The sequence below is a fragment of the Neobacillus ginsengisoli genome, assembly GCF_030813055.1.
Genome location: NZ_JAUSTW010000001.1, coordinates 345,727 through 807,099 on the forward strand (window position 1 = coordinate 345,727; position 461,373 = coordinate 807,099).

491 protein-coding genes, 1 other RNA gene, 13 pseudogenes, 3 riboswitches and 4 other annotated features (1 of these 512 only partly in view) are annotated in these 461,373 nt (G+C 37.7%); of the genes and pseudogenes, 395 read left to right on the forward strand and 110 right to left on the reverse strand.

Annotated elements, in window-relative coordinates:
- Window positions 1–97, forward strand: the final stretch of a protein-coding gene (holA, locus tag J2S10_RS01790) for a DNA polymerase III subunit delta (protein WP_307404007.1). It extends 920 nt beyond the left edge of the window; 97 of the gene's 1,017 nt are visible here — the last part of the coding sequence; its start codon lies off the left edge, out of view; its stop codon occupies window positions 95–97.
- 42 nt (window positions 98–139) lie between these two features.
- Here the strand turns inward: holA and rpsT are convergent, their stop codons facing one another.
- Window positions 140–400 (reverse strand): 30S ribosomal protein S20, encoded by a 261-nt coding sequence (gene rpsT, locus J2S10_RS01795; protein ID WP_307404008.1) that lies wholly within the window; start codon window positions 398–400, stop codon window positions 140–142.
- Window positions 401–619: 219 nt separating this feature from the next.
- Here rpsT and gpr point away from each other — a divergent pair, with 219 nt between their 5' ends.
- From gpr to deoC, 12 genes are all read left to right on the forward strand, one after another.
- Window positions 620–1,744, forward strand: coding sequence for a GPR endopeptidase (gpr, locus tag J2S10_RS01800; protein ID WP_307404009.1), 1,125 nt, complete (start codon window positions 620–622; stop codon window positions 1,742–1,744).
- Between the two features lie 21 nt (window positions 1,745–1,765).
- On the forward strand, window positions 1,766–2,086 hold the full coding sequence (locus J2S10_RS01805) for a DUF3679 domain-containing protein (RefSeq protein ID WP_307404010.1): 321 nt from the start codon (window positions 1,766–1,768) through the stop codon (window positions 2,084–2,086).
- 138 nt (window positions 2,087–2,224) lie between these two features.
- A complete protein-coding gene (gene lepA / locus J2S10_RS01810; RefSeq protein ID WP_307404011.1) occupies window positions 2,225–4,060 on the forward strand; it encodes a translation elongation factor 4 in 1,836 nt (611 codons plus the stop codon).
- A 75-nt stretch (window positions 4,061–4,135) separates the two neighbouring features.
- Window positions 4,136–5,275: a radical SAM family heme chaperone HemW gene (gene hemW / locus J2S10_RS01815; RefSeq protein WP_307404012.1), complete on the forward strand. Its 1,140-nt coding sequence runs from the start codon at window positions 4,136–4,138 to the stop codon at window positions 5,273–5,275.
- A 108-nt stretch (window positions 5,276–5,383) separates the two neighbouring features.
- Window positions 5,384–6,415 carry a heat-inducible transcriptional repressor HrcA gene (gene hrcA / locus J2S10_RS01820; protein WP_307404013.1) on the forward strand — a complete coding sequence of 344 codons (1,032 nt, stop codon included), beginning with the start codon at window positions 5,384–5,386 and terminating at the stop codon, window positions 6,413–6,415.
- A 108-nt stretch (window positions 6,416–6,523) separates the two neighbouring features.
- Window positions 6,524–7,111: a nucleotide exchange factor GrpE gene (gene grpE, locus J2S10_RS01825; protein ID WP_370876151.1), complete on the forward strand. Its 588-nt coding sequence runs from the start codon at window positions 6,524–6,526 to the stop codon at window positions 7,109–7,111.
- Window positions 7,112–7,147: 36 nt separating this feature from the next.
- Entirely contained in the window at window positions 7,148–8,980 is a 1,833-nt protein-coding gene (dnaK, locus tag J2S10_RS01830) for a molecular chaperone DnaK (RefSeq protein ID WP_307404015.1), read from the forward strand.
- A gap of 141 nt (window positions 8,981–9,121) precedes the next feature.
- Complete coding sequence (dnaJ, locus tag J2S10_RS01835) at window positions 9,122–10,249, forward strand: molecular chaperone DnaJ (protein ID WP_307404016.1); 1,128 nt, start codon at window positions 9,122–9,124, stop codon at window positions 10,247–10,249.
- A gap of 18 nt (window positions 10,250–10,267) precedes the next feature.
- On the forward strand, window positions 10,268–11,209 hold the full coding sequence (gene prmA / locus J2S10_RS01840; protein ID WP_307404017.1) for a 50S ribosomal protein L11 methyltransferase: 942 nt from the start codon (window positions 10,268–10,270) through the stop codon (window positions 11,207–11,209).
- Between the two features lie 107 nt (window positions 11,210–11,316).
- On the forward strand, window positions 11,317–12,066 hold the full coding sequence (locus J2S10_RS01845; protein WP_307404018.1) for a 16S rRNA (uracil(1498)-N(3))-methyltransferase: 750 nt from the start codon (window positions 11,317–11,319) through the stop codon (window positions 12,064–12,066).
- A gap of 6 nt (window positions 12,067–12,072) precedes the next feature.
- Window positions 12,073–13,443 (forward strand): tRNA (N(6)-L-threonylcarbamoyladenosine(37)-C(2))-methylthiotransferase MtaB, encoded by a 1,371-nt coding sequence (gene mtaB, locus J2S10_RS01850; RefSeq protein WP_307404019.1) that lies wholly within the window; start codon window positions 12,073–12,075, stop codon window positions 13,441–13,443.
- Between the two features lie 159 nt (window positions 13,444–13,602).
- Complete coding sequence (deoC, locus tag J2S10_RS01855; protein ID WP_307405112.1) at window positions 13,603–14,253, forward strand: deoxyribose-phosphate aldolase; 651 nt, start codon at window positions 13,603–13,605, stop codon at window positions 14,251–14,253.
- 40 nt (window positions 14,254–14,293) lie between these two features.
- Here the strand turns inward: deoC and J2S10_RS01860 are convergent, their stop codons facing one another.
- Window positions 14,294–15,220, reverse strand: coding sequence for a Na/Pi symporter (locus tag J2S10_RS01860; RefSeq protein WP_307404020.1), 927 nt, complete (start codon window positions 15,218–15,220; stop codon window positions 14,294–14,296).
- A gap of 226 nt (window positions 15,221–15,446) precedes the next feature.
- Between J2S10_RS01860 and rpsU the strand changes: the two genes are divergently transcribed.
- The 25 genes and pseudogenes from rpsU (at window position 15,447) to J2S10_RS01985 (ending at window position 38,069) form a co-directional block, all read left to right on the forward strand.
- Window positions 15,447–15,620: a 30S ribosomal protein S21 gene (rpsU, locus tag J2S10_RS01865; RefSeq protein ID WP_007087607.1), complete on the forward strand. Its 174-nt coding sequence runs from the start codon at window positions 15,447–15,449 to the stop codon at window positions 15,618–15,620.
- A 15-nt stretch (window positions 15,621–15,635) separates the two neighbouring features.
- Window positions 15,636–16,082 carry a GatB/YqeY domain-containing protein gene (locus J2S10_RS01870; RefSeq protein ID WP_307404021.1) on the forward strand — a complete coding sequence of 149 codons (447 nt, stop codon included), beginning with the start codon at window positions 15,636–15,638 and terminating at the stop codon, window positions 16,080–16,082.
- Window positions 16,083–16,301: 219 nt separating this feature from the next.
- A complete protein-coding gene (locus J2S10_RS01875; protein WP_307404022.1) occupies window positions 16,302–16,934 on the forward strand; it encodes an NfeD family protein in 633 nt (210 codons plus the stop codon).
- A 19-nt stretch (window positions 16,935–16,953) separates the two neighbouring features.
- Window positions 16,954–17,943: a flotillin-like protein FloA gene (floA, locus tag J2S10_RS01880; protein WP_307404023.1), complete on the forward strand. Its 990-nt coding sequence runs from the start codon at window positions 16,954–16,956 to the stop codon at window positions 17,941–17,943.
- Between the two features lie 41 nt (window positions 17,944–17,984).
- Complete coding sequence (locus J2S10_RS01885) at window positions 17,985–18,452, forward strand: hypothetical protein (RefSeq protein ID WP_307404024.1); 468 nt, start codon at window positions 17,985–17,987, stop codon at window positions 18,450–18,452.
- Window positions 18,453–18,548: 96 nt separating this feature from the next.
- A complete protein-coding gene (yqfC, locus tag J2S10_RS01890; RefSeq protein WP_307404025.1) occupies window positions 18,549–18,851 on the forward strand; it encodes a sporulation protein YqfC in 303 nt (100 codons plus the stop codon).
- Window positions 18,848–20,038 (forward strand): sporulation protein YqfD, encoded by a 1,191-nt coding sequence (gene yqfD, locus J2S10_RS01895; RefSeq protein ID WP_307404026.1) that lies wholly within the window; start codon window positions 18,848–18,850, stop codon window positions 20,036–20,038. Before yqfC ends, yqfD begins: the two co-directional genes overlap by 4 nt.
- Complete coding sequence (locus J2S10_RS01900) at window positions 20,039–21,007, forward strand: PhoH family protein (protein WP_307404027.1); 969 nt, start codon at window positions 20,039–20,041, stop codon at window positions 21,005–21,007.
- Window positions 21,008–21,303: 296 nt separating this feature from the next.
- Entirely contained in the window at window positions 21,304–23,475 is a 2,172-nt protein-coding gene (locus J2S10_RS01905; RefSeq protein ID WP_307404028.1) for an HD family phosphohydrolase, read from the forward strand.
- Complete coding sequence (ybeY, locus tag J2S10_RS01910) at window positions 23,472–23,942, forward strand: rRNA maturation RNase YbeY (RefSeq protein ID WP_307404029.1); 471 nt, start codon at window positions 23,472–23,474, stop codon at window positions 23,940–23,942. The genes J2S10_RS01905 and ybeY overlap by 4 nt, the downstream gene beginning before the upstream one ends.
- A 19-nt stretch (window positions 23,943–23,961) precedes the next feature.
- Window positions 23,962–24,312: a diacylglycerol kinase family protein gene (locus J2S10_RS01915; protein ID WP_307405114.1), complete on the forward strand. Its 351-nt coding sequence runs from the start codon at window positions 23,962–23,964 to the stop codon at window positions 24,310–24,312.
- Window positions 24,313–24,504: 192 nt separating this feature from the next.
- On the forward strand, window positions 24,505–24,906 hold the full coding sequence (locus J2S10_RS01920; RefSeq protein ID WP_307404030.1) for a cytidine deaminase: 402 nt from the start codon (window positions 24,505–24,507) through the stop codon (window positions 24,904–24,906).
- Window positions 24,896–25,819 carry a GTPase Era gene (gene era, locus J2S10_RS01925; protein ID WP_307404031.1) on the forward strand — a complete coding sequence of 308 codons (924 nt, stop codon included), beginning with the start codon at window positions 24,896–24,898 and terminating at the stop codon, window positions 25,817–25,819. The genes J2S10_RS01920 and era overlap by 11 nt, the downstream gene beginning before the upstream one ends.
- Window positions 25,820–25,978: 159 nt before the next feature.
- A complete protein-coding gene (locus tag J2S10_RS01930) occupies window positions 25,979–26,122 on the forward strand; it encodes a YqzL family protein (RefSeq protein WP_307404032.1) in 144 nt (47 codons plus the stop codon).
- Window positions 26,123–26,155: 33 nt separating this feature from the next.
- Window positions 26,156–26,908 (forward strand): DNA repair protein RecO, encoded by a 753-nt coding sequence (gene recO / locus J2S10_RS01935; RefSeq protein ID WP_307404033.1) that lies wholly within the window; start codon window positions 26,156–26,158, stop codon window positions 26,906–26,908.
- A gap of 50 nt (window positions 26,909–26,958) precedes the next feature.
- Window positions 26,959–27,142: a binding site (T-box leader), on the forward strand.
- A 145-nt stretch (window positions 27,143–27,287) separates the two neighbouring features.
- Window positions 27,288–28,670 (forward strand): glycine--tRNA ligase, encoded by a 1,383-nt coding sequence (locus tag J2S10_RS01940; RefSeq protein WP_307404034.1) that lies wholly within the window; start codon window positions 27,288–27,290, stop codon window positions 28,668–28,670.
- Window positions 28,671–28,810: 140 nt separating this feature from the next.
- The gene (locus J2S10_RS01945) at window positions 28,811–29,443 is read left to right on the forward strand and encodes a helix-turn-helix transcriptional regulator (RefSeq protein ID WP_307404035.1); all 633 of its coding nucleotides are present in this window, start codon (window positions 28,811–28,813) and stop codon (window positions 29,441–29,443) included.
- A gap of 31 nt (window positions 29,444–29,474) precedes the next feature.
- The gene (locus J2S10_RS01950; RefSeq protein WP_307404036.1) at window positions 29,475–30,284 is read left to right on the forward strand and encodes a pyruvate, water dikinase regulatory protein; all 810 of its coding nucleotides are present in this window, start codon (window positions 29,475–29,477) and stop codon (window positions 30,282–30,284) included.
- Between the two features lie 235 nt (window positions 30,285–30,519).
- A pseudogene (locus J2S10_RS01955) lies at window positions 30,520–30,992 on the forward strand (YaiI/YqxD family protein).
- 43 nt (window positions 30,993–31,035) lie between these two features.
- The gene (gene dnaG, locus J2S10_RS01960) at window positions 31,036–32,844 is read left to right on the forward strand and encodes a DNA primase (protein ID WP_307404037.1); all 1,809 of its coding nucleotides are present in this window, start codon (window positions 31,036–31,038) and stop codon (window positions 32,842–32,844) included.
- A gap of 33 nt (window positions 32,845–32,877) precedes the next feature.
- Window positions 32,878–34,008, forward strand: a complete 1,131-nt coding sequence (rpoD, locus tag J2S10_RS01965; RefSeq protein ID WP_307404038.1) for an RNA polymerase sigma factor RpoD — start codon at window positions 32,878–32,880, stop codon at window positions 34,006–34,008.
- Window positions 34,009–34,423: 415 nt separating this feature from the next.
- Complete coding sequence (locus J2S10_RS01970; RefSeq protein WP_307404039.1) at window positions 34,424–35,563, forward strand: acyl-CoA dehydrogenase family protein; 1,140 nt, start codon at window positions 34,424–34,426, stop codon at window positions 35,561–35,563.
- 192 nt (window positions 35,564–35,755) lie between these two features.
- Complete coding sequence (gene cccA / locus J2S10_RS01975; protein WP_307404040.1) at window positions 35,756–36,124, forward strand: cytochrome c550; 369 nt, start codon at window positions 35,756–35,758, stop codon at window positions 36,122–36,124.
- 120 nt (window positions 36,125–36,244) lie between these two features.
- Window positions 36,245–36,976, forward strand: coding sequence for a tRNA (adenine(22)-N(1))-methyltransferase (locus tag J2S10_RS01980; protein WP_307404041.1), 732 nt, complete (start codon window positions 36,245–36,247; stop codon window positions 36,974–36,976).
- Window positions 36,951–38,069, forward strand: a complete 1,119-nt coding sequence (locus J2S10_RS01985; protein WP_307404042.1) for a Nif3-like dinuclear metal center hexameric protein — start codon at window positions 36,951–36,953, stop codon at window positions 38,067–38,069. Before J2S10_RS01980 ends, J2S10_RS01985 begins: the two co-directional genes overlap by 26 nt.
- A 23-nt stretch (window positions 38,070–38,092) precedes the next feature.
- Here the strand turns inward: J2S10_RS01985 and J2S10_RS01990 are convergent, their stop codons facing one another.
- A complete protein-coding gene (locus J2S10_RS01990; RefSeq protein WP_307404043.1) occupies window positions 38,093–39,031 on the reverse strand; it encodes a 4-hydroxy-3-methylbut-2-enyl diphosphate reductase in 939 nt (312 codons plus the stop codon).
- 141 nt (window positions 39,032–39,172) lie between these two features.
- Window positions 39,173–39,832 (reverse strand): VrrA/YqfQ family protein, encoded by a 660-nt coding sequence (gene vrrA / locus J2S10_RS01995; protein WP_307404044.1) that lies wholly within the window; start codon window positions 39,830–39,832, stop codon window positions 39,173–39,175.
- 264 nt (window positions 39,833–40,096) lie between these two features.
- Between vrrA and J2S10_RS02000 the strand changes: the two genes are divergently transcribed.
- The gene (locus J2S10_RS02000) at window positions 40,097–41,413 is read left to right on the forward strand and encodes a DEAD/DEAH box helicase (RefSeq protein WP_307404045.1); all 1,317 of its coding nucleotides are present in this window, start codon (window positions 40,097–40,099) and stop codon (window positions 41,411–41,413) included.
- Window positions 41,414–41,434: 21 nt separating this feature from the next.
- A complete protein-coding gene (locus tag J2S10_RS02005) occupies window positions 41,435–42,328 on the forward strand; it encodes a deoxyribonuclease IV (protein WP_307404046.1) in 894 nt (297 codons plus the stop codon).
- A 43-nt stretch (window positions 42,329–42,371) separates the two neighbouring features.
- Here J2S10_RS02005 and J2S10_RS02010 read toward each other — a convergent pair whose 3' ends face one another.
- Entirely contained in the window at window positions 42,372–42,629 is a 258-nt protein-coding gene (locus J2S10_RS02010) for a DUF2624 domain-containing protein (RefSeq protein WP_307404047.1), read from the reverse strand.
- A gap of 174 nt (window positions 42,630–42,803) precedes the next feature.
- Between J2S10_RS02010 and J2S10_RS02015 the strand changes: the two genes are divergently transcribed.
- Genes J2S10_RS02015 through J2S10_RS02025 form a run of 3 tightly spaced genes read left to right on the forward strand, consistent with a single transcriptional unit; the run spans window position 42,804 to window position 44,849 of the window.
- A complete protein-coding gene (locus J2S10_RS02015) occupies window positions 42,804–43,583 on the forward strand; it encodes a metal ABC transporter ATP-binding protein (RefSeq protein ID WP_307404048.1) in 780 nt (259 codons plus the stop codon).
- Window positions 43,580–44,425 (forward strand): metal ABC transporter permease, encoded by an 846-nt coding sequence (locus J2S10_RS02020; RefSeq protein WP_307404049.1) that lies wholly within the window; start codon window positions 43,580–43,582, stop codon window positions 44,423–44,425. The genes J2S10_RS02015 and J2S10_RS02020 overlap by 4 nt, the downstream gene beginning before the upstream one ends.
- A 10-nt stretch (window positions 44,426–44,435) precedes the next feature.
- Window positions 44,436–44,849: a Fur family transcriptional regulator gene (locus J2S10_RS02025; protein ID WP_307404050.1), complete on the forward strand. Its 414-nt coding sequence runs from the start codon at window positions 44,436–44,438 to the stop codon at window positions 44,847–44,849.
- A 61-nt stretch (window positions 44,850–44,910) separates the two neighbouring features.
- Here J2S10_RS02025 and J2S10_RS02030 read toward each other — a convergent pair whose 3' ends face one another.
- Window positions 44,911–45,519 (reverse strand): superoxide dismutase, encoded by a 609-nt coding sequence (locus J2S10_RS02030; protein WP_307404051.1) that lies wholly within the window; start codon window positions 45,517–45,519, stop codon window positions 44,911–44,913.
- Window positions 45,520–45,885: 366 nt separating this feature from the next.
- On the opposite strand from J2S10_RS02030, the gene J2S10_RS02035 reads away from it, so the two are divergent.
- The 4 genes from J2S10_RS02035 to ispG all read left to right on the forward strand — a co-directional run bounded on the left by J2S10_RS02035 (window position 45,886) and on the right by ispG (window position 49,155).
- Window positions 45,886–46,581, forward strand: a complete 696-nt coding sequence (locus J2S10_RS02035; RefSeq protein ID WP_307404052.1) for a Crp/Fnr family transcriptional regulator — start codon at window positions 45,886–45,888, stop codon at window positions 46,579–46,581.
- A 152-nt stretch (window positions 46,582–46,733) separates the two neighbouring features.
- Window positions 46,734–47,507, forward strand: coding sequence for a DUF1189 domain-containing protein (locus J2S10_RS02040; protein ID WP_307404053.1), 774 nt, complete (start codon window positions 46,734–46,736; stop codon window positions 47,505–47,507).
- A gap of 87 nt (window positions 47,508–47,594) precedes the next feature.
- The gene (locus tag J2S10_RS02045) at window positions 47,595–47,939 is read left to right on the forward strand and encodes a hypothetical protein (RefSeq protein ID WP_307404054.1); all 345 of its coding nucleotides are present in this window, start codon (window positions 47,595–47,597) and stop codon (window positions 47,937–47,939) included.
- Between the two features lie 109 nt (window positions 47,940–48,048).
- Window positions 48,049–49,155 carry a flavodoxin-dependent (E)-4-hydroxy-3-methylbut-2-enyl-diphosphate synthase gene (ispG, locus tag J2S10_RS02050; RefSeq protein ID WP_307404055.1) on the forward strand — a complete coding sequence of 369 codons (1,107 nt, stop codon included), beginning with the start codon at window positions 48,049–48,051 and terminating at the stop codon, window positions 49,153–49,155.
- Window positions 49,156–49,291: 136 nt separating this feature from the next.
- Here the strand turns inward: ispG and J2S10_RS02055 are convergent, their stop codons facing one another.
- Window positions 49,292–49,663, reverse strand: a complete 372-nt coding sequence (locus tag J2S10_RS02055) for a hypothetical protein (protein ID WP_307404056.1) — start codon at window positions 49,661–49,663, stop codon at window positions 49,292–49,294.
- 203 nt (window positions 49,664–49,866) lie between these two features.
- On the opposite strand from J2S10_RS02055, the gene J2S10_RS02060 reads away from it, so the two are divergent.
- The 23 genes from J2S10_RS02060 to J2S10_RS02170 all read left to right on the forward strand — a co-directional run bounded on the left by J2S10_RS02060 (window position 49,867) and on the right by J2S10_RS02170 (window position 70,545).
- Window positions 49,867–50,463 carry a hypothetical protein gene (locus tag J2S10_RS02060; protein ID WP_307404057.1) on the forward strand — a complete coding sequence of 199 codons (597 nt, stop codon included), beginning with the start codon at window positions 49,867–49,869 and terminating at the stop codon, window positions 50,461–50,463.
- Window positions 50,464–50,539: 76 nt separating this feature from the next.
- The gene (locus J2S10_RS02065) at window positions 50,540–51,757 is read left to right on the forward strand and encodes an MFS transporter (protein ID WP_307404058.1); all 1,218 of its coding nucleotides are present in this window, start codon (window positions 50,540–50,542) and stop codon (window positions 51,755–51,757) included.
- A gap of 236 nt (window positions 51,758–51,993) precedes the next feature.
- Entirely contained in the window at window positions 51,994–54,096 is a 2,103-nt protein-coding gene (locus J2S10_RS02070) for a peptidoglycan D,D-transpeptidase FtsI family protein (RefSeq protein WP_307405116.1), read from the forward strand.
- Between the two features lie 195 nt (window positions 54,097–54,291).
- Window positions 54,292–55,218 (forward strand): phosphate ABC transporter substrate-binding protein, encoded by a 927-nt coding sequence (locus J2S10_RS02075; RefSeq protein ID WP_307404059.1) that lies wholly within the window; start codon window positions 54,292–54,294, stop codon window positions 55,216–55,218.
- An 81-nt stretch (window positions 55,219–55,299) separates the two neighbouring features.
- Window positions 55,300–56,220, forward strand: coding sequence for a phosphate ABC transporter permease subunit PstC (gene pstC / locus J2S10_RS02080; RefSeq protein WP_307404060.1), 921 nt, complete (start codon window positions 55,300–55,302; stop codon window positions 56,218–56,220).
- A complete protein-coding gene (gene pstA / locus J2S10_RS02085) occupies window positions 56,220–57,107 on the forward strand; it encodes a phosphate ABC transporter permease PstA (protein WP_307404061.1) in 888 nt (295 codons plus the stop codon). The genes pstC and pstA overlap by 1 nt, the downstream gene beginning before the upstream one ends.
- 34 nt (window positions 57,108–57,141) lie before the next feature.
- A complete protein-coding gene (pstB, locus tag J2S10_RS02090) occupies window positions 57,142–57,948 on the forward strand; it encodes a phosphate ABC transporter ATP-binding protein PstB (protein WP_307405118.1) in 807 nt (268 codons plus the stop codon).
- Window positions 57,949–57,960: 12 nt separating this feature from the next.
- Entirely contained in the window at window positions 57,961–58,734 is a 774-nt protein-coding gene (gene pstB, locus J2S10_RS02095; RefSeq protein ID WP_307404062.1) for a phosphate ABC transporter ATP-binding protein PstB, read from the forward strand.
- Window positions 58,735–58,748: 14 nt separating this feature from the next.
- Window positions 58,749–59,408 (forward strand): phosphate signaling complex protein PhoU, encoded by a 660-nt coding sequence (gene phoU / locus J2S10_RS02100; protein ID WP_307404063.1) that lies wholly within the window; start codon window positions 58,749–58,751, stop codon window positions 59,406–59,408.
- 192 nt (window positions 59,409–59,600) lie between these two features.
- Window positions 59,601–60,122, forward strand: coding sequence for a DUF4912 domain-containing protein (locus J2S10_RS02105; protein WP_307404064.1), 522 nt, complete (start codon window positions 59,601–59,603; stop codon window positions 60,120–60,122).
- Window positions 60,115–61,383, forward strand: coding sequence for a glycosyltransferase family 4 protein (locus tag J2S10_RS02110; protein WP_307404065.1), 1,269 nt, complete (start codon window positions 60,115–60,117; stop codon window positions 61,381–61,383). Before J2S10_RS02105 ends, J2S10_RS02110 begins: the two co-directional genes overlap by 8 nt.
- 12 nt (window positions 61,384–61,395) lie before the next feature.
- Window positions 61,396–62,031, forward strand: coding sequence for a hypothetical protein (locus tag J2S10_RS02115; protein WP_307404066.1), 636 nt, complete (start codon window positions 61,396–61,398; stop codon window positions 62,029–62,031).
- A 55-nt stretch (window positions 62,032–62,086) separates the two neighbouring features.
- Window positions 62,087–62,236 carry a 50S ribosomal protein L33 gene (rpmG, locus tag J2S10_RS02120; RefSeq protein WP_015594975.1) on the forward strand — a complete coding sequence of 50 codons (150 nt, stop codon included), beginning with the start codon at window positions 62,087–62,089 and terminating at the stop codon, window positions 62,234–62,236.
- Window positions 62,237–62,297: 61 nt separating this feature from the next.
- On the forward strand, window positions 62,298–62,864 hold the full coding sequence (locus J2S10_RS02125; protein WP_307404067.1) for a 5-formyltetrahydrofolate cyclo-ligase: 567 nt from the start codon (window positions 62,298–62,300) through the stop codon (window positions 62,862–62,864).
- Complete coding sequence (locus J2S10_RS02130) at window positions 62,861–63,640, forward strand: DUF92 domain-containing protein (RefSeq protein WP_307404068.1); 780 nt, start codon at window positions 62,861–62,863, stop codon at window positions 63,638–63,640. Before J2S10_RS02125 ends, J2S10_RS02130 begins: the two co-directional genes overlap by 4 nt.
- A gap of 22 nt (window positions 63,641–63,662) precedes the next feature.
- Window positions 63,663–64,613, forward strand: coding sequence for an L-lactate dehydrogenase (locus J2S10_RS02135; RefSeq protein WP_307404069.1), 951 nt, complete (start codon window positions 63,663–63,665; stop codon window positions 64,611–64,613).
- Window positions 64,614–64,674: 61 nt separating this feature from the next.
- The gene (locus J2S10_RS02140) at window positions 64,675–64,869 is read left to right on the forward strand and encodes a hypothetical protein (RefSeq protein ID WP_307404070.1); all 195 of its coding nucleotides are present in this window, start codon (window positions 64,675–64,677) and stop codon (window positions 64,867–64,869) included.
- A 176-nt stretch (window positions 64,870–65,045) separates the two neighbouring features.
- Entirely contained in the window at window positions 65,046–66,224 is a 1,179-nt protein-coding gene (locus J2S10_RS02145; protein WP_307404071.1) for a rhomboid family intramembrane serine protease, read from the forward strand.
- Window positions 66,225–66,385: 161 nt separating this feature from the next.
- Window positions 66,386–66,592 (forward strand): YqgQ family protein, encoded by a 207-nt coding sequence (locus J2S10_RS02150; RefSeq protein ID WP_307404072.1) that lies wholly within the window; start codon window positions 66,386–66,388, stop codon window positions 66,590–66,592.
- Between the two features lie 15 nt (window positions 66,593–66,607).
- Window positions 66,608–67,582 (forward strand): ROK family glucokinase, encoded by a 975-nt coding sequence (locus J2S10_RS02155; protein ID WP_307404073.1) that lies wholly within the window; start codon window positions 66,608–66,610, stop codon window positions 67,580–67,582.
- A 103-nt stretch (window positions 67,583–67,685) separates the two neighbouring features.
- Window positions 67,686–68,873 (forward strand): M14 family metallopeptidase, encoded by a 1,188-nt coding sequence (locus tag J2S10_RS02160; RefSeq protein WP_307404074.1) that lies wholly within the window; start codon window positions 67,686–67,688, stop codon window positions 68,871–68,873.
- Window positions 68,874–69,002: 129 nt separating this feature from the next.
- The gene (locus J2S10_RS02165; RefSeq protein ID WP_307404075.1) at window positions 69,003–70,151 is read left to right on the forward strand and encodes a YqgU-like beta propeller domain-containing protein; all 1,149 of its coding nucleotides are present in this window, start codon (window positions 69,003–69,005) and stop codon (window positions 70,149–70,151) included.
- 76 nt (window positions 70,152–70,227) lie between these two features.
- Window positions 70,228–70,545 (forward strand): MTH1187 family thiamine-binding protein, encoded by a 318-nt coding sequence (locus J2S10_RS02170; protein WP_307404076.1) that lies wholly within the window; start codon window positions 70,228–70,230, stop codon window positions 70,543–70,545.
- A gap of 43 nt (window positions 70,546–70,588) precedes the next feature.
- Here the strand turns inward: J2S10_RS02170 and J2S10_RS02175 are convergent, their stop codons facing one another.
- Window positions 70,589–70,765: a DUF2759 domain-containing protein gene (locus J2S10_RS02175; RefSeq protein ID WP_307404077.1), complete on the reverse strand. Its 177-nt coding sequence runs from the start codon at window positions 70,763–70,765 to the stop codon at window positions 70,589–70,591.
- Between the two features lie 215 nt (window positions 70,766–70,980).
- On the opposite strand from J2S10_RS02175, the gene J2S10_RS02180 reads away from it, so the two are divergent.
- Both J2S10_RS02180 and J2S10_RS02185 read left to right on the forward strand, forming a co-directional pair.
- On the forward strand, window positions 70,981–71,616 hold the full coding sequence (locus J2S10_RS02180) for an MBL fold metallo-hydrolase (RefSeq protein ID WP_307404078.1): 636 nt from the start codon (window positions 70,981–70,983) through the stop codon (window positions 71,614–71,616).
- A gap of 158 nt (window positions 71,617–71,774) precedes the next feature.
- The gene (locus J2S10_RS02185; protein WP_307404079.1) at window positions 71,775–72,866 is read left to right on the forward strand and encodes a class I SAM-dependent methyltransferase; all 1,092 of its coding nucleotides are present in this window, start codon (window positions 71,775–71,777) and stop codon (window positions 72,864–72,866) included.
- A gap of 57 nt (window positions 72,867–72,923) precedes the next feature.
- On the opposite strand, the gene J2S10_RS02190 is transcribed toward J2S10_RS02185, so the two are convergent.
- From J2S10_RS02190 to J2S10_RS02245, 12 genes are all read right to left on the reverse strand, one after another.
- Window positions 72,924–73,181 carry a DUF2626 domain-containing protein gene (locus J2S10_RS02190; RefSeq protein WP_307404080.1) on the reverse strand — a complete coding sequence of 86 codons (258 nt, stop codon included), beginning with the start codon at window positions 73,179–73,181 and terminating at the stop codon, window positions 72,924–72,926.
- 83 nt (window positions 73,182–73,264) lie between these two features.
- Entirely contained in the window at window positions 73,265–73,960 is a 696-nt protein-coding gene (locus tag J2S10_RS02195; RefSeq protein ID WP_307404081.1) for a helix-turn-helix transcriptional regulator, read from the reverse strand.
- Between the two features lie 297 nt (window positions 73,961–74,257).
- A complete protein-coding gene (locus tag J2S10_RS02200) occupies window positions 74,258–74,443 on the reverse strand; it encodes a YqzE family protein (protein WP_307404082.1) in 186 nt (61 codons plus the stop codon).
- 69 nt (window positions 74,444–74,512) lie between these two features.
- Window positions 74,513–74,893, reverse strand: coding sequence for a competence type IV pilus minor pilin ComGG (comGG, locus tag J2S10_RS02205; RefSeq protein WP_307404083.1), 381 nt, complete (start codon window positions 74,891–74,893; stop codon window positions 74,513–74,515).
- The gene (gene comGF, locus J2S10_RS02210; protein WP_307404084.1) at window positions 74,890–75,366 is read right to left on the reverse strand and encodes a competence type IV pilus minor pilin ComGF; all 477 of its coding nucleotides are present in this window, start codon (window positions 75,364–75,366) and stop codon (window positions 74,890–74,892) included. The genes comGG and comGF overlap by 4 nt, the downstream gene beginning before the upstream one ends.
- Window positions 75,314–75,652 (reverse strand): hypothetical protein, encoded by a 339-nt coding sequence (locus J2S10_RS02215; RefSeq protein WP_307404085.1) that lies wholly within the window; start codon window positions 75,650–75,652, stop codon window positions 75,314–75,316. Before J2S10_RS02215 ends, comGF begins: the two co-directional genes overlap by 53 nt.
- Window positions 75,636–76,076, reverse strand: coding sequence for a competence type IV pilus minor pilin ComGD (comGD, locus tag J2S10_RS02220; protein ID WP_307404086.1), 441 nt, complete (start codon window positions 76,074–76,076; stop codon window positions 75,636–75,638). Before comGD ends, J2S10_RS02215 begins: the two co-directional genes overlap by 17 nt.
- Window positions 76,076–76,399: a competence type IV pilus major pilin ComGC gene (gene comGC / locus J2S10_RS02225; RefSeq protein WP_307404087.1), complete on the reverse strand. Its 324-nt coding sequence runs from the start codon at window positions 76,397–76,399 to the stop codon at window positions 76,076–76,078. Before comGC ends, comGD begins: the two co-directional genes overlap by 1 nt.
- An 18-nt stretch (window positions 76,400–76,417) precedes the next feature.
- The gene (gene comGB / locus J2S10_RS02230; protein ID WP_307404088.1) at window positions 76,418–77,452 is read right to left on the reverse strand and encodes a competence type IV pilus assembly protein ComGB; all 1,035 of its coding nucleotides are present in this window, start codon (window positions 77,450–77,452) and stop codon (window positions 76,418–76,420) included.
- Window positions 77,436–78,524 carry a competence type IV pilus ATPase ComGA gene (gene comGA, locus J2S10_RS02235; protein WP_307404089.1) on the reverse strand — a complete coding sequence of 363 codons (1,089 nt, stop codon included), beginning with the start codon at window positions 78,522–78,524 and terminating at the stop codon, window positions 77,436–77,438. Before comGA ends, comGB begins: the two co-directional genes overlap by 17 nt.
- A gap of 161 nt (window positions 78,525–78,685) precedes the next feature.
- Window positions 78,686–79,477 carry a YqhG family protein gene (locus J2S10_RS02240; RefSeq protein WP_307404090.1) on the reverse strand — a complete coding sequence of 264 codons (792 nt, stop codon included), beginning with the start codon at window positions 79,475–79,477 and terminating at the stop codon, window positions 78,686–78,688.
- Window positions 79,455–81,143, reverse strand: coding sequence for a DEAD/DEAH box helicase (locus J2S10_RS02245; RefSeq protein WP_307404091.1), 1,689 nt, complete (start codon window positions 81,141–81,143; stop codon window positions 79,455–79,457). Before J2S10_RS02245 ends, J2S10_RS02240 begins: the two co-directional genes overlap by 23 nt.
- A gap of 156 nt (window positions 81,144–81,299) precedes the next feature.
- Window positions 81,300–81,387: riboswitch (glycine riboswitch) on the forward strand.
- Between the two features lie 158 nt (window positions 81,388–81,545).
- On the opposite strand from J2S10_RS02245, the gene gcvT reads away from it, so the two are divergent.
- From gcvT to gcvPB, 3 genes are read left to right on the forward strand one after another with little or no spacing between them, the layout of a single operon-like run.
- A complete protein-coding gene (gcvT, locus tag J2S10_RS02250; protein WP_307404092.1) occupies window positions 81,546–82,652 on the forward strand; it encodes a glycine cleavage system aminomethyltransferase GcvT in 1,107 nt (368 codons plus the stop codon).
- An 18-nt stretch (window positions 82,653–82,670) separates the two neighbouring features.
- Window positions 82,671–84,017: an aminomethyl-transferring glycine dehydrogenase subunit GcvPA gene (gene gcvPA, locus J2S10_RS02255; RefSeq protein ID WP_307404093.1), complete on the forward strand. Its 1,347-nt coding sequence runs from the start codon at window positions 82,671–82,673 to the stop codon at window positions 84,015–84,017.
- A complete protein-coding gene (gene gcvPB / locus J2S10_RS02260) occupies window positions 84,010–85,470 on the forward strand; it encodes an aminomethyl-transferring glycine dehydrogenase subunit GcvPB (protein ID WP_307404094.1) in 1,461 nt (486 codons plus the stop codon). The genes gcvPA and gcvPB overlap by 8 nt, the downstream gene beginning before the upstream one ends.
- A gap of 126 nt (window positions 85,471–85,596) precedes the next feature.
- Here the strand turns inward: gcvPB and J2S10_RS02265 are convergent, their stop codons facing one another.
- Window positions 85,597–85,980 (reverse strand): rhodanese-like domain-containing protein, encoded by a 384-nt coding sequence (locus J2S10_RS02265; protein WP_307404095.1) that lies wholly within the window; start codon window positions 85,978–85,980, stop codon window positions 85,597–85,599.
- A gap of 201 nt (window positions 85,981–86,181) precedes the next feature.
- Between J2S10_RS02265 and J2S10_RS02270 the strand changes: the two genes are divergently transcribed.
- The 4 genes from J2S10_RS02270 (at window position 86,182) to J2S10_RS02285 (ending at window position 91,662) form a co-directional block, all read left to right on the forward strand.
- Window positions 86,182–87,018: a lipoate--protein ligase family protein gene (locus tag J2S10_RS02270; RefSeq protein WP_307404096.1), complete on the forward strand. Its 837-nt coding sequence runs from the start codon at window positions 86,182–86,184 to the stop codon at window positions 87,016–87,018.
- Window positions 87,019–87,346: 328 nt separating this feature from the next.
- Window positions 87,347–89,905, forward strand: a complete 2,559-nt coding sequence (locus tag J2S10_RS02275) for a vitamin B12-dependent ribonucleotide reductase (RefSeq protein ID WP_307404097.1) — start codon at window positions 87,347–87,349, stop codon at window positions 89,903–89,905.
- A gap of 163 nt (window positions 89,906–90,068) precedes the next feature.
- Complete coding sequence (locus J2S10_RS02280; RefSeq protein WP_307404098.1) at window positions 90,069–90,521, forward strand: C40 family peptidase; 453 nt, start codon at window positions 90,069–90,071, stop codon at window positions 90,519–90,521.
- 256 nt (window positions 90,522–90,777) lie between these two features.
- Window positions 90,778–91,662 (forward strand): patatin-like phospholipase family protein, encoded by an 885-nt coding sequence (locus tag J2S10_RS02285; protein ID WP_307405120.1) that lies wholly within the window; start codon window positions 90,778–90,780, stop codon window positions 91,660–91,662.
- 13 nt (window positions 91,663–91,675) lie between these two features.
- On the opposite strand, the gene J2S10_RS02290 is transcribed toward J2S10_RS02285, so the two are convergent.
- Together J2S10_RS02290 and J2S10_RS02295 are read right to left on the reverse strand one after the other, a co-directional pair.
- Window positions 91,676–92,068 (reverse strand): SA1362 family protein, encoded by a 393-nt coding sequence (locus J2S10_RS02290; protein WP_307404099.1) that lies wholly within the window; start codon window positions 92,066–92,068, stop codon window positions 91,676–91,678.
- 57 nt (window positions 92,069–92,125) lie between these two features.
- Window positions 92,126–93,070, reverse strand: a complete 945-nt coding sequence (locus tag J2S10_RS02295) for a DUF1385 domain-containing protein (RefSeq protein ID WP_307404100.1) — start codon at window positions 93,068–93,070, stop codon at window positions 92,126–92,128.
- A gap of 217 nt (window positions 93,071–93,287) precedes the next feature.
- Here J2S10_RS02295 and J2S10_RS02300 point away from each other — a divergent pair, with 217 nt between their 5' ends.
- The 14 genes from J2S10_RS02300 to J2S10_RS02365 all read left to right on the forward strand — a co-directional run bounded on the left by J2S10_RS02300 (window position 93,288) and on the right by J2S10_RS02365 (window position 104,611).
- The gene (locus J2S10_RS02300) at window positions 93,288–93,785 is read left to right on the forward strand and encodes a YqhR family membrane protein (protein WP_307404101.1); all 498 of its coding nucleotides are present in this window, start codon (window positions 93,288–93,290) and stop codon (window positions 93,783–93,785) included.
- 80 nt (window positions 93,786–93,865) lie between these two features.
- Window positions 93,866–94,927, forward strand: coding sequence for a M24 family metallopeptidase (locus tag J2S10_RS02305; protein ID WP_307404102.1), 1,062 nt, complete (start codon window positions 93,866–93,868; stop codon window positions 94,925–94,927).
- Between the two features lie 21 nt (window positions 94,928–94,948).
- The gene (gene efp / locus J2S10_RS02310; protein ID WP_307404103.1) at window positions 94,949–95,506 is read left to right on the forward strand and encodes an elongation factor P; all 558 of its coding nucleotides are present in this window, start codon (window positions 94,949–94,951) and stop codon (window positions 95,504–95,506) included.
- An 810-nt stretch (window positions 95,507–96,316) separates the two neighbouring features.
- Window positions 96,317–97,357, forward strand: coding sequence for a hypothetical protein (locus J2S10_RS02315; protein ID WP_307404104.1), 1,041 nt, complete (start codon window positions 96,317–96,319; stop codon window positions 97,355–97,357).
- A 14-nt stretch (window positions 97,358–97,371) separates the two neighbouring features.
- Window positions 97,372–97,833, forward strand: a complete 462-nt coding sequence (locus J2S10_RS02320) for a cytochrome c maturation protein CcmE (protein WP_307404105.1) — start codon at window positions 97,372–97,374, stop codon at window positions 97,831–97,833.
- Window positions 97,834–97,859: 26 nt separating this feature from the next.
- Entirely contained in the window at window positions 97,860–99,845 is a 1,986-nt protein-coding gene (locus J2S10_RS02325; RefSeq protein WP_307404106.1) for a heme lyase CcmF/NrfE family subunit, read from the forward strand.
- Window position 99,846: 1 nt separating this feature from the next.
- On the forward strand, window positions 99,847–100,350 hold the full coding sequence (locus J2S10_RS02330) for a cytochrome c-type biogenesis protein (protein WP_307404107.1): 504 nt from the start codon (window positions 99,847–99,849) through the stop codon (window positions 100,348–100,350).
- A gap of 12 nt (window positions 100,351–100,362) precedes the next feature.
- On the forward strand, window positions 100,363–100,737 hold the full coding sequence (locus J2S10_RS02335) for a hypothetical protein (RefSeq protein WP_307404108.1): 375 nt from the start codon (window positions 100,363–100,365) through the stop codon (window positions 100,735–100,737).
- Window positions 100,734–101,729, forward strand: coding sequence for a hypothetical protein (locus tag J2S10_RS02340; protein ID WP_307404109.1), 996 nt, complete (start codon window positions 100,734–100,736; stop codon window positions 101,727–101,729). Before J2S10_RS02335 ends, J2S10_RS02340 begins: the two co-directional genes overlap by 4 nt.
- Window positions 101,730–101,752: 23 nt before the next feature.
- Window positions 101,753–102,457: a heme ABC exporter ATP-binding protein CcmA gene (gene ccmA / locus J2S10_RS02345; protein WP_307404110.1), complete on the forward strand. Its 705-nt coding sequence runs from the start codon at window positions 101,753–101,755 to the stop codon at window positions 102,455–102,457.
- 2 nt (window positions 102,458–102,459) lie between these two features.
- Entirely contained in the window at window positions 102,460–103,134 is a 675-nt protein-coding gene (locus tag J2S10_RS02350; protein ID WP_307404111.1) for a heme exporter protein CcmB, read from the forward strand.
- Between the two features lie 3 nt (window positions 103,135–103,137).
- Window positions 103,138–103,899, forward strand: a complete 762-nt coding sequence (locus tag J2S10_RS02355; protein ID WP_307404112.1) for a cytochrome c biogenesis protein — start codon at window positions 103,138–103,140, stop codon at window positions 103,897–103,899.
- A 9-nt stretch (window positions 103,900–103,908) separates the two neighbouring features.
- Window positions 103,909–104,037: a CcmD family protein gene (locus J2S10_RS02360; RefSeq protein ID WP_307404113.1), complete on the forward strand. Its 129-nt coding sequence runs from the start codon at window positions 103,909–103,911 to the stop codon at window positions 104,035–104,037.
- Window positions 104,038–104,101: 64 nt separating this feature from the next.
- Window positions 104,102–104,611: a TlpA family protein disulfide reductase gene (locus J2S10_RS02365; protein ID WP_307404114.1), complete on the forward strand. Its 510-nt coding sequence runs from the start codon at window positions 104,102–104,104 to the stop codon at window positions 104,609–104,611.
- 50 nt (window positions 104,612–104,661) lie between these two features.
- Here J2S10_RS02365 and J2S10_RS02370 read toward each other — a convergent pair whose 3' ends face one another.
- Complete coding sequence (locus J2S10_RS02370) at window positions 104,662–105,330, reverse strand: SIMPL domain-containing protein (protein ID WP_307404115.1); 669 nt, start codon at window positions 105,328–105,330, stop codon at window positions 104,662–104,664.
- 241 nt (window positions 105,331–105,571) lie between these two features.
- Between J2S10_RS02370 and spoIIIAA the strand changes: the two genes are divergently transcribed.
- From spoIIIAA to spo0A, 22 genes are all read left to right on the forward strand, one after another.
- The gene (gene spoIIIAA, locus J2S10_RS02375) at window positions 105,572–106,495 is read left to right on the forward strand and encodes a stage III sporulation protein AA (protein WP_307404116.1); all 924 of its coding nucleotides are present in this window, start codon (window positions 105,572–105,574) and stop codon (window positions 106,493–106,495) included.
- Window positions 106,496–107,011: a stage III sporulation protein SpoIIIAB gene (gene spoIIIAB, locus J2S10_RS02380; protein WP_307404117.1), complete on the forward strand. Its 516-nt coding sequence runs from the start codon at window positions 106,496–106,498 to the stop codon at window positions 107,009–107,011.
- 11 nt (window positions 107,012–107,022) lie between these two features.
- Window positions 107,023–107,226, forward strand: a complete 204-nt coding sequence (gene spoIIIAC, locus J2S10_RS02385; RefSeq protein ID WP_026572556.1) for a stage III sporulation protein AC — start codon at window positions 107,023–107,025, stop codon at window positions 107,224–107,226.
- 14 nt (window positions 107,227–107,240) lie between these two features.
- Complete coding sequence (gene spoIIIAD, locus J2S10_RS02390; RefSeq protein ID WP_307405122.1) at window positions 107,241–107,630, forward strand: stage III sporulation protein AD; 390 nt, start codon at window positions 107,241–107,243, stop codon at window positions 107,628–107,630.
- A gap of 40 nt (window positions 107,631–107,670) precedes the next feature.
- Window positions 107,671–108,870 (forward strand): stage III sporulation protein AE, encoded by a 1,200-nt coding sequence (gene spoIIIAE / locus J2S10_RS02395; protein ID WP_307404118.1) that lies wholly within the window; start codon window positions 107,671–107,673, stop codon window positions 108,868–108,870.
- Window positions 108,871–108,882: 12 nt separating this feature from the next.
- Complete coding sequence (gene spoIIIAF / locus J2S10_RS02400) at window positions 108,883–109,512, forward strand: stage III sporulation protein AF (RefSeq protein ID WP_307404119.1); 630 nt, start codon at window positions 108,883–108,885, stop codon at window positions 109,510–109,512.
- Window positions 109,505–110,161, forward strand: a complete 657-nt coding sequence (gene spoIIIAG, locus J2S10_RS02405; protein ID WP_307404120.1) for a stage III sporulation protein AG — start codon at window positions 109,505–109,507, stop codon at window positions 110,159–110,161. Before spoIIIAF ends, spoIIIAG begins: the two co-directional genes overlap by 8 nt.
- A gap of 15 nt (window positions 110,162–110,176) precedes the next feature.
- Window positions 110,177–110,737, forward strand: a complete 561-nt coding sequence (locus J2S10_RS02410) for a SpoIIIAH-like family protein (protein ID WP_307404121.1) — start codon at window positions 110,177–110,179, stop codon at window positions 110,735–110,737.
- 345 nt (window positions 110,738–111,082) lie between these two features.
- Complete coding sequence (accB, locus tag J2S10_RS02415; RefSeq protein ID WP_307404122.1) at window positions 111,083–111,598, forward strand: acetyl-CoA carboxylase biotin carboxyl carrier protein; 516 nt, start codon at window positions 111,083–111,085, stop codon at window positions 111,596–111,598.
- A gap of 14 nt (window positions 111,599–111,612) precedes the next feature.
- On the forward strand, window positions 111,613–112,968 hold the full coding sequence (accC, locus tag J2S10_RS02420) for an acetyl-CoA carboxylase biotin carboxylase subunit (protein WP_307404123.1): 1,356 nt from the start codon (window positions 111,613–111,615) through the stop codon (window positions 112,966–112,968).
- An 18-nt stretch (window positions 112,969–112,986) separates the two neighbouring features.
- Entirely contained in the window at window positions 112,987–113,394 is a 408-nt protein-coding gene (locus J2S10_RS02425) for an Asp23/Gls24 family envelope stress response protein (protein ID WP_307404124.1), read from the forward strand.
- A 233-nt stretch (window positions 113,395–113,627) separates the two neighbouring features.
- Complete coding sequence (gene nusB / locus J2S10_RS02430) at window positions 113,628–114,026, forward strand: transcription antitermination factor NusB (RefSeq protein WP_307404125.1); 399 nt, start codon at window positions 113,628–113,630, stop codon at window positions 114,024–114,026.
- Between the two features lie 42 nt (window positions 114,027–114,068).
- A complete protein-coding gene (folD, locus tag J2S10_RS02435; RefSeq protein WP_307404126.1) occupies window positions 114,069–114,923 on the forward strand; it encodes a bifunctional methylenetetrahydrofolate dehydrogenase/methenyltetrahydrofolate cyclohydrolase FolD in 855 nt (284 codons plus the stop codon).
- Window positions 114,924–115,067: 144 nt separating this feature from the next.
- Window positions 115,068–116,423, forward strand: coding sequence for an exodeoxyribonuclease VII large subunit (gene xseA / locus J2S10_RS02440; protein ID WP_307404127.1), 1,356 nt, complete (start codon window positions 115,068–115,070; stop codon window positions 116,421–116,423).
- A complete protein-coding gene (locus tag J2S10_RS02445; protein WP_307404128.1) occupies window positions 116,413–116,646 on the forward strand; it encodes an exodeoxyribonuclease VII small subunit in 234 nt (77 codons plus the stop codon). Before xseA ends, J2S10_RS02445 begins: the two co-directional genes overlap by 11 nt.
- Before the next feature lie 2 nt (window positions 116,647–116,648).
- Window positions 116,649–117,542 (forward strand): polyprenyl synthetase family protein, encoded by an 894-nt coding sequence (locus J2S10_RS02450; protein WP_307404129.1) that lies wholly within the window; start codon window positions 116,649–116,651, stop codon window positions 117,540–117,542.
- A 192-nt stretch (window positions 117,543–117,734) separates the two neighbouring features.
- The gene (dxs, locus tag J2S10_RS02455) at window positions 117,735–119,630 is read left to right on the forward strand and encodes a 1-deoxy-D-xylulose-5-phosphate synthase (RefSeq protein ID WP_307405124.1); all 1,896 of its coding nucleotides are present in this window, start codon (window positions 117,735–117,737) and stop codon (window positions 119,628–119,630) included.
- 3 nt (window positions 119,631–119,633) lie between these two features.
- Window positions 119,634–120,473 carry a TlyA family RNA methyltransferase gene (locus J2S10_RS02460; protein WP_307404130.1) on the forward strand — a complete coding sequence of 280 codons (840 nt, stop codon included), beginning with the start codon at window positions 119,634–119,636 and terminating at the stop codon, window positions 120,471–120,473.
- A gap of 241 nt (window positions 120,474–120,714) precedes the next feature.
- Window positions 120,715–121,164, forward strand: a complete 450-nt coding sequence (gene ahrC, locus J2S10_RS02465; protein ID WP_307404131.1) for a transcriptional regulator AhrC/ArgR — start codon at window positions 120,715–120,717, stop codon at window positions 121,162–121,164.
- A gap of 15 nt (window positions 121,165–121,179) precedes the next feature.
- Window positions 121,180–122,886 carry a DNA repair protein RecN gene (gene recN, locus J2S10_RS02470; protein WP_307404132.1) on the forward strand — a complete coding sequence of 569 codons (1,707 nt, stop codon included), beginning with the start codon at window positions 121,180–121,182 and terminating at the stop codon, window positions 122,884–122,886.
- A 177-nt stretch (window positions 122,887–123,063) separates the two neighbouring features.
- Window positions 123,064–124,347, forward strand: a complete 1,284-nt coding sequence (gene spoIVB / locus J2S10_RS02475; RefSeq protein WP_370876152.1) for a SpoIVB peptidase — start codon at window positions 123,064–123,066, stop codon at window positions 124,345–124,347.
- A gap of 290 nt (window positions 124,348–124,637) precedes the next feature.
- Window positions 124,638–125,429, forward strand: coding sequence for a sporulation transcription factor Spo0A (spo0A, locus tag J2S10_RS02480; protein ID WP_307404134.1), 792 nt, complete (start codon window positions 124,638–124,640; stop codon window positions 125,427–125,429).
- Window positions 125,430–125,579: 150 nt separating this feature from the next.
- On the opposite strand, the gene J2S10_RS02485 is transcribed toward spo0A, so the two are convergent.
- Window positions 125,580–125,717: a YycC family protein gene (locus tag J2S10_RS02485; protein WP_307404135.1), complete on the reverse strand. Its 138-nt coding sequence runs from the start codon at window positions 125,715–125,717 to the stop codon at window positions 125,580–125,582.
- Between the two features lie 38 nt (window positions 125,718–125,755).
- On the opposite strand from J2S10_RS02485, the gene J2S10_RS02490 reads away from it, so the two are divergent.
- Entirely contained in the window at window positions 125,756–126,484 is a 729-nt protein-coding gene (locus J2S10_RS02490; RefSeq protein WP_307404136.1) for a glycerophosphodiester phosphodiesterase, read from the forward strand.
- Between the two features lie 31 nt (window positions 126,485–126,515).
- Here J2S10_RS02490 and J2S10_RS02495 read toward each other — a convergent pair whose 3' ends face one another.
- Entirely contained in the window at window positions 126,516–126,788 is a 273-nt protein-coding gene (locus J2S10_RS02495; RefSeq protein ID WP_307404137.1) for a DUF2627 domain-containing protein, read from the reverse strand.
- Window positions 126,789–126,986: 198 nt separating this feature from the next.
- Here J2S10_RS02495 and J2S10_RS02500 point away from each other — a divergent pair, with 198 nt between their 5' ends.
- The 9 genes and pseudogenes from J2S10_RS02500 to J2S10_RS02535 all read left to right on the forward strand — a co-directional run.
- Window positions 126,987–129,062, forward strand: a complete 2,076-nt coding sequence (locus tag J2S10_RS02500; RefSeq protein ID WP_307404138.1) for a sigma 54-interacting transcriptional regulator — start codon at window positions 126,987–126,989, stop codon at window positions 129,060–129,062.
- Between the two features lie 132 nt (window positions 129,063–129,194).
- Window positions 129,195–130,100: a phosphate butyryltransferase gene (yqiS, locus tag J2S10_RS02505; RefSeq protein WP_307404139.1), complete on the forward strand. Its 906-nt coding sequence runs from the start codon at window positions 129,195–129,197 to the stop codon at window positions 130,098–130,100.
- Window positions 130,101–130,128: 28 nt separating this feature from the next.
- Entirely contained in the window at window positions 130,129–131,232 is a 1,104-nt protein-coding gene (gene bcd, locus J2S10_RS02510; protein WP_307404140.1) for a branched-chain amino acid dehydrogenase, read from the forward strand.
- A gap of 78 nt (window positions 131,233–131,310) precedes the next feature.
- The gene (buk, locus tag J2S10_RS02515) at window positions 131,311–132,414 is read left to right on the forward strand and encodes a butyrate kinase (protein WP_307404141.1); all 1,104 of its coding nucleotides are present in this window, start codon (window positions 131,311–131,313) and stop codon (window positions 132,412–132,414) included.
- Window positions 132,415–132,435: 21 nt separating this feature from the next.
- Window positions 132,436–133,857 (forward strand): dihydrolipoyl dehydrogenase, encoded by a 1,422-nt coding sequence (gene lpdA, locus J2S10_RS02520; protein ID WP_307404142.1) that lies wholly within the window; start codon window positions 132,436–132,438, stop codon window positions 133,855–133,857.
- Between the two features lie 35 nt (window positions 133,858–133,892).
- Window positions 133,893–134,897 carry a thiamine pyrophosphate-dependent dehydrogenase E1 component subunit alpha gene (locus J2S10_RS02525; protein ID WP_307404143.1) on the forward strand — a complete coding sequence of 335 codons (1,005 nt, stop codon included), beginning with the start codon at window positions 133,893–133,895 and terminating at the stop codon, window positions 134,895–134,897.
- Between the two features lie 12 nt (window positions 134,898–134,909).
- On the forward strand, window positions 134,910–135,893 hold the full coding sequence (locus J2S10_RS02530; protein ID WP_307404144.1) for an alpha-ketoacid dehydrogenase subunit beta: 984 nt from the start codon (window positions 134,910–134,912) through the stop codon (window positions 135,891–135,893).
- A 189-nt stretch (window positions 135,894–136,082) separates the two neighbouring features.
- Window positions 136,083–136,232: pseudogene (locus J2S10_RS27375) on the forward strand (biotin/lipoyl-containing protein); the annotation flags it as partial.
- A gap of 162 nt (window positions 136,233–136,394) precedes the next feature.
- Window positions 136,395–137,366 (forward strand): annotated as a pseudogene (locus J2S10_RS02535) (dihydrolipoamide acetyltransferase family protein); the annotation flags it as partial.
- 45 nt (window positions 137,367–137,411) lie between these two features.
- Here the strand turns inward: J2S10_RS02535 and J2S10_RS02540 are convergent.
- From J2S10_RS02540 to tenI, 5 genes are read right to left on the reverse strand one after another with little or no spacing between them, the layout of a single operon-like run.
- Window positions 137,412–138,431 carry a thiazole biosynthesis adenylyltransferase ThiF gene (locus tag J2S10_RS02540; RefSeq protein WP_307404146.1) on the reverse strand — a complete coding sequence of 340 codons (1,020 nt, stop codon included), beginning with the start codon at window positions 138,429–138,431 and terminating at the stop codon, window positions 137,412–137,414.
- Window positions 138,428–139,195 (reverse strand): thiazole synthase, encoded by a 768-nt coding sequence (locus tag J2S10_RS02545; protein ID WP_307404147.1) that lies wholly within the window; start codon window positions 139,193–139,195, stop codon window positions 138,428–138,430. The genes J2S10_RS02540 and J2S10_RS02545 overlap by 4 nt, the downstream gene beginning before the upstream one ends.
- A 1-nt stretch (window position 139,196) precedes the next feature.
- Window positions 139,197–139,400, reverse strand: a complete 204-nt coding sequence (gene thiS, locus J2S10_RS02550; RefSeq protein WP_307404148.1) for a sulfur carrier protein ThiS — start codon at window positions 139,398–139,400, stop codon at window positions 139,197–139,199.
- Window positions 139,401–139,413: 13 nt separating this feature from the next.
- Complete coding sequence (gene thiO / locus J2S10_RS02555; protein ID WP_307405126.1) at window positions 139,414–140,550, reverse strand: glycine oxidase ThiO; 1,137 nt, start codon at window positions 140,548–140,550, stop codon at window positions 139,414–139,416.
- Window positions 140,543–141,154, reverse strand: a complete 612-nt coding sequence (gene tenI, locus J2S10_RS02560) for a thiazole tautomerase TenI (protein ID WP_307404149.1) — start codon at window positions 141,152–141,154, stop codon at window positions 140,543–140,545. Before tenI ends, thiO begins: the two co-directional genes overlap by 8 nt.
- An 86-nt stretch (window positions 141,155–141,240) precedes the next feature.
- Window positions 141,241–141,349, reverse strand: a riboswitch (TPP riboswitch).
- Between the two features lie 184 nt (window positions 141,350–141,533).
- Between tenI and J2S10_RS02565 the strand changes: the two genes are divergently transcribed.
- The 5 genes from J2S10_RS02565 (at window position 141,534) to J2S10_RS02585 (ending at window position 147,958) form a co-directional block, all read left to right on the forward strand.
- Entirely contained in the window at window positions 141,534–143,429 is a 1,896-nt protein-coding gene (locus J2S10_RS02565; protein WP_307404150.1) for a methylmalonyl-CoA mutase subunit beta, read from the forward strand.
- The gene (gene scpA / locus J2S10_RS02570; RefSeq protein WP_307404151.1) at window positions 143,422–145,620 is read left to right on the forward strand and encodes a methylmalonyl-CoA mutase; all 2,199 of its coding nucleotides are present in this window, start codon (window positions 143,422–143,424) and stop codon (window positions 145,618–145,620) included. Before J2S10_RS02565 ends, scpA begins: the two co-directional genes overlap by 8 nt.
- Window positions 145,621–146,745, forward strand: coding sequence for a methylmalonyl Co-A mutase-associated GTPase MeaB (meaB, locus tag J2S10_RS02575; RefSeq protein WP_307404152.1), 1,125 nt, complete (start codon window positions 145,621–145,623; stop codon window positions 146,743–146,745).
- Window positions 146,746–146,889: 144 nt separating this feature from the next.
- Window positions 146,890–147,327, forward strand: a complete 438-nt coding sequence (locus J2S10_RS02580) for a BrxA/BrxB family bacilliredoxin (RefSeq protein ID WP_307404153.1) — start codon at window positions 146,890–146,892, stop codon at window positions 147,325–147,327.
- A gap of 118 nt (window positions 147,328–147,445) precedes the next feature.
- Window positions 147,446–147,958, forward strand: a complete 513-nt coding sequence (locus tag J2S10_RS02585) for a L,D-transpeptidase (protein ID WP_307404154.1) — start codon at window positions 147,446–147,448, stop codon at window positions 147,956–147,958.
- Between the two features lie 49 nt (window positions 147,959–148,007).
- Here the strand turns inward: J2S10_RS02585 and prli42 are convergent, their stop codons facing one another.
- Entirely contained in the window at window positions 148,008–148,106 is a 99-nt protein-coding gene (prli42, locus tag J2S10_RS02590; protein WP_307404155.1) for a stressosome-associated protein Prli42, read from the reverse strand.
- Window positions 148,107–148,273: 167 nt separating this feature from the next.
- Between prli42 and mce the strand changes: the two genes are divergently transcribed.
- From mce to J2S10_RS02610, 4 genes are all read left to right on the forward strand, one after another.
- The gene (gene mce, locus J2S10_RS02595) at window positions 148,274–148,696 is read left to right on the forward strand and encodes a methylmalonyl-CoA epimerase (RefSeq protein ID WP_307404156.1); all 423 of its coding nucleotides are present in this window, start codon (window positions 148,274–148,276) and stop codon (window positions 148,694–148,696) included.
- A complete protein-coding gene (locus tag J2S10_RS02600) occupies window positions 148,689–150,239 on the forward strand; it encodes an acyl-CoA carboxylase subunit beta (protein ID WP_307404157.1) in 1,551 nt (516 codons plus the stop codon). The genes mce and J2S10_RS02600 overlap by 8 nt, the downstream gene beginning before the upstream one ends.
- A gap of 119 nt (window positions 150,240–150,358) precedes the next feature.
- Window positions 150,359–151,480, forward strand: a complete 1,122-nt coding sequence (locus tag J2S10_RS02605) for a tripeptidase T (protein ID WP_307404158.1) — start codon at window positions 150,359–150,361, stop codon at window positions 151,478–151,480.
- Between the two features lie 73 nt (window positions 151,481–151,553).
- Complete coding sequence (locus J2S10_RS02610; protein ID WP_307404159.1) at window positions 151,554–152,828, forward strand: DNA polymerase IV; 1,275 nt, start codon at window positions 151,554–151,556, stop codon at window positions 152,826–152,828.
- A gap of 46 nt (window positions 152,829–152,874) precedes the next feature.
- Here J2S10_RS02610 and zwf read toward each other — a convergent pair whose 3' ends face one another.
- Entirely contained in the window at window positions 152,875–154,377 is a 1,503-nt protein-coding gene (gene zwf, locus J2S10_RS02615) for a glucose-6-phosphate dehydrogenase (RefSeq protein ID WP_307404160.1), read from the reverse strand.
- A 227-nt stretch (window positions 154,378–154,604) separates the two neighbouring features.
- Here zwf and rnz point away from each other — a divergent pair, with 227 nt between their 5' ends.
- Window positions 154,605–155,528: a ribonuclease Z gene (rnz, locus tag J2S10_RS02620; RefSeq protein ID WP_307404161.1), complete on the forward strand. Its 924-nt coding sequence runs from the start codon at window positions 154,605–154,607 to the stop codon at window positions 155,526–155,528.
- 49 nt (window positions 155,529–155,577) lie between these two features.
- On the opposite strand, the gene namA is transcribed toward rnz, so the two are convergent.
- The 3 genes from namA to proC all read right to left on the reverse strand — a co-directional run bounded on the left by namA (window position 155,578) and on the right by proC (window position 158,721).
- The gene (namA, locus tag J2S10_RS02625) at window positions 155,578–156,600 is read right to left on the reverse strand and encodes an NADPH dehydrogenase NamA (protein WP_307404162.1); all 1,023 of its coding nucleotides are present in this window, start codon (window positions 156,598–156,600) and stop codon (window positions 155,578–155,580) included.
- Window positions 156,601–156,677: 77 nt separating this feature from the next.
- Window positions 156,678–157,817, reverse strand: coding sequence for a glycosyltransferase family 2 protein (locus tag J2S10_RS02630; protein ID WP_307404163.1), 1,140 nt, complete (start codon window positions 157,815–157,817; stop codon window positions 156,678–156,680).
- 61 nt (window positions 157,818–157,878) lie between these two features.
- The gene (gene proC / locus J2S10_RS02635) at window positions 157,879–158,721 is read right to left on the reverse strand and encodes a pyrroline-5-carboxylate reductase (RefSeq protein WP_307404164.1); all 843 of its coding nucleotides are present in this window, start codon (window positions 158,719–158,721) and stop codon (window positions 157,879–157,881) included.
- Between the two features lie 46 nt (window positions 158,722–158,767).
- Window positions 158,768–158,994 (reverse strand) — a binding site (T-box leader).
- 214 nt (window positions 158,995–159,208) lie between these two features.
- On the opposite strand from proC, the gene J2S10_RS02640 reads away from it, so the two are divergent.
- Together J2S10_RS02640 and J2S10_RS02645 are read left to right on the forward strand one after the other, a co-directional pair.
- Complete coding sequence (locus J2S10_RS02640) at window positions 159,209–160,168, forward strand: MBL fold metallo-hydrolase (RefSeq protein WP_307404165.1); 960 nt, start codon at window positions 159,209–159,211, stop codon at window positions 160,166–160,168.
- 47 nt (window positions 160,169–160,215) lie between these two features.
- Window positions 160,216–161,013, forward strand: coding sequence for an SDR family NAD(P)-dependent oxidoreductase (locus tag J2S10_RS02645; RefSeq protein ID WP_307405128.1), 798 nt, complete (start codon window positions 160,216–160,218; stop codon window positions 161,011–161,013).
- 43 nt (window positions 161,014–161,056) lie between these two features.
- Here J2S10_RS02645 and J2S10_RS02650 read toward each other — a convergent pair whose 3' ends face one another.
- Window positions 161,057–161,248, reverse strand: a complete 192-nt coding sequence (locus J2S10_RS02650; protein ID WP_307404166.1) for a YqzH family protein — start codon at window positions 161,246–161,248, stop codon at window positions 161,057–161,059.
- Between the two features lie 161 nt (window positions 161,249–161,409).
- On the opposite strand from J2S10_RS02650, the gene J2S10_RS02655 reads away from it, so the two are divergent.
- Complete coding sequence (locus tag J2S10_RS02655) at window positions 161,410–162,669, forward strand: Y-family DNA polymerase (RefSeq protein ID WP_307404167.1); 1,260 nt, start codon at window positions 161,410–161,412, stop codon at window positions 162,667–162,669.
- A gap of 20 nt (window positions 162,670–162,689) precedes the next feature.
- Window positions 162,690–163,022, forward strand: coding sequence for a YolD-like family protein (locus J2S10_RS02660; RefSeq protein WP_307404168.1), 333 nt, complete (start codon window positions 162,690–162,692; stop codon window positions 163,020–163,022).
- Between the two features lie 43 nt (window positions 163,023–163,065).
- Here the strand turns inward: J2S10_RS02660 and J2S10_RS02665 are convergent, their stop codons facing one another.
- Complete coding sequence (locus J2S10_RS02665) at window positions 163,066–163,272, reverse strand: CDGSH iron-sulfur domain-containing protein (protein WP_307404169.1); 207 nt, start codon at window positions 163,270–163,272, stop codon at window positions 163,066–163,068.
- A gap of 154 nt (window positions 163,273–163,426) precedes the next feature.
- Here J2S10_RS02665 and J2S10_RS02670 point away from each other — a divergent pair, with 154 nt between their 5' ends.
- Window positions 163,427–163,759, forward strand: coding sequence for an iron-sulfur cluster biosynthesis family protein (locus J2S10_RS02670; protein ID WP_307404170.1), 333 nt, complete (start codon window positions 163,427–163,429; stop codon window positions 163,757–163,759).
- Between the two features lie 21 nt (window positions 163,760–163,780).
- Here the strand turns inward: J2S10_RS02670 and J2S10_RS02675 are convergent, their stop codons facing one another.
- The 3 genes and pseudogenes from J2S10_RS02675 to J2S10_RS02685 all read right to left on the reverse strand — a co-directional run.
- Window positions 163,781–164,704, reverse strand: a complete 924-nt coding sequence (locus J2S10_RS02675; RefSeq protein ID WP_307404171.1) for an alpha/beta hydrolase — start codon at window positions 164,702–164,704, stop codon at window positions 163,781–163,783.
- Window positions 164,705–164,818: 114 nt separating this feature from the next.
- Window positions 164,819–164,962 carry a hypothetical protein gene (locus tag J2S10_RS02680; RefSeq protein WP_307404172.1) on the reverse strand — a complete coding sequence of 48 codons (144 nt, stop codon included), beginning with the start codon at window positions 164,960–164,962 and terminating at the stop codon, window positions 164,819–164,821.
- A gap of 76 nt (window positions 164,963–165,038) precedes the next feature.
- Window positions 165,039–165,257, reverse strand: a pseudogene (locus J2S10_RS02685) (hydroxymethylglutaryl-CoA lyase); the annotation flags it as partial.
- A 176-nt stretch (window positions 165,258–165,433) separates the two neighbouring features.
- On the opposite strand from J2S10_RS02685, the pseudogene J2S10_RS02690 reads away from it, so the two are divergent.
- Both J2S10_RS02690 and J2S10_RS02695 read left to right on the forward strand, forming a co-directional pair.
- Window positions 165,434–165,677 (forward strand): annotated as a pseudogene (locus J2S10_RS02690) (CoA-transferase); the annotation flags it as partial.
- Window positions 165,678–165,698: 21 nt separating this feature from the next.
- Window positions 165,699–166,367: a 3-oxoacid CoA-transferase subunit B gene (locus J2S10_RS02695; protein ID WP_307404173.1), complete on the forward strand. Its 669-nt coding sequence runs from the start codon at window positions 165,699–165,701 to the stop codon at window positions 166,365–166,367.
- A gap of 48 nt (window positions 166,368–166,415) precedes the next feature.
- Here J2S10_RS02695 and J2S10_RS02700 read toward each other — a convergent pair whose 3' ends face one another.
- Together J2S10_RS02700 and J2S10_RS02705 are read right to left on the reverse strand one after the other, a co-directional pair.
- Window positions 166,416–167,966 (reverse strand): DHA2 family efflux MFS transporter permease subunit, encoded by a 1,551-nt coding sequence (locus tag J2S10_RS02700; RefSeq protein ID WP_307404174.1) that lies wholly within the window; start codon window positions 167,964–167,966, stop codon window positions 166,416–166,418.
- A gap of 15 nt (window positions 167,967–167,981) precedes the next feature.
- Complete coding sequence (locus tag J2S10_RS02705; RefSeq protein ID WP_307404175.1) at window positions 167,982–168,608, reverse strand: TetR/AcrR family transcriptional regulator; 627 nt, start codon at window positions 168,606–168,608, stop codon at window positions 167,982–167,984.
- Window positions 168,609–168,797: 189 nt separating this feature from the next.
- On the opposite strand from J2S10_RS02705, the gene J2S10_RS02710 reads away from it, so the two are divergent.
- Window positions 168,798–169,055, forward strand: a complete 258-nt coding sequence (locus J2S10_RS02710) for a YqkE family protein (RefSeq protein WP_307404176.1) — start codon at window positions 168,798–168,800, stop codon at window positions 169,053–169,055.
- Between the two features lie 39 nt (window positions 169,056–169,094).
- On the opposite strand, the gene J2S10_RS02715 is transcribed toward J2S10_RS02710, so the two are convergent.
- Window positions 169,095–170,006 (reverse strand): aldo/keto reductase, encoded by a 912-nt coding sequence (locus J2S10_RS02715; protein WP_307404177.1) that lies wholly within the window; start codon window positions 170,004–170,006, stop codon window positions 169,095–169,097.
- 65 nt (window positions 170,007–170,071) lie between these two features.
- On the reverse strand, window positions 170,072–170,203 hold the full coding sequence (gene mciZ, locus J2S10_RS02720) for a Z-ring formation inhibitor MciZ (RefSeq protein ID WP_307404178.1): 132 nt from the start codon (window positions 170,201–170,203) through the stop codon (window positions 170,072–170,074).
- Between the two features lie 71 nt (window positions 170,204–170,274).
- On the opposite strand from mciZ, the gene J2S10_RS02725 reads away from it, so the two are divergent.
- The 20 genes and pseudogenes from J2S10_RS02725 (at window position 170,275) to J2S10_RS02820 (ending at window position 188,803) form a co-directional block, all read left to right on the forward strand.
- On the forward strand, window positions 170,275–170,826 hold the full coding sequence (locus J2S10_RS02725) for an NUDIX hydrolase (RefSeq protein ID WP_307404179.1): 552 nt from the start codon (window positions 170,275–170,277) through the stop codon (window positions 170,824–170,826).
- Window positions 170,823–171,986, forward strand: a complete 1,164-nt coding sequence (locus J2S10_RS02730) for an endonuclease Q family protein (protein WP_307404180.1) — start codon at window positions 170,823–170,825, stop codon at window positions 171,984–171,986. Before J2S10_RS02725 ends, J2S10_RS02730 begins: the two co-directional genes overlap by 4 nt.
- A gap of 129 nt (window positions 171,987–172,115) precedes the next feature.
- Window positions 172,116–172,763, forward strand: a complete 648-nt coding sequence (gene spoIIM, locus J2S10_RS02735; protein ID WP_307404181.1) for a stage II sporulation protein M — start codon at window positions 172,116–172,118, stop codon at window positions 172,761–172,763.
- A gap of 107 nt (window positions 172,764–172,870) precedes the next feature.
- Window positions 172,871–173,332, forward strand: coding sequence for a ferric iron uptake transcriptional regulator (gene fur / locus J2S10_RS02740; RefSeq protein ID WP_307404182.1), 462 nt, complete (start codon window positions 172,871–172,873; stop codon window positions 173,330–173,332).
- 131 nt (window positions 173,333–173,463) lie between these two features.
- Complete coding sequence (locus J2S10_RS02745) at window positions 173,464–173,691, forward strand: YqzK family protein (RefSeq protein ID WP_307404183.1); 228 nt, start codon at window positions 173,464–173,466, stop codon at window positions 173,689–173,691.
- Window positions 173,692–173,696: 5 nt separating this feature from the next.
- A complete protein-coding gene (gene xerD / locus J2S10_RS02750; protein WP_307404184.1) occupies window positions 173,697–174,590 on the forward strand; it encodes a site-specific tyrosine recombinase XerD in 894 nt (297 codons plus the stop codon).
- Between the two features lie 222 nt (window positions 174,591–174,812).
- Window positions 174,813–175,997: a phosphopentomutase gene (deoB, locus tag J2S10_RS02755; RefSeq protein WP_307404185.1), complete on the forward strand. Its 1,185-nt coding sequence runs from the start codon at window positions 174,813–174,815 to the stop codon at window positions 175,995–175,997.
- A 14-nt stretch (window positions 175,998–176,011) separates the two neighbouring features.
- Window positions 176,012–176,830: a purine-nucleoside phosphorylase gene (locus tag J2S10_RS02760; RefSeq protein ID WP_307404186.1), complete on the forward strand. Its 819-nt coding sequence runs from the start codon at window positions 176,012–176,014 to the stop codon at window positions 176,828–176,830.
- A 14-nt stretch (window positions 176,831–176,844) separates the two neighbouring features.
- Window positions 176,845–178,149 carry a pyrimidine-nucleoside phosphorylase gene (locus J2S10_RS02765; protein WP_307404187.1) on the forward strand — a complete coding sequence of 435 codons (1,305 nt, stop codon included), beginning with the start codon at window positions 176,845–176,847 and terminating at the stop codon, window positions 178,147–178,149.
- A 166-nt stretch (window positions 178,150–178,315) separates the two neighbouring features.
- Window positions 178,316–179,488, forward strand: coding sequence for a D-alanyl-D-alanine carboxypeptidase family protein (locus tag J2S10_RS02770; protein WP_307404188.1), 1,173 nt, complete (start codon window positions 178,316–178,318; stop codon window positions 179,486–179,488).
- Between the two features lie 133 nt (window positions 179,489–179,621).
- Entirely contained in the window at window positions 179,622–179,972 is a 351-nt protein-coding gene (gene spoIIAA / locus J2S10_RS02775; protein ID WP_307404189.1) for an anti-sigma F factor antagonist, read from the forward strand.
- A gap of 1 nt (window position 179,973) precedes the next feature.
- A complete protein-coding gene (gene spoIIAB / locus J2S10_RS02780) occupies window positions 179,974–180,414 on the forward strand; it encodes an anti-sigma F factor (RefSeq protein ID WP_307404190.1) in 441 nt (146 codons plus the stop codon).
- Between the two features lie 12 nt (window positions 180,415–180,426).
- The gene (gene sigF, locus J2S10_RS02785; protein ID WP_307404191.1) at window positions 180,427–181,185 is read left to right on the forward strand and encodes an RNA polymerase sporulation sigma factor SigF; all 759 of its coding nucleotides are present in this window, start codon (window positions 180,427–180,429) and stop codon (window positions 181,183–181,185) included.
- Between the two features lie 108 nt (window positions 181,186–181,293).
- Window positions 181,294–181,914: a stage V sporulation protein AA gene (locus J2S10_RS02790; protein ID WP_307404192.1), complete on the forward strand. Its 621-nt coding sequence runs from the start codon at window positions 181,294–181,296 to the stop codon at window positions 181,912–181,914.
- A complete protein-coding gene (locus J2S10_RS02795; RefSeq protein WP_307404193.1) occupies window positions 181,904–182,329 on the forward strand; it encodes a stage V sporulation protein AB in 426 nt (141 codons plus the stop codon). The genes J2S10_RS02790 and J2S10_RS02795 overlap by 11 nt, the downstream gene beginning before the upstream one ends.
- Window positions 182,330–182,362: 33 nt before the next feature.
- Window positions 182,363–182,935 carry a stage V sporulation protein SpoVABEA gene (locus J2S10_RS02800; RefSeq protein WP_307405130.1) on the forward strand — a complete coding sequence of 191 codons (573 nt, stop codon included), beginning with the start codon at window positions 182,363–182,365 and terminating at the stop codon, window positions 182,933–182,935.
- Window positions 182,919–184,409: a spore germination protein gene (locus tag J2S10_RS02805; protein ID WP_307404194.1), complete on the forward strand. Its 1,491-nt coding sequence runs from the start codon at window positions 182,919–182,921 to the stop codon at window positions 184,407–184,409. Before J2S10_RS02800 ends, J2S10_RS02805 begins: the two co-directional genes overlap by 17 nt.
- 161 nt (window positions 184,410–184,570) lie before the next feature.
- Window positions 184,571–185,875, forward strand: a complete 1,305-nt coding sequence (gene lysA / locus J2S10_RS02810) for a diaminopimelate decarboxylase (RefSeq protein ID WP_307404195.1) — start codon at window positions 184,571–184,573, stop codon at window positions 185,873–185,875.
- Window positions 185,876–186,173: 298 nt separating this feature from the next.
- Window positions 186,174–187,633, forward strand: a pseudogene (locus J2S10_RS02815) (IS1182 family transposase).
- Between the two features lie 792 nt (window positions 187,634–188,425).
- Window positions 188,426–188,803, forward strand: coding sequence for a GNAT family N-acetyltransferase (locus J2S10_RS02820; protein WP_307404196.1), 378 nt, complete (start codon window positions 188,426–188,428; stop codon window positions 188,801–188,803).
- 4 nt (window positions 188,804–188,807) lie between these two features.
- Here the strand turns inward: J2S10_RS02820 and J2S10_RS02825 are convergent, their stop codons facing one another.
- Window positions 188,808–189,329 (reverse strand): DUF309 domain-containing protein, encoded by a 522-nt coding sequence (locus tag J2S10_RS02825; protein ID WP_307404197.1) that lies wholly within the window; start codon window positions 189,327–189,329, stop codon window positions 188,808–188,810.
- Between the two features lie 105 nt (window positions 189,330–189,434).
- Entirely contained in the window at window positions 189,435–189,530 is a 96-nt protein-coding gene (locus J2S10_RS02830) for a YjcZ family sporulation protein (protein ID WP_307404198.1), read from the reverse strand.
- A gap of 206 nt (window positions 189,531–189,736) precedes the next feature.
- Between J2S10_RS02830 and J2S10_RS02835 the strand changes: the two genes are divergently transcribed.
- The 18 genes from J2S10_RS02835 (at window position 189,737) to J2S10_RS02920 (ending at window position 206,592) form a co-directional block, all read left to right on the forward strand.
- A complete protein-coding gene (locus J2S10_RS02835; protein WP_307404199.1) occupies window positions 189,737–190,507 on the forward strand; it encodes a segregation/condensation protein A in 771 nt (256 codons plus the stop codon).
- A complete protein-coding gene (scpB, locus tag J2S10_RS02840; protein WP_307404200.1) occupies window positions 190,494–191,081 on the forward strand; it encodes an SMC-Scp complex subunit ScpB in 588 nt (195 codons plus the stop codon). Before J2S10_RS02835 ends, scpB begins: the two co-directional genes overlap by 14 nt.
- Window positions 191,082–191,188: 107 nt before the next feature.
- Entirely contained in the window at window positions 191,189–191,608 is a 420-nt protein-coding gene (locus tag J2S10_RS02845) for a hypothetical protein (protein ID WP_307404201.1), read from the forward strand.
- 24 nt (window positions 191,609–191,632) lie between these two features.
- Entirely contained in the window at window positions 191,633–192,121 is a 489-nt protein-coding gene (locus tag J2S10_RS02850; RefSeq protein WP_307404202.1) for a YpuI family protein, read from the forward strand.
- Window positions 192,122–192,304: 183 nt separating this feature from the next.
- Window positions 192,305–193,195 (forward strand): superoxide dismutase, encoded by an 891-nt coding sequence (locus J2S10_RS02855; protein WP_307404203.1) that lies wholly within the window; start codon window positions 192,305–192,307, stop codon window positions 193,193–193,195.
- A gap of 129 nt (window positions 193,196–193,324) precedes the next feature.
- Window positions 193,325–194,470, forward strand: a complete 1,146-nt coding sequence (locus J2S10_RS02860) for a D-alanyl-D-alanine carboxypeptidase family protein (protein WP_307404204.1) — start codon at window positions 193,325–193,327, stop codon at window positions 194,468–194,470.
- On the forward strand, window positions 194,463–195,050 hold the full coding sequence (locus J2S10_RS02865; protein WP_307404205.1) for a nucleoside recognition domain-containing protein: 588 nt from the start codon (window positions 194,463–194,465) through the stop codon (window positions 195,048–195,050). The genes J2S10_RS02860 and J2S10_RS02865 overlap by 8 nt, the downstream gene beginning before the upstream one ends.
- Window positions 195,051–195,056: 6 nt before the next feature.
- A complete protein-coding gene (locus tag J2S10_RS02870; protein WP_307404206.1) occupies window positions 195,057–195,593 on the forward strand; it encodes a spore maturation protein in 537 nt (178 codons plus the stop codon).
- Window positions 195,594–195,844: 251 nt separating this feature from the next.
- Entirely contained in the window at window positions 195,845–196,582 is a 738-nt protein-coding gene (rluB, locus tag J2S10_RS02875; protein ID WP_307404207.1) for a 23S rRNA pseudouridine(2605) synthase RluB, read from the forward strand.
- A gap of 98 nt (window positions 196,583–196,680) precedes the next feature.
- Entirely contained in the window at window positions 196,681–197,205 is a 525-nt protein-coding gene (gene resA / locus J2S10_RS02880; protein WP_307404208.1) for a thiol-disulfide oxidoreductase ResA, read from the forward strand.
- Between the two features lie 20 nt (window positions 197,206–197,225).
- Window positions 197,226–198,845, forward strand: coding sequence for a cytochrome c biogenesis protein ResB (resB, locus tag J2S10_RS02885; RefSeq protein WP_307404209.1), 1,620 nt, complete (start codon window positions 197,226–197,228; stop codon window positions 198,843–198,845).
- A gap of 12 nt (window positions 198,846–198,857) precedes the next feature.
- The gene (gene ccsB / locus J2S10_RS02890; protein ID WP_307404210.1) at window positions 198,858–200,045 is read left to right on the forward strand and encodes a c-type cytochrome biogenesis protein CcsB; all 1,188 of its coding nucleotides are present in this window, start codon (window positions 198,858–198,860) and stop codon (window positions 200,043–200,045) included.
- A 179-nt stretch (window positions 200,046–200,224) separates the two neighbouring features.
- Window positions 200,225–200,941 (forward strand): response regulator, encoded by a 717-nt coding sequence (locus J2S10_RS02895; RefSeq protein ID WP_307404211.1) that lies wholly within the window; start codon window positions 200,225–200,227, stop codon window positions 200,939–200,941.
- Window positions 200,938–202,722 carry an ATP-binding protein gene (locus tag J2S10_RS02900; protein WP_307404212.1) on the forward strand — a complete coding sequence of 595 codons (1,785 nt, stop codon included), beginning with the start codon at window positions 200,938–200,940 and terminating at the stop codon, window positions 202,720–202,722. Before J2S10_RS02895 ends, J2S10_RS02900 begins: the two co-directional genes overlap by 4 nt.
- Before the next feature lie 243 nt (window positions 202,723–202,965).
- Window positions 202,966–203,517: an RNA polymerase sigma factor SigX gene (gene sigX / locus J2S10_RS02905; RefSeq protein WP_307404213.1), complete on the forward strand. Its 552-nt coding sequence runs from the start codon at window positions 202,966–202,968 to the stop codon at window positions 203,515–203,517.
- Window positions 203,492–204,685 (forward strand): hypothetical protein, encoded by a 1,194-nt coding sequence (locus J2S10_RS02910; RefSeq protein WP_307404214.1) that lies wholly within the window; start codon window positions 203,492–203,494, stop codon window positions 204,683–204,685. Before sigX ends, J2S10_RS02910 begins: the two co-directional genes overlap by 26 nt.
- Before the next feature lie 174 nt (window positions 204,686–204,859).
- Window positions 204,860–205,633: a peptidoglycan DD-metalloendopeptidase family protein gene (locus tag J2S10_RS02915; RefSeq protein WP_307404215.1), complete on the forward strand. Its 774-nt coding sequence runs from the start codon at window positions 204,860–204,862 to the stop codon at window positions 205,631–205,633.
- Window positions 205,634–205,727: 94 nt separating this feature from the next.
- Window positions 205,728–205,858, forward strand: a riboswitch (FMN riboswitch).
- Window positions 205,859–206,016: 158 nt separating this feature from the next.
- Entirely contained in the window at window positions 206,017–206,592 is a 576-nt protein-coding gene (locus tag J2S10_RS02920) for an ECF transporter S component (protein WP_307404216.1), read from the forward strand.
- A gap of 113 nt (window positions 206,593–206,705) precedes the next feature.
- Here the strand turns inward: J2S10_RS02920 and J2S10_RS02925 are convergent, their stop codons facing one another.
- The gene (locus tag J2S10_RS02925) at window positions 206,706–206,954 is read right to left on the reverse strand and encodes a ferredoxin (protein ID WP_098574836.1); all 249 of its coding nucleotides are present in this window, start codon (window positions 206,952–206,954) and stop codon (window positions 206,706–206,708) included.
- Window positions 206,955–207,217: 263 nt separating this feature from the next.
- On the opposite strand from J2S10_RS02925, the gene J2S10_RS02930 reads away from it, so the two are divergent.
- The 5 genes from J2S10_RS02930 (at window position 207,218) to J2S10_RS02950 (ending at window position 211,635) form a co-directional block, all read left to right on the forward strand.
- On the forward strand, window positions 207,218–208,264 hold the full coding sequence (locus J2S10_RS02930; protein WP_307404217.1) for a YpbB family protein: 1,047 nt from the start codon (window positions 207,218–207,220) through the stop codon (window positions 208,262–208,264).
- Window positions 208,255–209,763 carry a RecQ family ATP-dependent DNA helicase gene (locus J2S10_RS02935; protein WP_307404218.1) on the forward strand — a complete coding sequence of 503 codons (1,509 nt, stop codon included), beginning with the start codon at window positions 208,255–208,257 and terminating at the stop codon, window positions 209,761–209,763. Before J2S10_RS02930 ends, J2S10_RS02935 begins: the two co-directional genes overlap by 10 nt.
- Window positions 209,760–210,371: a CPBP family intramembrane glutamic endopeptidase gene (locus tag J2S10_RS02940; RefSeq protein ID WP_307404219.1), complete on the forward strand. Its 612-nt coding sequence runs from the start codon at window positions 209,760–209,762 to the stop codon at window positions 210,369–210,371. The genes J2S10_RS02935 and J2S10_RS02940 overlap by 4 nt, the downstream gene beginning before the upstream one ends.
- The gene (locus tag J2S10_RS02945) at window positions 210,364–211,089 is read left to right on the forward strand and encodes a LysM peptidoglycan-binding domain-containing protein (protein ID WP_307404220.1); all 726 of its coding nucleotides are present in this window, start codon (window positions 210,364–210,366) and stop codon (window positions 211,087–211,089) included. Before J2S10_RS02940 ends, J2S10_RS02945 begins: the two co-directional genes overlap by 8 nt.
- 90 nt (window positions 211,090–211,179) lie before the next feature.
- Window positions 211,180–211,635: a YpbF family protein gene (locus tag J2S10_RS02950; protein WP_307404221.1), complete on the forward strand. Its 456-nt coding sequence runs from the start codon at window positions 211,180–211,182 to the stop codon at window positions 211,633–211,635.
- 29 nt (window positions 211,636–211,664) lie between these two features.
- On the opposite strand, the pseudogene J2S10_RS02955 reads toward J2S10_RS02950, so the two are convergent.
- A pseudogene (locus tag J2S10_RS02955) lies at window positions 211,665–212,006 on the reverse strand (manganese catalase family protein); the annotation flags it as partial.
- Between the two features lie 70 nt (window positions 212,007–212,076).
- Between J2S10_RS02955 and J2S10_RS02960 the strand changes: the two are divergent.
- The 10 genes from J2S10_RS02960 (at window position 212,077) to J2S10_RS03005 (ending at window position 221,311) form a co-directional block, all read left to right on the forward strand.
- On the forward strand, window positions 212,077–213,600 hold the full coding sequence (locus J2S10_RS02960; RefSeq protein WP_307404222.1) for a recombinase family protein: 1,524 nt from the start codon (window positions 212,077–212,079) through the stop codon (window positions 213,598–213,600).
- 449 nt (window positions 213,601–214,049) lie between these two features.
- Entirely contained in the window at window positions 214,050–215,162 is a 1,113-nt protein-coding gene (locus J2S10_RS02965) for an ABC transporter substrate-binding protein (RefSeq protein ID WP_307404223.1), read from the forward strand.
- Window positions 215,152–215,985: an alkaline phosphatase family protein gene (locus tag J2S10_RS02970; RefSeq protein ID WP_307404224.1), complete on the forward strand. Its 834-nt coding sequence runs from the start codon at window positions 215,152–215,154 to the stop codon at window positions 215,983–215,985. Before J2S10_RS02965 ends, J2S10_RS02970 begins: the two co-directional genes overlap by 11 nt.
- A gap of 130 nt (window positions 215,986–216,115) precedes the next feature.
- Window positions 216,116–216,970: an ABC transporter permease gene (locus tag J2S10_RS02975; RefSeq protein WP_307404225.1), complete on the forward strand. Its 855-nt coding sequence runs from the start codon at window positions 216,116–216,118 to the stop codon at window positions 216,968–216,970.
- Window positions 216,967–217,839 (forward strand): ABC transporter permease, encoded by an 873-nt coding sequence (locus J2S10_RS02980; RefSeq protein WP_307404226.1) that lies wholly within the window; start codon window positions 216,967–216,969, stop codon window positions 217,837–217,839. Before J2S10_RS02975 ends, J2S10_RS02980 begins: the two co-directional genes overlap by 4 nt.
- A complete protein-coding gene (locus tag J2S10_RS02985) occupies window positions 217,839–218,852 on the forward strand; it encodes an ABC transporter ATP-binding protein (protein WP_307404227.1) in 1,014 nt (337 codons plus the stop codon). The genes J2S10_RS02980 and J2S10_RS02985 overlap by 1 nt, the downstream gene beginning before the upstream one ends.
- Window positions 218,853–218,875: 23 nt before the next feature.
- Window positions 218,876–219,658, forward strand: coding sequence for a DeoR/GlpR family DNA-binding transcription regulator (locus J2S10_RS02990; protein WP_307404228.1), 783 nt, complete (start codon window positions 218,876–218,878; stop codon window positions 219,656–219,658).
- 25 nt (window positions 219,659–219,683) lie between these two features.
- Window positions 219,684–220,553, forward strand: coding sequence for a Cof-type HAD-IIB family hydrolase (locus tag J2S10_RS02995; RefSeq protein ID WP_307404229.1), 870 nt, complete (start codon window positions 219,684–219,686; stop codon window positions 220,551–220,553).
- Between the two features lie 77 nt (window positions 220,554–220,630).
- Window positions 220,631–220,966 (forward strand): DMT family transporter, encoded by a 336-nt coding sequence (locus J2S10_RS03000; protein WP_307404230.1) that lies wholly within the window; start codon window positions 220,631–220,633, stop codon window positions 220,964–220,966.
- Window positions 220,967–220,990: 24 nt separating this feature from the next.
- Window positions 220,991–221,311: a DMT family transporter gene (locus tag J2S10_RS03005; protein WP_307404231.1), complete on the forward strand. Its 321-nt coding sequence runs from the start codon at window positions 220,991–220,993 to the stop codon at window positions 221,309–221,311.
- A 674-nt stretch (window positions 221,312–221,985) separates the two neighbouring features.
- Here J2S10_RS03005 and J2S10_RS03010 read toward each other — a convergent pair.
- Complete coding sequence (locus J2S10_RS03010) at window positions 221,986–222,567, reverse strand: RIO1 family regulatory kinase/ATPase domain-containing protein (RefSeq protein WP_307404232.1); 582 nt, start codon at window positions 222,565–222,567, stop codon at window positions 221,986–221,988.
- Window positions 222,568–223,550: 983 nt separating this feature from the next.
- On the opposite strand from J2S10_RS03010, the gene J2S10_RS03015 reads away from it, so the two are divergent.
- Together J2S10_RS03015 and J2S10_RS03020 are read left to right on the forward strand one after the other, a co-directional pair.
- Complete coding sequence (locus J2S10_RS03015; RefSeq protein ID WP_307404233.1) at window positions 223,551–225,449, forward strand: HAD family hydrolase; 1,899 nt, start codon at window positions 223,551–223,553, stop codon at window positions 225,447–225,449.
- 56 nt (window positions 225,450–225,505) lie between these two features.
- Entirely contained in the window at window positions 225,506–227,047 is a 1,542-nt protein-coding gene (locus J2S10_RS03020) for a hypothetical protein (RefSeq protein WP_307404234.1), read from the forward strand.
- A 538-nt stretch (window positions 227,048–227,585) separates the two neighbouring features.
- Here J2S10_RS03020 and cotJC read toward each other — a convergent pair.
- From cotJC to J2S10_RS03035, 3 genes and pseudogenes are all read right to left on the reverse strand, one after another.
- Window positions 227,586–227,822 (reverse strand): annotated as a pseudogene (gene cotJC, locus J2S10_RS03025) (spore coat protein CotJC); the annotation flags it as partial.
- A gap of 19 nt (window positions 227,823–227,841) precedes the next feature.
- On the reverse strand, window positions 227,842–228,102 hold the full coding sequence (locus tag J2S10_RS03030; protein WP_307404235.1) for a spore coat protein CotJB: 261 nt from the start codon (window positions 228,100–228,102) through the stop codon (window positions 227,842–227,844).
- Entirely contained in the window at window positions 228,099–228,329 is a 231-nt protein-coding gene (locus J2S10_RS03035) for a spore coat associated protein CotJA (protein ID WP_307404236.1), read from the reverse strand. Before J2S10_RS03035 ends, J2S10_RS03030 begins: the two co-directional genes overlap by 4 nt.
- 145 nt (window positions 228,330–228,474) lie before the next feature.
- Between J2S10_RS03035 and J2S10_RS03040 the strand changes: the two genes are divergently transcribed.
- The 14 genes from J2S10_RS03040 to fni all read left to right on the forward strand — a co-directional run bounded on the left by J2S10_RS03040 (window position 228,475) and on the right by fni (window position 241,350).
- Window positions 228,475–229,110 carry a CBS domain-containing protein gene (locus tag J2S10_RS03040; RefSeq protein ID WP_307404237.1) on the forward strand — a complete coding sequence of 212 codons (636 nt, stop codon included), beginning with the start codon at window positions 228,475–228,477 and terminating at the stop codon, window positions 229,108–229,110.
- Window positions 229,111–229,257: 147 nt separating this feature from the next.
- A complete protein-coding gene (locus tag J2S10_RS03045) occupies window positions 229,258–230,043 on the forward strand; it encodes a metallophosphoesterase (protein WP_307404238.1) in 786 nt (261 codons plus the stop codon).
- 67 nt (window positions 230,044–230,110) lie between these two features.
- Complete coding sequence (locus tag J2S10_RS03050) at window positions 230,111–231,013, forward strand: MerR family transcriptional regulator (RefSeq protein WP_307404239.1); 903 nt, start codon at window positions 230,111–230,113, stop codon at window positions 231,011–231,013.
- A 74-nt stretch (window positions 231,014–231,087) separates the two neighbouring features.
- Window positions 231,088–231,669, forward strand: a complete 582-nt coding sequence (locus J2S10_RS03055) for a genetic competence negative regulator (RefSeq protein WP_307404240.1) — start codon at window positions 231,088–231,090, stop codon at window positions 231,667–231,669.
- Window positions 231,670–231,926: 257 nt separating this feature from the next.
- On the forward strand, window positions 231,927–233,204 hold the full coding sequence (locus tag J2S10_RS03060) for a Glu/Leu/Phe/Val family dehydrogenase (protein WP_307404241.1): 1,278 nt from the start codon (window positions 231,927–231,929) through the stop codon (window positions 233,202–233,204).
- Between the two features lie 96 nt (window positions 233,205–233,300).
- A complete protein-coding gene (locus tag J2S10_RS03065; RefSeq protein WP_307404242.1) occupies window positions 233,301–234,272 on the forward strand; it encodes a YpdA family putative bacillithiol disulfide reductase in 972 nt (323 codons plus the stop codon).
- Between the two features lie 83 nt (window positions 234,273–234,355).
- Complete coding sequence (prsW, locus tag J2S10_RS03070) at window positions 234,356–235,045, forward strand: glutamic-type intramembrane protease PrsW (protein ID WP_307404243.1); 690 nt, start codon at window positions 234,356–234,358, stop codon at window positions 235,043–235,045.
- A 149-nt stretch (window positions 235,046–235,194) separates the two neighbouring features.
- Window positions 235,195–235,917, forward strand: coding sequence for a spore cortex-lytic enzyme (sleB, locus tag J2S10_RS03075; protein ID WP_370876153.1), 723 nt, complete (start codon window positions 235,195–235,197; stop codon window positions 235,915–235,917).
- Window positions 235,918–235,929: 12 nt separating this feature from the next.
- Complete coding sequence (gene ypeB / locus J2S10_RS03080; protein WP_307404246.1) at window positions 235,930–237,276, forward strand: germination protein YpeB; 1,347 nt, start codon at window positions 235,930–235,932, stop codon at window positions 237,274–237,276.
- Window positions 237,277–237,291: 15 nt separating this feature from the next.
- The gene (locus tag J2S10_RS03085; protein WP_307404247.1) at window positions 237,292–237,474 is read left to right on the forward strand and encodes a YpfB family protein; all 183 of its coding nucleotides are present in this window, start codon (window positions 237,292–237,294) and stop codon (window positions 237,472–237,474) included.
- Between the two features lie 243 nt (window positions 237,475–237,717).
- Complete coding sequence (cmk, locus tag J2S10_RS03090) at window positions 237,718–238,392, forward strand: (d)CMP kinase (protein ID WP_307404249.1); 675 nt, start codon at window positions 237,718–237,720, stop codon at window positions 238,390–238,392.
- A gap of 2 nt (window positions 238,393–238,394) precedes the next feature.
- The gene (locus J2S10_RS03095; RefSeq protein ID WP_307404251.1) at window positions 238,395–238,976 is read left to right on the forward strand and encodes a lysophospholipid acyltransferase family protein; all 582 of its coding nucleotides are present in this window, start codon (window positions 238,395–238,397) and stop codon (window positions 238,974–238,976) included.
- Between the two features lie 163 nt (window positions 238,977–239,139).
- Entirely contained in the window at window positions 239,140–240,279 is a 1,140-nt protein-coding gene (gene rpsA / locus J2S10_RS03100; RefSeq protein WP_307404253.1) for a 30S ribosomal protein S1, read from the forward strand.
- Between the two features lie 12 nt (window positions 240,280–240,291).
- Window positions 240,292–241,350, forward strand: coding sequence for a type 2 isopentenyl-diphosphate Delta-isomerase (gene fni / locus J2S10_RS03105; RefSeq protein ID WP_307404256.1), 1,059 nt, complete (start codon window positions 240,292–240,294; stop codon window positions 241,348–241,350).
- A 55-nt stretch (window positions 241,351–241,405) separates the two neighbouring features.
- Here the strand turns inward: fni and J2S10_RS03110 are convergent, their stop codons facing one another.
- The gene (locus J2S10_RS03110) at window positions 241,406–241,549 is read right to left on the reverse strand and encodes a YpzI family protein (protein WP_307404258.1); all 144 of its coding nucleotides are present in this window, start codon (window positions 241,547–241,549) and stop codon (window positions 241,406–241,408) included.
- Window positions 241,550–241,655: 106 nt separating this feature from the next.
- On the opposite strand from J2S10_RS03110, the gene J2S10_RS03115 reads away from it, so the two are divergent.
- From J2S10_RS03115 to J2S10_RS03255, 29 genes are all read left to right on the forward strand, one after another.
- A complete protein-coding gene (locus J2S10_RS03115) occupies window positions 241,656–242,264 on the forward strand; it encodes a YphA family membrane protein (RefSeq protein ID WP_307404260.1) in 609 nt (202 codons plus the stop codon).
- 198 nt (window positions 242,265–242,462) lie between these two features.
- Window positions 242,463–243,773: a ribosome biogenesis GTPase Der gene (gene der / locus J2S10_RS03120; protein WP_307404262.1), complete on the forward strand. Its 1,311-nt coding sequence runs from the start codon at window positions 242,463–242,465 to the stop codon at window positions 243,771–243,773.
- Between the two features lie 18 nt (window positions 243,774–243,791).
- Window positions 243,792–244,847 (forward strand): NAD(P)H-dependent glycerol-3-phosphate dehydrogenase, encoded by a 1,056-nt coding sequence (locus tag J2S10_RS03125; protein ID WP_307404264.1) that lies wholly within the window; start codon window positions 243,792–243,794, stop codon window positions 244,845–244,847.
- Window positions 244,848–245,069: 222 nt separating this feature from the next.
- Entirely contained in the window at window positions 245,070–245,255 is a 186-nt protein-coding gene (locus J2S10_RS03130) for a DUF2768 domain-containing protein (protein ID WP_307404266.1), read from the forward strand.
- Between the two features lie 34 nt (window positions 245,256–245,289).
- Window positions 245,290–246,006: a hypothetical protein gene (locus tag J2S10_RS03135; protein WP_307404268.1), complete on the forward strand. Its 717-nt coding sequence runs from the start codon at window positions 245,290–245,292 to the stop codon at window positions 246,004–246,006.
- 335 nt (window positions 246,007–246,341) lie between these two features.
- Window positions 246,342–247,820, forward strand: a complete 1,479-nt coding sequence (spoIVA, locus tag J2S10_RS03140) for a stage IV sporulation protein A (protein ID WP_307404270.1) — start codon at window positions 246,342–246,344, stop codon at window positions 247,818–247,820.
- Between the two features lie 370 nt (window positions 247,821–248,190).
- The gene (gene hbs, locus J2S10_RS03145; protein WP_066060959.1) at window positions 248,191–248,463 is read left to right on the forward strand and encodes a non-specific DNA-binding protein Hbs; all 273 of its coding nucleotides are present in this window, start codon (window positions 248,191–248,193) and stop codon (window positions 248,461–248,463) included.
- A gap of 238 nt (window positions 248,464–248,701) precedes the next feature.
- Entirely contained in the window at window positions 248,702–249,268 is a 567-nt protein-coding gene (gene folE, locus J2S10_RS03150) for a GTP cyclohydrolase I FolE (RefSeq protein WP_307404272.1), read from the forward strand.
- Between the two features lie 41 nt (window positions 249,269–249,309).
- Window positions 249,310–249,546, forward strand: a complete 237-nt coding sequence (gene mtrB, locus J2S10_RS03155; protein ID WP_307404274.1) for a trp RNA-binding attenuation protein MtrB — start codon at window positions 249,310–249,312, stop codon at window positions 249,544–249,546.
- Window positions 249,547–249,812: 266 nt separating this feature from the next.
- Window positions 249,813–250,634, forward strand: coding sequence for a heptaprenyl diphosphate synthase component 1 (locus J2S10_RS03160; RefSeq protein WP_307404275.1), 822 nt, complete (start codon window positions 249,813–249,815; stop codon window positions 250,632–250,634).
- 4 nt (window positions 250,635–250,638) lie between these two features.
- Entirely contained in the window at window positions 250,639–251,343 is a 705-nt protein-coding gene (locus tag J2S10_RS03165) for a demethylmenaquinone methyltransferase (RefSeq protein ID WP_307404277.1), read from the forward strand.
- A 41-nt stretch (window positions 251,344–251,384) separates the two neighbouring features.
- Window positions 251,385–252,347: a heptaprenyl diphosphate synthase component II gene (hepT, locus tag J2S10_RS03170; RefSeq protein ID WP_307404278.1), complete on the forward strand. Its 963-nt coding sequence runs from the start codon at window positions 251,385–251,387 to the stop codon at window positions 252,345–252,347.
- A gap of 106 nt (window positions 252,348–252,453) precedes the next feature.
- On the forward strand, window positions 252,454–252,900 hold the full coding sequence (gene ndk / locus J2S10_RS03175; protein ID WP_307404279.1) for a nucleoside-diphosphate kinase: 447 nt from the start codon (window positions 252,454–252,456) through the stop codon (window positions 252,898–252,900).
- A gap of 164 nt (window positions 252,901–253,064) precedes the next feature.
- Window positions 253,065–254,237, forward strand: coding sequence for a chorismate synthase (gene aroC / locus J2S10_RS03180; RefSeq protein WP_307405132.1), 1,173 nt, complete (start codon window positions 253,065–253,067; stop codon window positions 254,235–254,237).
- On the forward strand, window positions 254,237–255,307 hold the full coding sequence (aroB, locus tag J2S10_RS03185; protein ID WP_307404281.1) for a 3-dehydroquinate synthase: 1,071 nt from the start codon (window positions 254,237–254,239) through the stop codon (window positions 255,305–255,307). Before aroC ends, aroB begins: the two co-directional genes overlap by 1 nt.
- Window positions 255,308–255,324: 17 nt before the next feature.
- Complete coding sequence (aroH, locus tag J2S10_RS03190) at window positions 255,325–255,699, forward strand: chorismate mutase (protein ID WP_307404283.1); 375 nt, start codon at window positions 255,325–255,327, stop codon at window positions 255,697–255,699.
- A gap of 55 nt (window positions 255,700–255,754) precedes the next feature.
- Window positions 255,755–256,843 carry a histidinol-phosphate transaminase gene (hisC, locus tag J2S10_RS03195; RefSeq protein WP_307404285.1) on the forward strand — a complete coding sequence of 363 codons (1,089 nt, stop codon included), beginning with the start codon at window positions 255,755–255,757 and terminating at the stop codon, window positions 256,841–256,843.
- Between the two features lie 35 nt (window positions 256,844–256,878).
- A complete protein-coding gene (locus tag J2S10_RS03200; protein WP_307404287.1) occupies window positions 256,879–257,985 on the forward strand; it encodes a prephenate dehydrogenase in 1,107 nt (368 codons plus the stop codon).
- 27 nt (window positions 257,986–258,012) lie between these two features.
- The gene (aroA, locus tag J2S10_RS03205) at window positions 258,013–259,302 is read left to right on the forward strand and encodes a 3-phosphoshikimate 1-carboxyvinyltransferase (protein ID WP_307404289.1); all 1,290 of its coding nucleotides are present in this window, start codon (window positions 258,013–258,015) and stop codon (window positions 259,300–259,302) included.
- A gap of 106 nt (window positions 259,303–259,408) precedes the next feature.
- Window positions 259,409–260,308 carry a hypothetical protein gene (locus tag J2S10_RS03210; RefSeq protein WP_307404290.1) on the forward strand — a complete coding sequence of 300 codons (900 nt, stop codon included), beginning with the start codon at window positions 259,409–259,411 and terminating at the stop codon, window positions 260,306–260,308.
- A 28-nt stretch (window positions 260,309–260,336) separates the two neighbouring features.
- A complete protein-coding gene (locus tag J2S10_RS03215) occupies window positions 260,337–261,602 on the forward strand; it encodes a tetratricopeptide repeat protein (RefSeq protein WP_307404292.1) in 1,266 nt (421 codons plus the stop codon).
- A 33-nt stretch (window positions 261,603–261,635) separates the two neighbouring features.
- Window positions 261,636–262,199, forward strand: coding sequence for a ReoY family proteolytic degradation factor (locus J2S10_RS03220; protein ID WP_307404294.1), 564 nt, complete (start codon window positions 261,636–261,638; stop codon window positions 262,197–262,199).
- A gap of 136 nt (window positions 262,200–262,335) precedes the next feature.
- Window positions 262,336–262,815 carry a YpiF family protein gene (locus tag J2S10_RS03225; protein WP_307404295.1) on the forward strand — a complete coding sequence of 160 codons (480 nt, stop codon included), beginning with the start codon at window positions 262,336–262,338 and terminating at the stop codon, window positions 262,813–262,815.
- Between the two features lie 126 nt (window positions 262,816–262,941).
- Window positions 262,942–263,445 (forward strand): QcrA and Rieske domain-containing protein, encoded by a 504-nt coding sequence (locus J2S10_RS03230; protein ID WP_307404297.1) that lies wholly within the window; start codon window positions 262,942–262,944, stop codon window positions 263,443–263,445.
- A gap of 3 nt (window positions 263,446–263,448) precedes the next feature.
- A complete protein-coding gene (gene qcrB / locus J2S10_RS03235) occupies window positions 263,449–264,123 on the forward strand; it encodes a menaquinol-cytochrome c reductase cytochrome b subunit (RefSeq protein WP_307404299.1) in 675 nt (224 codons plus the stop codon).
- A 68-nt stretch (window positions 264,124–264,191) separates the two neighbouring features.
- The gene (locus J2S10_RS03240; RefSeq protein WP_307404301.1) at window positions 264,192–264,965 is read left to right on the forward strand and encodes a menaquinol-cytochrome c reductase cytochrome b/c subunit; all 774 of its coding nucleotides are present in this window, start codon (window positions 264,192–264,194) and stop codon (window positions 264,963–264,965) included.
- A gap of 71 nt (window positions 264,966–265,036) precedes the next feature.
- On the forward strand, window positions 265,037–265,630 hold the full coding sequence (gene lhaT / locus J2S10_RS03245; protein WP_307404303.1) for a lipoprotein heptaprenylglyceryl N-acetyltransferase LhaT: 594 nt from the start codon (window positions 265,037–265,039) through the stop codon (window positions 265,628–265,630).
- A gap of 80 nt (window positions 265,631–265,710) precedes the next feature.
- Complete coding sequence (gene ypjB, locus J2S10_RS03250; protein ID WP_307404305.1) at window positions 265,711–266,505, forward strand: sporulation protein YpjB; 795 nt, start codon at window positions 265,711–265,713, stop codon at window positions 266,503–266,505.
- Between the two features lie 59 nt (window positions 266,506–266,564).
- Window positions 266,565–267,248, forward strand: coding sequence for a zinc metallopeptidase (locus J2S10_RS03255; RefSeq protein ID WP_307404306.1), 684 nt, complete (start codon window positions 266,565–266,567; stop codon window positions 267,246–267,248).
- A gap of 217 nt (window positions 267,249–267,465) precedes the next feature.
- Here J2S10_RS03255 and J2S10_RS03260 read toward each other — a convergent pair whose 3' ends face one another.
- Complete coding sequence (locus tag J2S10_RS03260; RefSeq protein ID WP_307404309.1) at window positions 267,466–268,338, reverse strand: YitT family protein; 873 nt, start codon at window positions 268,336–268,338, stop codon at window positions 267,466–267,468.
- A 187-nt stretch (window positions 268,339–268,525) separates the two neighbouring features.
- On the opposite strand from J2S10_RS03260, the gene J2S10_RS03265 reads away from it, so the two are divergent.
- From J2S10_RS03265 to J2S10_RS03345, 17 genes are all read left to right on the forward strand, one after another.
- The gene (locus J2S10_RS03265; protein ID WP_307404311.1) at window positions 268,526–268,870 is read left to right on the forward strand and encodes a nucleotide pyrophosphohydrolase; all 345 of its coding nucleotides are present in this window, start codon (window positions 268,526–268,528) and stop codon (window positions 268,868–268,870) included.
- 5 nt (window positions 268,871–268,875) lie between these two features.
- Window positions 268,876–269,682 carry a 4-hydroxy-tetrahydrodipicolinate reductase gene (dapB, locus tag J2S10_RS03270; protein ID WP_307404313.1) on the forward strand — a complete coding sequence of 269 codons (807 nt, stop codon included), beginning with the start codon at window positions 268,876–268,878 and terminating at the stop codon, window positions 269,680–269,682.
- Between the two features lie 11 nt (window positions 269,683–269,693).
- Window positions 269,694–270,113: a methylglyoxal synthase gene (mgsA, locus tag J2S10_RS03275; protein WP_307404315.1), complete on the forward strand. Its 420-nt coding sequence runs from the start codon at window positions 269,694–269,696 to the stop codon at window positions 270,111–270,113.
- Window positions 270,103–270,819: a bacillithiol biosynthesis deacetylase BshB1 gene (gene bshB1 / locus J2S10_RS03280; protein WP_307404318.1), complete on the forward strand. Its 717-nt coding sequence runs from the start codon at window positions 270,103–270,105 to the stop codon at window positions 270,817–270,819. Before mgsA ends, bshB1 begins: the two co-directional genes overlap by 11 nt.
- Window positions 270,816–271,961 (forward strand): N-acetyl-alpha-D-glucosaminyl L-malate synthase BshA, encoded by a 1,146-nt coding sequence (gene bshA / locus J2S10_RS03285; RefSeq protein WP_307404320.1) that lies wholly within the window; start codon window positions 270,816–270,818, stop codon window positions 271,959–271,961. Before bshB1 ends, bshA begins: the two co-directional genes overlap by 4 nt.
- The gene (locus tag J2S10_RS03290) at window positions 271,954–273,153 is read left to right on the forward strand and encodes a CCA tRNA nucleotidyltransferase (RefSeq protein WP_307404322.1); all 1,200 of its coding nucleotides are present in this window, start codon (window positions 271,954–271,956) and stop codon (window positions 273,151–273,153) included. The genes bshA and J2S10_RS03290 overlap by 8 nt, the downstream gene beginning before the upstream one ends.
- Window positions 273,138–274,115, forward strand: coding sequence for a biotin--[acetyl-CoA-carboxylase] ligase (locus tag J2S10_RS03295; RefSeq protein ID WP_307404324.1), 978 nt, complete (start codon window positions 273,138–273,140; stop codon window positions 274,113–274,115). The genes J2S10_RS03290 and J2S10_RS03295 overlap by 16 nt, the downstream gene beginning before the upstream one ends.
- 246 nt (window positions 274,116–274,361) lie before the next feature.
- Window positions 274,362–275,198 carry a 3-methyl-2-oxobutanoate hydroxymethyltransferase gene (gene panB, locus J2S10_RS03300; protein ID WP_307404326.1) on the forward strand — a complete coding sequence of 279 codons (837 nt, stop codon included), beginning with the start codon at window positions 274,362–274,364 and terminating at the stop codon, window positions 275,196–275,198.
- Entirely contained in the window at window positions 275,195–276,043 is an 849-nt protein-coding gene (panC, locus tag J2S10_RS03305; RefSeq protein ID WP_307404328.1) for a pantoate--beta-alanine ligase, read from the forward strand. The genes panB and panC overlap by 4 nt, the downstream gene beginning before the upstream one ends.
- Before the next feature lie 49 nt (window positions 276,044–276,092).
- On the forward strand, window positions 276,093–276,476 hold the full coding sequence (panD, locus tag J2S10_RS03310) for an aspartate 1-decarboxylase (protein WP_307404330.1): 384 nt from the start codon (window positions 276,093–276,095) through the stop codon (window positions 276,474–276,476).
- 156 nt (window positions 276,477–276,632) lie between these two features.
- The gene (gene dinG / locus J2S10_RS03315) at window positions 276,633–279,434 is read left to right on the forward strand and encodes an ATP-dependent DNA helicase DinG (protein ID WP_307404332.1); all 2,802 of its coding nucleotides are present in this window, start codon (window positions 276,633–276,635) and stop codon (window positions 279,432–279,434) included.
- Between the two features lie 166 nt (window positions 279,435–279,600).
- Window positions 279,601–279,771, forward strand: coding sequence for a YpmA family protein (locus J2S10_RS03320; RefSeq protein ID WP_307404335.1), 171 nt, complete (start codon window positions 279,601–279,603; stop codon window positions 279,769–279,771).
- Between the two features lie 14 nt (window positions 279,772–279,785).
- The gene (locus tag J2S10_RS03325; RefSeq protein WP_307404338.1) at window positions 279,786–280,259 is read left to right on the forward strand and encodes a cell wall elongation regulator TseB-like domain-containing protein; all 474 of its coding nucleotides are present in this window, start codon (window positions 279,786–279,788) and stop codon (window positions 280,257–280,259) included.
- Between the two features lie 32 nt (window positions 280,260–280,291).
- Window positions 280,292–281,479: a pyridoxal phosphate-dependent aminotransferase gene (locus J2S10_RS03330; protein WP_307405134.1), complete on the forward strand. Its 1,188-nt coding sequence runs from the start codon at window positions 280,292–280,294 to the stop codon at window positions 281,477–281,479.
- A 134-nt stretch (window positions 281,480–281,613) separates the two neighbouring features.
- Window positions 281,614–282,315: a DnaD domain-containing protein gene (locus tag J2S10_RS03335; RefSeq protein ID WP_307405136.1), complete on the forward strand. Its 702-nt coding sequence runs from the start codon at window positions 281,614–281,616 to the stop codon at window positions 282,313–282,315.
- 82 nt (window positions 282,316–282,397) lie between these two features.
- Window positions 282,398–283,060, forward strand: coding sequence for an endonuclease III (nth, locus tag J2S10_RS03340; RefSeq protein ID WP_307404340.1), 663 nt, complete (start codon window positions 282,398–282,400; stop codon window positions 283,058–283,060).
- Window positions 283,053–283,445: a YpoC family protein gene (locus J2S10_RS03345; protein WP_307404342.1), complete on the forward strand. Its 393-nt coding sequence runs from the start codon at window positions 283,053–283,055 to the stop codon at window positions 283,443–283,445. Before nth ends, J2S10_RS03345 begins: the two co-directional genes overlap by 8 nt.
- A gap of 53 nt (window positions 283,446–283,498) precedes the next feature.
- Here the strand turns inward: J2S10_RS03345 and J2S10_RS03350 are convergent, their stop codons facing one another.
- The gene (locus tag J2S10_RS03350; RefSeq protein ID WP_307404344.1) at window positions 283,499–286,129 is read right to left on the reverse strand and encodes a penicillin-binding protein 1A; all 2,631 of its coding nucleotides are present in this window, start codon (window positions 286,127–286,129) and stop codon (window positions 283,499–283,501) included.
- A 39-nt stretch (window positions 286,130–286,168) separates the two neighbouring features.
- Complete coding sequence (gene recU / locus J2S10_RS03355; RefSeq protein ID WP_307404346.1) at window positions 286,169–286,783, reverse strand: Holliday junction resolvase RecU; 615 nt, start codon at window positions 286,781–286,783, stop codon at window positions 286,169–286,171.
- A 185-nt stretch (window positions 286,784–286,968) separates the two neighbouring features.
- On the opposite strand from recU, the gene J2S10_RS03360 reads away from it, so the two are divergent.
- The 3 genes from J2S10_RS03360 (at window position 286,969) to J2S10_RS03370 (ending at window position 289,189) form a co-directional block, all read left to right on the forward strand.
- On the forward strand, window positions 286,969–287,946 hold the full coding sequence (locus J2S10_RS03360) for a DUF2515 family protein (protein ID WP_307404348.1): 978 nt from the start codon (window positions 286,969–286,971) through the stop codon (window positions 287,944–287,946).
- Window positions 287,947–288,471: 525 nt separating this feature from the next.
- Complete coding sequence (locus tag J2S10_RS03365; RefSeq protein ID WP_307404350.1) at window positions 288,472–288,747, forward strand: hypothetical protein; 276 nt, start codon at window positions 288,472–288,474, stop codon at window positions 288,745–288,747.
- A gap of 85 nt (window positions 288,748–288,832) precedes the next feature.
- Window positions 288,833–289,189 (forward strand): DUF1798 family protein, encoded by a 357-nt coding sequence (locus J2S10_RS03370; RefSeq protein WP_307404352.1) that lies wholly within the window; start codon window positions 288,833–288,835, stop codon window positions 289,187–289,189.
- A 36-nt stretch (window positions 289,190–289,225) separates the two neighbouring features.
- Here the strand turns inward: J2S10_RS03370 and yppF are convergent, their stop codons facing one another.
- Window positions 289,226–289,438, reverse strand: a complete 213-nt coding sequence (gene yppF / locus J2S10_RS03375; RefSeq protein ID WP_307404354.1) for a YppF family protein — start codon at window positions 289,436–289,438, stop codon at window positions 289,226–289,228.
- 185 nt (window positions 289,439–289,623) lie between these two features.
- Here yppF and J2S10_RS03380 point away from each other — a divergent pair, with 185 nt between their 5' ends.
- Window positions 289,624–290,178 carry a YppG family protein gene (locus tag J2S10_RS03380; protein ID WP_307404356.1) on the forward strand — a complete coding sequence of 185 codons (555 nt, stop codon included), beginning with the start codon at window positions 289,624–289,626 and terminating at the stop codon, window positions 290,176–290,178.
- Between the two features lie 103 nt (window positions 290,179–290,281).
- On the opposite strand, the gene J2S10_RS03385 is transcribed toward J2S10_RS03380, so the two are convergent.
- The gene (locus J2S10_RS03385; protein ID WP_307404358.1) at window positions 290,282–290,764 is read right to left on the reverse strand and encodes an Hsp20/alpha crystallin family protein; all 483 of its coding nucleotides are present in this window, start codon (window positions 290,762–290,764) and stop codon (window positions 290,282–290,284) included.
- Window positions 290,765–290,955: 191 nt separating this feature from the next.
- Between J2S10_RS03385 and hcp the strand changes: the two genes are divergently transcribed.
- Window positions 290,956–292,254: a hydroxylamine reductase gene (gene hcp, locus J2S10_RS03390; RefSeq protein ID WP_307404359.1), complete on the forward strand. Its 1,299-nt coding sequence runs from the start codon at window positions 290,956–290,958 to the stop codon at window positions 292,252–292,254.
- Window positions 292,255–292,294: 40 nt separating this feature from the next.
- On the opposite strand, the gene J2S10_RS03395 is transcribed toward hcp, so the two are convergent.
- Window positions 292,295–292,993, reverse strand: a complete 699-nt coding sequence (locus J2S10_RS03395) for a Crp/Fnr family transcriptional regulator (RefSeq protein WP_307404361.1) — start codon at window positions 292,991–292,993, stop codon at window positions 292,295–292,297.
- Window positions 292,994–293,221: 228 nt separating this feature from the next.
- Between J2S10_RS03395 and J2S10_RS03400 the strand changes: the two genes are divergently transcribed.
- From J2S10_RS03400 to J2S10_RS03440, 8 genes are all read left to right on the forward strand, one after another.
- Window positions 293,222–295,516, forward strand: coding sequence for a DEAD/DEAH box helicase (locus tag J2S10_RS03400; RefSeq protein WP_307404363.1), 2,295 nt, complete (start codon window positions 293,222–293,224; stop codon window positions 295,514–295,516).
- Window positions 295,516–296,784 (forward strand): ribonuclease H-like domain-containing protein, encoded by a 1,269-nt coding sequence (locus tag J2S10_RS03405; protein WP_307404366.1) that lies wholly within the window; start codon window positions 295,516–295,518, stop codon window positions 296,782–296,784. The genes J2S10_RS03400 and J2S10_RS03405 overlap by 1 nt, the downstream gene beginning before the upstream one ends.
- 413 nt (window positions 296,785–297,197) lie before the next feature.
- A complete protein-coding gene (locus J2S10_RS03415) occupies window positions 297,198–297,509 on the forward strand; it encodes a CotD family spore coat protein (protein WP_307404370.1) in 312 nt (103 codons plus the stop codon).
- A 119-nt stretch (window positions 297,510–297,628) separates the two neighbouring features.
- On the forward strand, window positions 297,629–298,189 hold the full coding sequence (locus J2S10_RS03420; RefSeq protein ID WP_307404372.1) for an SLOG family protein: 561 nt from the start codon (window positions 297,629–297,631) through the stop codon (window positions 298,187–298,189).
- 149 nt (window positions 298,190–298,338) lie between these two features.
- The gene (gene gpsB, locus J2S10_RS03425) at window positions 298,339–298,641 is read left to right on the forward strand and encodes a cell division regulator GpsB (protein WP_307404374.1); all 303 of its coding nucleotides are present in this window, start codon (window positions 298,339–298,341) and stop codon (window positions 298,639–298,641) included.
- Window positions 298,642–298,721: 80 nt separating this feature from the next.
- Window positions 298,722–299,122, forward strand: an RNA gene (gene rnpB / locus J2S10_RS03430) — RNase P RNA component class B.
- A 149-nt stretch (window positions 299,123–299,271) separates the two neighbouring features.
- The gene (locus J2S10_RS03435) at window positions 299,272–300,420 is read left to right on the forward strand and encodes a THUMP domain-containing class I SAM-dependent RNA methyltransferase (protein WP_307404376.1); all 1,149 of its coding nucleotides are present in this window, start codon (window positions 299,272–299,274) and stop codon (window positions 300,418–300,420) included.
- Between the two features lie 114 nt (window positions 300,421–300,534).
- A complete protein-coding gene (locus tag J2S10_RS03440) occupies window positions 300,535–302,460 on the forward strand; it encodes an ATP-dependent DNA helicase (protein WP_307404379.1) in 1,926 nt (641 codons plus the stop codon).
- A gap of 60 nt (window positions 302,461–302,520) precedes the next feature.
- Here J2S10_RS03440 and J2S10_RS03445 read toward each other — a convergent pair whose 3' ends face one another.
- Genes J2S10_RS03445 through J2S10_RS03465 form a run of 5 tightly spaced genes read right to left on the reverse strand, consistent with a single transcriptional unit; the run spans window position 302,521 to window position 305,304 of the window.
- A complete protein-coding gene (locus J2S10_RS03445; protein ID WP_307404381.1) occupies window positions 302,521–302,820 on the reverse strand; it encodes a metal-sulfur cluster assembly factor in 300 nt (99 codons plus the stop codon).
- A 13-nt stretch (window positions 302,821–302,833) separates the two neighbouring features.
- A complete protein-coding gene (locus tag J2S10_RS03450; protein ID WP_307404384.1) occupies window positions 302,834–304,078 on the reverse strand; it encodes a hypothetical protein in 1,245 nt (414 codons plus the stop codon).
- A gap of 14 nt (window positions 304,079–304,092) precedes the next feature.
- Entirely contained in the window at window positions 304,093–304,299 is a 207-nt protein-coding gene (locus J2S10_RS03455) for a DUF2249 domain-containing protein (RefSeq protein WP_307405138.1), read from the reverse strand.
- A 21-nt stretch (window positions 304,300–304,320) separates the two neighbouring features.
- A complete protein-coding gene (locus J2S10_RS03460) occupies window positions 304,321–304,557 on the reverse strand; it encodes a DUF2249 domain-containing protein (protein ID WP_307404386.1) in 237 nt (78 codons plus the stop codon).
- Between the two features lie 54 nt (window positions 304,558–304,611).
- Window positions 304,612–305,304: a Crp/Fnr family transcriptional regulator gene (locus tag J2S10_RS03465; RefSeq protein WP_307404388.1), complete on the reverse strand. Its 693-nt coding sequence runs from the start codon at window positions 305,302–305,304 to the stop codon at window positions 304,612–304,614.
- Between the two features lie 214 nt (window positions 305,305–305,518).
- Between J2S10_RS03465 and J2S10_RS03470 the strand changes: the two genes are divergently transcribed.
- The gene (locus J2S10_RS03470) at window positions 305,519–307,882 is read left to right on the forward strand and encodes a nitric-oxide reductase large subunit (RefSeq protein ID WP_307404390.1); all 2,364 of its coding nucleotides are present in this window, start codon (window positions 305,519–305,521) and stop codon (window positions 307,880–307,882) included.
- 24 nt (window positions 307,883–307,906) lie between these two features.
- Here the strand turns inward: J2S10_RS03470 and J2S10_RS03475 are convergent, their stop codons facing one another.
- On the reverse strand, window positions 307,907–308,059 hold the full coding sequence (locus J2S10_RS03475; RefSeq protein WP_307404393.1) for a hypothetical protein: 153 nt from the start codon (window positions 308,057–308,059) through the stop codon (window positions 307,907–307,909).
- A 130-nt stretch (window positions 308,060–308,189) separates the two neighbouring features.
- Between J2S10_RS03475 and J2S10_RS03480 the strand changes: the two genes are divergently transcribed.
- Both J2S10_RS03480 and J2S10_RS03485 read left to right on the forward strand, forming a co-directional pair.
- Window positions 308,190–308,423: a DUF2249 domain-containing protein gene (locus tag J2S10_RS03480; protein ID WP_307404395.1), complete on the forward strand. Its 234-nt coding sequence runs from the start codon at window positions 308,190–308,192 to the stop codon at window positions 308,421–308,423.
- Window positions 308,424–308,637: 214 nt separating this feature from the next.
- Window positions 308,638–310,149 carry a carboxypeptidase M32 gene (locus J2S10_RS03485; RefSeq protein WP_307404398.1) on the forward strand — a complete coding sequence of 504 codons (1,512 nt, stop codon included), beginning with the start codon at window positions 308,638–308,640 and terminating at the stop codon, window positions 310,147–310,149.
- A gap of 63 nt (window positions 310,150–310,212) precedes the next feature.
- Here J2S10_RS03485 and J2S10_RS03490 read toward each other — a convergent pair whose 3' ends face one another.
- Genes J2S10_RS03490 through J2S10_RS03500 form a run of 3 tightly spaced genes read right to left on the reverse strand, consistent with a single transcriptional unit; the run spans window position 310,213 to window position 312,516 of the window.
- The gene (locus J2S10_RS03490; protein ID WP_307404400.1) at window positions 310,213–311,868 is read right to left on the reverse strand and encodes a b(o/a)3-type cytochrome-c oxidase subunit 1; all 1,656 of its coding nucleotides are present in this window, start codon (window positions 311,866–311,868) and stop codon (window positions 310,213–310,215) included.
- Window positions 311,868–312,344, reverse strand: coding sequence for a cytochrome c oxidase subunit II (locus J2S10_RS03495; protein ID WP_307404401.1), 477 nt, complete (start codon window positions 312,342–312,344; stop codon window positions 311,868–311,870). Before J2S10_RS03495 ends, J2S10_RS03490 begins: the two co-directional genes overlap by 1 nt.
- A gap of 22 nt (window positions 312,345–312,366) precedes the next feature.
- On the reverse strand, window positions 312,367–312,516 hold the full coding sequence (locus J2S10_RS03500; RefSeq protein ID WP_307404403.1) for a cytochrome c oxidase subunit 2A: 150 nt from the start codon (window positions 312,514–312,516) through the stop codon (window positions 312,367–312,369).
- A 350-nt stretch (window positions 312,517–312,866) separates the two neighbouring features.
- Here J2S10_RS03500 and J2S10_RS03505 point away from each other — a divergent pair, with 350 nt between their 5' ends.
- Window positions 312,867–312,992: a hypothetical protein gene (locus tag J2S10_RS03505; RefSeq protein ID WP_307404405.1), complete on the forward strand. Its 126-nt coding sequence runs from the start codon at window positions 312,867–312,869 to the stop codon at window positions 312,990–312,992.
- A gap of 846 nt (window positions 312,993–313,838) precedes the next feature.
- Here the strand turns inward: J2S10_RS03505 and J2S10_RS03510 are convergent.
- Window positions 313,839–314,408: an isoprenylcysteine carboxyl methyltransferase family protein gene (locus J2S10_RS03510; protein WP_307404406.1), complete on the reverse strand. Its 570-nt coding sequence runs from the start codon at window positions 314,406–314,408 to the stop codon at window positions 313,839–313,841.
- Window positions 314,409–315,497: a type III polyketide synthase gene (locus J2S10_RS03515; RefSeq protein ID WP_307404409.1), complete on the reverse strand. Its 1,089-nt coding sequence runs from the start codon at window positions 315,495–315,497 to the stop codon at window positions 314,409–314,411. It lies immediately after the preceding gene.
- Between the two features lie 205 nt (window positions 315,498–315,702).
- Here J2S10_RS03515 and J2S10_RS03520 point away from each other — a divergent pair, with 205 nt between their 5' ends.
- The 4 genes from J2S10_RS03520 to J2S10_RS03535 all read left to right on the forward strand — a co-directional run bounded on the left by J2S10_RS03520 (window position 315,703) and on the right by J2S10_RS03535 (window position 323,642).
- Window positions 315,703–319,362 (forward strand): dynamin family protein, encoded by a 3,660-nt coding sequence (locus tag J2S10_RS03520; RefSeq protein WP_307404411.1) that lies wholly within the window; start codon window positions 315,703–315,705, stop codon window positions 319,360–319,362.
- A gap of 19 nt (window positions 319,363–319,381) precedes the next feature.
- A complete protein-coding gene (locus J2S10_RS03525) occupies window positions 319,382–320,209 on the forward strand; it encodes a sulfurtransferase (protein WP_307404413.1) in 828 nt (275 codons plus the stop codon).
- Between the two features lie 71 nt (window positions 320,210–320,280).
- A complete protein-coding gene (locus J2S10_RS03530) occupies window positions 320,281–321,174 on the forward strand; it encodes a 5'-3' exonuclease (RefSeq protein ID WP_307404416.1) in 894 nt (297 codons plus the stop codon).
- A gap of 131 nt (window positions 321,175–321,305) precedes the next feature.
- Window positions 321,306–323,642, forward strand: a complete 2,337-nt coding sequence (locus J2S10_RS03535) for a YheC/YheD family endospore coat-associated protein (protein WP_307404418.1) — start codon at window positions 321,306–321,308, stop codon at window positions 323,640–323,642.
- 42 nt (window positions 323,643–323,684) lie between these two features.
- Here J2S10_RS03535 and sspL read toward each other — a convergent pair whose 3' ends face one another.
- The gene (sspL, locus tag J2S10_RS03540) at window positions 323,685–323,822 is read right to left on the reverse strand and encodes a small, acid-soluble spore protein L (protein ID WP_307404420.1); all 138 of its coding nucleotides are present in this window, start codon (window positions 323,820–323,822) and stop codon (window positions 323,685–323,687) included.
- Between the two features lie 84 nt (window positions 323,823–323,906).
- On the opposite strand from sspL, the gene J2S10_RS03545 reads away from it, so the two are divergent.
- Both J2S10_RS03545 and J2S10_RS03550 read left to right on the forward strand, forming a co-directional pair.
- The gene (locus tag J2S10_RS03545; protein ID WP_307404423.1) at window positions 323,907–324,398 is read left to right on the forward strand and encodes a divergent PAP2 family protein; all 492 of its coding nucleotides are present in this window, start codon (window positions 323,907–323,909) and stop codon (window positions 324,396–324,398) included.
- 40 nt (window positions 324,399–324,438) lie between these two features.
- Window positions 324,439–324,708: a DUF6123 family protein gene (locus tag J2S10_RS03550; RefSeq protein ID WP_370876154.1), complete on the forward strand. Its 270-nt coding sequence runs from the start codon at window positions 324,439–324,441 to the stop codon at window positions 324,706–324,708.
- 54 nt (window positions 324,709–324,762) lie between these two features.
- On the opposite strand, the gene J2S10_RS03555 is transcribed toward J2S10_RS03550, so the two are convergent.
- Window positions 324,763–325,683, reverse strand: a complete 921-nt coding sequence (locus tag J2S10_RS03555; protein ID WP_307404427.1) for a DMT family transporter — start codon at window positions 325,681–325,683, stop codon at window positions 324,763–324,765.
- Between the two features lie 5 nt (window positions 325,684–325,688).
- Window positions 325,689–326,096: a reverse transcriptase-like protein gene (locus J2S10_RS03560; protein ID WP_307404429.1), complete on the reverse strand. Its 408-nt coding sequence runs from the start codon at window positions 326,094–326,096 to the stop codon at window positions 325,689–325,691.
- 210 nt (window positions 326,097–326,306) lie between these two features.
- Here J2S10_RS03560 and J2S10_RS03565 point away from each other — a divergent pair, with 210 nt between their 5' ends.
- Together J2S10_RS03565 and J2S10_RS03570 are read left to right on the forward strand one after the other, a co-directional pair.
- Window positions 326,307–326,963: a reverse transcriptase-like protein gene (locus J2S10_RS03565; protein WP_307404430.1), complete on the forward strand. Its 657-nt coding sequence runs from the start codon at window positions 326,307–326,309 to the stop codon at window positions 326,961–326,963.
- A gap of 20 nt (window positions 326,964–326,983) precedes the next feature.
- A complete protein-coding gene (locus tag J2S10_RS03570; protein ID WP_307404432.1) occupies window positions 326,984–327,169 on the forward strand; it encodes a zinc-finger domain-containing protein in 186 nt (61 codons plus the stop codon).
- A gap of 85 nt (window positions 327,170–327,254) precedes the next feature.
- Here the strand turns inward: J2S10_RS03570 and cspD are convergent, their stop codons facing one another.
- Window positions 327,255–327,455: a cold-shock protein CspD gene (gene cspD / locus J2S10_RS03575; RefSeq protein WP_007084796.1), complete on the reverse strand. Its 201-nt coding sequence runs from the start codon at window positions 327,453–327,455 to the stop codon at window positions 327,255–327,257.
- 288 nt (window positions 327,456–327,743) lie between these two features.
- On the opposite strand from cspD, the gene J2S10_RS03580 reads away from it, so the two are divergent.
- The 3 genes from J2S10_RS03580 (at window position 327,744) to mntR (ending at window position 330,868) form a co-directional block, all read left to right on the forward strand.
- Entirely contained in the window at window positions 327,744–328,031 is a 288-nt protein-coding gene (locus J2S10_RS03580) for a hypothetical protein (RefSeq protein WP_307404445.1), read from the forward strand.
- Between the two features lie 134 nt (window positions 328,032–328,165).
- Window positions 328,166–330,328, forward strand: coding sequence for a DNA topoisomerase III (locus J2S10_RS03585; RefSeq protein WP_307404447.1), 2,163 nt, complete (start codon window positions 328,166–328,168; stop codon window positions 330,326–330,328).
- Window positions 330,329–330,445: 117 nt separating this feature from the next.
- A complete protein-coding gene (gene mntR, locus J2S10_RS03590; protein WP_307404449.1) occupies window positions 330,446–330,868 on the forward strand; it encodes a transcriptional regulator MntR in 423 nt (140 codons plus the stop codon).
- A 34-nt stretch (window positions 330,869–330,902) separates the two neighbouring features.
- Here the strand turns inward: mntR and J2S10_RS03595 are convergent, their stop codons facing one another.
- Window positions 330,903–331,115 carry a hypothetical protein gene (locus J2S10_RS03595; protein ID WP_307404451.1) on the reverse strand — a complete coding sequence of 71 codons (213 nt, stop codon included), beginning with the start codon at window positions 331,113–331,115 and terminating at the stop codon, window positions 330,903–330,905.
- A gap of 122 nt (window positions 331,116–331,237) precedes the next feature.
- The gene (metA, locus tag J2S10_RS03600) at window positions 331,238–332,146 is read right to left on the reverse strand and encodes a homoserine O-acetyltransferase MetA (RefSeq protein ID WP_307404453.1); all 909 of its coding nucleotides are present in this window, start codon (window positions 332,144–332,146) and stop codon (window positions 331,238–331,240) included.
- A gap of 234 nt (window positions 332,147–332,380) precedes the next feature.
- Between metA and J2S10_RS03605 the strand changes: the two genes are divergently transcribed.
- From J2S10_RS03605 to J2S10_RS03705, 21 genes are all read left to right on the forward strand, one after another.
- Window positions 332,381–334,063, forward strand: a complete 1,683-nt coding sequence (locus tag J2S10_RS03605) for a formate--tetrahydrofolate ligase (RefSeq protein WP_370876139.1) — start codon at window positions 332,381–332,383, stop codon at window positions 334,061–334,063.
- Window positions 334,064–334,081: 18 nt separating this feature from the next.
- Window positions 334,082–334,621: a hypothetical protein gene (locus J2S10_RS03610; protein WP_307404457.1), complete on the forward strand. Its 540-nt coding sequence runs from the start codon at window positions 334,082–334,084 to the stop codon at window positions 334,619–334,621.
- 143 nt (window positions 334,622–334,764) lie between these two features.
- On the forward strand, window positions 334,765–335,613 hold the full coding sequence (locus J2S10_RS03615) for a DegV family protein (RefSeq protein ID WP_370876140.1): 849 nt from the start codon (window positions 334,765–334,767) through the stop codon (window positions 335,611–335,613).
- Window positions 335,614–335,721: 108 nt separating this feature from the next.
- Window positions 335,722–336,372, forward strand: coding sequence for an HD domain-containing protein (locus tag J2S10_RS03620; RefSeq protein WP_307404461.1), 651 nt, complete (start codon window positions 335,722–335,724; stop codon window positions 336,370–336,372).
- Window positions 336,369–338,258 carry an ABC-F family ATP-binding cassette domain-containing protein gene (locus J2S10_RS03625; protein ID WP_307404463.1) on the forward strand — a complete coding sequence of 630 codons (1,890 nt, stop codon included), beginning with the start codon at window positions 336,369–336,371 and terminating at the stop codon, window positions 338,256–338,258. Before J2S10_RS03620 ends, J2S10_RS03625 begins: the two co-directional genes overlap by 4 nt.
- A 26-nt stretch (window positions 338,259–338,284) precedes the next feature.
- A complete protein-coding gene (locus J2S10_RS03630) occupies window positions 338,285–339,421 on the forward strand; it encodes a conserved virulence factor C family protein (RefSeq protein ID WP_307405140.1) in 1,137 nt (378 codons plus the stop codon).
- A 64-nt stretch (window positions 339,422–339,485) separates the two neighbouring features.
- Window positions 339,486–339,920 carry a BrxA/BrxB family bacilliredoxin gene (locus J2S10_RS03635; protein ID WP_307404465.1) on the forward strand — a complete coding sequence of 145 codons (435 nt, stop codon included), beginning with the start codon at window positions 339,486–339,488 and terminating at the stop codon, window positions 339,918–339,920.
- Window positions 339,921–339,982: 62 nt separating this feature from the next.
- A complete protein-coding gene (locus tag J2S10_RS03640) occupies window positions 339,983–340,756 on the forward strand; it encodes a class I SAM-dependent methyltransferase (protein ID WP_307404468.1) in 774 nt (257 codons plus the stop codon).
- 188 nt (window positions 340,757–340,944) lie between these two features.
- The gene (locus tag J2S10_RS03645) at window positions 340,945–341,541 is read left to right on the forward strand and encodes a YpjP family protein (protein WP_307404471.1); all 597 of its coding nucleotides are present in this window, start codon (window positions 340,945–340,947) and stop codon (window positions 341,539–341,541) included.
- 105 nt (window positions 341,542–341,646) lie between these two features.
- Entirely contained in the window at window positions 341,647–342,228 is a 582-nt protein-coding gene (locus J2S10_RS03650; protein ID WP_307404473.1) for a TerD family protein, read from the forward strand.
- A gap of 79 nt (window positions 342,229–342,307) precedes the next feature.
- The gene (locus tag J2S10_RS03655; RefSeq protein WP_307404474.1) at window positions 342,308–343,075 is read left to right on the forward strand and encodes a TerC family protein; all 768 of its coding nucleotides are present in this window, start codon (window positions 342,308–342,310) and stop codon (window positions 343,073–343,075) included.
- A gap of 85 nt (window positions 343,076–343,160) precedes the next feature.
- Window positions 343,161–344,348 (forward strand): HpcH/HpaI aldolase/citrate lyase family protein, encoded by a 1,188-nt coding sequence (locus tag J2S10_RS03660; protein ID WP_307404476.1) that lies wholly within the window; start codon window positions 343,161–343,163, stop codon window positions 344,346–344,348.
- Window positions 344,299–345,672, forward strand: a complete 1,374-nt coding sequence (locus J2S10_RS03665; RefSeq protein ID WP_307404478.1) for a phosphoribosyltransferase family protein — start codon at window positions 344,299–344,301, stop codon at window positions 345,670–345,672. Before J2S10_RS03660 ends, J2S10_RS03665 begins: the two co-directional genes overlap by 50 nt.
- Entirely contained in the window at window positions 345,660–346,775 is a 1,116-nt protein-coding gene (locus J2S10_RS03670) for a cysteine protease StiP family protein (protein ID WP_307404481.1), read from the forward strand. Before J2S10_RS03665 ends, J2S10_RS03670 begins: the two co-directional genes overlap by 13 nt.
- Window positions 346,776–347,126 (forward strand): hypothetical protein, encoded by a 351-nt coding sequence (locus J2S10_RS03675; protein ID WP_307404483.1) that lies wholly within the window; start codon window positions 346,776–346,778, stop codon window positions 347,124–347,126. It begins immediately after the preceding gene.
- A 531-nt stretch (window positions 347,127–347,657) separates the two neighbouring features.
- Window positions 347,658–349,295, forward strand: coding sequence for a YceG family protein (locus J2S10_RS03680; protein WP_307404486.1), 1,638 nt, complete (start codon window positions 347,658–347,660; stop codon window positions 349,293–349,295).
- A 3-nt stretch (window positions 349,296–349,298) separates the two neighbouring features.
- A complete protein-coding gene (locus tag J2S10_RS03685) occupies window positions 349,299–350,399 on the forward strand; it encodes a toxic anion resistance protein (protein WP_307404488.1) in 1,101 nt (366 codons plus the stop codon).
- Between the two features lie 51 nt (window positions 350,400–350,450).
- Window positions 350,451–351,059: a TerD family protein gene (locus J2S10_RS03690; protein WP_307404490.1), complete on the forward strand. Its 609-nt coding sequence runs from the start codon at window positions 350,451–350,453 to the stop codon at window positions 351,057–351,059.
- Between the two features lie 33 nt (window positions 351,060–351,092).
- On the forward strand, window positions 351,093–351,671 hold the full coding sequence (locus J2S10_RS03695; protein WP_307404492.1) for a TerD family protein: 579 nt from the start codon (window positions 351,093–351,095) through the stop codon (window positions 351,669–351,671).
- A 109-nt stretch (window positions 351,672–351,780) separates the two neighbouring features.
- Complete coding sequence (locus J2S10_RS03700; RefSeq protein ID WP_307404494.1) at window positions 351,781–352,575, forward strand: thymidylate synthase; 795 nt, start codon at window positions 351,781–351,783, stop codon at window positions 352,573–352,575.
- A complete protein-coding gene (locus J2S10_RS03705) occupies window positions 352,572–353,057 on the forward strand; it encodes a dihydrofolate reductase (RefSeq protein WP_307404496.1) in 486 nt (161 codons plus the stop codon). The genes J2S10_RS03700 and J2S10_RS03705 overlap by 4 nt, the downstream gene beginning before the upstream one ends.
- A gap of 35 nt (window positions 353,058–353,092) precedes the next feature.
- Here the strand turns inward: J2S10_RS03705 and J2S10_RS03710 are convergent, their stop codons facing one another.
- Window positions 353,093–353,332: a hypothetical protein gene (locus J2S10_RS03710; protein ID WP_307404498.1), complete on the reverse strand. Its 240-nt coding sequence runs from the start codon at window positions 353,330–353,332 to the stop codon at window positions 353,093–353,095.
- Window positions 353,333–353,642: 310 nt separating this feature from the next.
- Between J2S10_RS03710 and tatA the strand changes: the two genes are divergently transcribed.
- From tatA to J2S10_RS03755, 9 genes are all read left to right on the forward strand, one after another.
- Complete coding sequence (tatA, locus tag J2S10_RS03715; protein WP_307404500.1) at window positions 353,643–353,837, forward strand: twin-arginine translocase TatA/TatE family subunit; 195 nt, start codon at window positions 353,643–353,645, stop codon at window positions 353,835–353,837.
- A gap of 69 nt (window positions 353,838–353,906) precedes the next feature.
- A complete protein-coding gene (gene tatC, locus J2S10_RS03720; protein WP_307404502.1) occupies window positions 353,907–354,638 on the forward strand; it encodes a twin-arginine translocase subunit TatC in 732 nt (243 codons plus the stop codon).
- A 168-nt stretch (window positions 354,639–354,806) separates the two neighbouring features.
- The gene (locus J2S10_RS03725; RefSeq protein WP_307404505.1) at window positions 354,807–355,058 is read left to right on the forward strand and encodes a DUF2535 family protein; all 252 of its coding nucleotides are present in this window, start codon (window positions 354,807–354,809) and stop codon (window positions 355,056–355,058) included.
- A gap of 146 nt (window positions 355,059–355,204) precedes the next feature.
- Window positions 355,205–356,047: a DegV family protein gene (locus J2S10_RS03730; RefSeq protein WP_307404507.1), complete on the forward strand. Its 843-nt coding sequence runs from the start codon at window positions 355,205–355,207 to the stop codon at window positions 356,045–356,047.
- 219 nt (window positions 356,048–356,266) lie between these two features.
- Window positions 356,267–357,784 (forward strand): spore germination protein, encoded by a 1,518-nt coding sequence (locus J2S10_RS03735; RefSeq protein ID WP_307404509.1) that lies wholly within the window; start codon window positions 356,267–356,269, stop codon window positions 357,782–357,784.
- Window positions 357,785–357,796: 12 nt separating this feature from the next.
- Window positions 357,797–358,918 (forward strand): GerAB/ArcD/ProY family transporter, encoded by a 1,122-nt coding sequence (locus J2S10_RS03740; RefSeq protein WP_307404512.1) that lies wholly within the window; start codon window positions 357,797–357,799, stop codon window positions 358,916–358,918.
- Window positions 358,902–360,062 (forward strand): Ger(x)C family spore germination protein, encoded by a 1,161-nt coding sequence (locus J2S10_RS03745; RefSeq protein WP_307404514.1) that lies wholly within the window; start codon window positions 358,902–358,904, stop codon window positions 360,060–360,062. Before J2S10_RS03740 ends, J2S10_RS03745 begins: the two co-directional genes overlap by 17 nt.
- A 78-nt stretch (window positions 360,063–360,140) precedes the next feature.
- Window positions 360,141–360,719, forward strand: coding sequence for an SCO family protein (locus tag J2S10_RS03750; RefSeq protein ID WP_307404516.1), 579 nt, complete (start codon window positions 360,141–360,143; stop codon window positions 360,717–360,719).
- 20 nt (window positions 360,720–360,739) lie between these two features.
- Complete coding sequence (locus tag J2S10_RS03755; protein WP_307404518.1) at window positions 360,740–361,318, forward strand: YpmS family protein; 579 nt, start codon at window positions 360,740–360,742, stop codon at window positions 361,316–361,318.
- A 116-nt stretch (window positions 361,319–361,434) separates the two neighbouring features.
- On the opposite strand, the gene J2S10_RS03760 is transcribed toward J2S10_RS03755, so the two are convergent.
- Complete coding sequence (locus J2S10_RS03760; RefSeq protein ID WP_307404520.1) at window positions 361,435–362,187, reverse strand: DUF4397 domain-containing protein; 753 nt, start codon at window positions 362,185–362,187, stop codon at window positions 361,435–361,437.
- Between the two features lie 158 nt (window positions 362,188–362,345).
- Here J2S10_RS03760 and msrA point away from each other — a divergent pair, with 158 nt between their 5' ends.
- The 20 genes and pseudogenes from msrA to J2S10_RS03860 form a co-directional block, all read left to right on the forward strand.
- Window positions 362,346–362,885, forward strand: coding sequence for a peptide-methionine (S)-S-oxide reductase MsrA (gene msrA / locus J2S10_RS03765; RefSeq protein ID WP_307404522.1), 540 nt, complete (start codon window positions 362,346–362,348; stop codon window positions 362,883–362,885).
- Window positions 362,878–363,315: a peptide-methionine (R)-S-oxide reductase MsrB gene (msrB, locus tag J2S10_RS03770; RefSeq protein ID WP_307404524.1), complete on the forward strand. Its 438-nt coding sequence runs from the start codon at window positions 362,878–362,880 to the stop codon at window positions 363,313–363,315. Before msrA ends, msrB begins: the two co-directional genes overlap by 8 nt.
- Before the next feature lie 162 nt (window positions 363,316–363,477).
- Window positions 363,478–363,633 carry a YjcZ family sporulation protein gene (locus tag J2S10_RS03775; protein WP_307404526.1) on the forward strand — a complete coding sequence of 52 codons (156 nt, stop codon included), beginning with the start codon at window positions 363,478–363,480 and terminating at the stop codon, window positions 363,631–363,633.
- 155 nt (window positions 363,634–363,788) lie between these two features.
- Entirely contained in the window at window positions 363,789–365,147 is a 1,359-nt protein-coding gene (locus tag J2S10_RS03780) for an aspartate aminotransferase family protein (RefSeq protein WP_307404528.1), read from the forward strand.
- Window positions 365,148–365,840: a CoA transferase subunit A gene (locus J2S10_RS03785; protein WP_307404531.1), complete on the forward strand. Its 693-nt coding sequence runs from the start codon at window positions 365,148–365,150 to the stop codon at window positions 365,838–365,840.
- Window positions 365,825–366,490 carry a 3-oxoacid CoA-transferase subunit B gene (locus J2S10_RS03790; RefSeq protein ID WP_307404534.1) on the forward strand — a complete coding sequence of 222 codons (666 nt, stop codon included), beginning with the start codon at window positions 365,825–365,827 and terminating at the stop codon, window positions 366,488–366,490. The genes J2S10_RS03785 and J2S10_RS03790 overlap by 16 nt, the downstream gene beginning before the upstream one ends.
- On the forward strand, window positions 366,490–367,791 hold the full coding sequence (locus J2S10_RS03795; protein WP_370876141.1) for a peptidase: 1,302 nt from the start codon (window positions 366,490–366,492) through the stop codon (window positions 367,789–367,791). Before J2S10_RS03790 ends, J2S10_RS03795 begins: the two co-directional genes overlap by 1 nt.
- Window positions 367,784–369,145 (forward strand): 4-aminobutyrate--2-oxoglutarate transaminase, encoded by a 1,362-nt coding sequence (gene gabT / locus J2S10_RS03800; protein ID WP_307404539.1) that lies wholly within the window; start codon window positions 367,784–367,786, stop codon window positions 369,143–369,145. Before J2S10_RS03795 ends, gabT begins: the two co-directional genes overlap by 8 nt.
- Window positions 369,146–369,374: 229 nt before the next feature.
- Window positions 369,375–370,229 (forward strand): putative beta-lysine N-acetyltransferase, encoded by an 855-nt coding sequence (gene ablB, locus J2S10_RS03805; protein WP_307404541.1) that lies wholly within the window; start codon window positions 369,375–369,377, stop codon window positions 370,227–370,229.
- A 66-nt stretch (window positions 370,230–370,295) separates the two neighbouring features.
- Window positions 370,296–371,690, forward strand: coding sequence for a sigma-54 interaction domain-containing protein (locus J2S10_RS03810; RefSeq protein WP_307404544.1), 1,395 nt, complete (start codon window positions 370,296–370,298; stop codon window positions 371,688–371,690).
- Window positions 371,691–371,820: 130 nt separating this feature from the next.
- Window positions 371,821–373,260: a lysine 2,3-aminomutase gene (gene kamA / locus J2S10_RS03815; RefSeq protein ID WP_307404546.1), complete on the forward strand. Its 1,440-nt coding sequence runs from the start codon at window positions 371,821–371,823 to the stop codon at window positions 373,258–373,260.
- A gap of 11 nt (window positions 373,261–373,271) precedes the next feature.
- Window positions 373,272–373,556 (forward strand): YokU family protein, encoded by a 285-nt coding sequence (locus tag J2S10_RS03820; RefSeq protein WP_307404548.1) that lies wholly within the window; start codon window positions 373,272–373,274, stop codon window positions 373,554–373,556.
- Window positions 373,557–373,669: 113 nt separating this feature from the next.
- Complete coding sequence (locus J2S10_RS03825; RefSeq protein WP_307404551.1) at window positions 373,670–373,891, forward strand: YozE family protein; 222 nt, start codon at window positions 373,670–373,672, stop codon at window positions 373,889–373,891.
- Window positions 373,892–374,013: 122 nt separating this feature from the next.
- Entirely contained in the window at window positions 374,014–374,172 is a 159-nt protein-coding gene (locus J2S10_RS03830; protein WP_307404553.1) for a hypothetical protein, read from the forward strand.
- Window positions 374,173–375,645: a recombinase family protein gene (locus tag J2S10_RS03835; RefSeq protein WP_307404555.1), complete on the forward strand. Its 1,473-nt coding sequence runs from the start codon at window positions 374,173–374,175 to the stop codon at window positions 375,643–375,645.
- A gap of 107 nt (window positions 375,646–375,752) precedes the next feature.
- Window positions 375,753–376,190 carry a hypothetical protein gene (locus tag J2S10_RS03840; RefSeq protein ID WP_307404557.1) on the forward strand — a complete coding sequence of 146 codons (438 nt, stop codon included), beginning with the start codon at window positions 375,753–375,755 and terminating at the stop codon, window positions 376,188–376,190.
- A gap of 65 nt (window positions 376,191–376,255) precedes the next feature.
- Window positions 376,256–376,417 carry a hypothetical protein gene (locus J2S10_RS03845; RefSeq protein ID WP_307404559.1) on the forward strand — a complete coding sequence of 54 codons (162 nt, stop codon included), beginning with the start codon at window positions 376,256–376,258 and terminating at the stop codon, window positions 376,415–376,417.
- Window positions 376,418–376,548: 131 nt separating this feature from the next.
- Window positions 376,549–376,692, forward strand: a pseudogene (locus tag J2S10_RS03850) (sigma factor); the annotation flags it as partial.
- 26 nt (window positions 376,693–376,718) lie between these two features.
- Window positions 376,719–376,919 carry a DUF378 domain-containing protein gene (locus tag J2S10_RS03855; RefSeq protein ID WP_370876155.1) on the forward strand — a complete coding sequence of 67 codons (201 nt, stop codon included), beginning with the start codon at window positions 376,719–376,721 and terminating at the stop codon, window positions 376,917–376,919.
- Window positions 376,898–377,432, forward strand: a pseudogene (locus J2S10_RS03860) (UV DNA damage repair endonuclease UvsE); the annotation flags it as partial. The gene J2S10_RS03855 and the pseudogene J2S10_RS03860, both read left to right, overlap by 22 nt.
- Window positions 377,433–377,467: 35 nt before the next feature.
- Here J2S10_RS03860 and J2S10_RS03865 read toward each other — a convergent pair.
- Both J2S10_RS03865 and J2S10_RS03870 read right to left on the reverse strand, forming a co-directional pair.
- On the reverse strand, window positions 377,468–377,896 hold the full coding sequence (locus J2S10_RS03865) for a pyridoxamine 5'-phosphate oxidase family protein (RefSeq protein WP_307404562.1): 429 nt from the start codon (window positions 377,894–377,896) through the stop codon (window positions 377,468–377,470).
- Window positions 377,897–378,087: 191 nt separating this feature from the next.
- Entirely contained in the window at window positions 378,088–378,225 is a 138-nt protein-coding gene (locus tag J2S10_RS03870) for a hypothetical protein (protein ID WP_307405168.1), read from the reverse strand.
- Window positions 378,226–378,393: 168 nt separating this feature from the next.
- On the opposite strand from J2S10_RS03870, the gene J2S10_RS03875 reads away from it, so the two are divergent.
- The 3 genes from J2S10_RS03875 (at window position 378,394) to splB (ending at window position 379,924) form a co-directional block, all read left to right on the forward strand.
- Complete coding sequence (locus J2S10_RS03875) at window positions 378,394–378,549, forward strand: hypothetical protein (RefSeq protein ID WP_307404564.1); 156 nt, start codon at window positions 378,394–378,396, stop codon at window positions 378,547–378,549.
- A gap of 85 nt (window positions 378,550–378,634) precedes the next feature.
- Complete coding sequence (locus tag J2S10_RS03880; RefSeq protein ID WP_307405142.1) at window positions 378,635–378,880, forward strand: transcriptional regulator SplA domain-containing protein; 246 nt, start codon at window positions 378,635–378,637, stop codon at window positions 378,878–378,880.
- A 15-nt stretch (window positions 378,881–378,895) separates the two neighbouring features.
- A complete protein-coding gene (gene splB / locus J2S10_RS03885; RefSeq protein ID WP_307404566.1) occupies window positions 378,896–379,924 on the forward strand; it encodes a spore photoproduct lyase in 1,029 nt (342 codons plus the stop codon).
- A 203-nt stretch (window positions 379,925–380,127) separates the two neighbouring features.
- Here the strand turns inward: splB and J2S10_RS27380 are convergent, their stop codons facing one another.
- Complete coding sequence (locus J2S10_RS27380) at window positions 380,128–380,466, reverse strand: HXXEE domain-containing protein (protein ID WP_370876156.1); 339 nt, start codon at window positions 380,464–380,466, stop codon at window positions 380,128–380,130.
- Window positions 380,467–380,825: 359 nt separating this feature from the next.
- Between J2S10_RS27380 and J2S10_RS03890 the strand changes: the two genes are divergently transcribed.
- Window positions 380,826–381,113, forward strand: a complete 288-nt coding sequence (locus J2S10_RS03890) for a transposase (protein ID WP_307404568.1) — start codon at window positions 380,826–380,828, stop codon at window positions 381,111–381,113.
- Window positions 381,114–381,387: 274 nt separating this feature from the next.
- Window positions 381,388–382,549 (forward strand): annotated as a pseudogene (locus tag J2S10_RS03895) (IS3 family transposase).
- 108 nt (window positions 382,550–382,657) lie between these two features.
- Here the strand turns inward: J2S10_RS03895 and J2S10_RS03905 are convergent.
- The 3 genes and pseudogenes from J2S10_RS03905 to J2S10_RS03915 all read right to left on the reverse strand — a co-directional run.
- Entirely contained in the window at window positions 382,658–382,831 is a 174-nt protein-coding gene (locus J2S10_RS03905) for a YusG family protein (protein WP_307404570.1), read from the reverse strand.
- A gap of 181 nt (window positions 382,832–383,012) precedes the next feature.
- Entirely contained in the window at window positions 383,013–384,062 is a 1,050-nt protein-coding gene (locus J2S10_RS03910) for a cytochrome d ubiquinol oxidase subunit II (protein ID WP_307404571.1), read from the reverse strand.
- Window positions 384,063–384,075: 13 nt separating this feature from the next.
- Window positions 384,076–384,327 (reverse strand): annotated as a pseudogene (locus J2S10_RS03915) (cytochrome ubiquinol oxidase subunit I); the annotation flags it as partial.
- A 237-nt stretch (window positions 384,328–384,564) separates the two neighbouring features.
- Between J2S10_RS03915 and J2S10_RS03920 the strand changes: the two are divergent.
- A complete protein-coding gene (locus J2S10_RS03920; RefSeq protein ID WP_307404573.1) occupies window positions 384,565–385,536 on the forward strand; it encodes an aromatic ring-hydroxylating oxygenase subunit alpha in 972 nt (323 codons plus the stop codon).
- Window positions 385,537–385,640: 104 nt separating this feature from the next.
- Here the strand turns inward: J2S10_RS03920 and J2S10_RS03925 are convergent, their stop codons facing one another.
- Window positions 385,641–386,144, reverse strand: coding sequence for a staygreen family protein (locus J2S10_RS03925; protein ID WP_307404575.1), 504 nt, complete (start codon window positions 386,142–386,144; stop codon window positions 385,641–385,643).
- 40 nt (window positions 386,145–386,184) lie between these two features.
- Between J2S10_RS03925 and J2S10_RS03930 the strand changes: the two genes are divergently transcribed.
- A complete protein-coding gene (locus J2S10_RS03930; RefSeq protein ID WP_307404577.1) occupies window positions 386,185–386,478 on the forward strand; it encodes a DUF378 domain-containing protein in 294 nt (97 codons plus the stop codon).
- A gap of 311 nt (window positions 386,479–386,789) precedes the next feature.
- On the opposite strand, the pseudogene J2S10_RS03935 reads toward J2S10_RS03930, so the two are convergent.
- The 4 genes and pseudogenes from J2S10_RS03935 to J2S10_RS03950 all read right to left on the reverse strand — a co-directional run.
- A pseudogene (locus tag J2S10_RS03935) lies at window positions 386,790–387,113 on the reverse strand (carboxymuconolactone decarboxylase family protein); the annotation flags it as partial.
- A 58-nt stretch (window positions 387,114–387,171) separates the two neighbouring features.
- On the reverse strand, window positions 387,172–387,345 hold the full coding sequence (locus J2S10_RS03940; RefSeq protein WP_307404578.1) for an asparagine synthase: 174 nt from the start codon (window positions 387,343–387,345) through the stop codon (window positions 387,172–387,174).
- A gap of 830 nt (window positions 387,346–388,175) precedes the next feature.
- Entirely contained in the window at window positions 388,176–388,313 is a 138-nt protein-coding gene (locus J2S10_RS03945; protein ID WP_307404580.1) for a hypothetical protein, read from the reverse strand.
- Between the two features lie 971 nt (window positions 388,314–389,284).
- Window positions 389,285–389,935, reverse strand: a complete 651-nt coding sequence (locus J2S10_RS03950) for a GntR family transcriptional regulator (RefSeq protein ID WP_307405146.1) — start codon at window positions 389,933–389,935, stop codon at window positions 389,285–389,287.
- A 535-nt stretch (window positions 389,936–390,470) separates the two neighbouring features.
- Here J2S10_RS03950 and J2S10_RS03955 point away from each other — a divergent pair.
- From J2S10_RS03955 to J2S10_RS03980, 6 genes are all read left to right on the forward strand, one after another.
- Window positions 390,471–391,685: a cystathionine gamma-synthase family protein gene (locus J2S10_RS03955; RefSeq protein WP_307404582.1), complete on the forward strand. Its 1,215-nt coding sequence runs from the start codon at window positions 390,471–390,473 to the stop codon at window positions 391,683–391,685.
- A 36-nt stretch (window positions 391,686–391,721) separates the two neighbouring features.
- Window positions 391,722–392,762 (forward strand): homoserine dehydrogenase, encoded by a 1,041-nt coding sequence (locus J2S10_RS03960; RefSeq protein ID WP_307404584.1) that lies wholly within the window; start codon window positions 391,722–391,724, stop codon window positions 392,760–392,762.
- Window positions 392,763–392,817: 55 nt separating this feature from the next.
- Window positions 392,818–394,272: an aldehyde dehydrogenase family protein gene (locus J2S10_RS03965; RefSeq protein WP_307404588.1), complete on the forward strand. Its 1,455-nt coding sequence runs from the start codon at window positions 392,818–392,820 to the stop codon at window positions 394,270–394,272.
- Window positions 394,273–394,484: 212 nt separating this feature from the next.
- A complete protein-coding gene (locus J2S10_RS03970) occupies window positions 394,485–395,921 on the forward strand; it encodes an amino acid permease (RefSeq protein ID WP_307404590.1) in 1,437 nt (478 codons plus the stop codon).
- A gap of 382 nt (window positions 395,922–396,303) precedes the next feature.
- Window positions 396,304–397,236, forward strand: a complete 933-nt coding sequence (mmuM, locus tag J2S10_RS03975; RefSeq protein WP_307404592.1) for a homocysteine S-methyltransferase — start codon at window positions 396,304–396,306, stop codon at window positions 397,234–397,236.
- A 780-nt stretch (window positions 397,237–398,016) separates the two neighbouring features.
- Window positions 398,017–398,661, forward strand: coding sequence for a hypothetical protein (locus J2S10_RS03980; protein ID WP_307404594.1), 645 nt, complete (start codon window positions 398,017–398,019; stop codon window positions 398,659–398,661).
- Here J2S10_RS03980 and J2S10_RS03985 read toward each other — a convergent pair whose 3' ends face one another.
- The gene (locus J2S10_RS03985) at window positions 398,662–398,829 is read right to left on the reverse strand and encodes a hypothetical protein (RefSeq protein ID WP_307404595.1); all 168 of its coding nucleotides are present in this window, start codon (window positions 398,827–398,829) and stop codon (window positions 398,662–398,664) included. It lies immediately after the preceding gene.
- Window positions 398,830–399,017: 188 nt separating this feature from the next.
- Between J2S10_RS03985 and J2S10_RS03990 the strand changes: the two genes are divergently transcribed.
- Entirely contained in the window at window positions 399,018–399,191 is a 174-nt protein-coding gene (locus J2S10_RS03990; protein WP_307404597.1) for a YozD family protein, read from the forward strand.
- A gap of 246 nt (window positions 399,192–399,437) precedes the next feature.
- On the forward strand, window positions 399,438–399,749 hold the full coding sequence (locus J2S10_RS03995; RefSeq protein ID WP_307404599.1) for a YodL domain-containing protein: 312 nt from the start codon (window positions 399,438–399,440) through the stop codon (window positions 399,747–399,749).
- Window positions 399,750–399,790: 41 nt separating this feature from the next.
- On the opposite strand, the gene J2S10_RS04000 is transcribed toward J2S10_RS03995, so the two are convergent.
- A complete protein-coding gene (locus J2S10_RS04000) occupies window positions 399,791–399,919 on the reverse strand; it encodes a hypothetical protein (protein ID WP_307404601.1) in 129 nt (42 codons plus the stop codon).
- A 156-nt stretch (window positions 399,920–400,075) separates the two neighbouring features.
- Between J2S10_RS04000 and deoD the strand changes: the two genes are divergently transcribed.
- The 7 genes from deoD (at window position 400,076) to J2S10_RS04035 (ending at window position 408,986) form a co-directional block, all read left to right on the forward strand.
- Window positions 400,076–400,780 (forward strand): purine-nucleoside phosphorylase, encoded by a 705-nt coding sequence (gene deoD, locus J2S10_RS04005; protein WP_307404603.1) that lies wholly within the window; start codon window positions 400,076–400,078, stop codon window positions 400,778–400,780.
- A gap of 128 nt (window positions 400,781–400,908) precedes the next feature.
- A complete protein-coding gene (locus tag J2S10_RS04010) occupies window positions 400,909–401,724 on the forward strand; it encodes a M15 family metallopeptidase (protein WP_370876142.1) in 816 nt (271 codons plus the stop codon).
- Window positions 401,725–402,017: 293 nt separating this feature from the next.
- Window positions 402,018–404,414 carry a heavy metal translocating P-type ATPase gene (locus tag J2S10_RS04015; protein WP_307404605.1) on the forward strand — a complete coding sequence of 799 codons (2,397 nt, stop codon included), beginning with the start codon at window positions 402,018–402,020 and terminating at the stop codon, window positions 404,412–404,414.
- A 208-nt stretch (window positions 404,415–404,622) separates the two neighbouring features.
- Complete coding sequence (locus J2S10_RS04020; RefSeq protein WP_307405150.1) at window positions 404,623–406,104, forward strand: lmo1851 family serine protease; 1,482 nt, start codon at window positions 404,623–404,625, stop codon at window positions 406,102–406,104.
- Between the two features lie 117 nt (window positions 406,105–406,221).
- On the forward strand, window positions 406,222–407,040 hold the full coding sequence (locus tag J2S10_RS04025; protein ID WP_307404607.1) for an LCP family protein: 819 nt from the start codon (window positions 406,222–406,224) through the stop codon (window positions 407,038–407,040).
- A 122-nt stretch (window positions 407,041–407,162) separates the two neighbouring features.
- Window positions 407,163–408,074 (forward strand): CobW family GTP-binding protein, encoded by a 912-nt coding sequence (locus tag J2S10_RS04030; RefSeq protein ID WP_307404609.1) that lies wholly within the window; start codon window positions 407,163–407,165, stop codon window positions 408,072–408,074.
- A gap of 93 nt (window positions 408,075–408,167) precedes the next feature.
- Window positions 408,168–408,986 (forward strand): hypothetical protein, encoded by an 819-nt coding sequence (locus J2S10_RS04035; RefSeq protein ID WP_307404611.1) that lies wholly within the window; start codon window positions 408,168–408,170, stop codon window positions 408,984–408,986.
- Between the two features lie 63 nt (window positions 408,987–409,049).
- On the opposite strand, the gene J2S10_RS04040 is transcribed toward J2S10_RS04035, so the two are convergent.
- Window positions 409,050–409,295 (reverse strand): DNA alkylation repair protein, encoded by a 246-nt coding sequence (locus J2S10_RS04040; RefSeq protein WP_307404613.1) that lies wholly within the window; start codon window positions 409,293–409,295, stop codon window positions 409,050–409,052.
- Window positions 409,296–409,381: 86 nt separating this feature from the next.
- Between J2S10_RS04040 and J2S10_RS04045 the strand changes: the two genes are divergently transcribed.
- Entirely contained in the window at window positions 409,382–409,672 is a 291-nt protein-coding gene (locus tag J2S10_RS04045; protein ID WP_307404615.1) for a hypothetical protein, read from the forward strand.
- Between the two features lie 105 nt (window positions 409,673–409,777).
- On the opposite strand, the gene J2S10_RS04050 is transcribed toward J2S10_RS04045, so the two are convergent.
- Complete coding sequence (locus J2S10_RS04050; RefSeq protein WP_307404618.1) at window positions 409,778–410,254, reverse strand: Hsp20/alpha crystallin family protein; 477 nt, start codon at window positions 410,252–410,254, stop codon at window positions 409,778–409,780.
- Between the two features lie 230 nt (window positions 410,255–410,484).
- Here J2S10_RS04050 and J2S10_RS04055 point away from each other — a divergent pair, with 230 nt between their 5' ends.
- A complete protein-coding gene (locus J2S10_RS04055) occupies window positions 410,485–411,267 on the forward strand; it encodes an SDR family oxidoreductase (RefSeq protein ID WP_307404620.1) in 783 nt (260 codons plus the stop codon).
- 36 nt (window positions 411,268–411,303) lie between these two features.
- Here J2S10_RS04055 and J2S10_RS04060 read toward each other — a convergent pair whose 3' ends face one another.
- Window positions 411,304–412,671: an MATE family efflux transporter gene (locus tag J2S10_RS04060; protein WP_307404621.1), complete on the reverse strand. Its 1,368-nt coding sequence runs from the start codon at window positions 412,669–412,671 to the stop codon at window positions 411,304–411,306.
- A 137-nt stretch (window positions 412,672–412,808) separates the two neighbouring features.
- Between J2S10_RS04060 and J2S10_RS04065 the strand changes: the two genes are divergently transcribed.
- Together J2S10_RS04065 and J2S10_RS04070 are read left to right on the forward strand one after the other, a co-directional pair.
- A complete protein-coding gene (locus J2S10_RS04065) occupies window positions 412,809–412,967 on the forward strand; it encodes a YflJ family protein (RefSeq protein WP_307404624.1) in 159 nt (52 codons plus the stop codon).
- Window positions 412,968–413,144: 177 nt separating this feature from the next.
- On the forward strand, window positions 413,145–413,303 hold the full coding sequence (locus J2S10_RS04070) for a hypothetical protein (RefSeq protein WP_307404626.1): 159 nt from the start codon (window positions 413,145–413,147) through the stop codon (window positions 413,301–413,303).
- Between the two features lie 134 nt (window positions 413,304–413,437).
- Here the strand turns inward: J2S10_RS04070 and J2S10_RS04075 are convergent, their stop codons facing one another.
- On the reverse strand, window positions 413,438–413,998 hold the full coding sequence (locus J2S10_RS04075) for a GNAT family N-acetyltransferase (RefSeq protein ID WP_307404628.1): 561 nt from the start codon (window positions 413,996–413,998) through the stop codon (window positions 413,438–413,440).
- A gap of 305 nt (window positions 413,999–414,303) precedes the next feature.
- Window positions 414,304–415,431, reverse strand: coding sequence for an amidohydrolase (locus tag J2S10_RS04080; protein ID WP_307404630.1), 1,128 nt, complete (start codon window positions 415,429–415,431; stop codon window positions 414,304–414,306).
- A gap of 190 nt (window positions 415,432–415,621) precedes the next feature.
- Here J2S10_RS04080 and J2S10_RS04085 point away from each other — a divergent pair, with 190 nt between their 5' ends.
- The 7 genes from J2S10_RS04085 to dapF all read left to right on the forward strand — a co-directional run bounded on the left by J2S10_RS04085 (window position 415,622) and on the right by dapF (window position 420,901).
- A complete protein-coding gene (locus J2S10_RS04085; protein ID WP_307404632.1) occupies window positions 415,622–415,945 on the forward strand; it encodes a DUF4870 domain-containing protein in 324 nt (107 codons plus the stop codon).
- Window positions 415,946–416,058: 113 nt separating this feature from the next.
- On the forward strand, window positions 416,059–416,250 hold the full coding sequence (locus J2S10_RS04090; RefSeq protein ID WP_307404634.1) for a PLD nuclease N-terminal domain-containing protein: 192 nt from the start codon (window positions 416,059–416,061) through the stop codon (window positions 416,248–416,250).
- Window positions 416,250–417,158, forward strand: coding sequence for an ABC transporter ATP-binding protein (locus tag J2S10_RS04095; RefSeq protein ID WP_307404636.1), 909 nt, complete (start codon window positions 416,250–416,252; stop codon window positions 417,156–417,158). The genes J2S10_RS04090 and J2S10_RS04095 overlap by 1 nt, the downstream gene beginning before the upstream one ends.
- Window positions 417,155–417,934 carry an ABC transporter permease gene (locus J2S10_RS04100; RefSeq protein WP_307404638.1) on the forward strand — a complete coding sequence of 260 codons (780 nt, stop codon included), beginning with the start codon at window positions 417,155–417,157 and terminating at the stop codon, window positions 417,932–417,934. Before J2S10_RS04095 ends, J2S10_RS04100 begins: the two co-directional genes overlap by 4 nt.
- A gap of 88 nt (window positions 417,935–418,022) precedes the next feature.
- A complete protein-coding gene (locus J2S10_RS04105) occupies window positions 418,023–418,892 on the forward strand; it encodes a patatin-like phospholipase family protein (protein WP_307404640.1) in 870 nt (289 codons plus the stop codon).
- A gap of 121 nt (window positions 418,893–419,013) precedes the next feature.
- Window positions 419,014–419,799 carry a hypothetical protein gene (locus tag J2S10_RS04110; protein WP_307404642.1) on the forward strand — a complete coding sequence of 262 codons (786 nt, stop codon included), beginning with the start codon at window positions 419,014–419,016 and terminating at the stop codon, window positions 419,797–419,799.
- 118 nt (window positions 419,800–419,917) lie between these two features.
- On the forward strand, window positions 419,918–420,901 hold the full coding sequence (gene dapF / locus J2S10_RS04115; RefSeq protein ID WP_307404644.1) for a diaminopimelate epimerase: 984 nt from the start codon (window positions 419,918–419,920) through the stop codon (window positions 420,899–420,901).
- Window positions 420,902–420,908: 7 nt separating this feature from the next.
- Here the strand turns inward: dapF and J2S10_RS04120 are convergent, their stop codons facing one another.
- The gene (locus J2S10_RS04120) at window positions 420,909–422,744 is read right to left on the reverse strand and encodes a DNA ligase D (protein WP_307404646.1); all 1,836 of its coding nucleotides are present in this window, start codon (window positions 422,742–422,744) and stop codon (window positions 420,909–420,911) included.
- A 129-nt stretch (window positions 422,745–422,873) separates the two neighbouring features.
- Between J2S10_RS04120 and ku the strand changes: the two genes are divergently transcribed.
- The 4 genes from ku (at window position 422,874) to J2S10_RS04140 (ending at window position 425,621) form a co-directional block, all read left to right on the forward strand.
- On the forward strand, window positions 422,874–423,704 hold the full coding sequence (ku, locus tag J2S10_RS04125) for a non-homologous end joining protein Ku (RefSeq protein ID WP_307404648.1): 831 nt from the start codon (window positions 422,874–422,876) through the stop codon (window positions 423,702–423,704).
- 102 nt (window positions 423,705–423,806) lie between these two features.
- Entirely contained in the window at window positions 423,807–424,766 is a 960-nt protein-coding gene (locus J2S10_RS04130; RefSeq protein ID WP_307404650.1) for a nucleoside hydrolase, read from the forward strand.
- A 220-nt stretch (window positions 424,767–424,986) separates the two neighbouring features.
- Window positions 424,987–425,187, forward strand: coding sequence for a cold-shock protein (locus J2S10_RS04135; protein ID WP_307404652.1), 201 nt, complete (start codon window positions 424,987–424,989; stop codon window positions 425,185–425,187).
- 230 nt (window positions 425,188–425,417) lie between these two features.
- The gene (locus J2S10_RS04140; RefSeq protein WP_307404653.1) at window positions 425,418–425,621 is read left to right on the forward strand and encodes a cold-shock protein; all 204 of its coding nucleotides are present in this window, start codon (window positions 425,418–425,420) and stop codon (window positions 425,619–425,621) included.
- A 55-nt stretch (window positions 425,622–425,676) separates the two neighbouring features.
- On the opposite strand, the gene J2S10_RS04145 is transcribed toward J2S10_RS04140, so the two are convergent.
- Entirely contained in the window at window positions 425,677–425,970 is a 294-nt protein-coding gene (locus tag J2S10_RS04145) for a DUF6509 family protein (protein WP_307404655.1), read from the reverse strand.
- A gap of 234 nt (window positions 425,971–426,204) precedes the next feature.
- Between J2S10_RS04145 and J2S10_RS04150 the strand changes: the two genes are divergently transcribed.
- From J2S10_RS04150 to J2S10_RS04160, 3 genes are read left to right on the forward strand one after another with little or no spacing between them, the layout of a single operon-like run.
- Window positions 426,205–426,957 carry a DeoR/GlpR family DNA-binding transcription regulator gene (locus J2S10_RS04150; protein ID WP_307404657.1) on the forward strand — a complete coding sequence of 251 codons (753 nt, stop codon included), beginning with the start codon at window positions 426,205–426,207 and terminating at the stop codon, window positions 426,955–426,957.
- Window positions 426,954–427,868, forward strand: a complete 915-nt coding sequence (gene pfkB, locus J2S10_RS04155) for a 1-phosphofructokinase (protein ID WP_307404659.1) — start codon at window positions 426,954–426,956, stop codon at window positions 427,866–427,868. Before J2S10_RS04150 ends, pfkB begins: the two co-directional genes overlap by 4 nt.
- 12 nt (window positions 427,869–427,880) lie before the next feature.
- Window positions 427,881–429,752, forward strand: a complete 1,872-nt coding sequence (locus J2S10_RS04160; protein ID WP_307404662.1) for a PTS fructose transporter subunit IIABC — start codon at window positions 427,881–427,883, stop codon at window positions 429,750–429,752.
- Between the two features lie 36 nt (window positions 429,753–429,788).
- Here the strand turns inward: J2S10_RS04160 and J2S10_RS04165 are convergent, their stop codons facing one another.
- Complete coding sequence (locus tag J2S10_RS04165; RefSeq protein ID WP_307404664.1) at window positions 429,789–431,063, reverse strand: MFS transporter; 1,275 nt, start codon at window positions 431,061–431,063, stop codon at window positions 429,789–429,791.
- A 108-nt stretch (window positions 431,064–431,171) separates the two neighbouring features.
- Here J2S10_RS04165 and J2S10_RS04170 point away from each other — a divergent pair, with 108 nt between their 5' ends.
- The 14 genes from J2S10_RS04170 (at window position 431,172) to odhB (ending at window position 447,162) form a co-directional block, all read left to right on the forward strand.
- Window positions 431,172–431,807, forward strand: coding sequence for an MOSC domain-containing protein (locus tag J2S10_RS04170; RefSeq protein WP_307404666.1), 636 nt, complete (start codon window positions 431,172–431,174; stop codon window positions 431,805–431,807).
- A gap of 86 nt (window positions 431,808–431,893) precedes the next feature.
- Window positions 431,894–432,142, forward strand: a binding site (T-box leader).
- A 39-nt stretch (window positions 432,143–432,181) separates the two neighbouring features.
- Window positions 432,182–432,431 (forward strand) — a binding site (T-box leader).
- 62 nt (window positions 432,432–432,493) lie between these two features.
- Window positions 432,494–433,882 carry an anthranilate synthase component I gene (gene trpE, locus J2S10_RS04175; protein WP_307404668.1) on the forward strand — a complete coding sequence of 463 codons (1,389 nt, stop codon included), beginning with the start codon at window positions 432,494–432,496 and terminating at the stop codon, window positions 433,880–433,882.
- Complete coding sequence (locus J2S10_RS04180; protein WP_307404669.1) at window positions 433,879–434,490, forward strand: anthranilate synthase component II; 612 nt, start codon at window positions 433,879–433,881, stop codon at window positions 434,488–434,490. Before trpE ends, J2S10_RS04180 begins: the two co-directional genes overlap by 4 nt.
- Complete coding sequence (gene trpD, locus J2S10_RS04185; protein ID WP_307404671.1) at window positions 434,462–435,487, forward strand: anthranilate phosphoribosyltransferase; 1,026 nt, start codon at window positions 434,462–434,464, stop codon at window positions 435,485–435,487. The genes J2S10_RS04180 and trpD overlap by 29 nt, the downstream gene beginning before the upstream one ends.
- Window positions 435,488–436,276: an indole-3-glycerol phosphate synthase TrpC gene (gene trpC, locus J2S10_RS04190; RefSeq protein ID WP_307404673.1), complete on the forward strand. Its 789-nt coding sequence runs from the start codon at window positions 435,488–435,490 to the stop codon at window positions 436,274–436,276.
- Window positions 436,276–436,902: a phosphoribosylanthranilate isomerase gene (locus tag J2S10_RS04195; RefSeq protein ID WP_307404675.1), complete on the forward strand. Its 627-nt coding sequence runs from the start codon at window positions 436,276–436,278 to the stop codon at window positions 436,900–436,902. Before trpC ends, J2S10_RS04195 begins: the two co-directional genes overlap by 1 nt.
- Complete coding sequence (gene trpB, locus J2S10_RS04200) at window positions 436,899–438,098, forward strand: tryptophan synthase subunit beta (RefSeq protein ID WP_307404678.1); 1,200 nt, start codon at window positions 436,899–436,901, stop codon at window positions 438,096–438,098. Before J2S10_RS04195 ends, trpB begins: the two co-directional genes overlap by 4 nt.
- Before the next feature lie 3 nt (window positions 438,099–438,101).
- A complete protein-coding gene (trpA, locus tag J2S10_RS04205; protein ID WP_307404680.1) occupies window positions 438,102–438,887 on the forward strand; it encodes a tryptophan synthase subunit alpha in 786 nt (261 codons plus the stop codon).
- Window positions 438,888–439,092: 205 nt separating this feature from the next.
- Window positions 439,093–440,172: a tRNA 2-selenouridine(34) synthase MnmH gene (gene mnmH, locus J2S10_RS04210; protein ID WP_307404682.1), complete on the forward strand. Its 1,080-nt coding sequence runs from the start codon at window positions 439,093–439,095 to the stop codon at window positions 440,170–440,172.
- A 386-nt stretch (window positions 440,173–440,558) separates the two neighbouring features.
- Window positions 440,559–440,684: a hypothetical protein gene (locus tag J2S10_RS04215; RefSeq protein WP_307404684.1), complete on the forward strand. Its 126-nt coding sequence runs from the start codon at window positions 440,559–440,561 to the stop codon at window positions 440,682–440,684.
- A 39-nt stretch (window positions 440,685–440,723) separates the two neighbouring features.
- The gene (locus J2S10_RS04220) at window positions 440,724–441,401 is read left to right on the forward strand and encodes a response regulator transcription factor (RefSeq protein ID WP_307404686.1); all 678 of its coding nucleotides are present in this window, start codon (window positions 440,724–440,726) and stop codon (window positions 441,399–441,401) included.
- A complete protein-coding gene (locus J2S10_RS04225; RefSeq protein ID WP_307404689.1) occupies window positions 441,398–442,813 on the forward strand; it encodes a HAMP domain-containing sensor histidine kinase in 1,416 nt (471 codons plus the stop codon). The genes J2S10_RS04220 and J2S10_RS04225 overlap by 4 nt, the downstream gene beginning before the upstream one ends.
- Before the next feature lie 238 nt (window positions 442,814–443,051).
- On the forward strand, window positions 443,052–445,895 hold the full coding sequence (locus J2S10_RS04230) for a 2-oxoglutarate dehydrogenase E1 component (RefSeq protein ID WP_307404691.1): 2,844 nt from the start codon (window positions 443,052–443,054) through the stop codon (window positions 445,893–445,895).
- Window positions 445,888–447,162, forward strand: coding sequence for a 2-oxoglutarate dehydrogenase complex dihydrolipoyllysine-residue succinyltransferase (gene odhB, locus J2S10_RS04235; RefSeq protein WP_307404693.1), 1,275 nt, complete (start codon window positions 445,888–445,890; stop codon window positions 447,160–447,162). Before J2S10_RS04230 ends, odhB begins: the two co-directional genes overlap by 8 nt.
- Window positions 447,163–447,209: 47 nt before the next feature.
- Here odhB and sda read toward each other — a convergent pair whose 3' ends face one another.
- Entirely contained in the window at window positions 447,210–447,335 is a 126-nt protein-coding gene (gene sda, locus J2S10_RS04240; protein ID WP_370876157.1) for a sporulation histidine kinase inhibitor Sda, read from the reverse strand.
- Between the two features lie 429 nt (window positions 447,336–447,764).
- On the opposite strand from sda, the gene J2S10_RS04245 reads away from it, so the two are divergent.
- Complete coding sequence (locus tag J2S10_RS04245) at window positions 447,765–447,971, forward strand: DUF6501 family protein (protein ID WP_307404697.1); 207 nt, start codon at window positions 447,765–447,767, stop codon at window positions 447,969–447,971.
- 49 nt (window positions 447,972–448,020) lie between these two features.
- On the opposite strand, the gene J2S10_RS04250 is transcribed toward J2S10_RS04245, so the two are convergent.
- The 6 genes from J2S10_RS04250 to J2S10_RS04275 form a co-directional block, all read right to left on the reverse strand.
- Window positions 448,021–448,605 (reverse strand): YhcN/YlaJ family sporulation lipoprotein, encoded by a 585-nt coding sequence (locus tag J2S10_RS04250; protein ID WP_307404700.1) that lies wholly within the window; start codon window positions 448,603–448,605, stop codon window positions 448,021–448,023.
- Window positions 448,606–448,792: 187 nt separating this feature from the next.
- Window positions 448,793–449,584, reverse strand: coding sequence for a membrane protein insertase YidC (yidC, locus tag J2S10_RS04255; protein ID WP_307404702.1), 792 nt, complete (start codon window positions 449,582–449,584; stop codon window positions 448,793–448,795).
- A gap of 527 nt (window positions 449,585–450,111) precedes the next feature.
- Entirely contained in the window at window positions 450,112–450,861 is a 750-nt protein-coding gene (gene pflA / locus J2S10_RS04260) for a pyruvate formate-lyase-activating protein (protein WP_307404704.1), read from the reverse strand.
- Window positions 450,862–450,923: 62 nt separating this feature from the next.
- A complete protein-coding gene (gene pflB, locus J2S10_RS04265; protein WP_307404706.1) occupies window positions 450,924–453,149 on the reverse strand; it encodes a formate C-acetyltransferase in 2,226 nt (741 codons plus the stop codon).
- A 334-nt stretch (window positions 453,150–453,483) separates the two neighbouring features.
- On the reverse strand, window positions 453,484–453,936 hold the full coding sequence (locus J2S10_RS04270) for a cupredoxin domain-containing protein (protein ID WP_307404708.1): 453 nt from the start codon (window positions 453,934–453,936) through the stop codon (window positions 453,484–453,486).
- A gap of 90 nt (window positions 453,937–454,026) precedes the next feature.
- On the reverse strand, window positions 454,027–454,728 hold the full coding sequence (locus J2S10_RS04275) for a DUF421 domain-containing protein (protein ID WP_307404710.1): 702 nt from the start codon (window positions 454,726–454,728) through the stop codon (window positions 454,027–454,029).
- Between the two features lie 251 nt (window positions 454,729–454,979).
- Between J2S10_RS04275 and mprF the strand changes: the two genes are divergently transcribed.
- The gene (gene mprF / locus J2S10_RS04280; RefSeq protein WP_307404713.1) at window positions 454,980–457,508 is read left to right on the forward strand and encodes a bifunctional lysylphosphatidylglycerol flippase/synthetase MprF; all 2,529 of its coding nucleotides are present in this window, start codon (window positions 454,980–454,982) and stop codon (window positions 457,506–457,508) included.
- Window positions 457,509–457,651: 143 nt separating this feature from the next.
- On the opposite strand, the gene J2S10_RS04285 is transcribed toward mprF, so the two are convergent.
- The gene (locus tag J2S10_RS04285; protein WP_307404715.1) at window positions 457,652–457,915 is read right to left on the reverse strand and encodes a hypothetical protein; all 264 of its coding nucleotides are present in this window, start codon (window positions 457,913–457,915) and stop codon (window positions 457,652–457,654) included.
- A 197-nt stretch (window positions 457,916–458,112) separates the two neighbouring features.
- Between J2S10_RS04285 and J2S10_RS04290 the strand changes: the two genes are divergently transcribed.
- On the forward strand, window positions 458,113–458,604 hold the full coding sequence (locus J2S10_RS04290) for an Hsp20/alpha crystallin family protein (RefSeq protein ID WP_307404717.1): 492 nt from the start codon (window positions 458,113–458,115) through the stop codon (window positions 458,602–458,604).
- 89 nt (window positions 458,605–458,693) lie between these two features.
- Complete coding sequence (locus tag J2S10_RS04295; RefSeq protein ID WP_307404719.1) at window positions 458,694–459,119, forward strand: hypothetical protein; 426 nt, start codon at window positions 458,694–458,696, stop codon at window positions 459,117–459,119.
- 30 nt (window positions 459,120–459,149) lie between these two features.
- On the opposite strand, the gene J2S10_RS04300 is transcribed toward J2S10_RS04295, so the two are convergent.
- On the reverse strand, window positions 459,150–459,392 hold the full coding sequence (locus tag J2S10_RS04300; protein ID WP_307404721.1) for a YkuS family protein: 243 nt from the start codon (window positions 459,390–459,392) through the stop codon (window positions 459,150–459,152).
- 101 nt (window positions 459,393–459,493) lie between these two features.
- Between J2S10_RS04300 and J2S10_RS04305 the strand changes: the two genes are divergently transcribed.
- Complete coding sequence (locus J2S10_RS04305; protein WP_307404723.1) at window positions 459,494–459,622, forward strand: YuzL family protein; 129 nt, start codon at window positions 459,494–459,496, stop codon at window positions 459,620–459,622.
- A 38-nt stretch (window positions 459,623–459,660) separates the two neighbouring features.
- On the opposite strand, the gene J2S10_RS04310 is transcribed toward J2S10_RS04305, so the two are convergent.
- Window positions 459,661–461,280, reverse strand: a complete 1,620-nt coding sequence (locus tag J2S10_RS04310; protein ID WP_307404725.1) for an ABC-F family ATP-binding cassette domain-containing protein — start codon at window positions 461,278–461,280, stop codon at window positions 459,661–459,663.
- Between the last annotated feature and the right edge of the window lie 93 nt (window positions 461,281–461,373).

Here is a 461,373-nt window from a genome sequence, read left to right on the forward strand (position 1 = left end):
AATGAAGCTCATTGCGGAAGCTGATTATCAAATGAAGACCGGAGGCATGAATAAGTCTTTATTGATTGAAATGTTATTGTTTCGGTTAAAAAGGTAAAAAAACGATTCCTGATGAGGAATCGTTTTTTTGTGCGCTTTATTATAGCGAATTAGCTTTTTTCATTAGACGTGACTTTTTACGAGCAGCAGCATTTTTATGGATAAGTCCTTTAGCAGCAGCCTTGTCTAATTTACTTGCAGCAGATGCTAATACTTCTTTAGCAGCAGCACCGTCGTTATTTGAAATAGCAGCTTCTACTTTTTTAACAGCAGTACGCATTGCAGATTTCGCAGTTGTATTTTGAGCATTACGAGCTTCGCTTGTTTTTACACGCTTAATAGCAGATTTAATGTTAGGCATTACATTCACCTCCTACAAAGAATCGAGACTATATGAACTCGACTTAACATTCATTAACAATAATCAGAACAAGTGATATTTTATCAAACGTACTTAGCTTTTGCAATAGTTGTTTGTAAAGGAACGAAATTATCATTTGCATGTTTTACTGTGATTAGGGGGAAAATAGGAAATAGTTTCTATTTTTTTTAAGGAATTATGGATGGGAGCGTTGCAAATATGAAGGAATCAGTTGATTTAAGCAAATACTCTGTTCGTACAGATTTAGCTATTGAAGCAAGAGAAATGGTACTTGCAGGACGGGGATCTACGGTTCAACAAGAAGAAAACCTATCCCAAATCGAAGGAGTCATCATTAAAGAAAAAGATGTTGATGATATCAAAATTTCTTTAGTAGAAGTGACAAAAGAAGGAGAACAACACTTAGGAAAAAAAGCCGGTAGATACTTAACGGTTGAAGTGCAAGGAATCCGTGGGCAGGATACCGATCTACAACAAAAAGTAGAGAATATTTTTGCGAATGAATTCTCTCATTTTTTGGAAGGGACGGGAATTAAAAAAACTGACTCCTGCCTGGTGGTCGGGCTCGGAAATTGGAATGTCACTCCTGATGCACTTGGACCAATGGTCTGTGAAAATTTATTAATTACCCGTCATTTATTTCAACTGCAGCCGGAAAATGTGGAGGAAGGATATCGTTCCGTAAGTGCCATATCGCCCGGTGTTATGGGATTAACCGGAATTGAAACAAGTGACATAATTTTTGGTGTAGTGGAAAAATCAAAGCCCAATTTTGTGATTGCGATTGATGCATTAGCATCAAGATCTATTGAGAGGGTTAATTCTACTATTCAAATTTCTGACACCGGCATTCATCCTGGTTCGGGGGTAGGGAATAAAAGAAAAGAATTAAGTAAAGAAACATTAGGAATTCCTGTTATCGCCATTGGCGTACCTACCGTTGTGGATGCAGTTTCCATTACCAGCGATACGATAGATTTCATCCTTAAACATTTTGGGAAAGAGCTTAGAGAAGGTAATCGGCCTTCAAGATCACTTGCACCTGCCGGGATGAGTTTTGGGGAACGCCGGAAGCTTACTGATGAGGATTTGCCGGAGGAAAAACATCGCAAGACGTTTCTTGGAATGATTGGCACCTTAACAGACGAAGAAAAAAGAAAATTAATTTATGAGGTGCTGTCGCCGATCGGGCATAATTTAATGGTTACACCAAAGGAAGTGGATGTTTTTATCGAAGACATGGCAAACCTTATCGCCAATGGTTTGAACGCCTCGCTCCACAGTGCAGTCGATCAGGAAAATGCCGGCTATTATACGAAATAATTAAGAAAGTCAGGAGTTTTTATGAAGGTATTTATGTTAAAATGTTTAGGGATTGCTGCTCTTATGTTTATCTCAGTTCTAGCAGGAATGCAAATCGCGAATGACGGTATTCATAAGATGAAGGGCTCTAACGATCCTAATTTTCAAGGTGCCATTTTCATAAAAGAGAAGGGCCATAATTTATCATTTTCAGAAAAAAATCCTGTAACCCATGATTTTGAGGAAAAACAAAAAAAACTTGAGGAAATCAGTTCTTTTAATATCTTCTCCTCGATGGGAAAGAAGTTGTCGGACGGGATATCCAATGCTTCCGAAAAACTCGTCAAAAGTATAACAAAATAATTGAGCGATAGCGGAACCTAGTGGTACCGCTATTTTTTATGAGTATAACTCCGGAATCCAGTTTTAATTGAATCTTGATACCCGTGCTGATATAATCAAAAATAGTGTACATGTGCGAGTATAGTAGGAGTGAACGACATGAACAGAGAAGAAAAACTCAAACGACAATCTAAAATTAGAAATTTTTCGATTATCGCCCATATTGACCATGGGAAATCAACATTGGCTGACCGTATTTTAGAGAAAACAAATGCATTATCATCCCGTGAAATGAAAGACCAGCTACTGGATTCGATGGACCTCGAACGTGAGCGCGGGATTACGATAAAATTAAATGCAGTACAGTTAAAATACAAAGCAAAAGACGGAGAAGAATATATTTATCACTTAATCGATACACCGGGACACGTCGATTTTACCTATGAGGTTTCGCGAAGCCTTGCTGCATGCGAAGGGGCTATTTTAGTCGTTGATGCTGCACAGGGAATTGAAGCACAGACACTGGCGAATGTTTATCTTGCACTGGATAACAACCTTGAAATTTTACCGGTAATTAACAAAATTGACTTACCGAGTGCTGAGCCTGAAAGAGTCCGTAATGAAATTGAAGAAGTCATTGGCTTGGACGCTTCTGAAGCAGTTTTAGCATCTGCTAAAGCAGGGATTGGAATTGAAGAAATTCTTGAACAGGTAGTAAAAACCGTCCCGGCTCCAACAGGAGATCCGGAAGCGCCGCTTAAAGCCTTGATTTTTGATTCTTTATATGATGCTTATCGCGGTGTTGTCGCTTATATTCGTGTTGTCGAAGGTTCTGTGAAGGTCGGCGATAAGATTAGAATGATGGCAACAGGTAAAGAGTTTGAAGTGAATGAAGTCGGCGTATTTACTCCGAAAGCCGTATTGCTTGATGAGTTAACCGTTGGGGATGTCGGCTTTTTAACCGCATCAATTAAAAATGTCGGAGATACACGCGTAGGTGATACCATTACAAATGCTAAAAATGGTGCATCTGAACCGCTCCCGGGTTACCGTAAACTTAATCCAATGGTCTATTGCGGGCTTTATCCAATTGATACAGCTAGATTTAATGACTTACGGGAAGCATTGGAAAAGCTTCAGCTAAATGATTCTGCTCTCCAATTTGAACCTGAAACCTCCCAAGCACTTGGATTTGGTTTCCGATGTGGATTTTTAGGTCTTCTTCATATGGAAATCATTCAGGAACGAATTGAGCGTGAATTCAAAATTGATTTAATTACGACTGCTCCGAGTGTTATCTATCATGTGAAAATGACAGATGGATCTGATTTAAAGGTGGATAACCCATCTAACTTACCGGACCCGCAAAAAATTGATCGCATCGAAGAGCCTTATGTAAAAGCAACAATGATGGCACCAAACGATTATGTTGGAGCCATTATGGAGCTATGTCAGCTTAAGCGCGGAATCTTTATTGATATGCAATACCAAGGTGAAAATCGGGTTAGCATCATCTATGAAATTCCATTGGCTGAAATTGTTTATGATTTCTTCGATCAATTAAAATCAAGTACACGGGGTTATGCTTCCTTTGATTATGAGCTAATCGGTTATAAACCATCCAAGCTGGTTAAAATGGATATATTGTTAAATGCAGAAAAAGTGGATGCATTGAGCTTTATTGTTCATAATGATTTTGCTTATGAGCGCGGAAAAGTAATTGTTGAAAAGCTGAAGGAACTTATTCCGAGGCAGCAATTTGAGGTTCCTGTCCAGGCTGCAATCGGCCAAAAAATTGTTGCACGATCAACCATTAAAGCGATGCGTAAAAACGTATTAGCAAAATGTTATGGCGGGGATATATCCCGTAAACGAAAATTATTAGAAAAGCAAAAAGAAGGTAAGAAACGGATGAAACAAGTTGGTTCCGTTGAAGTACCGCAAGAAGCTTTCATGGCTGTCCTGAAAATGGACGATACGAATACAAAAAAATAATCTAGCGGGAGGTTAGGACAAGCCTGATTAAAGGCAATCTTAGCCTCTTTTTGTTACATGTTAGGAGTGTTAAAAATGATTAAAGCTGCTTATCTCCATATTCCTTTCTGTGAGCATATTTGTCATTATTGTGATTTTAATAAAATGTTTCTCAAAGGGCAGCCTGTAGATGATTATTTACAAGCACTGGACCAGGAAATGAAGATGACTATAAGCCGATATCCAACAGACCATCTTGAAACAATATTTGTTGGAGGGGGGACCCCGACATCATTAAATGAGCAACAGCTGGATAAATTTTGTGAAAGTATAAACAGAAACCTGCCCAAAAGTGCAAATGTAGAATTCACCTTCGAAGCAAATCCAGGTGATTTAACAAAAGGAAAATTACAAATATTAAAAGATGCAGGGGTTAATCGCATTAGTTTGGGTGTCCAAACTTTTAATGAAGACCTATTACAAAAAATAGGCCGTGTGCACAGGAAAAGAGACGTTTATCAGTCTATTGAGGATGCAAAAAAAGTAGGATTTGAAAATATCAGTATCGATTTAATCTTTAGTTTACCGACACAAACACTTCAAGATTTTAAAGAATCCCTATCAGAGGCTTTTACTCTCGATATCACCCATTACTCGGCTTATTCCTTAATTATCGAACCGAAGACAGTTTTTTATAATTTAATGAAAAAAGGTAAGCTGCTGACTCCGGGTGAAGATATTGAAGCTGCCATGTATGAGCTTTTGATGGAAGAGATGGAAAAAAACGGTTTTAGACAATATGAAATAAGCAATTTTTCAAAACCCGGCTTTGAAAGTAAGCATAACTTAACCTATTGGAATAACGACTTCTATTATGGCCTTGGAGCAGGGGCCCATAGTTATCTAAATGGACTGAGGCGATCTAATTCCGGTCCGTTGAAAAAATATATCGACCAAATTAACAAAGGCATGCTGCCTGTTTTTGAAGAGCATGAAGTAACAAAAGCTGAACAAATGGAAGAAGAGATGTTTTTAGGGTTACGTAAAACGAAAGGGGTATCCATTTCACATTTTATTGGTAAATTCGGGAAGGATCCTCGTCAATTATTTAAAAATGAAATTGTTGATTTAGTTGAAAAACAATGGTTGGAAACGGATGAAGATAATATATATTTAACTAAAAGGGGACGACTCCTTGGAAATGAAGTTTTTCAATCTTTTTTAGGAGCTGTCTAAATCCCCGCTTTTCTTAGTATGTAATGATTGACACCATCCCCCCTTTTTTGATAATTTATTAGTAGAATTAGCACTCAGCTGCTATGAGTGCTAACAGAGGTGATGCATGTGCTATCAGATCGTCAATTATTGATTCTTCAGGTTATTGTTGATGACTTTATTCGATCTGCACAACCTGTCGGCTCTAGAAGTTTGTCGAAAAAAGAGGAAATTTCATTCAGTTCGGCGACTATTCGCAATGAAATGGCTGACTTAGAAGATATGGGGTTTATAGAGAAGACTCATACTTCTTCGGGGCGTGTCCCATCGGAAAAGGGTTATCGGTATTATGTTGATCATTTGCTTTCACCTCAAATATTGAATCAGCAGGATATTTCCATTATTCAATCCATTTTTGCTGAGAAAATTTTTGAGTTTGAAAAAATTATTCAAAAATCGGCCAAGATTTTATCTGAACTTACCAACTATACGTCCATTGTTCTTGGACCTGCCGTTAGTATTAATAAGCTAAAAAGAATTCAAATTATCCCTTTAAACCAGGAAACAGCAGTTGCGATTTTTGTTACCGACACGGGTCATGTGGAAAATCGGACCTTTAAGTTGCCGTCTACTGTTGATGTCAGTGATTTAGAGAAAACGGTAAATATTCTGAACGAACGTTTAGCAGGGGTTCCACTTGATGAATTAAATGATAAAATCTATAAAGAAGTTGCCATGCTGCTTAGACAGCATATTCATAATTACGATTTGATGATGAATACCATTGCTGAATCGTTTAAAATGCCCGTTAATGAAAAACTTTTCTTTGGCGGAAAAACAAATATGTTAAGCCAGCCTGAATTCCATGATATTACAAAGATCCGTACTCTTTTAAACATGATTGACCAGGAAGAATGGTTCTATAATTTAATTAGAAAAGAGTCAGCGGGTATTCATGTGAAAATTGGCAGGGAAAACAATATTAGTGCAATGGACAATTGCAGTTTAATCACAGCTACCTATTCAGTCGGAGCTGAAAAGCTGGGGACAATTGCCATCTTAGGTCCAACTAGAATGGAATATTCACGCGTGATTGGTTTACTGCAGTTACTGAGCAAGGACTTGACCTCCGTGTTAACAAAGCTGTATCAAAATAATTAACGCAGGAAATATTGAGTATGGGTGGAATCTATTTTAGTTTCACCCCCTTTCTGTGAAGATGATTTTTTACTTTATTATAGAACCCTTAAAGGGAGGTGAGTAAGTTTGATGAATGAAAAAAACAATACAATCAATGAAGAGGTTGAACCACTAAGTAATAAAAATGGTGAACTTACTGAAGAAAATGCGGTTGAATCTGTTTTTGATGAAACAGAAACAATCGAGCAAAATGAAGTAAATCCTTTCGAGGAAGAAATTCAAACGCTTAAGAACAAGTTAGAAGAAGCAGATAATCGTTATTTGCGCCTTCAAGCTGACTTTGATAATTTCCGCCGTCGTACAAGATTGGACAGCGAGGCGAGCGAAAAATATAGAGCGCAAAAATTGATTACTGATTTATTGCCTGCATTAGACAATTTTGAAAGAGCTTTGAAAATGGAAGTTGAAAATGAACACACTAAGGCCTTGCTTCAGGGTATGGAAATGGTTTATCGCGGTTTATTGGAAGCCTTGAAAAAAGAGGGCGTTGAAGCGATTGAGGCTGTGAATAAAGAGTTTGACCCTCATTTGCATCAAGCTGTTATGCAGGCTGAAGATGAAAACTATGCCTCAAATATTGTTATCGAGGAATTCCAAAAAGGCTACTTGTTGAAAGACAGAGTGATCCGTCCATCAATGGTAAAAGTAAGTCAATAAGGAAATACTACATATTTTTTCTAGGAGGAAAAGGCAATGAGCAAAATTATTGGTATTGACCTTGGAACAACCAACTCATGTGTGGCAGTTCTTGAAGGCGGAGAACCAAAAGTAATCCCAAATCCCGAAGGAAATCGCACTACTCCATCTGTTGTATCGTTTAAAAATGGTGAACGTCAAGTAGGGGAAGTCGCAAAGCGTCAGGCGATTACAAACCCGAACACCATCATGTCGATTAAACGTCATATGGGTACTGCATATAAGGTAGATGCTGAAGGAAAAAATTATACTCCACAAGAGATTTCGGCAATTATCCTTCAATATTTAAAATCTTACGCGGAAGACTATCTTGGCGAGCCGGTAACGAAAGCTGTAATTACGGTTCCAGCTTATTTTAATGATGCAGAGCGTCAGGCAACCAAGGATGCTGGTAAAATCGCCGGTCTTGAAGTAGAGCGTATTATCAATGAGCCTACTGCAGCTGCTCTTGCATACGGACTGGATAAAACTGAACAAGATCAAACGATTCTTGTTTACGACCTTGGCGGCGGTACGTTTGACGTATCGATCCTTGAACTTGGTGATGGCGTATTTGAAGTAAAATCCACAGCGGGTGATAACCGTCTTGGTGGAGATGATTTTGACCAAGTTATTATTGATTATTTAGTTGACCAATTCAAAAAAGAAAATGGCATTGATCTTTCTCAAGACAAGATGGCATTACAGCGCTTAAAGGATGCCGCTGAAAAAGCGAAAAAAGATTTATCAGGTGTCATGTCAACACAAATTTCTTTACCATTTATCACTGCAGGGGCTGCAGGTCCACTTCATCTTGAAGTCACATTATCAAGAGCAAAATTTGACGAAATTTCAGCGCATCTTGTTGAACGGACAATGGGCCCGACTCGTCAAGCTTTAAGTGATGCAGGATTAACTCCATCACAAATTGATAAAGTCATTCTTGTTGGTGGTTCAACACGTATTCCGGCCGTTCAGGAGGCAATTAAAAAAGCAACCGGACAAGAGCCGCATCGTGGCGTAAACCCGGATGAAGTGGTTGCAATGGGTGCAGCCATTCAAGGCGGGGTAATCACCGGTGATGTAAAGGATGTCGTATTACTTGACGTAACTCCGCTTTCTCTTGGTATTGAGACAATGGGTGGTGTGTTTACGAAATTAATCGACCGTAATACAACAATCCCTACATCTAAATCACAAGTATTTTCAACTGCCGCTGATAACCAAACTGCTGTTGATATCCATGTTCTTCAAGGGGAACGCCCAATGGCAGCTAACAATAAAACACTTGGTCGCTTCCAGTTAAGTGATATTCCGCCAGCTCCGCGTGGAATTCCGCAAATTGAAGTGAACTTTGATATTGATAAAAACGGTATTGTAAATGTGCGTGCAAAAGATTTGGGAACTAATAAAGAACAGCAAATCACCATTAAATCTTCTACTGGTCTTTCTGATGAAGAAATCCAAAAAATGGTCAGAGAAGCGGAAGAAAATGCTGAAGCAGATAAACAGCGTAAGGAAGAAGTGGAGCTTCGTAATGAAGCAGATCAACTTGTCTTTACAACTGAAAAAACCTTAAAGGATCTTGAAGGAAAAGTGGATGCCGCTGAAGCAGCAAAAGCAAATGAAGCAAAAGATGCCTTAAAAGAAGCGATTGAGAAAAACGATCTTTCTGAGATTCGTACTAAAAAAGATGCTTTACAGGAGATTGTTCAGGCTTTGACGGTTAAGCTTTATGAAGAAGCCGCTAAGCAAGCACAGGCTGCAGGGGGCCAAGAGGGTGCCACCAATGCTGGCAAAGACGACAATGTTGTGGATGCGGAATTCGAAGAAGTAAAAGACGATAAATAATCGGCTGAAGAGCAAGAAAAAGTCAAAGTCAGTCAATCGGCTTTGGCTTTTTCTTTGTATAAATGGCAATGCTTTTTATTGCAATATAGTTCACAAGGGTGTTAAAATAATCTTTATGTGACAGATTCGGGAGTGGTAATCATGAGCAAACGGGATTACTATGAGGTGCTGGGGGTAAATAATGGCGCTTCAAAGGATGAGATAAAAAAAGCATATCGAAAGCTCTCTAAACAATATCATCCGGATATTAATAAAGAGCCTGATGCGGCAGATAAATTTAAGGAAATAGCTGAAGCTTATGAAGTGTTAAGCGATGATCAAAAAAAGGCCCATTATGATCAATTCGGTCATACCGATCCAAATCAAGGCTTTGGCGGCGGCGGAGATTTTGGCGGCGGCTTTGGCGGTTTCGAAGATATATTCAATACCTTCTTTGGCGGAGGCACTTCAAGAAGAAGAGATCCAAATGCGCCAAGGCAAGGTGCAGACCTGCAGTACACAATGACCGTTTCTTTTGAAGAAGCAGCGTTTGGAAAAGAAACGGATATTGAAATTCCACGGGAAGAAACTTGTAATACTTGCAGCGGTTCCGGAGCAAAACCAGGAACAAAACCTGAGACCTGTCAGCATTGCAACGGAACAGGTCAGTTAAATGTGGAGCAAAACACTCCATTCGGCAGAATTGTGAATCGCCGAACTTGTCACCACTGTAATGGAACTGGAAAAGAAATTAAACATAAATGTTCAACCTGCGGTGGTACAGGAAAAGTGAAGAAACGGAAAAAAATTCATGTTAAAATTCCTGCGGGCATTGACGATGGTCAGCAATTAAGAATGTCCGGTCAAGGGGAATCCGGAATCAACGGCGGACCTTCCGGGGATTTATATGTTGTCTTCCATGTACGCGCTCATGAATTTTTTGAAAGAGATGGCGATGATATTTATTGTGAAATGCCTATCACTTTTGTGCAAGCATCATTGGGTGATGAAATTGAGGTCCCAACTTTACACGGAAAAGTAAAACTTAAAGTCCCGGCAGGAACGCAAACAGGAACCAAATTCCGCTTGAAGGGAAAAGGTGTACCAAATGTCCGTGGATATGGGGTAGGGGATCAGCATATTCTTGTGCGCATCATTACTCCAACTAAACTGACTGATAAGCAAAAACAGCTTTTACGTGAATTTGCCGATATTAGCGGCTCTGCTCCAATTGGTGAACATGAAGAAGGCTTTTTTTCAAAAGTAAAACGTGCCTTTAAAGGCGAGTAAGGATTGGAGTTGGTAGATTTGAAGTGGTCCGAAATCAGTATCCATACAACAAATGAAGCGATCGAACCTATTTCTCATATTTTGCATGAAGCCGGTGCGAGCGGTGTAGTCATTGAAGATCCATTTGATCTCACGAAGGAAAGAGAAGATCAATTCGGCGAAATCTACCATCTCAATCCGGATGATTATCCTGAAGAAGGGGTAATCGTAAAAGCTTATTTACCGGTTAACAGTTTTTTAGGTGAAACGGTAGATGCCATTAAAGAATCGATCAATAACCTAATTATCTATAATATTGATATCGGGATAAATAAAGTAACGATAAGTGAAGTAAACGAAGAAGAATGGGCAACAGCTTGGAAAAAATATTATAATCCTGTTAAAATTTCCGAGAAATTTACGATTGTCCCAACTTGGGAAATCTATACACCAGTCAGCAGCGACGAACTGATTATTGAATTGGATCCGGGGATGGCATTTGGTACAGGAACACACCCGACAACCGTTATGTGTATCCAAGCTCTGGAACGAACCGTCCGGCCCGGTGATCAGGTAATTGATGTAGGTACCGGTTCAGGGGTATTAAGCATTGCAGCTGCAATGTTAGGAGCAGAAGATGTCAGGGCTTTTGATTTGGATGAAGTCGCAGTGACAACGGCGAGACTGAATATCAAGCTAAATAAAGTAAATGAAGTTGTGACCACTTCGCAAAACAACCTTCTTGACGGTGTTGAGGAGAATTCAGCAGATGTTATCGTTGCCAATATACTGGCTGAAGTTATTTTACGCTTTACAAATGATGTCGCCCGTGTGGTTAAGCCTGGAGGATCGTTTATTGCCTCAGGAATTATTCAACAGAAAAAAGATCAAGTTAAAGAAGCTTTGATTGAAGCAGGCTTTGAAATAACTGAAACCATTTTAATGGAAGATTGGGTTGCTATTATTGCGAATAGGAAATAATGAGTGAAAAAGGGGCGGTTTGAACCCCTTTTTCTATTTATTTACTTTCAAAAATAACTCCATTTTAGTAAAATAAGGAGTAAAATGCTTTTGAGAGGGTGCATCGTGTGCAACGCTACTTTGTTAACGAACGAGCAAAGGATAATCGTTTTTTTATCGACGCTGAAGACCGCCATCATATCGTAAAGGTTATGCGCATGGAAATTGGTGACCAAATTGTATGTGTGGATTCAGAAGGGAAATCAGCTGTCTGCAAAATTGCAGAAATTACCGATGAACAAGTTGTTGCAGACGTTGTACAATGGAAAGATGAGCAATCAGAGCTTCCGATATCGATTACGATAGCAAGCGGCTTGCCTAAGGGAGACAAGCTTGAATGGATTATTCAAAAAGGTACGGAGATGGGTGCCTATGAGTTTCTTCCGTTTTCGGCTTCACGCTCGGTTGTTAAATGGGATGAAAAAAAAGCAGCAAAGAAGATAGAGAGATGGCAAAAAATCGCCAAAGAAGCTGCTGAACAATCTCATCGTGCGTTTTTGCCTGAGGTTGTTAGCCCGATTAGCTTTAAAACGTTACTTAAAAAAAGCAATGATTACGATTATAAATTAGTTGCTTTTGAAGAGGAGAGTAGAAATGGAGAAACATCAAATTTTTCTGCTACACTCCAACAACTAAAAAAAGGTGAGTCGCTCCTGATGGTTTTTGGACCTGAAGGTGGATTAACTGAAGAAGAGGTTCAGCTTTTACGAGAAAATGATTTTTCGCTTTGCGGGTTAGGCCCGCGAATTTTACGAACAGAAACTGCCCCATTGTATGCACTTGCGGCAATTTCCTATCATATTGAATTATTGAGGTGAAAACATATGCCAACAGTCGCGTTTCATACACTTGGATGTAAGGTGAACCACTATGAGACTGAAGCAATCTGGCAGTTATTTAAGCAAGAAGGCTACGATAGGGTTGATTTCGAATCCCTATCAGATGTATATATTATTAATACTTGTACCGTAACAAATACCGGTGACAAAAAAAGCCGTCAGGTTATAAGACGGGCAGTTCGTAAAAATCCTGACGCAGTTATTTGTGTAACAGGGTGTTACGCTCAGACATCGCCTGCTGAAATCATGGCCATTCCAGGTGTTGATATCGTAGTCGGAACTCAGGACCGTGTAAAAATGCTCGGATTTATCGAACAATATAAAAATGAACGGCAACCGATAAATGGTGTCGGTAATATTATGAAAAACCGAGTCTACGAAGAGCTTGATGTTCCTGCGTTTACAGACAGAACCCGTGCATCTTTAAAGATTCAAGAGGGCTGTAATAATTTCTGCACATTCTGTATAATCCCTTGGGCTCGAGGACTAATGAGATCGCGTGATCCGAAGGAAGTTATTCGCCAGGCACAGCAATTAGTTGATGCCGGGTATAAAGAAATTGTCTTAACCGGAATTCACACCGGCGGCTATGGGGAAGACATGAAGGATTATAATCTTGCGATGCTCCTCCGTGATTTAGAGGCGGATGTAAAAGGTTTGGAACGCCTTCGAATTTCTTCTATTGAAGCAAGCCAAATTACTGATGAAGTAATTGAAGTCATTAAACATTCCAATACTGTTGTACGTCATTTGCATATTCCTCTTCAATCCGGTTCCAACTCTGTTTTGAAAAGGATGCGCCGTAAATATACCATGGAGTTCTTTGGAGAAAGACTTGAACGTCTAAAAGAAGTGCTGCCGGGGCTTGCAGTTACTTCGGATGTTATTGTTGGTTTCCCAGGAGAAACAGAAGAAGAGTTTATGGAGACCTATAATTTTATCAAAGAACATAAATTCTCTGAACTACATGTTTTCCCATATTCAAAACGTACTGGAACACCAGCTGCCCGTATGGAGGACCAGGTTGATGAAGAAGTGAAGAATGAACGGGTACATCGATTGATTTCTTTATCTGATCAACTGGCGAAAGAATATGCTTCTCTTTTTGAAAACGATGTTTTGGAAGTTATTCCTGAGGAAGAGTACAAAGAAGAAGCGGGTACGGGTTTATATGTAGGATATACAGATAATTACCTGAAAGTTGTTTTTCCTGCTACAGAAGATATGATTGGGAAAATTGTCAAAGTAAAGATTACAAAAGCGGGCTATCCTTATAATGAAGGGCAATTTGTAAGAATTGTTGAAGACACATCTGTTAAAGATGAGGTATTTGTAAAAGAAGAAGCGGCCATGTAATCTTTTAAGGACCCTGATTTTGGGTCCTTTTTCTTATGCAAATTTGGGTATGCTATAATTAGTAGCAAATTTCTTTCTGAATCACGTCAAGATAACTTCTGGAATCTTAGAATGGATAAGAGAGGAGAATATAAATTGGTTACGTCGAATGTTGCTGCAATGATAGACCATACCTTATTAAAACCTGATGCAACAAAGCAACAAATTGAAACGCTTTGCCATGAAGCACGGGAGTATAAATTTTTTTCTGTTTGTGTTAACCCTGCATGGGTCTCTACTTCAAAAGAACTCTTAAAAGGCAGCGGTGTAAAGGTTTGTACGGTCATTGGATTTCCTTTAGGAGCAACGACTACAGAAACAAAAGCTTTTGAAACCAAAAATGCCATTGACCATGGGGCCGAGGAGGTCGATATGGTGATTAATATTGGTGCACTGAAGGATAAAAACGATGAATTAGTGGAAAGCGATATACGAGCTGTTGTTGAAGCAGCAAAAGGCAGGGCTTTAACAAAAGTCATTATCGAAACAAGCCTTTTGTCTAAAGAAGAAAAAATCAGAGCCTGCGAGCTATCGGTTAAAGCAGGGGCTGATTATGTGAAAACCTCAACCGGATTCTCTACAGGTGGAGCAACAGTCGAGGATATTAAATTAATGAGAAATACAGTTGGGCCAAACATTGGGGTAAAAGCATCCGGTGGAGTACGAAGTACAGAAGATGCTCAAAATATGATTCAAGCAGGCGCAACAAGAATTGGTGCAAGTTCAGGTGTGGCCATACTAAATGGACTGACAGTAACTTCAAATTATTAAAAAATATGACGGCTTTCAGCCGTCTTGTTTTCAATATGCATTATGATTTTTTTCCATGAAGAAATAAAAGCATTTCTCCAAATTTCGTTGCAAATGGTAAAACAAGCAATGAAGTAGCGACATTAAAGATTACACTAATATGTGCCAATTGTACATCCTTATGGCTGGCCAGGAAAGCGGCATGATTCGTTAGAATCGGAATGAGCGGTATAAAAAGCAATACCCCAAAAATGTTAAGCCAAACATGAGCATATGCGGCAAGTCTGGATTCTTTGCCTCCACCTATAGAAGCAATTACAGCCGTGATGCAAGTGCCGATATTAGCCCCTAGCATTATGGCGATTCCTGCATTAAGCTGCAGCAGTCCTGCTGTTAAAAATCCCATGGCAATTCCCGTCATCGCCGTACTGGATTGAATGATAGCCGTAATGATTGCACCAGTTAGAAGGCTAAAGAGAATACTGTCGTTTATGGAAAGAATAAATTTATTAATAAACGGGAGAGATGTCAATGGATGTGCCAATAACTCGAATCCTTTCATTGCCGTAAATACTGAGGCAATTCCAAATAAAAGCATCCCAATGCTCCTAGCTTTTTTGTTTTTAAATAAAATAAGCAATGCGCCGCTAATTGCCAATGGGACAAGAATAGAGTCTAAGTTGAAGGTAATTAATTCTGTCTTAAAAGTAGTTCCGATATTTGTCCCTAATATTATCCCTATTGATTGAGGAAAGTTCATGATTCCTGCTGAAATTAATCCTATCGTAATGACCATTACAGCCGTGCTGCTTTGTAATAGGGCAGTTATAATCGTCCCTGTGATCATTCCTTTTATGGGTGAACTTGTCAGTTTGATCAGCCATAAGCGTAAATTATCTGCAGATAGATTAAATAATCCAAACCTCATAATGGTCATACCAAAAATAAATAATAAAATGCATAGTACAAATAATAATATGTATAGCATGTCTTGGCCCCCTCGCTTCATTGTATGGTTCAGAAGGAAGGGACATGCCATATTTCAAGGGAAAATAAGACTTCAATATAAAGAAATTACATTTTAATGAATAAAAATTTGAAAAGCTTGCATTAACTATTCGAATTACAGTTGACCTTGAATCGAGGTTATATTATAATTGCAAGGTACATGGATTGAATGTAAGTGTGTTGTGTTTCGGAGGGAGGGAAAGAGAATGTCTAAAACCGTCGTTCGTAAAAACGAATCGCTTGAAGATGCTCTTCGTCGCTTCAAACGTACAGTATCAAAAACTGGTACTTTGCAAGAGGCAAGAAAGCGCGAATTCTACGAAAAGCCAAGTGTAAAACGTAAGAAAAAGTCTGAAGCAGCAAGAAAACGTAAGTTTTAAGAGAGGGTGTAATTTATGAGTCTTCTCGAGCGTTTAAATAATGACATGAAACAAGCGATGAAAAACAAGGAAAAAGACAAACTCTCCGTGATTCGGATGGTTAAGGCTTCATTGCAAAATGAAGCGATTAAGCTCGGTACGAAAGAGCTATCCGAAAATGATGAGTTAACAGTCCTTTCTCGCGAAGTAAAACAACGCAAAGACTCCCTCCATGAATTTGATAAAGCAGGTCGTGAAGACTTGGTTGATAAATTGCGTACAGAATTGACGTTTGTTGAACTGTACTTACCGAAACAGCTTTCCGAAGAAGAGTTGACAGAAATCGTGAAAGAAACGATTTCTGATATCGGTGCAACATCAAAAGCGGATATGGGAAAAGTGATGGCTGCGTTGATGCCGAAGGTAAAAGGCAAAGCAGATGGGTCACTTGTTAATAAACTTGTACAACAACACCTTTCATAAGTATTCTGACATCAAGGCCGTAAGCATTTTTGCTTACGGTTTTTATCATTAGATTAAAAAAGTATATGTTGAACTTCGATTACTGTCTAGCTCCGGCGCCCCGCGACGAGAAGACTTCGCTAAACGGGCGCCTCCGCTTTTCTTTAAAAAAGGTGAAACTTTATTGAATATCGAACGTACATATTAACATCAGGGATAAGATAGAAGGGGGGGGGTTGTATGGTAGAGTTTCTTACTGACCCGATTGTAGTAACCGTGCTATTAACGATTGCAGGAGTCGGTATCGTAATCGAGCTTTTTTCTCCTAAATTCGGGGTTCCTGGATTTATTGGAGTAATGGCGCTACTGTTATTCTTTTATGGACATTTTCAAGCAGGTATGGCTGGATATGGAACACTCCTGCTATTTGCAGCAGGCATCCTTCTTATTTTTCTGGAGTTCTTTTTACCCGGAGCGATTTCAGGAACACTTGGAACGGCAATATTAATTTTGAGCCTTTTTATTGCAGGAGGGAATGCCTTGCAAATGGGTGTTTCTATACTAATCTCTCTTTTCTTTACGATTCTTGCTTTCTTTATTATGATTAAAGTTTTTGATAAGAAGTTAATTCTCTTTAATAAAATGGTTTTATTTGATTCAGCCAGGAAAGAAGACGGCTATGTATCGAATATTAACCGTACTGACCTATTGGGCAAGGAAGGTGTAGCTTTAACTATTTTACGCCCTGCAGGGACGGTTATTATTAATTCTGAACGGATCGATGCAGTGAGTGAAGGCGGATTCATTGATCAAAACGCAAAAGTGAAGGTAATTAAGGTTGAAGGAGCCCGCATAGTTGTACGAGAGATATAATCTGGAGGAGGTTTTGGAGTTGGTAACGAATGGAACCATTTTTATAATTGCGATTGTATTTGTTGCTTTAATATTTTTAGGAATATTATTATCTTTTGTTCCGGTAATGTTATGGATATCTGCCCTTGCAGCAGGAGTTCGTGTGAGTATTTTTACCTTAGTGGGGATGAGGCTGCGAAGGGTTACGCCAAGCAGAGTCATAAATCCGCTTATTAAGGCCCATAAAGCAGGTTTAAATGTAACAACCAATCAGCTTGAAAGTCATTATTTAGCAGGCGGGAATGTGGATCGTGTTGTGAATGCGCTTATTGCTGCCCATCGCGCAAATATTGAACTATCATTCGAACGAGGCGCGGCGATCGATCTCGCAGGACGTGATGTCCTTCAAGCAGTGCAAATGAGTGTAAACCCAAAAGTAATTGAGACACCGTTTATACCGGGCGTTGCCATGAACGGAATTGAAGTGAAGGTAAAAGCAAGAATTACCGTACGGGCCAATATAGAGCGCCTCGTCGGCGGTGCGGGTGAAGAAACGGTTATAGCCCGTGTTGGTGAAGGAGTCGTGTCTACAATTGGTTCATCGGACAGCCATTTCAAGGTGCTAGAAAAACCTGACTTAATTTCGCAAACAGTACTTTCAAAGGGGCTAGATGCAGGTACTGCGTTTGAGATCCTTTCGATTGACATTGCTGATGTTGATGTTGGTAAAAACATCGGTGCTGAATTACAAACTGAACAGGCCGAAGCGGATAAGAAGATCGCACAGGCTAAAGCTGAAGAGCGCAGAGCCATGGCTGTCGCCCAAGAACAAGAAATGAAGGCAAAAGTACAAGAAATGAGAGCGAAGGTTGTGGAGGCTGAAGCGGAAGTTCCGCGGGCGATGGCTGAAGCACTTAAATCAGGAAATATCGGTGTTATGGACTACATGAACATAAAAAATATTTCCGCTGATACAGACATGAGAGGCTCAATAGGTAAGATAACAGGTGAGAAGAAGGACGATAATTAGCAAACACCATACGGACATTTATAAAAAAAGGAGGGTGGAATTTGAATACGTTAATTTTCATGATTATCGTAGGTATTATCTCAACCATTTTTAGTAAAGCAAAAGGGAATAAGGGACCAACCAAAAAAAAAACCTATTCATTCAATAATATAGATGACCTTCGTGAGCTGTTTAATAATAATAAAACAACGAATCATCCCCAAAGACAAACTAGAACGATTCCGTCTGTGAATATAGAAAATCAACCTGACAATATGGAAAGTATCGAAAAGAAATATTTAAAAATAAAGCAAGTGTCAGAAGCCAATCCGGTTGGAATGGTCATTCTTCCCCCTCCTGAACAAAAACTAATTGAACCGGTAAAAAAGATCGAAAACGACAAAAAAGAGGAAGAACGATTAGCCTTTTCAGACATCCCGGATGCGAAAACACTGGTCAACGGGATTATCTGGTCTGAAATCCTCGGGGAACCGCGCTCGAAAAAGCCTTATTTTGCAAAAAATAAATAAGTCCTTTTTGAATAAAACAAGGATGTAAAAAGGAAAAAGATGTGCTAGAACCCCCTTTTATTTCATAAATATGAGATGAAAGGGGGTTCTTTTTTTATGGCAAAAACATTGGGCCAACGCGTCCGGAGCTGGATGGCAAAAAAAATGGATCTTCCTCAAGATGTCATGATGGATTTACCCCGCATAACGATGATAGGGCAGATTCATATATACATTGAAAATCATAGAGGGTTATTAACCTTTACGGATAAAGAACTGCGCTTGTTGTTAAAACAGGGTCAGTTATTAATAAAAGGTAAAGCATTCGTGATAAAAACTATTTTACCTGAAGAAATTTTATTGGAAGGAAAAATAGATCAGGTCATTTATATAAATGAAAATTCGGGAGGAACAAAATGAAAAACCAATGGATCGAATTTTTATATGGCAGGGTAACAGTTAAGGTATCCGGAAGGGGAATAGAGCGGTTTTTAAACGTTCTTACTAGGAATGGTCTCCATATTTGGAATGTAAAACGGCATGGAACCGAAACCGTCACTTTTAAAATGAGGCTTCAGGATGCAAAAAAAATTAGACATTTCGTGCGGAAAAGTGAATGCGCTATTTCCTTTTTGCAGCGAAGCGGTGTTCCATTTTTAATAAAACGGCTGTTGAAAAACAGTGGATTTTTGGCAGGGGCAGCCGTTTTCTTACTCATCATTTTGTTTTTATCGAATGTTATTTGGGGAATTGAAATAAAAGGAGCAAAACCGGCAACCGAGTATCAAATTCGTAAAGAATTGGACAAGATGGGCGTTAAAATTGGAAAGGTACAGTTTTTTGTAGACAATGTTGAAGCCATTCAAAGGAAGCTGACTAATAACATTAGTGCCCTTACATGGGTTGGCGTAGAATTAAGAGGGACAACCTATCACTTTCAAGTTGTTGAAAAAACCGAACCTAAAAAACCTGAGCTATTATCACCTAGGAATCTAGTGGCGAAAAAGAAAGCAATCATTGTAAGAATGGATATTGATGAAGGTCAGCAAGTGGTTGCTAAAAATGATCATGTTCAAAAGGGCCAATTACTCGTATCCGGAGAAATTGGCCAGGAAGGGAAAACAGAACTTGTACCTGCAAAAGGTGAAGTATGGGGGGAGACGTGGTATAAGAGCCATGTTGAACTACCGCTAAAAACAAATTTTAAAGTATTCAACGGGAAAGAAGAACAAAAATACTTCATTGAAATAGCTAACATTGACCTGCCGATTTGGGGATTTGGAAAATCAGAATTTAAGGAATCTGAAACAGAAAAAAATGTACACAAGATTCATTTCTTAAAATGGGAACTGCCTATTTCCTACGTTAACAAAACCATTCGTGAACGGGAAGAGATTACCCGTACGTATACAAATTTAGAGGCGGAACAAATAGCACTTGAGATGGCTAAAAAAGAAATAAAAAGCCATTTGGATGAAGATGCTATCATTAAAGATCAAATGATTTTACACAAAGCAATTGAAAATGGTAAAGTTATACTAGATATCCATTTTAAGATAATCGAAAATATTGCTGTCGGACAACCGATATCCAAGGAGACTCAATGAATGACAGAAGAGCTAAAAACAATAAATGTACAGCTTGAAAACCCTACAGAGGCAATTTCACTTTTAGGGAACTCGGATTCAAATATTAAAATCATTGAACAAGAACTGGATGTTTCGATTGTCACCAGGGGTGAATCAGTTAGTTTGTCCGGTGATAAAGAACATGTAGAAATGGCAGGTCAAATCCTAAATAAACTAATTTTCTTAATCCGCAGGGGTGTAAATATTAGTCAGCGGGATGTTCTGTATGCGGTCCAAATGGCTCAAAAAGGTACTCTGGATTATTTTGTGAATTTGTACGATGAGGAAATTGCGAAAAATGTAAAAGGGAAAACGATTCGTATAAAGACGCTCGGGCAAAGACAATATGTGATGGCGATTAAGAAAAATGACTTAGTATTTGGGATTGGACCTGCAGGAACAGGTAAAACCTATCTCGCTGTCGTCATGGCTGTTAATGCTCTTAAAAGTGGTCAGGTCAATAGAATAATTTTAACAAGGCCGGCAGTTGAAGCAGGGGAGAGCCTTGGGTTTCTTCCGGGGGATTTAAAAGAGAAGGTTGACCCATACCTACGGCCATTGTATGATGCACTCCATGATATTCTGGGTACCGAACATACCCAGCGATTAATTGAACGGGGGACCATTGAGATTGCTCCGCTTGCCTATATGAGGGGCAGGACATTAGACGAAGCTTTTGTAATTTTAGACGAAGCTCAAAATACAACTCATGCCCAAATGAAAATGTTTTTAACCCGTCTTGGGTTTGGTTCGAAAATGGTCATTACAGGGGACCGGACACAGGTGGATTTACCTAAAGGTGTAAAATCAGGTTTAATTGTTGCGGAGGAAATACTTACGGACGTAAAGGGGATTTCGTTTGTGTTTTTAGAACAAAGTGACGTAGTTCGCCACCCTCTCGTTGGTAGGATTATCGAAGCATACGGTAAGAAGACTGATCAAAAATGAAACTATAGTATAAATAGGATAGACCATTTAATGGTTTATCTTTTTTATTTTTTCTAAGAATAGTCTACAAAATGAATCTTCTTCTTTTAGCAGGTGAAAAGTCTCGGGAAAACTGTTATCATTTTACATAAAGCAGACTGTCAACAAAAATTTATTTAAAATAAGTATTTTCTGCAATCTGCAATAAATGCAGCGTCTGCAAAAAAATGATTCGAGCTTGGATAGCAAGACCCATTAGATGTCTAAGTGCCTCGATAAGGTATATTGGATGGTTTAGGGGCCGTGGAGGGATTTAATTGGAAAAACTTCAGCAGCACTTCATTCAGATACGGAAGCTCCTCGATATTACTTTTTTTCGAGTTTTATCTTTTCTTGTTTTAGGAATTGTTCTTTATGCGGCAATGTTTAATAATGTAAAACCTGAAAAACTGGATTTAAATTTGTTTTCGATTGCCCAAAAAACAATACGTTCGCCCGGGACAGTTGAGGATAAAGAAAGTACTGAAAAAAAGCGTAAAGAAGCGTTGGATCAGGTACAAGATGTATACACCTTAAAAAAGGAGTATACTCAAAATCGAGTTGACTTAATAACCTCTATATTTGATTCTGCTTCTGAAGTGAATGACGAAATAAAAGAGGATCTGAAGAAACAGTCTGAAGCGTCTACAGATAAATCTATGAAAGTAACAGAGCCAAGTGTTCCCGAAAAAGTAGCAAAGTTAAAATCAAAATTGACCCCGAGTGTGACAAAGGATCTTTCTGACCAGGTTTTTTCAGGAATAGTCCAAGCTAGCAAAGAAGAATTATCAATCGCTAAGGATCTGACAGTAACAGCAATTAACAATGTGATGACCAAAAGAATTTCAGCAGATGATGTTGAAAATGCTAAAAAAAGAGTAGAAGAAGAATTAAAATATTCTACTTTGAATGATGATTTAAAAAGTGCGGCAATTGAATTAGGCAGATATGCAATTATCCAGAATGAATTTTATGATCCGGTTGCAACAGAAGAATTACGACAGCAAGCAGCGGAAAGTGTTGAGCCGGTTAAGATTCTTCAAGGGCAAATAATTGTTGAAGAAGGAGCATTAATTAACCGGGAAATATATCGACAGCTAAAGCTTGTCGGTTTACTGGCGAATGAAAAATCTTTTAAGCCTTTTATCGGCTTAGCATTTTTTACTATCCTCATTGTTTCAGCGATCTATTATTACTTTTATCAAATGAAAACTGATCCGGAAAAGAGACAAACCCATTTACTCTTATTTGGAATTATTTTCATCCTGTCTATTTTTATTTTAAAAATAGTTAGCTTGCTCCAAATATTTAATTATTCCGGCATTGGCTATTTGTTTCCTGCTGCCATGGGCGGTATGCTAATTAAAATATTAATTGATGAAAAGCTTGCGGTCCTCATGTCTATCATTTTGGCTGTCTGCGGAAGCGTAGTTTTCAATGAAGGTGTTACAGGCACACTTAATTTTTCGGAAGGGATCTATATTCTCTTCAGTGCGTTAGCAGGTATCCTTTTTTTAAGTAATCAAAATCAAAGGTCAAAAATTTTGCAAGCCGGATCATTTGCTGCCGCGGTTAATCTCCTTACGATTTGGACCTTAATGCTTTTGCCTAATGGACAATTTTCCGGTCTCGAATATGGGTATTATTTTTTAACTGCCATTGTTTCAGGGATTGCTTCTGCGGTTTTAACAATCGGATTATTGCCTTTCTTTGAGGCAAGCTTTGGAATTCTATCAACCATGAGACTTATTGAACTATCGAATCCAAACCATCCGCTTCTTAGGAAGATTTTAATGGAGGCCCCCGGCACTTATCATCATAGTGTGATGGTAGCCAACCTGGCGGAATCCGCATGTGAGGCAATTGGGGCAAATGGTCTTTTGGCAAGGGTTGGCAGCTATTATCATGATATTGGTAAAACCAGACGACCTAACTTCTTTATCGAAAATCAGATGCACCTTGATAATCCGCATGACCGTCTGCCGCCGGATAAAAGCGCGAACATCATCATTGATCATGTGACAGAAGGCTCCAATATTTTAAAGAAATACCACATGCCAAAAGAACTGATTGAAATTGCTGAACAGCATCATGGAACAACCCTTCTTAAATTTTTTTATCATAAGGCTATTCAGAATGGAGCCGAAACTAAGGAAGAGGATTTTCGGTATCCGGGCCCTAAAGCTCAGTCAAAGGAATCTGCAATTGTCGGAATAGCTGATAGTGTCGAGGCAGCTGTGCGTTCATTGACATCGCCTACCCCTGAATTAATTGAGTCGCTAGTGAAAAAAATCGTTGCAGACCGGCTCCAGGATGGACAATTGAATGAATGTGACCTAACATTAAAGGAACTTGAAACTGTGACCCACACTTTATGTGAAACATTAAAGGGGATTTTCCATTCAAGGATTGAATATCCAGAATTGACGAAGAAGGTGAAAGAAGCTTGAATTTAATGATTGATTTTTTAGATGAAACTGATGAATTAACAGAGGAACATATTCTTGAAATAGAAAAATTATTAAATTTTGCCGCAAAAAAAGAAAACGTTGAAGAACAAAGTGAAGTTTCCGTTACATTTGTTTCAAACGAACGAATTCAGGAGATTAACCGTGAATATCGTGACAAAGATACTCCCACAGACGTTATCTCGTTTGCCATGGAGGAACTTGGTGAAGGGGAAGTGGAATTAGTTGGCGGTGAGATGCCTCGTGTGTTAGGTGATATTATTATCTCGGTTCCAAAAGCAAAGGAACAGGCAGAAGAATACGGTCATTCCTTTTTACGTGAACTTGGCTTTCTATCTGTTCATGGTTTTCTACATCTTTTAGGCTATGACCATATGACAGAGGCTGACGAAAAAATAATGTTTACACTGCAGAAGGATATTTTAAACCAATATGGGCTCACACGGTAAACGAAAAGGCAATTCTTTGATGGCATCCTTCTCTTTTGCAATCAATGGCATCCGAACTGCGATCATGGCGGAAAGGAATATGAGGATTCATTTGGTTAGTTCTGTCATCGTTATTTGTTGTTCGATTTTTTTCTCAATATCCACGATTGAATGGCTTATTATCCTACTGGTGATTGGCGGCATATTTGCCTTAGAATTAGTAAATTCAGCAATTGAACGTGTAGTGGATCTTGTAACAGAGGAATACCTTTCTTTAGCGAAACAAGCAAAAGATTTGGCCGCCGGTGCGGTCTTTATCTATGCGATTGTTTCTATAGTGATTGGAATTGTTATTTTTTTGCCTTATATGTTAACAATACTTTCACGATAAAGGGGTTTTGGGGAATTTGAAAAGAGATTATCATTCCGTTAAAATGATTTATCAATAAGAATTATTAGTCAGTTTAATTTGTGAGAAAATTCTAAATTTTTTATTACATTTTTGCTACAAGTAATGTTTTTATCTGTTTTTTGAGGTAAAATATAGATAACAGCAGATACCTGCTGGAAGGGAAGAAGACGCTTGAACATTGATCAATTAATTGAAGAAGCAAAGATAGCAAGAGAAAAAGCTTATGTTCCATATTCTAAATTTGGAGTAGGAGCAGCTATTTTAACAAAAGACGGAAAAGTTTATCGAGGTTGTAACATAGAAAATGCAGCTTACAGTATGTGCAATTGTGCCGAAAGAACCGCTATTTTTAAAGCATATTCAGAAGGTGATCGAGATTTTCAACTGCTCGCAGTCGTTGCCGATACAGATCGCCCTTGCTCTCCGTGCGGTGCATGCCGCCAAGTAATTTCTGAATTATGCCCAAGAGACATGAAAGTCGTTTTAACAAATCTTAATGGAGATATTAAAGAAATGACTGTTGAAGAATTGTTGCCGGGGGCTTTTTCATCGGAGGATCTCCATGTTAAATAATTGGGATGAAAACAAGGGTTATAAGTCAGGATTTATTTCCATAATTGGTAGACCGAATGTAGGGAAATCGACATTTCTTAATCGGGTCATTGGCCAAAAAATCGCTATTATGAGTGATAAACCCCAAACTACACGCAATAAAATTCAAGGTGTTTTGACATTGGAAAATACACAAATGATTTTTATTGATACACCGGGTATTCATAAACCAAAACACAAATTGGGCGATTTTATGATGAAGGTTGCACAAAACACATTAAAAGAAGTGGATTTAATTTTATTTATGGTTAACGCAGAAGAAGGATTTGGACGCGGTGAAGAATTTATCCTTGAAAAATTCCAAACAGTTAACACGCCTATCTTTCTGGTTATCAATAAAATCGATCAAATACATCCGGATAATTTATTACCGATTATTGAATCATATAAAGAAAAATATCCTTTTAAAGAGGTTGTTCCTATATCGGCACTTGAAGGGAATAATGTTGATCGACTTTTGGAACAAATCAAAACTTACTTGCCGGAAGGACCGCAATATTATCCTGCTGACCAAGTTACCGATCATCCTGAAAGATTTATCATTACAGAGTTAATTAGGGAAAAAGCGCTTCATTTAACAAGGGAAGAAATTCCTCACTCTTTGGCGGTTGTTCTTGATAAAATTGAGCGACCGGAGGGTAAGGACATCATCAATGTGATGGCAACGGTCATTGTTGAAAGAGATTCACAGAAAGGAATTATTATCGGAAAGAAAGGCAGTATGCTAAAGGAAATAGGGATGCGTGCCCGAGTGGATATAGAAAATCTCCTAGGGTCAAAAGTATTCCTAGAACTTTGGGTTAAAGTCCAGAAAGATTGGCGAAATAAAATGTCCCAGCTGCGCGATTTCGGCTTTAATGAAGATGAATATTGATTAATAACCCTATCTAAAATATTACCTTATATATAAAAATATGCATGGACAACATTAACAAATTTTTCGTCTTATGATTTTGGAAAGACAGGCTATGATAATTGTAAGGTTTGGGATTTTTAAAAAGGCTAGTCTAAATAATGAAAGGTGGGGTTTTCGATGATGGATTTTACGTGGAAAGTATTTACCCAGACAGGGAATATTGACACATATCTTCTCTTTAAAGAGCTTGAGAAGGAAAACCAAGAAATACCCGGAAATCTGAATGAAGAGCTAGCACAAATAGATTTTCCAATTTCATAATAATGTCTTTAGCCTGCACAGGATGTGATTTAAATGCTTCAAAAATGTGAAGGCATCGTTATTAGAACAACAGATTATGGAGAAACCAATAAAATTGTTACTTTATATACACGGGAATGGGGGAAGATTGGCGTAATGGCACGGGGCGCTAAAAAGCCCAATAGCCGCCTCTCCTCCATTTCCCAGCTATTTACTCATGGGTATTATCTTGTACAAAAAGGAACAGGCCTGGGAAGTGTGCAGCAAGGGGAAATCATCACCTCCATGCGTTCTATTGGTGAAGACATCTTTTTAACGGCATATGCCAGCTATATTGTCGAATTAACGGATAAATGTACAGAGGAAAAAAAACCAAACCCTTTTCATTTTGAATTACTTTATCAAACATTAAATTACATGAATGAAGGCTTTGACCCTGATGTATTGATGAATATTTATGAAATGAAGATGCTAAATGTTTTGGGAATGTATCCAATATTAAATCAATGTTCCGTTTGCGGCAGTACAGACGGACTTTTTTCTTTTTCCATTAGAGAGGGTGGTATTATCTGTCATCGATGTCTCGATAAAGACCCATACCATTTGAAAATATCACAGGCAACTGTAAAACTATTACGGCTATTTTATTATTTTGATCTTTCAAGGTTAGGAAATATTTCAGTAAAACAAGAAACAAAGATTGAGTTAAAAAAAGTGATTTCAGCCTATTACGAAGAATATTCAGGTTTATATCTAAAAACAAAAAAATTTCTCAGTTCGATGGATCAATTTCGAAATCTTTTATAGATGACTTGTTGACAATTTTTTAAGTTTTCGTTAATATTTTTTTAATAAGAATAGTTGCAGTGACGGAAAATAGTACTTAGTAAATTCTATAAAAGCGAACCTAGGACGGTGTAAGCTAGGGTATAGGGAACTAAGGAAGGCATTCCTGAGCAATCATGTGTTTGTTTACACATTTTAAAGAGGCTGCACTTTGCAGCAAATAGGGTGGAACCGCGGGTAACTCTCGTCCCTATGCTTTATGAGCATAGGGATGGGAGTTTTTTTATTTAATAGCGGAAGCGCCTTCGGAACAAGCAAAGCTTGTTCCTGCGATGATTATTCTAAGGAGCTTTCCATAGTGGTCAGCCCCGATATATTTTTTTAAAAGGAGCGAATTACAATGAAGGTAACAATGGAGCAAATAGTTTCACATGCAAAACACAGAGGCTTTATTTTTCCAGGTTCAGAAATTTACGGCGGTCTTGCAAACACATGGGATTATGGCCCGTTAGGCGTTGAATTTAAAAATAATATTAAACAGGCTTGGTGGAAAAAATTTGTTCAGGAATCACCTTACAATGTAGGCTTGGATGCCAGCATCTTAATGAATCCAAGAACATGGGAAGCTTCCGGACATATCGGAAATTTTAATGACCCGATGATTGATTGTAAAAATTGTAAAGCACGTCATCGTGCTGATAAATTAATTGAAAATGCTCTTGAGGAAAAGGGCATTGAGATGATTGTCGATGGATTGCCATTTGAAAAAATGGAGGAATTAGTAAAAGAGCATAATATTGCTTGTCCGGACTGCGGAAGTCATGATTTCACCGGCATTCGCCAATTTAATTTAATGTTTAAAACATTTCAAGGTGTAACAGAAACAAGCACGAATGAAATCTTCCTTCGTCCTGAAACCGCCCAAGGTATTTTTGTTAATTTTAAGAATGTACAGCGTACGATGAGAAAGAAATTACCATTTGGTATTGCACAAATTGGAAAAAGCTTTCGTAACGAAATTACTCCGGGTAATTTTACTTTCCGTACAAGAGAATTCGAACAAATGGAATTAGAATTTTTCTGTAAACCAGGTGAGGAATTGGAATGGTTCAATTATTGGAAGCAATTTGCTGAAAAATGGCTGCTTTCATTAGGTCTTAATCGTGAAAATTTAAGACTTCGTGACCATTCTGAAGATGAACTATCTCACTACAGCAATGCTACTACCGATTTTGAATTTAAATTCCCGTTTGGATGGGGAGAGTTATGGGGTGTTGCATCAAGAACAGATTATGATTTGAAGCAGCATATGCAATTTTCCGGTGAAGACTTTAATTACCTTGATCCGGAAACAAATGAAAGATATATCCCATACTGTATTGAGCCATCATTGGGAGCAGACCGGGTAACTTTAGCATTCTTGATCGATGCCTATGACGAAGAGCAACTGGAGGATGGAACATGCAGAACGGTTATGCATTTCCACCCTGCATTAGCACCATTCAAGGCTGCAGTGCTTCCATTATCAAAGAAATTGTCCGATGAAGCTAGAGAGGTATTCGGTGAATTGTCGAAGCATTTCTTGGTCGATTATGATGAAGCGGGTTCTATCGGTAAACGGTATCGCCGCCATGATGAAATAGGTACTCCGTTCTGTATTACGTATGATTTTGATTCCAAGGAAGACAAAATGGTAACCGTTCGTGATCGGGACACGATGGAACAAAAACGAATCCCAATCGCAGATCTTGTTAGCTTTATTCAAGAGAAGATTATCTTTTAAGAAAAAGGTGCGGAAAATTCCGCACCTTTTTCTTTAGCGAAGCTCCGCCTCTTTTCCGCAAAAAATAATTAGTATATAATATTGCTATTAAAGTATAACGTTTTCACACGTGTAGGGTCTATACATAAAGGTATGATAAGGTGGTGAGGACAATAGAACTGACTAAGCGCCAGGAACTAATTTTGCAAATCGTTAAGGACAATGGTCCGATAACAGGTGAGCATATTGCAGATCAGTTAAGCTTAACTCGGGCTACGCTCAGACCCGATTTGGCGATATTAACGATGGCAGGCTATTTAGACGCAAGACCAAGGGTGGGGTATTTCTATACAGGAAAATCCGGGGCACAGCTTTTAACTGAAAATCTGCAAAAAATATATGTGAAAGATTACCAATCCATTCCTGTAGTGGTTAATGAAAATGTTTCGGTTTATGACGCTATTTGTACAATGTTCCTTGAAGATGTGGGAACATTATTTGTTGTAGACCAGCATTCCTTTTTAGTTGGGGTTTTATCACGTAAGGATTTGCTAAGAGCAAGTATTGGCAAACAAGAGCTTACGACTATTCCTGTCAATATTATTATGACAAGGATGCCGAATATTACCATGTGTGAAAGGGAAGATCTTTTAATCGATATTGCAAAAAAATTAATAGATAAACAGATTGATGCCTTACCGATCGTGAGAAAGGCAGATAAAGGGTATGAAGTGCTCGGCAGAATTACCAAAACGAACATTACAAAAGCCTTTGTTGCACTTGGAGATGAGTAATTAAATGTTTTAAAGGAGTTGTTAAGGGAGAATGAGTTTGCCGATTATTTATGTCGTATCTGATTCAGTAGGTGAAACTGCTGAACTAGTGACAAAAGCAGCAATTAGTCAGTTTAATGGTTCAGGAATGACATTAAAAAGGTTTCCATATGTTGAAGATAAAGAACACATTGATGAAGTATTATCACTTGTTACCATGGACAAGGCAATGGTGGCATATACACTGGTAAAACCCGAAATGCGGGAATACATGAAAGAACAGGCAATTCAAGAGGGGATTCATGCGGTGGATTTAATTGGTCCTGTAATGGACCAAATTCAAATCTACAGCGGGAAAACACCTTTATGTGAGCCGGGTCTCGTTCGAAAGCTGGATGAAGATTATTTTAAAAAAGTGGAAGCAATTGAATTTGCGGTAAAATATGATGATGGGCGCGATCCAAGGGGGATTTTAAAAGCAGATATTGTTTTAATAGGTGTATCAAGAACATCTAAAACACCATTATCACAATACCTTGCCCATAAACGTTTAAAAGTTGCCAACGTGCCTCTCGTACCTGAAGTGGACCCGCCGGAAGAACTATACAAGGTACAATTAGAAAAATGTTTCGGTTTGAAAATTAGCCCTGAAAAATTAAATAATATTAGACGCGAACGATTAATATCATTGGGGCTAAATGATAAAGCCAGTTATGCAAACATTGAACGAATTAAAGAAGAATTAACCTTCTTTGATAAAGTGGTAAGTAAAATTAATTGTCCCGTTATTGACGTAACGAATAAAGCGGTAGAAGAAACTGCAAATGTTATTCTAAACTTCATTCAAAAAAGAAGAGCTTAGCACATAATCATTGGATTATGTGTTTTCTTTTTTTTGAAAAAAGTTATAGCAAAATTAAAATGAATATACTATAATAAAAAATTGTGATAAAAATGAATCTTTTAGGTTTAGACTTGCATGTGAACGAATAAACTATTTATTGTTAGATGTCAAGGAAACCTATTGAAAAAAATTCGACATAAATCCTTTTCATAAAAGTTAGCGGTTAAAGAAGGAATATGTGGAGTGATGTAGAATTAATACTTATATTAAAGGCATTCCGACTATTTTTGTCGATGCAGACTCCTGCCTGGTGAAAGAGGAGATTGTCGAAATTGCTTCCGAATCTTCCATTAAAGTTCTATTTGTCGCTTCCTACGATCATCATGTAAGTAAGGAGAATACATATGTAACTTGGAAATATGTTGATTCGAGGAAGGAAGCTGCGGACATGTTCATTATGAACCATACCGGAATGGAGATATTGTTATTACACAAGATATTGGACTTGCTTCTACCTTATTGCCTAAGGGTGTTCATGTTTTATCTCCAAGGGGGATTGTATTTGAGGAAAACGGAATTCAAACTGCCCTTGATTTGCGCCATTTAAATGCCAAAGCGAGAAAAAGAGGCGTTTATGGAAAAGGACCAAAACCCTATCATTCTGAAGATCGGGCAAGATTTATAACGGCATTAACAAAAATTTTGTCGAAATTTGAAGGAATTTAGAAATTTTTATCGAATACCTGTTAGTACAATTGGAGTTGTTTTCATGGCAGACCGTATTGCCGAAGAAAAAATCAATCAAATTCGTCAGGCTGTTGATATCGTCGAAATAATCAGCGATTATGTTCAACTGAAAAAACAGGGGCGAAATTACTTCGGATTATGTCCTTTCCATGGAGAAAATACCCCATCATTTTCAGTATCATCCGATAAACAGATTTTCCATTGCTTTGGTTGCGGTGCAGGCGGAAATGCTTTTTCATTCTTAATGGAGCTCGAGGGAATTTCATTCCAGGAAGCTGCCATTAAACTGGCTGCCAGGGCAAATATTGATCTTCAAATGGATTTTTCCACGGTTGGTAAAGAAAAAACGGTTTCCAAAGAGCTTCAAACCATGCTTGATGCTCATGAGCTTTTACGTAAATTTTACCACCACTTATTGGTAAATACAAAAGAAGGTCAACATGCCTTAGAGTATCTGCTTGAAAGAGGTTTTACTCGGGAATCAATTGATAAGTTTCAAATCGGCTATTCATTGAATTCATGGGATTTTGTATGCAAGTTTCTTTTAAAAAGGGAATTTGCACCTGAATGGATTGAAAAAGCGGGATTAATTATCAAGCGTGAAAAGGATGGGACCTATTTCGACCGATTCAGGGATCGAATCATGTTTCCGATTTTTGATCGAAATGGAAATACGATTGCATTTTCAGGGAGATCCCTAGGGGCCGAAGAGCCCAAATATTTAAACAGTCCCGAAACAGCAATCTTTAATAAAAGCAAAATTTTATACAATTTTCATTTAGCTAAGCCACATATTCGAAAAGTACAGCAAGCAATTTTGTTTGAGGGGTTCGCCGATGTAATTGCTGCAGACCGGTCCGGAGTGGAAAATGGTATTGCTACGATGGGGACATCATTAACAGAAGAGCATATAACCCTTTTAAGGCAAAATGTTCAATCCGTAATCATTTGTTACGATTCCGATAAAGCCGGGATTGAAGCTGCATATCGTGCAGGAAATCTTTTAACCGATGCAGATTTTCAATTGAAAGTGGCGATGATGCCTGATGGCAAGGATCCAGATGAATACATCAAATTATATGGTCCTGAAAAATTCCGCAATGAAGTAATTGGTGCCAGTTTAACCTGGATGTCTTTCAAATTTCTATATTTTCGCAGAGGAAAAAACCTTCAGCTAGAAGGAGATCGCCTTGCGTATATAGAAGACATACTTAAAGAAATCAGCAAGTTGACAAAAGCTGTTGAAAAAGACCATTATCTAAGACAGCTTGCGTCTGAATTTTCGCTTTCATTGGATGCGTTAAAACAGCAGCAAAAACAGATTTTCTTTGCTGACAAAAGGAAATCCAATGGGAAAAGTCAAACGGTAAATAAACCTTTGCAAAATTTTAAGCAAGTGAATGAATTAAAGCCTGCTCATTATACTGCTGAGAGGCGTTTAATTGCCCATATGCTAAAAAACCGCGATGTTGCATATAAGGTGCAGGATTTATTGAAAGGAAATACGTTTAATGTTGATGAACATCAGGCAATAATAACTTATCTGTTTGGATTTTATGAGGATCATTTGAATCCTGACTCAAGCGCATTTTTAACCTATATTCAAGATGATAATCTTAGAAGAATGGTTGCCGATATTGAAATGATGTCCATTAATGATGAACTGAGCAACCAAGAATTAACTGATTATATCAAACAGGTGTTGAATTATCAAAAATTGTTAAAGATAAAAGAAAAAGAAGTGGAAGAAAAAGAAGCAGAACGACAAAAGGATTATTCTAAAGCTGCTGCAATTGCAATGGAAATCCTTCAATTGCGTAAATCTTTATAGATTGTTTCTTTTATTTTGGAAGGAGGGGGACCTATGGCTGCTGAAAAATCAGCCCGTTCAAAAGAGGCCGAGAATGAATTGACCTTTGAACAAGTGAAAGACCAGTTAACAGAACTGGGTAAAAAAGTCGGCGTCCTTGCCTATGATGATGTTGCTGAGAAATTAGCTAATTTTGATTTAGAATCTGAGCAAATGGATGAATTTTTAGAATTCCTGGGAGATCAAGGAATTGAATTGGTTGGAGAAAATGAAGACGAAGATCCTGACATCAAAAAATTATCAAAAGAAGATGACGATGAATTTGATCTAAATGATCTTAGCGTTCCTCCGGGAGTTAAAATCAACGATCCGGTTCGTATGTATTTAAAAGAAATTGGCCGAGTTGATTTGCTTTCTGCTGAAGAGGAAATTAAATTGGCAAACAGAATTGAAGAAGGGGACGAAGAGGCAAAGCGACGTCTTGCTGAAGCAAACCTTCGCCTTGTAGTAAGTATTGCGAAGCGGTATGTTGGCCGTGGCATGTTATTTCTTGATCTCATTCAAGAAGGAAATATGGGTCTCATTAAAGCCGTAGAAAAGTTTGATTACCGCAAAGGGTTTAAATTTAGTACCTATGCTACATGGTGGATTCGCCAGGCGATCACAAGGGCAATCGCTGACCAGGCAAGAACCATCCGTATTCCTGTGCATATGGTCGAAACAATTAATAAGCTGATACGAGTGCAGCGGCAATTACTTCAGGACCTTGGCCGCGAACCAACACCGGAAGAAATCGGTGAAGATATGGATTTAACACCTGATAAGGTGAGAGAAATTTTAAAAATCGCACAAGAGCCGGTATCTCTTGAAACACCAATTGGTGAGGAAGATGATTCCCATCTTGGAGATTTCATTGAAGACCAGGATGCAACATCTCCTTCAGAGCATGCCGCTTATGAATTATTAAAAGAACAGCTTGAAGATGTTCTGGACACATTAACAGACCGGGAAGAAAATGTTCTCCGTTTACGCTTTGGTTTAGACGATGGACGTACGCGTACCCTTGAAGAAGTAGGTAAGGTTTTTGGGGTTACACGTGAACGGATCCGCCAAATAGAAGCAAAAGCGTTACGTAAGCTTCGCCACCCAAGCCGCAGTAAACGGCTTAAAGACTTTTTAGAATAAAATATAAAATATATCCAATAGTTTACTTCTTTAAAGGAGTAAGCTATTTTTTTTGTTCCACTGGGCTAAGAATGTAAGCTGTATATGAAAACGCTTTTTGTATTTGTCATTTATTTTACTGAATTGTCTTGCATTTTGCAAATAGGCTTCCAAAATCTTTTCCGTATTAAATGGTTTGAATTTTTGTGAAATAGGATTTCAATCAATAATAATAAAGGTGTTTTATTGAAAAATACCATTTGGTAACAACTAATTAAAGTAGAAATGACATTAGATTGTGATTAAAAACATTCTTATTTTTGTTATATTTACATAATATTGTATTTTATATAAATTTTAAATCTTGAGAAAATAATGCAATTCCTTTTATAATAATAATGAAAGCGCATACAAAGATTGCTTGAGGAGGATAAAAATGAATTTTGATCTAACTTCTGAACAAGAAATGATAAAACGGACCATGCGAGAGTTTGCTGATGAAGAAGTCGCACCCAGTGCAGTGGAACGTGACCGAAATAAACAATTTCCTTTAGCGATATTTAAAAAGCTTGCAGAAATGGGCATAATGGGACTTCCTTTCCCGGAAGACTACGGCGGTGGAGGCGCAGACACAGTTAGCTTTGCGATTGTTACTGAAGAACTTAGCCGCGCTTGCGGTTCGACTGGAATTACGTATTCAGCTCATATTTCATTAGGTGGAGCCCCAATTAATTTGTTTGGCTCAAAGGAGCAAAAAATTAAATATTTAACGCCAATTTGTACAGGTGAGTCATTTGGGGCCTTTGGGTTAACAGAACCAAATGCAGGGTCCGATGCGGGTGAGACAAGAACATCCGCAAAAGAAGAAAACGGTGAATTTATCATTAACGGCAATAAATGTTTTATTACAAACGCAAGTTTCGCCAACCATTTAGCTCTTACAGCGGTGACCGATATTAGGGATGGGAAAAAGGAAATAAGTGCTATTATTGTGCCAACAAACGTTAAAGGGTTTACTGTTATTGATAATTACGAAAAAATGGGCTTAAATTCCTCCAATACAACTGAGCTTGTGTTAGAGGATGTCAGAGTGCCAGTTGATCATTTATTAGGAAAGCGTGGAGAGGGCTTTAAGCAATTTTTAATGACGCTTGATGGCGGACGTATCGGTATAGGTGCAATGGCGGTAGGAATAGCTCAAGGAGCTTATGATAAGGCTCTTCATTATGCAAAGGAAAGAAAACAATTCGGTAAATCAATCTCTTCTTTCCAAGCAATTCAGTTCAAGCTTGCTGATATGGCGATGAAAATAGAATTGGCGCGAAATATGGTTTATAAGGCAGCCTGGCTAAAGGACAAGGGAAAACCGTTTTCCAAAGAAGCAGCGATATGTAAACTATATGCATCAGAAATTTGTATGGAAGTGACCAATCAGGCGGTGCAAATTCACGGAGGATACGGCTATATGAGGGAGTACCATGTCGAAAGAATGATGCGGGACGCTAAATTGTTAGAAATTGGTGAAGGGACTTCCGAGGTTCAAAGAATGGTAATCGCAAGAATTATTGGTTGTTAAAAAGAAAATAGGGAAAATTAACAAGAGGTTGCAGTTGATAAATTCATATCTCAGCCTCTTTTATTTTTTTTACAAAGTTTTTGGACAAAGTAAGTTTAGGTCTTTTCCTTCTGTCGATTTTCAAGTAAAATAGTAGTTGTTTGTAAAGGTTCTATAATTTAACAGATGTACTTACATAAGGGAGGTTATAGTATGAATAAAAATCCTGTCATTCCTTTCGTACTTATTATGGTTTTTGGAATCGGTCTAATGTTCTTTCTGTCCTTCAAAGGCCTCGGTGATGCGAAAGAGGTAGCTAAGGATAAAGGCGGCACCAGCACTGCAAAAACGGAAACGGTTGCATCAGCTAATCCGGAGGACATTTATAAATCCACTTGTATTGGCTGTCACGGCGATCAGTATCAAGGGGTTGTAGGACCATCCTTGCATGGTGTTGGTAAAAAGTTTACCAAGGATCAAATTAAAGGCTTCATTACCAAAGGAAAAGGCAATATGCCTCCAGGTCTTGTACCAGAGGCACAAGCAGATGCAATGGCAGCATGGGTATCGAAAATTCAATAATTTGCATATAATAAAAATGGTCCTTTGCAACTGTAAAGGACTTTTTTTATACTATAATGAATGAACAATTATCATTATGATGAGTAGAAGGACTATACATAAAAGCGTGGTGGGGATTTTTTGAATACTGATAAATTATCGTTTCGTTTGGCAACGGTTGCCAACTATGTTCCTAAGAATGCAAAACTAGCTGATATTGGCTCTGACCATGCGTATTTGCCATGTTATCTGGCAAAGAATGCGGGATTACCATTTGCTATCGCAGGTGAAGTAGCAGCTGGTCCTTTTCAGTCCGCTGAAAGAAATGTGTTGTCAGAAGGTTTATCTGAAATTATTTCTGTACGAATGGGTGACGGCTTAGATGTCCTGAAGCACGAAGAGGTAGATTGCATCACGATTGCCGGAATGGGCGGTGCATTAATCGCCGGCATTTTAGAAAGAGGTAAGGATAAGCTTCATTCTGTTAAACGGCTTGTGCTTCAGCCAAATATAAGTGCGATTTCAATCCGAAAATGGTTTTTAGAAAACGACTGGGAGCTTATCGCTGAAGAAATCATTGAAGAAGATGAAAAAATCTACGAAATTTTAGTAGCTGAAAAAGGGGAGCCCGGTAAGCCTTATATCCTAGCAAAGAAGGAACAGGGACTTTTATTAGGACCGTTTTTAGTTCAAAGTCAAAATCAAATCTTTAAGAAAAAATGGCTCTTGGAAATAAAAAATTGGCAACGTATTGTTTCACAACTTGAAGGTGCCGCCCAAACGACAGAAACAAACCAAAAAAAGCAGGAGATTCTGGATAAAATAAAGCTGGTAGAGGAGGCGCTAAATGGTGAAGAAAGCGAACGGTCATGAAATCATTCAGTTGTTTGAACAGTTTTCTCCAAAAGGTTTGGCAATGGAAGGGGACAAGATCGGCTTACAAATAGGCCGCCTAAACAAAAAGATTGACAGGATCATGATTGCACTTGATGTATTAGAAGAAGTAATCGACGAGGCAATTGAAAAAAATGTTCAACTCATCATTGCTCATCATCCGCCAATCTTTCGACCGTTAAAAAACGTGATCACAGATACGGTACAGGGCAGAATGATTGAGAAATTACTAAAACATGATATTTCAGTTTATGCCGCCCATACAAACCTTGATGTTGCCAAGGGCGGGGTCAATGATTTACTTGCTGATGCACTTGGCATAGAAAACACGGAGGTCCTGGTACCGACTTATGAAACGGAGCTCAAGAAAATTGTCGTTTTCGTTCCTGCCACTCATAGTGAAGAGATTAGACAAGTATTAGGAAATGCAGGAGCAGGATCTATCGGTAATTATAGCCATTGTTCTTTTTCAACAGGTGGAACGGGAAGATTTACCCCCAGAGAAAATACCAATCCATACATCGGACATCCAGGACAGTTAGAAGCTGTCGAGGAAGTTCGAATTGAGACAATTATTCCTGAAGCCTTACTAAAAAAGACAATAAGTGCCATGGTTAAAGCACACCCCTATGAGGAAGTAGCATATGATGTGTACCCTGTTGAAAATAAAGGGGAAATTCTTGGTCTTGGCAGAATAGGGACAATCCAAGCAGTGACATTAGGGGAATTTGCTGAAAAAGTTAAAACAGCTCTTGAGGTTGATAAAATTAGAGTAGTCGGCGATCTAACCTCTATAGTAAAAAAAGTGGCTGTTTTAGGCGGGGATGGTAATAAATATTTCACTCAGGCAAAATTTAAAGGAGCTGATGTGTACGTCACAGGGGATATTTATTATCACACAGCACATGACGCAATGATGGAAGGGCTGAATATGATTGATCCCGGTCATAATGTTGAAAAGGTCATGAAAAAAGGACTTTCAGCTACACTAAAAAAAATGTGCCTGGAATCCGGATATGAAGTAGAGATCTTTCCTTCAGAAGTTAATACAGATCCCTTTCAATTTGTATAAAAAAACCGGTCATCGACCGGTTTTTAATTTTTTACTTTTGGCAGGATTTTATTTAAGGGAACATTTTTTCTGCGTTCCCATGTTCCTTCATTATTTGGGTCGAATTGTTCGAGGAAGGTAATAACTTCTTTTGTAATTGGTGTAGGTGTAGAGGCACCTGCTGTTACAGCAACATTTTTTGCATCTTTTATCCAGTCGATTTCTAATTCAGTAATATCTGCAATTCGATATGCTTTTGTTCCGGCAATTTCTTCTGAAACTTGTGCTAATCGATTGGAATTATTACTTTTCGGATCCCCGACAACAATCGTCACATCTGCTTCCGTTGCTTGTTGTGCAACTGCTTCCTGCCGGATTTGGGTTGCATGGCAAATTTCATTAAAAACTTCAACATGCGGATATTTTTCTTGAACCTTCTTCATCGTATCTGAAACATCCCATTGACTCATAGTTGTTTGGTTGGTGACTATAAGCTTTTCAGCATCAATTTTCAATGCTTCAACGTCAGCGGGAGTTTCCACGAGATGGACAGCACCCGGTGCTACACCGACTGCGCCTTCAGGTTCCGGATGCCCCTTTTTACCGATATAAATAATTTGATATCCTTGTTGTGCTTTTTCGTTAATGATGTCATGGGTCCTTGTTACATCAGGGCAGGTTGCATCAATGGTCACAAGCCCTTTTTGCTTTGCAAGCTCCCGAACTTCAGGTGAAATACCATGAGCAGTAAAAATAACCGTTCCCGAGTCAACTTTTTCAAGTATCTCCTTTCTATTGCTTCCGTCAAGTGTAATAATCCCCTCTTCAGCAAAGGCATCGGTAACATGTTTATTGTGAACAATCATCCCTAAGATATAGATAGGGCGAGGTAATGATTTATCTAATGCGGCATTTCTTGCGACGACCATAGCATCGACAACACCGTAACAGTAACCGCGTGGTGAAATTTTAATAATTTGCATATTCATGAGTCCTCCATAAGAACAAATACTTATAGTCTATGTATTAATTATATAAAACTAATAGAAATAATACAAAGATACATTTTTTCCTTTATTTTTAAAATATAAAAGAATGCTGTCACCAGCATCCTCCATGAGTTATTAAATATATAGTTTTGGAACTGAAGAACCTTTCCGTTTACCGGATGCTTCTTCACCGGCAGTTTTTTTTCTTTTTTCAGTCTGCTTATTTTTTGAAGAATGTTTTTCTGTTTCATCTTTTACAGAGGTCTCAGCTACTGTTTCTGTTTTCTTGGCGCTTGCATTCGCTGTTTCCTCTGTGCTGTCAGGAGCATTTTTTAAGCCTCGGTATAATTTCCACATCGCTGGAAGATTTTTTACAATAGGACCATATTGTTGAATCATAGGACCAATGGATTGAGCTGTTTTTAATACTTGTTGGGTATTGTTTAGCATACTGGTAATGCCACCGGGATTACTCAAAGATTTTAGTAATCCGCCACCGCTACCCGTAGCTGCTCTGCCTGCCCCTTGCATGGCTCCTACTCCTCTTACACCGGCGGCTTGATTTCCCCTTCCAAGAAGTTTTGAAAGTAAACCACCGCCGCCTCTTCCCATTTGACCGGGTCCACCCATCATTGGGTTTCTTCCCCCGAACATATTGGAACCGGGCCCCATCATTTGATTTCTGCCCCCGAACGGATTCATCATTTGTCCTCTTCCTCCAAATGGATTCGGACCAGGCCCCATCATTTGCGGCCCCATTCCACCCTGCATAGGGAATCTTGGTCTTGGCTGCATATTTCTAGCCTCCTTTCGATTAGACCTCATGCTTTAAAGTATGCATTTACCCTTTTTTGGTTTAGGTCTTCTACACAGGACGAAGACTAAATTTTAATGATTAAAAGTTGCCGGAAAGTAAAAGATGATAATAAAAGAATAGATGGGTGGAGATTTGTCTTAAACTTTTATATAATTACAGGATGGAAATAAATGTGGAAGCTCTTGTTAAAGGAAGAAAACCACTCCAAATACAGAAGATATTTAAAATTAAGGAGCAATTTCATGCAAGTAAATCGATTTGAGCGTTTTAAATTTCAACCTTTTATTATAGAAGCCATTAAAGAATTCGGTTTTTATGAGCCGACAGAAATTCAGGAGCGGATGATCCCATTAGTTTTAAAAAGGGAAAGTGCGATTGGTCAATCACAAACAGGAACGGGAAAAACGCTTGCTTTTGTCCTCCCCATTCTTGAAAAAATTGATCCAAAACGTCAGGAAGTACAAGCGGTGATCACTGCCCCGACAAGAGAATTGGCTTCACAAATTTATCACCAAATCTTAAAGGTGACAGAACATTGCAGCCCTGAAAAACAAATTATGACCAGGTGCTACATCGGAGGAACGGACAAGCAGCGGACAATTGAAAAATTAAAGGTACAACCACATGTTGTCGTAGGGACTCCCGGAAGAATTAAAGACCTCATGAATGATCAAGCACTTTTCATTCATACATCGGGAATCCTCGTTGTTGATGAAGCGGATATGATGCTGGATATGGGATTTATTGAAGATTTAGACCAGGTAGCTGCTAAAATGCCTGAAAATCTTCAAATGCTGGTTTTTTCTGCAACCATTCCTGAAAAACTAAAACCATTTCTTAAAAAGTATATGGAAAATCCAAAAACGATTCAGATTGAATCAAAAAGAAAAACTGCCGAAAATTTACAGCATTACCTTTTACCATCAAGGCATCGAAATAAAAAGCAGCTTGTGCACGACATGCTTCTCCATTACAATCCCTATTTGGCCATTGTGTTTACGAACACCAAAAAAATGGCGGAGGAAGTGGCTAACTTTTTAATTGCCAAAGGTTTAAAGGTAGGGCGGGTTCATGGGGATTTAAACCCTCGTGAACGAAGGAAAATGATGAAACAAATTCAGGACCTGGAATTTCAATATATTGTAGCCACCGATCTTGCCTCAAGAGGGATTGATATTGAAGGAGTCAGCCATATCATTAACTACGAATTACCGACTGACTTAGACTTTTACATCCATCGGGTAGGAAGAACGGCAAGAGCAGGAAATTCCGGTATTGCTCTCACGATCTATGATCTTTCCGATGAGGACGCATTAAATCGTTTGGAAAAGATGGGAATTCAATTTAAAACCGTAGATATCAAAAAAGAAGAATTTATTGAATTAGATGACCGAAATAGACGGAAAACACGTGTTAGACAAGAGGATGCGGCAGATAAAACAGCAAAATCGTTGGTTCGCAAACCGTCAAAAGTAAAACCTGGCTATAAAAAGAAAATGCAATGGGAAATGGATAAAATAAAAAAACGTCAAAGAAGAATCGATCAGAGAAAGAAATAATAAGAGAAGGGAGAGAGAGGTATGTTGAAAATTGGATCACATGTTTCCATGAGCGGAAAGAAAATGCTGCTAGCCGCCAGCGAGGAAGCAGTTTCATATGGTGCTAATACCTTCATGGTTTATACAGGTGCGCCTCAAAACACAAGAAGGAAAAAAATTGAGGACTTAAATATTGAAGCCGGAAGAAGGCATATGGAGGAGAATGGGATTTCAGAAATCATTGTCCATGCTCCCTATATCATTAATATCGGGAATACCGTCAATCCGGATACATTCGATTTGGGGGTTCGCTTCCTTCGGAGTGAAATCGAAAGGACTGAAGCAATTGGTGCCAAGCAAATTGTTCTTCATCCCGGTGCCCATGTAGGTGAAGGTACAGAAGCAGGTATTAAGAAAATCATTGAAGGGTTAAATGAAGTTTTAACCGGGAAAGAACAAGTACAAATCGCATTAGAAACTATGGCCGGAAAAGGCTCTGAGTGCGGTAATTCATTTGAGGAATTAGCGATGATCATGGATGGAGTAAACTATAGTGACAAGCTTTCCGTCTGTTTTGATACATGTCATACACATGATGCCGGTTATAATATTGTTGAGGATTTCGACGGGGTATTAAATGAATTTGATAAAATTATTGGCTTGGAAAAATTAAAGGTTTTGCATATTAATGACAGTAAAAATGCTGTCGGTATGAGAAAAGACCGTCATGAAAATATCGGATTTGGCCATATAGGCTTTAAGGCAATCAATTATATTGTACATCATCCACAGTTAGCTAATGTGCCAAAAATCCTTGAAACACCATATGTAGGAGAAGATAAAAACGATAAAAAGCCGCCATATAAGCATGAAATTGATATGCTTCGTGAACAAAAGTTCAATGACAATCTACTTGATTTAATTATGCAGGCATAATTAATAATTGGAAAAAGCTGTGCATTTCGCACAGCTTTTTCTTTCATGATTTTGTAAACTGCATAAATAATTTATTTACCTCACGAGCTGTTTCAGGACCTGCTGATTTGGCAATTTCTTTCACTAATGCGGCTTTTTGACTATCATCAAAAATATTTACATTCTTCCCTCTTAAATATTCGGCAATTTTATTTGCTTGTAATCGATTTAACGCAATGTTAAATTGTTTGGCATACTTAAGCAATTCATCCGCGGTTATTGTATTAATTTTATGATTAATGATGTTTTCAAAAATTTTCACCGTCATCACTCCTCCATCTTAATGTATGAAGGAGATGTTAGAATGTGACCAAATGATAAAATAAATTAGATTTTAAAATCCAAGTAAGACCATGAGACTTTACATAAAGAAGGAGCTATTGTATACTACATAAAGTTAAATCGGAATGATTCTTAAAATTAAAGGTGTGAGCTTATGACGTCACAATCAATTATAGATATTCAGCAAGTTTCCTATAGATATGAAAAGGATATTGTCCTTGAAAATATCAATCTCTCAATTCCGAATGGTTCCTTCTTAGCAATTGTTGGACCGAATGGATCAGGAAAATCGACACTATTAAAGTTAATTTTAGGGCTATTGAAGCCGCAAAAGGGTGAAATATTTTTATTTGGGCAGGAATTGAACAAATTTAAAGATTGGCAAATGGTTGGATATGTATCACAAAAAGCAAATTCATTTAACACAGGCTTCCCTGCGACAGTATTTGAAGTAGTTTCAAGCGGTTTAACTAAAAAGCTGGGAATGTTTCGATTTTTTAAAAAAGAACATAAACAAAAAGTATTGGAAGCTCTTGAAGCTGTTGGAATGAAAAAGTTTAGCAGCAGAAATATTGGAGAGCTCTCGGGCGGACAGCAGCAAAGAGTTTTTATTGCCCGTGCCCTTGTTAGCGAACCAAAGCTATTAATTCTTGATGAGCCGACAGTCGGGGTAGATGCAGAGAATGTCAATGCCTTTTATCAAATGCTTGCTGATTTAAATAAAAGCCGCGGCATTACCTTGTTATTAGTTACCCATGACATTGGAACTGTCTCCGATAAGGTTACACATGTTGCATGCTTAAATAAACATTTGCATTTTCATGGTGAAACGAAGGAATTTGAACATCTTAACGCGGAAGGAATGTCTGAATTTTATGGGCATGGGGTTCACATGCTTGCTCATCACCATGAACACGGAGGCGTTTTAAATTGATCCAGGGATTTTTTCATTATGAATTTTTACAAAATGCCTTCTTAACCGGGATTATGATTGGGATTCTGGCACCATTATTAGGCGTTTTTATCGTAGTCAGAAGATTGTCTTTAATTGCGGATGCATTAAGTCACGTCACCCTTGCAGGTATTGCAGCAAGCCTGTTAATTGAAAAAAATTTCGCGGTAATGGCCGGTTTAAATCCGCTTTATTTAGGGATGGCATTCTCTGTTGGTGGCTCTTTGTTTATTGAAAAACTTAGGGGAGTTTATAAGCACTATCAAGAATTGGCAATACCGATTATTTTATCAAGCGGAATAGGCCTGGGCGTTATTTTTATTTCACTTGCCAATGGCTTCAATACTGATTTGTTTAGCTATTTATTTGGCAGTGTTTCTGCCGTTAGCCGTACGGATCTATGGGTGATATTCACGATCAGTATTGCTGTCATCTTCGTAATATTTTTATTGTACAAAGAGCTTTTCTTGTTGTCATTTGATGAGGAGCATGCGAAAGCATCAGGAATTGCGGCCAAAAGCATTCATTTTATTTTTATTGTCATGGTTGCTCTTGTAATTGCTGCTTCGATGAGAATTGTTGGAATCCTTCTGGTATCCTCTTTAATGACTTTACCAGTGGCTGCAAGTATTCGGATTGCAAAAGGCTTTAAACAAACAATCCTTTTATCCATCATTTTTGGGGAAGTGTCCGTGCTTGGCGGTTTATTTACCGCGTATTATTTAAACCTGGCTCCCGGTGGAACCATTGTTATGATTGCAGTGGCTATTTTAATTATTGCCATTTTTTATAAAAAAATATCGATTAAAAACCAGGTTGAATAGGGGTGTTCATGTGAATGTAGATGAGGCCATTCAGTATTTAAAAGAAAAGGGCTTTAAACATACAGGAAAAAGAGAAGATATTCTCCAATTGTTTGCTGATAATGATAAATATCTAACGGCAAAAGATGTTTTAGATCAATTAAAGGATAACTATCCCGGGTTGAGCTTTGATACCATATATCGAAACCTTTCCCTATTTGTAAACATGGGGATATTGGAAATGACTGAATTATCTGGCGAAAAACATTTCCGAATTACATGTTCACGTCATAATCATCATCATCATTTTATTTGTCTTGATTGCGGTAAAACAAAAGAAATTGAAACTTGTCCGATGAACGGCTTAAGCGAAAATTTAAAAGGATATGATATTTCAGGACATAAATTTGAAATCTATGGACGTTGTCCGGAATGCACGATATAAAAGGTTAATTCATAAAAAAACGCCCAATGGGCGTTTTTTGGGTTTAATATCTTAAAGGGAATTATTTTGCTTGGTTATAGCGTTTTGAAACTTCATCCCAGTTCACAACATTCCAGAAAGTGGTGATGTAGTCCGGGCGTTTGTTTTGGAATTTTAAGTAATAAGCATGCTCCCAAACATCAAGGCCAAGGATAGGAGTTTTTCCTTCCATTAAAGGAGAGTCTTGGTTTGGTGTACTTGAAACTTCTAATTCGCCGTTGTTCACAGATAACCATGCCCAACCTGAGCCAAAACGGGTAGTTGCCGCTTTTGCAAACTCATCTTTGAAGCTTTCAAAGCTGCCAAATTTACTGCTGATAGCGTCTGCTAATTCACCTGTTGGTGCGCCGCCGCCATTTGGAGAAAGGATTTGCCAGAATAAAGAATGGTTCGCATGACCGCCGCCATTGTTACGGACTGCTGTACGAGCAGCTTCAGGAACGGCATCTAAGTTTGAAATGACTTCTTCAACAGATTTAGAAAGTAATTCTTCATTACCTGCTAATGCGTTGTTTAAGTTTGTCACATATGTGTTATGGTGTCTTGTGTGGTGAATATTCATAGTTTCTTTGTCAATGTGCGGTTCTAATGCGTCTTCTGCATAAGGTAATTGCGGTAATTCAAATGCCATTATAATTCCTCCTATGTATACCTTTTATTTTGGGCCTTAGTTAGTCTGAAAAATCGTAAAGATTTTTAGAATATTTCTAAAGCTTTGCAGCTTAAGAGTACCAAAATTAGTTAACGGTTTCAAATAAAATGCTTGATATACCACCATAAATACGATACCCCTTTAGGGGATTTTTATTCTTAAATATAACAATAAAAATCCGACAAAATAACTTTCGGAAATTTGACAAATTCTCCTACGCGGCATTCTGTCAACGATATTTGTCATAATCACCCGCCACTGCATCCAAAGAAGGCTAAACCTCTATTGACATGATGTTAATAAATTATTTTAATCAAATTGGAAGGGTAAAAAGGAGTTGGGAACATGCAGAAAAGTTGCTTTTCCATATATAGTTTACTGGTTCAATTTTTCCGGGAAAAAGAGCAGGTTCAAAAGATTAAGGGAGGGACTGTTCTCTTTCTAGAGAAGGATCCTGTTGAGTATGTATATTTACTTCTCAAGGGGAGTATTGCACTTGGTCGGGTCCATGTACGAGGTAAGGACTTTATCCTAAAAATCTTAAATGATCGGGAATTGGTTGTAGAATATCAGCTTTTTAAACAAAATCCTTTTTACCATTTTTACGCAAAAACACTATCAGACTGTGAACTGCTTCTTATAAAAAAAGACCAGTTTGAGGAATTTGTATTAAATTATCCGGAGGCAATGAATTCACTCGTTTCCTGGCTCAGCACCAGTTATTTAAAAGCTCAAATGAAATGCCAGGATTTAATTATGAATGGAAAAAAGGGAGGCTTATATTCAATTTTAATCCGCCTTTGTAATTCCTACGGGATTATGACGGAGGATGGAATTCTCATCGATCTGCCGTTAACTCATCAGGAATTAGCCAACCTGACATATGGAACAAGGGAAGTCATACAGCGTTCCTTAAAAGAACTTCGCGAGCAAGATATTATCTCCTATGATCAGCAAAAATTTACTGTGAAAAAATTAAGCTATTTAAAAGAAGAAGTTGACTGCCAAAACTGTGCTAATGAAATCTGCGGCTTAAATTAAAAAATGAGGCTGACTCACAGGGGCAGCCTCATTTCTATTTATGAACAACAATAAAGCCAATAACATAAATACAAAGAGTTTCATAGTGATTCTTGTATATACCCCTTTCAAAAGCTACAATAGAATGGTGAATAAGTTTAAGGGTGGTCAATATGAATATTTTCAAGCAATTTATTAAAAGTATATACTCTCCGAAGGATATTGCCTTATTCCGTTTTCAAGGTATCGGAAAAACGATTTTTTATGTATTCTTCCTAACCCTCATTTCGATTTTACCGTCAATCGTGTACTTGAGTACAACATTAACCACGGGGATTAATACGGCTAAATCGGTCATACATGATGAAATACCTTCCTTTTCAATAAAAAGTGGCCAGCTTACTTCTTCGACAAAGGTGCCAATCAACATCCAAAAGGATAATTTTGCGATTATTCTTGACCCCACAGGCACGATAGCTGAAAAAGATGTTCAAGATGAAGGGAATGCTTTTGCTCTTCTGAAAAATGAATTTGTCTTAGCTGCAGGCGGTGAGATACAAACATATCCTTACTCGATGCTGGAGACCTTACATGTAACAAAAAATGATTTTTTAAATTTCATTGACACGCTTGAAGGAATTAAAGGGATTATTATCCCGGTAATGTCGGTGTTTATTTATCTCTTTTCAAGCGCATCAAACTTTATTGAAATCACCGTATTGGCATTAGTCGGTTTAGCAATAAAAAATCTTTCCGGCAGAAAATTAAACTACCGTCAATTATGGAGAATGGCTGCATTCAGCGAAACACTGCCTACCTTATTCTTTACCATCATGGCAGCAATCAAAACAAATGTTCCGAACAGCTTTCTTATCAACTGGTTTGTTGCAATCATCGTTTTATATTTAGCTGTTAATGAAATACCAAAGCCTAAAAAAGCTCAATAAAAAGCATCCGTAAGATGCTTTTTTGTTCTATAAGAAGGTGGACAAGCATACCAATGTACAAACTTTCCTTTTTTGGGGGCTTGTACAATGAAAAAATTATTTGCCTTGTTATTTGCAATACTAATCATATATGTAATATACATTGATTTAACGGTTGGAACACTGCCTAACGCAACCCAAACGGTGGAAGCAGAGGCTAAGGGTACTGCAAAGCCTGAAACGGGACTTTCTGAAACAGGTATGTCTTCGTTTAAGGAAAAAGTAAAACCGGGTGAAACTGTCATTACTATAGTCGAACACCATATAAATAAAGCTCTTCCAGTTTCAATTGATGATTTAATCCATGATTTTCAAACCCTTAATCCGGGGAAAACACCAGAAAAAATTCAAATTGGATCAACCTATCAATTCCCTGATTACTCTAAAAAATAGAGCTTTATTCCTCTTCCTTGTCAAAATCAGTTAAAGACTGATAGAATGGAATCGTATTGTAATTTTTATTTTAATTATTCGAATTCCATTTCAAAGGAGCGAATTCCACGTGAGTGAAATCATACATCGTACGAAAACCCGTCCAATTAAAGTTGGAAATTTAACGATTGGTGGGAATAATGAAATCATTATTCAAAGCATGACGACTACAAAAACCCATGAAGTAGAAGCGACTGTTGCCGAAATTAAACGTCTGGAAGAAGCAGGGTGCCAAATCGTTCGGGTGGCATGTCCGGATGAACGTGCCGCAAATGCTATCTCTGAAATCAAAAAGAGAATTAGTATCCCGCTTGTTGTTGATATTCATTTTGATTATAAATTAGCACTTAAAGCAATTGAAGGCGGGGCAGATAAAATCCGTATCAATCCCGGTAATATTGGAAAGCGTGAAAAGGTCGAAGCAGTGGTAAAAGCTGCAAAGGAACGCGGAATCCCAATCCGTATTGGGGTCAATGCCGGTTCGCTTGAAAAAAGAATTATCGAAAAATACGGCTATCCGACTGCTGATGGAATGGTAGAGAGTGCTCTTCATCATATCAAAATTCTTGAGGATTTGGATTTTCATGATATTATCGTTTCCATGAAGGCTTCTGATGTTAATTTAGCCATTGAAGCATATGATAAGGCTTCACGTGCTTTTGATTATCCATTGCATTTGGGTATTACAGAATCGGGAACACTTTTCTCCGGTACCGTCAAAAGTGCGGCAGGTTTAGGGGCGATTATTAGCAAAGGAATCGGAAATACAATCCGTATCTCTTTAAGTGCTGACCCTGTTGAAGAAGTTAAGGTTGCCAGAGAGCTTCTCAAGGTTTTTGGACTTTCTTCTAATGCAGCAACATTAATTTCTTGCCCAACCTGCGGCAGAATTGAAATCGATTTAATTAGCATTGCAAACGAAGTTGAAGAATACATTCAAAACATTAAAGCTCCTATAAAGGTTTCTGTTCTGGGATGTGCCGTTAACGGACCGGGTGAAGCCAGGGAGGCGGATATTGGAATTGCAGGAGCCCGCGGTGAAGGCTTATTATTCCGTAAAGGGGAAATTGTTAGAAAGGTTCCTGAAGCGCAAATGGTGGAGGAATTGAAAAAAGAAATCGACCAAATTGCCGAAGAATACTTTCAGAAAAAAGCGGCAGAAGAAATAAAAGCGTAGGCGCCCGTTTAGCGACGTACACTAGGCGCTGGGCGCTGCAGTTAGACAGTTAACGGAGTTCAAGGCTTTATAATCATCAAAAAGAGACTGCCCAGAAAGGGTCAGCCTCTTCTTTTTGCTCCTTGTGCAGATACGGTTAAAAGAATGGAAGGATAAAGATGCCGATAATAATCGATACGGCTCCAATCCCTATTGCCCACGCTCCGAGTCCTTCTGCTCCACGACGACGAGCAACAAATCCTAACACTATACCTGCTGCACCAAAAAGAATGGGTAATACAAACAGAGATAAAATCGATAGTGCTAAAGCAACATACCCGGTGCCTGTTCCACCTTCTGCTCTTCCCCGAATGTCGTCATAACCCCTTTTTCGTCCAATAGGAACGGGAGCGGCTATTTCTGCCGCTGTTTCTTCCTTAAACGCTGAAGGGTCATTTGGGATGTCTTCGCCAATGTATGCACTTTGACGATAGTCACGCACATCAGTGTCTCTCTCTTGGTCTGCCATCGTGATCCCTCACTTTCAGTTATAGGAGCATTTATTATTGTTTGATGAGTCTCTTGTTTTTAATATGTTAATGTTTGTCTTAATTAGGTTTTTGTTTCAATATCCGAAAAAGTTTCTTTTTTAACATTATTTTTAGTAAAGTAAGGTGTCTGTCTTTGGTAAAATATAATCAGATAGTAAAGTAATACGAAGGTGAGTTCATAATGAGAAAAAGATTTGGAATAGACATTGATGGTACTGTTACAACCCCGGATGCGATTTTACCTTTTTTAAATAGAGCTTTTGGATTGAATGTCACTTTAGCTGATGTGAAACAATACGATTTAAATCCGGTTGTTAACGTGGCAGAAGAAGAATTCGCAAAATGGTTTATCGAAAACGAACCGATTATTTATCAGGGATCGCCGCTTGCACCTGGTGCGGAGACTGTTTTAAATACTTGGAAAAGACAGCATGAGTTATTTTTTATCAGCGCCCGCGGTCCCCATTTGCTTGATAACACTAAGAAATGGTTTATTGATAAAGGAATAACCTTTCATCATATTGAATTAATTGGATCGCATGATAAAGTAGAAGCCGTAAAAAAGCACCAAATAGAAATCTTTTTTGAGGATAAGCATGATAATGCAGTAATGATTCACGAAGAATGTCAAATTCCTGTGATTTTATTTGATACTCCTTATAATCAAGATCCGATCCCCGCCGGGGTAATCCGGGTAAACAACTGGAAAGAGGCCTTTATTTGGGTTGAGGGATGGTTAAAAATGATGAACGGAAAGCCGATTTTATCCGGAGTGTAACAAAACGCTTTTGCAAAAAATGAATAAGAAAATCTTGCATGTTAAAGACTACCCTTATGAAAAAGGGGAGTTTTTTATGGCAAAAAAATTCAAGATTTTAGGTGAGGTAGAATTAACAAAAGACCTCTCGTTACTGTTATTCATTGGCGGTTTATATTCGTTGAGTGTGGCACTCTCGAATACTTTTGTTAATATTTATTTATGGAAACAAACAGGAGCTTTCGCAGATTTAGCGCTATATAACCTATCCATTGTCGTCTTACAGCCGTTAACCTTTATTTTAGCAGGCAGATGGGCAAAAAAAATCGATAGGGTGATTGTTCTACGAATTGGTGTTATTTTTTTGGCGCTATTTTACTTAACAGTATTGCTGACCGGAACACACGCTTCCACATATTTGCTATTATTAGGCAGTCTATTAGGAATCGGTTACGGCTTCTATTGGCTGGCCTATAATGTTTTAACGTTTGAAATAACCGAGCCTGAAACAAGAGATTTTTTTAATGGCTTTTTAGGGATTCTATCCTCTACCGGTGGAATGATTGGACCCATTGCAGCAGGAATCATTATCACACGGTTTGAGAAGTTTGCCGGTTATTCTATTGTGTTCGGGATATCATTAGCTTTATTCGGTCTTGCTGTAATTTTAAGTTTCTCTTTGAAGCCAAGGCCTGCACACGGTAAATATTGCTTTAAACGAATACTTGCGGAACGAAAATTAAATGAAAATTGGCGTCTTGTTACGAATGCCCATTTTTTTCAGGGCTTAAGAGAGGGGACGTTTTTATTTATCATTTCTGTCTTTGTCTTTATCTCGACAGGAAGTGAAATGGCATTAGGAACATTCGGGCTTATTAACTCTGGTATTTCCTTCATTGCGTATTATGCAGCATCGAGAATGATCAAAAAAAGAAATCGAAAAAAGGCCATTCTTATCGGCGGTGTGATCCTATACTTAGCCATCCTGTTAATTGTCTGGGATATGAATTTTGTTAAACTGTTAATGTATGCTGGCTTGATTGCGATTGCTTATCCTATTTTGCTTGTCCCTTATATATCAACTACATACGATGTGATAGGAACAGGCTGGAATGCTGCCGATATGAGAATTGAGTATATTGTCGTTCGTGAAATTTTCTTAAATGTCGGCAGGATTGTTTCTATATTATGCTTTTTGGCTGCGATTACGTGGTTTAATGAAGAAAAAAGCATCCCAATTTTGCTATTGTTTTTGGGGGCCGGTCATACGTGTATTTACTTTTTCATTAAAAGGGTGCATTTGCCTACTGCTTAACTCGATGAGTGATGAAAATTACTCATCGTTTTTTTTGTTATATGCAGGTCTTTAAGGAAAAAAGGCCCTTCCTCATTTCGTGATGTTGTTGTAAATTGGTAAGGGTTCTTCGTAGTAAAATTGAGCTTTTTCTTATAGAATAGAGAGTATTATGTTGAGCATTAAAAAGGAAGTGTGAGATAGATTTGAATAATAAAAAGAAAAAGAAGAAGACACATGTCCCAATTCGGTTAAACATGTTATTCTTTGTTGTATTTTTGCTGTTTTCGGTTCTAATTCTAAAATTAGGTGTGGTACAGATTGTTTATGGAGATGATTATAAACGTGAACTCCAACGGACTGATGCGGTAACTACAAGTAATCCGGTACCACGTGGAAAAATGTTTGATCGAAATGGAAAGGTAATTGTTGATAATACCCCATTGAACGCTATTACTTACACTAAAAGCCAAACTACAAACCAAACGGAAATGCTAAAAACCGCAGAGCATTTGTCCAACTTAATCACAGTAGATACATCCAAACTACGTGATCGTGATTATGTTGATTTTTGGATTTTAAAAAATCCTAAAAAAGCAAAAAATTTAATTACTAAAAAAGAATGGGCTCAATACTACGCAAAAAAATTAGATGACAAACAAATTTATAACTTGCAGTTAAAAAGGATTAAAATTACACATGATGCCAATAACAAAATTTTAGTTACAAAGATTGAAAATTATACTTTTTCAAATCATGATCGAAATATACTTGGTATTTTAAAACAATTTAACAACGGTTATGCATTAACACCGCAAATCGTCAAAAATCTAGGCGTAACACCTGAAGAATATGCAGTAGTTAGTGAAAATTTAGATAACCTTGCTGGAGTGGATACGACAACGGATTGGGAAAGAAGTTATGTATTTGGTGATACTTTAAAAACAGTTTTAGGAGATGTTAGTACTTCGGAACAGGGATTGCCAAAAGAACAGCTTGATGAATACTTGGCACGTGATTATAACCGAAATGACCGTGTCGGCACAAGTTATTTAGAAATGCAATACGAAGACGTTCTTCAAGGACAAAAGGAAAAAGTGAAAAATGTAACAGATAAATCTGGAAAGCTTGTTTCCACGGATGTAGTTTCCGAGGGACAAAGAGGAAAAGATCTGGTCTTAACGATAGACATGGACCTTCAGCAGCAAGTTGAAAAAATTATCGAGGAAGAACTTTGGAAGGCTAAACAAGATCCAAACACTGGGCTGTTGGATCGTGCGTTTGTGGTTTTAATGAATCCACATACCGGAGAGATATTAACCATGGCTGGTAAGCAAATTGTCAAGGAGAATGGTAAGCCGGTTATGAAGGATTTCGCCCTTGGAACAATTACAACGTCATATAACGTCGGTTCTGCAGTGAAGGGTGCAACAGTTTTAACAGGCTATGAAACAGGTGCGATTCATCCAGGGTCTACTCAGCTGGATGAACCCTTACTGATTAAAGGCACACCTATGAAGAAATCATATAAAACGTTTGGAAACATAAATGACTTAACAGCACTTCAAGTTTCATCTAACGTTTATATGTGGAAAACGGTCATTGCTATGGCTGGAGGACATTATGTCCCAAATCAACCATTGGATCTAAATTTATCTAAAACATTTAATACGATGCGTCAATCCTTCAGTCAGTTTGGCCTTGGTTCGAGAACAGGGATTGATCTTCCGAATGAAACGATTGGATATTCAGGTCCTGAACAAAAACCAGGTTTATTACTTGACCTTGCAATTGGACAGTATGATACGTATACCCCAATGCAGCTCGCCCAGTATGTTTCCACGATTGCAAACGGCGGATATCGTGTTCAACCGCATATCGTAAAAGAAATTCGTGATCCTGAATTAAATAATAATGAATTAGGACCGATTGTAGAGGAGATTCAACCCAAAATATTAAATCGAATTGATGCACAAGACGATTGGATTAAGAGGGTACAAGAAGGCTTTAGAATGGTAATGCAGACACAAGGTGGAACGGCCACTAGTTACTTCCAGGGGGTTGATTATAGTCCTGCTGGGAAAACTGGAACAGCTCAAGCCTTTGATCATGGTCAACCGGTAATGAACTTAAGTCTTGTTAGCTTTGCTCCATTTGATAATCCAGAGGTGGCAATGGCAGTCGTGGTTCCATCTGCTTATCAAGCTGCTACTGGCCATAGTTATAACGACTTTATAGGTCGTCGTGTCCTGGATGCTTACTTTAATTTAAAGAAACAACGTCAGCAAGAAAGTCAAAATGCTGCAACAACAGCTCAGAATAGTGGAAATGCAGCGGCAAATCAACAAGCTGGTCATTAACATTAAAAAACTTGTCTCAATAAGAGGCGAGTTTTTTTTTGTTTTGAGCATAATAAAACTAGTATCGGTTTACAAAACAACAATACTTATTTACAAAACCTTTACATTCCGTTAAAACCTGGTTTACAGTCAAGCGTTATTCTTAAACATGTAAGGAAGAGCAAACAACCAAATTTCTTAGGGGGAATTAAGGAAATGAAGAGTTTGAAAAAAATTAGCCTCGTTACAATACTTGCAGCTTTAATGGTAGTCATGGCTGCTTGTGGAGGCGGAACATCAACTGATAAGTCAAATCAATCTGCAAAGACTGATACGACAAAAACTACTCAAACAAAGGAACTTTCCGGTTCGTTAGTGATATCTGGTTCGTCTGCAATGCAACCTTTAGTAGCAGCAGCTGCTGAACAATTTATGAGTAAAAATCCTAAAGTTAGCATTCAAGTAAATGCAGGCGGTTCAGGTACAGGATTATCACAAGTTGCTCAAGGTGCAGTTCAAATTGGTAACTCAGACCTTTTTGCTGAAGAAAAAAATATACCTGCTGGCCAACTTGTTGACCATAAGGTTGCAGTAGTTGGTATGACAGCTGCAGTTAACCCTAAAGTCGGCATCAAAGATATTAAAAAAGATGATCTTATCAAAGTTTTCACAGGTAAAATTACAAACTGGAAAGAGCTTGGCGGTCCTGACCAAAAAATCACCCTTGTAAACCGTCCTGATTCTTCAGGTACACGTGCAGTATTCAATAAATTTGCTCTTGATGGTGCGAAACCTGCAGAAGGTATTACAGAAGACTCATCAAATACAGTTAAAAAGATTATTAACGAAACTCCAGGGGCAATTGGTTACCTTGCATTCTCATACCTAACCGATAACACTGTTACAGCACTTTCAATCGATGGTATTCAACCTACTGCTGAGAATGTACAAACTGGTAAATTCCCTGTTTGGGCTTATGAACACTCTTATACAAAAGGCGAGCCTAACGAAGTTGCAAAAGCATTTCTTGACTATCTAATGAGTGACGAGGTACAAACCGGAATCTTAACTAAACAAGGTTACCTTCCTGTAACACAAATGAAGGTAGAACGTGATGCTACAGGTAAAGTGACAAACAAATAAACGAGACAAAAGAATTAAACAGGGTAAATGCAAAATTGCATTTACCCTATTACGACGTAATATAGGGGTGTTTTATTTTTTATGGAAAAATTGGCTCCGGCAAAAGAAAGATTGTTAAAATCTGAAAAAAATTGGATGAATGGGGAAGTAAGGGGAAAAATACTTATTTATTTATGTGCAGTGATTATGATTACAGCAACCCTTGCGATTACGATTTTCCTTGGAACAAGGGGATTGCAATCATTTATTAATAATGGTGTAAGTCTTATTGAATTCTTAACCAGTAAACTTTGGAATCCGACGGATCAAGCAAAACCACAATTTGGGGCATTGCCATTTATATTTGGTTCTTTTGCAGTAACATTCCTTGCTGCATTAATAGCAGCACCTCTAGGCATCGGCGGAGCCATCTTCATGACTGAAATTGCTCCTTCATGGGGAAGAAAAATTTTACAACCGGTTATTGAGCTTTTAGTTGGTATTCCATCTGTTGTTTATGGATTCATCGGGCTTACAGTATTGGTTCCATTTATTCGAGGGCAATTTGGCGGACTTGGATTTAGCTTACTTTCAGGGATGATTGTCCTTTCTATCATGATATTACCGACCATTACGACTATCGCTACCGATGCAATGAGTGCGCTTCCTAACAATCTTCGCGAAGGTTCCTATGCATTGGGTGCAACCCGTTGGCAAACGATTAGGAAAGTACTGGTCCCTGCGGCATTGCCTTCATTATTAACGGCAGTTGTACTTGGTATGGCGAGAGCATTTGGCGAAGCCTTAGCTGTCCAAATGGTAATCGGTAACGTGAAAAACATGCCGCATAGTATTTTAGATGCATCAGCAACACTAACGACAATTATTACATTAAATATGGGCAACACGACATTTGGAAGTCCTGAAAATAATATCCTTTGGTCAATGGGTTTATTGCTTTTAATTATGTCGTTCGCATTTATTCTTTTGATTCGGTACCTTTCAGCTAGGAGGAAAATTTAATGAACGCAAGAGTAGCGGATCGGATAGCGACTGGCGTTTTTATAGCCATTGCACTTATTATTATTTCAGTTTTAGTTGGTTTATTTTCATTTATTTTAATTCACGGCGTTCAGCATATTTCAATCAAATTTTTAACCTCTCCTTCCAGTAATTTGCTGGCCGGCGGAGGAATCCGTGATCAATTATTTAATTCGTTTTATGTTCTTTTTATCACCATGCTCATTACTATTCCTCTTGGAGTTGGCGGCGGCGTCTATATGGCTGAATACGCCAGGCCGGGAAAAGTAACCAATTTTATTCGTTCATGTATTGAAGTATTGGCCTCCCTTCCTTCGATTGTTATCGGGATGTTCGGTCTTTTAATGTTTGTAACGTTAACAGGCTGGGGATACACCATTCTGGGAGGGGCACTTGCTCTTACAGTTTTTAACCTTCCAGTTATGGTTCGGGTTAGTGAAGATGCTATTCGTTCCGTACCTCGCGATCAAAAAGAAGCAAGTCTTGCTCTTGGCATCACTCATTGGCATACAATCAAAACGATTTTACTCCCCAGTGCTTTTCCGATTATATTAACAGGTGCAATCCTAGCAGCAGGTAGGGTATTCGGTGAGGCAGCTGCCTTGTTGTTTACTGCAGGACTTTCCACACCAAGATTAGATTATGGCGATTGGAATCCATTTTCTGCAACATCACCCTTGAATATATTCCGACCTGCTGAGACCCTTGCCGTGCACATTTGGTCCGTAAACACACAAGGATTAATCCCCGATGTAGCAGACGTTTCCAATGGTTCTGCGGCTGTTTTGGTCATTTCTGTGTTAATTTTTAACTTATTGGCCCGGTGGATTGGCAGCCTGATTCATAAAAAAATTACGGCTACTAAATAAGGAATAGGTGAGAGAATAGATGGTGACAGCAATTATGGATAGAGAATCAGTAACAGAATCAACACAATCCAATGCCCAATTGCCTAAAGAACATATTTTACATGTTAATAACTTAGAAATATTTTACGGGGAGAAACGCGCTGTTAATGGAATATCACTGGATATCGAAAAAAACTCCGTAACAGCTCTTATTGGTCCCTCGGGTTGCGGGAAATCAACATTTTTACGTAGTATAAACAGAATGAATGATCTCATACCCGGAGCGCGGGCTGAAGGTGAGATTATGTATGAAGGTCTCAATATCTTATCTAATAATATTAATGTAGTCGCATTAAGAAAAGAAATCGGAATGGTTTTTCAAAAGCCTAACCCGTTTCCAAAATCGATTTATGAAAATATTACACATGCCTTAAAATTCTCCGGTTTAAGAAAGAAAAGCCAACTGGATGAAATTGTCGAAGAAAGCTTGCAGAAGGCGGCATTATGGGATGAAGTAAAGGATCGACTTCATAAATCAGCCCTCTCACTATCAGGCGGGCAACAGCAGCGTCTTTGTATTGCGCGAACGATCGCCATGAAACCAACACTTATGCTCCTTGACGAACCTTCTTCAGCGTTGGACCCAATTTCTAATGCCAAAGTTGAAGAGTTGATTGTTGAATTAAAAAACGATTATTCGATCGTTATTGTTACTCATAACATGCAGCAGGCGTCTCGGATATCAGATAAAACAGCCTTCTTTTTAAGCGGTGATGTGATTGAATTTGATGACACTGAAAAGATTTTTACCAATCCTGCAGTAAAAAAGACGGAAGAATACATCTCAGGAAGGTTCGGATAAGGGGGAAAGGTAATGTCAGTGATAATATCTCATAGACAAATATTTCAAATAAATGACTTAAATTTGTGGTACGGTGAGCATCATGCATTAAAGAGCATTAACTTTCCTATTAACAAAAAAGAAGTAACCGCGATTATCGGACCGTCTGGCTGTGGAAAGTCAACTTTTATTAAAACGCTGAACCTGATGATTAATATGGTTCCGAATGTAAGAATGACAGGTGAAATTAATTACAATGATCAAAATATCTTAAACGATAAAACAGACCTTGTAGAGCTTCGCAAAAACGTTGGGATGGTGTTTCAAAAGGGGAACGTTTTTCCGCAGTCGATTTATGATAATGTCGCTTATGGGCCAAGAATTCATGGAATAAAGAAGAAAAAACATTTAGATGAACTTGTCATTAAATCATTAATGGATGTAGCCTTATGGGAGGAAGTAAAGGACCGATTACATGCCCCGGCATTAGGGCTTTCAGGCGGACAGCAGCAAAGGCTCTGTATTGCCAGAGCGCTTGCCACCAAACCTGATGTGTTATTAATGGATGAGCCGACATCTGCTCTCGATCCAATTTCTACATTAAAAATAGAAGAGTTAATTTTAGAACTAAAAGAAAAATATACAATCGTTATTGTGACCCATAATATGCAACAAGCTTCCAGGGTATCCGATAAAACAGCTTTCTTTTTAATGGGCGAATTGATTGAGCTGGATTCAACCTCGAAGATTTTCTCTCAACCATCAGACAAACGTACGGAAGACTATATTACAGGAAGATTTGGTTAATAGGGGTGCAGACAATGAATACAAGATCAAATTTTGACAGTAATTTAATGCAATTAAAAGAAATGCTTTTAGAAATGGCGCGTAAATCAGAAACATCGATTAAAGAAGCGATAGCTGCATTAATTAATCAAGATATTGAAAAAGCTGAGGCAATTATAAATGGTGATGATGAAATTGACCAATTAGAACATGATATCAATGATAAAGCAATTGTCCTGATCGCTAAAGAAGCACCTGTCGCAAGGGACTTGAGAAAAATTATTGTCGCTTTAAAAATTTCATCTGAAGTGGAACGGATTGGCGATTTGGCTGTGAATATTGCGAAATCGGCCATTCATATTGGCAATGAAAAGCATATTAAAGAAATTATTGATATTCCGAAGATGATGGATATGGCTCTGGAAATGTTATCTGAATCTTTAACTGCTTTTTATTCAGAAGATACTGAACTTGCAAAAAGATGTGCTGAAAAAGATGATAAAGTCGATGACATGTACGGAAGGTTAATTCGGGAGCTTATGGGTTATTTACAACAATATCCGAACAATATAAATCAGATTACCCAATTGGCATTTGTCGCCCGTTATATTGAACGTCTTGCTGATCATACAACGAATATCGCTGAGAACGTTATTTTCCTAGTAACAGGAAAACGCTTTGATTTAAATGCATAATGATTACAAGGTGGAGCTTTGCTTCATCTTTTTTTTGTATAAATTGTTCATTTTCTGTCGAGGACAAGCTATAAACCGACAATTTGCGTTCATTGTATAAGAACCGTTCAAGTGTTACGATAAACGTATCAACTTGTATGAATTAATTGGTGTTTTATGCATATATTACTATTTTGCTGATAGGAGGAAGCCATGAGTGAACCTAAGAATAACCAATCCCCGCATTATTTTGTGCCTGTAAAAGGCGAGCTGCAAATGAAACTTGTCTCCCCTCGAAAAATCATTCTTTTCTGGGAAGTTTCTAAAATACCTTCAAAAGTAATTCAACTATTTTTTAACCGTCAGCTTGAACAACTCATGCAGGTTGTGAGGATTTATGATGTTACAGGAATCATTTTTAATGGCAGGAATGCTCATCATTTTCATGAAATTGTGGTTCCATATAAAAATGGCCATTGGTTTATTAAAGGATTGGTTTCAAATCGAAGCTATGTTACAGAATTAGGTGTCAAATTTTCAGCTAACGATTTTTTTCCTATACTCCGTTCGAATACCCTTCAAACTCCATTGATGAAAATATCCAACCTAAATGAAATGAATCATGAATTATTGCGATTTCAGCAGATTGAAAATCGTCCTCCCAAATGGATGGACCATGTTAGTACCTACAGTTATTATGGGGAACCAAAAACGATGGAGGATAATAATGAGTAATGTATTTTCACAACATGATAAACTCGAACAAAAGCCTGCTATATGGCGGCATATGAAGATTCTAATGCTCTGTTGGGAGTACCCTCCGAACATTGTTGGCGGACTTTCAAGACATGTCAATGGATTATCTGTGCAATTGGCAAAAATGGGACATGATGTGCATGTACTGACAGCGGGAGATGGCGATCTTGCCGTATTTGAAAAAATGGATGGTGTAAATGTCCACCGGATAAAACCATTAAACGAACAAGATAATCAATTCTTTTCGTGGATTGGCGGTCTTAATTTAGCTTTTGTTTTCAAAGCCGAAAAGCTGGCAGAAGAAATTGGGTTTAATTTGATTCATGCTCATGATTGGCTAGTCGGGACAGCTGCTATTGTCTTAAAGGAAACGTTATCTATCCCTCTATTGACTACGATACATGCGACAGAATATGGAAGAAATAACGGTATCCATACAGGTATGCAGCAATTTATTCATGATAAGGAGCATCAGCTCATTGGTGAATCCAATCAAATAATCGTTTGCAGTGAATATATGAGGGATGAATTAATTCCTATTTTTAAAGTATCAAATAAAATTATTAGCGTTATTCCGAACGGAATAGATCCATTATCAAATGATATAGAACCATCAAAGATCTTCCCTTTTCTTAGTAATAAAAAATATGTTTTTTCTTTAGGAAGAATGGTCCAAGAAAAAGGATTTGAAACCATTATTGATGCAGCAATGATTGCAAAGGAAAAAAAGTTGGACATTTATTTCGTTATTGCAGGAAAAGGACCTATGCTCGAATCCTATCGCCGTCAGGTGATTGAAAAGGACGTAGAAAACAAAATCTCGTTTGTAGGGTTTATTAACGATGAACAACGAAACGCTCTTCTCTTAAAAAGTGAAATTGCAGTATTCCCAAGCTTGTATGAACCGTTTGGAATTGTAGCACTTGAGTCCATGGTTCTCGGGATACCTACAATAGTTTCTGATACCGGCGGTTTAAAAGGGATTGTGAAACATTTGCAGACGGGTTTATTGATGGTGCCCGGAGATCCTATAAGCCTTCTTGAGCAAATAGAATTTCTGATCCAAAACCCTGTTAAGGCAGAAGAAATGGGGAGAAGAGGAAGGCATATTGTGAAAAGTTTATATGGCTGGAAACGAATCGCATATGAAACAAGCAAAATCATGGAGGATACTCTTCTATCCCAACGGGTTAATGATCGTGAAAAAGTAGAAAATACTGAATCACCAAATAATTTATAATGGGTGAAAATGATGATTAAATTAACTGAAGGTAAAAATAATAATCAGAATAGATTTACCCAAAAATCATTGGACCGGCTAGAATTTATACCGGGAATTTGGGTAAATGGAAAGTCATATTGGCTACAACATAATACAGAAAAAGTTATTAACGTAGAGGCATTGGTCCTAAAGGTGAAGCAAGACCATATTCATTCAAAAATTCATTTTTTTAATCTTTATGTCAGTAACCATAGCAATCAAACAAAAGAGATGAAAATTTTAGCTCAGCATCATTACACAAATGTCAGTCAAGAACATTTTACATTTATATCACCTGCCGATAATAGAATCTTTCATCTCGCTAATAATAATGTTTTTCTGGTCAACGGCCAATGCGATGGAGTAGGGATACAAGAATGTACCATTCAACCATTCTGGAGAATTTATATTGATCAAATTTGGAGTTCTTTAAGAAACGGGAGCTTGATATATCAGCCAATGGCTAAAGGTCCGGCATCAAGTATTTTTACAATGAAAATCTCGGTAGGACCCCGTGAAACGAAAAAATCGTCTATCTGGTCAATCAGTGCCCTGAACAAAGACGAAGTTATTTCCTTGGATCAAGCACTTTTAAAAAACACACTAGCATTTCCTTTTGAAAAATGATATTATAGAAAAGTCGTATGATTGAACTAGCTTAATGGTTTGGAGGGAAATAAACATGCGTGTGAATATTACATTAGCTTGCACTGAGTGTGGAGATCGTAACTATATTTCAACAAAAAATAAACGTAATAACCCGGATCGTCTTGAGCTTAAGAAATATTGCCCAAGAGAAAAGCGTACAACAGCACATCGTGAAACAAAATAAGCAGTAGGGCTTCCTGCTGCTTTTTTTATTGTCTAAAAACAGAAATAAGGGGGCTTCCATATTGAATGACAAAACCGCTCTTCGTGACCGGATGAAAGAAACACTAGGAAAGCTTTCGAAACCATTATATGAAGACTATTCCTATAAAATTGCCATGAAATTATATGATGAATTAGCTTGGAAACAAGCAAAGATTGTTGGTATTACAGTTTCAAAAGCTCCTGAGGTAGATACATATCAAATTATCAGAAAGGCATGGGAATTAGGAAAACAGGTTGCAGTTCCCAAATGTTATCCTAAAGAGAAGAAATTATCATTCCGTACATTGTCGGAATTTTCCCAACTGGAATCTGTTTTTTATGGATTATTGGAACCAATAGTAGAGAAAACCAGTATAGTTGAACCTAGTCAGATAGATCTTTTACTTGTTCCAGGCCTTGCTTATACAATGGATGGCTATCGAATTGGCTTTGGCGGTGGTTATTATGATCGATTTTTAATGGATTTCACTGGCGAAACGATTTCATTGGCCTTTAAAGAACAAATAGTTCCGCACTTTCGTGTAGAAGAACACGATATCCCTGTTTCGAAAATTATAACAAACGATGCAATTCTAAAGACAAAATGACCGAAGACATATTGATTTTTACGGTAATTATTTTAACCTCGATTGCAGGTTTTCTGCTTCGGTCCTTGACCGTTTCAGGTGCTATTGCAGCAATAATTGTTGGAATGGCTGTCTTTATCGGGTTTGGAGCAAGAGGCCTCTTCCTGCTGGGCGTGTTTTTTTCGACTTCAAGTTTATGGTCTAAATATAAAAGCACATATAAAAAATCAATAGAGGAAAAAGTAGCAAAAGGATCCACGAGAGACTGGCGGCAGGTTATCGCAAATGGAGGTTTTGCTGCACTTTTAAGTATTATCGTTTATTTTCATCATGACCAAATATGGTTGATTGGGTTTGCTGTTTGTCTGGCCAGTGCTAATTCGGATACATGGGCTTCGGAATTAGGCTCGTTAAGCAGGAAGGATCCAATCTATATTCGAACATTTAAACGGATAGAAAGAGGAACATCAGGTGCCATTAGTATATTAGGAAGTGCATGTGCTCTTTCAGGTTCTTTTCTGATTGCCTTAATCAGCTCATGGTTATTTCATTTGAATATATATAATAGTTTCATTGTGTTTCTTTTTGGTTTTATTGGAAATATAATTGATACGTTGGTTGGTGCATTTTATCAACAAGTATTTGTGTGCAGTCAATGTAGAATTGAAACAGAGAAGAAATTCCATTGTGAAAGGGCGACTACACGGATAAAAGGCTATTTTATTGTTGATAATGATACGGTTAATTTTTTTTCCGGATTTATCGCTTCTGTTTTAGCAATGATCTTCGTTAAGTAACATCTTCTAAGGAGGAAAAGATATGTTAAATCGAGTTAATAGAGTTGCACTTATTGGAACAGGCTTTGTCGGTTCAAGCTATGCTTTTGCTCTTTTAAATCAAGGGATCACAGAAGAGCTGGTTTTAATTGATATCAATAAAGAAAAGTCTGAGGGAGACGCAATGGATTTAAATCATGGGCTTCCATTTGCGCCGTCCCGGACGAAAATTTGGTTTGGCAGCTATAAGGATTGTGATCAAGCAGACCTGGTTGTTATTACTGCAGGTGCTAACCAAAAACCGGGTGAAACAAGGCTTGATCTGGTAGAGAAGAACACGAAAATTTTTAAAGGAATTGTGGAAGAAATTATGTCTTGCGGATTTGATGGGATTTTCCTCGTTGCAACAAATCCGGTAGATATTTTAACCTATGCAGTATGGAAATTTTCAGGCCTGCCAAAAGAGCGTGTAATTGGTTCCGGTACAATTTTAGATACGGCCCGATTCCGCTTTTTACTTGGAGATTATTTTGATGTTGATACGCGCAATGTGCACGCCTATATTATTGGTGAACATGGTGATACCGAGCTACCGGTATGGAGCCATGCTGATATTGCAGGTACATCCATTTCTGAGTGGACGAAAAATATGGATGGTTTTAACCAAGCAGACCTTGATCAGCTTTTCTTAAATGTCCGTGATGCAGCCTATCAAATTATTGAACGGAAAGGTGCCACGTATTACGGAATTGCGATGGGCCTGGTCAGATTAACAAAAGCAATTTTACGAAATGAAAACTCTGTGCTAACCGTTTCTGCTTATTTAGATGGTGAATATGGGCAAAATGATATATTCGTTGGTGTTCCGGCAGTGGTGAATCGTAAGGGAATTAGAGAAGTAGTAGAACTTGAATTAAATGAAGAGGAAAAAGAAAAATTCACTCATTCTGTTCAAGTATTAAAGAAAACGATGGAACCGGTGTTTAAAAAATAATTAGGTGGAAACGGGATAATTATCATCCAATCATAACAGACTATGGTTAGGAGGGATGAAGATGTCACGAATGTTAACATCCATATTTATGATTGGTTCAATAGGCTATTTTGCATTCCGTTACCGATACCGGATTATCAATGTTTTACTTGGATCAGGCTGGATGCGCCGCATTGCAGTTGGCTCAATTATGAGCATGCCGGGGGTAAAGAGAAAGATGATGCAATCAGTATTTGGAGGACCATCTGAGTGGTGAAAGCCGCAGATGGTTTTTTATTTTGTCTTAATTGATTTAACAAAAAAAGCTAAGTCGTTTATTTAAAGGTACTTTTGGATTTCGTTTATAATGAAAGAAATAAGGAAAAAATAAGTAATCAAAAACTTATTTCTTTACGGCGAAATAGCATTTTATTTAGAAAGTGTGGGGGGAAATTGAATAGTAGCGAGGAATTCATTTTTTGGAGGTTGGCCTATTTTTTTATTTCTGACAATGGATATCGGATCCTCCAATTATTTGAGAATCAAAAAGAATTATGGCTGGAAAAGCTGGAGAATAAGAAAGCGCCCATCGTAAGATTACTGCTTCACAATATTGATTGGAGTAACTCAATGCAGCGAGATATCGAATTTACTGCTGCAAATGGGGAAAGAATTCGCAAACAAATTGGCCGTAGGGAAATAACTGTTGTGAATATATATATCAGCGAGTTCCCTCCTGTTGACGAATACGAATACCGCCTTGAAAAACCATTTATTTTTCCTGAGGGAAATAAAACGAGTGTTAGCTCTTTTTTATTAGCAAAAGGTATATATGAAACCGGTTTTAAAAGCCTCTCTAACCGATTAGAGAAAGAGGTACTCTTTCCAATTAAAAGTGAATCTGAACCAACAGAACAGAATGTCGAAACAATAAAAAAAGAAGCGCTTGAGCATGCCATGCTAAAAGCAAGAACAGAAAGAGCGGTTCTTGCAAATGGCAAACCATTTTTCACCTATATTTTCATGATTATTCAAGTTGCAGTTTTTTTCTGGTTAGAGAAGCATGGGGGAAGCACCAATAATTCGACTTTGATTAAATATGGAGCAAAATTTAATCCCTTAATCTACAATGGAGAATGGTGGCGGTTTTTCACCCCTATTTTTCTCCATATTGGATTTTTGCATTTAGCTACGAATACTTTAGCTTTGTACTATCTGGGAGCAGCGGTTGAAAGAATCTACGGTACTATTCGCTTTCCGTTTATTTATTTGTTTGCAGGGGTGTCCGGCGTTATAGCCAGTTTCCTATTCAGTTCTAATTTATCAGCTGGAGCAAGCGGTGCTATTTTTGGCTGTTTAGGGGCTTTATTTTATTTTGGCGCCATCTATCCGAAACTTTTTTTCCGAACGATGGGGATAAATTTAATTGTTATTTTAGTGGTAAATCTTGCATTTGACTTCTCATCTTCAGGTATAGATAATGCCGGTCATTTAGGCGGGCTGGCAGGAGGATTTCTTGCAGCTGGAATGGTTCACTTTCCTAAACGGAAAAAGCCATTATTACAATTGCTATTTTTAATCTTATCTGTTGCGATTGTGTGGGGATCTTTATCATATGGCTTTAGCGCATAATAAGTGCACAGGATGAAACTTTAAACTTATTGCCGGCACAAGACTATATTAAAACATTAAATTCTCATGATGGAAGATTTTCTTGAGGAGATTTTGTCCATGGGTTATACTTTTTCTTGTATAGTTATTTATTTTCTTGATTTTTTTTTAAGGGGATTGTAATGAAAACGATTTTTGAGATTCAACAATATTTAAAGAAATATGGAACGATTATTTATATTGGAGATAGAGTTGCAGACTTGGAATTAATGGAATCAGAGATTATCGAGCTGTATCAATCCCAGCTTATTGAACAAAGAGAATACCAAACTGCACTATTAATCCTAAGGCAGGAAATTCAACTTCAAAAAGAAAAAAAGTCCAAGTAAAGATAGGTGAATAATGTGGCAGATCAATGGATTGTGGGTGTAGACCTAGGGGGGACAACCACTAAATTAGCGTTTATTTCGATGGATGGGGAAATTATTCATAAATGGGAAATACCAACGGATAATTCCAATGAAGGACAAAATATTACGAAAAACATTGCAAACACAATCGATGAAAAACTGGAGGAACTTTCCTTCTTGAAAGGCAAATTAATCGGTATAGGGATGGGTGCACCGGGTCCTGTTGATTACGAAAACGGTGTGATATTAAATGTAGTGAACTTAGGATGGAACGATAATTTTCCATTAAAGGCAAGTCTAGAAAAAGCTACATCCCTTCCTGCTGCTATTGAAAACGACGCTAATTGTGCAGCATTAGGTGAGATGTGGAAAGGTGCAGGAAATGGGGCAAAGGATCTTGTTTGTGTAACACTCGGTACAGGTGTAGGCGGCGGTGTCATTGCTAATGGTAATATTGTACAAGGTATTAACGGTGCTGCCGGAGAAATTGGTCACATTACGTCTATTCCGGATGGGGGAGCAGCATGTAATTGCGGTAAAACCGGCTGCCTTGAAACTGTTGCCTCTGCAACCGGGATTGTTCGTTTAGCAATGGTTGAGCTTAAAAAGGATGAATTAACGGGAGAATTATCCCGCAAGCTTCGCGAAAATGGTAAGATTACTGCTAAGGATGTGTTTGATTCAGCCCGCAATGGTGATGCTTTGGCAATTAGAGCATTAGATGAGGTGTCCTTTCATTTAGGTTTCGCTTTAGCTAACATTGCCAACACTCTTAATCCTGAAAAAATTGTTCTTGGCGGCGGTGTTTCAAAGGCAGGGGCCATTTTAATAGAATCAGTAAAGGAAAAATTCGGGAAATTTGCGTTTACTCCTGTAAGGGAATCTACTAAACTTGCTCTTGCCACTTTAGGAAATGATGCAGGTGTTATTGGTGCGGCATGGCTCATTAAAAATAAATTAAATAAATAGGATATTCCGGATGAAACCTGCCATGGAAGCAGGTTTTTTTCATTGTTCAAATCATCTTTTTTCATTTATGTCATAAAATTTTTAAGACGGGAGGAATGAGAAAATGGAGGTTTTTGCACGTTCCGGAGACTCGTTTTGGTATTACAGCAGTTTATTCATGCTGCCGCTGAATCTCATAATCGCTTCAAACCCTAACGCAAATCCATCCAACTTAAAAATTTCAGAAAAAGTAGCCATTCCCGGCTATCAATCGATTCCATATAAAATTCAGAATGGTGATACAATTTTTAAAATCGCTGCTTCGATAAATTTATCTACTGATGCATTACTGTTGCTGAACCAGCAGTTGGAGCCCAATCAGTTAACACCCGGAGAAATACTTCTTTTACCAAAAAGAATCATTCACCCAATCATGAGCACATCTTCACCTTGGGATTTTAAAAAACTTAGTGAAATAATTAGCGACTTAAAAAGGGTTTATCCTTTTATCACCGTTTCATCCATTGGAAACAGTGTTTTAGGCACCCCGATTAACGAAATTCGTATTGGAAATGGCTCGAGAAAGATACATATGAATGCTTCTTTCCATGCGAACGAATGGATTACAACAATGGTATTAATGGTTCTCATCAATAAATATTTACTCTCACTGACGACCGGAAACCTAATGAGAGGTCTGAATAGCCTAAATCTCTATGAAAAAGTTGAGTTATCGATTGTTCCAATGGTAAATCCCGATGGTGTGGATCTTGTGTTAAATGGACCTCCAATAAGCTTTATGGAAGATGTCCTGAAAATAAATGACGGCAGCAATGATTTTTTACACTGGAAAGCAAATATAAGGGGAGTAGATTTGAATAAACAATTTCCTGCAAATTGGGGAATTGCCGGTCAGAACAAGCTGCCACTGTCACCTGCACCCAGGGACTATCCCGGGAGTGCTCCTTTAACGGAACCTGAAGCAATTGCCATGGCAGATCTGGCGAATAAGAATTCATTTGATTGCATTTTGGCCTTTCATACTCAAGGAGAAGAGTTTTATTGGGGCTATGAGGGGCATGAACCACCTGAATCAGCTGCAATGGCACTGGAGTTTGAACAAATTAGCGGCTATCAGGCTATTCGGTACGTAAAGAGCCATGCCGGTTATAAGGATTGGTATATTCAAGAGTTTAAACGCCCGGGGTTTACATTAGAGCTTGGGAAAGGTATCAATCCTTTGCCCCTTTCGCAATTCCCGAAAATTCTTAAAAGAGTAGAAGGGATTTTTATTGCTGCCTTGTCAATTTAATAAATTTTCAAATAGGAAAAAAGCCGTGACTATGACTTTTTTCCTATTTGTTTTATAAATCTGAAATAATTGTAACATTTAAATATAAAAACGGTCTAATATACGAAGATTTATTAGGAGGAGGGCAGTATGGTTCACTCGGAAAAAGTACCGAAAATTCTTAGTTTATTTTTGTTTTTGTCCGTTTTAATTTTCTTTTTAGGTGCTTGTTCAAATCCAATTCATTCTAAGCCTATATCTCCTGCTAGAAATGAAAAGAAAAAGGCTTCTCTCACTGATTTTAATGGAAAATGGAAAATACCGATTTCCATTCCGGAAGGTGAATTTTACAAGATTAGCGGGTGGATTTCCGAGGACCAAGTCCTTTATATTACTAATCATGAGCAAACTTCAAATGTCTACCATTATAATCTTTTATCCGGGAAAAGTGTTTTAGTATATAAAAGTGACCATCCTATTGTAACGGTACAAATCAGTCCTTCTAAAAGGTACATTTTAATACAGTCATCTCCATCAACATATGAAGGAGTGGTGACCGTCATTAATACTAAGGGATCCGAGATATGGAAGCAATCAATTGCAGCCTATGAGCTCGCCTTTGAGTGGAACCCTTATAATGACTCTGAAATTCTTGTCTCTAAGTTTAATGAAGATTGGACCTTTAAAATGATGCTAGTAGACCTTAAAGGTAGTCCAAAAGCATCTGATATTTCATTACCGCAACCTTTCAATAAGTGGATTGACAAGGAAACACTTGCCTATATTAATTGGGACAACACTAATCCTTCCTTATTTGCACCGCTTATGATTAAGGAATTAGGCGATGAAAAAGAAAAAACAATCTCTCCTGCTGTCTTTCAATTTACAGCATTTCGTCATTTGCTTTTGACGATTACTGTAAACGAACAGGATAAATCTAAGGCAATTTATTCTTTTTATGACAAAGAAAAAAGACCAATCTCTACTTTTACGATACCTCAACTAACAACATACTCTGATTGGTTGGTTCCTTTTAATGACTATAATGACAAAAAGCAAGAATTTATTTCCTTTCGCCCATTGAAAAGTACGGAGTTTGATTCCTATACGGAAGGCTATCAGCTGGTTTCTTATGATCTGAAGAAAGGAAGCAGCAAACTCATTTTAGGGGCACTGAAAAATGAACCTCTCAATTTTTCTCCTTCCGGAGAAGCCTGTTTATATGGAAACAGCTTTGAAAAAGTGATTGATTTAAAAGCAAAAAAAATCTATGAGCTAATAAAGAATGAGTCAAAATGAGTCATTCTTTTTTTCTTTTTCATTAGGTATGATAAAATCTTTTTGACATTCAAAATTTCGAATAGAAGGTGGAAAAATGGCAATTGTAGATGTTACGGTCATCCCGCTAGGTACCGGTACACCCAGTGTTAGTAAGTATGTTGCAAGTGTGCATAAGGTTTTACAAAAATATGAAGCAGAAGGAAAAATTCATTTCCAATTAACTCCAATGAATACGATCATCGAAGGGGACCTACCCGTTTTATTTGAAGTCATCCAAGCGATGCATGAGGTACCATTCTCTGAGGGGATTCAGCGGGTCGCTACAACGATACGTATCGATGACCGAAGAGATGTTAAAAGAAGCATGGAATACAAGGTAGACAGGGTAAAGAGCCTGTTACAGGAAAGGTAAATTTCCAGAAAAAAAGACTGCCCAAGAGCAGTCTTTTTTCTCCTTAGTGAGTCCCGGTAGGTACCCCATGATGTACTAATGTCATCACAACAAACCAGCCAAATACAAAAAATGAAGCAGCTCCCCAAAATGCACCTAAGAAATTTTTACCTTTTAATGATTTTAATGCTCCGATTGCTGCAAGTATGGCTATTATGGCTAAAATAATAACTAATCCCATTAATAAAGCCCCCTTTATTAGATGATAAGTAAGCAATTTGCCAACAATTTAAAAAAGTTATGTAGGTATATTATATACATTCGTCTATTATTTTATATTTTTTTAAATCATTTGTCGAGGACAAAAAGTAACTTCAATGTAAGAGCTGCATTTTCTCGAGTTGCTATATAGTGTAAAATAATATTAATGCAATTTTTTAAATGGAGGAAATAAGAATGAAATGGTCTCAAATCCCATTAGGGGTTCTTCAAACAAATTGTTACATAATAGAAAACACGGATCAATCCTGTTTAATTTTTGACCCCGGCAGTGAAGGAAAAAAGCTAATCAATTGGTTAACGAAGAGAAGTTTAAAGCCTGATGCAATATTTTTAACTCACGCTCATTTTGATCATATTGGAGCAGTAGATGAAGTTAGAGATAAATATAAAATTCCTGTTTATATTCATGAAGAGGAAGAAACCTGGTTGGTTGATCCGAAATTAAATGGCTCCAAATTTTTTACAATGCAGAATTTGATTCAGGCAAGGCCTGCAGATTTTATTTTGAAGAAAGAAGAAGCAATTAAACTGGGCGATTTTGAGTTTTTTGTTTATGAAACTCCAGGCCATTCTCCTGGTAGTGTTTCGTATTATTTTGAAAAGGAAGGGTTTGTTGTTTCCGGGGATGCATTATTTAAAAGCAGTATCGGTCGTACCGATCTTCCTGGCGGGAACCAATCTCAACTGTTAAAAAGCATACATGAAAAGCTTTTATTTTTACCTGAAGAAACGGAAGTATTATCAGGCCATGGGCCAATTACCACTATTGGTGAAGAAATGGACAGTAATCCATTCCTGAATGGATTTTAATGAATTCATAGAAAAAACCTTCTCCATCTAGAGAAGGTTTTTTCTGGGGGATGTTCGTTCTATTCATTAAAATGGGAGGGGATATAGTTAAGCCACTAATTTTACAATATAATAAAATTTTCACTATGTCAATAGTGTTAAATAAGAAAGGAGCTAAAATGCTTAACTATTTAAAGGGATTAATTTCGAACTCACCGACAAAGCTACTTACATATGCAGAATATATAGGAGCCGTACTTTATCATCCCGAATTAGGCTATTATATGAAAAATAATCAGAAAATTGGCAGGCAAGGCGATTTTATTACCACTAGTAATATTTCTGATATCTACGGCAGATTGATTGCGAAATGGTTTTCAAGGGTATGTGCAAAAAATGAATTGGCTCCCGTATTTTGTGAAATCGGAGCAGGCAATGGACGTTTTGCAAAGGCTTTTTTACAGGAATGGCATGATACCATAAATGCTCCATTGCAATATATTATTGTTGAAAGCAGCCCTTTTCATCGGAAATTACAAATGGAATTACTAAAGCCTGATTTTTCAATTATTCAAGTCGAAAGTCTTGAAGAGATCAGCTGTTTTGAAGGAATGGTTTTTTCAAATGAACTTTTCGACGCGTTTCCAGTAAATGTAATTGAAAAAGAAAATAGCAATTTGTTTGAGGTTATGGTTGGAATGCAAAACGATATGCTGTTTGAGGAAAAGATTCCCTTAGAAAATCCGGAAATTCTTAGGTTTTTACGGGAAAGTAAAATTGAATTAAACGAAAAACAGCGGATAGAAATTCCGTTATTGATGGAAAAAATGTTGCAAGATATTTCACGAGCCTTAACAAAAGGGGTTGTGGTTACGGCTGATTATGGTTATACGAATGAAGAATGGATGGAGCCGGCAAAGGCAAAAGGAAGCCTTAGAGGATATTATCAACACAGGATGATTGCTGATGTTTTAGAGTATCCAGGGGAAATGGACATCACATCACATATTCATTTTGATTATCTCCTTCAAAAGGGCGAACAAGTTGATTTGAAAGGACTAACAAAACTAAGGCAGGATGAGTTTTTATTAAAAGCCGGTATTCTTCAAGAACTGGAAAACCATTATGACCCAAATCCTTTTTCAGAAGTAAGCAAACGGAACCGGGCCATCCGAAGCTTAATAGTGCCTTCCGGGATTAGTTCGTATTTCCGTGTTGGTATTCAGCAAAAAGGACTTAAGATAACAAACTATGACTTGTTTGAATGCTAAAAAGAAAAAACGCCAGAGATACTCTGGCGTTTTACGTACATGAATTGCTTCTTATTGTCACAAAGGTCCCACAGGTCCCATAGTTCCCAGAGGCATCATAAATGTTGTCCAATAAGTGAAGCCTGCGAAGAAAATAGTTAAATAGGCTGCGAAAATGTACATATACATACGCTCGGACAGTTTAAGATAGCTAAGCAGAACAAAGAATCCGGTTTGGGCTAAGAAAAGCAGGGCTGTTTTATCCATATGTCCAAGATAAAACATTACAGTAAAAATACCGGTCCAAAAACCCAAAACTCTAAACATACGATCCATATGTATCCCTCCTTTTACCACATGATACCATCATTACAATATTATAATGTAAAAGTAATAGTAATGTAAATAATGGTTTCAGATTAGTTTGTAACCAGTGCCTGATAGGAACACGTATCGCATCCCGAAAACATGTTTTCTTTCTCAATTAATTCAACAGAATCAAATAGGGCTTCAAACATGCCCTTTAAAAACTCATGATGCATGCTGCATACTGTTTCGTGTTCCTCTGCTACTTCTTTAAATGGACAATTAAAGATTTGGAAATAGATTTTTGTCTTTTCTCCATTTGCTTCAAATTCCGGATAAAAACCGGCCAAGGTAGCAGCAGTTTTTAATATGTTTAGCTTTTGGTCAAATTCTAATTCATCACTAAGCGATCTTCTTGCCATTTCCTGCTCAATAATTTCTGTACCGAAATGCTTACCTGTTTTAAATAGCGCTTTCCTGCCGTCTTCTCCCAGCGACATCATTGTTTGAATGGCAACCTTGGATAAAAGCATATAGTCGCGGAACGGAAAATGCAGTTGAATGACATCGTCGGATAAGCGATATAGTCTGCTTGGTCTTCCGCCTTTACCGGTTTTTTTTGTTTCCGAGACTAACATGTTAACATCCTCAAGCTTTGATAAATGTAGTCTCGCTACATTTGGATGAATATTAAAATTTTCGGCAACCTCCTGTACGGTAACTTCTTGATGCCGTTTCGTAATGTATTGGTAAATGTAGTAACGTGTTGGATCTGATAGAACGTTTGTTATTTTTAATGTTTGTTCCATATTGGCTCACCTCGGCCCCCCATAATTTATTCCATTATAATACAGCCCTAATCGCATGGGAATGAGGTTAACAATGTAAACACTATATGTTTAGAAAATGTTCACAATTACCATCTTGGAATCAGAATAAGATTGTACAAAAGATAAACAAATTATGTACACGTTGTATGTCAAATACTAATTTTTAGATAATAAATTTTCTACGGTGAAAAAGTTAATATTTAATATGTCAATGGGGAATTTTCGCAATCGAAGGATTAAAACAAAATAAAGAAGCAGAAGGTGACTTCTACTTCTTTATCCTTTTTTTCGATTCTTTACTTCCGTATAAACGACATAGGGGAGAATCCCGAACCAACGATACCAAAAAGCTGCTTTTGCTTGCTTTCGCTCTTTACGAAGCCTTTTCCGTTCGTCTTTTGGTTGGTCAGCATATTTTACGAGAGTCTGGGTCATGTATTTTACATAGTCATTTGTTTTCATTGACACACCTGCCTTTTTATTTCATCAACAAGTATGTCCAAAAACCTCATTTTCAATCAGTCTTTTGCACTAATTCATCTCCAGCCATTTTACCATTCTTTTAAGCTTAATATCAAAATATCCCCTTCCAATCACCGTTTCACCTGAATTTAGGCGCAGGGTGAAACTAATCTTTTGTGAGGTTCCTATAGGTGTTTCAGCTTGATAATCCATTTTCCCATTAATGTACTTAAACGAACCCTTGAGTTGAATTCCGGTAGATTGGTACAACTTTTCAATCTTCTTTACAGTGGTCAGGAAATAATAGTCCTGTTGTAAAATGAGCGCTGTTTCATGGGCCATTTCTTTTTCCGTTAGTAACCGTTCAACATGAGAGGAGAAAAATAAGAGAAAAAGTATTAATACACATAATGTAAGTGGATAAGTAAACCCTTTTTCGTTTTTCCTCATGATGCTGTATTCCAATTGATTAAGGAATAGACAACGACTGAGTATTCTTTGCCCCAGAGATCCTTAACCGTAACTTTTACTGCATTGTTCAATACCGTAAAAGTAAATTCTGAAACATTTTGCAATAAGGTTTCATTACCTGTATAATTCACACGCCTGCGTAGGTTATTACCGTACTTTTCATATAGGATGGTATCCGTGGCTTCTGTTAATACCAATTTTCCGGACACAACTTCAGCACGGGTGCTCATCCGAATTTCCTTTTTTATTTGGCTGCAAAAAACCTGCCACTCCATTTCTTGAATTCTCGGCTGCGAGTTTTTATTGTTTAACATCATTTGAATGGTTGGAGTTATAAAAAAAACAATTATCGTAAAAATCGAAAACGCAAAAAGAGCTTCAATGAGCGTAAAACCTTGTTCATTCAGGAATAGAGCATAGTTCTGTTTTAGAATAGAACGAATTTTTTTCAACCTTTACGCACGCCTCCTTTTGTCCAAGCACTGACGAATCTCTCCAATAGATATTAAATTCTATTCCATTAAGAAATTTGGAGTAACTTGTGGTAGATTGTCCATCGATTAATTTTACTTGAAGCTCCTCATACAAAAGCTGACGGGCATAATTATCCACTTCTAATTGTCTAAATTGATTGGTCATATCAATTAACAACGGAATTAGAAACAGTCCCATCATGAACCAAGCAGACAATGACAAAAGCAGTTCGAGCAAAAAGAATCCTTTATTCTTCAACAACATAAAACCGTCCCTTTCCAATCAAAACGGTTAACCGATAATTCTTTTTACTGGATTTGATATAAAATGAGCCAAACTTGTTCACATTTCCGTCCGGCAGGAATTTAAAATATAAAGGAAGGGAACCACCATAGACAGTCATATTGGTCGAATAATTTCTCTCGATTATATTAGGAAGATCAGAGCGCATATAAATATTGTATTTATATTGATCGGAAAAAAAAATAACGGTCACTTCATGTTGGTGGGAAATAGCGTATTGCTGCGCATAAAGTAAGTCCGCTTGAAGCTGGGATAAGAAGGCCTCATCGTCGATCGTTGAGTATTGCGGTTTAAGGGTGAAGGCTGTGATCGAGGAAATTATTAAAAAGACAGACAGAACGAGCAACGATTCAATTAGTGTAAATCCATCCTGCTTGTTTTTCATTATGGAGCAGTAGTTTTTGCAATAGCTGTTACAGCCCCGTCGGAATCGATTTTTACTTCAGTTTTACCATTTGGGCATCCTTTAGCATCCTCCCTTAAATAGCCTTCTGTGATAAGTTCATCGACACCGGTAGGAACTCTTTTCTTTTCCATTTCAAACGATTGCTCTTGAGCTTGTACCATTTTAATAAATGCCTGGCAGCCTTTATCGTTGATAGTAGAGCTATGTTTTGTAATATTCGGGATTGTGATGATTAATAAAACGGAAATAATCAGCATAACGATCATCATTTCAATTAGTGTGAACCCTTTTTCATTTTTCATTTTTTTAACCTCCATTTTTTAAATTCCATCCATTAGATGGAACATAGGTAAGAGAATTGCTAAATACATTGATACAACGAGGAATGCGATAAAAAGGTACAAAATAGGCTGAATAAATTTGGCGCTTTTTTCAATTTTCTCTTCCATATTGGCAACACAATGTTGACTGAAGAAAAGTAACTCTTGTTCGAGCTTTCCATTTTCTTGACCGTGTTTGACAATGACGGGAAATTCTTTTTCAAAAAAAGAGTAAGTGGATAAAATAGTCTCTAGTTTTTCACCTGAAACTAGTTTTAGCTTTATTTCCTTACCGAGCTGGCTATAGAACGGCTGCTTTAGATTTTTTTCAAAGAGAAGCAAGGCTTCGGATACCGAAATACCTCCGGATAATAGGAAACTCAGTTGAACGGAAAAATAGTGGGTAAATAACAATTTGAGGATCCTTCCGGCAATTGGAATACGAACTAGCTGAGACCTTTGCTTCAGGATAGAAATCTTCCGAAAAATAAGAACGTAGTAAAGGGCGATGGATAAAAGAATGACAAGGAGAAGGCCAATTGCCAAAGGGAAATATTGGCCAAAAATATAGATGACCTTTGTAAAAAAATTCGCTTCCAGTCCCATAGATTTAAAAAGGATTGAAAATTTTGGCAATAATGTATTTTCCACGAAAATAAATAAAAAGCCAGTAATGAAAATGAGTACCAACGGATATTGCAGTAATTTTAATAGCTTCCGAACATCTTTATCTTTTAGTAGTGCTAATCCACTCCCTTCTAAAAGTGCTTCTGCAAAGCTGCCATGTTGTTCTGCAAAATAGACATAACCGATTAAGTCTTTGTGGAAACCGAGATTTTCTAAAGTCTCATGAAACGGCAAACCCTTTCTTAAATTAATTAAACACTCAAATAACTCCTCTTTTCGATTGGAAGGCAAGTGATGGGAGATCGACTCGATCGCTTCTGCAATCGGATAGCCCCTTGCCAGCAATTCACCCGTTCTTTTCAAAAAACTCGCTTGTTCATTCACAGACCATTTATGTCGTCGTTTCATGATCATACACCAGGCGTTCATATTCAGATTCTTTAATGTATCCGAGAGCTATTCCTTTTTTAATAACCTCTTTTATTGTCCTGTAATGTGATTCAACATTTACACCCTTTGCTGCTTTCATGGCGGCACTTAAGTTTCTACCAGATAACAGTTCAAACACACTGGCCCTTTTCCATCGACCGTATGAATAACAATATGGTGAACATTCTTCTTTGCAAAATGGGCATGTTAGTTCTACTAACCGCTGAGCTGTAACCGCAATTAGTGTTTGTTCCACTTCAAGCCAATTTACACCAAATTCATGGAGTCGATAAACCGCACCCAATGCATTCCTTGTATGCATGGTCGAAAGCACCAAATGCCCCGTAAGTGCCGCACGAACAGCGATCTTCGCAGTTTCCGCATCTCTGATTTCTCCGACCATAATAATGTCAGGGTCATGGCGCAGAATGGCTTTTAGACCGGCTGCATAGGTAACACCTGCTTTTTCATTCACTTGTACCTGTAAAACGGAATCATAGTTTTTTTCGATGGGATCCTCGAGAGTAATGACATTGCGATGAAAAAGGTGAGCAGTCTCATTTAGTAGGGAGTAAAGGGTTGTCGTTTTACCGCTTCCGGTTGGACCTGTGAAAATTATTAAGCCATGAGCGTGTTTAAGGAGTGCAAGGAGCTTTCTTGTCATTGAAGGAAATAAGGAGAGTTGATGAAAAGGTATCTGTTCTTGTTGGGGTAAAAGCCGTATAACAAGGCTCTCTCTGTTGTTCGATGGAAGTGTTGAAAGTCTAAGTCCCATCAATTGTCCGTCTACTTCACAAACAATGGCTCCGTTCTGAGGGCGTCTTCTTTCCCCGATATCCATATTGGCAGTGAATTTAAAATGTGAAATCAATCGGTCGCATTCATCTTTTGGAAGGGTTAATCGAGGAATTAATTTGTTGGTTAAGCGAATTTGAACAAGCGTATCTTTCTTTCTTGGAACAATGTGTATATCTGTTGCCTGGTTTCTTGTGGCATCTGTGATGATCCTGTTTGCTAAAATTTCAATAGCACTAACAATGAGTAACACCACCTTTTTAATTTGTCTTGAAAGTAATTCGACAATGTTCTATGTTTTCCTTCTTTATTTTTAAAAAAAATTATAATTTTTTAACACAAAAAATATCCTTTTTTTCCGGCGAAAAAATTAAAATTAAACCAGATAAAAAGGATAAATTTTGTTGGTAAGCTTTTTTAAATCGCCTTGTCGGTCAAATAAAATAACCCGCCATTAATAAAGGAAATATGAATTTTTGGCTCATACTGCTCTTGGAGTGACTTTTTTTCTGTCTCATAGCTTTCATTTTGTTCTTCCGCGTCTTCATAAAAATGATCCAACAGTTGTAAATCCTGATCCCATCTCCTTCTTGCTTCTTCTGCCCACGTATGGTCATCGGCTTCGATTACGGATTTAAGGTAATTTTCAATTCTTGACATTCCGCTTTTCGGCTTCACCAATGGTGATAAGGTAAACGAGTAATCAGGGATTTTCGGTGTTAATGGAATCTGCAATAATCGATCATGAAAATCTTCGACCATTTGTCCATTTATGAGCTGTAAGCCGATGGATTTAAAAATATCGCGTTTACGATCACATTGATAGGATATTTTTACATTCATACACAGCCATGGCAGCATCGGTGTTTGTTGGTTTAAATGGCGGTGATTTTCGTATAGACGGATAAACCCTGCTAAGTTTTTCGTGGATTCAAAAATTTGATGGAGCCTTGGAGAACCAAAGTAAATCGTTTCACCCTTTATATTCTCCGGGGCCGTATCCCGGTTTGTAATGAATGTCAGCCTCATTGGGTTTGGGATGCCGCCTGTTTTCTCTAAATAGTGCCAGTAAAAAGGACGGTTCATTAGCGCTTTATCAAGCTCAATGGATAATTGCACGGTCAAAAACCCGCTTCCATTTTCTACTATTCCACAATCATTAGCTTGAAAATACTGTATAAGAAAGTTATGAATTTCCTGCTGCTGCATGTGAATCTCCTTTCTTTACGTCTTTTGCAAATTCAATCATGGATGTTAAGTTATCCATCTTTATTCGCATTTCACCTTCGGAACAGGATTGCCCGAAGATATCTATCAGGTGATCCTCGATATTGCCAAACTCTAATTTGGTTAAGATATCATCAAGTTCACCGATGACATGCTCAAATAATTCAATTTTTTCATATAAAAGCTTTAAGATATGTTCTTCAACGGTGTTTTTTATCGCAAAATTATAGATCATTACATCTTTTTCCTGTCCGAGACGGTGAATCCTTCCGATTCGCTGTTCGAGTCTCATTGGATTCCACGGCAAGTCAAAATTAATAATGTGATTACAAAATTGCAGGTTAATCCCTTCACCGCCTGCTTCAGTTGCAATTAACACCTGGGCATGTTTTTGAAAGAGCTCCCGCATCCAATCTTTTTTTCCGCGTTTAAAACCGCCGCGAAACGGGACGGAGGAGATACTGTGTTGTTTTAAAAACCATTGCAGATACAGCTGGGTTGCCCGATATTCTGTAAAGATAATGACTTTATCATTGACTTTTTGGATCAATTCAAGGGCTTTTTCAGCTTTTGAATTCTGCTGAACGGCTTCCACCTTCGAAATTAAAAACTGAATTTGCTCTTCATATGCCTTGGAGGGATTTTCCTTTTTCTGTAACATGTTTTTAAGTGTATAAAAAACAGCTTCCCTGCTGCTGCATGCCTCCCTTTGTAAGGTCATGACAGAAAAGGCACTGGACTGGACCCAATCTCCCTCGCCTCTCAGTTCGGTAACAGCTTCATATAATTCTTTTTCTTGTGCTGTAAATTCAATCGGAATTGTTTCGACATGCCGTTTTGTCCATTCAATACCTGTATCGGCTCTCCGATTACGAATCATTACTTTGTTCACTAATTCCTTTAGATGCTCATCATCATTTAAAGACCTGGAATCCCGTTTGTATTTTTCATAAAAAGCCGATTCGCTGCCCAAGTGTCCCGGTTTCAATAGAGAAACGAGATTGAAAATTTCTTCGATACGGTTTTGAATGGGGGTTGCTGTTAATAATAAACAGAATTTCTTTTTCAGGTTTTGAACAAATTCATAGTTTTTCGTTTTGTTATTTTTCAGCTTATGGGCTTCATCAATAATAATGAGGTCATAGTTTTGATTATATATAATATCCCGATGTGGATTCCGTTTGGCAGTATCGATCGATGAAACAACCACATCGCATTGGTCCCATACATAGCTTTTTCTTTGCGTAATGGCGGGGATGAAAAATTTACTATTCAGTTCAATTGCCCATTGTGTTACCAATGATGCCGGAACAAGTATTAATACTTTTTTTACGAGTCCGCGAATCATGTATTCTTTTAATATTAAGCCTGCTTCAATTGTTTTTCCAAGACCTACTTCATCCGCAAGAATGGCCTTGCCATTCATGTTTTCAATTACTTGTTTTGCTGTTTCGAGCTGGTGGGGAAGGGGAGTTAAATGCGGTAGATGACTTGGCGCCCGTAATCCCTCAAATTCAGGAATCACTAGATGTTTTTCCACCCCGATTGCTAGTTTAAAAAGCTCCCAATTTCCCCATGGACCATCGTGGTCAATTCGATGTAAAAAATCATCCTGCCAAGAGGAATCAAATTCAATTTGAACCGACATGGTTTTCAGCTCCTTTTTGTGCATAAAATATATTGCTCAAAATATCGTTTTAATGGTAGGATGTTAATAGCTTTGAAAGTTTTAAATATTGTAATAAAGTAATTTATTTTAGTGGTATAATTTAGTATGACCTTAATGGAAAATTTTATAATGCGAATGACAACAAGGGGAGAGACTACCTTTGTAGCGCCGAAGGAGCAAGCAGAATTGTGAATCTCTCAGGCAAAAGAACTCTTGTTTGACGCAGCTCTGGAGAGTGCTACCTAAAAATGTGTAGCCACCAAAGGGGAAAGCCGATTTCGGTAAACTTTCAGGTGCAAGGACAGAGACCTTCTACATTTCAAAGGGAGGTTTCTGTCCTTTTTTGCTTTAAAAAAATGACTGAAAAAAGGGGATTTAATCATGCCTGAATTAAAACGGACTCCACTATTTGATGTTTACAAGCAATATGGAGGAAAGACAATCGATTTTGGAGGCTGGGAGCTGCCTGTCCAATTTTCAAGCATTAAAGAAGAACATGAAGCTGTCCGCACAAGAGCCGGTTTGTTTGATGTTTCCCATATGGGTGAAGTGGAAGTAAAGGGGACTGACAGCTTAAATTACTTGCAAAAGATGATGACAAATGATGTTTCAAAATTAAAAAACGGCGGAGCACAGTACACTGCAATGTGCTATGAAAATGGCGGAACAGTAGATGATTTGCTTGTATACAAAATCGAAGACAATCATTATCTGCTTGTTATTAACGCTTCGAATATTGATAAAGATTACAAATGGCTTGAATCCCATTTAGCCGGCGATGTAAGAATTGAAAACCTATCTGAAAAAACAGCACAATTAGCCATCCAAGGGCCATTGGCTGAACAAGTACTGCAAAAGCTTGCGGATGGTTCCGATCTAAGTGAAATCGGCTTTTTCAAATTCCAACTGGCAGTCAAATTAGCAGGCAAAACAGCACTTGTTTCAAGAACAGGATATACCGGTGAAGATGGCTTTGAAGTCTATTGCGATTCTAATGATGCGGTTGAACTTTGGCAGGCTATTTTAAAAGCCGGTGAGGAGGAAGGGGTTTTACCTTGCGGATTAGGGGCAAGGGATACTCTTCGCTTTGAAGCGAATTTAGCGCTTTACGGTCAGGAATTATCGCCTGAAGTTTCCCCGCTTGAGGCAGGAATCGGCTTTGCTGTGAAATTAAATAAAGAAACAGACTTTATTGGTAAAGTTGCATTACTGGCTCAAAAAACGAATGGAATTCCAAGAAAAATGGTTGGAATCGAAATGATTGACCGAGGGATTCCTCGTCACGGATACCCTGTTTATAAAGGGGAAGAACAAATAGGGGAAGTTACCACCGGTACTCAATCTCCAACCTTAAAGAAAAATATTGGTCTTGCCTTGATTACAACACAATTTGCAGGGCTTGATTCAGAAGTAGAAGTTGAAATTCGCGGTAAACGTTTAAAAGCTAAAGTAGTTCCAACACCTTTTTACAAAAGAGATCGGAAATAACTGAAGGGAGCCAGGTTAATGAGACATCGCTATTTACCTATGACTGAAGAAGATAAGAAGGCTATGCTTGAAACGATTGGTGTTTCCTCCGTTGATGAACTGTTCAGCGACATTCCTGAGAAGGTGAAATTCAAGGGTGAATATAATATAAAAGCGGCAAAGTCTGAAACTGCTCTAATGAAAGAACTATTTAAGATGGCCACTCGGAATGCTGATTTAAAAAGAAATGTATCTTTTCTTGGTGCAGGGGTTTATGACCACTACATGCCGGTTATCGTGGATCACGTCATTTCCCGTTCCGAGTTTTATACAGCCTATACCCCATATCAGCCTGAAATTTCACAGGGGGAGCTTCAAGCGATTTTTGAATTCCAAAGCATGATTTGTGAATTAACGGGAATGGATGTTGCCAACTCCTCCATGTATGATGGCGGAACCGCTCTGGCAGAAGCGGCAATGCTAAGTGCAGGGCATACAAAACGGAAAAAGATTATCGTTTCAGGTGCTGTACATCCGGAATCCCGTGAGGTTCTCAAAACGTATGCCAAGGGACAATACTTGGATGTAATTGAAGTGCCGGTAAAAGATGGTTTAACAGATTTAGATGCTTTAAAAGGATTAGCAAATGAGGAAGTTGCTGCTGTCATCGTCCAATATCCAAACTTTTTTGGCAGGATTGAGCCACTAAAGGAGCTTGAAGAAATCATTCATTTAAATAAATCTTTGTTTGTCGTTTCTAGCAATCCGTTATCTCTTGGTGTGTTAACGCCTCCCGGAAAATTTGGTGCAGACATTGTTATTGGTGATGCTCAGCCTTTTGGGATTCCAACTGCATTTGGCGGTCCGCACTGCGGATATTTTGCGGTAACAACCAAGTTAATGAGGAAGGTCCCGGGCCGTCTTGTTGGACAGACAACAGATGAACAGGGACGCCGCGGTTTTGTTCTAACTCTTCAAGCACGTGAACAGCATATCCGTCGTGATAAAGCGACATCCAATATTTGTTCAAACCAGGCTTTGAATGCTCTTGCAGCCTCGGTTGCAATGACAGCTCTCGGCAAAAAAGGCGTTCGTGAAATGGCATCAGCGAATTTACAGAAGTCTCATTATGCAAAAACTGCATTTAAAGAAAATGGGGTAGAAGTTGTTTTTGAGGGCCCTTCTTTTAATGAATTTGTTATTAAACTAAATAAAACGGTAAAAGAAATTAATCAAAAGCTGTTACAAAAAGGAATCATCGGAGGCTATGATTTAGGACGTGACTATCCTGAACTATCCAACCATATGCTGATTGCGGTAACAGAACAAAGGACGAAGGAAGAAATTGATACTCTAGTGAAAGAATTGGGGGATTTGCATGCATAATCAAGACCAGGCACTCATTTTTGAACTTAGTACACCGGGCAGAATCGGATACAGCCTACCGGAAATGGATGTTCCGGAACTTGAGCTTGAAAGCCTTCTTCCTGAAGGGTATTTACGCGCGGAAGAGCCTGAGCTTCCTGAAGTTTCTGAGCTTGATATTATGCGTCACTACACAGCCCTTTCTAAAAGAAATCACGGTGTCGATTCAGGATTTTACCCGCTCGGTTCTTGTACAATGAAATACAATCCGAAAATCAATGAAAATGTGGCCCGTTTTAACGGATTTGCCCATGTGCATCCGCTTCAGGATGAAAGCTCTGTCCAAGGTGCTCTTGAGCTTTTGTATGACCTGCAGCAGCATTTAATTGAGATTACCGGAATGGATGAAGTGACCCTGCAGCCGGCAGCCGGTGCACATGGTGAGTGGACTGGATTAATGATGATCCGTGCTTATCATGAAGCAAATGGCGATCTAAAACGCACGAAGGTAATCGTGCCGGATTCAGCGCATGGAACAAACCCTGCTTCTGCAACAATCGCAGGTCTGGAAACAATTACCGTAAAATCAAATGAAAACGGGCTTGTTGATCTTGAGGATTTAAGAAGAGTTGTTGGTGAAGATACTGCAGCCTTAATGTTAACGAATCCGAATACTCTGGGACTTTTTGAAGAAAACATTCTTGAAATGGCTGAAATAGTCCACGGAGTAGGTGGAAAGCTTTATTATGATGGAGCTAACTTAAATGCTGTTCTTTCAAAGGCTCGCCCTGGGGACATGGGATTTGACGTTGTTCACTTAAATCTTCATAAAACATTCACTGGTCCTCACGGTGGCGGCGGTCCGGGTTCCGGTCCGGTTGGTGTAAAAGCAGACCTGATACCGTTCTTACCGAAGCCGGTTATCGCCAAACGAGGGGAAGAATACGTACTTGATTATGACCGCCCGCAATCAATTGGCCGTGTAAAGCCATATTACGGTAACTTTGGCATTAACGTTCGTGCCTATACGTACATTCGATCAATGGGTCCTGACGGATTAAAAGCAGTAACGGAATATGCCGTATTAAATGCAAATTATATGATGAGGAGACTTGCTGAATATTATGACCTGCCGTTTGATAGGCATTGTAAACATGAATTTGTTTTAAGCGGCAGACGCCAGAAAAAATTAGGTGTCCGTACGTTGGATATTGCCAAGCGCCTGTTGGATTTTGGCTATCATCCCCCAACCATCTACTTCCCATTAAATGTGGAAGAATGTATCATGATTGAGCCGACTGAAACCGAATCGAAAGAGACACTCGATTCATTTGTCGAAATCATGATTCAAATTGCCAAAGAGGCAGAAGAAAATCCCGAAATCGTCCAAGAAGCCCCACATACGACTGTTGTCGGGCGTATGGACGAAACAACTGCGGCACGGAAACCGATTTTAAGGTATCATAGGGCCTAATGGATAAAAAGAGGTCAGATTAGGAAAATCTAATCTGACCTCTTTTTTTGTTTCAAAAAACAGATAAAAATGGAACAAAAAAAGGGCTTCTGCACTTAAAACAGAAGTCCTTTCGGGAGGTATACACTATTTCTTCGTTTTAATCTTCCCTGACCAGCCCTTAAAGCCGCCATGGAGCTGTGTTAGGTCTTTATAACCTTTACGGTTTAAAAATTGTGCTGCACGGGCGCTGCGCATACCGCTTTGGCAATATAAATAAACAGGCATATCAGAACGAATTTCTTTCATTCGCATTTTCATTTGTGACATTGGAATATTACGTGCTCCTAAAATATGACCAGCTTCGAACTCATTCGGCTCACGGACATCAATTAACTGAGCCTTTCGGTATCCGGCACGAAACTCTTCTTCTTTAATTGTTTTTACAATTCTTTTTTGATAAAAATAAGTAAAAACAGAATAGATGACAACTGCAACGACAATGATTAATAGAGGATAAAGTGAATTCAACTTCTTTTTGCTCCTTTCAAGCTATGCTACACTAGTTTTTATTATATAAGAAACCACTAAAGAGTAAAGATGAATAGCAAAAAATCTTTTCAGTTTGGCCTAATTAATTATACCGGAAACAGTTTGTTTTGAATTCATATCAGAATTTGGTAGACTTTAATTGAATAAATTTTTTTAACAATATACGAATGAGGGTTACTTATGAAGAAAGAAATTTGGCGTTTTATTGATTCAGGTAATGGTTCACCATCTTTCAATATGGCTTTAGATGAAGCATTGTTAGATTGGCATAGCGAGGGGAAAATTCCCCCTGTGATTCGTTTCTACGGGTGGAATCCTGCAACCTTATCTGTCGGTTATTTTCAAAAGGTGGAAAAGGAAATAGATATGGATGCTGTTATAGCTCACGGGCTTGGTTTTGTTAGAAGACCGACGGGAGGGCGCGGGGTTCTTCACGAACATGAGCTAACCTATAGTGTTATTGTTTCTGAAGACCATCCTGAGATGCCAAAATCCGTTACCGAGGCTTATCGCGTCATATCGGAAGGGATTTTAAAGGGATTTCATTATTTGGGACTTGAAGCTTATTTTGCTGTTCCAAAAACAGATGAAGAACGGGATGCATTGAAGAATCCACGTTCTGCCGTATGTTTTGACGCCCCGAGCTGGTACGAGCTCGTCGTTGAAGGACGTAAGGTGGCAGGCAGTGCACAAACACGTCAAAAGGGTGTTATTTTACAACATGGCTCGATACTCTTGGATTTAGATGAGGATAAGCTGTTTAGCTTGTTCAAATATCCAAATGAGAGGGTAAAGGATCGGATGAGGAAGGCTTTTAAAAGTAAAGCAGTTGCAATCAATGAAATAAGTCCAAGAAGGATTACCTTAGAGGAGGCAAAAGAAGCGTTCTATAAAGGTTTTGCAGAAGGGCTTAATATTGAACTTGAACCCTACCATTTAACAGAGGAAGAAATGGCATACGTTCAAAAAATTGCGAATGAACGCTATAAAAATGATGAATGGAACTTCAAAAGATAAAAAGCGGCGGATTGCCGCTTTTTCTATTTGTTGTAATTTCTTTAAGCTATAATTCCTATTTATTAAAAAGAGCAACCTGCGAAAATTGTTAAAATTTCTTGTTTTTTGCCGAAAACAGGTTAAAAGCTTTCATTTACTCCTAAATCTAGTTTCTTTTAAGTTTGACAAAATTTTTATTTCTTGAATTTAACACAATATGTAGTAGTGTCGAAAATATTTTCGGTACTATATGTTGATTTATGCTTCCGAAATATGATAACTTATGTTTATCAACTAGATATTGATTCTAGCAAAAGATAGAGATTTTATTTTTGAAGGAGTTGTTCTCATGTCTGTAGTTTTTAGACAACAAATGAATATTGATTTTGAAAGGTTGAATGAGGATATCCACTTATTTCCCCAGGTACACCCAGTTACCCCGGATATGAAAATAACTCACAAGGGTGTTTCAAGACTAGTCATGCTTGACCGTTACACCTTTAAAGACACTGAAAAGATTACCCTCACAAATGGCGACTTTGTTGTTCTTACAATTAAAGAAGATCCGAAATTTCCTGCACGCGGCCTTGGAACCATCATGGAAATTGACTGGGAAAATAAAAAGGCAAAGGTATTAGTCGAAGAAGAATTCAGAGGAGTCCTGGATGCCCCTGAAGAAGCTAGTACAGGTATAATTGTTCGTTCACTTGATGTGATTGAGAAGCCTTTAGAGCTTTTCTACGAGCAAATTGCCAAACGGAATGCAACGGGGCTTGCTTCGGTTGAATCAACGGAGGAGAAACGTAGAGAGTGGTTTGAAAAGTTTTATCAGGAGCTTGTGAGCATGAATTTTATACCTGCAGGCCGTGTACTTTACGGAGCAGGGGCAAATACAGATGTTACGTTCTTTAACTGCTACGTTATGCCTTTTGTGCCGGACTCCCGGGAAGGAATCTCTGACCACAGAAAACAGGTAATGGAAATAATGAGCCGCGGCGGCGGTGTCGGAACGAATGGTTCCACCCTAAGACCCCGTAATACCCTTGCAAGAGGCGTAAACGGTAAATCATCGGGTTCGGTTTCATGGTTGGATGATATTGCGAAATTGACGCATTTAGTTGAGCAAGGGGGCTCGCGCCGGGGCGCTCAGATGATCATGCTTACGGACTGGCATCCGGACATTATTGAATTTATAATCTCTAAAATGCAGAATCCTAGAATTCTACGTTTCTTAATTGAAAATACAAATGATGATACGATTAAAAAGCATGCTAAGGACAAGTTAAAGTTCACACCGTTAACTTTACAAGAAACAGCGATGTATCAAGGTATTGTAAATTATAAAAACATTCCCGGTTATGGCGGCTTTGATGAGAAAATCATCGCCGATGCTGAAGAAAAATTAGAAATCGGGGGTAATTTTTCCGTTCATAATTCAGAGTTTCTTACAGGTGCGAATATATCAGTATGTTTAACAAATGAATTTATGGAAGCTGTTGAAAACGATAGTGAATACGATCTTCGTTTCCCTTATGTTGAAAGCTATGATCAAGAGGAAATGAAAATATACAATGAAGAGTGGCATATTGTTGGAGATGTGCGTGAGTGGGAAAAACTTGGCCACAAAGTACGGGTTTACAAAAAAATTAAGGCGAAAGAGCTTTGGAACTTAATCAACATTTGTGCAACCTACTCAGCAGAACCGGGTATTTTCTTTATCGATAATGCAAACGACATGACTAACGCTAAATCTTACGGTCAAAAAGTTGTTGCAACAAATCCGTGTGGAGAGCAGCCTCTCGCACCATTTTCAGTTTGTAACCTTGCAGCTGTAAATCTTGCTGAAATGGCTGATAAGGAAACAAAAACAGTTGATTTTGAAAAACTTAAGAAAACAGTAGCTGTCGGAGTAAGAATGCAGGACAACGTAATCAATGCAACTCCGTACTTCCTTGAAGAAAACAAAAAGCAAGCACTTGGTGAACGCCGAGTCGGCCTAGGAGTAATGGGCTTACATGACCTATTAATCTACTGTGAAACAGAGTACGGCTCAGATGCAGGAAATGTACTAATTGATAAAGTGTTTGAAACGATTGCAGTAACTGCGTATAAAACATCCGTTGAATTAGCACAAGAGAAGGGAAGCTTCCCATTCTTAACGGGTGAAACAATTGAAGAAACGAATCGCTTAAGACAGGCCTTTATCAATACAGGATTCTTGAAAAAAATACCTGAAGATGTTCGTCAAGCTATTTTAGAAAATGGAATAAGGAATTCACATTTACTAACTGTGGCTCCAACAGGATCCACTGGAACAATGGTCGGAGTATCTACAGGACTTGAGCCTTATTTCTCATTCTCGTACTTCCGCAGCGGACGCCTTGGTAAATTTATTGAGGTAAATGCGGATATCGTCCAAGAATACCTGGAAAAACACCCGGAAGCAGATGCAAATAATCTTCCAAACTGGTTTGTAACAGCGATGGAGCTTGCACCGGAAGCGCATGCGGACGTCCAATGTGTCATTCAGCGCTGGATTGACAGCTCCATCAGTAAAACCGTCAATGCTCCTAAAGGATACAGCGTTGAACAGGTGGAAAAAGTATATGAGCGCCTGTACCGTGGCGGTGCAAAAGGTGGTACCGTCTATGTAGACGGATCCCGAGATTCACAAGTATTAACGCTTAAGGCGGAAGAGAACACGGTTGACGATACAGTTACCAAGAAAGAAAAGCATAAACAACACGTCGTCCTTGTCGACACAATCAGTGACCTTCGCTCAACAGATGTAACAATCGGATCAGAAGTCGGTAATACATGTCCGGTCTGCCGTAAAGGAAAAGTAAAAGAAATCGGCGGCTGCAATACCTGCACGAACTGCAATGCGCAATTAAAATGTGGATTATAGTAGGTCTTAGAGGATGGGAAAAGTTTTCCCATCTTTTTTTATTGTTATACCGAAAATTATTCCAATATAATTTGTAACATAATTGTAATCTCCCTGTGACGCCTATGTTAATCTTTTTTTGTATAGTTGGTGTATCAAATCACACCAGGGAGGAATAACAATCATGCTAAAGAAATTCATCGTAGCTCTTACTATCTTAGCTTCTTTAAGCTCTTTGTTTACTACTATGGGTGATAAAGCTGAAGCGGCATATAATTATCAAGCAAAAGCAATTTCAGTTGCAAAAGCACATCTGGGTGTTCCCTATCGTTGGGGCGGAATAACACCGCAAGGTTTTGATTGTTCAGGTCTTGTAAAGTATTCATACGGTAAGGCAGGGAAAGCATTGCCACGTACAGCTGCACAAATGTTTTATACAAAAGGTTATCGTGTATACTCCTTACATGCCGGAGACTTGATGTTTTTTGCACCAAATAAGGCGAGCAAACCGACACATGTTGCCATCTATATCGGAGCAGGGAAAATGATTATGGCTTCCTCTTCAAAGGGAGTAATGATCACTTACACAAACAATAAATATTGGAAGCCAAGATATATAGGGGCAAAACGTATCTAATAAGGTGTATTTTAAGAGGAAAGAACATCGGAAACGATGTTCTTTTTTCGTATTTCTGATAATGAAGCAATTTGTGCCAAAAAAAACGATGGTTTTAGAAGATACAACAGCGGAAATGTTTACGAATATTTGCATAAGGGACAGTCTAATATGTCACATGAAAATTTAATTTGGATTTTCTATTTGTCCAACGTACTATTTTTCCTAATAGCCGCTTAAAGATGTAAAAATGAATACATCTTTGGGAGTGGCTGCCATGAAAATAGACGGTGTTTTTTCTGGAGGGGGCATTAAAGGTTTTGCCCTAATTGGAGCCTACGAAGAAATTGAAAAGAGAGGTTTGCAATTTGTGAGGGTTGCCGGAACAAGCGCCGGCTCCATTTTTGCAGCATTAATTGCCGCCGGCTACACCAGTAAAGAAATTTATCAATTACTAGATGAATTAGACATCTCAAAAATACTCGATGCCAGGAAATCATTTATTCCTTTTCCATTTGCTAAATGGTTGTTTCTTTATTGGAAGCTAGGGCTATATAAAGGAAATGAACTTGAAAAATGGATAAAGGAAAAGCTGGAAGCTAAAGGGATAAGGACCTTTGCAGATATGCCGTCACAATCACTTAGGGTGATTGCCTCAGATTTATCTAATGGACAGTTAATCGTTCTCCCAGACGACCTGGAAAAATACGGAATACCACCAGGCTCCTTTTCCGTTGCCAAAGCAATTAGAATAAGCTGTAGTATCCCTTACTTTTTTGAACCGGTTAAAATGAGGTCAATGGATGGGATAGACGTTCTTGTAGATGGAGGGGTGCTCAGTAATTTTCCAATGTGGCTTTTTGATCAGGATCAGGTCCAAAAAATTAGGCCTGTCCTTGGCATCAAATTAAGCACGAGTGAGTACGAACATAAAAAGCATAAAATACAAAATGCCATTCAATTGTTTGGAGCATTATTTGAAACAATGAAGGATGCACATGATTCAAGGTATATTTCCAAAAAGCATGCAAAAAATATTATCTTCATTCCGGTTGAAGGAGTGTTATCAATCGAGTATCATTTAACAGAAGAAAAGAAGCGCCAATTGTTTGATTTAGGTAAAGAACATGCAAAACAGTTTTTAAAAACCTGGGGCTATTAAAAAAATCGAGCGCTTAAAACGACGCTCGATTTTTCTTTTTCGCCTTCTTTCCGTCGATAACAGTTAAATGAGCAGGAGATTTCTTTTTTGTCTTGGTGTTTTTCTTTAAAGATGTCAATGTCCCAAGAGAAGAGCTCTTAACATGTGAGTCTCCACTTTTTAGCTGCAAGCGTTTTTTTGACTGTTTAGCTGCTTTAAGAAATGCCCGCTGCTCTTTTTTCTGGGGGCTCGAGGCTGAAAACCTCCGAACAAGAAAATAAATAACTAAACCGATCAATGCGATGACAGCTATTCCCTGAATAAAACCGGCAGGATTAGCGGTAATTGATCCGTAAACGCCCAATAAAGCAAGGATGATAAGTCCTCCTATAATAATAAAAGATGTCCGATTCTTCAAGAAAGCCACCTCCTTAAGAGCATCTTAAGCATTTTTAAAATCTTTTAAACATTTATATGATAAAGATTAGACAATTTCTTCCGCTTCTATTTGATCTTCTGTTTCCTTTTCCATTTTTAACAACTCTTTAAAGGAAAGAATTGCTACCTCAACTTGATCATTAGTCGGTTCTTTTGTTGTTAAGAGTTGTAACCATAGACCCGGTAGACCTAAATACTTTAAAACTGGGATATCCCTCAGCTTGTTAGTAACCTGTAAGACTTCAAAGGCGATACCTAAAACAACCGGTATTAACAGCAAACGGTCAACAATTCGAAGCCACAATGGTGACGTAGGGACAAGTAAATAAACAAAAACACCAACTACGACTGTAAAAAGGATGAAACTGCTGCCGCATCGGTAATGAAGCCGGGAATGTGCCTGAACATTTTCAACGGTCAATTCCGCTCCGTCTTCAAAGGTATTGATAACTTTGTGCTCGGCACCATGATATTGAAATACTCTTTTTATCAGAGGTGTCAGAGATACAAAATATATATAACATAGAAGTAGGATAAGCTTAAAAAAGCCTTCCACTAATACTTGAGCAAAATCTGATGGAAAAATCGGTTTTGTTAATACTGCTAAGAAGACAGGAATTAAAGTGAAAGCGAATTTCCCGAATAAAAATGAAATCACACCAATTGTTGCTACCCCGAGGTACATAGTAAGCTTTGAGACTTCTTTTTCCTTCAGTGTATGATCTTCTTTTGGATCAACATCAAATCTCTCAGTGGAGAAGTTTAAATGCTTAGAGCCGTTTGCACTGGCTTCTATTATGGCAATTATCCCACGTAGGAAAGGTATTTTTTTCAGTGTTGAAAAATATGGATTTGCTTTGCGGGGCAAATGTAAGTAATCAACAGAACGATCCTTTCTTCGAATCGCGGTCACATAATGATGTTTTCCGCCAAACATTACTCCTTCGACGACCGCCTGGCCGCCATAAACGGGTTTTTGAGAATTAGACATGTAAGTTAACACCAACCTATTACAAAGTTGCACATCAGCAGAAAAGATAAATCTGTATGTACCTAATTTTATTCTACTCGAAATACGAAAAAACCTCTAGGAATGACATAATCTTTCCAATTTTTATTGGTTAAATTTTTTTCTTGCAAGTGAAATGTAACCTTAAGGGCATAATAAAAGTGGATTTCATATGGTTTAATTTTTAGGAGGTACATACATGAGTAACGAGCAAATAAAAACAGATTATCCAAAACCGATGTCTTTTGTAGCTATGGTGTTTTGGACAGGTTTATTTGGTGGACTTTTTTGGGGAACCTTGGGCTTTTTTGCCTACTACCTTAATTTTACCGATATATCTCCCAATGTTATTCTTGAACCGTTTGCTCTGGGAAATTGGAAAAATGGATGGCTGGGTACAGTGATATCAATATTGATAATGGGGATTTTTTCAGTACCTGCGGCATATATTTATTATGCTGTCCTTAAAAAGTTTAAGGGAATATGGTTTGGGCTTGGATTCGGTATTGTTTTATTCCTCCTCGTGTTCTTTGTATTGAACCTGTTCTTACCGGGGATAAAACCGTTTTTCAATCTAAGCCCGGATACCATTATCACTTCTATTTGTTTATATATCGTATATGGAATTTTCATTGGTTATTCCATAAATTATGAGTATCAAAATAATAAAGTTGAAGATAAAGAAGCTGCAACTTAATTCCAACAATAGTCGTAACCGTTGTGTTGTGATAAAATATTTTTGGTCCCATTGGATTTGATAAAGGAGAGTGGAAACGAATGAGTAAATTAGAAAGATTAAGAGCTGCCTTTTCAACACTTGGAATAGACGGTATCCTTATTACTAGTCCATATAATCGCCGGTACATGACAAATTTTACGGGCACATCAGGAGTTGTGTTAATTAGTACAGACAAAGCACAATTTATCACAGATTTTCGCTACATAGAACAAGCCTCAAAGCAATGCCAAGGGTACGAAATTGTAAAGATTTCCGGTACAATCCCTGAAGAAGTTGCAAAGCAAGCAAAAAACCTCGGGATTCAAAAACTCGGCTTTGAAGAAGATTATTTAACATTCTCCTCATTCAAGACCTATGAGAAAGAAGTTGAAGCGGGTCTTGTACCAATTTCAGGTGTGATCGAAAAGTTACGCTTGATTAAGACTGATGCAGAGATTAAGATATTAAAGGAAGCAGCGGATATTGCCGATGCTGCATTTAAACATATTTTAGACTTCATTCGTCCCGGAAAGACTGAGCTTGAGGTTTCGAATGAACTGGAGTTCTTTATGAGAAGAGCAGGAGCAATATCTTCATCTTTTGATACGATTGTTGCATCCGGTCATCGCTCTGCACTGCCCCATGGTGTCGCAAGTGAAAAAATAATCGAAGCCGGGGATTTCGTCACGCTCGATTACGGTGCGTACTACAAGGGGTATGTTTCCGATATTACCAGGACTATTGCGGTTGGAGAACCTGATGCTAAGCTGAAGGAAATTTATGAAATTGTCCTTGAAGCTCAGCTAAGAGGCATGGATGGTATTAAACCGGGAATGACAGGTAAGGAAGCAGATGCGTTAACAAGAGACTACATAACTGAAAAAGGTTATGGTGAATACTTTGGACACTCTACTGGTCATGGAATTGGATTGGAAGTTCATGAAGGTCCCGCGCTTTCATTGAAATCGGATCTGGTATTAGAACCTGGAATGATTGTAACCTGTGAGCCAGGTATTTATATCCCCGGTCTCGGCGGAGTTCGGATAGAAGATGATACACTTATAACTAAGGATCTTAACGAGGCTCTTACTCATTCAACAAAAGAACTTATTATTTTGTAATAGACATAGGAGGATAAATGAATGATTTCTGTTAATGATTTCCGTACAGGATTAACTATTGAAGTGGATGGAAGCTTATGGCGCGTTATGGATTTCCAACACGTTAAACCGGGAAAGGGTGCGGCATTTGTCCGTTCAAAGCTTCGTAATCTTCGGAATGGAGCAATTCAAGAAAAAACCTTCCGTGCAGGAGAGAAAGTAGAAAAGGCACAAATTGATAACCGCAAAATGCAATATCTTTATGCAAGCGGCGATGCTCACGTGTTTATGGATATGGAATCCTACGAGCAAGTTGAACTTCCTGCAACAAGCATTGAATATGAATTGAAATTTTTAAAGGAAAACATGGAAGTTCATATTATGATGTATAACCATGAGACCCTTGGAGTGGAATTACCAAACACTGTTGAGCTTGAAGTCACTGAAACCGAGCCTGGAATTAAAGGTGACACAGCATCAGGCGGTACAAAACCTGCAACACTTGAAACCGGGTTAATTGTTCAAGTTCCTTTCTTCATTAACCAAGGTGACAAGTTGATCATAAATACAACTGAAGCTTCTTACGTATCACGTGCATAATATTTGTAAAAACCTTAGTCCGCTTAAATGGGACTAAGGTTTTTTTGTTTGTTCATCTTTTATTAGCGGACACCCTTTTTTACTTTTACTAGCTTTAAAACTTCACTAAATAGTAAAAATTAGTAGCCTTTTCACAAATCGGATTTTGCTAAAATGAACTAGAAATAATATAAAAGGAAGGGGTGAACAAAAATTGAAACGAATGGCTTTTCTTTTGTTCTTGGCATTCTTTTAGTAGGAATTGCAGCCGGCTGCAGCTCCGCAAAAGAAAAGTGGACACTTGCTAAAAAACATCAACCATTACCTGATTAGCAGCCCCAATCCAAATTTGCCAGTCAGTTGTATAGTGTAAATACTGCGGATTCGCCAGGGCTGGTCCCATTTTTTCTTTACCTGCTCGACGGGAAGACACAACAAGAATGGGTCCGTCATTAAAGGGTCTTGATGGAGCAAGGCAGTTAAAAAAGAATGATATAACAGATATAGTTTCCTACATTCGTTCACTACAGGAAAAATAGGCATCGTCGAAAAAATAAAAGCATCAAAATAAAACCTGTATCCATTTATTGGACAGGTTTTATTTTTTTTATATTAATTCCCTATTTTTTTGCAATTAATCTACCAAAATAATCAAATGTGTACATTTTGTGGTGGTTTTTTGTCGAAAACGCAACGATTTTTCTTCTTTAACAAAATGTTCAAGAGTGAATCAACTTAACGGGTTAGAGAACGATTATATTTATTTCAAAGAGGGCTATAGTAAAAAATCGTAATTTTTAGTGGCAGTTTTCCAAGTCAAGGAGGATTAATATGCTTAAAAAGAAATTATTGGCTTTATTAATTATTGCATCTTTTTTATCAAGCTTATGTTTTCAAAAAGCAAGTGCTGAAACTCCATTTCAGGCGGAAAAGTTTCCGTTTAAAGAAATGCAGATCCAAGTTATGCCGGAGTTTGATTATCCTGAAAATTGGCCGAAAGGCACACCTTCCTTGCTAGTAGGGCTCTATGGAACGATTACAAACAATAGCGGTCAAGATTATAATGGGAAGATTGAAATTCCAATACCTGTAAAGGAAAAAGATTTTCAAGCTAATCTAGTAGCTGAATTTCCGTCAGCTGATAAACCGGAAGTTCAAAGACCTTACGATATTTACAAAGAAAAGGGAATTGTATCATGGAAACCGGCTAAGACCATTAAAAATAACGAGACCTATAAATTTGTCATCGAATATTATGTGAATTCAATTCAGGTAAAAGATAAAAAAATCTTTACATATTCGTTTACTAACCAATCAGAGATCGACCAACTTAATGTGATCTTTTATGCGCCGATGAATGCAAAAGAAATTCAGCTTGAGCCAAAAGCACAGAACAACTCTAAAAGTGATTACGGGGAAGATCTTTATTACTATCAATATCAAAACGTAAAGAAAGGGGAAAACCTTTATTACACTTTTTCTTACAAAAAGGATGGAACAGAATCCACAATGGAGGCCATTAATAAGCAACAGCCGCCAAATGATAGTACACATGCAGGTGTGAAAAACGGGACTTCAAAAAGTCAAACATCAAACGTTAATTCAAAAAGTCCAATTATCAGTATTGGCGGTGCCTTAATTATCGGGAGCGCAATTATCATTGCCAGTGTCTTTGTTTTCTTAGGGCTAAAAGGGAAAAAACCGCTGCCATTCAAGGCTAAAAAAACAAATAAACATCAACCAAAAAAGGAAACCGCAAAAAAAGAAAATAAATCAGCTAATGCAGAAGACAAGAAAGAACTCCGCAAAAAGCTATTAACAGGAAAGATTGATCAGGAAACATACGAAGAAGAAATGAAAAAATTAATATAAATGGGGTGAAAGCTATGAAAAAAAATACGATAGTTTTGCTTTGTGGTTTTATTATTGCAGGAGCCATTGTGTTCTTGCTGATGGCAGCAACTCCCGGATCAAGTGGAATTGAATTAACCTTGAAGCAGTTAATCGCAACTCAGGATCAACATAAAAATGATTTTGTTACCGTTGAAGGAAATATCATTGAGAAATCTATTAAATGGAATCCGGATAAAATAGAATTGAAATTTGATATAAAAGACAGCGAGGGAAATGTCTTACATACAGTTTATAACGGACCAAAACCGGATAATTTCTCGGAAGGGGTTATTGCCATTTTGCAAGGATCACCAACAACAAAGGACCACTTTAAAGCTGAATCAGTGAAGACCAGATGTCCATCAAAATATGAAGGTAAAGATGTAAAAGATATGAAGAACTACAACCCTAAAACACATAAAGAAAAGACGAGTACGCTACCAAAAGGAAACTAAGTGGCAATTTATAAGAAGGTGACGAAATGTATTTATTTGCTAACGCAACGATTTATATAGGCTTAGCCGTTGCAATTTATTCGCTCCTAGTGATGACTTTCGGGATCAGTACGAAGAAGCAAATGTATGTAAACAGCGGCAAGGGTGGAATGATTGCACTATTTGTTTGTGCAGCCTTAGCGATGCTTTCATTGTTTTATCTTTTAGCAACATCTCAATTCCAATACCAATATGTAACGGATTATACAAGCAGTGAACTTCCAATTATTTATAAATTTACAGCCCTATGGGCAGGAAATGCCGGATCACTGCTATTATGGACATTCTTCCTAACGCTATATGCAATTATGGTTGCTTTTTCAAGAAAAATGAAAGGAAATCCGATGGTTCCGTATATTTCAGCCATTCTTCTGGCTAATGCGGTTTTCTTCTTCTTTATCCTTGGCTTTGTGGCAAAACCGTTTGCCGTTTTAAGCAGTGTTCCAGCTGAAGGCAGAGGCTTAAATCCAATGCTTCAAAACCCCGGGATGATTATACATCCGGTCACATTATATCTTGGATATGTTGGTCTTTCAGTGCCATTTGCTTTTGCAATGGCGGCACTAATCTTGAAAAACGTTGATGATTTTTGGATTAAAATGACAAGACGCTGGACAATTGTTGCTTGGTTATTTTTAAGTCTTGGTAATATCTTTGGTGCCCAGTGGGCATATGTGGAATTAGGATGGGGCGGCTACTGGGCATGGGATCCGGTTGAAAATGCTTCCTTTATGCCTTGGTTAACAGCTACAGCTTTTTTGCACTCCGTTATGATACAAGAACGGAAAAATATGTTGAAGATATGGAATATCAGCTTAATTATTGTTTCTTACGCACTCACCTTATTCGGTACATTCCTCGTACGAAGCGGTGTTCTTACATCTGTCCATGCATTTGCCAATTCGAATTTAGGATTATACTTCTTAATTTTCATGGGTGTTGCGGTGATTGGCTCTTTATATGTTCTCATGAGCCGGTATAACCTTCTTAAAAGAAGCGCTGGAGAATTCCAGTCGTTTGTTTCAAAAGAAAGCAGCTTTTTAATCAACAATCTTTTACTGGTAGGAGCAGCATTTGCTGTATTCTGGGGTACAATATTCCCGCTTGTTTCTGAGGCTGTACGCGGGACGAAAGTAACTGTGGGCATCCCATTCTTTAATACAGTAGAAGCACCGATACTCTTATCGATGATGTTTGTCATGGCGGTATGTCCAATGCTGGCCTGGCAGCGCTCAACCTTAAAAAATCTAAAGAAAAACTTCTTAATCCCAGCTATCCTGGCAGTCATAGGTATGATGTTAATGGTTGTTCTCGGTATCCAAAAAGCTTGGGCTGTAATTGGCTATGGAGTTATTATTCTATTATTTATCACTCATTTCTTAGAGTTTTATAGAGGTGTAAAGGCAAGAAGAAAAATGACCGGTGAGAGCCCATTTATTGCATTGTACCGATTAATGGTTAAAAACCGCCGCCGTTATGGCGGGTACTTAGTCCACCTTGGGATTGCCTTTATCACAATGGGGATAATTGGTTCACAAAACTATGACCTGCAAACAATGAAAACGGTTAGTTTAGGTCAATCAATTGATATTGGGGCATATCGGATTAATTATGAACGACTTGATCAGAAAAAAGAAGGTACAAATGACATTGTTTATGCTGGCGTAACCGTTTTTAAAGATGGTAAACGTCTTGGATCCTATGAACCTAAAAAAATATTTTATGGGAACGCAGATTCTGAGCCATCATCAGAGGTAGCAATTATTTCTTCGTTAAAAGAGGATTTATACATTGTGTTGAGTGCTTGGGAAAATGATGGAAAAGCAACATTTGTCGTGAAAGTAAATCCAATGATGGACTGGTTATGGATTGGTTCATTCATGATTGTAATCGGAGCCCTTTTTGCAGCATGGAAAGGAAAATATCAAAATATCACTCCAAGATACACAGGAGTTCTTAGTGAGGTGTCTTGACGTGAAGAGTAAATTTTATTTTGGACTCCTCATAATCACGTTTATTTTTCAAGCTTCTTTCTTTCCCGTAGAAGCTAAGCAAATTGACTATAAATCTGTGGAATTCAAAGCAGTTGCTACGCAATTTAATTGTACATGCGGTTGTGGTCAGGATCATTACGAATGTGACCCAAATACTTGCAGCCTCACGAAGACTTTTAAACAGGACCTTGTTTCGATGATGAATAAGGGATGGGATAAGGATAAAATCCGTGACTACTATGTCAATATTTATGGCGAAGAGATTTTGACAGCTCCTGAAAAAAGCGGGTTTAGCTTAACTGCATGGATTCTGCCCTTTGTAGTATTAGGACTTGCAGCTGCTTCATTGTTCTTTGTTATTCGTAAATGGGTGAAGAAAAAAGAATTAGATGAAACTTCCATGGACAATGAAATCTCCAAGGATGCGGTAGAAAGCGAAATCCTTTCTTCGATGATCGATGAAGAACGTAAAAAGTATCTTTAGGATGTGAACAAAATGCATGATATTTCAATCATTTCAATGGTTTTTACAGCTGTTCTTGCGCTCTTGTGCCTATTTCTTATCCTAACACCCTTTTTTAAGTGGGATTCGTTTTTAAATTTTAGTGCGAAGGGTCAAGATTTGGTTGGGACCAAAGAGGCTCTCTTAACAACCCTTAATGAATTAGAGTTTGAGTACAAAATGGATAAAATATCCCATGTTGACTATAAAAGTCTTAAGAATCAATATGAATCACAAGTGGCTCTTATTATGAAGGAAGAAGAGCAGATGGTCGATGATCATGTTGATAAAGATTTATTGGCAGATGTGGAACGGGAAATTGAAGAACAAATGCGCGAGCTTTTGAAGAAAAAGGGGGAAGGAAAGTGATCAGGAAAATCACCCTTCTCTTCCTTGGACTAATGTTGCTAATCCCATTAAATGGATTAGCAGCTTCTAATTCAAAAATTACAATTGATATGAATTACTTGGTTGTTACTACAGCAGAGGATGGTTCAACCAATATTTCGACTATGGCGGACTATACCAATACAGGATCAGAAGAATATAAAGGTGACGGAAATACAGAGGGAGTTTTAAAGGTATCCCTGCCTGCTGATGCTACTAACCTTTCTATTTTAGATAGTAAAATAGCGTTTAAAAAGACCGATACAGGGTTTATTACAACAGAACCTATTCCGGGAAATAAAAGCGTTGGTTTGCAATACACCTATCGAATACCAAAGGGTAAAGCTATTAATATAAATTTCGATTATCCTGTCCAAATTATGCAGGTACTCGTTCCTGAAGGTATGGGGAGTGTAGAGTTTAATGGTGTGGTATCTTCCAATCAAGGACTCTACAATTTTGACAATAAAAACTACTGGGAATATAGCGTCGAAGGTATTCAAGTAAACAAACCGTTTACTCTTAACTATAACAAAGACAAGCAGCCTTCCGCTAATAATACGAAAAGAACGGATAACACGGGCGATAGTGCAAAGAGTACTTCTGTTTCAAGATCAGCACCGGCTTTTCACAATCCGGGACATATACGGATGTGGGAGCAATCGCCATTGCATAACTTTAATCCGCATATTTTCTTGATTGTTTTATTGGTGATGATCATTGCGGGAATTTCTTATTATGCTTACTTTAGAAGAAAAACAAAGTTGGTAGAGGAAAGAATAGGAGCAGACAAGGAAGAAAAAGCGTTTAAACTTCTTATGGCAAAGCAAAAAGCAATCATGGATAAAATCATCGAGTTGGAAGAGACTTTCGGGAATGGTGAATTTTCGGAAGCTGAATATCATGCAAAGCTCGATGCTTATAAACAGCATCTCGTACAAGTGAAATTGAATTTAAGGAAATTTATCGAATAAAGCCGGGATGGAAGGGACTGCAAATGATTGAAATACAAAAACTTATTAAACAAGCAGACAATAAGTTAATTTTACGTGGTGTCGACCTCTCGATTACAAAAGGAGAAACTGTAGCCATACTAGGACCCAACGGTGCCGGGAAAAGTACTCTTTTGAAGGTGCTTGCCAACCTTATTAAACCGACATCCGGCCAAGTAAAGATTAATGGCATGGATTTGAAAAAAGAGCACCTGAAAATTAAAAAAATAGTAGGTTATTTACCCCATTCCAGCTTGCTATATGATCATTTTTCTCCACTGGAAAACCTTGTTTTCTTTGGAAATGTTTACGGAATTAATAATGTTGAAACAAGTGCTATTGAGCTTGTTAAAGAAGTAGGCTTATCGTTCTTTTTAAATGAACCCGTTAAGAATTTTTCGCGTGGAATGATTCAAAGAATTGCCATTGCGCGCGCCATTATTCATGAACCGGAAGTTTTGTTATTGGATGAACCTCATACGGGATTGGATCAAGGAGCGATTGCCATTCTAAACAATGTAATCCTCACCATGAAGGAAAAAGGCACAACTACCCTTATGGTTACTCATGATTTCAAACAAGCTGCAGAAATCTGTGACCGAATCATTATTGTGAAAAATGGAAAGATTGTTGATGATTTTAAGATAAAAGACCGGGATTTAAATTTTGTTTCCGAAAAGTATCAGCTACTAACGGAGGGAGTATCATAACAATGCTTAGAACAGCCCTCTTACTTGCTAAAAAAGATTTATTATCAGAGCTTAAGACGAAACAAATATTAGTAACGATGATTATTTTTGCAGGGCTGGTCATATTGGTTTTCAGTTTTGCCTTTGATCCGGCTAACAATACAACAAGAGCTGTCATACCCGGGGTAATATGGGTCATCATCGTGTTCTCGGGAATTTTAGGACTAAATCGCTCATTTATCTCGGAGCAGCGAAATGATACGATGCATGGGTTATTGGTAGCACCTATGGATGCATCCAGCATCTTTTTAGGAAAGTTTTTGGCGAATTTCGCGATGATATTAATAGTTGAAATAGTTTCGATACCGTTTTTATTCTTATTATTTAATTTCCAAGTTCTCGGTGGTATTCAGTATTTCATTTTAGTACTATTTATCGGGAGTTTTGGGTTTATTGGGATCGGTACCTTTTTAGCAGCCCTGGCCGCTAATTCTAAAAGCAGTGAAATGCTCCTTCCCTTATTACTATTTCCGATCACAAGTCCCATCTTAATTGGTGTTGTACAGGCGACTAGGATTATTTTAATGAATATGGAAAAATTATCAAGTGCATTGGCGTGGGTCCAATTGGTCACTGCATATGATGTGATCTTCTTTGTTCTTTGTTTTTTACTAATTGAATATGTGCTGGAGGTTTAGGAGATGAGTATGAATCTTGAACGTGACCAAGGTGCGTTGCGGATGTTGGAATCCCGACAAATAAAAGACCCAAGACAAACAAAAATATTGTTTGGTGCGACCGTTGTCGCAATATTGGCGGCAATTTATCTAATCTTTATGTATGCACACATTGAAAAAACGATGGGTGTTGTCCAAAAAATCTTTTACATTCATGTAAGCTCTGCATGGTGTGCATTTTTAGCATTCTTTGTAACATTTATCTTTAGTATTTTATATCTAGTAAAACGAAAAAGAATTTTTGACACCTATGCTTTTGTGTCTGCAGAAATAGGGGTAGTTTTTACGACTATTGTATTAACAACAGGTCCAATCTGGGCGAAATCCTCATGGAATACATGGTGGGTATGGGAGCCTCGGTTAATAACTACTCTTATCCTTTGGTTCATTTATATGGCATATATCATGATTCGTCAGATGGATGGTGTTTGGGATAAAAAGGCAAGACTTGCAGCTGTATTTGGAATTCTCGGCTTTGCTGACGTTCCAATCGTCTTCTTTGCCATTCGTTGGTGGCAAACTAAATTCCATCCTATCGTATTTGGAAAAGGAGTTTCCCAGACGGGTGGAGGAATTGAAGGGAACATGATGGTAGCACTGTTAGCGACCATCATTGCATTAACACTGCTATATACTTATTTCCTTCAAAAAGGAGTTTCCTTTGAAAATATGAGAATTAAAGTAGATCGATATAAAGAAAAACTGCGTGAAGGCTTGGAAAAATAGGAGGAGATTATGATGGGATACGTTTATGGAGCTTATTCAGTTGCCTGGTTAGTGATTTTTGGATATCTATTAATCATTGGAAAGCGTCATACCAAGCTAAAAAAGGAAATTGAATTCTTAAAACAACTGGAAAAATAAAAAATCGAAAGAGGCCTGTTGATGATTAATAGGTCTTGTTATTCACGTGTCAGGAGGAACTAAGATGAATATACGAGTTGTTAGATTGCTCGTGACGGTTCTATTGGTCGGAATGTTTAGTTTTTTTGCCTATAGTTTAGTTAGTAAGGCTAAACATACGGATGTTGGTGATAAAGCTTATAATTTTGAACTCCCTAACCTGGATGGCAGTCATACCAGGCTCTCGGATTTTAAAGGCCAAGTGGTTGTGATAAATTATTATGCAACCTGGTGTGCTCCATGTCAGGATGAAGCACCTGAACTGGAGTCATTCGGGAAAGATTATGGTGATAAATACAAGCTAATTATGATCAACAGAGGCGAAACGAAAGATCGGGTAAAACAATTTCTTAAAAAGTATAATACTCCTGCAACCTATTTATTTGATTACAATGCTAAAGTTTCGAAATTGTTTAATGTAACGGGACAGCCGGAAACCTTTGTAATTGATAAGCAAGGTGTAATTAGAGAGCACTATAATGGACCGCTTACTGAAATGCAAATATATAATTTTGCGAAAAAATACGATATGTGATGCCGGAAAAAAGGATTGAGCCATTGGTTCAATCCTTTTTCTATATGTTATTATACTGTTCGATAATGAAATTCTGCGGAAACACTCGCTTTGACAAGAATCTGCCCAGGTTCAAATTGAGTCGAGGTAATGCCTTTAACGAATGTTCCCGGTTGATTATAAAAGGGCTGAACGTTATAGCCCCCCTCCATAACCAAAGTTGGAGTTGGAATTAACGTGACGTTTAACGTTTTTGCGATTGTTTTTGCTTTTTCAACTGCATTATTTAATGCGATTGATAGTGCTTGTTGGTAAAAGGTATTTTTGTTTTTAGCTGTAAATTGAACGTTTGCAACATAGTTTACTCCATTTTGTACCGCTGAATCTACGATTCTTCCAATCATTGATAAATCTTCTATTTTCACCTGCAAAATATGGGTTACTTTATAACCTCTAAAAATTTGTTTTCCTTGTTCAAAATCGTAATCTGATTCAATTCGGTAATCAAATGTTTGCAAATGTTCCTTTGGTATCCCCAGAGATAAAAGTGAATTTATCACCTTCGTCACTTCAAGTGAATTTTGTTGCTGTGCTGAAATCAGTTCTTTTTTCTCTGTTATGACTCCTAGATTTACTGAAGCAGAGTCAGGATGAACCGCCATTTCCCCTTCACCGCTTACTTTGATGAGTTGATCCCTGGAGTGCAGTCCGTTAGGCCTGAGTGATGGGTTGCTATACATTTTTTGTTTCCCCCTCCATCCTTATTTCTTTCTATAAAATACGGTTTATCAAAAGAAACGTTCCAATCTAGAAATCTACTGTTTCGGTCAATTTTTCTTTTTGCATTTGGTTCTAGTAATGATTTTAAAAAAATAGAATAAATACATATTTTGAAAGAGTTGAATGAATTGAAAGTCATATTGTGTCAATAAAGGCATACATTTTAACTAATGAGACAAGCAACAACAAGGAGGAAGCTTAGTGGAAACGATTTTTAATTTTTTGCCCAAAAATATTGCAGCCCTAATCGAACAAATCCCTCCTAATCAAAAAGAAGAATTAGAAGAAATCCGAATCCGAATTAATCGACCGATTGAGATAACGCTAAAGGGAGCACCAAGGTTCTTACCTTATATTATTCAGCCTGAAGATGCTTTCCATTTAATGAATAAAATAAGCCAATTCTCCATTTATACGCTTGAGGAAGAACTGAAGCGAGGTTATATCACCATTTCAGGAGGCCATCGGATTGGGCTTGCAGGCAAGGTCATTCTCGAGGAGGGTAAGGTCAAAGCAATTCGGGATGTTTCTTCCTTTAATATTCGGATTGCCAGAGAAAAAGTTGGGATATCAGAACCAATTATTCCTTTTATCTTTAAAGGCGGCTGGATGCATACAATGGTGATCGGACCGCCGCAAACAGGGAAAACCACACTTTTGCGAGATTTCGCGAGAATCATTTCAACGGGGAACATGAAAAAGGGGATGCCAGCAAATAAGGTCGGCATTGTGGATGAGCGATCTGAAATTGCCGGATGTGTAAATGGTGTTCCCCAATTAACCTTTGGACATCGGTTGGATGTATTAGATGCATGCCCTAAAGCAGAGGGGATGATGATGATGATACGGTCAATGAGCCCTGATGTTTTGATTGTCGATGAGATTGGCAGAAAAGAAGATGCTGAGGCAATTCAAGAGGCTGTTCATGCAGGAATTAAACTCATTATGACTACACATGGGACCGGGATAGAAGAAATAAGGAATAGACCGTCGTTAAAAGAAATTATAAATCAACAAATTTTTGAGCGATTCGTTGTTTTAAGCAGGAAAGCAGGGCCAGGAACGATAACCCAGATTTTAGATAAGAATGGAAGAGAAATGAATCATAAAGTGAGCGTGACATAAATGATCAAGATTATAGGTGCCATATTTATTATTGTCGCAACCACATGGACAGGTTTTGAGGCTTCACGGCACTTTAGTGAACGACCCAAACAGCTTAGACAATTAAGGTCAGCCTTACAATCGCTTGAAGCTGAAATCATGTATGGTCATACGCCGTTACATGAAGCGGCAAGAAGGTTAGCAGCCCAGCTTTCAAAGCCCCTTTCATGGTTTTTTGAAGCTTTTGCCAAAAAGTTAACCGATTCCGACACAACAGTAAAAGAGGCTTGGGAAAATAGCTTAAAAGAGGTTTGGAAGTCGACAGCTTTAAAGCAGGGAGAATTTGAAATCATGAAACAATTCGGGGAAACCCTTGGCAGGCATGATCGCTTTTCCCAACAAAAACAAATCATACTGACTTTAACACATCTTGAAAGAGAAGAAGCCGATGCGATTGATCGACAGGCAAAGTACGAAAAAATGATAAAAAGTCTGGGATTCCTAACTGGTTTATTATTGATCATTTTATTATTTTAGGGGGAAATGCAATGGGCTTAGAAGTGGATATTATATTTAAAATAGCCGGGGTGGGAATTGTGGTAGCGTTTTTGCACACGGTCCTTGATCAGGTTGGAAAAAAAGAATACGCACAATGGGTCACATTATTCGGATTTATCTATATTTTGTTTCAAGTTGCCACAATCGTGGATGATCTCTTCCAAAAAATAAAATCAGTATTCTTGTTTCAATAAAGGGGGGCTCTGCCATTGAAATCCTTAAAATAGTCGGCTTGGCACTTATTGGCACCTTTCTCGCGTTAATTGTTAAAGAGCAAAAACCAAATATTGCTTTCCTCTTGGTTGTATTTGTTGGCTGTACCATCTTTCTTTTTTTAGTAGATAAAATTTCTGAAATTATAAATATGCTGGAAAAATTAGCTGTGAATGCCAATGTGAATATGGTCTATGTCGAAACCATACTTAAAATTATTGGAATTGCCTATATTGCTGAATTTGCCGCGCAAATTACAAAAGATGCAGGTCAGGGTGCCATCGCTTCAAAAATTGAATTGGCAGGGAAAATATTGATACTCGCAATGGCCATTCCAATTTTAACTGTGATGATTGAAACGATTATCAAATTAATTCCGAGTTAATTACATTCATTTTCTTTTTATAAAAAAAGAGGTGTGAAAATTGAAGCACAGGTTGCAGATTATTCCTATTATTATTCTCTTATTCTTTTTTTTAAATATTCCAATGGTACAAGCTGCTGAAAACACTAAGGACGCCTCTTCGCCTCTTTCGCCGCAGCAATTAGTAGATGCCCAGCTTAAAACAATGGATCTAACAGAATTAAAGCAATTTTGGGACGATGTCAATAATAAGTACGGGGGGTTCCTTCCAGAGAGTCAAAAAGGAAGCTTGTATGATTTTATAAAAGGAGAGAAGAAATTTTCGTTAAAAGAGTGGGGAAAAGGAATATTAAAATTTGCTTTTCAGGAGTTTGTGGCGAATGGGAAATTGCTTGGCTCGCTGATTTTGTTAACGATTTTCAGCATGTTCCTTCAATCCATGCAAAATGCCTTTGAAAAAAGCACGATTAGTAAGGTTGCTTATTCCATTGTCTATATGGTGCTGGTGATTATTGCCCTTAATAGTTTCCATGTTGCCATAAGCTATACGAATGATGCAATCGGGTCGATGATATCATTCGTGCTCGCACTTATTCCGCTTTTGCTCGCTTTAATTGCAGCTTCAGGCGGACTGGTCTCAGCTGCTTTCTTTCACCCTGTAATTTTATTTCTTATGAATATAAGCGGTTTATTTATGCAGTATATTATTCTACCGCTGCTTTTCTTAGCTGCACTGCTGAGCATTGTAAGTACCATGTCAGAACAATATAAAGTCACACAGCTGGCACAGCTGCTAAGAAACTGGAGTATCGGGTTAATGGGGCTTTTTCTAACGGTATTCTTAGGTGTTATCTCTGTACAGGGAGCGTCAGCTGCAGTTACGGACGGTGTAACAATAAGGACAGCTAAATTCATAACGGGTAACTTCATCCCTGTTATTGGGAGGATTTTTACGGATGCCACTGATACCGTCGTTAGTGCCTCTGCCCTTTTAAAAAATACAGTGGGCATTGCCGGGGTCGCGATCTTGTTAATCATTGTGGCTTTTCCGGCGATAAAAATCTTAATGATTGCCTTTATTTATAAATTTGCAGCAGCCATCCTGCAGCCATTAGGCGGCGGCCCTGTAATTACCTGTCTGGATATTATAAGCAAGAGTGTCATTTATGTTTTTGCAGCACTGGGTATCGTGTCGCTGATGTTCTTCCTAAGTATAACCGTGATTGTTGCCGCGGGAAATTTAACGATGATGATGCGATAGGGGGGAGAAAAATTGGATTTTTTAAAAGAGTGGGTAACGAATATTATCCTTTTTATCCTGCTAGCAACCGTTATTGATATGCTTCTTCCAAATTCCAGTATGCAAAAATATACAAAAATGGTTACAGGCTTGCTTTTGATTGCCATTATTCTCACCCCGATTTACAAATTAATTTCAAAAGATTTTGAATCGACACTTGCTTCCATACCTTCCTTTCAAACACCGGGAGAAAAAAATATGAAAAATTCGATAGATTTAAAGAAAAAAGAAATACAAGCCTCTCAACATGCATATATTTTAGAACAGATGACTGTCCAGCTGAAAAAGAGTGCTGAAGAGGAGTTGATGAAAAAATACGGTTTGCAAATTGCGAAAATAGATATTTCTACTAACGAACAAAGTGACCAAGCATTCCCTGACAACCTTCAAAAGGTTACGGTTCTTTTAAAGCAATCTGACAATTCAATGCAGGCAGTTGAAGCAATAAAACCAGTCAATATCAATACTGATACACCTCCTCCATCAAAAGGATCAACAGATAATACGAAAAAAATCTCCACATTTCTATCGCAAAAATGGAATGTAACTGGAAACAAAGTTGAAGTCTCGATAGAAGGGGGGACTATTAATACCAATGGATAATAATCAAGGACCACTATCATGGTTAAAAAAATTATTAATAAGTAATGATCAGACAAATAAAAAAACAACTAAATATCAGTATTTAATTCTTGTCCTATGTATTGGGGCTGCATGTATGTTAGTAGGAAATATATTATTTAAAACCAATTCCTCAGCTCCTGCTATTCCTGCATTTAAGACCCAACAAGATAATTCAGGTGATGTTGCGGCCTTTGGTCAAAAAAATAACTCTAGCAATAAGACAATAGCTGATTATGAACAAGAATATGAGAACCAGCTAAAAAAGGCAATTGGGGATATGTTAGGTGTAAACAATGTAACCGTAGTTGTTACCATTGATTCAACCGATCAACAAGTTCTTCAAAAAAATAAGAACACGAAATCGCAAACAACAGAGGAAACAGACCAAAGTGGAGGACAGCGTAAAGTTACTGACACCTCTACTGATGAACAGGTTGTCATCACCCGCAATGGGGATAAAGAGGTTCCTATTGTAGTAGAAACAAAAAAACCAGAAATTCGCGGTGTATGGGTAGTTGCCAAAGGGGCAGAAAATATACAAGTTAAACAGTTGATTGTTGAAGCGGTAACAAGGGCTTTAGGTGTGCCAAGCTATAAAGTTGCCGTTACGCCAATGTTTAAAAAATAAAAGGGGGATTTCCAGATGCTTTTGAAAAAACAAACTGTTTGGTTGTTAACAATGTTAAGTTTAGTGGTTGTATTATCTGTATATTACATCACCTCTCCAGAGCAAAAAAGTAATGATTTAGCAGCAGTGAAGCAAAATGCCAAAGATCAGATAACCGGGCAGCAATCCAAATCAAAAACAGTTGCAAAGGATGGAAAAACAACGGTTTCACAAGTAGCCGGCGATGATGAGTTTACAGCCCTACGGATGAAGCTTGACGATCAGCGCAGTGCACAGAAAGCGGATTTAACAGCAATAGTAGCATCAACTGACGTTCCTGCAGATCAACGAAGCAAAGCAATGGATCAAATGCAAAAATTAAGTCAAACTGCCCAAAAAGAAGAAATTCTTGAAACCTTGATTAAGACAATGGGCTATGAAGATGCACTAGTTAGAGCTGATGGAGAACAAGTAAGAGTTACAGTAAAATCAAAGAAACAGCCAACCCCAACTGCAGCTAATGAAATCATCCAAAAGGTTAAAAAAGAAATTGGTGAAACGAACTACGTAGCCGTAGAATTCCAACCTTCAAAGTAAATAGAAATGCGCAAGCGCCTTGTTCAGGGGCTTATGACCCGAGACATTAAGCGCTGGAGTAAGACCGTTCTCAAATTTCTTTAAAAAGGAAAGTCATGCTTTCCTTTTTTTGTTTTTATCATTTTTTTAGTTGTTTAACAGCTGACTAATCCGGGAAAGATACTATTTTGAGGGTAGATTGGTAGTTTTAAATTACACATTTTATTTAGAAAATATTATGATAAAGGAAGAAGCGGGCAGTAAAACATTAAAGCGCTTCTGAATTAGATGATTGAACTTTTACAATGTATTATCGTATAGTAATAGTAGCTAGTCACAATTAAGTAGTTCAAGGAGTGTTACTCAATGTTAAAAGTACAAGAAATTCGCGAATTGATAAAATTGGTTGACCAGTCCAGTATCGATGAATTTGTATACGAAAACGAAGGATCAAAAATTAAAATGAAGAAAAATGTTAATTCAACTGTGACAACCTTTCAACCGGCTGCACAAGCTGCGGTTGAAGCAGTTCCTGCTGTACAAACCGTTCCGGTCCAAGCTGCTGTACCTATTGCACAAGTGCATGAAATAAAAATGGAAACAGCTAAAGAAGAAACGAACAAGCAAGTAGAGACTGCCAATTTACACAAAATTACTTCTCCAATGGTTGGGACATTCTATGCTTCACCGACACCGGAGGCTGATTCTTATGTGAAAGCAGGCACAAAGGTATCAAAGGATTCAATCGTTTGTATTGTGGAAGCCATGAAATTATTTAATGAAATAGAAGCAGAAGTAAATGGTGAGATTGTTGAAATACTTGTTAAAAATGGACAATTAGTAGAATACGGGCAGCCTTTATTTTTAGTAAAGCCTGAATAAGGAGCGATAACAGGATGATAAAAAAACTGTTAATTGCAAACAGAGGAGAAATTGCTGTCAGGATCATTCGAGCTTGCAGGGAAATGGGCATTGAATCTGTTGCCGTATTTTCCGAAGCAGATCGTGAAGCCCTCCATGTACAACTTGCAGATGAGGCATATTGCATTGGACCCACTTCATCAAAAGACAGTTATTTAAATGTCACAAATATTATTAGTGTTGCTATACTGACAGCTTGCGATGCCATCCACCCGGGTTATGGTTTTCTTGCAGAAAATGCTGACTTCGCCGAGCTTTGCCGTGAATGTAATATTACATTTGTTGGTCCAAGTCCTGAAGCAATCACAAAAATGGGAACAAAGGACATCGCTAGAGAAACGATGCGTGAGGCAGGTGTTCCTATCGTACCGGGATCTACCGGAATCATTAATGATATTGATGAGGCTTTAGAATTAGTAGAAAAAATTCAATATCCTGTCATCATCAAAGCAACGGCTGGCGGCGGAGGCAAAGGAATCCGTGTTGCAAAGAATGAACAGGAATTAATAAAAGGCATCAATATAACACAGCAGGAAGCATTAACAGCATTTGGAAATCCTGGTGTATACATAGAGAAGTATATTCAGGATTTCCGCCATGTTGAAATTCAGGTGTTAGCGGACTCCTATGGAAACACGCTCCATTTAGGGGAGCGCGACTGCTCCATTCAGCGCAGACTTCAGAAACTTCTTGAAGAAACTCCTTCACCGGCCTTAGATGGGGAGATTCGTGCAGAAATGGGAAATGCTGCAGTAAAAGCTGCAAAAGCAGTTGATTATTCAGGTGCCGGCACGGTAGAATTTATCTATGACTACCGCAATCGTAAATTTTATTTTATGGAAATGAACACGCGGATTCAGGTGGAGCATCCTGTGACTGAATTGGTCACCGGCATTGACCTTGTTAAAGAGCAAATTCGTGTTGCTTCCGGTGAAAGATTAACGCTAAATCAAAAGGATGTTACGTTTACAGGTTGGGCCATTGAGTGCAGAATTAATGCGGAAAATCCCGAAAAGAACTTCATGCCGTCAGCAGGAAAGATTCACATGTATTTACCGCCAGGTGGCTTAGGCGTTCGAATCGATTCTGCAGCATATCCGGGATATACCATTCCACCTTACTACGATTCCATGATTGCGAAAGTCATCACATACGGCAGCAGCAGAGAAGAAGCTATTGCAAGAATGAAGCGTGCACTAAGTGAATTTGTTATCGAAGGCATTCATACCACGATTCCGTTTCATTTGAAACTGCTGGAACATGAAAAATTCGTTGAAGGACAGTTCAATACGAAGTTTCTTGAATTGCATGATGTGATGAAGTCTAGTTAAAATCTGGAGGTGTTCATTATGAGCGAGTACAGTGTCTTGGAAATGGATCAAGGAAATAATGGGCTTGGAAAAGTAGAAATTGCCCCGGAAGTCATTGAAGTAATTGCCGGGATTGCAGCGTCCGAAGTGGAAGGTGTAGCGGGCATGCGTGGTAATTTTGCCACGGGTGTGGTGGAACGTTTAGGGAAAAAGAACCACGGTAAGGGCGTTAAAGTGGAATTAACTGAGACAGGAATTAAAGTTGATGTATACTGCTTAATGAAATTCGGTGTCTCCATTCCTAGTGTTGCAGGGAAGATACAGGATAACATTCGCCAAGCGTTGCTTAATATGACAGCGTTAGATGCCGAAGAAGTAAACATACATGTTGTTGGTATTCAATTTGAAAACCAGAAGCATGAACCGGAAATTGAACAAGAACTATAAAATGTGCAAGCCAAAGGAGGTATCTCCTTTGGTTTTCTTATTTTTTAAAATTAAAATGTAACCTATAACTGAAAAAAATTTTCTTGTACAGTGCGAATCATTTTTAGTTATGCTATTATCTTTTTATGTGCAAAACAATAAGACTACTTTCGCATTAGATTCGACAAGTGCCATCATGATGGACGAAAAATAGACAAAGATAATTTAATATCGCTAAAGGAGTTAACGGTATAATGAAAAGAAGAACCGCAAGAGAAAAAGCTTTACAGGCTCTTTTTCAAATCGATGTTAGTAATACTGAACCATCTTCAGCAATCGAACATGTACTAGAAGGGGAGGCAGGCGACGAATATCTAACCATGCTAGTTACAGGAGTGGTCGAACAAAAAAATGATATTGACCTGCTGATTAAAGATAATCTTGAAAAATGGTCGATCGATCGTTTGGCAACCGTTGATAGGAATTTGTTAAGAATTGCTGTTTATGAATTAAAATACGCTCAAAATGATGTTCCGGAAAATGTTATTTTAGATGAAGCCATTGAAATAGCTAAAATTTACGGCGACGACCAATCCAGCCGATTTATTAATGGTGTGCTTTCTAAAATAAAACAAAAGCTTCTAAATGATTAATAATTTTAATTTGAACAACTTTTATTAAAAGGGGGAAAAGAAATGTCAGCGATCAATATTGATGGTAAAAAAATTGCGGCTAATAAAAAAGTGGAAATTGCTCAAGAAGTGCAAAAATTAAAGGAAACAGGTGTTACACCCGGATTAGCCGTCATTCTAGTTGGAAATAACCAAGCATCAAGAACGTATGTTAACAGCAAACAAAAAACATGCAGCGAGCTTGGAATGCATTCTTTATTAATTGAATATCCCGAGACAGTTTCAGAGGAAGAACTGCTTGCTAAAATTGAAGAGCTGAATATAGACCCAAATATCCATGGGATTTTAGTTCAACTTCCGATCCCAAAACATATTGATGAAACAAAAGTAATTGAAACAATTTCTCCTTTAAAAGATGTCGATGGGTTTCATCCGATTAACATTGGGAGAATGATGACAGGGCAGGATTCATTTTTACCGTGTACCCCTTATGGTGTAATGGTGCTCCTTGAGGAATCAGGTATTTCAATCGAGGGTAAAAATGTGGTTATAGTTGGAAGAAGTAATATTGTCGGCAAGCCTTCCGGACAATTATTCCTTAATCAAAACGCAACTGTAACGTATTGTCATTCAAAAACACAGGATTTAAAGGTACATACTACCCAAGCAGATATTATTGTTGCTGCTGTAGGGAAAGCAAATTTTATTAAAGCGGAGCATGTAAAAGAAGGCGCTGTTGTAATTGATGTGGGAATAAATCGTAATGAAGCAGGCAAACTTTGTGGTGACGTTGACTACCAAGAAGTAAGCGAGAAAGCTGGTTATATAACTCCGGTTCCCGGTGGAGTAGGTCCAATGACAATCACGATGCTAATGTACAATACGTTAAAATCGGCCAAAAATAGTTCTTGCTTGTAAATTATTTTTATGAAAGTTTTAAAATTGTCCTTATCCCTTATTGTTATTTAAGTCCTTTCCCGTGGATTACGGACAAAAAAAGGAACTAAATATATAATGGATAAGGACAGTTTTTATTCTTTTCAGTGCTAAAAGGAGTTTTTTATGCAGGAGCAACGGTATTTATCTGTAAACGCACTTACAAAGTATATAAAAAGAAAATTTGATGCCGATCCTCATTTGCATGATATCCATGTGAGAGGTGAAATTTCGAATTTTAAACAGCACTCAAGCGGACATATGTATTTTACATTAAAGGATGAAAAAGCCAGGATTCTTGCTGTTATGTTTTCAAGCCAATCAAGGTCCATGAAATTTTCTCCTGAAAATGGGATGAAGGTAATTGTTAAGGGAGATATCACGGTTTACGAACCGAGCGGTCAATATCAAATTTATATAAAAGAAATGCAGCCTGACGGGATTGGAGAATTATTTTTAGCATATGAGCAATTGAAACAAAGGCTGGAATTGGAAGGACTATTTGCACCCGAAAAGAAAAAAATCATTCCATTGTACCCTAAAACCGTTGGCGTCATAACCTCTCCAACAGGCGCTGCCATTAGAGATATAATCACAACTATTAAAAGGCGATTTCCGATAGTCAATATTCTTGTTTTCCCTGCACTTGTACAAGGTGATAATGCAGCACCATCGATTACCAAGGCCATTGAAAAAGCCAATAAGATGGTTGATATTGATGTGTTAATTGTTGGACGGGGAGGAGGTTCAATTGAAGAGCTATGGGCATTCAACGAAGAACTGGTTGCTAGAGCTATTTATACCTCCAACATTCCTATAATCTCAGCGGTCGGCCATGAAACGGATTTTACAATTGCTGATTTTGTTGCCGATTTACGTGCTCCAACTCCTACAGGTGCAGCTGAACTTGCAGTGCCGCACATTGAGGAATTAATGGAGCGGGTGTTGCAGCGCCAAACCCGTTTACTTCGGGCCATGAACGAAAAGTTTCGTTTTGAAAAAGAGCGGTTAAACCGTGCTAAAAAATCATATGCTTTTCGATATCCTCATCGACTTTATGAGCAAAAGCTTGAACATGTCGATAAATTAACAGAAATGCTCGTCCGTGGTGCCTCTCGGTTGACATTACTCAAAAGAGGGCAGCAGGAAAGCCAATATAAAAGGCTATTACGGAATCATCCAAGCGAGGCATTACGCGAAGCGGAAGCTCGGTTTGTACGCTCACAAAAAGATATAAATCGTTCGATGAGACAGATCCTTTTAAAGAAACAAACGGAATTTGATTCGATCATATCGACTTTACAAGCATTGAGTCCATTAAAGATTATGGAACGTGGGTATAGTCTTGTATACATGGAAAACCAGCTAGTAAAAAGTGTTAAACAAATAAAAATGAATGAATCAGTACGAATTCAATTAACCGATGGAAACCTTTTCTGTAAAGTGGAAACGATAAAGGAGAATGAAAAGGATGGCAAATGAAAAAAATTTAACATTTGAAGATGCGATGAATAAGCTTGAACAAATTGTGGATAGGCTTGAAGAGGGAGATGTGCCTTTAGAAGAAGCGATTGCTTACTATAAAGAAGGAATGGAACTTTCCAAGCTTTGCCATGATAAATTGAAAAGTGTTGAAGAACAACTCACCCAAATTATTACAGAGGATGGCCGTACGGAAAGTTTTTCAATTGAAGAGGAGGAATAGACTTGGGTACCGGGTTACTGAATGCGTTTGCGAACGAATATAAACTGCTGCTTGAAGCAGAGCTTCGGACTCTGGTAGACAAGCTTGATGCTCCTCCTGTGATTAAAGATGCGATGCAATATTCCCTTGGAGCAGGTGGAAAGAGGATCCGTCCATTATTGTTATTTGCAACTTTGGATGCATTTGGGATCGATCCTAAAAGAGGGTTACTTGCCGCGTCAGCCATTGAAATGGTCCATACTTATTCCTTAATTCATGATGACCTTCCAAGTATGGATGACGATGACCTAAGAAGAGGAAAACCGACCAACCACAAAGTGTTTGGTGAAGCAGTCGCTATCCTTGCAGGGGATGCCTTGTTAACCTATAGCTTTGAAGTAATGGGGAAAATTCCGAACGAATATACATCGTCCGAAACAAAACTAAGACTGGTTATTGAGCTTGCAAAAGCAGCTGGGACGGAAGGGATGGTCGGGGGCCAAGTTGCTGATATGGAAGGTGAAGAAAAAGACCTTACACTAGAAGAGCTTGAGTACATACATATTCATAAAACAGGAAAGCTTTTAAGATTTAGTGTATTAGCGGGAGCGATGATTGCTGAAGCTAGTGAAAGCCAACTGGAAAACTTAGCGGCATTTGCACACCATCTGGGTCTCGCTTTTCAGATACAGGATGATATTCTTGATTTAGAAGGAAATCAAGAATTAATTGGCAAGCCTGTCGGAAGTGATGCAGTAAATCATAAAAGTACCTATCCGCAATTGTTATCAATGGAAGGTGCAAAAAAAGCCTTACTTAATCAAATAAATTTTTCAAAAAGTTTTTTAAATCAGTCAGGCTTAAAAACCGACCTCCTGTTGGAAATAACTGATTTAGTTGCATCGAGAGACCACTAAATATCGGCATTTGAGGCTTTTTTCTAATTGTGTTATAATTGTTTTCAATGAAGAAAACGTTGTCAATGCCGTTATCACTTTCGTGTTAGCGGCTATTTTTTAATAAATCTCTTTGATGGGAACTATCCTTCGTGAACTCATTAAATGGGAATAAATGTAGAAAGAAAAAGTATGAAAGTGAGTGGTCCAAAAATGGATCTGTTATCAATAAAAGACCCGTCCTTTTTAAAAGGGATGTCAAATAAAGAATTGGAGGTTCTAAGTCAAGAAATACGCCAATTCTTGATTGAAAAGCTGTCTGTTACCGGAGGCCATATTGGACCGAATTTAGGTGTTGTCGAATTAACAATTGCTTTACATAAATGTTTTGAAAGTCCCAAGGATAAAATTATTTGGGATGTCGGACATCAGTCGTATGTCCATAAAATCTTAACGGGCAGGGCTTGTGATTTTGATTCATTGCGCCAATTTAAAGGCTTATGCGGATTTCCAAAACGGATTGAAAGCGAACATGATGTCTGGGAAACAGGTCATAGTTCTACATCCCTTTCAGCGGCAATGGGGATGGCTATTGCCAGGGATTTAAAAAAGGAAAAATCATTTGTCGTACCTGTAATTGGCGATGGGGCTTTAACAGGTGGAATGGCATTAGAAGCGCTAAATCATATAGGACATGAGAAAAAAGACATGATCGTTATTTTGAATGATAATGAGATGTCTATTGCACCAAATGTTGGAGCCATTAACAACATTCTAGGTCAATTGCGAACCGCTGGAAAGTATCAGTGGGTTAAAGATGAATTAGAAGTGTTGTTAAAGAAGGTTCCTGCAGTTGGAGGAGTGCTTGCTGCAACCGCCGAAAGGATAAAAGATAGCCTTAAATATTTACTAGTATCCGGAATGTTTTTTGAAGAATTGGGCTTTACCTATTTAGGTCCAATTGATGGACACAGTTATGAAGATTTATTCGATAATTTAAGCTATGCAAAAAAAACACCAGGTCCTGTCCTTCTACATGTTATTACTAAGAAGGGGAAGGGGTACTTCCCTGCAGAAAGCGACAAAACAGGGACGTGGCATGGAACAGGCCCATATAAAACCGACACAGGAACGTTCGTAAAGCCGGCTAAAACACCGCCACCTGCATGGAGCAGCCTAGTGAGTGAAACCGTGCGAAGGCTTGCACGCGATGATAATCGGATTGTGGCAATTACCCCTGCGATGCCGGTCGGTTCTAAACTTGAAGGCTTTGCAAGTGAATTTCCTGAACGAATGTATGATGTCGGTATTGCGGAACAGCATGCTGCTACAGTTGCAGCAGGCTTGGCAACTCAAAATATGAAGCCGTTTTTAGCCATCTATTCAACATTTTTGCAGCGTGCCTATGATCAGGTAGTTCATGATATTTGCCGCCAAAATCTAAATGTATTTATCGGTATTGATCGGGCCGGATTAGTAGGTGCTGACGGTGAGACTCATCAAGGTGTATTCGATATTGCCTTTTTAAGGCATGTACCAAATATAGTTGTCATGATGCCTAAGGATGAAAATGAAGGGCAACACATGGTTTATACAGCGTTAAAATATAATGACGGGCCGATTGCCATGAGATTTCCGCGCGGTAATGGAATTGGCGTTCCTATGGATGCTGAGCTTCATGAAGTCCCAATTGGAACGTGGGAAATTATCAGGGAAGGTGAGGACGCTGCTATTTTAACCTTTGGAACAACTATTCCAATGGCAATGGAAGCGGCAGTGATCCTTGAAAAACAGGGCATATCTGTAAAAGTTATTAATGCACGCTTCATTAAGCCTTTGGATAAAAAAATGCTAAAAACTCTTTTAGCAACAAACATTCCATTATTAACGATTGAAGAAGCAGTATTGCAAGGCGGGTTTGGCAGTTCAGTCCTTGAATTTGCCCATGATCATGGGTATTACAGCACGGTTATTGACAGGATCGGAATTCCCGACCAATTTATAGAGCATGGTGATGTTGGCTCTTTACTTGAAGAGATTGGTTTAACGACTCAGGAAGCGGTCAAAAGACTTACTATACTTGCACGGAAAAAACAACAAAGGGCCTAATACATGAAAAATAAAGAACGATTAGATGTTTTACTAGTGGAAAGAGGTTTAGCACAAACACGCGAAAAAGCTAAAAGGGCAATTATGGCGGGGCTTGTTTATACAAATGAAGAGCGATTGGATAAACCAGGAGAAAAAGTAAAAGCGGATATCCCTCTCACAATAAAGGGGAATATGCTTCCTTATGTAAGCCGTGGGGGATTAAAGCTTGAGAAAGCATTAAAGGTTTTTGATGTAACCGCACAAGATAAAGTGTTGTTGGATATTGGAGCTTCGACGGGTGGTTTTACAGATTGTGCCCTGCAAAATGGTGCGAAAATGTCTTATGCCTTAGATGTAGGTTATAATCAGCTTGCATGGAAACTCCGTCAGGATGAGCGGGTAGTGGTAATGGAAAGGACGAATTTTCGTTATGTCACTCCCCCTGATTTAATGCGTGAAATGCCAAATTTTGCAAGCATTGATGTATCGTTTATCTCCTTAACTTTAATTCTTCCTGTTTTAAAAACACTGCTAGTACCGGGAAGTGATATTATTGCCCTTGTGAAGCCTCAATTTGAGGCAGGAAGAGAGCAGGTTGGAAAAAAAGGAATAGTCCGGGATGAAAAAGTACATTTGCAGGTTATAAATAAAATTATTGATTTTTCCATTCAACAGGGCTATTTTGTGAAAAATTTATCCTTTTCGCCAATTACCGGCGGTGAAGGGAACATTGAATTCCTTCTACACATAAAATGGGAAGGTGAACGGGATACCGGGGTTAATGAGCTGCACGTCCCCCCTTTGAATGTTGTATTGGAAGCCCACCAAGAATTTAAAACAAAAGACAAGGCAGAAGGATAGGCATTTAGCTTATCCTTTTATTGTTTAAACTTGGAGAAATGTCTAGCTCCAGTGCCTAGGAACTCTAGTCATAAGCCAATACGCCAAGAAGGTAAAAAGCAACCTTCTTATGCTTGTCGCCCCTGAGCAGGGCGCTTCCGCTTTTCTATGTACATTATTTGCAAAATCAGCTAACATAGGTGTAGAAGCGACAAATTAGTACAAAATACATAATGGTTTTGAATGTTTATGAGGTGAAAAAATGAATAAAGGTCAGCGCCATATTAAAATACGGGAAATTATTACTAATAATGATATTGAAACTCAAGATGAGTTAGTAGATGAGCTAAAAAATGCAGGGTATAATGTGACCCAGGCTACTGTTTCCCGTGACATTAAAGAATTGCATCTTGTAAAGGTGCCTTTAATTGATGGCAGATACAAATACAGTTTGCCTGCTGATCAAAGATTTAATCCATTACAAAAGCTAAAGAGATCGTTAATGGATGCATTCGTTCGAATTGATTCAGCCGGACATTTATTAGTTATGAAATGTTTGCCGGGAAATGCAATGGCTATTGGTGCATTAATTGATCATCTTGATTGGGATGAAATTTTAGGAACCATTTGTGGTGATGATACGCTTTTGATTATTTGCCGAACACAGGAAGATACAGAAATCATCACAAACCGATTCCTTGATATGCTTTAACTGGGGGAATGCTTTTTGTTATCCGAACTATCGATAAAAAATTTCGCCATTATCGAAGCCCTCTCCATTTCGTATGAGAAAGGGTTAACAGTATTAACTGGAGAAACCGGAGCGGGAAAATCGATTATTATTGACGCGATTCATTTATTAGTTGGCGGGAGAGGATCAGCTGAATTTGTCCGTCACGGCGAAGAAAAGGCAGAAATTGAAGGATTATTTCAAATTGACGATCCGCATCATCCTTGCTTTGGAAGAGCAATGGAATTTGGGATTGAAATTGAAGAAGGAATGGTCGTATTACGGCGTGATATTTCAAAAACAGGAAAAAGTGTTTGCAGAATTAATGGGAAACTGGTGACAATTGCTACTCTTCGTGAATTCGGTTCGACACTGGTTGATATACATGGTCAACATGAGCATCAAGAATTAATGGATGAGTCGAAGCATTTAATGCTCCTGGACCAATATGGCTTTGAGGAAATTTCCTTTTCACAAGATGAATACCTGGAAGTTTTCCATCGTTTCGAACAAACATTAAACAAGCTTAAGTCTTTAAATGAGAACGAGCAACAAACTGCTCATCGCCTTGATTTAATTCAGTTTCAATTTGATGAAATCCAAAAGGCCGATTTAAAACCCAACGAAGATGAAGAGCTTTTTGAGGAAAAAAGAAAGCTTGGGAATTTTGAAAGAGTATTTGAAGCCATTCAATCAAGCTATACAGCCTTAAATGGAGAACAAAAAGGGTTGGACTGGATCAGTATGGTTATGGGACACCTGGAAGATGCTGCATCGCTGGATCCGGCATATAAAGGGCTTTTTGAGTCCGTATCGAATAGTTATTATCAGTTGGAAGATGCTGCACGTTCATTGAGAAATGAATTAGATATATTGGAGTACGACCCACAACGATTAAATGAAATTGAAGAAAGATTGAATGAAATTAACCAATTAAAACGAAAATACGGTAAAACAATCGATGAAATTTTGATATATTCAGCCAAAATTGAAGAAGAAATTGAAACCTTGCAAAATAAAGAAACACATATCAGTGATTTGGAAAAAGAATTAGCTTCGATTAAAAAAGATTTAGTCCTTGAAGCAAAACAATTGACTGAACTACGTAAAAAATGGGCGGGAAAACTAACAAAATTAATACATAAAGAACTTAAAGAATTATACATGGCAAAAACGGTTTTTGAAATTCGTATAGATTCTGATTTACAGCATTTTACAAAAAATGGTGTTGATCAAGTGGAATTTTATATTTCTACTAACCCTGGTGAACCGTTAAAGCCACTGTCAAAAGTTGCCTCCGGTGGAGAATTGTCTAGGATTATGTTGGCATTAAAAAGCATTTTTTCTAAACATCAAGGCGTCACTTCGATTATTTTCGATGAAGTTGATACAGGTGTAAGTGGAAGAGTTGCCCAAGCGATTGCTGAAAAAATCTATAAAGTTGCCTCAGATTCACAGGTATTATGTATTTCGCATTTGCCACAAGTAGCTGCAATGGCAGATACGCATTTGTTCATTTCCAAAGTCACAAAAGCGGGGAGGACAAAAACCTCCGTTACTCCATTAAAGGTAGAAGAAAAGATTAAAGAAATAGGCAGAATGATTTCCGGGGTCGAAATCACAGACCTTACAAAAAAACATGCAGAGGAATTATTAAATTTAGCTTCAGAGAATAAGAAAAGCGGAAGCGCCTTGCGGAGCTAGACAATTGTCCTTTTATAAGCTAAAATTTCAAAAATTTTTATAAAAATTGAAAAGCTATCCATTCTGGGTAGCTTTTTTATATTGGTGCAAGTTATAAATGACTGTGAAGGAGGCAAAATTATAGATGTAGCCATTTCAATGAGTAAACTAGAAGCGAGGAGAGTGAAAAGTTTGAAGATGGAAATTATTAGAAAGATCATTGGTGGAATTCTCCTTGTTTCATTAATCAGTCTTATTTTTTATCAGCCTATACAACAATATCTTGATATACCAAAGACGATTACCGTCTTTGAAGGTGAAGATTTTACATTTCAAAAGGCTGCCCCGGTATCAGCCACTTTAGTTTCTCACAATTCGAGTATTGCACTTGGACAAAACAATCATTCAGTATCTGTAAAAGCAAAGGAAAAGGGCAATAATGAAATGCTTTTAGAATTTGCAGGAATCCCCGTTAAAAAAGTCGATGTTAATGTCTTAAAGGATTTTCGTGTTATTCCCGGCGGACAATCAATTGGTGTTAAATTAAATACTGTCGGTGTCTTGGTCGTTGGTCACCATTTAGTAAATACCGATCATGGGAAAAAGTCACCCGGTGAAATTGCCGGTGTTAAAATTGGAGATATTATAACTGAAATAAATGGTACTAAGATCGAAAAAATGACAGATGTAGCACCATTTGTACAAAATGCAGGACAAAGCGGTAAACCATTGGATATGGTCATTAGCAGAGAAAGTGGAAAATTTACTACAAAACTTACTCCGTTAAAAGATACGGGAGAAAACTCGTATAAACTTGGATTATATATTAGGGACTCAGCTGCAGGAATTGGAACAATGACCTTTGTCCACCCTGGGTCAAAAAAATATGGTGCCTTAGGGCATGTAATTTCCGATATGGATACAAAGAAGCCGATAGTTGTTGAAGATGGTCAAATTGTTCGCTCTACCGTTACTTCAATCGAAAAAGGCAGTAACGGCGACCCGGGAGAAAAGCTGGCCCGATTCTCCTCAGATCGTGAAATTGTCGGTAATATCCAAAAAAACAGTCCGTTTGGAATCTTTGGTGAGATGAATAAAGATTTAAAAAACGGGATTATGGATAAGCCAATACCAATAGCGTTATCCCATCAGGTAAAAGAAGGACCTGCTAAGATTTTGACAGTGGTAAATGATGACCGAGTAGAAGCATTTGATATTGAAATTGTCAGTTCGATCCCACAAAAATTTCCAGCCACCAAGGGCATTGTTATTAAAGTCACTGATCCAAAGCTCCTTGAAAAAACAGGAGGTATTGTTCAAGGAATGAGCGGCAGTCCAATTATTCAGGACGGGAAGCTCGTAGGGGCAGTGACACATGTCTTTGTTAATGATCCGACCTCCGGTTATGGTGTGCACATTGAATGGATGCTGGATGAAGCGGGAATTAATATATATGATAAACCGAAGGAGAAAGCTAGCTGAATTTAAAAAGAGGATGACGTTGAGTCATCCTCTTATAATGCGCAAAGATTATTCGACAAATTTCAGTTATTTTTTGGAATTTATGCGATTTTCGTCGAAAATAAGAGAAAAATAAAGAAAATATAAGATTTTATCACTAATTTAAGAAATGTTAAAAAAATGAGAGGAATTTTTGTTGCATTGTCGAATTTCTAATTTAGAATAGATATAAGAGAAGAAAAATCACAGAATAAAATCACATAGCTAATATAGACTAGAGACTACAATTGGATTTGAGGAGGAAAATGGAGTTGAAAAAAATAAAAGTTTGTGTCGTTGATGACAATAGGGAACTTGTAGGATTATTAGAGGACTATATTTCGTCCCAAGATGATATGGAAGTAGCAGGTATTGCCCATAATGGTCAAGAGTGTCTGGATATGTTAGCATCGGTTGATCCTGATGTTCTTGTTTTAGATATTATTATGCCGCATCTCGATGGTTTAGCAGTTCTTGAACGGCTAAGAGACCTAAAAAAAGGAACATTACCTAATGTGATCATGCTTACTGCTTTTGGGCAGGAAGATGTTACTAAAAAGGCAGTCGAGCTGGGTGCCTCCTATTTTATTTTAAAACCATTTGATATGGAGAACCTTGGTAACCACATACGTCAGGTAAGCGGCAAAAGCAGTCCTGTCACACGAAAACTTCCGACAACAACCTATCGTCCCCAAACAGAGCAAAAGCCAAAAAATCTTGATGCCAGCATTACGAGCATTATTCATGAAATCGGTGTCCCTGCACATATAAAGGGATATTTATATTTAAGAGAAGCTATTTCAATGGTTTATAACGATATTGAACTTTTAGGTTCTATTACTAAAGTGCTTTATCCTGACATTGCAAAGAAATATAATACAACTGCCAGCCGTGTGGAACGGGCCATCCGTCACGCGATTGAAGTGGCATGGAGTCGTGGAAATATTGATTCCATTTCTTCCTTATTTGGCTACACCGTAAGTATGTCCAAAGCCAAACCGACAAACTCAGAGTTTATCGCAATGGTTGCTGATAAGCTTCGTCTGGAGCATAAGGCTTCTTGAAAAGAATAGAAAATAAAAGTAAAAAAAGCCCTCATTTAAGAAAAGAAGGCTTTTTTCCTTTTACCTATTTTTATATCACTGCTCCCTATAATAGAATTTAGGGTAATTTTTGATGACAGTGCATAAGATAGGACGGAAAGCAGTTCAATATTAATTTTTCTCTTTTTCAAGTTCCATTAATTTTTGAATGAGAATATGTTGCGGCATGTGCATAAGCTGTTCTATCGGCACATTTAATTTTTCAGAAAGCATTTTAGCGGTTTCGGCTGATAATTGTAATGGTTTCATTGCGTTTCCTCCATTTTTTACCTTGGGAAGTGAGAACATTGACACAAATTTTTGCTCACCGCGGATATTCCGCTTCTTTTGCTGAAAATACAATGGGAGCCTTTGTAGAAGCTGAAAAGGCTGGAGCGGATGGAATAGAACTTGATGTCCAATTAACAAAAGATGGTGAAATTGTTGTCATACATGATGAAACAGTCGATCGGACAACAAGTGGAACAGGTTTTGTAAAAGATTTTTTATTAAAAGATCTTTTAAAGCTAAACGCCAATAAAAAAGGGGTAAAGAAGGAACCGATTCCGACGTTATCAGAAGTTCTGGAATGGTTAAAAACGAATAAGTTAATTTGTAATATTGAGTTGAAAAATGGCCTTTTTTCATACGAAGGAATGGAACAAAAAGTCATTCAACTCGTTCGGACCTATGGCTTAACAAATAGAATTATTCTCTCCTCTTTTAATCATTACAGCATTGTTTATAGCTATCGATTAGCACCTGAAATTGAAACGGCACCGCTTTTCATTGAGGGAATCTACATGCCATGGATTTATGCCCAATCAATAAAGGCAAAAGGCATTCATCCAAACCACTCAGCTGTTAGTGACGAAATCATTGTAAGGACAATGGCAAACGGTATAGCTGTTAGACCATATACAGTCAATAAAGACACAGATATGCATCGGCTCTTTAAAATAAACTGCACATCGTTTATTACAGATGACCCGGTTAAAGCATTGAGGATAAGAAAACTATACCAAAAGAGACCGTAACTGCAGGCCTCTTATTTTTTTGCCAAAAAGCTTAATTGGGCCTTTGTCTACTGCCGGCTGGCGTTCTTTCTTTATCCTGAAAACGAGCTTGAACCTTATTTCTTTTCCTGTCACGATGAAAAATAAAGCCTGCAACAAAACCCAGCCCGCAAATAAAAAAGATTAGTCCGGTCAAAAATTGTAACCAAAGAAAAGGGAATGGTGCTTGAAGAATACCGAACGTCATATCGCGCATTAATTTAATGCCTAGAGCGGCTAAAAAACCCGGTATTAATAATATGATTAGGGCAATAATACGCTTCATAATTATATCCTTCCGACTTGTATTGTGAAGAAAAAAATTACCTCTCACGATGAAAATAATAGTACATAGATAAAATTTGTCAAGGTCGACAAATAAATATACAATAGTAATGAAAAAAATTGCATATCTTTCCAAACAGTAATATGAAAAAACTTTCTTGATGGTTATTTTTTGTTTTTTTGAAAGGGGCGGAAAAAAATGCAAAATGTCATGATTGTTGGGGCAGGAAAGGGCGGTTCAGCAATCTTAAAGATTTTAAACGAAACTGAAGTGTTAAATGTCCATGCTGTGATAGATCGAAATTTGGATGCTCCGGGAATTTTATTAGCAAAAAAAGAACGAATTAATACCGGGAGGGATTGGAAGCCTTTTCTATCCGAAAATATTGACATTATCATTGAAGTAACCGGGGATGACAGTGTTTTTCAACAGCTAAGAGATGCTAAAAATAAAAAGACTATTTTAATTCCCGGAAGCGTAGCCTTCCTTGTTTCAAAATTAATGGAAGAAAAAGAAGAATTGATTAAAAAACATCAAAATGAATCCTATCAACAGGAACTGATTTTTAACGCTACCAATGATGGAATGGTGGTCATTGACGACCATGGTTTCGTCATTTTATTCAATCGCCGGGCACAAGAAATGATGGGGGTAAAAAAAGAAGACGCCATCGGTAAATTTGTCGCCGAAGTCATTCCAACCTCCAGACTGCCGCTAATCTTAAAAACCAGAAAAATTGAGGCAAACCAAGAGATGGTTTTGAGTAATGGAAGAAAAATCATAACCACTCGGATTCCTATTATCGAAGAAAATGGAACGGTAATTGGGGCTTTTGCTGTTTTTAAGGATATAACTGAAGTTGTTAATTTGGCTGAAGAGATTACTGACTTAAAGGAAATTCAAACAATGCTTCAAGCAATCATTCAATCAAGCGATGATGCCATTTCAGTTGTTGATGAAAATGGCCGGGGTATTCTTATTAACCCGGCTTATACTCGGATAACAGGGCTTTCCCAAGAACGTGTAATCGGCCAACCCGCAACGACAGATATTTCTGAAGGTGAAAGTATGCATATGAGGGTTTTGCAAACAAGGAGAGCCGTTCGTGGAGTAGCGATGAGGGTAGGACCCAATAAAAGAGAAGTGATTGTAAATGTCGCCCCAATTATAGTTAAGGGAAAGTTAAAGGGCAGTGTCGGTGTTATCCATGATATGTCAGAGATTAAATCTTTAAATAGGGAATTGAACCGTGCAAGACAAATTATCCGAACACTCGAAGCAAAATATACCTTTGAGGATATTTTAGGGAAGTCGGATGAAATGATGATAGCTATCGAACAGGCCAAGCTTGGAGCAAAAACTCCAGCAACCGTCCTCCTTCGCGGGGAATCCGGGACAGGTAAAGAACTGTTTGCCCATGCCATACATAATGCCAGCGACCGAAAATATAACAAATTTATCCGCGTTAATTGTGCTGCAATCTCTGAAACACTTTTAGAAAGTGAATTATTTGGTTATGAAGAAGGAGCTTTTTCCGGTGCGAGAAGAGGTGGAAAAAGAGGGTTATTTGAGGAAGCAAACAATGGAAGTATTTTCCTCGATGAAATCGGAGAGCTTTCTGCCAATACTCAGGCAAAGCTGCTTAGAGTTTTGCAAGAAAATGAAATTATCCGTGTCGGCGGAACAAAACCTGTTGCTATTAATGTCAGGATCATTGCTGCAACACATGTCAATCTAGAAAAGGGTATTGCTAAAGGCTCCTTTAGGGAAGACTTATATTATCGTATAAATCGTATGCCGATTCATATTCCTCCACTTAGGAAACGAAAAGAGGAAATCCCATTATTATGTGAAAGGCTTATTCAAAAAATAAATCGGGATTATGGCCGGAATGTTGAAGGTGTGAATCAAGCCGCATTGCAACAATTGATGGCGTACGATTGGCCGGGAAACATAAGGGAATTAGAGAATATTCTAGGACGCGCGATTATTTTCATGAATTATTATGAAACCTTTATGGACGTACAGCACCTACCTGAGTTAAAGAATAAACAAATAGTTAGTGAATCAGTATCTTCCCAATACAGTAATACTGTCAATCTCGATCAACCGTTATCTGCATTGATGGAAGAATATGAAGCGAAAATTATTCAGCAAACACTAAATCAATCAAATGGTAACAAAACCTTAACTGCTAAGAAGCTGGGTTTGTCTGTGAGGAATCTTTATTACAAACTTGAGAAATACAAACTTGAAAATACCGGCATGCAATAATTTTCACGGTATGAAAATTATTGCAGCTGAATATAGAGATAAATTAAGCGTTTTCAATGAATTGGTTTTGGCACGCTTCTTGCATATTACTATGTTGGAGTTGCAGCTTAGAGAGAAAGGGTTGAGGACAACTTGTTATTGGAATCGCTGATTGAAAGAGCAACCCAATTAACCATCAATACGGTTGCCGTCGCTGCGGCGGAGGATGCAGAAGTAATCGAAGCCGTTATGGATGCATTGGACCGTAATCTTGCAAATTTTATTTTATTCGGTGACAAAGAAAAAATTAATGCACTAATTGAAGCTAAAGAAAATGGAAAAAATAGCAGTAAATTACTAAAGGTTGTTCAAGCGGATTCAAATGCTGAAGCTGCTGAATTAGCAGTAAAGGCAGTTTATAAAAAAGAAGCCACTGTTCTAATGAAGGGGAATATTCCTACTAGTCTCATTTTAAAAGCCGTATTGAATAAGGAATATGGGCTTAGGACAGGTAATGTTTTATCGCACGCTGCTTTTTTTGAAATCCCGGGAAGGAATCGTTTTACGATTGTAACAGATGCGGGAATGAATATTCATCCTGACCTGGAACAAAAAGCACAAATCATAAAGAATACTGTTTCACTTGCCAATGCAATCGGAATTGAAAATCCGAAAGTGGCTCCTATAGCAGCTGTTGAGGTGGTAAATCCGGCGATGCAGGCTACCATTGATGCTGCCGCATTAACCATGATGAACAGAAGAGGACAAATCACCGGCTGCACAGTTGATGGGCCTCTGGGATTAGATAATGCCGTTTCTTCTTTAGCAGCGGAGCATAAAGGGATCCACAGTGAAGTAGCTGGAAAAGCCGATATTTTATTAGTACCTACCATAGAGGTCGGAAACGTATTATATAAATCTTTAGTATACTTTGCTAAGGCTAAGGTCGGGGCAGTAATTGCCGGAGCGAAAGCGCCCATAGTGCTTACTTCCAGAGCTGATTCGGCAGAAAGTAAACTTTATTCCCTTGCCCTGGCGTTATGCTGCGTTACAAAATAGATATTCAAATTCGAGGAGGAATATAAAAATGGAAATTTTCAAGTACTTAGAACAATACGATTATGAGCAAGTGGTATTTTGTCAAGATAAACAATCAGGATTAAAAGCAATTATTGCTATTCATGATACAACTTTAGGCCCTGCTTTGGGCGGAACCCGTATGTGGACATATGAATCAGAAGAGGCAGCAATTGAAGATGCCTTAAGATTGGCAAAAGGAATGACGTATAAAAATGCTGCTGCAGGCTTGAACCTCGGCGGCGGTAAAACCGTTATTATCGGTGACCCGCGAAAAGATAAGAATGAAGAAATGTTCCGTGCGTTTGGCCGTTACATTCAAGGACTTAACGGCAGATATATCACAGCTGAAGATGTAGGCACTACCGTTGCTGATATGGATTTAATCCATGAAGAAACAGATTATGTTACCGGGATCTCACCTGCATTCGGCTCATCAGGAAATCCTTCACCTGTAACAGCATACGGTGTTTATCTTGGTATGAAAGCGGCAGCGAAGGAAGCATTTGGCACAGATTCTCTTGAAGGAAAAGTGGTTGCCGTACAGGGTGTCGGAAATGTCGCCTATACACTTTGCCAACACTTGCACGAAGAGGGTGCACAATTAATCGTAACGGATATTAACAAAGAAGCTGTTCAGCGTGCTGTTGAAGCATTTGGTGCCCGTGCCGTCGATCCAAATGAAATTTATGGCGTGGAATGTGATATTTATGCTCCATGTGCTCTTGGAGCAACGATTAATGATGATACAATTCCGCAACTTAAGGCTAAAGTAATTGCCGGTTCTGCTAACAATCAATTAAAAGATACACGTCACGGTGATATCATCCATGAGATGGGTATTGTTTATGCGCCTGATTATGTTATTAATGCCGGGGGTGTTATCAATGTCGCTGACGAGCTATATGGATATAACCATGAACGTGCTTTGAAAAAGGTTGAACAGCTTTATACAAGTATTGAAAAAATAATAGAAATATCAAAGCGTGATGGCATTCCAACTTACGTGGCTGCTGACCGTATGGTGGAAGAGCGTATAGAAAGAATGCGCAATTCCCGCAGCCAATTCCTTCAAAATGGTCATCACATTTTAAGTCGTAGAACTCATAAATAAGCAATTATATTTAATATTAGTACACGGCAGAGCGCTGAATGGGAAATTCAGCGTCTTTGCCTTTTGGAGGTCAATGCGTTGCAGGATAAAGAATATCGGATACTCATCATCAACCCGGGCTCAACATCAACCAAGATTGGGATCTTCGATAATGAATTCTCCGTTTTTGAAAAAACAATTCGTCATGAGGCAAAGGTAATTAACTCTTTCTCTAATATAATTGACCAATATGAATTTAGAAAAAACACTATTTTGGAAACACTGGATAAAGAAGGAATCAACATATCCAAACTAAGTGCCGTATGTGGACGCGGTGGATTGTTACGTCCGATTGAAGGCGGAACATATGCTGTTAACAAAACAATGCTAGTTGACTTGCGATCAGGTTTTTCGGGACAGCATGCTTCAAATCTTGGAGGAATCATTGCGTATGAAATTGCCTCCGGACTTAATATTCCTTCCTTTATTGTGGATCCTGTTGTCGTTGATGAACTTGAACCGATTGCGAGGATATCAGGTTTCTCACTAATTGAACGAAAAAGTATTTTTCATGCATTAAATCAAAAAGCGGTTGCCAGAAGGGTAGCTAAAGAATTAGGAAGAAAATACCAAGAATTGAATTTGATTGTTACCCATATGGGTGGCGGAATAACCGTTGGAGTCCATAAACAAGGTAAGGTTATCGATGTTAACAACGGCCTTCACGGAGATGGTCCATTTAGTCCGGAACGGGCAGGGACAGTTCCCGCTGGGGATTTAATAGCCCTTTGTTTTTCCGGAGAACATTATCGGGAAGAAATAATGAAGAGGCTTGTTGGCCATGGAGGGCTTGTCGGATATCTCGGCACAAATGATGCAGTTGAAGTAGAAAAAAGGATTGAAGCCGGTGATGAAGAAGCAAAGATGGTATATGATGCAATGGCCTATCAAGTGGCAAAAGAAATTGGGGCAGCAAGTGCTGTGCTTTCGGGAAAAGTCGATGCCATTATATTAACAGGTGGTCTTGCATATGGAAAAGGTTTTGTGAAATCCATCACCGACAGAATTAACTGGATTGCTGATACAATCGTCCATCCCGGCGAAAATGAACTTCAAGCCTTAGCTGAAGGGGCTCTTAGGGTCTTACGCGGTGAAGAAGATGTAAAAATCTATCCTGAAAATTTAAAAACAGCAAAAATTTGAGGAACTTGGGAGGAAATATTTGTGGCACATGAATACGATTTAGTAATTCTTGGCGGCGGCACCGGCGGTTATGTTGCTGCCATTCGCGCTTCGCAACTCGGCCTCAAAACGGCAATCGTTGAAAAGGGCAAACTTGGCGGGACTTGTTTACATAAAGGCTGTATACCAAGTAAAGCGCTACTCAGAAGTGCAGAAGTTTATGCCACCGCTAAACGAAGTGAAGACTTTGGGGTTATGACAAGTGATGTTTCCGTTAATTTTGGGAAAGTTCAAGAAAGAAAAAATAATATAATTGAAACATTGCACAAGGGCGTCCAACATTTAATGAAGCAGGGAAAAATAGATGTATATGAAGGAATTGGAAGAATCTTAGGCCCATCTATTTTTTCACCTATGCCAGGGACTATCTCAGTTGAAATGAATAACGGTCAGGAAAACGAAATGCTCATCCCCAAAAACGTGATTATTGCAACCGGTTCAAGACCAAGAACTCTCCCGGGGCTTGAAATCGATGGAGATTTCGTCATGACTTCGGACGAAGCATTATCTCTTGAGGTGCTGCCAAATTCAATTATAATTGTTGGTGGCGGCGTAATCGGAATTGAATGGGCATCGATGCTTTCTGATTTTGGGGTTGAGGTTACGGTTGTTGAATATGCAGATCGTATTATTCCAACAGAAGATAAAGAAATCTCAAAAGAAATGCAACGTTTAATGAAGAAAAAAGGTGTTAAACTGGTAACAAGTGCAAAAGTACTCCCTGAAACATTAGTCAAAGGTGACGGAGTAGCTATTTCGGCAGAAGTAAAAGGCGAATTAAAAGAATATCAGGCTGAAAAAATTCTAGTTTCTGTTGGGCGTCAGGCAAATACAGAAGGAATTGGCATTGAAAACACAGATATTCAGATTGAGAAAGGTTTCATTGTTACAAATGAATTTTTCCAAACAAAGGAATCTCATATCTATGCGATTGGAGATGTAATCGGCGGTTTACAATTGGCGCATGTGGCATCACATGAAGGAATAGTTTCTGTGGAGCATATTGTTGGGAATGATCCTTCCCCTTTAGATTACAATCTTATTTCCAGATGTATATATAGCAGCCCAGAGGTTTCAAGTGTTGGTATTACAGAGGATCAGGCGAAAGAAAAGGGTTATAATGTTAAGGTTGGTAAGTTTTCGTTTCGGGTAATCGGTAAAGCACTTGTTTTTGGAGAATCTGACGGTTTTGTTAAAATAGTTGCTGATAAAGATACCAATGATATTCTAGGGGTTCATATGATTGGCCCGCACGTAACGGATATGATATCTGAAGCAGGGCTTGCGATGGTTTTAAATGCAACACCATGGGAAGTTGCTCACACCATTCATCCACATCCTACTCTATCAGAGGCAATTGGGGAAGCTGCACTGGCAGTAGATGGGAAGGCAATTCACTCTTAAGTTATTTTCGATCGATAAACGGGAGGTAAGAATTAATGGTAGAAAAGGTAGAAAATCGCCATCATGCACTAGGTTTAAGCGATGAAAAAGTGTTGGAAATGTATGAAACTATGCTTTTGGCCCGTCGCATTGATGAGCGGATGTGGTTATTAAACCGTGCTGGGAAAATACCATTTGTTATTTCATGCCAAGGGCAGGAAGCAGCACAGGTGGGAGCTGCTTTTGCGCTCGACAAAGAAAAAGATTACGTGTTTCCATATTACAGAGATATGGGAGTGGTATTAACATTTGGAATGACTGCCAGGGAATTAATGCTCTCCGGCTTTGCAAAGGCGGAAGATCCGAATTCAGGCGGTCGGCAAATGCCGGGTCATTTTGGGCAAAAGAAGAATCGAATTGTCACAGGCTCATCGCCGGTAACAACTCAAGTTCCTCACGCTGTTGGGGTCGCATTAGCTGGAAAAATGGAAAGAAAAGACCTTGTTACGTTTGTAACCTTTGGTGAAGGTTCCTCTAACCAGGGAGATTTCCACGAAGGGGCAAACTTTGCCGGTGTTCATAAACTACCAGTTATTTTTATGTGTGAAAATAATAAATATGCGATTTCTGTTCCGATTGAGAAGCAATTGGCTTGTGAGAAGGTTTCAGACCGTGCTATTGGTTACGGCATGCCTGGAATCACGGTTGATGGAAACGATCCATTGGAAGTTTACAAGGCAGTGAAGGAAGCTGCTGACAATGGGCGTCAGGGCAAAGGTCCAACGCTGGTTGAAACAGTTTCTTACCGGCTGACTCCGCATTCATCTGATGATGACGATCGTTCGTATCGTGCACCTGATGAGGTTGCTAAAGCCAAAACACTTGATCCGATTATTACGTTTGGTGCCTACTTAAAGGAAACAGCTATCTTGAATGATAACTTGGAAAAAGAAATTAATGACCGCGTGATGAAATTAGTGAATGATGCAACCGATTATGCTGAAAATGCTCCGTATGCTGCACCGGAAGAAGCGTTGAAATATGTTTATGGGGATTTGTAAGGGGGATGAAACATGGCGGTAATTTCTTATATTGATTCAATAACAATGGCGATCCGTGAAGAAATGGAAAGGGATCCGAAGGTTTTTGTACTAGGTGAAGACGTAGGCGTAAAAGGCGGAGTGTTTAAAGCTACACAAGGCTTGTATGAACAGTTTGGAGAAGAGCGGGTTATCGATACTCCATTAGCTGAATCAGCGATAGCAGGTGTTGGAATTGGCGCGGCTATGTACGGGATGCGGCCGATTGCTGAAATGCAATTTGCTGATTTTATCATGCCTGCAGTTAATCAAATTATCTCTGAAGCAGCAAAAATTCGCTATCGCTCGAATAATGACTGGAATTGTCCAATTGTTATTCGTGCACCATATGGCGGCGGCGTGCATGGAGCACTCTATCATTCCCAATCAGTTGAAGCGGTATTTGCCAATCAACCCGGATTGAAAATTGTAATGCCATCCACTCCATATGATGCGAAAGGCTTATTAAAAGCAGCCATTCGTGATAATGACCCGGTTCTTTTCTTTGAGCATAAACGGGCTTACCGTTTGATTAAAGGAGAAGTGCCGGCTGACGATTATACTCTGCCAATAGGAAAAGCGGATGTAAAGCGTGAGGGTGAAGACATAACCGTCATTACTTATGGACTATGTGTTCATTTTGCCCTGCAAGCGGCAGAAAAATTAGCTAAGGATGGAATTTCAGCACACATACTTGATTTGCGGACCGTTTATCCACTTGATAAAGAAGCGATTATTGAAGCAGCTTCTAAAACAGGTAAGGTTTTACTGGTAACAGAAGATACAAAAGAAGGCAGTATCATGAGTGAAGTTTCGGCGATCATTGCTGAAAATTGCTTATTTGAATTAGATGCACCGATTATGCGTCTTGCAGGACCGGATGTACCGGCAATGCCGTATGCTCCAACCATGGAAAAATTCTTTATGGTGAATCCTGATAAAGTTGAAAAAGCAATGCGTGAGCTAGCTGAGTATTAAATCGAAAAGCGGAGGCGACTGATTAGAAACGAGGAAACCAGAGACTCCCCGGGAAGAAGCGTGTTTTTTGCTTCTTTCCGGGGGAGTTGAAGTTTCTCGAGTTTCCAGAAGCCAAGCTAGACAGTAATCAAATTATGTTTTTGAATCGTATTAAGGAGGTTTAACCCATTGGTAGTTGAACAAATTAAAATGCCTCAGTTAGGGGAGAGCGTAACTGAAGGCACGATTAGTAAATGGTTGGTTTCTGTGGGTGATAAGGTAAATAAATACGATCCCCTTGCAGAAGTAATGACGGATAAAGTAAATGCAGAAGTCCCTTCTTCGTTTACAGGTGTGATTAAAGAGCTTATCGCAGAAGAAGGAGACACATTAGGTGTTGGGGAAATCATTTGCAGTATCGGAATAGAAGGCAGCAATGCAGAAGCTTCCCCTGCTGCAATTGATAATAAACAAGAGGAAGCAAAAAATACTGCAGAAGCTGTTCCTGAAGCAGACAAGGGGAACAAAGCACGTTATTCTCCAGCCGTGTTAAAAATTTCACAGGAAAATGGAATTGATTTAACACAAGTCCAAGGCTCCGGAGCAGGGGGACGAATTACAAGAAAAGATTTATTGAAGCTAATCGAATCCGGAAATATCCCAGTAGCGGGGCAAACAGTAGAGGTACCTAATCAACCGGCTGTAACGCAGGAACCATTGAAGGAAGTTGCCAGTCAAGCAGTTTCTGCTCCAAAACAACCGGCTCCAGCAGTGAATATTCCAGTTGCTGCCGGTGACATTGAGATTCCTGTTACAGGTATTCGTAAAGCCATTGCAGCCAATATGCTGAGAAGTAAGCATGAAGCACCGCACGCTTGGACGATGATCGAAGTCGACGCCACTAATTTGGTTGAATACCGAAACTCCCTAAAGGATGAGTTTAAGAAAAAAGAAGGCTTCAATTTAACGTTCTTTGCTTTCTTTGTCAAAGCCGTAGCACAGGCACTTAAAGAATTCCCGCAAATCAATTCGATGTGGGCAGGAGAAAAAATCATCCAAAAGAAAGATATCAATATTTCAATCGCTGTGGCTACAGATGATGCCTTATTCGTACCGGTTATTAAAAATGCCGACGAAAAAACAATTAAAGGAATTGCCCGCGAAATAGCGGAGCTCGCGGTTAAAGTGAGAACTGGAAAGCTAAAATCTGATGATATGCAAGGCGGAACCTTTACCGTCAACAACACAGGCTCTTTTGGCTCTGTTCAATCAATGGGCATTATTAATTACCCGCAAGCGGCGATTCTGCAGGTGGAATCAATCGTTAAACGTCCAGTTGTCATGAATAATGGCATGATTGCGGTTCGCGATATGGTGAACTTATGTATGTCACTTGATCACCGTGTATTAGACGGACTGGTTTGCGGGCGTTTCCTACAACGGGTCAAAGAAATCCTGGAAAATACCTCGAAATCAACAACATCAATTTATTAATACAGAATAAAACCCGCTGCTCAATGGGCAGCGGGTTCTCAATATTTATCCTAAATATCTATGATAAAGAGATTTTGCCTCAGCAATATCCTTAGTTCCATGTACTAAAACTCTTCCATCTTTAAAGAAAACTAAACGGTGCGGGTTCACACTATAGGATAAAAGATACGGATTCCGCTGGACAGTACCGTCTTGACTCCTTAAAACTTCCTCCAATGCTTCCAGGTCACGCTCTATATCAATGGATGGGCGTATTTGGACAGAATCCCTTCCGCAAAGAACGGCGGTCTTCGTTTGATTTTCAAACGATAAATAAGGATAGGAGGGAGCCTTTCCACATGATGGACAAAGCTCGTCTTTCATTTTATCTACTCGAATCGCACTGTATTGGTTTTTCCATAAATCAAATGAAACTAACTTGTTTCGTAAAGAATCCAAATCTTCTACTAAAATCTTTAAAGCCTCACTTATTTGATAGGAAACAACCATACTGACAGCTGGACTTATGATTCCTGCTGTATCACAGGTTAATCCCCCTAATGGTACAGTTTTTAATAAACAAGATAGGCAGGGTGTTTTTTCAGGAATGACCGTGTAGGTGATTCCGTAGCTTCCGACACAAGCACCATAAATCCAAGGCACTCGATATTTTTGTGATACATCATTTATCATCATTCTAGTATCGAAATTATCAGTGGCATCGATGATCAGATCGACCTGCCCTGCCCATTCTTCAAGCTCTAAAACGGAGGCATCCGCAATAAATGCCTCTATTGTCACTGATGAATTAATGGCAGTTAATCGATTTTTGGCTGCAATAACTTTTGGTATATGATTTTCAGCATCATCTTCTGAATATAATTGCTGCCGCTGAAGATTTGACCATTCGACATAATCACGGTCAACGATAGTAAGCTTGCCAATTCCTGCGCGGACAAGGGCTTCAGCATTCCCCGTTCCAAGTGCCCCGGCCCCGATAATTAATACATGTTTTTTGGAAATTTGTTCTTGTCCAGCTGTTCCGATTGGTGAAAACAATTCCTGGCGAGAGTATCGATTATTCACCCAATACTCATTCCTTCCTTAGGACTGCTTGCCGTTGCATATCTTTTTTTCTCGATACGGCCGGCTTCGAAACCTAACCTGCCAGCTTCAATGGCCAGCTTCATTGCTTTCGCCATTTTAACCGGGTCATTTGCCGCTGATACGGCTGTATTTAATAACACACCATCTGCTCCTAATTCCATTGCCATGGCTGCATCCGCAGGCGAGCCAACACCGGCATCAACAATGACAGGAACCACTGCTTGTTCAATAATAAAACTTAGGTTTACCGGATTAATTATGCCTTGACCTGATCCAATTGGAGAAGCTCCAGGCATGACCGCATGGCAGCCCGCTTCTTGAAGTTTTCTGGCTAAAACGACATCATCGGAGGTATATGGCAGTACGATAAATCCTTCCTTAACTAATTCTTCAGTTGCTTTTAGCGTTTCGATTGGATCCGGAAGCAAGGTTTTATCACAGCCGATCACTTCAACCTTAATCATATCGCATAACCCGGAAGCCTTGGCGAGCTTGGCAATCCTCACCGCTTCTGCAGCTGTTTTCGCTCCAGCTGTATTTGGCAGGAGGGTATATTTAGTTGTGTCCAATTGTTCTAAAAAGTTAGGCTGACTTGCTTCAAAAATATTCATCCGTCTGACCGCAAAGGTTAGGATTTCTGATTCGGATACTTCAACCGCTTTTTTCTGGATTTCAAAGCTCGGGTACTTACCGGTACCAAGCAGTAACCGAGATTGGAAGGATAATGAACCTATTTTTAACATATTAACCGCCTCCTACAAAATGAACAATTTCAATTCGATCTTTATCTGACAATCTAGTACTTTGGTGTTCTGTACTAGTTAATATTTCACCGTTTACTTCCACGACAACTACTTTATCTTGGATCTGGTAATGCTTTAGTAGGTCTGAGACAAAAACAATATGTTCCGGTAAATTTATAAATTCACCATTTAGTTGTACTCCCATAACAGTCCTCCTATCAAACTAGCTCTTTATGTCTGTCCAAACGAAAAGCAGAAAGAAGGGTTTCATCCATTACTCTTCCATCCAGCAATTCAGCAACCAATTTCCCTGTAATCGGGCTTAATAAAATGCCATTCCGAAAATGCCCTGCTGCCACAAACATTCCCTTCAGTAACGGATGCTCGCCAATATAGGGATTGCCATCCCCTGTTTGCGGTCTAATGCCCGCCCAAACCCGTTCCCATGCAGCATCCTTAAGCTGAGGAACTAGTTGAATCGCTCTTTCAACTAATGTAGAAATTCCTCCGGCTGTTACCTTCTTATCAAACGTATTTTCAACCATAGTAGCACCGATATAAATTTCCCCATTTCGTTTAGGAACTAGATAGCAGCGTTTATCAGAAAAAATCGTAGTGTTTATGAGGGGCTTTTCAGTCATCACGGAAAAGCATTCCCCTTTAACCGGGTACATACTAAGGTCTAACCCGGTTTTATGCAATAACTTGGCTGTCCAAGCTCCGGCTGTAATAACTACCTGATCACAATGAATTGGCCCGGCAGTCGTTTCGATTCCTTTTATTTGACCGTTTTCAATGATAAAGGAAAGAACCTCTGTATTTTCTCGGATTACCGCTCCAAAATAACCGGCCGCTTTGGCGAATGCTTGTGATAATTTTTCTGCTTGAACATGTCCGTCATTAGGAAGGTACATACCGCCGGGAATATCAGGAGATAAAGACGGTTCCATTTCTCGTAATTCGCTTGAATCAAGCCATTTGATACTGGGGTCCCATCTTTGTTGAAAGCTGACTTGTTTTTTTAATTCCAATGCTAAGTCTTCAGTCTCCGCAATTTTCAGCATTCCTTTATTAACAAACTCGATATCGATACCGGTATATTCAAGCATTTCGCTCGAAATCGCTGAAAACATTGTCTGACTTTTTAGCGCCAGCTGGAAAAATGGACCGTCTTTTTCGATTTCCGCTTGGGCTGCTAACATTCCGGCAGCAGCACTGGAGGCTTGAAAAGCTAACCGTTCCTTTTCAAGAATAATTACTTTTCTCCCCATTTTTGCAAGCTGATAGGCAATAGAGGAGCCATTGATTCCTCCCCCGATAATGGCAACATCAAATGAATTTTCCACTTCACACATCTCCATTTTTTAATACATTTTGGTAGGCTCTCACTGCCATGAAGGGGTCACGGGCTTCTAAAACGCCTGACATAACAGCAATACCTCTAGCACCGGCTTTCATTACCTGTCCGGTATTTTCAGCTGTAATCCCGCCGATGGCAATGACTGGAATATCAAGATTTGTAAGCTTTTTTAATTCTTCCAAACCTCTTGGGGCTAAATCAGGCTTGGATTTTGAAGGGAAGACATGACCGTATAGGATGAAATTCGCCCCGTCCATTTTTGCTTTTTGACCCTCTTCATAGGAGTGGATCGAACAACCAACTTTCAGTTCCGGAAACTTTTCCTTTACAACTGAAGCCTCCAAACTATGAAATCCTAATTGAACTCCTGCAACACCTGTAACGAAAGCAACATCCACCCGGTCATTTATCATAATTTTAGATAATGGGACATTGACTTTTGTTAATAGATTAACAGCTTGATATAATTCCTTGGCTGTTTTTTGTTTTTCACGTATGTGGATCGCAGTGATGTAAGAATGAATATCTGTTAAAATTTCGCATAATTGCTCGAGAGGCATTTTTCCATTTGAAATAATATGTAGTTCTATTAAGGTCACCTCCCTAGATAAAACTAAAAAACCACTTTCCATTTAAATAGAAAGTGGTTAATCATTTGAATATATAAGGCTGCTTGTGTCCAACTAACAACCTATCACCACTTCCCTACGCTGGTATAATCCAGATCAGGTCCATAGAGTCCCGAAGTAATACTTCAATCTCAGCCCTTTAAAAAGGCACCCCTAGCGGAAAATTTTCAACTATTTTATTGTATTCAATACCATAATAGCACCTCAGTTTGAAATGTCAAATCATTTTGCTTTTTCTATCCAATTGATGGTTTTCGTTGCCTGAATAGTATTTGTATCCTAAAATAAGATTATATGAAAGCTTAGAATTTTTTTGCAATTTGAACTTCTAGTGATGGGGGGCGGGACAATGAATTTAGGCGAATTGAAAAATCAATCATTTCCAAGAAATTATTTTGGTCAATGGGAAAAAAAAGCTGAGGAATCCCTTAAAGGCAAATCGGTTAAATCGCTAACAACCACTACTTATGAAAACATAAAATTGAAACCGCTTTATTGTGGGGAGGATGAAAAACCGGCAGCTGCTTTTCCAGGTGGTTCCGATTTTAGAAGGGGGATTTATCCGCTCGGTTATATTACGAATAGATGGCAGATTGCGCAACGGATATCCTATCAAACAATCGAAGAGTTAACGGAAAAACTTCAACACGCATTTACTAGAGGACAAACTGCTATATCTTTTGAGATTTCTAGCGGGCTTTTGGAAAATAGTGAATTTCTCGAGAAGCTAGTAAAAGATTACTCTAGTAAACATCCTTTCGCGATTAATGCCAGGAGTGAATTGCAGAAAGAAATGGTAAATTTATTAGCAAAAATAACCGAAAATCAAAGCGATGTTCTAGTTGTGACAGGATACATAGGGTCTGACCCGCTATCATCATTTGTCATTGACGGAATACTCCCAAAAAACGATGTGCTGTATTTTGCTGACTGGGTAAAATCCATCAAGTTTGCAAACGATAACTTCCCTAGTCTACAAACTGTTTTGATCAATACCTCTCCATACCATAATGGCGGAGCGAATGCTGTTCAGGAGCTTGGAATTGCGGCTGCAACCGGAGTATTTTATCTCCAGCAGTTACTTGCAGGCAATTTCACTCTCGAACAAGCATTAGCGAAAATGATTTTTCAATTTTCAATCGGTGCCAACTTTTTTATGGAGATTGCTAAACTGCGGGCAGCACGCATTCTTTGGGATAAAATCACAGAGGTTTATGGTGCAGATATGGAGTGGCGCGGCATGCAAATTGCGGCTGAAACTTCTGCGTTTACTAAAACTACTTATGATAAGCATGTAAATATCCTGCGGGCAGGAAATGAAGCTTTTGCTGCCATAATCGGTGGAATCCAATATTTGCATGTATCAGCATTTGATGAAATTATTGCTTCCAGCTATTTTTCTGAAAGAATTGCCGGGAACACCCAGCTTATTTTACAAGATGAAGTCCTATTAGAAAAAGTAATTGACCCTGCGGGCGGTTCGTGGTATGTCGAGGAGCTGACGCGGGAATTGGCCGAAAAAGCTTGGGAATTCTTCCAAGAAATTGAGGCAAATGGCGGGATCCTTAATGTGGTAAAAACTAGTTGGTTACAAAGAGAGGTTGCTGTTGTTAATGAAAAAAGACAACTTGATATTTTTACAAGAGAAAAGAGTATCATCGGTACCAACGTTTATGCCAATTTAGAAGAAGAGGGATTTACAGGAAAAAAAAGGTCTGACAGACTTTTTTCGTCTAACAGGCAAAAGGGTCAACACCCAATTCAACCCATCCCGCAATTGAGATTAGCGGAACCATATGAAACTCTTCGGAACAAAGCCGTAGGATTAAAAGAAAAAATCGGAACACAACCTATGGTAGGAATGATATGCCTTGGCATTCTTAAGCACCATAAAGCAAAGGTTGACTTTATCAAGGGATTTTTAGCAGTAGGCGGCATATACGGCGCTGCAAGTGATCCTGTTATTTCTTCGGAATCCGGTATCGAGTTTGTTAAAAACAGTCATTTACAGCATTTTTGCCTATGTGGAAGTAATGACCAATATGAAGAGATAGGTCATGAAGTCCTGTTGGCATTGAAAGCTGAATTCCCGGAAAGCGTTTTTTATTTAGCCGGCTTACCGGAAAAAGAACGGCAAAACCAATGGTTTGCTGAAGGTATCAGGCAGTTTATCCATGTAAAAAGCAATTGCTATGAGATACTTTCTACCATTCTTACTGATTTGGAGGTGACCGTGGATGAATAAACAAAAGCCTAACTTTCAAAACGTATCATTATTTGAAGAACAACAATTCAGTACAAAAGAGCAATGGAAAGAAAAAATTGTAAAAGAAATAGACGCTTCCATTGATGATTTATTATTTGAAACCAATGAACAAATTAATATTAAACCGATTTATACAAATGAAGACCGTAACGGCTTAGAGCATTTATATGATTTGCCGGGACTTCCCCCGTATACTCGCGGCCCGTATCCAACGATGTATGTCAACCGCCCTTGGACTGTAAGACAGTATGCCGGATTTTCTACAGCAGAAGAAAGTAATGCATTTTACAGGCGAAATTTAGCTATGGGTCAAAAGGGTCTATCGGTCGCTTTTGATTTAGCCACCCATAGAGGCTATGACTCCGACCATCCGCGTGTTGTCGGGGATGTTGGTAAAGCAGGAGTTGCGATTGATTCCATAATCGATATGAAGACTCTGTTTGATGGAATTCCTTTGGATCAAATGTCTGTTTCGATGACAATGAATGGGGCAGTTCTGCCAATCCTCGCGTTTTTCATTGTAACAGCGGAAGAGCAGGGCGTAAGCCAGGAAAAGCTTTCCGGAACGATCCAAAATGATATTTTAAAAGAATATATGGTTCGGAACACCTATATTTATCCGCCGGAGATGTCGATGAAAATTATTGCGGATATTTTTGAGTATACATCCAAATACATGCCAAAGTTTAATAGCATTAGTATTTCCGGTTATCATATGCAGGAAGCCGGGGCGCCTGCCGACCTGGAATTAGCTTATACGCTTGCAGATGGATTGGAATATGTTCGGACCGGTCTTAAGGCCGGCATTGAAATTGATTCATTTGCTCCGCGGCTTTCCTTTTTCTGGGCTATCGGCATGAATTATTTTATGGAAGTTGCAAAAATGCGGGCGGCACGATTGATTTGGGCAAAAATGATGAAATCCCTTCATCCTAAAAACGAGAAATCAATGGCGCTTAGGACTCATTCGCAAACGTCCGGCTGGAGTTTGACAGAGCAAGATCCCTTTAATAATGTGATTCGGACACTGATTGAAGCACATGCTGCAGCGATGGGTCATACCCAATCTCTGCATACCAATGCATTGGATGAAGCGATTGCCCTGCCAACGGATTTCTCAGCAAGAATTGCTCGGAATACACAGTTGTTTCTACAGGAAGAATCCGGAATTACCAATGTCATTGATCCATGGGCCGGGTCGTATTATGTTGAAAAGCTTACAGATGAATTGGTCATTCGAGCTTGGAAGCATATCGAAGAAATTGAGAGTCTCGGCGGGATGGCAAAAGCGATTGAAACAGGGCTTCCGAAAATGAAAATCGAAGAGGCAGCTGCCCGCAGGCAAGCACAGATCGATTCAGGGAAGGAAACGATTATCGGTGTCAATCGCTATCGACTCGAAAAAGAAGAAGCCATTGATATTTTAGATATTGATAATACGGCTGTTCGCTTGAAGCAAATTGAAAAATTAAATACTTTAAAAGCAAGCCGTGATGAACAAAAGGTGGAAGAAGCACTGAGAGCCTTAACTAGAGCAGCCGAAACAGGAGAAAGAAATCTGTTGGAGGCGGCTGTTCAGGCTGCAAGAGTGAGAGCGACGCTTGGGGAAATTTCCGACGCGATTGAAAAAGTAGCAAGCAGACATAAAGCGGTAATCCGCTCGATAAGTGGAGTTTATAGCGCTGCCTTTAGCAATGAAGAAGAGATAAACGAAGTGATCAAAATGACGGATGAATTCCTCGAAAATGAGGGAAGACGGCCGAGGATTCTGATTGCAAAAATGGGGCAGGATGGTCACGACCGAGGTGCGAAAGTCATTTCCACAGCATTCGCCGACTTGGGGTTTGATGTGGATATTGGTCCATTGTTTCAGACACCGGAAGAAACCGCAAGACAAGCTGTTGAAAATGATGTTCATGTAATTGGAATGAGTTCACTTGCTGCCGGACATAAAACTTTGCTGCCACAGCTTATTTCAGCATTAAAAAATCTGGGTCGGGACGATATTCTGGTTGTTGTTGGCGGGGTTATCCCGGCCCAGGATTATCAATTTTTATACGAAGAAGGAGCTTCAGCCATTTTCGGTCCCGGGACGATTATCCCGGTTGCTGCACAGAAAGTAATAAAGGAAATTTATAAACAACTCGGTTATGAGGAAGTGGCACAATAAATGGATGCGGATAAAAAACCGGAATGGAGCGACCCAAATGAACCGGATAAATGTTCAAGTGTCATAAGAAGAGGAAAAGAGCAAGAGGGACAGGCTGCTTCACTCCGGAAAAACATCCGTTTTCAAAAACGCAGGTCCTCTGAGCCTGCTGTTGAAGAATTATATACAGGGGTGTTAGCAGGAGACAGAGGCCTTCTTGCCCGTGCCATTACCCTGGTAGAAAGTAATGCTGAGCAGCATTTTCAAAAAGCACAGAACCTTCTTCAAAGGCTTTTACAACACAGCGGTAAGTCATTGCGAATTGGAATCACAGGTGTTCCCGGAGCAGGGAAAAGCACCTTTATTGAAACGTTTGGCACTTACCTGTGTGATCAGGGTTATCGGGTGGCAGTGCTGGCGATCGATCCAAGCTCCAGTATTAGTGGAGGCAGTATTTTAGGGGATAAAACGAGAATGGAACTTTTGGCTAGGAATCCTCGCGCTTTTATCCGTCCTTCTCCATCAGCTGGAAAGCTGGGTGGTGTCCACCGAAAAACAAGAGAAGCAATGCTGATTTGTGAGGCAGCGGGATTTGATGTGATATTAGTAGAAACAGTGGGTGTAGGACAAAGTGAAGTCATTATCAGAGATATGGTTGACTTTTTTCTGTTGCTTGTTTTAACCGGTGCCGGTGATGAATTGCAAGGAATGAAAAAAGGGATTATGGAACTGGCCGACGCCCTAATTGTTCATAAAGCAGATGGTGCCAATAAACAAAAGGCAGAACAAACAAGAAAAGAGTATAACCGGATTCTGCATTTCTTACAGCCGGCTACAAAGGGTTGGTCAACAAAGGCATACACTTGCTCATCGCTTAACGGTGATGGGATAGAAGGCATTTGGGAGGTACTTAAGTCTTTTGAAAGAAATGGAAAAGAAACGGGAGTTTTTGAAGATCGAAGAAAAGGGCAAAAAAGAGAGTGGATTTACTCCATGATTACCGATCAACTCCAATATAGTTTCTTTCACCATCCGGAAGTTAGACTAATGCTTCCTCAATTGGAAAATGAAGTGATGTCCGGGGAAAAAACAGTTGCATCTGCTGTCGAAAAACTTTTCCATGCTTTTTTATCCGGAAAAGAATAAAGCTGCCAATCCGGCAGCGTCTTTTTTATAAAAGTAGTAATAATAGAGAAAAAGAACATTTAATGAATTCTATCATCCTCATTTGAAAAAAACTTATTATTACTGTTATTATGTAGTTATATACATTTCTAAAGGAGTGATTTTATGAGCATGGATTTTAATTTTTTCATGAATGATATCGTTCGTCAGGCACGCCAAGAAATCGTGTCTGCCGGCTATAAAGAATTAACTACAGCAGCAGAAGTCGATGAAGCGCTTCAACAAAAAGGCACTACATTAGTAATGATCAATTCAGTTTGTGGCTGTGCAGGAGGTGTGGCACGTCCGGCGGCGGCACATGCCCTGCATTATGATAAGCGTCCGGATCATGTAGTAACTGTTTTTGCCGGGCAGGATAAAGAAGCAACAGAAAAAGCGAGAAGCTATTTTACCGGATATCCGCCATCCTCTCCTTCCTTTGCCATATTGAAAGATGGTAAGATTTGCTCTATGGTTGAAAGACACCAAATTGAAGGCTATGACCCGGCATCAGTTGTATCAAAACTGCAAAAAGAATTTGATCAATATTGTGAAGAAGTTTAATGTAATAGACTTAAAAAGGACTAATCTCTAAAAAATAGAGATTAGTTTTTTTTCGCTTTTTTATGAATGAATAAAAGAAAATAGAAGCAAACTAGGGAAAAAAAGGCAGGTGGAATCTTTGTTAAAAATCCTATCGCCGATCCTGATTGCTTTTTTCATCTCACCGCTATGGCCGCTTGGTCCCAATCCCTTGCCTGGAGCACCTTTCGTTATTGTTAACAAGAGTATAAACGAAATGGCCATTATTGACGATAACAAGGTCCAAACGGTAGTAAGCGTTGGAACTGGGAAAACACAAGAGCTAACACCGGAAGGACTTTTTACGATCACTGTGAAAGCCAAGAATCCCTACTTTCGACGAACCGATATTCCCGGCGGAGATCCCAAAAATCCACTTGGTGCCAGATGGATTGGCTTTGATGCAAAAGGGACTGATGGACGGATATACGGAATTCATGGGACCAACCAGCCCGCTTCTATAGGAAAATATGTCTCACAGGGGTGTATCCGCACCCAAAATGAAGTCATTTCATCACTGTTTCCTTTAATTCCGTTAGGAACGAAGATACTGGTGATTACTTCAAAAGAATCCTTTGAAAAGCTTGGAAAAGAGATGGGTGCCATAAAATGAAGAAAAGGGACTGTTTAAAATGCGACAGTCCCTTTTTATTTATATAATTTTATCGAATAAATTGAGCAATTCCGATAAGGAGGGTTGAGGCAAGCATAGCAAAAAGCATTAAAAAAACAATGATTTTTCGATTTTTCCGATTAGACAATAGTAGTACCTCCCTTATATTAAGTAAATTTATTTATATTTTACATGGAAAAGCCTAAATGAACAACTGAACAACTGAACAACTGCTCAATACATGAAGGATTTATGAATTTTTTATCGAATAGATTAATGTCGTAGTTATTTTAATATTGGAACAGAGGGGAAAACATGATTAAAAAAGTCGACCATATTGGAATTGCTGTTCGCTCATTTGAGAAAACGCTTTCTTTTTATACGGAGGTGTTAAATCTTCCTTTATTGGGGATTGAGGAAGTGGCAAGTGAAAAGTTAAGAGTGGCCTTTTTGCAGGCAGGAGAAACGAAACTTGAGCTGCTCGAGCCTTTATCAGAGGAAAGTACAGTAGCTAAATTTATTGAGAAACGTGGCGAAGGGATTCACCATATTGCTCTAGGTGTTGAATCAATCGAGGAGCGAATCAAGGAAATAAAGGAAAAAGGAATCCAAATGATACACGATCAACCTAAGCCGGGAGCCGGAGGAACTCATGTTGCCTTCATGCATCCTAAGTCAGCTTCAGGTGTTTTATTTGAGTTATGTGAAAAGAAAGGGAAGAAGGGATACCATGAGTGACATCTATGAAAAAATAAATGAGTTATATGATAAACGCAGAGAAGTTGAGCTCGGCGGCGGTGATGAGAGAATTGAAAAACAGCATGAAAAAGGAAAATTAACGGCAAGAGAAAGAATTGATTTATTAGTCGACAAAGGTACATTTATTGAATTAAATCCATTCATTGAACACCGAACCAATGATTTTGGCCTTGATGAACAAAAAGGGCCCGGCGATGGCGTTGTCACAGGCTACGGAAAAGTTAATGGCCGACCTATCTATCTTTTTTCTCAGGACTTTACAGTTTTTGGCGGTGCTTTAGGTGAAATGCATGCCAAAAAAATTGCCAATGTCATGGATTTAGCAGCTAAAAACGGGGCACCTTTTGTCGGATTGAACGATTCCGGAGGGGCAAGGATTCAAGAAGGTGTTGTCTCACTTGATGGCTACGGCCATATTTTTTACCGAAATGCCATTTATTCGGGCGTGATTCCACAAATATCTGTTATTATGGGTCCATGCGCAGGGGGAGCTGTCTATTCACCTGCGATTACTGATTTCGTGTTTATGGTAGAAAAGACCAGTCAAATGTTTATTACCGGCCCAAAAGTAATTGAAACGGTCACGGGTGAAAAAATTTCTGCGGAAGACCTTGGTGGAGCGAATGTCCATAACACGATCAGCGGAAATGCTCATTTTCAATCTGCTACAGAGGCAGAGGCATTAAAGCAGGTTCGCAAACTGTTAAGCTATCTTCCCCAAAATAATGAGGAAAAAACGCCTAGACTGGAGGTTCAGGACGAAGATGATTATCGTCCGGATTTAACAGAAGCAATTCCTTTTGATGCTGTTCGTCCATATGATGTCCGCAATGTCATTAACCAAGTGGCTGATAAAGATTCCTTTATGGAAATTCATAAGGACTTCGCGAAGAATATTGTCGTTGGGTTTGCGCGAATAAAAGGAGAGACTGTGGGTCTTGTCTGCAATCAACCAAAGGTGATGGCCGGCGGTTTGGATATTGACTCCTCCGATAAGGCTGCACGCTTTATCCGATTATGCGATTCTTTTAATATACCAATTATTACGTTTGAAGATGTAACGGGCTTTTTCCCGGGAGTTAAACAGGAACTGGGGGGAATCATCCGTCACGGTGCCAAAATATTATTTGCTTATTCAGAGGCAACAGTTCCGAAGCTGACGATTATTTTAAGAAAAGCATACGGCGGTGCCTATGTAGCCTTGAATAGTAAGTCGATCGGTGCAGATCTTGTTTTCGCTTGGCCTAATGCGGAAATCGCTGTTATGGGCCCACAAGGTGCGGCAAATATTATTTTTGCGAAGGAAATTCAAAATAGCGAGAACCCTGAAGTAGTTAGACAGCAGAAAATTGAAGAATATCGTGATAAATTTGCCAATCCATATGTTGCCGCAAGCAGAGGAATGGTGGATGATGTTATCGACCCAAGAGAAACGAGAATAAAAATCATTCAGGCACTGGAAATGCTGCTGAATAAAAAAGAGTCGAGACCCTATAAAAAACATGGAAATATCCCGCTTTAAACGTGAATCTTCTTTCTATTCGATATGAGAAAGGCTATACACATCTTTCATTTGATGATAGGAATGGGAAAAGGTATACTGAAATAGTGAGTAAAGTACATATTATGGAGGTTCGACAGATGATTAATCATGAACGTCTTTTGAATGAATTTTTGGAACTGGTACAAATTGACTCTGAAACAAAATTTGAAACTGAAATTGCCAAAGTACTGAAGCAAAAGTTTACTGATTTAGGCCTTGATGTTTTCGAAGACGATACAACTGCCCAAACAGGCCATGGTGCAGGTAATCTGGTCTGCACACTTGCTGCAACGAAAGAAGGGGTAGATCCAATTTATTTTACTTCCCATATGGATACAGTTGTTCCGGGCAAGGGCGTAAAGCCATCCATTAAAGACGGCTATGTGGTTACTGATGGTACAACCATTTTGGGTGCCGATGATAAAACCGGTTTGGCTGTTATGTTTGAAACAATCCGTGTGTTAAAAGAGCAAAATATTGAGCATGGAATGATCCAATTTGTCATTACAGTTGGAGAAGAATCAGGCCTTGTAGGTGCTAAAGCTCTCGATTCTTCATTGATGAAGGCGAAATATGGCTACGCGCTTGATAGTGATGGTTTAGTTGGTAACATTGTTGTAGCTGCACCGACTCAAGCAAAAGTGAAAGCCGTAATTTACGGAAAAACAGCTCATGCCGGTGTTGCTCCTGAAAAAGGGGTATCAGCTATCACTATTGCGGCCAAATCCATTGCTAAAATGCCGTTAGGAAGAATTGATGAAGAAACAACAGCCAACATCGGCCGGTTCGAAGGCGGTACACAAACCAACATCGTATGTGATCGCGTTGATATTTTAGCTGAAGCCCGTTCTCTAATTCCGGAAAAAATGCAAGCACAGGTTCAGAAAATGAAGGATGCATTTGAAACTGTGGCTGAGGAAATGGGCGGGAGAGCTGAAGTCAATGTTGAAGTCATGTATCCGGGCTTCAAATTTGGTGAAGGCGACTTGGTTGTAGAACTTGCCCGTAAAGCAGCGGAAAAAATAGGCCGCAGCTGTGAACTACAGCATAGTGGCGGCGGCAGTGATGCCAATGTCTTTGCCGGCTTTAACATTCCTACTGTAAACCTTGCTGTTGGTTATGAGGAAATTCATACAACAAACGAGCGGATGCCGATTGAAGAATTAAACAAGCTTGCTGAAATGACGATTGCGATTATCAATGAAGTAACAAATCAATAATTGGAGTTGAAGGAGAGCCGTTGGCTCTCCTTTTTGTTATACTTAAGTGAGAAATGTTTAAGGATGATCCTGCATGAAAGAAATGTATCCGAAAAACGGAAGAGTCATTTTACATGTTGATATGAATAGTTTTTACGCCTCGGTAGAAATGGCTTATGACCCTACACTAAAAGGCAAACCGTTAGCCATTGCCGGAAATGTGGAGGAGAGAAGGGGGATTATTGTCACCTGCAGCTATGAGGCAAGGAAATTCGGTGTAAAAACAACGATGCCGCTTTGGGAGGCAAAAAAGCTTTGTCCCGAGTTAATTGTAAAAACGCCTAATTTTGAGCGCTATCGAGCAGCTTCTATTGGCATGTTTGAAATTCTAAGAAATTATACAGAACTCGTCGAGCCGGTTTCCATTGATGAGGGGTATATGGATATTTCTGAATGCTACGAGTTTGGCAGTCCAATTGGCATAGCAGAAAGTATCCAAAAAAGAATCCTGGAACAGCTTGATTTGCCTTGCAGTATCGGAATAGCTCCGAATAAATTTTTAGCCAAAATGGCATCGGATATGAAAAAACCAATGGGGATTACAGTGTTACGCAAACGTGATATTCCGATAGTTCTCTGGCCATTAAATACAAACGAAATGCATGGTGTTGGGAAAAAAACAGCAGAAAAGCTAACCGTCATGGGGATAAATACCATCGGTGATTTAGCAAAAGGAAATGAAATTCAGCTCAAATCGCTGTTAGGTATCAATGGGATCCGCATCAAAGAGCGGGCAAATGGAATTGATAACAGGCAGGTTGACCCGGAATCAGTCGCAGATTTTAAAAGCATTGGTAATTCCACCACCCTTCCAAAAGATGCCGGCAACCAACAAGAGTTATTCCGTGTGTTGGAATCGTTAGCCGAAACCGTTTCCGTAAGACTAAAACGAAAAAATGTCCTCGCAAACACATTAGGAATCACTATCCGTTTTAAAGACCGAAAGACGATCACAAGAAGTAAGAAGCTTGCTAATTCCGTCAATCATAAAGAAGACATAACTGCAATTGCAAAGCAGCTGTTTTTAAAGCATTGGAACGGGGATTCAGTAAGGTTGTTAGGTATTACAGGCTACGATCTAGTCGAACATGATTTAGCCTATAAACAGTTGGATTTATTTTCGTTTGAAAAAGATGCTAAACAAGAACCATTAATTAAAACTCTCTCTAATCTTCGTGAGAAATACGGGAAAAATATCATTGAAAATGCAGGAACAAAAAAGGTGGATCCGGATCATAATGTAGGAACGGATACCAGCTTCAATAAAGATTTTCTTCGATCCTTCCCTAATAGTAATAAGGAAGAATAAAAAAGCTCCTCTTTGCTTGCAAAAACAAAGCGGAGCTTATTTATTTTTATTTACACATATCTACTTCCAAATCCGTAACAGGCCACCAGAAGTAACCGTCTTTTTCGAGAAGCTCATCTGCCGCTTTTGGTCCCATTGTTCCTGATTGGTAGTTTGGAAAGCTATCAGCAGCTTTTGTTTTTTGCCAAACTTCAGAAATTTTATCGACAAAGTTCCAGGAATAAGCAACTTCGTCCCAATGGGTGAAATTCGTTGCATCACCGCGCATACAATCGTATAGGAGCTTTTCATAACCTTCAGGGGTGTTCATTGCATGAATACCTGTATTGGCAAAGCTTAGTTTAACCTCTTGTGCGTCCAGGTGCCCCCCTGCTTTTTTGGCGTTTAGATGAAGGGTGATTCCCTCTTCCGGTTGGATATGAATGACAAGCAGGTTTGGATTCAACATTTTTTCTGTTTGGTAGTATAAATTCATTGGAATATCTTTAAATTGAACAACAATTTTCGTCGATTTTCTTGTCATTCTCTTTCCGGTTCGAATATAGAAAGGAACACCCGCCCAACGGAAATTATCGATCATTATTTTTCCGGCAACAAACGTTTCCGTATTTGAATCCTTTTCTACCATCGGTTCATCGCGATACTTTGGAACCTGTTCATCTTCGATCGTACCTTCCCCATATTGTCCGCGAACAAAGTAATCTTTTACTTGCTCACCTTCGACAGTTCGTAAGGCCCGAAAAACCCTTACTTTTTCTGAGCGAATTTCATCAGTTGTTAACTTGATTGGTGGTTCCATGGCAAGTAATGCAACCATTTGCATCATATGGTTTTGCAACATATCCCGTAAGGCTCCGCTCGATTCATAATAACGTCCGCGTTCTTCTACCCCAAGGGTTTCGCTGGAGGTTATCTGGATATTAGAGATGTAGCGGTTATTCCATAACGGTTCAAAGATGGCATTTGCAAACCGGATAACTTCAATATTTCGAACCATTTCCTTACCCAAATAGTGATCGATACGATAAACTTCACTTTCAGAGAATGCTGTTCTTATTTGTTTATTTAATTCTTTTGCAGATTCTAAATCATGACCGAATGGCTTTTCAATTACAAGACGTTTATAGCCTTTTACATCTGTTAACCCGTCTGATTTTAAATGCAGAGCGATTGGGCCGAAAAATTCAGGTGCCATGGCGAGATAAAAAATACGGTTACCTTTAAGACTGTAATGATCATCTATTTGATCAGCTAAATTTTTTAACGCAGCGTAGGAGTTAGAATCGGCCACATCATGTGAATGGTAGGAAAAATGCGAAATAAATTCATCAATATTTTCATCTTTTTTTAATGCTGTTAGAACGGAGTCTTTCACTGATTGTTGAAATTCTTCATTTGAAAGTGATCTTCTTGCGACACCAATTACAGCAAACTGTTTGGTCAATCTACCTTTTTCGAATAAACGGTAAAGGGAAGGAAACAACTTTCGTTTTGCTAAATCTCCTGTTGCCCCAAATATCATGATTAATGAAGCCATACTTTTTTCCATGCTTTAAAAACCTCTTTTCTTGTACCTTTTATGTATGTATTTGTGAAAAATGTAGCATACCTTAACAAGTATTAAATTTTATCGGTTTCCTTTAGATTTCGCAAATATAATGCAATGCATGTATCGAAAAAAGTTCTCCATAAAAGTAAATTCAACCCGAAAGCAAACGGATTTTATTTATGATATAGTAATGAATATCGATTGAACGGTGAAGAGAGGTATATCAAGTGGATATTTTTTTCTTAGGAACAGGTGCCGGGATGCCGGCTAAGCTTCGCAATGTCACATCAATTGCCCTGAAATTGCTGGAGGAGCGGGGGGAAGTCTGGTTATTCGATGCAGGGGAGGCAACACAACACCAAATTTTACATACATCGATAAGACCGAGGCGTATTGAAAAAATTTTTATTACTCACCTTCATGGTGACCATATTTATGGATTGCCCGGCCTGTTATCAAGCCGTTCGTTTCAAGGAGGGGAGTCTGAAGTTACGGTATACGGGCCGAAGGGCATTAAGGAATATATTAATGTCAGTCTCTCTATCAGCCAAACGTATTTAAAATACCCCTTACATATCATTGAAATTGAAGAAGGGATTATTTTTGAGGATGAACAGTTTCTGGTTGAAACTCTCCCTTTAGACCATGGTATTCTATCCTACGGATATCGGATTGTAGAGAAGGACAGGCCGGGGACACTCCTTGCTGATAAGCTTATTGAAGCTGGGATCCGACCGGGTCCGATTTTTAAAAAAATAAAAAACGGAGAAACGGTTACCCTTGAAGACGGTAGAACCATCGAGCCGGCAGATTTTCTTGGTCCTGTACAAAATGGAAGAATTGTGACGATTCTCGGAGATACAAGATATTGTGAAAACGCCGTAACACTCGCAAAAAATGCAGATTTATTGGTTCATGAAGCAACTTTTTCAAAAGGGGAAGAAAAGCTCGCCTTTGATTATTTTCATTCAACGACCCATCAGGCTGCAAAAATAGCGAGTCAGGCTAATTGTAAACAGCTTTGTCTGACCCATATTAGCTCACGTTATGACCGAATTGCTTGGCGAGAATTGGCAGAAGAAGCGAGAGAATTATTTTCGAATACGGAAATTGCTGAGGACTTTAAAGAGATTACCCTTCCGTTAAAATGAAAAAAAGCACTTACCTTTTATGAAGAGGTGAGTGCTTTTTTCCATATTTTTAAAAATTCCAACCTCGCTCATATTGTTTTGGCCCTTCAATGCTAACACCAAGCTCTTTTGCAGCTGTACGCGGCCAGTAGGGATCGCGCAGTAATTCACGGGCTAGAATGATTAAATCCGCTCTTTCATTCCCCAAAATTTCTTCTGCGTGTTTCGGAGAGGTAATTAATCCCACTGCACCAGTTGGAATATTAGCCCCATTCTTAATTATTTCGGAGAATTTCACCTGGTAACCTGGGTAGGAATGAATATGTGCTGGGACAACTGCGCCTGAGCTGACATCAATTAAATCAACGCCTTGTTCCTTCATCCATCTGCAAAATGGAACATAATCCTCTGTTGTCAGCCCTTCCTCGTGGTAATCGTTAGCCGAAACCCTTACAAACAATGGACCGTCCCAAACCGTTTTGACGGCATCAATTATTTCACGGAGGAGGCGGTAGCGATTTTCAGCTGAACCGCCGTATTCATCCGTTCTTTTATTTGATAAAGGAGATAGAAATTGATTAATCAGATATCCGTGGGCACCGTGAAGTTCAATCACATCAAAACCGGCTTTTGCAGCCCGTTCAGCCCCTTTTTTAAATGACTCTATCGTTTCTTCGATATCCGTTTTTGTCATTTCCTTCGGTGTTTTCATTTTTTCATTGAATGCCAAGGCAGAAGGTGCGATAATTTCGCCTTCTAAAACTGCTTTTCTGCCTGCATGAGCAAGCTGGATTCCAATCTTTGCTCCGTGCTCTTTGACAAGCCCGACGAGTTCTTTGAATCCCTCGGTATGATCATCACTCCAGATGCCTAGATCCTGCGGCGAGATCCTGCCTTGAGGTGTAACGGCAGTTGCTTCAACAATTATGAGCCCCACCTGTCCGACTGCTCTCGTTGTATAATGAGTGCGGTGCCAGTTCTGCAGGCGGCCGTCCTCTGTGTGGCTTGAATACATGCACATGGGAGCCATCACGATTCTATTTTTAAACGTGACCCCTTTTATTGTATAGGGAGAAAATAATTTTGCCTGCATTAAAGAGCCCTCCTAATCCATATGGTTAAACAATTTAAAGTATATCAAAGGACTTTTAATAATAAAATATTCCAGCTTTACTCATTTTCTCTCAGATCCCTTAACCTGTATGTTGTACCCCGCCACACGATGCCTCCCCGCTTAAAAGTCAGAAAGCTTGCGCGAATAATTGAATAGATAAACAGTAAAGCAGTGATTGGAAAAACAAAAAACAGAATAGGGGAGAACAGGGTCATTCTTTTAATAATCATCACGTAAAGAATTCCACTGCCCAAAATATTCCCCAGGCTCAATAGTGCGATGGTTTTGTTAGTTGAAAAAACAGTCACAAAGGGGAGAACATGTGTGAGAAAAACTCCCAAAATAGCGAAAAGTACCATGCTGATTCGATAATTTAATCCTGCAAATGTATTCTTTTCAAGTCCGACAAATGCTTCTTTCAAACTGCCATACCATTCAACTTCCATTAGCCTGAGAGCTGTAACAATTCTTTGTCGGTATCCGGCCTTCTTCATTCTCATTCCCAGCTGTAAGTCATCATCGGGGCGCATTTTTATTTTTTCGTGTGTCCCGAATGCTTCATAGGCTTGTTTAGAAACGAGGTTAAATGCGCCAATTCCCGTTCCGGTTTTGGACTTTGGGTTATTCGCCAGCCATGGGCGCTTAAAATAGGAAAATCCGAATAAGAAAAATGCGACAAACGATTTCAGCCAAAATTCCCTGGCATTTAAATTAGGTGCTGCCGTTAAATGGTCGAGTTGGTGTTGACCAAAGTAATGGAGTGCTTTTGCAAAAGCCTCTCGCTCATAGTTAACATCTGCATCTGTAAATAATAGCCATTTACCGTTGGCGTACAGACTGCCTGAATATAAGGCATGGTTTTTTCCAAGCCAGCCTTCCGGCAATACATTTATATGAATAACCTTTATTCTCTGATCTTCCTTTTTTAATTCATCCATAACATGGCCTGTTCTATCAGTCGAACGGTCATTCACGAGGATCCATTCTACATTGGTATAGGTTTGTTTTAGCTGACTATGGATACTGTTACTAATTTGCTTTTCTTCATTTCTTGCTGCAACGATAACCGACAAAAGCGGGCCCTTCCTCAAGGATTCTTCCGTTTCCAAAGAATCTAATTTCCTTAACCCAAATAGGGCATCTACAAGAAAGAAAATCCAAACCAGAATCCCTATCGTGAGTAAAACGGTTAACATAACTTAACACTTCCCAGCCCTTTTTTTTACAGTTTAAAGTAAAAAGAGCCAAACATCCAATTTAGGAAGGCTGTTCTGCAGCGAGCTGTGAACATAATGCCTCGCCCATTTTTTTCGATTGGGCAGTAGCCGCTTTGATACAAGCAATAAATGCTTCCTGAACGCCTTTTTCTTCGAGAATTTTAATCCCTGCTTCTGTTGTGCCGCCGGGACTTGTTACATCCCGCCTGAGTTGCTCTGATGTTTTTGTTGATTTCTTTACCATCTCTGCTGCCCCGATTAACGTCTGGACAATCAGCTCCTGTGCCATTTGTTTTTCAAGTCCAACCTCAACTGCGCTATTTTCCATCGCTTCAATCAGATAATAAATATAAGCCGGTCCGCTGCCGGATAGTCCTGTTACCGCATCAAGCTGTTCCTCTTCAACAAAGGTGGTCAAACCTACAGTCCCGAAAAGTTTTTTCGTTTTCTTGATTTGGTCTTCAGAGACTCTGGTATTCACGGCAACAGCTGTGGCCGATTTGCCTACCGTTGCTGAAGTGTTTGGCATGGCCCTAACAATTGAGAGAGGTTTTTTCGCTAATGTCTCGATTGCATTCATTGATACACCTGCTAATACAGAAATCAGGAGCATTTGCTCCGTTAAGTGCCCGCGAACTTGATGGATGGCTGACGCTGCGTCCTTTGGTTTCATCGCTAAGACCACGATGTCAGCCCCGTCAAAGAATTCGTTTAAATCATAGGTGCTTTTGATACCATATCGCTCGCGAAGAGAAGATAATTTTTCCGCATTACTATTGTTTGTAACCCAAATATTTTTCTTATCGATTAAATCATTTTCGACGATTCCTGAAATAAATGCTTCTGCCATTGACCCTGCGCCAACAATTGCTATTTTGTTCATGATAACTCCTCCTTTTAGTTTAAAACGACAAAAAGACCCTTCATCCATAAAGGACGAAAGGTCTATCTTCCGCGGTACCACCTTCATTTACCCTAATTAAAAAACCGATTTAATAAGGGTTCACTCAACTCCGATAACGTCGGGAATACGTTAGGTTTTCCTAAGTGCTCATAAGGTAGGTTCAATGATCAAGAGGGCGGTGAAGACTCTCAGCCTTTGGACTTCACTCTCTTTCGCCATTTTTCATTTACTGGTCTTACTCATCGCTTTTTCGAATCAAATTTTACTAGTGATTATGCTTGAAAAATAGCCTGTCTGTCAAGGGGTAAATTCGCTGAATTTTTTATTTTTTCTAAAAAATTATGCAGAAATAATGACAATCGTTCTAAAAATCGGTAAACTTTAATTTATATATTAATTGACACATAATTCTTACATACATGGAATTTAATATCTTTATATAAAAATAACGTTAGGGGGTTTTTTTATGACAGAATGGAAAGACGGAATTGCCAAGATCACTTTACCGACACCTTTTCCAGTTGGGGATGTAAATGTTTATTTAATTAATGGAGAGCGGTTAACGCTTGTTGACGTCGGGCCGAAAACAGAAGAATCGTGGAAGTCCCTCACCGGACAAATGGCCGATTTAAATTTGAGTCCCGCTGACATTGAGCAGGTGGTTCTTACTCATCATCACCCTGACCATGTTGGAATGCTTGATTTTTTTCCGGACTCGTTAGAAGTGTACGGTCATCCGTTGAATGAACGATGGATCCATCCGACGGAGGTTTTTCTTCAGGAGCAGGAGGATTTTTTTCGTGGGCATTTTCGTGAATTCGGTCTGCCTGAGGAATATTTACCGCTGCTTTCTTTGCTAAGAAAATCGCTGAAGTATTCATGCAACCGTTCGCTGACGGGTCAGCTTGTGGAAGGTATGAGGCCACAAGGACTCAGCGACTGGCAGGTAATTGAAACACCAGGTCACGCCCAAAGCCAAATTGCTCTGTTTCGCGAAACGGATGGAATTATGATTGGCGGAGATCTTATTCTTGCTCATATTTCACCGAATCCTTTACTTGAACCGCCTGCACCGGGTGAAAAGGAAAGGCCGAAACCGCAGCTGCAGCATAATCACTCGATGAAAAAACTGCTTTCTTATCCGATTTCCCTCGTATATACGGGGCACGGCGATGAGGTCTATCAGTTATCTGACCTGATTGAAAAAAGGCTAACCCGTCAGCACGAGCGGGCCATGATGGTCCATAATTGGCTGAAGGAAGAGCAGCTCACCGTTTTTGAAATTTGCAAACGTCTTTTTCCGTCTGTCTATCAGCGTGAATTGATGCTGACGATATCGGAAACAGTCGCCCAGCTTGACTATTTATCATCTATCGGGGAAATTAGTAGTAAAAACGATCAGCCCGTCCTCTATCTGTCTCGGTAGATAGGCTAATGGATTGGGTAAAAACGGGTCAAGGAAGACGGGATGATATGGTAAGAGAACAATTAAAAGGTAAAAATATCGTCATTACCGGGGCATCGGGAGGAATCGGAGCGGAAATTGCTAAGCTATGTGCGGCTAGCGGTGCCAATCTTGTTTTGCTTGCACGGAGCATCGGTAAGCTTCAACTGCTTCAAGGGGACCTACAGAAAAGGCATTATGTTAAAGTTGATGTGTTTCAGCTTGATGTGTCTGATACCGAACAGGTACAGAAAGTCTTTGGTGAGATTTTTGCATCGGTTGGATATATAGATATCCTTGTAAATAATGCAGGCTTTGGCGTTTTTCGGGAAGCCCATGAAGTAACAATCGACGAAATTAAAGGGATGTTTAATGTGAATGTGGTCGGGTTAATGGCATGCACGAGTATGGTATTGCCGAAGATGCGCGAAAGACGCTTTGGCCATATTATAAATATTGCATCCCAGGCGGGGAAAATTGCCACGCCAAAATCAAGCGTGTATTCTGCCAGCAAACACGCCGTCCTTGGATACACGAATTCACTTAGGATGGAGCTTGCCGATTACAATGTACTAGTTACTTCCGTGAATCCCGGGCCGATTGCTACCAATTTTTTTGAAATTGCCGATGAAAAAGGCACGTATGTAAAAAATGTTCAAAAATTTATGCTCAAGCCTCAATATGTCGCGCAGAAGGTGGTTGATTCTATGCTCACGAAAACAAGGGAGATTAATTTGCCGCGTTGGATGAACATGGGGAGCATTGTCTATGTGCTTTTTCCACGGCTGTTTGAGCGGATTGGCAGGAGCGTTTTAAATCAAAAATAATGTTCTCTCCAGCCTCTTTTTAGGGGCTTTTTATTTGACCAAATTATCCTGTTAAAAACTCATATACCATATCATTGACTACTTCATATAAATCCGCCGCCGGTTCTGCTTCCTTTGTTTTAAGAATAAGATTGGTCAGTTCCTCTAAATCTTTTTCACCAATCGGCATGGTATCAGATTCATAATATTGTTTTAAACAATTTTTAATCATTTTGGTAATCAGCTTTTTCTCCATTTAAAGCACCTCTCACCGATTATACCGCATTTTTGACCATTTACCATATTGGAAAACTGTCATAAAATTCCCATTGAATACGAACGCATATTCGCTTAAGATAGTGAATATACTACTACAGAACTTATGTTCGTTAAAATGCGTTTGTTGGGGGAAAAAGTATGGTCGATTACAGCATAGTACCGCAAAATAAAATTTTATGTGTCGACATGAAGAGCTTCTATGCAAGCTGTTCGGCTATCATGCTTGGCCTGGATCCTTTGAATTGTTATTTAGCTGTTTGCGGCAACAAAGAGCGGCAGGGAAGCGTGGTCCTTGCTGCCTCGCCGCGTCTGAAAAAAGAATTCGGAATCAAAACCGGCTCGCGGATGTTTGAAATTCCGAATGACCCGCAGATTCAGATTGTCGAGCCCAGTATGGCAACTTATTTGCGCATTTCTACCGAAATTACCCGTGTTTTTAACCGTTATGTTCCAAAAGATGCCCTCCATACGTACAGTGTGGATGAAAGCTTCATTAAAGTCGATGGTGTCATTCATTTGTGGGGAGATGCTACAACCATCGCCCAAAAAATAAGGGATGATATCGAGCGTGAATTCCAGCTGCCATGTGCCGTCGGGATTGGTCCCAACATGTTAATGGCGAAGCTTTGTCTCGATCTTGAGGCAAAGAAACATGGAATTGCCGAATGGACGTATGAAGATGTGCAGACGAAGCTTTGGAATGTTTCACCGCTTAGGGAAATGTGGGGAATCGGCAGACGTGTTGAAAAAACATTAAACGGAATGGGAATCTTCACTGTCGGTCAGCTGGCCCGATATGATTTAGAACAATTGGAAAAGAAATTCGGAATCATGGGGAACCAGCTTTATTATCATGCCTGGGGAATCGACCTTTCAGAGCTGGGTGCACCGATTATCCAAGGGCAAATCAGCTTTGGAAAAAGCCAAATTCTCCTCAGGGATTATAAAGAGGAAGAGGAAATTAAGCATGTGATTTTAGAAATGTGTGAGGAAGTTGCCCGACGTGCGAGAACGCATCGAAAGGCGGGAAGGACGATTAGTCTTGGAATCGGCTACAGCCAGGATGAGTTTGGCGGGGGCTTTCATCGCGCGCGGACCATCAAGCAGCCAACGAATGTAACGATGGACCTTTACCGTGTTTGTCTCGAATTATTTCATGAGCATTATAACGGAAAAACGGTAAGGCAAATTTCGCTTGCGATTGGAAACATTGTCGATGACAGTGAACTCCAGCTTGACCTTTTTGACATGGGTGCCTATAAAAGGCGGGAGCTTGGCTATGTGGTGGATTCTGTCCGCAAACGCTTTGGATCAGGTTCCCTGCTACGCGCTGTTTCTTATACGGCATCAGGAACAGCCAAACATCGGGCAACGTTGGTTGGCGGGCATAAAATGTAATGGAGAAAGAAGGGAGACGAATGATTCGTGACCGCGGGAGAATCAAATGGACGTCGATGATGCTTCCGGAGCATGTGAAATTGCTCAGGGACTGGGTAAAGGAAGATAGATATGAAGACAAGAAAGAAATGGATGAACAGCAGCTGGAGCTCATGAACGACACCTTATCTGAAGCAATCGAATTTGATCAATTTGTTGCGATCACGCATTATCGAAATCGAAATTATGAAATCGTAATAGGGAAAATTCATTACTGGGATGAAACAGCGGGGAAGCTCCATGTCGTCGACCGGTTTGAGGAGGTACACCGCATTCCAATTGGTGCCATCGCTGACATCAGGCTTTCCGATTAAGGAGCAATAAAAAGAGCAGTCATCGAAAGCTGCTCTTCACATCTTATTCCTCTTTAGGAACCCGTACTTGAGATTCAAATTTTCCTTTATGCGAGCCGTCACAAAAAGGTTTATTATTAGATAGGCCGCAGCGGCAAAGGGAAAAGGATGGCTTTGTTGTATAGACATTGCCTTCTCCATCTAACAATTCAACATCACCGGTAATTCTAAGTGAACCGTTATCGTTTACTTTAATTTGAACTTTTGACATCTCCAACACCCCTTCAATAAATATTCATCATCTCTCCTGAGATTAACTGGAAAGAGAGGAAAATGCAACCCGTGACCCGGGATAAGCAAAAAAATAAGAATTTAAAAAAACATATGATAAAATCATCATATGCAAAGAGAGGGGTGCTTTTACGTTGGAAATAGTAATAACCGAGGCGGCAGCTGAAAAAATTAAGCTGAGAACAGAAGGCCGGGAAGGCTTTTTAAAACTAAAATACGATACGGACGGCTGCGGCTGTGCGGTAAACGGTGTAGCAGCATTGTGGTTTGTATCAGAAATAGAGGATACCGATATCGCTATTGAAACAAACGACAGAACTATTTATGTAGAAAAATCAAAGACTGTCTTCTTTGATGAGCAAATGAAAATTGACTTCTCTAATAGCTCAAATTGTTTTCAATTAAAAAGCCCGCAACAAATCTTAAATGGGCACATGAGCCTTGTGATTAAAGAAAAAACAGACTGAACCTATTTGGACAGTCTGTTTTTAAATAGATAAAGATTCATGGAAAACATATTTTTGTAAAAATTCATCAATGACCCGTTCATAATCGGCACGGTTTTCGTTGAAAGACTGGGCGTGCCGGCCGTTTGCTGCCAGAAAAAGCATTTTTGGAGCCTTTGTGTGCGCAAATAAATCTTCACTCATTGTCGGTAGAATAAAATCATCCTTCTGACTGTGAATGAACAGAATGGGATGTTTAATATTATCAATAACCGAAATCGGTGAAACATGCCGGATGGAATATTTGTCACGGACGCGCAAGAAAACATCCGCAATCGGAAGTAATAGCCTCGGTGCAATCTTCATTTCCTTTTTTAGACGATAGGCCAGTTGAGCTCTAAAGTCTGAAAAAGGACAGTCCGCAATATAAAAATCAGCTCCATCCTCAAGAATTCCTGCATACAGCAGCATGGTCGCCGCCCCCATTGATTCACCGTGAATCCCAAGTTCGAGATTGGGCCCTTTTTCTTTTTTTAGCCAGTCGACGACTGACTTTAGATCGAATTTTTCATAATGACCATAACTTGTGGTTTTTCCCCCGGATTCGCCGTGGCGCCGGTGATCATAAATTAAGGCATTAAAGCCGCGCTCTAAGAAAAGGTTCATATATTTAATCGAATTTACTTTTGTTTCTGTTACACCATGGGAAATAATAATATAGCGATTTGACCGATACGGTTCAACAAGTAGGGCTTTGATGGTGTAGCCAAAAGGTGAAGCAATGGCAATCTCTCGCTTTGGAAGTGACGCAAATTCATCGGGTTTATATCTTCCGGCTTCCTTTTCCCGTTCTAAAATAAACGTTTCATCCTTCTTTTTCATATACATCAAGCGGTTAGTAAAATAAATACCGAGGACCAGCCAAAAAAACAGTAAAATAAATAGGGCCCGAAATGTCTTCCTCAAAAGACGGCACCTCCTATAGGCTTTCTATAAAATATGACGTCATCGAACTTAATTTTCTTATAACATGAAAAAAGCCGCTGACTCAAATGAGCGGCTTTATGTGAAAGGTAAAAATTACGACTGTTCCGAATTCTGTCGCTTCGTTGGGTGGAGTGCTTTTTCGAGTTCTTCTGCAGCAATCATCCTCTTGCCCGTACCGGCTGAATCTGAATAATTTTTTCCTTGTTGGCTGAATCCTTTATCCCGTTTTTGGCTCATGGTCAGTCTCCCTTCGAAGTGGTTACATCTAATAAGATGCATTAATTGAAGACTGATTATTCATGAAAACCTGGGCCTAAACAGTTTGGAAATGACGCCGATAATATCCGCTTTTAATCTGTCTTGATAAATAAGGCCGAACGATTTCAATAGCGTTAACGAGCTTATTAAGATTAACACCGGTATGAATTCCCATTCGTTCAAGCATATAAACAACATCCTCAGTCGCCGCATTTCCCGCAGCCCCGGGTGGAAACGGACAGCCGCAAAGTCCGCCTGCAGAAGTATCAAAGCGCCCGCGGGCCAACTTCAATAATTGTTACTTTTAGGCAAATTTAGCATCATTTTCTCCCTCCTATATTCATACTTTCATTGTAGAAGCGGTAATTTCTAAAAAGCAAGAATAAATGAAATTTTGACAAAATTAGAGGGTTTTTAAAGTTTACAGGAGAAAGTAATAAAAGTATTATAGGAGACTTTAGCCTGGTAAGGGCATGGAAGGGCGATCGGATGGGAAATCTCATTCCACAAAACAGCGAAAAACTTTAATCCGATGATTGCGGCAGCAGGAAAAGTGACCATTGCTGAGGTAGAAAACCTTTTCGAAATCGGCGAGCTTGATCCTAATTTTATTCATACACCAAGTGTTTATGTTCAATCCATTATTGAAGGCAAACAGGAAAAACGAATTGAGAGATTGACTGTTAGAAAATAGAGTCGGGGAAGGAGAGACATTATGGCGAATGAGAAGGCCTCTGCCAGAGTGAGAATTGCGATAAGAGCAGAAAAGGAAATTGAAAATGGCTATTATGTAAACCTGGGAATTGGCATGCCAACCCTTGTAGCTAATTATATATCGGGTAATAAGCAGGTGGTCCTGCAATCGGAGAATGGGCTTCTTGGAATTGGACCTTACCCGAATGAAGAAGAGGTAGATCCTGACTTAATCAATGCTGGCAAAGAGACAGTCACAGCCATTAGTGGTGCAGCCTATTTTGACAGCGCCGAATCGTTTGCGATGATTCGCGGAGGACATATTAATTTGGCCATCCTAGGCGGAATGGAAGTATCGGAAACCGGTGATCTGGCAAACTGGATGATTCCCGGAAAAATGATAAAAGGTATGGGCGGAGCAATGGATCTTGTGCATGGTGCACGGAAAATTATTGTGATCATGGAGCATGTAACTAAAGCAGGCGAATCGAAGATTTTAAAGAAATGCACCCTTCCATTAACCGGAAAAGGAGTCGTTAACCGCATCATCACGGAGCGCGCTGTAATGGATGTGACTGATTCCGGGTTGAAGCTTATCGAAGTAGCAAAGGGATTTACAGTTGAGGAGGTAGTTCATTCAACAGAAGCTGCCCTAACTGTAGATGAAAACGTAGTATTAGAAGCATATTAGTATAATAAAAGCAGGCTGTTTTATGTGGAATAGCCTGCTTTTTATCGATTAATGAGGTGCCTGTGCCGAATCTTGCTGTGCAGCTTGTTTTTTCTTATAGGCAGCTGCATCAAACCGTGCGGAACCTGCAAACAGCGCCGCTAGCAGTCCAAAAACGGCAGCGCCGACTAAGAACCAAAATCCAAGATGGATCGAGTCTCCAAGAGCATTTTTTAACATTGTTAAAACTTGCCCCGGAATCTGACCTCCTGCACGCAGAAGGACTTGCGGATTGGTGAACATCTCCAATTTTTCAATGGGAATCCCTAGTTTAGGAGCACCGCTTTGAATCGCTGATTCCATATGACGGTTAACCAGGGCCGCCATAATCGCGGTGCCAAAAACGCCGCCGATGGACCGGAAGAAGGCAACCGTTGAAGTGGCGATTCCTTGATACCGCTCCTCTGCAGAAACTGTCACAGCGGTTTGAGTAATCGGCATCAAAATCCCGATACCTGCTCCAATGACAACCATATCCAACCTCATCATCCATTTATTAGCTTCCAAAGACATGCCCGTCATGAAAAATAATCCGGCTCCGGCAATAATCATCGAAGCCAGCATATTGGCTCTCCAGCTTAATCTTGTCATCGTAAAACTGCTGATTGAGGCACCAATCATCACGGAAAACATCATCGGCGTTACCGCATTTCCGGCATCACTGATATCGCCGCCCAGCCCGCCTTGCACAAAGATGGGGATATATAACAGGGCACCGAACATAACGACTCCTTGGATAAAGGTTACGAGACTTGAAGCAGCAATGACGCGATTTTTAAACAACCCTAGCGGTAAAATCGGTTCGTTTACTTTCATTTCTGTAATAAAGAAGAAAATAATACTGACTGCACCAAGAGCAAATAATCCAATGATTTGCTTGGATGACCAGCTATAATCAACTCCACCCATTTTTAATGCAAGTAAAATCGAAATCGTTGAAATGACTAATAAAATCGATCCTAAGTAATCAATATACTTCTTTTCTTCCCTTTTTTGCTCAAATAAGGCCAGAGAAAGAATCACAAACGAGACAATCCCTAATGGCAAATTGATGTAAAAATTCCAGCGCCAGCTAAAGTGTGTCGTAATAACTGACCCTAATGTCGGTCCAACAACAGAACTTAATGCAAACACACCCATAAACAATGCCTGAAATCTTCCAGCCTTATCCTGAGGCATTAATCCGAAAATTAACGTAAAGGTGATTGGCATCAAAAAGCCGGCGCCGATTCCTTGAATACCTCGAAAAATAATCAGCTGTTCCATGGTTGTGGATGCTCCACACAGGGCAGAGCCTCCAAGAAACAGTAAAAGACCGATTAAATAGAATCGTTTTCTCCCATACATATCAGATAACTTCCCAACAATCGGCATGATGGCAGTTGAGGCAAGCATGTAGATGGTGAATACCCAGGAGATCATATCAAGACCTCCTAATTTTTCGACAATCGTAGGTAATGCCGTTGTGACGATTGTTTGATCAAGTGATGATAAAAACATACTGAGAAGCAATGCACCCATAATCCAGTTAACGCGATTGATTTGACCGGATTTCCCCATTTACAATCTCCCCTTTTAAATTAATAAACCGTTAAACAATACATCAATTGTTTGCTGAATATAAGCATTTGTTTCAGCCGATTCGGGACTCCTTCCACTTCCTGTCATTGTGAACATAGCCCCTGAAATTCCACCCCAAAAAATTTGCGAAAAGAGATAAGGATCTCCAATTCGTATCAGCCCTTGTTCCATTGCATCTGCAAATGTGTCAGCTAACGGCTGATGGATATTAGTGGTAAAGTTTTTAGAAATTTCATCTCCCCTTTCTCCAAATACAGCAGGAATATCCTGGTACAGATCACGAAAGAAATGTACCATGGACGGGTCTTGGGCAGCAGTATGCAAATAATGCAGTGCATATTGCTGTAATCTTTCCAGTGGCGGCTCTGTAGTTTTCAATCGGGCACTTACAAATTGGATAGCAGCGGTTAGAGCTCCCTCAAATAAAGTTTGAAATAACTCATACTTATCCTTGTAATAGTAATAAACAAGCCCGCGGGCAATCCCCGCTTTTTTGGCAATCTCGCCAATTTCTGTACTCAAAAACCCTTTTTCTATATACACTTCACGGGCTGCCTCCAAAATTTGCCGGATTCGCTGCTGTCTAATTTCTTCATTTTGTTCAGGTGTTCGTGGAGACACATTTTTCACTCCTTTTTAAATTAACATCTGTGTCAATTTAAAATATATGTTAATTTGACACGTGTGTCAATTTAAAAAATGAAATTTAATGAATTTTTTCCATAAATTGTTTGTATGCGCAGTTTTTTAGGAGGAGGAAAGGCCGAAATGGTATAATATTAATGAATCGTGTTTAAAGGAGTGGCGAAAATGAAAAAACATTCGAAACAAAAAAATCAATCAACTAAACCGAAAAAAGATGAATCGGCGGTAACGCTTAAGGATATTCTCAATCCCGATTTAATGAAGCAGCTAAAAGAACAACAGGAGCAGCTTAAAGCAGTGGAAGAGAAAAGAAAAGAAGAAGAGGAGCAAAGAAAGAGAGAAGAGCGGAGATTAAAAGAAAAGAACAAATCATTTGAAGAGTTATTGAACGAAAGCGGGATGAACTGGAAGGAGTTTAAATAAATAAGAATGAAAAAGGAGAGTCGCGATGACTCTCCTTTTTCAACGATGTTCTTTATAGGTGGCTACCTTTGATAGTTTCTGAATAACCGCAATTTCTTCGTCAGTCAGTGACCGGCTTCGGACAGCATCGGCATTACTTCTAATCTGTTCAGGACTGCTTGCGCCCGCAACAATAGAAGCCACAGCAGGGTTTGCCAGATTATATTGAAGAGCAACTTCTGTTAATGAGCGGGCGGCTGCCACTTTTTCCTTCAGTAATGGCAAGGTTTCACTCAATTCTTTTCGGCTATAATCCAAATAGCCTTTTTCAGATATTTTTTCAAGCATTCGATCACTAAGCAAACCCTTGGCAAGTGATCCGCGTGTGACTGTGCTAATTCCATTATCATGAAGAAGCGGTAATGCTTCTTCCTCGGGACGACGGTCTAAAATACTGTATTGCATCATCACAGATACGATACCGGACTTCTTTGCATATTCACGAATTACATTCGGTCGAATCGATGAAATACCATAATAGCGAATATAGCCTTCTTCTATTAATTCCTCAAACGCTTCAATCGTTTCATCAATTGGGTCCTCAATTGTACCTCCATGCAACTGATAAAGATCAATATAATCAGTTCCAAGGCGCTTCAGGCTGTTTTTTACCGCTTCTTTTATGTATGTCTTTGATGGGTCCCATGACCAGCCGGACTGACCGTTATTCCGGCGATTACCGACTTTTGAGGCAATAATAACCTTTTCTCGTACATCTTTTAGGGCTTGTCCCAAAATTTTTTCATTTTCACCAAAATCATATAAATCGGCAGTGTCAAAATAATTGACGCCTTCAGCAAGAGCTGACTCAATAATAAGCCGTGCCGCTTTTTCTTCCGTACCTATTGACATACAGCCAAGACCTAATTCAGAAACAAATAAATCAGAGCTGCCTAATTTTCTTTTTTTCAAAAAAACCACCCCGTTCTTTTTCTACAATTTTAATAAAGAACGGGAAAGACTACAAACGGAAGAATTTATTTTTGGGTAACATTTTGAATCCAATCGGAAACGGTGACGTAATCCGTGTTATATTCTTTCAGTTTTTGCAATACTTCCCGGCGTTTACCAACCAGAATTATTCCTTTCTCATGTACATACACCTTCATCCATACCCCTCCAAATAAAGTATGGTAAAATGTATGAGCATTACATAACGAAATAGAACAGGAGTGGCACTATGAGCAGCCTTGAAGAAAAAACGCTCCACAGCGAAGAAATTTTTTCCGGAAAAGTAATCAGTCTCTACCTGGAGGATGTTGAGCTTCCAAATGGAAATCATTCAAAACGGGAAATTATTAAACATCCCGGTGCTGTGGCTATTTTAGCAGTCACCGATGACAATAAAATTGTAATGGTCGAACAATATCGTAAAGCATTAGAAAGAACCATTGTGGAAATTCCGGCCGGGAAGCTAGAAAGGGGCGAAAAGCCAGAAGTATGTGCCCGTCGTGAATTAGAGGAAGAAACAGGCTATGTATGCGAGAGTCTTGAACTGTTAACCTCTTTTTACACCTCACCGGGGTTTGCAGACGAAATTGTTCATGTTTTTATTGCAAAAGGTTTAACAAAAAAAGAAAACTCCGCTGCGCTTGACGAAGACGAATTTGTTAATCTTGAAGAATTGACACTCGCTGAAGCGATTCAATATGTAAAAGACCAAAAAATCTATGATGCTAAAACAGCCTATGCTGTTCAATTCCTTCAGCTTCAAGAGGCTTTAGGAAAATGAACCGCTATTATGTAGATTTACATATCCATATCGGTAGAACCTGGACAGGCAAGCCAGTCAAAATAACCGGTGCCAAATCATTAACATTTACGAATATCATTGAACATGCAAGGAATGAAAAGGGCTTGAATATGGTTGGGATTATTGACAGTCATTCACCGGAAGTAATTCTTGAAATGGAAAGTCTTATTCAAAGCGGTGACATCTATGAACACCCCGACGGTGGCTTAGTATTTGGGGATTTAACCGTCATACCGGGTTCGGAATTAGAAATTTATGATGATCAATCGGGCGGCCCGATCCATCTTCTTTGCTATTTTCCTACCTTGGCTGTAATGAAGGAATTCTCAACTTGGCTATCAGGTAATTTGAAAAATATTCAATTAAGCTCACAGCGAATCTATGTGACAGGCCTTGTTTTGCAAAAAAAGGTTAAGGACCTAGGTGGATTATTTATTCCTGCACATGTATTTACACCGTTTAAAAGCCTGTATGGTAAAGGAGTCAATCAATCTTTAACCGAGGTATTAGACCCAAACCTAATCGATGGAATTGAACTGGGTTTAAGCTCCGATACCAACATGGCGGACCAATTAAAAGAATTACACGATTTTCCGTTTGTCACGAACTCCGATGCTCATTCATTAGCTAAAATTGCGCGTGAATACCAAGTAATCACCATGAAGGAACCAACCTTTTCGGAATTACAAAAGGCATTGAAAGGCGAAGCAGGGAGAAAAATCATCGCCAATTATGGGCTCGATCCGTTACTGGGAAAATACCATAAGACGGTTTGTGCGGAATGTTTAAATCCCGTTAATCAGGGGGACCAAATTTGTAATCTATGCGGCAACCCTAAGATTATCAAAGGGGTGGCCGATCGGATCCTTGAGCTGAAAACAGCCGGGAGCAGCCCTGAAGACCGCCCGCCTTATGTTCATCAAGTGCCGCTGGAATTTATTCCTGGCTTAGGACCAAAATTGCTTGAAAAACTTGTTAATCATTTTGGGAGTGAAATGGCGATTTTACATGAAGTTCCTTATGATGCATTAAGAGAGGTTGTACCTGATAAAATCGCTGATATCATCTTGAAAGCCAGGGAAGGGAAAGTAAATCTGGCTGCAGGCGGCGGAGGAAAATACGGAAAAATCTCAGATTAAAATATAGATCAAGAAAACCCGATAGCTGTTGCTGCCGGGTTTTTCTATTATCTATTAAAAATTTGGTCATAGAAAAACTAGAAAGGCATAAGATGTATTAACTGATTTACCTAATAGGAGGAAACGCAGATGAAGAAGCGATTGTACCAGTCTGAAGCCGCCAGTTATTTCCGTGAGCATTCCTCAATTTTTTTATTTATTGTGATTTTGTTCTTAATGGGTGTTATTTTTGGAGCAATAGTAGTTAATAGCATGAGTATTCCTCAAAAAGAAGATTTATTCTACTATTTATCGCAATTTTTTGGTCAGGTTTCAGATGGAAAAGTAGCAGAGGACAGCGATTTATTTCTCCAAAGCTTTTTTGATAACAGTAAATTTATTGGCTTAATGTGGATACTGGGGATTTCCATTATTGGTTTACCTGTAATTCTCATCCTTCTATTTTTAAAAGGGATGGTGGTTGGATTTACAGTAGGATTTCTGGTTAGTCAAATGGGGTGGAAAGGCTTTATGATGGCATTTGTTTCCATTCTGCCGCAAAATTTGATTACCATTCCCGTGTTTATCATGATGGCCGCATTATCAGTTATTTTTTCAATGAGAATGATTAAAAAACAGTTTATGAAAAAATATGGACAACCGATTATGCCGTTTTTTAAACGATACATTATCGCCCTCTTAGCAGCCGTAATCTTTCTCTCGGTTGCCTCAGGGATTGAAGCATATCTATCTCCATGGCTGATGAAAACAATCATCCATTCTACCAATTTAAAATAATTGTTATTTAATATAAAATATAAATTCTTATTTATAATAATTTTATTTTGAATCTCTTTTGCCATCTGTTATAATGAGAATCATAGTGGCGAGGGAGGGACTTCGGGATGGAAACTAGAATTGAGAGAATAAAGAAGCAGTTGCATTCATCGAGCTATAAGCTAACACCCCAACGTGAAGCAACCGTTCGCGTTTTGCTGGAAAATGAAGAGGATCATTTAAGTGCAGAAGATGTGTACCTCCTCGTAAAAGAAAAATCGCCTGAAATTGGTTTAGCAACTGTTTATCGAACGTTGGAATTGCTAACTGAATTAAAAATTGTCGATAAAATTAATTTTGGTGATGGTGTATCAAGGTATGACCTCCGTCAAGAAGGAGCGGCACATTTTCACCATCATCTTGTATGTATTGAATGTGGAGCGGTTGATGAAATTCAAGAGGATCTTTTAGAAGATGTTGAGGCTGTTGTTGAGCGCAGATGGAATTTTAAAATAAAAGACCATCGCCTAACCTTTCATGGTATCTGTTACCGGTGCCAAGATAAAGGAAATGAAGAAGAAAAAGCTTAATAAAAAATGGGAAGTCCTTTTTACTGAAAAGGGCTTTTTTGCTTTTTATCCCCTAAATACCGGTGTGTAGGTATAAAACTTGTACAATTTGGCATACCTTTTACTAGAAGATACGGTTTGGGGGAAGAATAATGTTTTCTTTTATAAAAGTGGCTTTTCAAACAATAAAGGTTTTTATCATATTCACCGGGTGCACGATTCTCTTCTACTATGGTATCATATTGGTAAGTGAGGAATACCAAAATTATCATCGCTATGACGCACCAGAAGGGGCTGCTTTAAAGGTTTCGAATGCAGTAAAAGAAGGAGATCCTTCCATGTTGGATCGGTTAAAATTGTTTTATTTAAACGGGGAGTAAAAATGATGGAGGATCACTTACAAGACTTTAAACATTTTTTAATAGTCGAAAAAGGTCTGGCGAATAATAGCATTATGGCATATGAGCGGGATTTAAAAGGTTATATTCGTTATTTAAGAAATGTTGAATCAATCCAAACTCTCAATGATGTGCAGCGTATTCATATTGTCCATTTTCTGGGGTTTTTAAAAGAGCAGGGAAAATCATCGAAGACACTTGCAAGACATATTGCATCTGTTCGGGCATTACATCAGTTTTTATTAAGGGATAAAGCAACAGACCAAGATCCGACTGTTCATATTGAAACACCTAGGTTAGAAAGGACCTTACCAAAGGTTCTAAGCCTTCAGGAAGTAGAAATACTCCTGGATGCACCAAAGCTGCATGACCATTTCGGTTTAAGAGACAAAGCGATGCTGGAACTTCTATATGCGACAGGAATTCGTGTCAGTGAGCTGATTGGCCTTGATATAGACAATGTACATTTAACCATGGGCTTTGTCCGATGTATTGGTAAGGGAAATAAAGAGCGAATTATTCCTGTTGGCAGAACAGCATCTGAAGCAATAAAATGTTATTTAGATAATGGCAGACCCCATTTTGTTTCAAAAAAGCATAAAGATGACGCCCTTTTTTTAAATCATCAAGGTAAAAGGTTAACACGTCAGGGATTTTGGAAAATTTTAAAAAAGTTAACAAAAGAAGCAGGAATCGAAAAAGAATTAACACCGCATACACTAAGGCATTCTTTTGCCACTCATCTGTTGGAAAATGGGGCTGATTTAAGAGCGGTGCAGGAAATGCTCGGTCATGCTGATATTTCTACGACGCAAATTTATACACATGTTACGAAAACAAGATTAAAGGATGTTTATAGTAGATTTCATCCAAGAGCTTAATAAATTTGTAGATTCTAAGAATTTATCAAAATGTCAAAAAGCCGCCAAAATTAATGGCGGCTTTTTTCTTGTAATTTCTAAAACTTTTAGTAAAATAGAGATGTCAGACTTCCGACAAATGAATTTTAAATTATGGTTATTCCTATTTAAAAAGGGCAACATATTGTTGTGAAATCTTTTGAAAATATTGCAAACGTTTCCATTGAAAAGGAGGAAGAACGAGTGGCAAATCATATATATAAACGGATATTTATCATCGTAATGGACTCAGTTGGTATCGGTGAAGCACCGGATGCTGAAAAGTTTGGTGATAAAGGGGCGGACACCTACGGCCATATTGCTGAAAGAATGAATGGACTGAATATGCCGAACATGGGGAAATTGGGTTTAAGCAATATTAGAGAAATAAAGGGAATCAAAAAGGCAGAAACCCCATTAGCTTGTTATACAAAAATGATGGAGGCTTCGAATGGGAAGGATACGATGACGGGTCATTGGGAAATTATGGGTTTGAATATTAAAACACCTTTCAGGGTTTTCCCGGAAGGCTTTCCGAAGGAGCTCATTTCTGAATTAGAAAAACGTTCAGGAAGAAAAATCATTGGCAATAAACCTGCGAGCGGAACAGAAATTTTGGATGAGCTTGGGGAGGAGCATATAAAAACGGGAGCATTAATTGTCTATACTTCCGCTGATTCCGTACTTCAGATTGCTGCTCATGAGGAGATTATCCCAATCGAGGAACAATACAAGATCTGTAAAATAGCACGTGAGTTGACACTTGATGAAAAATATATGGTTGGCCGTGTCATTGCCAGACCCTTTTTGGGCGAACCGGGTAACTTTAAACGAACAGCAAACCGTCATGACTATGCATTAAAACCTTTTGACCGAACGGTTATGAGTGAATTGAAAGATGCTGGCTTGGATGTGATTGCGATCGGAAAAATTTCTGACATCTATGATGGAGAAGGCGTAACCAAATCATTACGGACTATTTCCAATATGGATGGAATGGATAAGTTGATAGAAACGTTTGATATGGACTTTACTGGAATTAGCTTCGTAAATCTAGTTGATTTTGATGCACTTTATGGACATCGCCGTGACCCTGAAGGATACGGTAAAGCTCTTGAGGAATATGATGCCCGTTTACCCGAGGTTTTTGCAAAAATGAAGGGAGACGACCTGCTAATGATTACAGCTGACCACGGGAATGACCCAGTTGCACCCGGAACAGATCATACTCGTGAATATGTTCCATTGCTTGTTTACTCTAAGAAAATGAAAGAAGGAAAAGAACTTCCGCTTCGGGAGACTTTCGCTGACCTTGGAGCAACAGTGGCTGAAAACTTTAATGTAAAAATGCCTAACTATGGAAAAAGCTTTTTAAATGATTTGAAATAAGAGGAGGAATGGAAATGGATTTCGAAAAAATTCAAAATGCGGCAGGCTTTTTAAAAGAAAAATATACAAAAACACCAAAAATTGGTCTAATACTAGGTTCAGGTCTTGGGGTGTTAGCAGATGAAATAGAAACCCCTGTAAAAATCCCCTACAAAGAGATTCCGGACTTTCCAACTTCGACTGTTGAAGGCCACGCAGGACAGCTTGTTTTTGGCTTGCTTAACGGTGTCGAGGTAGTTGCAATGCAAGGGCGCTTTCATTACTATGAGGGTTACAGTTTCGATAAGGTAACCTTCCCAGTTCGCGTAATGAAAGAATTGGGTATCGAAATGTTGATTGTAACGAATGCTGCAGGTGGTGTAAATGAAAGCTTTACTCCAGGGGATTTAATGATTATTTCCGATCATATCAATTATATGGGATCCAATCCGTTAATTGGCCCGAATGATTCCCGTCTCGGTGTTCGCTTCCCTGATATGTCAGAGGCGTATACTAGGGAATTACGCGAAACAGCAAAAGAAATTGCTTCTCAATTAAACATTGATATAAAAGAAGGAGTTTATTTTGGGTTTACTGGACCGGTCTATGAAACACCGGCAGAGATTCGTATGGCGAGAACTTTGGGTGGTGACGCGGTCGGTATGTCAACAGTTCCTGAGGTGATTGTGGCACGGCATGGAGGCTTAAAGGTGCTGGGAATTTCCTGCATAACCAATATGGCTGCAGGAATACTTGATCAGCCATTATCACATGAAGAAGTCATTGAAACAACTGAAAGGGTAAAATCAAACTTCCTTTTATATATAAAAGAAATTGTTAAAAACATTGGATAAAGTGGTGATAAGCGATGAGAATGGTTGACTTAATTGAGAAAAAAAGAGATGGACACGAATTATCGACAGATGAAATTAATTTTATTATTAACGGATATACGGATGGCTCGATTCCCGATTATCAAATTAGTGCCTTAACAATGGCCATATTTTTTAAAGGAATGACTGAAAAAGAAAGAGCCGATCTAACATTGGCAATGGTAGAATCCGGTGATCAAATTGATTTATCCGCAATAGAAGGAATTAAAGTAGATAAACACTCAACAGGCGGTGTTGGTGACACAACAACACTTGTCCTTGGTCCGCTTGTTGCAGCTGTCGGAGTTCCAGTTGCTAAAATGTCCGGACGCGGTTTGGGTCATACCGGTGGAACGATAGATAAATTAGAGTCAGTTCAAGGTTTTCATGTTGAAATTGAAAATGATGAGTTTATTGAACTTGTTAACAAAAACAAGATCGCCGTAATTGGTCAAAGCGGAAATTTAACTCCTGCAGATAAAAAACTATATGCATTAAGAGATGTGACTGCGACGGTTGATAGCATTCCATTGATCGCGAGTTCCATTATGAGCAAAAAAATTGCTGCTGGTGCTGATGCCATTGTTCTCGACGTTAAAACAGGTGCAGGTGCCTTCATGAAGACATTGGATGACTCAAGAGAATTGGCAAAAGCGATGGTACGGATCGGGAATAATGTCGGCAGAAGAACGATGGCTGTTATTTCTGATATGAGTCAGCCGCTTGGTTTTGCTATTGGAAACGCTCTTGAAGTAAAAGAAGCGATTGATACATTAAAAGGGGAAGGACCGGAGGACTTAACGGAGCTTTGTTTAACTCTAGGAAGCCATATGGTTTATTTAGCTGAGAAGGCTAGTTCATTAGCAGAAGCACGAACCATGCTTGAAAATGTAATGAAAAATGGGACAGCACTGGAAAAATTAAAAGTCTTCTTACGTTCGCAAGGCGGAGATGCTACAATTGTTGACAATCCTTCGAAAATGCCGCAAGCACAATATATCTATGAGCTTGAAGCGAAAGAGGCGGGTTATGTTTCGGAAATCGTTGCAGATGAAGTTGGCACAGCAGCGATGCTTTTAGGAGCGGGCAGGGCAACGAAAGAATCAATTATCGATTTAGCGGTTGGACTTGTATTAAGAAAAAAAATTGGCGATAAAGTTGAAAAAGGTGAATCTTTAGTAAGGATTTACAGTAATTTTGAAGATGTAAAAGAAGTAAAAGATAAGCTTTATGAAAATATTAAGGTTTCTGCTACAAAAGTAGATGCACCGATTCTTATCCATGAAGAAATAACGGAATAATAAGAAATGCTTCAACGCCTTGTCCAGGCTACGGAGCCGGTATTTATACCTTAAAAAGTCAGGGATTTAATTCCCTGACTTTTTTTATTTTAATTGGAGGAAATAATTGTATAAAGTTGATTGATTTGGAAAAAATGGAGGCTATAAAGAATGGAGGGTTATGCGAATGAAACGATTTATCTCTTTATCGGTGATATTCTTTTTGTTTACCGGTTTAGGTATTCCTTCTGCCATGGCAGCAGAAAAACAAAGCACAACTGATATTGCCAGCAACGTTAAGTCTGCGATATTAATTGAACGTGATACAGGCAAGGTCCTCTATGAGAAAAATAGCCAGGAAGAGCTTCCGCCGGCAAGCATGACAAAAATTATGACTATGCTTCTCATCATGGAAGCCATTGATCAGAGAAAGCTTAGCTGGAATGAAAAAATTCGGACAAGCGAATATGCAGCCTCTATGGGCGGTTCACAAATATTCTTGGAACCGGGAGAAGAAATGACCACAAAGCAAATGCTTATGGGTATCGCGATTGGCTCAGGGAATGACGCAGCGGTTGCAATGGCGGAGAGAATTGCAGGCTCTGAAGATGCATTTGTTGACATGATGAATGAGAAGGCAAAACAACTTGGTTTGAAACATACTTTCTTTAAAAATACAACAGGTTTACCGGTCAGCGGCCATTTTAGTTCAGCATATGATATGGCCATTATGGCGAAGGAATTATTAAAATATGAAGACATTACGAAATTTACAGGTATGTATGAAGGATATCTCCGTGAAAATACGGATAAAAAATTCTGGCTTGTGAACACCAATAAATTGGTGCGTTTTTACCCGGGAGTAGATGGCTTAAAAACCGGCTTTACTGCTGAAGCCAAATACTGTTTAACGGCAACGGCGCAAAAGAATGGGATGCGTGTGATAGCAGTTGTTTTTGGTGCCCCAACTTCTAAGGAAAGAAACGCACAAGTTACGAAAATGCTTAATTATGCATTTAGTCAATATCAAACACATCCAATGTTTAAGCGAAATCAATCAATCGCTAAAGCAAACATAAGCAAAGGGAAAGAAAAGTCTGTGGAGGCTGTAACAAGTGAACCGCTTTCCTTGCTGACAAAAAAAGGTGAAAAAACAGCGGATGTAAAGAAAAAAGTAATTCTGCAAAAAAATCTTAATGCACCTATTCATAAAGGCGATAAGGTTGGAACCATCAAACTGATTAAAGATGGAAAAGTCATCTTAGAAAGTCCGTTAGTTGCCAATAAAGATGTAAAAGAAGCAGGCTGGTGGACACTTTATAAGCGTTCATTTGGAATGTTTACGAAAGCAGGAAGATGAAACGTACTACTGTCGAATAACAAAAATTAGTCACTACTTTTAGCGAATTACGACTAGTTTTGTCCAGGTAGAAGGAAATTAACAGACCTGCATAGAATTGACTCACTATACCAGATGAAGGAGGCTAGGGATAGTGAGTCTTAACATTGAAATGGAAATTAAACATGATGTTCTATGCATTCGCTTAAGCGGGGAATTGGATCACCATACGGCGGATGAGCTTCGGGAACAGGCTGCAAATGTTATTGAAAAGAACGATATACGCCATATTGTCTTAAATCTGGAACGACTTTCTTTTATGGATAGCTCAGGACTTGGGGTTATTTTAGGAAGATACAAACAAATCAAGCAGGTGCACGGTGAAATGGTTGTTTGTGCAATTTCCCCTGCAATACAAAGATTATTCGATATGTCTGGTTTATTCAAAATCATCAAAATGGAACCGACAGAAGAATTTGCATTGCAAAGATTGGGGGTGGCCTGATATGAAGAATGAAATGAATCTTCAATTCAGTGCATTAAGTCAAAATGAATCATTTGCACGTGTCACTGTTGCGGCATTTATTGCCCAGCTTGATCCGACAATGGATGAGCTGACAGAAATTAAAACTGTTGTATCGGAAGCCGTGACCAATGCGATTATACATGGGTATGAAAATGATCCAAATGGTATTGTCTATATTCAAGTATCGATTGAGGATAGCTTAGTTGAAATGACAATAAAAGATGTTGGATTTGGAATTGTAGATGTGGAAGAAGCTCGTCAGCCATTATTTACAACGAAACCGGACTTAGAACGATCCGGTATGGGATTCACCATCATGGAAAATTTCATGGATGAGGTTGAGGTTCATTCACAGCCAGGTAGAGGAACCGAGGTTAGATTAAGAAAGCATTTACAAACTCGCAAAATGCTTTGCAATTAAGGAGACTTGCCAATGGATGTGGAGGTCAAGAACGATAAAAATCAAACGTATTTAAAGGATCATGAAGTGAAAGAGCTTATTAAAAAGAGCCAAGACGGAGACCAAAGCTCAAGAGATTTAATCGTTGAAAAAAATATGCGTCTCGTTTGGTCTGTTGTTCAACGCTTTCTTAACAGGGGGTATGACCCTGATGATCTTTTCCAAATTGGTTGTATCGGATTATTAAAATCGGTAGATAAATTTGATTTGTCTTATGATGTAAAATTTTCTACCTATGCTGTTCCGATGATTATTGGTGAAATTCAAAGATTTATTCGCGATGATGGTACCGTTAAGGTCAGCCGGTCCTTGAAAGAAATGGGGAACCGTATCAGAAAAGCGAAAGATGAGTTATCGAAAACATTTGGGAGAGTACCAACTGTCAATGAAATATCAGAGTATCTTGGACTATCTCCGGAGGATGTCATCCTGGCCCAAGAAGCAAGCAGGACTCCTTCTTCTATTCATGAAACGGTTTATGAAAATGACGGAGATCCGATTACATTATTGGATCAAATCGATGACGGTAACGAAGGAAAATGGTTCGATAAAATTGCTTTAAAAGAAGCGATCCGTGAATTAGATGAGCGTGAACGACTCATTGTTTATTTAAGATATTATAAAGATCAAACCCAATCGGAGGTTGCACTCCGGCTAGGTATTTCTCAGGTTCAGGTTTCAAGGCTTGAGAAAAAGATATTAATGCAAATGAAAGACCGTATGGATCTCTGATTCCAAACGGTCTTTTTTTTTTTTTTGCCTATTTTTGGTAATCATGAAAAAATTGCTTACTACTCATACTATTTATACGAGGAAATCTATGTGTGGGAAGTGAATGTTTTGGAAAAAACAATCTACGTTCGCATGCGGAATCGTGTTCAGGCTCTTCCTGATGAAAAGATTTTTTTTAAGGATGTAGCACAAATCATTGCTCCGGAGGCATATCTTTCAAAATTAGAAAAAATGTTGATCCATCAAGTTTCTGAAAAGGATAAAAATATTATCATCATTGATGTCATGAAAGTGATTGATATGGTCACTTCTTTTTTTAAGGAATTGGAAATACAAACGATTGGACCTGCACAAACTATTATTGAAGTGAAATTTAAGAAAAAGGGAGGTACCATTCCTTTTTTTCTTTTAATTTGGTTCTTACTATTTTTTGGTTCAGCAATGGCGATTATGAATTTCCATGATGATGTAAGCATGAAAAGTGTTCAAGAAAAATTGTATACGATTATTACCGGAATAAAAGAGCCTAAGCCATTATTATTTCAAATTCCCTATTCGATTGGATTAGGTCTTGGGATGATTTTATTTTTTAATCATGTATTTCAAAAGCGCATAAACGAGGAACCCAGTCCACTGGAAGTAGAAATGTTTAATTATCAGCAGGATTTAGATAATTATGTAATTATTCATGAAAATAAGGAAAGTATGAAAAAGCTTGATGACGATTAAGATTCTTGGAGTAATTTTTTTGGGATTAGCAAGTGGATTGGCGGTAGGCTCCGGTTTTGTTGCTTTTCTTACCGTCCTCGGGGTGATTCCAAGGCTGACACAGCTTTCAAAAACAATGAGAATGATCCAGCATTATGAATGGGCTGTAGTCATCGGCGCACTTACCGGTGTAATAGCAAGCTTAAGGGATCCTGTTTTAGGTATCTCTTCCTATTTTTTAATCCCTCTCGGGGTAACGGGCGGAATCTTTGTTGGGATGTTAGCTGCAGCCCTAACAGAGGTTTTGAATGTTCTGCCGATTTTAGCAAAAAGAATCCGATTGGATGGGAAAATCATTCTGCTGATTATGGCTATTGTATTAGGAAAAATCTTTGGTTCCATTTTTCAATGGGTTTATTTTATACCTCACAAATAAGAGTACGCCATGAAAGGACATCACAGTATGAGCATTCGGAGGCGTGTTATTTTAATAACTGATGGAGATGAATATGCAAAAAGGGCAGTAGAGCATGTTGCTCATGAAGTAGGCGGTCGGTGCATTTCGATGTCACAAGGAAATCCCTCCGTTTTAACCGGTCCTGCAATTATTCAATTAATAAAAAAGACTCCGTATGATCCTGTACTGGTGATGTTTGATGATAGTGGTTTATTAGGTGAGGGTGCAGGTGAAAAAGCATTGAAATTTGTGGCAACCCATAAGGAAATTGAAGTTCTCGGGATCATTGCCGTTGCTTCAAAAACAAGAATGGCAGAATGGACAAAGGTCAATGTAAGCATTGACCGGGATGGAGAATTGACGCCGTACGGTGTTGATAAGTTCGGTATACCGGAACTCGAAATCGGGAGACTAAATGGAGATACAGTCTACTGCTTAGATGAATTAGATGTTCCTCTTATCGTCGGTATTGGTGATATTGGAAAAATGGCAAAACGTGATCACTACGAAAACGGTTCACCGATTACAAGAAAAGCGGTAGAACTTATACTCGAAAGGAGCGGTTTTCATGACAAGAGAAGCTGAGACCAAATGGCCAATCCCTGAATCAGTGCACGAGATCGAAAATTATATGAAACAAAGGGTTGGATTAGGAATAAGCTTTGATTTAAATATTCGAAAATTAAAGATTTTAAAAAAGGATGTACATATATATTCTGTTAGCGGTTTATGTGATACACGATTTGCAATAGAACTGGTTGAAGAATTAGTTGAGATTAATGATCATGAAAAGTTATCTTCAGATGTTTTTAAGATAATTGAAAACCGTCTTGTCAACCAATCTGTACAACCAATTACATTGCTAAATGATTTGGTCCACTTTTTACTATCTGGATTAATAATAGTAGCTATTGATGGTGAAAGTACAGCGTTTGTTATTGATGTAAGAAATTATCCAGGTCGCTCGCCACAAGAACCCGATACAGAAAAGGTTGTAAGAGGTGCACGGGATGGTTTTGTCGAAAATATAATTCTTAATACAGCTTTAATAAGAAGGAGAATAAGAGACGAACGCCTTCGATACGAAATGATAAGGGTTGGAGAAAGGTCGTATACAGATGTTTCTTTAGCTTATTTAGAAGATGTGGCAGACCCTGATTTATTACATATTCTCAGAAAAGAATTAAATGCTATTAAAATTGATGGGATTCCAATGGCTGATAAAACGATTGAAGAGTTTATTTTAAAACAGGGGTTTAATCCATTTCCACTCGTAAGGTATACAGAAAGAGCAGATGTAGCTGCCGCACATATTTTAGAAGGCCATATTATTATAATTGTAGATACGTCACCAAGTGTTATAATTGCACCAACCACTTACTTTCATCATGTACAGCATGCAGAGGAATTTCGTGAATCACCGGCAATGGGGACATTTTTGCGGTGGACCCGTTTTTTAGGGGTTTTAACTTCCATTTTTTTACTTCCATTATGGTTGTTATTCGTACTAGAACCATCCTTATTACCAGAAAAGCTCTCATTTATCGGACCTAATGAACAGACCAATATTCCAATCATTGTTCAAATTTTTTTAGCGGATTTTGGGATCGAATTTTTAAAGCTGGCAGCCATTCATACACCAACACCGCTTTCAACGGCAATGGGCTTAATAGCGGCGGTGTTAATCGGGCAGATTGCTATTAGTGTAGGTCTATTTGTTCCGGAAGTAATTTTGTATGTAGCAGTGTCTGGCATTGGAACATTTACAACACCTAGTTATGAGCTAAGTGTAGCAAATAAAATAGCCAGATTAACCTTATTGATTTTTGTGTCCATGTTCCATACATCAGGCTTTGTAATAGGGTCTACTTTACTATTTATTTTTCTTGTCAATACTCGCGCGCTCAATACACCCTATTTTTGGCCTTTTCTTCCTTTCGAACCAAAAGGATTCATGCAGATTATTATTCGGAGGGCGATACCCGGTTCCCTTTTCAGACCAAGTATTGTTCACCCGCGAAATCGGTACCGTCAACCACCTAAAGCGAATGAGAAATGATTGCAGATTTATTTTGGTTATGCTAAAGTAATTTTAATTAAATAAAGGAATAAAGGATATAAACTAGGCAGTTTCTTTTGCAGATTCTGTCTATTTATTTATTATCATTTTTGTTCGTCTACATAAACTGATTATGTGTTAGAACGGAGAGAGGGAAGGGAATGTATTTTTACGGGACAACAGGCGTTAATAATAAGGGGCATTTAGAAATTGGTGGTGTTGATTCAGTTGAATTGGCACAGGAATATGGAACTCCTCTTTATGTATATGATGTAGCGTTAATGAGAGAACGGGCAAAGGGATTTAAGGAAGCTTTTGAACAACTTCAAGTAAATGCACAGGTTGCTTATGCCAGTAAAGCATTTTCGACGATTGCCATGTTACAGCTTGTTGAAGAAGAAGGGCTATCACTTGATGTAGTCTCAGGCGGTGAGTTATATACGGCCATCAAGGCAGGCTTTCCAACAGAAAGAATTCACTTTCATGGAAATAATAAAAGTAGAGAAGAATTAGAAATGGCTTTAGATAACAGGATCGGCTGCATTGTTGTTGATAATTTTTATGAATTAGCACTGCTAAAAACGATTTGCAGCGAGAAGGATACAAAGGTAAACATACTATTAAGGATTACTCCTGGAATTGAAGCCCATACGCATGATTATATTTTAACCGGGCAGGAGGATTCAAAATTTGGCTTTGACCTCCAAAATGGACAAGCGGAAAAAGCATTACTGACTGCGCTTCAGTGTCCTCATTTTGAGGTACTTGGACTTCACTGTCACATTGGATCACAAATATTTGAGACAACCGGTTTTCTACTGGCAGCCAAAAAAATAGTCGAGAAAATGGAAGCGTGGAAAACTGCTCATTCCTTTGAAGCAAAGGTTTTAAACCTGGGTGGAGGCTTTGGAATTCGCTATACGAAAGAAGATGAGCCAATTCTGCCTTCACAATACGTTACCGAAATAATTAAAGAAGTAAAAAATCTAACTGAGCAATATTCGCTGGATATGCCTGAAATTTGGATAGAACCAGGAAGATCTCTTGTAGGGGATGCAGGTATTACCCTTTACCAAGTTGGCTCCTCCAAAGAAGTTCCGGGTGTTCGAAAGTATTTAGCCGTCGATGGCGGTATGAGCGATAATATAAGACCCGCACTTTATCAGGCAAAGTATGAGGCGGTGCTTGCAAATAAACCGTTAGCAAAATCAAATGAAACGGTATCAATTGCTGGCAAATGCTGCGAATCTGGGGATATGCTGATATGGGATTTGCCACTGCCTGAAACAGGAGAAGATGATGTTCTGGCTGTATTTTGCACAGGTGCCTATGGATACTCTATGTCAAACAATTACAACCGCTTGCCGCGGCCGGCAGTTGTTTTCGTTGAAAATGGTGATGCAAGACTTGTAGTAAAAAGAGAGACGTATGAGGATTTAATCCGGCTTGATTTACCATTGAAATAAGCAAAAGGCTGACTTTATAGGTCAGCCTCAGATTGTCGAGAAAGGGTATTTTTCTCGGCAATTTTTTATTTTGTCAGAATCATACCAAATTTATTGATTGTCCCTGCAAATGGGCCTGTTGATTTACGCTCCGGGCACTCGCTTTCCGCGGGGAGGTCCTGGAGCCTCCTCGGCGCTTTGGCGGAGGCCACTGAAAAAGTCCTTTTATATTAGGCAGTTGAACGTTTGATTTAATCAAACGTTCAACTGCCTTTTTGTTTTATAATAATATTATTAAATGTATGTAGGTGATATCCAAATGATTTCCAATCAAGACTCTTTCAATCTTAGTCCATATATAGCGATTTATGATCTCGTTATTCCAAAGGATAATATGCTTCGCCAAATCAATGAACTAGTGGACTTTTCTTTCATTCTCGAGGAATTAGAAGCGAAATATTGCCTCCATAATGGTCGCAATGCATTGCCTCCGATTCGTATGTTTAAATATCTATTGCTCAAATCGATTTATGATTTGTCAGATGTAGATGTAGTAGAACGTTCTAAATATGATATGTCGTTTAAATATTTCCTCGAAATGGCACCAGAAGATTCCGTTATGGATCCAAGTTCTTTAACGAAATTCCGTAAGCTCCGTCTTCAAGATGTGGGTTTATTAGACATGCTCATTGGGAAAACAGTTGAGATTGCGCTTGAAAAAGAAATCATTAAAAGTAAAACGATTATCTTGGATGCCACACATACAAAAGCGCGCTATAATCAAAAGTCACCGAAAGAATTTTTACAAGAGAAATCAAAAAATGTTAGAAAAGCTGTCTATCAAATCGATGAATCTATGAAAGAGAAATTTCCACCGAAAACAACTTCTAACGAAATAACAGACGAACTTAATTATTGCGATCAAATCATTTCTATTGTTGAATCGAAGCCACAAATAGCTGCAATCCCAGCTATTAAGGAAAAATTAAATGTATTAAAAGAAGTAGTAGAAGATTATACAGAACAACTAAATTATTCAACAGATCCAGACGCACGTGTAGGACATAAAACAACGGATTCTTCTTTCTTTGGTTATAAAACTCATATTTCGATGAGCGATGAACGAATTATAACGGCAGCCGTTGTAACAACGGGCGAAAAAAGTGAGGGGAATATATGCAGGAGTTAATTGAAAAAAGCCAAGATACAGGAATGGAAATTGATACAATTATTGGGGATACTGCTTACTCTGAGAAGAATAGTATTCGCTATACAAAAGAGCATCAATTAACACTTATTTCTAAGTTACATCCACATATTACACATGGAACACGATCAAAAGAAGATGAGTTTGAATTTAATAAAGATGCAGGAATGTATGTGTGTAAAGCAGGGCATATGGCCGTTCGAAAAAAGTATGAAGAAAGAAAGGGTCAAGATAAAAACCCTAGAATCAAGTATCTTTTTGACATAAAAAAATGCCAAGTTTGTCCATTCCGTGAGGGATGTTATAAAGAAGGAGCGAAAAGTAAGACCTATTCCGTAACCATCAAATCGACGGAACATAAAGATCAAGAAGTGTTTCAAAATACAGTAGCATTCAAAGAACTAGCGAAAACTCGCTATAAGATTGAAGCAAAAAATAGCGAACTTAAACATAGACACGGGTATGATATAGCGTCATCTGCGGGTCTATTTGGTATGGAAATTCAAGGGGCTACAGCGATATTCGCAGTCAATCTCAAGCGGATTCTAAAACTCCTCCATGAGAAAGAATAAAAAAAGAGAAAAAAGGCAGTTTATTGTCAGAATCTGGACAATAAACTGCCTTTTTTATATCTACATACAATGACAAGCATAAAAATCTTAAGATTTTCAGTGGCCTCAGCGAAGCGACGAGGAGGCTCCCCGACACGCCCGCGGAAGCGAAGTGCCTGGAGCGCCAATCAACAGACTTGTTGAAAAGCCTATATATCAATAATATTATAACAAATTAACGCGGTGAATTATTGAAGTAAATGAATAAAATAAGAGGCTGCCGAGGGTTTTTCGACAGCCTGAGGCTGACTTTATAGGTCAGCCTTTTCCTCATTTACTTTGGCAATAAGGGCTGTAGCGTTTTTGTCACCAATTGAATCCCCTAATATAAACGTAAAAATTATTTAGAAGTTTCATAGATTGTAAATTTCTATACTAAGAAAGCATAATTTTGAAGAGAGAATGGATTAATTCAGTTATTTAGTGTAGAATGTAGAACAAGTACGCCTCTTCAAATCTTTTTTGGAGGAGAGTTTTTATGAAAAAAAGTAACTGGACTGTATTTGGTTTCCTCATTGGATTATCCCTTGTCTGGGGAGTGATTTATTGGGTTTTTATTGGCCCTAAGCATTAGTAATATAAGGATTGAAGAATAAACATTTATTATGTATGATGGTGTTTAGTGAAACATTATTAGCATTAGCTACATATACTAGAATAAATTGTTTATTAATCATTTGTTTAGAAAAAATAGATTATTGCTAAACCGAGGATTATTATAGGTTTATTTAATATAATGAGGGATCGATCTATATGTTAATTCGTTATAAGAAGACATTCGAAAAAATTGCTATGGGCTTACTTTCCTTTATGCCGAATGAAAAGGATTTAAAGAAACTTCAATTAACAATGAAGGAATATGAAACAGAAGAGGATTGGCAGCTTTTTTTGTGGAAGGAAGAAGATATTATCGGACTTCTCGGGGTTCTATATCATGATGATTCAAACGGTTTGGAAATTCAGCATATATCTGTAAACCCTTCACATCGGTTTCAAGGGGTAGGTAAAAGAATGGTAAAATCGCTTAAGGATATGTTTCCGGATAAAAAAATAATTTCAAATGAAAATACAGCCGCATTTCTTGGAAAATGTGATGTTTGTGACGGTCACCTTTTAAAAGGCAACGATTAATATATTATTCGTTGCCTTTTCTTTCTTTTAATGCAAGCTCCCGCTCATGAATGACACTGGTCCTGTCCCGTAATTTATGGCGGTGAATTAAGCTTTCATTTGCTATATTACTTTCTTTTCCCCATAGAAATCCTGCTTGTTTACATTCTATTTTGGATTCTTTTAGTAAAAGCAGGTCACAAATTGGCAATTCAAAGCTTGTGTAAGCTTCCTCTTTTTCAATGGCGGATAACCGGCTATGTAGCAACAGCATAAAAATGGCTGAATCAAAACCAAGATTTGTTAATAAGGAAGTTTGTCCGCTAAAAATAGTTAATGCCTTTTCCAAAGTTCTTCGTGCACCTTTAAAATTGCCTCGGCGGTGATGATAAGTAGATACGGCTACCTGAATAAATCCTACCCAAATGGAATCCTTGTTTCCTTTATCCGCTATTTTCCAGTAGTCTTCGAGGATTTCATGGCATTCAAAATAATCCCTGTCTCCATGAAAATGTATTAAGTATTGAATAAACTCTTTTGGATACAAGAGACTCCCCCTCCCGGATGCTTTATGTATAGTTTAGCACAACCGAATAAGAAAAAGCCCGCCTTCAAGACGGGCTTCCAAGCCCTTTTCTATAACATCTTGTTATTAAACAATCCAGGAAGCACCAACGATAATTAACAAAATGAATAGAACTACGATTAACGCGAATCCGCCGCCGAAACCGCCTACGCCATCAGACATATATAAAACCTCCTATAAGTTTTTGTTCTTTTCCTTGTCATCATATGTAGGGGATTTGTCCAATGTTATGGGCAATCATCACATTTTCGAGAATAAAGACCGTGTACGGTTGATTTTACTATTGGATAACCATTATGAATCCTCTATACTATTAATAGTCTGTTTGTATTAAAGACGAATTTTTTTTAGGGAATTTGGTGAAAAAAATGCCGTACCAAGTGAAAATTGATGCATTTGAAGGTCCGTTGGACTTACTTCTGCATTTAATTAATCGGCTTGAAATTGATATATATGATATTCCTGTTGCCCAAATAACCGAGCAATATTTAATTTACATTAAAACAATGAATGAACTGAAACTGGATGTTGCAAGTGAATTTTTAGTGATGGCCGCAACCTTGCTTGCGATTAAGAGCAAGATGCTGTTGCCAAAGCATGAAGAAATTATCGCTGAAGAGGATTTTGAAAATTCCTTTGAAGAAGATCCAAGGGACGAGCTTGTTGAAAAGCTAATTGAGTATCGAAAGTATAAAGAAGCGGCTCAGGACCTTAAATCAATGGAGGAAGAACGGGGTCTCATCTATACAAAGCCTCCAAGCGATCTGTCCGATTTTACAAAAGAAATACAGCCGGAACGAACAGAATTAAATGTTTCTCTCTATGATATGTTAGCTGCTTTTCAAAAATTATTACGGAGAAAGAAACTTCAACGTCCGCTTGTCACAAAGATTGCTCGTCAGGAAATCTCCATTGAAAAACGAATGCATGAAATTATGGATGAATTGAAACAGATAAAGGGACGAAAAAGATTTGATGATTTATTTCCATACCCTGCAAAGGAACATATCGTTGTTACGTTCTTAGCCGTCTTGGAGCTTATTAAGAGAAACGAAATTGATGTTGACCAGCAAGAAAACTTTGGCGAAATCTTTGTTGAAGCTGTTAAGGAAGGAGTGGATGTGGTTGGATCTAATTAATTGGAATAGCATATTAGAAAGTCTATTATTTGCAGCCGGAGATGAAGGGCTTTCACTTAAACAATTGGCGGAGGTTTTGGAAATAGATACGTTGATAGCGAGCGAAATCATAGACGAATTGAGGAAAGAATATGACCGAAACGATCAACGGGGCATAATGATTGTACAGCTAGCCGGAACCTATCAGCTCGCAACTAAAAAAGAAAATGCAGCTTATCTGAAGAAGCTTGTGGATTCCCCAAATACAGCTACCCTGTCCCAGGCCGCTTTAGAGACGTTAGCGATTATCGCTTATAAACAGCCGATCACGAGAGCGGAAATTGAAGAAATTCGTGGTGTAAAAACAGAAAGACCGCTGCATACTCTGATGAGCAAAGTGCTCATTAAAGAAGTGGGACGTGCTGAAGGCACCGGAAGGGCTTATCTCTATGGAACCACAAAGGAATTCCTTGATTATTTTGGTTTAAAAAGTATTGAGGAATTGCCCCAACTTCCCGAAAAAGTGGATGATGAGTTTGTTCAAGAGGAAGCGGACTTATTTTTTGAGAAATTTCAAGAAACGATTAACTCTTAATTCCATCTATTTATGTTAAAATAAATTTAGTTATTAATAATAAAAATCTTTTTATATTTTACTAAGTTATTTATTGTTTAGGTAATGGCTGAAGGAGATGGATTCATTTGCTTATTAAAGAATGTATAGGGTATGAATTAGAAAAAGAAAAATCAAATACCTCTGAAGACTTTTTCAATAGAAGCGAAGTTACTTTTATTGAGGATGGAATGGAAAAGACACTTCATGTTTTGTATGTTAGATACTTTGATGAGGTATTCACCGAATTTACACCCTTAGCACAAAACCCTATCTGGAAAGAAGGGGAGAATGAAGTTTTATTTAGGGACATCGTCGCACTTGTTTGCCTGATAAAAAACCCGGGATTGCGGCATCGTAAACGATTATACATTAATTCAAAACATGAATTTGCTTCTTATTTTCAGGATATTGATTTTAAAAAATTACCAGACATTTTCCTTTCGCTTAAACAAAAGAAAAGCTTTGAACTGCGTTCACCGCTTGAATTTATTTTACAGCCAAATTAAAGAAAAATTTCCGGAGGTGTAAATATGGGAAATACATTAGTGAAATCACAGCTTAATGATGTTAAGGAATTTTTAAAAAAGACAAGTATTACCCTGGAAGACTTTTTAAATGAAACAACCATTTCTCAAATGAATTTAGAAAATGAAGAAGATCGCAATTACTATAAATTAATCTTTTCTAATTTACGAAGGCTGGTTGTTTATAGTGAAGAAAGTTTAGATGCTTGTGCGGTTATATTACAAAGCGAGCCTTTTCAAAAACCTGCTGCCGAAAAAACGCTTTATCGAATTTATCACCAGTGCATCGAAGAGTTTTTCTCTCCAAAAAACGATGCATGGTTCGAAGATAGCCGATCTGCCTATACAGGAAAGAACTCAATCAAGTTTTATCGAGATGTAGCTGAAAATCTTCATCAATTGGTCAAAGGCCTTGAGGGCGAGTTTCAGAGAATTAGAGAAGAACTTGAATTTTATGAAACTGATTATCGTACGAAAATGATTCAATCTAAATAAGCGTTTTGAAGGCTGTTCCCTTGGTATCTGCAAGATATCAATAAGGAACAGCCTTTTTTGTTATGCTGCTATCGTTCTTAACATGGATGTTCCATCATACCCTTTAGGTAGAATAATGGAATATGTGATGGATATGTATTTGAATCATCTACAGTGTAAAAGCAAAAGGAAATGAGGGTTTTGATGGAGCGCTTTAGGGGCTATGTTAAAGAATTATTTGAATGGAATGAGCAAATGAAACAATTTCTTGAATCAGAAAGGGTGGGTGCTGAATCAGAATTATGGGAGCAGCTTGATGACTTTACGGAATTGATTGAAAATACAAGCAGGGAATTATCAGATCCTGAACTGCTTAATTTACAATCAAAGGCTGAGCAAATCCATGACCATATGGAAGGTTATTTTAGAAGAAAACAAGAAATCGGAAATATTTGGGTGGTTGAAAAACATGTTCCTCCCGGCGGTCACTCACTTCCGGACCTGCCTTACTCCTATCAAGCCTTGGAACCTTATATTTCCGAAGAAATCATGAAGCTGCACCACGATAAGCACCATCGTTCCTATGTTGATGGCTTAAATAGGGCTGAATTAAATTTGAAGAAGGCAAGGGAGACTAATGATTTCTCTCTAATTAAGCATTGGTCAAGAGAGCTGGCCTTTCATGGTTCAGGACATTATCTTCATACTATTTTTTGGAGAAATATGAGTCCAAATGGCGGCGGAACTCCGAATGGCCTAATTAAAGGAGAAATAGATAATTATTTTGGCAGTTATGAGGCTTTTAAAAAACAATTCTCTGAAGCTGCAAAACAAGTAGAGGGAGTCGGTTGGGCTGTACTTGTCTGGTCACCGAGAGCAAGGCATTTAGAGGTTTTGCAATCTGAAAGGCATATGCTTTTAACTCAATGGGATACGATCCCTCTCCTTGTTCTGGATGTTTGGGAGCATGCCTATTATCTCCAATATAAAAACAATCGGGCTGATTATGTCGATAATTGGTGGAATATTGTAAATTGGAATGATGTTGAAATCAGATTTGAAAAAGCGGCTGATATTAAATGGCCGGCTTTCTAAAAAATAAAGAAATTGTTTCAGGCAATCGGCTTTGTTTCGGTTGCTTTTGTTTTTTTCAGTACATACTGTCATAACAAACCTTGAAATGCATAAACTTGTACTAATAAAAAAGGGGACGAGGTTAATCTAATGAGAGTGATTTTGAAGCTTGTCGTTTTTGCCATCATAGTCTCAATAATCATCCCTAACATACCTCACAGGGTGAATGCTTCCGTTTCTGTTAGCGCACAAAGTGCTATTTTAATGGAGCAAAAATCGGGTCGGATCCTATATGAGAAAGATGCAAATACAAAAAGAAGAATCGCCAGCATAACGAAAATCATGACCGCAATTCTTGCCATTGAATCGGGAAAGATGAATCAATATGTGAAGGTAAGTGAACAGGCAACCCGTGCTGAAGGTTCTTCCGTTTATTTAAAGCCGGGTGAAAAAATTAAGCTTAAAGACTTGGTTTACGGGTTAATGCTGCGGTCAGGCAATGATACTGCAGTTGCTATTGCTGAGTACGTAGGTGGAAGTGTGGATGGCTTTGCCATATTAATGAATCAAAAAGCGAGGGAAATCGGTATGTATAATACTCATTTTACCAATCCTCATGGTCTTGATGATTCTAAAGACCATTATTCCACTGCATATGACATGGCTGTCCTAATGCGTTATGCAATGCAAAATAAAACATTTCAAACAATTTCCAGCACGAAAGTATATCGGTCTCCGAATCCTACGGAAGCTTGGGATCGAGTTTGGAAAAATAAAAACCGATTATTAACAAAATACCAATATTGTACAGGAGGAAAAACAGGTTATACAAAACTCGCAAAAAGAACGCTTGTCACAACGGCAACAAAAGGTGACATGAGCTTGATAGCAGTAACTTTGAATGATTCGGATGATTGGAACGATCATATTTCCATGTACGAAAATGGATTTAAAGGGTTCGATATGACGGAAGTCTTGCCTAAAGGAGAAATTGATATCGAGAAAAATAGCGATTATAAGGATCATTTATTTCTGAAGGATTCTGTTGTTTACCCGGCCACAAACGAGGAAATGAGTTTATTTTCAGTAAAGTATAAATTGAATAAGCTATCTAATAGTAGGGGGAACCCTAAGAAAATGGAGTATATCGTCGGCAAGGCAGAAGTGTATTTAAATGGGAGAGTAGTGGAGGAAGCGCCAATTTACTATCAAACCGATCCTGTAAAAAAGAAAGGTCTATTTGATTTTGTAAAAGAAATCTTTTTATCGGTATTTGGTGTTAGAACAAATGGTTAATTATATTTGGGTGTTAATGACGATTGTTGGCATTGTGTTTGCGCTATTTAACGGAACAATGGCAGAAGTAAATAAAGCCATCTTTGTAGGTGCGAAGGAAGCTGTAACTCTTTGTATTGGCTTGATTAGTATTCTCGTATTCTGGCTGGGGATGATGCGAATTGCTGAAAAATCAGGGCTGCTGGACCGCCTAACAAAATTATTTCGTCCGCTCGTCAAGCGTTTGTTTCCCGAAGTGCCGACAAACCATCCTGCAATGGGCTATATTCTATCGAATATGATTGCTAATATGTTTGGTTTGGGAAACGCAGCAACCCCGCTTGGTATTAAAGCGATGGAAGAGTTACAGCAATTAAATGGAGGGAAGAATTCAGCAAGTCGGTCCATGATCACCTTTTTGGCAATAAATACAGCGAGCATCACTATCATCCCCACAACGGTTATTGCCATTAGAATGAACTATCATTCTGCCTCTCCTACTGAAATTGTTGTCCCCACTTTAATTGCCACGATTATATCGGCGATTGGGGCAATACTGATTGACCGCTATTTTTATTATCGAAGAAGCCGTAAAGGATGAAAAAGCATGGAATTTATTTCGCATATTTCACTAGCTTTTATCCCCATATTAATAGGTTTTATTCTGTTATATGGGACATTTAAACAAGTCCCAACCTATGAAAGCTTCGTCGAAGGCGGAAAAGAAGGGATTAAAATTGCGATCTCAATAATTCCGTTTCTTGTCGGAATGCTTGTGGCCATTTCCGTTTTTCGCGCATCAGGTGCATTAGATGCATTAATGAAATGGATTCGACCGGTAATGGAATCAATTGGGATGCCTGCAGAAATTGTCCCCCTCGTGTTCATTAGACCTATTTCAGGAACTGCTGCACTTGGTATGACAAGCGATCTAATTGCCAACTATGGACCGGATTCCTTTATTGGAAGGCTGGCATCTGTGTTGCAGGGAAGTACAGATACTACTTTATATGTAATAACCGTTTATTTTGGAGCAGTTGGAATTAAGAAAATGGGTGATGCCTTGAAAGTAGGGCTTCTGGCAGATTTAGTCGGTATTATTGCAGCAATAGCTGTTGTTGCATTTTTATTCGGGGTTAAATAGATATATTATTGAAATAATGGAAAAGTGAGTGAAAAAGCAAGCAGACTGCATGTTGTCAGAAGCTTGCTTTTTTATTTTTTCTATTTTAATCAATATCCTTGACTTTGAAAAGTGAAGAAGTTGTGTCATAATTCAAAAGGATAGAAATATGAATTCGTTTCCTCGGTTAAAGGAAACATTCCTATTGCCCATAAGAGCAACTACGGTTTTCCCATACCGGGTTTTCTTGATAAAGCTACTAGAGGTGAAATATGGAAAGATTACAAAAAGTAATGGCCCGAGCAGGGATTGCTTCAAGAAGGAAATCAGAAGAATTAATTAAAGAAGGTAGAGTAAAGGTAAATGGAAAAGTTGTAAAAGAGCTCGGTATAAAGGTTTCTTCATCCGATAAGGTAGAAGTAAATGAGATTCAGATTGAAAGAGAAGAACCTGTCTATTTTATTTTATATAAACCTCGCGGGGTCATTTCGAGTGTCAACGACGATAAAGGCAGAAAAGTTGTGACGGATTACTTTTCAGAGCTAAAGATTAGAATTTACCCTGTTGGCCGCCTTGATTATGATACATCGGGTTTATTGTTATTAACCAATGATGGAGAATTTGCAAACTTACTGATGCACCCAAGGAACGAAATTGAAAAAGTTTATGTTGCTAAGGTAAAAGGAATACCTCTTCGAGAAAACCTAAAAAAATTAGAAAAAGGGATTCGTCTTGAAGATGGAAAAACAGCACCTGCAAAAGTAAAAATGCTCTCGTTAGATAAGAAAAAACAAACATCTATTATTGAGATTGTTATTCATGAAGGACGAAATCGTCAGGTAAGAAGAATGTTTGAAGCGATTGGTCACGAAGTAATGAAATTAAAACGAGAACGTTATGGTTTTTTAACCTTGAATGGTTTATCTGCCGGTGATGCAAGAGAGCTGACACCACATGAAGTAAAGCAGCTTAGGGCAATGGCGATGGAATCGTCTAAAAAAAATTCATAAAAGTGTCACATTTGGTTTCTTTTATAAACACTGTGCTCGATTTGTAAAATGATATAATTTAGACAAAATATGCTATAAGATTCACGGGAGGGTTAGCTATGAAAAAACGGCGATTAATAATGAGAACGGTAATATTAATCGTTCTTGGTGCAGCCGTTGCTTATTCGCTATATGCAAATCTAACAAAAGATGATCAACAGCAGGTTGCTATTGGAAGTCAGGCTCCTGATTTTGTTTTGACTGATATGCAAGGTAATAAACATCGCCTATCTGATTATAAAGGCCAGGGAGTATTTCTGAATTTCTGGGGAACATGGTGTAAGCCATGTGAAACGGAAATGCCCTATATAAATAATCAGTACCATCAATTTAAAGATAAAGGGGTACAGGTTCTAGCCGTTGATATAAATGAATCCGATATAGCAGTAAACCAATTTGCATCACGCCATAAACTTGATTTTCCTATAATGATTGATAAAGATAAACAAGTGATGAATGTCTATGGTATTGACCCTCTTCCTGCTACATTTCTAATTGATAAAAACGGAAATGTCATTAAATACTTTACAGGTCAGCTAACTGAAGATAATATTAGGGATTTTATGGAGAAAATTAAACCTTAAGGTTGTAGGGAGTTTTTAGTATGAAAGATGTAAAATGTGAATGTGGGCATGTGAATCCGCATGGGACCGTATTGTGTGAAGCATGCGGAAAAATACTGGATGAACAGGAAAAAGAAAAACAACTGCTTGACATGCGTTATGAAGGCAGTGCACGCCGCTCACAAACATATAATAAAACTATTATTGATAAAATATGGAACTTTTTCTCATCGGTTAAGGTGGGAGTTTGGTTGATCATTGTTACCTTGATTGCATCAGCTGTCGGGACGATCCTGCCTCAGGAAATGTACATACCTCCAACCATTGCTGCAGACGAGTATTATCAGCAGCAGTATGGTTGGGTTGGGAAATTATATTATCAATTAGGCTTTGAAAATTTATATAGTTCCTGGTGGTATATGCTATTAATCGCTATGATTGGGGTTTCTCTGGTTATTTGCAGTCTCGACAGGGTGGTACCCTTATATAAGGCGTTAAAAGCTCAAAATGTCACGAGGCATGAAGGATTTTTAAGACGTCAACGTATATTTGGTGTGAACAAGGGTGTAAATGTTACTGAACTTTCAGTCATTAAGGAGCATTTAAAGGCTAGACGTTACCATGTTCGAGAAGACAATGGAGATTTGTTAGCTGAAAAAGGGCGTTTTTCCCGCTGGGGTCCATATGTTAACCATGTAGGTTTAATTATTTTTTTATTGGGCTGTTTGCTTCGCTCCATTCCCGGAATGTATGTGGATAAGACAATGTGGCTGAGGGAAGGCGAGACAGCCGTCATTCCCGGAACAAATGAACAATATTATCTTAAAAACGATAAATTTATTCTACAACTCTATGATAAAAACAAGGACAAAACATATGAGAGCGCTCTTAGTAAAGTAAATCAAGTTGCAAAAAATTACCAATCAAATGTTGTACTTTATAAGCGAGTCGGTCAGGGGCTTCCAGGGGAAAAACCTGATTTAAAAAAGGAGCAAGCCTTCAAAATCCGTGTGAATCAACCGCTAACCTTTAATGGCTATTCAGTTTTTCAGGTTGATTATAAGCTCGATGAACTAAATGCAATGTCCTTTTCCTTAACAAATAAAAAGACAAGCCAATCCTATGGTGATCTTAAAATAAACCTTTATGACCCAAAGACAAAATATGATTTGGGTAAAGGTTACTCTGTTGAAATTCTAAGCTATTTTCCGGACTTTGAATTTTCCAAGAGCGGGGAACCAACGACAAAATCACGAATTCCCAATAATCCTGCTTTTGTATTCCGTATGTTTTCCCCTGATAAACCTAAAGGAGAAACGAGTTTTGTTGCAATCAAGCAAACGATTGAGCCATTCGGTAATAATGAATATAAAATGTCCTTTAGAGGGATTGAAACAAAAAATGTATCCGGTTTAACTATCCGTAAGGATTCAACACTATGGGCAATTATTATAGGCGGAATTATTTTTATGATTGGTGTTATCCAGGGTGCTTATTGGAATCATCGCCGTATTTGGATTCAAAACAAAAATGGAGATGTCTGGATTGCAGGTCATACAAACAAGAATTGGTACGGCTTGAAGCGTGAAATTGAAACTGTCCTATCCGATACGAAATTAAATATGCCGGAGGATCAACTTCAAACGGAAAAAATGGATTAGGAGGAAGTTTAGTTGGTAACATTAAGTGGTAATTTATTGTTTATTGCTTTTATTCTTTATTTAGTTTCGATTTTATTTTATGGGGGTTCAATTAAATCAAAGAAGGAATTCGATGAAAAAAAGGGGACAAATCGTTGGGGGAAGATCGCAGTATTTTTAACGATTGTCGGCTTTATTTCCCAACTGGGATATTTCGTCACTAGATGGATTGCTGCAGGTCATGCGCCGGTTAGTAATTTATTTGAGTTTACAACCTTTTTTGGAATGGCACTTGTTGGTGCATTTATTGTTATTTATTTTATTTATCGGACTGCACTTCTTGGATTGTTTACGATGCCGGTGGCTGTTTTGGTTATTGCCTACGCAAGTATGTTTCCAAGGGACATTACTCCATTGATTCCGGCCTTACAAAGTTATTGGCTTAAGATTCATGTCACAACAGCTGCAATGGGAGAAGCGATCCTTTCGATTAGCTTTGCGGCAGGTCTTATTTATCTTGTAAAGGTCATTGATCAATCGAAAGCGAGCAAGAGGACCTTCTGGTTAGAAATGGTTATGTTTGCCATGGTTACAACGCTTGGTTTTGTCCTTGTTGCATCTGCCTTTTCGGGAATGGGTTTTCATGAAAGTTTTAAATGGATTGACAAAAACCAAAATGAAGTTACGGTTGATTACACGATGCCAGCTCTAACAGGTCCACATGAGTATCAATTAGAGACAAAAGGTGGCTTTCGTCCACTCGTTGCAATGCCGGCACTTATCAATGCAAAGAAATTAAACACCGTTATTTGGTCTATAATGGGCGGATTAGTATTATATGGACTGATTCGTTTAATATTAAGAAAGAGAATTGCAGCGGCACTTCAGCCGTTTGTCAAAAGCATTAAACTCGATTTTGTTGATGAAATTAGTTATCGTTCCGTATTAATAGGTTTCCCTGTATTTACATTGGGGGCATTAATTTTTGCAATGATTTGGGCACAAATGGCTTGGACCCGTTTCTGGGGCTGGGACCCTAAAGAAGTATGGGCATTAATCACCTTTTTATTCTACGCTGCATTTTTACATTTACGTCTTTCAAAAGGGTGGCATGGAGAAAAATCAGCATGGCTTGCCGTGATTGGTTTTACGATCATTATGTTTAACCTTGTGGCTGTAAATCTTGTTATTGCCGGCCTCCATTCTTACGCAGGCTCTTAATTGTATAGCCTTCACTTAACTATAAGTGAAGGCTTTTTTTGAAAAATCAACTAGTTTTAGTAAAAAATTGAGATCTGCTGCAATTGTCAAATTTTTGTCACTTTTAAGTAGGCTTTCTGTCAAAAAGCATGGCAATAAATAAAACCATTCTGTAAAATAACTGCATGGGGGGATTATTAATGGATAAAGACGTTAAAATTTTAGTAGTGGATGATGAAGAAAGAATTCGTCGATTATTAAAAATGTATTTAGAGCGTGAAGAGTTTTCAATCGATGAAGCAGAAGATGGCAATGAGGCTTTAACGAAAGCAATTGAAAATGATTACGATGTTATTCTACTCGATCTAATGATGCCTGGAAAAGACGGCATTGAGGTTTGCCGTGAATTAAGAGAAAAGAAAGCCACACCTGTTATTATGTTAACAGCAAAAGGTGAAGAGATAAATCGTGTTCAGGGTTTTGAAGTTGGCACGGATGATTATATTGTTAAGCCATTTAGTCCAAGAGAAGTTGTTTTACGTGTAAAAGCTCTTCTCCGGAGATCATCTCAAACGAGTTATTTACAAACGGAAACGACAACCAAGGATGTAATTGTCTTTCCTTTTTTAACAATAGATAATGATGCCCATAGGGTAACTGCCGACGGTAAAGAGGTCACCTTAACACCAAAAGAATATGAATTGCTCTATTTCCTTTCAAAAGCACCGGATAAGGTATTCGACCGTGAACAATTGTTAAAGGAAGTTTGGCATTATGAATTTTTCGGTGATTTACGAACAGTCGATACGCATGTGAAACGACTACGCGAGAAATTAAACAAAGTCTCAGAACAAGCTGCAAGAATGATTGTTACTGTTTGGGGAGTGGGTTATAAATTCGAGGTAGTTAATGAATGACCTTTTTACGAAGTGTAGTAGGTAAACTTTGGTTTACTATTCTTTTGCTTGTGTCATTTGTACTGTTCATTTTAACTGTGATGCTTCTTGAATTTTTTCAAAACTACAATATTGTTGAAACGAAGAAAACATTAACTAATACAGCTGAAAAAATTTCACATGTCTTAGAGGAACATACAGGTGATAAATTTTCACTTGGATTAGAAATATCATGGGAAATTATCGATAATGTAACCAAAGTGGTAATCGTAAAAAATGATCATGAAATCTATTACTCTCCCAACACTGAAAAAACAAAAAAGTTAACGATTAATGATATTCGTAAGGACTCGGATTTATCGAAAGTATTTTACAAAGATACTACGGTTGAAAAAATTTCTAACCTCGCACCTGGTCAGAGTGGAAATGTAAAAAATGCAGATTATTCAATCATTGGTGTACCACTTCATCTTCCAGGGGAAAAAAATGGGGCTGTTTTTATTTACCAATCATTGGCGGTTATGCAGGAAGCAACACATTCAACTACTAAATTTATTTTACTGGTAGCCGGTGTTGCCATTATCCTTACCACTATTTTTGCCTTCTTTTTATCTACACGGATTACGGCTCCATTAAGAAAGATGCGGGAGGCAGCTTTTGAGGTGGCAAGAGGAAAATTCGATACGAAAGTTCCGATTCTAACCCACGATGAAATTGGTGAATTAGCAACAGCCTTTAATCAAATGGGTAGACAACTAAAGTTTAATATGAATGCACTAAGCCAAGAAAAAGAACAGCTTTCCAGTATTTTAAGCAGTATGGCTGATGGGGTAATCACTTTTAATCGCGATGGGACCATATTAATCACAAATCCTCCTGCAGATCGTTTTTTGCAATATTGGTATTATGAAAAAGGCAGATTTGGTTCAGATTCAGAGGCAATTCCGTCAAAAGTCATGGAGCTTTTTCAGCAGGCAGTAGATACGGAGAAAGAAAAAATCGGAGAGATTTCTCTTCAAGGGCGACATTGGGTAATATTAGTGAGTCCGCTCTATAGCAATCGTTTTATTCGCGGTGCTGTCGCAGTACTCAGGGATATGACGGAGGAAAGGCAATTAGATAAGATGAGGAAAGACTTTATTGCCAATGTTTCTCATGAGTTAAGAACTCCTATTTCTATGCTGCAGGGCTATAGCGAAGCAATTGTTGATGACATAGCCGAAACCCAGGAAGAAAAGAAGGAAATGGCAAGAGTCATTTATGATGAATCTTTACGAATGGGGAGGCTGGTAAATGAACTTCTTGACCTGGCCAGAATGGAAGCGGGACATATTCAATTAACGGTTGAAGAAATCCATCTTTCTTCGTTTATTAATAGGATTATATATAAATTCCAAGGACTTGCTAAAGATCATGAGATTCTTTTAAGCACAATAATTGGTGATGAAGTGAAGACAATTTTATTTGACCCTGACCGAATTGAGCAAGTTCTTACCAACTTGATCGATAATGCCATTAGGCATACACCAAAGGGTGGATCCGTTAAGTTAGAGGTGAATCATGAGGATAAAGGTATCATGATTGAAGTGTCCGATTCAGGTTCAGGTATTCCTGAAGAAGATTTACCCTTTGTTTTTGAGCGCTTTTACAAGGCGGACAAAGCTAGAACGAGAGGAAGGTCAGGAACAGGTCTGGGGCTTGCTATCGTAAAAAATATTATTGAAGCTCACAGGGGGCATATTTCTGTTCAAAGCAAAATCGGTCAAGGAACGACATTTTCCTTTTTTCTTCCTCGAAAATAGGGGAAAAAAGAATAATTGTGCCGATTGTTCTTGATACACGAGGAACATTTATATAGAACTCATCCGTAGAAATGGATGAGTTTTTTTAGTTGATAGCTCAATTTTCTTATAACTGCCGGAAATTCAATGAGAGAATTTTTTCCAAAAAATGGCTTCCTTTTTGTCAAATAAAAGTCTATATTTAAATGGTGAAACTTTTTATACATAGATATCGACTAATTTTATGAACGGGGAGGGGAATTGATGGACTCCGTTTTCGATGAACTATACCAAAAATATCATCATGACGTGTTTCAATTTCTATTTTATATGGTTAGAAACAAAGAGCATGCAGAGGATCTTGTTCAAGAAGTGTATATACGTGTATTTAAATCATATGATCGATTCGAAGGAAAAAGCAGCGAAAAAACATGGCTGTTTTCCATCGCGAAAAATGTTGCAATTGATTATTTCCGCAAGCAAAAAGGCTGGAAAGAACGATTATTCGAGAAATTTGATTGGTCTGTCAATCAAGTGCGGGATGAGTTTCCCATACCGGAAGAGATTACCGTTCAAAAAGAGGAAATTAAGTGGGTATATAATTGCCTTGAATTTTGCACAATGGATCAAAGGGCAGTTGTTATCTTACGTTTTATACAAGATCTATCAATTGCTGAGACGTCTCAAGCGTTGGGATGGACTGAAAGCAAAGTAAAAACTACACAGCACAGGTCGTTAAAGGTATTAAAGAAACAAATGGAGATGCTCTATGAAAAGGAGGGTTTGGATAGTGAAAAGGTCAGAGTGGAGCGATAAACAGCTCGAAGAATTACTTAGGCAATTGCCAAATATACAAGATCATCGCAATCCTCGTGACATCTACCAAAATCTTTCTTTAAAAAAGCGCAATTATAGACTGTTGTTACCCGGGATTGCCACAGCTGCCGTCTTAGTTATTATACTCATATTGGCACCAAAATTAATGAGCGGTCCACAATATTCCTCGGACCAAGCAGGAAAAGAACAATATACAGTAGATAAGAAGTTTAGCCTTTCAGAAAAGAATAAAGACTTAACGAAGGAAAGTAAACAGGATTCCACTTCAAAATCAACGGAGAAATCGATTCCAAAAATGTCTAAACTAATGGTCGCATCTACAGGATTAAAAACGGCCGTATATGATGAAGAAGTAGGGAATGGGACGGTATTAACTTATTGGATTCCGGACCCGCAGGCACAAATATTAATCCCTGTATCAACAATTATTCATGGTCATAAAGACAAATCGTGGCTAACATTGTTCACTGAAAACATGGCCGGGTTAACAGAGAAAGATTGGGGATTAAGTGACTATTATCCCGTAAATGCAACATTTAAATTAGATGATAAAGAGAATAGTGTTGTCGTAGATGTTCCTGCAAATAATCCATACATGCAAGGCGAAACGAGTGTTATTAATTTTGTAAATGTTATAAAAAAGGATGTTTCATCAAATAGTAAAGTGAGAAAAATCAAGCTTTCAACGAATGGTCAACCGGGGATTCAACTCGGCCAATATGGTGAGAAAAAAGAATTGAATATAGAAACGGATAAAAATCATGCCTATTTATTTTATATACCGGTTGGAAAAGATATCCCCTTGTTAGCGCCATCATTAAATATGTTTAAAGACATAAAATCAGCACTGGAAGCAATGAAAACAGGCCAGCCGGAAATAGGTTTAAAGGCTTCTCTTAATCAGGCATTTCAATTAAAATATACTGCCATTAAGGATGGTACATTATTTGTAACAATAGATAAAAATACAAAAATGGAAGATAATCCAAATGTGATTTATTCTTTAGAAGCTTTATTATTAACTGCGAAGGAATTTGGAGTTAATATGGTAAAGGTTGAAAATGCTCCAATAAATCAAGTGGGCAGGTTTGATTTAACTAAAAAGATTAAAGTTCCTGTGGCTCCGAATTTGCGAAATATTCAATGAGTTAACTTGATGCTGACCGGCTGCTGTTTTTGGTCAGCTTTTTTTATGAATAAAAAAGTGACTACCTCCAAATTATAACAAGTATGTTTAACCGAACTTGCCCGCCAAAAGTTCTAAACGCAAATAGTCATACATAAGGTGGGTAGGAGAGGATATGATTCAAGGAGGAAAAGAATGCGGGACTACATAAAGAGGTTTTTAATTGCCATCATAATGGCGCTTTGTATCAGTTTATTATTTATTGGCGGTAAACATTCTGAAGCTAGTATGACTGATGAAAACGATTTAAAAGTTGGCTGGATTTGGCCATCAGATGGCGTAATTTCGGATACATATGGAACAAGGCATGGAAAACATAAAGGAATTGATATCGCAGGAAGATTAGATTCCCCGGTCCTTGCTGTTGATGATGGTGTGGTTGATAAATCCTATTTTTCAAATACATACGGTAATGTGGTTTTTGTTAAACACCCCAATAATTTAGTCACTGTTTATGCCCATTTAAACACACGTCTTGTTGCAGAAGGTCAGGGAATAAAAAGAGGTACTATGATTGGAAAAATGGGAATGACAGGACAAGCAACTGGTGTTCATCTCCATTTTGAAACCCATCAAATAGAATGGACATATGAAAAGAAATATGCTTTTGATCCTGAAAAGCTCCTGGGGAAAGCAGAGGTTGGTGATTCTGTTCAAAGAGGAGTCGCAAGTGCAGGGAATAATGTTTTAGAAGCAAGCTCACATGTTCATCCAATAGCAGAAGAAAGACCTGCGAATAAGATCAATGGAAATAAATTAGCTGGTGAAAGAAAAGAATATATTGTCCAAGTAGGAGATACATTAGCATCAATTGCTGAGAAAAATAATCTTACGGTTAAAAAAATTAAAGAAATTAACCGCCTTACGTCCGAAGTTATTAAGCCGAAACAAATTTTAATTGTTAATTAATAAGCAAGCCGCAGACAAACCTGGTCTGCGGTTATTTATTCCTTCTTCACAGAACCGCTATTTTCCAGTATAATAAATTTGTAATTTAATATCGATCTATCTTCGGGGCAGGGTGAAATTCCCGATCGGCGGTATTAGAGTGTTCTCTTAAGCCCGCGAGCCTTTTAGGCAGGATTTGGTGCGATTCCAAAGCCGACAGTATAGTCTGGATGGGAGAAGATGGAGGTTCTGCAGACGTTCAAAAAATTTAGTTAATTGGACGTTTATTAAGCGTGCCTTTCTCCCTCAAGTTAACATTCTTGAGGGTTTTTTATTTACATTGGCACTTGTATACTGCTGAACCTCTCTTCCTAACTTGATGGATCAAAAAAGGAGAGAGGAAAATGAAAAAGAAGAAAAAAATGAAGGTCAAAGCAATTGTTTCAATCGGAATGCTGAGTAGTATTGCATATCTCTTAATGCTGTTAAATTTTCCACTGCCGCCATTTCCAAATTTTTTATTTATTGATTTCAGTGATATTCCGCCACTTATCGCCGCCTTAATTTTTGGACCGGTTGCAGGAATTTTAGTAGAGTTTTTCAAAAATGTCCTTAATTACTTAATGACAGGAAGTCAAACAGGAATCCCGGTTGGCCATATTGCTAACTTTCTTGCAGGAATCTTGTTCATCTTGCCAACCTATTATTTATATAACAGATTAAAAACCAGAAAGGCCATGACAGTTGCCTTAATTGTCGGGACCTTGACAATGGCGGTTATGATGAGTATTCTAAATTATTTCTTCATTCTACCTGCTTATACGGCTCTTTTGAAATTTCCTGATATGAGAAATTTAGTGGTACCGGCTATCCTGCCGTTTAACATCGTGAAAGGTGTGATAATGTCATTTATTTTTATGTTACTTTTCATACGAATGCAAGCATGGATTAATAAATTTTCCATAATAAAAAATGCTTAATAGATTAAAAAGCAACCAGGTTCTATCTGCCTGGTTGCTTTTATTTTTAAAAAATTACAATAATGAAAAACCCTCTCCATTGAAAGAGAGGGCTAGTAGCCTAACTGAATAGATTATTCGAATTTAGTTGGATTGCCATCAAAAGCCTCGTCAGCTACCTTAATAGAATCGGTAGGGCAGCCTTCAAAAGCATCCATCATATCATCGATTAAGACATCTGGAATTTCAACGATACCTTCGTTATCGTCAAGAGTTACATATGCGATGCCTTCATCATCGTAATCGTAGATATCTGGTGCAGCTGCACCACATGCACCACATGCAATGCAAGTCTCTTTGTCAACAATTGTGTACTTAGCCATGATTAAATACCTCCCAATGAAATAAACAAAAATTAATCTTACTCGTTTACCACAGTTATATGGAAACGGATTTCTCATTTACTATTGTAAAACTGTATGATTAACTTTTCAATAGAAAAATGCTTTTAAAACCTTGGATTGTTTATTGCTTTTCCCGAATCTTCCACATTTTTAAGCAACAAGTGAGGCCATTTCATGTTAAAATAATAAAAATAGAAAAATAGCTGATTTTGTCGATAAACGCAAAAAAGTGGTGGGGTGGAATGCTAAATATAGAAAACATTATACTATATTGTATAAAACAATTGAATGGAGAAAGAACTATTTACTCCATTTATCATCTATTAAATGGGAAAAAATCTTCGCAAACCATCCAAGACGCACATTTATTTTCACTAAAGAAATTTTTTCGTATTTTAGAATCTTTAACACGTGAATCCTTTGATAAAATAATTGAGAAAATCTTTGAAAAAAAGTTGATTAGAAAGTGCGGAGAGCAACGGTTTTTGTTAACACCAACAGGGGATATTCATTTAGAAAAAATTCAATTGCCTATCTATATTAATGGGTGGAGTTACCAGCAAACAGCAAATTTATTTTGGGAGAGATTGACACTGCTTGTTCAGGTCACATCCAATCTAGTGTTTCAGGAAACACACTATATTCCAATTCAAAAAAACAAAGAGGTTCATTTTTGGCTAAAATCGACTTTAAAGGACTTCCATGTTCCAAGGAGTGAAATAGGCAAATTGCTATTTTCGGAATTAATGGATTGTTTTGAAGAGGATAAAAATATCGATCCTTCTTTTTTGGTTTTTCGTTTAACCGGATATCAAAAGATTGGATTAACACCTTTACAAATGTCCCAAAAATTTAAGATAAATTCTATTGATTATCATATTGAATTTATAAATGTTCTCCACTTTTTGATCAGGAAGGTTGAGAACATTCATAACCATTCTCAATTATTACCGGAATTATTAAAGGGACTTATTCAGGATGATTCATTGACACAATCATCACGTAAAACATGGGTTCTTTTGAAACAGGGTTATTCTATTGAACAAATTGCCGGTTTTCGACGGTTAAAGAAAAGTACAATTGAGGATCACATAGTCGAATTCGCATTAAACGTAAATGATTTTTCGATAGACGATTATGTCGATAACGTTATTCAGAAAAGAATATTGGAAATATCACAGCAAACGGAAAGTAAACAACTAAAACTAATTAGGAATTATCTTGAAGCAGCCTCTTATTTTCAGATTCGTCTCGTCTTGGCGAAATATGGTGATAGACAATGGAACTAGAAAAACTTTTGAAAAAATACTTTGGATACCAAGCATTTAAAACAGGCCAAAAGGAAGTTATATCTTCAATTTTGGCAGGTAATCATACATTGGCAATGCTGCCAACCGGAACCGGTAAATCATTATGTTATCAGCTTTCAGGTTATATTCTGGAGGAACAGATTTTAATTGTTTCTCCGCTTTTATCTCTAATGCAGGATCAGGTAGAACAATTAATGAAACTTGGAGAAAAACGGGTTATTGCCTTGAATTCCTTTCTTTCTGAAGGGGAAAGAAAAAGTGCTTTTCGAAATCTAAAAAGATACAAATTTATTTTTATTTCTCCTGAAATGCTGCGGGTTTCTTATATTATAAGGAAGCTTCAGGAGCTTTCAATATCATTATTTGTCGTTGATGAAGCTCATTGTATTTCACAATGGGGATATGATTTTAGACCGGATTATTCAAAATTGGGCGAAATCCGTAAAATGCTGGGAAATCCGCTTACTCTTGCGCTAACGGCTACGGCAACTAAAAAAGTAAGGGAGGATATCATTCTTTCCCTAAATTTAGAAAAAATAAAAAAAGTAGAATCAACGATTGATCGTCCAAACATCGCTTATTATGTCGAAAAAATAGCCGATTATCACGAAAAGCAAAGCCGTGTACTCGAACTTGTTTTAAAATTGAAGAAGCCCGGGATTATCTATTTTTCAAGTAAAAAGGCTGCGGAACAGATGGCTAATCTCTTAGTGAATAACGGAATCAACGGTGCAATGGCCTATCACGGTGGATTGGAACCAGACACGAGAATTTTAATTCAGCAGCAATTTATTAACAATCAATTAGATGTGATCTGTGCAACAAGTGCATTTGGTATGGGAGTTAATAAAGAAAATATTCGGTTTATTATTCATTACCATATGCCGATGCAAATGGAATCATACCTTCAGGAAATCGGAAGAGCCGGCAGGGATGGTTCGCCCAGTATTGCTATACTTTTGTATGCTCCCGGTGATGAACAGCTTCCAATTCAACTTGCTGAGGGTGAATTACCTTCAGAACAGCAAATTGATTGGCTATTCTCTAAGGTTACGCAAAATCCAAACGGTATTAAGGGTTTTTTAGAATCAAATGAGCCTCTGAAAGACATTGGAGGGTTTTCGGACATTCAATGGAGAATTGTACAGGATTTCTTGAACAATCGACAAAAGGAATCAATTGACCTGGGAAATATACAAAGGGCATTAAAATTATTTGTTAATGGTAGGCTAGCAGTAAAGAAAAACAATATTTATAAAATGAAAAATTGGATCGATACGAATTCCTGCAAGCGTGAATTTATATTGCAATATTTTGAAGAACCGATTACTAATAAGGTATATCCCTGCTGTGATTTTTGCGGTCTGCAATTTTTAGATTATCAAAATACAAATAATATAATTTTCCGTGAACCTGTCGAAGAGAATTGGAAGGATTATCTTGCCAAAATATTATTAAATTGCGGGTTGAGTGAATGAAATATAGGTATAGGGAATTAATCAACGGATTGTCCGATAAAGAATTACTGTTTCATTTGTATATGACACAAATCATTCTATTAGTAATTTCGTTCATTTTAGGGATTCTATTATTTGAGCATTTTTCCTTTTTGAATCATTTATACTGGCTCGATTTTAAGGTTATTTCAATAGGTATTCCAATGGGGCTGGCAGTGGTGATCGTGGATATAATTTTAATGAAATGGCTTCCTTCATCTTTTTATGATGATGGTGGTCTAAATGAAAGGCTGTTTCGCAATAAAAATATACTTCACATCATGATGATAGCAGCAATTGTTGCATTAAGTGAAGAGTTGCTTTTTCGGGGTATTATTCAAACGAAGGTTGGACTGATACTGGCCAGTATTATTTTTGCTATCATTCATTATCGATATCTATTTAATTGGTTTTTGTTTTTAAACATCGTATTGCTAAGCTTTTTTATCGGAATTATTTATCAGTGGACAAATAATTTAGCGGTTACGATTATTATGCATTTCATCATTGATTTTTTATTAGGTATTTATATAAAATACCGTCGTCGAATAAACGGTGATGAAGAGCAGGAAGGAGTACTTCATGAATAAAGAGGAACCATATCGAGATCAGGCGGAACGATTAAGGCAACGGATTGAAAAAATTAATGAGAAAACCGAAGATGGCAAGCGTTTGCCTCCAAGAGGACAATTGCACCGGCAAAAGCAACCAAAAATTAAATGGAAACTGAAATACCCAATCATCCGATTATTAGTATTAATTTTTATCCTCCTTCCGATTATTAGTTTTAGTGTCATTTCCTACCTTCATGAGAAAAAAATAGGCGGGGCTGAAAAGGTATCCGGAGATGCGAATAATGCGGGATATGAAACAATTAATCTTGAAAAAAACAATAGCGAAAAGGTGAATAGTACAAATAATCCTATAAAAAAAAAGGATACTAGTCAAAGTGATGGCGAAAACAGTTCAACCGATGGGAGTTTAGAGTCCACAACACAGACTCAACCTGCTACGGGTGAAAAGGCTTCTATCCTACCGACAGATGCAAATGTCATTGATCGTCCAATTGGGCCGGATTCAGACAAGAATAGCAGTCCCGGGCCAAATACCAATTTAAGCAAAACGAATAACTCGCCTGTTACCAAAAAAATCGTCTATCATACAGTGCAGCCACATGAGACACTATATCATATAGCGATTGTTTACTACCATTCTCAGACAGGAATGGATATTATAAAAAATGCAAATCATCTAAAGAGCGACAAACTTGAACAAGGACAGGTTTTGAAGATTCCATTAGATAACTAAGAGGCGAATAAAGTCTCTTTTTTTTTGCCAAAAATCATATTATTAAGGACAAGTTCATAAGTATAGTTAGAAGAAATGGAGGGTGATAAAATGGATTCTCCAATCCTTTTACTTGAAAATACAGACCAGGCCACGAAGCAAGCGCTTGAAAATGTTAGAAAACGAAAAGAAAAGTTTGACCGATTTAAAAAGCGCCACATATGGTCAATATGGGGAACAATTATAATGGCATCCATCTTTTTTGCCTATTTGTATATAACCGTGGCAAGTATTTATTCGTATTCATTTGCAGCTATGTTTTCCGCATTTGTCAATGACTCAAATAATCTAACTCTTTTAGTTTTTACTGTAGGTATGTATGGCATGATGAATTTACTGAAGGAAAAGAAAGATAAAGCTGAAAAGGAATTTCATGAATTAAGATGCGAAATAGTCGACAGAAGTAAGGATTACTGGAAAAAGGAAGAGGAATGGAAAAACAGGCATCTTGTATTTGAAATGATGAAAAATAAATATGACATAAATCTGTATCACGAAAAAAAATAAGAAGCAGTTACAAACTGCTTCTTATCAGATTAAAAGACTTTCTTCCGATCCCGTTCTTCTTTTAGTATTTCTACAGCTTCCCGGAAGCGTTGAGAATGTATGATTTCACGTTCCCGCAGAAAGCGTAGACTGTCATTGATATCAGGATCATCACTTAAATTAATTAACCATTGATAGGTGGCCCTTGCTTTTTCTTCCGCAGCAATATCTTCGTACAAATCAGCAATAGGGTCTCCTTTTGCAGTAATATATGAGGCTGTCCATGGAGCACCGGAAGCATTTTGATAGAATAAGGCGCCGTCATGGTTTGCATAATGATCGCCAAGGCCGGCCGCCTTCATTTTCTCAGGGGTAGCATCTTTCGTTAATTTACAATTCAAGTATATTCTGCAACATCACAAAATAAGGAATATATATACTTTGTAATTAACAAAGGGGCTGGTGAAAATCGAAAAGAAAGTTTCAAAAGTTGCTGTCTATGTTCGGAAAAGTCGTGAGGAGGAGACGGAGGAAACTATGAACCGTCAACAAGCAGTCCTTATTGACCTCTGTGAGAAAAACAACTGGAGCTGGGAGCTTTTCAAAGAGGTTGGTTCCAGTCAAGACCTTGCGGAACGTGAGGAACTTCAAAAAATGCTTGAGAAAGTCAATCTATTTTATTTTGACGCTGTTGTTGTTGCTGACCTTGACCGACTTTCAAGGAATGTCATTCACTTTGGTCAAATAAAAATGCTCTTAGTTAATGCTGGAGTTCTCGTTGTTACTCCGTCAAAAACCTTTGACTTTTCAAACGAGTCTGACGACATGTTTTCAGACTTTATGTCCGTAATAGCAAAATCAGAATACCAACAAATAAAAAAGCGCCTTGTTCGAGGAACCAGGCAGTCAGCAAAACAAGGGAATTGGTTAGGAAAGAAAAATCCAGTTGGTTATAAGTATAACAAAGAGACAAAGAAACTCGAACCAAGTAAGGACGCTCCAGTCATAAAAAAAATGTTTAAGCTTTACCTTGAGGGATTGTCAATAAAGGACATTGCTTTCAAGTTTGATCATGAAAATGTTGTGACCACTATTGGTCTCATTTGGACTCCTGCTGGAGTTTCTCGACTCCTTAATAATCCGGTTTACGCTGGTCATTCACTCTATGGAAAAACTACTCAAAGAAAAGTTGAGGGAAAAAGAGTGACAAAGAAGACAAAAAAGGAGGAGCAAATTTTGGCTGAGAATACTCATGAAGCTCTTATATCTCAAGAGGACTGGGAACAAGTTCAAGCAATTAAAGAGAAAAGGAACTTCAGACCTCCCTCCTTGAAACTTGGTAAACATAAATTCTCTGGTCTCATTATTTGTGGCATTTGTGGAGGGGTTCATTCCTTTCAGACCTCAAGAGGAAATAAAAAAAGAATTTCAAGCTGTCAAACTCGTCAATATAACGGAGACATGACTCAATATTCAGTTTGTCCAAATAAAGGAGCGAACGTCTCCGAGTTTGAAAAGCTTTTTTATACTGAACTAGGTCAATATGCTGATAAGCTGGAGGAATATGTTAAGCTGATCAAAGGAGCTGACAAAGGAAAGATCGTGAACCGTGAGGGAGAAATTGACACCAAAAGGAAACAAATCCAAAAACTTGAGCAAAGCGTCAAGAGGGTTCAACATGGTTTTATAATGGAGGTATTCTCCGAGTCTGAAGCTCAACAGCAAATAAAACAGCTTAAAGACCAAATTCAAGGCCTAGAAGAGCAAATAGAACAGCTTCGGAACCAAGAGGAATCAAACCATCTAGACTTTGTGGAGATAACGTTGAACAAAATTAGAAAAGTCCTTACTGGAGGAGAGCAACTTTCTGAGGTTGAAGCAAATGACATTTTGAGAGACTACATTGAAGCAATTTTTTATACAAAGACTGGAAATAATATTGAAATTGAAATTGTATGGAAAGACATTGTTGGCCTCGTTGCATGAGGTCATTTTTTTTGTTTGCCACGGTCTTTCCCTCCCCTCTGGCGACCAATTTAAAACGTCCGGAAGACCACGTCAAAGCAATTCCTGATATCTGGAGTGAAGAACCTGTAGTTTTCATCTAAATCGGAAGAAAGCATAATTTGTTACCCAGTTAATTCTGAAATGACTACCTGAACAATGGAATAAAGGATGAATTTATGTACATAACCCAACCTCAAAAATATTTAACCTACTTGTTAAATTGCAGTGTTCAGAAAATTTGACTTTATGGACACTTTAAAAGGCTACATTTTTGACTAGCCTTTATTCATAATGGAAAAATTACTTCAAATAATTAAATAAGTTTCATATAAAGTTTTAACATTGCCTTAATATAGAGTTTACATTAAGGAATTACAATGAAATAGTAAACAATCAACAAAAAACAACATCAAAAGGAGAAATTATTAATGAATCGTAAATGGAGCAAGAAATCTATTAGATCTTTTCAAGCTGCAGTATTAGGTTTAAGTTTACTAGGTTTAGCAGGATGTGGAACAAAAGAAGGATCTACTGCTCCGGTCAAAAATGACCCAAATAAGTTAACCATCGGAGAAATTGAAACAAAAGCAAAGAAAGAAGGAGAAATTAATAGTGTTGGTATGCCTGATACATGGGCAAACTTGGGACAAACATGGAACGATATCAGCAAAAAATATAATTTAAAACATACTGATACAGATTTGTCAAGCGCTGAAGAGATTGCTAAGTTTGAATCCGAAAAGCAAAACGCAACAGCTGATATCGGTGACATGGGGATTTCTTTCGCTCCAATTGCTGTACAAAAAGGATTGGCCCTTCCATATAAAACATCTCATTGGGATGAAATACCTCAATGGGCGAAGGATGATAAAGGGAATTGGGTTGTTGGATACCAAGGAACGATTGCCTTTTTAACGAATAAAAATTTAGTAAAAAACCCCCCAAAATCCTGGGACGACATTTTAAAGGGAAATTACAAGGTAACAATTGGAGATGTGCAACGTGGTGCACAGAATCAGATGGGGGTACTTTCTGCTGCTATGGCTTACGGTGGTAGTGAAACAAATATTAAACCAGGGATTGACTTTTTTGCTAAGCTTGCCAAGCAAGGCCGTCTTAGTCTGACAGATGCAAAGCCGGCTAATATTGAAAAAGGCGAAGTAGAAGTTGCAATTGTATGGGATTTCAATGCACTAAGTTATGCTACTCAAATCAATCGTAACCAATTTGACGTATGCATTCCAAAAGAAGGTTCAGTAGTAAGTGGTTATACAACCATCATCAATAAATATGCAAAACATCCATATGCTGCGATGGCGGCTAGAGAATATATCCTAAGTGATCAAGGACAGATTAACTTGGCGAAAGGCTTTGCTCGTCCAATTCGTAATGTACAACTTCCAAATGAAGTTGCAGACAAACTGCTTCCAAAAGAGCAATACAAAAATGCAAGACCTGTTCAAGACCCTAAAGCTTGGGAAAAAACTGCTAGTACACTACCACAACTATGGCAGGATGAGGTGTTAGTAAATGTCAAATAAAGTTATAGCAATTGTTGTTGATGGCATGCGATACGATAAGGGGTGTGAAGCACTAGGATTTATTCAACACCTAGTTGAAACGAATCAGGCGGCACTTTATAAAGTAAAGTCGGAGCTTCCTAGTCTTTCCCGTCCGCTATATGAAGTGTTACTGACAGGTACGCCCGCATCAATGAATGGAATTACATCAAATCAAACAGTGCGTCTATCTACCGAGAAAAGCCTCTTTCATCTTACGAAAGAAAATGGCTTGAAAAATGCAACGGCATCTTATTACTGGGTAAGCGAGCTTTATAATCGTGCACCATTCCATTTTATTGAAGACCGTGAACAAGAAGATGAGTCTAAGCCAATTCAATACGGAAAGTTTTATTGGGATGATGACTATCCGGACAGTCATGTGTTGATGGATGCTGAGGCTTTGCGCAGAAAGTATGATCCGGACTTTCTATACATTCATCCTATGGGAGTGGATGTAAAAGGGGAAAATTACGGCTCGGAATCTAAAGAATATCGTGAGCAAATTTTAAAAATGGGCAGCTTGTTAGCACAGCTTCTACCTATTTGGATGAAAGCAGGTTACCATATTTTAATTACCTCTGACCATGGCATGAGTGAATACGGCAACCATGGTGGCATAACAAATGGTGAACGTGACGTACCACTTTTCATCATCAGCTCAAGAATTGAAACGGGATTTCACGAGGAAGTCGTTCCACAATTGGCTTTTGCACCGCTCGTTTGTGAACTCTTAGGTATTGAGCAAACCGAAAAAATGATTTCATATCGATTGCCTGGACTGAAAGAGACGGTCGCGCTTTAGAAATCGAGACTTTCGTGTTGGCTATATTTAAGTTGAAAAAGATAATTCCCCATATATAGTTTGAATCGATTTGGCTTTCGAGCTAAATCGATTCAAAAAATTGTAGTCACATATAGAGGAGCGAAAAATCTTGCACAAAATAAAAAAACAAAAACTGTATTTATTAGCTCTTTTACTGCCATTTATCATTTTGGTTATTGGCTTTGAAATTGGGCCGTTAGCTTCAATGATTAAAAATAGCTTTTATGCAGACGATGGAATCAAGATTTCATTGGATCAATACGTAACCATATTCAAAAGTAAATTTTACTTGCAAGCAATTCATAACAGCGTTCTTATTTCATTTTTTTCTGCAATAACTTCTATTATTGTGGCCGTTGTTGTCGCCTATTCGTTTACAAAATTCTCAAAGAAAGCACAAAACCGATTACTTATGATTGCCAATATGACTTCTAATTTTGAAGGGATTCCTCTTTCTTTTTCATATATTATTTTACTTGGAAACAATGGGCTATTTACTTTACTTTTTGCCAAGCTTGGATGGAATGTGTTTTCACACTTTAATTTATATTCTTGGACAGGATTAATTCTTGTTTATGTATACTTTCAAATTCCACTGGCTATTATGCTTCTTTATCCTTCTTTTCATGGGATTAAACGTCAATGGAAAGAAGCAGCTGCGTTATTAGGAGCTTCTAAACTGAAGTTTTGGCTTCATATTGGTCTACCAGTTCTGTTACCTAGTATTGCAGGTATATTCAGTATTTTGTTTGCGAATGCCATAGGTGCTTATGCTACAGCGTATGCCTTAGTCGGCAGCAACTATAATTTATTATCATTGCAAATTGCGGCTCTAGTTTCCAGTGATGTTACATTAAAACCACAGCTAGGTAGTGCATTGGGTGTACTTTTAGTTTCAACAATGATTCTAGCGATGTGGTTTAATCAACGAATGATGCGCCGTATTAGGAGGGATTTACAATGAAATCTTCATTGACTTTTCATAAAGCGGCGGTTGGATTACTCATCATTTACTTGTTGATTCCGCTATTGGGAACATTCCTATTTTCTATCTCAGATAAGTGGGACCATACTATTTTGCCAGAGTCTTTGACCATGAAATGGTACATTGCAATATTTCAAGATGAACGATTTTTCGCTGCTTTTCAACGAACCCTGTTTCTGATCGGGACGACTGTAGGACTAAGTATTCTGATCATGCTTCCAACCGTTTTTATTATAGCTGTCTATTTTCGTAAATTAGAAGGGATGCTTCAAGCTGTAGCCATGCTTCCTTATGGAATACCTCCAATCGTTGGGGCTGTTGGGTTAATCAAGTTATATTCGAATGGACCAATTCAAATTTCAGGCACACCGTGGATTTTGATTGGTGCTTATTTCGTGACTATTTTACCATTCATGTATCAGGGGATTAGCAATAGTCTTCGTACAATTAATGCAGTAGAACTTGTTGATGCAGCGGAGTTACTGGGGGCAACAAAATTCCAAGCTTTTCGAACAGTTGTGTTTCCTAATATTTTATCTGGCATTCTAGTATCAACTCTTTTATCCGTTGCTCTGTTGTTTAGTGAGTTTTCTTTTGCAAAGCTACTTGTTGGGGGGCAGTTTGAAACTCTTCAAATTTATCTCTCTGACAAACTTAATAGCAGTGGACACCTTTCAAGTGCAATTGTTATTTCGTATTATTTAGTCATTTTATTATTAACATGGGCAATTTTAAAAATTACGTATAGAAATCCTAAGCGTCCTATTCTGTTAAACAAGAAACGAAGACTTTCGTTTTTTAAGAAACCATATTCGGAAAAAATAACTTCTTTAGAGGGTGAAAACTAATGACCTATGTAACCATTGAACAAGTTACCAAGAGATATGATAAACAGGTCGTTTTAAATAATATTTCTTTAACACTAGAAAAAGGCGAATTTGCTACACTTCTTGGGCAAAGCGGATGTGGGAAAAGTACATTATTACGTTCAATTGCCGGACTTGAAGAAGTTGATGTAGGAAATATCTTTGTAGATCAAAAAAACATTACTCACTTATCACCGCGGCACCGTGATGTTGGTATGGTGTTTCAGGCTTATGCTCTTTTCCCGAATATGACTGTTTTTGATAACATCGCATATGGACTTAAAATGAAAAAAGAGAGAAATATTAAATCAAAAGTTCAAAACATGATTGATATGGTTGATTTAACAGGTAAGGAAGAATCTTATCCTCATCAATTATCTGGGGGACAACAACAAAGGGTTGCTCTTGCACGAGCCCTTGTAATGGAACCGAAAGTGTTACTTTTGGATGAGCCATTAAGCGCATTGGATGCAAAAATCAGAAAAAATTTACAAAAGGAATTAAAAAGAATACAGAGAGAATTAGAGATCACAACTATCTTTGTTACACATGATCAAGAAGAAGCTATGACTCTGTCTGATAAAATTTTTATTATGAATGAAGGAAACATTGTGCAATCCGGATCTCCTTCAGACATTTATGTTTCTCCAGTCAATACATTTGTTGCAAATTTTATTGGAAACTATAATGTTATAGATATGGATGTTTTTTATAAACTTGTTCGCAGTACAGAATTGAAAGGTCACGAAGTGGCCATTCGTCCAGAAGTTTTACAATTGGTACCTGTAGGTAGCGGTACCCTTGCTCAACAAGATAATTGGACAGCCAAAGGTTATATTAAAGATATTTCAATGACAGGGAATATTTTAAGATACGAAGTTGAAACAGATGGTTCTATTTTCCACGTGGATTCTCTGCACCATCAAAGGGAAATGCTGCAAAGAGGCACATCTGTTTATATCCTTATACCGAAGAAAGAATGCATTGCTTTATAAATTATAAATCATAAGGTGATAAAATGTTCATTTTGCCAGAAGAAAGAAAGAATGAAATTTTAAATGAACTTAAAAGGACGGGGAAGGTAAAAGTCCCTGACTTAGCTAAAAAATTTAATATTTCAGAGGAAACCATTCGTCGCGATTTGACGATACTCGAGGAGAAGGGAGCCTTGAAAAAAGTTTACGGTGGAGCGATTGCAACAAGCTTTAAATCTGGGGAGCCTCCGTTTTCACAGCGTACTACGGTGAATCAAGCAGAGAAAATCAAAATTGGTAAAAAAGCAGCAGAACTCATTTCCGATGGCGATGTGATTGTGATAGATGTAGGTACGACCACTGTTGAGTTTGCTCATTTTATCCAAAACAGAAAGAACATTACAATTCTAACAAACTCTATTCCCGTCTCAACCGTATTAACGGAATCCCTCAATCAAAATAAATTTACAGGGGAGATTTTATTGTTGGGGGGACAAATTGATCCTAAACAACTATCTGTAAGTGGTCGTCTAACCGAACAATTGTTGAATCAATTCAACATTGATAAGGCATTCATTTCAGCAGGTGGTGTTTCTATCCAAAACGGAGTAAGCAATTATCATTTAAACGAAACATTAGTTTCCCGAATCATGGTCGAAGTGTCAAAACAAATTATTCTATTAACTGATCATTCAAAATTCGGTGTTGATACATTCTGTAAGGTTTGTCCCTTAGAAAAAGTCGATATGATTGTCAGTGATCAACCATTTCCAGAATCATGGAAGAATGTTTTGGAATTAAACGAAACCAAATGGATTGAAGCATAGTAATTTATAAAAGGAGACAAACAACATGAGTTTAATTGCAATAGACCTAGATGGAACACTATTAAACCATCACAATGAAATTAGCGAAGAAAATATAAGAGCTATTCAATATGCCCAAGAAATGGGCATTGAGATAGCCATTTCGACAGGCCGTGCATATTTTGATGTTAAAAAAATTTGTGAAAAGGCCGGACTTTCTACATTTGTAATCGGCACAAACGGTGCAACCATTCATTCAAAAGATAACAAGCGGATTTCTGCTACTACTCTAGATAAAAGACATGTCCTATCCATTCTTCAATGGCTAGACGAACGTGATTATTACTATGAAGTATTTACAGATAAAGCAATTTATGCTCTTAAAAAGAGAAGGGAAAATTTCCATAACGAGATTCAACGTCTGAAAAGCACAAATTTAGAAGCGGATATGAAAGAATTAGTAGAGATAGCGGAAAGACAATTTGATCAGTTTGGGTATGTTTTAGTTGAAAACTACCATGATATCCTAAAACAAGAGGAAGACTTTTATAATATTTTAGCATGTTCTTTTGATAAAAAGAAATTGAAAGAAGGATGGGAACAATTTATTGAGTTTGATGAGTTACTGGTTGTTTCATCTGCAGATCATAACATTGAAATTACTAATAAAAACGCTTCAAAAGGAATTGCTCTTGAAAAATTAGCTTCGTTGACGAACAGTTCCTTGAATCGTTCAATGGCAATCGGTGACAGCAACAATGATCTATCTATGTTGAAGAGAGTTGGATATGGTGTTGCAATGGGAAATGCGAAGGATGAGATAAAAGAAGTTTGTACGGCAACAACACTTAAGAACGATGAGAATGGTGTAGCCCATGCCATCTACCGATACCTTGAGAATCTCGTGGTTCAATAATAATGTAAATAACCTGCTATAATAGTAGGTTATTATTTTTAAACGCCGATATTGCTACCGAAGGAGAGAACCTTTAAATGGCATGGATTTACATTATAATTGCAGGTTTTTTAGAAATAGTTTGGGTTATAGGTCTTAAATATTCACACGGATTTACGGAATTAATACCGAGTATACTAACTGTGGGAATTATTATTTTCAGCTTTTTTTTATTATCAAAAGCTTTACATTCCATTCCAATAGGAACAGGATATGCAATTTTTACGGGTTTGGGTACTGTAGGAACTGTTGCTATTGGCGTGATTTTTTGGGGAGAGCCCATCAATTTACTAAAAGTTTTTTTTATTATTTTAATGATTATTGGAATAATTGGACTTAAAATCATTCCAATAGATAGCCAAAACCCTAAATGATTTTTACAAGGAGGTGAATATATAATGTCTTGGTTTTTTCTTCTTATCGCAGGTTTTGCTGAGATTGGTAGTGTCATAAGCCTTAAGTATGCTAATGGATTTAAAAAATTGAAACCCTCAATAGCCTGTCTTCTTTTTGGTAGTTTCAGCTTTTATTTTCTTTCTCTTTCAATAAATGTTCTTCCTATCGGGCCTGCTTACGCGATATGGACAGGCATTGGTTCAGTAGGAAGTGTTTTAGTAGGAATGATTTTCTTTAATGAATCAAAAGATACAAAACGAATATTTCTAATCATTTGCATTCTAATAGGAACTGTTGGTATTAAAGTAACATCTGGACTTTAAGATCTAGGACAAGTGTACATAAGTTTCTGACTTTTTAAATAGAAGTCGAATTAAAGTATGAAACAGCAAACTGGAACTTGGTTAAACCCATCTAACCGTAGGCGGGGGCCTAGGTGGTATTAAACTGAGGGAGTTCAATAAGTTTACTTTTTAGATCTAGTTAACAACTCTTACTAAGGATGAATTAAAATCATTTGTACCAAAAAAAGAGTAAACCTATTGGTCTGTTCTTCTTCAGTAAATTTATAGATTTAAACGGAAGTAATTAATTTTTGTTTCATTGCTTTTCTCTTAGTAAAATAACGAGCAGTACCATTACAGCGAGCACCACAACTAAGAAACCACCTGTAAATACCAACATTTTTTTTAAAAGGAAGAAAAGGTGAAGTGCATAGGGGAGCCCGAATCCCTGACCTATACTGAAAGACTTCTCCGTAGACTCCTTTGACAATCCGCAGGACAAGATGTTGGATTATTTATCACAACTACATTTTTCACAGCTTTCATATCAATAATTATTGATTTAAATCATCAAATAACAACTTCTTCCTTACTCTTATCCCATTAGAAGTCCTTGATATAGTATTCATTAAATTAAGATACCTCAATCTGCAGTAAATATTGATAGCTAAATGATTTTTAACACTTAAGTAAGTTAGGTTAATGCAGAGTGATTAATTTTTGCTTTTGTCCATCCATTTATTCCATTCCCAATATAATTCTGGATCCATTTCCTTCAGCTGATTCAGGAACGTGTCCAATAAGTTTAATTTGGTGAGAGAACGAAAGAAAAGAAAGGGCCACGGATGTTGTTTTTCCAATGAATTCACATGGTCTACAACTTTGATCTCCCCATCATCGGTTACGATCAAATGGCGAATACTGGCATCGATACGGGTAAAACCGATTCTTTTCATTTCCTTGAATATAAATATTAGTTGTTTGGCGATTGGTTCAGGTATGCTGTGTAGTGACTCAAGATAATCCTTCAAAGGTTGTCCCTTGATGAATTCCATTACAATATAGTTCTCCCCCACTTCAAAAACCTTGGGAACAATAGAGGAATCCTTTCCTGCGTTTAGTGCCTCGATCTCTCTCAGACAGTGTCTTTCTCGAGCATACATCTTTAAACATCGGTCTTCGGAAAGCCTGAAAACAGCTCCCTGCACTCCTTGGCCGATCAATTCGTAGTGGGTCGGATTATTTATTTTCAGCCCTTTTTGTTTTTCTATCGTAATTTTGTGAAAATCGTCCACTTTTTTCACTCCTTTTTTACTAGAATATTGTACGAGATATTCTACGTCACGGCATTTGCCTTTTGGTCTCAATCAAATCTTTAGAATTAGTGAGCGGACATTAAACTTAAAGAACAACGGAAAAAAAATATCAAGGATCGAAATTATTAAATTACAATTATTGCGTGAAAAAAGTACTCCTCCTCAATGTATTTTGAGGAAAGGGTACTTTTTTCGGTCGAATCATTAGAGAAGCAATCTTAGGTAGGTGTTAACGGTGGTTCCAAATCAACAGTCTATGAATTTCAGACCTAATATTGCGATTTAATGGAAAAATGCTTTTTTGAAAGCAAAATAAGATTGGCTGCTGACGAAAATCAAGTCTATTAGTCGAAGAGGGCATCCTTAATGTTAGGGGGGCTCCCTTTCTATGGTACAAAAATACTATAAAAATCAGTGAATTACACTTAACTTATTTTATACGTCATTCTCATTGAAAAAAGATTGCAGCAATAACAAGGACTTTTTCTCTACTCTATACAAAGCCAGATTATGTAAGTTCAATGTTATAAGATGGTATAATGCCTGATTGGCCTCACCTCAATTGAACAAGCTGAATAAGATAATGCAGAAAGTATCTTAGCTGGATTCAAAATACGTATATGTTTGGCTACTTTCTCAAATCACCTTAAATGTCCCATAGGATCCCGCAGGTAGGGATATACCTGCTCGAGTAAGTTTTCTGGTGGATAACCTTGATCTTCCTAAGTATTCATACCTTAATGTAAATGTTAAGGTAATTCATTAACTGATATAAGTCATAAAAAAAGCCTGCTAGGAATCCAATCATAAAAATTGCTGCTGCTCATAACTGAAAATATAGTGAAACAATTTTTTATTGTTTCACTTCGAAGAAATAATAAAAATTGATCTAAACCCTAATGTAAGTGTTTTATATGAAAAAATAAATATTTGTGTAAAAGAAATAGGAGGAATATCTATCAATGAATTACCCCTTAAATTCAACGGAGTTGCCAAAGTTGCCATATTTGGATGGATCGGAGTCGAAAGTATTAAACCGACCTACAGTAGTTGATTTTGCTAGGAATATGTTAGAATACGATGTCATTTCGTTTGATGTTTTTGACACTTTGATATTAAGGCCGTTTGCCCAACCTCATCATCTATTCATGATATTAGGAGAAAAACTTAACTGTGTAAATTTTATGTCTATACGAATGGAAGCGGAATTGGAAGCGCGTAATCAAGCAGAAGTAAAGAAAGGGAATAGGGAAGTAAATATATATGATATATATGAACTTGTTGAGTTAAAAACAGGAATTGATAAACAATATGGAGTGCAGTTAGAGTTTCAAACAGAATTAGAGTTTTGTTTTGCTAATCCATATATGAAAGATGTTTTTGAAATACTTAAGTCGAAAAATAAGAAAATAATCGCTATTTCAGATATGTATTTAACAAAGTCAATGATTGTGCAATTGTTGGAAAACTCAGGTTTTAGTGAATTTTTTGACGTTTTTGTTTCAAGTGAGAACAATTGTAGTAAACGAGATAAACAATTATTCAAAATAGCTCTACAAAAAATAGGCAAGGATATAAGGATGCTACACGTCGGGGGAAATTATGATTCAGATATAATAAGTGCTCAAAAATTGGGAATAGCGACAAGATATTACAATAATGTTCATGAGACAGGAAATCATTACCGCGCTGACGGTTTGTCCGAACTAATTGGTTCCACATATAGTGGGATCATTAATACTCATTTGCATAATGGTAAAAAGCAATATACACCTCATTATGAATATGGTTTTATTTATGGTGGTTTGTATATATTGGGCTACTGCAAATGGATTTATGATTATGCAAAACAGAATAATATAGATAAAGTTTTGTTTCTCTCAAGAGATGGGGATATTTATCGCAAAGTATTTAATCTTCTGTTCACTGATATGAATAATGAATATGTTTACTGGTCTCGAATTGCCAATATGAAATATACAATAGAAAAAAATCGTTATGATTTTTTGCAACGAATGGTGAAACACAAAGCAAAAGGTGTATTGGGAATTACAATAAAGGGGCTATTAGAATCTTTAGAATTAGGTGAATTGATTGATTTGTTAACTCAATATGAACTAAAAGAAGACGATTTGATTCATAAAGGAAATGTAAAATTAATTCAAACATTTTTTGTGAAAAATTGGGAAACTGTTGTAAAAAAACTATCTGAAGATATTGCCATTGTTAAAGAATATTTTACAAATATAGTTCAAGGAAGTAAAAAAGTTGCTGTAGTTGATGTTGGTTGGGTTGGGTCTGGAGGGTCAGGGATAAAATATTTGATTGAACAAAAATGGAAATTGAATTGTGAAGTTCACAATTTAGTAGCTGGTTGTAGACATACGAACCACACAGGTAATCTTAGCCAGATTATGAAAAAAGATATAGGAGTTTATATTTTTTCTAGAATGTATAACAGAAATTTATACGATACGCACTCAAGTACTAAACATAATAATATATTTTTTGAGTTATTTACTCAGGCTTGCAATCCTTCATTCTCTGGCTTTAAGAAAACTGAAGAAGGGTTTAAATTAATATTTGATGTACCAGAAGTTGAAAACTATAAAATTTATGAGCAAATTCATAATGGTATTTTTGATTTTGTCAAGTTATATAAGGAGAGGTTTTCAAATTATGAGTATCTATTTAATATAGCAGGTTACGATGCGTACCTACCATTTAGAATGATCATAAGAGATCTTCGATTTATAAGGAAATATTTTGGTGATTTGAGTTTTTCCAGAGGAGTGATTGCAGATACAGAAAATCAATCTTTTGAAACATTGAATGAAATAATGGATAAGGCTGGACTATAAAACGACAAAATTAGTAGATGTATGCTTATTTACAATTTAGATTGGGAGTGAACATTATGATTTTGTACCATGTAGTTACAACTTATCAATTGTTACACTGTATAATTTATAAAGAGCTTTTTCATAAAGAACAGGTTTGTTACATCCTATTGTCAGATTTTACCAATGAAAATTATCCACAGATTAAGCAAACGGAAGGTCATTTTTTTGATAAAATCTTTGTTTTTAATCCCAATGAATTCTTTAACGATACTGAAAATAATATTATATATAACACTAATAAAGCAGTTGGAAAATATCTCAATGAAAATAATATTAATCTCCAAGAATTTTCTGAAATAATTGTAGGGAGCTCAAAAAGTTATTTTGGAATTTATTTGGTGGAAAATAGGATTAATTTCACTTTCATGGAAGAAGTCAGCGGATTAATTAGGAGGCCTGAAATTGTAGAAGGAATTGATGCGAATTTCGAAGGATACAATGATACTAACCTTAAACATTTTGATCTGATTGAAAGTATAGGGAAATTGGATAGTAGTTTTATTGATAAAGTTCTTGTTTTTTTGGGTATCGATCAAAAGATTAAAATTGATGAAAATTCAACAATCTTATTAACACAACATTTTTCTAATTTAAGAATTATGTCTTTCGAAGAACACAAAAAAATATATCAACTAGTTGTTGATTATTTCGTTCCGGAAACCAGGTTGGTGATAAAACCTCATCCTGATGACCTCATGTTTTATGATGTATTATTTCCACAGGCAACTGTGATAAAAAAGAAATTTCCATCTGAGTTACTTCCTTTTGTTTTTACCGAAAAACCACAAACAATAATGACTATAACGTCCACAAGCATAAATAACTTAATGGGTCATTTCGAAAATTGTATAAAGTTTTCAACTGATTTTGAAAGGTATTTTAATATTACACATAAATACTATTGTGCAGTGAAAATAATTAGTGAGTTCATTGAAGATTACGAAATTTATGAAATGAACTCTGATAAACTACTTCTGGAAAATTTATTAAACATTTCAGGAAATCAATTTGGCAGAAGTATTAATAATGTTAATAATTTAAGTCAAATTCCTTATAAAAGTATTATTATTATTGATGATTTTAACCGTGATATCTTGCCTGAACCAAAAGAGATATGTAGCTTTTTAAAATCAGTGGATAGAGAGTCTATTGTAATCTTTATAAATAGTTATAAGGAATATCTGTTCTATGATAACCCTAACAAAGAAATATTTGAGAGTATAGTGCCAGTTGAAATTCTTCATCATAGCACAGTTGATGAAACTGACCAATACTCAAAAACATTTTTTGTTTATTCAAAAAGGAAGGATATAAGAAATATGATTAATCAACAAAAATTTGAAAAAACGCTGAAAAATTCAAATGAAGTTATAAAAGTGGAGGCTATGTCAGAAGAACAGATAAGAATTAAAATATTAGAAGGAATATTAGAGGCAACAGAAAAGAGATTGGAGCATTATATTAAGATGGAATCGGAACTGAGAGAAAAGTTGAATTTGAAGATGACAAAAATGAATGAAAGGGGAGAGAAATATTTAACAAAAGAATTCGATTAAACTTCTCTCTTCCTCTGAAAACTTCAAAAAAATCCTTGCCCTTCATTAGCTCTATTTTGACTAAACGAAAGATTCCCCCTATTTAAAAAGAAAAATCCCCACTTACTGAAAAACTTTGGTTATCACCGAAAATATAAGCTTATGTTCAATAAGAAAAAAGGTGGAATGTATCCATCTTTTTTCAATTACGTTTTGAAAACATGTTGAAAGATATCTATGCTTTGTGCAGAGTAACAGCGTCAACTCATTTTCGTTGTCAGTAATAGGACAACTTTTCTTGTTCATATTCTGACAGTGGGGAGAGTGGGGCAACGTGAGAAAAACAAGAGAGGAAATTCTGAAGGGGAGAAAGCTCACTAGGGAGACAAGAGTTGAGGGAGTTGGAGTGGTTCGAGTTTATGGGGAGCTTGACTTAGAGGGACTGATCAAGCGCTTATTGAAAAGTAAATCAATTGTGGGATAACACGGAGGGAGAGAGTTTCAATTCACTTGGAACAGACCTTCTTTTCTTTTTGCACATGTGTTGCAAAATATAAATAGTTTGTTTATAAACCATCGTTGCAATCATCTCGAGGTGGGCGAACTCTTCTGTCCCAATATCCGTTAGTAAACCTATTACTTTATCAGGGATCGTGTATCTTTGATTTAAATATCGTAAGGCAGCAGCAAGCTCTCCATCTGCTCCTCCATATTGTTCGATTAAATATTTGGCCAATGTTGGATTACACATACTGACTCGAACAGGATATTGAAGTTTTTTTTCATAAACCCACATTCACATCTTCCCTCCCTTTTTAAACCTGCCATGGCCATGGGGTGTCAGACCAGTTCCATGGATAACCGGAATAACTTTTTCCATATTGCAATAACGGACCAAATTGGCTTTCAAATACTTTTTTCAACTGTTTTCGTTCTTTGGCATAATGGTTAAATTGATTGATGGCTTCGACGTCATCAGGATGGGTATCTAAGTAAAGAGTAAGTTCGACTAAAACAAAATCAACAGCCTGAAGCTGTTCCATCATTTGGTAATATTCTTGAGAGACCTGTTTCATGTTGGCAGCCCCCCATTGGCTTTTTCTTGTGCATTGTAGTATGGATCGTAAAAGTCTTTCCATAATGTGCCGCATCTTAGAGCTTCAAGCGGCGAAAATTGAGGAAGATTTGGCGGTTGAAATCCGATATATAAATGAGGCGGAGTAGAAAAAGATTTTTCTGAAATTGGCTTGCAGGGGTCAAATGGACTCGCATAAGGATGATAGGTTTTATGATGTGTATACATTGTAGCCCTCCCTAAACTCAACATCATTAAATAATATGGGAGTTTTTCTTTATTCATGACACAAATCTTAAATAAGAAAGAGGGTATTTGGCAGTTTTGTTGAAGTATAATAGGGAGGAAGGATTATTACTATGGGGTGATTGTTTTGTTCGTTAAAAATATTATGATACCTAGGCATGAATGCTTTACCGCTCAACATGATGAAACCTTGAAAGCTGCTTTGGAAAAGTTAGAAACTCATCAAATTGATGGCTTGCCAGTGTTGCAAGGAGAGCAGTATTTAGGGGTTGTAACAAGGTATAACATTTATGCTAACTATTTCCTTTCAAATAAGCAAAAAGATGACTATTTAAATTCTACATTTGTTAAAGATATTGCTACACATCAGGATAAGTTTTTAGAAGGGGGAGAACTTTTTGAAAAAACACTGCTTGATTTAAAGGATTTCCCTTTATTGGCTGTGGTTGATTCCAGCCGCAATTTTCATGGTGTTGTTACACGATCAGACGTTCTTAGTTCCTTCCAAAGTGCATTTGGCGTTAATCGCCCGGGTGTTAGAATCGCTTTTACATCTGTTGAGACAGAAGGCCGGATTGCAAGGCTTTCCGAAATTGCCCATCATTTCCACGAGCATATTATTTCGCTTGTAACCTTTGATGAAACAGATAAACTAGTTCGAAGAATTGTTATGAAAATAGAAAAAAAGGACAATATAGACCGTTTTACAAAAAAACTTGAAGAACATGGTTTCCGGATTTTAAGTATACAAGAAGACGAATAAGAATTATTTAGGGAAAGAATTAAGATCCTTCTCATACTTTGTATGAGAGGGATTTTTATGTTGGCTGCCTTTTTAGTTTCAGTATTCTTTGTGGTATGATTTCCGTATCTCATAAAGAAACAATCCGTAAAAAAGGGGAACGAGAAAATGGTTATTTTTTTTCTATTAGTGGTGTTTATTGGAGTCTGTCTCCTTTTATACATGTTAAAAGGAGCATTTCTTAATAAAGTGGTTGAACACGAATTGCTTTTTCATGATTTTCCTGCTTCATTTGAAAAAGTATCGATATTTTTTATTTCGGATATACATAGGAGGAGCATTTCGGACAAGGTGATTCGGCAAGTTAAAGGGAAGACGGATATGGTCATAATTGGAGGGGATCTAACAGAAAAAGGAGTCCCTTTTGAACGAGTAAAGGAGAATTTGAAGAAATTAAAGCAAGTTGGTCCGGTTTATTTTGTTTGGGGTAATAATGATTATGAAGTCGACTTTCATGAACTGGATGCTATTCTTCTGGATAATGGGGTGAAGGTTTTAGATAATACGTCTGTTACATTTGAATCTTCCAGCGGGGAAAAACTATGTTTGTTGGGTGTTGATGACCTTAATCAAAAACGGGACCGGCTGGATTTGGCACTTTTAGATGCTGAAATTAATAGCTTTAAAGTATTAGTAAGCCACTATCCAAGAATTACTGAAAAAATCCTCCCTGAACATAATATTCGTTTAGTTTTAAGCGGGCATACTCATGGTGGTCAAATACATATTTTTGGATATAGTCCATATGAAAGAGGAAAAATAAAAAAATTAAAAAATACAACATTATTAATTAGTAATGGATACGGAACAACAGCGATCCCTTTAAGGCTTGGGGCTCCTGCAGAGTGCCATTTAATTATAATGAAAAATGGTCAAACGAATCACTTTCTTTGATTAATAGTGATTGAGCATCCTTGCATAATTGGAAAAGCAGTGTTTGATAAAATCGGGGGAATATTGAATGGAAGGTATGGAAGGAAAGTATAATATTAAGGCTGCATCAAAAATGCTAGGGATTCAACCCGGTACACTAAGAGCGTGGGAAAGGAGATATCAAATGATTGCTCCTATTCGGAATGAATCAGGGCATCGATTATATACGGAAGAACATATAAAAATTCTTAAATGGCTGGTTAAGAAGATAAACCAAGGGTTTACCATTAGTCAGGCAGTATCCTTACTTGAGAATAACGAACTATTTTCTGATGGACCTAATGTAATAGAAGGGAACCAAATTACGAGTATGTCAGTTGAGCTTTTAAGTTCTTTAATAAATTTTAAGGAATTAAAGGCTCAAGAGATAATAAATTCATTATTTAGTCTCTTTACCATTGAAAAAGTAATATTCGATATTTTTGTCCCATTGCTTGAAAAAATTGGTGAGCTTAGGGAATCACATAAAATAAACGGTGCCAATGAACATTTTGCCTTCTCAATCATACGTTCAAGAATTGGAACAATTTTCTATAACTCGCCGCAAAATCCATATCTTCCAAAAGCAGTAGCGGTTTGCAGCCCTGGAGAAGCACATGAAATCGGTCTGTTAATATTTTCGTTGGTTCTGCGCCGAAAAGGATTTGATGTTGTTTATTTAGGGTCGGGTATTACAGAAGACGACTTAAATGAGACATTAAATAAGATTCATCCGGACTTTTTATTTATCTCTTGTACGATGAAGGAAAATTTGCCAAATGTCTTGCCTCTAATAACTAGTATCAAATTAAACAATAAAAATCTTAAAATTGGTATTGGCGGTTATGCGGTTAAAACAATGAAACAGTCAGATAAAGAGCAGTTATCAGCTTTTATTGTTGGACAAACCCGGGGGGATTGGGAAAAGTGGTTATCTACCCGGGCAGGATGATATAGACAATTCACCAACAGACTTCTTCGACATACACTGAAAATAAGAGTTATGTCACGGCAGGGGGCAAAAGCATGCGCTTAGAACGCTTAACAGCCAATAAAATAAAAATTTTTTTAACCTCTGATGATTTATTTGAAAGGGGACTTTCCAAGGAAGATATTTGGAAGGATTCAATAAAATGGCATCAGCTCTTTCATGATATGCTGGAAGAGGCAAGTGAGGAATTTGATGTTGAAATACAGGGGTCCGTAGCGGTGGAAATTTTCTCGTTACAAGCTCAAGGAATGATCATGATTATTACGGTTGATGAAGTAGCAGAAGATGAAGAAATTCTATATGATGGATTCATTGAAATGCAAGTAAGAGTTGAAGGCTGCGATGACCTCTTATACGAATTTGAAAGCTTTGAGGATATCATTGAACTTTCCAAAAGATTATTGGCTATTAATATATGTGGCGGCAGTCTTTATTCATTGAACAACCGTTACTATTTTCTAATGAACAAACTAGATCCATCAATAATTGAGACATCGGCCTCGTTGTTGTCAGAATATGGTAATCCTTCTATTCTTAGTTCTCATATCCTCGAAGAATATGGTAAAAAAATAATTGAAAATAAAGCGGTGGAAACAATTCTTCATTTTTTTAAATAGGCTTACATGGTTAAGTCTATTCAGAAGCGGGCCACCGCCCCTTTGTTTTTTTAAAAATTAAGAGTTTGCTGATTTAATGAAAACACCTTTTCCATTTTCATTAGTTACACGTTAGATTGCTAATGGGAACGTTTACATATTTGGATATAAAACATAAAAAAAGTGCATTTTTTATCTTGCATAAATTGTTTAAAGGTGTATACTTGTGACTGAAAGCGGACAACATTCGTAAAAGAGATTTTTTAGGAGGTTTACAAATGGTAGCCGAAAAAGGTACTGAAAAAACTAATCAAGGGGAAAAAAATGATGTGTTAAAATCAACACAAACTGTTATCCATAAAGCCCTTGAGAAGTTAGGTTATCCTGAGGAAGTATACGAGCTTTTAAAAGAGCCGTTACGTATGATGACAGTGAAAATTCCAATTAGAATGGATGACGGTTCTACTAAAATCTTTACAGGTTACCGTGCACAGCATAATGATGCAGTTGGACCGACAAAGGGCGGTATTCGTTTCCATCCTGGTGTGACAGAGACAGAAGTGAAAGCCCTTTCAATATGGATGAGTTTGAAATGCGGAATCGTCGACCTGCCATATGGCGGCGGTAAAGGCGGGATCGTTTGCGACCCGCGTGACATGTCTTTTCGTGAACTTGAAAGATTAAGTCGTGGATATGTAAGAGCAATAAGCCAAATCGTTGGACCAACGAAAGATATTCCAGCACCGGACGTGTTTACAAATTCGCAAATAATGGCTTGGATGATGGATGAATACAGCCGGATTGATGAATTTAATTCACCCGGATTTATAACAGGTAAGCCGCTGGTACTCGGAGGCTCACACGGCCGTGAATCTGCAACAGCGAAAGGTGTTACAATCTGTATTCGCGAAGCAGCTAAAAAGTGCGGAATTAATATAGAGGGCGCAAGGGTTGTTGTTCAAGGTTTTGGTAATGCAGGGAGCTACTTATCAAAATTCATGCACGACGCCGGTGCGAAAGTAATTGGTATTTCAGATGCTTACGGTGCTTTGTATGATCCAAATGGCCTTGATATTGATTATTTATTAGATAGACGGGATAGTTTTGGCACCGTTACAAAATTATTTAATAACACCATTTCAAATAAAGAACTACTTGAACTTGATTGCGATATCCTTGTTCCTGCTGCAATAGAAAATCAAATTACAGCTGAAAATGCACATAATATCCGTGCAAGCATCGTGGTTGAGGCGGCTAATGGTCCGACGACATTAGAGGCAACTGAAATTTTAACTGAGCGTGGAATTTTACTAGTGCCGGACGTACTTGCATCTGCAGGTGGAGTTACTGTATCTTACTTTGAGTGGGTTCAAAATAACCAAGGTTATTATTGGACAGAGGAAGAAGTAGAAGAGAAACTTGAGAAGGTAATGGTAAAATCCTTTAAGAATATTTATGACACAGCACAAACCCGTCGCGTCGATATGCGCCTTTCTGCTTATATGGTTGGGGTAAGAAAAATGGCAGAAGCAAGTCGATTTAGAGGATGGATTTAAAAGCTTATCATTGAAAGATTATAAAAAAACTCCTATCATAGCGGTAGGAGTTTTTTTAGTATACAAGGATGATTGTTTTTAAAGGAGTGCAATAGTATGCAAATAGAAGATATTATCATAGTTGGAGGAGGACCATGCGGTTTAGCCGCAGCTATTTCCTTAAAGGAAATTGGAAAAAATCCTCTTATTATTGAAAAGGGGAATGTTGTTAATGCTATCTACCATTATCCCACACATCAAACATTTTTTAGCACAAGTGAAAAGTTAGAAATTGGCGAAGTACCTTTTATTACTGAAAGCTATAAACCAAAACGGAACCAGGCTCTCGTATATTATCGTGATGTAGTAAAAAGAAAAAAGCTACGTTTAAATGCATTTGAAAAAGTATCAAAAGTGTTAAAACAAGACAATTTATTCCAAGTTATCACTGATAAAACTACCTATTTTTCCCGCTACGTGGTAATTGCAACAGGCTATTACGATCATCCGAATTTTATGAATGTCCCCGGTGAAGAACTTCCAAAAGTTTTTCATTATTTTAAAGAAGCACATCCTTATTTTGATAAAGATGTTTGTGTTATTGGCGGGAAAAATTCCAGTATTGATGCAGCGCTCGAGCTCGTTAAAGCAGGGGCAAGAGTAACGGTTTTATATCGGGGGAATGAATATTCACCAAGTATCAAACCATGGATTCTTCCTGAATTTGAAGCTTTAGTTCGAAATGAAACGATAGTCATGGAATTTAATGCAAATGTAAAAGAAATTACGGAAAATCAAGTGATTTATCTAAAAGATGGAGAACAAAAGGCGATCCCTAATGATTTTGTTTTTGCAATGACCGGGTATCATCCTGATCATCATTTCTTAAAAACAATGGGTATCAATATTGATGAAGTAACGGGAAGGCCGATTTTTAATGCCGAAACAATGGAGACAAATATAATAGGTATTTATATTGCTGGTGTTATAGCCGCAGGAAATAATGCAAACGAAATATTTATTGAGAACGGCCGATTTCATGGCGGACAAATTGCAAATTCCATTGTAGGAAAAGAAACTGAAGGGTGAAGGGCTGAGGAAAAGAATCTTTCATTTTCAATATGTACATTACATGTTACGATTAAGAAAATGGGTAGAAAAGAGGATCTCTCATGCTGGGAATATTAACAGCCGGAATTGCCCCCGGACTGGCTTTACTAAGTTATTTTTATTTGAAAGATGAATATGAATCAGAGCCAATATCCTTTGTTCTCAGGACATTTTTATATGGAGCTCTCCTAGTGTTTCCGATAATGTTTATCCAGCATGTACTCATGACGGAACATTTGATTAAATCTGAATTAATGGATGCATTTCTTAGCTCGAGCTTACTTGAAGAATTTTTTAAATGGTTCATTCTTTTTTATGTAGTGTACCAACATGTAGAATTTGATGAGCCCTTCGATGGAATTGTCTATGGTGTCGCTGTCTCACTCGGTTTTGCTACAATAGAAAATATATTTTATTTAGTTGCAAATGGGATTGAGCATGCAATGACACGTGCCTTACTTCCTGTGTCAAGTCACGCTCTTTTCGGAGTAATTATGGGCTTTTATATAGGAAAAGCTAAATTTACAGATGGCAATAAAGCTAAATGGATAATTCTTTCCTTATTATTGCCGTTTTTACTTCACGGTTTTTATGATTTTATTCTGTTATCACAAGAACATTGGATTGTTATTATTTTTCTGTTTATGATTTTCCTCTGGTGGTTTGGTTTAAGAAAAGTAAAAATGGCAAAGATCCTAAGCGCAAAGCATATGAAAGAACAATACTCATTGCAAAAAAACCTTCAATCTTAATGAAGGTTTTTTTGTTTTTACCTTTTAGAATAAAATTTCCAATAAGACAAAAAATAGGGTTACTGTTAAAAAGATTTACATTTGGGGGTTACTATTCCATGAAAAAGAAAAAAATCCTATTAAAATTGCTCATACTAATCTCCGTTTGTATGATGCCCTTTTTATTTCTGCAAAGTAAGAAGGCAGATGCTTTTTCCAATCAGGTAATCCAACGTGGTGCGGTTGGTAATGATGTGATTGAACTTCAAACAAGGCTTAAAAATATTGGCTTCTATCATGGGAAAATTGATGGGGTTTTCGGGTGGAGCACTTATTGGGCATTAAGAAACTTTCAATATGAATTCGGTATGCCAATTGATGGACTAGCTGGTGCAACAACAAAAGCTAAGCTGGTTAAGGCGACTAAATATAGTGCACAGACACAGAAACCACCAAATAATTCACCAAATAATTCACCAAATAATTCACCAAATAATTCACCAAATCATCCACCTGCTGCAAATACACCAAATGGGTTTTCAAGTAATGATATTCAATTGATGGCAAATGCTGTATACGGTGAATCTAGGGGGGAACCGTTTACAGGTCAGGTAGCAGTTGCTGCGGTAATTCTCAATCGAGTTAACAGTGCATTGTTTCCTCACACAGTATCAGGAGTCATTTTTCAACCTGGTGCTTTTACCGCAGTAGCTGATGGGCAAATTTGGCTTACACCTAATCAAACAGCCAAGAAAGCAGTTCTTGATGCGATAAATGGCTGGGATCCGACAGGAGAAGCATTATATTATTTCAATCCTGCTACAGCAACAAGTCCGTGGATTTGGTCTAGACCGCAAATTAAGAAAATAGGAAAACATATTTTTTGTAAGTAGGAGGTGAAGGAATTGATAAGAGGTATTTTAATAAGTGTTCTTTCGATAGTTGTTGCAGGTACAGCTTATTGGGGCTATCAAGAGCACCAAGAAAAAAATGCAATTCTATTGAATGCAGAAAACAATTACCAGCGTGCTTTTCATGATCTATCCTATCAGATGGATTTATTGCACGATAAAATAGGGACTACTCTTGCAATGAATTCACGAAACTCGTTGTCTCCTTCCTTAGCCGAGGTTTGGAGAATCACTTCTCAAGCACATAGTGATGTTGGGCAGCTGCCATTAACGTTGTTACCATTTAATAAAACGGAAGAATTTTTGGCTAATATCGGAAATTTCAGCTATCGAACCGCAATAAGGGATTTAGATAAAACTCCATTATCAAACCAAGAATATGATGCATTAAAAGTACTTTACAAGCAATCTGGTGATATCCAAAACGAACTTCGTAACGTTCAGCATATGGTTCTTAAACATAACCTGCGGTGGATGGATGTGGAATTAGCTCTTGCATCTGGAAAAGAAATGACAAATAACACAATTATTGATGGACTAAAAACAGTTGAGAAAACCGTCTCGGGATATGACGAAACAAATTTTGGGCCGACTTTTGCCAATATGCAAAAAAAAGATGAAAATTACAATAGAGTACAAGGTAAAGTAATCTCAAGTCAAGATGCTGTAAATATTGCAAAAAAATATATAAAGTTTGACCAGAATGCCAAAGTTAAAGTAACCGAAAATGGAAAAGGTTCGCACTATGGATTTTATAGTGTTTCATTACAAAATAAACAAACAGGACAAGAAGCTAGTATGGATATTACCAAAAAAGGCGGCCATCCGATTTGGTTTATTAATCAACGAGAAGTAAAAAAACAAGCAATCAGCTTAAATGATGCCGGTAAGAAGGCCACTGATTTTCTAAAGGGAGCAGGGTATCATAACCTTGAGTTGTTTGAAAGCACACAATATGACGATATCGGCGTTTTCAATTTTGTTACTAATATAAACAATATTAGAGTGTATACTGAATCCATAAAAGTGAAAGTAGCGCTGGATAATGGAAGCATTAATGGATTTTCTGCGGAAGAATATTTAAAGACGCACCATAATAGAACAATGCAAACACCAAAAATATCGATTGAACAAGCACGAAACAAGGTGAACCCAAACTTTAAAGTGATGGAGAATCGGCAGGCAATTATTTTAAATGATTTAAATCAGGAAGTTTTATGCTACGAATTTCTAGGTACTATTGGTGAAGATACGTATCGAATATTTATTAATGCACAAAGCGGAATAGAGGAAAAGGTTCAAAAGCTAAAAAATGCCGAGGCTATTTATCAGGACGTTTAATATGGATGTGATGATATGAAGGTAGTAGAAAGGATTTTAATAAAGATCGTGATCATCCAGTTTGTCTTCCTTTTTTTAGCGCAACTTTTTTTTCATCAATTAAATATTTTTCCGCAATTAGATCAGTTAACTAAATATGAAGGTGTGACTAAAAATACCTTTACCGAAATTCTCCAAACCTTTCTAGGGGACAAATAAAGCAGGCCTTCCTGCTTTATTTTTTTATTAAGGCTCTTTTCTATTTGTCAGTTATGAAGAAAAGAGCACGAAACCATAGATAATTACGTGTTTATAGCCTATGTACGAGAAACAACAGTCAGGGGAGAAAACAGACTTATAAAAAAACATTTAAAATGTTAAAAAAAAGAGGCAATCTAAAATCTTATGGTAAAATAAATTATATATCAGATGAGACGAACATGAAGTGTATTAGGAGGATTTATGGAAAAGAAATTATCAATCGCAATTGACGGCCCGGCTGCTGCGGGGAAAAGTACAGTAGCAAAAATTGTAGCAGAAAAATTATCTTACATATATATTGACACAGGTGCCATGTATCGGGCCTTGACATATAAAGCAATTGTGAATCATCTTAATCTTGAAAATGAAGACCCTTTATTAGACACTCTTTTAGCCACTGAGATAGAGCTTCTTCCTTCAGAAAATGGCCAATTTGTGTATCTTGACCATCGGGATGTGACCAATGAAATCCGTTCTTCTATAGTAACTAATTCTGTTTCAATAGTATCTAAACATCAAAAGGTACGTGAAGAAATGGTCAGAAGACAGCAGGCTTTTGCAACAGAAGGTGGAGTTGTAATGGATGGAAGAGATATCGGTACGCATGTACTGCCCAGTGCGGAAGTAAAAGTGTTTTTACTTGCCAGTGTTGAAGAAAGAGCTGTCCGACGTCATACGGAAAATCTCCAAAAAGGATTCCCATCTGATTTAGAGAAATTAAAAGAAGAAATTGCCCGCAGGGATAAAATTGATTCTGAAAGAGAAGTTGCTCCATTAAAAAAAGCCGATGATGCTATTGAGATAGACACAACATCTTTGACCATTCCTGATGTAGTTGAAAAAATTATGGATCTAATTCACGAAAGGATTGGGTGATCGTGTCGTTTTATCAATTTGCAAAGTCTGTTGTTTCCGGGATATTTAAACCTTTGTACAGGATTGAAGCTTTAGGATTAGAGAATTTTCCTAAGGAAGGAGGGGTGCTTCTTTGCGCTAATCATATCCATAATTTCGATCCCATCGTAGTAGGAATTATGGCCCCTAGACCTGTACATTATATGGCGAAGGAAGAACTTTTCTCTGTTCCCGTTTTAGGTAATATTGTTAGAAATTGCAATGCCTTCCCTGTAAAGAGGGGCATGAGTGATCGTGAGGCCTTGAGAAAAGGATTAAATGTATTAAAAGAAGGAAATGTGTTAGGGCTTTTTCCAGAGGGACACAGAAGTAAGACTGGAGAATTAGGGAAAGGGTTAGCGGGAGCCGGTTTTTTTGCATTACGATCAGATGCTTTGGTAGTACCTTGTGCTATTATCGGTCCATATAAAAGCTTAAAAAAATTAAAAGTAATCTATGGGAAGCCAATTCCGATGGAAGAGCTGAAACAAACAAAAGCCTCAGCTGAACATGTGACTGAATTAATTATGTCAGAAATTCATAAACTTATTAAAGAGCATCGATAGGTTGTACTTGACAAAATAGCCTATTTATAAGAAGTTAATTAAAAGGAGTTTTTTTTGAATATTCTTTAGTTTTTTAAAGTTACGTTTTATATGCGGGGTATGCGCGGCATGCACCGCATCATATATTTTTTTTTAGTAGTATATGGATTAAGGAGGAGTACATATGTCGGAAGATATGAATCAAGTAGAAGTAAGAAATTTTGAAATCGGTGACAAAGTTATGGGACAAGTTACGAAGGTTGAAGAAAAACAGGTGCTTGTGAATATTCATGATAGCAAACTTGATGGGATTATACCAATTAGTGAACTTTCCAGCCTCCATATTGAAAAAGCTTCAGACGTTGTTGCTGAAGGAGAGGAGCTGGAGCTTGAAATTTTAAAAGTGGAAGAAGATGCTTTAATTCTTTCAAAAAGGAAAGCAGATGCTGTAAAGGCGTGGGAAAATCTGGAAAAGCAATTCCAAAGCGGTGAAATTTTAGAAACAGAAGTTAAAGATGTTGTAAAAGGCGGACTTGTGGTCGACCTTGGTGTTCGCGGATTTGTTCCGGCTTCTTTAGTTGAAGCTCATTTTGTTGAGGATTTTTCCGAATACAAAGGACGCACACTAACCTTTAAAATTGTGGAGCTTGATAAAGAGAAGAACCGCTTAATCCTTTCTCATCGTGCGGTTGTGGAAGCGGAAAAAGGAAAACAAAAACAAAATATTCTTGATTCTTTACATGTCGGTCAGGTAATTGAAGGAAAAGTGCAAAGAATTACTGATTTTGGCGCTTTCGTTGACATTGGCGGCATTGACGGACTTGTTCATATTTCCCAATTATCTTATGAACATGTAAATAAACCGACGGATGTAGTTCAGGAAGGACAAAAGGTCCAAGTGAAAATTTTAAATGTTGACCGTGATAATGAACGGATATCTTTGTCAATCAAAGAAATGCTTCCAGGGCCTTGGTCGAATCTATCCGAAAAAGCACCTAAAGGAACAATTTTAAACGGAACTGTGAGAAGATTGGTATCTTACGGTGCATTTGTTGAAGTTTTCCCAGGTGTTGAAGGATTAGTTCATATTTCTCAAATTGCTCATAAGCATATAGGAACACCGCATGAAGTTCTGAAAGAAGGACAAGAAGTAAAAGTGAAAGTTCTTGAAGCAAACGAGCATGATCAACGCCTATCTTTAAGTATTAAAGAACTTCTTGAAAAAGATGCTGAAGAAAACCTTGATTATGAGCTTCCGGAAGAATCAAAAGGCTTTCAGCTTGGTGAAGTAATTGGAGATAAATTAAAGAATCTAAGAAAATAATGGTGATTTTTAGTGTCTAGATCCGAACGAAAATGGGACCATATTCGCTTTGCATTAGAAAATGGGCAGGAAAGACGGTCAGCTTTAGATGATATTCAATTTATTCACCAAAGCTTACCTAATCTCAATGTGTCCGATATTCGATTAGACCATTCAATAGGCGAACTTTCTTTAAGTTCGCCAATTTTTATCAATGCGATGACCGGCGGCGGCGGCGAAAAAACCTTTCGAATAAACAAAGAGCTGGCAATCGTTGCAAGAAATACCGGCTTGGCGATGGCAGTCGGTTCCCAAATGTCTGCTTTAAAAGAGAAAAATGAAAGATATACGTATGAGGTTGTTCGCAAAGAGAACCCAAATGGAGTACTGATTGCCAATTTAGGAAGTGAAGCCACTCCGGATGATGCCAAAATGGCCATCCAAATGATTGAGGCTAACGCATTACAGATTCACTTAAATGTAATTCAAGAATTGACTATGCCGGAAGGTGACCGGGAATTTTCCGGTGCTTTACGGAGAATTGAATCCATTGTTCAAGCTGTGAATATTCCTGTTATTGTAAAAGAAGTTGGTTTTGGAATGTGCAAAGAAACAGTGGAATTGATTTCTTCAATCGGAGTTACTGCTGTCGATGTTGGCGGTTTTGGCGGTACAAATTTTGCTGAAATAGAAAATAAGCGCAGGGAGAAATCACTGTCGTTTTTTAATCAATGGGGTATTCCTTCCGCTATTTCCATAATTGAAGCAGCCTATGCCTCTAATCGGATAGCTGTAATTGGCTCGGGTGGATTCATTTCCGCTTTTGATATGGCAAAAGGATTGGCGTTAGGTGCAGATGCCATTGGCGTTGCGGGCTATTTTCTTCGTATACTTATTGAGTTTGGAGTCGAAGCATTACAAGCGGAAATTAATACGGTTCATAAGGAATTATCTGTGATTATGACAGCTTTAGGGGCTAGAACCATTTCTGATTTAAAAAGGGCACCCGTAATAATCTCCGGAGCCACCCACCATTGGCTGGACCAACGGGGAATAAATACTAAAAGCTATAGTCAGCGTACCATAAAGTAAAAGCTCTCGCAGTTATGAACTGCGAGAGCTTTTTTCAATGTAAGTATCATGAATATCAATCAGCCTTAGAATCGTTTAAAGATCTTGCTTCTTCAGGACTTTGGAGTTTTGTTGCTCCGGGGTAATGTAAAGCCTGATCCCGATCGGACTCAACCCTTCTACTCGCCTTTAACTTTTTTTCTTGACGGTCCTTTCCCATTTAAACACCTCCTCTCTATAAGATGATTCACTGGGTAAAGATTATACAGAGAAGTATGAAAGTACATAAAGAATACCAATAATAGGGATAATAGGAGGTGGATAGTATGGAAGGTGCGATGTTTTATTGGATCAGTTGGGCGTTTTGGGTTTATTTGACCTTTATATTAAATAAGCAAAACCCATATCGGTTGAAGCTAGCTGCTGCTGTTTTAATTGTCATTATTCTTTCGAATGTCCATTTTATGGCAGGCGGCTTTGATGTTTTTGCAAGCGGATTATTCTTGTTATTATTTTCCTATCTCATCATAGGCAGGGAAAAACGTAGAGCAATAATTTATTTTTTTATTTGTTCTTTTATTGTAACAATTGGATATGTAGCCTTCCATTTGTTTGAAATTTTTGACCCCGTCTGGATTATTTTTAAAAAAGAATGGATGATGGGGATTTGCTTTGGATATTTATCGATTCTTTTGCAAAAAACATTAAAAGGAAGATTGTTAATTATTGTGAGTGGTACCATGCAGGGCGAAATCTTATATGCTTATATTTTAAGTAAGTATCATTTTCCCTATTCTATCGGGGATTTCGCTTATCTTGATGTTTGTTCGTTAATTACTGCTTTAATTGTAGGGTGGAGCTGCCTTGAAAACGCGGGACATTTCTTCCAAACTCATTTTAGTTTTATTGAAAAAGGGAAGCAAAAATCTTCTTGAGTTTCCAATATTGGCAAGGTTACCATTGCAGTGGAGGATTAATATTTGTTACACTAGTATAGTTAGACCCTTCTCAAGAGATAGAAGGGTTCTTTATCATTGGCATTTTTCATTTGATTTTTATAACTGAGTTTTGCTATAAGGATAAAAGATAACAAGAAGATTGTTCAATATATGAAAGAAAGGATGGCGATTATATTGGTAAAACCCGTTATTGCCATTGTAGGACGGCCCAATGTCGGAAAGTCGACTATTTTTAATAGGATTGTCGGCGAAAGAATTTCCATCGTTGAGGATATTCCCGGAGTAACACGTGATCGCATTTATAGTTCGGGAGAATGGTTAACACATGATTTTAATGTTATCGATACAGGTGGTATTGATATCGGAGATGAGCCCTTTTTAGAGCAAATTCGTCAGCAGGCGGAAGTAGCAATTGATGAAGCAGATGTCATTATTTTTTTGACAAACGGTAGAGAAGGGGTAACTGCCGCGGATGAAGAAGTGGCAAAAATTTTGTATAAATCCAAAAAACCAATCGTTTTGGGTGTAAATAAAATCGATAATCCCGAGATGCGAGAACAAATTTATGATTTTTACTCCCTGGGATTTGGTGAGCCCATCCCTGTGTCAGGTTCACATGGACTCGGTCTGGGAGATTTATTAGACGAAGCAGCAAAGTATTTTCCGAAAAATAAGCAGCAGGATTACGAGGAAGATGTGATTAAGTTCTCCTTGATTGGTCGACCGAATGTTGGCAAATCCTCGTTAGTGAATGCTATCCTGGGCGAAGACCGAGTTATTGTCAGTAATATAGCCGGGACAACCCGTGATGCTGTGGATTCCCCTTATACGTATAACGGCCAGAAATATGTCATCATTGATACAGCTGGAATGAGGAAAAAGGGAAAAGTGTATGAAAGTACAGAAAAATATAGTGTGCTTCGAGCATTAAGGGCAATAGAACGTTCTGATGTCGTTCTTGTAGTAATAAATGCAGAAGAAGGAATTATCGAACAGGACAAGAAAATTGCCGGGTATGCCCATGAAGCTGGAAGGGCAGTTGTTATTGTTGTAAATAAGTGGGATGCGATCGAAAAAGATGAAAAGACAATGAATGAACTGGAACAAAAGATTAGAGAACATTTCTTATTTCTTAGTTATGCACCGATTGTATTTTTATCAGCAAAAACTAAGAAACGCATCCACACCCTTTTACCAATGATAAATGTAGCAAGTGAAAATCATGCAATGCGTGTAGAAACAAGTGTTTTAAATGATATAATAATGGATGCGGTAGCAATGAATCCGACACCGACGGACAAAGGAAGACGCTTAAAAATTTATTATGCAACCCAAGTTGCTATCAAACCACCGACTTTTGTTGTTTTTGTAAATGAACCGGAATTACTGCATTTCTCATATGAGCGCTTCTTAGAGAATCGGATTAGAGACTCTTTTGGGTTTGAGGGCACACCGATCAAAATATTCGCTAGAGAAAGAAAATAAGTAAGGTGGTAATGAGTAATGCAACTACAGAAAGAAACGATAGCCGTTTTAGGTGCAGGGAGCTGGGGAACAGCTCTAGCGCTTGTTTTGGCCGACAATAGTCATGAGGTCCGCCTATGGAGCCATAATGAAGAACAGGTAAAAGAAATTAATCAATATCATACAAATAAAAAATATTTGCCTGAAATTGTTTTACCTGAATTAATTGTTGGGTACGCTTCGTTAAGCGATACACTAACCGGAATAAAAACGGTCATTTTGGCAGTTCCAACGAAGGCCATACGTGAAGTACTGGGGAAAATCCGCGCTATTCAAAAATCGCCGTTTACAATCGCACATGTTAGTAAAGGGATTGAACCGGATACTTTGTTGCGGATTACAGAAATGATAAAGGAAGAACTCCCGGAACAGCTTTTAGAAAGTGTTGTTGTTCTGTCCGGACCAAGCCATGCGGAGGAAGTAAGCTTGCGGCAGCCAACCACTGTAACTGTTTCTTCAGAAAACATGTCAGCTGCCAGTAAAGTCCAGGATTTATTCATCAATCAAAATTTCCGTGTCTATACGAACCCTGATGTTATTGGAGTAGAAATTGGCGGAGCATTAAAAAATATTATTGCCCTTGCAGCAGGAATTACAAATGGACTAGGGTATGGTGATAATGCCAAAGCCGCATTAATGACAAGGGGTTTAGCGGAAATTTCCCGTTTAGGAACGAAAATGGGAGCTAACCCTTTAACTTTTTCGGGTTTAACGGGAATTGGTGATCTTATCGTAACTTGTACAAGCGTTCATTCCAGGAACTGGAGAGCCGGGAATCTTCTTGGTAAAGGGAAAACACTTGAGGAAGTTTTAGAGAATATGGGAATGGTAGTGGAAGGTGTTCGAACCACGAAAGCTGCATATCAGCTTGCTAAAAAGTATGATGTCAAAATGCCAATCACCTCTGAACTTTATGATGTTTTATTTAATGGGAAGAGTGCAAAAGATGCTGTTGATGTTTTAATGGCACGCGGAAAGACGGATGAAATGGAAGATTTAACCAATATTTTAGATGAAAGAAATGTAGAAGCTTAAAAATGTGCTTTTTTAACGAAAAAATAGGCGTTCGATGATACGCTTTCCCGCCGGTTTGCATACAATGCAACGAAGCATGTTGGTAGTATGAAGCTGGAGAATGGGTTGTTTAGTCTCAATCGGCTGAAGTAAAGAAATCGCCCCTCTTTACTTCAGTCTTTTTGTATGTAATTTTTTTGCACTATGATATAATTACTTTCGGTAAAAAAGGAGGAATTATGTTTGTCACCAGCTATGCTAAAGATGTGGATATCAATTGCCGGAATGGGCATGATGTTTCTTGCAATTTTAACAATTTATTTTAGCCGTTTTAAAATGAATGGCATTCTCAAAGTTATAACTGCCATAATTGCCTATTTATTTATGATCATTTCCGGAATAACTTTATTTATTGTTCTATTTACTTAAATATTTGCAAATACATAAAATTAAAGGTGATTATATGAAGTGGAAGATGCTCGGTTGTTTTCTTGTTCTAACAGCTATTCTGTTATCGGGTTGCATGTATCCGAATGAAGAATTAGCAAAGAATCAAATACCTTATAAAGACCAAATCCAGTCAGTTCAAGCAGCGGTGGATTCCTTTAAGAAAGACAATGGTGGAATTCTGCCAATTAAGACAAAAGAAGCTGATACACCAATTTACCAAAAATATCCGATTGATTTTAAAAAAATTACTCCCAAGTACCTCGCTGAACCACCTGGAAATGCATTTGAAAATGGGGGGACTTTTCAATATGTTCTTGTCGATGTTGAATCCAACCCAACAGTTAAACTTTTTGATTTAACGATTGCTGACACCATTCGGGATATTAATTTAAGAATAAAAACGAAAGGGTATCCTCCGTATAAAAAGGAAATCGCTGATAATGTTTATACCCTAGATTATAAACAATTAGGTTATACACAGCCGCCTTATGCCGTTAGTCCATATACAAATCAAAATCTGCCTTTTGTAATTACCGGCAGCGCAGTGGTATATGTGGATTACCGCTCTGATTTATATCAGTCATTAAAGAAGTCAAATATTCAAGTGAAACCTGGAGAGGATATTCGTTCTATTCTAGTGAATGATTCTATGTTTGTTCCTGCGTATTCCTTACCTTACACTATTGATCCAAAAACAAAAGAGCCTGTTTTTTTAGAAAAAAAACAATAAGCTTATAAGATAGATATTGTTTTGTTCTAACCCTTTTCCTGCGAAATATAAATGTAGGAGAAGGGTTTTTTTGGCTTATAGGCAGGTAGCAACTATCCCTATAAGAACAACTAAGGATTTTTTCATCTCCGTCTGTTCCTTAACAGAAACCCTCATACGATCAAAATGTACAGACACGATAGATACTAGCATATTCAGTGAATTTTTAATAAGGGGGTAAAAAATTTAAAAAAAGTGTCATAACAATATAGGACAACGTCATAAACATATACTGTCCAAAAATACCTGGCTGGATGTTATTATCCCACTTTACTCAATGATCGGGAGGGGATCACTTGGAAAAGGTTGATATTTTTAAAGATATTGCCGAAAGAACTGGCGGTGATATTTATTTAGGAGTAGTAGGAGCAGTGAGAACTGGTAAATCAACTTTTATTAAAAAATTTATGGAGCTTGTTGTATTACCCAATATAAACAATGAGGCAGAAAGAAGCCGTGCTCAGGATGAGCTGCCTCAAAGTGCGGCAGGAAAAACGATTATGACAACTGAACCAAAATTTGTTCCCAACCAGGCTGCAACCGTCCATGTCGATGATGGTCTAAATGTGAATATTCGATTAGTCGATTGTGTAGGATACACAGTCCCCGGAGCGAAAGGCTATGAGGACGAAAATGGACCTAGAATGATTAACACTCCATGGTATGAGGAGCCGATTCCATTTCATGAAGCTGCCGAAATTGGAACACGAAAGGTTATTCAAGAGCATTCCACAATCGGTGTTGTCGTTACCACAGATGGTACAATTGGTGAAATTCCAAGAAGCAACTATATTGAGGCTGAAGAAAGAGTGATAGATGAGCTGAAAGAGGTTGGTAAACCATTCATAATGGTTGTTAACAGTGCCCAGCCTTATCATCCAAGCACGGAAACACTTCGGTCCAGCTTAGCAGAAAAATATGACATCCCGGTCATCGCCATGAGTGTAGAAAGCATGAGGGATAGCGATGTTCTTAATGTCCTCCGTGAGGCACTTTATGAATTTCCTGTTCTTGAAGTCAATGTCAATCTCCCTAGCTGGGTAATGGTGTTAAGAGAAAATCATTGGCTTCGCGAAAGCTATCAAGAAGCTGTTAAAGATACAGTTAAAGATATCAAGAGATTACGAGATGTTGACAGAGTAGTTCAACAATTTAGCGATTTTGAATTCATTGAACGAGCCGGTTTAGCTGGGATTGAAATGGGGCAGGGTGTAGCTGAAATTGATTTATTTGCTCCTGATGAATTATATGATGATATTTTAAAAGAAATTGTGGGTGTGGAAATCAGGGGGAAAGACCATCTCCTTGAGCTAATGCAGGATTTTGCCCATGCAAAAGCAGAGTATGACCATATTTCAGACGCTTTAAAAATGGTTAAACAAACCGGTTACGGTATAGCTTCCCCTTCACTCGCAGATATGAGTCTTGAAGAACCTGAAATTATCCGTCAGGGCGCTCGATTTGGTGTTAGATTAAGAGCTGTTGCACCATCGATTCATATGATTAAGGTTGATGTCGAATCCGAATTTGCACCAATTATCGGAACCGAAAAACAAAGCGAAGAGCTTGTCCGCTACTTAATGCAGGACTTCGAAGATGATCCGCTATCGATATGGAATTCTGATATATTCGGACGGTCTTTAAGTTCCATTGTTCGTGAAGGGATTCAAGCTAAGCTTTCCTTAATGCCGGAGAATGCCAGATATAAATTAAAAGAAACACTAGAGAGAATCATAAACGAAGGATCCGGCGGCTTAATTGCCATAATCCTTTAAAGTGTAAAGGCTCCCTTAAGGAGTCTTTTTTTGTTTTGTGATAAATTTCTACGAAAACGGGAAGAAAATAATAGAATTTTGTCGAATGAAAGAAAAGATTCCCATTATTTCATGAAATATTCTTGATAAGCTGATATGATTATGATAATCTTTTAACAGAATTACGTTATCGTGCTTAAAACCTTTATATTATAGGGTTTTCACAAAAAAATAGATTGATGTCCCTTAAGGTATCAATTAAGGTTGATTTGGGAAAAAAACCAATAAAACCGCACTTTGACGTATAGAAATTAGAAAAATTGTTTAGAAATGTAGATAAGTATTCTTATTTACGAATCTTGTGATTTTTTTTTGGGAGGAGGTGAATAGCATGAACAAGACAGAACTTATTAATGCAGTAGCTGAAGCTAGCGAGCTTTCAAAAAAGGACGCTACAAAAGCGGTTGATGCTGTTTTTGATGCGATTTTAGATGCTTTAAAAAATGGTGATAAAGTTCAATTAATCGGTTTTGGAAACTTTGAAGTACGCGAACGTGCAGCCCGTAAAGGCCGCAACCCTCAAACAGGTGAGGAAATCGAAATCGGTGCAAGCAAGGTTCCTGCTTTCAAACCGGGTAAAGCGCTTAAAGACGCAGTAAAATAATTACATAAATTTATTGCTTTAAGCGGACGCTTAGGCAAAAGGCCATGGAAAAAACCATGGCCTTTTTCTATTTTTTAAGATGAAGTAAATTGCAATCAAATACTCGATGTACCAACCCTAATTCAGATTTCTGGACACTATTTCCCATTTGGTATTTGATTTTTGCTTGTTACGAAATGGTTGTGCTAATATGTATTTGTCATATATACTTGACTGATACATATTAGGAGGAATCATCATGTCAGAAGTGAACCGTGCCCAAATCGAAGAGGCGGTACGTTTAATTTTAGAAGCAATTGGAGAAGACCCTAACCGTGAAGGTCTGTTGGATACACCTAAACGTGTGGCAAAAATGTACGAAGAAGTTTTTAGCGGTTTAAACGAGGATCCGAAACATCATTTTGAGACAATTTTTAGTGAAGATCATGAAGAATTGGTTTTAGTGAAGGATATTCCGTTTTATTCCATGTGTGAACATCATCTAGTGCCGTTTTTTGGGAAAGCGCATGTCGCCTATATACCGAAAAATGGACGAGTCACCGGGTTAAGTAAATTAGCCAGGGCTGTAGAGGCTGTAGCAAAAAGACCTCAGCTCCAAGAAAGAATTACATCCACGATTGCTGAAAGCATGATGGAAAAACTGGAACCGCATGGAGTAATGGTAGTTGTTGAAGCTGAACATATGTGTATGACGATGCGCGGTGTAAAAAAACCCGGCTCGAAAACGGTAACAACTGCTGTTCGCGGAACATTGGCCGATGATGTCACTGCCCGCTCTGAAATTCTTTCTTTAATAAAGAATTAGTTATAAGTCTTGTTGAATTTTTTAGATTTTGAGGTGATAGAATGGAAAAGCGGCAAACACAAAACAGTGATTATATAGTCATTAAAGCAAATGACGATGGTGTAAGTGTCATTGGGCTAACCAGGGGAACTGATACAAGATTTCACCATTCCGAAAAACTTGATAAAGGCGAAATCTTAATTGCCCAATTTACCGAACATACCTCCGCTATTAAAATCAGGGGAAATGCAAAAGTTCTAACCGGTCTGGGTGAAATTGAAAGTGAAATGAAAAAATAATGACGGCATCTTTAAGAATCACCAACTGAAGATATATACATTCTTATTTCCTAACAAAGGAAAAGTAATAATTTTGTGAAATTCTGCCCAAAAAAACGCTTTTATGATATAATTGTGACTGCATTGTGTGAAAAAATAGACAGGAATTATTTAAATTATCATTTTAATTTTAAACGATTTTTACACAAATGTTAGGAAATAAGAAATACATAAAGAAATATAAAAGATACTATATCATATAGGCATAAACTTAAGGGGAAGCAAGGGTGATTAGTTTGCAAGACATTCGGGATAAATTTACAGAAATTAAAGGGCAGGTCGAACGACGGGTATTTGATCCATACTTGCTCAAATATATTCAGACGCCGCTTATTGATGAAGATAAGATTCTTATCCTCATTTCGATAATGGATCGGCTCGAATTGTCTTACAGTGAGATGGAGAATTACACCTTATCAACAATGCTGATTCAAATTGCCCTTGATACCCACGAACATGTCACGAATTCAACTGATGATGAAAAAAAACGTCAATTAACTGTCTTGTCAGGAGATTATTTTAGTGGTTTATATTATAAACTGCTTGCTGATTCCGAAGATATCTTAATGATTAAGGCACTCTCTGAAGGCATAAAAGAAATAAATGAGCATAAAATACTTGTTTATCAACACGGATGTGACGGAACTGAAAAGCTGATGACAAGTATTAAAGTGATTGAAAGCTCATTATTGTTAAAACTGTCGGAGTATTTTAAAGTAGACCTATGGAATGATTTTATTGCTAATCTTTTATTTGTCAAACGATTGCTTAATGAAAAAAGTCAATTTATCCAAGCCGGAAGTTCAGTCTTATTCGAGGCGTTAAAAAAAATTATATTTTCTAAAAATGAATATAAATTAAATGACTTATCAAATGAACAGCAAAAACATTTACTAATGATTTGCGATCGCTATATTGAATTCTCAAAGCAAATCATAGAAAAAGGGATTAATCAGCTTCCCTATTTAAATGAACTTCTCGAAAAAAGAATTTCTTTGATTTTAACTCAACATCAGCCAATTGTGAAAACTTTTGTGGAAGAAGGGTAAAGATATGCAGCAATCGAAAGAACAGCGAGTTCATCATGTGTTTGAAAAAATATCCGATAACTACGATAAAATGAACTCTGTTATCAGTTTCCAACAACACATCAAATGGCGTCAGGACACGATGAAGAGAATGAATGTACAACCTGGTTCAAAAGCTCTTGATGTTTGTTGCGGAACAGCTGACTGGACGATTGCATTAGCTGAAGCCGTTGGTCCTACCGGTCAAGTTACGGGTTTGGACTTTAGCCAGAATATGCTCAATGTTGGTATTGAAAAGGTTAAGGGTCTTGGATTAAATCAGGTAAATTTAATCCATGGAAACGCTATGGAGCTTCCTTTTTCAGACAATAGTTTTGATTATGTAACAATTGGTTTTGGTTTAAGAAATGTACCTGACTACTTACAGGTATTAAAAGAAATGTATCGGGTAGTAAAGCCCGGTGGTATTGTAGTCTGTCTTGAAACTTCGCAGCCTACTTTAATTGGTTACAAACAGTTGTATTATTTTTATTTTCGCTTTATTATGCCAATGTTTGGTAAATTATTGGCTAAGAGCTTTAAAGAATATTCTTGGCTTCATGAATCAGCACGTGATTTCCCCGGAATGAAAGAATTAGCACGCATGTTTGAAAATGCAGGCTTTAAAGATGTTAAATATAAACCGTATAGCGGTGGTGCAGCTGCCGTTCATATTGGGACGAAGAAATAATTGAATTACTGTAGACAGGATGAAAAGCTGGGTGAATACAAATGAAATTAAAAATGATGTATTCATTTTTGAATTCGGATATAAACATAATAGAAAAAAAGCTGGAGGAGACCATTCAGGCAGAGTCTCTTCTTTTACAACAAGCTTCTTTACATACTTTGCAAGCAGGAGGAAAAAGAATTCGTCCTATTTTTGTATTGCTTGCAGGTAAATTTGGTCATTATGATATTGATGTAATTAAAAATGTTGCCGTTGCCTTGGAATTAATCCATATGGCATCACTGGTCCATGACGATGTAATCGACGATGCAGATCTGCGAAGAGGACAGCCTACGGTGAAAGCAAAATGGGATAATCGGATTGCTATGTATACAGGGGACTTTATTTTTGCACTTTCTCTTGAATTAATGACCAACATTCACAAACCTGCTGCACATAAAATTTTAGCCAAAACGATGGTAGAAGTAACTGTTGGGGAGATTCAGCAAATTAAAGATAAGTACCGATTTGATCAAAACTTCCGTGATTATCTTCGTAGAATTAAAAGAAAAACTGCCCTGTTAATAGCTGCAAGCTGTCAATTAGGTGCGATTGCCGCAGATGTTGAAGAATCTATTCATAAAAAACTTTTCCAATTTGGCTATTATGTTGGTATGTCGTTCCAAATTACGGATGATATTTTGGACTTTACTGCAACAGAGGAAGAGCTTGGAAAACCTGCCGGCAGTGACCTGCTGCAAGGAAATATTACTGCCCCTGCTCTTTTCGCAATGGAAAATGCGGAAATACGCCATGAAATCGAAAAAGTTAACGAATATATCGAGCATCAACAAATTGAAAAAATCATTTCACTCATAAAACAGTCAGGAGCAATTGAAAAGTCGATAGCATTGAGTGATCTTTATCTAAAAAAAGCGTTAGAAATACTTGAAGAACTTCCCGCAAATAAAGCTAAAAAAACGCTTCGCGATATTGCCAAGTTCATCGGACGAAGGAAATTTTAGCTTCCATTTCGCTTGAACAGCTTGCGAAATATTCAAAAAAATGATAACATTTTCATGGATTGTCGAAAGTGGCAATCATATACATAATGATTTAGGAGTGAAATTCATGGAAAAAACATATTTAATGGTGAAACCTGACGGAGTACAACGGAATCTAATTGGAGAAATCGTTGCACGATTTGAAAAAAAAGGCTTTCATTTAGTTGGGGCAAAATTGATGAGTATCCCAAAAGAACTTGCTGAAGAGCATTACGGTGAGCACAAAGAACGTCCTTTCTTTGGTGAGTTGGTTGATTTTATTACCTCCGGACCGGTTTTTGCGATGGTTTGGCAGGGCGAAAATGTCATTGCAACTGCAAGACAAATGATGGGTTCGACTAATCCTAAGGATGCAGCACCCGGAACCATTCGCGGTGATTTCGGAATAACAGTCGGTAAAAATGTTATTCACGGATCTGATTCACCTGCAAGTGCTGAGCGTGAAATCGGTTTATTCTTTAAACAAGATGAATTGGTTGAGTATTCAAAGCTTGTAAACGAATGGATTTATTAATTTAAATTACGGAAGCACTCGTATAGTTTTATACGGGTGTTTTTTGTATGCGCTAACAAAAATTTTCACTATTTTCCGAATAGTTATTACTAGGTTTATTAGGCTGTATATGTTATATTGAAAAGAAATCCTTTAATGAGTTGAAGGGGGAAAGAGCAATGGGGATGAGGTACTTAACAGCAGGAGAATCACATGGACCACAATTAACTACAATCTTGGAAGGTTTACCTGCGGGCATGCCATTATTATCTGAAGATATAAATGAGGAGCTTTCAAGGCGGCAAAAAGGACATGGCCGCGGTCGAAGGATGCAAATTGAAAAGGATACTGTTGAAATTGTTTCCGGAGTCCGGCATGGACAAACGCTGGGGTCTCCAATCGCCTTGGTGGTGAAAAACAATGACTGGAAGCATTGGACAACTATTATGGGAGCAGAAGCCTTAATAGAAGGACAGGAAGATGAGATTAAACGGAAGATAACACGTGCACGACCAGGTCATGCGGATTTAAATGGTGCCATTAAATATGGGCACCGTGATATGAGAAATGTTCTTGAGCGCTCTTCTGCACGTGAAACAACTGTAAGAGTAGCTGCCGGTGCAGTCGCTAAAAAGCTTTTATCATTAGTCGGTGTAAATCTTGTTTCGCATGTCGTTGAAATAGGCGGTATAAAGGCAAATGTCGATAGTACTTTATCGATAGAAACGTTGAAGGAACGAACCGAAGCATCGCCTGTTCGTGTAGCAGATCCAACTATTGAACAAGCAATGATGAATGCTATCGATGAAGCGAAGCAAAATGGTGACTCCATTGGAGGCGTTGTAGAAGTTATCGCTACTGGAATGCCTTCAGGGGTAGGAAGTTATGTTCATTATGATCGCAAATTGGACGCTAAATTAGCTGCAGCTATTGTTAGTATCAATGCCTTTAAGGGAGTAGAATTTGGAATTGGCTTTGAAGCAGCCAGAAAACCTGGGAGCGAAGTCCATGATGAAATCGCCTGGGAAAAAGAAAAAGGATACTACCGTAAAACAAATCGTCTTGGAGGTTTTGAGGGGGGAATGACAACTGGCATGCCGATTGTTGTACGCGGCGTAATGAAGCCAATTCCAACCTTGTATAAACCATTAATGAGCGTCGATATAGAAACAAAAGAACCATTTGCAGCAAGCATTGAGCGTTCCGATAGCTGTGCGGTCCCAGCGGCGGCGGTAGTGGCAGAAAATATTGTTGCATGGGAATTAGCGGTTGCTCTAGTTGAACAATTTTACAGTGATCGATTTGAAACCTTCCTAGAGGAAATTAATAGGCAACGGGAATTTGCGAGGGAATTTTAATGGAAACGATCCATATTCATACGGAGTCCAAAAATTATGATGTATTTTTGGGTGAAGGTGTACTAAGAACAATTCAATCATTTTTAGCTAATCATTTTCAGGACCTAACAAAAATATTAATTATAACAGATGAAACAGTTGCTAAAATTCATCTTGACACCTTATTATCCTGTTTACCTGATTATAAACCGCTTGTTTATACGGCTCCGGGGGGAGAAAAAGCAAAAACCTTTGAGGTTTATTATGATGCTTTATCAACTGCCCTGGAGAACCGTCTTGACCGGAAATCGGTTATTCTTTCGTTTGGCGGCGGTGCTGTGGGTGATTTAGCAGGATTTGTTGCTGCCACTTTCATGAGAGGTATTCCTTTTATCCAAATTCCAACGACGATTCTTTCCCATGATAGTGCTGTTGGAGGGAAGGTGGCCATAAATCACCCTTTAGGAAAAAATATGATTGGTGCATTCCATCAGCCGGAAGCAGTTTTTTACGATATAGATCTATTAAAAACTCTTCCAATACAAGAAATACGCTCAGGGTTTGCTGAGGTTATTAAGCATGGACTTATTTATGATCCTTACTTTTTTGGCTGGCTACAAAATAATGTGTTTGACCTAAATGCATTAACAATGGAGCAGCTAACTTATTCATTATCAAAAGGCATTAAGATTAAAAGAGAATTTGTTTCTAAGGATGAAAAAGAAACCGGTGTCCGGGCATATTTGAATTTCGGACACACACTCGGACATGCTGTTGAATCGGAAATGGGATATGGCAATTTTACTCATGGAGAATCGGTTCTAATCGGAATGATTTTTGCGTTAAATTTAAGTAAAGAACTGCAAGGACTACTCTTTAATGTAAATGAATTTAAAAATTGGGTGACTAAACTCGGCTATGAAACTAGAATTCCTCCCAATCTCTCGTTTGAATCGCTTATATGTAAAATGAGGCAGGATAAAAAGTCTGTCGGTGAAGCTATTCGTTTTGTCTTACTTGAACAATTGGGGCAACCAACGCTTCAAGAGGTTTCCGACGTAGTATTATTAGATCAACTAAAAAGTTTTTAATAACGGGGGTGTTTTTTATGATCAGAGGGGTAAGGGGAGCAACCACTGTCGGTGAGAATTCTGAGGAAGAAATTTTATCAGCCACTGAAGAACTTGTAGCGAAATTGATTGTAGAAAATCATATTTTGCCGGATTCAGTTGCATCTGTTTTTATTTCAACTACTGAAGATATTAGTGCCGCATTTCCTGCAAAGGTATTGCGTAAATTTGAAGGCTGGACATATGTTCCTGTCATGTGTATGCGGGAAATGCAGGTTCCTAATTCCTTAAATATGTGCATTAGAATTATGATGCATCTAAATACAGTACAATCTCAGAAAGAAATAATTCATGTGTATTTAAGAGGCGCAAAAGTGCTAAGACCTGATTTGGAAAACGAAAAGGTCATATAAGAAAACGGAAGAATTATTTAAAAAACAATAATTTTTTTGCAATGGGGTGTTAAACATGAGGTGGAAAGAACAGTTATTAACATTGACTCCATATCAACCAGGAAAATCTATTGAGTCAGTCAAAAAACAATATAATCTTGATAAAATTGTTAAACTTGCTTCAAATGAAAATCCCTTTGGATGTTCCGGTAAGGTACTTTCAGCCCTTCAACTTAATCTGGAAGGTATGCCCATTTATCCCGATGGGTACGCAACTAATTTAAGGGACTCTTTGGCGGCATTTTTGCAAGTGGAGCCTGAAGAGCTTATATTTGGGAATGGATCCGATAATCTCATTCAAATTATTTCCAGAGCACTTCTTCATCCGGATGCCGGAACGGTAATGGCGACCCCAACTTTTTCACAATACAAACATAATGCGGTAATCGAAGGGGCGATTATTAAAGAAATTCCCCTTAATAGCGGTAATCATGATTTAGATGGGATGCTCAAAGCTATTGATGAGAAGACAAATGTTATTTGGCTCTGTAGTCCGAATAATCCTACCGGTACATATATTCCTGAAGATGCATTACTTTCGTTTCTGGAAAAAGTCCCTCCGCATATTCTTGTTGTTCTTGATGAAGCTTACTTTGAATATGTGGTGGCAGAAGATTACTATAATTCGATTAGCTTGACCCGGAGATATCCAAATTTAATTGTATTGAGAACCTTTTCCAAAATATATGGTCTTGCAGCTTTAAGAATAGGGTATGGGGTCGCAAATCCTGAAATAATTAAAGCACTTGAACCTGCTAGAGAGCCATTTAATGTCAACTCTATTGGTCAGGCAGCGGCTATTACAGCAATCGAAGATTCAGAGTTCGTCGAAATTTGTAAAGAGAAAAATCGAAAAGGTCTTGAACTGTTTTATCAGTTTTGCAAGAAACACCAACTTGAGTTTTATCCTACACAAACGAATTTTATTTTAATTGATTTCAAAGTAGACGGAGATACGGTATTTCAATATTTACTTGAAAAAGGGTATATCGTACGCTCCGGAAAAGCCTTGGGTTTTCCTACTTCTGTTAGGATTACAGTGGGCTCAGAAGAACAAAATGAAGGTGTGCTTAAGGTATTGAGTGAATTTCTTCAAAATATCTAAATAGTTCAGCTCTTTGGAAAATAGGGGGAGTTTCATTGAAAGGCCGTGTTTTTGTCATTGGTTTAGGATTAATTGGCGGTTCTTTGGCTTTATGTATTAAAAAGGAGCATAATGAAGCAACCATCGTCGGATATGATATTAATAGTGAACAAGCCCGTCTGGCAAAAATGCTGGGGGTCATTGATATAATTTCTGAAACCATCCATGATGGTGCCATAAATGCCGATTTAATCATTATTGCAGCTCCTGTAAAAGAAACAGAGACAATCATTCAACTGCTTTCTGAGCTGCCATTAAATCCACAGGTTATAATCACAGATACAGGAAGCACCAAAAGTAAAATTGTAGCTAATTCAATCAGCCTAAAGCAGAAAGGGTTCACCTTTATCGGCGGCCATCCAATGGCGGGTTCGCATAAAAGCGGTGTTTCTGCTGCAAAAGAAATTTTATTTGAAAATGCTTTTTATCTTTTAACTCCTGAAGAATATGTCGAAAAATCAAGGGTGGATGACTTAATCCATTGGTTAAATGGGACAAAAGCAAAGTTTTTAACAATATCACCCAAAAACCATGATTATCTCACCGGTATTGTTAGTCATTTTCCTCATATTATTGCCGCATCAATTGTCCGGCAAACGGAAAAATTGGCACAAGAGCAAACGCTTATCCCACGGCTTGCAGCCGGCGGGTTTCGGGATATAACCAGGATTGCATCGAGCAGCCCTGAAATGTGGAAGGACATTTTGTTACACAATAAGGAAATCTTAATTGAGCTTCTGAATGAATGGCAGGAAGAAATGTTTTGGGTAAAAGATTTATTAGAAAAAGAAGACAGTAGTGCAATATTCGATTATTTTCAGCAAGCGAAGCAATTTCGTGATGGTTTGCCGGTAAGAGAAAAAGGGGCAATACCTGCATTTTATGATTTATATGTGGATGTACCTGACTATCCTGGAGTTATTTCTGAAATAACGGGTTATTTAGCAAAGGAAACCATTAGCATTACAAACATTCGGATTCTTGAAACAAGAGAAGACATTAATGGGGTTCTTGTTATTAGTTTTCAAACGGAAGAAGATCGGTTGAGAGCGGAACGATGTATTCGTTCTTATTCCAGCTATGTTACTTCTATCGGATCTTAAAAAGATACTTGATAAAAAGGTGATTTCATGAAGTCATTAAAACTACAGAAAAAAGTAAAAGGTCTATCAGGTGTAATTGAAATACCAGGGGATAAATCTATTTCCCATCGATCTGTCATGTTCGGTTCAATAGCATATGGGGAAACAAGGGTGACTAATTTCCTGCCGGGTGATGATTGTTTAAGTACAATTTCGTGTTTTCGGAAGCTAGGAGTAACAATAGATGAAAGTGAAAACGGGCTGCGCATTGTCGGGAAAGGCTTCGAAGGATTAAAAGAACCGCATGAAGTATTGGATGTCGGTAACTCCGGAACAACGATTCGATTATTATTGGGAATTTTGGCCGGAAGACCTTTCTTCTCCTCCCTGATAGGTGATAGTTCAATTGGAAAAAGGCCGATGACCAGGGTTACGGTACCATTATCAGAAATGGGAGCACAGATTGATGGACGTGAGAACGGTGCCTATACTCCGATTGCCATTCGAGGTGGAGGTTTAACACCTCTACATTATCAACTTCCGGTAGCGAGCGCACAGGTTAAATCAGCCATTCTTTTAGCCGGGCTTCAAGCTGATGGTGAAACAACCGTTGTTGAACCGGCAGAAACAAGAGACCATACCGAAAGAATGATTCGTAAATTTGGCGGGTTAATTCAAAAAGATCAACTGATTATAAAGGTAAAAGGCGGCCAAAAGCTAAAAGCGGCAAGCATTCATGTTCCTGGTGATATTTCATCAGCTGCCTTTTTCCTTGTTGCAGGTGCCATTGTCCCAGATAGTGAAATCATTCTCAAAAATGTTGGATTAAATCCAACCAGAACCGGAATTATTGATGTGATGAAAAGTATGGGTGCTGCTATGGAAATTATTCAGCATGATGATTGTTCATTTGAACCCACCGGTGACATAGTTATTAATACTTCCAGTCTTCAAGGGACAGTTATTGAAGGGGATTTAATCCCAAAATTAATAGATGAAATACCTATTATTGCTCTACTGGCTACCCAAGCTGAAGGGAAAACAGTCATAAAAGATGCAGAAGAATTAAAGGTAAAAGAAACAAATCGTATAGATACCGTCGTGAATGAATTAAAAACATTGGGAGCTAATATCGAAGCTACCGATGATGGAATGATTATCTACGGAAAGTCTAATCTTCGCGGAGGCACCGTTTCTAGCCATGGAGACCATCGGATTGGGATGATGTTGGCAATCGCTTCCCTATTATGTGATGGTGAAGTTCTTCTCGAAAATCCCGAGGCCATTTCGGTTTCGTATCCGAACTTCTTCTCGCATTTAAATAACCTGATTCAGTAGAAGCTGCATTTAATGCAGCTTTTTCTTTTTTGTCCAACGAGAATGTCATAGTTTTAAGATTCCTTACATAGCTTGTCATTAAGATAGAGAAAAAGGTGGTGTGTCAATGGAGTATATTATTGAAAATGCCAATATTCTTAAAGACAGCCAATTAAAGAAAAGCTCGCTGTTGATTCAAGAAAACAGAATTACATCGCTGCAAACCGGTTTTAAACAGTACAAATTAATGAAAATGAATGCTGAAGCCTTTATCATGACTCCGACCTATTGTCTTTTGAACACAAATATCCCACTTACAGGTACATTCCAAGAATTAAAGGAATTTATGATTAATCAATTTTTAATGAATGGCTGTACCACCTTATTGACCTATGCGTCTATTTCCTACGAGAATGAATTAATGAAAAAAATAAACGATGTTAAAACTTCATTAATCAGCAGCCCAATTGATTTTTCCATTGGTGTAAAAATACCTATGCGCCTTATTAGCCAAACATTTATTAGAATGTGTAAAAAGGAAAAGGTTCCAGCCATATTCGTGGAATTTAATAATGCTGGTGCGTTGGAGCAAATTCCATGGGGATGGATAAAAGAAGCTTTATTTCCGTATAACAGCCCTCTAATTCCAATTATTTCTTCTCCGCAAAAGAAGGAAGAGAGATGGCTTTTGTCGAAATGGAAAGAGACAATGGTCAATGAAAAAATATCTGCCGTCTACGAGGAAATTGAAGAAAATCAGCCCTTGTCATTATCCATTCTAAATAAAATTGGTCTATACCCGCAAAAAGCCAGTTTAATGCACGGTGCAGAATTAAGCTATAATCTATATTTAAAAGGAAGAGAAATCAAGAATGTTGATGAAATCAGCTTATTTCATTATCATAGTGATAGACTTGCAGTAACTGTCCATAAAGGAAAGGTAATTCGTGCAGGTAAAGAGGTTTTATTTAAACCTGGAAATGGAGAATATGTTAAGGTGCGTACCCCATCTTATTTTTCTTTATGATGTCTAGGGGAATGAGAGGATAGAGTCAATGGATAGAGTAAATAAAATTATCAACTTGTTAGAAAACGGTCAACATAATGAGGCCTTAATTGAATATAATGTTGTATTAAAAGGCGGCAGTCCTGATGAAAAATTTCTCCTCGGAGAAGAATTATACCATTTTGGATTTATAGAGGAAGCAAGGGCTTTAGTTGAAAACCTGCTTGAAAAATACCCTGAAGAGGGAGAAATTCTTGTCCTTCTGGGAGAAATCCTAGTTGAACTAGGTGAAGAGGAAAAAGCCATTCTCATATTGGAAAAGATCTCAGAAGAGGATCCGAATTTTGGACAATCCTTAATGCTGCTTGCTGATTTATACCAAATCCAGGGCCTTTATGAAGTTTGTGAAAGAAAGCTTCTTAAAGCAAAGGAAGTTTTACCGGAAGAAGTCATTATTGATTTTGCATTAGGAGAGCTTTACAGTGAACAAGGTGAGATAACGAAGGCAATGAATGCATATGAAGTGGTGTTAAAGGAACACAGTGAAATTGCCGGAGTGAATATCTACCAAAGAGTGGCCGACCTATTAAGTGCTTCAGGGGTCTTTGAAGAAGCATTGAGCTACTATGACAAGGCACTCGATGAAAAGTTAGAGATTAATACTCTTTTCGGTTACGCTTTTACAGCACTTCAAGCCGGGTTTAATCGCACTGCGATTGAAAAATTCAATGAACTAAAAGGGCTTGATCCTGAATATCACTCACTTTATTTACATCTTGCAAAAGCATATGAAGCGGAGGAGGAGCTAGAGAATAGTTTGCTTTCCATTCAAGAGGGCATTAGACAGGATGAATTTAATAAGGAATTATTTTTCTATGGCGGAAAAATTGCCATTAAGCTTGGGAAAGCAGAAGAGGCCGAAAAGTTTTTCCGGGAGGCCATTGCATTAGATCCGGGGTTTACCGAAGCTGCCCTTACTTTAAATAAGGTCTTTTTTCACCAAGAAAGATATGATGATGTCATTGACTTGATATCAAACCTTGAATTCATAGAAGATGAAGAGCCGCAGCTTTTATGGGACTCTGCATTAGCTTTTAATAAGCTTGAGGAATATTCATATGCATTAGACAAATATGAAGCTGCATATACTTTTTTTAAGAATAATGAAGCATTTATGCTTGATTACGGATATTTTTTAATAGAAGAAGGAAAAAACGACCAAGCCGCCGAAATTTTTAAACAGCTGCAAAAAAATGATCCAACAAATGAAGAGTATTTAGATTTACTCGAACGTTTATCAAGTACGGGAGATTAATAAAAAGCCGATATACAGAGGAGGGAAACTATTATGGCAACCCCTGTTTCTGTCAACGAGAAAAAGGATTTTATTCGCTGGTTTTTAAATCATTATCAATTAAAGAGAAGAGAATGTGTTTGGATCCTCAATTATTTAATGAGCCACGATCAATTAATGGAAAAGGTTCATTTTGTAGAACAAGCACAGTATTGTCCAAGAGGATTAATCATGTCCACCCATTGTGTGGATAAAGTACCATTTCGCTTTTACAAAGAAAATGTGATGACAACTGATGCTGAAAAATCTTTTCACGATATCCGCTTAAATCGTGATGAAGATATTTTTATTCAATTAAACTTTCATGCATCTAATCAGGCACATCAATATGCAGCCGTGCTTGAAGAAAACCCATTTGTCCCTAACCATCTGCAAGTGAATGAGAAGGACGGAATGATTGCAGAGCAATTATTACAAAGCAGTATAGAACGCTTTCACCGTGAAAAACTGCTCCATTTAATCGATGAGGCCCTTGATAAGCAAGATCGGGAAGCGTTTCGGAGTTTAACCGAACAATTAAATAAGCTAAAAATTACTGAACAAAGTGGAAGCTTGTGATTGCAAGCTCCCATTTTTTTTGCTATAAAACCGAAAATTATAAAAAAGAATTTATCCAAATATTCTACTATATCTTTTAATGTTCCAGGAGATAATGATATTATTGAACTAGTGAAATAAAAGGCTGGTGTGAAAATTGAAATGGATTCCCCAAGAAATTGAGACATATCTTAATGCGAAAGAGTATGTTGATACTGCAGTTGTACCATTATATTCGGTATCATTCGGTGATGAAATGAAACAATCCGCTGCAATGGCTGAATTTATCACCCTATTAACGCATCATCTTGAAAGACAGTTTACGGGAAGATTATTATTAATTCCTCCATATACATATTTAAAAAATGAAAAAAGTGAGATAGTAATAAATGATTTAAAGAAATGGGAAGAAAATATAGAAAGAAGTGAGTTTAAACACATATTTTACATAACCTGTGAAAGTGATTGGAAAATACATGAGGACAAGCTTGCAGGTTCGTTAATTTGGATACCTTCGATACCGTTAGAAAATATGAAGGAATCTCAAAAGATGTCCATCATCGATAGCCAGGTAAAACAGCTATTAGAACTCTTTACTCGCAAGTGGCATGAAAATGAGGAATTCTTAGGAGGATAACATGTTTTTAAAATAGTATGATATTGACCTTGGTTGAAGATTGATATATCATGATTATGTCCTAGTTTTATATGTGTTTAATAATTGTCCGATGGACTTAACTTCGTAAATAGAGGGGGGATAAGCATGAGTAAGAATCGCGTTTCAAGACGTCAATTTTTAAGCTACACTTTAACAGGTGTAGGCGGATTCATGGCAGCTGGAATGTTAATGCCGATGGTTCGCTTCGCTGTTGATCCTGTTTTAAAGAAGGAAGCAGGCGGAAATTTCATACCAACAAAACAGAAGGTTGCTGATTTAACAGACCAACCGGTGAGGGTGGATTTTACCTTTAAGCAAAAGGATGCTTGGTATGAGTCCGATGTTACGAATACAGCATGGGTGTATAAGGAAGGCGGCAAAATTGTTGCACTTTCACCAATTTGTAAACATTTGGGCTGTACGGTTAACTGGAATACGGACAAAGCACATCCAAACCAATTCTTCTGTCCATGTCATTTCGGCCGCTATGAAAAAAATGGAAAAAACATTCCGGGTACACCACCACCGCAACCGCTGGATACATATCCGGTTCAGGAAAAAGACGGTTATCTTTACCTAGGAAAAGCTCAACCAAGGACGGAGGTGTAATCATTGTTAAACAAAATTTACGATTGGGTAGATGAACGTTTAGATATTACGCCTTTGTGGCGCGATATTGCAGACCATGAAGTTCCTGAGCATGTAAACCCGGCGCATCATTTTTCCGCGTTTGTTTATTGCTTTGGCGGTCTGACGTTCTTTGTAACTGTAATTCAAATTCTTTCCGGCATGTTCTTAACAATGTACTATGTACCGGATATTAAAAACGCTTGGGAATCCGTATACTATCTTCAAAATGAAGTAGCATTCGGACAAATCGTACGCGGCATGCATCACTGGGGTGCAAGTTTGGTACTTGTAATGATGTTCTTACATACGTTACGCGTCTTTTTCCAAGGTGCCTATAAAAAGCCCCGTGAACTAAACTGGGTTGTCGGAGTACTTATTTTCTTCGTTATGCTTGGCTTAGGTTTTACTGGGTACTTATTACCTTGGGATATGAAAGCGCTATTCGCTACAAAGGTAGGTTTGCAAATTGCAGAAGCGACACCATTTATTGGTTCCTACATTAAGGTATTATTAGCCGGGCATGAGCACATCGTCGGTGCGCAAACATTAACCCGTTTCTTTGCGATACACGTTTTCTTCTTGCCAGGTGTATTGCTTGGTTTAATGGGAGCCCATTTCTTGATGATTCGGAAGCAAGGTATTTCCGGACCGCTATAATATTGGTTATTCCTGAAATTTTAAAATGATCTTTTCTTCACTTTACGGAAAAAGGAGGGGATTGCTCGATGCATAAAGGTAAAGGAATGAAGTTCGTAGGTGACTCACGTGTGTTAGCACCTGAAGCACGGAAAAAAATGATTCCGAAAGATTACTCAGAATATCCCGGTAAAACAGAGGCGTTCTGGCCAAACTTCCTTTTAAAAGAATGGATGGTAGGGGCAGTATTTCTTGTCGGGTTTCTTTGTTTAACTATTGCACATCCGGCTCCGCTTGAAAGGATAGCGGACCCGACAGATACAGGTTATATTCCATTACCGGACTGGTATTTCTTGTTCTTGTATCAATTGCTTAAGTATTCATATGCTTCCGGACCATATACGGTAATTGGTGCATTAATTATTCCAGGACTTACATTCGGAGGACTATTATTAGCACCGTTCCTTGATCAAGGGCCGGAACGTCGTCCATTAAAACGCCCTATAGCCACTTCAGTGATGCTTTTAGCATTAGCTGCTACTGTATTTTTAACTTGGCAATCTGTTGCAACACATGACTGGGCAGCTGCAGAACGCCAAGGTAAAATTGTAGCAAAGGTTAATATTGATAAATCAAATGCGGGCTATGTAGTATTTAAGAGCCAAGGCTGTATTAACTGTCATGGTGAAAACCTTCAAGGCGGTGCCGGTGCGCCTTCACTTATTGGTACAGGTTTAAAGGCTGATGAAATTGCTAAAATCGCGAAAAACGGTAGAGGCAAAATGCCTTCAGGTATCTTTAAAGGCAATGATACTCAGCTTAAAAATCTTACTGAATTTATCGCCGGTCTTGGTAAAAAATAATTGAATGATAAAAAGCTGACGGTATTTCGTCAGCTTTTTTATTAGAATTCATGATGAAAAGAGGAGTAACAGTGAGCTGGATTTATCCTCTCTTAGCTAACAGATCTATTTTAAAGATTTTGCTTTTTGTAAATATTGTTGGAACAATCTATGGTTATTATTGGTATGGTTGGCAGTTGAATGAAACGCCTGCTATTTTTAAAGCCTTTGTCCCAGATAGCCCGACAGCAAGTTTATTTTTTGTATTTGTCCTTATCGCTTTCTTACTTAGAAAAAATTGGCCTTTAATAGAAGCCCTTGCCATCGTAACTCTTTTTAAATATGGAATTTGGGCTGTTGTGATGAATATCCTGGTTCTTTTTGTTCAAGGTGAATTGGACTGGGCTGGTTATATGTTAATTATCTCACATTTTTCAATGGCTGTGGAAGGTGTACTTTATGCGCCTTTTTACAGAATTAAACCATGGCATCTGGTTGTTGCAGCAATTTGGACACTGCATGATGTTATAATCGATTATGTTTTTTTCATGATGCCCCGATATCAAATGCTAGATCAATACACACCGGAAATTGGCTATTTCACCTTTTGGCTTTCGATCGTGTCTTTAGGTATCGCCTACTATTTCGGTATTCGTTCTAATCGATTTAAACTGTCTATAAAATAGTCTCCCGTGTTATCTAAAAGATGGTCTATCCTTGTCCAACCCTTCATACATTTTATTAGAAATAAAAGGGGGGACAAGGATTGAAAATCAAATGGTTTCTTTTAATTGCAATTATCATTATGCTCGCTCCCAATCCTGTAAATGCAGAGCAACCATCGCCAATGGAGAAGCTCGATGATATCTCGGATGAGGCTCTTCAAATGGTGAAGTTTCATAGATATGATGATGCCAAGAGGCTTCTTGATTATTTCACGGATCAATTCACCAGTATTAAAGGTAAAGACAAGCCTTTAACGGTTGACGAGTTAAGGATTATTACAGTATCTCATGATGAAGCCGTGGAGGCAACGGTAAGTCCTTCCATGAAATATGAGGAAAGATTAAATAAACTAACAAAGTTCCGCCTTGTTATTGATGCAATTTCCACGAGCCGCCAACCGTTATGGACAGAAATGAAAGATCAGGTTATGTCTGCCTTCCAACATGCAAAAGAGGCGGCCTATAAGGGTGATACGGCAGGTTTTCATTCGAATTTTAATTCGTTTTTATCTTTATATAATGTCATATACCCTAGTATAAAAATTGATGTTCCAGTAGAAAATATTCAAAAACTAGATGCAAAAATCAATTATATTGATGAATATCGCACTCGGGTAGTTAATAATGCCGAGAGCAAACAAGAATTTGAAGGGCTTGAAACGGATTTAAAAAATCTCTTTGATAATATGGACCAAGACCAGGCAGAGCCGTCCATCTGGTGGGTCATAATTTCGACCGGCAGCATTATCATTATGACATTATCCTATGTCGGCTTTAGAAAATATCAGGGTGATAAAAGTATGAAAAAAGATCGTTCCAGGGATCAAAAAGATTGACTCAGGATTTCGACTTTACTACAATGTATAGCAACTAGAGGTTAATTGGGGGTTCATTAATGTTTTACCTATTTTATTTTGCAATAATCATTCTAATTCCGTTATGGGCTCAAATGAAAGTGAAAAGCACCTTTGCACGATATTCCCGTGTCCCCTCTTCTACCTATCGCAGAGGTGCTGAGGTTGCAAGAGAAATATTAAATGCTAATGGCTTATATCAAGTTGGTATTGAAGAACAACAAGGTCAGTTAAGCGACCATTATGATCCGAAAACGAAAATGGTTCGATTATCATCCGAAATCTACCATGGACATTCTCTTGCAGCTGCAGCTGTAGCAGCACATGAATGTGGTCATGCAATTCAGGACTCAGACGGGTATGCTTTTTTACGAATTCGTCATGCGCTAGTCCCTGTAGCAAATCTCGGATCCAACATATCTTGGGTTTTAATCATGATTGGTATTTTAGTTCACTTAAGCGGTATGCTCTTATTAGGAATAATCTTTATGGCAGCAGCTGTATTGTTTCAACTGATTACTCTTCCTGTTGAATTAAATGCATCCAATCGTGCAATGAACCAGGTTGTTTCTCTTGGACTGATCCGTAATGTTGAAGAGAGGGAAACAAGAAAGGTATTGAATGCTGCAGCTCTTACGTATGTTGCCGCCGCAGCGGTAGCCGTATTAGAATTATTAAGACTTGTTCTCATCTACACGGGTATGAATCGAAATAATAATAACTAGAAAAGAGGATGACAAATGGTCATCCTCTTTTCTAAAAGAAAGTATAAAATTTTAATCTTTGAGAATTGTCCAGCTCCAGCGCCCAGCGACTAGTGTACTTCGCTCTTCTCCCTACGATAAGTCAACATCGAATCGCCAAAAACGCGATTCGTATTTCCTTTATCTCAGTCGAAGCGCTCCAGTCCTGTCGTGCGCTAAACGGGCGCTTTCGCTTTTCTTAGTCTGTAATGGGCATTTTATTCTCATCGAGAGTAAAGCCTTCTCCATGAACGTCATGAACAATCGTAATCGATATAAATGCATGGGGATCGACTGAAGTAATTAAATTTTTCAATCTGACTAATTCATTTTTGGCTACTACACAATATAAGACTTCGCGATCATTTTTGGTGTATGAACCATAACCTCTTAGGGCGGTCACTCCCCGTTCCATTTCAGCCATAATTTTTTGAGCTATTTGTTCGTTATTCTCTGATATAATCATTGCCCCTCTTGCTGAATAGGCACCTTCCTGCATGAAATCAATCACTCTTGCACCAACAAAAACTGCCACGAGTGTGTACATCGCTTGTTTATAATTTAAGTAGGCAATTAATGATATCGTAATGACACATGCATCGAATAAAAACATTGTTTTTCCTATATTCCATCCAACGTATTTTTGAACGAGTCTGGCTATTATATCCACTCCGCCGGTTGTTCCTCCGGACCTGAAAATAATTCCTAAGCCGATACCGGTGAAGACACCGGCAAATAAGGCTGCTAATGTTAAATCATTTTTGAGAGGCATTTCAATAGTATAACGCTGAAAAATCCATAGAAAAATCGAAACACCAACCGTTCCGAAAATTGTATATAAAAAGGAGTTTCTCCCGAGCAATTTCCATCCGATGAAGAACAAAGGAATATTTAGAATTAGGTTTGTATAAGAAGGGTCCCATTTGAACAAAAAGTAAAAAAGAAGGGTAATACCTGTGAAACCGCCTTCGGCAAGCTTATTTTGCATATTAAAATTAACTAGGCCAAATGACATGATTGCAGTTCCAACTAAAATCAAAAGAATATTTTTAATCTTTAGTCCCAAAAGCATTTAATATTCCTCCTCTTCCATATTTTCTCTAAATCAGCGGTTTTTATTATAGCTGATTCCGTATAGAAGAGCAATTACAAATGGAAAGTTAATGTTTCAAACGAAAATATTTGTAAATCTTGATTTATTTAGCTAACATTAAAATATTAAAGGTAAATTAAAAGAATAATCCTTTGGGGTGATAGAAATGGCCAATGGTAAATCAATGAAAGAACTCCAGATGGAGGTAGATACATACATTAGCCAATTTAAAGAAGGGTATTTCAGTCCGCTCTCGATGCTTGCAAGGCTTACTGAAGAACTCGGGGAACTGGCACGGGAGATCAATCATTTTTATGGTGAAAAACCAAAGAAAACGGATGAAGGGCCCAAGACGATAGAAGAGGAACTTGGTGATCTTTTATTTGTCCTAATTTGCTTTGCAAATTCACTGAATATCAATCTGGAAGAAGCCCATGACAATGTGATGAATAAATTTAACACTAGGGATAAAAACCGTTGGACGAGAATTAACCCGGAAAAGATGGAGTGACGAATATGAAGAATAAAGTAAAAGTTATTATTGCCGGCCCGCGTGGGCGGATGGGCAGTGAGGCTGTCCATCTTGCAAACAATACAGAACATTTTGAACTTGTTGCGGTTGTTGATCATAAACACGATGGTAAACTGCTAAGCGATCTGGAAGGCTTCCATACGATTACTAATGTGCCTATTTATAGCGATTTGGAAAAATGTCTGCAGATGGTTAATGCAGATGTATTAATAGATTTAACAACGCCTGAATTTGGGATGAAACATACTAAAACGGCACTTGACTATAATGTTCGGCCCGTTGTTGGAACGACAGGATTTACTAAAAGTGATTTAGCGGAATTAGAACAAATATGCCGGGAAAAAGAACTTGGTTGTATCATTGCTCCAAACTTTGCGATTGGTGCTGTTTTAATGATGAAATTTTCACAAATGGCTGCCAAATACTTTCAAGATGTAGAAATTATTGAAATGCATCATGACCAAAAGCTTGATGCCCCATCCGGGACAGCAGTTAAAACAGCTGAAATGATTTCTGCTGTTAGAGAATCAAAAAAACAGGGGCACCCAAATGAAAAGGAAACGTTACCGGGAGCGCGCGGAGCAGATTATACAGGAATGCATATTCATTCAGTCCGGTTACCCGGATTGGTAGCTCATCAGCAGGTTTTATTTGGTTCAGAAGGACAAACGTTAACCATCCGCCATGATTCCTACAACAGAGGATCTTTTATGTCAGGTGTAAAAGTAGCAGTTGAAACTGTAATGAAGATTAATACCTTTGTCTACGGTCTCGAAAATATCCTGGAATAGGAGCTAAGAAGATGAATATTGCCTTAATAGCACATGATAAGAAAAAGAACGATCTTGTTCAATTTGCTACAGCATATCAAGCAATTTTTTCTAAGCATACTTTATTTGCCACGGGGACAACCGGCTTACGGATCAGTGAGGCGACAGGCTTAAATATAACACGGTACCAATCAGGCCCGCTTGGTGGTGATCAACAAATCGGTGCAATGATTGCGAGAAATAAAATGGATGCCGTTTTCTTTTTTCGCGACCCATTAACTGCGCAGCCGCATGAACCGGATGTAACGGCACTTGTGCGTCTTTGTGATGTTTATTCCATTCCGCTTGCAACCAATATGGGAACAGCAGAGTTATTAATACGAGGCTTGGAATTAGGCCTAATCGAATGGAGAAATATCATCAAAGAAAATGGTGAAATAGATGGAGAATAAGAAATTACATATATTGGCATTTGGGGCTCATGCTGATGATGTTGAAATTGGTATGGCAGGAACGATTGCTAAATTAACATCTCAGGGGAAAACAGTAGGTATTTGTGATTTAACAGATGCAGATTTATCTTCCAATGGAAATGTCGATCTTCGCAAGGAGGAGGCTTCTGCCGCTGCTAAAATTTTGGGAGTATCTACTAGGACCTCTCTAGCATTTCCGGATCGTGGCTTATTCCTCCAGGAGGAATACATTCGCCGGATTGCTGCTGTGATTAGAAAATGGAAGCCGCAAATTGTGTTCGCTCCTTATTTCGAAGACCGACACCCTGATCATGGAAATTGTGCCCGCCTTGTAGAGGAGGCGGTTTTTTCTGCGGGGATAAGGAAGTATTGGACAGAGAGTGATGATCAGCCGCATCGTGTGGAAAGATTGTATTTTTATATGATTAATGGTTTTCATAAACCGGATTTTACAATTGATATTTCGCCATTCATGGATAAAAAACTCGAGTCATTAAGAGCTTATAAGAGTCAATTTGAACAAACTGAACATACTGTTTTAACACCGCTTATAAATGGTTATATTGAAACAGTAGAGGCAAGGGAAAAAATGTTTGGGAAACAAGTTGGTTGTGCTTTTGCAGAAGGATTCAAAACCACTATACCAATTCTCTTGGATCGTGATTTGATAGGAGAATTGACATGAAGAAACTTAAAATTGGAATCACTTGCTATCCGACAGTTGGAGGGTCTGGTGTAGTCGCTACAGAATTGGGGAAAATGCTGGCGGAAAAGGGTCATGAAATTCATTTTATCTCGTCTAGTATACCTTTTAGATTAAATAGAATGTACCATAATATTTATTATCATCAAGTCGAAGTAAATCAATATTCTGTTTTTCAATATCCTCCCTATGATATTGCTCTTGCAAGTAAAATAGCAGAAGTAGCAAATCGGGAAAAGTTAGATTTGCTCCATGTGCATTATGCCATCCCGCATGCCGTTTGTGCAATCTTGGCTAAGCAAATGAGCAACAGGGATTTAAAGATTGTCACTACCTTACACGGTACGGATATCACTGTTTTAGGGTACGATCCATCACTCACGGAAGCTATAAAATTCGGCATCGAAAAATCTGATGTCGTCACCGCAGTTTCCAATGCATTAATTGAGCAAACCTATGAACTCATGAATCCGGATAAACAAATTGAAACAGTCTATAACTTCATTGATGAAAGAGTTTATCAAAAGTTGGAAGCTAAACACTTAAGAGAAGAATTCGGAATAGGTGATGAAGAAAAAACGATTATTCATGTATCGAATTTCCGAGCGGTAAAACGGGTACAAGATGTAGTGAAAACCTTCGCGAATATTTCCGCAGTGATGCCTGCAAAACTATTGCTAGTCGGTGATGGCCCGGAAGTGAGCAGAATTTGTAACTTGGTGCGGGAGCTCGGCATTGAAGATCAGGTTATTTTTCTTGGAAAACAAGAGAGCCTTGCAGAATTATACTCCATTAGTGATTTAATGATGCTTTTATCTGAAAAAGAAAGCTTTGGGCTGGTTGCACTAGAGGCGATGGCATGCGGTGTTCCTTGTATTGGGACAAATGTCGGCGGATTACCGGAAGTAATCCATCACGGGGCAACAGGATTTATTTGTGAGGTTGGAGATATAGCGGATATTTCAAAAAAAGCAATTCTTTTATTAAATGATAAAAAACTCCATCAAGAATTTTCTATTCAATCAATTGAAACAGTAAAAGTAAAATTCAAGGCTGATCGTATTGTTGAACAATATGAACAAATCTATTTTAAGTTAGTGAATCAAGGTGAAAAATATGCTTGAACCTTTTTTATCTGCTGTACCGGTTTTAGAAAAGATAGAAAAAGCTGGATTTGAGGCATATTTTGTTGGCGGAGCGGTCAGAGATTTTCTTTTAAACAAGTCGATAAGCGACGTGGATATTGCCACCTCTGCAACCCCGAATGAAGTAAAGAGAATATTTCCAAAAACAGTTGATATTGGTATTGAGCATGGTACAGTTCTTGTAATATATCAGAACGAATCATATGAAATTACCACATTTAGAACAGAGTCAGAATATCAGGATTTTCGAAGACCGAACGAGGTCACTTTTGTCCGCAGTTTATACGAAGACTTGCAGCGGAGAGACTTTACGATGAACGCAATTGCAATGGATCGAAATGGAAAGCTGATTGACCCTTTTAATGGGCAATCAGCTATTCAAGAACGAAAGATTCAAACAGTTGGTCAAGCAACGGAACGTTTCCGGGAAGATGCCTTAAGGATGATGAGAGCCGTTCGTTTTGTCAGTCAGCTTGGATTTGATCTTGAAGGAGAGACGGTGAAGGCATTAGCAATTCTTGTTCCATTGCTTGATAAGATCGCGATTGAACGCAAACGTTCAGAGTTTGAAAAACTTTTAAAAGGGAAGAATCGTAAACAAGCATTAAATTTATTAATTAAAACTGGTTTGTTTTCATTCCTGCCGGGTTTAAAAAACCAAAAGAATCCTTTAGAAGATATGCAAGTCTATGACTTTGATGAATTAAAAAAGAATGAGATGTGGGCTTTGTTACTCTATGCTTTAACACTAAAGGAAAAGGCAGTTGAAGACTTTTTAAGAAATTGGCGGCTACCGGTTAAAGAAATTAGGGATATTCAACAAATCTTCCTTTATCTACTTAAAAGGCTGAATCAAGAATGGACCTTATATGATTTATACGTAGCAGGACATGATACGATCAAGTCTGTAGAAATCATGTTTCAAGTAATAAAAGGCACTAAAAAGAATGAAGCCATTACGCGATGGTTAAAATTGTATGAACAGCTGCCAATTAAGGAACGTTCGGAGATGAACGTTACAGGAAATGATTTAATGACCTGGTTCGACCGGAAAGGCGGCCCTTGGCTTAAAGAACAGCTAGTCAAAATCGAAAAATCCATTTTAGAAGAAAAAGTTGTCAATGATAATAGTAAAATAAAGGAGTGGCTAATGGAGTGCAATCAGAAATAAGAAAAGAATTGCTGGATGCCTTCACAAATGCCGGTGATTCCTATTTATCGGGACAGCATATAGCAGAATTAATAGGCTGTTCGCGGACTGCTGTTTGGAAGCATATTGAGGAATTAAGGAAGGACGGTTTTGAATTGGAAGCCGTTCGAAGGAAAGGCTACCGCATTTTGAAAACACCAGAAAGAATAACCGCAGATGAAATAAGGCTTGGATTAAAAACCAAGTTTATGGGGAAGAACATCCATTATGAAGAAAGTGTCGACTCCACTCAAAAGATTGCCCACCGCTTCGCCTACGAGGACGTACCGGAAGGAACAGCAATCATTGCTGAAGAACAGATATCCGGCAGAGGAAGAATGGACCGAAAATGGCATTCACCCAAATTCTCCGGAGTATGGATGAGTTTGATTCTTCGTCCCAATATTCCTCTAACAAAAGCACCGCAGCTGACACTGTTAACCGCTGTTGCCGTCGTTCAAGCGATTGAGGAAATGACTGATCTTGTACCGGAAATTAAATGGCCGAATGATATATTAATTAATGGTAAAAAGGTAACGGGTATTTTAACTGAACTTCAGGCGGAAGCAGATCGAATTCATTCGATTATTGTTGGGATTGGGATAAATGTAAATCAGAAGCCGGTAGATTTCCCGCTGGAGCTTCAGGAAATTGCCAGTTCACTTTTAATCGAAAAAGGAGCACCGGTTTCACGCGCAGATTTGATTAGGAGTATTTTCACCCACTTTGAAAAATTGTATTTGCTTTATTTGGACGAGGGTTTTTTCCCTATTAAGCTTTTATGGGAAAGCTATGCAGTCAGTATTGGGAATCACCTAAAAGCACGTACAATAACGCATACAATCGAAGGGAAAGCGCTAGGAATTACTGATGAAGGTGTTTTAAAATTAGAAGACGAAAATGGTGTAATTCACCAAATTTATTCTGCAGATATTGAACTTTAAGTGAACAAGTGTCTTGCACTTTTCTTGTAATTTGCTATAATTCATTCCAACGGGCAGTATCCTTGGCGAACTGCACCTTTTACAATCTATGAAAATTAAAAAGGTTTCTGCCTAGATCCGGATAACGGACCGGGACAGAGGGATGAAGCATTCAAAAGAGTAACAAAGATCCTCTGCCTTCAGAAGGATCTTTTTATTTTGCTCTAAAAGGTTTTATCACCTCTCCCATAATAAGGAGGGTAAAGGATGAAGCAAACAACAGAATTCTTGAAAATGAAACAAAATAATGAAAAAATCGTTATGCTGACAGCATATGATTACCCATCTGCGAAACAGGCTGAGCAAGGTGGAGTGGACCTCATATTAGTTGGTGACTCTCTTGGTATGGTAGTACTTGGTTACGATTCAACAATACCCGTAACAATGGACGACATGATTCATCACACAAAAGCTGTAAAACGCGGAGCTAAAGATACATTTATTGTTGCGGATATGCCTTTTTTAACCTACCACCTTTCGATTAAAGATACTTTAATAAATGCGGGCAGACTTATTCAAGAAACGGGTGCCCACGCCGTAAAACTTGAAGGTGCAGATGATGTAATTGAAAAAATAGCTGCCCTTACAAAAGCAGGGATTCCTGTATGTGCTCATCTGGGTTTAACACCTCAATCAGTTGGAGTATTAGGCGGATATAAAGTTCAAGGGAAAGATGCCGGGGCTGCTAAAAAATTACTCGAAGATGCAAAAAAATGTGAACATGCAGGTGCATTTGCGGTTGTACTTGAATGTGTTCCAAAACAGCTCGCGGATGAAGTGACAAACACCCTTTCAATTCCGGTTATTGGAATTGGGGCGGGGATTGAAGTTGATGGACAGGTACTCGTATATCATGATATTTTGGGTTATGGTGTTGAGCGTGTTCCTAAATTCGTAAAACAATACACATCAGTAAATCCATTTATGATTGAATCAATCCAATCCTATGTTTCAGAAGTTAAAAATAATCAATTTCCTGAAGAACAGCATTCTTTTACTATGAATGAACAAGAGCTTAAAGGGCTTTATGGAGGTAAAGAATGAAAGTTATAACAACCATTAAGGACATGCAAGTTGAAATTAATAAACAAAAGAGCCAATCAAAATCGATTGGATTTGTACCGACGATGGGATTTTTACATGATGGTCATTTAACACTTTTAAATAGAGCAAGACAAGAAAATGATATTGTTGTTTTAAGTATATTTGTCAATCCATTACAGTTCGGACCGACTGAAGACTATTCCACTTATCCGCGTGATTTTGAACGAGATCGTGCGTTGGCTGAATGTGAAAAAGTTGATTTTCTTTTTTACCCTTCTGTAGAAGAAATGTATCCTCACCCTTCTTCAGTAAAGGTTTTCGTCGAAGATAGGACCGATGTATTATGCGGCAAATCCCGTCCCGGTCATTTTGACGGGGTAGCAACTGTAATTACAAAGTTTTTTAATATCATTTTGCCAACCAAGGCATATTTTGGGAAAAAAGATGCCCAACAAGTAGCCGTAATTGAAGGATTAATAACAGATTTCAATTTTCCTATTGAACTTATACCTGTTGACATTGTACGTGAGGAAGACGGCCTTGCGAAAAGTTCCCGTAATGTTTACCTTAGTCCGGAGGACCGAAAGCAGGCAATTGTGCTTAATAAAAGCTTAATTGCCGCAAAAACAGCGATTGCCGATGGGGAGAGGAACTGTACTAACCTTATTTCATTAATAAGTAAAATGATCACTTACGGGACAAATGGTATAGTTGATTACGTCGAAATACTTACCTATCCACAACTAAAACCATTGGAAAATTTAGAGGGTACCATTATCATCGCACTGGCAGTAAAATTTACAAAGGTTCGGTTAATAGACAATATTATTTTAGAGATTCATTGATGTACCATAAAGGATTTACAAGAATGCTTATTTGGGAGGAAACAAACTGATGTTTCGTAACATGATGAACGGCAAAATCCATCGCGCAACCGTTACAGAAGCGAATTTAAACTATGTTGGCAGTATTACGATTGATGAAGATTTATTGGATGCTGTGGGGATGACAGCAAATGAAAAAGTCCAGATTGTAAATAATAACAATGGTGCACGACTTGAAACCTATATTATTCCCGGTAAAAGGGGAAGCGGGGTCATTTGTCTAAATGGTGCTGCAGCTCGTCTTGTCCAAGAAGGCGATATCGTTATTATTATTTCCTACGTACTAGTACCGGAAGAAAAAGTACCTGCTCATAAACCTAAAGTGGCAATTATGGATGAAAGTAATCGAATAAAAGAACTAATCTACGCAGAACCAGCGCTTACAATTATGTAATCCCCGATTTTTTGGGGATTTTTCTTTTTTTATGATAATTTTATATAATGAAAAATAAGATTTAGACTTTAGGGTCAAATTTGAGATTGAATAGATAGTTTTCTTTTTCTTTTATCCTTTTTGTGGTACCGTTTTTATGAACGAGGTGTTTGTGAAATGATAAATAAATTTGTCGTAATAGATTTGGAAACAACTGGAAATGCGCCTAAAAAGGGTGATAAAATCATTCAATTTGCTGCTGTTGTTATTGAAAACGGTATAATCACTGAAAAGCTCTCGTCACTAATCAATCCAAAAAAGCCGATACCGGCTTTTATTGAAGAATTGACCGGGATAAATGATGATATGGTGAAAAATGCACCTTTATTTTCTGAAATTATACCAAAGGTTATTCCATTATTGAAAGGGGCATATTTCGTTGCCCATAATGTATTATTTGATCTTTCATTTCTTCAGGAAGAATTAATACAGTCGGGTTTTGAAGGATTCTACGGTCCCGTTCTTGATACAGTTGAAATGGCCAGGATCCTCTATCCCACAGCTGACGGGTATAAGCTCTCAGATTTAGCTGAAAAAGAAAATTTACATCATGATCGTCCACACCAAGCTGATAGCGATGCCCAGGTTACGGCTGAACTTTTGCTAATTTTTTTAGAGCGTTTGTCTTTGCTGCCTCAAAGCACACTAAGGCAGCTTTTTCAGCTATCAGGTGGACTAAAAAGCGATTTACATCAGTTGTTGGATGAAATACACATTGAAAAGGGCAAGAGAATTGAACAATTGCCTGAAGCAATTGAACTATTTAAAAATCTTGCCCTTAAAAAGCAGCAAGAGAAGGTTGAACTAATAGAGGATATAGCTCAATACAAGTATCCTGTAAGTGAAGATGAGAAAATTGATATGGTAAAACAAGGCTTTGAGTTTTTTGAAAAGAGAACAGGACAATTTTTAATGATGGATGGTGTTTTTCATTCTTTTCTAAAAGAACAACATATATTGATTGAAGCCGGAACGGGCGTCGGTAAATCGCTGGGATATTTATTACCAATATCTTTTTTTGCAAAACAAAAAGGGCATCCCATTGTGGTAAGCACGCATACCATTCAACTTCAGGAACAACTCATTAGGAATGAGATCCCGCTCCTTGCAAAAATTCTCCCTTTCACTATTAATTCAGTACTTTTAAAAGGGAGAAACCATTACATCAGCTTAGAAAAATTTTATCAGAGTCTTTTGGATGAGAATGATAACTATGATACTACACTAACCAAAATGCAGATTCTTGTCTGGCTGCTTGAAACTGAAACAGGTGACAAGGATGAATTAAATCTATCCAGCGGAGGGCTTATTTATTGGAATAAAATTAAGAATGAGCCAACCGTTTTTTTGCAGGATCAAGTGTGGCAAGAAAAAGACTTTTATCTACGTGCAAAAAAAGCAGCACAAGAAGCTGATATTATCATAACGAATCATTCCCTTTTATTAAGTGACCTTTCCGGGGAAAGAGCTATTTTACCTGCGTTTGATTATTGTATTATTGACGAGGGACACCATTTTGAAAAGGTAGCAAGTCAGTTTTTTGGTCATTCACTGGACTATTTAACAACCCGGTTATTAATAGGGAAATTTGGTGTTTATGAACAAAAACTGCTCTTTTTTCAGCTGGAGGAGCTTCTGGCATCTAAATCTGTTCAAATAGGAAACCTTGTTTATACTTTTGAATTAAACCGGATCATAACAGACCTTACGTATGAAATGGATGAATTTTTTAAACTGATTGCCCTCTATGCAAAAACGAAGTCGTCTCAAAAAAAAGGCTATAACAGAGCGAAAGTTCGCTTTTCATCCGAGGATCAAGGAAAAGAGAAAAAGGCACTGGTAAATAGTGCTGAGAGGTTTGCATTTTTATTAAAGGACTTATATTCAGCCATTATGCAGCGGCTGGAGTGGATAAAAAAAGAGAAGGATTCCCTTTCGAATGAACAAAAGAACCTTTTAGAAGAGATCATCACCTTCGTAAATGACCTTGATGCTTTAAGGAACAATGTACAGGATTGTTTTACAAAAGAAAATAACTTCGTAAAATGGATTGAAATGGATAGCCGTTCACCCCAAAATGTAACCACTTTTTTGGCACAACCGGCAACAGTGGCAACAGCATTGGAGGAAAAATTTTTTAAAGCAAAAAGGGGAGTTGTCCTAACGTCAGCAACATTAACAGTTAACAATTCATTTGAGTATATCATAAAGGAAATCGGACTCAATCCTAACACTACAAGCCGAATTTCGATTCCATCACCATTTGACTATCAAAATCAGGTTCAGCTTTTAATCCCCGAAGACTTGCCCGAGATAAATGCAGTCACTTTGGAAGAATATGTGGTTGCTATAACGGAACATATTATTACAATTGCCGAAGCGACAAAGGGTAGAATGCTTATTCTTTTTACTGCTTATGACATGCTAAAAAAAACGTATGAACTTATAAAGGAAAGTGGTTTTTTAAATGAATATGCTATGATTGCCCAAGGGATTACAAGCGGAAGCCGGACGAGATTGACTAGGAATTTTCAGCGTTACGATAAGGCAATATTACTTGGTACTAGCAGTTTTTGGGAAGGTGTGGACATTCCCGGCGAGGATTTGTCCTGCCTGGTAATTGTCAGACTTCCATTCAGCCCACCTGATGAGCCTTTAACAGAGGCAAAATGTCAGTTGATAACGCAACAGGGGGGAAATGCCTTTTCAGATTATTCACTCCCGGAGGCAATCCTAAGGTTTAAACAAGGCTTTGGCCGCTTAATCCGAACAGAGAAAGATCGCGGAATAATGATTGTCTTCGATAAAAGAATTGTCACAACAAAATATGGAAAATCCTTTTTAAAATCAATTCCCTCAGTTTTGGTAAAAAAAGGAAACATGAATGAACTAGTTGAGTTAATCCATTCTTGGCTTTGATAATATAGGGGAAAATACACAACCTATACCTATTATGGTTGGTATAGGTTGAAAATGTAAATCTTTAAAAATTTACTTTATATTTAATGTTTCCTTGTCACATATACTCCGACACCTGTTATAATGATTTGAGTAGTTTCTTTCATAAATTTAAGGAGGATAATGAATGGAAAGCAAAATTGAAGTTCTGTCAACAGTAAAAATCCAGCATAGTCCTGATTTATATAAAATTGTTGATGCTCTAAATCGAACATTAAAAGAGAAAGACCTTATGTTTGGACTTGCCTTGGATCAAGAAGATAAAAATAAAGCGATTTTTACCATTTATCGTACATAAAGAAGTGAATTTAAGTGAAAAAGTGGATTATTTGTATAGTTGTTTTATTCTTAGTTATCATTGGAATTTTGTTTAAAGTATACGTAACTGCGATAGACCCCGTTAAGGCAGCCGAAATAAAAGCTGTCAATATAGCGAAAGAAAAGGTTCAATTAAGTGAAGTGGATAATTTCCACATTTATAATGGTTTAGAAACAGTTAATGTAATTGAAGGGAAAAACAAAAAAGGTGAGAAAATTATCATCTGGATTCCTGAAAATAGTAAGCAGGTTATAATGAAAAAAGCAAAGAGTGGTCTGTCAAAAGGAGAGGCCATTCAAAAACTTCTGCAAGAACAAAAACCGAAAAAAATTATTTCAGTTCGCCTAGGCATGGAAAAAAATATTCCATTATGGGAAATTTATTACCGATCTGAAAATAATTTAATAAATTATTATTATGTTCACTTTGAAACCGGTGAATGGCTAAAGAAAATTGAAAATTTATAGTTTGAATTGAGATTGGAGGAAGAGGTATGGTAGTGAATCTAGCAAATAGGGTAATGGCGCTTACGCCTTCAACAACTTTGGCGATTACCGCAAAAGCGAAGGAATTAAAGGAGCAAGGGGTGGATGTTATTGGTTTAGGTGCAGGTGAGCCTGATTTTAATACACCCGGGCATATTTTAGATGCTGCAGTTCAATCAATGAATGAAGGCTATACTAAGTACACTCCTTCTGCAGGGCTGCCCGCATTAAAAAAGGCAATTATCGGGAAATTGCAAAGAGACCAAGGTCTTAGTTATAAACCAAATGAAATCATCGTCGCAAATGGTGCTAAACATGCGTTATACACATTGTTTCAAGTGCTATTGAATGATGGGGATGAAGTAATCATTCCTACCCCTTATTGGGTTAGTTATCCAGAACAAGTCAAATTAGCAGGCGGAGTTCCGGTTTATATCGAAGGTTTAGAATCAAATCAGTTTAAAATAACTCCTGAACAATTAATCAAATCAATAACTAAAAAGACCAAGGCAGTCATTATTAATTCACCAAGTAATCCGACAGGGGTTTTGTATAGTGCAGAAGAGCTTACTGAATTAGGAAAGATATGCCTTGAAGAAAATATTTTAATCGTATCAGATGAGATTTACGAAAAGCTGGTATATGGTGACCATAAGCATATCTCGATTGCCCAATTATCCCCGGAATTAAAGGAACAGACCATTATCATTAATGGTGTTTCAAAATCTCATTCTATGACCGGCTGGAGAATTGGCTATGCAGCAGGTAATAAAGAAATTATTGAAGCCATGACCAACCTTGCCAGCCATAGTACCTCCAATCCGACGACAACGGCTCAATATGCAACAATTGCTGCCTATAATGGCACGCAAGAGCCTGTAGAAGAAATGCGTCAGGCATTTGAAAAAAGATTGGAGATTATTTATGATAAATTAGTTTCGATTCCGGGCTTTTCTTGTGTGAAGCCGCAAGGTGCTTTTTATTTATATCCAAATGTAAAGAAAGCTGCAGACTTAACAGGGTATAATAATGTAGATGATTTTGTAGAGGCACTCCTTGTAGAGGCGAAAGTAGCTGTTATTCCTGGGTCAGGTTTTGGGACACCTGATAATATCCGCCTTTCCTATGCAACCTCCCTCGATCAATTGGAGAAAGCAGTATCAAGAATCCATAAATTTGTTGAATCAAAATGTCAAGCATGATGGTTACACCTTAATAAACCAAAAACAAAAAAGTCTGCGTTGCAGACTTTTTGCTTTACTTACCAAAGATGGTTGTCTAATCCTCTTACTCGGGAAGTTTGTTCATGCTATACTTAAAAGGAGGTGTCATAATGATGAAATCAAACATAATATCTTGGCTTCAGGAAGGAAATATTACAATTCCTGCTGTTTTATTATCTGAATACAAAAATCTTAATATAAATGAATTCGAACTTGTTCTTTTATTAAATATCATTGCTTTTTTAGAAAAGGGAAATGAATTTCCTACTCCGGAGGAGCTTTCATCCCGTATGACAATTTCCATTTCTGACTGCAATGAAATGCTCCGAAAGCTAATTCAAAAAGGGTTTATCGAAATAATTGACGGCTATACCAATGATGGGATTCGTTTTGAAAAGTATTCTGTAAGACCATTATGGGAAAGACTTGTTGACAGGTTCTTGATGAAAAATAAAAATAGTAAAGAAATAAGTAGGAAGGCAGATGAGACGGACCTATACACCTGTTTCGAAAAGGAGTTTGGACGTCCGTTATCTCCTTTTGAATGTGAAACGCTTGCTATGTGGATGGATGATGACCATCACGACCCTATCATCATTAAAACTGCTTTAAGAGAAGCAGTTATTTCTGGTAAATTAAACTTCCGATATATTGATCGTATTCTATTTGAATGGAAGAAAAATGGGATTAGAACAATCGAGCAAGCAAAAAATCATGGTCAAAAGTTCCGCCAAAAGCAACAGCAAAATCGATTAGTAAAGGAAGAGCCAAATCCATCTTCTTCCATTCCTTTTTACAATTGGTTGGAACAATAAAAGTACCTTACGAGAGAAACCATTCTCTCGTTTGTTTCATTTTTAATAAAATCTTTTGCTTTAAAATTGGTAGGTGACTATTTTGTTAAAAAATGCTCAAATCCGTTATTGTCTTGATGAAATGGGCAATATGTTTCCTGATGCCCATTGTGAATTAAATCATTCAAATCCATTTGAATTAATAATTGCCGTCTCCTTATCTGCACAGTGCACTGATGTCCTTGTTAACAAGGTCACAAAAGAGTTATTTAAGAAGTATAAAACTCCTGCGGATTACTTAAATGTATCTCTTGAAGAGCTACAAAATGATATTCGCTCTATTGGTCTGTACCGTAACAAAGCCAAAAATATCCAAAGCCTTTGTCGAATGGTTCAGGGAGAATATAATGGGGAAATTCCAGCAGACCGGGATGAAATGACAAAGCTCCCCGGTGTGGGCAGGAAAACGGCAAATGTTGTTGCTTCTGTTGCATTTAATGTTCCTGCAATTGCAGTTGATACGCATGTAGAACGTGTAAGTAAGAGATTAGGTTTTTGCCGCTGGAAAGACTCAGTACTTGAAGTAGAAAAGACCTTAATGAAAAAGATCCCAATAGAAGAATGGTCGGTTACACATCACCGATTGATTTTTTTTGGCAGATATCATTGCAAAGCCCAAAATCCACAATGTCCTGTTTGCCCTTTATTAGAGGTATGCAGAGAAGGGAAAAAGAGGATTAAAGGTAGTGTGGCCGCAAATGGATAAGCACGTTGAATTATATAATTCATGTCAAAACTCTAATGAAGCAATTTCACAGATAATTGAAGAATGGCTAAAAGTAAAAGTAGTGCTTGAGGAACTGTACCGTAATCGGGATCAAATTAACACATTAGTAAGCATGAAAAAGGGGATAGAACTGTTTCTGCAATTCGTGTTTTGGACAAACGAGAAGCAAGTCATACTTCAAGAGCCCATCCCGTGGAATCATATAGAATACAAACCAGTAAATATAGAAGAACGGTTTGAATTTATAATGTCCAGGCCAAATTTATTTCACTCGTTCCGCCAATTGTCTGAGCTAATGGTTGAACAAGAGAAGCAATATATGAAAAAAAATATTATGAAAAAAGCGTCTAAGCCAAATGGCTAGACGCTTTTTTACCGTTTATGCTGTGTAGGGAAGCTGAGCTTCCAATTTAATCTTTAGTGTCCCTTAGAGCCACCGCCAGTACCACCAGGAGTACCACCAGTAGTACCGCCAGAAGTACCGCCAGAAGTACCGCCAGGAGTACCACCAGAAGTACCGCCAGGAGTACCGCCAGGAGTACCGCCAGGAGTACCGCCAGGAGTACCGCCAGGAGTACCACCAGGAGTACCGCCAGTACCGGAGCCACTGCCAGGGGTAGTACCACCTGGCGGAATTACAGCCCCGCTATTACCCTGGCCAGTATTATTACCTTGGTCAGTGGTTGGCTTAGGAATTTCAATCGATACAGTCACAGGATCACTTGTTTGATCTGTACTTTTTGCAACGATTGTAAAATTATATTTTGCTCCAGGGCTAGGATTCGGGATCGTCAACGTATTTTCAGCGATTGTAGTATGTGTTGGTTCCGCACCGCTGTCCGTTGTTACATCGAACTGAACACCTGGATTTGTGGATTTATTATAATCCCATGTAAGAGTAATTGCATTTTTTGTTTGATCGTATTTTGCTGCTGCATTTGTTGGTGCATCAAGCTTGTTATATTTTTGAGATACTGTAGTAGGTGCATGGCCTTTAACAGCCCACTCTGTAATAGCCTCGCTATCAGGTGTATACTGACCAGCCAATACCGGTGGCAACGAGTCTTTTTCAATTCTGACCTTCTGAACACTATTTGGTACGGTGAAGTCAGGTGTATTGGTCCCGTTCGAAACATAGGCCATTAGGTTTTTAAAAATAGTTTGGGCTATTTTTTGATTAGGACCTGGAACGATTGGTGTTGAACGGTTTTCGTAACCCGTCCAAATGGATGCTGTATAATTAGTCGTATATCCCGTGAACCAAGCATCAGGAACCGACTTACTGCTCTTAATATTCCATTGTTTTAACTCTTGATCGGTATAGTTTGTCGTACCGGTTTTTCCTGCGATAGGTAGCCCGGGTACTTTTGCCATTGTACCTGTTCCTGGCGGTTCAAGTACACTTTTTAACATATCTGTTATCATAAAGGCCGTAGAATCTTTCATAACCACCTTTGGTTGAGGTGTTGTATCCATTACTGTACCATCTCGTAGTTGGATTTTCTTGATGGCATGTGGTTTGGTATAAATACCGTTATTTCCAAAAGCACTATATGCACCGGCCATTTCAAGAGGAGATACACCGACAGTTTTTCCGCCGAAACCTCCAATTGCATAGGATTCATAAATCTCTTTTAATGGAATCCCGAGGTTGATCGCAAAGTTTTTTGCCTTATCAAGCCCGACCTGCTGTAATGTCTGGACGGCAGGCGTATTTCTGGATAATTGCAGTGCAGTTCTTATCGACATTGGGCCCATATATCTATTGTCCCAGTTTCCAAATGTTTTCCCTGTTGAATAAGTTACGGGTTTATCCTCAACTGTCTGATAAGTTCCCCAGTTAAGATATTCAATTGCAGGACCATAATCGAGAACTGGTTTTATCGTCGAACCGGGCTGGCGTCTCGTGTCCACTGCGTAGTTAAATCCACGTTTAACTTGTTGATTTCTTCCCCCGCCAATTGCACGGATTTCGCCTGTCTTCGTATCAAGCAGGGTAATCCCAGCTTGGAATTTATCATCCGGGTAATTAATTATATCATTTGAATTAAGTAGATTATACACATATGTTTGCGCCTTTGGGTCCACAGTTGTATAAATCGTTAATCCGTCTGAATATATATCAAAATCAGTATTTGCTTTGACTTCATTAATGACCGTATCAACAAAGGAATCATAAGGCTTTTCATTAATCTTTCGCTGATCTTCCTTCACTAAAGTGGATTGGACAGGAACTTTCATCGCTGCTTCCATTTCACTCTTTGTAATAAAGCCATGCTGATTCATAAGGGTTAAGACAATATTACGTCTCTTTTCCGCCAAATCAGGGTGTAAAAAAGGATTATAATTACTCGGACTTTGCGGCATCCCGGCAAGCAAGGCATATTCCGGGAGAGAAAGCTCTTTTAATGATTTACCAAAATAGGTCTTTGCCGCTGTGGCCATACCATAGCTTTCTTGTGACATAAACACTTTGTTGACATACATTTCAAATATTTGATGCTTTGTATATTGTTGCTCCAGTTGATAAGAAAGCCAAGCTTCTTCCACTTTTCGTCTCAATGTCTTTTTTGGTGATAAAAATGAATTTTTGACCACCTGTTGAGTGATGGTACTGCCGCCTTCCGCACCAAAACCATGCTGTAGATTGGCTAAAACAGCACCTCCAAGGCGAACAAAATCTATACCATGGTGTTGATAAAATCGATAATCCTCAGTTGCAAGGATTGCATCCTCTAATTTCTTTGGTATATCCTGATAGGCAACGTATTCTCTATTTTCTGCGCCAACTTCAGCAATTAAGTTTCCATCTTTATCTAATATTTTTGATGAAATTGGGTCTTTTAATAATTTAGAATCAAGTTTAGGAGCGTCCTTAACTAAATAGGCAAAAGTACCCACTCCGGCCAAAATTCCAACGATACCAAGTGCAATAAGGGTGAGAAATATTTTCTTCCATAAACCTACGGATTTTTTTTTTCCTTTTTGTTTCCCCTTTACCTGGTGTTGCTTTCGGCGCTCCTCTCTTGATTGAGGCTGATCTGCCATTATAATTTCCTTCCTTTCTAACCATGACTAAAAGTCCTTTTAAGAAAAATGAAATAAAGTATCTATTATTCTAATATAGTCAATTCTTGGCTGAAATCCAAGCGGGATGTAATGCCCTTTTTGTTCGATTTCTTCTTTAGTAATCGATTTTCTTCCGCCCTTAACCATTCTTTCCCAAAATACTAGTAAGTGTTTCGCTTCCATCAAATAAACCTGCTCATAGCTTGTAAACCTAAGGATTACAAAGCAGAGTCCGCCCTGCCTCAATACTTCTTCCATATGACAAATCTGATGCTGATGGAAATTTTTCAAAGGGAAAGAAGTTGGATTTTGCGTCTCTTTCGCCTCAAAATCAATGTATCTACCTTTGTAGACACCGTTATAGTCGGTAGTAGATGCTTGTTTAAAATAGGCTTCTTTAATAACTGCTGCACTTCTTTTTGGATAATCTACCTGGACAATTTGGACAGGAGTCGGTTTTTTATGAATAACAGCAATTTTTCTTTCTCTGTAGTATTCATTCGTTTCATTTAAATCTTCTTCAAGTGTCATACCCCTATTGCTATAGGAACCATTTTTTTCATTTTTTGCTTTAAACGCCTGCTCCGCATATTTTGGATTATACAGTTTACCGTTCGGATAGTTAAAATTCATGATAAGCACCTCTCAAGCTATTACCTATCATACCAAATCTGTGTCATATTTGGGTGTATAAAAATAAATGACTAGCACATGCTAAGAATAATTGTACAGCGATTTTCAGAAGAAAACATGATTCATTTTTCGCAGAACGATCAAACTCTAAAAAACTAGTTATCATCTATTAAGGGAAGTAGAATATGAATCATCTAACAATACAGGAGAATGAGATCATCCGTCAAATTCTAAGTGAAACAAACAGGAAAAATATAGATAATATTTCAAGGACTGACGCTTATTTTGCTTATTTTAAAAAGAATCCCGATATCATATGGTCCTTCCTTGCCAGCATGGTTTCAAGAAATGGGGGGTGGAATATGTGTGACCTTGAAGGTACCATTTTCCACCAACTTTTAGACCCAATAACGAGAAAACAACTTTTTCTAACTTATGAGCGTGCAAATTGGTTGATTTTCCATGATGTATATCCTCAATTATTGCTTTACCAATATTCGACGAAAATAAACAGGCCAATGTTTCATTTACTTCCATATTTTAATGTTTCTGCCTTTATTCAAGGAGAATGGAATCGATATTGGACTGAAAGTGATAGGTACAGACTGACTACTGCTTTAATTATCAATGAGCAAAATGTGATTCAAACACCGGTTATTGATCATCCGGTATATAGGAAAAAGGTTTTTCGATCCATAGTTTTTTCTTTTCAAGATTGGCTCCATTTTAGTTGTGTATTGTTTCCTACACGTGGTGGAGAAGTTTACGGTGCCAGTGTAAATGGCTTTCGATCCCTTTCGAAAAGAATTGATCTTGGAAAAAGGCTTGCCAACATTCTTTTTCACCCGCGTCTTTTTCCTTACTTTTTTGAGTTTGCGGAAAAAACTCCGCATACAGGTTCCAGACACGATTATGAACAATATTTTAAAAATAAAACAACTTGGAAAACTCCAATGTTAAGGACAAGCTTTCCCATAATTGAGCATCATCAACATGCTTATAAGGATTGGAGTAAAGAAAGAAGGGTGTCACCTAAATGGTTTTATTTTCCTCCTAGGCATCGCCATAACATCCATCTAACGGATTGGTACTTTGCGAAGTCAAACCAGCTTCAATTAATGCTCTCCCTCCATAAAGCTTTAAATCTGCAGAACTGGAAATAAAAAAGCAAGGGACTAGCCCCTTGCTTTTTTAAACGATTAGAAAGTATAAATTTTTGAACTAAGATACCTGTCTAGCTCCAGCGCCCAGGGACTAGTGTACTTCGCTCTACTCCCTACGATAAGTCAACACGAAAAAGCAAAAAACGCGATTCGTGTTGACTTTATCTCAGTCGAAGCGCTCCAGTCCTGTCGTGCGCTAAACGGGCGCTTCCGCTTTTCTTATTCTGCAGGACGATTTGGCCCTTCGAGCTTTTTATCGCCAAAGCCGGTTTTTTGATCTGTTGCAGCACGACCTTGTTTTTTGTTTTGTTTATCTTTTTTTGGCATCAATAAACACCTCCATAATTAGCATGTGCGGGAATTTATTTTTCATGCGAATTATTCATTTTGTCGAAAATGAAATGTAAAATTGCCACTTTGGCACTATCTTTGACGAAAAGCTTCTAGTTTTGTCAAGGTAGAAGGAAGCAGGAAAAAGAAAGAGAATTAATCCTTTATAGATAAACGTGAGGAGGTTTTTTATTCATGAAAAAATCATTGTCCGAAAAGGAAAAGCTGCTTTCGACGCTGACGGAAATTTACGATCAATTAGAAGAATTGGAATTGGTACTCGAAGCATCATTTTCAGACCTTCGCCTCAGTTTAGATCAAAAAGAGTTGGAAAAACTAAAAGTTCATGAACAAAGGCTATCGGTAATAGAAAAGGAGTTTGAAAATTTAAGCAAATTTTCAGCCGAAGATGTCACAAATTCTAATCCAATACAAGTCACAAGGTCCTTGAAACTTGAATTAGGATTTTAATTGAAGCTAAAATAAAAGAGAATTTTTTAGAGTAGCTTTGGAATTTCAACGCTACTTTTTATTTTGAGAAAGGAACACAAAAAAGATGTCTAAAGAAATTGCCGCATTAACCGAAAAACTATTACATTACAATCACTTATTTCTAAAGAATTATCAGGAAGCACGGGAGAAAGGGATTAAGAAGGATTTTCATGAAGTGATTAAACCTTTTACTGATGAAGTAAAAGCTATTAACGAAGAATGGAAAAGGTTAATGAAAATCCGGCTCAAAGAGAATCCGCATAAACATATTCATTTGAAGCAAATAGACACTACATCCGAACATATCGAACAGCAATCTATCCAATCCTTTTTTCCGGAAACAAGCCGTTCAAGGTTTTTAAACACCAACCGAACTGTGGATTACTTTTTATTGGAAATAAGAAAAGAATTAGGTTTTTAAAAAAGAGATGCTTTTGTCGGCATCTCTTTTAAGAACTTATTTTGAATTTTCGATGAGGGAGTTTTCCTTATAATTGTCAGGTATCACCGCGCCTTGCTTTTCAAGCTCGCGGACAAGAAGGCGATAGTCTTTAATGTCAATTTCGTTGTGAATATACGCTTTCTTAGCAAAATCCATTAATGCGTTAGCATCATCAGTGTTGTAGTCCCGACTTTGAATAAATTTGCTTTTTAATTCACGAATATCCATATATAACTCCTCCTCCATCATTTTTTCTATCGTAACACGAAAAAAAGGGATTTCTAGTTTTTAAAATATTTAAACTTTAGACAAAATTCTTGTATTTACGACAGTGTCCATCCTTTCAAAATAATCACCAATGAGGCGAATTCATCATAAAATGCAGTAATGAAAATCGGAGGAGATGTTTGCCCATGTTCGGTAAAAATAGACCAAATCCCTATCTGAATTATGGATATTCGGGGCAAATGATGCACGGGGGCCCAATAAATCATCCAAGGACTCATCAACCAATTTCAGCCAATCAACCCTATCCCTTTCAACCGCCACAACCAACCTATGATTGGAACCTCTACCAACAGCAAAATCCGTACTATCCGCAACAATACCAACCATACGGTCAAAACTATCAGCCGGGACCTGCCGTGCAATCTGGAGCCTATTCAAATCAGCAGTTTCAACAGAAGGATTCGCAATTTCTGTTCCAAAATCCACTTCAGCCTCAGGAAGAGATGGTACAACAAAATCAATATATGCCTCTGAATGGATATCCAATGATGAATCCATATCCAAAGCAAAATGCCATCCCGAAACAAGCAGGAGGAATGCAATCTTTTATGAACTCTTTTAAGTCTCAGGATGGTTCAGTTGATTTTAATAAAATGATGAATACTGCGGGCCAAATGATGAATGCGGTAAACCAAGTATCATCACTTGTAAAAGGCTTCGGTGGAATGTTTAAAGCTTAGGAAAATAGGAAAAGACGGCGTAGGCCGTCTTTTAAATTTTCCACGCTTAGATATTCAAGTAAATACATACCCGGTAGCATTGCCTGACTTCACTGACTTTTGTTTAATCTTCAATCTCAATAATTTTCCCTTTTTCTTGTGGAATTCGAATTTGCAATAATCCATCCCGATAGGAAGCTTTGATTTTCTTTTCGTTGATTGGTTGCGGAAGAGCTATTGTCCTAGAAGTTTTTTGATGGAACTGCCTCCGGCGAAATAACTGATTATTTTCATCTTCTTCGTTTATCAGTTCATTATTTTCTATTGAGATCGTTAAATAATTTCCAAAAGTATTTAAATGAATTTGATTTCTATTTACACCGGGTAATTCGGCGGTAATAACATATTCATTACCGGTTTTAATTGTTTCAACATGAAAGGACGCCCCCGAAGGAAATGGACTGTTGAAAAAATCATCTATGGATTGTAAAAACCCCCTTATCGGTTTTTCATTGAAAAAATCGTTCATGGATTTTATTAAATCACCAAACGGTTCCTGCTTGGATTTCTTAGGGTTATTTTGATTTCCTGGAAGCATAGATGACATCGCGGTTCCCTCTCTTTCCAAAATTTTACACGATATCATATGCTTTTTCCACTAAGTTGGTGCCTTACATATTTTCGCTATATCTTTTTGAACGATTTGTTACAACTTAATTTAATGTGATGTATATCACATTAAAAATATGGCAGCCTATGTATGCTTAAGCTGTAATTTAGGGAAAGCGAGTGATAAAAATGTTCTGTTATCAATGTGAACAAACCCCATCCGGCGGATGTAAAGTAATAGGCGTATGTGGTAAAGATGAAACAATTGCCAGCTTACAAGACACGATTATATTTGGTTTAAAGGGTATTGCAGCCTACCGCACCCATGCGAACCAGCTTGGATTTACAGATCCTTTTGTTGATGCGACAACACATGAAGCACTTTATATGACATTAACTAATTCAAACTTCAATGTTCAGGAACATATTGATATGGCAATGAAAGTAGGTCAGTCAGCTGTCCGTGTAATGGAGATTCTTGATGAAGCCCATACAAAACGTTTGGGTATTCCTGAGCCAATCCGTGTCAGCCAAAATAAAATTGAAGGTAAATGCATTGTTGTTACCGGTCACAATCTATTTGCGTTAGAGGAATTATTAAAACAAACCGAGGGGAAAGGAATCAATATTTATACCCATTCGGAAATGCTGCCTGCACATGGGTATCCGGCATTAAAGAAATACACTCATTTAAAAGGTAACATCGGGAAGGCCTGGTATGACCAACGCCGTTTATTTGAGAATTTTCCCGGTGCGATTTTAGCAACAACAAACTGTGTGATGCCAATTAAAGGTACGTATGCAGATCGTATGTACAGCTATGAAGTGGCCGGTCTTGAAAATGTGCAGAAAATTGTCAATGATGACTTTTCACCTTTGATTGAAAGAGCATTAGAGCTTCCGGAAGCTAATATTGAATCCGAGGAAACATTACTTACCGGATTCCACCATGAGACGGTTCTGGGTTTAGCTCCTGAAGTAATTGATGCAGTGAAAGCAGGTAAAATTAAACGCTTCTTTGTGATAGCGGGTTGTGATGCACCCGGAAAAGGTGGAGAATATTATCGTGAGCTTGCAACTTCATTACCTCCGGAGACGGTTATATTAACAACTTCCTGTGGTAAATTCCGTTTTAATGATGTTGATTATGGAGTCGTTCCCGGAACAAACATTCCGCGGTATATTGATTTAGGACAATGCAATAACTCAGGTTCAACTGTGAAAATTGCTTTGGCACTGGCAGATGCCTTTGGCTGCGAAGTTAATGAACTTCCGGTTAGTATTGTTTTATCGTGGTTTGAGCAAAAAGCGGTTGCCATTCTGCTTGGACTTTTTAGTTTAGGAATTAAGGATATCCGTATTGGGCCAAAACCTCCTGAATTTATTTCCAAAGGTGTTTTACAGGTCCTTCAAGAAACATTTAACCTTAAATTAATAGGTACAGCTCAAGAAGACATGAAAGAAATGCTTCAACTGGCAATAAAATAAAAACAACGCAGCCATTTAAAGGCTGCGTTGTTTTACTATCTTAAATAAGATGGATTTCCTCCATTAGCGTTTCTATATCTAATATCATATTGCCTTCAACATCTACTTCGATTAATTCATCCTTTTTCATTTTTGTGAGGGTACGGCTGATTGTTTCTCGTGTTGTACCAATCATATTCGCAAGATCCTTATTCGTGAATTCAGCCTTAAGCAATATCGTTCCATCTTCTAACTCTTTGCCATGCTTTTGACCAATCCGAATAAGGAGTTTGACGATTTGCTCATAGGTATTATTGAGGATTTGTTCTTCAAGACGGTTTTGTAAATCAACAATCTTTTCACCTAGAACTCTGAATACCTTGATGCAGAGCTCGGGGTTATCGATCAGCACCGCTTCAAATTTGGATATCGGAACAGCGATCAATGTAGATGACTCAAGAACTTCAGCATATGCGGGATAATCACCTTTTCTGAAAAAACCCACATGCGGGAACATTTCACCTTTTTTCATGATTGCTACAATTTGTTCTTTCCCATTCACATCACTTTTGTATACCTTGATTTTGCCGTCATATATGAAATAAACATTTTCAAGCGGGTCCCCTTGGAGAAAAACATGGCTTTGTTTTTTCCACTCCCTGGAAATGGCGATATCAGTGATTTTCGTTAATTCATAATCGTTTAATTCTCGAAAAAGAGAGAATTCAGAAAGGACTTTTTTAATTGCTTCAATCTTCAATTCTTTCACCTCTTCAAATGAAACATCTACTCCTATTGTAGCAAAAAATCACAAAATAATTTAATAGATACCCGCTCGTTTTATTGGTTCAAATAAACTGTTCACAAAATAGACAAATTTCTGTTGTTAAATTGGAAAAAATTCTTTGGATTTTTAAATGAAAATATCCCGATTTTCCTTTTGTAACGAACGTTTATTCGATAAAATATAGGTATTGAGGTGAGACCGATGAAATTTAAAAAAAGTTTACAAGAAATACTTGTTGATTTAAAGCTTAAAGATCAATTTAATGAAAATATTATCACATGGCGGACCATTGAAGAAAAACAGGCAAAAACTGTTGTCTTGCCGGAGGACTTACACACCGTTTTGATAGATGCGCTTAAAAGTAAGGGAATAGGGCAGCTTTATACCCATCAAAAAACTGCCTATGAAACAATTATAGCAGGAAGAAGTATTGTTGCTGTTACACCTACTGCTTCCGGAAAAACACTATGCTACAATTTACCGGTTTTACAAACTATTCTAAATAATCCTAATGCCAGAGCACTGTATATGTTTCCTACGAAGGCGCTTGCTCAAGACCAAAAAAGTGAAATAAATGAGATTATCCAGGCTGCAGGTGTAGATATTAATAGCTATACTTACGATGGAGATACTCCGGCAAATATTCGCCAAAAAGTAAGAAAATCAGGTCATGTAGTTATTACCAATCCGGACATGCTGCATTCTGCGATTCTTCCCCATCATACGAAATGGGTTTCGCTCTTTGAAAATCTAAAATTTGTTGTCATTGATGAGCTTCATACCTACCGAGGAGTGTTTGGGAGCCATGTAGCGAATGTAATCAGAAGGTTAAAACGTATTTGCCGCTATTATGGAAGTAATCCTGTTTTTATATGCACCTCTGCTACCATTGCCAATCCTCTTGAGCTGGCAGAAACGTTAACAGAAGAGGAAATGATTTTAATTGATAACAATGGTGCTCCAAGTGGAACAAAACATTTTCTATTTTACAATCCTCCGATTGTAAATAAACCTCTTAATATTAGAAAAAGTGCAACGCTGGAGGTTCGGAAAATTGCCGGTGAACTATTAAAAAATAAAATTCAAACGATTGTTTTTGCTAGAAGCCGTGTACGAGTTGAGATTATTCTGACGTACTTACAAGAATTGGTAAAAAATCAATTAGGGGCAAAATCCATTATGGGCTACCGAGGTGGATACCTTCCGACAGAAAGAAGGAAAATTGAAAAAGGGCTCCGTTCAGGTGAAATCTATGGTGTTGTCAGTACGAACGCTCTCGAGCTTGGAGTGGATATTGGCCAGCTTCAGGTATGTATTATGACAGGCTATCCGGGAACGATTTCAAGTGCATGGCAGCAAGCAGGCAGGGCAGGAAGAAGGCATGGAGAGGCACTCGTTATCATGGTCGCCAGCTCCAGTCCGCTTGATCAATATATTATCCAAAATCCGGACTACTTTTTCAATAAAAGCCCCGAAACTGCCAGAATTAATCCTGATAACTTAATTATTTTAATAGATCACATGAAATGTGCTGCATATGAGTTGCCTTTTAAAGTAGGCGAGCAATTTGGAAAACTGGGAACTGAAGAATTGCTGGAATATTTGACAGACGAACGGGTCCTTTATCAAAACGGAGACAAATGGTATTGGATGAACGATTCGTTTCCTGCTCATAATATTAGTTTGCGGTCCGCTTCCCAAGAAAATGTAATTATTGTAGATCAATCAGATGTTGCCAATGTAAAAGTGATCGGTGAGATGGACCGTTTCTCAAGCATGACTCTTCTTCATGATGAAGCAATCTATTTACATCAGGGGACACAATTTCAGGTGGAAAAGCTTGATTGGGAAGAAAAAAAGGCGTTCGTTCGTGAAGTGGATGTTGACTATTTTACTGATGCGAACCTAGCAGTTCAGTTAAAAGTGTTGGAAGTGGACAAGCTTAAGGAAATAGCAGATGCGGAAATCGGTTATGGCGACGTAAGTGTCAGGGCAATGGCGACCATTTTTAAAAAGATCAAATTTGAAACACATGAAAATATTGGTTCCGGTCCGATTCATCTTCCAGAAGAAGAGCTTCATACGAATGCAGCGTGGATCTCATTGAATCGGCCATTGGCAGAAATGGGTCATGAACGATTGGAGCAAGGGCTTGTTGGGACGGCGCATGCCTTAAACCATATTGCTCCACTATTCGTAATGGCAGATCCTCAGGATATTCATGTGATTCCGCAAGTAAAGGCAGATCATAATGAAAAACCTACGATCTTTTTCTATGATCGATATCCCGGCGGTATCGGCCTAAGTGAAAAAATCCATTCCGGGATGTCAGAGGTTTTTGAAGAAACAAAAAAAATGATAACAGGTTGTCAGTGCACTTCGGGATGTCCGTCCTGCATTGGGACTGATTTAGTCAGTGAAACAGCAAAAAGTGATGCATTAATAATTATCAAGGCCTTTTTAAAGCCTTCCAAAATGAATAGGGAAGTGCAGTAATGTCATTGAAAAATAAATTAAATCGTTTAAAACCGCATCTTTCTGTTGGCTTACGTGAAGAAAAAATAACGAAGTTTGCAGAATCCGCCGCCATTAAAGTTCCGTTCCGTGAAAGTTGGGAAAAGGTTAACGTTTTTCCATATGTCTTAGATCAAAATTACTGTCTAATCAGAGAAGTAAGATATCCGCTCTCGCAACAGCATGGTCACTACCGTTTCAGCGACTTTCAAGCCGCAGTTAAGCTCTGGAATACAGGGAAAATCAGTCATCCGTTGTCAGCGAACGGGCATCGTGCAGAAGAATTATTCTTTTTTGATACAGAAACAACAGGACTTGGCGGAGGGGTTGGAAATACGATTTTCTTGCTGGGGTATGCCAGTATTATAGGGAATCAGCTTATTTTGAGGCAGCATATTCTACCAAATCCGGGCGCGGAAGTTCCTTTATATCAAAGCTTTTTAGAAAACGTGAACTATAAAACACTTGTTACCTATAATGGAAAATCGTTTGACTGGCCCCAAGTAAAATCAAGACATACTCTCGTAAGGGAGCATGTTCCAATGCTGCCTGCTTTTGGCCATTTTGATTTGTTTCATGCTGCGAGAAGATTATGGAAGCATAAACTCGAGCGATTAAAATTAGCTATCGTTGAAAAAGAAGTTTTAGGGGTAGAAAGAGTTGACGACATTCCCGGATTTTTGGCCCCAATGATCTATTTTGATTTTATTGAAAGTAAACAGCCGGATGGCATGATTGGCATTCTTAAGCATAATGAAATCGATATCCTATCGCTTGTTACTTTGTACACCCATCTTACCTTCCAGCTTTGTGGAATGGACAAGAAACAAACACGGAAAGAGTCCTTTGAGGTCGGGCGATGGTATCATGCATTAGGAGAAAATCACGAAGCGGAAAAAGTATTGACGAAGCTTGGCAAAGGAAGTGATTTAACTTCCTTTCAAGCGAAACTAACATTGGCCTATCAGCGAAAAAAAGAAAAAGAATGGGAAAAAGCAAGAATTTTGTTTGCCGATGTTGTCAATTCGGGGGATCCGCAGATGATGCTTGAGGCGTGCATTGAGTTAGCTAAAATCCATGAACATAGACTAAAAGATTTTAAGATTGCTATTGATTATTGTCAAAAAGCTATCAATATTGACAAGCATTCCAACAAGCTACATCTTGACCAGCTTGATCATAGATTGAAAAGGCTTAAGCTAAAATATGATAAATTTCCTCGGGAAACGCAAAATTCGCCAAAAATATAGCAAAAACAATATGTTTCGGCATACTTCGATAAGCTGTAACAAAATATTTATATTTCTATTAAAAAACCAGAAATTCCATATTGTTTATCATGGTTAAACAAGGTAAAATGTTAAACTGTATTGAGAAAAAAACGACTATAAAAAACAATATGGAGCTGGTAATATGTATAAGGCAATTCTGTTTTTATTTTTTATTGTCGTTTGTTTGACTGGTTTTGTTTTTACAAGTTTAAAAGATAGCTTTTATTCGTTTCTATAAGATTGGATAAAGAAAACATACAAATTTGAGAACTGTCTAGCTGCCTAAGGCGCTTTCGCTTTTCTTGTAAAAATAGGTATTTTCCTTAGTACAAGAGTAGTCCTTCCTTCATAGGCTGTTAATGTAAACAGAATATTTGAAGGGAGAGCTTAATATGTATCTTGGAACCAATTTTATGCCGCCAGTCATTCATCCGACTAACCAATTTGTGAACCATACGTTCTCAACAACGGTGGTGCCGCACATTCATCCAACACATGTTACAACAATCAATCATCATATGTTCCAACATAAACATTACTGTACAGAAACAGCATCATGTGCTGAAGAGGTATGTAATCAGCAAATAAACTGTTGCCCACCTCCTATGCCTTGCGGACCGGGTTATGGAGCAGTTGGCCCTGGTTTTGTACCGGGAGGACCAGTACCTGCTAATGTACCTTTTATGGGTCCTAGACCTTACTGAAGGAAAATTGCAAGGGCTTTATTAGCCCTTGTTTTTTTATTTGTGTTACTAATATGATATGATTTTTTTGAAAAAATGTTTGTCCTATTTAAAAAATTTTTTTATCAAGGAGAACGTTCTTGAATAAAGTACTAGCCATATCGGGTTATAAACCTTTTGAATTAGGGATTTTTCAAAAAGACCATCCATCCGTTTTATTTATTAAGAAAGCAATCAAGAAAGAATTAATTCCCATGATTGATGAAGGATTGGAATGGGTCTTGATTAGCGGTCAGCTGGGAGTGGAACTCTGGGCTGCTGAAGTGGTAGTGGAGTTGAAATTAGATTATCCTGAGTTAAAGTTGGCCATCATTACTCCTTTTTTAGATCAAGAAGCATCTTGGAATGAAAATAACAAGGAGTGGTATGAATCCATTCTTGCCCAGGCAGATTTCATTGATTCAGTGACCAAAAAAGGTTATGAAAAACCATGGCAATTTCGAATAAAAAATCAATTTTTTATTGAAAAAAGCAACGCTATGCTCCTTTTGTACGATCAAGAAAAAGAAGGAAGCCCTAAATACTTATACGAAATGGCTTCACACTATCAAGGGCATCATACATATCCTATTCGATTGATTACATTTTATGATTTACAAATGATTATTGAGGAAGAGGAATTTAAAAGTTCAGATTTTTGAATAATTTTTTTGGATTTTTAATATCTATAATCATTGTGAGAAATAGGTTTTAGTAATTAAGTAATTGAAAAAACAAAAGAAAAATTGACAAAAGAACATATTTTTGAAAAAATAATAGGTAATGATTGGCGAATACTGAGGTGATTTGAATGCTTTCTGATAAAGTGAAATTAACAGCTAAGGATATATTGGAAAAAGAGTTTAAGACTGGTGTACGCGGGTATAAACAAGAAGATGTTGATAAATTTTTAGATTTTATTATTAAAGACTATGAAACCTTTCATCAAGAAATCGAAGATCTTCAGCAAGAAAACCTTCGTTTGCGTAAACAACTCGAAGAAACTTCAAGAAGACAACCTGTATCGCAGCCTGCCGGTACAACTAATTTTGATATTTTGAAACGATTATCCAATCTTGAAAAGCATGTTTTTGGGAATAAACTTTACGATTAACAGTTTGTGCCACACTTTCCTAATAAAAACATTGAATTAACAGCAGGAAACACATATAATAAAAAATGTATTCATTAATTACGTTCGGGTAATTGCTGCAATAAGCTTCTTGCAAATTGTAGAGGAAAGTCCATGCTCGCACGAGCTGAGATGCTTGTAGTGTTCGTGCCTAGCGAATTCATAAGCTAGGGCAGCAGGGCTAATCACCTTGTTGACGGCCGGGAAAATACCTAAGTCCGTTTGGATATGGTATGAATACCTATAAAAGTGCCACAGTGACGTAGCCTTTTCAGAAATGAAAAGGGTGGAACGGGTAAACCCCACGAGCGAGAAACCCAAATAATGGTAGGGGCACTTTCTCTGAGGAATTGAACGAGGAGAAGGACAGATTCATCTGAATCTGTAGATAGATGATTACCACCTAAGTACGAGACACTTTGTGTCGTTTGTAGTACTATGGTACAGAACATGGCTTACAGAACGTAATTAATGGGAAAGTAATGCGCATATATAGGCTCTCCTGATGAGGAGGGCTTTTTATATGTTTAAGTTTTAGCAAATGCATTCGACCATCGTTTTTGGTCCATAATGAAAAATATACATATTAGGAATGAAGTTAAGGGTGAAAAAATGGGAAACTTTCAATTAATAGCTACCTCGGCAATGGGACTTGAGGCAATAGTTGCAAAAGAAGTACGGTCACTTGGATATGACTGCGAAGTAGAAAATGGGAAAATTACCTATACCGGAGATGAATTTGCCATTGCTCGCAGTAATTTATGGCTTCGTACCGCAGACAGAATTAAAATAAAGGTTGGAGAATTTAAGGCTTTTACTTTTGATGAGCTTTTTGAAAAGACAAAGGCACTGCCATGGGAAAACTTTCTGCCTGAAGATGCAGAGTTTCCTGTGATTGGAAAGTCGGTAAAATCAAAGCTATTTAGTGTATCGGATTGCCAGGCAATCGTAAAAAAGGCTGTCGTCGAAAGAATGAAAAAACATTATAAACGGAATACCTGGTTTGAGGAAACGGGCGGCTTATACCGTATTGAAGTTGCCCTATTAAAAGACGTAGCCACAATTACGATTGACGCTAGCGGCCAAGGGCTTCATAAACGCGGTTACCGTGTGGACCAGGGTGAGGCTCCGTTAAAAGAAACACTTGCAGCTGCGCTCATTATGCTAACTAATTGGAAGCCTGACCGCCCCTTTATCGACCCTTTTTGCGGTTCTGGAACGATTCCAATCGAAGCAGCAATGATCGGCCAAAATATCGCACCCGGTTTTAATCGTGAATTTGTTTCAGAAAGCTGGAATTGGATTTCACCAAAGGTATGGGATGAAGTTAGAATAGAGGCAGAGGACGCAGCAAACTATGATCAGCCGCTTGATATTTCAGGATCTGATATAGATCACAGGATGGTGAAAATTGCACAAGAAAACGCCTTTGAGGCAGGTCTTGGGGACTTAATCCATTTCAAACAAATGCAGGTAAAAGATATCTCAACCTCCCTGGAATATGGGGTTATTGTCGGAAATCCTCCCTACGGCGAAAGACTGGGGGATAAAAAAGCTGTCGAGCATATGTACAAGGAAATGGGTCAGGCATTCAGTAAGCTTGATACTTGGTCCATTTATATCATGACATCCAATGAAGAATTTGAACAGTTTTATGGCAAGCCTGCAACAAAAAAAAGAAAGCTATTTAATGGCTTTATCCGGACAGATCTCTATCAATATTGGGGGAAAAAACCGCCACGCAAAGATCAGGAAAAATAAATTTTTTTCCTTGGCAGTTCTATTTTTTACGTCAGTATTTAATGCTTGATATTTCAAATAAAATAACAAGGTAGCGTCCACGATAAGGCGCTATTCTTTTTTTGGAGGGTTTTTATGGAAAGCCGTATGCCATTTGTCGTTTCAAAAAATGAGACATTTTACGATAAATTAAGTGAATGGATGGGCGACTTATTTTATGATATTTTGCCTGAGGCAGGGTTCGAGCTAAGGGATGAACAAATTTTCATGGCTTTTCAGCTCGAAAAAGCTTTTAAAGATAAGAAGGTAATGTTCGCTGAAGCAGGAGTCGGAACAGGAAAGACAATTGTATATTTGCTTTACGCCATAATGTATGCAAGATATACAAATAGGCCTTCCGTGATTGCCTGTGCTGATGAAACGTTAATTGAACAGCTTGTTAAAAAAGAAGGCGATATTGCGAAACTGGAAAAGGTATTGGGACTTAAAATTGATGTTCGATTGGCAAAATCAAGGGATCAATACCTATGTTTAAAAAAGCTAGATCAAGTGAGGAACAATGATTTAAGTGATGAAATCGCTGATTTATATGACGATCTTCCTGATTTTATTCACTTTGGCGAGTCAATGCAACAGTTTGAAAGGTATGGTGATCGAAAGGATTATCCATCCTTAACAGATGAAAAATGGGGAGAAATCAATTGGGATTCACTTCAGGATTGTTTTTCTTGCGAAAAGCGTCATCGTTGCGGACTTACTTTGAATCGGGATTATTACCGTCATTCCGAAGATCTGATTATTTGTTCGCATGATTTTTATATGGAGCATATTTGGACAAAAGAATCGAGAAAACGTGAAGGCCAGCTTCCGCTTCTACCGGAACATTCTTCCGTTGTATTTGATGAAGGCCATCTACTGGAATATGCAGCTCAGAAGGCGCTAAGTTATCGCTTTACAGATTATACGCTGGAGACATTGCTTACAAGGCTGATGGAGAATGAAGTTCGTGAAAAAACATTGTATACGATTGATGAGGCACTATTAGAAAATGAAGCTTTTTTTGATACGATTTCAAAATTCTCTAATGAATCTCACGGTTCTGAGAAACAAATCATTACCAAGCATCCTTTGGTGATGAAATATGGAAGGAAGCTGCTGAATAAGCTTCAAGCATTAGAAGAAGAGTTGGTGTTTGAAAGCGAGTTATATGTAATCAATGAGTATGAGTTAAAAATTGTTGAAGAATATTTAGAGCAAATTACCTATTCTTTATCACTGTTTCTTGAAGAAATGAATGGAATTACTTGGTTTGAAGAAAGTGCAGGCGAACGGACACTTGTCATAATGCCAAAAATGGTCGAGGAAGTGATGAGAGAAGAGGTGTTCTCACAGAAAAAACCTTTTATTTTTTCATCAGCAACCTTGTCCAATCAAAAATCGTTTGATTATATTGCAAACAGCCTTGGCGTAAAGGACTATCTTTCCTTTTCAGTTACATCCCCCTTTGAATATGATGAAAAAATGAAGATTTTTCTTCCGGAATTCTCAAAAGATGATATGGATAAAAAAATCAGCTATCTCATTCAAATGGTTCAGCAATCAGAAGGAAGAGCACTTATTCTGTTAAACAATAAATACGAATTGTCTCAATTGAAGAAAAGTTTACCGACTGAAATCATGTATCCTATTTATTTTGAAGGTAATGAAGAGATTAGTACACTTGTTTCAAAATTCCAAAATGACGAGCATGCGATTCTATGTTCCATTCATCTTTGGGAAGGGCTGGATATTCCCGGCAGGTCGCTTGAAAACGTGATCATCTTTTCGTTGCCTTTTCCACCGAATGATCCCGTTTTTACTGCAAAAAGAAATGGAGTCGATAACCCGTTTGAGGAAGTGGATTTACCTTATATGCTTCTTCGCTTACGACAGGGAATAGGCAGATTAATCCGAACTGAAACAGATCGTGGGTCAGTCCATATTTTACTTGACGACGATATGGATCGAAAAATCCTGGAAAAGATTAAACAGGTACTGCCCACTGTGGCAATTGAAAGCTAATAAAAGAAAAAAAGGTCATCCTTGCTAGGTAGAAATACCTCCAAGGCATGACCTTTTCTTTTATCGTCCCAGTAAACGTAGACCTTCAGGTGTCATTTTCTCAGGAGACCACGCAGGTGTCCATACAAGATTGACTTCCACCTTCCTTGCTTCCTCTATTCCCTCCACACAATAGCGAACCCCGGAAGTAATACTGTCATGGAGTGGGCAGCCGGGTGTTGTTAACGTCATCGTGATAAATACGTCAGCTTCATCGGTAATTTCGACATTATAGATTAAACCAAGATCAACGACATTAATATTTAACTCCGGATCATAAACACTGTGTAACGCTTTTAGAACTTTTTCTTTTAAATTCATGATAAACACCTCACTATTTTTTTATTACACTTAAAATGCTTAATGCAATTATGATAAAGACAACAGAAAGGACAAATTGGCCAATGGTAAAGAGAATGGCTATTTTAAATATTAATGCACAGAAAATGATCAATACTGCAATAACAAATAATGAAAAGAGAGGGAAAACGATTTTTTCATTCATCATCTCCTTTAATGAAGGAACGGATTGCTTTCCGATTTGCTTACTGTATTTAAAAGTCCACCATAGAAACGGGACAATTTTATATAAATAGCCGACAATGCTTAATACAATCCAGAGCAATAAATAAGAATAAATAAGCGGCCCAATAACTGCTGTAAAATGATTACTCCATAATAGAATAAAAGCTGAAAGATGTATGATATTCCCAAAACCGATTGCGAATAAAGCGAAGATAAACGGCTTATCCAGCTTTTTTTTCAATCTTTTTTCAATGATAATCCTTATATGCCAACTAAAAATCGAGAATCCGATTAGTAGCAAAAGAAATCCGATTTTTAAAAAAATAGCACTATTGAAGAAAAAAGAAATTACTGTAATGATAAGACCGGCTGCATAAAAGCCATAAACGTATCTTGCCAGAACCATCGGAAAGCCATGGGATAAAGAAAACATCGGTACCATTTTATAGGAAAATCCGAAAATTAATAGAGTAAACCAGCCGGTTACTCCCATTATTAGATGGCTTTTGAATATAGATTGATAATATTGAGAGCCTATCCCGGTTTTTAGACAAAATATTAATGTAATCCCAAGGGAAATTGTAATAAACAAGCATAGTAACGCAGTACCTACAAAAGCTGTAAGGATATTCGGTTTTGCCTGTTTTCGCAAGGTCATAAACATTTGGAATAGAAACATTAAAATTCCTAAAAGGGTAAGAATCCCCGGAACCAATGCTTTTTGCGGTGCCCAATATAACAACCCCGCAAATGTTACAATTCCTGTTGCGGTAATGAAGAATTGTATAAAACCAAATTTTTCATTCCATATTTTTGTTAAAAAGGCAACAGGTACAAGCTGATACATGGAACCCATCACCACCATCAATGCCCAACCTAAGACTAGCAAGTGGGCTGCGGACCACATAGCCGGAATTCTAAAGCTGCCCTCAACTAACATTTGACCATTAACAAGTATGAGAATTTGTGAAATGACTAAAGCGATTAAGCTAAATATAATAAATGAAAATGGAAGTTTAATATTTGTTTCACTTCCTAAATTCTGAGGAAGCATGTAAGTTCACCTTCTTATCGGAAGATTTCAATTTTAAAACTTCCGTCGTTTTGTTGTTCTGTTCGTTGCTGAAACCCTAATTCTTCTAACTGTTCATAAAGAAACATCGGCCTTCTGTCATTTATGATCGTTAATATCTCTTTTTCCCCTAGGTTTTCTAATGCGGCAAGCGTTCTCATCATTGGCTGCGGCGGCTCAAGTCCGCGATTATCGATAATCATATCCATTCACCAAACCTTCTCTTACTTTTGTTTTTTAGTAAATTTAACCTTCCAGTGACCCTTCTCGAGCTCATCTTCTTCATGGGTGAAGCCTTTTGCTTTTAATACTGCGAATAATGGTACTGGTTTAAATGGTGCATGAAGGATAAAGATATCACGATCTTTTAATTCCTTTATTACCTCCATGATTTTCTGAAACGGTTCTATTTTATTCTTTAAATCCTCTCGGACATCAAGTTCAATGATTCGTGGTTCCATAAATATAACATCTCCTGATAATTAAAAGTAAAAACCAGCTTTTATCGATAGATTTTAATAAAACAACTCTTGCTGTAAACCTTCCCGATCGATTAAATAATAGCCATCATCGTCATGGTTGATATATTCTTTCTTTTTTAAATAATTAATCGTTCTGCTGACAGTTTCTCTGGATGTGCCAATCATATTAGCAAGTTCACGGTTCGTAAATTGAGTCGTCAACCTGTATTGATTATTTATTTTGTCACCGTTGGATTTACATAATCTAATAAGAAGTAAAATGATTTGCTCATACGTATTATGGAGGATTTGGGCCTCTAATCGTCCTTGTAAATCAACAATCTTTTCTCCCAACACTTTAAAAAGCTTAATACAAAGTTCCGGGTAGGAAATAAGAATTTCCTCAAATTTGTCAATCGGTATTACGATAAGATGAGCATCTTCCATCACCTCAGCATGTGCAGGGAAGCTTCCTTGCCTAAAAAATCCTGCATGGGGAAACATTTCTCCCGGTTCTAATACCGATAAGATTTGCTCCTTTCCTGATAAATCCGTTTTGTAAATTTTGATTTTGCCTGTATGAATAAAGAATACACGGTCAAGTGGATCATCTTGCATAAAAACATACATCTTACTCTTATAAAAACGAGCCTGTGAAATCCTTATTATTGGATCCAATTCCTCAGGTGACAACTCCTTAAATATCGGAACTACAGATAATCTTTTTACAATGTCCTCTTGCTTCATTAACATCACCTTCATGTTATTAATTCTTATTTAAATACATTGTAGCAGTGATTTCACTGCAAATATGTGACCTCCATCATAGGAATAGTATTTTATGAAAATAATTCTCAGTGGTGTGCTAAAAATCACAGGAGTTGGATGAATTGCTTCACTTTGTGAGATCCCTGTGAAAGTTACAATACGAAATGAAAAGAATAAGAGAGGATGAAAGGGTATGGAAATAGAACGAGGAACACCCACAAAAAAAGTGGTAAAGGAAAACAGGAATGCACTGTTAAAATCTATTTTAATTATTACACTTTTGATAAGTTTCACTGTATTGTTGGGCGGTGGATATTGGATTTTTAAAGAACAGGCACCTAGACCAGTAGAGGTTACCAACGAAAAAGGTGATGTTTTATTCACAAAGGAAACGATTATGGGCGGTCAGGCAGTTTGGCAAAAGTATGATTTAATGGATTATGGTACTGTCTTAGGTCACGGTTCATATATGGGACCAGACTATACCGCTGAATCATTAAAGATTTACACGGAAGGAATGCAAGACTATAAAGCGAATGAAAAATATGGTAAAAAATTTGCTGCATTAACGGAAGACGAAAAAGCGGTGATTAAAAATAATGTAATCAAAGAAATGCGGAAAAATCGTTATGATAGCAGCAAAGATAAATTGCAGCTGACAAATGCACAAGAATATGGACTTAAACAAGTAAGAGTTTATTATAAAGGAATATTTACAAAAGGTGACGGTTGGGGATTAAAGGCAAATCTAATCAAAGATTCAGATATGCCAAAAGATAATCGTGCCTATGTAGCAAAAGGAGATCAAATTACCCAAATCTCTGATTTCTTCTTCTGGACTGCATGGCTTTCAAGTACTGTCCGCCCAGGGGATAAGATAACATATACAAATAACTGGCCTTATTATGAAGATGCAGGAAATCATGTATCCTTCTCAGCAGTTTGGTGGAGCGGAGCAAGTGTAACACTATTTGTCTTAATGGTTGGAATCATTCTATACGTTTTCTACCGTTACCAATTTAGTATGAGAGAAGCGTATAAAGAAGGGAATTTCCCGCGAATTGATTTAAGGAAAATACCAGTAACGAGTTCACAGATAAAAACAGGAAAGTATTTTGTTATTGTATCGATCTTATTCTTTGTACAATGTATGTTTGGAGCATTACTCGCTCACTATTATATAGAACCTGATAGTTTCTTCGGAATGAAATGGATTCATGATATTCTTCCATTCAATATTACAAAGGGATTTCACTTGCAGCTTGCGATCTTCTGGATTGCCACAGCATGGTTAGGCATGGGAATCTATGTAGCACCACTTGTAGGCGGCTTTGAGCCAAAGAAACAAGGCTTATTGGTAGATATTTTATTTTGGGCATTGGTTATCCTTGTTGCAGGAAGTATGGTTGGTGAGTGGCTTGGTGCAAATGGCTATTTAGGAAATAACTGGTTCTTATTAGGTAACAATGGTTGGGAATATCTTGAGCTTGGCCGTGTTTGGCAGGTTATTTTAATTGTGGGAATGTTAATCTGGCTGTTTATTGTTTATCGTGGTATAAAAGCCGGTCTTAAGAAGGAATCAGATAAGGGCGGACTTATCCACCTCTTGTTCTACTCTGCGATTGCAGTACCTGCTTTCTATATCTTTGCATTATTTATTAACCCGGATACAAGCTTTACCTTTGCTGATTACTGGCGCTGGTGGATTATTCATTTATGGGTAGAGGCTATTTTTGAAGTATTCGCAGTAGTTGTTATTGGATTCTTATTGGTTCAAGTAGGATTAGTAACGAAAAAATCCACTGTTAGACAATTGTATTTCCAATTAATCCTGCTTCTAGGCAGTGGTGTAATCGGAATTGGCCACCACTATTATTATAATGGTTCAGCTGAAGTATGGCTCGGACTTGGAGCCGTTTTCTCAGCATTGGAAGTAATTCCATTAACTTTGTTAATTCTCGAGGCATATGAGCAATACAAAATGATGCGTGAGGGTGGAGTAAACTTCCCTTACAAAGGTACTTTCTGGTTCTTAATTTCTGTTGCCATTTGGAACTTGGTTGGTGCAGGTGTACTTGGATTCTTAATTAACCTTCCGGCAGTCAGCTATTTTGAACATGGACAATTCTTAACACCTACGCATGGTCACGCTTCGATGATGGGTGTTTATGGAATGTTTGCAATTGCATTACTACTTTACTCATTAAGAAACATTGTAAAACCAGAGGCTTGGAATGATAAGTGGGTTAAATTTAGCTGTATTATGTTGAATGCAGGTCTTGCTGGTATGGTGTTCTTATCATTACTTCCTGTTGGGATTATTCAAATTAAAGACGCATTTGATCATGGATATGCTCATTCTCGTTCAGCATCCTTCTTACAAAAGGATATTGTACAAACATTATTAACATGGCGTGCTGTTCCAGATTCAATTTTCTTAATTGGTGTTATTGCATTAGTTATATTCTGTATTAAGGTTCTCTTCCATTTACGTAAACCAACACATAAAGAGAATGAAATGCTGCCAGTTAAAGATTTGTCAATCGATGAGGAATAATAGGTTAGAAAAAAATCCGCAAGGTTAACTTTGCGGATTTTTTTCATGTTTTGTCGATCCTTCATTACAATCGAAACAATAGATCTCTTTTTTTTCGGTTATAACACCATTAAAAAAACCGTCAAAACAAAAGACGTCTTTGCCGCAGCCTTTGCACATGCCCACTAATTCTTTCATTTCTATGCCTCCTCAGTTGTTCAATAAATATTAAAAATATCATCTTCAAGGTGTGATGATATTCACTATTGATTACGATATTGTTTTTTATAATAAAAGAGTAGAAAACAAAATAAAAGGAGTGAAAATAATGCAAACCTTCACGAAAATTATTAATGTTCCAGATTACCCACCTCGTGAAAAACATCCGACTATCTTAAATGGATTCGACGAGTTAAAATCTGGTGAAGTAATGCAAATTGTAAATGATCATGATCCAAGACCGCTTCATTATCAATTCATGATGGAAAGAACCGAGCAATTTACTTGGGAATACCTTGAAGAAGGCCCAGATAAATGGCGGGTAGCGATTGCTAAAAAGTAATCAGTAATTATTAATTGGGCTATTAAACCCGCTTGCACAGTAAACTTTCTTAAAGCATTTTACTTTATTTTCCAATGAATATCCTCTTTTCCTTATAATTTTATTTTACAACAGAATTCATATTCTGTTGTTTTTTTATCCAATTCTTTGGCCATAAAATAATTTTCAGAAAAATATGATAAAATTTAAGGTGGTATTAAAAGGGGGTAGATCAATGAACTCTAGAGTGGAACAACTTGAAAAGGAATTTTTAGATTATGTAAAAAAAATGTCCGCTTATCATGAGGCGTTAGCCTTAATTTATTGGGACCTACGAACGGGTGCTCCTAAGCTAGGAGTTGACCAAAGGGCAGAAGTAATCGGCATGTTATCATCAGAAGTATTTAAGATGTCTACATCTGAAGAAATGGCAGCGTACATAGCATATTTATCAAAAGCAGAACTCTGTGAAAAAACAAGGAAAGTCCTTGAAGATTGCAAAAAAAATTATGAGAAGAATAAAAAAATTCCTGCTGAGGAATTCAAAGAATTTGTCATCCTCCAGTCAAAGGCGGAAAGTGTATGGGAAGAAGCGAGAGAAAAATCAGACTTTGAAATGTTTAGACCGTACTTAGAAAAATTAGTTAAAATTACGAAACGGTTCATTAATTTCTGGGGATTCGAAGGAAATAGGTATAATGCACTATTAAATTTGTATGAACCCGGGATCACTGTAGATCTATTGGATCGCGTATTTGGTGAGCTTAGGGAAAAAATCGTGCCTTTGGTGAAACGAATTACCGATTCAACCAAAAAGCCATGTACTGATTTTTTGTTTGAAACATTTAAAAAGGAGAGCCAGCGCCAATTTAGTTTAGATGTGCTTGCTCAAATTGGATACAATTTCGACGCCGGAAGACTTGACGAAACCGTCCATCCATTTGCAACAGGTTTAAATCCCGGTGATGTCAGGGTCACAACCCGTTATGATGAACATGATTTCCGGACGGCTGTTTTTGGAACAATCCATGAAGGCGGTCACGCCCTATATGAACAAAATATTTCAAAAGATTTGATTGGTACTCCATTATGTTCCGGTACTTCTATGGGAATTCACGAATCGCAATCACTTTTCTACGAAAATTTTGTCGGTCGTAGCTTGCCCTTTTGGAAATACAATTATGACCTTTTAAACAAATATGCAAATGGTCAGTTTGATCAAATTGCTATTGAGGACTTTTATCGTGCAATAAACGAATCGAAGCCTTCATTCATTCGCATTGAAGCCGACGAATTAACCTATCCGCTCCACATCATTATCAGGTACGAGATTGAAAAAGGGTTATTTAATGATGAAATGGAAGTGGAGAACCTGCCGGAAATATGGAATCGTATGTATGAAAAATATTTAGGTATCCGGCCGGGATCTGATGCGGAGGGAGTTCTCCAGGACGTTCACTGGTCCGGGGGGAGCTTTGGCTATTTCCCTTCCTATGCACTAGGTTTTTTATATGCAGCACAGTTTAAGAACAAAATGCTCGAGGAGCTTCCGAACTTTGATGAATTGTTGGAGGAAGGAAACTTCCTTCCGATTAAACAATGGTTAACAAGAAATATCCATCAGTATGGAAAACTAAAAAAGCCACTTGAAATAATGACCTCGATAACAGGGGAAGGGCTAAACTCAAAATATTTAGTAGATTATCTTTATAAAAAGTATGGAGAAGTGTATCAATTAAATGAGTAGCACAGATGAAAATAAAAGAGGCTGATTTTATGTGAATCAGCCTCTTACTATACTGTTTTGTTTCTACCAAGTTTTATACCCTTTGACACCCGGCGGTGCATTTTGAATGATATCAATAAACGGTATCGTATAAGCGAAAAGGATAAGAACAGCGGTAATACCAAGCCATAATTTCCAGTTTTCGAATACCATTGGCGCTTTTTCTTCAGCATTTTCTGCTTCACCGACAGGGAATTCTTCTTCCCCTTTAGGAGCAAAGAAAGCAAGATTTACAAAAATAATAATAACTAGGATAATACCGATGAAAAGGATTGAACCACCAACTGCTTGGGCAATTTGATAGGGAATCCATTCAGCTGCTTGCTTTGCTCCACCGTAAGTAGAGAAAGCGGAACGTCTTGGGGCACCCAGAAGTCCTTCAGCATGCATCGCTCCTGACATGAAAACCATTCCAATAAACCAAACCCATGCTTGGATAATTCCTAATTTATTCATTGCCTTTGTTAATTTACGTCCTGTTAAATGGGGAATGAGCCAATAGGAAATTCCAAAGAACGTTAACACAACGGATGTTGCTGCAGTTAAGTGAAAGTGTCCTGTTACCCAAATGGTATTATGAACAACCTCATCCATTTGGTTTGAAGCATTTACAATCCCGCCCGCACCGGCAGGGATAAAAGATGCCATTCCGATAAATGGTACTGTAAAGCGGGCATCGTTCCACGGAAGGACTTTGAACCAGCCGAATAATCCTGTAGCACCTTTTGCACGGCCGTTCCGCTCAAATGTTGCAAATAATGAAAATGCAGTCATTAAGGATGGAATTACAACCATGAAGGTTAAGACAACCTGAATGAATTTCCAAGCCGGATCAATTCCCGGTTCCGTTAATTGATGGTGAAAACCGACAGGAATCGAGAAAAGCAGGAACAATAAAAATGATAAACGAGCTAAAGGATCTGAGAAAATTTTGCCGCCAATAACTTTTGGAATGACTGCATACCAGCACATATAGGCTGGAAGTAACCAGAAATACACAAGCGGGTGACCAAAATACCAGAATAAGGTACGGCTGACTAAAACATCAACGGTAGGAACGATACCAAGCGACCAAGGAAGCAGCTGGAAGAGAACAGTTGCTGCAACTCCCAGTGTTGCTACAATCCACATTACCGTATTAATGACAGCCATAAAGCTTAACAGCGGACTTAGCATTCCCGGGTTATTCTTCCGCCATTTTGCATAAGTCATAATTTGGGCAGCTCCATCAATCCAGCTTCCAACAACAACAAAGGTTAATCCCAGGTAAAAAATCCAATGCGCTTGTAATGGTGCATAGAATGTATATAGGACGGATGCCTTATTAAGCAATACCATTGTTGCCGCCATTGCAGTTCCTAAGAGCATTACCCAAAACCCAATCCAGCCCGTCCGGCGAGCGGCTGGGGAATGAGGACCGGCTGTCCTGCTTACTGCTGCGTACTGAAATCCCATAATAAAGAAAGTGGTTAAAACAAGACCCATCATAACACCGTGAACCGTTAAAATTTCGTAGTAACCAATCCCAAGCGGGAGTTCAAATTTTCCCGATCTAACTAGGGTTTGTAATAAACCCATAAGTCCCCCTAAAGCAAGTGCAGTAAAAGCCACATAAAAATGGGCCATTGAAAGCTTTGCATCCCGTGGATCAACTTTTATTTTTGCAGTAGAGCTAACCATTATTTTACCACCTCAATCTTCGCACTCATTAAATGGTGACCTGCCCCGCAGTATTCATTACAAACAACTAAGTATTCTCCAGCTTTGTCAAATGTAGTTGTATATTCGCTGACATAGCCTGGTTCCAGCATCATATTAATATTGGTTCCTGCGACTTCGAAGCCGTGAACAACGTCCTTTGTTGTTGCAATAACTCTAACCTTTGCACCAAGAGGTACTTTAACTTGAGCAGGATTATACGAGAAGGTTTGAGCGACAAATACTAATTCATAGTCCCAGTCTTTTCCTTCAACCTTGTGAAGTCCCGGTGAATTAAATGGCTTTGTTTGATCAACCTTGGTCGGATTTATAGTTGTTAAACAGCTTGCCGGTTTATTTCCTAGATAGAATGCGCTTACACCGATTGTTGATAAGAAAAACACCAGTGCCCCTACTCCAAATATAAGCCATATTTTTTCGTATTTATGCATATGCATAATTTTTCCCCCTCTCTATCTTTTAAAATCGTTTTAGGTATAAGAAGTAGACACTTGCCCAGGTAACAACGATAAAAATCCCCAAAAAGAAAACGGATGCCAGTGTCCCCTTAAGAGAAGAACTGTCTTCTACTTCTGTTTTTTGTTTTGTTTTCAGTTCAGCTTTTGCCATCCCCCTGCACTCCCTTCTGATAATTAAAAAAAATAAATAAGTTCTCTTTCATAATACAAAACAATCGTGAAAGGAAAATACGAAATTCTAAAGTTCACAAATTGTTCATTCCTTAGTTAATTACCATGGTAATGATAAAAACCTGATGTAACAGTGATTTATGTCACAAAATGCGTGTTGGTAATGTGGCGGAAATGTGAATTCGCACATGTGAACTGTGATAAAAGTAGTTGAATGGGATAGGGAGGTCAGAGAAAATTTTAGTTTTTTGTATTTGTCACAATAAGGAATTTAATAAATAAAATGAAACTATATACCCTACTTAGCTTTGGATGAGGGAGTGTATCTTTTTGGAAAAATACTATTGTGAACAGTGCCGTCTTCTTTACAACAAAGAAGAATATTGCAAAATCTGCGGACTGCCGGCAAATAAAAAAATTAAAATAGAGGTACAAAAGCAAACAGAAAAACAATAAGCCCTTTAAGCACCAATTTTGGTGCTTTTCATTTTTTTAAGAGAAAATAAAATGGTAAAATAATGATGATAAGGGAGAAACCAGGTACTGAAGATGTTTTTACTCACATTACCATTAGATGGGAAAAGAGCTATTGTTACAGGAGCAGGAAACAAGTTGCGTTACTGGAAATCATTATGTAATGAATAGAATTAAAAACCGCGATATAATTTAGGTGCACAACAACAACCTTCAAAACGTTTGCTTCCCTGTGGTGGGGAAGCATTTTTTTTGCAGTGTGATTTACCATTTGATTTTTAATTGAAAACACGTTAAAAATTGCAAAAAGTCTTTTTTAAAAATGGCTGTGTTAAAGGCGAATGTTGATTTTTTACAACTGTTGATTGGAGCGGAGGGCGCTCGACTCCTGCGGGATAGAGAGGTCACGGGAGACCCCGCAGGCGTATTAAAGCGCCGAGGAGGCTCTCGGACCTTTACCCTCGGAAAGCGAGCGCCAGGAGCGGAAATCAACAACCAAGTTTCACAGTGCCTAAAAAATAAAAAAACACACGAAAATTTCATGAGTGAAATGTCGTGTGCTCCTTATTGATTTTCTATTGTTTATGCCTCTGAAGTAAACTTTTAGGTTTTCTCACTGGTTTTGCAATTAAATTATATTAATGTGATACATTTCTTAAGACGTGCTTCATGACAAATGCATAAATAATCACTGTTCCGCCTACAAAAGCAAAAGTCATTCGTAACACCTTCCTTATCCAGACTCATTGATGAGAATGATTTTCATCGTTGATTAAAGTCTAACATAGGTGATAATCATTTTCAACATAGCAATGGTATCTGTCACATTTATTTAACAATCTTGGGAAGAAATCGATTGCAACTTTTAAATGTTCCATCATATTCTGTCAAATTTTTTAGTGCTGCTTCTTCTGCAGGTACTCGAATAGACATGATGATGAGATTAAGGATCGTAAAAACAGCTGCTGTAATAAAGGCTCCGAAAAGCAGTGGCACAACAATTAACTCAATAGAGACGATAAAATAGTTCGGGTGCTTAATATAACGGTATGGACCTTTCCTAATGACGTTTGCAAAAGGCAAAACAATAATTTTTGTATTCCAATATTTCCCCAAAGAAAAAATGACCCAAAATCTAATTATTTGTGCCATAAAAAAAATGAGTAATAAAAAAGGCCAATAGGAGGACAGTTCTCTGTTAAATAGTAATTTTTCCATACATAGAGAAATAAGAAAAAACATATGCATCCACACCAAGTAGTGATAGTGCTCCCGGCCAAATTCAATTGCCCCTTGATCCTTCATCCATTTTTCGTTGCGCTTTGCAATTAATAACTCAACAATTCGTTGAGTAAGGATAAAATTAAAAAAGGTAATAAATGGAATAATATCTGCCATTTAAACCCACCTCATTAATAGTAATTCTGAGCTGAATCCCGGTCCTAATGCCGTACCAAGTCCGTATCTGCCTTTTTCTATATCTAACTCCATGAATTCTTTCAGCACATACAAAATGGTTGCCGAAGACATATTCCCAAATTGCTTTAAAATTTTTAAAGAGAGTTCTGTCATCGAAGGTGGTATTCCTAACGATTTAACATAAGCATCTAAAACCTTTTTCCCTCCTGGATGGGCAATAAAATGTTCAATTTGCTTAAGTTCCATATGATGTTCAGCTAAGAATTCGCAAACGTTTGGCTTTAACCACTCCTCAATAATATGGGGAATATCACGGGAAAATATCACAAACAATCCCGCATTTTTTATATCCCACCCCATAACATCAAGGGAATCAGGCATCAGAGTAGATTGTGTTGCCACGATAGACGGCGATGTATTCTGTTTTCGAAATTCTGCAATATTAACTGCATCTCCGCAAACCAATGCACAGGCAATTCCATCGGAAAATAAAGAAGTGCCGATTAGATTACTTTTTGAAAGATCATTTCTTTGAAATGTTAAGCTGCAAAGTTCAATCGATAATACAAGAACTTTAGCTTTAGGAAACGCAAGACAATATTCAAATGCTCTCGATAATCCGGCAGCCCCCCCGGCACATCCCAGCCCCCAAATCGGTGTCCGTTTTGTATGTGTTTTAAATGGCAGGTGATTCATAATTCTAGCCTCAATACTTGGGGTTGCAATTCCGGTCGTCGAGATATAAAAAATCGCATCAATTTCCTCAACAGGGATGTTCTTTTTTAAGAAGCTGTTACTGCTTAAACACTCCTGAATTGCTACCCTTCCAAATGCTACAGCAGCCTCTATATATGCATTATTCTTTTCTTCAAATGTGCTCTCCTTTTTAAACCAATCAATATTTTTTACAAAATGTCTTTTTTCGACTTGTCCATTTTGAAAGGCTTTTAAGAGCCTTTCGATATCCTTAAACGATTCAGAAAACAGTTCTCTTGCAAAATCTGACGCTTGCTCTTGTTTAATTTCAAACGGTGGAATTACTTCTGCAACTGAAATAACCGTAGGCATTTTGTATTCTCCTTAATGTGTGTAAGGGTATTTTTTCCAGTTGCTTTAAAATTATGCGAAGGTTGCACCTTTATAAGTGAACCCGTAAAAAAAAAGTTGCTGGCTTTTTTATTTAAATAACAGCAAAATAGGAATCAAGATAGGAAAAGTTTGAATAATCGTTTAAAATAAAACTATTATTATTATTTTAAGGGGAAATAGATTAATGGTCCAAACAGCGAACCAGCAAGAAACTATACAAACAATAAAAGGTAAAATCATTTCTATATATGAAAACTTAGTTGAAAATAAGGATTACGATCAGGCCGAAAAAATTAAGCAACTTGCAAAAAAAATGGAAAATGGTGAGTACACAATCGCTTTTTGCGGACATTTTTCTGCCGGGAAATCGACGATGATTAACCGATTGATTGGTGAAAATTTACTGCCATCCAGCCCTATTCCCACCAGTGCTAATCTCGTAAAAGTAAAGACCGGTGAAGAATATGCGAAGGTTATTTTCAAAAATGAAAAACCACGCATTTACTTGGCACCGTATGATTATGAATTAGTAAAAAATTATTGTAAAGATGGGGACCAAATTCAGGAAATCGAAATCAGCCACTCTGATTCCGTTTTACCTGCAAATACAGTTATTATGGATACCCCTGGCATCGATTCTGCCGATGATGCTCATAGGATTGCAACAGAATCAGCGCTCCATCTCGCCGATCTTATTTTTTATGTAATGGACTATAACCATGTCCAGGCGGAATTAAATTTTTTATTTACAAAAGAGTTAACAGAAGCAGGAAAAGAAGTCTATTTGGTCATCAACCAAATCGATAAACATAAAGATGAGGAACTGAGTTTCCATGATTTTCAAAAGAGTGTGGTAGATTCGTTCTATTCTTGGGGAGTGAAGCCGGCCCGTATCTTTTATACATCATTGAAAAATCCAAGCCACAGTTTTAATGAATTTAATGAGCTGCAGGAATTTATTTCTAATAAATTAAAGTCCAAAGACCAATTATTAGTTCCTTCAGTTCTTCATTCATTAAAAAAAATAGCAAGGGATCATTTATATCATGCTCGGAAAATAGAAGAAGAAGCACTACAGCCAATATTAGAACCATTAAATGAATTAACCGAAGATGAAAAAAAGGAAATTACGAATGTCTACCGTGAACTCCAAGTGTCTCTTCAGACTATTACGGAGGAAATCGGAAAAACGGAGAAGGATTTTGATCAGGAAATTGCAAAAATATTGAAGAATGCTTATTTAATGCCTTTCCAAACAAGAGAATTAGCAGAGGTTTTCCTTGAATCATTACAGCCGGAATTTAAGGTTGGATTTTTATTCTCTAAACAAAAAACGCACGAAGAAAAAAATGCAAGACTTGGACGGTTTTATGAAGATATGGTTGAAAAAACAAAATCTCAGCTCGAGTGGCATTTACGAGAGTATTTGCTTCGTGTCTTAAAGGATAAAGTTCTTGACCAAAATGAATTGCCGGCTAAAGCTCAGTCTTTCTCAATCCAAATTTCAACCGATTTATTGGTTGATACAGTAAAGCCCGGTGCCAGGATTTCAGGTGAATATGTCCTTCACTACACTGAAGATGTTGCCAATGAAATAAAAAAAATGGCTAGGGAAGAGATAGCAGGATTTAAAGTTTTATTCCTCAAGTCACTTGGTGAAAAAACAGCTAAACAAAAAGAGCTGTATGATAAGGAATTTGCAAGAATTGAACACTATATTACCGCATTAACTGAACTCAATACATTTGAACAGAGAATGAAACTTAAAGAAAAAAGACTAGAAGAGTTACTAACACAAGTAAATATCAAACAGGATGATCATAATCATTTGTTTAGTCAGGCAGTAGAAGAAGTGGAAGTGATTAAAGGTCAGGCTAAGATGAGAGAGCCTGGTAATGAAACCGCCATACCTAAGGTTTCTAAATCTAGTTCTTGTATTCAAAGTCAAAATGAGAAGATCCCTCATGAGAATGATCATTTAAAACAAATGATAGATCGACTCCATAAATCATCCAAGCTTATCAACAATCTTCCAGGTTTTCAAAAGCTAGGTAAGGAGTTAGAGGAAAAAGCTGGGAGGTTGGAGAACAAGGGCTTTACTGTGGCATTATTTGGTGCCTTCAGCGCGGGCAAATCTTCATTTGCTAATGCCTTAATGGGAGAAAAAGTTCTGCCGGTATCTCCTAACCCCACAACAGCGGCAATTAATAAAATTAAACCGGTTACGGAAACGTATCAACACGGAACGGTTCTCGTTAAATTTAAAGAAGCAGCTGCGATGCTGGAGGATTTAAATCGTTCTTTAAAGGTATTTGATTTACAGGCAGTTAATTTTGAAGAAGCTTCTAAGAAAATTGACCTGATCATGGTTCAACAAGGTCAAGAGGGTGTCTTGGAGAAAACCCATTTTGCCTTTTTACAGGCATTTAATAGGGGCTTCGACCCCCATGTAAAACAACTTGGGACAGTCATGGAAACAGATTTAAATGAATTTAGCGATTTTGTCGCTAAAGAAGAGAAATCCTGCTTCATCGAATGGATTGAACTTTATTATGATTGTGAATTAACCCGAAAAGGAGTCACACTTGTTGATACACCGGGCGCCGATTCCATCAATGCCCGTCATACAGGGGTTGCTTTTGAATACATCAAGAACTCAGATGCGATTTTGTTTGTAACCTATTACAATCACGCTTTTTCAAAGGCTGACAGGGAGTTTTTAATTCAGCTGGGCAGGGTGAAAGATTCATTTCAGATGGATAAAATGTTTTTTATTATTAATGCCATTGACCTTGCTGATAGCGAAGAGGAGAAAGAGACAGTTTCTGCATATGTAAAAGAACAGCTAGTTAAATACGGAATCAGAAATCCACATCTATTTTCTTTATCAAGTCTGCTGGCAATTAATGAAAAAATCCAAGAAACAAAAGAGTCTCACTCAGGAATGTTCGCATTTGAGCGTGCGTTTTATCAATTTATTTCGAATGACTTAACAGAAATGGCCATAAACGCTGCAGGAAATGAATTAAGGCGTGTTCAAGAATTAGTTATAAAACTGATTCATAATGCACAGGAAAACAAGACCATTAAAGAGCAAAAGCGACTCGATATTGAACAGCAAAAAACAATGATTGAAGGACTATTAGAAAAAGCTGATGTGGAAAGCTTACAGAATCGCTTGTTCCAGGAATCCGAAGAGCTTATATTTTACATTAAGCAAAGAGTATTTCTTCGGTTCAACGATTTCTTTAAAGAGGCCTTTAATCCGGCAACGCTTAGAGATGATGGACGCAATTTGAAAAAAGCTGTACAAACGGCTTTGGATGAATTCCTGGAAAGTCTCGGTTTTGATTTTGCTCAGGAGATGAGAGCCACAACCGTTCGTCTAGATAGATTTGCAGAAAAGTTACTGTCTGATTACCAGAAATCTTTCATTCACGGCTTACATGAAATCAATGAAGATCTTTCGTATTCTAATTTTGAAACGGAACATGAAGGAAAGATAGACTTCGATTCTGCCTTTAAAAATATAAATAAACAATCGTTTTCAAAAGCTTTGTCCTATTTTAAAAATCCGAGATCATTTTTTGAAAAAAATGAAAAGAAATTCATGAGTGATGCACTTTATAACACGTTATCACAAGAAGCAGACGAGTATTTAAGCAATGAAAAAAATCGGATGAATAGCTTTTATGCCCAAGTTCTAACGAATGAATTTAATAGGTTATTGACCGAAATATCTGTGCAGACGGAACATTTTTATTTAAGTCTCCTTTCAGCATTAGATGGTGGTGTTTCATTAGATCAGTTAATTCAAATTCAGCAAAAGTTAGAAGGATTTTAATTAAAGAGGGGGAGCTAAAATGAAATTCGTTCTCGACAAAGAATGGCTGCTGAAAAATGTAAACGAAAATAACGTAAGGATTGTGGACTGTCGCTTTTCACTGGCAGAACCGGAAAAAGGCAGAAAGGAGTATGAAAATAGTCATATTCCCGGAGCGGTCTTTTTTGATCTTGAAAAAGACTTTTCCGGTGCTGTCGGTGAGCACGGCGGAAGACATCCATTGCCAAATGTAGATGAGTTTGTGGGAAAGCTGGAGCAAGCTGGCATTGATGAGCATACGCTTGTAGTTGCATATGATAATGGTGAAGGAGCCTACTCTGCTCGTTTTTGGTGGCTTCTGCATTATCTTGGTCATGAAAAAGTGTACGTGCTTAATGGGGGATTTAAAGGCTGGAATGAAGCGAATTATCCAGTATCCACAGATTTACCTATTTTTGATAAGAAAGATTTTCAGGTCAACATCCATTCAGAATTATTAGCAGATATGGAAGAAGTGAGAAAAGCTTCATTGGACCGTACAAGTAAAGTGATTTTAATTGATTCACGAGAGGAAAAAAGATATCTGGGGATTGAGGAACCAATTGACAAAAAAGCAGGACATATTCCAGGAGCTATTAACAAGCCATGGTTCGAGGGCCTCCGTGATGGTCAATATAAAATGGCCGATGAGCAAAAACAAAGGTTTTCAGAAATTGACTTGGAAAAACAGGTTATAGTTTATTGCGGCTCAGGTGTGACGGCAGTTCCCAATTATTTGTCGCTGAAAGAGGCAGGATATCAAAATGTAAAGCTTTATGTTGGAAGTTTTAGTGATTGGATTTCCTTTGAGGAAAATGATGTAAAATAAATTTTCACTCTCCAACTTATGATATAATGTAAAACGTGTTGTTTTTAGGACACTATAAGGAGGACTAAAAATTGGAAAATCAAAAGCCTTCGCTTATGCTTGTTGATGGAATGGCTCTGTTATTCCGTGCTTTTTATGCTACGGCCGTTACAGGGCAATTTATGATAAATTCAAAAGGAATTCCGACCAATGGAATCCATGGTTTTGTTAAGCATTTATTTACTGCAGTCTCATCCTTTAAGCCAACACATGTTGCAGTTTGTTGGGATATGGGCAGTAAAACCTTTCGTACTGAAATTTTCTCAGATTATAAGGGGAATCGCGGAGAAGCACCTGTCGAACTTATACCTCAATTTGATTTAGTAAAAGAGGTGGTAGCTTCGTTTGATATACCTAATATCGGATTAGCGGGCTATGAAGCAGATGACTGCATTGGAACTATTGCTAATCAAGCCAAAAATGATGCCAATGTTTCAATTTTAACTGGTGATCAAGATATTCTACAGTTACTTGAAGAGAATATTTCAGTTATTTTGTTGAAAAAGGGGTATGGCAATTACCTAGTTCATACACCTGAAACCTTTTTTGAAGAAAAAGGGATTAAACCTAGGCAAATGATTGATTTAAAAGCCTTAATGGGTGACCCAAGTGATAATTACCCGGGTGTAAAAGGAATTGGAGAAAAAACAGCCCTCAAGTTGTTACAGGAATTCGAACATGTTGAAGGGATTATTTCCAATTTAGATCGCCTTTCAAAATCGAATAAGACAAAAATCGAACAGGATTTAGATATGCTTCATTTATCGAGAATATTGGCTGAAATTAAATGCGATGTTCCTGTTAGCTGCGCCTTAGAAGAGGCCGGGCTTAGAATTGAAAAGGAAAAAGTAATGAATAAACTAATGGAATTAGAGCTTCGCGGCTTGCAACGAATCCTGCCATTAGATGAAGCAATTATTTCATGAGTAAGGGTTGTCTCAATATGAGACAGCCTTTTTCTATATAAACTAAAAGAGAGTTGTGCCTATACCATTTCATATTCATTTGAATATATATTATGATAAATGACCAGAAAATGAGTGTAGGTGGAAAGGTAATGGATGAAAGGTGTATTGGCATTTTTTTATCTAGGCATGAATGGAAGAGACTAATTCAAAAGCAGACGGACAATTGTCAGGACGCCATATTTTATCAATATGCCAAAAGAGGCGAAGAATTAGATATTGAAGTTTTATTTTTTAATAGTGACCATCTTGTATCACATGAGCTTAAGGGTAATGCACTATGTATAAAAGATAATACAATAATTGAAAAAGGTTTTGTTAGAATTCCTTCAATTGTTTATAATTCAATAAAATATAATCGAAAAAAAATGATCAGAAATATTATAGATCTCGCACAGAATCCAGGATTTTACGTTATAAATGAACGAAATAATATTAAGAAAAAACATTTATTTGATTTACTTGAAACTCAAAAGGAATTACAGCAATATATTGCAAAAGAAGAACAGCAGACTATTGCACCTATTATCTTTCAAGTAGTCGGACAAAAGGGAATTCGCCATAAATGGAAACTTCCCATTTTATATGCAAAGGATTCGGATAACAAAATTTTTTCATTTGATGAAGCCTATAATATTATCTTCAATAAAAAAATAAAAAAGGAAGAATTAAAAGCTGAAATCTATAAGGTTAGTCAAAAGATTTTAAAAATCCTCCATTATTACTACCCCGGGGAGATTGAAATAGGTCTTCAATTTATCATTAAGGATACTGGGGAAATACAACTGAAATCCACAAATTCCATTTTTACCATTGTTAAAGACTTGCATCAATGGAACGACAAATTATACAGGAAAATTGTTAATTGGCCGATTGATCTGGCGAATTCTATCCGTATAATTAAAGGACAGAAAAAAGATCTCATTTTACGAAATTCACTAATTGACGATATAGGAAAAAATGAACTAAAGGATGATACTTCAAATAAGGTGAATTTTTCTAAAGAAGCTTACTCGAAAAAAATGAACTTTTGGGTAAAATTTAAAACCTTTCAAGATAATGAGATGACAATTAAAATACCTGATCGGGTTGGTAACCTATTGCAAAAATCACCAACCAGTATAAAATTGGGCGTTAAAGAAGAGCCTTGCCAATGTATCGTATTTAAAGATGCAATACCATTAAGAAATAATTCTTACCACCAGCCAATCGATATTTTTATCTCCGAATCTCTTGTAAATAAAATGCATTTGCCGTTGGATTTGGTTTATCAAATTCAATTTTCTAATAAGAAGGCCGTAATTGGTCCCACAATCGGCTTTTTATTAGGGGAAAAAAATCAACTATATAACTTGTCATATATGGAGAAATATTGTGATCGCTTTGGTGAATATGATACATTTGGAGGATTAACAATTGCCTTTTCCCCGCGGTCAGTGGATTGGAATGAAAAAATTGCTTACGGGATGATTTACGATCCATTAACAAAGGAATGGCGATATGATTCCGCCCCAATCCCCTCGGCGATTTACAGAAGAAATTTTCATCAAAATAAAGAAAGTATAAAACGCCTAATCGAATGGACGGAAGGCAATTTATTTAATTCTTACCATTTCAAAAAATCAGACCTGTTGTTATTAAAAAACGAGCCCGAAATAAAAGATCATTTACCGACAACCTTTCTATTACAGAGTATCGATGATTTAATTGATTTTATAAACAAAAAACAAAAAATCATCTTAAAACCGGTAAGCTTATCCCGTGGGCGAGGAATCTTCATTTTAGAAAAAAACCTAAAGACCGGAAAGGGCTTTATTTTATACGACTATCGGAATAATTCGCGAATTGAACACATTATCCTTGATAGGGCTGAATTAGAGGAGAGTTTGGATAATTTTGGCATTCTTACTCAAGGGTATTTATTTCAAACATATATCCCCCTTTTAAAAGTAAATAATCGCGCCTTTGATGTCAGGGTTGTTATGCAGAAATACAATAAAATGAAATGGAAATGCTCAGGAATAGAATGCAGAGTTGCCCGTGAAAATGATGACCTTACCAATATAGCAAGGGGCGGTGAGGGAATGTCCTTGGAGACAGTGTTAAAGAAATCGACACAGGGTCTTTCCTATTCAAACGTCTATAAAAGTATTATCAAGCTATGTCAAAGCTTTTGTTATTTAATGAATAAAGGTGATGAGCACTTTGCTGAATTTGGGTTAGATATTGCTTTGGATGAAAATGGTTTTCCGTGGATTTTAGAAGCAAATATTTATCCGAGTTTTAAAGGGTTCAAGGAATTGGATTATGAGACGTATTTAAAAATTCGATATCAACCACTTTTTTATGCAGTACAAATTCAAGGGTTTAAGATTCTTGATAGTGCTGTGAAAAATAATAGCAATTCCGTTGGTAAATTCCTTTTTTAAATTAATATACCGGCTGTCTCGTCAAGGGACAGCCATTTTTCGTTATTTCGTATTTTTCTTTTTGGCAGCATTTTCTAATTTGCTCTTTGGTTCCTCAGCAAATTCGGCATCATGTCCATATCCTTGAGGATTTACCCCCGGAGCTTTCACACCGCGGTTTCTATTTTGGTTTTTACTCAACTCTAATCACCTCCTGTGTTGTTAGTATTTCCAATGGGAATAATAAAACTCGGGATTTCGAAAACTAACGGCAGGGGTGATCAGATGAACAAAGGTGTTTATTTAGCACTATTCAGCATTGGACTGGCACAAGGGATGAAAATTCCGATTCATTATTATAAAAAGAAGGAATGGCGGCCTGACCTTTTTTTCGAAACAGGCGGTATGCCCAGCTCACATTCGGCCGGAGTATCTACGCTTACAACGTATATTGCACTAAGGCAAGGATTGCCCACGTTTGATTTTGCGCTATCGCTTATTTATGGGTTAATTGTTATGTACGATGCTCAAGGCATTCGCCGTCAAACTGGTGAACTTACCTTAAAGGTAAATACGATGAATGATTTAATGGAGAAAATTCGAAAAGAGGAAACGGTGGAATTTAAACAAAATGCACCAAAAAGATTAAAAGAAATGTTGGGGCACCGGCCGGAAGAAGTAGTCGGGGGTGCATTAATAGGCGTGTTAATTGGAATTGCAGGTCATATGTTTACGAAAAAGGATAGAAATTGGTGGAATTTTAAGTTAAGATTTTAAAGGGATGTTGAAGATTGTATGGAGAGGGATGTATTGGTCTGTGCGGACAGTGGAAGAATTTTTGCACTACTTGCAAGGAAAAGGATTTCAATTTCAAGAGGATGCGATTGGTTTTATTTACTTTGGGAAACATTACACAAATGCTCCCGATGAAATGATTAATACTGCAATTGAGCTGACATTAAAGGCACAAAAAAGCTTTGATGGCAGTTTTTATGTCTCATTACTTGAAACATTAATGTTAAACAGGATAAAGTCAAGAAAAGATGCGATAAAATTTGTCAAAGAGAAAGAATTAATGGTAATATAGGCCTAAGAAAAAACTCCCTTTCAAACCGAAAAAGGGAGTTTTTTAACGAAGGGATTATCCCTCCAAGCTGTTATTTTTCCTTAATAATGGAATTTTTCCCGTTGGAAGCTCCGCAAAGACCATTCCGGCAAAGATGAGCAAACAGCCAAATAATGCACTATAAGATAAGTGGTCATGTGCCCCAAAATAACCTGTGATTGCCGCAAAAACAGGTTCCATTGCAAAAATTAAGGCAACCCTGGTTGCTGAGGTGTACTTTTGAAAATTCGTTTGGACAAAAAAAGCAATCGCGGTTGCAAAAACGCTTGTTATGATTAAGGCAATTAATACATCGTGTGATAGCAATACCATTACATTAAACGACTTTTTCCAATCCTCAAAAAGAAAAGCGGAAACCATTGAAAAACAAGCAACAGTTGATATTTGAATGACGGTTAATAATAAGGTTGGATACTTACTGCTATATTTTCCTGTGAAAATAATTTGCAAAGCAAAGCTAATCGCACAAATAAACACAAAGCCATCGCCCATATTTAAGCCCGTGACATCTGTCATTGTTAACAGGAAAAGACCTACTGTCGCAGTCAAAACACCAAAAATCGCATTTTTACTTGGATATTGTTTGAATAAAAATAATGAAAACATGGGAACAAAAATAACATTTAGGCCTGTAATAAAACCTGCTTTAGATGTTGTTGTATATAATAAGCCAATGGTTTGAGTCGCATAACCAAGGAAAAGCCAAAATCCGATGAAAACTCCTGAAAGGACTAATTTGACATTCAAAAGCTTTAGCTGTTTCCTCTCAAATATGAAAAGACAGACAATGAGCAAAATAGCTGCGGCTAAAAAACGAATTCCGTTAAAAGAAAACGGTTCCAGCAAATTTATCGCATTTTGAACTAAAACAAACGTAGTTCCCCAAACTACTGTGACAAGAAGCAAGATGATATCTGCAAAAATAGGTTTTTTCATTGTGACTAGTGTTCCCCCAATGTGTTTTTTCGAATGGCCAATCTTGCAAGCTCATCCGCAACTTTATTTTCTATACTAGGAATCCATTTTATAAAAAATAAATCAAACTTATTTGATAGTTGTAATGCCGTTTCTAATAAAGGGATATAGAGCTTATTTTTAACAAATTCTTTTTCGATAGCCTTATTTACTAATTCTGAATCCGTTCGAAACGAGACCAAAGTGTTTGAAAACCCTTTGTCTAAACATATTTCTAATGCTTTGATCAAAGCATGATATTCTGCCTCATGATTGGACATGATTCCAAGAGGGATTGAATATTTTTCAACTGTCCCATTACCTTTTATAAAAATTCCCGCACCGCTTGGCCCGGGATTACCTGCACTAGCTCCGTCAATATATACTTCAATCAAAGCGGTATCCTCCATGTAAGTAGTTCCTAAAAAAGTTTATCATATTTTAACACTTTCATGGAGGAATAGATTAATTCTATACCAACATTAAAAAAACTGGGTATGATAAGAATAACGGACTAAACATAGTATAGTTAGAAAGTACGTTTGATCGTGCAGCATTACAAAATACCAAAAAAATCGAAATTTTTTCAAGAGAGGCTGGCAAAAATGAAATATAGGCTTGAATGGAAGCATCAATTTAAAGGAAGCGAAAAAATTCAGCTCTCTTCTGAATGGGTTTCCGGTGAAATAGCAATCCAAGCAGGAGAAGAGCTTGAAAAGTCGGGTAAAGCAAGTGACCTGTATTTTTATGATGAAAAAGGGACATCTTGGATTTTAAGGGAAATGAAGAAGCTGTTAACTGAAATTGAGGAAGACCCTCATGAAATTACTGTTTATTTTGATGGCGGGTTTCAAAAGGAAACGAATCAGGCCGGCCTTGGTGCAGTGATTTTTTTCAAACAAGGGAAAAAGAAATACCGTATACGCGCCAATGAACGAATTGATCAAATGGAAACGAATAATGAAGCAGAATATGCCGCTTTTTACTATTGCTTAAATATTTTAGAGGATTTAGGGGTTCATCATCTTTCTTGTGAATTTAAAGGTGACTCCCAAGTGGTATTAAAACAGCTAGAAGGCGAATGGCCATGCTATGAAGAAGCACTAAATCGCTGGCTTGATAGGATTGAGGAAAAGATAAAAGCACTCGGGATTGAACCGAAATATACGGCAGTTTCAAGGAAGGATAACAAAGAAGCTGATAAATTGGCCACCCAAGCATTAGAAGGTAAGGAAATTTTCGCAAAAACGTTAATCTTATAAGAAACGGGGTGCCAAACTTAGTGAAAAATTCAGACAGAAGGGAACTGTTAAGTATTGTTGAAACCTTAATGGGTGAATACTGCGAGGGATGTTTTCTGCACCGGCATTTGAAAAAAGAAGGAGGCAGGAGATTGGCACACCGTTTTTGCATAACACAATGTACGGTTGGAGAAAAGCTACAGGAATATGGGAAAAAGCTGTCATAAACAAAAGTTCTTTTTATGAAAAAATGATCAAATAAAAAGGCTAACGAATTTCGTAAGCCTTTGATTGGTCATTATAATTTAAGGATTAAAGCTTTACTACGTTAGCGGCTTGTGGTCCACGGTTTCCTTCAACGATTTCGAAAGAAACTTCTTGGCCTTCTTCTAATGATTTAAAGCCTTCACCTTGGATCGCGCTGAAGTGTACGAATACATCGTCGCCGCCTTCAACTTCGATAAAACCGAAACCTTTTTCGTTGTTAAACCATTTTACTTTACCGTTTTGCATGTACTTCTTCCTCCTAAACCTTTCAAGGCACTTCTTACTAAGTGCCAAGTTTAAATATTATCATGTTTCAAAGCTAGCATAATAAATACTATTTTCATTGTTACATGACGATTTAAATATACATCAATGATTTTGGACAGTCAAGGAATGTAAACGGTTTTTTAACCAAAAAAATGAAGGATTTGCATAATTTTTTATAAATTCTGATTTTTTTAGTAACGTAACATAAAATCCTCGTTCTCTCATATGTTTAATTAAATAAATTTACATGTAGAGGGTGGGGTCCGGGTGTACCGATTTTCAATTATGGGGGAGGAATGGATTTTAAGATTCTCACCGCATGTGTTAATGGATTCAGATGAAAAACAGGAAATATTAATGTCATTACTCCATATTGGTAATGATTTGTCGGCTTTTTCACATGGAGCTGCATTTCTTATGTTTTCGAAGAAAATTGGAGCCATTGTTTTTGATGTCGAAAGAATACCATCCTTTATTTTGACCGTTTCAAATATTATCCCTGAAGAAAATTGGTATAATCAGAATTCGCCTTTAAAACCATTAAAGAAAATATAAAGCCTTCTATCCCTTTCAGTCTCCATATTTGCTGAAAGGGATTTGTTTTGTTGTTTTTATTACCTCTTTACGATTAATGGACAGAATGGGTAAAATGGTATCCGGGAAGCTTTAAAAAAAGAGGAGCAATCATTATGAAATTAATTATTGCCGAAAAACCGGATCAAGGATCTACGCTGGCTTCAATTTTTAAGCATAAAAAACAGAATGGTTTTATTGAAATTTTTCCTAATGAGATATTTAACAACGGTGCCTATGTAACTTGGGCAATAGGACATCTCTGTCAACTAGTTTCACCTGAAAAGTATCAGTCGAGCTGGAAGAAATGGTCATTAGAAACGTTACCGATGATTCCTGAACATTTTGAATACGAGGTAACAAAAGAAAAAGCAAAGCAATTTGCCGTAATCAAAAAACTGGTTTCGAATCCCTCGGTCACAGAAATCATTCATGCCGGCGATGCAGGAAGAGAAGGAGAATTAATCATTCGGAATATTCTCAAGTTAACAAGATGCCGTAAGCCGATGAAAAGACTATGGATCTCTTCTTTAACCCCAAATGCTATCAGTGAAGGGTTTAAAAAGCTTTTGGATGAAAATGATACACGAAGCTTATATTTCGAGGCCTATACTAGAGCCTGCTCGGATTGGGTCGTTGGCATGAATGCCTCAAGACTCTATAGTTTACTTCTTCAAAAACAAGGGTTTTCTGATGTTTTTTCTGTTGGAAGGGTGCAGACTCCAACCCTCGCCCTCATTGTTAAAAGGGAAATGGAGATTGAGAATTTTAAGTCTGAGCCCTTTTGGGAGGTCATTGCTCATTTTTTAATAAATGGCAAAAAATATACCGGAAAGTGGCAGAATGATGGAGAAACTCGTGTCAAAACAAAGGAATTAGCTGAAAAAGTGGCAGCTTTCTGCCGGGAAAAAGCTGCTGAGGTCGCTGAGGTTCATTCGGAAAGAAAGGAATTTTTACCTCCTCTGCTTTATAATTTATCTGCCTTACAGGCTGAAGCGAATAAGCGTTTTAAATTCTCACCGAAAAAAACTCTGGATGTTCTTCAAAAACTCTACCAAAAAGGAAATGTTTCATATCCTCGTTCGGATTCGCGTTACGTTACAAAAGAAGAGGCTAATACGTTCCCGGATATTCTTAATAAATTAAGTAAAATAAAAGATTATGAAACATATTTTCCATTACCGGTCAGCTCACTTATGGATAATAAAAGATATGTGAATGAAAAAAAAGTTACTGACCACTATGCCATTATTCCAACCGATCAAATACCGAATGTCGCTAAACTAGGTCCGGACGAACGGAAAATCTACGATTTAGTCGTTACAAGTTTAATTGCTGCTCATTATAATAAAGCAGTGGCGGAATATACGACTGTTACGACTCTGGTAGATGGACGTGCTGCCTTTATTTCAAAAGGTAAGGTTCAATTAGAAGAGGGATGGAGAAAAGTCATCCATCAGAAGGACCATGATGATGAACCATCACTGCCTTCACTCTCAGAAGGAGAGCCGGGACTAACGAAAAAAGTAGAGATTAAAGAAAGTCAGACTCAGCCTCCAAAACGCTATACCGAAGGTCAGTTGATTACCTTAATGAAAACTGCCGGAAGGCATATCGAAGATAAGGAGCTTGAGAAAATACTTACGAAGACTGAGGGTTTAGGGACAGAGGCAACAAGAGCAGGAATAATTACGATGTTAAAAGATCGTCTTTATATTGACGTCAACAAGAATTTAGTGTACGCAACGGCAAAAGCAAGAATTCTGATTGAAGCAATAGGTCAAGAAATTCTTGCCTCCCCGGAAATGACTGCCAAATGGGAACAGAAGCTAAAAGAAATATCTGAAGGGACTGCTTCGCCAAAGCATTTTATGGAACAAACACAAAAAATGGTCATGCATTTAATTTCATCGGGAATTGGCCAATCTGCAAATTGGACATTTACTGAAGAGGTCCGGGAAAGCTTTTCGCCCGGGAAAAAGAAAACAAGGACATTTACAAAACTGGGACCTTGTAAAAAATGTGATGGTTCGATTGTCGATAAAGGCAGTTTTTATGGCTGTACAAATTATAAAAATAATAAATGTGACTTCACTATTTCCAAAAAAATATTAGGAAAAAATATTACCCAAAAGAACATTAAATTGCTGCTTTCAGAAGGAAAATCCGAGCTGATTGAGGGCTTTACTAATAATGATAAAACCTTTAATGCAAGGCTTTTCTTAGATGAAAAGGAACAAAAAGTCAGGTTTTTATTTGAAGAAGTGCATTTAAAATAATGTAACCCATCTTTAAGTTTGGGGTTTTATTAATTGAAGGTAAAGTGATAAAGCACCTTGTCACTAAAATTTTTATATAGTACACTTTTAATGATTATTTTTAATGGAGGGTACGGGATGCCAACACCTAGTATGGAAGATTATATTGAACAAATTTATATTTTGATTGAAGAAAAAGGATACGCTCGAGTCTCTGATATCGCTGAAGCGTTATCTGTTCATCCCTCCTCAGTAACTAAAATGGTTCAAAAACTAGATAAAGATGAGTATTTGGTATATGAAAAATATAGAGGACTTATTTTAACATCGAAAGGTAAAAAGATTGGAAGCCGTTTGGTTTATCGGCATGAACTGCTTGAACAGCTGCTGAAAATTATCGGTGTAAAAAGTGAAAATATTTATAATGATGTAGAGGGAATTGAACACCATTTGAGCTGGGATTCAATTGATCGTATCGGCGATCTTGTCCAGTTTTTTGAAGAGGACCAGTCCCGCATCGAGGCATTAAAAGACATACAAAAACAAAATGAAAATGAATAAAAAGCAAGCACCTGGCGATATTGCCAGGTGCTTATTAAAATAAGTTTGGATAATGATCAAATGATTGTTCCATATCAGGCATTAAATATACAATGCCATCAATATCTACTTTCGCATGTACTCCATCAAGCAATCCGCCTTCCGCTTCCATTAAAGCTTTTCGATAAGAAATTACTCGGCCTTCAGAAGTTACAAAGCTAATAATATCCCCAAAATGATTTCGATGAATGGCAACTAATTTTTCCACAGCGAATCCTCCCTTTCACATTTATTCTTTCTACATTGTACGAATAATAAACAAAAAGTGAATTGGGTTTTTATATTGAAGAAAGAAAAGGGCGGATCCTCAATACGGTCCGCCTCATCGCTTTATTCCCATATAAATGGAGTTTCCTGATAAACATAATAATTTAGCCAGTTAGAAAAGAATAAATGGCCATGGGATCGCCAACGATTTATTGGCGGCTCGCTTGGATCATTATTAGGAAAATAGTTTTCAGGTATATGAATTTTCAGTCCTTTATTGACATCTCTTGTATATTCTTGTGCTAATGAATCAGATTCGTATTCCAAATGTCCCGTTATCATAACATGTTTCCTGTCACGGGATGCAATCAATAATGCCCCTGCCTCTTCTGAAGCAGCTAACAGCTTTAATTTAGGATTTTTTTTAATTTCTGCAATGGATACATCTGTATAACGGGAATGCGGAGCATAAAATTGATCATCAAAGCCCCGTAAAAGAATATCATTTTGTTCAAAAATCCTGTGTGAATAAATCCCAGAGCATTTTCGCGTCAGTTCAAATTTATCAATGTCATAATGATAATAAAGTGCGGCCTGTGCTCCCCAGCAAATATGTAATGTCGAGGTAACATTGGTTTTAGACCAGTCCATAATTTCTTTTAACTCATCCCAATATTTTACTTGCTCGAATTCTAATAACTCAACAGGAGCACCCGTTATGATCATGCCGTCAAATTTATGATTTTTGATATCAGAAAAGGTAGTATAAAACTGTTCTAGATGCTGTTTACTTGTATGGGTAGATTCATAAGAATTGGTCTTTAAAAATTTCACATTGATTTGCAGTGGCGTATTTCCCAAGTGTCGTAAGAGTTGGGTTTCCGCTATTTCCTTTTCAGGCATTAAATTTAAAATGAGAATATTTAATGGCCTTATATCTTGACAATTTGCTCGTTCATCGTCCATGATGAAAATATTTTCCAGTTCTAAAATTTCTCGTGCCGGTAAAAGCTTCGGTATATTAATAGGCAAGTGACCATCTCCTTTTTTTCAAATTAATAAAAATAATATAATACATTTAATAGCCGTTAGGGATATTAAAATTTGATATTTTTTAAAATTCGATCATTAACATTATAAACATAATAATAAATTCAGAAAAGGTATATAATTTGTTCAAAATTAAATATCTTAACAAATTCCTGATTTGTTACAATAATATTGCGAGTTTTTATTTTAAAAGAAATGTGGGGGATTAAGTTGGAAATGAAAACAACAGTTAAGTCCGACATTGAAATTGCACAAAAATCAACAATGAAGCCGATTGTTGAAATTGCTAATAAAGTGGGCTTAGGGGAAGATGACCTCGAGCTTTTTGGAAAATACAAAGCGAAAATTTCAAATGAAGCTTTAGTGAAAATAAAAACAAAGGATAGTGGCAAAATCATTCTTGTCACTTCAATAAATCCTACACCTGCCGGAGAGGGGAAGTCTACCATAACGGTCGGGCTTGGTGATGCCTTTAATCGTATTGGAAAAAAAGTAATGATTGCCATGCGTGAACCTTCATTAGGACCTACAATGGGTATTAAAGGCGGGGCAACCGGAGGTGGATATTCTCAAGTACTGCCGATGGAAGATATTAATTTGCATTTCACTGGCGACCTGCATGCTATTACCACTGCCAATAATGCACTTGCAGCATTACTTGATAATCATATACAACAAGGAAATGAGCTTCAAATTGATCAAAGGCAGATCGTATGGAAACGGGCGGTTGATTTAAATGATAGAGTACTACGAAAAGTCATCATCGGTCTTGGCGGGCCACTTCAAGGAGTTCCGCGGGAAGATGGTTTTGATATTACAGTAGCATCAGAAATTATGGCTGTATTATGTTTGGCTTCAGATTTAAAGGATTTAAAATTACGATTATCAAGAATGGTTATTGCCTATAATTATAAAAAGGAACCTGTAACCGTTGGTGATCTTGGAGTTGAAGGCGCTTTAACACTTATACTTAAAGAGGCAGTAAAACCGAATCTGGTCCAAACCATCGAACATACTCCTGCGCTTGTACATGGCGGTCCGTTTGCCAATATTGCTCACGGGTGCAATAGCGTAATCGCTACCCTTACAGCCTCCAAATTAGCTGATTATGTCATTACCGAAGCAGGATTTGGTGCAGATCTAGGAGCGGAGAAGTTTTTACATATTAAATCACGAAGTGCGGGCATTAAACCGGAAGCAGTTGTCATTGTCGCAACGATCAGGGCTTTAAAAATGCATGGAGGGGTTCCGAAAGCGGAGTTATCTCAAGAAAACATCCCTGCTCTTACCCTTGGGTTTGCGAACCTGCAAAAACATATTGAGACAATCAAAAGCTTTGGTTTGCCAATTGTTGTTGCCATCAACAAATTCATTACTGACACCGATCAGGAGGTAAATACCTTACTCGAATGGTGCAATCGAGAGAATGTCCCTGCAGTCTTAACTGAAGTTTGGGAAAAGGGTGGAGAAGGCGGAATTGAGCTGGCAGAAATGCTTTTGAAGGTCATTGAAGAGGAAGAAAACAAGTTTTATCCTTTATACGACATATCAGATTCGATTGATAAAAAAGTCCGAATCATCGTTCAAAAGGTTTATGGTGGAAAGGATGTCGAGTTTTCCCAAAAGGCAAAAAAACAACTTATTGAATTTGAACAATTTGGTTGGTCCAATTTGGCTGTTTGTATGGCTAAATCACAGTATTCCTTATCTGATGATCCAACGAAATTAGGCAGACCGGTTGATTTTACTGTCACTGTTAGAGAATTTAAACCATCCATTGGTGCAGGATTTATTGTTGCTTTGACAGGAGAGGTTATGACAATGCCAGGTCTTCCGAAAAAACCGGCTGCATTAAATATGGATGTAGATGAAAACGGAAATGCAATAGGCCTGTTCTAAAGAATTGAGGTGAAACCTGTGTTTGATCCAACAGCCTTTGATAACATGAAAGTGGTCATTGAGGGTGCTTTATACGATATGGACATTAGTGGAGAAATTATCATTATTGACCGAAACGACATCATGAATATGGCAAAATTGTCGCGCCGGTTTGATATTTGTTTTACACTCCCAAATAGTGAAAGAATTCCTGTTTCGGCTAAAATAGAAATGGAAGCGCATCTCATCAATTTGGCAGCGGAACTTCTTACCGTTCCGCAAACTGAAAATGAAGGAGGATGCCAAGTAAGATTGCAATTCTTCATTGAACACGCCGAAAACAAAGAGAATTACCCAACTATACAGAAAATCTTTATGGATATCTGGGGAGAAACAAGAAAAATTAATCAGTCGGTTCAATATCATCCCTTATCAAATGAAAAAAAGATAAAGAATAGTATAACTGTTGAATTTGACCGATTAATTAGTGAAGAGCAATTGGATGATTTGGTTGAAATGACTGATTTTATGATTACCACCTTAAAACAATTGCAATCTTGCAAAAGTATTATTAATTAATTTTTACAATGATAGGAGGCTGACTCAGTCAGCCTATTCACATATAAATGTAGAATGTTTACATTATCCTGTTTTAAAGCTACGTTAAGTATAAGTTCCAGAAACGGGAAAGCTTTAATCCTATTCATGAAGGGGAGATGACGTTGGTCAGAACGGCGTGGGTAACGGATAGTACGGCTTATTTAGATGAAGAATTAAAAAATCATCCTGATTTATACATAGTGCCGCTAACGATTTTACTTGATGATGAAGAATTTTCTGATGGCATTGATTTAACTGCCGAGCAGCTATTTTTAAGGTTGAAGCAATTGAAAACCCCTCCCAAAACTTCACAGCCTTCCATGGGTGCTTTTCATTCCTTATATGAACAACTTTCAAAGGACTACGACCAAATCGCAGCCGTTTTATTGTCCGGAAAATTAAGCGGTACGGTATCCTCTAGTGAGCAAGCAGCAAAGCTCGTGTCTATCCCTGTTAAAACGTTTGATTCTAACATCCTGACTTATCCAATGACAGCGTTACTTAAAACGGGCATGAAATGGATGCAAGATGGTATAAGCCTTGATCAAGTAATAGACCGTCTCGAAACGATTCGTGCCACGAATGAGACGTATGTTCTGGTGGGCAGTTTAGAACAGCTGCATCGCAGCGGCAGGATGTCAGGGATTCAATTCTTTCTAGGGAGTATGTTAAATATAAAGCCCATTATTACCTTCGATGATGGAGCATTAAAGGTAAAAGACAAGACAAGAAGTGAGAAAAAAGCAAAAGAGAAGATTGTTGAATATTTACGATTATCCTATGAAACTCATCGATTTAAAGAAGTCTATATCATGTATGGTCTACATGAAGTACAGGCTTTTCATTGGCGGGATGAGCTGAAGGAACAATTTCCGCAGCTGGAGTTTATTTGCTGTCCGCTCGGAGCAGTGATAGGTGTCCATGCAGGAGAAAATACACTGGGAATCAGCTGGTTTACTGGCATACAGTAATGTAACCTCGATTATTTGAGGTTTATTTTTTTTCTAATCAAATTAATGTTTTTTAATAGTTACTTTTTTCATGATAAAATAGCATGGATGAAAGAAGGTGCTCTTAAAATGAAACAACAAATAATAGAACAAACAGAAACGTATGTCCGTAGCGAATTAGGAGAAGATGCCACCGGCCATGATTGGTATCATGTAGACCGTGTACGTAGGAATGCTTTACATATTTGTATCCAAGAAAAGGCAGGAGATCCGTTCGTAATCGAAATGGCGGCACTCCTTCATGATATATCTGATGAAAAACTTAATGAAAGTGCCGCAAAAGGGGAAGTAAAACTGGACACTTTTTTAAAAACTATTTCTTTAACTTCAGAACAGGTAGATCATATCAAACAAATTATTGCTTCCATATCCTATAAGGGCGGCCGGCAAACGGAACTAATATCAGATGAGGCAAAAATCGTTCAGGATGCAGACCGTTTAGACGCAATTGGAGCGATTGGAATTGCCAGGGCATTTGCCTACGGCGGAAAAAAAGGACAGCCTATATACGATCCGGCTATCAATGTCAGGGAAGAAATGACCTACGAAGATTATCGTAACGGAAAATCTTCAAGTATCAATCATTTCTATGAGAAGCTGCTTAAATTAGAGGGCTTGTTGAATACAGATACGGCAAAGAGGTTGGCTGAGAGCCGACAAAAAATAATGGAAGACTTCCTGCTGCAATTTTCTCAAGAATGGAATGGTCAATTACTATGAAAATGCTAACGGTTGAAAATGTTTCAAAAACCTATGGAGAAAAACAATTATTTAATGATATATCCTTTACAATTGCCGAAAAAGAACGTATTGGCCTTATTGGGGTCAATGGAACGGGAAAATCCTCACTGCTGAAAATTATAGCAGGCAGAGATCTACCTGATGATGGTAAAATTATCGCTGGAAAAGACTATTCGATATCCTTTTTAGACCAACAGCCGGAGTTCGATCCCGAAAGAACGGTTCTGGAACAAGTTTTTAGCGGTGAAGCTCCGATTTTACGGCTGATGCGTGAATATGAAAAAACCCTTTTAATACTTCATGCTGCACCGAATGATTCAAAAGTACAGGAACAGCTCTTTCAATTACAAAAACAAATGGATTCACTAGATGCCTGGGATGCCAGTACGAATGCAAAATCGATTTTAATGAAACTAGGAATTGAAGATTTTGGCGAGAAAATTGGTAATTTATCAGGTGGTCAAAAAAAACGCGTGGCTTTGGCACAGGTTTTGATTGCTGAACCTGATTTACTTATTTTAGATGAACCGACAAACCATCTTGATTTTGATACGGTGAAATGGCTGGAAGATTATTTAAGCAGGTATAACGGTTCTATTTTGTTAGTCACCCATGATCGTTACTTTTTGGATCGGGTTGCCAACAGAATGTTTGAATTAGACGGCGGATCCCTCTACAACTACAAAGGGAATTATGCTGCCTTTTTAGAATCCAAGGCAATTCGAGAAGAAAATGAGGCTGCCACCTTTGAAAAAAGAAAAAATTTATTTAGAAGAGAGCTCGAATGGATCAGACGCGGCGCAAAAGCGAGAACAACAAAGCAAAAGGCAAGGATTGGGCGGTTTGATGAACTGGAAGAAAAGCTTTCGAGTGGGAAGCCATCTGGTGAAAAGCTTGATATTTCGCTAAATGGCAGCAGGCTCGGCAAGCAGGTTTTTGAGCTGAAGGATGCTTCAAAGAGTTACTCGGAAAAAATAATCCTAAATCACTTTGATTTGCTGGTGAAGCCGGGAGATCGAATTGGGATTATTGGGAGAAATGGTACTGGTAAATCCACCTTATTAAATATTCTAGCTAAACGAATCCCGCTTGATGGAGGTGAATTTATTATGGGGCAGACGGTTAAAATTGCTTACTACACACAGGAAAGCGAGGATATGGATGAAAACAAGCGGATGATTGAATACATTAAAGAAACGGCTCAAATTGTAGAAACCTTGGACGGAAAAACGATCTCGGCTGCCCAAATGCTTGAACGTTTTCTTTTTCCGCCATTTTCACACGGGACGCCCATCCGAAAGCTTTCCGGAGGAGAAAAACGAAGATTATACTTATTAAAAATATTGATGAGTGCACCGAATGTACTTTTGTTAGACGAGCCAACGAACGATTTGGATACACAAACCTTAACTGTTCTTGAGGATTATCTTGAGGAATTTCCCGGGGTAGTGATTACTGTTTCCCATGATCGCTACTTCCTTGATAAAGTGGCAGAGCAGCTACTTGTTCTACAAGGAGAGGGGAAAATTAATTCTTTCTATGGTAATTATACAGAATACCTTGAAAACGAGACGGTGCTTGAAGCAGGAAAAACAAAAATCATGGCAAATCCACCTTCCAAAGCTCCTGAAAAGGAAAAAAAGAAAAAAATGACCTATATGGAGAAAAAAGAGTGGGAAGAAATTGATGGCGTGATTGCTCAAACTGAAGCACGTCTTGAGGAAATAGCTATGGGGATGGCCTCTGTGGGGAGTGATTTTACAAAAGCTCAGGATTTAATGAAACAGGAAGCAGACTTAAATGAAAAGCTTGAACAATTAATCGAACGCTGGTCATACCTGGCCGAGCTTGCCGAAAATGAATAGAAAATAAAAGAAAGAAGGTGATCATGATGAAAATTAAAACAATCGAACCAACGCCAAGCCCAAATACAATGAAAATCATTTTAGATGAAGAACTCCCTATGGGAAAAAGCCATAATTATAAAAAGGAAACAGCTGCTGATGCCCCGGCTGTAATCCGGACAATTTTACAAATAGAAGGAATAAAGGGTGTGTATCATGTAGCGGATTTTCTTGCTGTTGAAAGGAACGCTAGGTTTGATTGGAAGGAGTTATTACCAAAGGTTAGACTTGCGTTCGGAGAAAAGACCTTGGATACGGCCAAGCGTGAAAATATGGCAAATGAGCATTTCGGCGAAATTAAGGTAGAAGTTCAAATGTTTAAGGATATCCCTCTTCAAGTGAAGCTTTCAGACGGATCAACGGAAAAAAGGTTTGGAATGCCTGAATACTTTTTAAAGGCAAGGGAAAAAGCCCAGCTTCCTGAAGATAATTATATTTTACTTAGAAAATGGCAGAATCAAGGTGTCCGATACGGAGATTTTGATCAAATTGGACAAGAAGTGGTCGAAGAATTAATTGCTGCCTATCCGATGGAACGTCTGGAAGCATTGATTTCAAATGCTCAATCAAATGAAAATCAGCTTGAGCAAAAACCTTTACGTTCCCGCAAAAAAATAACCATTGATTCCTTAAGTAATCCTGATTGGCATATTCGCTACCAGCTTCTCGAGCAAATGGATGATCCGGAATTAGAGGATTTGCCCGTTTTGGAGAAGGCATTATCGGATGCGTTACCATCCATCCGCAGGCTTGCGACAGTGTACCTTGGAATGATAAAAGATAAAGCTGTTTTACCTTATTTGTATAAGTCATTGCATGATAAAACAGTCACCGTTCGTAGGACTGCCGGAGATTGCTTGTCGGACCTGGGATTTCCGGAGGCATCAGGTGAAATGGCCGATGCTTTAAAGGATCCGAGCAAATTGGTCCGTTGGCGGGCGGCCATGTTTTTATACGAGGTTGGCGATGAAAAGTCGCTGTCAGCATTAAAAGCAGCAGAAAATGAAGCTGAATTTGAAGTAAGCATGCAAATAAAAATGGCGATTGAAAGAATTGAAGGCGGTGAAGAAGCGAAAGGTTCTGTTTGGAAACAAATGACTGAGGCAAGAAAAGCAGAAGAGTAAATTGCAAACAGTAAATAAGTTTAGTATGCTAAAAATGGTAAGAAGAGAATCGGAGGAAGATACTATGTCAAATGCATATGAAGAATATATGAAACAAATGGTTATTCCGATGCGTCAAGAGTTAACAAGAGCCGGATTTGCTGAACTAACAACTGTGGAAGCAGTAGAGCAATTTATGGAAAAGGCAACAGGTACGACGCTTGTCGTTGTTAATTCAGTTTGTGGTTGTGCGGCCGGGTTGGCACGCCCCGCTGCGACACAATCAATCCTAAACAGTGAGAAAAAGCCGGACCGCCTAGTGACAGTTTTTGCAGGTCAGGATAAAGAAGCAACCGCTAAAATGCGGGAGTATTTTGAAGGCTACGAGCCATCATCACCTTCAATGGCATTATTGAAGGACAAAAAAGTCGTTCATTTCATTCCGCGACATGATATCGAAGGTGTCCCGATGGAAGCGGTTATGCAAAATCTAATGGCTGCGTTTGAAGCTAATTGTTAAATTTAGAGGATGTCCTTGGACGTCCTTTTCTTTATTCTAAAAAATATAAATAGGATGATAACATGTTTGTAACTACATCAACCAGAACAGACCGGCAAATGATTGAAAAGACAAAGAAAACAGCAGAAACATTGGCCGTCCCTTATGTCCCGCGAAAAAAGAAATCAGTAAATCAATTGCAAAACGAATTGAATAGTAATTGTCTTGTTGTTTGTAAGAATCGGTTGGAATTATTTGAAAAAGGTAGTCCATCCCCCTTTTTCTTTCACCCAAATTCAGCCATGTTTAGAATAAAACGTTTGTTAAAAGGGGAACATGACCCGTTTGCGGATGCAGCTATGCTGTCTAAAGGCATGACGGTTCTGGATTGCACGCTTGGGCTTGGATCCGATTCCATCGTTGCCAGTTTCCTAGTTGGAGAAAATGGGAAAGTTACCGGAGTTGAAGGGCAGAAATATTTAGCCTATATCGTACAAAATGGACTCCGTAATTGGGACTCAGGCATTCCTGTTATGAATGCAGCAATGGAAAGGGTTAGTGTTATTCATTCAAACTCACTTGATTATTTGAAGAGTCTACCAGGGAATTCAGTGGATTGTGTTTATTTTGACCCCATGTTTGAAGAAAGTATTCTTGAGTCCTATGGAATAAAGGCTTTAGTTCAATTTGCCATTCATGATGACTTAAATGAAGAACTAATTGTAGAAGCATTAAGGGTAGCAAAATTGCGCGTTGTTCTTAAAGACCATTATCAAAGCAACCGTTTTGAAAAATTTGGCTTTCAGGCTATCCGAAGAAAATCGTCTAAATTTCATTTCGGCTTCATTAACAAATAAGACCGGGAGCTCTTTTGCTCTCGGTTTTTTAAAAATCTATCTAGTAATCACACTATTATTATTTCATATAAAATCCTAAACTGTTTTTTCCATTTCTTTAAGAAAAGAAGTATAATATTTTGTAAGTAACATAAAAACGGAAAAATTTAGTTAAAATAAATAATTTCATAGAATAAGGTGTGCTGAGTATGAACAAATGGCTTCGTAAATCATTTGTAGTGATGGTCTCCATTTTAACATTTGGGCTTGTGACGCCATCACAGTTTATTAATAATGTTAATGCAGAGAAACCGAATAGTAGTAGGGGTGCATTCGAGGTTACCGCAAATGAAGGCAGCTTTGCCCGGAGGACTGGATACCTTGAAGAATCAGCGTTCGATAAAGATAAATTTATGGAAGAATTATTAAAACAGGTAGAAGAACAGTCATATCAAAAGTTTGGCGCAAAAATTAGGCCTGTCATTGAAGATGAATTTCGTGAGGTCATCATGCCAAACATTGAAAAAGCACTTGACCAAACGGCACACCAATTTCCTGAGGAAGATTTGAAGAATCTCGTCATAACAGAGCAGCCTGGAAAAGGACTTTCGGAGAAAATCTTTAATATTAAAAATCGAGTTACGGGAAAAGATATTCTTCGTTTCCATGTTAGGAGAGATAATCCGCCGCAGGCCGGATACTGGTTTAACTTTCATTATCACACCTACCACGATGAATTCCAAAGCCATCATGAGCTTGGATCCATTTATTGGGATAAAAATACACCTCCGAAATGGATGAGCTGAAAATGGAAATTTGCTAATTGATGGAAAAAAACTTTATTATAATAAATGAAACCTTTTTAAGAAAAACTCGTATATAGACTATTACCTAAAATGGAGGAATGGAAAATGGCAGTTAGTTTATCAAAAGGTCAAAAGGTAGATTTAACGAAAACAAATCCGGGGTTAACAAACGTTGTCGTTGGACTTGGATGGGATACTAATAAATATGACGGCGGACATGATTTTGATTTAGATTCTTCTGTGTTCCTATTAGGGGAGAGTGGAAAAGTAACAACAGAATCTGATTTTGTTTTTTACAATAATCCACAGGGTGCTGGTGGTGCTGTTGTACATACAGGAGATAACCGCACCGGTGCAGGTGATGGTGATGATGAACAGGTGAAAATTAATCTAACAGCAATTCCTGCGACCGTTCAACGCATTGCTTTCACTATTACTATTCATGATGCAGAAAGCAGAAGTCAGAACTTCGGGCAAGTTTCAAATGCATATGCCCGTATTTTCAATGAGGCAACAGGTGAAGAGCTTATTCGCTATGATTTAGGAGAGGACTTCTCCATTGAAACAGCACTTGTTGTCGGAGAATTGTACCGCCATAATGGTGAATGGAAATTCAGTGCAATCGGAAGCGGCTATCAAGGCGGATTAGCAGCGTTAGCCACAGACTTTGGCTTGCAGATCGGTTAAGGCGAAAAAGCTTTGAGAGCCTGCTCTTGAAGGTTTTTTTATAAATCTTTGTTTTTAAATCAGGAGGAATTTATTTAAAATGTCAGTTTTGCATGGAATATTAAACACATATTCACAATTTTTTGAATGGGATATGTGGGTGAAAGTTTTATCAGACCCTGTAAGCTGGGGACTGATTGGTACCCTTATTATTTTAGAAGGATTACTTTCAGCTGATAACGCTCTTGTTTTAGCTGTTATGGTAAAGCATCTCCCGGCTAAACAACGTAAAAAAGCACTTTTCTATGGCTTATTAGGTGCTTACTCTTTCCGTTTTGTTGCCATTGGACTTGGTGTTTATTTAATCGAGCTATGGTGGGTGAAAGCACTTGGCGCTGCATACCTTGCCTGGTTATCAATTAAATATTTTATAGATAAGAGAAAAGAAGATGATGGCGAGGATGAAGAAGCAGAAGGAATGAACCAAAAGAGCTTATTGATTCGCTTATTTGGGACTTTATGGGGAACCGTCGCAGCTGTTGAGTTAATGGATATTGCATTCTCGGTCGATAGCGTGCTTGCTGCATTTGGAGTCAGCAATGAAGTATGGGTCCTGTTAATCGGAGGTATGCTCGGGGTATTAATGATGCGTGGTGTAGCCGGAGTATTCTTAACATTAATTGACCGGGTTCCTGAGTTAGAAACAACTGCATACATCTTAATCCTCATTATTTCGATTAAGATGTTCCTTGGAGTGTTCTTTCACTATGAATTATCACCGCTCTATTTCTTTATCATCTTACTGTTTACCTTCGGAGCAACTTTTATTGTGCACATCTTAAACAAGAAAAAACAAGTTAGTAAATAATACGGTTCATACATTTATTAAGACAGGGGAGCAGACGTGAAGTCCGTCTCCCCTGTTTTTTATCCTTTATAGAGGAGTATGGGGCATGGAATTTTTTACATATTTATTTGATAATGAAATTGAGCAGTTATTCTATCAAAAACCGAAAAGTTTTAATAAGTTTACGAATCGCGAGCTTTTATCCTACGGTTTAGGTGCGACACTCTACATGCCGGCTACCCGCCCAAATATCTATCAAGAAATACTTTCAAGAAAACATGAAGGGCTAACTTCTCTTGTTATCGATCTCGAAGATGCTATAGGGGATAACGAGGTAGGTGCGGCAGAAAAACTGTTGATTGAGGAATTGTTAAGGCTTTTCAGGGAATTAGACAAAAAGTTTATAAGCATGGACGATTTGCCATTAATTTTTATCCGCATCCGCAACCTTGAGCAGTTAAAACGGGTGAAGGAGCAACTGGGAGATGCTTTTCAGCTGTTAACAGGTGTGGTATTGCCTAAGTTTTCAGCAGAAAAAGGTGAGAATCTATTAAAAGAAATAAGGGATATTCATACAAATCACCAACCCTTTTATGCGATGCCGATCCTTGAAACTTCTAAGGTAATTCAAAAAGAAACCAGAATGGAAGAATTAATGAAAATTAAGAGCCTAATGGATAAATACAGAGACAATATTCTGAATGTCCGAATAGGGGCCACTGATTTTAGCGGTTTATACGGTATCCGCAGGAGTGCAGATACAACAGTATACGATATTGAAGTTTTAAGGGATTGTATAACTGATATTATTAATGTTTTTCAAAGATGGGACAGTCCTTACGTAATTTCCGGCCCGGTTTGGGAATACTTTTCAGCAAAAACTAGAATGTTAAAGCCTTGGCTCAGGGCTTCTCCTATTCGTGAACGTTTCGGTGAGGAGGGGGTGAAATGGCAAGCCAAACTTATCGATCAAAATTTAGACGGATTCATAAGAGAAATCCTCATGGACATTGCCAACGGATTAACCGGAAAAACCATCATCCATCCCTCTCACATTAAAGCAGTGCATGCCCTTAATGTAATTTCATATGAAGAATACATCGATGCTTACAATATTGTGCAAGCTCCCACAGGTGAAAAAGGAGTTATAAAAAGCGACTTCGAAAATAAAATGAATGAAATCAAACCGCATTATTATTGGGCAAGAAAAATTATCTTAAAGTCTCAGCTTTACGGGGTGCTGCATGAAGGATTCACAAATATTGACCTTATCAAAAAAGAAGTATACGTATAGTATTCTTGATTCCATTGATGTTGGAATAGAGATAACCCATAATCCTTATCGATTGCCAGTTGAAAGGTTATTTACAATGGCGGCAAGAATGAATAAAAAAAGATCATTTTTGTTTGTTAGTAAACTATTAGGAAAACATTTGCCAATCAATCCGAACAAAGGGCTGTTGACAGCTGCACTCCTTGCAGCAAGATATGCCGAAGAGGTGAAAGGCTTAGAATGTGTGGAAAAAGAAAGACTATTATCCTTATTTCCTGTGGATGAGCCCTCATTTAAAAGGATATCAATTGTACCCAAAACTGTGAAGCCATTAGTAATTGGTTTTGCAGAAACCGCAACAGGGCTGGGCCACGCATTTTTTGATTGCTTTGAATTTGCAGATTATTTTCATACTACCAGGGAAGTGCTTCTTGATCGGTATCCGGAAATTACCTTTGAAGAAGAACATTCCCATGCTACCTCGCATCATTGTTATATTCCATTAGAAATGATTCAACATGAACGGGAAATTATTTTAGTTGATGATGAAATAACTACCGGAAAAACGGCACTTAACATAATCCAATCCATTCATGCACGATTTCCGAGGCTGGAATACACGGTTGTTTCTATTTTGGATTGGCGATCTGAAGAGCATAAAAGAGAATTTGCATTACTTGAGAAAAATTTGGGAATTACGATAAGTGTGGTAAGTTTATTAGCCGGTAAGGTAGAGATTAAACAGCATAAGAAAATCCAGGAATGCCTAGATAAAAAAGAAATGAATAATAGATTAGAGTCAAAAGTAGAATGTTTGCAGCTGTCCTCATTTTTTGCGACAACCGCTTTTTTATCTGCTATTTCACAAGTGGAGGCACCATTTATACAAGAAACCGGGCGTTTTGGGATTCAAAGCACTGGCAATGATTTCATTCATCACAAACTATCAGAAGCAGCTTCATTTCTTAAGCAAAAACGAAATGGCAAAAAAACACTTTGCCTTGGCACGGGAGAATTTATGTATCTTCCGATGAAATTGGCAGCGGAAATGGGATATGGAGTTTCCTATCAATCTACTACGAGAAGTCCTATATATATCCGCCATATCTACGGTTACGGAGCAAAACATGGGATCACCTTTCCAAATCCCGAGAATCAGGCCATTTCTCATTTTGTTTATAATATCCCACCTGATCATTATGATGATATATTTATCTTTATTGAAAGAGAAGTAGAATTTGAAAAACTAAAACCATTAGTAAAAGAATTGGAAAAATTACAAATAAAATCAATAAAGTTTGTCTTTTTTTCAAAACGATACGAGGTGAATTTATGCAAAAAATAATCAGTCAACCTGCAAATATCGGAACCTATGAGGCTGACGATGTCTTTTTTTTATTAAAGGACTTAAGTGATGTTAAGCTTGAAGCCTCGACCGCCAGTCGGGAATTAAGTGTTCAATCTGGGCAGCATTATAGTGAATCTTTGCCTATAGAATACCAGCCGCCGGAAGAATATATTGAACTTTTTTGGAAGAGTTTGGAGGAATATAAACAAAAGGTCGCTCTTTGTATTGGCATTGTTGCTGAGCAAATCTTTCAACTAAAATCTGATCAGACAATCCTTGTTTCACTTGCACGTGCAGGAACACCTGTAGGGATATTAATAAAAAGATATATAAAAATGCGATACAATGTATCATTGCCTCATTATAGTATTTCGATAATTCGTGAACGGGGGATTGACGAGAATGCCCTTCAATACATTCGTATGGTTCATCCTTATGGTGCCATCCAATTCATTGATGGCTGGACGGGAAAAGGGGCCATCTCTATTGAATTAACCAAGGCATGCAGGGAATATGAAGAAAAATACGGCATTAAACTGGACGACACGCTCGCCGTGGTTGCTGACCCAGGCAATTGCACTCCTCTTTTTGGTACGAGAGAGGACTTTTTAATTCCTAGTGCTTGTCTAAATTCCACTGTATCAGGTCTTGTTAGTCGGACTGTTCTAAATGACATGTACATTGAACAAGATGATTTTCATGGGGCAAAATTTTACCATAATCTGATTCCAAATGATGTTTCCAACGAATATATTGATTTAATTACTGCAGAATTTTCAACTATCGCAGCTGAAGCAAGAGGAGCTTTAATACAAAGGAATGCTGAAATAATTGAAACAGACTTTATAGGTATGATTGAGGTCAGAAAGATTCAAGCTGAATTCAAAATTAAAAGTACACACTTTATTAAGCCTGGTGTAGGTGAAACAACCAGGGTTCTTCTTAGACGAGTTCCATGGAAAATCCTTTTGCGCGATCCCAAAAGTCCTTATGTCAAACATATCATCATGCTTGCAGAAGAAAAAGGTGTTGAAATTGTGCCGTATCCTGATTTGAATTATTTATGCTGCGGTATAATCAAGTCGGTAAAGGATAACTAAATGATTATTGCATCTGACCTTGACCGCACACTGATTTTATCGGTTATACAGGAAGAATTGCTTATTATTTTGGAGAGGGAAGGCATTTTTTTTGATGGGCAATTGAAGCAGGCGGAGAATCTATTTTTCTATTACATACTAAATAATTTGCCGCCCGCTTCTGAAAAAATTGCTATCACCGAGCTCAGGGGAACGCCCTTGAATTTATTTGCAGGCTCGAGGGAAAGGAAGCGCTTGCAGGTGCCGGTGATTCGAACCTGGACTTGGATTTTCTCCACAACTGTCGATATCGATATGTGCCAAAGCACGGAGAACTTTCAAGCGTGTCCGAAAATTCAGGCCTTTCCTTGACAAAGAATGATGGCGTTCTTGCAGGAGAGGAAATCCTACAACAATTCCTAAATTTACTTCCGCGAAATGTCTAGTTTTTTCCATAATCGATTGAAAACAAAAAAGTAAAGGCATGAAAAAAAAACATAGCAAGCGAAAAAAAATAGAACTGAAAACATTACTGAGTGCAGTGCCGGAGAAAGAAGCACGGTGAAGATGAAGCTATACAGAAATAAATCAACATAGATTAATGTTTTAGAAACCATAACCTCCATGAGGGTATTTATTTCATCACTAACATCTTCTGGCTTTGGCCTTTTATATAAAAAACGCATTTGAGTCACCTTCTTTAAAGTACGTACTCAAATATATGTTAGGACGAGGGAAAAGGTGAAAAATAAGGATGCACTCTGAATCCGAAACATTTTTAGTCTACTTACGTATAAACATATGAACCATTTTCGTAACTGTGATATGATGGAGAGGAAACCTTACATAATTTTACTAACCAGGTTTGACAAAGCTTTCGCTTTCAGAGGGAAGGGATTATGAATGTATCCACCATTAAATCAATTAAACGTCCGCAACGTATCCCTTTCATATGAAAATTGGCTCGGTTTGTTAAAAAAACCATTAAACGAACGGCCGGAATTCTCATTAGAAAATGGAACGATTACCATCGGACAGGTACTGGGGAAATTCCTTGGCATACCATTCGACACAGATGAATATTATAACCGGCTTTTGGATTATGTAAGTTTGCCCGAGATGAACTTACATTTATTAAGTGAGGAGTCACTCGATAGAACAATTAATAATACTCACTTTCAGTCGATTCAAAAAGTGTTGAATATTTACCAAGAACAAAAGCTGTCAATTAACCGCTTTACCGCTTTTCTTGATGGAGAGAAGCTTTTGTTGAAATCAGAAATACCTGTAATCCATCGGAAAATTAGAGAAGCAATGATTGTTACGTTGGAAAAGTATTCGAGCTATGAAAAGGATGGAATAAAAAATCCCGAGTTACGACGCATTCTCGTCGATGTTGTTAAATGGTCAATTAATCACCTGCAGCCCGTACTTGAAAATGCTAATCCTGAAAGTGAAATGCCAAAGTTTTTATGGTATGGGGATTTTAAGAAGAGTCATAAATATTTTTTATTTTATTTAATTAAGCTTGGATGCGATGTGGTTATTTTCCATCCTGAAGGCAAGGATATTTTAGCAGACTTTTTAGCTGAGCCGGTTTTTACGCATCATTTTCAAAATAAACAAACGGCGGAAGCTTTTCCGAAGGAAAAACGTAATCGAAAAACAACGGTTGCCTACCGTGCCTCCAGAGAGATTGAAACGATCCTGCACCAGGATGGAACAGGCCTTTACAAACCATGGCAATTACGGGATTACACTCCTTCATCGATTACGTTGAAAACAACCTATGATGAATTGTTCATTCTTTGTAAGGAAATAGCCATGATTCGACCTGATTTCGAAGTAATGAACGGTCAGGTTAAGATACCGTCACTGTTTGCGAAAATCCAAGGTGTCAGTAAAAATAGAAAAGAGTACTGGGACAGATTGCAAGCTTTAACACAGTTAGAGCACAGCTTTCTCATTCGGCAATTACCCTTTACAATAACGGGTTCAAGTGACTATCGCTTCCATTATCGGAACGCTCTGGGTATGGATGGCTTATTAAGCCCCGAAAAGATGATGCAATCCCATTACTGGCCTTATTCTTTTTTACCATCAGGTTTACAAAAGGGAATTGCCCATGCAATAAGAAGAATTTGTGAAAAACCTGCTTTAAAGCCTTTGCTGACAGAGAGCTCTGAAGAGGTAAAAATATATTTATTTAGCCAGGCAATGTTCATGCCTAAAAATGTCACCCAGTTGTTAGAGAAATTTGATTACTCACAGCATGTTCCAAAATTAATTATTTACATTAATGAGTTAACCGGAATGCTATCCAGGTCAGATGCGGCATTGTTGCTACTCTTAAATCAGTTTGGAATTGATATCATCATTTACAATCCACCGGGTCATAATGATATTGAAAATTACCTTAATGAAAGTTTATTTGATACGCACTGGCTTGATGAGGTTGTTTTTGAATTGGAATATAAAGAACCTTCGATTTTGAAAAAGGTACTTTTTCAAGGAATCTTAAAAAATTTAAGGGGAGATTAAAGAGTGAATTTAACGCCAAATCCATCTAAAGGCTTAACAGCGGCCGGACAAGAGGACCAATTGACTGAAACAAGGGTATCAGACATAAAGCTTGCTCTTCGCAAGGAGCCGGAAGTTCAAAACCTTGCACGCACCATTGATGAGCGTGATCAGATTCAAGTATTAGAGTTTGGAAAAGAACCTGCAGTTCAAATATCCCGTTTTTCCGATCAAATTTTAAGCAATATGCGTACTACCAAGGTAGAGGATTCCGGCGAGCTTCTTAAACATCTGGGCCGTATTATGGATAAATTTGATGCCAAAGACTTTGCAAAACCATCCGGCGGATTTTTTGATAAGCTCTTTAAAAAGGGTGAAAAGATGGTAGAAAAACTCTTTGGCAAGTATCAGACGATGGGTCAGGAAATTGATAAGGTTTATGTTGAAATTTCCAAATATCAACATGAAATGGTTGATTCAACCAATATGCTTGAGCAAATGTATGAGCAAAACTACCAATATTATTTAACCCTTGAAAAATATGTTGTTGCAGGTGAAATCAAAGTGGAAGATCTCAAAAACAATCAGCTTCCACAGCTTGAAGCACGTGCGGCTTCAGGTGATCAACTTGCCTCCATGCAGTTGGACTCCCTAAGAAATGCGATTGATTTATTGGAGCAGCGTATTTATGATCTGGAAATGGCAAAAATGGTTTCTTTGCAGACAGCACCGCAAATCCGTTTACTGCAAAGAGGGAACACGAAATTAATTGGAAAAATTAACTCAGCTTTCGTAACCACGATCCCTATATTTAAAAATGGGTTAATTCAAGCTGTTGCCGCGAAACGTCAAAAGCTTGTTGCCGATTCCATGAGCGAGCTTGATCGCCGTACAAACGAAATGCTCTTAAAAAATGCTCAGAACATATCACAGCAAAGCACGGATATTGCCCGTCTTGCGGGTGGACCCAGCATCAAAATTGAGACGATAGAGGAATCCTGGAATATTATCATCAAGGGCATGCAGGAAACTAAGGCTATTGAAGATGAGAACAAACGTATGCGTGAAGAAGGTACTAGACGCTTGGAGCAGTTACAGGATAACTTTAAAAAAATGAAACAATAATACCAAATATATTATTGATGGTTTACTAATTTTCGTAATGGGGTGAAAGAAATGGCGATTAATTTGCATAAAGGTCAAAGAGTAGATTTAACTAAAACAAATCCAGGGCTTTCCAAAGTCTTAGTTGGATTGGGATGGGACCCTGTTCAAAGTGGAGGCGGCGGCTTATTCGGTTCTCTGTTTGGCGGAGGCAATAATGCTAACATTGATTGTGATGCATCAGTGATTATGCTGGGTGCAAATGATAAGCTTCAAAACAATAAAGATGTGGTCTATTTTGGAAATTTAAGAAGCAATGATGGCAGTGTGCAGCATTCGGGAGACAATTTGACCGGTGATGGAGATGGGGATGACGAGCAAATCACCGTGGATTTAAGCAGAGTCCCTTCACATATTCAAAAGCTTGTTTTCGTTGTCAATATTTATGATTGTGTCAAAAGAAAGCAGCACTTTGGTATGATCCGCAATTCTTTTATTAGGGTTGTTAACCCTAGCAACCAACAACCATTGCTCCACTACAATTTATCGGAGGATTATAGTGGTAAAACATGTCTTGTTGCAGGTGAAATTTATCGACATGGAAATGAGTGGAAGTTTGCTGCAGTCGGGAATGGTACGAATGCTGCCGGCCTTAGTGAAGTTGTTCGTTCATTTAGCTGATAGATAAAAAATGTTTTTATTGAGGTGATACGCTTGGGCATCAACTTAGCAAAGGGACAAAGAATTGATTTAACAAAAACCAACCCCGGGTTAACAAAAGTAATTGTCGGACTAGGATGGGATACGAACCGTTATCATGGAGGATATGATTTTGATTTAGATGCATCGGCCTTCTTAGCTGATGCAAACGGAAAGGTAACACAGGATTCCGATTTTGTTTTTTACAATAATTTGATCCATCCATCAGGCGGTGTCGAGCATACAGGAGATAACCGCACAGGTGAAGGAGATGGAGACGATGAACAAATAAAAATTAACTTCAGTATGGTTCCATCTCACGTACACCGTATTGCAATTACTGTTACGATTCATGATGCAGAGGTAAGGAGCCAAAATTTCGGTCAAGTCTCGAACGCATTTGTCCGAGTGGTCGATGAAGACAGTGACCGTGAAATTCTTAGGTTTGACCTGGGAGAGGACTTCTCAGTTGAGACGGCCGTCGTCATCTGCGAGCTTTACCGCCATAATGGCGACTGGAAATTTAATGCAGTAGGAAGCGGTTTTGCAGGCGGATTAGCCGCCCTTTGCCGCAACTTTGGTCTGGAAGTTTAAGATTAAATCACTTTAGAGCTGCCGAATCTGGTAGCTTTTTTTGCTGTATTTAATAACTCCGCAATGTTAAAATGAAAAAATATGAATGGTAGACAAGGGAGTGACCTACTTGAAGCAATATTTAGAATTATGTGAGCATGTTTTAAAAAACGGACATACTAAGGTTGACCGTACAGGCACAGGAACTATCAGCACGTTTGGCTATCAAATGAGATTTAATTTAGAAGAAGGATTTCCGCTTTTAACCACAAAAAAGCTTCATATTAAATCGATTATTTATGAATTGCTTTGGTTTTTAAAGGGTGATACAAATGTTCGTTACCTGCAGGAAAATGGGGTTCGTATTTGGAATGAATGGGCTAATGAATTCGGTGAATTGGGTCCTGTCTATGGACATCAATGGCGCTCCTGGACCGGTGCAGACGGAACAGCGGTTGACCAAATCAGTGAATTGATTGAGCAAATTAAAACAAATCCAAATTCCAGAAGATTACTTGTCAATGCCTGGAATGTTGCGGAGATTGATCAGATGGCATTACCGCCGTGTCATTGCTTGTTTCAATTTTATGTAGCTGATGGAAAATTGTCATGCCAGCTATACCAGCGCTCTGCAGATGTATTCCTCGGTGTTCCATTTAATATTGCTTCCTATGCACTTCTTACGTACATGATTGCTCAGGTTTGCGATTTAAAGCCGGGAGAGTTTATCCACACGTTTGGAGATGTACATATTTATCAAAATCATCTTGAACAAGTGAAGCTGCAATTGGCTAGAGAACCGCGGGCCCTTCCAACGCTAAAAATAAATCAGAATGTAAAGGATATTTATTCTTTTGAATTTGAAGATTTTACTTTGGAAGGATACGATCCTCATCCACATATTAAAGGAGTGGTTAGCGTATGATCTCTTTTCTTGTGGCTATGGATGAAAACAGAATCATCGGTAAGGATAATCAATTGCCGTGGAGTTTACCTGAGGATTTGAAATATTTTAAACGAGTGACAATGGGGCACCCGATTATCATGGGACGTAAGACGCATGAATCGATTGGGAGTGTTCTTCCCGGCAGGGAAAATATCATCATTACCCGCCAACGGAATTACCAATCTGAAGGATGTACCGTTTTATACTCGGTTCAGGATTTAGTAAATTATTGCAGCAAACAGGATACTGAAGTTTTTGTCATCGGCGGTGCCGAAATTTTCAAAGAAACGTTTGCTTTTGCAGATCGTCTTTATATCACTCTTATCCATGAAAGCTTCGCCGGTGATACCTTCTTTCCGGAATTTGATTTAACCGAATGGCGTCTTACTTCCTCTGAAACAGGAATAAAGGATGAAAAAAATCCTTACGATTATGAATTTAGGATTTATGAAAGAAAATGAAAAAACAAAAAGCATCAAATGATGCTTTTTGTTTTTTAATAATAGAATCCATTTACCTCATATTCTGCTAACTTTTCAAGCATGCCTCTGAATTCCTGTGGATGGCAGAATTCTTCCTCCCGGAAATGCGTTTTTACCCACTGAATTAACTCATTAGGGCTATTAAAATACTCCCCGCTTCTATCACTTTTGCGGATGGTATATCTTCCGTTGTCATCATCAATCGTAATTTCAACCGGAAGAGCTCCATCAAAACTGCATAGAGAAAATTCCACCTTGATCACATCCAATTCATTCGCTAATTAGTTTTCAATAGTATATGTTGATATAATTCAATTTATATACGGATAAAGGTGCAATTATCTAAAAATTTTAAAAATTTGTATATTAGTTTGAAGATTGACTTCATTTGATGTTATTGATAAATTGTTTTTAGAGATTTATAATTGCAAAACATCACTTCTACCTTAATATTGATTGAAATTGTGAACTTACTATGAATTCTTCGAAATAATTAATGCAAATTGATTTTTCGATAATATAATCGAAGTAGTATTATACAACAATTAAAGGGGATGTAAATCCATGTTTTCAAATATCGGTGTACCGGGGTTAATATTGATTTTAACATTAGCACTAATCATTTTTGGGCCAAAGAAATTACCTGAAATCGGCCGTGCCTTCGGACAAACGTTAAAGGAATTTAAAAAATCAACTTCCGAACTGACAGAAGATGTTATGAAGGATCTTGATGACGAAAAGAAAAATGTGACTAAATAAGGTGTAAGATATCCTATCTTACGCCTTTTTTCTACTGCCTGATACCTTTGAATTCGGAAGGGGAAGTAAATGGAGGATAAAGAATTACATTTAGTTGATCATTTAGAGGAATTGCGTAAAAGAATTATTATTTCAGCACTTGCCTTTGTAGTCTTTTTTATTGTCGGGTTTATTTATGTTGAAAAAATCTACAAATGGTTCGTAGGAGATATGAAATTATTGGTTCTTGGTCCCGGCGATATTATTTGGATTTATTTTATGCTCGCGACTGTTGTTGCTGTTGCAGGAACCATCCCTGTTTTGGCATTGCAAATTTGGCTGTTTGTCAAACCTGCATTAAGACCGATAGAAAGAAAAGTAACACTTTCCTATATACCGGCACTTTTTTTCTTATTTTTGATTGGTCTTTCGTTTGGCTATTTTGTTATTTTTCCAATGGTATTAAAATTCCTGGTTAATATCGGTGGAAATATGTTTGTCACCAACTTTACCGTAGACAGGTATTTTAGCTTTATCATGAATATGACCATTCCATTCGGAGTGTTATTTGAACTTCCGGTGCTCGTTATGTTCTTAACCTCACTGGGGATCATTAATCCGTTTGTTTTAGCAAAAATTCGCAAATATGCCTATTTTGTTCTCATTATCATCGCCGTGGTCATCACACCGCCGGACTTTATGTCAGACTTTATTGTCACACTTCCACTCTTGCTTTTATACGAAATCAGTATTAATCTTTCAAAAATTATTTATCGGAAAAAAATAAAGAAACAGTCGGAAGAAGAACAAATAGAAGCATAAATGACAGTTTCAAATAAGGCCTTTAGGGACTCGTTCTCTAAAGGCCTTTTTTATGTTCGTTTAAATTTCAAATTCATAAATATTTTTTTGATACAGGCATAATTAGACACATTTCGAGGTGTCGGTGATGTATAATAAAACAAACGGGTGAAAAAGAGGATTGATATTTTGTTATTCAAAAGCCTAGAGTTCAAAAATGATGTTGGACAGAAGGTTAAAGTCATGGATATTCCTGTATTGGAGGAAGATAGCACATATAAGTTTATGATCCAAGTCCGTTTGCAGACGTTTGTTACGTCAATCTATGGGGAGCAAATCCCAAAAAAATGCTACTCCTTTAAAGACTATTTGAAAAAGGTCATGAAATGGCCTGATTATGAACAACTTTTTAAAGTTGGAGAATTAAAGAATAATGCTTAATTTTTTCGAGCATCGGGAAACCGATGCTCTTTTATTGTTTTTAAATTGGAAAATATGTTCATATTGAGAAGAAAACTGAGGATTATATTTTCTTCACTAGATTAAACCTGTATAATTCATGGAAGAAATGGTAGGGATGTGAAGGTATGAGCAAAATTAAAATAGTAACGGATTCAACATTAGATTTGTCTCAAGAAATGATTGCAAAATTAGATATTGTTGTTGTGCCATTGTCCGTTACCATAAATGGGAAAACTTATTTAGACCGGGTTGATTTAGACCCTGCTGAATTTATTATAAATATGAGCCAATTATATGAATTGCCGAAAAGTTCCCAACCATCAGCCGGTTCCTTCCTTGAAGTGTATGACCGCCTGGGAGACGAAGGGTGCGAGGTATTGTCTATTCATATGACCGGAAAAATGAGTGGTACCGTTCGATCTGCTGAGAGTGCGGCACAAATGACGAAAACGAAAGTAACCGTTGTTGATTCTAAGTTTATTTCCAAAGCCCTTTCCTTTCAGGTAAAGGAAGCCTCAGAAATGGCGAAACAGGGGAAAAGCATGGAGGAAATCCTTGAACGACTGGAAACAGTCCGCAATCATACGAAATTGTATATTATGGTTGATACATTAGAGAATCTTGTCAAGGGTGGGCGAATCGGAAAAGGGAAAGCCTTTATCGGCTCACTTTTGAACATTAAACCGATTGCCTCCCTTGAAGGGGCTGAGTATACGCCGGTAACTAAAGTACGCAGCCATTCGCAGGTGGTCAAATTTTTTGCCAGACAATTCGCTGATGATATTAAGGGGAAAACCATCCGCGGTGTCGGAATTGCTCATGCCGAAGCAAATGAGCTTGCCGCAAAAATAAAAGAAAGCATTTATGAATTAACCGGGTTTCAGAATGTGGAAATTGATTATACCGGCCCAATCGTTAGCACCCACACAGGGCCGGGGGCCCTAGCGTTAATGTATTATTTTGATTAAAAGCACGAATCACTAAAATAAAGGCTGACTCAGACTGAGTCAGCTTTTGCCTTATATTCCTTGAAAGAAAAAGGGACAACCTTTAGGATATTCATTCCAAATTGGGATGAGGAAACAGAATAATAGCCGGGTGGTGAATGATGCCATCCGGTTTTATTTTGGGTAAAATTTGTCACTGTTGGTCATGATAAAAAAAACGAAATCCTGAAGGTGTTGTCTATGTTCAAGGGGAAATTTGGAAAAAACCAAAATGAAGAGCAGAAAGCACATAGCTTAAAGGTTGAAGAATTAAAGGAACAATTAAAAACAGTACTGCATGCAAGTTCCGATTTGAATTTCAGGTCCTTAAAAAAGGACGGGAAGAGAATTCTTTTCAGCTTCCTTGCAAGCGTTATCGATAAAAATGCGATAGATGATTTTGTTATAAGAACCATTCAAAATCATAATGAAGTAGAATGGAGTATTGAGAATCTTGCTCAAATACTTCCGATTGCCCAAATATCCGCAGCTAATCAATTGCAAGAGATAAGCGCCTCTTTAATAGAAGGGAATGTTTACATTTATGTTGAAGGGGATCCGTGCGGGCTTCTTGCAAATGTTAGTAAAACGGTTGAAAGGTCACTAGAAAAGGCAGAAACGGAATCGCTCGTTTATGGACCTAAAATTGCGTTCACAGAATCTCTTAACAGCAATTTAAATATTCTGAGAAACAATATTAAAGATTCCAATTTATGTATGGAGGATGTTGTAATTGGTGCAAGAGGAAAAGCGAAAGGCAAAATCGTTTATATAAAAGATATTGCTGATGAAGAAAACGTCAATACTTTTAGACAAAGATTGAGTGAACTTAAGGTCGATCAAATTGCTGACACCACCGTCCTAGGTCAATTGTTAGAAAGTAATAGTTGGACTGTATTTCCTCAATTAATGACAACCGAATTGCCTGACCGGGTTACCAGTGCATTATTAAAGGGAAAGGTTGCGGTCTTAATGGACCGAAGCCCAGCCACCTTGTACGGTCCGACACCTTTTTTTAGTTTTTTTGAAACAACAGAAGATGTTTATATGCGTTGGAATATGGGCTTTTTCTTACGGATGCTGCGCTTAACAGCCATTTTTTTATCTGTATTACTTACTCCTGCCTATGTTGCTGTTGTAACCTATCATTATGAAGTAATTCCTTCCCCATTGCTTGTCACTTTAGGCCAATCAAGGTCAAATGTCCCATTTCCGCCGGTTTTTGAAGCGCTGCTTCTAGAATTTGTTATTGAACTATTAAGGGAAGCGGGTGCGAGGCTTCCGACTAAAGTTGGTCAGACAATGGGTATCGTAGGTGGTATTGTTATTGGCCAAGCTGCAGTTGATGCCGGTTTTACAAGCAACATCTTAATAATTATCATTGCCCTAAGTGCTCTTGGTTCATTTACTTCACCTAGCTACATTATGGGGACTGCGATTCGTATCATCCGATTTCCAATTATCTTACTAGCAGGAATATGGGGAGGAATCGGAATCATGATTGCATTCTGCTTTTTCTTGATTCACCTATTAAAACTAGAAACATTGGGTGGTCCATATCTTATGCCGATCTTCCCATTTAGATGGAGAGATTTAAGGTACAGTGTTTTCAGAATGCCATTGCAATACCTATCGTTTCGCCCTGAAACAAACCGTACGAATGATAATCAAAATTACCCTGCTCAAAAAGCGAAAGAAAAAAAGGATGTAGATGAATAGGAGAGGTTTATTTTGAAAGTAAATTTACATCCGAAGGACGGATTGCTGTTTAATTCATTCCTATTAATATTTATTATCCACAAAACACAAACAGGAGTTGGAATTGTTGGATTACCGCGTATCGTTTATTTAGTAGCTAAACATGATGCCTGGATTTCAGTATTATTCGCTGGATTAGGCACAGGAGTTGTTTTATGGTTAATGATATTGATGCTTAAGCAATATGACTGTGCTGACTTGTATGGAATTCATGTTGATATATTCGGAAAATACATTGGTAATATGCTGAATATCATTTATATGCTTTATATGAGCGCTAGCTTTTTTGTTATTCTCATGAACTATATTGAAATTGTTCAAGTTTGGATTTTTCCAGATTTAAGGACATGGGTGATTTCTTTGGTTCTAATTTTATTGGTTGTCTATGCCGTTTTAGGAGGAATCCGGGTTATTGTTGGCATTACCTTTTTATCATTTGTTGGAACTTTTTGGCTTCCGTTTGTCTTAATCGTCCCAATACATTATTCAGATCCTACTCATCTTTTTCCAATCTTTAATATCGATATCCAGCATTTAGTAAAAGGTATGTATAGATGCTCGCTTTCTATGATGGGTTTTGAATTGCTTATGTTCTTCTATCCCTATGTAAAAGAGAAAAAAAAAGTGTTGCTTTTTGCACAGATCGGAAATCTTTATACAACGATCCTTTTTACGGTTACTACAATAGTTGCGATAACGTTCTTTGCTGAAACAAGTTTAGCAAGAACCACTTGGCCGATATTATCGATGTTTAAAATCGTCAGGTTCCCGAACCTGGAGCGGTTTGAATTTATTGCCGTTTCATTTTGGATGCTGATAGTTTTGCCGAATATGTGTGCGTATTTGTGGGCTGCTTCGAAAGGATTTTCAAGAGTAATGAATCGAAAACAAAAAAAAGGGATCTGGATTATTGCACTCTTTGTTTGGGGCGGAACATTTTTCTTTAATGCACGCTATCAAATGAATGAAATGACCGATGTCATAGCGAAAGCAGGATTTTTAGCTGCCTTTTGCTATCCGGTATTGTTATCTATCATTGTATTGGTTAAAAAGTGGATTACAAGGAGGAAGCAAGCCAGTGCACAGATATCGTAGGTGGAATTTATCCATAATCCTTATCATATCAATGGTTTTAATTGCTGGCTGTGTTGAAAGAAAACAATTAGAAAATTTAGGACTCATTACCGCAGCCGGATACGATATGGAACAACAAAATAAAATTAAAGGAACAATTGTTATCCATAAATTTGATCCGATTGCTCAAAATATGACAAAAGTGATTTCTGATATCGCCCACACAAGCAGGGGGCTAAGGCAAAAGCAAAATCTTGAATCAAATCAAAAGCTTGTTACAGGGCAGCTGCGGATTGTTGTCTATAGTAAAGAGCTTGCAAAAAAAGGGATTATTCAACTTGTTGATACATTAAATCGTGATGCTAATGTCGGAAACATGGTTTATTTAACAGTTGCTGATGGCTCTGCATCATCCATTATGAAAATTGATTTAAAAACCCCTACTTCCATTAATTTAGGCACATACTTATATAACTTAATCAAACAGAATGTTGATGGGGAACAAATTGTTTCACCAACACTACAGGAATTTAATCGTAACTATAATGATACCGGTAAAGATCCTGTTCTCCCAATCCTTAAAATCAAAAAAAACGACGTCATTATTTCAGGATTGGCACTGTTTAAGGATGATCGGATGATCGGTAAAGTAAAGCCAGAAAAACTTTTTTTTCTTAAAATATTAATCGATAAATATAAAGCAGGTACACAGGAGCTTGATTTTAGCCGTGATCGCCTTAAAAAAATCATACTGCAAAATGCTTTTCAAAAAGAAAGGCATGTATACAATAAAGTTTATATATCATTTGATAATATACAAAGTAAATCAAGGATAAAATTGGTGGATAAGAAAAATCTTCTTTTTAGAGTCAATGTAAAGCTTTACTCAAGATTACTGGAAGCAACAGAGCCATTAGATTTAGGAAACCCAGTAGCTGTAAAAACAATTGAAAAAGAAATTAACAAATCAGTCAAAGAAAATATCGAAGACCTGCTTCATCAATTCCAGAAACTTGATATCGATCCTGTTGGTTTTGGAAATGTATACGAAGCCCATTATAGAGGGAAACTTCCCACTTCTTCAGAATGGAAACAAAAGTATAAACTTGCTAAATTTGAGGTTGTGGTGGATAACAAAATCGTTCAAACAGGGGTCATGGATTAAATCCGTTTGCTTTCTTCTTTTTCAATACTTTGTTAGAATATTCTCTGAATAGAAAAGAAAAAGGTTGCGGGTGATAGAATGAAGTTCCGGTATTTAGTTTTGTTATTGGTCATAAGTATTTGTGTTTTATCGGCTTGTGGACAAAAAGAGATTAAAAATGAAGTGAACTGGCCGATTAGGGATTTTACTGCAATAAATCAAAATAATAAGTCATTTGGTTTAAAAGATTTAAAAGGGAAGATTTGGATTTCGGATTTTATGTTTACGAGCTGTACAGATGTTTGTTTGCCAATGACGGCCAACTTAACCAAGCTGCAAAAAAAGGTGAAAGATGAAGGATTGAAAAATGTCGAGTTCGTATCTTTTAGTGTGGATCCGACAGTAGATACTCCTCAAGTCTTAACGAAATTTGCAAATCAGTTCCAAGTCGATTTTAAAAATTGGACCTTTTTAACGGGTTACTCTCAAGATTTTATTGAAAACTTTGCCTTGAAGGATTACAAGGCACTTGTTAAAAAGCCGGAAACGGGCAATCAGGTCATCCATGGGACCTCCATTTATTTAGTTGGACAAGATGGAAAGATTAAAAAATCCTATAGTGGATTGAATGATATCCCATTCGATGAAATTATGAATGATATTAAAGCACTCCAATAGTAAAAGGAGAAACAGCTATTATGAAAAACAAATGGAAAACGGGATTCCTTCTTTTATTAGGAATAAACCTTTTAATAGTTGTTATTATTATATCGTTGATTATGATTCCATCGACAAATAATGAAAGGATTAACAACAAGGAACCAATCAATGATAATGTTTCCTTTCATGTCAAATCAAATAAAAATGATCTAAATCAGGTTATTAATCATTACTTAAAAAAAGAAGCCTCCGATTCTCCGATTGATTACCATGTCCATTTGGGAAATGAAGTGGAATTTTACGGTGTATTGCCGATTTTTAGTAAAACCCTGAATATGAAGCTTACTTTTGAACCGAAAGCACTCTCGAACGGTGACTTGGCGTTAAAACAAAAATCGATTTCAATCGGCAGTCTGGATTTGCCTGTTTCCTATGTTCTACAATATATCAGTGAAAATTATAAGCTCCCAAAAGGAGTTGTCATTCAGCCGAATAATAAGCTAATCTATATTCATATGCAGCAATTGAAACTGAAAAGTGATCTTAAAATTAAGGTCAACAAGTTTGACTTGAAAAAGGATGATATAGCTTTTACCATTCAAGTTCCAGTAAAATAAGGTGCCGTTTTTGGCACCTTTATGCTATTCGGGGATCCGTAAACCTTTCGGAAAACAGGGAACCGCCGGTAGAAAAAAAAGACTGAGAATCTAGTATACCAGTCGCGGCTTTATTCTCAATCTCTTAAAATAATCGCCTCAAGTTCCGGCTTTTCGTTGGTTAAACCTAAAAATACAACCGTATACGTTTCATTTGCCTTAAATTGAATCTTTGGCAATGAGAGAATGATATTTCTTGTGCCGGCTTCTCTTGTTTCAAGATCTACGCTCATTGGGGTAAGCCCTAGATACTCTGTTGCCTGCTTGTAAGAGACATTTGGGAATATTACGTCACGGTCCTTCACAGCAATGTCCATTTCCGGTGTATCGTGTGATAAATGAATAAATCGAACCTTTGCCTCATTTGCAGGAACTTCAGGTTGATTTTGGTAAACCAGCAAGCGCATTTTTTTGCTATGATCAATGGTTGCTAATGTATAGGATTTCCCGGATTCAACAGTTATCCGTTTGTTTAAAACACTATCCACCATATTTCCCGCCGGGTAAATATCAATATGATATTTTCCGGATTTTAAAGCAAGAAAATTACTAATGTGTTTAAATGGCAGGCTTTTTACCATCCGATTTCCGTTAATATATATATCAACGTCGAGGCAATCGTGGGAAGTATGGAGAATTCGGACCCTCGCTTCTTCCTGAATGGGCACTGTATTAACACGCATCGAATAATTTGCTTTATTCATGTATTTAAAGTGTTTAAGATAGTAATGCATGTGTAAGTTTGGGTTTGAATATTTATAAAATTGGGCTAACAAATCGTACATTGCAGCTTTTTGAAGATAATCAGAATGAGTTCTTTTTTCCGACATACCATCTGCTCCTATTCTCTGGTTTACAACATAATCTATTCAAACTTGTTTAGGTAGGTGCCTAATAAAATCTGCCTCAAATTGGAATGAACTAATTTTATTTTTATGAAGTGATTCTGTATACTAGAATTAAAAATGGAAGATTTTGAGGTGGGAACATGGAAAAAAATGAACAATTAGCAACCTTTGCCGGCGGTTGTTTTTGGTGTATGGTAAAGCCGTTTGATGAACAGCCGGGGATTATTAAGGTTGTTTCGGGATATACAGGCGGTACAGTGGAAAACCCGACGTACCAACAGGTTTGTTCTGATACTACCGGTCATTTTGAAGCTGTACAGATTACCTATAATCCCGAAGTTTTCCCCTATGAAAAATTGCTCGATTTATTTTGGCAGCAAATTGATCCAACCGACCCGGGCGGCCAATTTTACGACCGCGGTCAGTCCTATCAAACCGCAATTTTTTACCATGATGTAACTCAAAAACGGTTAGCAGAAGAATCAAAACACAGGCTACAAGAAAGCGGAAGGTTTAACAAACCGATTGTTACACCCGTCTTGCCCGCGAAGACATTCTATCCTGCGGAAGAGTACCATCAACACTATTATAAGAAAAATCGCGCCCACTACGAGTCTTATCATGTTGGATCAGGCCGCACCGGTTTTATTCAAAAGCATTGGAGGGGAGAACATGAATAATAAAGATTTATCTCAGTTAAAAAAGAACTTAACACCGATGCAGTATGAGGTGACTCAAAACAATGCAACAGAGCCTCCATTTAAAAATGAATTTTGGAATGAAAATCGGGAGGGAATTTACGTGGACATTGTTTCAGGTAAACCTTTGTTTAGTTCTCTGGATAAATTTGATGCAGGATGCGGCTGGCCAAGCTTTACAAAGCCGATTCAAGAGGAAGAGATTATTGAAAAAGCAGATAAAAGTCATTTTATGATTCGGACAGAAGTAAGGAGCAAAACGGCCGATTCTCATCTCGGGCATGTGTTTAACGACGGCCCTAATCCAACGGGTTTGCGTTATTGCATTAATTCCGCAGCACTCAGGTTTATTTCTAAAGAAAAACTTGAAACAGAAGGCTATGGAGAATTTCTCCGTCTTTTTGGAAAATAAAATCATAAATAAAAGCTGCAGATTTGCGGCTTTTTTTATGTTTTTTTGGTAATCCGTTAGTAATCATTATTCATAATCTAGGCGAATGCACATACGGGTCAAGTACCCACTTCATAATGTAAAATTGGAAGGAAACAATTTCTCAAGGAGTGAATGTGAATTATGCATTATGGATATGGATATGGATATGATGGCTGCTGCGGTTATCCGGCTTATCCGGCTGTGGGATGTGGAGTAGGCTTTGGCTTTGGCGGGTTTGCCTTAATTGTGGTGTTGTTTATTTTATTAATCATTATTGGTGCAAGCTGGACCTTTTAAATCGTAAAAATAAAAGGCTGACTCAGGAAAACTTTTTTTCCGGTCAGTCTTTTTTTTATTTCCCCTTTAAGATGTAAAAAGAACGAAAGTATCATAAAACGTTTCATACAATTTACTAATGGCCTGACTTATTTAGATAAGGAAGTGGTGTAACTGTGGAACAGTCTTTTTTAATTAAACCAATGCTCGATGAATCATACCCTGTTATTGATTACGGCAAAGGGGTCTATTTATTTGATATGGAAGGGAAAAAATACTTTGATGCCGCATCAGGCGCAGTAACGGCTAATATTGGCCACGGAGTGCAGGAAATCATTGAGGCGATGAATGAGCAAGCAAAAAAAGTATCTTTCGTGTATCGCTCGCAATTTACGAGTGAAGCGGCAGAAAGGTTAGCAAATAAAATTGCCGAAATGACACCGGGTGATCTTAATTGGTGTTTCTTTGTCAACAGCGGCTCCGAAGCGACTGAAACCGCGATGAAAATGGCGATTCAATACTGGCAGGAAAAAGGAATTCAAACGAAAACAAAGGTGTTATCGAGATGGGTTAGTTACCATGGAATCACTTTAGGGGCGCTTTCAATGTCCGGACATCCGGTCAGAAGGGCGAGGTTTACACCGCTTTTAGAGGATTTTCCTGCTATTCATCCCCCGTATTGCTACCGCTGTCCATACAAACTTGAAGCACCCTCTTGCGGCTATTTATGCGCACAAGAGTTGGAATCAGCGATTAACCGCATCGGAGCAGATAAAATTGCCGCCTTTATTGCCGAACCCGTAATTGGAGCAGCGGGAGGTGCGATAGCACCGCCAAAAGATTATTTTAAAGTAATCAAGGAAATCTGTGAGGATCATAACATACTGTTTATTGCGGATGAAGTTATGACAGGATTTGGGCGGACGGGCACGATGCTTGCGTGCGAACAGTGGGGGATTGTCCCTGATATTGTTGCGCTTGGAAAAGGGATGGGTGCAGGATATGCACCAATAGCAGCTGCCCTCGCAAGTGAAAAAGTCATGGAGCCCATTTTGGCAGGAACTAAATCTGTCATGAGCGGGCATACATTAAGTGCCAATCCCCAATCATGTGCCGTTTCATTAGCCGTTCTCGAATACTTAGAAAAAAACGAGATTATGAAAGAAGTAGAATGTAAAGGCGTTTACCTGCGAAACCAGCTTGAAAAATTAAAAAATCAATTTACGTTTATCGGTGATGTTCGTGGAAAAGGATTGTTGCTCGGTTTAGAGTTTGTCGGGGATCGTGACAGAAAAACCCCATTTCCGAGAAAAACAATGATCACTCAAAAAATAATTTCCATTGCAAAAGAAAAAGGTTTGCTCATTTATCCTGCGGGTGCGGGAATTGACGGTGTAAATGGTGATTCAATTATTATTTCACCTCCCTTAACTATAACAAAAAGGGAGATTGAAGAACTGGCTTTATTATTAAAAGAGAGTTTGGAAGCCTTATCAGCCCATCTAAATGATGATGATAGGGAAGGTGATGTATAGATGGAAAACCCATTCGGAAAAATTACCGCATTAGAGAAAGTTTTGGCGTTTTTTCATGACCGAATGTCCTTGATGTTTGGAGGATTTGGAGGTGTTGGATCCCCGCCGGCATTAATTGATGGAATACTAGAAAAAGGGATTTGTGATATCACATTAATCGGAAATGATACAGGTTTTCCGCATATTGGCATAGGTAAATTAGTCAGTCAAGGAAGAGCCAAAAAGGTAATTGCCTCACATATCGGTTCAAATCCTGTTGCAGGGCAGCTAATGCATGCCGGAAAGCTTGAGGTTGAATTTTCTCCGCAAGGGATATTAGCTGAAAGAATTCGGGCAGGGGGTGTGGGGCTGCCGGCGATTTTATCGGATATCGGGATGGATAATGAGTTGGTGTCAAGGAACAAACCGCATTTTCAACTTAACGGGAAGGATTATCTTATTGAAACAGCCCTTACGGCTGAAGTGGCAATTGTCTATGCCAAAAAGGCAGATGCATTCGGGAATTTAATCTATGACAAAAGTGCCCGTAATACCAATCCGCTTGTCGCCATGGCCGGTGATATAACAATTGCTGAGGTAGAAGAAATTGTTCCAGTTGGATGTCTTAATCCCGAAGAAATCATTACCCCTGGAGTGTTCGTTGACTATATTATTCCTTCTAAGGGGGTGAATTGGAAATGGGCATGGGAGTAGATATCCGAAATCAAATGGCAAGGCGGGCAGCGGAAGAAATCCGTAATGGAATGGTCGTAAATCTTGGCATTGGTATTCCGTCGCTTGTTCCCAACCATTTATCAAAGGAAATAATGGTTATGTTTCATGCGGAAAACGGAATTACCGGAATGGGACCCAGCCCTGAGAAGGGTAAAGAAGATGAAAATTTATGCAATGCAGGAGGATTTCCGGTTACCCTGGAAAGTGGCGGTTCTTACTGCGACAGTGCTGTTTCATTTGGGATGATTCGCAGAGGCAGAGTGGATATTACCATTTTAGGTTCGCTCCAGGTCAGCCAAAATGGGGATCTTGCAAATTGGATTGTTCCAGGAAAAAAAGTGCCCGGAATGGGAGGGGCAATGGAACTTGCGCATAAAGCAAAAAAAGTGATTGTCTTAATGAACCATTGTGATAAGCAAGGGAATTCAAAAATTGTCACATCGTGTACATTGCCATTAACAACGAAAGCCTGTGTAGATCTCATTGTGACAGAGTTAGCTGTTTTTCAAGTCACCGAGAAGGGATTATTTTTAACTGAACTATTTGCTCCATATGACCTTGGAGATGTAGGGCAGAAAACGGATTGTGAATTTATGATTTGTGAAAATGTTCGGCGAATACCTTATTAATGCTTCCATGCTGCCCTAAAGGAGGGAATCGTTTGAATAAGAAGGAGAATAGTATCAAAAACTGGCTGAAGGAGAATCGGGCAAGAGGAGCAAGGTTCTTACAAATACTGGTAAGGGAAAACAGCACACGCGGAAATGAAAGCAGTGCACAGGCGATTATCATTGAAAAATGCCGGCAGCTTGGCTTAACATTGGATATTTGGGAAATTGGCGGAAAAGAGCTAAAAGAACATCCTGCTTTTTGCTGTGACCGTCAAAACTTTGAAGGTAACCCTAACTTGGTAGCAGTACTAAAGGGCTCAGGCGGTGGAAAATCGATTATATTAAATGGGCATATTGATGTTGTCCCAGTTGGTGACGAAAAGAATTGGAAGCATGACCCATTTAGCGGAACGATTGAGTGCGGTAAGCTTTACGGACGCGGAGCAACGGATATGAAAGGGGGGAGCGTAGCGCTTCTGTTGGCAATGGAATCGTTGATTGCAACGGGCGTAAAGCTTAAAGGGGATGTTATTTTTCAAAGTGTCATCGAAGAAGAAAGCGGCGGTGCGGGTACCCTTGCTGCCGTTTTACGTGGCTATCGTGCGGATGGAGCTATTATTCCCGAACCGACTAATCTGAAAATTTTCCCAAAACAGCAAGGCTCCATGTGGTTTAGAATTACGGTTAAAGGCAGAGCCGCACATGGCGGAACAAGGTATGAAGGCGTTAGTGCCATCGAGAAATCACTGCTTGTCATCGAGAGATTACAAAAATTAGAGAAAGATAGAAATGCATCGATCACCGATCCCCTCTTTGATAAAATCCCGATTCCGATTCCAATCAATATTGGAAAAATAACAAGCGGTGAATGGCCATCTTCGGTTCCTGATCGGACGATTATTGAAGGAAGAATGGGAGTGTCACCAGAAGAAACAATTGAAGCTGCCCAACAGGAAATGACGGACTGCTTACAGGAGCTCAACCAAAAAGATGAATGGTTCAAAGAGAATCCACTTCAAATTGAATGGTTTGGAGGAAGATGGCTTCCGGGAAATCTTGAAACCAACCACCCATTAATAAAGGAACTTTCTAAAAGTTTCATAGACATTAAGGGGGTAGCCCCTCTTATTGAAGCAAGTCCATGGGGGACAGATGGCGGTATTCTCTCTAATGTCGGAAATACTCCGGTTGTTGTTTTTGGACCGGGAATCACAGCAACGGCTCATGATGCAAATGAACATATTGATCTTGAAGATCTGTTTATTTCAAGTGAGATTATTGCTCTTACTTTAATGAAATGGTGTGAGGTGCATGAGTAAGAAGAATGAAAATCATAAGGGTTCGATCCGCATAAGAACAGAAATTCCAGGTCCGAAAGCATTAGAGCTGCTGGAAAGGAAATTTAAGAATGTCCCAAAAGGACCGTTTAATACCATTCAAACCTTTGCTGTAAAAGGTGAGGGTGCAATGGTCACAGATATTGACGGTAACATATTTATTGATTTTGCCGGAGCTATCGGGTCGCTAAATGTTGGTCATTGCCCGCCGGGCGTGGTGGAAGCTCTTCACCGCCAGATTGATACCTATCTGCATCCTTGTTTCCATGTAATGATGTATGAGCCATATATTGAATTGGCAGAAACGTTAAATCGAATAACTCCCGGCAGTCATGAGAAAAAAACATTTTTCTTAAACAGCGGTGCCGAGGCAGTGGAAAATGCGGTTAAGATAGCAAGAAAATATACAGGAAGAAAAGCAGTTATTTCATTTGAGCGGGGTTTTCATGGCCGCACCTATATGGCGATGTCTTTAACGAGCAAGGTGAAACCGTATAAATATGAATTCGGGCCTTTTGCACCAGAGACATATAAATGGCCTTATCCATATTATTATCGCTCCGAATTTGATTCTCCGGAACAATTGGATGATGCCCTTCTCCAACGATTTGAGACTTTTTTTCAGAGCGAGGTCCCGCCTGAAGAAATTGCTGCTGTAATAATGGAACCTGTTCAAGGGGAAGGCGGGTTTGTGATTCCATCTCAACGATTTGTAAGAAGTGTGAAATCACTTTGTGAAAAGCATGGCATCTTGTTTATTGCCGATGAAGTTCAAACAGGCTTTGGCAGAACGGGGAAGATGTTTGCTGTTGAACATTTTGATATCGTCCCGGACCTGATGATCATGTCAAAATCGATCGCCGCCGGACTGCCAATAAGTGCAGTAACGGGACGTGCGGAAATATTGGATGCTCCTAATATTGGAGAAATTGGCGGAACATATGGTGGCAGTCCGCTGGGCTGTGTTGCGGCACTTGAAGTTGTGAAAGCCATTGAAGAAGGAAAGCTTTTAGATCGTGCCCTTACAATCGGAAAAATTTTTCAAGAACGCTTTAATAACCTTAAAAGCATATATTCACAAATCGGAGACGTTCGCCAAATCGGTGCAATGTGTGCCATTGAATTTGTTAAGGATGCTGATTCCAAAACACCTAATAAAGAATTGGTGCAAAAAATTATCCAAACTGCACATCAACAGGGGCTTATTATTATGTCTGCCGGTTTATATGGGAATGTGATTCGTCTTTTAACCCCGCTGGTTATCACTGATGAACAATTTCAAGAAGGACTGGAGGTTTTGGAAAAAGCCATCTCCGATTGTTGCCAAAAGGCATAGAACAACAAGAATAATTTTAATTATCGGAAATGGTAAAATAAATCATTTAAATGAAAGTCAAAAGAGCAGAATGGTAACAGGTGCGTTTGCCTACCAAGGGCAGGGAAGGAATTAAATATGCTGTGGAAGAAATGACTGAACTGAAGTTGATTAGCTTTAAGACCGATTGATAACAGATGTCTGGCCGCAGGGCGGTCAGGCATTTTTTAACAGAGAAGGAGAGGAGTCAATGAAACAAACAGCATCTACGAAAATTTTTGAAGAAAGTAATTATTATCTTGAAGTTTATCTAGATCCTTTTAATAAAAGAATCCGCGTGGACGATTATCGAGGAAATCTGAAAATACTATTAGAAAAAACAGAGGCACTTATTTCTCAACATCAAGTCGAAAAGCTAATAATTAAGGGACGAACCGAAGATTTTCTCTTTTTCTTTGAAAAAGGCTTACAGCCTGAAGCGGTAGTTGACCGTTATTTCCTTGGATCGAATGCCTACTTTTTTTCAAAATTTTATACTCTTGAACGGAAGAAAAACGACCATTGGATTACCGAGGATGGAATGGTACAAAGTATCTATCAATTGTCCTCATCCGTTGAAAAAACATCTCCGCCAAAAGAGTACGAATTGAAAAAAGCAGATGAAAACTGTGCTGATAAGCTTTCTGCCCTATACCTGAAGGTTTTTCAAATTTATCCAACTCCACTACACGATCCGGAATATGTAAAAAAAACGATGAAGGAAGGGACAATCTACTATGTGTTTTTCCATGAAGGAGAAATCGTGAGCGCTGCTTCAGCGGAAATTAATTATTTTTATAAAAATGCCGAATTAACCGACTGTGCTACTATTTCAGAGCATCGCAAATATGGTCTGATGAAAATTATTCTTCGTGAAATTGAAAGGGAATTGAAGAGTAAAGGAATTTTTTGTGCTTATTCCATTGCTAGGTCATTATCCTTTGGCATGAATGCCGTTTTATTTCAACTTGACTATAACTATCGCGGCAGATTCATGAACAATTGCTATATTTATGACAAGCTTGAAGATATGAATATGTGGGTGAAGAATCTGGCAAACTGCTAAAATTTCTGCTAAAGGCGACAATTTATCGGCACCTTCTCATATAGTGATTAAGGGAAGGTGAAGACGATGGAGCAACTAACCGCTTTAACAAAAGAAGTTCTTACTGCAATTCTAAAAAGCATTGATGAAGGCATCCATGTTGTAAATATTAAAGGGGCAACGATTTTTTATAACGAGGTAGCTGCCAGACACGATGGAATGGAAGTGAAAGAGGTACTAGGAAAACATTTATTAGCTTCATTTCCTTCCTTAACGGAGGAATCAAGCACCTTATTAAAAGTGATTAAAACAGGGAAACCCATTTATAATCAGACCCAGGTTTATGTGAATTTACATGGCATAAGAATTGATACAATGAATACGACCCTTCCTATTTTTCTAGAAAAAAAAATCATTGGTGCCGTGGAAATAGCTAAAGACTATTCACGAATGAAGCTGCTTGCGGAAAGACTTTTAGATTTACAGAGAGGTATAAACACAAGCAGCTCCAAGAAGACGATGAAGCAAGTAACCTTCACATTAAATGACTTAATGACCGTCAGCCCCAGCTTTTCCAGTTTAAAAGATCAGGCAAGAAAGCTGGCAAAATCGGATTCTCCAATCTTAGTTTATGGTGAAAGCGGAACAGGTAAAGAATTACTGGTTCAAGGCATACATCACGAATCGCTCCATGGTGATGGATCCTTTATCGCACAAAACTGTGCCGCTATCCCTGAAGCATTACTCGAAAGTATTCTTTTTGGCACAGCTAAAGGGAGCTACACAGGTGCAGTTGAAAGGAAAGGGCTATTCGAACTGGCAGATGGGGGAACACTTTTCCTCGATGAACTTCACACGATGCCGATTGAATTACAGGCAAAGCTATTAAGAGTATTAGAGGATGGAATGATACGAAGAGTTGGCAGTTCACACAACATATCTGTGAATGTCCGGGTCATTGCTGCGATGAATGAGGATCCGGATAAGGCACTTCAAGAAAAAAAGCTTCGCTCGGACCTGTATTACCGTTTAAATGTATTTACTTTTTCGCTTCCTCCTTTGAGGGAAAGAAGGGAAGATATTCTTTTTTTAACCGATTATTTTATTCAAGGATTTAATCAAAAATTGAATAAAAACATTAGGGGAATGGAGAGTAAATTAGAGGCTTTCTTTATGTGCTATCAATGGCCCGGCAATGTCCGGGAACTGAAGCATACGATTGAATATATGATGAATGTTTGTGAAGGGGTGCTGCTTGAAGAGAAGGATTTACCAATAATGTTAAGACAGCAATCATCACGGATAAAAAGTAACGTAAACAATAAAGGGAATCTTTCTTTAAGAAAAAATATCGAAGAGTTAGAGAATCGTTTAATCACTGAAGCCTTGAATTTCACTAATGGGAATATCCTCCAAGCCGCAAAGCTTTTAGAGATTCCACGGCAAACTCTGCAATACAAGTTAAAAAAGTCATTGGAATGAGCTGCCGATATTTCGGCGCTTTTTTATTTTTACTGAAACATCTTGTTAATAAATACGATTCCTATCCTGTTTTATGAAGTTGGCACAATTCTTGCATATTATTTTATAAAGAGGGATAGGAGGAATTTCAATGAAATCCTTTTTATATAAGCCGAAAAGACATTGGAAAGAAATTGAGCTTTGGAAAGACGTAACAGATGAGCAGTGGAACGATTGGCTATGGCAGCTTACCAATACGATCCGTACATTAGATGATTTAAAAAAGGTTATTCATTTAACACCGGATGAAGAAGAAGGGGTAAGAATTTCAACCAAAACGATTCCTTTAAATATTACACCATATTATGCTTCACTAATGAATCCCGATGACTCGCGCTGTCCGATTCGAATGCAATCGGTACCTGTTTCAAAGGAAATTCATAAAACGAAATATGACCTCGAAGATCCATTGCATGAGGATGAAGATTCACCGGCTCCGGGGTTGACACATAGATATCCCGACCGGGTACTGTTTCTGGTTACCAATCAATGCTCAATGTATTGCCGCTATTGTACAAGAAGACGTTTTTCCGGGCAAATCGGGATGGGGGTACCGAAAAAGCAGCTGGATGCAGCGATTTCGTATATCAGGCAAACCCCGCAGGTTCGGGATGTATTGATTTCCGGCGGTGATGGGCTTCTGATAAATGATAATATATTGGAATATATTTTGAAAAATTTGCGGGAAATTGACCATGTTGAAATTATTCGTATTGGAACGAGGGCACCTGTTGTATTCCCGCAAAGAATTACAGAAAACCTTTGTAATATCTTGAAAAAGTATCATCCAGTTTGGTTGAACACCCATTTTAATACTTCGATAGAGATTACCGAGGAGTCGAAAAAAGCTTGTGAAATGCTCGCCAATTCCGGTGTCCCGGTAGGCAACCAATCCGTTATCCTTGCCGGAATAAACGACAGTGTGCCAATCATGAAAAAACTCATGCATGATCTCGTGAAAATTCGTGTTCGACCCTATTATATCTATCAATGTGACTTATCAGAGGGGATTGGGCATTTTCGTGCACCCGTTTCAAAAGGCCTCGAAATTATTGAGGGTCTTAGAGGACACACTTCCGGTTACGCAGTGCCGACATTTGTTGTGGATGCTCCTGGCGGCGGCGGGAAAATTGCCCTGCAGCCGAATTATTTAATCTCGCAAAGCACAGACAAGGTAGTATTACGCAATTTTGAAGGCGTTATAACTTCATATCCGGAACCTGAAAATTATATACCGGGGAGGGCGGAAGGCTACTTTCAAGAGGTATATAATGATTTGGAAGAAAAGAGGTCTCTTGCGGGAATCGCAGGAATTATGAATGATCAACAGTTTAATCTTGTACCGGAAGGCTTAACGAGATTAAATCGGCGTAAGGAATATAACCAGGACCCTGCACATAGTTCTTTGAAGGATAAACGGGGTAAAAGGGATGAGATGAAGGAAAAGAAGTTTCAGGCATTAGCTCAAAAGGAACAAGGTAACAAGAAAAATGAAAATACCGATAATGGGACAGAATCGATCAAGGATTAGGGGGAGGGTTTATGAGTAAAGAATGCGAATGGTGTCATAGCACAAATTTAAAAAGGATCAATTCCTCTGTTTTTTGGGAATTGCCTGACGGTACACGGGCAATCGAAATTACTGAAACCCCCACATTTACCTGTAATGACTGTACCATGAGCTATCAAAGTGAGCAGACGGTAAAAGAAATTGAGGATCAATTATTTTTAATTAATTGTAAATTGATTGAAAAAACGATTACCTTTAACGAATTAATGAAAATTCCAAGAGTATTAAAGAAAAATTATTTTGATTTTTTTTCATAAATGCTGAACAGTCTGTACACAGACTGTTTTTCTTTTGGTTGCTAGACGATGAAGGCTGAATCCGTTATAGTGTTCATAAGAAAATATATACGTAGGAAAGAAAGGCGTTTTTTATGAGTAAATCTTTTTATCATTTTTTAATGAAATATAGGCACCCTGCTCCTAAAGATGCAATCAGTACCTTTGCTAACCATGCCTATGTAGACCACAGTTTTCCAAAAACATCTGAGGATTATCATGAAGTAAGTTCCTATCTTGAATTAAACGGACATTATTTGGATTCGATGACTGTTTTCGATGAGGCATGGCAGCAATACGTTTTATTGGAAGGATAATATGAAAAATCGCCTTTTACCCAAGGGCGATTTTCTTTTTTATTACAGGCGCGGGTATGGCAACCAGTGCATATACTATTGTAATCAAAATTCACGGCTCAACACCCGAGAGGATGGAGGATATGGAAAAAAGGAAAAAACCGAAGTATAAGATCGGTGATACGGTCGTGATTACGATGTATGGGACAGTTGGCAAAGTTACAGATGTTAATTTTCTATTTTTATTGGGTAAAAAATATGCTATCATTCTTGGTACAAGTAAAGAATCTGGAGTGACCTAAATGCCATTAGCAGCCATTTATTTGCGTTTATCCCGAAATGAAGAACAATTGGATATTGAAGAGATTTTGACAAATCATCGTAATGCTCTTATTAAACTTGCAAATCAACATAAGCTAACTTACGACATATATCAAGAAATTTCAAGCGGTGTAAACACAGAACGACCTCAATTAAATTTACTTTTGGACAATTTGGACGAATACGATTACCTTTTAGTGATGGACATTGACAGGATTTCTCGTGACAATGCCTATGCAGAACAAATCAAAACAATGCTGATTGCTAATGACATCAAAATTTTAACTCCTCAAGGAGCAATCGATCTAACACAAGAAAGTAATGAAATGATGTTTTCGTTTCAAGCAATGCTGGCAAACTTTGAGTACAAACAAATTAGAAAACGTTTAGGTCGTGGTCGATTAGCAGCTGCTGAACAAGGCAGGTGGACAATGAGTAATCAAGTTCCATTAGGGTATGCAAAAAACGAAGACCAGAAATTAGTAGTCGTTGAAGAGGAAGCAAAGATAATAAGGTACATCTTTCAAAAAACTCTTGAACGAGTTAGTGCAAATGAAATTGCAAAACAATTAGATATGCTAGGATGGAGAAGCAGAAGAGGTAAAATTTTAACAACTTCTCATATTTCTTCAGCAAGGAAGAATGTTGTATATCGTGGAGTAGTTCAAGCCAAAAGAAGAGTTAATGGACGAGTAGTTGATGAAGTATTCGTTGAAGATGCTCATGAAGCAATCATTCCAAAAAAGCAATTCTTGGAAGTACAGCAGATTTTAGAAGAGAATAAGGATAAGACATTCTTTAACAAGAAGAAGGCTACAAGAAGGCTTCAAAATTTGATTTACTGCAATTGTTGTGGAAGGAAGAGATACTTACAAACTGATGGTCAGCACGATTTCATCAAATCCTGTTCGTACAAAATTTCAAATAACAGCTGTAAAGATCGGGGAGCTAAATATATTGAGGTAGAAAGATTTGTACTTCAAAAAATCAAAGAAAGAAAAGCAGATTTTGAACAAGAGCTCAAAAAAATTAAGTCTCTTGATACGACTGAAATCGAACAAAAGTTGTTGGTTGAAAAGGCAGCTTTAGAGAAGCAGCTTGATAAGTTTGAAAAGCGTCAAAGAAACCTTAATGTAATGAGAATGGATGGAGAAATAAGCAAAACTGAATTTGCTGATATAAAAGAGGAAAACGAACAACAAATCAAAAGGATACTTCAAGAAATTGAGTTAAAGAACACTCAATTAGAGAACTTAGACAGTACAGAAGAGCAACAAGAAAGATTAGAATATACGATTGGAATGTTAGACAAATTGGAAGAAATCGAGCCGGAGGATTGTAACGCATTTTTGAAAACTTTCATCAAAAAGATTTTGTTTAGCAGCAATACAACTACTGATCACGATACAAAAAAGGAGAGAGCTACGTCAACGATTGATATTGTTTGGCTTTAATTATTTCTAGAATATTCCTAACATATATTTTGCATTAGTTGAGTAAAGGATTATAATAAGACCGAAGAAATAAAGCTAAAGAAGAAGTTGAACAAGAAAAAAATAAAATGATGTCCGATGATGGGATTTTCCAGCGTGCAGCGTTTGTTCCTTTGCTTTTCGCACCGGTTTCATTACTTTTGGCATTGGTTCCAAGAAGGAAACAAACAGCGTTTGATTGGGCTATGAAGGTTGTACATGCTCAACTTATGAAAATTGGCATGGCCTTATTGCTGACGATATTGTTTGGCATTGCGGTGATTTTATATCGTGCTACTGAAACATCTGATATGGGCTTTCTTGGTATGATTCTTCTTCAAATTATCTGTTTTTTGGGAATATGGGCAAAACGAAAAGAACTAATTAATATGGTGTCTTCCGCAACAAATAATATCCAAAGCAGTATTGGAGCTACTTTGCAAAGTTACCTTCAAAAATACCAACAGAAGTCGGCCGCCGTTTTTATTTTCATTCATTGCATTCGCAACATTTCGTTTCAAGGCTAGAGGAGCAAATAGAACAGCTCCGGAACCAAGAGGAGTCAAACGAACTAGACTTTGTGGAGATAACGTTGAACAAAATTAGAAAAGTCCTCACTGGAGGAGAGCAACTTTCCGAGGTTGAAGCAAATAACATTTTGAGAGACTACATTGAAGCAATTTTTTATACAAAGATCGGAAATAATATTGAAATTGAAATTGTATGGAAAGACATTGTTGGCCTCGTTGCATGAGGTCATTTTTTTATTTTGTTTTCCACGGTCTTTCCCTCCCCTCGTTGGTTTGAGTGTAAGAACAACACAATCAAATTCAAGGGGGAAAGTGAATTTGAACAAGTTACAAACTATTAAGGAAATTGGAAACCAATATGGATGATCTGATCTCGATTGGGACGATTGGATTGATTAAGGCGATCGAGTCGTTCTCGCCGAATAAAGGCATGAAGCTGTTCGTAGCTCAATGTATCGAGAACGAGATCTTGATGCATCTGCGTTCTCTAAAAAAGACATTTAATTGAATAAGACTTTCAAAAAAATGGATGTTTATGGCTTTTTTAGATTCGATTTAGTAGAATCGAGGTTTCGTGGACAAGGTGCATTTTTATCAAGCTTGATTTACGGTCTCGTAGTACTAAGTAGATTTGTTTCTATAAACCTTTTATTTGCCCCCAAAGCTAATGATGTCAATGGGTATGGTAGCTGTAGCAAATGTAGAAGATGCATTATTTACTATTAAAAGGGATGGGGATTGACCCGACTCATCGCTGTGTCGTGCATGTGAGAGGCAATTATCAGAAGACCGATAATTGGATGGTCGTCCCCAAATCGATTTAAAAAATGATGATGCTTGAAAATGACGATACTTCATTTATACTAGAGGATACTTTTTACTTATGTGAGAAACTGGATATTCCGCTTGTATTCGATTATCATCATCACCTTGCTCATCATCGAAATCCCGATTGGATAGTTCATTGGGATCGAGTCATCCAAACGTGGAGGGATTCTCCTCTTCGTGTAAAAATGCATATTTCCAGTCCAAAAAGCCAAAAAGCATTTCGTCATCATACAGATTTTGTTGACATAGATATGTTCTTTCAGTTCTTAAAAGAAATCAAGGGCAGTGTTCGATTGACTGCATGATTGAAGCGAAAAGCAATGTGACGAAGCCCTGTTTCATTTAATGGAAGAGATTAAAACGAGGGAGGATGTGGAAATCATTGATGGCTCTTCGTTTCATTTAAAATGATAGGAAGAGCCAATGATGTAATTTATTAATACTAATTAGTTTTTCAACGAGAATTCCTGAGGTGGTTCTCCGGTTAGGTTTAAGATACGGACCGTTTCAGGCTGTATTTTAAGAAGTACGTAGTTCGGATCATTCGGACCTTCAAACCATTTATTAAACGATTCTTCCCAGAATTGATTTTTCAAAGCCTCTGTATCATTAATGGATGAGGTGCCTAAAATTTCAACATAGGCATCGCTTTGTCCTTTCTCTTCATAACCTAGCAATACAGATACGTATGGATTGTTTTCAATTTCGTCCATTTTTTCAGTGTCCTTTTTCGTTGGTGAATATAATGTTAGGTCCTCATTGTAAAATGTCATATATCGTGAATGAGGTTTATTATTTTCAACCGATGCAAGGATGCCTGTTTTGTGATTAGAGATTATGTTAACAACCTTTTCTTTAAAATCTTGATCGCTCATTTATTTTCCTCCTATGGATTGGTTTCTCTTTATTTTCCACTAAAGCATGGAAAAAAAACTGTAAAAAATTCGTAGGTGCTTTTCCGGTGATCATTAAGTGTTTTTAGGAAACTAATAATCCATTGATCGAACTAAAGACTTGTTAGAGTTGCCTCTTGCCTCTTCTCCGGTTTTAGCCCATCTGCTTTTATTTAGATATAGCCGTCATTATCCAATGGTGTTTGAAATTGATCAAGCCCAATATTGACAATATGCTTGATGACAAAAGGTGTTCCAAACTCAATCAATGCACTGGAATGATCTAAAGCACAACCAAAACATTGAATCATTTTTCCTTCACTCCTGTATAAAAGCTCAAGGTACTATTTTTAACCAAAAAAAGAATAAAATACCCAAGCTTTCAGTGAGGAATGGGAAATATTATTTTCTCTTTTTTATCATGCTTCGAATAACTTCAGGGATGTAACAAATCCTAATGAACAAAGGGGGTGCTTATATTGTCAAACCAGCAACGTACTAATGGCGAGAAACAAAGAGGGCAATCCGGTAATCAACCGGGTTTAGGATCGAAGTACCATGAGGAACATGCAGGAAAGGTTACCGGTTACGGACAACCTGACTCAGTCGCTAAAGAGGCTTACACAAATAGTTGATAAGCCTTTATTATAATCATTTTACGCCCTTTGCTGCGTTTGTTCTGTTATAAAAATAAGAACACTTAAAGGATGGTGAATGGGAATGAAAGTAAACCCTGAGTATACCTCCCATAATCCAGGAGATGTTGTCTACGTCTTTTATCGTAATCCACATACACAGGACATTGCAAATGTTCAGGAAGCGGCTGTTGTGAATAATCCGGATAATCCTGGTGAATTGGCTATATTTCTATATGAAACCTATTATCCTCTAACAAACGAAATGGCTGTTTACTCAAGTGAGGCTGATGCGATCTCGGCCTATGAACGGTATTTTGGATATGAATAGAATGGGGATTGTCACATGAACAAACCATTTATGCCGCAGCTCGTTTACTTCGAACCAGATGCATTGGAATATCCTCTTGGGCAGGAATTAAAGGGAAAATTTGAAAAAATGGATGTGGAAATTCGTTATACTACTTCACATAATCAAGTCAGAAACCTTCCTGGTGATACTGATTTTCAAAGATATAGGATTGCAAAATCAACACTAGTAGTCGGTATAAGAAAAACACTTAAGTTTGATACGTCGAAGCCATCTGCGGAATATGCCATCCCGTTTGCGACGGGCTGCATGGGGCATTGCCATTATTGTTATTTGCAAACGACGATGGGTTCGAAGCCTTATATTCGTACATACGTAAATGTGGAGGATATTTTAGATGCTGCTGATCGGTATATGGAAGAACGAGCGCCCGAAATTACAAGATTTGAAGCATCTTGTACATCTGATATTGTCGGACTCGATCATCTGACACATACGTTAAAGCGGGCTATTGAGCATTTTGGGAATTCGGAGTTTGGCAAGCTGCGTTTTGTCACAAAATTTCATTATGTCGATCACTTACTTGATGCTGAACATAAAGGAAAAACGAGATTTCGCTTTAGTGTAAACGCGGATTATGTGATAAAAAATTTTGAGCCTGGGACCTCTCCGTTAGCAAAACGGATCGAGGCAGCGGGAAAAGTGGCAAGAGCTGGCTATCCATTAGGGTTCATTGTGGCACCCATCTATCTTCATGAAGGCTGGGAGGAAGGCTATTATCATTTGTTTAAACGACTTGACGCAGAATTACCAATGGATGCAAGGGACGATATCACATTTGAATTTATTCAACACCGGTTCACGAAGCCAGCTAAGCGAGTGATTGGAAAAAATTACCCGATGACAAAATTAGAATTAGATGAGTCTTCCAGAAGGTATAAATGGGGGAAATACGGCATCGGTAAATATATTTATCAAAAAGAGGAAGAAGAGGATATAAAAAGTCATCTTTATTCCTACATGGAAAAGTTTTTCCCAAATGCTAAATTGGAATACTTTACCTAAAAGATCAAAATAACTTCTGTTAAAACACACGATATTTCATTTTGAAAAATTGTGTGTTTTTTTTCTTTCCGGAGCTCTTTTAAAGTAACTAGTATATAATTTCTCGTGTTGAAGCTTATATTAAGGGCTTTTTTTAATGTTGAAATTTAGCGGAATGTTTGCGGTATCCTAATTTATTTAGCTGATTTATTGGATGAAATTGATTAGCGGATTAATCGACTTCCTAAAAGATTCCCTATAAGAAAAATTGGTACCATTAAAATGCTGATGGGAATACTTTCGAATAGTAAATGTCTGTCTATAAGACTCAATTCAAACAAGTGGTAATAAGTAAGAAGAGAATAAGGAATTACCATAAATATCCCCGTTATGACATCAGGCGAATAACCCCGGAAAATGATAGTTTGACCAATATGAGAAAAGACCTGTAGCAAAAATACATTTAATGCAGCTGTATATAGAAGAAAGTTTTCTCCGGTTGGAAGAAGATAGGCGGTTATAAATGTGATAAATGAAATAATAAGCAAAATCCATGCAATCATAATAGAATGTTGGGCGGATTTCGCACCCAATTTTTTTAACGACTAACGTAAGTTTGGCGAGGAAAGTTTTTGGAAACTGTTTGAATGTAGCAAAATTCATGTAATGTCTCTAGCATCTTTTGTTTATTAGATAATTGATTTTCCACAAAGTAATAGACTTCTATAAATTATTCGAACGATAATAAAAACTAAATTAAGCTAAAAAAAAATGATTTTCACCCCATTATGCATGTCTAACTAATACTTATTTTTATGCTCTGAAACGAATTTCATTAGTATATTAGTGAAATACTAAAATAAATTTCAAAATAATTTTGTGGAGTAGACACTAATTAAGTCTGTGTATAGAAGGTGATATTGTGAAGATTTTCTTAGTTCTAACAAGTATTGTACTTCCTATAATTATGTTCTTTTTACAAAAATTCCAGGTGAAATTCCGTATTATTTTTAATTTAGGTGCCGTTGTATCAGCAATTATATTTGGAGATATTGCCTCTATGTCTGTTTATAAAATCATTAAAGATAATACTGTATTTATGACCAATATCCATTCCATCTTTCTAAATCCATTATTCTTATCAACTGGGGGTTATTTAGGGATATATTTCATTTATCGACTGATAATAATTACCGTAGATGAATTATAAATGTCGTGTTTTTCCTTGTAATTGTTGAACGGAAAATATTTTTTGAGCTTTTTGAACACACATTCCTTCGTTTGGTATTAAACCGACTATTAAATACAAAAGATAAGGTTGAATCTTAGCTGTTGAACGGAAGGAGGTGCATGCTGTTTTTCTAGCCATAAATGAAAACAGCATGCTTTATCTACTGCATTGGTATTATCCCCTACAGGTAGACATTAAAAAAAGAGGACATGATATGATGTTCTTAATAGTCTTCCTGGGAGGGGATTTTTCTATGGCAAAAAAAGGACAAACCTTTACATTATATACTGAAGAATTAAAACGTGAAGTAGTTCGTTTGAAGTTGGAGGAGGGCTGGTCCTATCGTCAGCTTCGTGAACGATTCGGGATAAACAGTGATGCACAAATTGCTGAGTGGGTAAAGAAAGTAAAAAATAATGAGTCGTTTGAGGATAATCGTGGACAGTGGAATAAAAAGCATTTTAACAGCTTAGAAGAAGAGAATGCTTATTTGAAAGCGCAAGTGGAATATCTAAAAAAGCGCAATCCAAATCTACACGGGAAGGAGTGGTCTTAAAATCTAAAAGGTTTCAAATTATTGATGAATTAAGGAGAAATCATCCACTTGCGTGGCTTCTCAAAATTGGCGAAGTTTCAAAAGCTGGGTACTATAAATGGCGCGGTAGTCGTTCAAAAATGTCTATACGTATGGAAGAGGATGTAACGATTAAAGGGCATATATTAGCAATTCATAAGCTACACCCTTACTATGGTTATAAGCGAATGACGAGGGCTTTATCCAGAGAAGGAATAATTGTGGTAAATCATAAGCGTGTACGTCGTTTAATGAGGGAATTAGGAATAAAATCAGTAATACGTAAGAAAAGACCTTTCTACGGACGTAGAGGCTCGGTTGTATTTCCTAATGTCCTAAACAGAGAATGTTACGCAGAGAATCGGTTTGAAAAGCTCGTAACTGACATTACATATGTACGAGTTGGAGACAATTTTGCCTATCTATCAGCCGTTTTAGATTTATATAACAATGAGATTGTCGCTTGGAAAATATCTGAAAGAAACGACCTTGAATTAGTGTTAGACACTTTGAAGCAATTAAAAGGAAAACCATTTACTGAAAAAGCGCTCATTCACTCAGATCAAGGATTCAATATACAACCAAGGCTTATGAGAAACAAGTAAAAGAGCTTAAAATACAAGGAAGTCATTCCAGAAAAGGAAATTGCCATGATAATGCCTGTATTGAATGTTTCTTCTCTCATCTAAAGACCGAGAAGTTGTATTTAGTTCGTCCTAAAACGATAGATCAAGCGTTTCTGGCTATTAAGGAATATATTCAATTTTACAATAAAGATCGATTTCAAGAAAAATTTAACGGCCTTTCCCCCATTGAATACCGAGAAAAGGCCGCAGCTTAGTATACTCTTTTTTTCATTGTCTACTTGACAGGGTTATGTGCACATCGCACTAAATCAATAACATTTTTTAAGTGATTTACATATTCCATTGGATTGCATTCAAGTAGTTTAGCACCAGCCGCCATCATCACATTCTGTGTATTTGGCATCTGGGTGATCAGTAACCGTGACATGCTGATATATTTTTTGCTGATCTGCTTCAAAATGATGTTCTAATTCATATTGAATATTATTAGGAAGCTTTATTTTTCCAATATAGGTATCCTCTAAAAATAACTCCATTTCTCCATTTCTAATTTTACCGGTTACACAGTCTGTCACTCAATCTTTTGTTCTTTTACCGCCATCTTTTTTCCACCCTCTTAATTCATTTAAGTTTAGATTCCCCCACTATAGAAAAAGGAATTGTGGAAATTAAATGAAGCCCCCCTAATGTGTTAGAGTTTCGATGAAAATTAAATTATTATTTTATATCTGGCTTGGGCTTTTTTACCCTAAGATAGCGTTTATCATTCATAAATAAACTCCAAAAGTATACAAAACCTGGAAATAATATTGCAAAGCCTACAATGTATGTAATGAATACTGCTCTAAAAGAATTTGGATCCGTAAAAGCAGAATGAATGGTTACATCTGGATAGATTATGTATGGCAAATGAGCACGTCCATAAACATAGCTTGCAGTCATATATTGTAGTGTAACTGCAATAACAGAAAGACGCGGCATCCCTCTGTATCCTGGTTTAAAGGAAGGAAGAATTAAACCAAGACCCCCAACAAGAAAAAGGAATAATGATAAAAACAAAATGGGCGAGTTTTGCATCATTTTATCAAAGAGCCAGTCGGTTTCATTTTTTAATGTAAGCAAGATTAGAAATGCGGTTATCAGAGAAATAGGTCCCATAATAAGAGCATCGCGACGATAAGTATCATATGCTTCTTTTTCATTTGAAGCCTTCGAATAATCGGCCAATAAAAGAGATGAAAGAAAAAGCGTGCTTGAAATCGCAAACGCAAAAAAGGCATACTCATTCATGCTTGAAAATAGTTTGGCCAAATTCAGCTGTTGGCTGCCATTTGAAAAATCAACAAAATTTCCATGTGTGATTGGTAGAACGCTTATAAGTAAGCCCGGAATTAAAATTCCGCATATCCCGGAAACATACGTAAGTGGTGGTTTTTTATACTCTTCGGCAATATGAGAAAATACCAGGAAAGCACTTCTGACTGTCAAAAGGAGCAGGATAATGCTTCCCGGAATCAGCAACACAGTGCCAAGAGTATAGGCTGCTTTGAGGAATAAGCTATAAATAGCTACAACCAAGGCTACGATAAATGTATTTGTTACTTCCCAGGTAGGGGAAAGATACCGGTTGGCAATATTCGTCGCTTTTGTTTTTGTTTTATTGATGTAGAGCATAGACCAAAATCCAGCACCAAAGTCCATTGTAGCCATGATGGAATAAATAAACACAAAACCCCATAATATCGTTATCGCCAGGTAAACATCCATCTATTTGCCCTCCTTAGGAATTGGAACCTGTGAGTGATACATTTTTTTGCTCTGTACGATTGATATCTTCAAGGACTGGATTCTTTTTAAAATAATATAAAAGAACCAAGATAGCGGAGACCGCCAAAACCATATAAATGGCAACAAACAAAGTGAACAGAAGTCCGAGGTTTCCGGCCGTTGTTACGGAGTCAGCTGTTGAAAGCTTATGATAAATCGTCCAGGGCTGTCTTCCGGTACAGGCGAAAATGATCCAAGTAATTTCCCCCTTAGATATGGTAAAGAACTTTCTTTGCGAGTTCACTCTATATTGTCTTATAATGAAACAAAAAATATGTAATGATTACCACTAATTCCAATAATATTAATTGAGGATAAAAGAGACTTAGTAAATGGGGACCTAATGCACAAAGTATTACCAAATTGTGGGATATTTAAGCTCTCTAAAAATAAAGTTAATATGCGTTCAGGGGATTCTTGATATTTAAAAGGAGGAGAAAAAATGGAAGATAACATTAATCGTGTATTCCCCTCTGCTTGGTATGCGATAGCTTTTTCTACAGAAATTAAAAAGAAGCCAATTCGAAGAAAAGTGATTGGGCGAAATCTAGTACTGTTTCGAGACAGCCAAGGCAAGGTAAATGCGATTTACGCTTATTGTCCTCATAGAGGAGCAGATTTATCTCTAGGTTGTGTGAAAAATGACACTTTAATGTGTCATTACCATGGATGGAAGTTTAATGGAGATGGAAAGTGTGTGGAAATTCCCTCTCAGCCGCATAATCCTGTTCCAAAGTTTGCTCATACGGTGTTCTATCAAGTAAGAGAAGAGGCTGGACTCATCTGGATATATCCTGATCCTAATGTAAAAGAGACTCCTGAATTTCAAGTAATGCCAGATTTAAAAGATACTAAGTTCCGTTTAGCACCTTATAAAGCACATTGGAATGCTCACTTTACGAGGGTGGTAGAAAGTGTACTAGACGTAGCACACCTTGTATTCGTGCATAAAAAGACCATAGGAAAGAATGCAAATGAAGAGATAAAAGAACTTAATTATACACATGAAGGAGATAAAATTATCATTCGCAATGGTGGAGGATTGTTGGAATATTCGTTCCCGCAGCAATGGATTCTCAAACCAGTTGAGAGTACTAAAAATGCATTCATCAATTATGTAACCTTTACTCCCATTGATGAGGAGAAAACAATGATATTCGGGTATGCTGGACGTACGTTTGGAAGGAATATTCCATTTATGGATGGGATTTTCTCCAAATATAGCCTTAAGGTGTTAGATGAGGATAAATCTGTCGTAGAAAGTCAGCATCCGAGACCAATCCCTGAAGCACTTCGAATGGAAGCTCATGTCTTTGCAGATGGTCCACAAATTGCATTTCGAAAACGATGGTTTACTTTTCTATCAGAGGAAGAAGATAAAATAAAACTTGATGAGCGTGTCAACGTGATTTAATACCGTTCTGCAATAATCAAATGGCTCAAACCCTTCCATATTTAAGCACCACTCCATTGGTATGGTTCGTATGGATGGGTTATTTATATAAAATAGTAGGTAATTTAATTTATATATTGACGAGGTGTCCCATAGTAAAGTTCTTGATTGAGCTGTGGAAAAGTGGAATTGAATTGTATAAATATAGGCGAGTTGGATAAATTAGGATGGAATGTGAAAAATTTACGATCAGCATAAATTATGGCAGTTAGAGCAAGAGTAGCTTCTCGCTGGAAGATTTGAAACCTCCTTATGGAAGTAGACTCGTCGAATTCTCCTCCACTCACATAAACTTTCCCTCTAAGCAGATAGTGCCCTTTTAGTGAAATCCATTCTGCTAAAAACTCGTCTCGCAAATTTTTATTAATGACTGAAAGGTTGTAGGAACAACCAATGCTTAAAAATAATTCTCCAGTTATATCAGAATGTGTCAAGGTATACTTTCGACCATCAACTGGACTGGATTCGGAAGCAGGGGGCATAAATGTTACTCTTAATTTAGAAGCATTAAACTTACTAATAACAAACCCTCCTTTCATTAATGTTCCATAAATTACTTTGTCTTGCATTAAACGAAGTTTTTATAGGATAAAAAGGAGGTGTATAACCATGAGAGTGATACAAATGATTGGCTTAGCCCTAACTATAATTGGTGCAATTAACTGGGGATTGATTGGTTTTTTTAAATTTGATTTGGTGGCAACGATATTTGGCGGGCAAGGTTCCTTTTTATCAAGATTAATGTATGCCCTTGTTGGAATAAGTGGATTGGTTTGCATAAGTCTATTATTTGATCCAGAGCCAAAATCAACATATGATATGAACCGGGTTGGCAAAAGAAATTTGAATTATTTCACTGAATTCGGTGAGGATGAAGATTTATCAGATCTTAAAAAAGATTAATCCCTAATAATCAGGAAGACTTATTCTTCCTATTCTCTGTAGCTTCTCCTTTATCATATATGCTTGATATAATAAAAATATTAATTTTCGCTGTGATACTAAGAAAACAAAAAAATATTATGAGATTAATCTTTGAATGGCTGGAATTTTGTAAAACAGCCAGCTCCTTAATATCAGTTTACTTATTTGGTGTAAATTATACGGTTTCTAAATGTAAACATTAATATACCGACCAGAAAGAGCAGTCCAATTCAAATTAGTTGGACTGCTAATTAGGTGTTATTTAAGGTTTTATTCTTCAGAATTAGTTCTTATTGCTTTATTTTATTGAAATCATCCATTACTCGTTGTACTAAGGTTACTGCCTGACTCATTACTGCACCGCCGCCGAATGCAGCGGTTACTCCGATTGCCTCTAATATTTCTTGTTCTGAACACCCTTGATCCAAGCATCCCTTTAAATGGTAAATGATACAGTATTCATCTTGGGCATGAATACTGATGCCAAGTGCTATTAATTGCTTTTCTTTCTTACTTAATGTATCCTCTTGAAAACATATTTCTGTAAATTCATTATATGCTCTTACTATATTTGGCATTTTTTTAGTAAAGGTACCAAGCCCTTGCTTATAATTTTATATAACGAAGCTTCTATTTGACTTTGTAATTCCAATCATTTCACTCCTTAAAGTGTTAATGACTATGCTCAATAAGGTCAATCGTACCCAATACAATGTGTGCTAACCCAAAACCGAATATAGTATTAGCCACCATTTTATTGCTTCGGCGGTTCTGTTTCAGTGCGTAACCAGTAGCAGTTACCGCTGTACCTAAAACAGTTGGTATCAGACCTTCTCTAATGTTCACTCTTTTTACCTCCAAGTGTGCCGTCGAAAGTAGAACATTCTCGAGGAACGTTCATCAATAGTTTTTTTAAAACAAATCTTTAGGTACGAGAGAAGATATTCCAGTATCATCTGCATCCCAGAGAAAAATAAGGCAGATAAAAAATAACACCTTTAACTTAAAAAAAGGTAATCAGAGGAATTAATGTTATTTAAGTGAATTAGTAATGAGCTGTATAATAAGTAGGGTGCTTCAACAAGCTAAAGTAGCAATCATAATAATTATCTTGATCTTCCGCAATCGGGCGCTATTGTTGAAGAAGGATAAATAAAAAAGTCGATTCCTTATTGTCTTAGGAATTAGGCTTTTTTGTGCTAGAGAAGTCCTTTTCTTTTGGAGATACCTCCAATAGGAATCCTTCCTATAAAATATGTAGAATTCATTTTTTATATTTAATTTGTAAACTATGTTGATTTATATAGCTAAAATCATAAAATCGACACCAAGGGAATACTACATAGTTTACTTTGTGTTGAAAATATACTGGGTAAAGGTGTGCCGTAACATTTGCTATCAATATAGTGAAGTCGATTTTTTTCATTTTTAGAAAATGATACTTTCTTTATAATTTAAAAAATTGGTAGAATTAGTTATTAATTGTTTGAATTTATCAACGAAAGTCCTGTATTGATACAATAAGCATTGAGAATTATAAGTATTACTTACTGTAAATGATGGTAATAGTCAAATTTGAAAAAATTTTCCCGTAACATAACTACTGTTAACAATAGAAAGAACTCGTAATTGTCCTGAGCCCTAGAAGGCCTATCTAGAGCCTTTTTTATTTTAGTCTAATATTCAATATCATATGAGTCCATTTTAGTCTCTTCCTTTGAATAATAATCATCATACATCATTCCAAGGAGTTTCCAACGCTCTCCATTCTCCAATTCCTTTATCATTTTAATTAATTCTTCAGCAGTTTTCATTTCCAATTAGCCCATTTTCGCATAATATTATCATCCTTGCTTTACAAATGAAATTTTATAGATACAAGGACAACACAGACAAGATAAGAAATCAAATCAGTCTGAATACAATATCTTGAGGTGTTGCCACCATGAATTTTGAATACAAAGAAACTGGAACTTTTAATGCAGAAAAGGCAGCAAAAGGTCTGATCGAATTAGCTCAGAAAATCAAGAAGGGTGATAAGAAGAATGATAAAAAAGTAAGCTGACTCATGACCAATTAGGACATGAGTTTACTTTTTTTAGTAGCCAGTAAAAATTGCAGATTAACAGATATAATATGGCTTGTCCGCCTAATCTGCCCAATGATTAGATGTATTGTTTTTCTTGCTCAGTGGACACACCGTTCGACCGACACCAAGGGAATACAATATAGTTGACATTATGTTGTATTATGTTTGATTAAAAAACAAACGAATTAGAAATAGGTAGCACATTTGCTTAAGTAACACCCGCAGGCTTAAGCCTGCTTTATAGCCTTCAAGGTTATTTGTTCAAATATTAAGAAACAAATAATCAATGGAAGGGATTTTTTTACATATACAGAATGATTAAGGGGAGGTCAATAAATGGAGGACCTGATGCTGATTTAAAATAAAGTCCGAAAATTTATAAAAAAGATTGATAATTTATAATAAAGTTTGATTAAAAGTTCTATATGTTACGCAGGATTTTCTTGTTCTATAATCGGGCCATATAATTGATATCGGTAATAACATAATTTATAAAATTGGAATAATAAAATGAGTGGGCTAACTTGATTAAAAAGTGAAATGGTATGAATATTACTTTGTTAAATTGTGGATGAAGGCTGGGGGCGCTGACAAGAGCGCCGTATCATGTCTTTACGGGGAATCGAAATTTACCTAGGAAAATCATTTGACTCAAATTATTTTTCTAGTAAATCATTTTAACCGGCCCCATATATTCTATATCATATCGATATGAGTTATTTTCCAATGTTCATTCTTAATCAGGTGCTCCAAGCTTTCTTTGTCTTTAGTGTTAAAGTAATCAATAATTTGTTTATGCTGTTCATTCATTTGTTCTAATGCTGTAAAGAGTTTTTCTTCGTCTTTACTTAAATAAATCTGCCTGACAAAACTATTCTGTAAAGAATCAAGAAGCTCAATTAATGTAGAGTTGTAACATTTATCAATGTATACTTTATGGAATTGGTTTTGGTATTTTTGATAATCTGTATAATTTTTCTGAGAAATGGAAAGGTCGATTTTCCTAACCAACTCTTCCATTAGTTCTATGTCATCTTCGGTCAAATTCTCCAGAGCTAAAGTGGCTGCAAAGGCATCTAGTACACCAACAACACTAAAAACATCGAGCTTTTTCTTGGTATCAATTTCTTTAACGATAAATCCTCTTCGAGGAAAGAACTCTAGTAAATTTTCAGAAGCTAGTTGGATTAAGGCTTCCCTTACAGGGGTTCTGCTTACTTCTAATTTCTCGCTTAGTGCTATTTCATTTATCTTTTGATTGGGAAGCAATGTTCCATTCTGAATTCCTGTGGATATATAATCATATACATGATCTTTTAGTGATCGGTACCTCTTTTTGATAGTTATTCCCCCCTGAGTTAAAAAAAGTGGAAATTCTCGCTTTTTATATTAGCATGAGCACCCAAATTCATCAATATCTCTTCAATATCGTCCCAAAGTAACTCACTATCCTTTTAAATCTATTGTCTCCAAGTCTAATATGTTATGAATCGATGCATATTAGATTCCTATTTTAGGAAAATAAAAAGAATAGGGAAGAAGCGGAGCGGTGGTTTTTTAAGACCAGCCAATACAAATATATCTTAATTATTAAAACTAGACAGTTAAATTTTAAAATATTTTTTTAAAATTTAACATTGAAAATGGAAAAGGTCCATTATATAATCTTCCTACGGATATTTTTCAGATAATTCAGCGTATTATACATTATACAATATATTGTATAATTTAAAGTGTCTTAGTAAGAAGGTGTCCAAAGAACGCACTAATTAAAAATGAGAAGTGCAAACAATTTAGCGTAAAGGGGGATTTTTGCTAATGAAATTTAGTTGGGATACAAAAGGACATTTTCAAAATTATAAAAATGAGAGGTGGTAGAAACATGAGTGAAAGAAACTTTAAAGATATACAAGACGGTACAAAAGCTGTATGGGCAGGAGAAAAAGAATCTCTTGCTTACAATGCAACCCAAGTTCCTGTGGTGCTTAGTGTAGCCTACAATTACGATGACGTGGATGAGTGGCAAGAGGTTGCTATCGGAAATAAACCTGGACATATTTACAATCGAATGACAAATCCAACTGTGCAAGCTTTTGAAGAAAAAGTACGAATTCTTGAGGGAGCGGAGGAAGCGATTGGTTTCTCATCAGGAATGGCCGCTATTAGCAGCACCTTATATACATTTTTAAGGCCTGGAGACCGGGTAATATCCGTAAAAGACACCTATGGGGGAACTAATAAAATCTTTACTGAATTCTTACCGAATATCGATGTAAATGTAACGTTATGCAACACTGGAAATCATGAAGAAATTGAAGCTGAAGTGGCCGAAGGATGTAAGGTTTTATATTTGGAGTCTCCAACCAACCCTACCATGAAAATTACGGATATTGAGAGAATGGTGAGAGCTGGAAAATCGGTGGGGGCAATGGTGATAATAGACAATACTTTTGCTACTCCTATTAATCAAAATCCAATTCAATTAGGAGTTGATATTGTCATCCATAGTGCCACTAAATTTTTAAGCGGACATGCCGATGCGTTAGGGGGTGTGGTGTGCGGCTCCAAAGAACTGATGAAAAGAGTTTATCACTATCGGGAAATTAATGGAGCAACCATGGATCCGTGGTCAGCTTATCTGATTTTAAGAGGGATGAAAACGTTAAAACTTCGTGTTCGACAGCAAGAAAAGAGTGCAATGGCGATTGCAAAGTATCTGCAAAAGCAAAAGCTTGTGGAAGCAGTTTATTACCCTGGATTAGAAACACACCCACATCACCAAATTGCAAAGAAACAGATGAAGGGTTTCGGCGGAATATTAAGTTTTGTATTGAAAGATGAAATGGAGGCGATAAAAATTTTATTGCCAAAACTGCAATATGCAAACAGAGCCGGGAACCTTGGGGCTGTTGAAACGATATACGGACCTGCAAGAACGACCAGTCATGTCGAATGTACGCTCGAAGAACGTAAAGCTCTTGGAATTCCGGAGGGTTTGGTCCGTATCTCAGTAGGAATTGAAGATACGGAAGATCTTATTTCCGATTTAGAACAAGCCTTTGCCTATTTGGAGTCGCAGCTTCCGGTTACCCGCTGAAAATAAAAAATAGTCGAATGGAAGAGGGATTAAGTAATGACACATAAAATTGCATTGCTTGGATTTGGTGTAGTTGGTCAAGGGTTGGCAGAAATTATAGAAGAAAAAGGTGAATCGTTACGCAGTGGATTTGGCTTTGATGCAAAAATTGTTGCCATTTCCGACAGCCTTAAGGGTTCTCTGTATCATCCGGAAGGCTTGGATATTTCTAAAGCATTACAAGCTGTAAAGGAAACAGGAAAACTGGATAGTTACCCTGAAACCCCCGGTTTGGTAAGAGGATGGGATAGCTTTCAGACAATACGTGAGAGTAATGCGGACACCATAGTAGAAATTACTTTCACAGATGTAAAAACAGGACAACCTGCCATCGATCATTGTAAGGCAGCATTTGAAAGCAAAAAGAACGTAGTAATGAGCAATAAAGGTCCGGTTTCTTTGGCTTATCAGGAGCTAGCCGAGTTAGCCGGAAAGAATGATGTCAGATGGGGCTTTGAAGGAACAGTGATGAGTGGGACACCTGCATTGCGAATGCCCCTCGTTTCGTTGGCAGGAAATACTATTTCTGAAATGCGGGGGATATTAAATGGAACGACTAATTATATTTTAACCAAAATGGAAGAAGGCTTGAGCTATGAGGCAGCATTGGCTGAGGCACAAGCTCTTGGCTATGCAGAGGCAGATCCTACAAGCGATGTTGAGGGGTATGATGCTCAATATAAAGCTACTATTCTTGCTAATATTGTCATGAATATTCCGATGAAACGAGAAGAAGTAGAATGTGAAGGAATTAGTCATCTTACACAGCAAGATATTCAATGGGCAAAAAAGGAAGGGAAAAGGTGGAAACTTATTGCTAAATGCATAAAAGATGGCGAGAAAGTAATCGCAAAGGTAGGCCCTGAAGCGATACCGCTTACAGATCCTTTAGCCGGAGTTTTGGGAGCACAAAATGCTATAATGTATAATTGTGATTTAGCCGGTCCGATTACGCTAATTGGTGCCGGAGCCGGCCGCAAAGAAACAGGATTCTCGATTCTTATTGATTTAATTAATATTAGCCGTGGTCAATTGTAATCTTGTTCCCTAGTAAAATTACAAAATGGAAAATTACTTATATGAGGTGATTTCAATGACATTTATGGAAGCGTTAACAAAGGAAAACAAGATGTTTCTGGCCGGAAAGTGGGTATCCCGCGCCAAAACCATTGAAGTCTTCGATCCGCAGGATCATCGTTTAATCGCAACAGTCCCTGCCGCTAATGAGGAGGATGTACTTTTTACGATAGAGGAGGCAAAAAAGGGAGCAAAAATTGCCGCGGACATGTCAACACACGAAAGAATTGCGATTCTGAATCGTGCTGCCGACTGGATTTATGAGCATAAGGAAAAATTTGCAACCACTATTGCTAGTGAGGGAAGTAAAACAATTAAAGAGGCGAGAAAAGAAGTATTGCGTTGTATTGAGACCCTTCGTATTAGTGCTGAAGAGGCAAGGAGAATTAATGGAGAAACAATTTTATTTGACCAAATGCCGGGAAGTGAAGGCCGCATGGGATATTATTATCGTTTTCCTATTGGCATTATTTTGGCTATAACGCCTTTTAACGATCCATTAAACCTTGTTGCACATAAAGTGGGGCCTGCTATCGCTGCCGGAAATGCCATCATCGTAAAACCCGCACCCGCAACACCATTAAGCGCTCTTTTATTGGCAGAAGCCTTTGAAAATGCAGGTTTGCCGCCTAAAGTATTATCCGTTATTACGGGGTATCCAAGTGATATGGGAGAGAGTCTAATTACCCATCCGTCCATACGAATGATCTCCTTTACAGGTGGACTTGCCACCGGCCAAGCGATTATGCAGAAGGCAGGCCTGAAAAAGATGAGTATGGAGTTGGGCTCGAACTCACCGGTAATCGTACTGGAAGACGCTGATGTGGAAGAAGCGGTTGAATCGACAGTATCCGGCGCCTTTTGGGCTGCAGGTCAAAATTGCCTCGGAGTGCAAAGAGTATATGTTCAAGAAGGTATTTATCGGGACTTTGTCGGAAGGTTCCTTACCCGTACTCAACAGTATCGGGTAGGTAATAAACGATCAGAGGAAACCGACATGGGGCCGATGATTTCAGAGGATGAAGCAAAGCGGGTGGAGAGTTGGGTTAATGATGCTGTTGAAAAAGGCGCGAATTTGCTGTGTGGCGGCAAACGTAAGGGTTCTTTTTATTACCCAACTGTTTTAGAAAATGTACCGGCAGATTGCAAGCTGGCAACTGAAGAAGTTTTCGGACCGGTTGTGACCATTTACAGCGTTCCCGATCTGGATACGGCTATTTTCCAATCTAACAATGTGGAGTTCGGCTTACAGGCAGGTATCTTCACTCAAAATTTAGATAAGGCATTGGCAGCTATACACAAGCTGGATGTAGGCGGGGTTATGGTAAATGATAGCTCTGATTATCGTATAGATGCTATGCCTTTTGGGGGTGTGAAGGGTTCGGGCTTAGGCCGTGAAGGAATTAAGTTTGCACTTCAAGAAATGACGGAACCAAAAGTTGTTTGTTTTAAAGTTTCAAATAAGAGATAATATGAAAACGACTCTTCATAATCGCTTTATAGGAATTGACCGTTATTGGTCAATCCTTCCGCAAAAATATCTGACTTTCCTGTAAATAAATATGAATTTTATGTATTTAACTTTGAGTTACTTTAAATAGTGCAGGCAGCTAGGTGTATCTACCCTAAAGTAAATAGAAAAGATGATGGTACCGCATTACATATAAAAAAGGAGGAGACAGGATGCTGGAAACAAATAATACCGATCAAAATCAGTTAAAGCGTACAATGCAAAGCAGACATTTGTTCATGATTTCGCTAGGAGGGGTAATTGGAACAGGCCTTTTTCTAAGCACAGGCTATACGATTAATCAAGCCGGTCCGGGAGGTACGATTCTCGCTTATTTGGTTGGCGCACTGATTATGTATCTTGTTATGCTATGCCTTGGTGAATTAACTGTAGCTATGCCGGTAACCGGTTCATTTCAAACGTATGCTACAAAGTATGTCGGTCCTGCTACCGGGTTCACCATTGGGGTGATGTACTGGCTTACTTGGGTGGTTACGGTAGGTTCGGAATTTACCGCAGCAGGTCTATTGATGAAGAGGTGGTTCCCTGATACTTCCGTTTGGATATGGAGTGCCATCTTTGCGATTGCCCTTTTTCTGCTAAACGCCTTTTCAGTGAAATTTTTTGCTGAAGCCGAATTTTGGTTTGCCGGTATTAAAGTAATTACGATTATTTTATTTATCGTATTGGGGGGAGCAGCGATGTTTGGCTTCATTCCTATGAAAGGCCATGAAACTGCCCCGATGTTTTCCCATTTTACCGGTGAAGGAGGTCTTTTCCCCAATGGATTGCTTCCGGTTTTAATGGCTATGATTTCCGTGAACTTTGCCTTTTCAGGTACAGAACTTATTGGTGTTACCGCCGGGGAAAGTGAAAATCCCGACAAAGACATTCCGCGATCGATTAGAAACGTAATTTGGAGAACTGTCTTTTTCTTTATTGGCGCGATATTTGTATTATCCGGATTAATATCTTGGAAGGAAGCCGGAGTCATAGAAAGTCCGTTCGTTATGGTTTTTGACAATATAGGGATTCCTTATGCTGCTGATATTATGAACTTTGTTATTCTTACCGCTTTACTATCCGTAGCAAATTCCGGTCTCTATGCATCTACCCGTATGGTATGGTCGCTTTCAAATGAAAAAACAATAAGCCCTCTCTTAGGAAAGGTAACTTCAAGAGGAGTACCGCTTAATGCTTTAATTGTTAGTATGGCAGTAGCCTGCTTGTCATTATTCTCCAGTGTAGTTGCACCAGATACGGTTTATTTAGTGCTTGTGGCTATATCAGGATTTGCGGTGGTAATCGTATGGATGGGAATTGTGTTATCGCAGTATATGTTCCGCAAGCGTTTTATTGAAGAGGGTGGGAATATTAAAAATTTGAAATTCCGAACACCACTTTATCCCTTCGTGCCCATCACTGCTTTTGTTTTATGTTTCGCTTCTTGTGTAGGACTTGCTTTCGATCAAAGCCAACGAATTGCCCTGTATAGCGGAGTACCCTTCATTGCTTTATGCTATTTTTTCTACTATATTAAAAATCGTGGAAAGAAGAATCAATTAGATTCTCATGATGAACTTGATCAATATATAGAGAATATTAAGTAGAGAGGGTCTGGTGTAAGAGATCCATTAAACTGGAATATACTACTGATACTATCGGGGGTGATGTAAAAAACTGTAAATAAAATAAAAATACGTACAAAATCTTCGGTTGTCAGACTGTTAAGCTATTAATCCAATCCATTGCTGAATGAATTTCACCTGACTTTGGACAGACTTCTCCGCAGGAGAATCTGTCCTTTTTGACCAAATTCATCGCTTCGACTCTACCTAAAATCTGTTTAACTTAAGTAACGGCCAAGACATTTTTCCAACTTTGGTCTTAATTGATGAACTCAATGAACACTGATGATATAAGAAATAGAAAGTCCTCGTCCTTTCATCATTTCTACGGGATCAGAAAATTGACTGTAGCGGAGGTACTACAATGAATCCTATTGAAAACATATTACAGAAATTCCCGCTAGTTATACTAGACGGTGCAATGGCAACTGAGCTTGAGCGTCATGGCTGTGATTTGAACGACAGCCTTTGGTCGGCAACCATACTTATGGAAAATCCGGAGCTTATCAAACAGGTACATACGGATTATTTTACAGCGGGAGCTGACTGTGCTATCACCGCCAGTTACCAGGCAACTGTCGAAGGATTTGCCCGACGCGGTTTAAGTGAGGGTGAAGCGCTAATTCTCATCCAGACATCCGTCCAGATAGCCTTAAAAGCACGCGATGAATTCTGGGGAAAATCCGAGAACCGGTCAAACCGGCCGAAGCCTTTAGTAGCCGGTTCAATAGGGCCATATGGCGCATTCCTTGCTGACGGATCTGAATATCGAGGAGATTATACGTTGACCGAAGATGAACTTATGAATTTCCATAGGCCCCGTATGAAAGCCCTGATTGATGCCGGTGCCGATATCCTTGCCTGCGAAACTATTCCATGTTTGATGGAGGCCAGAGCAATCGTCAGGTTATTAGAAGAGTTCCCCAGAACCTATGCATGGATCAGCTTCAGTGCAAAAGACGGGCTGCATATTAGTGATGGAACCCCAGTTGTTGAGTGTGCAGAATGGCTGGATAAACATGATCAAGTGACTGCCGTCGGCATAAACTGCACTCGGCCCCAGTACATTTCTTCGTTGATAAAAAAAGTGCACAGTCACACAGTCAAACCCATCATCGTATATCCAAATTTAGGCGAGCAGTACGATGCAGTCACCAAAACTTGGCATGGGGCATCATCCGAAGAAACCTACGGCGACAGTACCCATCACTGGTATGAATGCGGTGCCCGATTGATTGGCGGTTGCTGCAGGACAAAACCGGAGAATATAACGACCATTGCTGCATGGGCGAGGTAAGAATAAAAAAGCAAAGATTTTGGTGTTAGAGTATTCTCTACATCCCTTACCTTTTTGCTAGTATCTAGTCATGATGAAACAAAAATGTTGGTTCTGGTCAAAAAACTTCAAGAAAATAGAAGGAACTCGTCGAAAAATCTTTTACTTGTCGAAAGCAAAAGTCTTTTATCAATTAAGGGGTTTACTTTCTTTTTCAACAAACGGGCCATTATCTACAGTATGTTTTTCTACCGTATTTAACGTATGTAATGATACAAAAATGACCAGATTTCTAACTTTGTGGAAACATTATATACAGTTATTTTTTATAGTATTCAACGTATTTAAAGGTATGGGAAAATGGACTTGGGTAACTGGAGAAAGAAATAACCTTGAAGTTAAAGAATGTTGTTTTACAAGTCACTGATAATAAAATCGTTTATAATAAAAGAAACTTTCATTTGTATTGTGTTCAACCAGACCTATGATTTGCCTTTGAGATAAACCTTCAACCTCTTTTAAGAATTTGATATTATGAAATTGAGCCATTTCGATCATCCTTTTCGTCCTCTCCTATGTAGTAAGTTTGGTCACTTCCTATCATAAGAGAGGTTAATAGAATTGGAAATCATGTGGCTCATTTTTTATGTGATCAAATCATATAAGTGGCTCAAATTTAATTTATCAAAAACAGCAGCAAAAGGTCTGATCGAATTAGCTCAGAAAATCAAGAAGGGTGATAAGAAGAATGATAAAAAAGTAAGCTGACTCATGACCAATTAGGACATGAGTTTACTTTTTTTGGTACCCAGTAAAAATTGCAGATTAACAGATATCAAGTGGCTTGATGGAAAGTATGTGTACGAAGTAAATAAAAGTGATGGTCTATTTGTTGAAACCGGGCTGCAGCTGCTTTCAGAATATGAGGGAACGGTAATGGAGCAGGAACAAATTGATATAGAATATAAATTTTTTTTCGGGGATTTAGTTCAAGTAAGCGGTTATGGTTCGGATCTGTTTAAAGTCGTTGGCTTTCGAACTGAAATTTGGCGCTATAAAGAAGATGCCTGGGAAGATGTCATTTATGAGCTATCGAGGGTAAGTGATGGAGAATGGCTTGAGGCGGGCGAAGAGGAGCTAACGCTTGTCGCAGATGCTGAAAGTGCTGACACGTTCATCCAAAAATTAGGCCTCCTATACTTAATTAATAAGCAGGATAAAACAGTAACAACACCAAAATCTCAAAACATAGTAAGAAAAGCCGAAGTTGAAGAAATTGAACGAAAAAAAGAAAAGAAAGAGTTAATAGATAACCTGTTGGATATATTTAATGATTACCGAATATTATATGAATTATTTCATGATCAAGAATACTATCAAGTTATGAGAGTGGTCCTCAGGAAATTAGAGAATCTTGTAAATAATGATGGCAAAAGCCATGTGTAACTAAAGCCTTGTGACTTCAAATAATAAATATAAGATAAATGGGATTCCTGCCCATTTTATTAGAAAAAATAATGAGTCTGTTACCTTCTCAAATAAGCGGAGGGTGATTCCATCCTCCTGATTCACATCTTCAATAAATGCCTCAAGCTTCAACTTTAAATTTGCCAACTTAATCACCTCGAAATGTTCTTTTCATTCATCCTATGCTTGTCCATTTCAAAAAAGACATGTTTTTTGGTTAAGGTGAGCTTTAATTTATATAGGTTTTCATTTAGAATACTAAACAGCTACTTTTCAAAGTTAATAGCATGAAAAAGCCTGATTCATCATACATTCTGTAAAAAGGGGGCGATGCTATGAGAGAAATTGAAGTATTTATTGATACTGAAGAGATTGCCGAATTTTTCTTTCATGAGCTTGTAAAAAGGGGATACGTTCCTTCAGAAGAGGAGTTAGAAGAACTCGCAGATATCACCTTCGAATATCTCATCGAGAAAAGTATTATCGATGAGGAAATCCAAGATGAATAAAATCCGTTTATAGTAAGGAGAGGAAAATAAACTCTTCTTTTATAATAGAGTAAACTGAAAAACGAGCATGGAGTGCTCGTTTTTTAATTGGAAGAAGGATTGTCTTTTTTTTGTAAATTAACTAAATTTTATATCTTTTCAGTAAATATTGTAATTCGACAAAAATAGAGCATTTTCTACAGAGGAATTATCGACGTGTTTCTCTAATTATTTAAATAAGAATTTTATATTAATTATTGGAGGGATATGATGATCAGAATGTTAACAAAAAAAGCTTGCAGTCAATATGATGTGACGATCTTTCAAACTCCAAAGTACCGTCAATATAAAGGTTATAAGACTGTTTATCGCACATCCATCCCGGCGAATAGCCGAGAAAATTGCCTGAAGGAAACCTTTAGCCGATTTAATGTCACTGACCGGATACCTGAAAATTATAAAGGAAGATTTCTGTCGACAGGAGATATTGTTTTAATTGATGAAGGCCGTGGCGGTCAACATTACTATCAATTAAAGCCAGGAGGTTGGTATCCTATTAATCGAATTCTTCTTTGTTAGTTCTCTACAGTAAAAAACCTAAGGAGCCCCTTAGGTTTTTCTTAGCTTTTTCGACCTCCGGTCGCATTGTGTTCCTTTGCATGTGCTTCGTGTTCTGCCACAATTGCCTCGGCAGGGATATGATTATTTTTCTTCGGAGAATTAATTCGACTTCGATGCTTCTTTCCCATTTATTTTTCCCCCCTTTGGTTAACCTAAAAATAGTTTCCCACAAAACAAAAAAAACATAAGCGGTCACATGAAAGGTTTTTCAATGGTAATTGATTGTGATATAGTGTCAATGGTAGAGTTTATATCTTTGCTTACCGATGATTGGAGGATTTTACATGAGTGTACATATTGCTGCGAAAGAAAATGAAATTGCTGAAACGGTATTACTTCCCGGAGACCCGCTTCGTGCGAAATATATTGCTGAAACCTTCTTAGAAAATCCAAAATGCTATAACGAAGTTCGTAATATGTTTGGCTTTACCGGTACATATAAAGGAAAAAGAATTTCTGTTCAAGGAACAGGAATGGGTGTTCCATCTATTTCAATATACATAAATGAATTAATGAATAGCTATAATGTCCAAAATCTAATTCGTGTCGGTACTTGCGGTGCCATTCAAAAAGACGTAAAAGTTCGCGACGTAATTTTGGCAATGGCGAGTTCAACTGATTCTAATATGAATCGCCTTACCTTTGGCGGAGTGGACTATGCCCCTACAGCAAACTTTGATTTACTGAAAAAGGCATATGATTCAGGCATTGAGAAAGGTCTTAATTTAAAAGTTGGTAATGTATTTACTGCCGATTCGTTTTATAACGATAATGCCGAACTGGAAAAATGGGCTAGATATCAAATCTTGGCGATAGAAATGGAGACTACTGCCCTATATACATTAGCAGCCAAATTTGGACGGAGAGCCCTTTCGGTGCTAACCGTAAGTGACCATATCATAACAGGTGAAGAAACTACTGCTGAGGAAAGACAATTAACTTTTAATGATATGATTGAAGTTGCTTTAGAAGCAGCGATCAAGGAATAAAACCTTTTTGAGGCTCACTCCCCATATGGAGGTAGCCTCTTTTTCGTGTGTCTTTAGTAACTTGACCTTTTATGTAAAAATCGATATAGTGCATAAGTGATATACGAATGAATAGATAGGTGAGTTAAATGAAATTGAAAAATTTATTGGTAATTTTTGCGTCTGTTTTTCTAATTGCAGGGTGCAGTCAGATGGATTCTTTTTTTAAAAAGGTTCCTTTGTTAAGCAAGGATAGTCAAGAACAAAAAGCAGTGAAAACGAACAAAGCAAACCAAAGATCATTGACCGGAAAAAATTCTCTTAATTTACAAGCGATATTTTTTAATGAGATTAAACAGGTCGATGGAAAAAATGTTATTCAAAACCCTACAAATATCTTGGCGTTAATAAATAAAAAATACTTACTTCCCGCAAATTACATCCCCGATGATCTTGTTCACCCGGATGTTCCTTTTTCATTTGGTGATTTGAAACAAGAAAAGAGTTATATGAGGAAAGAGGCTGCAGATGCATTAGCCCAAATGTTTAACGATGCAAAAAAATCAGGGATTGAGCTTTATGCCGTTTCCGGGTACCGTTCGTATAGCCGCCAAAAGACCTTATTTGATGCCGAGATCAATCAAGTCGGAAAAGAAAAAGCTGTACAAGCTGTAGCCATCCCCGGATCTAGTGAGCATCAGTCCGGTTTAGCAATGGATATAGCAAGTAAGTCGACCAATTTAAATTTAACAGAGGGTTTTGCCGGAACGCGTGAAGGTAAATGGTTAGAAGAAAATGCTCATCGTTTTGGTTTTATTTTAAGGTATCCAAAAGGGAAAGAAGGAATAACCAATTATGAATATGAACCATGGCATTTCCGTTATGTCGGGGTGAAAGCTGCCAAGGTCATCTATCAACATGATTGGACACTGGAAGAATACTTTAATGAAGTGAAAAAGATTTAAATGAAAAAGAGGGGCAAAAACCTCTTTTTTTTTTATGGGATAAAGGAGCAAGCGTACTTGATGGAGAATTTAATAACCTAACCGTTTATATGGACCATTTATTCTCAGATGGGATATGCATAAAAAAATAATAAATGCTGATACAAAAGCTAAATGTAAAAAGGTGTGACAAATATCATCGAAAACCGTCGAATTAAGCGTAAAATTAAAAGTTAAAGTTTAAATTTATTAAAGTAAAATCAATTGATTGAATATAGGGTGCGGGGGTATTGTATTTATAAGAGGTGGTTTATATGAAGGAGCAGCTTAAATTAGATATTACGGGTATGACCTGTGCCGCTTGCTCAACTCGAATTGAAAAAGGATTGAACAAAATGGATGGAGTAGTGGCAAATGTTAATTTGGCTATGGAAAGTGCGTCCATTTTATATGAAACAAATTCAGTATCCAGTAAGGAAATTATAAATAAAATTGAGATTCTCGGCTATGGAGTCCGTTTCGAAAAAGCGGAATTCGATGTCTTTGGTATGACTTGTGCTGCGTGCTCAACAAGAATTGAAAAATCCTTGAATCGGATGAACGGAGTAGCAGAAGCAACCGTTAATTTGGCGACAGAAACGGCGGCCGTTAAGTATAACAATAAAGAAGTTTCGACCAGTCAATTGATTGAACGCGTCCAAAAGCTTGGATATGATGCAAAGGAAAAGATTCAAAGGAATTCAAAGGCACATTATAAAGAAGAAGAGCTTAAAAGCAAGAAAAGAAAGTTTTTCCTTTCGGTAATTTTTTCTCTTCCCCTTTTATATACAATGCTAGCACATTTGCCATGGAATTTTGGGTTGCCGATGCCCCGTATTCTGATGAATCCATGGTTTCAATTACTGCTTGCATCATTGGTGCAATTTTTTATTGGTGGACAATTTTATATTAGTGCTTTTAAGGCCATGAGGAACTATAGTGCAAATATGGATGTCCTTGTTGCATTAGGTACTTCTGCTGCCTATTTTTACAGCCTTTCGGAAGGGATAAAAACGATTAAGAATGAAGCCTATATGCCCCATTTATATTTTGAAACAAGTGCTGTACTGATAACATTAATCCTTTTAGGAAAATTATTTGAAACTATGGCAAAAGGAAGAACCACTATTGCAATTTCCCAATTGCTTAGCCTTCAGGCAAAAGAGGCTACTGTAATTAGAGATGGAAAAGAAATTCAAATATCGGTAGAAGAAGTGAAAGTATCGGATCAGTTAGTGGTTAAGCCCGGAGAGAAAATACCGGTGGATGGAGAAATTCTTTCTGGTCGATCTTCAATTGATGAATCTATGATTACAGGAGAATCGATTCCTGTTGAGAAATCCATTGGGGATTCTGTTATTGGTTCAACCATAAACAAAAACGGAACAATAACTATGAAAGCAACCAAGGTGGGGAAAGATACCGCGCTTGCCGGAATTATAAAAATTGTGGAAGAAGCCCAGGGCAGTAAAGCGCCTATCCAGCGCATTGCGGATACCATTTCAGGTTATTTCGTTCCCGTTGTCGTTGCCATTTCCTTCATTACCTTTATAATTTGGTATTTTTTTGTTAATCCCGGAGATTTTCCTTCAGCATTAGAAACAGCCATTTCTGTTCTTGTTATTGCTTGTCCGTGTGCCTTAGGGCTTGCCACTCCAACTTCGATTATGGTTGGTACCGGTAAGGGGGCAGAAATGGGTATCCTATTTAAGGGTGGAGAGCATTTAGAAACAGCTCATAAAATCGACACGATTCTGCTCGACAAGACGGGAACGATAACGAAGGGGCAGCCAACTGTTACCAACTTTATTGCCTATGAGGATGAGAAAAAGGTGCTTCAATACCTTGTCTCAGCTGAAAAATCCTCTGAACATCCCCTGGCGGATGCCATTGTGCAATTTGGGAAAGAAAGAAGAACAAGCACTCTGCCGGTTAAACGCTTTTCGGCGATACCTGGATATGGAATTGAAGCAAAAATTGGTGATGAAGAAATATTTGTTGGTACTCCCAAGCTAATGGATCTAAAACAAATCGCTTATTCCGATCATTTAGAAGATATGCTTCAATTTGAAACTGAAGGAAAAACGGCTATGTATGTTGCGATTAATGGAACAATTATGGGTATCGTAGCTGTTGCCGATACGGTTAAAGAGACAGCAAAAGCCGCAGTGGAAGAATTAACTCAATTAGGAATCGAAGTCTTTATGCTTACTGGGGATAATGCACGTACGGCGAAAGCAATAGCAAACCAAGTGGGTATTACCAACATTATTGCCGAGGTTCTTCCCGATGAAAAGGCTAATCATGTGAAAGCGCTGCAGCTTAAAGGGAAAAAAGTGGCGATGGTTGGCGATGGAATTAACGATGCACCTGCACTTGCTCTTGCCGATATAGGGATCGCAATAGGAACCGGTACAGATGTGGCGATTGAGGCTGCGGATATTACCGTTCTCGGCGGTGAGCTTATTTTGATTCCTAAGGCAATAAGCTTAAGTAAAAAAACTATGAACAACATTCGACAAAATCTTTTCTGGGCACTCATTTACAATTCTGCAGGTATTCCGATTGCCGCCCTAGGCTTGTTAGCCCCATGGGTGGCAGGAGCTGCAATGGCATTCAGTTCAGTTTCCGTGGTCACTAACTCACTTCGTTTGAAGCGGGTTAAGGTATAAAATAATTGACGGCACTACCTCAGGGTAAATGCCGTTTATTTTTTTCGACAAATTCATTAACTTTTCTTTGTTAATTTTATTAAAAAGATGTTATTCTAATCACTAAGGGTTTATTACTTTGAAAGTATCAGAATAAATCGCTTCTGAACTTTGAAAAATGTCCAGCAAGGAAGTTTTAGCTTTGCTGAATTTTCTTAATATATGGTTAATGAAAGTGGTGAAGACTTTGGATGAAGAGAAAATTGAACAAGAGCAACAAACAGAAAACAAATCAGGCTATATTCGATTAAAGAGATTTCACTTTATTATGCTGTTATTTTTCGTTGTTTTTCTATCCGCGGGTATTACAACATTTGCCCTTGCATTTGGAAAAGAAAAAGTAGTAACAGTCGGTACGGACCGGACAGAATTTAACAAACTCTATACTGCCTTCGATACATTGAAAAGTGGATATTACAAGGGTGTAAATCAAAGCAAACTCATTAATGGAGCTATAGATGGGATGGTAAAATCTCTAGATGATCCATATTCTGTATATATGAGTAATGCAGAAGCAAAAAGCTTTAATAGCAGCATATCTTCCTCCTTTGAAGGGATTGGAGCGGAAATTCAAGAGAAGGATGGCCATATTGTCATTGTTTCCCCTATCAAAGGTTCACCTGCGGAAAAAGCAGGGCTAAAACCAAATGATATCATTGTTGCTGTAAATGGAAAAAACCTTCAAGGCATGGACTCTACACAAGCGGTCACATTAATTAGAGGGAAAAAAGGGACAACGGTTGATTTAACGATTCAGCGGCCTGGTACGGCGGCCCCTGTAAACATGCCGATTATCCGCGATGAGATTCCGATTGAAACAGTTTACGGTGAAATGGTTGGTGATGGAATTGCAAAAGTGCAAATTACCAGTTTTTCAACCAACACATCAAAAGAACTTGTTAAGACTTTAAATGATTTACAAAAACAGGGAATGAAGGGGTTGGTTTTAGACCTTCGCCAAAATCCAGGCGGGTTATTAGATCAAGCCGTTACCATTTCCAGTATGTTTGTACCTAAAGGCAAAGTAATTGTTAAAGAAGAAGACCGTAATGGAAAGATTACGGAGATTCCATCAGAAAATAAAGGGAACCCGAGTCTTCCTTTAGTCGTGTTAATAGATAAAGGAAGTGCCAGTGCTTCGGAAATTCTTTCAGCTGCTGTGAAAGAATCAGCTGGTGTACCCCTGATCGGTGAGAAGTCCTTTGGGAAAGGAACTGTACAGACCGTTCAAGATTTCTCTGATGGATCAAATCTTAAGTTAACGATTGCAAAATGGTTAACACCAAATGGAAATTGGATTCATAAAAAAGGAATTCAACCTGATTATGCCGTCGCTCTTCCTGATTATGCGTCCTTGTCGATTATTAATCCTGATAAGGCATTGTCGCTTTCTAATGTTTCAACGGATGTTCAAACAGCTCAGAAAATGCTTAAAGCGGTTGGTTTTGATCCTGGTCGTGAAGACGGATTTTTTGATGATAAAACAAAGGCTGCGGTAGTTGCTTTCCAAACGGCACAAAAGCTTCCTGCTGATGGAGTTTTAAAAGGTAATTCAACTTTAAAATTAATGGATCTTTTACGAGAAAAGATAAAAACAAATGATACACAGCTGCAAAAAGCAATTGAAGTGTTAAAAGGAAGAATGAAATAAAACTACTAAATTGAGGCTGCCATAGGGCAGCCTTAATTTTTTGTAATTCTTCCTGTATATTTGTCATCATACTGTCCAACAATGGAAAGGAGACAAACAGGATTTGGTGGTGTTCAAATGAGGAAATTATGCATAGCAGTGATTTTATTATCTTTTTTTGGTTTTGGACCTTTAAAATCATTTTTTCACTCTGTAATCAGTACCGACGGAAAAAACACTGCCGGTGAAACAATCATTCAAAAAATGAAAGACACAACAAATTTGTTCCCTCAACGCGATAATAAACAAGTAAAGAATTATTTGATTACTGAAAAAAGCGCGGACAAAAAGTCCTCCCTAAATGGAACTGCGCTGGTTTTGAGGTATGATACCAAAAACAATAAGCTGATGGTCGGTTCTATTTTGTTACCCGAAAATACAATGATTGAAAATAAGGAACAATTTGATACCGTTAAAAAAACGGTAGAAAAAGATTATCAGGTTTCAATCGACCATTACTTCAATCTTGATACAGCCGGACTGGCGCGTATCATTGATCTCCTTGCACCAAAAGGTCTCACTTTGACACAAAATACCAGTAAAAATGGCAGTGGAAATGCTTCAGGAAAAATACATGGAAATGAATTAGTTTCAATCATTAATAGTGGAAAACCTGAGGAAATTAATAATGTAATAACAGCATTGAAAAATGAAATTAAAACAAATCAATCAGCTGAAAAACTAGTTACCTTAGCTCCGTCAATCATTAATGAAGCCATGAAAAGTATAAAAACGGATTTAGGAAAAGGAGAGTTATTGGCAATGGGTTTCTCGGCCATGATGAATCCGGTAACCACGATTGAATCCTATCAAATTGCAGAGGAAAGTCAAAAAGAAAAAGCTCACACGGTAAATTCAATGACAACGGAAAAAAAACAAACTCCGGTATTTAATTGAATATAGAATTTCTTAAAAAGCGGATGAGAGAATCATCCGCTTTTTAACATTTTGAAGATGCTTTTAATGAATGGTTTCATATATAATAAAATCAATGTAAAAAATTACGAAGGGAATAGAACATGAATAAAGCAGAGGTTTATATTTTATCAGGCTTTTTGGGGAGCGGGAAAACAACTTTATTAAAACGATTGCTTGAAGATGAGCGTAGATTAGGAAGAAAAACAGCGGTAATGATGAATGAATTAGGCAAAGTATCGATCGATTCGGATGCCGTAGCAGATAATGATGTGGCATTAAAAGAACTGTTAGGCGGATGTATTTGCTGCTCAATTCAGGATAAACTCGAGGCGCAGCTTCAGGGGTTAATAGTAGAGGAAAAACCGGAAGTCATCTATATTGAAACAACAGGTGCTGCACACCCTGTAGAGGTATTGGATGCCATTCTCTCTCCATTGTTTGCTGATAGTTTATTAATAAAAGGCATTTTGACTACTGTTGATGGATTACGGTGGATGGATAGGAAAAATCTCAGCCCTCAGCTCCAACAACTTATACTGGACCAAGTTAGACATTCCGATCTAATCCTAATCAACAAAATGAATGAGTTAACGGATTCAGATCAGGCAAGGATTACTTTTGAAATACAATCCATTAATTCTGAAGCAAGATGCCTACTTACCAACTATTCACAGCTTGCGATGGACCAATTAAGAAAGCTATCCGTATCATTTGATAAGAATTCAGAAAGATTAAATCTAAAAAAGAAATTAAACTTAACAACATTTGTGTACCAATTTCAAAAAGCAATTAGTCATTCAAAGTTTGAAGCGTTTTTAAAAAGTCTCCCGGATACTGTTTATCGGATTAAAGGCTATGTAAAGTTTGACCGCTCAAATTACCCAACACTTTTTCAATTTTCTTATGGAATGCCGATCTATATGCAAGAGTTTATGAATTTGCCTTTAAACCTTGTTTTTATTGGTGAAAATATTGATTGGAAGCAAATTGAAATAAAACTTGCAGAGCTTTAAATTGAATTAAAAATCAATTGAAAAAATGAATGATAATTTCCTCTTCAGGTAACTCTTTTAATGTAGCTAAAATTACATGGAGAGGGGGATTTGATGAAAAAGGCAACGATTTTAATTGTATTTACACTAATCCTCCTTAACGGATATTACGTCCAAGCAACTTCTGATATTAGCTATAAGATTGAGATGCCGCAGTGGAAAGAAGTCGATCATTTAGTACCAAGATATGCGAAATTCACCGTGCTGGATATTGAAACAGGGAAGCAATTTAAAGTGCAAAGAAGGGCAGGAAGTCATCATGCGGATGTACAGCCCTTAACATCCAAGGATACGAAAATAATGAAAAAGATTTACGGAGGAAAATGGAGTTGGAAACGCCGAGCCATCATCGTGATTCATAAAAATCAATGGATCGCAGCTTCAATGCATGGAATGCCGCATGGTGCGGGTGCGTTAAAAAATAATTTTCCTGGTCATTTTTGTATTCATTTTTATGGCAGTACTACCCATCGGACAAATTCAATGGACTTATCGCATATGCTTATGGTATTGAAAGCCGCCGGAAAGCTGGATGACTATCTGGCAAAAGCCAATCCCTACGAGGTTATAAGCGCATATATTGCTGGACTCAAGCAGCAGGATGCAAGGATTTCCTCCTCAGCATCACTTCAACGGATTAAATGGCAACCGATTTTAGCCCAAATTGAAAATGTAAAGATATCAAGAATGCCTCTTTTACCTGCTGAGGATTTAACGGAAGAAATTAATTTGGACGTTCCGATTGATATTGATTGGTACATAAAAAACAAAGGAAGACAAACATTCAAAGGAGAAATTCATTTAGTTCGTTTTTCACCCTTTGACGCATGGAAAGTGGATTCAAAACAGTTTTTAAAAGAAAATAATCTTTAATAATAAAAAGATAAACACCTTTATTTATGGATTTTCCATTTATAAAGGTGTTTATTGTGAGATTTACATAGGGTGCTCACCAAATTTAATAAAGGTTCTTTCATCTTCTATTAATCCGCAAGCACCGCATTGTATTCGATAATCAGGCCCGTTATAGGCAAGATGAAACGGCTCTAAATCATTTTCTCCGTATTCATGGACAACATCTCCGGATTGTGGGTCGAGCTTTACTGAGTGCGAAAGCTGTTGAATGATATTAAATCGACTTCGATTGGTTTTGCAATTTGGACACCGGTATGGGGTTGACATTTAACTAACTCCTTTCGATAAATGGTTTTAACCTATTTTTTTCAATAATAGGGAAAAATATGTAAAATTCACAAAGGGTGTGAAATATGTCAGTGTATTTTGATTCATTGCTTGCAGAGTATCGTACGATTTGGAACAATCGGGCGCTTGAAGCAATAGGAAAAAATAGTGAAGAAATCTTAATGGAAGCGATAAAGAGAGAGCTGCTGGATGAAAATTCACATCCAAGAATCCGAAAGAATCGCTATGAAAAGTATTATACTGCAGTAAAAAGAGTTGTAAATTCAAAAATTTCACAGGAAGCGAAACTACAATTAATTGAGGCACATAATCAAATAATGGAAGAGTTAAACGAGGATGATAAAGGCAGAGTTTAAAATAATGATAAAAGACAGTTTGGACAAGCTGTCTCTTATCATTTCATTCTAAATACTTACTTCACCCTATTTTTTGTTATATAAAACTTGCGAAAAAAATGGCGTTTACATAATTTCAGTAACGTCAACCTGTGAAAATTGCATATCCACATTTTTGGGGATTTTTACTTCAAGGATGCCATCCTTAAAATTGGCAGATGCCCCCTTCTTTTTTACAATTGCCGGGAGAGTAATGGTATGTTTATCTTCAGCCTGCGGAATATGCTCAACAATCAACTGATTTGATGTATGATAGATACGAAGTTGTTTTAGCCATTCATTATTTTTAATTGGAATTCTTACGAATACAAAGTCGTGTGTCTCAAAGGCAGCTGAAGTTAATATTCCTGTTGTAGACTGCTGCGGTGAGACCGGGGATTGAAAGCCACTAAACATTTCTTGAGGGTTCATCATTCCCCTCATTTCTCCAGGCATCATTTTACTCATTAAATCTTTGACGTAGCCTTCAATCTGATCAGGCTTCATATTTTTCATTACGTCTTTCATGTCTTTCGAAAAAGGGAACATATTCCAGGGGAACATAATTTTTCATCCTTTCAAGGAATAAAAATTGCTTTTAAAAATTTTACGAACTGTGCAATTTGGTCCTATTGATACCCATGATATGCAATTGCTCTTTTAATCGTTATTAAAACTTACAGCAGAAATTTTTTGGCATATTTAGTAAGGATTAATCTTTAAAATTTGCATATATAAATAAATCTTTTTAACATAGAGTATAGGAAGAAATAAAAAATTGAGAGGTATTTGGCGTGAACAAAAAAACTGCTTTGATCACAGGAGGAGCCTCAGGTATTGGGAAAATTACCGCTTACAAGCTTGCAGAAAAAGGATACCAGCTTGTTATCAACTTTCGAAATAGTGAATCAGAAGCTAGAACTTTAGCAACGCATTTGAACAAAGTTTATGGAATAAACGTAATCACTATCCAAGGGGACGTGGCTGACAAGGATGATTGTATTCGGATAATCAACCAGTCACTTTCGGTATTTTCCACCATTGATGTATTGATACACAATGCAGGGCCATACATACATGAAAGAAAAAAATTAACGGAATACTCTTTAGAGGAATGGAACTATTTAATATCCGGAAATTTATCAGCTGTTTTTTACCTAACAAAATTGATTATTCCATCGATGAGGAACCGGAAATGGGGAAGAATTATTACCATGGGCTTTGATCGGGTTGAAACAGCTCCAGGCTGGATCCATCGCTCAGCATTTGCGGCAGCAAAGACAGGGCTTGCTTCTCTTACAAGGACAATTGCAATGGAAGAAGCGGAAAATGGGATAACCGCAAATATGGTTTGCCCGGGGGATATAGTTAGTGAATGGAAAGAAAAAAATATCTCTGATTCTATACATTCCTCAGGTGAGGCGGCGCCCGTTGGCAGACCGGGGACAGGAGAGGATATTGCAAGAGTGGTTTCGTTTCTTATCGAAGATAATTCCGGATTTATCACGGGAAGCATCATTCCCGTTACAGGCGGAATGGATGTGTTGAATAAGGTTAATAGAGTAAAAATAGATTAAAAACCAAAGAGGTAAAAAGCCTGATTCTAGAGTGAATCAGGCTTTTTTCTGCTCCATTGGTTGGTACTTTGTCTTTTGGATCCAAATTAGCCTGCTTAATAGGCAAATCGCCCCAACAGCGAGACCGGCAATGAGACCGATCCAATATCCGAAAGCTCCCAGGCTCGTATATGATGCCATTAAATACCCTAAGGGCAGTCCGATTATCCAATAGGATATGAGTGAAGCTAAGAAGGTAATGTTTACGTCTTTATAACCTCTAAGTGCTCCTTGGACAGGAGCTTGGATGGCATCAGATAGTTGAAAAAATAAAGCATATAGCAAAAATTGGCCGGTTAATTTTAAAACGGCGGGATCAGTAGTATAAATACCGGCTATTTTAGAACGGAACAAAAGCAAAATGAGACCGCAAAAACCTGCGAGCAAAATTGCAATACAAAGTCCGATCCAGCTATATTCCTTGGCATCATGATGCCTTTTTGCTCCTACTTCAAATCCCACCATGATGGTTAGCGCCATCGAAATGCTAAGTGGAAGCATATATAAAAACGACGCAAAATTTAATGCAGCTTGATGACTAGCAATTGTATTTGTATCAAAGGTACTCATTAATAAGGTAACAGCCGCAAAAATACTCGTTTCAAAAAAGATCGAGAAACCAATTGGAACTCCAATTTTTAGGATTTCTTTCCATTTCGAGAATGAAACCCGATAAAAAGTATTGAAAATAGCGAAATTAATAAATGGACGATTTGTACAAATAATAAAAATCGTAATAATGGTAATGATCCAATACGTTATCGCAGTGGCGAAACCAGATCCAACCCCTCCTAATTCAGGAAATCCAAATTTTCCAAAGATAAGGAAGTAGTTGAAAATTATATTAATTGGTAATGAGGTTAAGGTAATGATCATCGTAACTCGAGTTTTCCCAAGTGCATCAATGAATGATCGCAACACATTATAGGCAAAGAGTGGAATCATTCCAAAACTTAAGGCAATTAGATAGTTATGCGCAACCAATCGTACATGTGCCTCTAAATTCATCCCATTTAGAAGGGGATCAAGTATTAATGAGCTGATTGCAATAACTAGTATAGCCATAATGATCGATAAGTACAGCCCTTGAATAACAGAAAATGCAACTCTCTCTTGTTGTTTTGCACCTATTAACTGGGCTACAATTGGAGTAACGGCGAGCAAAATTCCGCTTAATCCGGTAAAAACCGGCACCCATAAGGAGGAGCCAATCGCAACACCAGCTAAATCAGATGGACTATAATGACCGGACATTGTCACATCAAAGAAATTCATTGAAAAAAGTCCTATTTGGGTAATTAAGATCGGAATGAGAATATTAATAAGTTGTCTTAGTTTTTGCTTTTTTGAATGAGTTTGATTCAAATGTTTTTCCCCGTTTTCATTAGTTTGACGAAAAATAATTATAACACGGAAACCATTTTGTTGCCTGAAAAAAAGAATATAAAGATAGACCTTTCATAAATTGTAGGAACAAACAATTTTGGAAGGGGATAAAAACAATGGCCTATCAGGGATCAAAAGGTTGGTATATACAGAAATTAAAGCAAGCGGGAATAACTAAACATCCTGTCGAGCATCGAAAAATAGAACTTTATAAAACCTTTGTGGTAAGGAATTTATTTTTAGAAAAAGTTATTAATCAAATTAAACAAGAATAATATCTCATCAAAGACCCTGAAACCTATTTTCAAGGGTCTTTATTAAATTTGATTTAATCAGTGTTCACAAAATATACAATCTGCTATTACAATTTTTTGAACTATTTGATATCAGGGAATGAAAACGTCTTTTTTTGTGGATAATAGAATTAATCATCAATGAAAGGAGCAAAGAAAATGAGTTTTAATATGAACCGCATTAATCCAAACCAAACCCAAGTTTTTTTTCATGATGGCCGATTTGAAACGTTAACAAATGAGGAATTAGAAGATTTTTTGCTCCAAATGGGTATTAGTGAAGTAAATGAAACAATCGAACAAAGTGTAACGGATTAATATTTGCTAAGGAAACTGTGACTTTGGCGCTTCAAGCGGATAGGTCTTTTTTTCTGAACGGGTAGTTAAGTACAATTTTCATGTTCTAAAGTAAAAGCATAAAATAAAAGGCTGACTCAAGTCAGCCTTTATTTTTATGCTTCCAACAATTGTGAAGAATCAGTTTGTAATGTACCGGTTCTCATTAGGTGGAATGTATATTGGTCTTTTGGAATTTCATATAAATCGTAAACATCGCCATTTGCGTTTAATTGTTCATAAATAGATTTCCTAGTTTCGTTTGCTTTTACAACATAAGGAAGCTTTTCAGCAGCTTTGATGGAACGAATGTTTACTTTACGAATGCGCATAAAAACAGTTTCAATCCCTATTTCGTAAAAAAGCTCTTGAAAAAAGGCATCTTTAGCCGGGCTGTTATAGCCTTGACCGTGATACGGTTTTCCAAGCCAAGTGCCTAAGAATCCTGCATTATCTTCAATATCAAATAAATTAATTGTTCCGATCGGCGCTCCCCATTCATCAAGAATCGTTCTTGAAATTAAGTCACCGCGCTCTTCCGCTTCAATCGTTTGTTTGGTAATAAATAAGAATTCTTCATATGATGCTGCTTTTTGACGGACAAAAGGGAAGACATCAGGATGCGTCATTAGTTCGTACAATGCGTGGCTGTCATGAAGATCACGTTTCTTCAGCATGCATTTCCCTCCAATTAGGGCAATCCGATCCCATGTCTAAAGAAGCGGCCCACCCTCGAAATTTTTTATTTTAGTTACTAAAAAATTTCGGGGTGGGAATCGAACCCACTAGAACCAGTATCACTGGTGGCGCACCATTTGCCTTCCCTATTTCATTTTTTTGTTGCCATTATAAGGTTTAAAACCTCCAAGATTTTCAGGTCTAAAATAGTCTTACTTAAAATATGATACTAAAAAAAAAGCAAAAAAGGAATAGATTTTTGGCTATTTTTCTTGAATATTATATGGCAAATTTCTACATTACTCTACGATTCAGAATAGACCATTTCTCCGCCAATCATGGTCCATTTAGGCTTTGCTAAATAGTGAAAAGGATGATAGCTCCAGAGCACTAAATCAGCATCTTTTCCTTCTTCAATACTCCCAAGACGATCATCAATTCGTAAGTTCCTTGCTGGATTAATAGTAATCCCCTCTAAAGCTTTTTGTTCCGGCAGACCTTCCCTTACCGCAATGGCAGCACAAATATTCAGGTATTGAATTGGGGTGTAGGGATGATCAGTTGTTATCGAAACTTCGACACCTTGATTTGATAATTCCTGATATGTTTTCCACGTCTTATTTTTTAATTCGACTTTTGATCTTCTCGTCAATGTGGGACCAACTGACACTTTAAGATTCAATCCTGCTAACTCAGTTGCGATTAAATGTCCCTCTGTGCAATGCTCAATTCGTAAATCAAGATTAAATTCCTCTGCAAAACGTAAAGCCGAAACAATATCATCTGCTCGATGTGCATGTATCCGTACAGGAATTTCTTTCTTAAGTGCCATTACGATGGGGGCTATCCGTAAATCTTCCGGGTTATCAGCATGTATGGCATTGTAGAAGGCTTCCCGCAGCATACCCATAATTCCCATTCTTGTAATCGAATCACTATTGCCATGGCTGTGAATTCTTTTTGGATTTTCTCCTAAGGCAATTTTTAGTCCTGCTACCTCTTGGACAATCATACGTTTTATATTCTTTCCTGTAGTCTTTATAACGGAGGTGGTCCCACCGATGACATTAGCACTCCCTGGCATAATATGGGCTGTTGTAATACCGCTTTTGATAGCATCAGTAAAGGCTGGGTCTAAAGGATAGGCTCCATCCATTGCCCTGATATGCGGAGTCAAAGCCTCCGCTGTTTCATTGGCATCGTTCCCCGCCCAGCCTGTGCCCTCATCATAAAGACCCAAATGTGTATGAACATCAATAAAGCCGGGCAATAGGTATCGCTCGTCGCAATTAATCATTTTTACATCTCTTTCGGTGGCGAGATTGACTCCGACCTTAGCAATTTTTCCATTTTCAATTAATACATCCCCGTTTTTAATAGGCTTTGATGTAATTGGGTAAATTGTTGCATTTTTTAAAAGTATTTTTTTCATAGTAAAACCTTTCTTCTTGCTAATAATAGTATTTTTTCTATTTTACCAAGAGCTATGCGGAAGGAAAAGTGAATAGTTGTTGCATTCTTCCATTATTTTTAACGAAATCTTAATAATTAATGAAACCTTTTATAAATAGCAGCGTAATAATTAAGGTGAAATATAAAATTTTCCAGTGGGGGAAAGATTTATGGTTAAAAATGAAGAGAGGATGCTTGCTGCCGCTATCTATGTCCTTAGTTTATTTTTTCCTGTATTAGGACCGCTTATTATTTGGCTGTTAAAAAAGGATGAGTCATCTTTCATTGATTATCATGGAAAAGAGTACTTTAACTTTATGATTTCTTATTTTATTTATACCGTGATAAGCGGGATTTTAACGATAGTCGTCATCGGTATCATTGGTTTATGGTTATTCCCGATTGCCGCGTTTGTCTTTACGATTATTGCTGCGATTAAAGCCTATGATGGTCAAGAATATCGGATTCCTTTGATTTTTAGACTGATTCATTAACATCGTTGCTAAATTGCCCGGCGGAGTTACTTTTTGCCGGGTTTTGAACGTTTTTCCAGTTCAAACGTCATATGGTAGATAACAGAGATAAACAAATGCAAGGGGGAAATTTTATGGCTAACCTGAACATTGGATTATTAGTACCAATTTTGATTATTGAGTTGATTTTATTAATTGTAGCAATTGTTGATTTAATTCGGATTGAGAAAACCAATGGTCCCAAATGGCTTTGGGCATTGCTAATTTTATTTGTAAGTTTAATTGGCCCCATCCTTTACTTTGTAGTTGGAAGGAGAAATGACTAATGTCCGTAATTCAAATAAACGGATTAAAAAAGAGTTTTCAAGGGACAGAAGTAATTAAGGGGCTTGATTTTAATCTCGAAACAGGAAAGTGTATTGCCCTATTAGGGCCAAATGGGGCAGGGAAAACAACTATCTTAAGGATACTCTCAGGGTTAATGAAACCTACAGCTGGAACTATTTCGTTTACAGATGCAAAAAAAGGGGAGGATATCCGTTTTTTAATCGGCTATCTTCCACAGTTTCCTGTTTTTTATGAATGGATGTCAGGGCTGGAATTTTTGGTGTACGTTGGAAAACTGGCAGGATTAAAGCACAAAGATGCCAAGGAAAGGTCGTTAGAGCTTCTTAATCTGGTCGGACTTATAGATGCTAAGAATCGAAAGGTTGGTAAATATTCCGGCGGGATGAGACAAAGATTGGGTATTGCCCAAGCTTTAATTCACCGACCAAAGCTGGTTATGCTGGATGAACCTGTTTCTGCATTGGACCCATTAGGGAGAAGAGAGGTTTTGGATCTCCTTGAAGGTTTAAAAAAGGAAACAACCATTCTTTTTTCCACACATATCTTAAATGATGCTGAGGAGGTTTGTGATAAGATTCTGTTCTTACATAATGGGGAAATTGTTGAATCAGGAACAATGGAAGAACTTCATGAACAAAATCAACAGCCTAAAATAGATTTCATTTTCCGCGGTAAGGCAAATCAATATTCTCAAAGCTTAGCAAGTCATCCGTTAACGCAGTCCGTACTGGTGGAAGGCAACAAAGTCAGTGTGATTGTAAAGGATATAGACCTTGCCAGACAGGCATTCCTGAGTGAGGCTTCGGCCCAAAACTGGCCGATTGAAAAATTTGAAGTAAACAGTATGACACTTGAGGATGTGTTTATGAAGGTGGTGGGGAAATGAGCCAGTGGTTTACGCTTTTGCAAAAAGAAATACTGGAAATGTGGCGAAATTTCAAGTGGATATGGGTCCCAATTACGTTTATTTTATTAGGTGTTCAAAAGCCATTATCAGCATATTATATGCCTCAAATACTCGGCTCACTGGGGGGACTCCCTAAAGGTGCCGTCATAAAAATCCCGACACCCTCTGCAGCAGAGGTGTTAATACAGAGTTTGGGTGAATATACATCTCTTGGTGTTTTAATTATTGTTCTTACTTCGATGGGATTAATTGCGGCAGAAAGAAAAAGCGGAGTAGCCGCGATTGTTATGGTAAAACCTGTATCTTACAGGTCGTTTATAACGGCAAAATGGGCAGGTAGTCTTCTCTTAATGTGGTTTTCCTTTTTAATGGGTTATCTCGTAACATGGTATTATACAGGGTTATTATTTAATTGGATTCCAATTGGGGAATTTTTCCAATCTTTCTTCTTTTATGGGCTTTGGCTCACTGTGGTCTTAACGATAACGGTCTTCTTTAGCTCATCCCTAAAAAGTCCCGGAATGGCGGGTTTTATCTCAATAGCAGCAGTTATTGTTTTTAGTCTTGTAAGCAGTTCACTTTCCCATTGGCTTGAATGGAGTCCTGCACAGTTAACAACCTATGCAAATGAAATTCTCATGAAGAAGGGTATTTCTGATGGCACCCTGCCTGCGAGTCTTTTATCATCCTTTCTGATAGTGTTATTACTATCATTAAGTATTTTTGTTTTTAGAAAAAAAGAGCTGGCAGCATAGCGAGTCGTATGATTTTGCGAATACGTACAGATGCCATATAATGAGTCTGGAATCAATTAAGCCGGTATTACAGAGAGGAAGAAGGAACGTGTTAAATCAAGTTGGTTTGGTTTTAGAAGGAGGGGGAATGCGCGGTGTTTATACTGCGGGTGTCCTTGAATACTTTTTAGAACAAAAATTATTTTTTCCATATGTCATCGGAGTGTCAGCAGGTGCATGTAACGCTGCATCGTATTTGTCGAAGCAAAAAGGAAGAAATAAAACCGTTACGATTAAATATGCTTCCGACCCAAGATATATTTCTTGGAGAAATTATTTTAAAAATCGGCAATTTTTTGGAATGGACTTTATTTTTGATGAGATTCCAAATCAACATGTTCCCTTTCATTATGATGTTTTTTTTAACAGTCCTTCTGAATTTGTCGTCGGTACGACGGATTGTCTAACAGGGGAACCGGTTTATTATAAAAAACAACAATATGGGAAAGACCTATTAACGGTTTTAAGAGCTTCCAGTTCGCTGCCGTTTATTGCACCTGAAATAAGCTATAAAGATAAGATTTTGCTTGACGGAGGAATTAGTGATCCCATCCCAATCAAAAAAGCACAACAAGATGGTTTTACAAAAAATATTGTAATCTTAACTAGAAATGAAGGGTACGAAAAGAAACCATCTAAATTTCATTTTCTTGTCGATAGAAAATATCCTGAGTATTCAGGGTTGCAACAAGCATTAAGGAATCGGTATCAAACCTATAATGAAACAGTTGCTTACCTTGAGAATGAAGAAAAGGCAGGAAATGTTTTCATCATTCGCCCTCTTAAACCATTAAAAGTTGGAAGAATGGAACGGAACCCGCAACGGTTAGAAGAATTGTATAATCAGGGCTATGAGGATGCAGGGGCATCGGCCAGTAATATATTAAATTGGATAAACACTCTTGAAGGGGCTAGATAATAGCCTCTTCTTTTAATAATCTAATAGGCATATCCAATTTTTGAAATTAATAATCTCCTATCATTATTTAGACTTTTGAATAATAGAATGAAACAAGAGGTTTTGATAAGGAGTTTTCTGGATGAAAATAAATGAATATTACCGGGATACCGCCAATATAAGCTTGAATGGGAGTATTGCTGCATTAGTTCCAACAATCCTGATAATAGGAGGAAATATATCATTTTTTCAAAAAAAAGAAATCATGTTATTATCAATCCCTTTTCTCGTATACAGTCTATTAGGATTTCAAATTTATTTATTCAGACTTAATCAGTCAATTTCCATTGGAAAAAATATCAAAAAAACTAAAAGCCTCTATCAATCAATATTTAATGCTAAACAACTATTAGTGGTCTATTTAAATACCCAAAACCCACGCTTACTTCTTTATTTTCCAGACGGCCATCAAGCAGGAGAAATCAAAAAATACCGTGAAAAAGGGTTCAAGATTTTTGGATTTACAAAAACGTTTGCTCTCTATAATTTTCATGATCAAGTAATAGGATTTTTTAAGGTGAAAGGAAAAAAACATCTAAAAATTGAAATTTATGACCGCGACAATGTCTATTTGGGCTGCTATGAAAAAAAGAAGGTAGCTTGGAGGAAGCAAAAAAAAGAATGGCTTGATGCATCAGGAAGATACATTGGTGCAGTGGAAGGGTCAACCTTTTTTATGGATGAACATCTTTTAGATAATTCGAATAGACAGGTGGGCAGACTTCGTCGAGGTTGGATGCCGTTAGAGTGGAGCCCTATTTTTCCTGAGCCCAATACCCCGGTACTTTCATTTTGGGAGGGACTGTCTGAAGTCGACAAGCTAGTTAGAATGTCATTTTTAATCAATGAATACTTTATTGAAAGGTGAAAATCACCAAAGTCAATAAGTTTGAATAAACTTTGCTCAATAGATCATGGTTTCTTTCATTCTTGTTGTTTGATAGAATAGATTTAAAAATTGTCACTCTATTTTGGAGGTTTTATCAGTGCAAATCGATTTAATTAAAGGTCATGGGTCAGGCAATGATTTTCTTCTGATTGATGAAATTTCGAATTCATATTCATTCTCGGAAAATGAAAGAGCTGCTCTAGCCAGATTGTTATGTAATAGGGATACGGAATTAGGAGCCGACGGGATCCTTTTTGTCATGAAAAGCAATCGTGCCAATGGCAGAATGCGGGTATTTAACGCTGACGGTTCTGAAGCTTCCATGTGTGGAAACGGTCTGCGCCTTGTGGCTAGATATATGTGTGAAATGCTTCAATTAAATGAAGCCGTAATTGAAACCATGAAAGCTGACTTAAAAGTATGTAAACAAGCGGATTTATATCCAAATGTAGTCACTTATCAAGTGGAAATATCACCGGTTTCGTTTCAAGTAAAAGATCTGCCGTTACTATTAAATCAACCCTCCTTACTAAATGAAAAAATACCGGAGTTATCAGCTGAGTTGTCTTTTACAGCTCTTTCAGTACCAAATCCGCATTTGATTGCGATTGTTGAAACGGAAGTTTTACAAACTGATTTTCAGAAGCAACTGAGTGAAAGGGTAAATGGACCCAATGAATTGTTTCCTGATGGTGTGAATGTCAGTTTTGTTAAAGCCATCAATAAGGGTAATATATATGTGAGAACCTTTGAACGGGGCGTAGGATTTACGAATGCATGCGGAACCGCGATGTCTGCATCATCTTTAGTCACTTGTCTGCAAGAATTAAATAAATCTGAGACAGTGATTAATGTTTATAATAATGGCGGCAAAGTACAATGTGTTGTTCACGATGTTAAGGGGAATTACACAATCGACCTTATTGGAAATGCTACGTATCTCTATCAAGCTGTTGTTAATGTTGACCTCAAAGCCGGAGTTTTTTCACTGGCGTCAAAAAATGATTACAAGGAACAGCCTTCTTACGAAAAGCTTCAAGAAGATGCACAGCATTTTTTAAATCAGACAATCAAAGGATAAGGCCACCTTATCCTTTTTTTTGTTTTAAAAACTCAAGTACCGGGGTAAATGGTTGAATTTGTTTCGTTTGAAAGTAATGATGAAATGGATCGCCACTTTTTCGAATTCGATGTAAGACATTTTCCAGATTAAAGGACACAGATTCAAGTTTTTCATCCACTTCCTCCCAAAATAACGGTGTTGCCACACCGGCACGTTCGTTTCCCCTCATTGAATAGGGAGCTACAATGGTTTTTCCCTCCCCGTGCTGCACATAGTCAACATATAGTCGGTTGCCGCGATTTTTTTTCAGCCTTTCAATTGTAAATGAATCGGGATCCTTGGAAATTAAATATTCGGCGATAAAGCCGGTAAACAATCTTGTATCATCATATGAATAGGTATTCTCCGGCAATGGAAGGTATATTTGTAAGCCTTTATTTCCGGAAGTTTTTATAAAACCGATTAACTGTAATTGATCAAGGACCTCTTTTATGAGTAAAGCAGCTTTAATTGCCAAGTGAAAAGCATCCTTGGACGGTGGGTCTAAATCAAAAACAATTTCACTGGGTCCTATACTGTTTATGGTTTGAAATGGCACGTGAAATTCAATTGCTAATTGATTTCCTAGCCAGATAAGCGTTTTTAGATCATTGCAAACAATATAGTCTATACCTTCAATGTTTCGGGTTTGTACATATTCAGGCGCATAATCCGGACAATTCTTTTGATAAAAAGCCTCCCCAAACATCCCATGCGGATAACGGATTACCGTTAATAAACGATTTTTTAAAAAAGGCAGAATGTAGGGTGAAGCTTCCCGTAAATACAGGATATAATCGGCCTTTTTTATGTTGAGTTTTTCCCAAAGCGGTTTATCCGGGTGGGTTATGTCTAAATTTTCCGGTAAATTTTTTTGCTGAAAAATAAATCGCTCATACGTACATTCTGAAGGCTCCAGATCAAAACGAAAGCGATCAAAATGCGGCTCCCGCAGCTGATTTTCGTAAAGTTCCAGATATTTCACTTCTAGACAGATAGCAGGTAGAACATAAATGAATTGGGAATCCTCCCGCTGCAAATTTTGTTTAATGGTTTGTTGCAGAGCTTGTTTTTCTTCAGGTTTAAAACCGAACAGAACTTGACCAATCGGATGAATCTTTTTGTTATTGTAAACCCCTAAATAAAAATATCCATTGGTTTTGTCGTATGACGTAACAAAACAACTTACATATTTCCAATTTTTATACTTTAACCACTGGGTTGAACGTTTACCTTCTTCCCAAGGGCTATTTTTATATTTTGCGACAATACCTTCACCGTCATAAAGGACAACCTTTTCCCACAAATCATTAAAATCCGAATAGGCTTCAACAAGTTGAAGTAATTGATGCTCATGCGGCTCAACCTCCGTTCCTAAACCAATTTTCTGAAACAGTTTTAAAAGTTCTTTTTTGCGTTTATGAAAGTTAAAAGAATAAAGAGGATTACCGGATATTATTAATAAATCGAAGACCATTAAATGGCAAGGAGATTTGCTTGCTTGTTCGCTTATTTTTTTCCCGGACTTCAACCTTCCTCGTACCTGGATGGTCGAAAAAATACCCTTATAAGGGTTTTCAAGAAAAACAAGTTCACCATCCAACCGAAGTGGAAGAAAAGGCTTAAATTCTTCCTTATAGGTAAGCAAGAACTCTTTAATTTCAGGGAATTGCGGTAATAATGGTTTACCGTTTCTACTGGTTAATTCCATTCCTTGGGTATTCCAATCTAAGATGGCTCGAAAGCCATCGTATTTTACCTCGTAGTACCAATCGGAATGAATAGGAAGCTCAAAGGTAAGACTTGGCAGCATTGGTTTCATTAAAAGATATCCCTTCTTTTTTTCTTAGTTTGTATAAAAGTGCTCTGCATCATCCGTTTCCAGCAGTTTTTAGGAATGTGATTTTTGCTGAAACGTAAAATAAAAACAAAAAGATTGGAGAACTCCCATATGCATACAATGTGGAAAGGCAGCATAAGCTTTGGGCTTGTTAACATTCCGATAAAGCTTCATACTGCTACAGAGGATAAGGACATTAAACTCCGAACCCTTCATAACAAATGTCATGCCCCGATAAAATATGAAAAAGTATGTTCTGTTTGTGAAGAGGAAGTGAAACCCGAAGACATTGTGAAAGCATACGAATATACAAAGGGTAAATTTGTTGTTCTTGATAATGATGACTTGGAAAAGTTACGGAAAGAAAACGAAGAGAAGGCTGTAGAAATCATTGATTTTGTAAAAATGGAACAAATAGATCCCATCTACTTTGATAGAAGTTATTATATGTCCCCGCATGAAGGGGGAGGGAAAGCGTATTCATTATTACGAAAGGCTTTACAGGAAACACAAAAGGTCGGTCTTGCTAAAATCATTATCCGTTCAAAGGAGCAGCTTGCCGTCATACGTGTTTATGAAAATACTTTGGTTATGGAAACCATTCATTATCCGGATGAGGTCCGCAGTGCAGGAGATGTGCCGGGCGTTCCTTCCGAAGATAAAGTAACTAAAAAGGAACTGGACACCGCCATTTTACTGATTGATCAATTAACATCTGAATTTGAACCTGAAAAATATACGGACGAATATCGGACAGCACTAGTGGAATTGATTGATTTGAAACGAACCGGTAAAGAAACAGTGACACCTGCAACAAAAGAAGCAGCATCAAACGTTACCGATTTAATGGCGGCATTGCAGGCATCAATTGATCGGACAAAACCAAAAAAGGCTGCGGCTCCAAGAAAGAAGGCAGCTCCAAAGGTGAAAAAGGAAGCATGAAGCAGTTAATTAAACCCGGCTCTGGTTTTATACGAGGCGGGTCTTTATTTTACATAAAAAGGAATAGAATAGTTAAGTAACAAAATAATAAGGGGTGAAAAAATGGTTAATGTGCTAATGTTTGCGGATCCCGGAATTGATGATTCCTTTGCGATAATGTACGCCCTGCTCAATCCGAAAATAAACCTTGTTGGAATTGTCAGCGGTTATGGAAATACCCCGAAAGAAAAATCAATAAAAAATACAGCATACTTATTAAATCTCGGAGGTAGAGATGATATTCCCATCATAGCCGGTACTGCCGGTCCGTTATTGGGTGAACCAATTCAATATTATCCGGAAATTCATGGTAAAGAAGGATTGGGCCCTATCAAGCCGCCTGAAAATTTAGCAAATGTAAAAGTTTATGATTTTAACAAAATTCTTGAAATTGTTACTCAATATAAAAACAACCTTGTTATTGTTTCTGTCGGAAGATTGACCGAGTTGGCATTGATGTATATTTTATATGGTAAAGATGCTTTAAAGGACGTAAATGCCTTTTATATTATGGGCGGTGCTTTCTTAGTGCCAGGAAATATTACTGCTGAATCAGAAGCAAACTTTTATACCGATCCGATTGCAGCAAATTCGGTTATGGAAAAAGGTAGAAATATTTTTTTACATCCTTTAAATATAACCAATAAAGCGATCATCACGCCTGATATCATTGATTATCTGGCAGAACACAGCCCAACACCATTCAGACCACTGCTAAAACCCGCATTTGATTATTATTTTAAGGCATATCAAAAAAATGTACCGGGTATTAAAGGAGCACCCATGCATGATGTTGTTCCGTTGATGGCATTAATAAATCCAAATTTAGTAAAATACATTTCAAGACGAGTTCGGGTAGAGGAATTTGGTACAGCTAAAGGAAAAAGTATCGCCGATTTTCGTCCAAAACCCGATAAAGAACGTCCTGAAGATATAGATTATATTGGTATGGAAGCAGATATTCAGAAATTTGTTGAAGATTTTATCGAGATTTTCCTACAGGGAAATCTACAAAAAACCTAAACTATTATATAATTTAAGTGTTTAAAATAAATTTGACTTAAAGCCTATTGTGAGATAAAATAAAGGTACGCTTTTAAGTTCGTTAATATTTATGTGGTTTAAGTAGCCGTAACTGCACGAAATAGTGGGTGATGTCTATTGCCCCAAAGTGTATATACGGTTTTTTTATTTTTAAATGTACAATAAACTTAAAGTGAACAATTTGTTGGAGGTACTATCCATGAAAAACGGTAAAGTTAAATGGTTTAATGCAGAAAAAGGTTTCGGATTTATTGAATCTGAAGGCGGCCAAGACGTGTTCGTTCACTTCTCAGCTATCCAAACTGAAGGCTTCAAAACTTTAGAAGAAGGCCAATCAGTATCTTTTGAAATCGTTGAAGGCGCTCGTGGACCACAAGCTGCTAACGTAAAAACAGTTTAATTGACTAAAATAAAAGGTGATGCAATGATTAAGGCATCACCTTTTTATCTATATTCTTATAATAAGTAGTTCAATAGATTCTATGTTAATCAGATAGAGCATATTTATTAAATGGTGCATAAATTCCATTTTCTCTTTGTCTTTTTATATTGGCAAAAATCATTTATTAAGCCTTTTAAAGAAGCAAGTGTTCAAAAACAGTCATGCAATACGTACAAGGGGTGATCGTTTTGGCGTTTGGAAGAAGAAATGATGAAGAAGTAAAATTAGAAGAAACAAAAATTTGGGTGTGCAATTCAGATAATTGCAAATGCTGGATTCGCGATAATTTTAAAAGCAGTGACGTACCCCTGTGTCCTATTTGTAAAAGTGAAATGAGTCTTACAACAAAAGAATTACAAGTAATTCACAATCATAGTAAGAACTTCATGTGATTAAAAAATAGAATAATTTATAAATTAAAAAAAGCAGGTATTGAACCTGCTTTTTTTATTCACAAATATTCTCCTGACAAAAGCTGAGGACTTGTGCCTCTTCCTCTTCTTCGAGAGCAAAATCGAGAACTTTTTCGCTTCCGCTTTCATAAAAATGATAATTTGTAATCCTTGTCTTATTTTCCTCGATGACGAAAATAACTTTTAAGCCAATGCCTTTATCTGAATAGAGCTCATCCTCTTCATCTACTTCAAGTTCCAGAAAAAATTCAAATCTGTCTCCAGTTAATAAGCCAAATGGATCTTCCAGTTTTTCAACAGAATAGCCGGTAATGTTCAAGTGTATCATCCTTTGCTTTATGTAGTCCTTATTATTATACACATTTTTTGAAGAACGCCTAAAACAGGCGTTTTTTTATTTGAAAAAATGAAAAAAACGGGCAATGGTTGTATTTGTGACAAAAATATCTCCAAAAACAATCAAAAATAATCAAATTATGAAAGTTTTTGAAAGAAAATGATTGATTTTTGCAATCGTTTTCAGTAAGATATAATCAAGATAAAAATTTAAGGCGGTGATGATATGTTAACACCGGAACGTCATCGAATTATTTTACAGTTATTAAAAGAAAAAAATATCGTGAAAATCCAGGAAATCGTTGACCTTACGAATACTTCGGAATCAACGATACGCCGTGATTTATCACAATTAGAAGAAGAAAAATTTTTAAAAAGAATCCACGGCGGTGCCTCAAGGTTGCAAGGGAAATTACAAGAACCGAGTATGATTGAGAAATCTTCCAAAAACCTTCAAGAAAAACGCCGAATTGCCAAGTACGCCGCTAGTTTGGTGGAAATAGGTGATTGCATCTATCTTGATGCAGGGTCAACTGTTATTGAAATGATTGAATTTTTAACAGTTAAAGATATTGTGGTTGTAACAAATGGATTAATGCATTTGCCTCCTTTGCTAAATAAGGGTATACAAACCTTTTTAATCGGTGGTTTTGCTAAACCGAATACAAACGCAACAATCGGTAGAGGAGCACTGGCCGGGCTTGAGCTTTATCGATTTGATAAATGCTTTATGGGAGTTAATGGAATCCATCCTCAGTTTGGTTTTACAACGCCTGACCAGGAAGAAGCAATGGTGAAACAAAAGGCAATGTCTCTTTCCAGGGAAGTATATGTTTTGGCAGATTATACGAAGTTTTCTGAAATTTCCTTTGCGAAAATTGCTAATATCCAGGATGCAGCCATTATCACCAACGAAATAGAAGAAGATACTGAGAAACAATATGTAAAAAGAACAACAATAAAGGTCGTGACAGCATGATATATACACTCACATTAAATCCTTCGGTGGATTACATTGTCCAACTTGAAAGATTTGAGTTAGGTGATTTAAATCGGACGATTTCGGAAACAAAATATCCCGGCGGTAAGGGCATTAACGTCTCTAGAGTGTTAAGAGAATTAGGTGTTACAAGTATTGCCCTTGGATTTAACGGCGGTTTTACAGGGAAATACATTGAGGATTATCTCCATTATGAAAAAATCGAAACAGATTTTATTAAAGTAATGGATGATACACGGATTAATATCAAACTAAAAACGGGCCAAGAGACAGAAATAAACGCAAAAGGTCCGAACATTACTGAAGAAGATTTTCAGTTGTTAAAAAGGAAAATTGGTCAATTAACCAAAAATGATCTGTTAGTTTTAGCAGGGAGTATTCCTTCAACATTACCAGAATCAACCTATGAAGAACTTGTGAAAATCTGTAAGGAAAACGGTGTTGAATTTGTTTGTGATGCGGAAGGTGATCTTCTTAAAAACGTACTTGCCTTTCATCCTTTTCTTATTAAACCGAACCATCATGAACTTGGAGAATTATTTAACACCACGATATCAAGTTGTGAGGAAGTTATACCTTATGGGAAAAAACTCATTGAAATGGGTGCCAAAAATGTCATCGTTTCCCTTGCTGATAAAGGTGCAGTCTTTATCAGTGAAAAAATGTCCTTAATTGCTGAAGTTCCAAAAGGGCAAGTAAAAAATTCAGTTGGTGCCGGGGACTCGGTAGTGGCAGGATTCTTGGCCGAATACCAGAGAAACACAAATGTTAAAGAGGCTTTTCAACATAGTGTTGCTGCAGGAAGTGCTACTGCATTTTCACTAGGTTTATGTACAAAGGAAAAGATTGAAGAAATCCTTTCGAAAGTTCAAATTAGAGAAATTTTATAAGGGGAGAAACATATGAAAATTACTGAGCTGCTAACTAAAAGCACAATACTTTTAAATGTCGAGGGCAGACAAAAAGAAGAAGCAATCGACCAGCTTGTTGATGTGTTGTTCAATGCAAAAAAAATATCCAATCGCTCCGAATTTAAGGCTGCAATAGTAAAACGTGAAGAACAAAGTACAACAGGTATTGGCGAAGGGATTGCCATTCCGCATGCAAAAACAAAAGTGGTAACGGAAGCAGCAATTGCATTCGGTAAATCAGTTGCAGGCGTCGATTATCAATCATTGGACGGGCAGCCTGCACATTTGTTCTTTATGATTGCTGCACCTGAAGGAGCCAATAATACACATTTAGAAGCATTAGCTCGTCTTTCGGGACTTTTAATGAAACAGGAAGTGCGCGATCAGTTAATGAAAGCAACAACTGCTGATGAAATTATTAATGTTATTAACATCCATGATCAAGAAGACGACAAAGTGCAAGACGTTTCAAACAAAAAGAACGCAATTGTTGCTGTTACCGGCTGCCCAACCGGTATTGCGCACACCTATATGGCAGCGGATTCATTAAAAGCAAAGGCCGTTGAAATGGGTGTCGATATCAAGGTTGAAACAAACGGCTCAGGAGGAGCAAAAAATGTTCTGACAAAAGAGGAAATTGATAATGCAGTTGCAGTAATTATTGCTGCGGATATCAACGTTGAAATGGAAAGATTCAAAGGCAAGCATGTTATCCAAGCGGCTGTAGCCGATGGAATCCGCAAGCCGAAGCAATTAATTGATAAAGCCTTAAAGCAGGATGCGCCAATTTATACAGGTAACGGAGGCAAAAGTGAATCCGGTACAGATCAAAAAGGTAGATCAGGCTTTTACAAACATTTGATGAATGGTGTTTCTAATATGCTTCCATTTGTAGTCGGAGGCGGTATCTTAATTGCGATTTGCTTTATGTTTGGTTATAACTCTTTTAAACCGGGTGACCCAACCTATAATAAAATTTCTGAAGCTTTGATGACAATTGGCGGCGGAAATGCCTTCAATTTAATCGTTCCGGTTCTTGCAGGATTTATCGCTTCAAGTATTGCTGACCGTCCGGGATTTGCACCGGGTATGGTTGGTGGAATGATGGCAGCAAGCAGCGGAGCAGGATTCCTTGGAGGAATGATTGCCGGTTTCCTTGCAGGTTATGTAGTAGTTCTGTTGAAAAAGGTATTCGCAAATCTTCCACAATCATTGGAAGGCATTAAAAGTATTTTAATCTATCCTCTATTAGGAATAGGAATTACCGGTTTTATTATGCTCTTTGCTGTTGATACACCTGTTGGTATTTTAAATAAGGCGATTGCTCATTGGTTGACAAGTTTAGGTACAGGAAATGCGGTATTATTAGGTGTTATATTAGGACTTATGATGGCATTTGATATGGGTGGCCCAATCAATAAGGCAGCCTATGTGTTTGGTACAGGTCTATTGTCAAGCGGAGTATATGAGCCAATGGCAGCGATTATGGCTGCAGGAATGGTACCGCCGTTAGCCATTGCGATTTCTACAACAATTTTTAAAAATAAATTTACTAAACAGGATAAAGATGCCGGGAAGGCTTGTTATATCATGGGATTATCCTTTATAACCGAAGGGGCCATACCTTTCGCAGCAGCTGATCCACTTCGTGTCATTCCTGCAAATATGATTGGTGCTGCAATTGCAGGAGCATTATCGATGGCATTTGGCATAGGTCTAAGAGCACCGCATGGTGGAATCTTCGTCGTGCCGCTTGTTGAACATGGAGCCCTTAAATACGCATTAGCAATTTTAATAGGTTCTGTTGTAGCAGCATTATTAATTGGTTTCTTTAAAAAGCCAGTGAAAACAGCATCTTTATAAAAACCAGCCGGTAAACATTGTTTACCGGCGTTTTTTCTAGCTTTGTGTACTTGGTTTTATGGCAATTAAGGCAACAAATGCCGCGATTATACTAAGACTGCTTAGTAAAATAAAAATCCAATGGTTAGAGTGCTTCATTAACACCGCAATAATCGGAGGACCCGCAGCTACCCCGATAAATCTCATGGAACTGTATATCGAAGTAATGGTACCCCGTTCTTTTTTCTCAATTCCCTCTGTTATAAGGGCATCAAGACAAGGAAGTCCAATTCCTATACCGATACCGCTTATTAAGAACATGCTAATCATAAACCATAATTGAATTGAAAACCATAAGGCTGCTATCGAAAGAGCTGCTGCCACGATACCTCCGAATGTTAGCCACTTCATAAGCACTTTATTTTTCTTAATAATTTTCCCGCTAATAAAAGAAGATAAACAAAGTGCACTAAGGGGAAATGCTAAAAAGAATCCTTTTTTTATATTCTTAATTCCATATTCTTTTTCAAATATTTCTGATAGGTAAAATAAGATTCCAAAAAGGATGAGCATCAGGATACCGCCAATAAAAAAAATGGCATACAACCAAGATCCCTTTTCAGTAAAGGTCGCCCTTACAGTTTTAAAAAATTGTTTGAAGGGAACAGGTTTATCGTTAGTTTTGGGACATTTGACTAAAAAAAGCATCAATACAACTGATAAAACACAGAAAACCGGAAAAGAGAAAAAGGGTAAGAACCAGATAAACCCTGCTAAAAAAGCACCTAATATCGGACTTAATACCTTTCCAAAGGTATTGGAGGTTTCAATTAGGCCCAAGCAGCTGCTTACATCATCATCACTTTTAAACATATCTCCAACTAACGGCATGACAATAGGTGCAGCTCCTGCAGCTCCAACCCCTTGCAAGGACCGCCCGACAAGGATAATCCAATATGAATTATCCATTTTCCATGCAGCCCATCCGGATATGAGTCCGCCGATGCCGGCAATAATCAGACTTGGTATAATTACTTTTTTTCTTCCAATATGGTCTGATAAATAGCCTGCTATCGGGATTAAAAAGATGGCAACTATGGAATAAACGGTAATGATCATACTAGTTTGAAAGGATGAAATAGATAATTTTTTTTCCATGGAAGGTAAAACAGGGATTAACATCGAATTCCCTAATGTCATAACCAAGGGAATGGAAGATAGGGATACAATGGCCCACTTTTGCTTAGACACTTCACCGGTCTTCTTTTGACCTGCTGAAGATGAACTACTTTTAGTTGCTCGTGGCTGGCAAATATGTTCAATGTTTTCCATTAACTTTCTATCCCGCCTTCGTTATATGCTAAAGTTAATATTAGCTTTCTACTTAGAAAAAATTAAGGAACACAAAATGCTTTTACTGGAAAATAAGGAGAAATAAACATGAACAAACCTAAAATAATTAATATTGCGATTGGAATGCCAAAGGAATACGAATGGAACAACAAAACGGAAAGGTCAGCCATAAATAAATTGAGTGTTCCTAATATGAATGTAAAAAAATCGGGAATTATTGGTAATGAAGTGGCTAACGTAGAGTTTCATGGTGGAGATGACCGGGCAGTGTGTTTATATCCCTTTGAGCATTATGCAGCTTGGGAGAAGGAATTCCAATCCAGATTGGCAATACCTGCTTTTGGGGAGAATATAACTGCCTTAGGTATGTTAGAAAGAGATGTGTGTATTGGTGATGTATACCAAGTAGGAAATGCAATCATTCAAGTAACACAAGGAAGGGTACCGTGCAGCACCATTTCGAAATTTAACGCCATTAATCAATTTTTAAACAGGGTTTATTCAACCTGCTACACTGGGTTTTTCTTTAGAGTGTTAAAAGATGGTGTGGTAACAGTGGAATCTGACATCAGGCTGCTTGAAAAGCATTCTAAAGGAATTTCAGTGCTATTTGCAAATCAAACACTCTTCCATGATCAAAAAAATCAGGATGCAATCGGAAAAATTCTTGAAGTGGAGGAGTTAGCAGATGTATGGAGGAAGAAATTTATGAAATTACTTTAATTGCGTATTTTATTTTGAATATTTTTAAAACACATACTTGACATATGCCATTATAGTGTAATAATATAGAAAACAATAAAGATAAAGATTCGGCATTGATGAAGAGTAGTAACTCTTACGGATTCTCTAGAGAGCTGATGGTGGTGCAAATCAGTGTAGACGTATTAGTGAATGGACTTCTGAGCCTCCAAACCGAACCGCAAAAGTGCGCAGTAGGCTTTGGCGAAAATCTCATCGTTACATGAGACAGATATTCAAGTATATTGCTTTGATATCGGTAAAGTGAGCTGAATTTCAGCTAATGAAGGTGGCACCACGGGTCTTCCGTCCTTTTTGGATGGAGGGCTCTTTTTGTTTTTCTGAAAATTAAACATGTTAAATCAATGAGCAAGAGTAGTACACATTTTTTATTCTTTGCAGAGAGCCGGGGAAGGTGGGAACCGGTATGAATGGATTTGTGGAATGGACTTGCGAGTGGCAGTTTGAAACCTGTAGTAGGGCTGCCCGGAATTCCACCGTTAAAAGGATAGGATATCGGACAAAAATCCTGTATCTGAAAGAGGAAGCAGAAAATTTTTCTGCTTCAAATGGAGGTGGCACCGCGGCTTTTGAATCGCCCTCTATACGCATAAATTTTTGTTATGCGTATAGAGGGCGATTTTTTATTTTGAAGAAGGAGTTGTGAAATGAAAACAAAATCAGGGTATTTTTATAAAGAATTAAGCGGAGACACGCTTACTCCGATATCAATTTTACAAAAAATCAATGGACAGAAAAAATTTCTGTTGGAAAGTTCCCATAAGTATAATGACACGGGGCGATATTCCTTTATCGGATCGGACCCGGCTTTCGAACTGATATCGACCGGTGATAGTAACAAACTTGTAAATAGAAATGGAGAAACACGAATTTTGAAAGGAAATCCACTGGAAGTAATGAAAAATCTTCTACCTGAAAGGGACTTTTCAGACCTTCCGTTTCCATTTTTGGCGGGTGCTGTCGGATATGTCGGTTATGATATCGTTCGCCAATTTGAGGATATAGGTGATAGTTTAACCAACAGGTTAGAGATGCCGGATGTTCATTTAATGTTTTTTGAAGAAATCATCGTGTTTGACCATCTTCAGGAAAAAGTAATCATTTGCGGGATTCCGCTTTTGGAAGAAAGTGATGAAACAATAATTGAAAAACGAATTCTACAAAGGGTAGATGAGCTTAAGCAGGCGGATTTATATCATGAGGAAGAGACCTTTCAATTTTCGGGGTTTGAAACAGAAACATCAAAGGAAGAATTTATGCAAAACGTTGAAATCGCCAAAGAACACATTCGTGCAGGTGACATCTTTCAAGTCGTGCTGTCAAGAAGGATGAAATCTTTATTTCAGGGCTCCGCCTTATCGCTTTATCGCAAACATCGTTCCAGTAACCCTACACCCTATATGTTCTATATTGAATTTGAAGAATATACAGTAGTGGGTTCCTCCCCGGAGAGCTTAATAAAAACGAGGGGAAAACAAGTCATTTCTAATCCGATTGCCGGAACAAAAAGAAGAGGGATTAATAGTGCTGAAGACCAAATGATTGAAAAAGAATTGTTAACAGATGAAAAAGAACTTGCAGAACATAAGATGCTTGTTGATCTGGGCAGAAATGATCTTGGGCGAGTTTGCGAATTTGGAACAGTCCATGTGGAAAAGTATATGGAAATTCAAAAATTCAGACATGTGATGCATCTTGTTTCTGAGGTAAGCGGTCAGTTAAAACCTGAAAATACTTCCTTAGATGCTCTAGCCGCCTGCCTTCCGGCAGGTACGGTATCAGGAGCACCTAAAATAAGGGCAATGGAAATTATCAATACGTTAGAAAAATCCAAGCGCGGACTATATTCCGGCGCTGTCGGTTATGTATCAGCCAATGGGAATATGGATTTTGCCCTAGCGATTAGGACGATGATTCTAAAAGAAGGAACAGCTTATATCCAAGCCGGAGCAGGAATTGTATTCGATTCAAATCCCGAGGCTGAATACGAGGAAACTGTTAATAAATTAAAAAGCTTTTTGGAGGGTGAAAAATGATACTGCTAATCGACAATTATGATTCCTTTACGTTTAATCTATATCAGTATTTAGGGGAGTTGGGGGAAGAAGTAGTTGTGTTTCGAAATAATCAGTTGGATATGGAAGATATAAAAAAGTTAAACCCTGCAGCCATAATTCTTTCACCGGGACCCGGTAGACCTGAGGATGCCGGTATCTGTATTGAAGTAATTCAAACTTTTTATCAAGAGATTCCAATCTTAGGAATTTGCCTTGGGCACCAGGCGATTGGTTCTGCTTTTGGTGGAATTATAAAACGGGCAGATCAGATAAAGCATGGAAAAACATCCTTTATTACTCATAATAGCACAGGGGCCTTTAGATATTTATCGTCACCGCTGGAAGTAATGAGATATCATTCTTTAGTCATTGAAAAGAATAGTCTTCCGCTGGAACTGGATTGTGTAGCTACTGCAATGGATGATCAGGAAGTGATGGCGATAAAGCATCGTTATTATCCGGTTTACGGTGTTCAGTTTCATCCCGAATCCATCGGGACTCCTAACGGAAAACAAATTCTTAAAAACTTTTTATTTGATATAAAGGGGGATAAAAATAATGAAGAACTTTTTGCTCCAGTTAGCTGAAAAGGAATCATTTTCTGAGAAGCAAATGAAGGAGGCCATTAATTTGATTTTGGGAGAAGAGGTGTCGGAATCTGAAATTGCTGCCTTTTTAATGGGCCTCAAATCTAAAGGGGAAACGGTCGAAGAGATAGTCGGTATTGTAAAAGCACTTAAAGATAATACTTTAACCTTTAACGGGAAATTTCCGAATGTTCTTGATAATTGCGGCACTGGAGGGGACGGTTCTTCAAGCTTCAATGTTAGCACAACCTCTGCTTTTGTTATTGCCGGTGCCGGGATCACAGTTGCTAAACATGGTAATCGAAGTATCTCCAGTAAAACGGGTAGTGCAGATGTTCTTGAATATTTAGGAATTAATTTAAATTTATCAGCTGAAAGGACGGAGGAATTACTTCAGGAAATCGGGGTCGCTTTCCTTTTTGCACCCAATGTTCACCCTAAGTTGAAGAAAGTGACGGCTGTCAGAAGACAATTAAAAATCCCGACAATCTTTAATTTTATTGGGCCGCTTACCAACCCAATTGATTTAGACTACCAATTACTAGGCGTTTATCGAAGGGATTTATTGCATGTTTTTGCTGAAGTTCTTCAAAAACTGGGACGAAAGCGGGCCATAGTATTAAACGGTGCGGGGTTTATGGATGAAGCCTCACTTCAAGGCGAAAATCATCTGACTATTTTAGAGGCTGATCGGATAACGAATCATTCCTTTTACCCCGAAGAAATCAACCTGCCTCAATATGATAATAGTTGTATCAAGGGCGGCGATTCCAAGGAAAACGCTGAAATATTAGTGAGTGTTTTAAAAGGAGAAAAAGGTGCTTACCGTGACACCGTTTTACTCAATGCAGGGATCGGAATATTCACTGCGGGTAAGGCACACTCAATTAGGGACGGGGTAAATGTGGCGAAGGAAATCATAGATTCAGGGGAAGCTTATGAAAAATTACAACGATTAATTGAAAAATCACGGATAGGTCAAAGGGAGGCGATTTGAATGGAAACAATATTAGATAGGATTATCCATCAAAAGAAAAAAGAGTTGATCAGCTTCCGAGAAAGCATCCAAGCTTCACAACCATCAACAATACGAAAAAAATCTTTTATTCATCAGTTGCAAATAGCAGAAGAAATTTCGATTATTGCCGAATTTAAACGTGCTTCTCCTTCGAAGGGAATTATTAATAATGGAATTGAGCCGACAGTGCAGGCAAAATTATACGAAAATTGCGGTGCTGCAGCTATCTCAGTCCTAACAGACCAAACATTTTTTAAAGGCTCCTTCTCTGATTTACGTACCATTAGGGAAGTGGTCGACCTCCCGATCCTTTGCAAAGATTTTATCATTGACCGGGTTCAGATCGAACTGGCCTCTATTAATGGGGCAGACATGATTTTATTAATTGCGGCAGCGTTAGAAGAGGTCAATTTAGCGGAGCTATATCAATATGCGAAAAGTCTCGATTTGGAAGTACTTGTTGAGGTCCATAACCAAGCGGAATTAGAAAAGGCACTTAAAACTGGTGCAAAGCTAATTGGGGTTAATAATCGCGATTTAAAAACATTTCATGTAAATCTTGGAATAACTGAAAAGTTAGCTCCTTTAGTTAAAAATTCAGGCGCCTTTCTAATTAGTGAAAGTGGTATTCACCATCCGGAGGATGTTGATCGAGTAAGAAAGGTGGGGGCGAATGGGATTTTAGTCGGAGAAGCATTGATGAAAAGCCGGGATGTTAAACAATCCTTTTTAGATTTTCGCTTACCGCTAGTTGGAGGCTTAAAGTAATGAAGGTTAAAATTTGCGGAATTACGGATGCAGCAACGGCTATTGAAGCTGTAAAATACGGAGCAGATGCAATTGGACTTGTTTTCGCTGAGAGTAAAAGACGGGTTTCAATTAATCAGGGAAGAGAAATCGTGCGAAGCTTACCAAAAAATGTGCTCAAGGTTGGCGTTTTTGTCAATGAATCAAAAGAGGAAATTGAGAAAATAGCTTCAAATGTCGGGCTTACCCATATACAGTTACATGGAGATGAACCGGCTACATTTAGCAGATCCCTGTCTTTACCTGTAATAAAGGCATTGAGCTTGCAAAACAACGAAAGAATGGAAGATGTAATAAATTATCCCTGTGAATATATGTTGCTGGATGGTCCGAAAGGGAAATACAGAGGAGGAAATGGAACAACTTTTGATTGGACATCCATAAACTCCGCTAATTTTAAGGGAAAAAAGGTAATCCTTGCTGGAGGATTAACTGTAGAAAATGTAGAAGAGGGAATTCGATTAATAGGTCCATTTATGGTGGATGTTAGCAGCGGGGTAGAAACTGAAGGAAGAAAGGACCTGAAAAAGATTCAATCGTTTATAGAAAAGGCAAAAGGCAAACTCATTGGAGGGAAAACGAAATGAACACTTATACATTACCAAACGAAAAAGGCCACTTCGGTATATTTGGAGGAAGATTTGTACCGGAAACATTAATGAAAGCTGTATCTGAACTGCAAGAGGCTTATGACTTGGCAAAGGAAGACGTCGATTTTCAAACTGAGATTCAGAGATTGCTAAAAGAATATGTTGGCAGACAGACACCGCTTTATTTTGCAGAGAACCTCACTCGATATGCAGGAGGAGCTAAAATTTATTTAAAAAGAGAAGATCTAAACCATACCGGTGCCCATAAAATTAACAATGCCATAGGTCAAGCACTGCTTGCAGTAAGAATGGGAAAAAGAAAAATTGTAGCCGAAACCGGTGCAGGGCAGCATGGTGTAGCTACAGCAACCGTCTGTGCATTACTTAATCTCGATTGTATTATATTTATGGGTGAAGAAGATATCAAACGGCAGGCATTGAACGTTTTTCGGATGGAATTGCTTGGTGCGAAAGTCGTTAGTGTTACCTCAGGCAGTGCAACATTAAAAGATGCGGTTAACGAAGCGTTACGATACTGGGTGGCAAATGTAGATGATACCCACTATCTTTTGGGTTCTGTCATGGGACCGCATCCGTTTCCTGTAATGGTAAGGGATTTTCAAAGTGTAATTGGTAAGGAAACGAAGGAACAGTACCTTGCAAGAGAAGGAAAGCTTCCTGAGGCGGTTGTTGCCTGTATAGGAGGAGGAAGCAATGCGATGGGAATGTTTCATGCCTTTATTGAAGATGAAATCGTTAAGCTTTATGGTGTGGAAGCAGCCGGACAGGGAATAGATACCGATTTCCATGCAGCATCATTAACAAAAGGTACACCTGGTGTTTTACATGGTTCATTAATGTATTTATTGCAAAATCAGGATGGACAAATTCAGGAGGCTCACTCGATTTCAGCAGGGCTCGATTATCCAGGGGTAGGACCGGAACATAGCTATTTAAAAGACATAGGGCGAGCAGAATATAACTCTATAACAGATCATGAGGCACTTGAAGCATTTAAGCTTTTATCAAAGCTAGAAGGAATCATACCCGCACTTGAGAGTGCACACGCGGTAGCCTTCGCAGTTAAACTTGCACCGCAAATGCAGGAGACTGAAAGTATTGTTATTTGTTTGTCGGGCCGCGGTGATAAGGATGTAGATGCAGTTAAAACCAGATTAAAAGAGGAGAGATAAGAGATGAGCCGAATCGAAAACACATTTTCAAAATTAAAAAAAGAGAATAGGAAGGCATTCGTTCCGTATATAATGGCAGGAGATGGAGGAGTCGAATGTCTTGTTAACAGGCTAGTCACACTTGAAAAATTCGGTGCGACTGCGATCGAGGTAGGAGTTCCATTTTCTGATCCGGTTGCAGACGGACCGACGATACAGGCGGCAGGGATTAGAGCCTTGGAGAGAGGTACGACCTTAAAAGGAATTATCGAAGAACTTGTCAAAGCAAGAGAGGTAGTAACAATTCCGTTACTATTGATGACATACTTAAATCCGATTTACGCCTATGGAATAGAAGCGTTTGTGGAGGATATAAGGAAAGCAGGGGTTGACGGTTGTATTATTCCCGACTTGCCGATTGAGGAGGAAGATATCATTGTACAACATCTTAATAAAGCAGAGATTGAATTAATCCGACTCGTAACGCTGACAACTCCTCTGGAACGAATCAAAACGATTTCGCATAAGGGAAAAGGATTTTTATACTTGGTAACGGTAAAGGGAATAACCGGTACTAGAAACCGGTATGACAGTGACTTGAATCAATTCTTAAAAAGTGTAAAAGAAATTAGTCCAATTCCTGTTTTAGCAGGTTTCGGAATTTCAAACGCAAATCAAATAAAGGAATTAACGGAGTTTTGTGATGGGGTCATTGTCGGTAGTAAGATTGTGGATTTATTTGAAAATAATAATCTGGAAGAAATGGAAAAACTTCTATCTGGTTTCCAACAAGAATCAAAATTGGTATAGTTAATGGTTTTAGTGTTTTATTGATTGCAGCGTTTAACTATACTATAATTAGTTTATACTATTATAGACATATCTTTATTAATTCACCATCGTATACGAAATTTCTCTGTTTATTGAAACTTCCAGTATTGGAAGTTTTGTTTATTTTTGTAGGATATTTATTTGAAAAAGACCATTTTTTATTATTGATGAGGAGTATTTAGATATGAAGGATATTACTATTAAGGAACTTCTAACTTTAAAGCAACCAATTATTATTGATATACGCTCACCCGTCGAGTTTAAAGATGGTGCAATTCCCGGGGCAATTAATATCCCTTTATTCTCTGACGAAGAGCGGCAAGAAATAGGAACAATTTATAAACGAGAGGGGCCTGCCAACGCAAAATGGAGAGCGATGGAAGTGGTTTCACCTAAAATTCCTTTATTGCTTAAGACATTAAAAGTGGCATCATCGAAGGGGAGTGAATTAATTATCCACTGTTGGCGCGGCGGAATGCGCAGCAAAGCAGTTGTAACCTTTTTAGAGTTTGCCGGAATCTATGCATCACGTTTAGAGGGCGGGTATAAAGCATATCGCCAATATATTCTGGCAGAAATCCCGTCGATGTTCCCTGAAAAAGCTGTCGTGTTGCATGGGCTGACAGGTGTAGGGAAAACTGAAGTATTAAAATACTTGAAGGAAATGGGGTATCCCACTCTAGATCTTGAAGAAATGGCAGGCCACCGTGGTTCTATATTCGGAACCATTGGTTTAGAAGATGGTCATAATCAAAAAATGTTTGATTCTCTTCTGTTTCAAGGTCTTAAGGAATTACAAGATTCCCCTTATTTTCTAATGGAAGCTGAAAGTAAGCGAATCGGAAAAGCCGTGCAGCCAGAAGAACTATTGAATAGAAAAATGCAAGGACTTAACATTCATCTCCATACACCGGTTGAACAAAGAATTAAACATTTAGTCTCCGAATATGTATTACCGTATGAAAATGAACCATGGTATTACGAAAAAATCTCTGACGGGATTGAAAAGGTGTTAAGATGGGTAAAAAATGAAGAAATTAAGAAAATGCTGAATGAAACTTTAGTAGACAGGAATTACAGGGAAATGATTCGAATTCTGCTTGAAAATTATTACGATCCCCGCTACAACTATAAGCGACAGGAATATGAAGGTGGGTTTATTGAAATTTTTGCGGACGATCCCAAGACCGCAGCAGAAAAAATCGCCGTTGAATTAAATAATTTAGCTTTTTATCGAGAAAAAGCCTTGGGGAATAAATTCTAATCTAATTTTAATGTTATTTTCATTAATCCTTATTTCTCCACCTGTATGATGTTTTTGTATGGATAAATAAAGGGAATGTAACACTAATGGTCGGATTTTTTTGATTTCGTTTTGCTTAAGCTGTCTCTCACCTGCTGCTAAGACACAGCATAACCAAAACGAAAGTTCCCGCAAAGTCGGCACATGCATTTTCTGCATGTGTTTTTTCTTTAAATCAATTTGATGTTAAAAATTTACTTTTTAAGGAAATTCTCATTTTCCTTTCATGTTGGCTTTAAGTTTTGGAGCTATGATTAATTTAGTAGTAGCAGTTTATAAAGTATAAAACATTTCCATTCCAACTAGACAATGCTGATGATTGAAAAAGCAAAAAGGAGGAATGAAATATGTGGGTACGTTTTTTAATTGTAGGATTCTTTTCTCTAAGTGCACTTTCGCTTATGTCCTACCAATCAATTGAAATAATTCATGCTGTAATGAATTTTCTTCATGATAAACATCAGTTAAAATAATAATAATATTTTCAAATTTCAAATGCGAGTGTGACATAGATGCCAAAAATATTAATCATTGAAGATGAAAAGAACTTAGCAAGATTTATAGAACTTGAATTGAAATATGAAGGCTATGAAATTAATGTTTGCTCTGATGGGCGAAGCGGATTACAACTAGCGCTTTCTGAAAATTGGGATGCTATCCTGCTTGATTTAATGCTGCCTGAATTAAATGGAATGGAAGTGTGCCGAAGGATAAGGCAAACCAATAAAACAATCCCAATCATCATGATTACTGCAAGGGATAGTGTTTTAGATCGAGTTTCAGGGCTTGATAGCGGGGCGGATGATTATATTATTAAGCCTTTTGCCATTGAAGAATTATTAGCGAGGCTTAGATCATTGCTGCGCAGGGTTGAGGCCCTTACTGCACATGGAATGACTACCTACACCTTTAAAGATCTTACTGTTGAAGTGGAATCCTGTGTGGTTAAAAAAGGGGAAAAGGTTATTGGTCTTACGAAGAGGGAATATGACCTGCTACTGATTTTCATGAGCAATATTAACATCGTATTGACAAGAGAAGTACTTTTAAATAAGGTATGGGGCTACAATACAGGTGTAGAAACAAATGTTGTTGATGTCTATGTCCGGTACTTAAGAAACAAAATTGATGACCAAAATGAAGGAAGCTATATTCAAACTGTACGCGGCACAGGATATGTGATGAGATGATACAAAGAATTCGCTTTCGTGTAAATAGGTTTCCGTGGCAAACAAAATTGGTGTTAAGCGGTTCAACTGCGATATTTTTCACCTTTTTTTTATTCAGTTTTTTAGAATATCATACTGTATCCAATTGGATGTTAAAACGTGAAGAGGTTGCTGTCAATAGAACGATAACAGATATTGCGACTTATTTTAAGGATAGATCAAGCTCTTTAACCAATAATGATATCGAAAATAGCAAAGGTTTTTTAAGGAAAATGAATGATAAAGATCAACTCATTCGGATCTATGATCAAACAGGAAAAATCCTTGTGCTCGATAAGAATGGAGATTTTTCAGTCCTGGAGCCGACTCCCGTAAAAGAAAGAATAACAGAATATGTGACTGAAGAAGGAAATGAAGCAATTGTATCAAGGCTGCCGATTAAGGGTGATAAATTTCAAGGAACTCTTGAGGTTGTCCGCCAATTAAATAATTATAATAAAATGATGGATCACCTTTTTTGGGTTATGACCGTGTTTGGAATCGCAGCAATTCTATTAAGCGCAATCAGCGGCTTTTTTCTTGCAAATCAGTTGTTAAAACCTGTAAGGGATTTAGCAAATGCTATGAAAAAGATAAAAGAAAACGGCTTTCAAGAACGTATGGAGGTTTATAAGCAAAAGGACGAATTGACAGACCTTACAATTGTTTTTAATGAAATGATGGATGAAATTGAAAAGTCCTTTTTGCAGCAAAAGCAATTTGTTGAAGATGCCTCACATGAATTGAGAACTCCTGTTTCCATTCTTGAGGGGCATCTTTCGCTCTTAAACCGATGGGGAAAAAAAGATCCATTGATTTTAGATGAATCATTGGAGGCATCTCTTCAAGAGCTAACAAGATTAAAAAAGCTTATTATTGATTTGCTCGAACTAACAAGGGCGGAGAATCCGAGAATTTTAATTGGAGAAAAAGCAAATCTTCCGATAATTTTGCGGCAATTAGTAAAAAACCTTGAAATGATTCATCCTGATTTTTTATTTACGATGGATCTTTCTCACCAGATGCCTCAAGTTGCCATATCGGAACAGCATTTACAGCAGATTTTAATTATCTTATTGGATAATTCCATCAAATATTCACGGGAAAATAAAACCATTGTTATTTCTGCTAAGGAGCTGGATAATGCTATTTTATTATCAGTAATGGACCGGGGGATCGGTATTCCAACTGAGCATATTCCGGAAGTATTTAATCGTTTTTATCGGATTGATAAGGCAAGGAGCCGTGAAAATGGAGGTACAGGGTTAGGATTATCCATTGCAAAACGGCTTATCGAAAAAAATAATGGTTTCATTTCTATTGAGAGTAAAGAAGGAGTTGGAACAAAGGTTAACATCGTTCTGCCTATAGTCGCAGATAAGAGAAAATTCTAATTTACACAATTTTTTGTTCAAAAAGGCAGGGATCAGATCCCTGCCTTTTTTCCATGTGGAGATTTTATAAGGTTGTTATGGATTAATTTGTTAAATCATTAAGGTTCATTCTGTTAAAAAACCAATCATTACATAAAAATATAATGATTTATAAGTTTTTCGATGCTTTTTTTTATTAAATGGCAATAGTAATAAAGATAATGTATCACTGTACATACGATTTAAGGGGGATTGATGAATGAACAGGCCAAATGTAAATAAAAAAGCTTTCTTAGAAGGTTTTTTTGGCCCTAATCTTGGCTATGTAATCGAACAATTTGAATGCTATCAAAAAAATCCGGAAACAGTTGAACCAGAGTTGAGAGCGTTTTTTGAGGAAGTAGATATGGAAGACTTCACCCCTACTATTTCCACTGTAGAGACTGTTACGGAACCGAATAAGGTTCAAATGGAAAAAATATTGGAAGCAGTTAAGCTTGCAGAAAATATTCGCTCATACGGACATCTTGCAGCTAATATCTATCCGCTTGGTAATGAACGGCCTAAAGTTGAAAATATTGAACTCAGCAATTATGGCCTTACTATCGAGGATTTAAAAGAGATGCCCGCGGAGCTTTTTCTTAAAAATGCTCCTTCAAGCGTTCGAAAAGCATATGATGCATATCTTTATTTAAAAGAAATCTACACAAAATCGACTGCCTATGAATTTCATCATGTTCATAATGTCGAGGAAAAAAATTGGTTACTTGAAATGATTGAAAAAGGCAGTTTCAACTCTATTCTTACAAGAGAGAAAAAGGTCAACATTTTAAAAAGGCTTATTGAAATTGAGGAATTTGAAAAATTTCTGCACAAGACTTTTGTGGGTCAAAAGCGTTTTTCTATTGAAGGTCTTGATGTAATGGTTCCTATCATTGATGAAATAATTTCTGAAGCGGTTCATGATGGTGCAGCATTTATCAATATTGGGATGGCTCACCGTGGAAGGCTGAATGTACTTGCGCATGTGCTGGGTAAGCCATACGAAATGATTTTTGCAGAATTTCAACATGCACCAAATAAAGAACTTGTACCTTCTGAAGGCTCAATTGGAATAAATTTTGGTTGGACTGGGGATGTCAAATATCACTTGGGTTTAAACCGGCAAATCAAAAGTGAGAATACAATTAAAGCAAAGCTATCACTTGCGAATAACCCGAGCCATCTTGAATTTGTCGGTGCAGTGGTTGAGGGCTTTACGCGTGCAGCACAGGACAATAGAGAACAACCCGGTTATGCAGAAGAAAATAGTAACACAGCACTGGCGATTTTAATTCATGGTGACGCAGCTTTTCCCGGGGAAGGCATTGTCGCGGAAACATTAAATTTAAGTCGCTTAAAAGGATATCGAACGGGTGGAACGATCCACATTATTTCCAATAATACAATTGGATTTACAACCGAGTCAAAAGATTCACGGTCGACCCGTTATGCAAGTGACCTTGCCAAGGGGTTTGAAATTCCTATCCTACATGTCAACGCAGATGACCCGGATGCGTGTATTGCCGCAGCTTTTTTAGCCGCTGAATACCGCTCTGTTTTTCAAAAAGATTTTCTCATTGATTTAGTCGGATATCGCAGGTTCGGTCATAACGAAATGGATGAGCCTATGACCACTAGCCCGCAAATGTATACACTTATTCATAAACATCCAACTGTAAAAGAATTATATGCGGCCAGTTTAAAAAAACAAGGAATTATCAATGATGGCGATTTAGTTGAAATGGAAAATGCCATCAGAGAAAAACTTGATAATGCAAATCAAAGGGTTTCAAGGGGTAAGAAGGATGAAGAGATAAAAATACCTGAACCGCCGATGTTTAATAGGGAACAGACAACAGTCGAGACAAAAGTTCCTATCGAAACACTGCAAACAATAAATAAAGAATTACTCCAATTTCCTAAAGATTTTAATGTGTTTAATAAGCTTGAAAAAATATTAATGAGAAGGGCCGAAGCATTTAAAGAGAATGGAAAAGTTGAGTGGGCACTGGCTGAAGCACTTGCTTTTGCTACTATATTAGCGGATGGCACACCGATTCGATTAACTGGTCAAGACTCTGAAAGAGGAACATTTGCTCATCGAAATCTCGTCCTGCATGATACCAACACGGGTAGGACATTCTCCCCGTTACATCATTTCCGGGCAGCTAAAGCATCCTTTGCGATTTATAATAGTCCGTTAACGGAAACAGCCGTTGTTGGATTTGAATATGGCTACAATATTTTTGCTCCCGAGACATTAGTTATTTGGGAAGCGCAATATGGTGATTTTGCAAATGTAGCCCAAGTAATCTTTGATCAGTTTATCGCGGCAGGAAGGGCAAAATGGGGACAAAAATCCGGACTTGTTTTATTGCTTCCGCATGGATATGAGGGGCAAGGGCCTGAACATTCAAGCGGCAGGATTGAAAGATTTTTGCAATTAGGTGCGGAAAATAACTGGACAGTTGCAAATCTTACGAGTGCGGCACAATACTTTCATATTTTAAGGCGGCAGGCTGCGACTCTAACTAAGGAAGCAGTGAGGCCGCTTGTAATAATGTCGCCTAAAAGTCTTTTGCGAAATCCGCTTGTTTCATCATCAAGCACTGAATTAAGTGATGGGGAATTTATGCCCATAATTGAACAATTTTCAGGGGCAGAAGAAAAGGTTGATCGGATTGTTTTATGTACCGGAAAAATTGCGATAGATATTGCGGAGCATGTAAACAATGGAAACGATTATAGCTGGCTTCAGGTTTTAAGGCTAGAAGAAATTTATCCGTTTCCAATCGAATTACTGCAAAATATTGTAAACAGATATGTAAACATAAAAGAAATTTTCTGGGTTCAAGAGGAACCAAAAAATATGGGGGCATGGAATTTTGTTGAACCTCGAATCAATGAAATTGCACCAAACGGGATAAGGGTTAAATACATTGGCCGCCGCCGCCGCTCGAGCCCGGCCGAAGGAGATCCAAATGTGCATAAGTTTGACCAATCTAAAATTCTTCAAGTAGCATTAACTAGGGTAGAAGAGGGAGGATTAAATAATGGCTGAAATAAAAGTACCTGAACTCGCGGAGTCTATTACTGAAGGAACAATAGCTAAATGGTTAAAAAATATTGGTGAACCGATTGAGAAAGGTGACTATCTTGTTGAGTTAGAAACAGATAAAGTGAATATAGAAATTATTTCAGATTACTCAGGAACAATTCAAGAACAGAAATTTGGCGAAGGAGATACGGTAAAAGTTGGTGAAACGATTGCCATTGTCGATGAAAGCGGAGCTTCAGCAGCGGCACCTGCTCTGGAAAAGCAAGAGCCGGCAAATGTTCCAATTCAACAAAACGAGAAAGCTGCTCCTGAAGCCACTCCTGTTATTAGTGGAGAAGTTCAGTCTAAACCTGAAAGCCCAAGTTTGGGAACGAATGAACAAAAACAGCAACGACCTATTGCTTCCCCGGCAGCACGGAAACTTGCCAGAGAAAAAGGACTCAATTTGAATGATGTACCTACTTCTGACCCACTTGGAAGAGTTCGCAAGCAAGATGTATCGTCCTATAAACCTGAGAACAATAACAGCAGCCAATCAAATGAAACGACTAATAATCAGGAAAGCACAAAACCGATTATTCGCGAACGAATGTCAAGACGCAGGCAAACCATTGCCAAGCGTTTGGTGGAAGTCCAGCAAACTGCTGCCATGCTAACAACCTTTAATGAGGTAGATATGACGTCAATCATGGATTTGAGGAAGAGGAGGAAGGATAAGTTTTTTGAAGAAAACGAAGTCCGTCTTGGTTTTATGTCATTTTTCACAAAAGCTGTTGTGGCAGCCTTGAGAAAATTCCCATATTTAAATGCGGAAATTCAAGGAGATGAACTATTAATTAAACAGTTTTATGATATAGGTGTGGCAGTAGCTGCCGAGGATGGGCTTGTGGTTCCCGTTGTAAGGGATGCTGAACGCAAGTCATTTGCCGAAATCGAGTCAGACATTTCCCAACTTGCCGAGAAAGCAAGAACAAATAAATTATCTTTAAAGGATTTGCAGGGTGGAACCTTTACGATTACAAATGGGGGAGTATTTGGGTCTTTGCTTTCCACACCTATCCTAAATGGACCGCAGGTTGGAATCCTCGGAATGCATAAAATTCAACTCCGACCTGTCGCTATAGATAAAGACCGAATGGAAAACAGGCCAATGATGTATATTGCCCTTTCGTACGATCACCGGATCGTAGATGGGAAAGAAGCAGTAAGTTTTCTCGCAAAAGTGAAGGAATTACTTGAGGATCCTGAAAATTTGCTTCTTGAAGGATAATTTGAAAAACCGCCGAAAATATCGGCGGTTTTTTACGTAATTGTAGGTTAACGCTTCTTAAACGGTTTTAATCCACGACGTAAAATCTCATCTTTTAAAATTTTTATCCATTCCTTTTCCTTACCAGATTTTATTGCATCCCGATACGAAACAACCAACTGCTCGTTACTCATAATTTTCAATTTAGAATGCCTCCTTGGAAAAACGGATTGAATATTCAGTTTTTTATATTGTAATCGTTTTTTTTCAGTTTGAAAAGTCCCAAAGCTCACCATTTATAAAAAAATATAATGGGAGTTAATTCTAATTTATTAAGGTTTCGATTTAAATTCGAAAAATATTGCTGTAATTTATTCAGATCGGGAACTAAGATGGACCTACCGCGAGTTCGAAGAGTATGGCCGTATGGACGAAGGGATTTATGAAGCTTGGGATTGACGGCTTCGGGAAAAATTCAAAAGTACCGTTTGCGTGAACAAGCGAAGGAAGTAGTAAACAGTAGAAAATGTTTTATTTCGCTAAGCCATGTAGTAGTTGCACTTTCCTGTTTTCATTGATTATACTAGAAAATGGGACAATGAAAGAAAGGAAGTATGCCAACAATGATTCACTTATCATGGCGAGATCGTGAAACACTCAAAAAAGTAAAATGTGTTCACACAGACGCGAAAAAATATCTTGTGAATAATGCTTTAACAGCCGGAAAATTCTATGATGTCAAAAATGAAACAGAAGAATTTTATTACATTATTGACAATACCGGAAAAGTCGGAGGGTTTTATAAAGAGTATTTTGAAGACGTTGAATAATCAGGATTAAAAAAATGCTTGGCATTCCGCCAAGCATTTTTATTTTACTTTACTTCGCTTTAGGGAAAACTCTACGGATGGTTTCTGCAAATTGATTAAAGAATCCAGATATTGGTTTGCCGTTACGGATATCACTAGCATATTCATTCATTCGATCATAAAAATCAGGGTTTTCTGAAACATATACATTGTCGATATCACGGTCAACGGACTTAACCCTATTAGAAATCTTCTTTTCAATCTTTGTAGTCATTTTATTCCGAGACGAAGGGGCCAGCTTGACTGCCACATAGGCATTATTTTCTGTAACAATGACATTGGCAGTGTCCACTTCTTTCAAGTCAGCAACTTTAGTTGCTGCTTCGTCAGCAACTCTCATCTTTGAACGATTATCATAAATATTTCTGCCATTTGTTATATTATTGTTGTAGTTATTAACATTCCGGCCAAGTTGAACATCAGTATTATCAACACCTGGAACTGGAGCCCCATAAGGATTATAATTAACCCTCGTTGGCTGTGTCACATTTCGATCCCGATAGGCAACCTTGTCGTTATTTACATTGTTTCTTGCGCACCCTGTTAAGTAAAGGGTAAATATAAGGGTGGCAATAAAGAAATAATTCTTTTTCATGTTGTTTAAACACTCCTTTATCTAAAGTTGTACAAAGATAGGATTCCATTTTTGAAAAAATCTATTCTTAACGGGATAGGGAACTTTTGTCCTTTGTTGGAAGTATTTATGTAGGAATCGGAAATGTTAATTGGGAAAATGGTAAAAAAAAAGAAGCATCGCTGGAATGCTTCTTTTTTGCCATTATTTATTTTTGTTTTACAGGTACGTCTGAAGTCTTTTTGCTTTGATAAAGGTTTCTGCTAATCATCGTTTGAATGATTAAGAATGTTCCGCCTACAACCCAATAAAGAGGGAGAGCGGCTGGGGCTTTTAGAGAAAACATAACGATCATTAATGGTGAAAGTAACCCCATATATTTCATTTGCTCCTGCTGCTGGGTTGGCATGTTGGACTGAGAAACTTTAAATTGGAAATAATAAACCAGACCGGCAATGATGGTAATGACAATATCAGGGTGACCAAGGCTAAACCATAAAAAATGGTGAGTTCCAATTTCTTTTGAACTGCGAATAGCATAGTAAAACCCCGTCAAAATCGGCATTTGAATAAGAATTGGCAGGCAGCCCATATTTAGAGGGTTGACCCCGTGTTTTTGATAAAGCCCCATCATTTCAGCTTGAAGTTCTTGTTTCTTTTTTGGGTCTTTTTCAGTTTTCATTTTCTTTTGGATAACATCCATTTCTGGTTTTAAAACATCCATTTTTTCTTTCATTGCCATTTGATTTTTATATTGTCTTAACATTAATGGCATTAAGGCTAATCTAATCAGAAGTGTAATAATAATGATGGACAATCCATAATCCCCATTAAAAAAATCTGCAACAGTATGAATAGAAATCGCAAAAGGATTAACTACATAATGAGTGAAAAAGTTAGGATTTTTACTATTTTGAGCTTGAGTTGAACATGCAGATAGCAATAAAGTTGTTAAGGCTAAAAGTAAGATTACTGTAATTGAAGAACGTTTCGTTTTCATATTTCCTCCTAGAAATGATGTAAGTAAATATTAGTGTATAAGGAAGAAAACAGGTTCTTCTGGGTCATCCTGTGAACTTTCTTTTCTACGAATATATTTTACGATTCTAACCAAGATAAAATTTCGATTCAATCGGCTTTTTTTCTTATAAAAAAACAAAGGGTGAATAATTTTTGTATTCGCGCCTTCAGAGACTGATCCCATAAATGAATATTCTACACTCCAAGCCCACAGGAATTTCAGTGTAATTCCTAAATAAATACTGACATAGAGAGCGGCTAATGCATTTATATCCGAATGATCAATGAGTATTTGAAACAAAAATTTTCACCTCACTTTTTTAACCAATGATATGAGTATAAAGGAGAATAGCTAAATAATCAATTTAATCTATTGGAAAGTAACAGATTTAGTAAATATAAATGTTTATTTTGTATAGAAAGTAAAACGCTTCATCAGAGGTCGGCTCCAATTATGAAAACAAAAAGCTGCACCAGCAGGGCAGCATTTTTGTTTGGTTCTTATTTTCACACTTGTGGCGGCTTGATCCACTTGGCGGTTAGCATTTTGTAAGCGAATGTAACACCTTCTTCACTCGGAGGTTCAACTTGCTTTAAAGGATAAACATGACCTAGTGCTTCCCATTTATAGACACCGAGTTTATGATAGGGAAGAATTTCTATTTTTTGTACATTGTCAAGTGTACCAATAAATTCTCCGAGTTTTTGAAGGTCTTCATTGTCATCCGTTATTGTTGGAACAAGCACATGGCGAATCCAAACCGGTATATTCCGATCCGATAAAAACTTTGCAAACTCCAGAATATGGTCATTTGCCATCCCAGTCAATTGAATATGTTTTTTTCGATTGATGTGTTTTAAGTCCAATAAGATTAAATCAGTGTATTGCAGTAATTCCTCAAGCTGCTCTATAAAAAGTTTCGAGTGAGAAAAGCAGCCGCCGGAAGAATCTATTGCAGTATGAATTCCTTTCTTTTTACATTCTTTGAATAGTTCTAAAAGAAAAGGGATTTGCAACAAAGGTTCCCCGCCGCTGACAGTTATTCCACCGCCTGATGCTTGGATGAAAGGGAGATAGCTCATCAGATCATCCATGATATCAGAAACAGTAATCTCTTTGCCTGTGCCGATTTCCCACGTATCAGCGTTATGGCAAAACTGACAGCGCAATAAACACCCTTGAGTAAAAATAACATATCGTATACCGGGTCCGTCGACTGTCCCTAAAGTTTCAATTGAATGAATATTTCCGTTCATGATGATGATCCCCTTTCAATTTGAGCAAGAGCTCCGAAGCAGCGGAGCTCTTGTTTTACAATTTACATAGATTCATGGAATGTACGATTAATAACATCAAGCTGTTGTTCTTTAGTTAATTTAATAAAGTTAACGGCATATCCGGATACACGAATCGTTAATTGTGGATATTGTTCCGGATGTTCCATCGCATCTAATAGTGTTTCTCTATTAAAGACGTTTACATTTAGATGATGTCCTGTTTTGAGCGCATAGCCATCCAAAATAGAGACCAGATTACGTATTTGTGCTTCTTCCTCTTTTCCTAATGCTTTAGGAACGATTGAGAAGGTGTTGGAAATACCGTCCATCGCATAGCTATATGGAAGCTTCGCCACAGATGATAAAGAAGCTAAAGTACCCTTTGTATCCCGTCCATGCATAGGGTTTGCACCGGGTGCAAATGGTTCCCCAGCACGGCGTCCATCAGGGGTATTTCCTGTTTTCTTACCGTAAACCACGTTTGAAGTAATCGTTAAAATCGACATCGTATGAACGGAATTACGGTATGTTTGGTGTTTACGAAGCTTTTTCATAAACCGTTCAACGATATCCACGGCGATGCTGTCAACAAGGTCATCATTATTTCCGTATTTAGGGAAGTCTCCGTTTGTTTCAAAATCTACGGCAAGGCCATTTTCATCGCGAATGACTTTTACTTCTCCGTATTTGATGGCACTTAATGAGTCTGCTACAACACTTAAACCGGCAATACCTGTAGCCATTGTCCTTATTATTTCTGTATTGTGTAAGGCCATTTCAATTCTTTCATAGCTGTATTTATCATGCATGTAATGAATGACGTTTAAGGTATTAATATAAAGTCCTGCCAGCCATTCCATCATTTGATCGAATTTTTCCATTACCTCTTCATAATTCAACACTTCAGCAGTGATTGGCTGATACTGCGGTCCAACTTGAATCTTTAACTTTTCGTCCACACCGCCGTTGATGGAGTATAGAAGAGCTTTCGCTAAGTTCGCACGAGCCCCGAAGAACTGCATTTGCTTTCCGATTTCCATCGCCGATACGCAGCAGGCAATTCCGTAGTCATCGCCATATTCCGGTCGCATAATTTCATCATTTTCATATTGAATGGAGCTTGTTTTAATCGACATATTTGCACAATATTTCTTGAAATTTTCAGGAAGCTGTGTAGACCATAATACTGTTAAGTTTGGCTCCGGTGCCGGACCTAAATTATCAAGGGTATGAAGGAAACGGAAGGAGTTCTTTGTTACAAGGGAACGTCCGTCTAAAGCCATACCTCCAATGGATTCTGTTACCCATGTAGGGTCCCCGCTGAATAATTCATTGTAATCCGGTGTCCGAGCAAATTTTACAAGTCGAAGCTTCATAATAAAATGGTCAACAATTTCTTGAGCTTCTACCTCTGTGAGTGTTCCGTTTTGTAAATCTCTTTCAATGTAAATATCTAAGAAAGAGGAAACGCGTCCAAGGCTCATTGCTGCACCGTTTTGTTCTTTAATAGCTGCTAAATAACCGAAGTATACCCATTGGAAAGCCTCAACAGCATTTTGGGCAGGCTGGCTGATATCAAATCCATAGCTTTTTGCCATTTCTTTAAGTTCTTTCAAAGCGCGGATTTGCTCGGCAATTTCCTCACGAAGACGCATATTATCTTCTGTCATAACTTTACTTGTATTCCTATGATCATTTTGTTTTTCTTGAATTAAGAAATCAACACCGTATAATGCTACACGACGGTAATCCCCGATAATACGGCCGCGGCCATAAGCATCAGGAAGTCCTGTAATAATCGCTGCCTTTCGGGCAAGCATCATTTCATCTGTATAGGCATCGAAAACACCTTGGTTATGAGTTTTACGAAAATCTGTGAAAATTCTTTCGATTTCAGGGTTAAGTTGATAACCATATGCTTCACAGGCTGCTTTTGCCATCCGAATTCCGCCGAAAGGCTGCATAGAACGATTAAATGGTTTATCGGTTTGAACACCGACAACTTTTTCTAACTCTTCATCAAGATAACCCGGACCATGAGATGTAATGGTGGATACCGTTTCCGTATCCATATCGAGTACACCGCCATTTTCACGTTCCTGTCTTGTTAAGTCCATTACTTGTTCCCAAAGTTTGTTCGTTGCCTCTGTAGCACCTTTTAAAAAGCTGTCGTCTCCTTCATAAGGCGTAAAGTTTTTCAAAATAAAATCGCGTACGTTAACTTCTTTTGTCCATGTTCCTTTTGTGAATCCTTGCCATTTTTCCATGTTTATTCACCTCAAATTAGTTTAAAAAATATATAACAGCTTTGATGTATTTATCTTACATTTAGTATAACAGTTTAAAAGTGATAAATGTCACGGAAAAGGGGGTGTAATTGTTAAGATATTGTGAAATATGAATTTTTCGGAGGTTTCCGTGGTGAAAAGTGAATAATTTATGAACGTTAATTAGTGAGGTTTGAAATCTGTATTATAAAAAAATAATAAAAATTATAAACTGTTATATAAAAATGGACCCATCAATAATACCAATGTATTAATAGTAAAAAAAGATTGAAACAGGCTTTGCAATAGAAAAAAGCAGGGGGAAATCTCCTGCTTAATTCACTACAATATCAGCGATCATTGGTCCATTATGCTTCCTGTCTGAATGAAGCTCGCAGATTAGCCGGTAAGTCCCGGCTTTTTCAAACTGAAGTGGAACAACTGTTTCTTGGCCTTTTTTCACCGTACCTTTTATTTTCGTACCTTCAATATAAAATGGATGTTCTTCGCCGTTAATCCCTGTTATATATAAATTAACTTTTTCTCCTTTTTTAATAAAAATGGTTCCCGGATCCCAACGATAGGCCTCAATTTGTTTCCCGTCTTTCATTGTAGTTTTAAATTCGACTGTAACCATATGAATCTCTCGGATTTGATTGATTGCCTTTTGGTTAAACACAGCCGTATCCCCGGCTCTTAACATAAACCAAGCAGTAATGGAAACAAGCATGAATCCTATTGCTAAAAAGAAAAAGAATGTCTCTTTTTTTAACACCAAGAATTTCATTGAAAAGCCCCCTTGTATATTTGTCCTATTTCATGTTTATGCCAAGAGGGATTTAAAACTTGTCTCTTTTTTATTCCTTTTGAAAGAAAATTAGCTGAACGGAGGACTCATTTGATCATCAAATTGGTCAATATATAATTGGCCGCTTGTAGAAATGACAGCATAGTTGATATCTTTTACAATTAAGTTTTTCTTATTTAGTTCTTTTTCTAACCATAAAAGGGTATACTTCTCCGTAAAATTTTCGGTAATTAAATTTCCTTCCATAATAATTTCTAATGGAAATTTTAGTATTTGGCTTGAAGTAATGGCTAAATCTTTTTTTAGAACACCTTGATATTCTTCCTTTTTTAAAACGGAAAGCTTTCCATTAACCTCTAAGAGCGCATAGCTTACTGTATCAATGTTAAATATACCTAATTCCCTTAACTGTTGATTTAAATTATCAAGCGTATATTTATGTTTTTTCATGTTTTCTTCTAAAAGAATTCCATTTTCAATAATGATGGTTGGTTTCCCGGCGAACCATTTTCTAAGCCTTACACTTCTATAGGAGATTGTTGCCAGAATATAATAAATCAAGATAAGTGTAAAAAAGGACAAAAGTAATGGGATGAATTTTAAATGCAAGTCAAAACCCATATTAGCAGTAAAGGAACCAAGGGTGATCGAAAGGGCAAAGGTAAAGTAATTTTTATGTGTACCGATTTGTTTGCCGAAGTGATAAGCAACAATTAATAAAAGAACTAAAGCGGTCGTCGTTCTGCATATCGAAATAATTACAGCTTCCATGAATTAATCATCCTGTACAAGAAAATATTTATCAAACACCCAGTTATTTTTTCTTAAATTAATTAACGTATTCTTCAAAATTATCATCAGGATGGTATAGGTATTTAGTTACGGTTGAACTTTTGTTAAACTGTCAACAATATCAATGAAGAAGGTGTCATGCAGGGTTATGAATAGGGAATAATTTTCTTTGTTTTTTTTGTTGAAACGTTTATAGTTAAATAAGTAATAAAAAATAGGTGGTTATTTTGTTGGGGATTAAAAAGGAAAAATTATTAAATGCAGCAAAATTTATTTTTCCTCTGCTCTTATTGATTTTCACAATCACAGAAATGAGGAAATTTACCAAAGACCTAAATATGCACTTACTTAAGCATGAACTAAGCCAACTGAATTTCGGGACTTTAATCCTTATTTTGACGATTACCTTTGCTGCCGTGTTACCAATGCTGCTATATGATGTGATTTTAGTTCAAATCTTAAAATTTCGTCTCCCAAGAAGGGAATTATTAGAGCAGGCCTTTATTGCAAACTCCTTCTCTAATCTAATTGGTTTTGGCGGCTTGATTGGAGCCATGCTAAGGACTTATTTTTATCATAAGCTTGAACAGGATAATCGGAGGTTATTGGGTGGAATTGCATCTGTTTCTCTTTTTTATTTAACGGGAATCTCTGTACTTTCATGGTTTGTAATCATCGGATACCATCATTTCCCATTATTTCTTGACACAAAGTGGATTTATTTTGCAGTCCTCGCAGTTGGATTGTATTTACCGGCATTTATATTTATACATATTATTAAGAGCAAAAAGGATAATGGATCTCTTATTACAATAGAGGCAGGAGTAAAGCTTATTGTCGTATCTATTGTGGAATGGTCATCGGTATTTATTGCCATTTGGATACTAAGTAAAATACTCGGTATATCAATCACCTTTGAAAACTTATTCCCTGTATATATTGTTGCAGCTTGTGCCGGAATAATCAGTATGATTCCGGGGGGACTCGGTTCTTTTGATTTAATATTTATTTGGGGTATGCATGATTTGCATATTGCTGAAGAGAAAGTACTCGTCCTGCTATTATTTTATCGATTCGGTTATTATATTTTGCCATTTTTGGTCAGTGTTGTTCTTTTTGTAAAACTGTATTGGGAGAAATGGAATAAATCATGGAACAATCTGCCTAAAGCCATTTTGCAAGGGTTTAGTCATGTTGTTCTAACAGTTCTGGTTTTTTTATCGGGATTAATTCTCCTGTTATCAGCAAGTGTCCCGGGGATCATGTCAAGGCTTAGAATTGCACAGGAAATTTTATCTTTTCCAATCATAAATATATCACATCAGCTGTCGGTTGCTGCCGGATTTCTTTTGTTAGGTTTGTCACGGGGAATTGAGTATAGTGTAAAGAGGACATACGATTTAACCATGCTTGCTTTGATCCTTGCCGCATTATTCTCTATTTTTAAAGGGATAGATTATGAAGAAGCGATTTTTTTAATTATTGTTGCTCTCCTCCTTAAGATGTCCAAGGGACAATTCTACCGGGAAAGCTATGTCCTGACTTGGGGGAAGACGATTTTTGATGTCACCATTATTCTTATCATTACTTTTATGTACATATTAATTGGTTATTTAAATTTGCCTTCTGCTAAATTAACGATCCCGAAGAAGTTCCTACCATATGTGATTGTAGATTACCGTGATTTGTTTAGCAGTGCCCTTATTGGTTTATTAATTGCTTTTCTTATCATTTTTATCGGCTATTTGATTAGTAAACCAAAAAGTTGGAGGTTTTTAAAGTCTATTGATCAGGAAAAAGAAATAAAAGGACATTTAATGAAGTATCATGGGAAAGTTTTGTCCCATTTAGTTTTCTTACATGACAAATATGTTTTTTGGAATAGTAAGAAAACTATATTAATCATTTTTCAACAATATGCTGACAAACTGGTCATACTTGGAGATCCTATTGGCGAGAAAAGTGAATTATCAAATGCAATAGAAGAATTTCAGGAAATATCAGACTTACATGGATATACACCGGTTTTTTATCAAGTTAGTGATGAAATGCTTCCATTCTTGCACGGAAACGGCTATGCCTTTTTTAAATTAGGAGAGGAAGCCTTTGTTGACCTAAGAGATTTCTCTCTTGCCGGAAATAAAATGAAGACATTAAATACCATAAAAAATAAATTCTTGAAGGAAAACTACCAATTTAAAGTGAAGGAAGCGCCTTTTTCAATGGAGCTATTAAACGAATTAAAAGAGATATCTGATGATTGGCTTCAAGGAAAAAGAGAAAAAGGTTTTTCACTGGGCTTTTTTGATAGTTCCTATTTAAATAAAGCCCCAATTGCGCTTATTAAAAATGATAAAAATCAAATTTTGGGGTTTACTAGTATTATGTATGTATATGATGAACATAACACGATCTCTATTGATTTAATGAGGTTTAAGCCGGAGGCACCTGAAGGAACAATGGACTTCCTTTTTATCTCATTATTTGATTGGGCAAAACAAAAGAACTATGGCCGTTTTAATATTGGGATGTTACCTCTGGCCAATGTAGGCCTTTCAAGATTCTCTTTTTTAAGTGAAAAAATAGCTGCGCAAATTTTTTTAAATGGCCATTTTATCTATCATTTTCAAGGTTTGAAGAATTTTAAAGAAAAATACGCTAATATCAGGGAGTCGAAATATTTAGCTTATCGAAAAAAATCTTCTCTACCATTTACAATGGCCCAAATTACCTTATTGATTTCGCGAAAGAGAGCATAATTTTAACAGAGTTTACTCATGACATTGGTCCGGTTCCATTTGAGTTTCCTCTTTTTCCATTTTGATTAGGGGGATAAGTACAAAAGCCATGAAAGGCATTTACCTTTCATGGCTTTTTTTTATTAGGTTTGTAAACAATCGAATTAATCGCATTCCTTAACAACGTTATTGGGGGAGGACCCAAATGAACTTGGGGAATCAATCTGATCCCGATCGTCAACAAAACTCCTTGTACCAAGAAAATCACTTTTATCACCAAAATTTTGTCCGTAGCCCTGGTTTTTTTTATCAGAATTATGCCAATCTGCAAGTAGATTTTGGCCGATATTTACAGCTGAAGCATTTTCAAAGGAATTAATTTTTATCATAAATATATTTATATTAATATACGGAACCGGAGCTGGCAATTGTATCTCCTCCTTATACTTGCATTTAAATATATGCGGGATCTGAAGAATTATGAAGCGAGGCAATTAAAAGGATTAAATTAGAATTTAGTTCAGTATGATGAAAGTAGCAGATTATTTCAGTTAATTACCTACATTAACATATAGCCGGTTAAATTCCCTTTATAGTATCAGGGTTAAAGGAGTTGGAATTGGGGATGGATATGGAGAAATTAAAACAATGGATGGAAATCGCGCAAAATATGCAAGGCGGGGATTTCTGGAAAAATATTTTTGAACAGGATTTCGCCAAACAATTTATTAATGATCAACAACATTTTAAAACTCCTTTTTCAGGAAATGAAGAGAAATCATTTCGTGAAGAAAAAAATAACCGATCTTTCCCCATGATCGATATATTAGAAGGGGAACAAGAGGTACTGGTATTAATTGAGTTACCTGGAGTGAAAAAAGAAAATATAGAATTAGGGCTAAATGGTAATACACTTACAATTAAAGGTACAGCGCTCCCAATCCATAATCATTTAAAGGTTACTTATTCTGAAAGGTTTTATGGTGAATTCCAGAGGCAGATTAAATTACCTGATACCATCAATCCTAAAGATTTAAATGCGAAATTCTGGAATGGGATTTTGTTTGTCAGCTATCAACGTATATTGGAAAAAGGAGAAATTATTACAATTGACTAGCAACTATAACCTTTTTTTTATTTGGACATGTTCAGCGGACTTCACCATATATATGATAGTAAGGTATTAATAAGGGAGCGTTTATGACCATGTCATTAAGAGATTTATTCCTCATATTCAGTAAAAATGATTATGAAAAGGATTTAACGAAAAAATTGTCTTCCTTAGAATCCAATATAGAAGAATTGAAAAAATCTTTATTAACCTTTCAGGAACAGAAGCAACCGCAGACGATAGAAAAGGCAAATGATCCGCCCATTATTATTGAAAAAATTAATATTGAGAAAATCATTTTAGATAAATATGAGCTTAATAATAATTTCGGCCAGTTGGGAATAAAAGAGTTAAAAGGAAAATTAAATATTGGTGCAACATATGGAAGTGAATTCACCCCGAAAATGGAAGCAGAAAATAATGAAATAAGACGGAAAGAAAAAAATAAATCTCCTTCACCTGAAAAGAGCCCTAAAGTAAACATATATGCTAAGAAAGACGAAGAAATGAAAAAAGACTAAAGCTTAAGTCCTTTAGTCTTTCAAAAAGTTTTACTGAAGCCTGCTTTCCACTTGTTGACATACCTCATCAGCGGACATTCCATTCGCATCAATGACCGCACCTTTTGTTACTGTATCCTGCATACCCATCATGTTTGAATCGAGTCCGGTAACAACGCAGCAATCACAATTCTGAGCGTCTGACTCATGTTTTAATTCTACTACATCATAACCTTTTTCACGAAGAGCTTGTTGAATATTTGTAAGGGATTGTTCTACTCCAATTTTTGCCATACAAAACACCTCCTCCTCAAAATTATCTTGCCTAGTTTTGTCATAAATATTCCGAATAAGTATCGTTAATCTTCCAAAAGCTATAATAGGAGGTGTAGGTAATGGGAAAACGTAAAAGCGATCCATCAACAATAGGGTTAAATTCTATGCAAGTTGAAGGACAAGGAACAACAACAACAGAAACAGGGACAAAGAAAGATTCTTCCCGAAGAAAACAAAAAAGAAGTTGATCAAAAAAGCGGGTACCACTTTGGGTACCCGACTTGGATTATTGATACATTGCAGCGATTTGTTTTTGTAAATCACTATTCTCAAGATATTCATCATAGCTCATCTGCTTATCAACCAAGCCATTTGGCGTCAATTCCAAGATTCGATTAGCAATCGTTTGAATAAATTGATGGTCATGTGATGCAAAAAGGAGGGAGCCTTTAAAGTTAATCAATCCATTGTTCAATGCCGTGATGGATTCTAAATCAAGATGGTTTGTCGGTTCATCCAGCAGTAAAACATTAGCCCCGTTTAACATCATTTTCGATAACATACAGCGAACTTTTTCTCCACCTGAAAGAACACTGGCCTTTTTCAATACTTCTTCACCGGAAAATAGCATTCTTCCCAAGAAACCTCGCAAAAAGCTTTCACTTTCATCCTTTGGAGAAAATTGACGAAGCCAATCCACAAGATTTAATTCACTGCCCTCAAAATACTCGGAGTTATCTTTTGGAAAATATGCTTGGGAAGTCGTGATTCCCCATTTAAATGTTCCACTGTCTGCTTCCATTTCACCCATTAAAATTTTGAAAAGAACGGTTTTAGCAAGCTCATTTGTTCCGACAAGGGCTATTTTATCCCCCTTATTCATAATGAAGTTAATATTATCAAGGACTTTCACACCGTCAATTGTTTTTGTTAAACCTTCTACCCGTAATAAATCGTTGCCGATTTCACGGTCCGGGGTAAATCCAACAAAAGGGTAACGGCGTGATGAAGGCCTGATATCATCTAACGTGATTTTATCCAATAATTTTTTACGTGAGGTCGCCTGCTTGGATTTTGATGCATTCGCACTAAAGCGGGCAATAAAGCTTTGTAATTCTTTAATTTTTTCTTCTTTCTTTTTATTGGCATCTGAAGCCATCCTAACAGCTAATTGGCTTGACTCATACCAAAAATCATAGTTTCCGACGTAGATTTGAATTTTGCTAAAATCTAAGTCCGCGATATGTGTACAAACTTTATTTAGAAAATGGCGATCATGGGAGACAACAATGACGGTATTTTCAAAATTAATTAAGAAATCCTCTAGCCATTGGATAGCTTTAATATCCAAGTGGTTCGTTGGCTCATCCAAAAGCAAAACGTCAGGTCGGCCAAACAGAGCCTGTGCCAGTAACACTTTTACTTTTTCGGAACCGGTTAATTCTGCCATTTTTTTATAATGAAGGTCTTCTTCAATTCCTAGACCTTTTAATAATATAGCTGCTTCAGGCTCGGCTTCCCATCCGTTCAACTCAGCAAATTCGCCTTCAAGTTCAGCGGCTTTCATCCCATCTTCATCAGTGAAGTTTTCCTTCATGTAAATCGCGTCTTTTTCTTGCATAACTTGATAAAGCCTGGTGTGTCCCATTATGACTGTTTTTAAAACTTCATATTCCTCGTATTCAAAATGGTTTTGTTTAAGCACGGCCAACCGTTCATTTGGACCAAGCTGAACATTCCCGGTTTGTGCCTCAATTTCTCCGGATAATATTTTTAAAAAGGTTGACTTACCTGCACCATTGGCACCGATAAGACCATAGCAATTACCGGGTGTAAATTTAATATTAACATCTTCAAATAATTTTCGATCTCCATATCTTAAACTTACGTTACTTACAGTAATCATAATTGAAATCCTCCAAAACAAAATATCTACTAATTATATCATTAAAGTAGGGGAAGCGCGAATTCTTTTTCATTAATTCCCTATATATGGATA

Bases quoted from the DNA above. Each gene is read 5' to 3' on its own strand.
- J2S10_RS03335 (WP_307405136.1), top strand. From the start codon at position 281,614: ATGAAATCAAACATAATATCTTGGCTTCAGGAAGGAAATATTACAATT.
- J2S10_RS03795 (WP_370876141.1), top strand. From the start codon at position 366,490: ATGCTTCCATGCTGCCCTAAAGGAGGGAATCGTTTGAATAAGAAGGAG.
- deoD (WP_307404603.1), top strand. From the start codon at position 400,076: ATGAGTGTACATATTGCTGCGAAAGAAAATGAAATTGCTGAAACGGTA.
- phoU (WP_307404063.1), top strand. From the start codon at position 58,749: ATGAATACAAGATCAAATTTTGACAGTAATTTAATGCAATTAAAAGAA.
- J2S10_RS01875 (WP_307404022.1), top strand. From the start codon at position 16,302: ATGGTAGAGTTTCTTACTGACCCGATTGTAGTAACCGTGCTATTAACG.
- dnaG (WP_307404037.1), top strand. From the start codon at position 31,036: ATGGCAGACCGTATTGCCGAAGAAAAAATCAATCAAATTCGTCAGGCT.
- J2S10_RS03465 (WP_307404388.1), bottom strand. From the start codon at position 305,304: ATGAAGCAAGAGGACATTGTAAAAAGATTATCTGTAGTTCCGATATTT.
- mmuM (WP_307404592.1), top strand. From the start codon at position 396,304: ATGAATCCTATTGAAAACATATTACAGAAATTCCCGCTAGTTATACTA.
- J2S10_RS02985 (WP_307404227.1), top strand. From the start codon at position 217,839: ATGACCTATGTAACCATTGAACAAGTTACCAAGAGATATGATAAACAG.
- J2S10_RS03665 (WP_307404478.1), top strand. From the start codon at position 344,299: ATGAAGGATTCACAAATATTGACCTTATCAAAAAAGAAGTATACGTAT.
- J2S10_RS02135 (WP_307404069.1), top strand. From the start codon at position 63,663: ATGTTAAATCGAGTTAATAGAGTTGCACTTATTGGAACAGGCTTTGTC.
- J2S10_RS02115 (WP_307404066.1), top strand. From the start codon at position 61,396: ATGATTAAATTAACTGAAGGTAAAAATAATAATCAGAATAGATTTACC.
- J2S10_RS03385 (WP_307404358.1), bottom strand. From the start codon at position 290,764: ATGTCATCTATGCTTCCAGGAAATCAAAATAACCCTAAGAAATCCAAG.
- hepT (WP_307404278.1), top strand. From the start codon at position 251,385: ATGAAATTAAAAATGATGTATTCATTTTTGAATTCGGATATAAACATA.
- J2S10_RS02930 (WP_307404217.1), top strand. From the start codon at position 207,218: ATGCTAAATATAGAAAACATTATACTATATTGTATAAAACAATTGAAT.
- J2S10_RS02770 (WP_307404188.1), top strand. From the start codon at position 178,316: ATGAAACGATTTATCTCTTTATCGGTGATATTCTTTTTGTTTACCGGT.
- recU (WP_307404346.1), bottom strand. From the start codon at position 286,783: ATGAATTTTAACTATCCGAACGGTAAACTGTATAATCCAAAATATGCG.
- J2S10_RS02580 (WP_307404153.1), top strand. From the start codon at position 146,890: ATGAGCATGGATTTTAATTTTTTCATGAATGATATCGTTCGTCAGGCA.
- yqfC (WP_307404025.1), top strand. From the start codon at position 18,549: ATGGCAAAAACATTGGGCCAACGCGTCCGGAGCTGGATGGCAAAAAAA.
- J2S10_RS04100 (WP_307404638.1), top strand. From the start codon at position 417,155: ATGAGCCAGTGGTTTACGCTTTTGCAAAAAGAAATACTGGAAATGTGG.
- bshA (WP_307404320.1), top strand. From the start codon at position 270,816: ATGAAGAAACTTAAAATTGGAATCACTTGCTATCCGACAGTTGGAGGG.
- aroH (WP_307404283.1), top strand. From the start codon at position 255,325: ATGATCAGAGGGGTAAGGGGAGCAACCACTGTCGGTGAGAATTCTGAG.
- J2S10_RS02950 (WP_307404221.1), top strand. From the start codon at position 211,180: ATGGATTCTCCAATCCTTTTACTTGAAAATACAGACCAGGCCACGAAG.
- J2S10_RS02610 (WP_307404159.1), top strand. From the start codon at position 151,554: ATGAAAGAAATGTATCCGAAAAACGGAAGAGTCATTTTACATGTTGAT.
- J2S10_RS03840 (WP_307404557.1), top strand. From the start codon at position 375,753: ATGATGTCCGATGATGGGATTTTCCAGCGTGCAGCGTTTGTTCCTTTG.
- J2S10_RS03605 (WP_370876139.1), top strand. From the start codon at position 332,381: ATGAAAACAACAGTTAAGTCCGACATTGAAATTGCACAAAAATCAACA.
- J2S10_RS03785 (WP_307404531.1), top strand. From the start codon at position 365,148: ATGGAAAACCCATTCGGAAAAATTACCGCATTAGAGAAAGTTTTGGCG.
- J2S10_RS04245 (WP_307404697.1), top strand. From the start codon at position 447,765: ATGATTCACTTATCATGGCGAGATCGTGAAACACTCAAAAAAGTAAAA.
- J2S10_RS02005 (WP_307404046.1), top strand. From the start codon at position 41,435: ATGTTGAAAATTGGATCACATGTTTCCATGAGCGGAAAGAAAATGCTG.
- J2S10_RS02350 (WP_307404111.1), top strand. From the start codon at position 102,460: ATGCTTAGAACAGCCCTCTTACTTGCTAAAAAAGATTTATTATCAGAG.
- scpA (WP_307404151.1), top strand. From the start codon at position 143,422: ATGAATAAACAAAAGCCTAACTTTCAAAACGTATCATTATTTGAAGAA.
- mnmH (WP_307404682.1), top strand. From the start codon at position 439,093: ATGAAGGATATTACTATTAAGGAACTTCTAACTTTAAAGCAACCAATT.
- J2S10_RS02195 (WP_307404081.1), bottom strand. From the start codon at position 73,960: ATGGAACAAACATTAAAAATAACAAACGTTCTATCAGATCCAACACGT.
- J2S10_RS04305 (WP_307404723.1), top strand. From the start codon at position 459,494: ATGGGAAAACGTAAAAGCGATCCATCAACAATAGGGTTAAATTCTATG.
- J2S10_RS03690 (WP_307404490.1), top strand. From the start codon at position 350,451: ATGGCGATTAATTTGCATAAAGGTCAAAGAGTAGATTTAACTAAAACA.
- cccA (WP_307404040.1), top strand. From the start codon at position 35,756: ATGAATAAAAATCCTGTCATTCCTTTCGTACTTATTATGGTTTTTGGA.
- J2S10_RS04120 (WP_307404646.1), bottom strand. From the start codon at position 422,744: ATGAAACCAATGCTGCCAAGTCTTACCTTTGAGCTTCCTATTCATTCC.
- J2S10_RS02180 (WP_307404078.1), top strand. From the start codon at position 70,981: ATGAAATGGTCTCAAATCCCATTAGGGGTTCTTCAAACAAATTGTTAC.
- J2S10_RS03910 (WP_307404571.1), bottom strand. From the start codon at position 384,062: ATGGATGTTTACCTGGCGATAACGATATTATGGGGTTTTGTGTTTATT.
- J2S10_RS01940 (WP_307404034.1), top strand. From the start codon at position 27,288: ATGAAGGTAACAATGGAGCAAATAGTTTCACATGCAAAACACAGAGGC.
- yidC (WP_307404702.1), bottom strand. From the start codon at position 449,584: ATGAAAACGAAACGTTCTTCAATTACAGTAATCTTACTTTTAGCCTTA.
- rluB (WP_307404207.1), top strand. From the start codon at position 195,845: ATGGAAAGATTACAAAAAGTAATGGCCCGAGCAGGGATTGCTTCAAGA.
- J2S10_RS04085 (WP_307404632.1), top strand. From the start codon at position 415,622: ATGGTTAAAAATGAAGAGAGGATGCTTGCTGCCGCTATCTATGTCCTT.
- J2S10_RS02665 (WP_307404169.1), bottom strand. From the start codon at position 163,272: ATGTCAAAAGTTCAAATTAAAGTAAACGATAACGGTTCACTTAGAATT.
- J2S10_RS02650 (WP_307404166.1), bottom strand. From the start codon at position 161,248: ATGGAGAAAAAGCTGATTACCAAAATGATTAAAAATTGTTTAAAACAA.
- xseA (WP_307404127.1), top strand. From the start codon at position 115,068: ATGCAGGAGCAACGGTATTTATCTGTAAACGCACTTACAAAGTATATA.
- J2S10_RS02105 (WP_307404064.1), top strand. From the start codon at position 59,601: ATGAGTGAACCTAAGAATAACCAATCCCCGCATTATTTTGTGCCTGTA.
- era (WP_307404031.1), top strand. From the start codon at position 24,896: ATGTTAAATAATTGGGATGAAAACAAGGGTTATAAGTCAGGATTTATT.
- J2S10_RS02175 (WP_307404077.1), bottom strand. From the start codon at position 70,765: ATGGGATTAGTTATTATTTTAGCCATAATAGCCATACTTGCAGCAATC.
- J2S10_RS02160 (WP_307404074.1), top strand. From the start codon at position 67,686: ATGGAGGTTTTTGCACGTTCCGGAGACTCGTTTTGGTATTACAGCAGT.
- J2S10_RS03820 (WP_307404548.1), top strand. From the start codon at position 373,272: ATGAGTAAAGAATGCGAATGGTGTCATAGCACAAATTTAAAAAGGATC.
- J2S10_RS03675 (WP_307404483.1), top strand. From the start codon at position 346,776: ATGATTATTGCATCTGACCTTGACCGCACACTGATTTTATCGGTTATA.
- spoIIIAC (WP_026572556.1), top strand. From the start codon at position 107,023: ATGGGCTTAGAAGTGGATATTATATTTAAAATAGCCGGGGTGGGAATT.
- J2S10_RS02215 (WP_307404085.1), bottom strand. From the start codon at position 75,652: ATGTTGTTGAAGAATAAAGGATTCTTTTTGCTCGAACTGCTTTTGTCA.
- comGD (WP_307404086.1), bottom strand. From the start codon at position 76,076: ATGAAAAACAAGCAGGATGGATTTACACTAATTGAATCGTTGCTCGTT.
- J2S10_RS04010 (WP_370876142.1), top strand. From the start codon at position 400,909: ATGAAATTGAAAAATTTATTGGTAATTTTTGCGTCTGTTTTTCTAATT.
- J2S10_RS01870 (WP_307404021.1), top strand. From the start codon at position 15,636: ATGAGTCTTCTCGAGCGTTTAAATAATGACATGAAACAAGCGATGAAA.
- J2S10_RS03260 (WP_307404309.1), bottom strand. From the start codon at position 268,338: ATGCTTTTGGGACTAAAGATTAAAAATATTCTTTTGATTTTAGTTGGA.
- msrA (WP_307404522.1), top strand. From the start codon at position 362,346: ATGGAAAAAAATGAACAATTAGCAACCTTTGCCGGCGGTTGTTTTTGG.
- J2S10_RS02140 (WP_307404070.1), top strand. From the start codon at position 64,675: ATGTCACGAATGTTAACATCCATATTTATGATTGGTTCAATAGGCTAT.
- J2S10_RS03855 (WP_370876155.1), top strand. From the start codon at position 376,719: ATGGATGTTTATGGCTTTTTTAGATTCGATTTAGTAGAATCGAGGTTT.
- J2S10_RS03670 (WP_307404481.1), top strand. From the start codon at position 345,660: ATGCAAAAAATAATCAGTCAACCTGCAAATATCGGAACCTATGAGGCT.
- J2S10_RS03380 (WP_307404356.1), top strand. From the start codon at position 289,624: ATGTTCGGTAAAAATAGACCAAATCCCTATCTGAATTATGGATATTCG.
- J2S10_RS03495 (WP_307404401.1), bottom strand. From the start codon at position 312,344: ATGCATATGCATAAATACGAAAAAATATGGCTTATATTTGGAGTAGGG.
- trpB (WP_307404678.1), top strand. From the start codon at position 436,899: ATGAACACTTATACATTACCAAACGAAAAAGGCCACTTCGGTATATTT.
- J2S10_RS02000 (WP_307404045.1), top strand. From the start codon at position 40,097: ATGCAAGTAAATCGATTTGAGCGTTTTAAATTTCAACCTTTTATTATA.
- pstB (WP_307404062.1), top strand. From the start codon at position 57,961: ATGTCAGTGATAATATCTCATAGACAAATATTTCAAATAAATGACTTA.
- J2S10_RS03775 (WP_307404526.1), top strand. From the start codon at position 363,478: ATGCATTATGGATATGGATATGGATATGATGGCTGCTGCGGTTATCCG.
- J2S10_RS02565 (WP_307404150.1), top strand. From the start codon at position 141,534: ATGAATTTAGGCGAATTGAAAAATCAATCATTTCCAAGAAATTATTTT.
- J2S10_RS03525 (WP_307404413.1), top strand. From the start codon at position 319,382: ATGAAATTCGTTCTCGACAAAGAATGGCTGCTGAAAAATGTAAACGAA.
- J2S10_RS03810 (WP_307404544.1), top strand. From the start codon at position 370,296: ATGGAGCAACTAACCGCTTTAACAAAAGAAGTTCTTACTGCAATTCTA.
- J2S10_RS04195 (WP_307404675.1), top strand. From the start codon at position 436,276: ATGAAGGTTAAAATTTGCGGAATTACGGATGCAGCAACGGCTATTGAA.
- J2S10_RS03705 (WP_307404496.1), top strand. From the start codon at position 352,572: ATGATCTCTTTTCTTGTGGCTATGGATGAAAACAGAATCATCGGTAAG.
- rpsA (WP_307404253.1), top strand. From the start codon at position 239,140: ATGTCGGAAGATATGAATCAAGTAGAAGTAAGAAATTTTGAAATCGGT.
- J2S10_RS02275 (WP_307404097.1), top strand. From the start codon at position 87,347: ATGTCTGTAGTTTTTAGACAACAAATGAATATTGATTTTGAAAGGTTG.
- sleB (WP_370876153.1), top strand. From the start codon at position 235,195: ATGATGCCCTTTTTATTTCTGCAAAGTAAGAAGGCAGATGCTTTTTCC.
- J2S10_RS02300 (WP_307404101.1), top strand. From the start codon at position 93,288: ATGAGTAACGAGCAAATAAAAACAGATTATCCAAAACCGATGTCTTTT.
- ccmA (WP_307404110.1), top strand. From the start codon at position 101,753: ATGATTGAAATACAAAAACTTATTAAACAAGCAGACAATAAGTTAATT.
- J2S10_RS03835 (WP_307404555.1), top strand. From the start codon at position 374,173: ATGCCATTAGCAGCCATTTATTTGCGTTTATCCCGAAATGAAGAACAA.
- J2S10_RS03470 (WP_307404390.1), top strand. From the start codon at position 305,519: ATGGAAATAGAACGAGGAACACCCACAAAAAAAGTGGTAAAGGAAAAC.
- J2S10_RS02865 (WP_307404205.1), top strand. From the start codon at position 194,463: ATGGTTAATTATATTTGGGTGTTAATGACGATTGTTGGCATTGTGTTT.
- J2S10_RS02280 (WP_307404098.1), top strand. From the start codon at position 90,069: ATGCTAAAGAAATTCATCGTAGCTCTTACTATCTTAGCTTCTTTAAGC.
- rpsT (WP_307404008.1), bottom strand. From the start codon at position 400: ATGCCTAACATTAAATCTGCTATTAAGCGTGTAAAAACAAGCGAAGCT.
- J2S10_RS01915 (WP_307405114.1), top strand. From the start codon at position 23,962: ATGGCATCCTTCTCTTTTGCAATCAATGGCATCCGAACTGCGATCATG.
- J2S10_RS03110 (WP_307404258.1), bottom strand. From the start codon at position 241,549: ATGGGAAAGGACCGTCAAGAAAAAAAGTTAAAGGCGAGTAGAAGGGTT.
- dnaJ (WP_307404016.1), top strand. From the start codon at position 9,122: ATGAGCAAACGGGATTACTATGAGGTGCTGGGGGTAAATAATGGCGCT.
- J2S10_RS02425 (WP_307404124.1), top strand. From the start codon at position 112,987: ATGAGCGAGTACAGTGTCTTGGAAATGGATCAAGGAAATAATGGGCTT.
- J2S10_RS04000 (WP_307404601.1), bottom strand. From the start codon at position 399,919: ATGGGAAAGAAGCATCGAAGTCGAATTAATTCTCCGAAGAAAAATAAT.
- J2S10_RS03990 (WP_307404597.1), top strand. From the start codon at position 399,018: ATGAGAGAAATTGAAGTATTTATTGATACTGAAGAGATTGCCGAATTT.
- mntR (WP_307404449.1), top strand. From the start codon at position 330,446: ATGCCAACACCTAGTATGGAAGATTATATTGAACAAATTTATATTTTG.
- J2S10_RS03965 (WP_307404588.1), top strand. From the start codon at position 392,818: ATGACATTTATGGAAGCGTTAACAAAGGAAAACAAGATGTTTCTGGCC.
- J2S10_RS03535 (WP_307404418.1), top strand. From the start codon at position 321,306: ATGGATGAAAGGTGTATTGGCATTTTTTTATCTAGGCATGAATGGAAG.
- nusB (WP_307404125.1), top strand. From the start codon at position 113,628: ATGAAAAGAAGAACCGCAAGAGAAAAAGCTTTACAGGCTCTTTTTCAA.
- J2S10_RS03045 (WP_307404238.1), top strand. From the start codon at position 229,258: ATGGTTATTTTTTTTCTATTAGTGGTGTTTATTGGAGTCTGTCTCCTT.
- spoIIM (WP_307404181.1), top strand. From the start codon at position 172,116: ATGAAGAAGCGATTGTACCAGTCTGAAGCCGCCAGTTATTTCCGTGAG.
- J2S10_RS02355 (WP_307404112.1), top strand. From the start codon at position 103,138: ATGAGTATGAATCTTGAACGTGACCAAGGTGCGTTGCGGATGTTGGAA.
- prsW (WP_307404243.1), top strand. From the start codon at position 234,356: ATGCTGGGAATATTAACAGCCGGAATTGCCCCCGGACTGGCTTTACTA.
- J2S10_RS02315 (WP_307404104.1), top strand. From the start codon at position 96,317: ATGCTTAAAAAGAAATTATTGGCTTTATTAATTATTGCATCTTTTTTA.
- J2S10_RS02850 (WP_307404202.1), top strand. From the start codon at position 191,633: ATGGGAAATACATTAGTGAAATCACAGCTTAATGATGTTAAGGAATTT.
- J2S10_RS02045 (WP_307404054.1), top strand. From the start codon at position 47,595: ATGAAAAAATTATTTGCCTTGTTATTTGCAATACTAATCATATATGTA.
- J2S10_RS02710 (WP_307404176.1), top strand. From the start codon at position 168,798: ATGAAAAAACATTCGAAACAAAAAAATCAATCAACTAAACCGAAAAAA.
- J2S10_RS03625 (WP_307404463.1), top strand. From the start codon at position 336,369: ATGAAAATGCTAACGGTTGAAAATGTTTCAAAAACCTATGGAGAAAAA.
- J2S10_RS04065 (WP_307404624.1), top strand. From the start codon at position 412,809: ATGGCCTATCAGGGATCAAAAGGTTGGTATATACAGAAATTAAAGCAA.
- trpA (WP_307404680.1), top strand. From the start codon at position 438,102: ATGAGCCGAATCGAAAACACATTTTCAAAATTAAAAAAAGAGAATAGG.
- thiS (WP_307404148.1), bottom strand. From the start codon at position 139,400: ATGGGAGTACAACTAAATGGTGAATTTATAAATTTACCGGAACATATT.
- J2S10_RS02640 (WP_307404165.1), top strand. From the start codon at position 159,209: ATGACAGAATGGAAAGACGGAATTGCCAAGATCACTTTACCGACACCT.
- J2S10_RS04300 (WP_307404721.1), bottom strand. From the start codon at position 459,392: ATGGCAAAAATTGGAGTAGAACAATCCCTTACAAATATTCAACAAGCT.
- J2S10_RS03995 (WP_307404599.1), top strand. From the start codon at position 399,438: ATGATGATCAGAATGTTAACAAAAAAAGCTTGCAGTCAATATGATGTG.
- J2S10_RS03640 (WP_307404468.1), top strand. From the start codon at position 339,983: ATGTTTGTAACTACATCAACCAGAACAGACCGGCAAATGATTGAAAAG.
- J2S10_RS03370 (WP_307404352.1), top strand. From the start codon at position 288,833: ATGTCTAAAGAAATTGCCGCATTAACCGAAAAACTATTACATTACAAT.
- J2S10_RS02925 (WP_098574836.1), bottom strand. From the start codon at position 206,954: ATGGCTAAGTACACAATTGTTGACAAAGAGACTTGCATTGCATGTGGT.
- J2S10_RS03475 (WP_307404393.1), bottom strand. From the start codon at position 308,059: ATGAAAGAATTAGTGGGCATGTGCAAAGGCTGCGGCAAAGACGTCTTT.
- J2S10_RS04045 (WP_307404615.1), top strand. From the start codon at position 409,382: ATGTCAGTGTATTTTGATTCATTGCTTGCAGAGTATCGTACGATTTGG.
- J2S10_RS02995 (WP_307404229.1), top strand. From the start codon at position 219,684: ATGAGTTTAATTGCAATAGACCTAGATGGAACACTATTAAACCATCAC.
- panB (WP_307404326.1), top strand. From the start codon at position 274,362: ATGAAGCAAACAACAGAATTCTTGAAAATGAAACAAAATAATGAAAAA.
- J2S10_RS02745 (WP_307404183.1), top strand. From the start codon at position 173,464: ATGTTTTCTTTTATAAAAGTGGCTTTTCAAACAATAAAGGTTTTTATC.
- J2S10_RS02730 (WP_307404180.1), top strand. From the start codon at position 170,823: ATGAACCGCTATTATGTAGATTTACATATCCATATCGGTAGAACCTGG.
- proC (WP_307404164.1), bottom strand. From the start codon at position 158,721: ATGAACAAAATAGCAATTGTTGGCGCAGGGTCAATGGCAGAAGCATTT.
- J2S10_RS02325 (WP_307404106.1), top strand. From the start codon at position 97,860: ATGTATTTATTTGCTAACGCAACGATTTATATAGGCTTAGCCGTTGCA.
- J2S10_RS02900 (WP_307404212.1), top strand. From the start codon at position 200,938: ATGACCTTTTTACGAAGTGTAGTAGGTAAACTTTGGTTTACTATTCTT.
- J2S10_RS04180 (WP_307404669.1), top strand. From the start codon at position 433,879: ATGATACTGCTAATCGACAATTATGATTCCTTTACGTTTAATCTATAT.
- gcvPA (WP_307404093.1), top strand. From the start codon at position 82,671: ATGAGACATCGCTATTTACCTATGACTGAAGAAGATAAGAAGGCTATG.
- J2S10_RS02060 (WP_307404057.1), top strand. From the start codon at position 49,867: ATGAGAAAAAGATTTGGAATAGACATTGATGGTACTGTTACAACCCCG.
- J2S10_RS03215 (WP_307404292.1), top strand. From the start codon at position 260,337: ATGGATAGAGTAAATAAAATTATCAACTTGTTAGAAAACGGTCAACAT.
- J2S10_RS03565 (WP_307404430.1), top strand. From the start codon at position 326,307: ATGAAATATAGGCTTGAATGGAAGCATCAATTTAAAGGAAGCGAAAAA.
- pstA (WP_307404061.1), top strand. From the start codon at position 56,220: ATGAACGCAAGAGTAGCGGATCGGATAGCGACTGGCGTTTTTATAGCC.
- J2S10_RS03455 (WP_307405138.1), bottom strand. From the start codon at position 304,299: ATGATTATCGATAATCGCGGACTTGAGCCGCCGCAGCCAATGATGAGA.
- spoIIIAB (WP_307404117.1), top strand. From the start codon at position 106,496: ATGATCAAGATTATAGGTGCCATATTTATTATTGTCGCAACCACATGG.
- J2S10_RS02320 (WP_307404105.1), top strand. From the start codon at position 97,372: ATGAAAAAAAATACGATAGTTTTGCTTTGTGGTTTTATTATTGCAGGA.
- J2S10_RS02065 (WP_307404058.1), top strand. From the start codon at position 50,540: ATGGCAAAAAAATTCAAGATTTTAGGTGAGGTAGAATTAACAAAAGAC.
- J2S10_RS03255 (WP_307404306.1), top strand. From the start codon at position 266,565: ATGTTTTACCTATTTTATTTTGCAATAATCATTCTAATTCCGTTATGG.
- J2S10_RS01985 (WP_307404042.1), top strand. From the start codon at position 36,951: ATGGTGAAGAAAGCGAACGGTCATGAAATCATTCAGTTGTTTGAACAG.
- J2S10_RS03485 (WP_307404398.1), top strand. From the start codon at position 308,638: ATGAACTCTAGAGTGGAACAACTTGAAAAGGAATTTTTAGATTATGTA.
- J2S10_RS03290 (WP_307404322.1), top strand. From the start codon at position 271,954: ATGCTTGAACCTTTTTTATCTGCTGTACCGGTTTTAGAAAAGATAGAA.
- J2S10_RS04075 (WP_307404628.1), bottom strand. From the start codon at position 413,998: ATGCTGAAGAAACGTGATCTTCATGACAGCCACGCATTGTACGAACTA.
- J2S10_RS03865 (WP_307404562.1), bottom strand. From the start codon at position 377,896: ATGAGCGATCAAGATTTTAAAGAAAAGGTTGTTAACATAATCTCTAAT.
- J2S10_RS04230 (WP_307404691.1), top strand. From the start codon at position 443,052: ATGAACAGGCCAAATGTAAATAAAAAAGCTTTCTTAGAAGGTTTTTTT.
- J2S10_RS04095 (WP_307404636.1), top strand. From the start codon at position 416,250: ATGTCCGTAATTCAAATAAACGGATTAAAAAAGAGTTTTCAAGGGACA.
- J2S10_RS03445 (WP_307404381.1), bottom strand. From the start codon at position 302,820: ATGAATTTAAAAGAAAAAGTTCTAAAAGCGTTACACAGTGTTTATGAT.
- J2S10_RS03655 (WP_307404474.1), top strand. From the start codon at position 342,308: ATGTCAGTTTTGCATGGAATATTAAACACATATTCACAATTTTTTGAA.
- J2S10_RS04250 (WP_307404700.1), bottom strand. From the start codon at position 448,605: ATGAAAAAGAATTATTTCTTTATTGCCACCCTTATATTTACCCTTTAC.
- J2S10_RS03035 (WP_307404236.1), bottom strand. From the start codon at position 228,329: ATGTATACACATCATAAAACCTATCATCCTTATGCGAGTCCATTTGAC.
- J2S10_RS03135 (WP_307404268.1), top strand. From the start codon at position 245,290: ATGAAGTGGAAGATGCTCGGTTGTTTTCTTGTTCTAACAGCTATTCTG.
- pstC (WP_307404060.1), top strand. From the start codon at position 55,300: ATGGAAAAATTGGCTCCGGCAAAAGAAAGATTGTTAAAATCTGAAAAA.
- hbs (WP_066060959.1), top strand. From the start codon at position 248,191: ATGAACAAGACAGAACTTATTAATGCAGTAGCTGAAGCTAGCGAGCTT.
- splB (WP_307404566.1), top strand. From the start codon at position 378,896: ATGAACAAACCATTTATGCCGCAGCTCGTTTACTTCGAACCAGATGCA.
- tatC (WP_307404502.1), top strand. From the start codon at position 353,907: ATGGAGGATAAAGAATTACATTTAGTTGATCATTTAGAGGAATTGCGT.
- J2S10_RS03930 (WP_307404577.1), top strand. From the start codon at position 386,185: ATGAGAGTGATACAAATGATTGGCTTAGCCCTAACTATAATTGGTGCA.
- J2S10_RS02460 (WP_307404130.1), top strand. From the start codon at position 119,634: ATGAAAAATAAAGAACGATTAGATGTTTTACTAGTGGAAAGAGGTTTA.
- J2S10_RS03870 (WP_307405168.1), bottom strand. From the start codon at position 378,225: ATGATTCAATGTTTTGGTTGTGCTTTAGATCATTCCAGTGCATTGATT.
- hisC (WP_307404285.1), top strand. From the start codon at position 255,755: ATGAGGTGGAAAGAACAGTTATTAACATTGACTCCATATCAACCAGGA.
- pflB (WP_307404706.1), bottom strand. From the start codon at position 453,149: ATGGAAAAATGGCAAGGATTCACAAAAGGAACATGGACAAAAGAAGTT.
- J2S10_RS03365 (WP_307404350.1), top strand. From the start codon at position 288,472: ATGAAAAAATCATTGTCCGAAAAGGAAAAGCTGCTTTCGACGCTGACG.
- mtaB (WP_307404019.1), top strand. From the start codon at position 12,073: ATGCCAACAGTCGCGTTTCATACACTTGGATGTAAGGTGAACCACTAT.
- J2S10_RS03020 (WP_307404234.1), top strand. From the start codon at position 225,506: ATGATTTTGTACCATGTAGTTACAACTTATCAATTGTTACACTGTATA.
- panD (WP_307404330.1), top strand. From the start codon at position 276,093: ATGTTTCGTAACATGATGAACGGCAAAATCCATCGCGCAACCGTTACA.
- J2S10_RS04165 (WP_307404664.1), bottom strand. From the start codon at position 431,063: ATGGAAAACATTGAACATATTTGCCAGCCACGAGCAACTAAAAGTAGT.
- J2S10_RS02360 (WP_307404113.1), top strand. From the start codon at position 103,909: ATGATGGGATACGTTTATGGAGCTTATTCAGTTGCCTGGTTAGTGATT.
- panC (WP_307404328.1), top strand. From the start codon at position 275,195: ATGAAAGTTATAACAACCATTAAGGACATGCAAGTTGAAATTAATAAA.
- J2S10_RS02970 (WP_307404224.1), top strand. From the start codon at position 215,152: ATGTCAAATAAAGTTATAGCAATTGTTGTTGATGGCATGCGATACGAT.
- J2S10_RS03650 (WP_307404473.1), top strand. From the start codon at position 341,647: ATGGCAGTTAGTTTATCAAAAGGTCAAAAGGTAGATTTAACGAAAACA.
- J2S10_RS03125 (WP_307404264.1), top strand. From the start codon at position 243,792: ATGCAACTACAGAAAGAAACGATAGCCGTTTTAGGTGCAGGGAGCTGG.
- lepA (WP_307404011.1), top strand. From the start codon at position 2,225: ATGAACAGAGAAGAAAAACTCAAACGACAATCTAAAATTAGAAATTTT.
- accB (WP_307404122.1), top strand. From the start codon at position 111,083: ATGTTAAAAGTACAAGAAATTCGCGAATTGATAAAATTGGTTGACCAG.
- J2S10_RS02295 (WP_307404100.1), bottom strand. From the start codon at position 93,070: ATGTCTAATTCTCAAAAACCCGTTTATGGCGGCCAGGCGGTCGTCGAA.
- J2S10_RS03970 (WP_307404590.1), top strand. From the start codon at position 394,485: ATGCTGGAAACAAATAATACCGATCAAAATCAGTTAAAGCGTACAATG.
- J2S10_RS02070 (WP_307405116.1), top strand. From the start codon at position 51,994: ATGTTATTCTTTGTTGTATTTTTGCTGTTTTCGGTTCTAATTCTAAAA.
- J2S10_RS02945 (WP_307404220.1), top strand. From the start codon at position 210,364: ATGAATAAAGAGGAACCATATCGAGATCAGGCGGAACGATTAAGGCAA.
- J2S10_RS02835 (WP_307404199.1), top strand. From the start codon at position 189,737: ATGCCGTACCAAGTGAAAATTGATGCATTTGAAGGTCCGTTGGACTTA.
- lysA (WP_307404195.1), top strand. From the start codon at position 184,571: ATGTATTTTTACGGGACAACAGGCGTTAATAATAAGGGGCATTTAGAA.
- J2S10_RS02915 (WP_307404215.1), top strand. From the start codon at position 204,860: ATGCGGGACTACATAAAGAGGTTTTTAATTGCCATCATAATGGCGCTT.
- J2S10_RS03905 (WP_307404570.1), bottom strand. From the start codon at position 382,831: ATGGAGTTATTTTTAGAGGATACCTATATTGGAAAAATAAAGCTTCCT.
- J2S10_RS04145 (WP_307404655.1), bottom strand. From the start codon at position 425,970: ATGATACACTTGAACATTACCGGCTATTCTGTTGAAAAACTGGAAGAT.
- J2S10_RS04080 (WP_307404630.1), bottom strand. From the start codon at position 415,431: ATGAAAAAAATACTTTTAAAAAATGCAACAATTTACCCAATTACATCA.
- J2S10_RS02660 (WP_307404168.1), top strand. From the start codon at position 162,690: ATGATTCGTGACCGCGGGAGAATCAAATGGACGTCGATGATGCTTCCG.
- J2S10_RS03790 (WP_307404534.1), top strand. From the start codon at position 365,825: ATGGGCATGGGAGTAGATATCCGAAATCAAATGGCAAGGCGGGCAGCG.
- J2S10_RS04295 (WP_307404719.1), top strand. From the start codon at position 458,694: ATGTCATTAAGAGATTTATTCCTCATATTCAGTAAAAATGATTATGAA.
- J2S10_RS02200 (WP_307404082.1), bottom strand. From the start codon at position 74,443: ATGAAAACAAATGACTATGTAAAATACATGACCCAGACTCTCGTAAAA.
- thiO (WP_307405126.1), bottom strand. From the start codon at position 140,550: ATGTGTGAAGTGGAAAATTCATTTGATGTTGCCATTATCGGGGGAGGA.
- J2S10_RS04025 (WP_307404607.1), top strand. From the start codon at position 406,222: ATGAGGAAATTATGCATAGCAGTGATTTTATTATCTTTTTTTGGTTTT.
- J2S10_RS02980 (WP_307404226.1), top strand. From the start codon at position 216,967: ATGAAATCTTCATTGACTTTTCATAAAGCGGCGGTTGGATTACTCATC.
- aroB (WP_307404281.1), top strand. From the start codon at position 254,237: ATGGAAACGATCCATATTCATACGGAGTCCAAAAATTATGATGTATTT.
- dapB (WP_307404313.1), top strand. From the start codon at position 268,876: ATGAAGAATAAAGTAAAAGTTATTATTGCCGGCCCGCGTGGGCGGATG.
- J2S10_RS03490 (WP_307404400.1), bottom strand. From the start codon at position 311,868: ATGGTTAGCTCTACTGCAAAAATAAAAGTTGATCCACGGGATGCAAAG.
- J2S10_RS03415 (WP_307404370.1), top strand. From the start codon at position 297,198: ATGTATCTTGGAACCAATTTTATGCCGCCAGTCATTCATCCGACTAAC.
- J2S10_RS04130 (WP_307404650.1), top strand. From the start codon at position 423,807: ATGGTTAATGTGCTAATGTTTGCGGATCCCGGAATTGATGATTCCTTT.
- gcvPB (WP_307404094.1), top strand. From the start codon at position 84,010: ATGCATAATCAAGACCAGGCACTCATTTTTGAACTTAGTACACCGGGC.
- mtrB (WP_307404274.1), top strand. From the start codon at position 249,310: ATGGAAAAGCGGCAAACACAAAACAGTGATTATATAGTCATTAAAGCA.
- J2S10_RS03520 (WP_307404411.1), top strand. From the start codon at position 315,703: ATGGTCCAAACAGCGAACCAGCAAGAAACTATACAAACAATAAAAGGT.
- J2S10_RS03735 (WP_307404509.1), top strand. From the start codon at position 356,267: ATGTTCAAGGGGAAATTTGGAAAAAACCAAAATGAAGAGCAGAAAGCA.
- aroA (WP_307404289.1), top strand. From the start codon at position 258,013: ATGAAGTCATTAAAACTACAGAAAAAAGTAAAAGGTCTATCAGGTGTA.
- yqfD (WP_307404026.1), top strand. From the start codon at position 18,848: ATGAAAAACCAATGGATCGAATTTTTATATGGCAGGGTAACAGTTAAG.
- rpsU (WP_007087607.1), top strand. From the start codon at position 15,447: ATGTCTAAAACCGTCGTTCGTAAAAACGAATCGCTTGAAGATGCTCTT.
- J2S10_RS02525 (WP_307404143.1), top strand. From the start codon at position 133,893: ATGGTAGAAAAGGTAGAAAATCGCCATCATGCACTAGGTTTAAGCGAT.
- J2S10_RS02500 (WP_307404138.1), top strand. From the start codon at position 126,987: ATGCAAAATGTCATGATTGTTGGGGCAGGAAAGGGCGGTTCAGCAATC.
- J2S10_RS04110 (WP_307404642.1), top strand. From the start codon at position 419,014: ATGAAAATAAATGAATATTACCGGGATACCGCCAATATAAGCTTGAAT.
- J2S10_RS03460 (WP_307404386.1), bottom strand. From the start codon at position 304,557: ATGGAACCACGAATCATTGAACTTGATGTCCGAGAGGATTTAAAGAAT.
- J2S10_RS02765 (WP_307404187.1), top strand. From the start codon at position 176,845: ATGAGAATGGTTGACTTAATTGAGAAAAAAAGAGATGGACACGAATTA.
- J2S10_RS03555 (WP_307404427.1), bottom strand. From the start codon at position 325,683: ATGAAAAAACCTATTTTTGCAGATATCATCTTGCTTCTTGTCACAGTA.
- spoIVB (WP_370876152.1), top strand. From the start codon at position 123,064: ATGGAAATTATTAGAAAGATCATTGGTGGAATTCTCCTTGTTTCATTA.
- odhB (WP_307404693.1), top strand. From the start codon at position 445,888: ATGGCTGAAATAAAAGTACCTGAACTCGCGGAGTCTATTACTGAAGGA.
- mce (WP_307404156.1), top strand. From the start codon at position 148,274: ATGATTAAAAAAGTCGACCATATTGGAATTGCTGTTCGCTCATTTGAG.
- fur (WP_307404182.1), top strand. From the start codon at position 172,871: ATGGAAACTAGAATTGAGAGAATAAAGAAGCAGTTGCATTCATCGAGC.
- yppF (WP_307404354.1), bottom strand. From the start codon at position 289,438: ATGGATATTCGTGAATTAAAAAGCAAATTTATTCAAAGTCGGGACTAC.
- resB (WP_307404209.1), top strand. From the start codon at position 197,226: ATGAAAGATGTAAAATGTGAATGTGGGCATGTGAATCCGCATGGGACC.
- gpsB (WP_307404374.1), top strand. From the start codon at position 298,339: ATGCTTTCTGATAAAGTGAAATTAACAGCTAAGGATATATTGGAAAAA.
- J2S10_RS02335 (WP_307404108.1), top strand. From the start codon at position 100,363: ATGCATGATATTTCAATCATTTCAATGGTTTTTACAGCTGTTCTTGCG.
- J2S10_RS02285 (WP_307405120.1), top strand. From the start codon at position 90,778: ATGAAAATAGACGGTGTTTTTTCTGGAGGGGGCATTAAAGGTTTTGCC.
- J2S10_RS03660 (WP_307404476.1), top strand. From the start codon at position 343,161: ATGGAATTTTTTACATATTTATTTGATAATGAAATTGAGCAGTTATTC.
- gabT (WP_307404539.1), top strand. From the start codon at position 367,784: ATGAGTAAGAAGAATGAAAATCATAAGGGTTCGATCCGCATAAGAACA.
- J2S10_RS03955 (WP_307404582.1), top strand. From the start codon at position 390,471: ATGAGTGAAAGAAACTTTAAAGATATACAAGACGGTACAAAAGCTGTA.
- rpmG (WP_015594975.1), top strand. From the start codon at position 62,087: ATGCGTGTGAATATTACATTAGCTTGCACTGAGTGTGGAGATCGTAAC.
- J2S10_RS04030 (WP_307404609.1), top strand. From the start codon at position 407,163: ATGAATAAAGCAGAGGTTTATATTTTATCAGGCTTTTTGGGGAGCGGG.
- J2S10_RS03360 (WP_307404348.1), top strand. From the start codon at position 286,969: ATGAATCATCTAACAATACAGGAGAATGAGATCATCCGTCAAATTCTA.
- J2S10_RS02860 (WP_307404204.1), top strand. From the start codon at position 193,325: ATGAGAGTGATTTTGAAGCTTGTCGTTTTTGCCATCATAGTCTCAATA.
- J2S10_RS02170 (WP_307404076.1), top strand. From the start codon at position 70,228: ATGGCAATTGTAGATGTTACGGTCATCCCGCTAGGTACCGGTACACCC.
- J2S10_RS03680 (WP_307404486.1), top strand. From the start codon at position 347,658: ATGTATCCACCATTAAATCAATTAAACGTCCGCAACGTATCCCTTTCA.
- J2S10_RS02545 (WP_307404147.1), bottom strand. From the start codon at position 139,195: ATGTTAAAAATAGGTTCATTATCCTTCCAATCTCGGTTACTGCTTGGT.
- J2S10_RS02305 (WP_307404102.1), top strand. From the start codon at position 93,866: ATGAGTAAATTAGAAAGATTAAGAGCTGCCTTTTCAACACTTGGAATA.
- J2S10_RS01930 (WP_307404032.1), top strand. From the start codon at position 25,979: ATGATGGATTTTACGTGGAAAGTATTTACCCAGACAGGGAATATTGAC.
- J2S10_RS02040 (WP_307404053.1), top strand. From the start codon at position 46,734: ATGAATATTTTCAAGCAATTTATTAAAAGTATATACTCTCCGAAGGAT.
- J2S10_RS02820 (WP_307404196.1), top strand. From the start codon at position 188,426: ATGTTAATTCGTTATAAGAAGACATTCGAAAAAATTGCTATGGGCTTA.
- J2S10_RS02630 (WP_307404163.1), bottom strand. From the start codon at position 157,817: ATGTTAACCGTTTTACTCACGATAGGGATTCTGGTTTGGATTTTCTTT.
- J2S10_RS02965 (WP_307404223.1), top strand. From the start codon at position 214,050: ATGAATCGTAAATGGAGCAAGAAATCTATTAGATCTTTTCAAGCTGCA.
- dxs (WP_307405124.1), top strand. From the start codon at position 117,735: ATGGATCTGTTATCAATAAAAGACCCGTCCTTTTTAAAAGGGATGTCA.
- J2S10_RS03115 (WP_307404260.1), top strand. From the start codon at position 241,656: ATGGAAGGTGCGATGTTTTATTGGATCAGTTGGGCGTTTTGGGTTTAT.
- J2S10_RS02240 (WP_307404090.1), bottom strand. From the start codon at position 79,477: ATGCAGCAGCAGGAAATTCATAACTTTCTTATACAGTATTTTCAAGCT.
- J2S10_RS03880 (WP_307405142.1), top strand. From the start codon at position 378,635: ATGAAAGTAAACCCTGAGTATACCTCCCATAATCCAGGAGATGTTGTC.
- comGG (WP_307404083.1), bottom strand. From the start codon at position 74,893: ATGAGGAAAAACGAAAAAGGGTTTACTTATCCACTTACATTATGTGTA.
- J2S10_RS27380 (WP_370876156.1), bottom strand. From the start codon at position 380,466: ATGATTGCATGGATTTTGCTTATTATTTCATTTATCACATTTATAACC.
- J2S10_RS03210 (WP_307404290.1), top strand. From the start codon at position 259,409: ATGGAGTATATTATTGAAAATGCCAATATTCTTAAAGACAGCCAATTA.
- J2S10_RS02600 (WP_307404157.1), top strand. From the start codon at position 148,689: ATGAGTGACATCTATGAAAAAATAAATGAGTTATATGATAAACGCAGA.
- J2S10_RS04040 (WP_307404613.1), bottom strand. From the start codon at position 409,295: ATGTCAACCCCATACCGGTGTCCAAATTGCAAAACCAATCGAAGTCGA.
- J2S10_RS03755 (WP_307404518.1), top strand. From the start codon at position 360,740: ATGAAAAACAAATGGAAAACGGGATTCCTTCTTTTATTAGGAATAAAC.
- J2S10_RS01970 (WP_307404039.1), top strand. From the start codon at position 34,424: ATGAATTTTGATCTAACTTCTGAACAAGAAATGATAAAACGGACCATG.
- J2S10_RS03435 (WP_307404376.1), top strand. From the start codon at position 299,272: ATGGGAAACTTTCAATTAATAGCTACCTCGGCAATGGGACTTGAGGCA.
- J2S10_RS04290 (WP_307404717.1), top strand. From the start codon at position 458,113: ATGGATATGGAGAAATTAAAACAATGGATGGAAATCGCGCAAAATATG.
- J2S10_RS01950 (WP_307404036.1), top strand. From the start codon at position 29,475: ATGAGTTTGCCGATTATTTATGTCGTATCTGATTCAGTAGGTGAAACT.
- J2S10_RS02830 (WP_307404198.1), bottom strand. From the start codon at position 189,530: ATGTCTGATGGCGTAGGCGGTTTCGGCGGCGGATTCGCGTTAATCGTA.
- J2S10_RS02485 (WP_307404135.1), bottom strand. From the start codon at position 125,717: ATGAAACCATTACAATTATCAGCCGAAACCGCTAAAATGCTTTCTGAA.
- J2S10_RS02805 (WP_307404194.1), top strand. From the start codon at position 182,919: ATGACAAGAGAAGCTGAGACCAAATGGCCAATCCCTGAATCAGTGCAC.
- J2S10_RS03825 (WP_307404551.1), top strand. From the start codon at position 373,670: ATGAGTAAATCTTTTTATCATTTTTTAATGAAATATAGGCACCCTGCT.
- J2S10_RS03830 (WP_307404553.1), top strand. From the start codon at position 374,014: ATGGAAAAAAGGAAAAAACCGAAGTATAAGATCGGTGATACGGTCGTG.
- J2S10_RS03545 (WP_307404423.1), top strand. From the start codon at position 323,907: ATGAACAAAGGTGTTTATTTAGCACTATTCAGCATTGGACTGGCACAA.
- J2S10_RS03000 (WP_307404230.1), top strand. From the start codon at position 220,631: ATGGCATGGATTTACATTATAATTGCAGGTTTTTTAGAAATAGTTTGG.
- gcvT (WP_307404092.1), top strand. From the start codon at position 81,546: ATGCCTGAATTAAAACGGACTCCACTATTTGATGTTTACAAGCAATAT.
- J2S10_RS03055 (WP_307404240.1), top strand. From the start codon at position 231,088: ATGCGCTTAGAACGCTTAACAGCCAATAAAATAAAAATTTTTTTAACC.
- J2S10_RS03265 (WP_307404311.1), top strand. From the start codon at position 268,526: ATGGCCAATGGTAAATCAATGAAAGAACTCCAGATGGAGGTAGATACA.
- J2S10_RS02760 (WP_307404186.1), top strand. From the start codon at position 176,012: ATGGATTTCGAAAAAATTCAAAATGCGGCAGGCTTTTTAAAAGAAAAA.
- J2S10_RS03515 (WP_307404409.1), bottom strand. From the start codon at position 315,497: ATGCCTACGGTTATTTCAGTTGCAGAAGTAATTCCACCGTTTGAAATT.
- J2S10_RS03320 (WP_307404335.1), top strand. From the start codon at position 279,601: ATGGAAAGCAAAATTGAAGTTCTGTCAACAGTAAAAATCCAGCATAGT.
- J2S10_RS03345 (WP_307404342.1), top strand. From the start codon at position 283,053: ATGGATAAGCACGTTGAATTATATAATTCATGTCAAAACTCTAATGAA.
- efp (WP_307404103.1), top strand. From the start codon at position 94,949: ATGATTTCTGTTAATGATTTCCGTACAGGATTAACTATTGAAGTGGAT.
- J2S10_RS04015 (WP_307404605.1), top strand. From the start codon at position 402,018: ATGAAGGAGCAGCTTAAATTAGATATTACGGGTATGACCTGTGCCGCT.
- folE (WP_307404272.1), top strand. From the start codon at position 248,702: ATGTCAGAAGTGAACCGTGCCCAAATCGAAGAGGCGGTACGTTTAATT.
- J2S10_RS02655 (WP_307404167.1), top strand. From the start codon at position 161,410: ATGGTCGATTACAGCATAGTACCGCAAAATAAAATTTTATGTGTCGAC.
- J2S10_RS02920 (WP_307404216.1), top strand. From the start codon at position 206,017: ATGAAAAAGAAGAAAAAAATGAAGGTCAAAGCAATTGTTTCAATCGGA.
- J2S10_RS03450 (WP_307404384.1), bottom strand. From the start codon at position 304,078: ATGCTTCCTCAGAATTTAGGAAGTGAAACAAATATTAAACTTCCATTT.
- meaB (WP_307404152.1), top strand. From the start codon at position 145,621: ATGGATGCGGATAAAAAACCGGAATGGAGCGACCCAAATGAACCGGAT.
- aroC (WP_307405132.1), top strand. From the start codon at position 253,065: ATGAGGTACTTAACAGCAGGAGAATCACATGGACCACAATTAACTACA.
- J2S10_RS01860 (WP_307404020.1), bottom strand. From the start codon at position 15,220: ATGCTATACATATTATTATTTGTACTATGCATTTTATTATTTATTTTT.
- mciZ (WP_307404178.1), bottom strand. From the start codon at position 170,203: ATGAAGGTGTATGTACATGAGAAAGGAATAATTCTGGTTGGTAAACGC.
- J2S10_RS04135 (WP_307404652.1), top strand. From the start codon at position 424,987: ATGAAAAACGGTAAAGTTAAATGGTTTAATGCAGAAAAAGGTTTCGGA.
- J2S10_RS03730 (WP_307404507.1), top strand. From the start codon at position 355,205: ATGAGCAAAATTAAAATAGTAACGGATTCAACATTAGATTTGTCTCAA.
- J2S10_RS02185 (WP_307404079.1), top strand. From the start codon at position 71,775: ATGCTTAACTATTTAAAGGGATTAATTTCGAACTCACCGACAAAGCTA.
- J2S10_RS04050 (WP_307404618.1), bottom strand. From the start codon at position 410,254: ATGTTCCCCTGGAATATGTTCCCTTTTTCGAAAGACATGAAAGACGTA.
- comGC (WP_307404087.1), bottom strand. From the start codon at position 76,399: ATGAAAAATGAAAAAGGGTTCACACTAATTGAAATGATGATCGTTATG.
- sigF (WP_307404191.1), top strand. From the start codon at position 180,427: ATGGATGTGGAGGTCAAGAACGATAAAAATCAAACGTATTTAAAGGAT.
- J2S10_RS02990 (WP_307404228.1), top strand. From the start codon at position 218,876: ATGTTCATTTTGCCAGAAGAAAGAAAGAATGAAATTTTAAATGAACTT.
- J2S10_RS03060 (WP_307404241.1), top strand. From the start codon at position 231,927: ATGGTAGCCGAAAAAGGTACTGAAAAAACTAATCAAGGGGAAAAAAAT.
- J2S10_RS02870 (WP_307404206.1), top strand. From the start codon at position 195,057: ATGGAATTTATTTCGCATATTTCACTAGCTTTTATCCCCATATTAATA.
- J2S10_RS04270 (WP_307404708.1), bottom strand. From the start codon at position 453,936: ATGAAATTCTTGGTGTTAAAAAAAGAGACATTCTTTTTCTTTTTAGCA.
- J2S10_RS02150 (WP_307404072.1), top strand. From the start codon at position 66,386: ATGAAAACGATTTTTGAGATTCAACAATATTTAAAGAAATATGGAACG.
- pstB (WP_307405118.1), top strand. From the start codon at position 57,142: ATGGATAGAGAATCAGTAACAGAATCAACACAATCCAATGCCCAATTG.
- sda (WP_370876157.1), bottom strand. From the start codon at position 447,335: ATGAGTAACGAGCAGTTGGTTGTTTCGTATCGGGATGCAATAAAATCT.
- grpE (WP_370876151.1), top strand. From the start codon at position 6,524: ATGAATGAAAAAAACAATACAATCAATGAAGAGGTTGAACCACTAAGT.
- vrrA (WP_307404044.1), bottom strand. From the start codon at position 39,832: ATGCAGCCAAGACCAAGATTCCCTATGCAGGGTGGAATGGGGCCGCAA.
- trpC (WP_307404673.1), top strand. From the start codon at position 435,488: ATGGAAACAATATTAGATAGGATTATCCATCAAAAGAAAAAAGAGTTG.
- J2S10_RS03645 (WP_307404471.1), top strand. From the start codon at position 340,945: ATGAACAAATGGCTTCGTAAATCATTTGTAGTGATGGTCTCCATTTTA.
- resA (WP_307404208.1), top strand. From the start codon at position 196,681: ATGAAAAAACGGCGATTAATAATGAGAACGGTAATATTAATCGTTCTT.
- J2S10_RS03750 (WP_307404516.1), top strand. From the start codon at position 360,141: ATGAAGTTCCGGTATTTAGTTTTGTTATTGGTCATAAGTATTTGTGTT.
- J2S10_RS01805 (WP_307404010.1), top strand. From the start codon at position 1,766: ATGAAGGTATTTATGTTAAAATGTTTAGGGATTGCTGCTCTTATGTTT.
- J2S10_RS02370 (WP_307404115.1), bottom strand. From the start codon at position 105,330: ATGTATAGCAACCCATCACTCAGGCCTAACGGACTGCACTCCAGGGAT.
- J2S10_RS02270 (WP_307404096.1), top strand. From the start codon at position 86,182: ATGAAGAAAGAAATTTGGCGTTTTATTGATTCAGGTAATGGTTCACCA.
- J2S10_RS02530 (WP_307404144.1), top strand. From the start codon at position 134,910: ATGGCGGTAATTTCTTATATTGATTCAATAACAATGGCGATCCGTGAA.
- J2S10_RS02130 (WP_307404068.1), top strand. From the start codon at position 62,861: ATGACCGAAGACATATTGATTTTTACGGTAATTATTTTAACCTCGATT.
- J2S10_RS04160 (WP_307404662.1), top strand. From the start codon at position 427,881: ATGAAAATTACTGAGCTGCTAACTAAAAGCACAATACTTTTAAATGTC.
- comGB (WP_307404088.1), bottom strand. From the start codon at position 77,452: ATGAAACGACGACATAAATGGTCTGTGAATGAACAAGCGAGTTTTTTG.
- xerD (WP_307404184.1), top strand. From the start codon at position 173,697: ATGGAGGATCACTTACAAGACTTTAAACATTTTTTAATAGTCGAAAAA.
- J2S10_RS03480 (WP_307404395.1), top strand. From the start codon at position 308,190: ATGCAAACCTTCACGAAAATTATTAATGTTCCAGATTACCCACCTCGT.
- J2S10_RS04170 (WP_307404666.1), top strand. From the start codon at position 431,172: ATGAACAAACCTAAAATAATTAATATTGCGATTGGAATGCCAAAGGAA.
- J2S10_RS02495 (WP_307404137.1), bottom strand. From the start codon at position 126,788: ATGAAGCGTATTATTGCCCTAATCATATTATTAATACCGGGTTTTTTA.
- J2S10_RS02645 (WP_307405128.1), top strand. From the start codon at position 160,216: ATGGTAAGAGAACAATTAAAAGGTAAAAATATCGTCATTACCGGGGCA.
- sigX (WP_307404213.1), top strand. From the start codon at position 202,966: ATGGACTCCGTTTTCGATGAACTATACCAAAAATATCATCATGACGTG.
- J2S10_RS03165 (WP_307404277.1), top strand. From the start codon at position 250,639: ATGCAGCAATCGAAAGAACAGCGAGTTCATCATGTGTTTGAAAAAATA.
- J2S10_RS03405 (WP_307404366.1), top strand. From the start codon at position 295,516: ATGTCATTGAAAAATAAATTAAATCGTTTAAAACCGCATCTTTCTGTT.
- pfkB (WP_307404659.1), top strand. From the start codon at position 426,954: ATGATATATACACTCACATTAAATCCTTCGGTGGATTACATTGTCCAA.
- J2S10_RS02245 (WP_307404091.1), bottom strand. From the start codon at position 81,143: ATGTCGGTTCAAATTGAATTTGATTCCTCTTGGCAGGATGATTTTTTA.
- dinG (WP_307404332.1), top strand. From the start codon at position 276,633: ATGATAAATAAATTTGTCGTAATAGATTTGGAAACAACTGGAAATGCG.
- J2S10_RS02035 (WP_307404052.1), top strand. From the start codon at position 45,886: ATGCAGAAAAGTTGCTTTTCCATATATAGTTTACTGGTTCAATTTTTC.
- J2S10_RS03400 (WP_307404363.1), top strand. From the start codon at position 293,222: ATGAAATTTAAAAAAAGTTTACAAGAAATACTTGTTGATTTAAAGCTT.
- J2S10_RS04275 (WP_307404710.1), bottom strand. From the start codon at position 454,728: ATGGAAGCTGTAATTATTTCGATATGCAGAACGACGACCGCTTTAGTT.
- J2S10_RS03630 (WP_307405140.1), top strand. From the start codon at position 338,285: ATGAAAATTAAAACAATCGAACCAACGCCAAGCCCAAATACAATGAAA.
- J2S10_RS03635 (WP_307404465.1), top strand. From the start codon at position 339,486: ATGTCAAATGCATATGAAGAATATATGAAACAAATGGTTATTCCGATG.
- bcd (WP_307404140.1), top strand. From the start codon at position 130,129: ATGGAAATTTTCAAGTACTTAGAACAATACGATTATGAGCAAGTGGTA.
- J2S10_RS03620 (WP_307404461.1), top strand. From the start codon at position 335,722: ATGAAACAACAAATAATAGAACAAACAGAAACGTATGTCCGTAGCGAA.
- trpE (WP_307404668.1), top strand. From the start codon at position 432,494: ATGAAAACAAAATCAGGGTATTTTTATAAAGAATTAAGCGGAGACACG.
- J2S10_RS03960 (WP_307404584.1), top strand. From the start codon at position 391,722: ATGACACATAAAATTGCATTGCTTGGATTTGGTGTAGTTGGTCAAGGG.
- J2S10_RS02695 (WP_307404173.1), top strand. From the start codon at position 165,699: ATGGCGAATGAGAAGGCCTCTGCCAGAGTGAGAATTGCGATAAGAGCA.
- J2S10_RS02055 (WP_307404056.1), bottom strand. From the start codon at position 49,663: ATGGCAGACCAAGAGAGAGACACTGATGTGCGTGACTATCGTCAAAGT.
- gpr (WP_307404009.1), top strand. From the start codon at position 620: ATGAAGGAATCAGTTGATTTAAGCAAATACTCTGTTCGTACAGATTTA.
- J2S10_RS03085 (WP_307404247.1), top strand. From the start codon at position 237,292: ATGAAGGTAGTAGAAAGGATTTTAATAAAGATCGTGATCATCCAGTTT.
- J2S10_RS03240 (WP_307404301.1), top strand. From the start codon at position 264,192: ATGCATAAAGGTAAAGGAATGAAGTTCGTAGGTGACTCACGTGTGTTA.
- J2S10_RS04310 (WP_307404725.1), bottom strand. From the start codon at position 461,280: ATGATTACTGTAAGTAACGTAAGTTTAAGATATGGAGATCGAAAATTA.
- J2S10_RS03220 (WP_307404294.1), top strand. From the start codon at position 261,636: ATGGCAACCCCTGTTTCTGTCAACGAGAAAAAGGATTTTATTCGCTGG.
- J2S10_RS03350 (WP_307404344.1), bottom strand. From the start codon at position 286,129: ATGGCAGATCAGCCTCAATCAAGAGAGGAGCGCCGAAAGCAACACCAG.
- ndk (WP_307404279.1), top strand. From the start codon at position 252,454: ATGGAAAAAACATATTTAATGGTGAAACCTGACGGAGTACAACGGAAT.
- deoC (WP_307405112.1), top strand. From the start codon at position 13,603: ATGATAGACCATACCTTATTAAAACCTGATGCAACAAAGCAACAAATT.
- spoIIAB (WP_307404190.1), top strand. From the start codon at position 179,974: ATGAAGAATGAAATGAATCTTCAATTCAGTGCATTAAGTCAAAATGAA.
- recO (WP_307404033.1), top strand. From the start codon at position 26,156: ATGCTTCAAAAATGTGAAGGCATCGTTATTAGAACAACAGATTATGGA.
- J2S10_RS02410 (WP_307404121.1), top strand. From the start codon at position 110,177: ATGCTTTTGAAAAAACAAACTGTTTGGTTGTTAACAATGTTAAGTTTA.
- J2S10_RS01990 (WP_307404043.1), bottom strand. From the start codon at position 39,031: ATGCAAATTATTAAAATTTCACCACGCGGTTACTGTTACGGTGTTGTC.
- J2S10_RS03500 (WP_307404403.1), bottom strand. From the start codon at position 312,516: ATGGCAAAAGCTGAACTGAAAACAAAACAAAAAACAGAAGTAGAAGAC.
- J2S10_RS04070 (WP_307404626.1), top strand. From the start codon at position 413,145: ATGAGTTTTAATATGAACCGCATTAATCCAAACCAAACCCAAGTTTTT.
- pflA (WP_307404704.1), bottom strand. From the start codon at position 450,861: ATGAACGGAAATATTCATTCAATTGAAACTTTAGGGACAGTCGACGGA.
- cmk (WP_307404249.1), top strand. From the start codon at position 237,718: ATGGAAAAGAAATTATCAATCGCAATTGACGGCCCGGCTGCTGCGGGG.
- ku (WP_307404648.1), top strand. From the start codon at position 422,874: ATGCATACAATGTGGAAAGGCAGCATAAGCTTTGGGCTTGTTAACATT.
- J2S10_RS03760 (WP_307404520.1), bottom strand. From the start codon at position 362,187: ATGTCGGAAAAAAGAACTCATTCTGATTATCTTCAAAAAGCTGCAATG.
- ahrC (WP_307404131.1), top strand. From the start codon at position 120,715: ATGAATAAAGGTCAGCGCCATATTAAAATACGGGAAATTATTACTAAT.
- J2S10_RS03030 (WP_307404235.1), bottom strand. From the start codon at position 228,102: ATGAAACAGGTCTCTCAAGAATATTACCAAATGATGGAACAGCTTCAG.
- J2S10_RS02075 (WP_307404059.1), top strand. From the start codon at position 54,292: ATGAAGAGTTTGAAAAAAATTAGCCTCGTTACAATACTTGCAGCTTTA.
- J2S10_RS04020 (WP_307405150.1), top strand. From the start codon at position 404,623: ATGAAAGTGGTGAAGACTTTGGATGAAGAGAAAATTGAACAAGAGCAA.
- J2S10_RS02935 (WP_307404218.1), top strand. From the start codon at position 208,255: ATGGAACTAGAAAAACTTTTGAAAAAATACTTTGGATACCAAGCATTT.
- tatA (WP_307404500.1), top strand. From the start codon at position 353,643: ATGTTTTCAAATATCGGTGTACCGGGGTTAATATTGATTTTAACATTA.
- J2S10_RS03920 (WP_307404573.1), top strand. From the start codon at position 384,565: ATGGAAGATAACATTAATCGTGTATTCCCCTCTGCTTGGTATGCGATA.
- namA (WP_307404162.1), bottom strand. From the start codon at position 156,600: ATGCAGGCAAAATTATTTTCTCCCTATACAATAAAAGGGGTCACGTTT.
- J2S10_RS03510 (WP_307404406.1), bottom strand. From the start codon at position 314,408: ATGGCAGATATTATTCCATTTATTACCTTTTTTAATTTTATCCTTACT.
- ablB (WP_307404541.1), top strand. From the start codon at position 369,375: ATGAAACAAACAGCATCTACGAAAATTTTTGAAGAAAGTAATTATTAT.
- J2S10_RS04215 (WP_307404684.1), top strand. From the start codon at position 440,559: ATGTGGGTACGTTTTTTAATTGTAGGATTCTTTTCTCTAAGTGCACTT.
- cspD (WP_007084796.1), bottom strand. From the start codon at position 327,455: ATGCAAAACGGTAAAGTAAAATGGTTTAACAACGAAAAAGGTTTCGGT.
- mgsA (WP_307404315.1), top strand. From the start codon at position 269,694: ATGAATATTGCCTTAATAGCACATGATAAGAAAAAGAACGATCTTGTT.
- J2S10_RS04090 (WP_307404634.1), top strand. From the start codon at position 416,059: ATGGCTAACCTGAACATTGGATTATTAGTACCAATTTTGATTATTGAG.
- J2S10_RS02680 (WP_307404172.1), bottom strand. From the start codon at position 164,962: ATGAGCCAAAAACGGGATAAAGGATTCAGCCAACAAGGAAAAAATTAT.
- J2S10_RS03230 (WP_307404297.1), top strand. From the start codon at position 262,942: ATGAGTAAGAATCGCGTTTCAAGACGTCAATTTTTAAGCTACACTTTA.
- J2S10_RS02365 (WP_307404114.1), top strand. From the start codon at position 104,102: ATGAATATACGAGTTGTTAGATTGCTCGTGACGGTTCTATTGGTCGGA.
- dnaK (WP_307404015.1), top strand. From the start codon at position 7,148: ATGAGCAAAATTATTGGTATTGACCTTGGAACAACCAACTCATGTGTG.
- J2S10_RS02190 (WP_307404080.1), bottom strand. From the start codon at position 73,181: ATGGATCGTATGTTTAGAGTTTTGGGTTTTTGGACCGGTATTTTTACT.
- spoIIIAG (WP_307404120.1), top strand. From the start codon at position 109,505: ATGGATAATAATCAAGGACCACTATCATGGTTAAAAAAATTATTAATA.
- J2S10_RS04150 (WP_307404657.1), top strand. From the start codon at position 426,205: ATGTTAACACCGGAACGTCATCGAATTATTTTACAGTTATTAAAAGAA.
- zwf (WP_307404160.1), bottom strand. From the start codon at position 154,377: ATGGAAAAAAGTATGGCTTCATTAATCATGATATTTGGGGCAACAGGA.
- J2S10_RS02725 (WP_307404179.1), top strand. From the start codon at position 170,275: ATGAGCAGCCTTGAAGAAAAAACGCTCCACAGCGAAGAAATTTTTTCC.
- J2S10_RS02795 (WP_307404193.1), top strand. From the start codon at position 181,904: ATGACGATTAAGATTCTTGGAGTAATTTTTTTGGGATTAGCAAGTGGA.
- J2S10_RS02030 (WP_307404051.1), bottom strand. From the start codon at position 45,519: ATGGCATTTGAATTACCGCAATTACCTTATGCAGAAGACGCATTAGAA.
- J2S10_RS03005 (WP_307404231.1), top strand. From the start codon at position 220,991: ATGTCTTGGTTTTTTCTTCTTATCGCAGGTTTTGCTGAGATTGGTAGT.
- J2S10_RS02445 (WP_307404128.1), top strand. From the start codon at position 116,413: ATGGCAAATGAAAAAAATTTAACATTTGAAGATGCGATGAATAAGCTT.
- J2S10_RS02700 (WP_307404174.1), bottom strand. From the start codon at position 167,966: ATGGGGAAATCCGGTCAAATCAATCGCGTTAACTGGATTATGGGTGCA.
- J2S10_RS03050 (WP_307404239.1), top strand. From the start codon at position 230,111: ATGGAAGGTATGGAAGGAAAGTATAATATTAAGGCTGCATCAAAAATG.
- J2S10_RS03440 (WP_307404379.1), top strand. From the start codon at position 300,535: ATGGAAAGCCGTATGCCATTTGTCGTTTCAAAAAATGAGACATTTTAC.
- J2S10_RS02895 (WP_307404211.1), top strand. From the start codon at position 200,225: ATGGATAAAGACGTTAAAATTTTAGTAGTGGATGATGAAGAAAGAATT.
- accC (WP_307404123.1), top strand. From the start codon at position 111,613: ATGATAAAAAAACTGTTAATTGCAAACAGAGGAGAAATTGCTGTCAGG.
- J2S10_RS03065 (WP_307404242.1), top strand. From the start codon at position 233,301: ATGCAAATAGAAGATATTATCATAGTTGGAGGAGGACCATGCGGTTTA.
- J2S10_RS02015 (WP_307404048.1), top strand. From the start codon at position 42,804: ATGACGTCACAATCAATTATAGATATTCAGCAAGTTTCCTATAGATAT.
- J2S10_RS01900 (WP_307404027.1), top strand. From the start codon at position 20,039: ATGACAGAAGAGCTAAAAACAATAAATGTACAGCTTGAAAACCCTACA.
- hcp (WP_307404359.1), top strand. From the start codon at position 290,956: ATGTTCTGTTATCAATGTGAACAAACCCCATCCGGCGGATGTAAAGTA.
- J2S10_RS03015 (WP_307404233.1), top strand. From the start codon at position 223,551: ATGAATTACCCCTTAAATTCAACGGAGTTGCCAAAGTTGCCATATTTG.
- folD (WP_307404126.1), top strand. From the start codon at position 114,069: ATGTCAGCGATCAATATTGATGGTAAAAAAATTGCGGCTAATAAAAAA.
- hemW (WP_307404012.1), top strand. From the start codon at position 4,136: ATGATTAAAGCTGCTTATCTCCATATTCCTTTCTGTGAGCATATTTGT.
- J2S10_RS02110 (WP_307404065.1), top strand. From the start codon at position 60,115: ATGAGTAATGTATTTTCACAACATGATAAACTCGAACAAAAGCCTGCT.
- trpD (WP_307404671.1), top strand. From the start codon at position 434,462: ATGAAGAACTTTTTGCTCCAGTTAGCTGAAAAGGAATCATTTTCTGAG.
- J2S10_RS02165 (WP_307404075.1), top strand. From the start codon at position 69,003: ATGGTTCACTCGGAAAAAGTACCGAAAATTCTTAGTTTATTTTTGTTT.
- J2S10_RS04220 (WP_307404686.1), top strand. From the start codon at position 440,724: ATGCCAAAAATATTAATCATTGAAGATGAAAAGAACTTAGCAAGATTT.
- J2S10_RS02855 (WP_307404203.1), top strand. From the start codon at position 192,305: ATGGAGCGCTTTAGGGGCTATGTTAAAGAATTATTTGAATGGAATGAG.
- bshB1 (WP_307404318.1), top strand. From the start codon at position 270,103: ATGGAGAATAAGAAATTACATATATTGGCATTTGGGGCTCATGCTGAT.
- J2S10_RS02940 (WP_307404219.1), top strand. From the start codon at position 209,760: ATGAAATATAGGTATAGGGAATTAATCAACGGATTGTCCGATAAAGAA.
- J2S10_RS03585 (WP_307404447.1), top strand. From the start codon at position 328,166: ATGAAATTAATTATTGCCGAAAAACCGGATCAAGGATCTACGCTGGCT.
- J2S10_RS03945 (WP_307404580.1), bottom strand. From the start codon at position 388,313: ATGAAAACTGCTGAAGAATTAATTAAAATGATAAAGGAATTGGAGAAT.
- msrB (WP_307404524.1), top strand. From the start codon at position 362,878: ATGAATAATAAAGATTTATCTCAGTTAAAAAAGAACTTAACACCGATG.
- rpoD (WP_307404038.1), top strand. From the start codon at position 32,878: ATGGCTGCTGAAAAATCAGCCCGTTCAAAAGAGGCCGAGAATGAATTG.
- J2S10_RS03925 (WP_307404575.1), bottom strand. From the start codon at position 386,144: ATGCAAGACAAAGTAATTTATGGAACATTAATGAAAGGAGGGTTTGTT.
- kamA (WP_307404546.1), top strand. From the start codon at position 371,821: ATGAAATCCTTTTTATATAAGCCGAAAAGACATTGGAAAGAAATTGAG.
- J2S10_RS04225 (WP_307404689.1), top strand. From the start codon at position 441,398: ATGATACAAAGAATTCGCTTTCGTGTAAATAGGTTTCCGTGGCAAACA.
- J2S10_RS02605 (WP_307404158.1), top strand. From the start codon at position 150,359: ATGATTAATCATGAACGTCTTTTGAATGAATTTTTGGAACTGGTACAA.
- J2S10_RS04035 (WP_307404611.1), top strand. From the start codon at position 408,168: ATGAAAAAGGCAACGATTTTAATTGTATTTACACTAATCCTCCTTAAC.